General features: G+C 67.1%; 421 protein-coding genes, 6 tRNA genes, 2 other RNA genes and 2 pseudogenes (2 of these 431 only partly in view). 242 read left to right on the plus strand and 189 right to left on the minus strand.

The features are described from left to right. The 13 genes from C8D03_RS18355 to C8D03_RS18415 form a co-directional block, all read left to right on the plus strand. Positions 1-94 carry the 3' portion of a response regulator gene (locus C8D03_RS18355; protein ID WP_108048409.1) on the plus strand. 374 nt of this gene lie to the left of the window's left edge, so 94 of the gene's 468 nt are visible here — the last part of the coding sequence; its start codon lies beyond the left edge, outside the window; its stop codon occupies positions 92-94. A gap of 170 nt (positions 95-264) precedes the next feature. Then, positions 265-579 (plus strand): STAS domain-containing protein, encoded by a 315-nt coding sequence (locus C8D03_RS18360; protein WP_108048411.1) that lies wholly within the window; start codon positions 265-267, stop codon positions 577-579. A 5-nt stretch (positions 580-584) separates the two neighbouring features. Further along, positions 585-944 (plus strand): response regulator, encoded by a 360-nt coding sequence (locus C8D03_RS18365; protein ID WP_054210774.1) that lies wholly within the window; start codon positions 585-587, stop codon positions 942-944. A gap of 11 nt (positions 945-955) precedes the next feature. Then, entirely contained in the window at positions 956-3304 is a 2349-nt protein-coding gene (locus C8D03_RS18370; protein ID WP_108048412.1) for a chemotaxis protein CheA, read from the plus strand. Further along, positions 3301-3816 carry a chemotaxis protein CheW gene (locus C8D03_RS18375; protein ID WP_108048414.1) on the plus strand — a complete coding sequence of 172 codons (516 nt, stop codon included), beginning with the start codon at positions 3301-3303 and terminating at the stop codon, positions 3814-3816. The genes C8D03_RS18370 and C8D03_RS18375 overlap by 4 nt, the downstream gene beginning before the upstream one ends. A 73-nt stretch (positions 3817-3889) precedes the next feature. Beyond that, on the plus strand, positions 3890-5827 hold the full coding sequence (locus tag C8D03_RS18380; protein WP_108048416.1) for a methyl-accepting chemotaxis protein: 1938 nt from the start codon (positions 3890-3892) through the stop codon (positions 5825-5827). A gap of 5 nt (positions 5828-5832) precedes the next feature. Beyond that, a complete protein-coding gene (locus tag C8D03_RS18385; RefSeq protein WP_108048418.1) occupies positions 5833-6699 on the plus strand; it encodes a CheR family methyltransferase in 867 nt (288 codons plus the stop codon). Then, positions 6696-7289, plus strand: a complete 594-nt coding sequence (locus C8D03_RS18390) for a chemoreceptor glutamine deamidase CheD (protein WP_108048420.1) — start codon at positions 6696-6698, stop codon at positions 7287-7289. Before C8D03_RS18385 ends, C8D03_RS18390 begins: the two co-directional genes overlap by 4 nt. Next, the gene (cheB, locus tag C8D03_RS18395) at positions 7289-8380 is read left to right on the plus strand and encodes a chemotaxis-specific protein-glutamate methyltransferase CheB (RefSeq protein WP_108048422.1); all 1092 of its coding nucleotides are present in this window, start codon (positions 7289-7291) and stop codon (positions 8378-8380) included. The genes C8D03_RS18390 and cheB overlap by 1 nt, the downstream gene beginning before the upstream one ends. Before the next feature lie 10 nt (positions 8381-8390). Then, positions 8391-8780 (plus strand): response regulator, encoded by a 390-nt coding sequence (locus tag C8D03_RS18400; protein WP_054210767.1) that lies wholly within the window; start codon positions 8391-8393, stop codon positions 8778-8780. 159 nt (positions 8781-8939) lie between these two features. After that, the gene (locus C8D03_RS18405) at positions 8940-9512 is read left to right on the plus strand and encodes a glutathione peroxidase (protein WP_108048424.1); all 573 of its coding nucleotides are present in this window, start codon (positions 8940-8942) and stop codon (positions 9510-9512) included. An 87-nt stretch (positions 9513-9599) separates the two neighbouring features. Further along, on the plus strand, positions 9600-10529 hold the full coding sequence (locus tag C8D03_RS18410) for an N-carbamoyl-D-amino-acid hydrolase (RefSeq protein WP_108048426.1): 930 nt from the start codon (positions 9600-9602) through the stop codon (positions 10527-10529). 4 nt (positions 10530-10533) lie between these two features. Continuing rightward, a complete protein-coding gene (locus tag C8D03_RS18415) occupies positions 10534-11172 on the plus strand; it encodes a flavin reductase family protein (RefSeq protein ID WP_248308524.1) in 639 nt (212 codons plus the stop codon). Positions 11173-11175: 3 nt separating this feature from the next. On the opposite strand, the gene mog is transcribed toward C8D03_RS18415, so the two are convergent. The 4 genes from mog to fliK all read right to left on the minus strand — a co-directional run bounded on the left by mog (position 11176) and on the right by fliK (position 14800). Beyond that, positions 11176-11721 (minus strand): molybdopterin adenylyltransferase, encoded by a 546-nt coding sequence (gene mog, locus C8D03_RS18420; protein WP_108048430.1) that lies wholly within the window; start codon positions 11719-11721, stop codon positions 11176-11178. An 87-nt stretch (positions 11722-11808) separates the two neighbouring features. After that, entirely contained in the window at positions 11809-12939 is a 1131-nt protein-coding gene (locus C8D03_RS18425; RefSeq protein ID WP_108048432.1) for a GNAT family N-acetyltransferase, read from the minus strand. Continuing rightward, positions 12936-13241, minus strand: a complete 306-nt coding sequence (locus C8D03_RS18430) for an EscU/YscU/HrcU family type III secretion system export apparatus switch protein (protein ID WP_108048434.1) — start codon at positions 13239-13241, stop codon at positions 12936-12938. Before C8D03_RS18430 ends, C8D03_RS18425 begins: the two co-directional genes overlap by 4 nt. Further along, complete coding sequence (gene fliK, locus C8D03_RS18435; protein ID WP_181301083.1) at positions 13238-14800, minus strand: flagellar hook-length control protein FliK; 1563 nt, start codon at positions 14798-14800, stop codon at positions 13238-13240. The genes C8D03_RS18430 and fliK overlap by 4 nt, the downstream gene beginning before the upstream one ends. Positions 14801-14998: 198 nt before the next feature. Between fliK and C8D03_RS18440 the strand changes: the two genes are divergently transcribed. Both C8D03_RS18440 and C8D03_RS18445 read left to right on the plus strand, forming a co-directional pair. Then, a complete protein-coding gene (locus C8D03_RS18440; RefSeq protein WP_108048436.1) occupies positions 14999-16012 on the plus strand; it encodes an aldo/keto reductase in 1014 nt (337 codons plus the stop codon). A 90-nt stretch (positions 16013-16102) separates the two neighbouring features. Then, entirely contained in the window at positions 16103-17911 is a 1809-nt protein-coding gene (locus tag C8D03_RS18445; protein WP_108048438.1) for a monovalent cation:proton antiporter-2 (CPA2) family protein, read from the plus strand. Between the two features lie 48 nt (positions 17912-17959). Here C8D03_RS18445 and C8D03_RS18450 read toward each other — a convergent pair whose 3' ends face one another. The 4 genes from C8D03_RS18450 to C8D03_RS26515 form a co-directional block, all read right to left on the minus strand. Next, positions 17960-18295, minus strand: coding sequence for a hypothetical protein (locus C8D03_RS18450; RefSeq protein WP_108048440.1), 336 nt, complete (start codon positions 18293-18295; stop codon positions 17960-17962). A 125-nt stretch (positions 18296-18420) separates the two neighbouring features. Next, positions 18421-19194: an MBL fold metallo-hydrolase gene (locus tag C8D03_RS18455; RefSeq protein WP_248308525.1), complete on the minus strand. Its 774-nt coding sequence runs from the start codon at positions 19192-19194 to the stop codon at positions 18421-18423. A gap of 173 nt (positions 19195-19367) precedes the next feature. Beyond that, a complete protein-coding gene (locus tag C8D03_RS18460) occupies positions 19368-20330 on the minus strand; it encodes a Bug family tripartite tricarboxylate transporter substrate binding protein (RefSeq protein ID WP_108048444.1) in 963 nt (320 codons plus the stop codon). 135 nt (positions 20331-20465) lie between these two features. Beyond that, positions 20466-21011: a hypothetical protein gene (locus C8D03_RS26515; protein WP_181301085.1), complete on the minus strand. Its 546-nt coding sequence runs from the start codon at positions 21009-21011 to the stop codon at positions 20466-20468. Between the two features lie 174 nt (positions 21012-21185). Between C8D03_RS26515 and ettA the strand changes: the two genes are divergently transcribed. Continuing rightward, entirely contained in the window at positions 21186-22838 is a 1653-nt protein-coding gene (gene ettA, locus C8D03_RS18470; RefSeq protein ID WP_108048448.1) for an energy-dependent translational throttle protein EttA, read from the plus strand. A 116-nt stretch (positions 22839-22954) separates the two neighbouring features. Here the strand turns inward: ettA and C8D03_RS18475 are convergent, their stop codons facing one another. Then, positions 22955-24127 (minus strand): alpha-hydroxy acid oxidase, encoded by a 1173-nt coding sequence (locus C8D03_RS18475; protein ID WP_108048450.1) that lies wholly within the window; start codon positions 24125-24127, stop codon positions 22955-22957. A 99-nt stretch (positions 24128-24226) separates the two neighbouring features. Beyond that, a complete protein-coding gene (locus C8D03_RS18480; RefSeq protein WP_108048452.1) occupies positions 24227-24856 on the minus strand; it encodes a YitT family protein in 630 nt (209 codons plus the stop codon). A gap of 188 nt (positions 24857-25044) precedes the next feature. Here C8D03_RS18480 and C8D03_RS18485 point away from each other — a divergent pair, with 188 nt between their 5' ends. Together C8D03_RS18485 and C8D03_RS18490 are read left to right on the plus strand one after the other, a co-directional pair. Further along, a complete protein-coding gene (locus tag C8D03_RS18485; protein ID WP_181301087.1) occupies positions 25045-27288 on the plus strand; it encodes a glycoside hydrolase family 3 N-terminal domain-containing protein in 2244 nt (747 codons plus the stop codon). Positions 27289-27421: 133 nt separating this feature from the next. Further along, complete coding sequence (locus tag C8D03_RS18490) at positions 27422-27625, plus strand: cold-shock protein (RefSeq protein WP_108048456.1); 204 nt, start codon at positions 27422-27424, stop codon at positions 27623-27625. Positions 27626-28055: 430 nt separating this feature from the next. Here the strand turns inward: C8D03_RS18490 and C8D03_RS18495 are convergent, their stop codons facing one another. After that, positions 28056-28919, minus strand: coding sequence for a DMT family transporter (locus C8D03_RS18495; RefSeq protein WP_108048458.1), 864 nt, complete (start codon positions 28917-28919; stop codon positions 28056-28058). Between the two features lie 105 nt (positions 28920-29024). On the opposite strand from C8D03_RS18495, the gene C8D03_RS18500 reads away from it, so the two are divergent. From C8D03_RS18500 to C8D03_RS18535, 7 genes are all read left to right on the plus strand, one after another. Further along, positions 29025-30452, plus strand: coding sequence for an aminotransferase-like domain-containing protein (locus C8D03_RS18500; RefSeq protein WP_108048460.1), 1428 nt, complete (start codon positions 29025-29027; stop codon positions 30450-30452). A 78-nt stretch (positions 30453-30530) separates the two neighbouring features. Continuing rightward, positions 30531-31544, plus strand: coding sequence for an ArsR/SmtB family transcription factor (locus tag C8D03_RS18505; protein ID WP_108048462.1), 1014 nt, complete (start codon positions 30531-30533; stop codon positions 31542-31544). Then, entirely contained in the window at positions 31544-32455 is a 912-nt protein-coding gene (gene metF / locus C8D03_RS18510) for a methylenetetrahydrofolate reductase [NAD(P)H] (RefSeq protein WP_108048464.1), read from the plus strand. The genes C8D03_RS18505 and metF overlap by 1 nt, the downstream gene beginning before the upstream one ends. Positions 32456-32621: 166 nt before the next feature. Then, the gene (metH, locus tag C8D03_RS18520; RefSeq protein ID WP_108048515.1) at positions 32622-36377 is read left to right on the plus strand and encodes a methionine synthase; all 3756 of its coding nucleotides are present in this window, start codon (positions 32622-32624) and stop codon (positions 36375-36377) included. A 179-nt stretch (positions 36378-36556) separates the two neighbouring features. Then, positions 36557-36862 carry an alkylphosphonate utilization protein gene (locus C8D03_RS18525; RefSeq protein ID WP_108048517.1) on the plus strand — a complete coding sequence of 102 codons (306 nt, stop codon included), beginning with the start codon at positions 36557-36559 and terminating at the stop codon, positions 36860-36862. Position 36863: 1 nt separating this feature from the next. Then, on the plus strand, positions 36864-37295 hold the full coding sequence (locus C8D03_RS18530; RefSeq protein WP_108048519.1) for a GNAT family N-acetyltransferase: 432 nt from the start codon (positions 36864-36866) through the stop codon (positions 37293-37295). A 123-nt stretch (positions 37296-37418) separates the two neighbouring features. Continuing rightward, entirely contained in the window at positions 37419-37988 is a 570-nt protein-coding gene (locus C8D03_RS18535) for a flavodoxin family protein (RefSeq protein WP_108051818.1), read from the plus strand. Between the two features lie 115 nt (positions 37989-38103). Here the strand turns inward: C8D03_RS18535 and C8D03_RS18540 are convergent, their stop codons facing one another. The 6 genes from C8D03_RS18540 to C8D03_RS18565 form a co-directional block, all read right to left on the minus strand. Then, a complete protein-coding gene (locus C8D03_RS18540) occupies positions 38104-39042 on the minus strand; it encodes a sensor domain-containing diguanylate cyclase (RefSeq protein WP_108048521.1) in 939 nt (312 codons plus the stop codon). A 95-nt stretch (positions 39043-39137) separates the two neighbouring features. Continuing rightward, positions 39138-40370 carry an ABC transporter permease gene (locus C8D03_RS18545; protein WP_108048523.1) on the minus strand — a complete coding sequence of 411 codons (1233 nt, stop codon included), beginning with the start codon at positions 40368-40370 and terminating at the stop codon, positions 39138-39140. Beyond that, on the minus strand, positions 40367-41128 hold the full coding sequence (locus C8D03_RS18550) for an ABC transporter ATP-binding protein (protein ID WP_108048525.1): 762 nt from the start codon (positions 41126-41128) through the stop codon (positions 40367-40369). The genes C8D03_RS18545 and C8D03_RS18550 overlap by 4 nt, the downstream gene beginning before the upstream one ends. Positions 41129-41278: 150 nt before the next feature. Next, positions 41279-42976: an efflux RND transporter periplasmic adaptor subunit gene (locus C8D03_RS18555; protein ID WP_181301089.1), complete on the minus strand. Its 1698-nt coding sequence runs from the start codon at positions 42974-42976 to the stop codon at positions 41279-41281. A 113-nt stretch (positions 42977-43089) separates the two neighbouring features. Further along, positions 43090-43881 (minus strand): peptidoglycan recognition protein family protein, encoded by a 792-nt coding sequence (locus C8D03_RS18560; protein WP_465246477.1) that lies wholly within the window; start codon positions 43879-43881, stop codon positions 43090-43092. A gap of 2 nt (positions 43882-43883) precedes the next feature. Beyond that, positions 43884-44633 (minus strand): TerB family tellurite resistance protein, encoded by a 750-nt coding sequence (locus C8D03_RS18565; protein WP_108048531.1) that lies wholly within the window; start codon positions 44631-44633, stop codon positions 43884-43886. A gap of 421 nt (positions 44634-45054) precedes the next feature. On the opposite strand from C8D03_RS18565, the gene C8D03_RS18570 reads away from it, so the two are divergent. Together C8D03_RS18570 and rnpB are read left to right on the plus strand one after the other, a co-directional pair. Further along, entirely contained in the window at positions 45055-45603 is a 549-nt protein-coding gene (locus C8D03_RS18570; RefSeq protein WP_181301091.1) for a transglycosylase SLT domain-containing protein, read from the plus strand. 85 nt (positions 45604-45688) lie between these two features. Next, positions 45689-46094: RNase P RNA component class A (rnpB, locus tag C8D03_RS18575), an RNA gene on the plus strand. 157 nt (positions 46095-46251) lie between these two features. On the opposite strand, the gene C8D03_RS18580 is transcribed toward rnpB, so the two are convergent. After that, complete coding sequence (locus C8D03_RS18580) at positions 46252-46674, minus strand: organic hydroperoxide resistance protein (protein WP_108048535.1); 423 nt, start codon at positions 46672-46674, stop codon at positions 46252-46254. Positions 46675-46920: 246 nt separating this feature from the next. Between C8D03_RS18580 and C8D03_RS18585 the strand changes: the two genes are divergently transcribed. The 21 genes from C8D03_RS18585 to recN all read left to right on the plus strand — a co-directional run bounded on the left by C8D03_RS18585 (position 46921) and on the right by recN (position 72084). Further along, positions 46921-47385 (plus strand): MarR family winged helix-turn-helix transcriptional regulator, encoded by a 465-nt coding sequence (locus tag C8D03_RS18585; RefSeq protein WP_108048537.1) that lies wholly within the window; start codon positions 46921-46923, stop codon positions 47383-47385. A gap of 347 nt (positions 47386-47732) precedes the next feature. Continuing rightward, on the plus strand, positions 47733-48209 hold the full coding sequence (locus C8D03_RS18590; RefSeq protein WP_248308526.1) for a division/cell wall cluster transcriptional repressor MraZ: 477 nt from the start codon (positions 47733-47735) through the stop codon (positions 48207-48209). Further along, a complete protein-coding gene (gene rsmH / locus C8D03_RS18595; RefSeq protein WP_108048541.1) occupies positions 48206-49255 on the plus strand; it encodes a 16S rRNA (cytosine(1402)-N(4))-methyltransferase RsmH in 1050 nt (349 codons plus the stop codon). The genes C8D03_RS18590 and rsmH overlap by 4 nt, the downstream gene beginning before the upstream one ends. A 2-nt stretch (positions 49256-49257) precedes the next feature. Next, on the plus strand, positions 49258-49644 hold the full coding sequence (ftsL, locus tag C8D03_RS18600) for a cell division protein FtsL (RefSeq protein WP_108048543.1): 387 nt from the start codon (positions 49258-49260) through the stop codon (positions 49642-49644). Then, on the plus strand, positions 49641-51401 hold the full coding sequence (locus C8D03_RS18605) for a peptidoglycan D,D-transpeptidase FtsI family protein (RefSeq protein ID WP_108048545.1): 1761 nt from the start codon (positions 49641-49643) through the stop codon (positions 51399-51401). The genes ftsL and C8D03_RS18605 overlap by 4 nt, the downstream gene beginning before the upstream one ends. A 38-nt stretch (positions 51402-51439) precedes the next feature. After that, on the plus strand, positions 51440-52894 hold the full coding sequence (locus C8D03_RS18610) for a UDP-N-acetylmuramoyl-L-alanyl-D-glutamate--2,6-diaminopimelate ligase (RefSeq protein WP_108048547.1): 1455 nt from the start codon (positions 51440-51442) through the stop codon (positions 52892-52894). Beyond that, the gene (locus C8D03_RS18615; RefSeq protein ID WP_108048549.1) at positions 52891-54315 is read left to right on the plus strand and encodes a UDP-N-acetylmuramoylalanyl-D-glutamyl-2,6-diaminopimelate--D-alanyl-D-alanine ligase; all 1425 of its coding nucleotides are present in this window, start codon (positions 52891-52893) and stop codon (positions 54313-54315) included. Before C8D03_RS18610 ends, C8D03_RS18615 begins: the two co-directional genes overlap by 4 nt. A gap of 20 nt (positions 54316-54335) precedes the next feature. Beyond that, positions 54336-55418, plus strand: a complete 1083-nt coding sequence (gene mraY / locus C8D03_RS18620) for a phospho-N-acetylmuramoyl-pentapeptide-transferase (protein ID WP_108048552.1) — start codon at positions 54336-54338, stop codon at positions 55416-55418. A gap of 2 nt (positions 55419-55420) precedes the next feature. Beyond that, positions 55421-56866, plus strand: coding sequence for a UDP-N-acetylmuramoyl-L-alanine--D-glutamate ligase (gene murD, locus C8D03_RS18625; protein ID WP_108048554.1), 1446 nt, complete (start codon positions 55421-55423; stop codon positions 56864-56866). Positions 56867-57000: 134 nt separating this feature from the next. After that, positions 57001-58185, plus strand: coding sequence for a MalY/PatB family protein (locus C8D03_RS18630; RefSeq protein ID WP_108051819.1), 1185 nt, complete (start codon positions 57001-57003; stop codon positions 58183-58185). A gap of 101 nt (positions 58186-58286) precedes the next feature. After that, the gene (locus C8D03_RS18635) at positions 58287-59420 is read left to right on the plus strand and encodes an FtsW/RodA/SpoVE family cell cycle protein (RefSeq protein ID WP_108048556.1); all 1134 of its coding nucleotides are present in this window, start codon (positions 58287-58289) and stop codon (positions 59418-59420) included. Between the two features lie 4 nt (positions 59421-59424). Continuing rightward, positions 59425-60519, plus strand: a complete 1095-nt coding sequence (murG, locus tag C8D03_RS18640; RefSeq protein WP_108048558.1) for an undecaprenyldiphospho-muramoylpentapeptide beta-N-acetylglucosaminyltransferase — start codon at positions 59425-59427, stop codon at positions 60517-60519. 24 nt (positions 60520-60543) lie between these two features. Continuing rightward, positions 60544-61947: a UDP-N-acetylmuramate--L-alanine ligase gene (gene murC / locus C8D03_RS18645; RefSeq protein WP_108048559.1), complete on the plus strand. Its 1404-nt coding sequence runs from the start codon at positions 60544-60546 to the stop codon at positions 61945-61947. 39 nt (positions 61948-61986) lie between these two features. Next, entirely contained in the window at positions 61987-62913 is a 927-nt protein-coding gene (gene murB / locus C8D03_RS18650; RefSeq protein ID WP_108048560.1) for a UDP-N-acetylmuramate dehydrogenase, read from the plus strand. A gap of 104 nt (positions 62914-63017) precedes the next feature. Next, complete coding sequence (locus C8D03_RS18655; RefSeq protein ID WP_108048561.1) at positions 63018-63932, plus strand: D-alanine--D-alanine ligase; 915 nt, start codon at positions 63018-63020, stop codon at positions 63930-63932. 14 nt (positions 63933-63946) lie between these two features. Next, positions 63947-64864, plus strand: a complete 918-nt coding sequence (locus tag C8D03_RS18660; RefSeq protein WP_248308527.1) for a cell division protein FtsQ/DivIB — start codon at positions 63947-63949, stop codon at positions 64862-64864. A 32-nt stretch (positions 64865-64896) separates the two neighbouring features. Continuing rightward, complete coding sequence (gene ftsA / locus C8D03_RS18665) at positions 64897-66189, plus strand: cell division protein FtsA (protein ID WP_108051821.1); 1293 nt, start codon at positions 64897-64899, stop codon at positions 66187-66189. Between the two features lie 99 nt (positions 66190-66288). Then, positions 66289-67977 (plus strand): cell division protein FtsZ, encoded by a 1689-nt coding sequence (gene ftsZ, locus C8D03_RS18670; protein WP_108048562.1) that lies wholly within the window; start codon positions 66289-66291, stop codon positions 67975-67977. 310 nt (positions 67978-68287) lie between these two features. Then, a complete protein-coding gene (gene lpxC, locus C8D03_RS18675) occupies positions 68288-69235 on the plus strand; it encodes a UDP-3-O-acyl-N-acetylglucosamine deacetylase (RefSeq protein WP_108048563.1) in 948 nt (315 codons plus the stop codon). Between the two features lie 225 nt (positions 69236-69460). Next, a complete protein-coding gene (locus C8D03_RS18680; RefSeq protein WP_108051822.1) occupies positions 69461-70339 on the plus strand; it encodes an outer membrane protein assembly factor BamD in 879 nt (292 codons plus the stop codon). A 59-nt stretch (positions 70340-70398) separates the two neighbouring features. Next, the gene (recN, locus tag C8D03_RS18685) at positions 70399-72084 is read left to right on the plus strand and encodes a DNA repair protein RecN (protein ID WP_108048564.1); all 1686 of its coding nucleotides are present in this window, start codon (positions 70399-70401) and stop codon (positions 72082-72084) included. Between the two features lie 41 nt (positions 72085-72125). Here the strand turns inward: recN and C8D03_RS18690 are convergent, their stop codons facing one another. Then, positions 72126-72506, minus strand: a complete 381-nt coding sequence (locus C8D03_RS18690) for a hypothetical protein (RefSeq protein WP_108048565.1) — start codon at positions 72504-72506, stop codon at positions 72126-72128. A 226-nt stretch (positions 72507-72732) separates the two neighbouring features. On the opposite strand from C8D03_RS18690, the gene C8D03_RS18695 reads away from it, so the two are divergent. Next, positions 72733-74931, plus strand: coding sequence for a DEAD/DEAH box helicase (locus tag C8D03_RS18695; protein WP_108048567.1), 2199 nt, complete (start codon positions 72733-72735; stop codon positions 74929-74931). Between the two features lie 255 nt (positions 74932-75186). Here C8D03_RS18695 and C8D03_RS18700 read toward each other — a convergent pair whose 3' ends face one another. Next, the gene (locus C8D03_RS18700; RefSeq protein ID WP_108048569.1) at positions 75187-75984 is read right to left on the minus strand and encodes a DUF2189 domain-containing protein; all 798 of its coding nucleotides are present in this window, start codon (positions 75982-75984) and stop codon (positions 75187-75189) included. A 232-nt stretch (positions 75985-76216) separates the two neighbouring features. On the opposite strand from C8D03_RS18700, the gene ligA reads away from it, so the two are divergent. The 4 genes from ligA to C8D03_RS18720 all read left to right on the plus strand — a co-directional run bounded on the left by ligA (position 76217) and on the right by C8D03_RS18720 (position 80476). After that, positions 76217-78373 (plus strand): NAD-dependent DNA ligase LigA, encoded by a 2157-nt coding sequence (gene ligA / locus C8D03_RS18705; RefSeq protein WP_108048571.1) that lies wholly within the window; start codon positions 76217-76219, stop codon positions 78371-78373. A gap of 186 nt (positions 78374-78559) precedes the next feature. After that, entirely contained in the window at positions 78560-79438 is an 879-nt protein-coding gene (locus tag C8D03_RS18710) for an AraC family transcriptional regulator (RefSeq protein WP_108048573.1), read from the plus strand. Positions 79439-79451: 13 nt separating this feature from the next. Then, the gene (locus C8D03_RS18715) at positions 79452-80180 is read left to right on the plus strand and encodes an AzlC family ABC transporter permease (protein ID WP_108048575.1); all 729 of its coding nucleotides are present in this window, start codon (positions 79452-79454) and stop codon (positions 80178-80180) included. Further along, entirely contained in the window at positions 80177-80476 is a 300-nt protein-coding gene (locus tag C8D03_RS18720) for an AzlD family protein (RefSeq protein WP_108048577.1), read from the plus strand. Before C8D03_RS18715 ends, C8D03_RS18720 begins: the two co-directional genes overlap by 4 nt. 248 nt (positions 80477-80724) lie before the next feature. Here C8D03_RS18720 and C8D03_RS18725 read toward each other — a convergent pair whose 3' ends face one another. Then, positions 80725-82569, minus strand: coding sequence for an aminopeptidase P family protein (locus C8D03_RS18725; RefSeq protein WP_108051823.1), 1845 nt, complete (start codon positions 82567-82569; stop codon positions 80725-80727). A gap of 306 nt (positions 82570-82875) precedes the next feature. Here C8D03_RS18725 and C8D03_RS18730 point away from each other — a divergent pair, with 306 nt between their 5' ends. Both C8D03_RS18730 and C8D03_RS27000 read left to right on the plus strand, forming a co-directional pair. After that, positions 82876-83118, plus strand: coding sequence for a hypothetical protein (locus tag C8D03_RS18730; RefSeq protein ID WP_108048580.1), 243 nt, complete (start codon positions 82876-82878; stop codon positions 83116-83118). Positions 83119-83207: 89 nt separating this feature from the next. Beyond that, a complete protein-coding gene (locus C8D03_RS27000; protein ID WP_282568602.1) occupies positions 83208-83336 on the plus strand; it encodes a hypothetical protein in 129 nt (42 codons plus the stop codon). A 155-nt stretch (positions 83337-83491) separates the two neighbouring features. Here the strand turns inward: C8D03_RS27000 and C8D03_RS18735 are convergent, their stop codons facing one another. Then, complete coding sequence (locus tag C8D03_RS18735; RefSeq protein WP_108048582.1) at positions 83492-84439, minus strand: 50S ribosomal protein L11 methyltransferase; 948 nt, start codon at positions 84437-84439, stop codon at positions 83492-83494. A 46-nt stretch (positions 84440-84485) separates the two neighbouring features. Beyond that, on the minus strand, positions 84486-85232 hold the full coding sequence (locus C8D03_RS18740) for an SDR family oxidoreductase (protein ID WP_108051824.1): 747 nt from the start codon (positions 85230-85232) through the stop codon (positions 84486-84488). A gap of 148 nt (positions 85233-85380) precedes the next feature. Here C8D03_RS18740 and C8D03_RS18745 point away from each other — a divergent pair, with 148 nt between their 5' ends. Continuing rightward, positions 85381-85773, plus strand: coding sequence for a winged helix-turn-helix transcriptional regulator (locus C8D03_RS18745; protein WP_248308708.1), 393 nt, complete (start codon positions 85381-85383; stop codon positions 85771-85773). 110 nt (positions 85774-85883) lie between these two features. Here C8D03_RS18745 and C8D03_RS18750 read toward each other — a convergent pair whose 3' ends face one another. From C8D03_RS18750 to C8D03_RS18770, 5 genes are all read right to left on the minus strand, one after another. Continuing rightward, complete coding sequence (locus C8D03_RS18750; RefSeq protein WP_108048586.1) at positions 85884-86381, minus strand: hypothetical protein; 498 nt, start codon at positions 86379-86381, stop codon at positions 85884-85886. Between the two features lie 138 nt (positions 86382-86519). Further along, positions 86520-87104, minus strand: a complete 585-nt coding sequence (locus tag C8D03_RS18755) for a TetR/AcrR family transcriptional regulator (RefSeq protein WP_108048588.1) — start codon at positions 87102-87104, stop codon at positions 86520-86522. A gap of 109 nt (positions 87105-87213) precedes the next feature. After that, positions 87214-87510: a type II toxin-antitoxin system HicB family antitoxin gene (locus C8D03_RS18760; protein ID WP_108048590.1), complete on the minus strand. Its 297-nt coding sequence runs from the start codon at positions 87508-87510 to the stop codon at positions 87214-87216. 1 nt (position 87511) lies between these two features. Further along, a complete protein-coding gene (locus C8D03_RS18765) occupies positions 87512-87706 on the minus strand; it encodes a type II toxin-antitoxin system HicA family toxin (RefSeq protein ID WP_108048592.1) in 195 nt (64 codons plus the stop codon). A gap of 126 nt (positions 87707-87832) precedes the next feature. Next, positions 87833-90214, minus strand: a complete 2382-nt coding sequence (locus C8D03_RS18770; RefSeq protein ID WP_248308528.1) for an ATP-dependent helicase — start codon at positions 90212-90214, stop codon at positions 87833-87835. Positions 90215-90491: 277 nt separating this feature from the next. On the opposite strand from C8D03_RS18770, the pseudogene C8D03_RS26880 reads away from it, so the two are divergent. Next, a pseudogene (locus C8D03_RS26880) lies at positions 90492-91013 on the plus strand (DUF2272 domain-containing protein); the annotation flags it as partial. 117 nt (positions 91014-91130) lie between these two features. On the opposite strand, the gene msrB reads toward C8D03_RS26880, so the two are convergent. Next, a complete protein-coding gene (msrB, locus tag C8D03_RS26520; protein WP_108051826.1) occupies positions 91131-91556 on the minus strand; it encodes a peptide-methionine (R)-S-oxide reductase MsrB in 426 nt (141 codons plus the stop codon). A 153-nt stretch (positions 91557-91709) separates the two neighbouring features. Further along, entirely contained in the window at positions 91710-92786 is a 1077-nt protein-coding gene (locus C8D03_RS18785) for a tartrate dehydrogenase (protein ID WP_108048594.1), read from the minus strand. A 115-nt stretch (positions 92787-92901) separates the two neighbouring features. Here C8D03_RS18785 and C8D03_RS18790 point away from each other — a divergent pair, with 115 nt between their 5' ends. From C8D03_RS18790 to C8D03_RS18810, 5 genes are all read left to right on the plus strand, one after another. Next, positions 92902-93606, plus strand: a complete 705-nt coding sequence (locus C8D03_RS18790) for a GntR family transcriptional regulator (RefSeq protein WP_108048596.1) — start codon at positions 92902-92904, stop codon at positions 93604-93606. A 120-nt stretch (positions 93607-93726) separates the two neighbouring features. Beyond that, positions 93727-94695, plus strand: a complete 969-nt coding sequence (locus tag C8D03_RS18795) for a tripartite tricarboxylate transporter substrate-binding protein (RefSeq protein WP_108048598.1) — start codon at positions 93727-93729, stop codon at positions 94693-94695. 122 nt (positions 94696-94817) lie between these two features. Further along, the gene (locus C8D03_RS18800; RefSeq protein WP_108048600.1) at positions 94818-96032 is read left to right on the plus strand and encodes a BtaA family protein; all 1215 of its coding nucleotides are present in this window, start codon (positions 94818-94820) and stop codon (positions 96030-96032) included. Next, positions 96029-96694: a class I SAM-dependent methyltransferase gene (locus C8D03_RS18805; protein WP_248308529.1), complete on the plus strand. Its 666-nt coding sequence runs from the start codon at positions 96029-96031 to the stop codon at positions 96692-96694. The genes C8D03_RS18800 and C8D03_RS18805 overlap by 4 nt, the downstream gene beginning before the upstream one ends. A gap of 83 nt (positions 96695-96777) precedes the next feature. Continuing rightward, positions 96778-97572 (plus strand): ion channel, encoded by a 795-nt coding sequence (locus tag C8D03_RS18810; RefSeq protein ID WP_108048601.1) that lies wholly within the window; start codon positions 96778-96780, stop codon positions 97570-97572. Positions 97573-97611: 39 nt separating this feature from the next. Here C8D03_RS18810 and C8D03_RS18815 read toward each other — a convergent pair whose 3' ends face one another. Next, positions 97612-98172, minus strand: a complete 561-nt coding sequence (locus tag C8D03_RS18815) for a thioesterase family protein (RefSeq protein ID WP_108048603.1) — start codon at positions 98170-98172, stop codon at positions 97612-97614. 269 nt (positions 98173-98441) lie between these two features. On the opposite strand from C8D03_RS18815, the gene C8D03_RS18820 reads away from it, so the two are divergent. Together C8D03_RS18820 and C8D03_RS18825 are read left to right on the plus strand one after the other, a co-directional pair. Continuing rightward, entirely contained in the window at positions 98442-99881 is a 1440-nt protein-coding gene (locus C8D03_RS18820; RefSeq protein ID WP_108048605.1) for an FAD-binding oxidoreductase, read from the plus strand. A gap of 117 nt (positions 99882-99998) precedes the next feature. After that, positions 99999-103655, plus strand: coding sequence for an AsmA family protein (locus tag C8D03_RS18825; protein ID WP_108048607.1), 3657 nt, complete (start codon positions 99999-100001; stop codon positions 103653-103655). Positions 103656-103824: 169 nt separating this feature from the next. On the opposite strand, the gene C8D03_RS18830 is transcribed toward C8D03_RS18825, so the two are convergent. From C8D03_RS18830 to C8D03_RS18860, 7 genes are all read right to left on the minus strand, one after another. Continuing rightward, positions 103825-104049 (minus strand): ribbon-helix-helix domain-containing protein, encoded by a 225-nt coding sequence (locus C8D03_RS18830; RefSeq protein ID WP_108048609.1) that lies wholly within the window; start codon positions 104047-104049, stop codon positions 103825-103827. After that, the gene (locus tag C8D03_RS18835) at positions 104046-104273 is read right to left on the minus strand and encodes a DUF4169 family protein (RefSeq protein ID WP_108048611.1); all 228 of its coding nucleotides are present in this window, start codon (positions 104271-104273) and stop codon (positions 104046-104048) included. Before C8D03_RS18835 ends, C8D03_RS18830 begins: the two co-directional genes overlap by 4 nt. Before the next feature lie 15 nt (positions 104274-104288). Beyond that, the gene (fumC, locus tag C8D03_RS18840; protein ID WP_108048613.1) at positions 104289-105683 is read right to left on the minus strand and encodes a class II fumarate hydratase; all 1395 of its coding nucleotides are present in this window, start codon (positions 105681-105683) and stop codon (positions 104289-104291) included. A gap of 61 nt (positions 105684-105744) precedes the next feature. Beyond that, positions 105745-106398, minus strand: coding sequence for an SspB family protein (locus C8D03_RS18845; RefSeq protein ID WP_108051828.1), 654 nt, complete (start codon positions 106396-106398; stop codon positions 105745-105747). A gap of 59 nt (positions 106399-106457) precedes the next feature. Next, positions 106458-106870: a transfer-messenger RNA gene (ssrA, locus tag C8D03_RS18850) on the minus strand. Between the two features lie 40 nt (positions 106871-106910). Then, positions 106911-107219: a hypothetical protein gene (locus tag C8D03_RS26240; protein WP_146170227.1), complete on the minus strand. Its 309-nt coding sequence runs from the start codon at positions 107217-107219 to the stop codon at positions 106911-106913. 233 nt (positions 107220-107452) lie between these two features. Further along, complete coding sequence (locus C8D03_RS18860; protein WP_108048617.1) at positions 107453-107653, minus strand: hypothetical protein; 201 nt, start codon at positions 107651-107653, stop codon at positions 107453-107455. A 198-nt stretch (positions 107654-107851) separates the two neighbouring features. On the opposite strand from C8D03_RS18860, the gene C8D03_RS18865 reads away from it, so the two are divergent. The 8 genes from C8D03_RS18865 to C8D03_RS18900 all read left to right on the plus strand — a co-directional run bounded on the left by C8D03_RS18865 (position 107852) and on the right by C8D03_RS18900 (position 114354). Beyond that, positions 107852-108646 (plus strand): thymidylate synthase, encoded by a 795-nt coding sequence (locus tag C8D03_RS18865; protein ID WP_108048619.1) that lies wholly within the window; start codon positions 107852-107854, stop codon positions 108644-108646. Beyond that, a complete protein-coding gene (locus tag C8D03_RS18870; RefSeq protein WP_108048621.1) occupies positions 108643-109125 on the plus strand; it encodes a GNAT family N-acetyltransferase in 483 nt (160 codons plus the stop codon). Before C8D03_RS18865 ends, C8D03_RS18870 begins: the two co-directional genes overlap by 4 nt. A 3-nt stretch (positions 109126-109128) precedes the next feature. After that, entirely contained in the window at positions 109129-109644 is a 516-nt protein-coding gene (locus tag C8D03_RS18875; protein WP_108048623.1) for a dihydrofolate reductase, read from the plus strand. Between the two features lie 153 nt (positions 109645-109797). Next, on the plus strand, positions 109798-110964 hold the full coding sequence (hflK, locus tag C8D03_RS18880) for an FtsH protease activity modulator HflK (RefSeq protein ID WP_108048625.1): 1167 nt from the start codon (positions 109798-109800) through the stop codon (positions 110962-110964). Further along, positions 110961-111887: a protease modulator HflC gene (hflC, locus tag C8D03_RS18885; protein WP_108048627.1), complete on the plus strand. Its 927-nt coding sequence runs from the start codon at positions 110961-110963 to the stop codon at positions 111885-111887. The genes hflK and hflC overlap by 4 nt, the downstream gene beginning before the upstream one ends. A 21-nt stretch (positions 111888-111908) precedes the next feature. Next, positions 111909-112094, plus strand: coding sequence for a DUF2065 domain-containing protein (locus C8D03_RS18890; RefSeq protein ID WP_054207127.1), 186 nt, complete (start codon positions 111909-111911; stop codon positions 112092-112094). A gap of 177 nt (positions 112095-112271) precedes the next feature. Continuing rightward, a complete protein-coding gene (locus C8D03_RS18895; protein WP_248308530.1) occupies positions 112272-113852 on the plus strand; it encodes a Do family serine endopeptidase in 1581 nt (526 codons plus the stop codon). A gap of 160 nt (positions 113853-114012) precedes the next feature. After that, positions 114013-114354 carry a DHCW motif cupin fold protein gene (locus C8D03_RS18900; RefSeq protein ID WP_108048631.1) on the plus strand — a complete coding sequence of 114 codons (342 nt, stop codon included), beginning with the start codon at positions 114013-114015 and terminating at the stop codon, positions 114352-114354. Here the strand turns inward: C8D03_RS18900 and serB are convergent. After that, complete coding sequence (serB, locus tag C8D03_RS18905; protein WP_108048633.1) at positions 114351-115238, minus strand: phosphoserine phosphatase SerB; 888 nt, start codon at positions 115236-115238, stop codon at positions 114351-114353. The two genes, C8D03_RS18900 and serB, sit on opposite strands and share 4 nt — an antisense overlap. A gap of 17 nt (positions 115239-115255) precedes the next feature. Here serB and miaA point away from each other — a divergent pair, with 17 nt between their 5' ends. After that, on the plus strand, positions 115256-116185 hold the full coding sequence (gene miaA, locus C8D03_RS18910) for a tRNA (adenosine(37)-N6)-dimethylallyltransferase MiaA (RefSeq protein WP_108048635.1): 930 nt from the start codon (positions 115256-115258) through the stop codon (positions 116183-116185). Between the two features lie 66 nt (positions 116186-116251). Here the strand turns inward: miaA and C8D03_RS18915 are convergent, their stop codons facing one another. Then, positions 116252-117712, minus strand: a complete 1461-nt coding sequence (locus C8D03_RS18915) for a GGDEF domain-containing protein (RefSeq protein WP_108048637.1) — start codon at positions 117710-117712, stop codon at positions 116252-116254. A gap of 345 nt (positions 117713-118057) precedes the next feature. Between C8D03_RS18915 and C8D03_RS18920 the strand changes: the two genes are divergently transcribed. The 11 genes from C8D03_RS18920 (at position 118058) to C8D03_RS18970 (ending at position 125453) form a co-directional block, all read left to right on the plus strand. Continuing rightward, a complete protein-coding gene (locus C8D03_RS18920; RefSeq protein WP_108048639.1) occupies positions 118058-119821 on the plus strand; it encodes an acetolactate synthase 3 large subunit in 1764 nt (587 codons plus the stop codon). A gap of 124 nt (positions 119822-119945) precedes the next feature. Next, positions 119946-120653: an aspartate/glutamate racemase family protein gene (locus C8D03_RS18925; RefSeq protein WP_108048641.1), complete on the plus strand. Its 708-nt coding sequence runs from the start codon at positions 119946-119948 to the stop codon at positions 120651-120653. After that, positions 120650-121375 (plus strand): glutathione S-transferase family protein, encoded by a 726-nt coding sequence (locus C8D03_RS18930; RefSeq protein ID WP_348981706.1) that lies wholly within the window; start codon positions 120650-120652, stop codon positions 121373-121375. The genes C8D03_RS18925 and C8D03_RS18930 overlap by 4 nt, the downstream gene beginning before the upstream one ends. Beyond that, a complete protein-coding gene (ilvN, locus tag C8D03_RS18935; RefSeq protein ID WP_108048643.1) occupies positions 121372-121911 on the plus strand; it encodes an acetolactate synthase small subunit in 540 nt (179 codons plus the stop codon). Before C8D03_RS18930 ends, ilvN begins: the two co-directional genes overlap by 4 nt. Positions 121912-122049: 138 nt before the next feature. Beyond that, positions 122050-122292, plus strand: coding sequence for a hypothetical protein (locus tag C8D03_RS18940; RefSeq protein ID WP_210203944.1), 243 nt, complete (start codon positions 122050-122052; stop codon positions 122290-122292). Further along, positions 122258-122638, plus strand: a complete 381-nt coding sequence (locus C8D03_RS18945) for a type II toxin-antitoxin system PemK/MazF family toxin (RefSeq protein WP_108048645.1) — start codon at positions 122258-122260, stop codon at positions 122636-122638. The genes C8D03_RS18940 and C8D03_RS18945 overlap by 35 nt, the downstream gene beginning before the upstream one ends. Next, positions 122635-122847: a hypothetical protein gene (locus C8D03_RS18950; RefSeq protein ID WP_108048647.1), complete on the plus strand. Its 213-nt coding sequence runs from the start codon at positions 122635-122637 to the stop codon at positions 122845-122847. The genes C8D03_RS18945 and C8D03_RS18950 overlap by 4 nt, the downstream gene beginning before the upstream one ends. Before the next feature lie 155 nt (positions 122848-123002). Next, positions 123003-123650 carry a TetR/AcrR family transcriptional regulator C-terminal domain-containing protein gene (locus C8D03_RS18955; protein ID WP_181301095.1) on the plus strand — a complete coding sequence of 216 codons (648 nt, stop codon included), beginning with the start codon at positions 123003-123005 and terminating at the stop codon, positions 123648-123650. A gap of 36 nt (positions 123651-123686) precedes the next feature. After that, positions 123687-124706 (plus strand): ketol-acid reductoisomerase, encoded by a 1020-nt coding sequence (gene ilvC, locus C8D03_RS18960; protein WP_108048651.1) that lies wholly within the window; start codon positions 123687-123689, stop codon positions 124704-124706. Positions 124707-125014: 308 nt separating this feature from the next. Next, positions 125015-125197, plus strand: a complete 183-nt coding sequence (locus tag C8D03_RS18965; RefSeq protein WP_146170228.1) for a hypothetical protein — start codon at positions 125015-125017, stop codon at positions 125195-125197. 28 nt (positions 125198-125225) lie between these two features. Beyond that, positions 125226-125453, plus strand: a complete 228-nt coding sequence (locus C8D03_RS18970) for a hypothetical protein (protein ID WP_108048656.1) — start codon at positions 125226-125228, stop codon at positions 125451-125453. 232 nt (positions 125454-125685) lie between these two features. On the opposite strand, the gene C8D03_RS18975 is transcribed toward C8D03_RS18970, so the two are convergent. Next, a complete protein-coding gene (locus C8D03_RS18975) occupies positions 125686-126228 on the minus strand; it encodes a DedA family protein (RefSeq protein WP_108048658.1) in 543 nt (180 codons plus the stop codon). Positions 126229-126431: 203 nt separating this feature from the next. On the opposite strand from C8D03_RS18975, the gene C8D03_RS18980 reads away from it, so the two are divergent. From C8D03_RS18980 to C8D03_RS19025, 10 genes are all read left to right on the plus strand, one after another. Beyond that, positions 126432-127346, plus strand: coding sequence for an ABC transporter ATP-binding protein (locus C8D03_RS18980; protein ID WP_108048660.1), 915 nt, complete (start codon positions 126432-126434; stop codon positions 127344-127346). Next, complete coding sequence (locus C8D03_RS18985; protein ID WP_108048662.1) at positions 127343-128131, plus strand: ABC transporter permease; 789 nt, start codon at positions 127343-127345, stop codon at positions 128129-128131. Before C8D03_RS18980 ends, C8D03_RS18985 begins: the two co-directional genes overlap by 4 nt. Before the next feature lie 190 nt (positions 128132-128321). Further along, positions 128322-129353, plus strand: a complete 1032-nt coding sequence (locus C8D03_RS18990; RefSeq protein WP_108048663.1) for an ABC transporter substrate-binding protein — start codon at positions 128322-128324, stop codon at positions 129351-129353. Between the two features lie 185 nt (positions 129354-129538). Continuing rightward, the gene (locus C8D03_RS18995) at positions 129539-129832 is read left to right on the plus strand and encodes a nuclear transport factor 2 family protein (protein ID WP_108048665.1); all 294 of its coding nucleotides are present in this window, start codon (positions 129539-129541) and stop codon (positions 129830-129832) included. A gap of 92 nt (positions 129833-129924) precedes the next feature. Continuing rightward, positions 129925-130773: a pyridoxal kinase PdxY gene (gene pdxY, locus C8D03_RS19000; protein WP_108048667.1), complete on the plus strand. Its 849-nt coding sequence runs from the start codon at positions 129925-129927 to the stop codon at positions 130771-130773. A gap of 5 nt (positions 130774-130778) precedes the next feature. After that, complete coding sequence (locus tag C8D03_RS19005) at positions 130779-131900, plus strand: endonuclease/exonuclease/phosphatase family protein (protein ID WP_108048669.1); 1122 nt, start codon at positions 130779-130781, stop codon at positions 131898-131900. Then, on the plus strand, positions 131897-132802 hold the full coding sequence (locus tag C8D03_RS19010; RefSeq protein ID WP_108048671.1) for a PhzF family phenazine biosynthesis protein: 906 nt from the start codon (positions 131897-131899) through the stop codon (positions 132800-132802). The genes C8D03_RS19005 and C8D03_RS19010 overlap by 4 nt, the downstream gene beginning before the upstream one ends. A 29-nt stretch (positions 132803-132831) precedes the next feature. Next, positions 132832-133551 carry a hypothetical protein gene (locus tag C8D03_RS19015; protein WP_108048673.1) on the plus strand — a complete coding sequence of 240 codons (720 nt, stop codon included), beginning with the start codon at positions 132832-132834 and terminating at the stop codon, positions 133549-133551. Between the two features lie 62 nt (positions 133552-133613). Then, positions 133614-135701, plus strand: coding sequence for a M3 family metallopeptidase (locus tag C8D03_RS19020; protein WP_108048675.1), 2088 nt, complete (start codon positions 133614-133616; stop codon positions 135699-135701). 221 nt (positions 135702-135922) lie between these two features. Beyond that, a complete protein-coding gene (locus C8D03_RS19025; RefSeq protein ID WP_248308709.1) occupies positions 135923-136267 on the plus strand; it encodes a hypothetical protein in 345 nt (114 codons plus the stop codon). Positions 136268-136307: 40 nt separating this feature from the next. On the opposite strand, the gene C8D03_RS19030 is transcribed toward C8D03_RS19025, so the two are convergent. Both C8D03_RS19030 and C8D03_RS19035 read right to left on the minus strand, forming a co-directional pair. After that, positions 136308-136652 (minus strand): hypothetical protein, encoded by a 345-nt coding sequence (locus tag C8D03_RS19030; protein WP_108048679.1) that lies wholly within the window; start codon positions 136650-136652, stop codon positions 136308-136310. A 130-nt stretch (positions 136653-136782) separates the two neighbouring features. Then, on the minus strand, positions 136783-137424 hold the full coding sequence (locus tag C8D03_RS19035; protein ID WP_108048681.1) for a YoaK family protein: 642 nt from the start codon (positions 137422-137424) through the stop codon (positions 136783-136785). Positions 137425-137815: 391 nt separating this feature from the next. Here C8D03_RS19035 and C8D03_RS19040 point away from each other — a divergent pair, with 391 nt between their 5' ends. From C8D03_RS19040 to C8D03_RS26245, 6 genes are all read left to right on the plus strand, one after another. Next, positions 137816-139408 (plus strand): 2-isopropylmalate synthase, encoded by a 1593-nt coding sequence (locus tag C8D03_RS19040; protein WP_108048683.1) that lies wholly within the window; start codon positions 137816-137818, stop codon positions 139406-139408. A 234-nt stretch (positions 139409-139642) separates the two neighbouring features. Beyond that, positions 139643-140923 carry a solute carrier family 23 protein gene (locus C8D03_RS19045; protein ID WP_108048685.1) on the plus strand — a complete coding sequence of 427 codons (1281 nt, stop codon included), beginning with the start codon at positions 139643-139645 and terminating at the stop codon, positions 140921-140923. A 143-nt stretch (positions 140924-141066) separates the two neighbouring features. Next, positions 141067-141142, plus strand: a tRNA-Lys gene (locus tag C8D03_RS19050). Positions 141143-141454: 312 nt separating this feature from the next. Continuing rightward, positions 141455-142054, plus strand: a complete 600-nt coding sequence (locus tag C8D03_RS19055; RefSeq protein WP_108048687.1) for a TRAP transporter small permease subunit — start codon at positions 141455-141457, stop codon at positions 142052-142054. A gap of 152 nt (positions 142055-142206) precedes the next feature. Further along, positions 142207-143865 carry a TRAP transporter large permease gene (locus tag C8D03_RS19060; protein ID WP_108051830.1) on the plus strand — a complete coding sequence of 553 codons (1659 nt, stop codon included), beginning with the start codon at positions 142207-142209 and terminating at the stop codon, positions 143863-143865. Between the two features lie 169 nt (positions 143866-144034). Next, the gene (locus C8D03_RS26245) at positions 144035-144286 is read left to right on the plus strand and encodes a hypothetical protein (RefSeq protein WP_146170229.1); all 252 of its coding nucleotides are present in this window, start codon (positions 144035-144037) and stop codon (positions 144284-144286) included. Positions 144287-144292: 6 nt separating this feature from the next. On the opposite strand, the gene C8D03_RS19070 is transcribed toward C8D03_RS26245, so the two are convergent. Continuing rightward, positions 144293-145681, minus strand: coding sequence for a M20 family metallopeptidase (locus C8D03_RS19070; protein WP_108048691.1), 1389 nt, complete (start codon positions 145679-145681; stop codon positions 144293-144295). Between the two features lie 125 nt (positions 145682-145806). On the opposite strand from C8D03_RS19070, the gene C8D03_RS19075 reads away from it, so the two are divergent. Then, on the plus strand, positions 145807-147222 hold the full coding sequence (locus C8D03_RS19075) for an SNF2-related protein (RefSeq protein WP_108048694.1): 1416 nt from the start codon (positions 145807-145809) through the stop codon (positions 147220-147222). A 115-nt stretch (positions 147223-147337) separates the two neighbouring features. Here C8D03_RS19075 and malQ read toward each other — a convergent pair whose 3' ends face one another. Next, positions 147338-149419 carry a 4-alpha-glucanotransferase gene (gene malQ, locus C8D03_RS19080; protein ID WP_181301097.1) on the minus strand — a complete coding sequence of 694 codons (2082 nt, stop codon included), beginning with the start codon at positions 149417-149419 and terminating at the stop codon, positions 147338-147340. Positions 149420-149530: 111 nt separating this feature from the next. Beyond that, positions 149531-151741 (minus strand): 1,4-alpha-glucan branching protein GlgB, encoded by a 2211-nt coding sequence (gene glgB, locus C8D03_RS19085; RefSeq protein WP_210203945.1) that lies wholly within the window; start codon positions 151739-151741, stop codon positions 149531-149533. Positions 151742-151926: 185 nt separating this feature from the next. On the opposite strand from glgB, the gene C8D03_RS19090 reads away from it, so the two are divergent. Beyond that, positions 151927-152208, plus strand: a complete 282-nt coding sequence (locus C8D03_RS19090; protein WP_108048698.1) for a DUF2934 domain-containing protein — start codon at positions 151927-151929, stop codon at positions 152206-152208. A 190-nt stretch (positions 152209-152398) separates the two neighbouring features. Here C8D03_RS19090 and glgA read toward each other — a convergent pair whose 3' ends face one another. Further along, positions 152399-153931, minus strand: a complete 1533-nt coding sequence (gene glgA / locus C8D03_RS19095; RefSeq protein ID WP_108048700.1) for a glycogen synthase GlgA — start codon at positions 153929-153931, stop codon at positions 152399-152401. A gap of 221 nt (positions 153932-154152) precedes the next feature. Here glgA and glgX (C8D03_RS19100) point away from each other — a divergent pair, with 221 nt between their 5' ends. Then, entirely contained in the window at positions 154153-156240 is a 2088-nt protein-coding gene (glgX, locus tag C8D03_RS19100) for a glycogen debranching protein GlgX (RefSeq protein WP_248308531.1), read from the plus strand. Between the two features lie 113 nt (positions 156241-156353). Here the strand turns inward: glgX (C8D03_RS19100) and glgX (C8D03_RS19105) are convergent, their stop codons facing one another. From glgX (C8D03_RS19105) to C8D03_RS19115, 3 genes are all read right to left on the minus strand, one after another. Further along, the gene (gene glgX, locus C8D03_RS19105; protein ID WP_248308532.1) at positions 156354-158321 is read right to left on the minus strand and encodes a glycogen debranching protein GlgX; all 1968 of its coding nucleotides are present in this window, start codon (positions 158319-158321) and stop codon (positions 156354-156356) included. Positions 158322-158326: 5 nt separating this feature from the next. Next, positions 158327-160810 carry a glycogen/starch/alpha-glucan phosphorylase gene (locus C8D03_RS19110; protein WP_108048704.1) on the minus strand — a complete coding sequence of 828 codons (2484 nt, stop codon included), beginning with the start codon at positions 160808-160810 and terminating at the stop codon, positions 158327-158329. 133 nt (positions 160811-160943) lie between these two features. Then, positions 160944-161123, minus strand: a complete 180-nt coding sequence (locus C8D03_RS19115) for a hypothetical protein (RefSeq protein WP_108048706.1) — start codon at positions 161121-161123, stop codon at positions 160944-160946. Between the two features lie 166 nt (positions 161124-161289). On the opposite strand from C8D03_RS19115, the gene C8D03_RS19120 reads away from it, so the two are divergent. The 3 genes from C8D03_RS19120 (at position 161290) to C8D03_RS19130 (ending at position 164801) form a co-directional block, all read left to right on the plus strand. Then, positions 161290-162504, plus strand: a complete 1215-nt coding sequence (locus tag C8D03_RS19120; protein ID WP_108048708.1) for a putative DNA modification/repair radical SAM protein — start codon at positions 161290-161292, stop codon at positions 162502-162504. After that, entirely contained in the window at positions 162501-163976 is a 1476-nt protein-coding gene (locus tag C8D03_RS19125; protein ID WP_248308533.1) for a UdgX family uracil-DNA binding protein, read from the plus strand. The genes C8D03_RS19120 and C8D03_RS19125 overlap by 4 nt, the downstream gene beginning before the upstream one ends. Before the next feature lie 63 nt (positions 163977-164039). Continuing rightward, entirely contained in the window at positions 164040-164801 is a 762-nt protein-coding gene (locus C8D03_RS19130) for an SDR family NAD(P)-dependent oxidoreductase (protein WP_108048710.1), read from the plus strand. A gap of 96 nt (positions 164802-164897) precedes the next feature. Here the strand turns inward: C8D03_RS19130 and puuE are convergent, their stop codons facing one another. Next, a complete protein-coding gene (puuE, locus tag C8D03_RS19135; protein ID WP_108048712.1) occupies positions 164898-166319 on the minus strand; it encodes an allantoinase PuuE in 1422 nt (473 codons plus the stop codon). Positions 166320-166324: 5 nt separating this feature from the next. After that, positions 166325-166675 carry a hydroxyisourate hydrolase gene (gene uraH / locus C8D03_RS19140; RefSeq protein WP_108048714.1) on the minus strand — a complete coding sequence of 117 codons (351 nt, stop codon included), beginning with the start codon at positions 166673-166675 and terminating at the stop codon, positions 166325-166327. 178 nt (positions 166676-166853) lie between these two features. Between uraH and C8D03_RS19145 the strand changes: the two genes are divergently transcribed. Both C8D03_RS19145 and C8D03_RS19150 read left to right on the plus strand, forming a co-directional pair. After that, the gene (locus C8D03_RS19145) at positions 166854-168089 is read left to right on the plus strand and encodes a urate hydroxylase PuuD (protein ID WP_108048716.1); all 1236 of its coding nucleotides are present in this window, start codon (positions 166854-166856) and stop codon (positions 168087-168089) included. A gap of 173 nt (positions 168090-168262) precedes the next feature. Beyond that, positions 168263-170758 carry a YfhO family protein gene (locus C8D03_RS19150; protein WP_146170230.1) on the plus strand — a complete coding sequence of 832 codons (2496 nt, stop codon included), beginning with the start codon at positions 168263-168265 and terminating at the stop codon, positions 170756-170758. An 83-nt stretch (positions 170759-170841) separates the two neighbouring features. On the opposite strand, the gene C8D03_RS19155 is transcribed toward C8D03_RS19150, so the two are convergent. Next, positions 170842-171270, minus strand: coding sequence for a GlcG/HbpS family heme-binding protein (locus C8D03_RS19155; RefSeq protein WP_108048720.1), 429 nt, complete (start codon positions 171268-171270; stop codon positions 170842-170844). Between the two features lie 188 nt (positions 171271-171458). Between C8D03_RS19155 and lysM the strand changes: the two genes are divergently transcribed. The 8 genes from lysM to C8D03_RS19195 all read left to right on the plus strand — a co-directional run bounded on the left by lysM (position 171459) and on the right by C8D03_RS19195 (position 179514). Beyond that, the gene (lysM, locus tag C8D03_RS19160) at positions 171459-171902 is read left to right on the plus strand and encodes a peptidoglycan-binding protein LysM (RefSeq protein WP_108048722.1); all 444 of its coding nucleotides are present in this window, start codon (positions 171459-171461) and stop codon (positions 171900-171902) included. 290 nt (positions 171903-172192) lie between these two features. Further along, positions 172193-173257 (plus strand): TRAP transporter substrate-binding protein, encoded by a 1065-nt coding sequence (locus C8D03_RS19165; RefSeq protein ID WP_108048724.1) that lies wholly within the window; start codon positions 172193-172195, stop codon positions 173255-173257. Between the two features lie 8 nt (positions 173258-173265). Then, complete coding sequence (locus C8D03_RS19170; RefSeq protein WP_108048726.1) at positions 173266-173769, plus strand: TRAP transporter small permease; 504 nt, start codon at positions 173266-173268, stop codon at positions 173767-173769. Next, complete coding sequence (locus tag C8D03_RS19175) at positions 173766-175085, plus strand: TRAP transporter large permease (protein WP_248308534.1); 1320 nt, start codon at positions 173766-173768, stop codon at positions 175083-175085. Before C8D03_RS19170 ends, C8D03_RS19175 begins: the two co-directional genes overlap by 4 nt. A 19-nt stretch (positions 175086-175104) precedes the next feature. Beyond that, a complete protein-coding gene (locus C8D03_RS19180; protein WP_108048730.1) occupies positions 175105-175419 on the plus strand; it encodes a rhodanese-like domain-containing protein in 315 nt (104 codons plus the stop codon). A gap of 120 nt (positions 175420-175539) precedes the next feature. Continuing rightward, positions 175540-177849 (plus strand): xanthine dehydrogenase family protein molybdopterin-binding subunit, encoded by a 2310-nt coding sequence (locus C8D03_RS19185; RefSeq protein WP_108048732.1) that lies wholly within the window; start codon positions 175540-175542, stop codon positions 177847-177849. A gap of 130 nt (positions 177850-177979) precedes the next feature. Next, positions 177980-178405 carry a c-type cytochrome gene (locus C8D03_RS19190; protein ID WP_108048735.1) on the plus strand — a complete coding sequence of 142 codons (426 nt, stop codon included), beginning with the start codon at positions 177980-177982 and terminating at the stop codon, positions 178403-178405. Positions 178406-178572: 167 nt separating this feature from the next. Beyond that, the gene (locus C8D03_RS19195; RefSeq protein ID WP_108048737.1) at positions 178573-179514 is read left to right on the plus strand and encodes a c-type cytochrome; all 942 of its coding nucleotides are present in this window, start codon (positions 178573-178575) and stop codon (positions 179512-179514) included. 91 nt (positions 179515-179605) lie between these two features. On the opposite strand, the gene C8D03_RS19200 is transcribed toward C8D03_RS19195, so the two are convergent. Next, positions 179606-180349: an SDR family oxidoreductase gene (locus C8D03_RS19200; RefSeq protein WP_108048739.1), complete on the minus strand. Its 744-nt coding sequence runs from the start codon at positions 180347-180349 to the stop codon at positions 179606-179608. 98 nt (positions 180350-180447) lie between these two features. Here C8D03_RS19200 and C8D03_RS19205 point away from each other — a divergent pair, with 98 nt between their 5' ends. Continuing rightward, a complete protein-coding gene (locus C8D03_RS19205) occupies positions 180448-181368 on the plus strand; it encodes an AraC family transcriptional regulator (RefSeq protein WP_108048741.1) in 921 nt (306 codons plus the stop codon). On the opposite strand, the gene C8D03_RS19210 is transcribed toward C8D03_RS19205, so the two are convergent. The 3 genes from C8D03_RS19210 to C8D03_RS19220 form a co-directional block, all read right to left on the minus strand. Continuing rightward, complete coding sequence (locus C8D03_RS19210) at positions 181346-181966, minus strand: helix-turn-helix domain-containing protein (RefSeq protein ID WP_108048742.1); 621 nt, start codon at positions 181964-181966, stop codon at positions 181346-181348. The two genes, C8D03_RS19205 and C8D03_RS19210, sit on opposite strands and share 23 nt — an antisense overlap. Before the next feature lie 116 nt (positions 181967-182082). Then, positions 182083-183012, minus strand: a complete 930-nt coding sequence (locus C8D03_RS19215) for a DMT family transporter (RefSeq protein ID WP_108048745.1) — start codon at positions 183010-183012, stop codon at positions 182083-182085. 144 nt (positions 183013-183156) lie between these two features. Next, entirely contained in the window at positions 183157-183936 is a 780-nt protein-coding gene (locus tag C8D03_RS19220) for an SDR family oxidoreductase (protein ID WP_108048747.1), read from the minus strand. 124 nt (positions 183937-184060) lie between these two features. Between C8D03_RS19220 and C8D03_RS19225 the strand changes: the two genes are divergently transcribed. Beyond that, the gene (locus C8D03_RS19225; RefSeq protein ID WP_108048749.1) at positions 184061-184891 is read left to right on the plus strand and encodes a UDP-2,3-diacylglucosamine diphosphatase; all 831 of its coding nucleotides are present in this window, start codon (positions 184061-184063) and stop codon (positions 184889-184891) included. After that, on the plus strand, positions 184891-186006 hold the full coding sequence (locus C8D03_RS19230) for a glycosyltransferase family 4 protein (RefSeq protein WP_108048751.1): 1116 nt from the start codon (positions 184891-184893) through the stop codon (positions 186004-186006). The genes C8D03_RS19225 and C8D03_RS19230 overlap by 1 nt, the downstream gene beginning before the upstream one ends. On the opposite strand, the gene C8D03_RS19235 is transcribed toward C8D03_RS19230, so the two are convergent. Further along, the gene (locus tag C8D03_RS19235) at positions 185945-187735 is read right to left on the minus strand and encodes a cation:proton antiporter domain-containing protein (RefSeq protein WP_248308535.1); all 1791 of its coding nucleotides are present in this window, start codon (positions 187733-187735) and stop codon (positions 185945-185947) included. The genes C8D03_RS19230 and C8D03_RS19235 overlap by 62 nt on opposite strands. A gap of 215 nt (positions 187736-187950) precedes the next feature. On the opposite strand from C8D03_RS19235, the gene C8D03_RS19240 reads away from it, so the two are divergent. The 9 genes from C8D03_RS19240 to C8D03_RS19280 all read left to right on the plus strand — a co-directional run bounded on the left by C8D03_RS19240 (position 187951) and on the right by C8D03_RS19280 (position 198531). After that, complete coding sequence (locus C8D03_RS19240) at positions 187951-188796, plus strand: AAA family ATPase (protein WP_108048753.1); 846 nt, start codon at positions 187951-187953, stop codon at positions 188794-188796. 187 nt (positions 188797-188983) lie between these two features. Further along, on the plus strand, positions 188984-189874 hold the full coding sequence (locus C8D03_RS19245; RefSeq protein ID WP_248308536.1) for a cell wall hydrolase: 891 nt from the start codon (positions 188984-188986) through the stop codon (positions 189872-189874). A 154-nt stretch (positions 189875-190028) separates the two neighbouring features. Next, complete coding sequence (locus C8D03_RS19250; protein WP_146170231.1) at positions 190029-190400, plus strand: hypothetical protein; 372 nt, start codon at positions 190029-190031, stop codon at positions 190398-190400. A 79-nt stretch (positions 190401-190479) separates the two neighbouring features. Beyond that, on the plus strand, positions 190480-190995 hold the full coding sequence (locus C8D03_RS19255; RefSeq protein WP_248308537.1) for a SixA phosphatase family protein: 516 nt from the start codon (positions 190480-190482) through the stop codon (positions 190993-190995). A 28-nt stretch (positions 190996-191023) separates the two neighbouring features. Next, the gene (locus C8D03_RS19260; RefSeq protein ID WP_248308710.1) at positions 191024-192472 is read left to right on the plus strand and encodes a YcjX family GTP-binding protein; all 1449 of its coding nucleotides are present in this window, start codon (positions 191024-191026) and stop codon (positions 192470-192472) included. Beyond that, positions 192469-193482 (plus strand): YcjF family protein, encoded by a 1014-nt coding sequence (locus C8D03_RS19265; protein WP_108048759.1) that lies wholly within the window; start codon positions 192469-192471, stop codon positions 193480-193482. Before C8D03_RS19260 ends, C8D03_RS19265 begins: the two co-directional genes overlap by 4 nt. A gap of 196 nt (positions 193483-193678) precedes the next feature. Further along, positions 193679-195076 (plus strand): flagellar hook protein FlgE, encoded by a 1398-nt coding sequence (locus C8D03_RS19270; protein WP_108048760.1) that lies wholly within the window; start codon positions 193679-193681, stop codon positions 195074-195076. A gap of 61 nt (positions 195077-195137) precedes the next feature. After that, positions 195138-197006, plus strand: a complete 1869-nt coding sequence (flgK, locus tag C8D03_RS19275) for a flagellar hook-associated protein FlgK (RefSeq protein WP_108048763.1) — start codon at positions 195138-195140, stop codon at positions 197004-197006. Positions 197007-197013: 7 nt separating this feature from the next. Beyond that, a complete protein-coding gene (locus C8D03_RS19280) occupies positions 197014-198531 on the plus strand; it encodes a hypothetical protein (RefSeq protein ID WP_108048765.1) in 1518 nt (505 codons plus the stop codon). Positions 198532-198615: 84 nt separating this feature from the next. Here C8D03_RS19280 and flaF read toward each other — a convergent pair whose 3' ends face one another. The 8 genes from flaF to C8D03_RS19320 all read right to left on the minus strand — a co-directional run bounded on the left by flaF (position 198616) and on the right by C8D03_RS19320 (position 205249). Next, positions 198616-198987: a flagellar biosynthesis regulator FlaF gene (gene flaF, locus C8D03_RS19285; protein ID WP_108048767.1), complete on the minus strand. Its 372-nt coding sequence runs from the start codon at positions 198985-198987 to the stop codon at positions 198616-198618. Continuing rightward, the gene (gene flbT / locus C8D03_RS19290; RefSeq protein ID WP_108048770.1) at positions 198971-199363 is read right to left on the minus strand and encodes a flagellar biosynthesis repressor FlbT; all 393 of its coding nucleotides are present in this window, start codon (positions 199361-199363) and stop codon (positions 198971-198973) included. The genes flaF and flbT overlap by 17 nt, the downstream gene beginning before the upstream one ends. 56 nt (positions 199364-199419) lie before the next feature. Then, positions 199420-200814 (minus strand): flagellin N-terminal helical domain-containing protein, encoded by a 1395-nt coding sequence (locus tag C8D03_RS19295; protein ID WP_108048772.1) that lies wholly within the window; start codon positions 200812-200814, stop codon positions 199420-199422. A 240-nt stretch (positions 200815-201054) separates the two neighbouring features. After that, positions 201055-202395, minus strand: coding sequence for a flagellin N-terminal helical domain-containing protein (locus C8D03_RS19300; RefSeq protein WP_108048774.1), 1341 nt, complete (start codon positions 202393-202395; stop codon positions 201055-201057). Between the two features lie 264 nt (positions 202396-202659). After that, positions 202660-203130 (minus strand): hypothetical protein, encoded by a 471-nt coding sequence (locus C8D03_RS19305; protein ID WP_108048776.1) that lies wholly within the window; start codon positions 203128-203130, stop codon positions 202660-202662. A 157-nt stretch (positions 203131-203287) separates the two neighbouring features. Then, on the minus strand, positions 203288-203776 hold the full coding sequence (locus C8D03_RS19310) for a hypothetical protein (protein ID WP_108048778.1): 489 nt from the start codon (positions 203774-203776) through the stop codon (positions 203288-203290). Continuing rightward, a complete protein-coding gene (locus tag C8D03_RS19315) occupies positions 203763-204146 on the minus strand; it encodes a rod-binding protein (RefSeq protein ID WP_108048780.1) in 384 nt (127 codons plus the stop codon). Before C8D03_RS19315 ends, C8D03_RS19310 begins: the two co-directional genes overlap by 14 nt. Beyond that, entirely contained in the window at positions 204146-205249 is a 1104-nt protein-coding gene (locus C8D03_RS19320; RefSeq protein WP_248308711.1) for a flagellar basal body P-ring protein FlgI, read from the minus strand. Before C8D03_RS19320 ends, C8D03_RS19315 begins: the two co-directional genes overlap by 1 nt. Before the next feature lie 256 nt (positions 205250-205505). Here C8D03_RS19320 and C8D03_RS19325 point away from each other — a divergent pair, with 256 nt between their 5' ends. Next, the gene (locus C8D03_RS19325) at positions 205506-205913 is read left to right on the plus strand and encodes a flagellar assembly protein FliX (protein ID WP_108048784.1); all 408 of its coding nucleotides are present in this window, start codon (positions 205506-205508) and stop codon (positions 205911-205913) included. Between the two features lie 2 nt (positions 205914-205915). On the opposite strand, the gene C8D03_RS19330 is transcribed toward C8D03_RS19325, so the two are convergent. From C8D03_RS19330 to C8D03_RS19345, 4 genes are all read right to left on the minus strand, one after another. Then, the gene (locus tag C8D03_RS19330; protein WP_146170232.1) at positions 205916-206548 is read right to left on the minus strand and encodes a hypothetical protein; all 633 of its coding nucleotides are present in this window, start codon (positions 206546-206548) and stop codon (positions 205916-205918) included. A gap of 8 nt (positions 206549-206556) precedes the next feature. Beyond that, on the minus strand, positions 206557-207102 hold the full coding sequence (locus C8D03_RS19335) for a 2,4'-dihydroxyacetophenone dioxygenase family protein (protein ID WP_108048788.1): 546 nt from the start codon (positions 207100-207102) through the stop codon (positions 206557-206559). Positions 207103-207210: 108 nt separating this feature from the next. Further along, the gene (locus tag C8D03_RS19340) at positions 207211-207945 is read right to left on the minus strand and encodes an SDR family NAD(P)-dependent oxidoreductase (protein ID WP_108048790.1); all 735 of its coding nucleotides are present in this window, start codon (positions 207943-207945) and stop codon (positions 207211-207213) included. Between the two features lie 74 nt (positions 207946-208019). Beyond that, on the minus strand, positions 208020-208757 hold the full coding sequence (locus tag C8D03_RS19345) for a hypothetical protein (protein WP_146170233.1): 738 nt from the start codon (positions 208755-208757) through the stop codon (positions 208020-208022). A gap of 328 nt (positions 208758-209085) precedes the next feature. Between C8D03_RS19345 and C8D03_RS19350 the strand changes: the two genes are divergently transcribed. Together C8D03_RS19350 and C8D03_RS19355 are read left to right on the plus strand one after the other, a co-directional pair. Beyond that, complete coding sequence (locus C8D03_RS19350) at positions 209086-210300, plus strand: NADP-dependent isocitrate dehydrogenase (protein WP_108048795.1); 1215 nt, start codon at positions 209086-209088, stop codon at positions 210298-210300. 74 nt (positions 210301-210374) lie between these two features. Further along, positions 210375-210836 carry a GFA family protein gene (locus tag C8D03_RS19355; protein ID WP_108048797.1) on the plus strand — a complete coding sequence of 154 codons (462 nt, stop codon included), beginning with the start codon at positions 210375-210377 and terminating at the stop codon, positions 210834-210836. 17 nt (positions 210837-210853) lie between these two features. Here C8D03_RS19355 and C8D03_RS19360 read toward each other — a convergent pair whose 3' ends face one another. From C8D03_RS19360 to recA, 4 genes are all read right to left on the minus strand, one after another. After that, on the minus strand, positions 210854-211348 hold the full coding sequence (locus tag C8D03_RS19360; protein ID WP_146170234.1) for a hypothetical protein: 495 nt from the start codon (positions 211346-211348) through the stop codon (positions 210854-210856). A 143-nt stretch (positions 211349-211491) separates the two neighbouring features. Then, entirely contained in the window at positions 211492-212655 is a 1164-nt protein-coding gene (locus C8D03_RS19365) for a cyclic nucleotide-gated ion channel (RefSeq protein WP_108048800.1), read from the minus strand. Positions 212656-212661: 6 nt separating this feature from the next. Next, on the minus strand, positions 212662-215304 hold the full coding sequence (gene alaS, locus C8D03_RS19370) for an alanine--tRNA ligase (RefSeq protein WP_108048803.1): 2643 nt from the start codon (positions 215302-215304) through the stop codon (positions 212662-212664). A gap of 206 nt (positions 215305-215510) precedes the next feature. Then, positions 215511-216596, minus strand: coding sequence for a recombinase RecA (gene recA / locus C8D03_RS19375; RefSeq protein ID WP_108048805.1), 1086 nt, complete (start codon positions 216594-216596; stop codon positions 215511-215513). A 287-nt stretch (positions 216597-216883) separates the two neighbouring features. On the opposite strand from recA, the gene C8D03_RS19380 reads away from it, so the two are divergent. Next, entirely contained in the window at positions 216884-218200 is a 1317-nt protein-coding gene (locus C8D03_RS19380; RefSeq protein ID WP_108048807.1) for an MFS transporter, read from the plus strand. A gap of 35 nt (positions 218201-218235) precedes the next feature. Here the strand turns inward: C8D03_RS19380 and C8D03_RS19385 are convergent, their stop codons facing one another. From C8D03_RS19385 to flgB, 9 genes are all read right to left on the minus strand, one after another. Then, positions 218236-218763, minus strand: coding sequence for a hypothetical protein (locus C8D03_RS19385; protein WP_108048809.1), 528 nt, complete (start codon positions 218761-218763; stop codon positions 218236-218238). Positions 218764-218817: 54 nt separating this feature from the next. Next, positions 218818-220836: a caspase family protein gene (locus C8D03_RS19390; RefSeq protein ID WP_108048811.1), complete on the minus strand. Its 2019-nt coding sequence runs from the start codon at positions 220834-220836 to the stop codon at positions 218818-218820. 176 nt (positions 220837-221012) lie between these two features. Next, positions 221013-223511, minus strand: coding sequence for a cell cycle histidine kinase CckA (gene cckA, locus C8D03_RS19395; protein ID WP_108048812.1), 2499 nt, complete (start codon positions 223509-223511; stop codon positions 221013-221015). Positions 223512-223631: 120 nt separating this feature from the next. Then, positions 223632-224699: a flagellar biosynthesis protein FlhB gene (gene flhB / locus C8D03_RS19400; protein ID WP_108048815.1), complete on the minus strand. Its 1068-nt coding sequence runs from the start codon at positions 224697-224699 to the stop codon at positions 223632-223634. A 6-nt stretch (positions 224700-224705) separates the two neighbouring features. Beyond that, on the minus strand, positions 224706-225464 hold the full coding sequence (gene fliR, locus C8D03_RS19405) for a flagellar biosynthetic protein FliR (RefSeq protein ID WP_108051836.1): 759 nt from the start codon (positions 225462-225464) through the stop codon (positions 224706-224708). An 80-nt stretch (positions 225465-225544) separates the two neighbouring features. After that, entirely contained in the window at positions 225545-225811 is a 267-nt protein-coding gene (gene fliQ, locus C8D03_RS19410; RefSeq protein ID WP_108048817.1) for a flagellar biosynthesis protein FliQ, read from the minus strand. Between the two features lie 25 nt (positions 225812-225836). Beyond that, the gene (fliE, locus tag C8D03_RS19415) at positions 225837-226160 is read right to left on the minus strand and encodes a flagellar hook-basal body complex protein FliE (RefSeq protein WP_108048819.1); all 324 of its coding nucleotides are present in this window, start codon (positions 226158-226160) and stop codon (positions 225837-225839) included. Positions 226161-226174: 14 nt separating this feature from the next. Next, positions 226175-226585: a flagellar basal body rod protein FlgC gene (gene flgC, locus C8D03_RS19420; RefSeq protein WP_108048821.1), complete on the minus strand. Its 411-nt coding sequence runs from the start codon at positions 226583-226585 to the stop codon at positions 226175-226177. Positions 226586-226638: 53 nt separating this feature from the next. Beyond that, a complete protein-coding gene (flgB, locus tag C8D03_RS19425; RefSeq protein ID WP_108048824.1) occupies positions 226639-227040 on the minus strand; it encodes a flagellar basal body rod protein FlgB in 402 nt (133 codons plus the stop codon). A 227-nt stretch (positions 227041-227267) separates the two neighbouring features. Here flgB and C8D03_RS19430 point away from each other — a divergent pair, with 227 nt between their 5' ends. After that, positions 227268-228689, plus strand: coding sequence for a flagellar biosynthetic protein FliO (locus C8D03_RS19430; RefSeq protein WP_181301099.1), 1422 nt, complete (start codon positions 227268-227270; stop codon positions 228687-228689). Between the two features lie 136 nt (positions 228690-228825). Continuing rightward, positions 228826-229605, plus strand: a complete 780-nt coding sequence (fliP, locus tag C8D03_RS19435; RefSeq protein ID WP_108051837.1) for a flagellar type III secretion system pore protein FliP — start codon at positions 228826-228828, stop codon at positions 229603-229605. A 25-nt stretch (positions 229606-229630) separates the two neighbouring features. Here the strand turns inward: fliP and C8D03_RS19440 are convergent, their stop codons facing one another. The 5 genes from C8D03_RS19440 to fliL all read right to left on the minus strand — a co-directional run bounded on the left by C8D03_RS19440 (position 229631) and on the right by fliL (position 236250). Continuing rightward, positions 229631-233107 carry a hypothetical protein gene (locus C8D03_RS19440; protein ID WP_108048830.1) on the minus strand — a complete coding sequence of 1159 codons (3477 nt, stop codon included), beginning with the start codon at positions 233105-233107 and terminating at the stop codon, positions 229631-229633. Positions 233108-233210: 103 nt separating this feature from the next. Beyond that, positions 233211-234044, minus strand: a complete 834-nt coding sequence (locus C8D03_RS19445) for a MotE family protein (protein WP_108048831.1) — start codon at positions 234042-234044, stop codon at positions 233211-233213. Next, complete coding sequence (locus tag C8D03_RS19450; protein WP_108048833.1) at positions 234041-234505, minus strand: DUF6468 domain-containing protein; 465 nt, start codon at positions 234503-234505, stop codon at positions 234041-234043. Before C8D03_RS19450 ends, C8D03_RS19445 begins: the two co-directional genes overlap by 4 nt. 16 nt (positions 234506-234521) lie before the next feature. Further along, the gene (gene fliM, locus C8D03_RS19455; RefSeq protein WP_108048835.1) at positions 234522-235652 is read right to left on the minus strand and encodes a flagellar motor switch protein FliM; all 1131 of its coding nucleotides are present in this window, start codon (positions 235650-235652) and stop codon (positions 234522-234524) included. An 88-nt stretch (positions 235653-235740) separates the two neighbouring features. Then, positions 235741-236250 (minus strand): flagellar basal body-associated protein FliL, encoded by a 510-nt coding sequence (gene fliL, locus C8D03_RS19460; RefSeq protein ID WP_108048836.1) that lies wholly within the window; start codon positions 236248-236250, stop codon positions 235741-235743. Positions 236251-236541: 291 nt separating this feature from the next. Between fliL and flgF the strand changes: the two genes are divergently transcribed. The 4 genes from flgF to flgH are packed head-to-tail and all read left to right on the plus strand — an operon-like array spanning position 236542 to position 239949. Then, complete coding sequence (flgF, locus tag C8D03_RS19465) at positions 236542-237285, plus strand: flagellar basal-body rod protein FlgF (RefSeq protein WP_108048838.1); 744 nt, start codon at positions 236542-236544, stop codon at positions 237283-237285. A 22-nt stretch (positions 237286-237307) separates the two neighbouring features. Further along, on the plus strand, positions 237308-238099 hold the full coding sequence (flgG, locus tag C8D03_RS19470) for a flagellar basal-body rod protein FlgG (protein WP_108048840.1): 792 nt from the start codon (positions 237308-237310) through the stop codon (positions 238097-238099). Positions 238100-238116: 17 nt separating this feature from the next. Next, positions 238117-239175, plus strand: coding sequence for a flagellar basal body P-ring formation chaperone FlgA (flgA, locus tag C8D03_RS19475; RefSeq protein WP_108048843.1), 1059 nt, complete (start codon positions 238117-238119; stop codon positions 239173-239175). A gap of 21 nt (positions 239176-239196) precedes the next feature. After that, positions 239197-239949: a flagellar basal body L-ring protein FlgH gene (gene flgH / locus C8D03_RS19480; protein ID WP_108048845.1), complete on the plus strand. Its 753-nt coding sequence runs from the start codon at positions 239197-239199 to the stop codon at positions 239947-239949. A gap of 492 nt (positions 239950-240441) precedes the next feature. Here flgH and dksA read toward each other — a convergent pair whose 3' ends face one another. From dksA to C8D03_RS19495, 3 genes are all read right to left on the minus strand, one after another. Next, positions 240442-240864, minus strand: coding sequence for an RNA polymerase-binding protein DksA (dksA, locus tag C8D03_RS19485; protein WP_108048847.1), 423 nt, complete (start codon positions 240862-240864; stop codon positions 240442-240444). Positions 240865-241041: 177 nt separating this feature from the next. Further along, positions 241042-242082 (minus strand): hypothetical protein, encoded by a 1041-nt coding sequence (locus tag C8D03_RS19490; RefSeq protein WP_248308538.1) that lies wholly within the window; start codon positions 242080-242082, stop codon positions 241042-241044. Then, positions 242057-243430: an MBOAT family O-acyltransferase gene (locus C8D03_RS19495; RefSeq protein ID WP_108048849.1), complete on the minus strand. Its 1374-nt coding sequence runs from the start codon at positions 243428-243430 to the stop codon at positions 242057-242059. Before C8D03_RS19495 ends, C8D03_RS19490 begins: the two co-directional genes overlap by 26 nt. A 608-nt stretch (positions 243431-244038) precedes the next feature. Here C8D03_RS19495 and C8D03_RS19500 point away from each other — a divergent pair. From C8D03_RS19500 to C8D03_RS19510, 3 genes are all read left to right on the plus strand, one after another. Next, positions 244039-245268, plus strand: coding sequence for an HlyD family secretion protein (locus C8D03_RS19500; RefSeq protein WP_146170236.1), 1230 nt, complete (start codon positions 244039-244041; stop codon positions 245266-245268). A 149-nt stretch (positions 245269-245417) separates the two neighbouring features. Next, on the plus strand, positions 245418-247361 hold the full coding sequence (locus C8D03_RS19505; protein WP_108048853.1) for a glycosyltransferase family 2 protein: 1944 nt from the start codon (positions 245418-245420) through the stop codon (positions 247359-247361). 80 nt (positions 247362-247441) lie between these two features. After that, positions 247442-248428 carry a family 8 glycosyl hydrolase gene (locus C8D03_RS19510; protein ID WP_181301101.1) on the plus strand — a complete coding sequence of 329 codons (987 nt, stop codon included), beginning with the start codon at positions 247442-247444 and terminating at the stop codon, positions 248426-248428. A 52-nt stretch (positions 248429-248480) separates the two neighbouring features. On the opposite strand, the gene C8D03_RS19515 is transcribed toward C8D03_RS19510, so the two are convergent. The 8 genes from C8D03_RS19515 to C8D03_RS19550 form a co-directional block, all read right to left on the minus strand. Further along, positions 248481-249494: an MsnO8 family LLM class oxidoreductase gene (locus tag C8D03_RS19515; RefSeq protein ID WP_108048857.1), complete on the minus strand. Its 1014-nt coding sequence runs from the start codon at positions 249492-249494 to the stop codon at positions 248481-248483. A gap of 55 nt (positions 249495-249549) precedes the next feature. After that, positions 249550-250506, minus strand: coding sequence for an ABC transporter substrate-binding protein (locus C8D03_RS19520; RefSeq protein ID WP_108048859.1), 957 nt, complete (start codon positions 250504-250506; stop codon positions 249550-249552). A gap of 19 nt (positions 250507-250525) precedes the next feature. Then, positions 250526-251272, minus strand: a complete 747-nt coding sequence (locus tag C8D03_RS19525; RefSeq protein WP_181301103.1) for an ABC transporter ATP-binding protein — start codon at positions 251270-251272, stop codon at positions 250526-250528. After that, positions 251265-252029 (minus strand): ABC transporter permease, encoded by a 765-nt coding sequence (locus C8D03_RS19530; protein WP_248308539.1) that lies wholly within the window; start codon positions 252027-252029, stop codon positions 251265-251267. Before C8D03_RS19530 ends, C8D03_RS19525 begins: the two co-directional genes overlap by 8 nt. A 391-nt stretch (positions 252030-252420) precedes the next feature. After that, complete coding sequence (locus C8D03_RS19535; RefSeq protein ID WP_108048864.1) at positions 252421-253950, minus strand: acyl-CoA carboxylase subunit beta; 1530 nt, start codon at positions 253948-253950, stop codon at positions 252421-252423. 122 nt (positions 253951-254072) lie between these two features. Beyond that, positions 254073-255758, minus strand: a complete 1686-nt coding sequence (locus C8D03_RS19540) for a glycosyl hydrolase 108 family protein (RefSeq protein ID WP_108048866.1) — start codon at positions 255756-255758, stop codon at positions 254073-254075. Positions 255759-255947: 189 nt separating this feature from the next. Further along, a complete protein-coding gene (locus tag C8D03_RS19545; RefSeq protein WP_108048868.1) occupies positions 255948-256736 on the minus strand; it encodes an ATP12 family chaperone protein in 789 nt (262 codons plus the stop codon). 31 nt (positions 256737-256767) lie between these two features. Then, positions 256768-257766: a P1 family peptidase gene (locus C8D03_RS19550; protein ID WP_108048870.1), complete on the minus strand. Its 999-nt coding sequence runs from the start codon at positions 257764-257766 to the stop codon at positions 256768-256770. A 179-nt stretch (positions 257767-257945) separates the two neighbouring features. Between C8D03_RS19550 and C8D03_RS19555 the strand changes: the two genes are divergently transcribed. Next, positions 257946-258584 carry a Spy/CpxP family protein refolding chaperone gene (locus C8D03_RS19555; protein WP_181301105.1) on the plus strand — a complete coding sequence of 213 codons (639 nt, stop codon included), beginning with the start codon at positions 257946-257948 and terminating at the stop codon, positions 258582-258584. Positions 258585-258677: 93 nt separating this feature from the next. Here the strand turns inward: C8D03_RS19555 and C8D03_RS19560 are convergent, their stop codons facing one another. Then, positions 258678-258920, minus strand: a complete 243-nt coding sequence (locus C8D03_RS19560) for a hypothetical protein (RefSeq protein WP_108048874.1) — start codon at positions 258918-258920, stop codon at positions 258678-258680. A gap of 209 nt (positions 258921-259129) precedes the next feature. Between C8D03_RS19560 and C8D03_RS26525 the strand changes: the two genes are divergently transcribed. Both C8D03_RS26525 and C8D03_RS19565 read left to right on the plus strand, forming a co-directional pair. Then, positions 259130-259282, plus strand: coding sequence for a hypothetical protein (locus tag C8D03_RS26525; protein WP_181301107.1), 153 nt, complete (start codon positions 259130-259132; stop codon positions 259280-259282). Positions 259283-259475: 193 nt separating this feature from the next. Further along, the gene (locus tag C8D03_RS19565) at positions 259476-259940 is read left to right on the plus strand and encodes a YqhA family protein (protein WP_108048876.1); all 465 of its coding nucleotides are present in this window, start codon (positions 259476-259478) and stop codon (positions 259938-259940) included. A gap of 24 nt (positions 259941-259964) precedes the next feature. Here the strand turns inward: C8D03_RS19565 and C8D03_RS19570 are convergent, their stop codons facing one another. The 4 genes from C8D03_RS19570 to murI form a co-directional block, all read right to left on the minus strand. Beyond that, entirely contained in the window at positions 259965-260654 is a 690-nt protein-coding gene (locus C8D03_RS19570; protein WP_108048878.1) for a hypothetical protein, read from the minus strand. A 295-nt stretch (positions 260655-260949) separates the two neighbouring features. After that, positions 260950-261567 (minus strand): 30S ribosomal protein S4, encoded by a 618-nt coding sequence (gene rpsD, locus C8D03_RS19575; protein WP_108048880.1) that lies wholly within the window; start codon positions 261565-261567, stop codon positions 260950-260952. Positions 261568-261895: 328 nt separating this feature from the next. Next, a complete protein-coding gene (locus tag C8D03_RS19580; protein ID WP_108048882.1) occupies positions 261896-262426 on the minus strand; it encodes a flavin reductase family protein in 531 nt (176 codons plus the stop codon). Positions 262427-262550: 124 nt separating this feature from the next. Next, positions 262551-263420, minus strand: coding sequence for a glutamate racemase (gene murI, locus C8D03_RS19585; RefSeq protein WP_108048884.1), 870 nt, complete (start codon positions 263418-263420; stop codon positions 262551-262553). 144 nt (positions 263421-263564) lie between these two features. Between murI and C8D03_RS19590 the strand changes: the two genes are divergently transcribed. Next, positions 263565-264491 (plus strand): bifunctional helix-turn-helix transcriptional regulator/GNAT family N-acetyltransferase, encoded by a 927-nt coding sequence (locus C8D03_RS19590; RefSeq protein WP_108048887.1) that lies wholly within the window; start codon positions 263565-263567, stop codon positions 264489-264491. 12 nt (positions 264492-264503) lie between these two features. On the opposite strand, the gene C8D03_RS19595 is transcribed toward C8D03_RS19590, so the two are convergent. Next, positions 264504-265781, minus strand: a complete 1278-nt coding sequence (locus C8D03_RS19595; protein ID WP_248308540.1) for a flavin monoamine oxidase family protein — start codon at positions 265779-265781, stop codon at positions 264504-264506. Between the two features lie 383 nt (positions 265782-266164). Between C8D03_RS19595 and C8D03_RS19600 the strand changes: the two genes are divergently transcribed. Next, positions 266165-268447 carry a TonB-dependent hemoglobin/transferrin/lactoferrin family receptor gene (locus C8D03_RS19600; protein WP_181301109.1) on the plus strand — a complete coding sequence of 761 codons (2283 nt, stop codon included), beginning with the start codon at positions 266165-266167 and terminating at the stop codon, positions 268445-268447. 156 nt (positions 268448-268603) lie between these two features. On the opposite strand, the gene C8D03_RS19605 is transcribed toward C8D03_RS19600, so the two are convergent. Further along, entirely contained in the window at positions 268604-269854 is a 1251-nt protein-coding gene (locus C8D03_RS19605) for an MFS transporter (RefSeq protein WP_108048894.1), read from the minus strand. A 69-nt stretch (positions 269855-269923) separates the two neighbouring features. Here C8D03_RS19605 and C8D03_RS19610 point away from each other — a divergent pair, with 69 nt between their 5' ends. Then, on the plus strand, positions 269924-270364 hold the full coding sequence (locus C8D03_RS19610; protein ID WP_108048896.1) for a helix-turn-helix domain-containing protein: 441 nt from the start codon (positions 269924-269926) through the stop codon (positions 270362-270364). Positions 270365-270448: 84 nt separating this feature from the next. On the opposite strand, the gene C8D03_RS19615 is transcribed toward C8D03_RS19610, so the two are convergent. The 3 genes from C8D03_RS19615 to C8D03_RS19625 all read right to left on the minus strand — a co-directional run bounded on the left by C8D03_RS19615 (position 270449) and on the right by C8D03_RS19625 (position 274039). Then, on the minus strand, positions 270449-271258 hold the full coding sequence (locus C8D03_RS19615; RefSeq protein ID WP_108048898.1) for an RNA methyltransferase: 810 nt from the start codon (positions 271256-271258) through the stop codon (positions 270449-270451). 185 nt (positions 271259-271443) lie between these two features. Next, complete coding sequence (locus C8D03_RS19620) at positions 271444-272583, minus strand: dipeptidase (protein WP_108048901.1); 1140 nt, start codon at positions 272581-272583, stop codon at positions 271444-271446. A 205-nt stretch (positions 272584-272788) separates the two neighbouring features. Further along, the gene (locus tag C8D03_RS19625; protein ID WP_108048903.1) at positions 272789-274039 is read right to left on the minus strand and encodes an NAD(P)/FAD-dependent oxidoreductase; all 1251 of its coding nucleotides are present in this window, start codon (positions 274037-274039) and stop codon (positions 272789-272791) included. A gap of 258 nt (positions 274040-274297) precedes the next feature. On the opposite strand from C8D03_RS19625, the gene C8D03_RS19630 reads away from it, so the two are divergent. From C8D03_RS19630 to C8D03_RS19655, 6 genes are all read left to right on the plus strand, one after another. Then, positions 274298-275278 (plus strand): hypothetical protein, encoded by a 981-nt coding sequence (locus tag C8D03_RS19630; protein WP_108048905.1) that lies wholly within the window; start codon positions 274298-274300, stop codon positions 275276-275278. A gap of 47 nt (positions 275279-275325) precedes the next feature. Continuing rightward, the gene (locus C8D03_RS19635; RefSeq protein ID WP_108048907.1) at positions 275326-276003 is read left to right on the plus strand and encodes a glutathione S-transferase family protein; all 678 of its coding nucleotides are present in this window, start codon (positions 275326-275328) and stop codon (positions 276001-276003) included. Positions 276004-276078: 75 nt separating this feature from the next. Beyond that, positions 276079-276762: a ribulose-phosphate 3-epimerase gene (rpe, locus tag C8D03_RS19640; RefSeq protein WP_108048909.1), complete on the plus strand. Its 684-nt coding sequence runs from the start codon at positions 276079-276081 to the stop codon at positions 276760-276762. A 142-nt stretch (positions 276763-276904) separates the two neighbouring features. Next, positions 276905-278212, plus strand: a complete 1308-nt coding sequence (gene purB, locus C8D03_RS19645) for an adenylosuccinate lyase (protein WP_108048911.1) — start codon at positions 276905-276907, stop codon at positions 278210-278212. Positions 278213-278218: 6 nt separating this feature from the next. After that, the gene (locus C8D03_RS19650) at positions 278219-278965 is read left to right on the plus strand and encodes a metallophosphoesterase family protein (RefSeq protein ID WP_108048913.1); all 747 of its coding nucleotides are present in this window, start codon (positions 278219-278221) and stop codon (positions 278963-278965) included. A 10-nt stretch (positions 278966-278975) separates the two neighbouring features. Further along, positions 278976-279545: an RBBP9/YdeN family alpha/beta hydrolase gene (locus C8D03_RS19655; RefSeq protein ID WP_108048915.1), complete on the plus strand. Its 570-nt coding sequence runs from the start codon at positions 278976-278978 to the stop codon at positions 279543-279545. 205 nt (positions 279546-279750) lie between these two features. On the opposite strand, the gene C8D03_RS19660 is transcribed toward C8D03_RS19655, so the two are convergent. The 7 genes and pseudogenes from C8D03_RS19660 to C8D03_RS19690 form a co-directional block, all read right to left on the minus strand. Then, a complete protein-coding gene (locus C8D03_RS19660; protein WP_108048916.1) occupies positions 279751-280866 on the minus strand; it encodes a branched-chain amino acid ABC transporter substrate-binding protein in 1116 nt (371 codons plus the stop codon). A gap of 138 nt (positions 280867-281004) precedes the next feature. Then, a complete protein-coding gene (locus tag C8D03_RS19665; RefSeq protein WP_108048918.1) occupies positions 281005-281370 on the minus strand; it encodes a DUF6867 family protein in 366 nt (121 codons plus the stop codon). Position 281371: 1 nt separating this feature from the next. Then, complete coding sequence (locus C8D03_RS19670; protein ID WP_108048919.1) at positions 281372-282121, minus strand: ABC transporter ATP-binding protein; 750 nt, start codon at positions 282119-282121, stop codon at positions 281372-281374. 26 nt (positions 282122-282147) lie between these two features. Next, positions 282148-282987 (minus strand): annotated as a pseudogene (locus C8D03_RS19675) (ABC transporter ATP-binding protein); the annotation flags it as partial. Next, positions 282987-284384 (minus strand): high-affinity branched-chain amino acid ABC transporter permease LivM, encoded by a 1398-nt coding sequence (gene livM, locus C8D03_RS19680; protein WP_108048923.1) that lies wholly within the window; start codon positions 284382-284384, stop codon positions 282987-282989. The gene livM and the pseudogene C8D03_RS19675, both read right to left, overlap by 1 nt. 4 nt (positions 284385-284388) lie before the next feature. Beyond that, on the minus strand, positions 284389-285312 hold the full coding sequence (locus tag C8D03_RS19685) for a branched-chain amino acid ABC transporter permease (protein WP_108051839.1): 924 nt from the start codon (positions 285310-285312) through the stop codon (positions 284389-284391). Positions 285313-285609: 297 nt separating this feature from the next. Continuing rightward, the gene (locus tag C8D03_RS19690) at positions 285610-286512 is read right to left on the minus strand and encodes a LysR family transcriptional regulator (RefSeq protein ID WP_108048925.1); all 903 of its coding nucleotides are present in this window, start codon (positions 286510-286512) and stop codon (positions 285610-285612) included. 135 nt (positions 286513-286647) lie between these two features. On the opposite strand from C8D03_RS19690, the gene C8D03_RS19695 reads away from it, so the two are divergent. Beyond that, entirely contained in the window at positions 286648-287562 is a 915-nt protein-coding gene (locus tag C8D03_RS19695; protein WP_108048927.1) for an alpha/beta fold hydrolase, read from the plus strand. Between the two features lie 68 nt (positions 287563-287630). Here C8D03_RS19695 and C8D03_RS19700 read toward each other — a convergent pair whose 3' ends face one another. Genes C8D03_RS19700 through C8D03_RS19710 form a run of 3 tightly spaced genes read right to left on the minus strand, consistent with a single transcriptional unit; the run spans position 287631 to position 290258 of the window. Continuing rightward, the gene (locus C8D03_RS19700; protein WP_108048929.1) at positions 287631-288641 is read right to left on the minus strand and encodes a 4-hydroxyproline epimerase; all 1011 of its coding nucleotides are present in this window, start codon (positions 288639-288641) and stop codon (positions 287631-287633) included. 30 nt (positions 288642-288671) lie between these two features. Next, the gene (locus C8D03_RS19705) at positions 288672-289904 is read right to left on the minus strand and encodes an NAD(P)/FAD-dependent oxidoreductase (protein WP_108048931.1); all 1233 of its coding nucleotides are present in this window, start codon (positions 289902-289904) and stop codon (positions 288672-288674) included. A 27-nt stretch (positions 289905-289931) separates the two neighbouring features. Then, complete coding sequence (locus C8D03_RS19710; protein ID WP_108048933.1) at positions 289932-290258, minus strand: cupin domain-containing protein; 327 nt, start codon at positions 290256-290258, stop codon at positions 289932-289934. A 259-nt stretch (positions 290259-290517) separates the two neighbouring features. On the opposite strand from C8D03_RS19710, the gene C8D03_RS19715 reads away from it, so the two are divergent. Together C8D03_RS19715 and C8D03_RS19720 are read left to right on the plus strand one after the other, a co-directional pair. Beyond that, positions 290518-291219, plus strand: a complete 702-nt coding sequence (locus C8D03_RS19715; protein WP_108048935.1) for a GntR family transcriptional regulator — start codon at positions 290518-290520, stop codon at positions 291217-291219. Between the two features lie 153 nt (positions 291220-291372). Beyond that, positions 291373-291897 carry a flavin reductase family protein gene (locus C8D03_RS19720; protein WP_108048937.1) on the plus strand — a complete coding sequence of 175 codons (525 nt, stop codon included), beginning with the start codon at positions 291373-291375 and terminating at the stop codon, positions 291895-291897. 28 nt (positions 291898-291925) lie between these two features. Here the strand turns inward: C8D03_RS19720 and pcaC are convergent, their stop codons facing one another. The 5 genes from pcaC to pcaB are packed head-to-tail and all read right to left on the minus strand — an operon-like array spanning position 291926 to position 296207. Next, the gene (pcaC, locus tag C8D03_RS19725) at positions 291926-292324 is read right to left on the minus strand and encodes a 4-carboxymuconolactone decarboxylase (RefSeq protein ID WP_108048939.1); all 399 of its coding nucleotides are present in this window, start codon (positions 292322-292324) and stop codon (positions 291926-291928) included. Between the two features lie 10 nt (positions 292325-292334). Continuing rightward, a complete protein-coding gene (gene pcaD, locus C8D03_RS19730; RefSeq protein ID WP_108048941.1) occupies positions 292335-293114 on the minus strand; it encodes a 3-oxoadipate enol-lactonase in 780 nt (259 codons plus the stop codon). Between the two features lie 48 nt (positions 293115-293162). Then, positions 293163-293588, minus strand: coding sequence for an aconitase X swivel domain-containing protein (locus C8D03_RS19735; protein WP_108048943.1), 426 nt, complete (start codon positions 293586-293588; stop codon positions 293163-293165). Then, entirely contained in the window at positions 293579-294838 is a 1260-nt protein-coding gene (locus C8D03_RS19740; RefSeq protein WP_108048945.1) for an aconitase X, read from the minus strand. The genes C8D03_RS19735 and C8D03_RS19740 overlap by 10 nt, the downstream gene beginning before the upstream one ends. Then, positions 294831-296207, minus strand: a complete 1377-nt coding sequence (pcaB, locus tag C8D03_RS19745) for a 3-carboxy-cis,cis-muconate cycloisomerase (RefSeq protein ID WP_108048947.1) — start codon at positions 296205-296207, stop codon at positions 294831-294833. The genes C8D03_RS19740 and pcaB overlap by 8 nt, the downstream gene beginning before the upstream one ends. A gap of 184 nt (positions 296208-296391) precedes the next feature. On the opposite strand from pcaB, the gene C8D03_RS19750 reads away from it, so the two are divergent. Then, on the plus strand, positions 296392-296844 hold the full coding sequence (locus C8D03_RS19750) for a CoxG family protein (protein WP_108048949.1): 453 nt from the start codon (positions 296392-296394) through the stop codon (positions 296842-296844). Between the two features lie 121 nt (positions 296845-296965). On the opposite strand, the gene C8D03_RS27005 is transcribed toward C8D03_RS19750, so the two are convergent. Then, positions 296966-298324: a methyl-accepting chemotaxis protein gene (locus tag C8D03_RS27005; protein WP_146170237.1), complete on the minus strand. Its 1359-nt coding sequence runs from the start codon at positions 298322-298324 to the stop codon at positions 296966-296968. A 314-nt stretch (positions 298325-298638) separates the two neighbouring features. On the opposite strand from C8D03_RS27005, the gene C8D03_RS19760 reads away from it, so the two are divergent. From C8D03_RS19760 to C8D03_RS19785, 6 genes are all read left to right on the plus strand, one after another. Continuing rightward, positions 298639-299151: a (2Fe-2S)-binding protein gene (locus C8D03_RS19760; RefSeq protein WP_108048953.1), complete on the plus strand. Its 513-nt coding sequence runs from the start codon at positions 298639-298641 to the stop codon at positions 299149-299151. Between the two features lie 99 nt (positions 299152-299250). Next, the gene (locus C8D03_RS19765; protein ID WP_108048955.1) at positions 299251-301614 is read left to right on the plus strand and encodes a xanthine dehydrogenase family protein molybdopterin-binding subunit; all 2364 of its coding nucleotides are present in this window, start codon (positions 299251-299253) and stop codon (positions 301612-301614) included. Between the two features lie 125 nt (positions 301615-301739). Then, complete coding sequence (locus tag C8D03_RS19770; protein ID WP_108048957.1) at positions 301740-302543, plus strand: FAD binding domain-containing protein; 804 nt, start codon at positions 301740-301742, stop codon at positions 302541-302543. 140 nt (positions 302544-302683) lie between these two features. Then, complete coding sequence (locus C8D03_RS19775) at positions 302684-303598, plus strand: AAA family ATPase (RefSeq protein ID WP_108048959.1); 915 nt, start codon at positions 302684-302686, stop codon at positions 303596-303598. 96 nt (positions 303599-303694) lie between these two features. Continuing rightward, on the plus strand, positions 303695-304072 hold the full coding sequence (locus C8D03_RS19780) for a nuclear transport factor 2 family protein (protein ID WP_108048961.1): 378 nt from the start codon (positions 303695-303697) through the stop codon (positions 304070-304072). 120 nt (positions 304073-304192) lie between these two features. Then, positions 304193-305392, plus strand: coding sequence for a vWA domain-containing protein (locus C8D03_RS19785; protein WP_108048963.1), 1200 nt, complete (start codon positions 304193-304195; stop codon positions 305390-305392). A gap of 97 nt (positions 305393-305489) precedes the next feature. Here the strand turns inward: C8D03_RS19785 and C8D03_RS19790 are convergent, their stop codons facing one another. Then, positions 305490-306176 carry an alpha/beta hydrolase gene (locus C8D03_RS19790; RefSeq protein WP_108051840.1) on the minus strand — a complete coding sequence of 229 codons (687 nt, stop codon included), beginning with the start codon at positions 306174-306176 and terminating at the stop codon, positions 305490-305492. A 229-nt stretch (positions 306177-306405) separates the two neighbouring features. Here C8D03_RS19790 and C8D03_RS19795 point away from each other — a divergent pair, with 229 nt between their 5' ends. From C8D03_RS19795 to C8D03_RS19810, 4 genes are read left to right on the plus strand one after another with little or no spacing between them, the layout of a single operon-like run. Further along, positions 306406-306744 (plus strand): XdhC family protein, encoded by a 339-nt coding sequence (locus C8D03_RS19795; protein ID WP_108048965.1) that lies wholly within the window; start codon positions 306406-306408, stop codon positions 306742-306744. Then, positions 306744-307373, plus strand: coding sequence for a LysE family translocator (locus C8D03_RS19800; protein WP_108048967.1), 630 nt, complete (start codon positions 306744-306746; stop codon positions 307371-307373). Before C8D03_RS19795 ends, C8D03_RS19800 begins: the two co-directional genes overlap by 1 nt. 4 nt (positions 307374-307377) lie before the next feature. After that, positions 307378-308070, plus strand: a complete 693-nt coding sequence (locus tag C8D03_RS19805) for an XdhC family protein (RefSeq protein ID WP_108048969.1) — start codon at positions 307378-307380, stop codon at positions 308068-308070. Next, positions 308067-309662, plus strand: a complete 1596-nt coding sequence (locus C8D03_RS19810; RefSeq protein WP_108048971.1) for an NTP transferase domain-containing protein — start codon at positions 308067-308069, stop codon at positions 309660-309662. The genes C8D03_RS19805 and C8D03_RS19810 overlap by 4 nt, the downstream gene beginning before the upstream one ends. A gap of 163 nt (positions 309663-309825) precedes the next feature. On the opposite strand, the gene bcsS is transcribed toward C8D03_RS19810, so the two are convergent. Next, positions 309826-310557, minus strand: coding sequence for a cellulose biosynthesis protein BcsS (gene bcsS / locus C8D03_RS19815; protein WP_146170238.1), 732 nt, complete (start codon positions 310555-310557; stop codon positions 309826-309828). 172 nt (positions 310558-310729) lie between these two features. On the opposite strand from bcsS, the gene C8D03_RS19820 reads away from it, so the two are divergent. Together C8D03_RS19820 and C8D03_RS19825 are read left to right on the plus strand one after the other, a co-directional pair. Then, complete coding sequence (locus C8D03_RS19820) at positions 310730-310999, plus strand: usg protein (protein ID WP_108048975.1); 270 nt, start codon at positions 310730-310732, stop codon at positions 310997-310999. Between the two features lie 174 nt (positions 311000-311173). Next, entirely contained in the window at positions 311174-311740 is a 567-nt protein-coding gene (locus tag C8D03_RS19825) for an exopolysaccharide biosynthesis protein (RefSeq protein WP_108048977.1), read from the plus strand. 34 nt (positions 311741-311774) lie between these two features. On the opposite strand, the gene C8D03_RS19830 is transcribed toward C8D03_RS19825, so the two are convergent. From C8D03_RS19830 to map, 8 genes are all read right to left on the minus strand, one after another. Continuing rightward, entirely contained in the window at positions 311775-313955 is a 2181-nt protein-coding gene (locus C8D03_RS19830) for a putative bifunctional diguanylate cyclase/phosphodiesterase (RefSeq protein ID WP_181301113.1), read from the minus strand. A 138-nt stretch (positions 313956-314093) separates the two neighbouring features. Continuing rightward, entirely contained in the window at positions 314094-314843 is a 750-nt protein-coding gene (locus C8D03_RS19835; RefSeq protein ID WP_108048981.1) for a proteasome-type protease, read from the minus strand. 97 nt (positions 314844-314940) lie between these two features. After that, the gene (locus tag C8D03_RS19840) at positions 314941-315783 is read right to left on the minus strand and encodes a transglutaminase family protein (RefSeq protein WP_108048983.1); all 843 of its coding nucleotides are present in this window, start codon (positions 315781-315783) and stop codon (positions 314941-314943) included. 87 nt (positions 315784-315870) lie between these two features. After that, positions 315871-316812, minus strand: coding sequence for an alpha-E domain-containing protein (locus C8D03_RS19845; RefSeq protein ID WP_108048986.1), 942 nt, complete (start codon positions 316810-316812; stop codon positions 315871-315873). A 73-nt stretch (positions 316813-316885) separates the two neighbouring features. Beyond that, on the minus strand, positions 316886-318301 hold the full coding sequence (locus tag C8D03_RS19850) for a circularly permuted type 2 ATP-grasp protein (RefSeq protein ID WP_181301115.1): 1416 nt from the start codon (positions 318299-318301) through the stop codon (positions 316886-316888). Positions 318302-318468: 167 nt separating this feature from the next. Continuing rightward, positions 318469-318822, minus strand: a complete 354-nt coding sequence (locus C8D03_RS19855; protein ID WP_108048990.1) for a DUF488 domain-containing protein — start codon at positions 318820-318822, stop codon at positions 318469-318471. 13 nt (positions 318823-318835) lie between these two features. Continuing rightward, positions 318836-319579 (minus strand): RadC family protein, encoded by a 744-nt coding sequence (gene radC / locus C8D03_RS19860; RefSeq protein WP_108048992.1) that lies wholly within the window; start codon positions 319577-319579, stop codon positions 318836-318838. Next, positions 319576-320400 carry a type I methionyl aminopeptidase gene (map, locus tag C8D03_RS19865; RefSeq protein WP_108048995.1) on the minus strand — a complete coding sequence of 275 codons (825 nt, stop codon included), beginning with the start codon at positions 320398-320400 and terminating at the stop codon, positions 319576-319578. The genes radC and map overlap by 4 nt, the downstream gene beginning before the upstream one ends. A 196-nt stretch (positions 320401-320596) precedes the next feature. Here map and C8D03_RS19870 point away from each other — a divergent pair, with 196 nt between their 5' ends. From C8D03_RS19870 to gpt, 4 genes are all read left to right on the plus strand, one after another. Beyond that, entirely contained in the window at positions 320597-321454 is an 858-nt protein-coding gene (locus tag C8D03_RS19870) for an FkbM family methyltransferase (RefSeq protein ID WP_108051841.1), read from the plus strand. Positions 321455-321607: 153 nt separating this feature from the next. Next, complete coding sequence (locus C8D03_RS19875) at positions 321608-322372, plus strand: competence/damage-inducible protein A (RefSeq protein WP_108048997.1); 765 nt, start codon at positions 321608-321610, stop codon at positions 322370-322372. 301 nt (positions 322373-322673) lie between these two features. Next, entirely contained in the window at positions 322674-324533 is a 1860-nt protein-coding gene (locus tag C8D03_RS19880; protein WP_181301118.1) for a methyl-accepting chemotaxis protein, read from the plus strand. A gap of 124 nt (positions 324534-324657) precedes the next feature. Then, positions 324658-325167, plus strand: a complete 510-nt coding sequence (gpt, locus tag C8D03_RS19885) for a xanthine phosphoribosyltransferase (RefSeq protein ID WP_108049001.1) — start codon at positions 324658-324660, stop codon at positions 325165-325167. 28 nt (positions 325168-325195) lie between these two features. Here the strand turns inward: gpt and C8D03_RS19890 are convergent, their stop codons facing one another. Together C8D03_RS19890 and C8D03_RS19895 are read right to left on the minus strand one after the other, a co-directional pair. Next, positions 325196-326119 carry a DMT family transporter gene (locus tag C8D03_RS19890; protein ID WP_146170239.1) on the minus strand — a complete coding sequence of 308 codons (924 nt, stop codon included), beginning with the start codon at positions 326117-326119 and terminating at the stop codon, positions 325196-325198. Between the two features lie 138 nt (positions 326120-326257). Further along, the gene (locus C8D03_RS19895; protein WP_108049005.1) at positions 326258-327460 is read right to left on the minus strand and encodes a Zn-dependent hydrolase; all 1203 of its coding nucleotides are present in this window, start codon (positions 327458-327460) and stop codon (positions 326258-326260) included. A gap of 173 nt (positions 327461-327633) precedes the next feature. Between C8D03_RS19895 and C8D03_RS19900 the strand changes: the two genes are divergently transcribed. From C8D03_RS19900 to C8D03_RS19915, 4 genes are all read left to right on the plus strand, one after another. Next, a complete protein-coding gene (locus tag C8D03_RS19900) occupies positions 327634-330465 on the plus strand; it encodes a phosphoenolpyruvate carboxylase (protein ID WP_108049007.1) in 2832 nt (943 codons plus the stop codon). Positions 330466-330561: 96 nt separating this feature from the next. Then, complete coding sequence (locus C8D03_RS19905) at positions 330562-332142, plus strand: AMP-binding protein (RefSeq protein WP_248308541.1); 1581 nt, start codon at positions 330562-330564, stop codon at positions 332140-332142. 28 nt (positions 332143-332170) lie between these two features. Then, positions 332171-332827 carry a DUF1190 domain-containing protein gene (locus C8D03_RS19910; protein ID WP_181301122.1) on the plus strand — a complete coding sequence of 219 codons (657 nt, stop codon included), beginning with the start codon at positions 332171-332173 and terminating at the stop codon, positions 332825-332827. Between the two features lie 104 nt (positions 332828-332931). Further along, positions 332932-333018: transfer RNA gene (locus C8D03_RS19915), tRNA-Leu, on the plus strand. Positions 333019-333043: 25 nt separating this feature from the next. On the opposite strand, the gene C8D03_RS19920 is transcribed toward C8D03_RS19915, so the two are convergent. After that, positions 333044-333721: a DUF938 domain-containing protein gene (locus C8D03_RS19920; RefSeq protein WP_108049012.1), complete on the minus strand. Its 678-nt coding sequence runs from the start codon at positions 333719-333721 to the stop codon at positions 333044-333046. 129 nt (positions 333722-333850) lie between these two features. Here C8D03_RS19920 and C8D03_RS19925 point away from each other — a divergent pair, with 129 nt between their 5' ends. From C8D03_RS19925 to chrA, 3 genes are all read left to right on the plus strand, one after another. Further along, the gene (locus C8D03_RS19925) at positions 333851-335113 is read left to right on the plus strand and encodes a hemolysin family protein (RefSeq protein WP_181301338.1); all 1263 of its coding nucleotides are present in this window, start codon (positions 333851-333853) and stop codon (positions 335111-335113) included. A gap of 133 nt (positions 335114-335246) precedes the next feature. Next, positions 335247-336065: a chromate resistance protein ChrB domain-containing protein gene (locus tag C8D03_RS19930; RefSeq protein WP_108049016.1), complete on the plus strand. Its 819-nt coding sequence runs from the start codon at positions 335247-335249 to the stop codon at positions 336063-336065. A gap of 10 nt (positions 336066-336075) precedes the next feature. Next, on the plus strand, positions 336076-337470 hold the full coding sequence (gene chrA / locus C8D03_RS19935; RefSeq protein WP_108049018.1) for a chromate efflux transporter: 1395 nt from the start codon (positions 336076-336078) through the stop codon (positions 337468-337470). A gap of 9 nt (positions 337471-337479) precedes the next feature. Here chrA and C8D03_RS19940 read toward each other — a convergent pair whose 3' ends face one another. The 4 genes from C8D03_RS19940 to C8D03_RS19955 all read right to left on the minus strand — a co-directional run bounded on the left by C8D03_RS19940 (position 337480) and on the right by C8D03_RS19955 (position 340501). Continuing rightward, a complete protein-coding gene (locus C8D03_RS19940; RefSeq protein ID WP_108049020.1) occupies positions 337480-337797 on the minus strand; it encodes a hypothetical protein in 318 nt (105 codons plus the stop codon). Between the two features lie 103 nt (positions 337798-337900). Continuing rightward, positions 337901-339040: an FAD-dependent monooxygenase gene (locus C8D03_RS19945; protein ID WP_181301124.1), complete on the minus strand. Its 1140-nt coding sequence runs from the start codon at positions 339038-339040 to the stop codon at positions 337901-337903. Between the two features lie 137 nt (positions 339041-339177). Next, entirely contained in the window at positions 339178-339429 is a 252-nt protein-coding gene (locus tag C8D03_RS19950; RefSeq protein WP_108049024.1) for a zinc-finger domain-containing protein, read from the minus strand. Between the two features lie 88 nt (positions 339430-339517). Next, on the minus strand, positions 339518-340501 hold the full coding sequence (locus C8D03_RS19955; protein ID WP_181301126.1) for a heparan-alpha-glucosaminide N-acetyltransferase: 984 nt from the start codon (positions 340499-340501) through the stop codon (positions 339518-339520). Between the two features lie 99 nt (positions 340502-340600). Between C8D03_RS19955 and C8D03_RS19960 the strand changes: the two genes are divergently transcribed. After that, positions 340601-341368 carry an alpha/beta fold hydrolase gene (locus tag C8D03_RS19960; RefSeq protein ID WP_108049028.1) on the plus strand — a complete coding sequence of 256 codons (768 nt, stop codon included), beginning with the start codon at positions 340601-340603 and terminating at the stop codon, positions 341366-341368. Between the two features lie 188 nt (positions 341369-341556). Beyond that, complete coding sequence (cysE, locus tag C8D03_RS19965; protein WP_108049030.1) at positions 341557-342405, plus strand: serine O-acetyltransferase; 849 nt, start codon at positions 341557-341559, stop codon at positions 342403-342405. Positions 342406-342418: 13 nt separating this feature from the next. On the opposite strand, the gene C8D03_RS19970 is transcribed toward cysE, so the two are convergent. Then, on the minus strand, positions 342419-343312 hold the full coding sequence (locus C8D03_RS19970) for a LysR family transcriptional regulator (RefSeq protein WP_108049032.1): 894 nt from the start codon (positions 343310-343312) through the stop codon (positions 342419-342421). 129 nt (positions 343313-343441) lie between these two features. On the opposite strand from C8D03_RS19970, the gene C8D03_RS19975 reads away from it, so the two are divergent. Next, positions 343442-344764, plus strand: coding sequence for a serine hydroxymethyltransferase (locus C8D03_RS19975; RefSeq protein WP_108051843.1), 1323 nt, complete (start codon positions 343442-343444; stop codon positions 344762-344764). A gap of 55 nt (positions 344765-344819) precedes the next feature. Here C8D03_RS19975 and C8D03_RS19980 read toward each other — a convergent pair whose 3' ends face one another. Next, complete coding sequence (locus C8D03_RS19980; protein ID WP_108049034.1) at positions 344820-345566, minus strand: bestrophin-like domain; 747 nt, start codon at positions 345564-345566, stop codon at positions 344820-344822. Between the two features lie 250 nt (positions 345567-345816). Between C8D03_RS19980 and C8D03_RS19985 the strand changes: the two genes are divergently transcribed. Next, positions 345817-346029, plus strand: coding sequence for a DUF3126 family protein (locus tag C8D03_RS19985; RefSeq protein ID WP_108049036.1), 213 nt, complete (start codon positions 345817-345819; stop codon positions 346027-346029). Positions 346030-346163: 134 nt separating this feature from the next. Here C8D03_RS19985 and C8D03_RS19990 read toward each other — a convergent pair whose 3' ends face one another. Further along, entirely contained in the window at positions 346164-346937 is a 774-nt protein-coding gene (locus tag C8D03_RS19990; protein WP_108049038.1) for a hypothetical protein, read from the minus strand. 157 nt (positions 346938-347094) lie between these two features. On the opposite strand from C8D03_RS19990, the gene C8D03_RS19995 reads away from it, so the two are divergent. Both C8D03_RS19995 and C8D03_RS20000 read left to right on the plus strand, forming a co-directional pair. After that, positions 347095-347421: a DUF6949 family protein gene (locus C8D03_RS19995; protein WP_108049040.1), complete on the plus strand. Its 327-nt coding sequence runs from the start codon at positions 347095-347097 to the stop codon at positions 347419-347421. 64 nt (positions 347422-347485) lie between these two features. After that, positions 347486-348016: a gamma carbonic anhydrase family protein gene (locus tag C8D03_RS20000; RefSeq protein WP_108049042.1), complete on the plus strand. Its 531-nt coding sequence runs from the start codon at positions 347486-347488 to the stop codon at positions 348014-348016. Between the two features lie 186 nt (positions 348017-348202). Here C8D03_RS20000 and C8D03_RS20005 read toward each other — a convergent pair whose 3' ends face one another. The 3 genes from C8D03_RS20005 to C8D03_RS20015 form a co-directional block, all read right to left on the minus strand. Then, positions 348203-348838 carry a transglutaminase-like cysteine peptidase gene (locus tag C8D03_RS20005; RefSeq protein ID WP_108049044.1) on the minus strand — a complete coding sequence of 212 codons (636 nt, stop codon included), beginning with the start codon at positions 348836-348838 and terminating at the stop codon, positions 348203-348205. A gap of 388 nt (positions 348839-349226) precedes the next feature. Further along, the gene (locus C8D03_RS20010) at positions 349227-349841 is read right to left on the minus strand and encodes a PilZ domain-containing protein (RefSeq protein WP_108049046.1); all 615 of its coding nucleotides are present in this window, start codon (positions 349839-349841) and stop codon (positions 349227-349229) included. A 61-nt stretch (positions 349842-349902) separates the two neighbouring features. Continuing rightward, positions 349903-350475 (minus strand): PAS domain-containing protein, encoded by a 573-nt coding sequence (locus tag C8D03_RS20015; protein ID WP_108049048.1) that lies wholly within the window; start codon positions 350473-350475, stop codon positions 349903-349905. A gap of 413 nt (positions 350476-350888) precedes the next feature. Between C8D03_RS20015 and C8D03_RS20020 the strand changes: the two genes are divergently transcribed. Beyond that, positions 350889-351710 (plus strand): rhomboid family intramembrane serine protease, encoded by an 822-nt coding sequence (locus C8D03_RS20020; protein WP_108049050.1) that lies wholly within the window; start codon positions 350889-350891, stop codon positions 351708-351710. Between the two features lie 175 nt (positions 351711-351885). Continuing rightward, positions 351886-352317: a CBS domain-containing protein gene (locus C8D03_RS20025; protein ID WP_108049052.1), complete on the plus strand. Its 432-nt coding sequence runs from the start codon at positions 351886-351888 to the stop codon at positions 352315-352317. Positions 352318-352331: 14 nt separating this feature from the next. Here C8D03_RS20025 and C8D03_RS20030 read toward each other — a convergent pair whose 3' ends face one another. The 3 genes from C8D03_RS20030 to folE all read right to left on the minus strand — a co-directional run bounded on the left by C8D03_RS20030 (position 352332) and on the right by folE (position 354703). Next, a complete protein-coding gene (locus tag C8D03_RS20030; protein ID WP_248308544.1) occupies positions 352332-353303 on the minus strand; it encodes a patatin-like phospholipase family protein in 972 nt (323 codons plus the stop codon). A gap of 261 nt (positions 353304-353564) precedes the next feature. Further along, positions 353565-353969: a phosphoribosyl-AMP cyclohydrolase gene (gene hisI / locus C8D03_RS20035; RefSeq protein ID WP_108051844.1), complete on the minus strand. Its 405-nt coding sequence runs from the start codon at positions 353967-353969 to the stop codon at positions 353565-353567. A 92-nt stretch (positions 353970-354061) separates the two neighbouring features. Further along, positions 354062-354703, minus strand: coding sequence for a GTP cyclohydrolase I FolE (gene folE / locus C8D03_RS20040; protein ID WP_108049056.1), 642 nt, complete (start codon positions 354701-354703; stop codon positions 354062-354064). Positions 354704-354904: 201 nt separating this feature from the next. Between folE and C8D03_RS20045 the strand changes: the two genes are divergently transcribed. Beyond that, positions 354905-355354: an iron-sulfur cluster assembly scaffold protein gene (locus C8D03_RS20045; RefSeq protein ID WP_108049058.1), complete on the plus strand. Its 450-nt coding sequence runs from the start codon at positions 354905-354907 to the stop codon at positions 355352-355354. 16 nt (positions 355355-355370) lie between these two features. Here the strand turns inward: C8D03_RS20045 and C8D03_RS20050 are convergent, their stop codons facing one another. Further along, on the minus strand, positions 355371-356120 hold the full coding sequence (locus tag C8D03_RS20050) for a phosphatase PAP2 family protein (RefSeq protein ID WP_108049061.1): 750 nt from the start codon (positions 356118-356120) through the stop codon (positions 355371-355373). Positions 356121-356154: 34 nt separating this feature from the next. On the opposite strand from C8D03_RS20050, the gene yidD reads away from it, so the two are divergent. After that, the gene (gene yidD, locus C8D03_RS20055; protein WP_108051845.1) at positions 356155-356523 is read left to right on the plus strand and encodes a membrane protein insertion efficiency factor YidD; all 369 of its coding nucleotides are present in this window, start codon (positions 356155-356157) and stop codon (positions 356521-356523) included. Positions 356524-356708: 185 nt separating this feature from the next. After that, the gene (locus tag C8D03_RS20060; RefSeq protein ID WP_108049064.1) at positions 356709-357212 is read left to right on the plus strand and encodes a DUF6790 family protein; all 504 of its coding nucleotides are present in this window, start codon (positions 356709-356711) and stop codon (positions 357210-357212) included. Positions 357213-357298: 86 nt separating this feature from the next. Here C8D03_RS20060 and C8D03_RS26890 read toward each other — a convergent pair whose 3' ends face one another. Further along, positions 357299-357631: a cysteine rich repeat-containing protein gene (locus C8D03_RS26890; RefSeq protein ID WP_248308545.1), complete on the minus strand. Its 333-nt coding sequence runs from the start codon at positions 357629-357631 to the stop codon at positions 357299-357301. A gap of 198 nt (positions 357632-357829) precedes the next feature. On the opposite strand from C8D03_RS26890, the gene thrS reads away from it, so the two are divergent. From thrS to C8D03_RS20090, 5 genes are all read left to right on the plus strand, one after another. Next, on the plus strand, positions 357830-359830 hold the full coding sequence (thrS, locus tag C8D03_RS20070) for a threonine--tRNA ligase (RefSeq protein WP_108049066.1): 2001 nt from the start codon (positions 357830-357832) through the stop codon (positions 359828-359830). 140 nt (positions 359831-359970) lie between these two features. Beyond that, positions 359971-361257, plus strand: coding sequence for a DUF2157 domain-containing protein (locus C8D03_RS20075; RefSeq protein ID WP_108049068.1), 1287 nt, complete (start codon positions 359971-359973; stop codon positions 361255-361257). After that, the gene (locus tag C8D03_RS20080; RefSeq protein ID WP_248308546.1) at positions 361257-361874 is read left to right on the plus strand and encodes a GDYXXLXY domain-containing protein; all 618 of its coding nucleotides are present in this window, start codon (positions 361257-361259) and stop codon (positions 361872-361874) included. The genes C8D03_RS20075 and C8D03_RS20080 overlap by 1 nt, the downstream gene beginning before the upstream one ends. A 270-nt stretch (positions 361875-362144) precedes the next feature. Continuing rightward, a complete protein-coding gene (locus C8D03_RS20085) occupies positions 362145-363353 on the plus strand; it encodes an OpgC family protein (RefSeq protein WP_181301128.1) in 1209 nt (402 codons plus the stop codon). A 41-nt stretch (positions 363354-363394) separates the two neighbouring features. Then, positions 363395-364123 (plus strand): SGNH/GDSL hydrolase family protein, encoded by a 729-nt coding sequence (locus C8D03_RS20090; protein WP_108049075.1) that lies wholly within the window; start codon positions 363395-363397, stop codon positions 364121-364123. Positions 364124-364160: 37 nt separating this feature from the next. Here C8D03_RS20090 and C8D03_RS20095 read toward each other — a convergent pair whose 3' ends face one another. Continuing rightward, the gene (locus C8D03_RS20095; protein ID WP_108049077.1) at positions 364161-365093 is read right to left on the minus strand and encodes a hypothetical protein; all 933 of its coding nucleotides are present in this window, start codon (positions 365091-365093) and stop codon (positions 364161-364163) included. A 220-nt stretch (positions 365094-365313) separates the two neighbouring features. Between C8D03_RS20095 and C8D03_RS20100 the strand changes: the two genes are divergently transcribed. Both C8D03_RS20100 and C8D03_RS20105 read left to right on the plus strand, forming a co-directional pair. Then, positions 365314-365883: a nitroreductase family protein gene (locus tag C8D03_RS20100; protein WP_108049079.1), complete on the plus strand. Its 570-nt coding sequence runs from the start codon at positions 365314-365316 to the stop codon at positions 365881-365883. Between the two features lies 1 nt (position 365884). Beyond that, the gene (locus tag C8D03_RS20105) at positions 365885-366490 is read left to right on the plus strand and encodes a flavin reductase family protein (RefSeq protein WP_108049082.1); all 606 of its coding nucleotides are present in this window, start codon (positions 365885-365887) and stop codon (positions 366488-366490) included. 15 nt (positions 366491-366505) lie between these two features. On the opposite strand, the gene C8D03_RS20110 is transcribed toward C8D03_RS20105, so the two are convergent. The 3 genes from C8D03_RS20110 to C8D03_RS20120 are packed head-to-tail and all read right to left on the minus strand — an operon-like array spanning position 366506 to position 368116. Continuing rightward, positions 366506-366715, minus strand: coding sequence for a heavy-metal-associated domain-containing protein (locus C8D03_RS20110; RefSeq protein ID WP_108049084.1), 210 nt, complete (start codon positions 366713-366715; stop codon positions 366506-366508). A 19-nt stretch (positions 366716-366734) separates the two neighbouring features. Next, complete coding sequence (locus C8D03_RS20115) at positions 366735-367613, minus strand: HpcH/HpaI aldolase/citrate lyase family protein (protein WP_108049086.1); 879 nt, start codon at positions 367611-367613, stop codon at positions 366735-366737. A gap of 5 nt (positions 367614-367618) precedes the next feature. Beyond that, positions 367619-368116, minus strand: coding sequence for a MaoC family dehydratase (locus C8D03_RS20120; protein WP_108049088.1), 498 nt, complete (start codon positions 368114-368116; stop codon positions 367619-367621). Between the two features lie 150 nt (positions 368117-368266). Between C8D03_RS20120 and C8D03_RS20125 the strand changes: the two genes are divergently transcribed. Both C8D03_RS20125 and C8D03_RS20130 read left to right on the plus strand, forming a co-directional pair. Beyond that, on the plus strand, positions 368267-369379 hold the full coding sequence (locus C8D03_RS20125; protein ID WP_181301130.1) for a lytic transglycosylase domain-containing protein: 1113 nt from the start codon (positions 368267-368269) through the stop codon (positions 369377-369379). Further along, entirely contained in the window at positions 369376-370590 is a 1215-nt protein-coding gene (locus C8D03_RS20130; protein ID WP_108049090.1) for a DUF2336 domain-containing protein, read from the plus strand. The genes C8D03_RS20125 and C8D03_RS20130 overlap by 4 nt, the downstream gene beginning before the upstream one ends. Before the next feature lie 44 nt (positions 370591-370634). Here C8D03_RS20130 and C8D03_RS20135 read toward each other — a convergent pair whose 3' ends face one another. The 7 genes from C8D03_RS20135 to C8D03_RS20165 all read right to left on the minus strand — a co-directional run bounded on the left by C8D03_RS20135 (position 370635) and on the right by C8D03_RS20165 (position 376419). Beyond that, entirely contained in the window at positions 370635-371042 is a 408-nt protein-coding gene (locus C8D03_RS20135; RefSeq protein WP_181301133.1) for a carboxymuconolactone decarboxylase family protein, read from the minus strand. A gap of 166 nt (positions 371043-371208) precedes the next feature. Beyond that, the gene (locus C8D03_RS20140; RefSeq protein ID WP_108049094.1) at positions 371209-371610 is read right to left on the minus strand and encodes a GFA family protein; all 402 of its coding nucleotides are present in this window, start codon (positions 371608-371610) and stop codon (positions 371209-371211) included. A gap of 136 nt (positions 371611-371746) precedes the next feature. Further along, the gene (locus C8D03_RS20145) at positions 371747-372520 is read right to left on the minus strand and encodes an NAD kinase (RefSeq protein ID WP_108049096.1); all 774 of its coding nucleotides are present in this window, start codon (positions 372518-372520) and stop codon (positions 371747-371749) included. A gap of 180 nt (positions 372521-372700) precedes the next feature. Then, the gene (locus C8D03_RS20150) at positions 372701-373684 is read right to left on the minus strand and encodes an MBL fold metallo-hydrolase (RefSeq protein WP_108049098.1); all 984 of its coding nucleotides are present in this window, start codon (positions 373682-373684) and stop codon (positions 372701-372703) included. A gap of 135 nt (positions 373685-373819) precedes the next feature. Continuing rightward, complete coding sequence (locus tag C8D03_RS20155; protein WP_108049100.1) at positions 373820-374245, minus strand: hypothetical protein; 426 nt, start codon at positions 374243-374245, stop codon at positions 373820-373822. 161 nt (positions 374246-374406) lie between these two features. After that, positions 374407-374481 (minus strand) — tRNA-Thr (locus tag C8D03_RS20160). A gap of 312 nt (positions 374482-374793) precedes the next feature. Beyond that, on the minus strand, positions 374794-376419 hold the full coding sequence (locus tag C8D03_RS20165) for an MFS transporter (protein ID WP_108051847.1): 1626 nt from the start codon (positions 376417-376419) through the stop codon (positions 374794-374796). Between the two features lie 455 nt (positions 376420-376874). Here C8D03_RS20165 and C8D03_RS20170 point away from each other — a divergent pair, with 455 nt between their 5' ends. Continuing rightward, positions 376875-377414, plus strand: a complete 540-nt coding sequence (locus tag C8D03_RS20170) for a hypothetical protein (RefSeq protein ID WP_108049102.1) — start codon at positions 376875-376877, stop codon at positions 377412-377414. Between the two features lie 7 nt (positions 377415-377421). Here the strand turns inward: C8D03_RS20170 and rlmB are convergent, their stop codons facing one another. Then, positions 377422-378255 (minus strand): 23S rRNA (guanosine(2251)-2'-O)-methyltransferase RlmB, encoded by an 834-nt coding sequence (gene rlmB / locus C8D03_RS20175; protein ID WP_108049104.1) that lies wholly within the window; start codon positions 378253-378255, stop codon positions 377422-377424. A 213-nt stretch (positions 378256-378468) separates the two neighbouring features. Between rlmB and C8D03_RS20180 the strand changes: the two genes are divergently transcribed. Beyond that, positions 378469-378553, plus strand: a tRNA-Tyr gene (locus tag C8D03_RS20180). A 200-nt stretch (positions 378554-378753) separates the two neighbouring features. On the opposite strand, the gene C8D03_RS20185 is transcribed toward C8D03_RS20180, so the two are convergent. The 8 genes from C8D03_RS20185 to C8D03_RS20220 form a co-directional block, all read right to left on the minus strand. Beyond that, entirely contained in the window at positions 378754-380445 is a 1692-nt protein-coding gene (locus tag C8D03_RS20185; protein WP_210203946.1) for a hydantoinase B/oxoprolinase family protein, read from the minus strand. A 14-nt stretch (positions 380446-380459) separates the two neighbouring features. Continuing rightward, positions 380460-382511, minus strand: coding sequence for a hydantoinase/oxoprolinase family protein (locus C8D03_RS20190; RefSeq protein ID WP_108049108.1), 2052 nt, complete (start codon positions 382509-382511; stop codon positions 380460-380462). Positions 382512-382568: 57 nt separating this feature from the next. Continuing rightward, positions 382569-383930, minus strand: a complete 1362-nt coding sequence (locus tag C8D03_RS20195; RefSeq protein WP_108049110.1) for a TRAP transporter large permease — start codon at positions 383928-383930, stop codon at positions 382569-382571. Next, entirely contained in the window at positions 383927-384565 is a 639-nt protein-coding gene (locus C8D03_RS20200) for a TRAP transporter small permease subunit (protein ID WP_108049112.1), read from the minus strand. The genes C8D03_RS20195 and C8D03_RS20200 overlap by 4 nt, the downstream gene beginning before the upstream one ends. Then, a complete protein-coding gene (locus C8D03_RS20205) occupies positions 384562-385626 on the minus strand; it encodes a TRAP transporter substrate-binding protein (protein ID WP_108049114.1) in 1065 nt (354 codons plus the stop codon). The genes C8D03_RS20200 and C8D03_RS20205 overlap by 4 nt, the downstream gene beginning before the upstream one ends. A 144-nt stretch (positions 385627-385770) precedes the next feature. Then, positions 385771-386751, minus strand: coding sequence for a LysR family transcriptional regulator (locus C8D03_RS20210; RefSeq protein WP_108049116.1), 981 nt, complete (start codon positions 386749-386751; stop codon positions 385771-385773). 250 nt (positions 386752-387001) lie between these two features. Beyond that, positions 387002-387910 carry a DMT family transporter gene (locus C8D03_RS20215; RefSeq protein ID WP_108049118.1) on the minus strand — a complete coding sequence of 303 codons (909 nt, stop codon included), beginning with the start codon at positions 387908-387910 and terminating at the stop codon, positions 387002-387004. Between the two features lie 225 nt (positions 387911-388135). Next, entirely contained in the window at positions 388136-389566 is a 1431-nt protein-coding gene (locus C8D03_RS20220) for an aldehyde dehydrogenase family protein (protein ID WP_108049120.1), read from the minus strand. A 325-nt stretch (positions 389567-389891) separates the two neighbouring features. On the opposite strand from C8D03_RS20220, the gene C8D03_RS20225 reads away from it, so the two are divergent. Together C8D03_RS20225 and tsaA are read left to right on the plus strand one after the other, a co-directional pair. After that, the gene (locus C8D03_RS20225) at positions 389892-390098 is read left to right on the plus strand and encodes a TOBE domain-containing protein (RefSeq protein ID WP_108051848.1); all 207 of its coding nucleotides are present in this window, start codon (positions 389892-389894) and stop codon (positions 390096-390098) included. 6 nt (positions 390099-390104) lie between these two features. After that, positions 390105-390599 carry a tRNA (N6-threonylcarbamoyladenosine(37)-N6)-methyltransferase TrmO gene (tsaA, locus tag C8D03_RS20230; RefSeq protein WP_108049122.1) on the plus strand — a complete coding sequence of 165 codons (495 nt, stop codon included), beginning with the start codon at positions 390105-390107 and terminating at the stop codon, positions 390597-390599. Between the two features lie 35 nt (positions 390600-390634). Here the strand turns inward: tsaA and C8D03_RS20235 are convergent, their stop codons facing one another. Further along, positions 390635-391891, minus strand: coding sequence for a DUF2325 domain-containing protein (locus tag C8D03_RS20235; protein ID WP_108049124.1), 1257 nt, complete (start codon positions 391889-391891; stop codon positions 390635-390637). Positions 391892-391963: 72 nt separating this feature from the next. On the opposite strand from C8D03_RS20235, the gene C8D03_RS20240 reads away from it, so the two are divergent. The 4 genes from C8D03_RS20240 to C8D03_RS20255 all read left to right on the plus strand — a co-directional run bounded on the left by C8D03_RS20240 (position 391964) and on the right by C8D03_RS20255 (position 394806). Further along, positions 391964-392305 (plus strand): ArsR/SmtB family transcription factor, encoded by a 342-nt coding sequence (locus tag C8D03_RS20240; RefSeq protein WP_248308548.1) that lies wholly within the window; start codon positions 391964-391966, stop codon positions 392303-392305. A 265-nt stretch (positions 392306-392570) separates the two neighbouring features. Continuing rightward, positions 392571-393077, plus strand: coding sequence for a hypothetical protein (locus C8D03_RS20245; protein ID WP_108049126.1), 507 nt, complete (start codon positions 392571-392573; stop codon positions 393075-393077). A 15-nt stretch (positions 393078-393092) separates the two neighbouring features. Then, complete coding sequence (locus C8D03_RS20250; RefSeq protein ID WP_465246451.1) at positions 393093-393728, plus strand: L,D-transpeptidase; 636 nt, start codon at positions 393093-393095, stop codon at positions 393726-393728. 43 nt (positions 393729-393771) lie between these two features. Then, positions 393772-394806: an amino acid ABC transporter substrate-binding protein gene (locus C8D03_RS20255; RefSeq protein WP_108049130.1), complete on the plus strand. Its 1035-nt coding sequence runs from the start codon at positions 393772-393774 to the stop codon at positions 394804-394806. A gap of 74 nt (positions 394807-394880) precedes the next feature. Here the strand turns inward: C8D03_RS20255 and nanR are convergent, their stop codons facing one another. Further along, on the minus strand, positions 394881-395606 hold the full coding sequence (nanR, locus tag C8D03_RS20260; protein ID WP_108049133.1) for a transcriptional regulator NanR: 726 nt from the start codon (positions 395604-395606) through the stop codon (positions 394881-394883). A 197-nt stretch (positions 395607-395803) separates the two neighbouring features. On the opposite strand from nanR, the gene C8D03_RS20265 reads away from it, so the two are divergent. From C8D03_RS20265 to C8D03_RS20285, 5 genes are all read left to right on the plus strand, one after another. Further along, on the plus strand, positions 395804-396631 hold the full coding sequence (locus tag C8D03_RS20265) for a phosphogluconate dehydrogenase C-terminal domain-containing protein (protein ID WP_108049134.1): 828 nt from the start codon (positions 395804-395806) through the stop codon (positions 396629-396631). Between the two features lie 98 nt (positions 396632-396729). Next, on the plus strand, positions 396730-399300 hold the full coding sequence (locus C8D03_RS20270) for a heavy metal translocating P-type ATPase (protein ID WP_108051850.1): 2571 nt from the start codon (positions 396730-396732) through the stop codon (positions 399298-399300). A gap of 54 nt (positions 399301-399354) precedes the next feature. Next, positions 399355-401670 (plus strand): heavy metal translocating P-type ATPase, encoded by a 2316-nt coding sequence (locus C8D03_RS20275; RefSeq protein WP_465246452.1) that lies wholly within the window; start codon positions 399355-399357, stop codon positions 401668-401670. A gap of 72 nt (positions 401671-401742) precedes the next feature. Further along, positions 401743-401816: transfer RNA gene (locus tag C8D03_RS20280), tRNA-Gly, on the plus strand. An 89-nt stretch (positions 401817-401905) separates the two neighbouring features. After that, complete coding sequence (locus tag C8D03_RS20285) at positions 401906-402280, plus strand: hypothetical protein (RefSeq protein ID WP_108049138.1); 375 nt, start codon at positions 401906-401908, stop codon at positions 402278-402280. 16 nt (positions 402281-402296) lie between these two features. On the opposite strand, the gene C8D03_RS20290 is transcribed toward C8D03_RS20285, so the two are convergent. The 3 genes from C8D03_RS20290 to C8D03_RS26895 are packed head-to-tail and all read right to left on the minus strand — an operon-like array spanning position 402297 to position 405961. Then, on the minus strand, positions 402297-404141 hold the full coding sequence (locus C8D03_RS20290) for an SUMF1/EgtB/PvdO family nonheme iron enzyme (protein ID WP_181301135.1): 1845 nt from the start codon (positions 404139-404141) through the stop codon (positions 402297-402299). 48 nt (positions 404142-404189) lie between these two features. Beyond that, positions 404190-404678, minus strand: coding sequence for a DUF4399 domain-containing protein (locus C8D03_RS20295; RefSeq protein ID WP_248308549.1), 489 nt, complete (start codon positions 404676-404678; stop codon positions 404190-404192). After that, positions 404675-405961, minus strand: a complete 1287-nt coding sequence (locus C8D03_RS26895; protein WP_210203947.1) for a DUF4399 domain-containing protein — start codon at positions 405959-405961, stop codon at positions 404675-404677. Before C8D03_RS26895 ends, C8D03_RS20295 begins: the two co-directional genes overlap by 4 nt. 175 nt (positions 405962-406136) lie before the next feature. Here C8D03_RS26895 and C8D03_RS20310 point away from each other — a divergent pair, with 175 nt between their 5' ends. From C8D03_RS20310 to C8D03_RS20330, 5 genes are all read left to right on the plus strand, one after another. Beyond that, a complete protein-coding gene (locus tag C8D03_RS20310) occupies positions 406137-407678 on the plus strand; it encodes a caspase family protein (protein ID WP_108049142.1) in 1542 nt (513 codons plus the stop codon). Positions 407679-407718: 40 nt separating this feature from the next. After that, a complete protein-coding gene (locus C8D03_RS20315) occupies positions 407719-408936 on the plus strand; it encodes an OmpA family protein (protein ID WP_248308550.1) in 1218 nt (405 codons plus the stop codon). Positions 408937-409066: 130 nt separating this feature from the next. Next, the gene (locus tag C8D03_RS20320) at positions 409067-410623 is read left to right on the plus strand and encodes a methyltransferase domain-containing protein (RefSeq protein WP_108049146.1); all 1557 of its coding nucleotides are present in this window, start codon (positions 409067-409069) and stop codon (positions 410621-410623) included. Positions 410624-410774: 151 nt separating this feature from the next. Further along, positions 410775-412436 carry a transglycosylase SLT domain-containing protein gene (locus C8D03_RS20325; protein ID WP_248308551.1) on the plus strand — a complete coding sequence of 554 codons (1662 nt, stop codon included), beginning with the start codon at positions 410775-410777 and terminating at the stop codon, positions 412434-412436. A gap of 85 nt (positions 412437-412521) precedes the next feature. After that, the gene (locus tag C8D03_RS20330) at positions 412522-412803 is read left to right on the plus strand and encodes a hypothetical protein (protein WP_108049148.1); all 282 of its coding nucleotides are present in this window, start codon (positions 412522-412524) and stop codon (positions 412801-412803) included. Between the two features lie 24 nt (positions 412804-412827). On the opposite strand, the gene C8D03_RS27010 is transcribed toward C8D03_RS20330, so the two are convergent. Genes C8D03_RS27010 through tssK form a run of 6 tightly spaced genes read right to left on the minus strand, consistent with a single transcriptional unit; the run spans position 412828 to position 422782 of the window. Continuing rightward, positions 412828-414861 carry a serine/threonine-protein kinase gene (locus C8D03_RS27010; protein WP_108049149.1) on the minus strand — a complete coding sequence of 678 codons (2034 nt, stop codon included), beginning with the start codon at positions 414859-414861 and terminating at the stop codon, positions 412828-412830. Continuing rightward, positions 414858-415655, minus strand: a complete 798-nt coding sequence (locus C8D03_RS20340; RefSeq protein ID WP_108049151.1) for a PP2C family protein-serine/threonine phosphatase — start codon at positions 415653-415655, stop codon at positions 414858-414860. Before C8D03_RS20340 ends, C8D03_RS27010 begins: the two co-directional genes overlap by 4 nt. Next, complete coding sequence (tagF, locus tag C8D03_RS20345) at positions 415652-416347, minus strand: type VI secretion system-associated protein TagF (protein WP_248308552.1); 696 nt, start codon at positions 416345-416347, stop codon at positions 415652-415654. The genes C8D03_RS20340 and tagF overlap by 4 nt, the downstream gene beginning before the upstream one ends. 16 nt (positions 416348-416363) lie before the next feature. Beyond that, positions 416364-419978 carry a type VI secretion system membrane subunit TssM gene (tssM, locus tag C8D03_RS20350; protein ID WP_108049155.1) on the minus strand — a complete coding sequence of 1205 codons (3615 nt, stop codon included), beginning with the start codon at positions 419976-419978 and terminating at the stop codon, positions 416364-416366. A gap of 15 nt (positions 419979-419993) precedes the next feature. Further along, positions 419994-421448, minus strand: a complete 1455-nt coding sequence (gene tssL, locus C8D03_RS20355; protein WP_108049157.1) for a type VI secretion system protein TssL, long form — start codon at positions 421446-421448, stop codon at positions 419994-419996. Next, positions 421445-422782: a type VI secretion system baseplate subunit TssK gene (gene tssK / locus C8D03_RS20360; protein ID WP_108049159.1), complete on the minus strand. Its 1338-nt coding sequence runs from the start codon at positions 422780-422782 to the stop codon at positions 421445-421447. The genes tssL and tssK overlap by 4 nt, the downstream gene beginning before the upstream one ends. 225 nt (positions 422783-423007) lie before the next feature. Between tssK and C8D03_RS20365 the strand changes: the two genes are divergently transcribed. Beyond that, positions 423008-423508, plus strand: coding sequence for a PAAR domain-containing protein (locus C8D03_RS20365; protein WP_108051854.1), 501 nt, complete (start codon positions 423008-423010; stop codon positions 423506-423508). A 77-nt stretch (positions 423509-423585) separates the two neighbouring features. Next, positions 423586-423945: a RidA family protein gene (locus tag C8D03_RS20370; protein ID WP_108049161.1), complete on the plus strand. Its 360-nt coding sequence runs from the start codon at positions 423586-423588 to the stop codon at positions 423943-423945. Between the two features lie 78 nt (positions 423946-424023). Here the strand turns inward: C8D03_RS20370 and tagH are convergent, their stop codons facing one another. From tagH to C8D03_RS20385, 3 genes are all read right to left on the minus strand, one after another. Beyond that, the gene (gene tagH / locus C8D03_RS20375; protein WP_108049163.1) at positions 424024-425460 is read right to left on the minus strand and encodes a type VI secretion system-associated FHA domain protein TagH; all 1437 of its coding nucleotides are present in this window, start codon (positions 425458-425460) and stop codon (positions 424024-424026) included. Positions 425461-425526: 66 nt separating this feature from the next. After that, complete coding sequence (locus C8D03_RS20380) at positions 425527-426081, minus strand: DUF6931 family protein (RefSeq protein ID WP_108049165.1); 555 nt, start codon at positions 426079-426081, stop codon at positions 425527-425529. A 5-nt stretch (positions 426082-426086) separates the two neighbouring features. Continuing rightward, entirely contained in the window at positions 426087-427940 is a 1854-nt protein-coding gene (locus tag C8D03_RS20385) for a type VI secretion system Vgr family protein (RefSeq protein WP_108049167.1), read from the minus strand. A 116-nt stretch (positions 427941-428056) separates the two neighbouring features. Between C8D03_RS20385 and C8D03_RS20390 the strand changes: the two genes are divergently transcribed. From C8D03_RS20390 to C8D03_RS20435, 10 genes are all read left to right on the plus strand, one after another. Continuing rightward, positions 428057-428608: an OmpA family protein gene (locus tag C8D03_RS20390; protein WP_108049169.1), complete on the plus strand. Its 552-nt coding sequence runs from the start codon at positions 428057-428059 to the stop codon at positions 428606-428608. A gap of 70 nt (positions 428609-428678) precedes the next feature. Then, a complete protein-coding gene (locus C8D03_RS20395) occupies positions 428679-430154 on the plus strand; it encodes a type VI secretion system protein TssA (protein ID WP_108049171.1) in 1476 nt (491 codons plus the stop codon). A gap of 122 nt (positions 430155-430276) precedes the next feature. Continuing rightward, positions 430277-430810 (plus strand): type VI secretion system contractile sheath small subunit, encoded by a 534-nt coding sequence (tssB, locus tag C8D03_RS20400; RefSeq protein ID WP_108049173.1) that lies wholly within the window; start codon positions 430277-430279, stop codon positions 430808-430810. Positions 430811-430825: 15 nt separating this feature from the next. Then, positions 430826-432331 carry a type VI secretion system contractile sheath large subunit gene (gene tssC, locus C8D03_RS20405; RefSeq protein WP_108049175.1) on the plus strand — a complete coding sequence of 502 codons (1506 nt, stop codon included), beginning with the start codon at positions 430826-430828 and terminating at the stop codon, positions 432329-432331. Positions 432332-432473: 142 nt separating this feature from the next. Further along, complete coding sequence (locus tag C8D03_RS20410) at positions 432474-432956, plus strand: Hcp family type VI secretion system effector (protein WP_108049176.1); 483 nt, start codon at positions 432474-432476, stop codon at positions 432954-432956. Positions 432957-433118: 162 nt separating this feature from the next. Continuing rightward, a complete protein-coding gene (locus C8D03_RS20415) occupies positions 433119-433667 on the plus strand; it encodes a type VI secretion system baseplate subunit TssE (protein WP_108049178.1) in 549 nt (182 codons plus the stop codon). Positions 433668-433672: 5 nt separating this feature from the next. Continuing rightward, positions 433673-435634: a type VI secretion system baseplate subunit TssF gene (tssF, locus tag C8D03_RS20420; protein WP_108049180.1), complete on the plus strand. Its 1962-nt coding sequence runs from the start codon at positions 433673-433675 to the stop codon at positions 435632-435634. Positions 435635-435717: 83 nt separating this feature from the next. Then, positions 435718-436677 carry a type VI secretion system baseplate subunit TssG gene (tssG, locus tag C8D03_RS20425; RefSeq protein ID WP_108051855.1) on the plus strand — a complete coding sequence of 320 codons (960 nt, stop codon included), beginning with the start codon at positions 435718-435720 and terminating at the stop codon, positions 436675-436677. Positions 436678-436701: 24 nt separating this feature from the next. Next, positions 436702-439452 carry a type VI secretion system ATPase TssH gene (gene tssH / locus C8D03_RS20430; RefSeq protein ID WP_108049182.1) on the plus strand — a complete coding sequence of 917 codons (2751 nt, stop codon included), beginning with the start codon at positions 436702-436704 and terminating at the stop codon, positions 439450-439452. 217 nt (positions 439453-439669) lie between these two features. Continuing rightward, on the plus strand, positions 439670-440995 hold the full coding sequence (locus C8D03_RS20435) for a M23 family metallopeptidase (RefSeq protein WP_108049184.1): 1326 nt from the start codon (positions 439670-439672) through the stop codon (positions 440993-440995). Positions 440996-441006: 11 nt separating this feature from the next. Here the strand turns inward: C8D03_RS20435 and glpD are convergent, their stop codons facing one another. Together glpD and C8D03_RS20445 are read right to left on the minus strand one after the other, a co-directional pair. Continuing rightward, on the minus strand, positions 441007-442518 hold the full coding sequence (gene glpD, locus C8D03_RS20440) for a glycerol-3-phosphate dehydrogenase (RefSeq protein WP_108049186.1): 1512 nt from the start codon (positions 442516-442518) through the stop codon (positions 441007-441009). A 7-nt stretch (positions 442519-442525) separates the two neighbouring features. Beyond that, positions 442526-443863 (minus strand): nucleotide sugar dehydrogenase, encoded by a 1338-nt coding sequence (locus tag C8D03_RS20445; RefSeq protein WP_108051856.1) that lies wholly within the window; start codon positions 443861-443863, stop codon positions 442526-442528. A 308-nt stretch (positions 443864-444171) separates the two neighbouring features. Here C8D03_RS20445 and C8D03_RS20450 point away from each other — a divergent pair, with 308 nt between their 5' ends. The 12 genes from C8D03_RS20450 to rpoB all read left to right on the plus strand — a co-directional run. Beyond that, positions 444172-446049 carry a TRAP transporter large permease gene (locus C8D03_RS20450; protein ID WP_108049188.1) on the plus strand — a complete coding sequence of 626 codons (1878 nt, stop codon included), beginning with the start codon at positions 444172-444174 and terminating at the stop codon, positions 446047-446049. 40 nt (positions 446050-446089) lie between these two features. Beyond that, a complete protein-coding gene (gene pncB, locus C8D03_RS20455; RefSeq protein WP_108049191.1) occupies positions 446090-447367 on the plus strand; it encodes a nicotinate phosphoribosyltransferase in 1278 nt (425 codons plus the stop codon). A gap of 29 nt (positions 447368-447396) precedes the next feature. After that, entirely contained in the window at positions 447397-448416 is a 1020-nt protein-coding gene (locus tag C8D03_RS20460) for a hypothetical protein (protein ID WP_146170241.1), read from the plus strand. Positions 448417-448531: 115 nt separating this feature from the next. Beyond that, positions 448532-449722: an elongation factor Tu gene (tuf, locus tag C8D03_RS20465; RefSeq protein ID WP_103872334.1), complete on the plus strand. Its 1191-nt coding sequence runs from the start codon at positions 448532-448534 to the stop codon at positions 449720-449722. A gap of 128 nt (positions 449723-449850) precedes the next feature. Beyond that, positions 449851-449926, plus strand: a tRNA-Trp gene (locus C8D03_RS20470). 310 nt (positions 449927-450236) lie between these two features. After that, a complete protein-coding gene (gene secE, locus C8D03_RS20475) occupies positions 450237-450431 on the plus strand; it encodes a preprotein translocase subunit SecE (RefSeq protein ID WP_108049195.1) in 195 nt (64 codons plus the stop codon). A gap of 14 nt (positions 450432-450445) precedes the next feature. After that, positions 450446-450979: a transcription termination/antitermination protein NusG gene (gene nusG / locus C8D03_RS20480; RefSeq protein WP_108051857.1), complete on the plus strand. Its 534-nt coding sequence runs from the start codon at positions 450446-450448 to the stop codon at positions 450977-450979. A gap of 188 nt (positions 450980-451167) precedes the next feature. Then, positions 451168-451599 carry a 50S ribosomal protein L11 gene (gene rplK, locus C8D03_RS20485; protein ID WP_108049197.1) on the plus strand — a complete coding sequence of 144 codons (432 nt, stop codon included), beginning with the start codon at positions 451168-451170 and terminating at the stop codon, positions 451597-451599. Between the two features lie 10 nt (positions 451600-451609). Beyond that, on the plus strand, positions 451610-452308 hold the full coding sequence (gene rplA / locus C8D03_RS20490) for a 50S ribosomal protein L1 (protein WP_108049199.1): 699 nt from the start codon (positions 451610-451612) through the stop codon (positions 452306-452308). Positions 452309-452822: 514 nt separating this feature from the next. Further along, a complete protein-coding gene (rplJ, locus tag C8D03_RS20495) occupies positions 452823-453338 on the plus strand; it encodes a 50S ribosomal protein L10 (RefSeq protein WP_108049201.1) in 516 nt (171 codons plus the stop codon). A 56-nt stretch (positions 453339-453394) separates the two neighbouring features. Continuing rightward, positions 453395-453769, plus strand: coding sequence for a 50S ribosomal protein L7/L12 (rplL, locus tag C8D03_RS20500; protein ID WP_056805214.1), 375 nt, complete (start codon positions 453395-453397; stop codon positions 453767-453769). A gap of 256 nt (positions 453770-454025) precedes the next feature. Next, positions 454026-454774, plus strand: the start of a protein-coding gene (gene rpoB, locus C8D03_RS20505) for a DNA-directed RNA polymerase subunit beta (RefSeq protein WP_108049203.1). 3373 nt of this gene lie beyond the right edge of the window; 749 of the gene's 4122 nt are visible here — the first part of the coding sequence; it begins with the start codon at positions 454026-454028; its stop codon lies beyond the right edge, outside the window.

The raw sequence follows: 454774 nt of genomic DNA on the forward strand, positions 1-454774 counted from the left end.
TCTCTCGGGCATCATCAACATCCCGCGCAAGTATCGGGAGCTGAGCGGCAGCATCTCGCTCGTGCCGCGCGCGATCAGCAACAACATGTTCTAGGCGCGCCTCCGGCCGGGTCCGGCGGCGCGTCGCCGGGCCCGGCCGAGGGCTGTCCCGAGGCTGACCACCGGACGGTCGCTTCCGGCCGCGATCACGTTTTCCGCCACGGGTCTGCCCAAAAGATTGACGCAACGTCCTCCAGTTAGGGAAATTTTTACCAGTCCGACCTGATGCTGAGTGGCGCAATCCTGGGTCGTGTCACCATGGTCATCACCGTCTCGCTCCCTGCCTTTCTGGGCCGCTCCGAAGCGGCCACTTTCCGCAACCAGTTGCTCGTCGCGCTGGAGCAGAAGGAGAGCATAGCCGTCGAATGTGCCGAGGCGGGGCCGTTGCCCAGCCTTTGGGTCCAGTTGCTGCATTCCGCCGCGACCAGCGCCAAGGCGCGCGGGCTGTCGGTCTCGCTCAAGGCGGCGTCTCTAGAGTGCCGCGATTCCCTGCAGGCGATCGGCTTCGATCCCGCTCACAGCGCTCTCGTTCTGGAGTGATATGAATGCGCATTCTGGCCATCGACGACACCAAGACACTGCTCAGTCTGCTCAGTCTGACGTTGCGCAACGCCGGCCATGAAGTGGCCGAGGCGGAGAACGGCGAGGACGGACTGGCGAAATTCGACCAGTTCAAGCCCGATCTCGTGATCACGGATCTCAACATGCCGTTGATGGACGGCATCGAGTTCACCCGCGCCTGCCGGGCGCGGCCTGCCGGGCAGAATACGCCGATCATCGTGCTGACCACCGAAAACGGCGCGGAGATCAAGGCGGAGGGCCGGCGCGCCGGCGCCAGCGCCTGGATGGTCAAGCCTTTCGAGCCCAATACCCTGCTCGGTCTCGTCGCCCGCTATCAGAACTGAGGCTCTCGTCTATGGATCCGTTGGCGGAACTGAAGCAGACCTTCTTCCAGGAGTGCGAAGAGCTTCTGGGAGCGCTCGAACAGCGTCTCCAGGCGCTCGACGAGGGCTCGACCGATCCGGAGGATGTCAACGCCGCCTTCCGGGCGATCCACTCGATCAAGGGTGGTGCCGGCGCCTTCGGCTGCACTGAGCTGGTCGCCTTCGCGCATGTCTTCGAAGCGTCGCTCGACCATCTGCGCTCGGGCCGCGTCGCGCTCGAGGATGCGCCGTTCGCACTGTTCCTGCGTTGCTCGGACGCGGTCGCCGATCTGGTTTCCGCCGCGCGCAGCGACGAGCCTGCCCGCCCGCGCCCCGATCTTCTCGAGGCGCTCGAGCAGGTCGGCAAGGCGCCCGGCGCCGCCGCTCCGCCGCCTCCGGTTGCTCCGGTCGCGCCGCCGGCTCCTGCGCCCGTCGCCGCCGCTTCTGCGGTGCCCGCCAACGATGCGCCTCCCGGCATCGCCGCCCTCGGCAATCTGCTGGCGATGGTCGAGGCCAAGACAGGCGTGAGCTCCGCACCCGCCGACACCGGCTGGGACGACGAGCCCGGCGCCAAGCCGGCCTCGGGCAAGCCCGCTTCCGGCAAGCCGGGCCGCGACATCATTCTGCGCATCTCGCCCGAGAGCGACCTGTTTCGCCGGGTCATCGAGCCGCGCGTCGTGTTCGCGTCACTGCCGGCCGACGACATCGTCTCGATTGCCTGCGACCTCAGCCATGTGCCGGCGCTGGAGACGATCGACGTTTCGGACTGCTTCATGCGCTTCGTCGTGACGATGCGCACCGAATTGTCGGTCGAGGAAATCTGCAGCCGCTTCGACTTCACCCTCGCGACCGAGGAATTCGAGATCGAGATCCTGGCCGGCGCGCCGGCGGTCCAGGCGGTAGCGCCGGTGGCTGCCGTTGCCGAGGCCTCCGCCTCCGAGGTTTCGGGCTCGGTCGCCGCCGATCTCTCCGCCATCCTGGCAAAGCTCGGCCCCGCCTCGGCTCCGACCTCGGCACCCGATATCCAGCCCTCCGCTCCCGTCCAGGCGCCAGCGCCGGTCGCGGCTGTCATGGAGGCTCCGGCCGCCGCCAAGGCCGCGGCCCGCGCCCCGGCCAACGACGCCGCCGCGGCGCGCCAGCGCCAGGCCGTCAGCGTGCGCGTCGATCTCGACCGCATCGACAAGCTGATGAACCTCGTCGGTGAGATCGTCATCACCCAGTCCATGCTGGTCGAGTGCGTGCGCTCGCTGCCCTATGACGTCTATGCCAAGACTGCCGAAGGCATCCTGACCCTGTCGCGCCAGACGCGCGAATTGCAGGACCATGTCATGGCGGTCCGCGCCCAGCCGGTGAAGGCGGTGTTCCAGCGCATGCCGCGCCTGGTGCGCGAACTCGCCCAGACGCTCGGCAAGGAAGTCCGCCTCGTGCTCGAAGGCGAGAACACCGAGGTCGACAAGACGATCATCGAGGAGCTGGCCGACCCGCTGACCCACATGATCCGCAACTCGATGGATCACGGGCTCGAGACGCCGGACGACCGCATCGCCGCCGGCAAGAGCCCCGAGGGTACGATCAAGCTGATCGCCGAGCATCGCGCCGGGCGCATCGTCATCTCGGTCACGGATGACGGCCGCGGCATCGGTCGCGACAGGCTGCTCGCTAAGGCCAGGTCGCGCGGCCTCGTCGGTGCGGACGAAAGGCTGGCGCCGGAGGAGATCGACCAGTTGATCTTCGCGGCCGGGCTCTCCACCGCCGATGTCATCAGCGACGTCTCCGGCCGCGGTGTTGGCATGGACGTGGTGCGCCGGAACGTGGAATCGCTCGGCGGTCGCATCTCGGTCGATTCCGAGCCGGGCCGGGGCTGCAAGTTCACGCTCGCGCTGCCGCTGACGCTCGCCGTGCTCGAAGGCATGGTCATCCGCTGCGGCGACGACCGCTACGTCATCCCGATCGCCAGCGTGATCGAGACGCAGCATCTCGCCTCGACCCCGATCGAGCATCTGACCTTCGGGCAGGAAGTGTTGCGCTGGCGCGGCGAGATCACGCCGCTGCACCGTCTCGGCACCGTCATGGGCTCGTCCGGGACGCCCAACGAGAACATCATCATCATCGCCGAGACTGAACGCGGCGACAATGTCGGCATTGCCGTCGACGAGATCGTCGGGCAGCAGCAGGTCGTCGTGAAGAGCCTCGAGGGCAATTACGGCACGGTCCACGGCGCATCGGCCGCGACCATCCTGGGCGACGGCCTCGTCGCGCTGATCCTCGACGTCGACTCCATGCTGCGCCTCGCCGGTTCCGGCGAGCGCCACCCCGCAACCGAACTGAAACTGGCTGGATGACCATGACCCTGCAACTCGGCGAAAAGCATTTCTCGTCGGCGCAGCCGGAATCGGCAGCGCGCCGGATCGTCACCTTCAAGGTCGGCGACCGCACCTTCGGCATCGATGTCGGCATGGTCCGCGAGATCAAGGGCTGGCAGGCGACGACCCCGCTGCCGCACGCGGCCCCGCATGTGCGCGGCGTGCTCAACCTGCGCGGCGTCATCCTCGCGGTCTACGACCTGCGCACCTCGATCGGGCTCGGCACCACCGACGCGACCGCGACCCATGTCATCGTCGTCGTCGACATCGAGGACAAGGTGGCCGGCCTGCTGGTCGACTCGGTTTCGGACATCGTCGACGTGCCGGTCAGCGCGGTGCGCCCCGCGCCGGATCTGGAGCGCGACGAGCACGGCCTGATCGAAGGCCTCGTGCTGCTCGACACCGACATCGTGGCCCTGCTCGATCTCGCGGCGGTGATCCGCGACGGCGGCGTCGAGACCCCGATGGCGCGGGTCGCCCGCGCAAGCTGAGTGCCTGAGACCACCAAGGGCCCGAGGAGTCGCGTTGGGAAGAGCGCGGGCCAGAAAAGAAACGACACCATCTATGGGCAGCGTCCCCGGTCCCCTCTCGCGACTCTCGTTCAAGCTGCCGCTCATGCTCGTCTCGACCGCCTTAGTGGCGGCGGGCACGGGCGGAGCCATCGCCTATCAAGCGGCCCTGGGGCGGCTGGATCCGGTGGCCCAGCTTGGCCTGGGCGTCGCCGGTTTCGGCCTCGTCGGGCTTGCCGCCTGGCTGACGGCGCGCCACGTCCGGCGGCCGATCGCGGCGATGCGCGATGCCGTCGGCCGGCTCGCCTCTGGCGAAGATGACGCCGTTCCTGGCCTCGACCGCCGCGACGAGATCGGCGATCTGGCGCGCGCGCTCAAGACGATGCATGATTCCGGCGTCGAGGCGCTGCGCATCCGCGCCGCATTGGACGGCTGCCGGACCAGTGTGATGGTCTGCGACGGCGAAGGCCGCGTCGTTTATGTCAACAAGTCGCTGCTGCGGTTCTTCGGTGAGGCGCAGGAGGATTTCCGCGCCGCCTTTCCGGGCTGCTCGGCCAAGGACATGCTCGGCAGGGTCATGGAGAGCATCCAGGACCAGTCTGGCTTGCGACCGGGCCAGCAGCAGGCGATCCGCTTTGCGCTGGGCCGGCGCACCGTCTCGCTCTCGCTCTCGCCGGTGATGCATGACGATGGCCGCCAGCTCGGCACGGCGGTCGAATGGCTTGAGCTGACCGACGAACTCGCCGCTGCCGCCGAAGTGGCCGAGATGGTCGCTGCGGCCGTGGAGGGAGACTTCTCCCGCCGTGTGCCGCTGGCGGGCAAGCCCGATGCGCTGCTGCGCATCGCCGAGGGGATGAACGAGATCAACGCGGTCGTCGAGAGCGCCATCGGCGAATTCGCGACGGTGGTCGGGGGCCTCGCCGATGGCGACCTGACGCAGCGCATGACCGGGAGCTATCGTGGCCGTCTCGCCGAGCTGAAATCCAGCCTGAACACGGCGCTGGCGCATCTGGGCGAGACCGTTGCGACGATCCAGGGCACGGCCGGCAATGTCGCGCGGGCTGCGACAGAGATCGATTCCGGCGCGGGCGACCTGGCGCAGCGGACGGAGCAGACGGCCGCCAATCTGGAGGAGACGGCCGCGACGACCGAACAGCTCGCGGCCTCCGTCAAGCAGAGCGCCAGCCGCTCGCGCGAGGCGACGGAGCTCGCCAACGAGGCGATGGGCGTCGCGCAGGACGGCAAGGACGTCGTCGCGCAGGCCGTCGGCGCGATCGAGCGCATCGAGAGCTCGTCCGTGCGCATCTCCGAGATCGTCTCGGTGATCGACGATATCGCCTTCCAGACCAACCTGCTGGCGCTGAATGCCGCCGTCGAGGCCGCCCGCGCAGGCGATGCCGGGCGGGGGTTCGCGGTCGTGGCCTCCGAGGTGCGGGCGCTGGCGCAGCGCTCCGGCCAGGCAGCCAAGGACATCAAGGGACTGATCGTCAGCTCGAACGAACAGGTCGGCGAGGGTGTCCGCTTCGTGCGTTCGACGGGGGATGCGCTGGAGCGGATCGTCACGGCAGCCGGCAAGGTCTCGGCGACGGTCGTGGAAATCTCGCGGGCCACCGCCGAGCAGGCCCACGGTATCGAGGAGATGAGCCGCACTGTCGCCCATATGGACGAGACGACGCAGCAGAATTCCGCGCTGGCCGAGCAGAGCGCGACATCAGCGACGGAGCTGATGAGCGAGATCGGCGCGCTGCGGAACCTCGTTTCCTTCTTCCGGGCCGATATGCCCTTCCGGGGCGACGTCCCGATTGCGCAGGCGCCCCATCGCGCCGCCGCGGCCGAGCCGGCCCGGCTGCAGCGTCAGGCCTTGACGGCTGCGGTGCGTCCGGCGCCACGACAGACCGAGACACGCCGGCCAGAGCCGGCGACGAAAACCTGGCAGGAACCGCGCCGGCGTGCCGCCGGCGGCGGGCGTGCCGATGACTGGGCGGAGTTCTAGTGGCGATGTCGAGACCCAGCGCAGCCCTTGCCCAGCCGCAATTCGCCGACGTCACGCTGACGCGCGACGACATGGGCTTCATTTCGAAGCTGGTCTACGAGCAGGCTGGTATCGTCATCCGCGAGCACAAGGAAGCGATGACGCGCGGGCGCCTGGCGCGCCGCGTCAAGGTGCTCGGCCTGAACTCCGTCGCGGAATACTGCGCCTTCCTGAAGACGCCGGCGGCCGCCGACGAGATTCCGGAGCTGATCAATGCGGTGACCACGAACCACACCTCGTTCTTCCGCGAGCGGCACCATTTCGACCATCTGCGCAAGGAGGTGTTGCCGCGGCTCGTGCAGGAGCGCAGCGGCCGGCGCGGGCGCATCCGGATCTGGTGCTCGGCCGCGTCCTCGGGCGAGGAGCCCTACAGCATCGCGGCGGTCTCGCGCGACGTGCTGGGCTCGCGCAGCGACGTGGACTTCAAGATCCTCGCGACCGACATCGACACCGACATTCTGGTGAAGGCAGAAACGGCGGTCTATTCGAGCGATCAGTTCGACCGGCTGCCCGCGGACGTCAAGCCGCTGCTGAAGCTCGAGCCCCATGCCGGCCGGGGCGAGGCACGTATCAGCGAGGATCTGCGCCGGATGATCGCGTTCAAGCGGCTGAACCTGATCGAGAAATGGCCGATGACGGGACCGTTCGACGTGATCTTCTGCCGCAATGTCTTCATCTATTTCGACACGCAGACCAAGGCCTCGATCCTCGACCGTTTCGTCACCCTGCTCGCTCCCGGTGGATTTCTTTACCTCGGCCACTCGGAATCGCTGCCTCAGCCTCACCCTCAACTGCGGCTGATCGGCCGCACGATCTATGAGAGACTGCCATGAGCGTTGCGCGTTCCTCTCGCCGCTATTTCGATCCGCGCTTCGAGGCGACCATCATTACGGTGGCCCCCGGCGAGCACGAGATCACCGCCGCCAAGGACGAGATCGTCGCGACGGTGCTCGGCTCCTGCATTTCGGTGTGCCTGCGGGATTCGCAGACGGGCATCGGCGGGCTCAACCATTTCCTGCTGCCGAAGAACAATGGCGGCAACGATGCGAGCGCGGGCGAGCGCTATGGCGACACCGCCATGGAGGTGCTGATCAACGGCCTCTTGAAGCGGGGGGCCAAGCGCGCCAATCTGGAGGCCAAGGTGTTCGGTGGCGCACGCGTGCTGTCGGGCGCGACGATGCTGGCGATAGGCGACGGCAACATCGCCTTCGTGACCGAGTTCCTCAACCGCGAGGGCATCCCGACCGTGTCGAAGGATGTCGGCGGAACGCGCTCGCGGCGCATCCATTATCAGCCGTCCACGGGGCGGGCCTGGGTTCAGCACGTCCAGTCGAGTCAGCGGAGTACCGAGCACGAGCAGGAAGTCGCCTATCTCAACCGCCTCAAAACCCAGCCCGTGGCCGGCGAAGTGGAGATTTGGTAATGCCGTTGATGAACGCCTCCTCCGCCAGCCCGGTCCGCGTTCTCGTCGTCGACGATTCCGTGCTGATGCAGAAGCTGATGACGCAGATCATCGACGGGGCCCCCGGCTTCAAGGTGATCGGTGTCGCCGGCAGTGCCGAGGAAGGCTGGGATGCGATCCAGGAGCTGCGCCCCGATGTGGTGACGCTCGATCTCGAGCTTCCCGGCCGGCATGGGCTGAAGCTGCTGGCGCGCGTCCTGAAGCAGGATCCGCTGCCCGTGCTGATCGTCTCGGCCTTCGGCGGGCCGGGCGCCGACAACACGATTCAGGCGCTCGAACTCGGCGCGATCGACTTCATCGAGAAGCCCGACGGCACGACGCATACGCTGGAAGGCTTCATGCGGCATCTGGTGGCGGCGCTTCAGCGCGCCTCGGCCAGCCGCCGGATGTTCGCGGCACGCCGCGAGGTCGCTCCGGCGCGCGTCGCGGCGCCGCGTGAACCGTCCCGCATCGGCGGGCGGGCCTCGTTCATCGCCATCGGCGCATCGACCGGCGGCGTTCCGGCCGTGCAGGTGGTGATGCGCGATCTCGCCCATCTGCGCCTGCCGATCGCCGTGGTCCAGCACATGCCGCCCGGCTACACGGCGAAGTTCGCGGCGCGACTCGCCACGGCGACCGGGCTCGACGTCCGCGAGGCCAGCGATGGCGACCGGCTGAAGCCGGGCATGGCCGTTGTGGCGCCGGGCGGTCCACGCCATCTCGAGATCGAGGAGCGCCGCGGGGAGTTCGTCTGCGTGCTGCGGGAGGGGCCGCTGGTCAGCGGTCACTCCCCGTCCGTGGATGTGATGTTCCACTCGGTGGCGCGCAGCATCGGCGCCCAATCCGTCGGAATCCTGCTGACGGGCATGGGCCGCGACGGTGCTGAGGGTTTGTTAGCCATGCGGAAAACAGGCGCCGAGACGTTAATTCAAAGTGGGGAAACCTGTGTGGTAAACGGGATGCCGAAAGCGGCATTCGAGATCGGTGCCGCCGACCGGGTTGTCGCGCTCGACCAGATCGGCGCTGCCGTCAGCGACCTGATCGGCGAGCGGGCGCATCAGCGCACCGCGTAAGGAGAGCGTTATGAAGGCGAGAAGCGAGTACAGGATTCTGGTGGTCGACGACCAGAAGAGCATGCGCGGACTCGCGACCTACTTCCTGAAGCAGATCGAGTTTCAGGATATCGACGAGGCCGAGAATGCCCGCGAGGCCCTGATGAAGATGCAGAGCAAGCGCTACGACCTGCTGCTGCTCGACTGGAACATGGACGGCATGAGCGGCATCGACCTGCTGCGCGCCATTCGCTCGGTGCCCGAGCTGAACCAGATCAAGATCATCATGGCGACCTCGGAGCGCTCGGTCGACAAGATGGACGAGGCGACCACCAATGGCGCCGACCATTACGTCGTGAAACCGTATGAATTGCGCGATCTCGAGGTGCGCGTGAAGAAGGTCCTGTCGCTCAGCTCCTGAACGAGTCTCCCCCGCCGCTCACACAGCTTTCCGTTCGGCGATGATCGCCCCGGGCCGACAGGCCGCGGGGCGCATCCATTTTTGCATCCCGGTCGTAGAAGGGAGCATGATGCGAAACCGGGCAAGCGAAGCGCGCCCGGGACGATGGAGAGACCGGCCATGTCAGTGCGGCGTCGCGAGGTTCTGGGATTGTTGGCCGGTGCCGGGGCGCTGCCGGCGTTCGGCAGCGGCGTCGTCGGTGCGCAGGGCGTGCCCTCCGCCTCGTCCTTTTCCTTCCAGCGCATTGGCGGCGGGGCCTTTCCGCTGGCGGATTATCGCGGCCGTCCGGTCCTGATCGTCAACACTGCGACCCAATGCGGTTTCGCCGGCCAGTTCGCGACGCTGGAGCAGCTCTGGCAGCGCTATCGCGAGCGCGGGCTGATGCTGATCGCGGTGCCGAGCAATGATTTCGGCGGGCAGGAGCCGCTCGAGGGCGCCGCCATCGCGGAGGCGGCACGGCAGAGCCATGGCGCGACTTTTCCCTTCGCGGAGAAGACGGCGGTGAAGGGGCCAGATGCGCATCCCTTCTATCGCTGGGCCGCCGCGCAGCGGCCGACAGAAGCGCCGCGCTGGAACTTCCACAAATACCTGGTCGGTCGCTCGGGCGAGCTGATCGGCGGCTATTCCTCGATGACCGATCCTGTCGGCCCTCAGCTCGTGCGTGCCATCGGGCAGGAATTGCAGGCGGGCTGAGCGTCGCCCGCATGATGCGGGGATAGGCGGCTGGCATCCTTTTCGCTAAGCCGCTCGGGTCGTCACCGCCTGCCCGCCGAGGTTTTTATGTCCCGCATCCTGACCGTCGCCGCCGCCCAGCTCGGGCCGATCCAGAAAGCCGAGACGCGGCGTGAGGTGGTCGCCCGCATGATCGGGCTGATGGAGGCAGCCAAGGCGAAGGGGGCCGATTTCATCGTCTATCCGGAACTGGCGCTGACGACCTTCTTCCCGCGCTGGTATCATGAGGATCGTGCCGAGGCCGATCCGTGGTTCGAGGCCGCGATGCCGAACACCGAGGTGCAGCCGCTGTTCGACAAGGCGCGCGAATACGGCATGGGCATGAGCTTCGGCTATGCCGAGCTGACGCCGGAGGGCCGCCACTTCAACAGCTCGATCATCGTCGACAAGGCGGGTGCGATCGTCGGCAAGTACCGCAAGATTCATCTGCCCGGCCATGTCGAGTACGATGACAGCCGCTCGCACCAGCATCTCGAGAAGCGCTATTTCGAGCCGGGCGATCTCGGCTTCCCGGTCTGGCGGACAATGGGCGGCCTCATCGGCATGTGCATCTGCAACGACCGGCGCTGGCCGGAGACCTATCGCGTGATGGGGCTGCAGGGCGTCGAGATGATCGTGCTCGGCTTCAACACGCCGTCGGTCAATTCGCAGAAGGGCGGCGAGGGCATCGCGCAGCGCCTCTTCCACCACCGGCTCTCGGTGCAGGCCGGGGCCTACCAGAATTCCTGCTGGGTGGTAGCTGTGGCGAAGGCCGGCGACGAGGACGGCAACCACCTGATGGGCGGGACGCTGATCGTCAATCCCGATGGCGAGATCGTCGCCGAGCTTGAAGGCGAGGCGGACGGCATCATCGTCGTGCCTTGCGACCTCGACGATACCCGCTTCGGCAAGGAGACGATCTTCGACTTCAAGCGCCATCGCCGGATCGAGCATTATGGCTCGATCACCACTCAGGTCGGCGTGGTCGAGCCGGAGTGAGCCGGTGAGCGCCTTCACCGTCGCCTTCTCCGAGATCGCTCCGCGCGAGCGCTACAAGCTGCTCTGCGCCAGCGTCACACCGCGCCCGATCGCGCTGGTCACCACGCTGTCCGCGGAGGGCATCGTCAATGCGGCGCCGTTCAGCTTCTTCAACGTCTTTTCGGAAGACCCGGCGCTGATCGTGCTCGGCCTCCAGCACAAACCTGGCAACGACCCGAAGGATACGACCCGCAACATCGCGGCGGCCGGCGAATTCGTCGTCAACCTCGTCGACGAGGCGCTGGCGGAGGCGATGAACATCTGCGCCGTCGATTTCCCGCCGGATGTCAGCGAGATCGAGGCGGCGGGCCTGTCGCTGCTGCCGGGCGTCGACATTCGGGTGCCGCGCATCGCCGAGGCTCCCTTCGCGCTGGAATGCCGCAAGACGGTCTCGATGGCCTTCACGCCGACGCGCGAACTGCTGATCGGCGAGGTGGTGCGCATCCATGCGCGGGAGGGGCTGGTCGATCCGGCAACGCTCAGGGTCAGCATGAGCGAGTACAAGCCTGTGGGCCGGATGTTCGGCGATGGCTATTCGCGCCAGAACGACCGCTTCGACATGAGGCGCGGCAGCTATGCCGAATGGCTGGCCTCGCGGGGCTGAGGGTCACCCCTTCGGCTTCTGACCCGGCCTGAAGGCGGCGATCACGGCCGGATCGGTCTCCAGATAAGGGCCCTCGATCAGGTCGATGCAGTAGGGGATCGCCGGCATCACCGCATCCAGGCATTCGGCGATGGCGCGCGGCCGGCCGGGCAGGTTGACGATGAGCGAGCGGCCGCGGATGCCGGCAGTCTGGCGCGACAGGATCGCGGTCGGCACCTTGGCGAGGCTGACCTGGCGCATCAGCTCGCCGAAGCCGGGCATCGGCTTCTCGATGACGTCCTCGGTCGCCTCGGGGGTGACGTCGCGCGGGGCGGGGCCGGTGCCGCCGGTGGTGACGATCAAGCAGCAGCCTTCTTCGTCGGCGAGTTCGGTCAGCGTGCTGGCGATCAGGGCGCGATCGTCGGGAATGACGCGCGGGACCGCCGTCCAGGACGAGGTCAGGGCCCTGTCGAGATAGGCCTTGATGGCCGGGCCGCCTTCATCGGCATAGATGCCGGCGGAGGCACGGTCGGACACGGTGACGATGCCGATCCTGATCGCGGTGGTCATGTCGCAAGTTCCTGCCGCAAGTTCCTGCCGAGAGGTTCGGGCAGATGTGGCCGATCGGCCGGGCCGATGCCACCGAATTCTCGCGCGTCAGCGCTGCAACTGCGCCCGGAGGCGGCGCAGACCCCGCCGCAGGCTGGCCGCCAGCCGGGGCATGTCGGGCGCGCCGCCGCCGAGGCCGATGATGGCGTTGCCCATGGCGCGGCGCTCGCCCCAGACATAGGTGCCGGCATCGACGCCGTCTCCGGCGCCGCTGTCGAAGAAGGCCGGCGGCGTGGCGGCGAAATCGGCCTGCAGCATGGCGATGGTCAGGGCGCGGCCGGGGGAATGGCGCGCCTGGCTCTCGTCATAGGCGATCTTGAGGAAATGCCGCGTGCCGGCGCTCTCGACCAGCAGGCCCATGGCCAGCGGATGACCGTCGAGCAGGAGCATGTCGATCTGCAAGGCATCGGCGTCTGCAAACAGTGCGACGAGCGTGTCGAAATAGGCCGAGGCCTGCGGCAGCCGGGCGATCGCCGTGCCGGCCTGGCCCTTCCAGCCGGCTGCCTCGAGCGCGAGAAAACCGGAAAAGGCGTCCCGGGCGGCCGATCCGCGCAGACGCCGGAAGCTCATCTCACCATGACGGCCGATGGCCCGGAACTGCTGCATCCGCTTCTTGTAGCTCTGGCCCAAGGCGCGCCGGAGATAGCGCTCGGCATCGTCGCCGGGCTCCGGCCGCATGACGGGGCGCTGCCAGCGCTCATAGGTGGAGAGCCGGCTGCCGGTGACACGGCAGGCTTCCGTCAGCGCGGCGAAGGACGGGCCTTCGAGCGCAAGCAGCGGCAAGGCCAGCGTGCGGGGCAGATCGCCCGCGGCGAGCAGATGGCGAAACAGCGCCTGCATCACATCGTCGGCCCGGTCGCGATCGATGACGGGCAGCGAGGAGACCTCGTAGAGCGGCAGGATCGGCGCGACCAGCGCCGGAGCGAAGCCGGAGCGCCAGTCGCGCTGGCGGCGCAGGGCCCAGATGCCGGCGAGGCGTTCCGAACCCAGGGCCTCGCTGAGCCAGGCGGCCAGGATGACGATGCGGTCCTCGGGTACGACGACGCGGGCGGCCGCGGCGGCAGCGGGCGACATATGCGGATTAGGTTCGAGCGCGCGTGCCGCCAGCTCGGCGAAAGCCGGGCCGTAGCCGGCATAATCGGCGGGGCGGATGCGCCTGACGACGATACCCGTGTTCAAGATGTGTGGCCGTCCCGCTGATGGCGATGCATGTCGCCCCGCAGCGACAGCACGAAGGCAATCACCTGCGCGGTCGCGCGGTAGAGTTCCTCCGGGATCTGGTCGTCGAGTTCGACGGCCGAGAGCGCCTGCGCCAGCACCGCATTCTCCTCGATTGCGACGCCATGCTCGCGGCCGGTCTCGACGATGCGCTGGGCCAGCTCGCCGCGGCCCTTGGCGGTGACGCGGGGCGCGCCCTGCCCGTCATATTCGAGCGCGACCGCGATCTGGCGAGGGGAGGGTCGGTCTGAGGGTAGCGTCATGACATGCGGTCGAGGAATTGGCCGGCCGTCGGCTGGGCGACGCGCGGGTGGCCGGTGTGGATATCGATCGTGCCGTTCTCGAACTGTGCGTGGGCCAGCGCCGCCTCCAGGCCGGGAGAGGCGCCACGCAGCAGCCTGCTGGCCTCTTCCCGCTCCGCCCAGAGCGTGATCCCTACGCTGCGGCCCTGCAGGGTGACGACGCCCTGCAGCGGCCCCATCGGCTCGACATCGAGGGCGAAGCGGACGCGCCAGAGCGGACCGGCCACGCCATCGGCGTCACGCCGCGGCGGCTCTTTTTCGATCTGCAGCGGCAGAATTGTCGTGCCGTTCTGGAAGGCGAGCGGCAGTTCGGTGAGCCAGCGCTGGCCGTGCTGCGCCTCGGCACGGGGGCCTTCCGGCGGCAGCGAGGCGAATTGCGCGAGCTTGATCCGGTCGAGCGCGGCGTCGGTCTGCGCCAGCAGCGTCTCGGCGATGGCGAGCGGCTTCTCGCCCGCCGACAGGCTCGGCTCGACCATGGGCTGGGGCACGAGCGCACCGTCGCGGCGGGGCGGGCCAGGCTTGGCGGCGTGGTCCGGCGGCTGCGACAGATCGGGCGCGGCGATGGAGGGCCCCGGCGGAGCCGGCTTGGCGGCCGGCGGCGAGAGGGCCTGGACCAGCGGGGCGAGGCTATCCCGCAGTGCCTGCAAGCCGGCCTTGAGGTCGCCCGCTGGCGGCAAGGGCCGACCATCGGCCTGACGCGCCTCGAGGAAGAGGCCGGAACCCTGGATCGCTGTCTTCAGCACCTGCGCCGTCACCGGGTTCCGTTCGACGGGAATCGCCTGTGCGAGCACCCGGTCGATCAGCGTGAGCAGTGGCCTCGGCAGGGCGAGCGAGACCGAGCCATCGGCCAGCGCGCGCATGTTGGCCAAAAGCGGCGCGAGGCTGTCCTGCCGCGCCAGCGCCGGTCCGATCAGCGGCCCGGCGAGCGCGCGGGGCGTCGCCGTCTGGGCGGAGGCCTGGGGAGCAGCTACCGCGCCTGGCAAGGGCGAGGCTGTCGATCCGGATGTCGAGGCGCGGGCCGTGGGCATCTCCGCCCGCAGGGCGGCGGGCTGCGTCGCAGGGAGCACCGGAGATGGAAGTGGGGCTGTCCCGCTGCGGGCGACGGCGACGGCAGCTTCGCCCCGTAACGGGGCGGACGATGCCGCGGCGGCGACCTGGGCCGGCGTCGGTGTAGCCGCTGTCGCTGGGGCAGGCTGTGTCGGTGTGCCCGGCTGCGATGCCTGGGCGCCCGGAGGGCGGACCTCGACCAGCGTCGCGCGCAGACCCGTGCCGGGCTCGTCGGCGGCGTCGAGCCTGAGGACAAGCGAGGCGCCCGGCTGCAGCGCGCTCTGCCGGGCGGCCGGACCTTCGAGCACGAGTGCGATCGTGTCGCCTCCGACCTGCGCGGTCGCCGTGCCATCGGCCGTCAAGGCGAGCAGGCGCGCCACGACCGTCTTGCCCGGCGCAAGCTCCGTCGTCGGCGCGAGTGCCTGCAGCAGCGTGGCGAGGGACTGGCTCTGGACGAGCGTGGCGAGGTTCATCGGCTCCGACCGTGACGGCGATGCAAGACCGTGGCACGAAAGATTAAGCATTTCCTTGCGGCAGCGGACACGCGGGCGAACGTCTTGCCGCGCGCCTTGCAGGGTGCGGCTGCGCCCGAGGCGCTGGTGCGTGGCGCGACGCTGGGGCAGGGTCCCCGGCAGGCGGGCCGGTTTGCCCGAAGGCATGGGAGTGTTTCGATGGAATATCGCCAGCTCGGCCGGTCCGGCCTCAAGGTCTCGCCGCTCTGCCTGGGGACGATGATGTTCGGCGGCGCGACCGACGAGGCCGGCTCGCGCGCGATTATCGACCATGCCCGCGCGGCCGGCATCAACTTCATCGACACGGCCGATGTCTATACCGAGGGGCGCTCCGAGGAGATTACCGGCCGCGCGATCGCGGCCAGCCGGCATGACTGGGTGCTCGCGACCAAGCTGGCGAACCCGCTCGGCTCCGGGCCCAACCAGGGCGGGCTCTCGCGCAAATGGGTGCTGCAGGCCTGCGACGACAGCCTGCGCCGGCTCGGCACCGATTTCATCGACATCTACTATCTCCACAAAGAGGATCAGGCGACGCCGCTGGCAGAGACGGTGCGGGCGATCGGGCACCTCCTGCAGCAGGGTAAAATCCGGTATTTCGGCGTCTCGAACTACCGCTCCTGGCGGCTCGCCGAGATTTGCCGGCTCTGCGATGATTTCGGCATCGACCGGCCCGTCGTCAGCCAGCCCTACTACAACGCGATGAACCGGATGCCCGAGGTCGAGCACCTGCCGGCCTGCGGCTATTACGGGCTCGGGGTCGCCTCCTATTCGCCGCTGGCGCGCGGTGTGCTGACCGGCAAATACGAGCCCGGCCAGGCGCCGCCCGAAGGCACGCGTGCCGGCCGTGCCGACAGGCGGATCATGCAGACGGAGTGGCGCGAGGAGAGCCTCGTCATCGCCCAGACGATCAAGGGCCATGCAGCCGCACGCGGCATGACGCCGATCCAGTTCGCCGTGGGCTGGGTCCTCAACAACAGGCTTCTGACCGCGGCGATCGCGGGGCCGAGAACGATCGAGCAATGGCAGGCCTATCTCGCCGCGCTCGACGTCGTCTTTACGGACGAGGACGAGGCGCTGGTGAATTCGCTCGTCCCGGCGGGGCACCCCTCGACGCCGGGCTACAGCGACCCGGCCTACCCCGTCGAGGGCCGCCCGAGCCGGACCGGCGGCTGACGGTTCGGCAAGACAATTGCCTTGCGGGCCGGGCGCACCTAACTGAGCGTGGTTGCGCCGTGCGGCGGCGCTGAACCGGAAGGGGAGTGGATGGCAGTCGAGGGCGTCACCGGCGATCTGATCAAGGTCGTCAGTCTGCTGGGGGCGGGCGTCGTTGCCGTGCCGCTGTTCAGGCGCCTCGGGCTCGGTTCCGTGCTGGGATATTTCACGGCGGGCCTCATCATCGGGCCCTATGGGCTAGGCCTCTTCGCGCACCCCGCATCGGTGCTGCATGTCGCCGAATTCGGCGTCGTGATGTTCCTCTTCATCATCGGGCTCGAGATGCAGCCGTCGCGGCTGTGGAACCTCCGGCGCGAGATCTTCGGCCTCGGCGTCGCCCAGGTCGCGCTCTGCGGCACTCTGTTGACCGGCGTCGGCTATGCCTATGGGCTGCCGCTGCCGACGGCTTTCCTGGCCGGCATGGGCTTCGTCCTGTCCTCCACCGCCGTCGTCATGCAGATGCTGAACGAGCGCGGCGAAACCTCGACGCCGCAAGGCCAGCAGGCGGTCTCGATCCTGCTGCTGGAGGATCTCGCGATCGTGCCGCTGCTGGCCGTGGTCGCCCTGCTCGCCCCGGCCAGGGGGGATGCGGGCGATGGCTGGCTGTCTTTCGGCATCGGTGTCGCCTGCGTCGCGGGCCTCGTCATCGCGGGGCGCTATCTGCTGAATCCGATGTTTCGCCTGCTGGCGCTGGCCCAGGCGCGGGAGGTGATGACCGCGGCGGCCCTGCTCGTCGTGCTGGGCTCGGCGCTGGCGATGCAGCTCGGCGGCCTGTCGATGGCGATGGGCGCCTTCCTTGCCGGTGTGCTGCTGTCGGAATCGAGCTTCCGCCACCAGCTCGAGGCCGACATCGAGCCGTTCCGCGGCATCCTGCTCGGCCTGTTCTTCCTCGCTGTCGGCATGTCGCTCGATCTCGGCGTGATCTCCGTGCAATGGCGCCTGATCGCTCTGGCGGTCATCGCCTTCATGTCGGTCAAGGCGCTCGGCATCTTCATCGTGGCAAAGCTGTTCCGCTCGAACACGCGCGAGGCGATCACGCGCGTCGCGCTGTTCTCGCAAGGCGGGGAATTCGCCTTCGTGCTCTATGCGGCGGCATTGTCTGCCGGCATCTTCGACGCACAGGTCAATGCCGTCGCCAGCGCGACGGTGATCCTCTCGATGGCGCTGACGCCGTTGCTGGCGATCGCGCTCGATCGCTTCATGCCGGCGGAACAGACGTCACTCGACGGCGTCGATCTGGCCGACGGCCTCAATGGCCGGGCGCTGATCATCGGCTTTGGCCGCTTTGGACAGGTCGCCAGCCAGGCGCTGCTGGCGCGCGGCTTCAGCGTGTCGATCATCGAGGTCGATGTCGAGCTGATCAAGGCGGCGTCCGATTTCGGCTTCAAAGTGCATTATGGCGACGGCACGCGGGCCGAGATCCTGCACGCATCCGGCGCGGAGCGGGCCGAGGCGATCCTGGTCTGCGTCGAGAGCCGCGATACCGCCAACCGCATCGTCGCGGTTGCCAAGGAGGCTTTCCCGCACGCCAAGCTGTTCGTGCGCGCCTATGATCGCGGCCATTCGATGGACCTGATCCGCGCCGGCGTCGAGTTCCAGATCCGCGAGACTTTCGAATCCGCGATGGCTTTCGGCACGGCCGTGCTGCTCGGCATGGGCGTGCCGCAGGAGGAGGCGGTCGAGATCGCCGAGGACGTTCGCCGGCGCGACGAGGAACGGCTCGACCTGCAGGTCGCCAGCGACATCTATGCCGGGGTCAACCTGATCCGCGGCAACGCACCGATCCCGGCGCCGCTGACCAAGCCGAAGACCGCCGGCAAGATCCATGGCAACGTGCCTGACGACATCAGCGATTTCTGAGCAGTTATCCTGGACAGCCGGCGCCGGCTTCGCGGGAAGGCGGCGGCTCTAGTTGAGCACGCAGAAGCCGCCGACGACGACTTCGCTGCGGCACCAGATTTTGGATGCGTCATTCACGGTCAGCTGCATCAGGGCCGGGGCCGGGGCGGGCGCCGAGGAAGGCGGGAAGGGCACCCGCGTGGGGGCGTGGTCGGCGGCCTTCGCCGTTCCGGCCATCGCGCTGCCCGCGCCGGGCACGACCATGAGGCTTTGGCCCTTGCCGCCCGATCCCTCGGTGGACGATGTGGTGCTGCTCTTGCCACCGAGCCGCGCCTTGGCGGCTTCCGCTGTGGCGGGCAGCAGCAGGGCGGTCGACAGGCAGGCGATCACGAGCGCGCGTTTCATCGCAGGGCTTCCTGATGGACGATCGGACGCCTGTCAGAATGCCGAAGTCGCAGCCTCGCGCAACGGAAGCCTGCGAGCAGGCTGACCGGGAGCTTAACGCCCGAAAGGCGGCAGCGGCGCGGGCTTCAGTGGCCCGGCAGGACGATCACGGTCGGCTTCGCTGGCAGCCCCGCCTTGGTCACTGTGATCACCGGCTCTTCGCGACGCTCGACCGGCCAGAGGTCCTGCGAGCGCGCGAGGAAGCGGTTCAGCGTCCCGCCGCCGAAGAAATGCATCGGGATCATCACCCGCGCCTGCAGGGACTTCAGCACGTCGAGCATGCCCTCCTGGTCGAGGGTGTAGCTGCCGTCGACAGGAAACAGGACGACGTCGACGCGGCCGAGCGCGCGCAGATGGCCGGGCTCGAGCGGATGATGCAGATGGCCGAGATGGGCGATGCAGAGCTCGCCGATCTCGAAGACGAAGATCGAGTTGCCGTCGAAATCGGTCGATCCCGAATAGGAACGGATATTGGTCGGGACGTTGCGGACGCGCAGGTCGCCCATCGTCAGGTCGTGCTTCGCCGGACCCGCGCCCGTCGGGTCCCATCCCGGCAGCACCTGCTTGATGGCGGGATCGGGGTTGCGCGAATTATGGGTCGAATGGGCCTTGTTCATCGTGGCGATGTCGGGCGTGAGCTTTGGCCGGACATAGTCGTTGTAGTCGGTCGCAACCTTCACGCCGCCCGGCGTCTCGATCAGGAAGGTGGCGTGGCCGACGAAGGTGAGGCGGACCTCGTCCTTCGCCAGATTGGCGCGCCGGATCGGCAGCCCCAGCGAAGCCATGTCGGGCCGGCAGCCGGGTTCGTCGGCTTGGGCGCGGGCGGGCGGGGGGGCCAGCCAGGCGGTCAGCAAGGCCATCAGGCCAAACCGGAGGGCACTCGCGCACGGCGTCGCTCGTCGCATCCGTCTCCTCCCTCCGTTTCGGCCCGGCCAGTGTGATGCATGGTCCGGGCCGAAGGGAAGCGGGGCGGCGAGGCGATGTCGCGTTTGTGAAAGCGCGGCCCGCCGAGGCCGGTTCAGTCCTCGTCGAGTCACTCCTTGGCCAGGCCAAGCTCCTTGAGGATGCCGTTGCCGCGCTCGGTAAAGGTCTTCGCATAGGCGGCAAATTCGGCGGGCTTGTCCCAGACCGGGGTGATACCGCGATCGGCCATCGCCTTGCGAATCTCGGGACGCTGCATGGTGCGTTCGGCCGCGTCGAAGAGGATCTTGCGCCGGTCGGCTGGGAGGCCCTTGGGCGCGGCGAGCGCGAACCAGTTCTGGTAGGTCCAGTCCAGCCCGGCCTCCTTGGCGCTCGGCACGTCCGGGAAGTTGGGGTGGCGCTCCTCGGTCATCAGCAGGATGGTCCGCACGCGCCCGGCGTCGAGCATCGCCTTGGCCTCGATCGGCGACCCCGTAAAGACGCTGATGCCTCCAGAAGCGAGATCCTGCAGCGCCGGAGCTCCGCCATTGCTGGGCACCCAGCGCACCGCATCCGCCGAGAGCCCTGCCGCCTTCAGCAGTCCGCCCGAGGCGATGTGCCAGGAGCCGCCGACGCCAGTGCCCGAGGCCATGAAGGTGCCCTTGGGGTTGTCCTTGACCGCCTTGATGTAGTCGGCTGCCGTCTTCATCGGGCTGTCGGCCTTGACCGTGACGCCGGCCGGGATGAGCGAGACACGCGAGAAGGAATCGACGCTGTCGATGGTGATATCGCCGAGCCCGAGCGTCTTGAAAAAGGAGATTTCGGGGCTGATGCCGCCGATGGTGTAGCCGTCCGGCGTCGCGGTGGCGATCGCGGTATGGCCGGTGAGGCCGCCGCCGCCCGTGCGGTTGACGATGTTGACCGGCTGCTTCAACTCGGCTTCGAAGCCCGCGCCGAAGATCCGCATCACCGCATCCATGCCACCACCGGCGGCCCAGGGCACGATCAACTGCACCGGGCGGTCAGGGAAGGCCCAGGACGGGCCGGCGGCCAACAGCATTGCCGCGCCAAGCGCGGCTTTCACGATGATTTTCATGTTCCCTCCCCAGGGATCGGCCGCAGCTCAGATCAGGCGGTCCTGCGGAGAGACTAAACAGCTTTCAGCCAGCTCTCAAGATATGCTGCATACAGTGTTCGGTGTTCAGGAAATGCCGCGCCGACGCAAGGCGGGTCAGGGTGGCGACAGCTTGACGCTGACCCGCGCCTCCGCGAGGCGCTGGAACAGCCGCCGACGGCGCACGAGGGGCAGCCAGTCGTAGAGGAAGATCTCAGCGGGGCGCCAGATCACGACCCAGCCGATGATGACCAGGCTCTCCTGAAGCACGCGGGCGAAGGGGCCCTCGAAACGCTGAGTCAGGACAAAGCTGAGGAACAGGCACAGGGCGAGCCCGGCGAAGCCGATCAGGAAGGCGAGGCGTCCGTCGCGAAAGAGCTCGCGCAGGGCCTGGGCCTCGGAACGGGCCTTTGCACCGAACCAGCTCGTCAGCGCGGTCGCGAGGTCCGGGCCGGGTTTGCCGGTCATTCCCGGCGACTGGAGATGAATGACGATTGAGATCGGCTCGTCCTTCGGCAGCTCCTGCGCCCATTCGACGATGTAGCGCTCGGCATCGGCCGCGACGTCGCCCTCGCGGAAGGGGAAGGGATCGAGGGTGTTGAAGAGCTGGGCGCCGTCATGCAGCCGCAGTTCGATCGGCGCCTTGCCGTTTTCACCTGACACGTCAGATTCGCCTGTAGCCGTTGTCCAGCGCGTATTATTCAGGCTGCCGGCGCCGGCGCAATCGCGGCCGCATCCGGCGGCATGCCGGTTGCGGCTGCGGCCGGGTCTCGCTACATACGCGCCAGATTTCCCGACACCTGCGACCATCAGTCCGCAAGCGGAGCCTGCACGCTTATGTCCCGTCAGTTCATCTACCATATGCGCGGCCTGTCGAAGACCTATCCGGGCGGCAAGCAGATCCTCAAGGACGTGCACCTGTCCTTCTATCCCGACGCCAAGATCGGCGTGCTCGGCGTCAACGGCGCCGGCAAGTCGACGCTGCTCAAGATCATGGCCGGCTACGACAAGGAATGGACCGGCGAGGCCTGGGTCGCCGAGGGAGCCCGCGTCGGCTACCTGCCGCAGGAGCCCAAGCTCGACGAGACGCTGAACGTTCGTGACAACGTCATGCTCGGCGTCGCCCCGCAAAAGGCGATCATGGATCGCTACAACGATCTCGCCATGAACTATTCCGACGAGACCGCCGACGAGATGACCAAGCTGCAGGACGAGATCGAGGCCAAGGGCCTGTGGGATCTCGACTCCAAGGTCGACCAGGCGATGGATGCGCTGCGCTGTCCGCCCGACGACTGGGAGGTCTCCAAGCTTTCGGGCGGCGAGCGCCGCCGCGTCGCCTTGTGCAAGCTGCTGCTGGAGCAGCCCGAATTGCTGCTGCTCGACGAGCCGACCAACCATCTCGACGCTGAGACCACCGCCTGGCTCGAAGGCCATCTGCGGACCTATCCGGGCGCGATCCTGATCGTCACCCATGATCGCTACTTCCTGGACAACGTCACCAGTTGGATCCTCGAGCTCGATCGCGGCCAGGGCATTCCCTATGAGGGCAACTACTCGGCCTGGTCGGTGCAGAAGCAGAAGCGCCTGGCCCAGGAAGGCCGCGAGGACGTCGCCCGTCAGAAGACGCTGGAGCGCGAGCAGGAATGGGTGCTGGCGTCGCCAAAAGCCCGCCAGGCCAAGAGCAAGGCCCGTATCCAGCGCTATGACGAACTCGTGCAGAAGGCCAACAACAAGGGACCGGACGGCGCGCAAATCATCATCCCGATCGCCGAGCGGCTCGGCAACAACGTCGTCGATTTCGAGAACCTGTCGAAGGGTTTCCAGGACAAGCTGCTGATCGACGGTCTGAGCTTCAAGCTGCCGCCGGGCGGCATCGTCGGCGTGATCGGCCCCAACGGCGCCGGCAAGACCACGCTCTTCCGGATGATCACCGGCCAGGACAAGCCCGATTCCGGCACGATCAAGATCGGCGAGAGCGTGACGCTCGGCTATGTCGACCAGAGCCGCGACTCGCTCGACGACAAGAAGAACGTCTGGGAGGAGATCTCGGGCGGCAACGATATCCTCTATCTCGGCAAGCGCGAGATCAACTCACGCGCCTATTGCTCGACCTTCAACTTCAAGGGCGGCGACCAGCAGAAGAAGGTCGGCTCGCTCTCGGGTGGTGAGCGCAACCGCGTCCATCTCGCCAAGATGTTGAAGGCCGGTTCCAACGTCCTGCTGCTCGACGAACCGACCAACGATCTCGACGTCGATACGCTGCGGGCGCTGGAAGAGGCGCTGGAGGACTATGCCGGCTGCGCTGTGATCATCAGCCATGATCGCTGGTTCCTCGACCGGATCGCGACCCATATCCTCGCCTTCGAGGGCGACAGCCATGTCGAGTGGTTCGAGGGCAATTTCGCCGATTACGAGGAAGACAAGAAGCGCCGGCTGGGGATCGATTCCACCATCCCCAAGCGAATCCAGTACAAGAAGTTCTCGCGGTGAGGCTTTGATATCAGATTCAAAAAGCCCCGTGGTAGATTCGCTACCGCGGGGCTTTTTTCGTTCTGATCCGCCCGCTTGCGCGTGCGCTCTGAATTAGGAAAGGAGTGGCTTGAGGCTCAGACGGCGGAAAACCGTTTGATTGCCCCTTCGAGCCCACCCAGCAATATCCGCCCATCGACATCCTTCACATCCCTCAGCCCGCAGAGCGCCATGGTGACGTCGAGCTCCTTGCGGATGATGTCGAGGCAGCGGGTCACGCCTTCCTCGCCCATGGCGCCCAGACCATAGAGGAAGGCGCGGCCGATGAAGGTGCCGTGCGCGCCCAGTGCCAGCGCCTTGATGACGTCCTGGCCCGAGCGGATGCCGCCGTCGAACAGCACCTCGATGCGGTTGCCGACCTGATCGACGATCGATGGCAGCGCTTCGATGGACGACAGCGCGCCGTCGAGCTGGCGGCCGCCATGGTTGGAGACGATCAGTGCGTCGGCGCCGCTTTGCGCTGCCATTTCAGCATCTTCGGGGTCGAGGATGCCTTTCAGAATCAACTTGCCGCCCCATTGCTCCTTGATGCGCTTGACGTCGTCCCAATCCAGCTTGGGGTCGAACTGGTCGGCGGTCCATGAGGAGAGCGAGGACATGTCGGCGACGCCCGAGACGTGACCGACGATGTTGCCGAAGCTGCGCCGTGGCGTGTCGAGCATCTTCAGGCACCAGCGTGGCTTGGTGGCCAGGTTGATCAGGTTGGCGAGCGTCGGCTTCGGCGGTGCGGAGAGGCCGTTGCGGATGTCCTTGTGGCGCTGGCCGAGGATCTGGAGGTCAAGCGTCAGGACGAGAGCCGAGACGCCGGCCCGCTTGGCCCGCTCGATCAGGCGGGCGCTGAAGTCGCGATCCTTCATCACATAGAGCTGGAACCAGAAGGGATTGCCGACATGGCTGGCGATGTCCTCGAGCGAGCAGATGCTCATCGTCGAGAGGGTGAAGGGCACGCCCGCTTTGGCTGCCGCCTTGGCGGCGAGAATCTCGCCGTCGGCGTGCTGCATGCCGGTCATGCCCGTGGGGGCAATCGCGACCGGCATCGAAACCTTCTCGCCGATCATGGTCGATTCCAGCGTGCGGTTGGTCATGTCGACCGCGACGCGCTGGCGCAGCTTGATCTTCTGGAAATCGGTTTCGTTGGCGCGGTAGGTGCCCTCGGTCCAGGCGCCTGAATCGGCGTAGTCGTAGAACATGCGCGGTACGCGGCGCTTCGCCAGAATGCGCAGGTCTTCGATGGTCAGGGGCTGGGCCATGGTCTGGAGCCTCGTCGCGTTGGGTCACCCGGCCGGGTGATTCGCATGCCGCGTGCCGGCGCGCAAGGCCGCGGGTTTCGCCGCGGGCGGGCGGCTGGCTCAGGACACGCCCATGTAACGCCCGGGCTTGTGATTCATGCCGAGCACCGCATTGAGCACAAGCGTGCCGATCAGCGAGACCGCCAGCCTGTCGAGCGGCAGGACGAACAGCGCGCCGAGGAAGATGCCGGCATCGATGGCGAGCTGGGTCCAGCCGGCCCGCCAGCCGTGCTTCTCCTGCAGGTAGAGCGCGAGGATGTTGACGCCGCCGATCGCGGTACGGTGGCGCGCGAGCGCGAGCAGGCCGAGCCCCATCGTGCTGCCACCGGCAAGCGCGGCGTAGATCGGCTGGACCGTGGCGATGTCGAGCCAGAGCGGCGTCGCTTGCACCAGCAGCGAGACGATGCCGACCGCGATGAAGGTGCGCAGTGTGAAGCCCAGCCCCATGCGCCGGAAGGCGAGCCAGTAGAAGGGCAGGTTGATCACCGAGAAGAGCAGGCCGAATTCGAGGCCGGTCGCATATTGCAGCAGAAGTGCGAGTCCTGCCGCGCCGCCGGTCATGATCATCGCCTTGGAGAACAGCGCGATGCCGATCGAGACCATCAGCGTGCCGAGCAGGATCGCGAGCGCGTCCTCGTAGAGCCTGTGCCGCTCCGTCGACGAGGCGAAAGGGGCGGCGGTCTGCGACATGGCGTGCGGGTCCGATTCAGGAGGCGTTCAGGCGAAGCCTGCGATGCAACAGCCGAGCCAGCCCGGCCGGTCCAAGGTTGAGCCAGCGGGTTCATTCCTGTAGGGCGGCGCTCGACATTCGTCACGCGTCTTCCCGCACCCTCTTGCCGCACCGGCCCCTCCAGGTCTCCCGCCGAAAGATGTTCTCCATGACCCTGCGGTTCGCCGCCACGCTTCTCGCCTGCTGCCTCGCCGCCCCGGCCTTCGCCCCGTCGGCCCGGGCCCAGCAGGCTGCGGCCTCACAGGTAGCGGCTCCGCTGGCGGTCGGCTGGAAGACCGGCCGCGAGGCCGCCGCGATCGAGCGGCGGATCGACGGGCTGCTGCGGCAGATGACGCTGGAGGAGAAGGTCGGGCAACTGCACCTGTCGGGGCGCGGCGAAGGCTTCGACATCAACCAGGTCAAGGCCGGCCGTATGGGGGCGGTGATGAACTTCGTCGTGCCGGCCGAGGTGCTTGCGGTGCAGAAGGCGGTTCGGGAGACGCGGCTGAAGATCCCGCTGATCATCGGGCTCGACGCCGTGCACGGTTTCTCGACCTATTTCCCGCTGCCGCTCGGCCAGGCGGCGACCTGGGATCCGAAGCTGATCGAGCAGGCCGCCTACTGGACCGGCCGCGAGGCCTCGGCCGCCGGCATCAACTGGACCTTTGCGCCGATGGTCGACATCTCGCGCGATCCGCGCTGGGGCCGGGTGCTCGAGGGCGCGGGCGAGGACGCCTTTCTCGGTTCGGTCGTCGCGGCGGCGCGCACCCGCGGCTACCAGCGTGGCGGCGTCGCGACCTCGGTCAAGCATTTCGTCGGCTATGGCGCGGCCGAGGCCGGGCGTGACTACAACTCGACCTGGATCCCCACGAGCCAGCTCCATGACGTCTTCCTGCCGCCGTTCAAGGCCTCGTTCGAGGCCGGCTCGATGACCGCGATGGCCGCCTTCAACGCGCTGAACGGCATGCCCGCGACGGCGCATCGCGGCATGCTGACCGACCTGCTGCGCGGCCAATGGGGCTTCAAGGGCTTCGTCACCTCAGATTTCGGCTCGATCACGGAGCTGCGCCTGCACGGCATCGCCAAGGACGATGCCGAGGCGGCGCGCAAGGCGCTGCTCGCCGGCATCGACATGGACATGATGGGCGACGTCTACCACAAACACCTGGCCGCCGAGGTCAAGGCCGGGCGCGTGCCGATGAAGGCGCTGGACGAGGCGGTGCGGCGAGTGCTGCGGGTCAAGTTCCATCTCGGCCTGTTCAATCGCCCGGATGTCGATCCTGCCGCGGCGCCGGCCCTGATGCAGACGCAGGCCGCGCGCGAGGTCGCGCTGAAGGCCGCGCAGGATGGGGCGATGCTGCTCAAGAACGCGGGCGACACGCTGCCGATCGGGCCTTCCGTCACATCGGTCGCGGTGATCGGCGCGATGGCGCGGCCGGAGGACGAGCGCGTCTGGACCGACCCGGCCGGGCTGGGGCGCCGCGTCGTGCAGGCTCTGCCCGAGGCGCTGAAGGAGCGGCTTCCGGCTGATGTCGCCGTCACCTATGAGCCTGCCTTCACCAAGGCCTGCGGCACCGCATTCGCCGACAAGGAGGCGGCGATCCGGGCGGCTGCGGCCAGCGATCTCGTCGTCGCCATGCTGGGCGAGGATTGCGAGTTCATGGGAGAGGGCGCCTCGCGTACCCATCTCGGATTGCCGGGCGTACAGCAGGAGCTGCTGGAGGCGCTGGTCGCGACGGGCAAGCCGGTGGTGCTGGTGCTGGCGACGGGGCGGCCGCTGGTGCTGACCTGGGCCGACGCGCATGTCGCGGCGATCCTGCAGACCTTCCATGGCGGCACCGAAGGGCGCACCGCCATCGCCGACATCCTGACGGGCAAGGTCAATCCGTCTGGCCGGGTGCCGATTAGCTTCCCGCGCTCGGTCGGGCAGATCCCGGTCTATTACGACCAGCTTCCGACGGGGCGGCCGCAAAAGATCCGCCAGCGCTATGAATCGATCTTCATGGATGAGGCCAACGAGCCGCTCTACCCCTTCGGCCACGGACTTTCCTATACCCGCTTCGCTTATGCCAATGCGCGCGTCTCGAAGCCGAGCATGGCGCTGAACGGCACGGTCGAGGTCTCGGTCGACGTCACCAATAGCGGGTCCCGCGACGGGCAGGAGGTCGTGCAGCTCTATATCCGCCAGCCGGTCGCCAGCCGCTCGCGACCGCTGCGCGAACTGAAGGCGTTCGACAAGCCGATGCTGCGGGCCGGCGAGACGCGCACGCTGCACTTCCGGCTCGATGCGGCGCGGCTTGGTGCCCATGACGAGGAGGGTCGTTACAAGGTCGATCCCGGCGAGGTCGAGATATATCTCGGTGGTTCGTCTCAAATCTCGGTGATGACGCAAGTGCTTCTGACCAAGTCTTGACCGTTAGGCTATGTTGCCTGCTCGTCCTTTGGTCTCGACAAGGATCAATTTTCGGTCAATCCTTTGATGGCGTGATACTCGGACGCTTGCGTCCAAGGGTCACGAAGACGCTTTGGCTTCAAAGGATGCGGCGATGGCGACCGGAACCGTCAAGTGGTTCAATACTGAGAAGGGCTTTGGTTTCATTCAACCTGCCGATGGTGGCAAGGATGTGTTCGTGCACATCACTGCCGTAAAGGAAGCGGGGCTGATGACGCTGACAGAAGGGCAGAAGGTCTCGTTCGAGCTCAAGACCGAACGTGGCAAGACGGCGGCGGGTTCGCTGCAGTTGATGTGAGCCTTTCGGCTTGGTGACGACCGCGGTGCGCTGGTCCAGGCCGCCGTGATGATGGGCGTGTGCGCATGTGGTGTCCTCCCATGCGTCGCCCTTACGGGCGTTTTGCCGCGACGGGTGCCTCATCCGCGCCGCGTGCCTTCGTGACGGCTGCGGCCGACACTCTTATGCTCGTCCACCCCGGCATTGAGGGAGGCCCGCATCGCGGCCTCATGTGCCCAACTGTGCCGCGCGAACCCTGGTTGCCGCGGGGCCGCCTCTGCGCAACGGCCGCCAGCCGTTGGCGCTGTGTCTTGCCGAGATCGCGGAGATCGCCGGGCGGCTCGACCTCGCAGCGCAGCGCGGGCTCGTCTTTCGGTCGATCTCGTCGGCTCCACCACGGCTGGCGAGACGGTTGTGCCGATCCCGCCCGTCGTGCCCAGGAGCGGATGGGCTACCGGGCGAAGCGCTTCGCGCCGGCGACGCAGGCCGCCACGGCAGCGCAGACCGCGAGCATCTGCCAACTGACGGTCTCTCCCAGGAGAAGCGCCGCCAGCGCCAAGCCGAAGAACGGTTGCAGCAACTGCAACTGTCCGACCGCCGCGATGCCGCCCTGGGCGAGGCCGCGATACCAGAAGACAAAGCCGATCAGCATGCTGAACAGCGAGACATAGGCGAGGCCGAGCCAGGCCGATCGACCAGTCTCAGCGAACGATGCCGGCATCATGGTCAGGGCGAGACCGGCGGTGACCGGCAGCGACAGCAGCAAAGCCCAGGAGATCACCTGCCAGCCGCCGAGGCGGCGCGAGAGGGCCGCTCCTTCGGCATAGCCGAGGCCGCAGACGATGATCGCGGCCAGCATCAGGAGGTCGCCGGTTGGCGAGGCCGTGAAGCCCTGCGTCAACGCGAACCCCGCGACGAGCCCGTTGCCCAGACAGGAAAATAGCCAGAAGACCGGGCGTGGACGCTCGCCGCCGCGGATGACGCCGAACAGCGCGGTCGCGAGCGGCAGCAGGCCGATGAAGACGATCGAGTGGGCGGAGGTGATGTGCTGAAGGGCCAGCGCCGTCAGCAGCGGAAAGCCGATGACGACGGTGAGCGCGACGACGAGCAGCGGCAGGACATCGCGCCATGCGGGTCGTTTCTCCCGGAAGGCGAGGAGCAGGGCGAGCGCCACGATGCCGGCGATGGCGGCACGCGCCAACGTCAGGAAGACGGGATCGAAATCCGCGACTGCGACCCGCGTCGCCGGCAGGGAGCCGCTGAAAATCAGCACACCCAGAAAGCCGTTGATCCAGCCGCTCGTCGTCTTGTCCATCGTCCAGGGTCCTGCTTTGCCCCTCGATCGGCTCGTGGCGCGCATTTCTCCAGAGACAATTCAGTACAGTTAGTGCAAACTGTACTGCGCTCGGAGGCCATACAGATGATCCCAATTCCGGCTTTGGACGGCGATGGCGGCACGCGGGTCGGGCTCGTGATGCAGGCGGTCCGGTCGCGCATCTCCGGGCGTCTGCTGGCTCCCGGTGCGAGGCTGCCCTCGATCCGGGCGTTCGCCGAAACGACGGGCGTGTCGAAATCCACCGTGGTCGAGGCCTATGACCGGCTCGCCGCCGAAGGCGTAATCCAGGCGCGGCGCGGCTCCGGCTTCTATGTCGCGGGCCATGCGCCACCGTTCTCGCTCGCCGATCTCGGCCCCAGGCTGGAACGCGCCGTCGATCCGTTCTGGGTCTCGCGGCAGTCGCTCGATGCCGGGGAAGGGGTCCTGAAGCCGGGCTGTGGCTGGCTGCCGGCGGAGTGGCTGCCACAGGACAGCCTGCGCCGGGGGCTGAGGTCCCTGTCGCGCGCGCCGGCCGAGACGCTCGCCGATTACGGCACGCCGCTGGGGCTCTCAGCCCTGCGGCAGCTCCTGGCCCGTCGCATGGCGGGCCACGGCCTCGAGGCTGCGCCGGACCAGATCATGCTGACGGAATCCGGCACGCAGGCGCTCGATCTCGTCTGCAGCTTCCTGGTCGAGCCGGGCGACACGGTGCTCGTCGACGACCCCTGCTATTACAACTTCCATGCCCTGCTGCGGGCGCATCGCGTCCGGCTCGTCGGCGTGCCCTATACCCGCCACGGGCCGGATACCGCCCTGTTCGAGCAGGCTCTGGCGGAGCATCGTCCGCGCCTCTACATCACCAATTCGGCGCTCCATAACCCGACCGGCGCGACGCTGTCCCCGGTCGTCGCGCATCGCCTGCTCAAGCTCTCCGAGCCGTTCGGGTTGACGATCGTCGAGGACGACATCCTCGCCGATTTCGAACCAGAGCCGTCGCCGCGCCTGGCCGCCTATGACGGGCTCGAGCGGGTTGTCCAGATCGGCAGCTTTTCCAAATCGCTCTCGGCCTCGGTGCGCTGCGGCTATATCGCGGCGCGGCCGGACTGGATCGAGCGGCTGATCGATCTGAAGATCGCAGCCTCCTTCGGCACCGGCCGGCTCGCGGCCGAACTCGTCCTGACCGTGCTGAGGGATGGCAGCTATCGCAAGCACATGGACGGGCTGCGCGGCCGCCTCGCACGGGCCATGGGCGAGACCTCGGCCCGGCTCAGGGCCATGGGCATCCTGCCTTGGATCGAACCGCGTGGCGGTATGTTCCTGTGGTGCGAATTGCCGGACGGGCTGGATGCGTCCGTGATCGCGCGGCAGCTTCTGGCGGAGGGCATCGTGCTGGCGCCGGGCAATGTCTACAGCCTGTCGCAGACGGCCAACCGCTTCCTGCGCTTCAATGTGGCGCAGTCCGGCGATCCGCGGCTGTTCAGCGCGCTCGGGCGGGCAATGGGCGCTGCTGAGAGGCGCGGCGCCGCGGAATAGATTGGGCTTGCGCAAACACCGTTCTCGACATAAAGATATCTTTATATCTTTTTCTGCGTCGACACGGAGTTTGCGCGCTTGCGTCAGCCGACCACGCTCTCCTCGGATGTCCTGCTTGCCGGCCTGCGCGCCGCTGGCGAGGAGACGCGGCTGCGCATTCTGGCGCTGCTGTCGGAGGGGGAGCTGTCGGTGTCGGACCTGACCGACATCCTCGGGCAGTCGCAGCCGCGCATTTCGCGCCACCTCAAGTTGTTGGCAGAGGCCGGGCTGGTGAGGCGCTCCCGCGAGGGCGCCTGGGCCTTCTTCCGCCTCGACGAGACCGGGGCGGGCGGCGCCTTCGCCGCGTCGCTTGCGGCCTGGCTCGACAGGTCCGATCCGGTTTTGGCGGCAGATCGTGAGCGTCTTGCGGCGGTGCGCGGCACGCGGGCGGAGGTCGCGCAGAATTATTTCGCCAGCGTCGCGCGAGACTGGGACCGTCTGCGCACGCTGCACGTGCCCGACGATGCAGTCGAGGGCGCGGTCGAAGCCGCTGTCGGCAAGGGCACGCCCGGCAGCATGCTCGATCTCGGCACGGGCACGGGCCGCATGCTGCAGCGGGTCGCGCCGAAATTCGGCCGGGCAGTGGGCGTCGATGCGAACCACGCCATGCTCGCCGTGGCGCGCGCCAATCTGGAGAAGGCCGGGCTCTCCCGCGTGGAACTGCGCCAGGGCGACATCTACGCGCTGCCTTTCCCGCGCGGAAGCTTCGACCTCGTCATCATCCACCAGGTCCTGCATTTCCTCGACGATCCTGGCCGCGCGGTGAGGGAGGCTGCCGCGATGCTGAGCCCCGGCGGGCGGTTGATCGTGGTCGATTTCGCGCCCCATGAGATGGAATTCCTGCGGACCGAGCATGCCCATCGCCGGCTCGGCTTCTCGCGGGCGCAGATCGCCGGCTGGTTCGCGGAAGCCGGGCTCGCCTGCGATCTGTCCGAAGAGATCACGCTCGCAGGCGGCGTTTCGGGCCAGTTGCCGGTCATGCTCTGGCGGGGATGCGACCGGCGCGTCCAGTCCGATCCGCCGGTGCGGCAGAACAATCTAGAGGTGGCCTGATGACTGCGTTTCGCCCGAGCCGGCACGGCTCCCGCCGCCCGAAGGTGTCCTTCGAGTTCTTCCCGCCGAAGAGCGAGGAGATGGAGGTCGCGCTCTGGGAGAGCGTGCGCCGGCTCGAGCCGCTCGGACCCTCCTTCGTTTCGGTGACCTATGGCGCCGGCGGCTCGACGCGGGAGCGCACGCATTCGACCGTCAAGCGCATGGTCGAGGAGACCGGGCTGAAGCCGGCCGCGCACCTGACCTGTGTTTCGGCCTCGCGCGACGAGGTCGACGAGGTCATCCGGGCCTATTGGGATGCCGGGGTGCGCCATGTCGTGGCGCTGCGCGGCGATCCCGCCGGTGGGCTCGGCACGGTCTACGAGCCGCATCCGCAGGGCTATCACCAGACCTCGGATCTTGTCGCCGGGCTCAGGCGCATCGGTGATTTCGAGGTCACGGTCTCGGCCTATCCGGAGAAGCATCCGGAAGCGGCCTCGCTCGACGCCGATATCGAGGCGTTGAAGAAGAAGGTCGATGCCGGGGCGACCCGCGCGATTACCCAGTTCTTCTTCGATAACGACGTCTATTTCCGCTATCTCGACAAGGTGCGGGCGGCGGGTATCGATATTCCGATCCTGCCCGGCATCGTGCCGGTCCAGAACTTCAGGCAGACCGCCAATTTCGCCCGCAAGACCGGGGCGAGCGTGCCGCAATGGCTGGCCGACCGCTTCGAGGGGCTGGAGGAGGACGCGGCGACGCGCCGGCTGGTGGCCGCCGCCGTCTGCGCCGAACAGGCGCTCGACCTGATCGATCGCGGCGCGAGCGACCTGCATTTCTACACGATGAATAAAGCCGACCTGGTCTATGCGATCTGCCATCTGGTCGGGGTCAAGCCCGAGCCGGCGGTGGCGCAGGCCGCGGCGGCTGCGTGATTTGACCGCCCTCATCCTGAGGAGCCGCCGAAGGCGGCGTCTCGAAGGATGGTCCAGGAGGTTCCGGAGACATCTGGAGCATCCTTCGAGACGGCCCTGCGGGCCTCCTCAGGATGAGGGCTATAGAGTTCTAAAGGCGTAGTTCCGGTTCCACGAAAGCGTGACGATGACCGACTTCACCCCTACCCCTGTCGACGGCGCCGAGATCCAGCGCGCGCTGCGCCAGTCCGCCTCCGAGCGCATCCTCGTGCTCGACGGCGCGATGGGGACGCAGATCCAGAACCAGAAGTTCTCCGAGGCCGATTTCCGGGGCGAGCGCTTCAAGGGCTGGAACCACGACCTCAAGGGCAACAACGACCTGCTGGTGCTGACGCAAGCCGAGGCGATCCGCGACATCCATCTGGCCTATTTTCAGGCCGGTGCCGACATCGTCGAGACCAACACCTTCTCTTCCACCCAGATCGCCCAGGCCGATTACGGCATGGAGGCGCTGGCCTATGAGCTGAATGTCGTTTCGGCGAAGCTGGCCCGTGAGGCGGCCGCGATCGCGCAGAAGGCCGATGGCCGGCGCCGTTATGTCGCCGGCGCGATCGGCCCGACCAACCGAACGCTGTCGATCTCGCCCGACGTCAACAATCCTGGCTTTCGCGCCGTGACCTTCGATCAGGTGCGCGAATCCTATGCCGAGCAGGTGAGGGGGCTGATCGATGGCGGCTCCGAGATCATCCTGGTCGAGACGATCTTCGATACGCTCAACGCCAAGGCGGCGATCGTCGCGATCGAGAACGTCTTCCGCGAGCGGGGCATCCGCCTGCCGGTGATGATCTCCGGCACGATCACCGATCTGTCCGGCCGCACGCTCTCGGGGCAGACCACGGAGGCCTTCTGGAACGCGATCCGGCATTCGGCGCCGCTGACGGTTGGCCTCAACTGCGCGCTCGGCGCGCGCGAGATGCGGGCCCACATCAAGGATCTGTCGCGCGTCGCCGACACGCTGATCTGCGCCTATCCGAATGCCGGCCTGCCGAACGAATTCGGCATGTATGACGAGAGCCCCGAGGCGACAGCCGGCATGCTGGCCGAGTTCGCCGATGCCGGGCTCGTCAATGTCGTCGGCGGCTGCTGCGGCACGACGCCTGAGCATATCCGCGCGATCGCGCAGGCTGTCGCCGGCAAGGCGCCGCGACAGGTGCCCGAGATCAAGCGCTATCTTCGGCTCGCGGGGCTGGAGCCCTTCACGCTCGACGAGACCATCCCCTTCGTCAATATCGGCGAGCGCACCAACGTCACCGGCTCCGCCAGGTTCAGGAAGCTGGTCACGTCCGGCGATTATGCGGCGGCGCTCGATGTCGCGCGCGACCAGGTCGCCAATGGCGCGCAGGTCATCGACATCAACATGGATGAGGGCCTGCTCGACTCGCAGGCGGCGATGACCGAGTTCTGCAACCTGATCGCCTCGGAGCCGGACATCAGCCGCGTGCCGATCATGGTCGATTCCTCGAAGTTCCACGTCATCGAGGCCGGGCTTAAGACGATCCAGGGCAAGCCGATCGTCAACTCGATCTCGATGAAGGAGGGCGAGGACGCCTTCCTCGAACATGCCCGCATCTGCCGCAACTACGGTGCGGCGGTCGTCGTCATGGCCTTCGACGAGAAGGGCCAGGCCGACACCTATCAGCGCAAGATCGAGATCTGCGCGCGCGCCTACAAGCTGCTGACCGAGGACATCGGCTTTCCGCCCGAGGACATCATCTTCGACCCGAACGTCTTCGCCGTGGCGACGGGCATCGAAGAACACGACAATTACGGCAACGATTTCATCGAGGCCACGAAGACGATCCGCGAGACCCTGCCGCATGCCCATATCTCGGGCGGCGTCTCGAACCTGTCCTTCTCGTTCCGCGGCAACGAGAAGGTCCGCGAGGCGATGCACTCGGTCTTCCTGTACCACGCCATCAAGGTCGGCATGGATATGGGCATCGTCAATGCCGGCCAGCTTGGCTCCTATGACGATCTCGACCCGGAGCTGCGCGAACTCTGCGAGGATGTCGTCCTCAACCGGCGCAAGGATTCGACCGAGCGGCTGCTCGATGCCGCGCCGCGCTTCAAGGGCGACGGCTCGGTCGCGGTTTCGACCAAGGACATGGTCTGGCGCGAGAACCCGGTCGAGAAGCGGCTGGAATATGCGCTGGTCAACGGCATCACCGCCTTCATCGACGTCGACACCGAAGAGGCCAGGCAGAAGGCTGACAAGCCGCTGCACGTCATCGAAGGGCCCCTGATGGCTGGCATGAACGTGGTCGGCGACTTGTTCGGCGCCGGCAAGATGTTCCTGCCGCAGGTGGTGAAGTCGGCCCGGGTGATGAAGCAGGCCGTCGCCTACCTCATGCCCTATATGGAGGAGGAGAAGCGCCTGAACGGCGGCTCCGAGCGCTCGGCCGCCGGCAAGGTGCTGATGGCGACGGTCAAGGGCGATGTCCACGACATCGGCAAGAACATCGTCGGCGTCGTGCTCCAGTGCAACAATTACGAGGTCATCGATCTCGGCGTGATGGTGCCGACGCAGAAGATCCTCGACGTCGCCCGCAAGGAGAAGGTCGACATCATCGGGTTGTCGGGGCTGATTACGCCCTCGCTCGACGAGATGGTGACGGTCGCCTCCGAGATGGAGCGCGAGGGCTTCGACATCCCCTTGCTGATCGGCGGCGCCACGACAAGCCGCGTCCATACGGCGGTGAAGATCCATCCCGCCTATGAGAAGGGCCAGACGGTCTATGTCACCGACGCCTCGCGCGCGGTCGGCGTGGTCTCCAGCCTGCTCTCGCAGGATCAGAAGCCGGCCTATATCGAAGGCATCCGCGCGGAGTACGCCAAGGTCTCGGCCGCGCATCGCCGCTCGGAGGCCGACAAGCAGCGTCTGCCGCTGGCCAAGGCCCGGGCCAATGCCTTCAAGCCTGACTGGGCAGGCTACCAGCCGCCGAAGCCGAGCTTCCTCGGCACGCGGACCTTCCGCGGCTATGACCTCGCCGATCTCGTACCTGTGATCGACTGGACGCCATTCTTCCAGACCTGGGAGATGAAGGGGCGTTTCCCCGCGATCCTCGAGAACGAGAAGCAGGGCGAGGCGGCGCGCGCGCTCTGGGACGATGCGCAGGCGATGCTGAAGCGCATCGTCGAAGAGCGCTGGTTCAACCCGAAGGCGGTGATCGGCTTCTGGCCGGCCAATGCCGTCGGTGACGACATCGCGCTCTACACCGGCGAGAGCCGCCAGGAGAAGCTCGCGACCTTCCACGGCCTGCGCCAGCAGCTTTCCAAGCGCGACGGCAAGCCGAACATGTGCATCTCCGATTTCGTGGCGCCGGAAGGCATCGAGCGGCCGGACTATGTTGGCGCCTTCGTGGTAACGGCCGGCGCCGAGGAAGAGCGGATTTCCGAGAAGTTCGCGCGCGACAATGACGACTACCGCTCGATCATGGTCAAGGCGCTGGCCGACCGCTTCGCCGAGGCGATGGCCGAACGCATGCACCAGCTCGTGCGCAAGGAATACTGGGCTTACGCACCGGACGAGGCATTCTCGAACGAGGATCTGATCCGCGAGGACTACCAGGGCATCCGCCCGGCGCCGGGCTATCCGGCGCAGCCCGACCACACCGAGAAGGCGACACTGTTCGAGCTGCTGCAGGCGGAGCGCCGGGTCGGCGTAAAGCTGACCGAGAGCTTCGCGATGTGGCCCGGCTCGTCGGTGTCCGGCATCTACCTCGCGCATCCGGACGCCTATTATTTCGGCGTCGCCAAGGTCGAGCGCGACCAGGTCGAGGACTATGCGGCGCGCAAGGGCATGTCGATCCACGAGGTCGAGCGTTGGCTCGCGCCGATCCTGAACTATGATACCGCCGCCTATCGGTTGGAAGCGGCGGAGTAGCACGGGCACCACGCGCCTCCCCTTTCCCCGCCGTGAGCCCGGGAGAGGGAGAGGCCCAGCGCTGCGTTTCGGACGCTGAGGGGGTATTTTACAGCCGCTGTCTGTTTGAATTCCCGGCCCCGCTGGTATAGGCGATCCGTGCCGGGATCGACCGGCGGTTCTTGCTGCACGGGGCGGATATGGCGGGCGACGACGACGATTACGTCTATGACGAGGTCACGGGCGAGTGGCGCCCGGCTTCGGAGATGGCCTCCGCGGCGGCGCCCGGACGTGCGGAGGTCCGCGATGCCGCCGGCAACATCCTCGCCGACGGCGACTCGGTGGTCCTGATCAAGGATCTCAAGGTCAAGGGCGCCGGCCAGACGCTGAAGCAGGGCACCGTGATCAAGACGATCCGCCTGACCGACGATCCCGATGAGATCGACTGCCGCCATGACTCGATCAGAGGGCTCGTCCTGCGCACGGAATTCGTCCGAAAGCGCTGAGATGACCGCACTTTCCTGCCACATTCGCAAGGCGACGCCAGCCGACCAGCCGCGCATCCACGCGATCCGGATGGGCGTGAGCGAGAACGTGCTCTCCGATCCGTCCAGGGTGACGGATCAAGAGATCGCCTGGTATCGCGAGCAGGCCGTATTCCTGGTGGCCGATGACGGCGGCGAGGTGGTCGCGTTTTCCTGCGCCAACCATCAGACGGGGCTGGTCTGGGCGCTTTTCGTCGATCCCGCCCATGAGGGGCGCGGCCATGGTCGGGCGCTGCTCGATGCGGCTCTGGAGCGGCTCAAGGCCGTCGGCCACGCACAGGCCCATCTTTCGACCGGCGCCGGCACGCGGGCGGAGCGTTTCTATCGCCGCCATGGCTGGCGCGACATGGGGCGCGACCTCGACGGTCAGATCGTCTTCGTCAGGGCGCTCTGACGGCGACCTTGCGGCTGCGCCATGGTCATCCTGCGCCGTTGCAACCGCGCGGGCATTGAAGCTGCCATTGCGCTGCAACATCTTGTCGGCATCGAACGGTTTTCATCCGACAGAGGCTCGACCATGACCAAGATCGCGATCGTCTTTCATTCCGGCTATGGCCACACCAAGAAGGTCGCCGAGACCGTGCAGGCGGGCGCTGCCGCCGCGGGCGCCAGTGTCGATCTCGTCGCTATCGACGCCGAGGGCAATGTTCCGGAAGCCGGCTGGGAGACGCTGAAGGCCGCTGACGGTATCATCTTCGGCTCGCCGACCTATATGGGCATGGTCTCCTGGCAGTTCAAAAAGTTTGCCGACGCCTCGAGCAAGCCCTGGTACACGATGGACTGGAAGGGCAAGGTCGCCGCCGGCTTCACCAATTCGGCGACGCTGAACGGCGACAAGGGCTCGACCATCGCCTATCTCTCGACGCTCGCCGCCCAGCACAAGATGCTCTGGACCGGCACTGGCATGCACCCGTCCAACGCCAAGGCCCATGGCCGCGACGACCTCAACCATCTCGGCGGCTATCTCGGCTTGCTCGTGACGTCGCCGTCGGATGCCGGCGTCGACGAGATGGTCGCGGGCGATCTGAAGACGGCCGAAGCCTTCGGCCGGAATGTCGCCGAAGTGGTGAAGAGCGTGAAGGGCTGAGCTCCTTTTCTCCACGCATTATGATTTGGCAGGGCCGTGATCCGGGCAGGGTCGCGGCCCTGCCGTTTTGGGCCGCCCGCGAGAACGGGGCAGGCGGACCGGAACGTCCGCGGCGTCAGACCGCGAGCGAGGAGGCCGCGACCGGCCTCGCGATCATGCCGTCGAAGATGCGAACCCGGCTCTGGCCGGCGGCCCTGGCGACGTAGAGCGCCGCGTCGGCTTCGGCGAAGAGCTTCTTGGGGTCGTGCCGGTGCGTCGGCTTCATCATCGCGGCGCCGACCGAGATGCCGATGCCGATCGCCTGCGCCTCGCGCGGCACCGGGCGCGACAGCAGCCTGTGGGCGCCGTCCAGCGTCGTCGCCAGGGCGGCATGCCCGCCGGGAACCCGCAGCAGCAGCGCGAATTCGCAGCCGCCGATGCGCGAGACCAGGATCGCGTCGGGAAAAAGCCGCGCCAGCCGCTCGCCGAGGCAGCGCAGGCAGTCATTGGCGCCGGCATGGTCATGCCGGTCCCGGATCGCTTCGAAATCGTCGACGCAGAGCACGGCCAGGGCAAAGCCATGCGAGCCTTCGGCATGGCGGCTCAGTTCGCGGATGGCGTCCTCGAAGGCGCGGCGGTTCGCGAGGCCCGTCAGCGGATCGCTGCCGGCGAGCGTGACGAGCCCGTCCCACATCTTCTTCTCGGCGGTGATATCCTGCTTCGAGCCGAAGATGCGGACGGGCCGCGCGTGCTCGTAGCCCACGCCGACGCGCAGGCGCATCCAGCGGCTTTGCCCGGCAGTCCGAAGCTGGCAGTCTAGGGAAAAGCCCTTCCCGGTCTGGATGGCGGCGGCGCGGCGCTGATCCATCTCGCTGCGGCTCTGGCTCTGATAGACGTCGAGCGTCGCAGCGCGCTTGAGCGCCGAGCCGCGCTGCAGGCCGAACAGGTCGTAGACCTCGTCGGTCCAGGTCAGCACTTCGGTCGCGAGATCGCACGACCAGGCGCCCCCCGGCCCGAGCGTCGCCTGCTCGTAGAGGCTGCTGGCGGCGAGGGCGGGACTGGGATGATGGTTCAAGACGGGCTCCCCGGAGGGACGGATTCAGGCATGTCGGTTCGACGCTACGCAGCACCCGTTAAGCGATCCTTGCCGGGCTGGGGCAAAGGGAGCGTTCATTCGCGCCGCAGCGCCTCGATGGGGTCGAGCCGCGCGGCCTGCCTTGCGGGGTAGAACCCGAAAAACACGCCGATCATGCCGGACACGCCCACAGCGATCAGGATCGTCTCGATCGAGACGACCGACGGCCACCCGGCTATTCGCGCAATCGTGAGCGCCGAGCCGACGCCGAGCGCGATCCCGACCGCGCCGCCGATGGTCGCGAGCGTCGTCGCCTCGATCAGGAACTGTGCCAGCACATCGCGCTGCCGTGCGCCGACCGCCAGCCTGAGCCCGATCTCGCGGGTGCGCTCGGTGACCGAGACCAGCATGATGTTCATGATGCCGATGCCGCCGACGAGCAGCGAGACGCCGGCGACGGCCGCCAGCAGCCAGGACAGGGTGGTTGCGGCCTGCGTCGCGGTGTTGGCGATCTCGGTCAGGTTGCGGACGATGAAATCATCGTCCTGATCGGCCATCAGGCGGTGGCGCTGGCGCAGCAGCGCGCCGGTCTGCTCGATACCGGGCGCGATCGCATCCTCGCTGGCGAATTTCACCATGATGGTCTGGACCGAACGGTCGCGGGCATAGTTGCGCCCGATGATCCGGCGCCGGCCCGTATCGAGGGGCACGAAGATGACGTCGTCCTGATCCTGCCCCAGCGCCGACTGACCCTTGGGCGCCATCACGCCGATGACCTTGAAGGGCACGTTGCGGATGCGGAACTGCTGGTCGATCGGGTTCTGCTCGCCGAAGAGATTGCGCGCCACCGTCTGGCCGATGATGGCGACGATCTCGCCCCGGCGCAGCTCCTCTGGCTCGAACAGGCGGCCCTCGGTGACGTCCCATTCGCGCGCGGCGAAGAAATCGAGGTCCGTCGCCGTGATCTGCGTCGACCAGTTGGTGCCGGCATAGACGGCCTGGGCGCGGGTGACGATGACGGGTGCGGCGGCCAAGACGTCCTCGATCTCCTTGGCGATCGCTGTCGCATCCTCGTCGGTCAGCGTCGACGAGGCGCCGGCGCCGAGACGGACGCCGCCCTGCGTCACGTTGCCGGACTGGATGATGGCGAGGTTGGCGCCGAGCGACTTGATCTGCGCGGTCACGCGCTCGCGTGCGCCCGAGCCGATCGCGACCATCGCGATGACAGCGGCGACACCGATGATGATGCCGAGCATGGTCAGGGCCGAGCGCAGCGCGTTCGCGCCGATGGCGGAGAGGGCAGAGCGGACGGCTTCGAAAATGCTCATATCACAGCCTCCGCGACGGCCTCGGGCTCGATGACGCCGGCGTCGAGCGCTGCGAGCGCGGCGCGGGCATCGGCCGGCTGCTGGCGCTGGTCGCTGAGCAGGCGCCCGTCGCGGAAGCGAATGACACGGCGCGCATGGCGCGCGACCTCCGCGTCATGGGTGACGAGAACCACGGTGACGCCCTCGCTGTTAAGGTTCTGGAACAAAGCGAGGATCTCGAGGGCGGTGCGGCTATCGAGTGCGCCGGTCGGCTCGTCGGCGAGCAGCAGGCGCGGCTCGTTGACCAGCGCTCGCGCAATAGCGACGCGCTGCTGCTGGCCGCCGGAGAGCTGCATCGGGCGGTGATGAGCGCGCTCAGCGAGGCCGACGCGACCGAGCGCGGCGAGCGCCCGCTCGCGGCGCGTTTTCCGGTCGGCTCCGGCATAGACCATCGGCAGTTCGACATTGGCGCAGGCATCGACCCGCGGCAGCAGGTTGAACTGCTGGAAGACGAAGCCGAGCTTGCGGTTGCGCAGCTCCGCGAGCCCGTCGCTCCCCAGCGTCTCGACCGCGACGCCGTCGAGCCGGTAGTGCCCGCCGGTCGGACGGTCGAGGCAGCCGATCAGGTTCATGAAGGTCGATTTGCCCGAGCCGGACGGGCCCATCACCGCGACGAGATCGCCCGCCTCGATGTCGAGCGAGACGCGGTCGAGCGCGGTGACGCGACCGGAATCGAGATCGTAGACACGGGAAAGTTCGCGGGCTTCGATCAGGGGCATGCGGCATGCTCCGCCTGGCGTCGCAGGCACATCATTCTCGGGCGGAGCGAAGCGCGGATCCGGGAATCTTGCGAGCAGAATCCACGGGTTTCCGAGATGGCGGGGCAGGCCCGACCATGACGCAGATGGTGCTGTGGCTCCCCATCGCCATCAGAACAGCCGTGGGCCACGCACGGGCGGCCCTCCGGCCGGCGCCGGTGTCGCTGCGGCCGTGGTGCGGGGTCCGCCGCCGATGATTGCCGGCTGGCCGTCCTTGAGATCGCCGGAGACGATTTCGGTATAGGCGCCGTCGGTAGGGCCGAGCATGACCGGCACGGCTTTCGGCTGGCCGTCGTCGCCGAGCACATAGACGCGGCCGGGCGCGCCCTGCTGCGGTGTCGCGCGACCCTCCTGCATCATCGCCTCGAACTTCGCCTTGCGCTCGGGGTCGAGAACGGCGGCGACCTTGGCGACCATCTCGATGCGGGCCTTGCGGAAGGCGGCACGGCGCTCCTCGTCCGACAGGCCGGCCATCGCCTCGCGGGCACCGGCGCGGCGCTCCTGCAGCAGCGCCGTGATGGCCTGCTTCTGCTCCGGCGTCGGCTGCAATTCGGTCTCGATGCGCTCGCGGAAGGCCGCGCCCTGGACGCCGCCACGGCCGCCTTGGGCCGGGCTCGCTCCCTGCGCCGGACCCTGCCCCTGCGCGGTGCGCGGAAGGGCGGCAGGTGCGGGGGGCACGGCTGCGCCGGCCGGCCGGAAGCGCAGCGCCGCATTGGCGATGCGCAGCACGTCGCGGCGATCCTCGGTGACGACCTGGAGATTTGCGGTCATGCCCGGCAGCAGCGCCATGTCGGCGTTCTCGACGCGTATCACGCCGGTATAGGTGACGACGTTCTGGATGGTCTGGGCGCCGAGGCGCACCATCTCGACGCGGCCCTCGAAGCTGCGATTGGGATAGGCGTTGACCGTGAAGGAGACCGGCTGGCCCGGCTTCAGCCGCCCGACATCGGCCTCGTCGACATTGGCGTAGATGTCGATGATGCGCAGGTCCTGCGCGATCTGGAACAGCGTCGGGGTCGAGAGCGAGGCGGCGACCGTCTGGCCGAGATCGACCTGGCGCTGGACCACGACGCCATCGACTGGCGAGCGGATGTCGGTGCGCTCGAGGTCGATCAGGATGTCCTTGAGCTTGGCCTCGCGGCTGCCGATCAGCGCTTCGCCGGACTGCACCTGCCCCTCGGCGAGGAGGATGTCGGCGTCGAGCCCATTGAGTTCGGCCTTCGCCGAGGTGATCTGGGCCTCGCTTGAGGCGAGCGTCGCAACCTGGACCTCGACCTGCGTGCGGGCGGTGTCGAGGGCCTGCTGCGCGCCGGTGTTGCGGTTGAAGAGCTCGTTCTGGCGCTCGAAGGTGCGCCGGGCATCGGCAAGCTGCGCCGCCGTGCGGTCACGCTGCGCCTCGAGGTCCTTGACCGTCGAATTCGCCTTGAGCCGCGTCGAGCGGGCGCGGTCGAGCTGGGCGCGCTTGACCATGAGATCGGCCTTCGCCTGGGCGACATCGGCCTGGGCGGCATCGCGCCGCGTCTTAATCTGATCGCTGTTCAGGCGGGCGACGATCTGCCCGGCTTTCACCTGTGAATTGTAGTCGGCGAGGATTTCGACGATCTGGCCCGAAAGCTGGGAGCCGACCAGCACCGTCGTCATCGGCGTCAGCGTGCCGGTCGCGCGGACGGCGGCGGTGATCTGGCCGCGGTCGACGGCGGCGGTGCGGTAGGCCGCGTCATGGGCCGGTCCGCCGGCAGGGCGCAGCCCCCAGTAGCCGGCCGCCGCGACGAGGGCCACCAGTCCAGACCCGATCAACCACTTGCGCAAAGGCCATCCCCATCGTCGCGCAGGCGAAGCAACCTGCGTCCAGCGTCGAAGCATGCCAGAATCCGGCCCCGGCAGCGAGTTAACTTACTGCAATGTTGCGGATACGTCCGGCCTCACGCGGTCCGCGCGTCCTGTGTCGCTGCCAGCAGGTCGCGCAGCGTCGTGATGGTCGAGGCGTCCGCGACGCCGTCGACCTTGTCCTGGCGCCAGTGCCGCTGGAAGGCCGCGACCACCGCTTCCAGCTTCTCGTCATAGACGCCGTCGACCGTGACGCCATAGCCCAGCATCGCGAACATCGCCTGCAGGGCCTCGACCGGCTGCCCGCTGTCGCCGCGCGCGAAAAAGCGTCCGCTGCGGATGGGCGCGGGCTCGCTCCAGAGCCCGACGCCGCCTTCGGCGAAATGGCGCCAGGGAAATTTCTCGCCGGGGTCGATCTTTCGTCCGGGGGCGATGTCGGAATGGGCGAGGATGCGCTCGGGCGGGATCGACCAGCGCTCGCAGATGTCGCGGCAGAGGTTCAGCGTGGCGGCAATCTGCTCGGGTGGAAACGCGGGAAGGCCGCCGGGATGGCCCGGATTGGCGATCTCGATACCGATCGAGCAGGAGTTGATGTCGGTCTCGCCGGCCCAGTGCGAGGCGCCGGCATGCCAGGCGCGGCGGGTTTCGGGCACGAGCTGGAGGGTATGGCCGTTCTCGAAGACGAAATAATGCGAGGAGACCTGCGAGACCGGGTTGCACAGCCATTGCAGCGCTTCGCCCGCATCGGACATGCCGGTGTAGTGCAGGATCAGCATGTCCGGCGGGCGGCCGGGCGCGGCGGAGCCGGTTGCGCTATCCTTGCGTTCGCCGTGGTTGGGGGAGGGGAAGACCTTCGCCGCGAAGCGGCTGTCGGGCGCTGTCGTCAGGCTCATGCGGGTTCGCTCGTCAGCCTCGCTGCCAGGCCGCGTTCCTTCTCGATCCGGTCCCACGCCGCATTGATCGCGGCGAGCCGGCGCGTTGCGATCGCCACCGCTTCCTCGGGCAGCCCCCTGGCGATCTCGCGGTCCGGATGCGTCTGCGCCACGAGCTGACGGTAATGCCGCCTGAGATCGGCGTCGTTCATCTCGCGGCTGGCGCCGAGAACGAGATAGGGGTCGTCGGCGCGACGGGCGTGACGGGCCTCGATCCGGGCGAAATCGGCATCGCCGATGCTGAAGATCGCCGCCACCTCGCGCAGATAGGCGTGCTCGTCCTGATGGATCGCGCCATCGGCGGCTGCGATCAGGAAGAGGCCGTCGAGCACGTCCTCCAGCAGGGCGGGCTCGTCGCGGAAGCTCTCGGCGATCTGCCCGGCATAGGCCTCGAAGCCGGCGCTGGTCTGCTTGGCGAGGTCGAACAGCATTTCGATGCGCTTCTGCTGATCGGGCGGGACGGTGACGATGCGGTGAAACGCGGCGACCTCGTCGCGCGTGACCACGCCGTCCGAGCGCGCCATCTTGGCCGCGAGCGCGACGAGTCCGGTGGTGAAGATCAGCTCGCGTGGAGCCGAGCCGAAGGGCGCGCCCTCGCGGTCGACCAGCATGTGCCCGGCCAGCGCGCCGACGAGCGCACCGAGCGGGCCGCCGAGCACGAGACCCAGGCCTCCGCCGCCCAGTGCCCCCCAGAATGACGAAACCATGATGCAGGCGTCTCCCGGCCCTGTGCTGGGGCATGATAGCGGCACGCGCCAGGGCCGGACAGCCCGGCGCATTGCCGCTGTCGGCTTTTGCCATTGCGAAGGGGCAATTGCGGCCTCAATGGGGCGAAAGTCGTGAGCCGGCATCAATACCGAAGATCGTCGGCGTGGCGCGGTGCGCTGATTCGCGAATTACATGAACAATACTTCCAATCAAGTTATCGTATATCCTCGATCATGTAATCATTTCAGAGTGAATTTCTAATGAATGAGACAGATTCTCGTCACATTTACTGAGCATTTGACTGCCGCTTCCAGCCATGTCCCAGACGGAAGGGTCCAGTCGACCATGCGGTATATTTCCAGCGGCACTGCCGCCACCCTCGCGATTTGCCTCGCAACCCTTCAGCCGGCTCTGGCCATAGTGAATGACGAGACGGACGCTCGCGCGTTCATTGTCAAGGAGGCGGAGATCCAGCGCGCGAAGGGGGCTGTCGAAGCCGGTGGGGACAAGGCCGAGACCGTTGCCGCCGAGGCAGGGTCGACGGCTGCCGCGAAGGCCAGACCGGCTCGCGCCGCCGCGCTCGCGGCGCCGGCAGGGTCGGACGGGCTCAAGGCGCTGGTCGCGCGCCATGCGGCTGCCAACGGCGTGCCGTTCTCGCTGGCCGACGCGATCGTGCGGGTCGAGAGCCGCTACAATCCCCGCGCCGCCCATGCCGGCAATTACGGGCTGATGCAGATCCGCCATCAGACGGCGCGCGGTATGGGCTATTCCGGCGGAGCCGGCGGCCTGCTCGATGCCGAGACCAACGCGCGCTACGCCATGAAGTACTTGGCGATGGCCTATCGCGCTGCCGGTGGCGACACCTGCCGCACCATCATGAAATATCAGAGCGGCCATATGGCCGAACGCATGAGCGGCGCCAACCGGACCTATTGCGCCAAGGTGCGCACGATCACGGCCCGCAACTGAGTTCTTGCGCGGCTGTCCCGCCGGAAAGGCCCGACACGGACCCCGGGCTTGACGCGGGGCGCCGGAGCGCGCACTAGCCCGGCCGCCAGTCGGCCGGACGGCCGCTCCCGCAAGAGCTCAGGTTCTTCCGGGGGAGGAAAGTCCGGGCTCCACGGAAACACGGTGCCGGATAACGTCCGGCGGGGGCGACCCCAGGGAAAGCGCCACAGAGATCGAACCGCCTCGCGCTTCGGCACGAGGTAAGGGTGAAAAGGTGCGGTAAGAGCGCACCGCGGACCCGGCAACGGGGACGGCATGGCAAGCCCCACCGGGAGCAAAACCGAATAGGGACGATGCTTTCCGCGCAGGCGGGGAGGGGCCTGTTTCTGGGCCTTGTCGTCCGGGTTGGTTGCTCGAGGCGCGCAGCAATGCGCGTCCCAGAGGAATGGCCGTCACGTCGGGGGAGAAATCTTCCGGCCATCCAGAACCCGGCTTACAGGCCGACTGGCAATTCTACTCCGGCGGCCGGCTGCGGCGCTGTCCTGACGCTTGCGGTGCTCACGGACATAAGCCCGCTCCGCTCCGGTTATCGAACAACGCCGCATCCGACTCTCCGGAGCGAATTGCGGCAGCTTAAGCTGGCTTCACGATGCCGGCGAACGCTTCAGATCACGCGACCTTCAGCTCGACCGGGATGTTGCCCCTCGTCGCGTTCGAATACGGGCAGACGATATGGGCCTTCTGGACGAGGTCCTCGACGACGGCCTTGTCGACGCCCGGCACCGAAATCGTCAGCGTGACCTCGAGACCGAAGCCGCCGCCATCGTCGCGCGGGCCGATGCCGACATCGGCGCTGACCTTCGCGTCATCGGGGATCTTCACCTTCTCCTTGCCGGCGACGAATTTCAGCGCGCCGAGGAAGCAGGCGGAATATCCCATCGAGAAGAGCTGTTCCGGATTGGTGCCGTCGCCACCGCCGCCGCCGAGTTCCTTCGGGGTGTTCAGTACGACCGCGATGTTGCCCGTGTCGGTCGCGGCCTTGCCTTCGCGGCCGCCGGTGGCGGAGCCGTGTGCAGTGTAGAGGATCTTCATCGGAGAACTCCTTCGCTGGGGGGCACACTCGGCGTCCCGTGCCGCGGATCGTCGCGGTGTTGCGGATGCCTCATGCATGAACTTGCGGAAGCGATTTAGATCGTGCACAATTGAATTGTCAACGATCAAAATTCGCCCGATCACGTGGAGTTGATTGCGTCATCGGGCGGGTTCTGGTCTTCGGTTCGGCAGGGCGGCCCAGCTGCGGGCGGCGACCGGCTGCAGAATCTGGTGGATAGGGAAGCGATGACGGCGAAGAAGGTTCCCGAACGACGCTCGCCCCGGCTGGAGGAGCAGCTCTGCTTTGCGGTCTACCAGACGGGGCATGCCTTCACCCGGCTGTACCGCTCGATCCTGGCCGATCTTGGTCTGACCTATCCGCAATATCTCGTCATGCTCGTGCTGTGGGAGCGCGACGGACTCTCTGTGAAGGCGCTCGGCGAGCGGCTGGCGCTGGATTCCGGTACGCTGACGCCGCTGCTCAAGCGTCTCGAGGCGTCGGGCCTGATCCGCCGCGCGCGCAGCCGCGAGGATGAGCGGCAGGTTCTGCTGCATCTGACGGAGGCCGGAGAGGCGCTGCGGGAGAAGGGCGGCTGCGTTCCCGAGGCGATGGGACGGGCGATCGGCGCGGCCGTCAATCCCGACCGGCGGCTGCTGTCGGATCTCGAGGCGCTGCGCGACGCCTTGCTAAAGGCTGCGGGCCAGGGTTGATCCCGAAAAAATCTCACACCGGCATGGCCCGAGCGAGGCGTCGCGAGGGCGCCAGCCGGTCTCGCCCGCGGCAAATCCCGCGCGGTTACGGATACTTAACCTTAACGGGCTGTGATGCCGGGACGCTCCCGCGGGCATGCCTCCGCATGCCTGATTCCATTGACGCCCATAAACACCCATGCTATCCCAAATCATCCCGTCGAAACCGGCAGGCGACAGTCAGATCAGGGTCCGTGTGCCGCGCGGATTTCGGTCGACGCTCTCGCTTTGCCTGCTTCGACGGGAGGCTTCGGCCCCGCCTGTTTCGCGGCCGGGCCTGTGGCTGGAAAGCAGGCCGGGAGGCGGCGTTGACGGACCGCTTCGTCTCGAATTTCACCAACCGGCTGGACGCGAAGGGGCGTGTCTCGATTCCGTCGAGCTTTCGCGCCGTGCTGGCAAAGGATGGCTACGAGGGGCTCTACGTCCATCCGGCGCTCGATCTCGCCGCCTTCGACGCTGGCGGCTATGCGCTTCGCCGGACCATCGACGAGATTCTGGCGCGCTTCTCGCCCTTCTCGGAGGAGTGGGAGTCGCTGTCGACGGCGCTGAACGGCACCTCCGAGGTGCTGAGGGTCGATCCGGAGGGGCGCATCATGCTGAGCGAGGCGCTGAAGGCGCATGTCGGGATCACGGACACGGTGACCTTCGTCGGGCATGGCCACAAATTCCAGATCTGGGAGCCCCAGCAGTTCCAGGCGCATCTCGAAGCGGCGAAGTCGAAGCTGCGCGACGTGAAGCGCGCGCTCGGAGCGCAGTCGCTGGCGCCGGCGGGGGCCGGGACATGAAGGGCCGTGGCAAGCGCGAGGACGGCGCCATCGGCGAGGTGGCGAATGCCGCGGCGCATGTTCCAGTGCTTCTGGCGGAGGTGCTGGCCGCGCTCGCTCCGAAGCCGGGTGGGCGCTATCTCGACGGCACCTTCGGCGCAGGCGGCTATGCGCGCGCCATTCTCGATGCGGCGCCCGGCGCCACGCTTCTGGCGCTCGACCGCGATCCAACCGCGATCGCCGGGGGCGCCGACCTCGTGGCGGCGATGGCCGGGCGGCTGACGCTGTCGCAGGCGCGTTTCGGCGAACTCGCCGAGGAGGCCGAGCGTTTCCGGATGGTGCCGCTCGATGGCGTCGTGCTCGACATCGGCGTCTCGTCCATGCAGATCGATCAGGCGGAGCGCGGTTTTTCGTTCCGCTTCGACGGACCGCTCGACATGCGGATGGCGCGCGCGGGCCGCAGTGCCGCCGACCTCGTCAACGAAGCGGAGGAGGGGCTGCTCGCCAACATCTTCTATCATTACGGCGAGGAGCGCCGCTCGCGCGCCGTGGCCCGCGCCGTCGTCGAGGCAAGGCGCAAGGCGCCGCTGACGACGACGAAGCAACTGGCCGAACTCGTCGCCAGCATCGTCTGGGCCGAGCCCGGCGGGGCGCATCCGGCGACGCGCGTCTTCCAGGCGCTGCGCATCGCGGTCAATGACGAACTCGGCGAGCTGGTGGCGGCGCTGCACGCCGCCGAAGCGGTCCTGGCTCCAGGCGGGCGGCTCGTCGTCGTGACCTTCCATTCCCTGGAAGACCGCATCGTCAAGCAGTTCCTGGCCGAGCGTTCGGGGCGGGCCCCGGCCGGCTCGCGCCATGCGCCGGTCGTTGCCGTGGCGCAGCCGACCTTCAGCCTCGTCAATCGCGGGCCGGTCGCCGCCTCCGAGGCCGAGATGCGGAGCAATTCGCGCGCGCGCTCGGCGAAGCTCAGGGCCGCAGAGCGCAATGCCGCGCCGGCACGGCCGGCCGAGCCCGATCTCGTCGCGCTCGCCGGCATCCCCGAGCCCCAGCCCCGCCGGAGGACCTGAGCATGATCAAGCTGCTTCATGTCGTCGCCATCGGCGCGCTCGTCTCCTCGGCGCTCTATGCCTACACGATCAAATACGAGACCACGCTCGAGGCCGAGCAGCTCCAGAAAGTCCGGATGAAGACCCATCGCGAGCGCGACGCCATCGCCGTGCTCAAGGCCGAATGGCAGTATCTCAACCGGCCCGACCGGCTGCAGATGCTGGCCGACCGCCATCTCGACCTGCAGCCCTTCTCGGTGACGCAGGTGGTCCGCATCGCCGACATCCCCAATCGCGGGCCCAAGGTCGATGCCATCGGCCGCAAGCTCGAGGATCTCGGCCTCGGGCTTCCGACCGAGACCCCCAAGGATCGCAAGGCGAGCGCGACCACGCCGGGAGGCCGCCCATGAACGCGGAGACGACAGAGGCCGGCCGGACGGACGGCGAAGCGAAGCCGGCCCGCCGCTTCTCCATGCTGCGCGACGTCTTCCGCATGAGCGGCGAGAAGAGCCAGCCGCGCGTCGGCCTGGTGATTCTCGGCTTTTCGGCGCTGTTCCTGGCCATCACCGGGCGGCTCGTCATGCTGGCGACGCTGCCCAACGAGCAGGTCGGCCTGCGCCGGGCCACCTCCAACGCGATCTCGGCGGCCAGGCCCGATATCGTCGACCGCAACGGCGACGTGCTCGCGACCGACATCCGCACCGTCTCGGTCTTCGCCGAGCCGCGCAAGATCCTCGACAAGGACGAGGCGACGGAACTGCTCACTGCCGTCCTGCCCGAGCTCGACGCCAAGGACCTGCGCGACAAACTCGGCACCAAGAAGGGCTTCGTCTGGGTCAAGCGCGAGATCACGCCGCGCCAGCAGGCCGAGGTGCATCGCCTCGGCATCCCCGGCGTCGGTTTCGTGCCCGAGAACAAGCGCGTCTATCCCAACGGCACGGCCGCCGCCCATGTGCTCGGCTTCGCCAATGTCGACAATGTCGGTATCGCCGGCATCGAGAAATACATCGACTCGCAGGGCCTGCAGGACCTGAACGGCGCAGGGCTGGCGACCGAGGCCTCGGACCTGAAGCCGATGGCGCTGTCGATCGACCTGCGCGTCCAGCATGCGCTGCGCGACGAATTGTCCAAGGGCATGGAAAAGTACAAGGCGATCGCGGCGGCGGGCGCGATCATGGACGTGAATACCGGCGAGATGATCGCGCTGGTGTCGCTGCCCGATTTCGACCCGGGCAACCCGGTCGACGCGCTCGAGAAGGATCGCATCAACCGGATGAGTGTCGGCGTCTACGAGATGGGCTCGACCTTCAAGGCGCTGACCATCGCGATGGCGCTGGATTCCGGCAAGGCGAACATCAATTCGAGCTATTCGACCGCCGGCGGGATGATGCGTTTCGGCCGGCAGGTGATCAAGGAATACCATGGTACGGGTCGCACCCTGACGGTGCCGGAGGTGTTCCTGCACTCGTCGAACATGGGCTCGATCAAGATGGCGCTGTCGGTCGGCGTCGAGGGCCACAAGGCCTTCCTGCGCAAGATGATGCAGCTCGACCGGATGACGACGGAGTTGCCCGAAAGTGCGGCGCCGATCGTGCCGGGGCGCTGGGGCGAGATCAACACCGCGACGATCGCCTTCGGCCACGGCCTCGCGGTGGCGCCGATCCAGGCGATGGCTGCGGTCGGAGCCCTCGTCAACGGCGGCACGCTGATCACGCCGACCTTCCTGAAGCGAACGGAAGAAGAGGCGAGGAAGACAGGCATCCGGGTGATCAAGCCCGAGACCTCAGAGGCGATGCGCTTCATCATGCGCCTCAACGGCGAGAAGGGCTCCGCCCGCAAGGCCGATGTCGCGGGCTATTTCGTCGGCGGCAAGACCGGCACGGCCGAGAAGGTCATCAACGGCCGCTACGCCAAGAACAGGAACTTCACGACCTTCACGGCGATCGCACCCTCCGACAAGCCGAAATACCTGTTCCTGGCGATCTATGACGAGCCCAAGGGCTATGCCGAGAGCGGCGGCTATTCGACGGCCGCCTGGAATGCCGGCATCACCACGGGCAAGGTGATCGAGCGCACGGCCCCGATCCTCGGCCTGCCGCCGCGCTTCGAGCCGCCGGTCGCGCCGTTCCCGCTGATGGCGCGGCTCGGAGCATGGGGCACGCGCTGAGGCTTGCCGCCAGTCCGCCGGCACGATAGCGAGCGACGATGACACAGCCCCTGAGCCTCGGCCGCCTGTTTCCAGGGGCCTTTGCATCCGACGCGGGCCGCGCGGTCTCCGGCGTCGCCTTCGACAGCCGCAAGGTCCTGCCCGGCCAGGTCTTCGTCGCGCTCGCCGGCGCGAAGGCGGATGGCGGGCGCTTCATCGCGGACGCTGTCGCGAAGGGCGCTGTCGCCGTCGTCTCGAGCCAGCCGCGCCCGGTCGACCTCGATGGTGGCGTCGCCTTCGCGCAGGTCGATGATCCGCGCCTCGCCTTGTCGCTGGCGGCCGCGCAGGTCCATCCGCGCCAGCCCGGCACGATCGTCGCCGTCACCGGGACCAGCGGCAAATCCTCGGTCGCCGATTTCACCCGCCAGATCTACCAGACGCTCGGCCACGAGGCGGCAAGCGTCGGTACGATCGGCGTCGTCACGGCCAAGGGCGCTGATTACGGCTCGTTGACGACCCCGGATCCGCTCTCGCTGCACGCCTCGCTCGACAAGCTGGCCGGGGAGGGCGTGACGCATCTGGCGATGGAAGCCTCCTCGCATGGTCTCGACCAGCGCCGGCTCGACGGCGTCAGGCTGAAGGCCGGCGCCTTCCTCAATCTCGGGCGCGACCATCTCGACTATCATTCGACCGTGGCGGACTATCTCGCGGCCAAGATGCGGCTGTGGGCATTGCTGCCCGGCGGTGCGCCGGTCGTGATCAACCGCGACGAACCCTATGCCGAAGAGGCCGCGCAGGCGGCGACGGCGGCCGGGCATCCACTGATCGGCATCGGCCGCAAGGGCGAGACCATCCGGCTGGTCGAGAGCGTGCGCGAAGGCTTCGCGCAGCGGCTGACACTCGCCCTCGACGGGCGCGAGCTCGTCGTCTCGCTGCCGCTGGTCGGCGATTTCATGGCGGGCAATGCGCTCGTCGCTGCCGCGCTCGCCATCGCGACGGGAGACGATCCGCAGGCCGCTCTGCGGGCTATCTCGGGGCTGACCGGGGTGGCCGGGCGGCTGGAGCGTGTCGGCGAGGCGAAGGGCGGGCTCGTCGTGGTCGACTACGCCCACAAGCCCGATGCGCTGGACGCCGTGCTCTCGACGCTGCGGGGCTATGCCTCCGGTCGTCTGATCTGCGTCTTCGGCTGTGGTGGTGACCGCGACACCGGCAAGCGCCCGCTGATGGGTGCGATCGCCGCCGAAAAAGCCGACATCGCCATCGTCACCGACGACAATCCGCGCAGCGAGGAGCCGGCCGCGATCCGGGCGCAGGTGATGGCCGCATCGCCGAAACTGCGCGAGATCGGCGACCGGGCCGAGGCGATCAGGGCGGCGGTCGCCATGCTTGCGGCCGGCGATGTTCTGGTCGTGGCCGGGAAAGGCCATGAAACCGGCCAGATCATCGGCGACCGGACCTATCCCTTTTCCGACCAGGACGTGGTGCGGACGGCAATTGCGGAGATCGCAGGATGAGCGCGCCCCTGTGGAGCGGAGACGAACTGGTCGCGGCCATGGGCGCACGCGCCGAGGGCCCGGTTCCCGCAGCCGTCACCGGCATCTCGATCGACACCCGCACGCTGGAGCGGGGCGACGCCTTCTTCGCGATCACCGGCGAGGCGCGCGACGGGCATGATTTCGTCACTGCAGCGCTTGAGAAGGGGGCGGCGCTCGTCGTCGTCGACGAGGCGCATGCGGCGCAGTTCACCGGCAAGGGGGCGCTCGCCATCGTGCCGGACGTGCTCAAGGCGATGGAGCGCGCCGGCAGCGCGCGCCGCGCCGAGCTGAAAGCCGGAGTCGTCGCCGTGACCGGCTCCGTCGGCAAGACCGGCACCAAGGAGGCGTTGCGGCTCGTGCTGTCGCGGCAGGGCAAGACCCATGCGCCTGTCGCCTCCTACAACAACCATTGGGGCGTGCCGCTGACTTTATGTCGAACGCCCAGAGACGTTGCCTATGCGGTCTACGAGATCGGGATGAGCAATCCCGGCGAGATCCTGCCGCTGGCGCGGCTGGTGCGCCCGCAGGTCGCGATCATCACGACGATCCAGCCGGTGCATCTCGCCGCCTTCGAATCCCTCGAAGGCATCGCCGAGGAAAAGGCCGGCGTGTTCTGGGAGCTGGAGCCGGGCGGCACGGCGATCGTCAATGCCGACATCCCACAGGCCGAACTGCTGGAGAGGATCGCCAAGGCTGGGCCGGCAGGCCAGGTGATCCGCTTCGGCGAGAGCCCGGATGCCGATGTCAGGCTGGTCTCCTGCGCGCTGAGATCGGACATCTCGACGGTGGATGCGGTGGTGATGGGCCAGCCCGTGACCTACCGGCTGGGCAGCCCGGGCAAGCATATCGTCCTGAATTCGTTGGCCGTGCTCGGCGCGGTGAAGGCGCTGGGAGCCGATCTCGCGCTGGCGGCGCTGGCGCTGGGTGATCTGCGGCCACCGGCCGGGCGCGGCGCGCAGCAGAGGCTCGAAGGGCCGGGTGGCCCCTTCACCCTGATCGACGAGAGCTATAACGGCAACCCGGCCTCGGTGCGGGCCGCAATCGAGAATCTCGGCCGCATCCCGGTCGCTGGCCGCGGCCGACGGATCGCGGTCCTCGGCGACATGCTGGAGCTCGGGCCGACGGGGCCGGACCTGCACAAGGGGCTGGCTGAGCCGATCATCGCCAACCGGGTCGATGCGGTCTTCGCCTGCGGGCCGCTGATGCGCGGACTCTATGACAGCTTGCCTTCGACCCTCAGAGGGGCTTATGCCGCGCAGGCGAGCGGGCTGGAGCCTCTCGTGCTGGACGCGATCCGTGGCAGCGACGTCGTCATGGTCAAGGGCTCGCTGGGCTCGCGCATGGGGCCGATCGTCAAGGCGGTCGTGGCGCGCTTTCCGGCCCTGCCGGCCGAAGATTAAAACAAGAGACCGAAACGCAGATGCTCGTCTGGCTCGCCGATTTCTCCGGCTCGTTCCCGATCCTGAACGTCTTCCGGTACATCACATTCCGCGCCGGCGGTGCCACTGCAACCGCTCTGCTCGTGGTGTTCTTCTTCGGTCCTGCGGCGATCTCCTGGCTCCGCCTCAAGCAGGGCAAGGGCCAGCCGATCCGCACGGACGGCCCCGAATCCCATCTGGCCAAGCGCGGCACCCCGACCATGGGCGGGCTGATGATCCTCGGCGGCCTGCTGGTGGCAACGCTGCTCTGGGGCAATCTGCGCAACCCCTATGTCTGGGTCGTGCTCGGGGTCACGGTCAGCTATGGCGCGATCGGCTTCTACGACGATTTCCTGAAGGTCACGAAGCAGTCTCACAAGGGCTTCTCCGGCAAGGCGCGCCTCGGCCTGGAGATGGTGATCGCGCTCGTCGCCTGCTGGATCGTGATGCAGCTTGGCCCGCCGGGCATCGCATCGGGCTTCGCCATGCCGTTCCTGAAGGAGCTGGTGATTCCGCTCGGCATCTTCTTCCCCGTCGTGACGGCCTTCGTGGTTGTCGGCGCAGGCAATGCGGTCAACCTGACCGACGGGCTCGACGGGCTCGCCATCGTGCCCGTGATGATCGCGGCGGCGACCTTCGGCTTCATCTCCTACCTGACCGGCAACGCGATCTTCGCCAATTACCTCCAGATTCACCATGTGCCCGGCGCCGGCGAACTCTCCGTGGTTTGCGGCGCGGTGATCGGCGCCGGCATCGGCTTCCTCTGGTTCAATGCGCCGCCGGCCCAGATCTTCATGGGCGATACCGGCTCGCTGGGCTTGGGCGGCCTGCTCGGCGTCGTCGCTGTCGCGACCAAGCATGAGATCGTGCTCGCCATCGTCGGCGGGCTCTTCGTCATCGAGGCGCTTTCGGTGATCATCCAGGTCTTCGTCTACAAGCGCACCGGCAAGCGCGTCTTCCTGATGGCGCCGATCCACCACCATTTCGAGAAGCTGGGCTGGACCGAGCCACAGGTGGTGATTCGGTTCTGGATCATCTCGGTGGTACTGGCGCTGGTCGGCCTGTCGACGCTGAAGCTGCGCTGATCATGACGCCGATCGGGGTTTTCGCCGGCCGCAAGGTCGCATTGTTCGGGCTCGGTGGCTCGGGGCTTGTTACGGCGCGCGCGCTGATCGCGGGCGGGGCCGATGTCTCTGCCTTCGACGACAATCCGGTCAGCCGCGACAAGGCGGCAGGCGAAGGCATCTCTATCGTCGATCTAGCGCAGGCCGACTGGTCCGGTTTTGCTGCGCTGGTGCTGGCGCCGGGCGTGCCGCTGACGCATCCCGTGCCGCACTGGACTGTCGAGAAGGCCAAGGCCGCCGGCATCGAGATCATCGGCGATATCGAGCTGTTCTTCCGCGAACGGTCGAAGGTCGCTCCGGCCGCGCCGGTCGTCTGCATCACCGGGACCAACGGCAAGTCGACGACGACGGCGCTGATCGCGCATGTGCTGCGCTCCGCCGGGCGCGACGTGCAGATGGGCGGCAATATCGGCACCGCCGTGCTGGCGCTCGAGCCGCCGGCCGATGGGCGCATCCATGTCATCGAATGTTCGAGCTACCAGATCGATCTCGCGCCCTCGATGGCGCCGACCATCGGCATCCAGATGAACCTGACGCCGGATCATCTCGACCGGCACGGGACTTTCGAGAACTACGGCGCGATCAAGGAGCGGCTCGTCGCCAACGCCGACATCGCCGTGATCGGCGTCGATGACGAGGCTTCCAAGCAGATGGCACGGCGGCGTGCTGCTTCGGGGCGCAAGCTGGTGAAGATCAGCGGCGAGCAGCCGCTGGATGACGGCGTCTTCGCCGGTATCACCGCCAATGCGGGCACGCTCGAGACGCGGATCGTCCAGGTGCTGGACGGCAAGCCGCGCATCGTCGCCAACCTCGCCGGCATCGGCAGCTTGCGCGGCTCTCACAACGCGCAGAACGCGGCTGCGGCCTTCGCTGCCTGTTTCGCGCTGCGCCTGTCGGCGGAGGAGATCGCCGCGGGCTTCAAGAGCTATCCGGGCCTGGCGCACCGGATGGAGGAGATTGGCCGGGTCGGCCGCGTCGTCTTCATCAACGATTCGAAGGCGACGAATGCGGATTCGACCGAGAAGGCGCTGACCTCCTTTCGGGAGATCTTCTGGATCTTGGGCGGCAAGGCGAAAGAGGGCGGCATCGAGAGCCTGACGCGCTATTTCCCGAACATCGCCAAGGCCTATCTGATCGGCGCGGCGAGCGATCTCTTCGCCGCCACCTTCGACGATGACGGGCGCGTCGCTTACGAACGCAGCGGCACGCTCGACGTCGCGGTCGCACATGCGGCGCGCGATGCGCTGGCCAATAGCGGAGACAAGGTTGGCGGTGCTGGCGAGATCGCGGTGCTGCTCTCGCCGGCCTGCGCCTCCTTCGACCAGTTCCCGAATTTCGAGGTCCGCGGCGATGCGTTCCGGGCGCTGGTGAAGGCGCTGCCGGGGTTCGAGGCGTTCGGCGCAGGGTAGGGGACCGCGATCGGCCGCGAGCGTTCTTGCTACGCTCTCGCGGCCATCCGCTGTCGAACGGGCGCTCGCCCGACGCACAGGACATGGCCAGGGCGACCCGACGGCTCGGTGCGCCGATCGCGTGAGGACCAATGATGAGCACCGCCCCGAATTTCGACGAACAGATCGACCGCCGCGGCACCCATTCGGCCAAATGGGACATGATGGAAGCGAATTACGGCGTGCCGGCTTCCAACGGCATCGCAATGTGGGTGGCCGACATGGATTTCCGGCCTCCCGCCTGTGTTCAGGCCGCGCTCGACGGCATGGTGGGCCATGGCCTCTACGGCTATTTCGGCGATGTACGTGCCAATCACGACGCCATTCGCTGGTGGATGAAGCACCGCCACGGATGGGAGGTCGCGTCCGAGGCGATCTTCACGACGAACGGCCTGGTCAACGGCACGGCGCTGTGCGTCGATGCCTATACCAAGCCTGGCGACGGCGTCGTCCTGATGACGCCGGTCTATCACGCCTTCGCCCGCGTGATCGCCGCTGCCGGCCGGCGGGTGGTCGAGTGTCCGATTGCGATCGAGGATGGCCGCTATGTTCCCGACATCGCCGGCTGGGACGCGCTGATGACGGGCAGCGAACGGATGCTGATCCTGTGCTCGCCTCATAATCCGGGCGGACGCGTCTGGACGCGCGAGGAGCTGCGCGGCATCGCGGCGTTCTGCACCCGCCACGACCTCATCCTCGTCTCGGACGAGATTCACCACGATCTCGTCATGCCGGGGCACAGGCACACGGTCATGCCGCTCGCGGCGCCGGAGATCCTCGACCGGCTGGTGATGATGACCGCGACGACCAAGACCTTCAACATCGCCGGCTGCCATGTCGGCAACGTCATCATTCCCGACAAGGCGCTGCGGGCGCCGTTCCAGGCCAGCATCAATGCCCGGGGTGTCTCGCCGAACGCCTTCGGCATGGTCATGGCGACGGCCGCCTACAGCCCGGAAGGCGCGGCCTGGGTCGATGCCCTGGTCAGCTATCTCGACGGGAACCGCCGGCTCTTCGAGGAGGGGCTCGGCACGATTCCCGGGCTGCGCCCGATGGCGCTGGAAGCGACCTATCTCGCCTGGATCGATTTCGCCGGGACAGGCATGGAACCGGCCGAATTCACCGCGCGGGTCGAAAAGCAGGCACTGATCGCGGCCAATCACGGCCCGAGCTTCGGCACCGGGGGCGGCTCGTTCCTGCGTTTCAACCTCGCGACCCCGCGTGCGGTCATCGCCGAATCCGTGGCGCGTCTGAAGCAGGCCTTCGGTGATCTGCAGTAGCGATCGCAGCGTTCGGAATCATTCCGTTAACACTTCATTGACAGAGTGATTCGGAACAAGCGGCGCCCGATCTGCGCCGCTGCCTGCTCTGGAGCCCCGTCATGGTCTCGCGCGCCGAACCCTCTCTCAGCGGCCGCTGGTGGTGGTCGATCGACCGCGTCATCCTCAGCGGCCTCGTGGCGCTGATGGTGTCGGGCGTCGTCCTGCTGATGGCGGGCGGCCCACCGGTGGCGGAGCGGCTCGGCCTCTCGACCTTCCATTTCGTCAACCGGCAGGCGGCCTATCTCGTCATCGCGATGACGATCTTCATCAGCGTCTCCTTCATGACGCCGCGCCAGGTCCGCCGGGCGGCCCTGCTGATCTTCACCGTCTCGCTCGCCATGGTGGTGGCGACGCTCTATCTCGGCGTCGAGGTCAAGGGCGCGAGGCGCTGGTTGACGCTCGGGCCGCTCGGCTCGGTGCAGCCCTCCGAATTCCTCAAGCCCGCCTTCGTCGTGCTCGCCGCCTGGGCCTTCGCCGAAGGCACGCGCCGGCCCGATCTTCCGGGCACGATCATGGCGTTCCTGCTGCTGCCGGCGACGATCGCGCCGCTGGTGCTGCAGCCCGATTTCGGCCAGACCATGCTGGTCACGCTGGTCTGGGCCGGCCTGTTCTTCGTCGCCGGCCTGCACTGGTTCTGGGTGCTGGGCCTGGGCGGAGCGGGTGCCTTCGGCATCCTGATCGCCTACCAGCTCGTGCCGCATGTGCGCGCCCGCATCGAGCGCTTCATGGACAAGGGCTCGGGCGACACTTTCCAGATCGACACCGCGCTGGAGAGCTTCGCGCAGGGCGGCTGGCTCGGGAAAGGCCCGGGGGAGGGCACGGTCAAGCGCATCCTGCCGGACGCGCATACCGACTTCATCTTCGCCGTCACGGCGGAGGAGTTCGGCATCGTCGTCTGCATCCTGCTGGTCATGCTGTTTGCGTTGATCGTGCTGCGTTCGCTTGTCGTCGCACAGAAGGCCGAGGACCCTTTCATCCGGCTCGCGGTCACGGGCCTGGCCCTGCTCTTCGGCATCCAGGCCGCGATCAACATGATGGTGAACCTGCACATGATGCCGGCCAAGGGCATGACGCTGCCCTTCATCTCCTATGGCGGCTCGTCCTTGATCTCGCTCGCCATCGGCACCGGCTTCCTGCTCGCCCTGACACGCAAGCGGCCGCGCGCCGTCGATTTCGGCCGATTCAGGAACTGACGCCATGGGAAAGGCCAAGCTCGTCATTCTCGCGGCCGGGGGCACGGGCGGCCATCTGTTTCCCGCCGAGGCGCTGAGCCATGTCCTGCGTGCGCAGGGCATCCGGGTCGTGTTGATGACGGATCCGCGCGGGGCCGAGTTCGCGGGCGACTTTCCCGCCGACGCGGTCATCCCCGTGCCCTCGGCGACGCCGTCAGGCCGGTCGCTGTCGGGGAAGGTCCGCGTGGCGCTCGACATCGCAAAGGGCGTGCTGGCGGCGCGGCGAGCGGTCAAGGAGATCAGGCCGGCGGTGCTGGTAGGCTTCGGCGGGTATCCGACGGTTCCGCCGGTGCTCGGTGCGGCGCTCGGCGGCGCCAAGACATTGATACACGAGCAGAACGCCGTCGTCGGACGGGCGAATCGATTCCTGTCCCGCTGGGTCGATGCGATCGGGACCGGCTTCTCCGAGGTCGGCGGCCTCTCGGCGTCGGCCACGGCGAAATGCCGCCATGTCGGCAATCCGGTCCGGCCGGCGGTGGTTTCCGCCGTCTCGCCCTATGGCCGGCCGGAGGAGGGGACCTTCAACCTGCTCGTGTTCGGCGGCAGCCAGGGCGCGCGCGTCATGGCGGACATCGTGCCGCCGGCGATCCAGCTCCTGGCGCCGGAGGAACGGGCCCGGCTCTTCATCACGCAGCAGGCACGGAGCGAGGATTTCGACCGGGTCAGCGGAATTTTCGCGCAGCTCGGCGTCAACTCCGAGATCGCGCCGTTCTTCAAGGACCTGCCGGCGCGGATGGCGCAGGCGCATCTCGTCATCGGCCGCTCCGGTGCCTCGACCGTCGCGGAGCTGACGGTGATCGGCCGGCCCTCGATCCTGGTGCCGCTGCCGGGCGCGCTCGACCAGGACCAGGCCGCCAACGCGGCCTTCCTGGATGACGCCGGCAGCGCGATCCGCATCCTCCAGCCGGAGTTTACGCCGCGCCGGCTCGCAACCGAACTCTCAGCGCTGCTCAAACAGCCTGCGCACTTGACGGTCATGGCCGAGAAAGCCAAGAGCGCCGGAATTCCGGACGCCGCCGACCGACTCGCCCGCCTCGTCATCGACGTGGCCGGCTTCTAAGACACATCTGAGGATACCCGAATCATGAAGCTGCCGCCGAAGCTCGGCTCCATCCATTTCGTCGGTATCGGCGGCATCGGCATGTCCGGCATCGCCGAGGTGCTGCACAATCTCGGCTACGAGGTGCAGGGCTCCGACGCCTCCGACGGCGCCAACGTCAAGCGCCTTGCCGAGAAGGGCATCAGGACTTTCGTCGGTCACAAGGCGGAGAATCTCGGCGAGGCCGAGGTCGTCGTCGTCTCGACCGCGATCAAGCGTGACAATCCCGAGCTTGTCGCCGCGCGCGAGAAGCGCCTGCCGGTGGTGCGCCGGGCCGAGATGCTGGCCGAGCTGATGCGGCTGAAGAGCTGTGTCGCCATCGCCGGCACCCATGGCAAGACCACGACGACCTCGCTGGTCGCGACGCTGCTCGAAAAGGGCGGGCTCGACCCGACCGTGATCAATGGCGGCATCATCAACGCCTACGGCACCAACGCCCGGATGGGCGAGAGCGACTGGATGGTGGTCGAGGCCGACGAGTCGGACGGTACCTTCCTGAAGCTGCCGGCGGATGTGGCGATCGTCACCAATATCGACCCCGAGCATCTCGACCATTTCGGCACCTTCGATGCGATCAAGGCGGCGTTCCGGAGCTTCGTCGAGAACCTGCCCTTCTACGGTTTCGCCGTGATGTGTATCGACCATCCGACGGTGCAGGGCCTCGTCGGGCAGATCGAGGACCGCCGCGTCGTCACCTATGGCGAGAACCCGCAGGCCGATTTCCGGCTGATCGACATCGACCTGTCGGGCGGACAAGCGAAGTTCACGCTGCTGATCCGCGATCGCAAGCGCGGCCGCGACGAGGTGGTGCGCGATCTCGTCATGCCGATGCCGGGTCATCACAACGCGCTCAATGCGACGGCTGCTATCGCCGTTGCCTATGACCTCGGCATTCCCGTGGAGAGCATCCGCGCGGCGCTGGCCGGGTTCGGCGGCGTGAAGCGGCGCTTCACCAAGACAGGCGAGTGGAACGGCGCGCTGATCTTCGACGATTACGGCCATCACCCGGTCGAGATCGCGGCGGTCCTGAAGGCGGCGCGCGCCTCGACCAAGGGCAAGGTCGTCGCGATTGTTCAGCCGCACCGCTACACGCGGCTCGCCAGCCTGTTCGACGATTTCGCCGCCTGCTTCAACGATGCCGACACGGTGATCGTCGCCGACACCTATGCGGCGGGCGAGGCACCGATCGCCGGCGCCGATCGCGATTCGCTGGTCTCGGGCATCAAGGCGCGCGGGCACCGGCATGCGCTGCCGCTGGAAAGCCCGGACAAGCTGGCCGGCATGGTGGCCGAGGTCGCCGGGCCCGGCGACTATGTCGTGCTGCTGGGGGCAGGCAACATCACGCAATGGGCCTATGCGCTGCCGGGAGAACTGGCGGCGCTTTCTTGATCCTTCTCCCCTCGGGGGAGACACGCTAAAGCGACTGTCATGACCTTCCCCGACATCACCGTCGACATCCGCGCCGCTGCGCCCGAACTGCGCGGGCGCCTGCTTGCCAACGTCGAGATGGCGCCGCTGACCTGGTTTCGGGTCGGCGGGCCGGCGCAGGCGCTGTTCACGCCGGCCGACGAGGCCGATCTCGCCTATCTGCTGGCGAAGCTGCCGGAGGGGATCGCGATCACCGTGGTCGGGCTCTGCTCGAACCTGATCGTGCGTGACGGCGGCATTCCCGGCCTCGTGATCCGGCTCGGCGGCAAGGCCTTCGGCGAGATCGCGATCGAGGAGGGTGATCGCCTGCGCGCCGGGACGGCGGTGCCGGACGTCAAGGTGGCGCGTGCGGCGGCAGACGCCTCGCTCGACGGGCTCGCCTTCTATCGCGGCATTCCTGGTTGCATCGGCGGCGCGCTCAGGATGAATGCCGGCGCGCATGGCGGTGAGACCACCGACATCCTGATCGAGGCACGCGGCGTGACGCGGGCCGGCGAGATCGTGACGCTGAGCCATGCCGAGATGGGCTTCACCTATCGCAGCAGCGCTGCCGCGACGCAGGAGATCATCTTCACCTCGGCGCTGTTCCAGGGCCGGCCGGGCGACAAGGTCGAGATCCTGGCCGAGATGGACCGTGTGACGGCGGCGCGCGAGGCGGCGCAGCCGATCAAGGAACGCACCGGCGGCTCGACCTTCAAAAACCCGCCCGGGGCCAAGGCCTGGCAACTGATCGATGCGGCCGGCTGCCGGGGCCTGCGCGTCGGCGGCGCGCAGGTCTCGGAGATGCACTGCAACTTCCTGATCAACACGGGCGGTGCCACGGCGGCCGATGTCGAGGGGCTGGGCGAGGAGGTCCGGCGGCGCGTGAAGGCGCAGTCCGGCTTCGACCTGCACTGGGAGATCAAGCGGATCGGTGTGCCGGACTGAGGGCATCGCATCGGCAGCGCGCTCCCCGGCAATCCGGCGAGGGTTAACGGCCCGTTAACCATACTGGACCGAGGGTCGGCCGGTCACATCGACCGGGGACCGGAATGACCAAACACGTCGCAGTGCTGATGGGCGGATGGTCCGTCGAGCGGGAGGTCAGCCTCAGCAGCGGCACGGCCTGCGCGGCTGCGCTGGAAAGCGTCGGCTACCGGGTCACGCGCGTCGACGTCGGACGCGACGTCGCCGAGGTCCTGTCGAAGTTGAAGCCGGACGTCTCCTTCAACGGGCTGCATGGCCGCTTCGGCGAGGACGGCACGATCCAGGGCGTGCTCGAAATCCTCGGCATCCCCTACACCCATTCGGGCGTGCTCGCCTCCGCACTCGCGATCCGCAAGGACAAGGCCAAGACGGTCGCCGCCGCTGCCGGCATTCCGGTCGCCCATGGTGTTCTGGTCTCGCGCTTCGAGGCCGCGAAGAGGCATGCGCTGCCGCCGCCCTATGTGCTCAAGCCGGTCAATGAGGGCTCGTCGGTCGGCGTCGTCATCGTGAAGCAGGGGCGCGAGCACCCGCCCCAGGAAATCGCCCGTCCGGACTGGCCCTGCGGCGAGACCATGCTGGCCGAAAGCTTCATTTCCGGGCGTGAGCTGACCTGCGCGGTGATGGCCGGGAAGTCGCTCGGCGTGACGGAGATCCGGGCCGCCACGGGGGAGTTCTACGACTACGATGCGAAATACACGAAAGGTGGTTCGATCCACATCTGCCCGGCTCAAATTTTACCAAAAATTTACCAGCAGATCGAAGAGTGTGCGTTAACGGCGCATCAAGCAATCGGATGCCGGGGCGTCAGCAGGTCTGACTTTCGCTATGACGACGAGACCGACACTCTCGTCTGGCTGGAAGTCAACACGCAGCCCGGTATGACCGAGACCAGCCTGGTGCCCGAATTGGCTGCCCACGCGGGCCTTAACTTCGGTGAGCTCGTCACATGGATGGTGGAGGACGCCTCCCTCGATCGGTGAAGACGGTGAAGGCAGTGGCTGCCTCGCGTCTGCCGGTCCCGGCTCCCGGGCCGCAACTGCTCGTTGGCGAGCGGACCGGACGCTGGCTGCGCCGCTCGCGCCGCAGTGCGGTCGCGGTGCCGCTGGCAAAGCGCCTGCCGCAGCGTCTCGGCACCTGGCTGGCCCTGGGCTTCCTCGGCCTCAGCCTCGGCGCCGGCAGCGTACTGGGTGGGCATGTCGAGACACTGCGCGAGAATTACGGCGAGCCGCATCACATGCTGGCCCGCCTCGTCGGCTTCGGGATCGATCGCGTGACCATTTCGGGCATCGCGGAACTCTCCGAGGTCGAGGTGCTGGTCGCGGCCGGAATCGATTCGAAGACCTCGCTGGCCTTCTTCGATGCAGACCAGGCCCGCAAGCGCCTCGAGACCGCTCCGCTGATTCGCGAAGCGACGGTGCGCAAGCTTTATCCGGGCGAGGTCGCCATCACGCTCGTCGAGCGCGAGCCTTTCGCGCTCTGGCAGGTCAAGGGCGAACTTTTCGTCATCGCAGCGGACGGGACGGTGATCGACAAGATGGATGACGGACGCTTCGCCCATCTGCCGCTCGTCGTCGGTGCGGACGCCAACAACCGGGCGCGCGAGTATATCGCTTTGCGCGGCGAGGCCGGCGCCATGGCGCCCCATATCCGGGCGGCGACGCTGGTGTCGGGCCGGCGCTGGAACCTCAAGCTCGACAACGGCATGGATGTGCGCCTTCCCGAGATCGCGCCCGTCGCGGCCGTGAAGCGGCTTGCCTCGCTCCAGGCGGATTACCGGATCCTCGACAAGGACCTGCTGGCGATCGACCTGCGCCAGCCGGACCGTGTCGTCATGCGGCTGACGGAGGAGGGCGCCGCCGCCCGCGCCGACCAGCTCAAGAGCAAGACCAAGAAGAAGGGGGGCGAGGCGTGAACCACGTCACCTCCCAGGGCCTGACGCCGCGGATGCGGCCGCTCTCGTCGCGCAAGAGCGCGACGCTGTCGATTCTCGACATCGGCACGAGCAAGGTCGTCTGCCTGATCGCCGAGCTGAACCCGGCCGAGGCGAACGAGCGGCTGCGCGGTCGCACCCATGTCGCGCGCATCATCGGCATCGGCCATCAGCGCTCGCTCGGCCTGAAGGGCGGCGCGATCATCGATCTTGAAAGCGCCGAGCGCGCGATCCGGGCGGCCGTCGATGCCGCCGAGCGGATGGCCAAGGTCGAGGTGCAGTCGGTCATCGTCAACCTGACCGGCGGACGCATCGCCTCGCAGCATTATGCGGCCGGCGTCGATCTCCGCGCCGGCTCGGTTGGTGACAGCGACGTCAAGCGCGTGCTGGCCCATGCCGCGACCCATGCGATCCGCCCCGGCAAGGCCGTGCTTCATGCCTTGCCGACGGGCTATGCGCTCGACGGTGTGCCGGGCGTGCTCGATCCGCGTGGGCTGATCGGCTCCAAGCTCTCGGTGGACATGCATGTCGTCGCCAGCGAGGCCTCGGCCGCGCGCAACGTCATGCTGGCGGTCGAGCGCTGCCATCTCGAGGTCGAGGCGGTGGTGGCGACGCCCTACGCGTCCGGCCTCTCCGTGCTGGTCGACGACGAGGCCGAGATGGGCGTCGTGGTCGTCGATATGGGCGGCGGCACCACCTCGCTCGGTGTATTCTCCGGCGGCCATCTGATGCATGCCGACGCGATCGCGGTCGGCGGCAACCACATCACCATGGACGTGGCGCGCGGTCTCTCGACGCGGGTCTCGGCGGCCGAGCGGCTGAAGACGCTGCACGGCTCCTGCATTTCGAGCGCCTCCGACGAGCGCGACATGATCTCAGTGCCGCAGGTCGACGACGACGAGCGCGACACGCCGAACCATCTCGCCAAGTCGCATCTGGTGCGGATCATCAAGCCGCGCGTCGAGGAGATCCTCGAACTGGTGCGCGACCGGCTGACCCAGGCCGGTTTCTCTGCCCAGGCCGGGCGCCGGGTCGTGCTGACGGGCGGTGCCTGCCAACTCACCGGCCTGCCCGAGGTGGCGCGGCGCATCCTCGGCGGCCAGGTCCGCACCGGGCGGCCGCTCGGCATCAAGGGCCTGCCCGAGGCGGGCAAGGGCCCGGCCTTCGCGGCATCGGTCGGCCTGCTGGTCTATCCGCAGGTGGCGCATGTCGAGCATTTCGAGCCCCGTGCAGGGGCTGCGTATTTCGCCACGGGTACCGACGGGTATTTCTCCCGCGTCGGCCGGTGGCTGAAGGAAAGTTTCTAGTGAGTACCGGCCCGTCGCTTCGCGGTGGGCCTCGGCGTCGAATGTAGCAATCGGGACGGCTCCCGCCAGGCGCCGGACAAAGGATCAAAAGAGGCAACCATGGCGATGAATCTGCAAGCCCCGGACATCCGGGAACTCAAGCCCCGGATCACGGTGTTCGGTGTCGGTGGCGCCGGTGGCAACGCGGTCAACAACATGATCGAGGCCGGTCTCGACGGCGTCGACTTCGTGGTTGCCAACACGGATGCCCAGGCGCTGGCGCTCTCCCGCGCTTCCCGGATCATCCAGATGGGCCTGCAGGTCACCGAGGGCCTCGGCGCCGGCTCGCAGCCGGAAGTCGGGCGCGCGGCGGCCGAGGAGGTCATCGACGAGATCCGCGACCATCTGGCCGGCGCACACATGGTCTTCATCACCGCCGGCATGGGCGGCGGCACCGGCACGGGGGCGGCTCCCGCCATCGCCCGCGTCGCCCGCGACATGGGTATCCTGACCGTCGGCGTCGTCACCAAGCCGTTCCAGTTCGAGGGCCATCGCCGCATGCGCATGGCGGAGGCCGGGATCGGCGAGCTGAACGAGGCGGTCGATACCCTGATCGTCATCCCGAACCAGAATCTCTTCCGCGTCGCCAACGAGACGACCGGCTTTGCCGACGCCTTCGGCATGGCCGACCAGGTGCTCTATTCCGGCGTCGCCTGCATCACCGACCTGATGGTTCGTCCGGGCCTGATCAATCTCGACTTCGCTGACGTCCGCGCCGTGATGCGCGGCATGGGCAAGGCGATGATGGGCACCGGCGAGGCGCAGGGCGAGAAGCGCGCATTGTCGGCGGCCCAGGCCGCGATCAACAATCCGCTGCTCGACGACGTCTCGATGAAGGGTGCGCGCGGCCTGCTGATCTCGATCACGGGCGGGCGCGACATGAAGCTCTACGAGGTCGACGAGGCCGCCACCCGCATCCGCGAGGAGGTCGATTCCGAGGCCAACATCATCGTCGGCGCGACCTTCGACGAATCGCTCGAGGGCACCGTGCGCGTTTCGGTCGTGGCGACCGGCATCGACAAGCCCGTCACCACCCAGGCCGAGATGGACGAGACCGAGGCGCGCATTGCCCAGGTCGCCGAGCGTCTGAAGGCCGAGGCCCGCCTGCGCACCGCCGCTCCGGCCCGTCAGGCTCCCGCCATGCCGGCTCCGGCCCCGGTCGAGCAACCGATGGAAATGCGGATGCCGGTCTCGATCGAGACGCATGCCCGCGCCAGCCTGTCGGAGGACATCCGCATCGAGCCGGCCCAGCCGCGCCCGATGATGGCTGCGGCGCCCGAGCCGATGATGCTGGCCGAGCCGGCGCCGATGCTGGAGGAGAGCTTCATTCCGCCGATGCCGGAGCGCTCCGTGGTGCGCCCGACGCGCATGCCCCGGATCGAGGATCTGCCGATGCCGGCGCAGAACCAGATCGCCGCCAGCCGTGGCGCACAGGCCGCGCCGCTGCCGGCGAACTCCGCCGACCAGAAGCGGATGTCGCTGATGCAGCGCCTCGCTTCCGTCGGTTTCGGCCGCAAGGACGAGGAGGCGCAGGAGGCGCAGCCGATGCCGGTGCGCCAGGCTCCCCCGGCTCCGGCGATGCCGCAGGCGCCGAGCGCGGCCCATGCCGAATACATGCGTCGTCCGGCCCCGCCCGCCGCCCGCCCGCCGCAGGGTCAGCTCGACCAGCTCGGCCGTGCCGCGCCGAGCCGCACCAGCGAGGAAGACCATCTCGAGATCCCGGCGTTCCTGCGCCGGCAGGCGACCTGAGACGGAAACCCGCCTCCGCGGCCTTGTAACACGCCCCGGCGCACGCTTTCGCGCCGGGGTTTTAACGTGTCTGAAAGGCAAACGATTCCAATCTGATGCGAGCTCCGGTCGAAGCCTCCGAGCTGTAACAGAGCGAAAGAAAGCGTGATTTTGTGAGCCTGCTCCAAAAGCTTATGTTGCAGATGCACCACGAGATACCGGAGTCGGGCTTGCGCTTGGCTTCACGCTTCAGAGGTATCGCCAACGATCTGCCAATTCCGTGTGTGATCACATGAAACGGCGCCGTTCGCGATCAGGATTGGATACCGGAATGAGCTTCGATCGCCAGACGACCCTGCGCGCCGCCGTGACCCTGACCGGGATCGGCGTTCACTCCGGGGCTCCCGCGACGATCTGCCTGAAGCCGTCCAGCGCCAATTCCGGCATCGTGTTCCTCCGCAAGGGGCTCGACGATGGCCCGGCGCAACTCATCCACGCCAAGCATACCAAGGTCAGCGCGACCGAGCTCTGCACGGTTATCGGCGACAAGGCGTCGGCGTCGGTCGCGACGATCGAGCATCTGATGTCGGCCTGCTCGGGGCTGGGTCTCGACAACGCGCTCGTCGAGATCGACGGACCCGAGATGCCGATCATGGACGGCAGCGCCGCCGAGTTCGTCACCGCGATCGAGGCGACGGGCATCGTCGCCCTGTCGGCCGGGCGTCGCTATCTCAAGATCCTGCAGCCGGTGCGTGTCGAACATGGCCGCGCCTTCGCCGAGCTGGTTCCCTCCGAGGCCGGTTTTCGCCTCGATGTCGAAATCGACTTCGATACGACGGTGATCGGCCGCCAGCGCAAGGTCTTCGATCTGGAGGCTTCGGCCTATGCCGAGGAGATCTCGCGGGCCCGCACCTTCGGCTTCATGCGCGATGTCGAGCAGCTCTGGAAGGCCGGCTTCGCGCTCGGCGCCTCGCTCGACAATACGGTCGCGATCGGCGACGACAAGGTTATCAACCCCGAGGGCCTGCGCTATGGCGACGAGTTCGTGCGCCACAAGGTTCTCGACGCGATCGGCGACCTCGCGCTCGCCGGCTATCCGATCCGCGGTGAGTTCCGCTCCTATTGCGGCGGCCACCGCCTGAACGTGCGCATTCTGGAAGCCCTCTTCGCCGACCGCGCCAATTACGCGATCGTCGAGGCCGAGCCGGTCTATGCCGCGCCGCGCGCCGTCCAGATGGCGGCTGCCGCTCCGGCTGCCTTCGCGCCGGACGTGCACTGAGCGGCTCGCGCGAGGTTTTGCCGCTCTCGCTTCCTGCCGCGCCTTCCTATTGCCGGGTTTCTGTCGAATAGACGACGCTGCCGCCGCGGGCTTGCGCTTTCGGCAGTGGCGCGCCTGCGGCGTCTGAGGTAAGGCATGCATCCCGTCAACCGGGACGATGACAAGAGGACGGACGACGTGAGCGTCAAGCGGCTGAACAACCCTGCATCCCAGCGCGCCGAATCGATGTGGAAGGGCACGGCCCTGGCCCTCGGTGCTGCCTTGCTGCTCGGCGGCTGCGACACCGTCTCGGCGCTCAACCCTTTCGACCGGCCGGAGGTCTACAAGCCCGAGGTCAAGGACGTCGTTCCGGCCGACAAGCTCTACAATGAAGGCCTCGCCCGCCTGCAGAACGGCGACAGCGAAGGCGCGGCCAAGAAGTTCGACGAGATCGACAAGCAGACACCGTTCTCGCCCTACGCCAAGAAGGGCCTGATCCTCGCCGCCTACACCAACTACCAGGCGTCGAAGTGGGAGGAGACGATCACCGCCTCCAAGCGCTTCATCGCGCAGAACCCGGCGAGCCCGGATGCGGCCTATGCGCAGTATCTGATGGCGATGTCGTATTTCAACCAGATCCCGGACGCGACCCGCGACCAGGAGCGCACCCAGCTCGCCATCGCCGCGTTCGAGCAGCTAATCGCGACCTATCCCAAGTCCGAATATGTTCTCGACGCCAAGGAAAAGCTCCTGGTGGCGCGCGATCAGCTCGCCGGCAAGGAGATGAATGTCGGGCGCTTCTATCTGGAGAAGCGCAACTACACCGGGGCGGTGAACCGCTTCCGCGACGTCATCATCAAGTATCAGACCACCCGCCATGTCGAGGAGGCGCTGATGCGCCTGACCGAGGCCTATATGGCGCTGGGCATCACCAATGAGGCGCAGACGGCCGCCGCCGTGCTCGGGCACAACTTCCCCGACAGCCCGTGGTACAAGGACGCCTATGTCCTGCTCGAAAGCGGCGGCCTGCAGCCGCGCGAGGACCGCGGTTCCTATATCAGCCGCGCCTTCCAGGGCTTCTCGCGCGCCGTCACCGGAATCGTCGGGTTCGGCGGCCGAATCTAGGCTCGTCTACATGAGGGTCGCTTGCGCATGCCCCGCTTCCTGAGCCTGCGCTGAGTGCCATGCTGGTCCAACTGTCGATACGCGACATCGTCCTGATCGACCGGCTCGATCTGAGCTTCCGTGACGGGCTGAGCGTGCTCACCGGCGAGACCGGCGCCGGCAAATCCATCCTTCTCGACGGTTTCGCGCTGGCGCTCGGCGGGCGCGGCGATGGCGGGCTGGTGCGCCATGGCGAGGCGCAGGGGCAGGTCAGCGCCGTCTTCGATCTTGGCCGCGACCATGCCGCGCGCAAGCTGGCGCAGGCGCAGGAGATCGACACGGATGGCGATCTGATCCTGCGGCGCGTGCAATATGCCGACGGGCGCACGCGGGCCTTCGTCAACGACCAGCCGGTGAGCGTCCAGATCCTGCGGATGATCGGGGCGGCGATCGTCGAGATCCATGGCCAGCATGACGACCGGGCGCTGACCGACCCCGCCCAGCACCGGATGATTCTCGACGGCTTCGGCGGCCTCGAGGCACAGGCTGAAGCCGTCGCGGCCGCGAGCGAGACGCTGAAGCGCGCGCGCCAGGCGTTGCAGGCGCAGCGCATCCGGGTCGAGGCCGCGCGCAAGGAAGCGGATTTCCTGCGCCATGCCGTGGCCGAGCTCGGCAAGCTCGCGCCCAGGGCAGGCGAGGAGGAGGCGCTGGCCGCCGCACGCCAGGGCATGATGCAGGCCGAGAAGGTCGCACGCGACCTGATCGACGCCTATGAGGCGGTGGGCGGGCAGGGCTCTCCCATCGCTGCGCTCTCGGCCGTGCTGCGCCGGCTCGAACGCCGGGCCGGGCAGGCGCCGGAGCTGATCGATCCGTCGCTGGCGGCGCTCAACACGGCGATCGTCGCGCTGGAGGAGGCCGGCGAAACCTTGTCAGCCGGCATGCGCGCCGCCGAATACGACCCGCGCGAGCAGGAGCGTGTCGAGGAGCGTCTGTTTGCGCTGCGCGGTGCGGCGCGCAAATACGACGTACCCGTCGACGGGCTGACGCTGCTGGCCGAGAGCATGGCCGGCGATCTCGCGGCTCTGGACGAAAGCGAGACCTCGCTCGGCCGGCTCGATGACGAGCTGAAGCAGGCGGAGGCGGTTTTCGTGTCGCTCGCCACCCGGCTCTCGCTGGCGCGCCAGCAGGCGGCCGACCGGCTCGACAGCGCGGTCAAGGCCGAGCTGCCGCCGTTGAAGCTGGAGCGGGCGCGCTTCATCACCCGGATCGACAGCGACGGGAACGCACGCGGACCCGAGGGCTTCGACCGCGTCGAATTCTGGGTCGAGACCAATCCAGGCACGCGTCCGGGGCCGATGATGAAGGTCGCCTCCGGCGGCGAGCTCTCGCGCTTTATGCTGGCGCTGAAGGTCGTGCTGGCCGAGCGCGGCTCGGCGCCGACACTGGTCTTCGACGAGATCGACACCGGGGTCGGTGGCGCAGTCGCGGACGCTATCGGCGAAAGGCTGGCGCGGCTCGCCGGCAAGGTCCAGGTGATCTCGGTGACCCATGCCCCGCAGGTCGCGGCGAAGGCTGCGCAGCATTTCCTGATCGCCAAATCGGCACTGGAGGGCGACGTGGCCTCGCGCACGGTGACGCGGGTGACGGCGCTCGCCGATCAGGCGCGGCGCGAGGAGATCGCGCGGATGCTGGCCGGCGCCTCGATCACCGAAGAGGCGCGGGCGGCCGCCGGGCGCTTGCTGGAGGCGGCGGGCGTGAAGGGCTGAGGCGCGGAGTTTCTGCGCGAGGCAGGCGATGAGGCCGGCTCTCAGGGCTGCGGGATGAACTGCGCGTCGCTGATGGTGAAGGCGCCGTGCGTGCGCGCCACGGTGAACTCCAGCGCGCCGCGGCATCCCGCGGGCGAAGCCGTTGCGCCGGCGCGACCGCAATTGCGTTCGAGATAGGTGATCGTATCGAGCGGCATGCCATCGTCGCCGAGACGAACGCCGCCGCTGGCATCGCTGGCGAGGCCGCCGCGCGACATCGAGAAACCTGAGATCGTGACATTCTCGACGCGGACGAACAGCCCGGCCAACTCGTCCCGGCGCTGCTTGACCTCGGCCAGCGTCATCATATGCGCGCCATCCTGGGCTTGCGCCGGCGAACCTGCCGCTGCCATCAGCACCGCAACAACCACCATCATCCGCATCTGCGCCGCACTCCCGTGAGGGCCGGCGAAATCGCGCGATTGGGGGCGAGTCGTCAAGAGGGCAACCGGACGAGGCGGGGCGTTTTCATTGCTTGCTGCGGTAGCGGTTTCTTTCCGCAGTCATTTGCGCTAAGAGCCGCAGCAATCGATGGCTGCGCTCACGCCCATCGCCCGACATCCTGCGCCGTCTCCCGATCCCGCGCCGTAACCCTAGGCCCGACACCTCATGTCCTTTCTGACCACGAGTGCGCCGCTCGCGCGCGCGCTCGCCGAACGCAATTATTCCGATCCGACGCCGGTGCAGAACGCCGTGCTGGAGGATGCCGCCGCCGGGCGCGACCTGCTGGTCTCGTCGCAGACCGGCTCCGGCAAGACCGTCGCCTATGGGCTGGCGATCGGCTCGACCCTGCTCGGCGAGGCCGAGGCCTTCGGCCGCGCCGGCCAGCCGCTGGCCCTGATCATCGCGCCGACGCGCGAACTGGCGCTGCAGGTCCAGCGCGAGCTGGCCTGGCTCTACAAGCACGCCAATGCCCGCGTCATCGCCTGCGTCGGCGGCATGGATCCGCGCCGCGAGGCCGCCCTGCTTGACGAGGGCGCCCATATCGTCGTCGGCACGCCCGGCCGCCTGCGCGACCATATCGAGCGGCATCGTCTCGACGTCTCGGCGCTGCGCGCCGTGGTGCTCGACGAGGCCGATGAGATGCTCGATCTCGGCTTTCGCGACGATCTCGAATTCATCCTGAAGACGACGCCGCCGGAGCGGCAGAGCCTGCTGTTCTCGGCGACGCTGCCGAAGGCGATCATCCAGCTCGCCAAGAGCTACCAGAACGATGCGCTGCGCATCGAGGTCGCCGGCACCCCCGGCGGCCATGCCGACATCGAGTATCGCGCCATCCGGTGCTACCCGAAGGAGGCGGAGCTCGCCGTCGTCAACCTGCTGCGCTTCCACGACTCGCCCTGTTCGCTGGTGTTCTGCAACACCCGCAATTCGGTGCGCCATCTCGAGGCGATCCTGCTTGAGCGCGGCTTCGCAGCCGTGGCGCTGTCGGGCGAGCTCTCGCAGAGCGAGCGCAATTCGGCGCTGCAGGCGCTGCGCGACGGCCGGGCCCGGGTCTGCGTCGCGACCGACGTCGCCGCGCGCGGCATCGACCTGCCGGGCCTGACGCTGGTCATCCATGCCGAATTGCCCAACGACCCCGAGGTGATGCAGCATCGCTCGGGCCGCACCGGACGCGCCGGCAAGAAGGGCACGAGCGTCCTGCTGGTGCCGCCGTCGCGCCGCCGCAAGGCCGAGATGCTGCTGGCCGAGGCCAAGGTCGAAGCCGTCTGGGCCGGCCCGCCGACGCAGGACGAAATCCGTGCTCTCGACAAGGAGCGGCTGCTCAACGATCCGATCCTCACCGGCGAGCCGGGCGAGGTCGATGCCGCGATGGTCGAGGCCCTTTTGGCCGGCCGCTCGATCAACGAGATCGCAGCCGCCCTGGTGCGCGTCTACCGCGCAAGGCTGCCGGCAGCCGAGGAGGTCGGTGACCCGAACTTCGCGCGCGACGAACGCCGCCCCGTCCGGGCGCGCGAGGATTATACGCCGCGCGAAGGCGCCCGCTTCGGCGAGAGCCGCGAGGGCAGCCCGCGCTCGGACGGTCCGCGCAAGGCCGGCCCGCGCGGCGATACGGTCTGGTTCCGCCTGAACATCGGCCGCAAGGACGGCGCCGATCCGCGCCAGCTGCTGCCGATGATCTGCCGCCGCGGCAAGATCACGCGCGACGAGGTCGGCGCGATCCGCATCTTCGACAAGGAGACCAAGGTCGAGATCGATGCCGATGTCGCCGAGCGCTTCTATGAACTGGCGAAGGCGGTCGACCGCGACAAGATCGTGATCGAGCCGGTGACCGGCGAGGAGGAGCGCCGCCCGGCCAAACCCTTCGCCGAGAAGGCGAGCCATGCGCCGGCGGCCCATGCGAAGCCGGAGCGTGCCCCGCGCCCCGAGCGCGATGGTGCGGAGCAGCGCGATGCCCGCCCGCCTGCGCGAGCCTTTGAGAAGAAGCCCTACGAGAAGAAGGCCTACGAGCGGAAGCCTTACGAGGGCGGCGAGAAGAAGCCCTACGAGGGCAAGAAGAAGGCTTACGAGGGGAAGTCCAAGCCCTTCGCCGCCGCCAAGTCCTACGACCCTGTGCGCAGCGACCGGGATCTGTCCGATCCGAACGTCTCGTTCAGAGGCGGCCCCAAGCCATCCGCTGACAAACCGTATGGCGAGAAGAAGCCGTATGCGGGAGGGCCGAAGCCTTTCGGCGCAGGCAAGTCGGGAGGCGACAAGCCTTTCGCGGGCAAGCCTTTCGCAGGAAAGCCAGCAGCGCGCGATGGCGATAGCCGCCCTGCGGGCAAGCCCTTCAAGGGCAAGAAGCCGCGCCGCGACGATCGGGGTTGATCGTCAGGCACGGCGTCTTGAACGTCTTCAGCAGTCCTAGATTTCTCAGCGCAGGCCGAGGAAGGACAGGATCGCCAGAACCACGACGACCAAGCCGACAAGATAAATGATGCTGTTCATTGGAATAGCCCCCGCTATGTGGGCGGGCCTTTCGGCCCGTTTGCAATTGAGTGACGTTGCTAACGTCAAGGGAACCGCGCTTGCCGGCGAATGTTCCCTGATGCCGCGCCGCCGTCCCGGGGGGCTTTGCCAGTCTCAGCCGTCGACGACCTTGCGGTAGAGATGCCAGGTCGCGTGGCCCAGCACGGGCATGACGACGATCAGCCCGACCAGCATCGGCAGGCAGCCCAGCACCAGCAGCCCGGTCACCATCAGGCCCCAGATCATCATCACGCTCGGATTGTGCTCGACCGCCGCGATCGAGGTCCGCACCGCCGTCTGGACATCGACCCGCCGGTCGATGATGTGCGGGAAGGCGACGACCGAGATCGAGAAGGCCAGGATCGCGAAGAGCAGGCCGACGGAATTGCCGACGATGACCATGACCCAGCCGTCGAAGGTGGTGAAGGCGGCGCGCAGGAAGTCGACGGTCGAGACATCGGCGGGCAGGGCGAGCAGGCTGCGATAGATGAACCAGGCGCAGAACAGCCAGGCGAGGAACAGCCCGGTCAGCATCGCGCCGAGCAGGGCGATCTGCCCGATCGAGGGCGAGCGCAGCACGGCGAAGGCGTGCTCCCAGGACGTATCGAGTTGGCGCTCACGGCGGCGGCTGATCTCATAGAGGCCGATGGCGGCGAAGGGGCCAAGCAGCGCAAAGCCGCCGAGCAGCGGGAAGAGAAGCGGGAAGATGTTGTAGCTCACGGTCAGATGGGCGAGCAGCACGCCCGCGATCGGATAGATCAGGGCGATGAAGGCGAGATGGCTCGGCTGTGCCTTGAAATCCTCCCAGCCGAGCGCGAGCACATCGCGCAGATCGCGGGTGGTGATAGTACGGATGCGCGGCAGCGCGGGGACTCGCGTCAGGTCGTCGAGCCTGCTGTCGATGTTGGCCATGGCGTTTCTCCCGGTTGCGGCCCGGTGCGCTTCGCCCTTGACGCGATCCTTGGGTCAACGGCCGAAAGGCGTCGAGCTTCCAATTCCCAGCGGGCCGATTATAGCGGCGAAATCACGGTTTGTCGCATGGGCGCAAACACGAGTGCGGGATCGCCGCGGCGAAGCCTGTGCTCCCGCCCTTTCTCGGGCTCCTGCCCTTTTTCGACATCGCCTTCTCGCCTAATGAAGGGCCATGAGCGAGTCCGATCCGATCCCCGTCGCCGACCTGACACCCCGCCAGGCCAAGGTCGAACACAAGCGTCTCGCGGCCACGGTCGAGGCGGCCGACATCGCCTATCACCAGAACGACGCACCGACGATGGACGATGCCAGCTATGACGCGCTGCGGCGCCGGCTGGTCGCGATCGAGGAGGTTTTTCCGGAGTTGAAGTCGGCCGCCTCCGTCAGCGGCAAGGTCGGTGCCCGGCCTGCGGGCAAGTTCGCCAAGATCCGCCATCGCGTGCCGATGCTGTCGCTCGACAATGCCTTCTCCGACGAGGCGGTGGCGGAGTTCGCCCAGCGGGTGCATCGCTTCCTCGGCCGCAAGGAGGACGAGGCCATCGCCTTTACCGCCGAGCCCAAGATCGACGGTCTGTCGCTATCGCTGCGCTACGAGAAGGGCGAGCTCGTTTCGGCTGCGACGCGTGGGGATGGCGAAGAGGGCGAGGACGTCACGGTCAATGCCCGCACCATCTCCGAGATTCCGAAGACGCTTGCGGGGGGGGATGTGCCCGAAATCGCCGAGGTGCGCGGCGAGGTCTATCTGGGACATGCCGATTTCGCGGGGATCAACGAGCGCCAGCGCGAGAAGGGGCTTCCCGAATTCGCCAATCCGCGCAATGCGGCCGCGGGATCGCTGCGCCAGCTCGACGCCTCGATCACAGCCGCCCGGCCCTTGCGCTTCTTCGCCTATGCCTGGGGCGAGATGCCGGTGCTGCCGGCGCAGACCCAGTCGGGCGTGGTCGAAGCCTTCGGGCGCTGGGGCTTCCGGACCAACCCGTTGATGAAGCGCTGCGAAAGCGTCGACGAGCTGATCGCGCAATACCGGCTGATCGAGAGCCAGCGCGCCTCGCTCGGCTACGACATCGACGGCGTGGTCTACAAGGTCGACGATCTGGCGCTCCAGGGCAGGCTCGGCTTCGTCTCGCGCGCGCCGCGCTGGGCGATCGCGCACAAGTTCCCGGCAGAACTCGCGACCACCGTGCTCGAGGCGATCGAGATCCAGGTTGGACGCACCGGCGCGCTCTCGCCCGTGGCGCGGCTGCGGCCGGTGACGGTCGGCGGCGTCGTCGTGACCAATGCGACGCTGCACAACGAGGATTATATCCGCGGCTTCGATTCAAAGGGCGAGCGCATCCGCGACGGCGAGCCGCCGGACATCCGCGTCGGCGACACGGTGACGGTGAAGCGCGCCGGTGACGTGATCCCGCGCGTCGCGGCGGTCGATCTGGGCAAGCGCCCGGCGGACGCGAAGCCTTACGCGTTCCCGGCGCTGTGCCCGGCCTGCGGCAGCCATGCGACGCGCGAGATGAATCCACGCTCCGGCAAGGAGGATGCGGTGCGGCGCTGCACCGGTGGGCTGATCTGCCCGGCGCAGGCGGTCGAGCGGCTGAAGCATTTCGTCTCGCGCGATGCGCTCGACATCGACGGCCTCGGCGACAAGCAGATCGAGTTCTTCCACGCCGATCCCGACTTGCCCGTGAAGGAGCCGGCCGATATCTTCACGCTCGCCGTCCGCGACGCGGCGAACTTCAAGAAGCTCAAGGACAAGGAAGGCTTCGGAACCGTCAGCGCGAAGAAGCTGTTCGATGCAATCGAGGACAGGCGGACGCCGCCGCTCAACCGCTTCATCTTCGGGCTCGGCATCCGCCATATCGGCGAGACCAATGCAAGGCTGCTGGCGCGCCATTACGGTTCGTTCGAGGCGCTGCGCAGCGCCGGCATCACTGCTGCGGATCCGACTTCGCCCGAGCGGCAGGAACTCGACGCGATCGACGGGGTCGGTCCCACCGTGGTCGAGGCGCTGACCGATTTCTTCGGCGAACCGCATAATGAGGATCTGCTCGACCGGCTCTTGGCGCAGGTCACACCGCAGCCGCTGGAGGCCGTGGCCTCGGCAAGCCCGGTCGCCGGCAAGATCGTGGTCTTCACCGGCGCGCTGGAGCGCATGACGCGCGACGAGGCCAAGGCAATGGCCGAGCGGCTGGGCGCCAAGGTCGCGGGTTCGGTCTCCTCCAAGACCGACCTGCTCGTGGCGGGGCCTGGCGCCGGATCGAAGCTCAAGGACGCGCAGAAGCACGGTGTCGAGGTGATCGACGAGGCTGGCTGGTTCGAGCTGGTCGGGGCGTAGGCGGCTGGCGGCATTCCCGAGCGGAGCAAAGCCGCGTCGCGGGAAACTCGCGCGCCCGAGGCCCGAGGCCCTGCCGTTCGTTGATGTTAGGGTCGAGCCGGAGCCTGACGCGCATCGGGCGGCGTTGATCGACGCCATCACTTTTCTTCAAGACAGGCGAAGCGCGATCCAGTCTAACCTCGCATCATGGACAGCGTCAGCCAGAGCAAGACATTGGGGATCAGGCCGCTGGGAAGCGGCGAGCGGGCGGAGCTTTTTCTCGCCCGGCATTTCGACAGCCTGGAATGCCTGAGCGCGACCTTCGCCACCCATGCCTACGCTCCCCATGCCCACGACACCTATGTCGTCGGTACGATCGAGACCGGCTGCGAGGCCTGGACGGTGCGGGGCGAGCGGCACTACGGCGGTTCCGGTGACCTGACGTTCATCAATCCGCTCGATGTGCATGACGGCGAGCCTGTCGGCGAAGGCTACAGCTACCGCATGACCTATCCCGCAGTCGCGCTGATGCAGGAGATCGCCTCGTCATTGGCCGGCTGGAACGGCGGCCGGACGCCATTCTTTCCCCGCGCCTGCGTGCATGATCCGGAGGGTGCGGCTTTGCTGTCGCGCGCTCACCGCGCCATGGAAGCCGGGCGGAGTGGGGCGGGGAGGGAGGCTCTGGGTGGCGAGGAGCTTCTCCTGCGCGCCTATGCCTATTGCCTCGTGCGGCATGCCGGGGTGGCTGCCGGTGCCATCGGTTCCGAGGCCGGGCCGATCGCTCATGCGCAGGCGCTGATGGAGGCGCGTCATGACGAGGAGCTCTCGCTGGCGGAGATCGCAGGCTCGGTCGGTCTGCCGCGCCATCACCTGATCCGTGCCTTCCGGCGCGAGACCGGGCTGACGCCGCATGCTTGGCTGGTCGATGTCCGGGTGCGGCGGGCGCGGGACCGGCTGCGCCGCGGCGAGGCCCCGGGCGATGTCGCCGCTGCGACCGGGTTCTGCGACCAGGCGCATCTGACGCGGGCGTTCAAGGCGAGGCTCGGCGTGACGCCGGGCGCCTTCCGCGCCGCCCATCTCTCCTGAAGGCTACTCTGCGATGTCCAGGATGCGGGACGATATCCTGCGTGGCTTCGGCGACATCTGGCCGGCCATGCTGGCGGCGGTGCCGATCGGCCTGCTGTTCGGTGCGCTCGCCGCAGGCAAGGGGCTCTCGCCGCTCGAGGTCACGGTCATGGGCGCGCTCGTCTTTGCGGGCGGGGCCCAGTTCGCGGCCGTCGAGCTCTGGGCGACGCCGGCGCCGATCGGTGCGCTCGTGTTCTCGACGCTGCTGATCAATGCGCGGCATGTGCTGATGAGCGCATCGCTCGCTCCCAAGCTTCAAGGCTTTTCGGGCTGGCAGAAACTCGGAGGCCTCTACTTCATGGCAGACGAGAACTGGGCTCTGGCCGAGAAGCGGGCGCGGACGCACGCGCTGACGCCGGCCTACTGGTTCGGGATGCTGATCCCCTTCGTCGCCTGCTGGATCGCGACCTCGACGCTGGGCGCCGTCGTGGGCGCGGCGCTCGGGGATCCACGCCGCTTCGGCGCCGATTTCGCCTTCACCGCCCTGTTCATCGCGCTCGTCGCGGCGTTCTGGAAGGGGCGCGTGACCTTCTGGACGGTCGCCGCCTCCGGGATCGCCTCGGCGCTGGCCTATCGCCTCGTCGGCCCGCCCTGGCATGTGCTGGCCGGCGCGCTTTGCGGGCTGGCGGCCGCCTGGATTGCGGCGGGCGGTGGTGCTGGAGCGGAGCCGGACCCCGCGGCATCGGAACCGGCCCGGTCATGACGCTCGATCCCCACACGCTGCTCGCCATCCTTGGCATGGCGGTAGCGACCTATGCCACCCGGATCGCGGGCCTGGCACTGGCGGGACGGCTCGACCTGTCGCCGCGCGCGCAGGCCGCGTTCGACGCGATCCCTCCGGCCGTGCTGATCGCGGTCATTGCTCCGAGCGCGCTGGCGACCGGCTGGGCCGAGACGGCGGCGGCTGCCGTTGCGGCGGTTGCCGCGACACGGCTGCCGCTGCTGGGCGTGGTCGCTATCGGCGTTGCGGCCGTGGTGGGGCTCAGGGCGCTGATCTGACGCGCGCTCGCGCTCCCTCCTGCGTCAGATCATGCCGCCGAGCCAGCACCACAGACCCGCTGCCATAAAGGCGAAGGCGACGAGGAACATATGGGCATCGCGTGGCAGGTCTCGCATCCGGGATCTCCTGTTCGGGAGCCCGTGCATAATCTTTGCCATGTGACAGGTGCGCGACGAGAAGTTGATAATCGATCTGGCATTCCCTGTGTGCATGGTGACTCTTCAAGGCAGATGGCGCCGTGAAGGCCTCAGAGCGGCAGGCAGGCCTGCTCCAGCCAGGCCCGGGCCTCGCCCTCGACCAGCGTTGCGAGATGGCTCCAGACCCTGGCGTGATAGGCGTCGATCCAGGCGATCTCGCCGTCGTCGAGCAGGTTCGCGTCGATCAGTGCACGCTCGTAGGGGCACCAGGTGATGGTCTCGAAGCCGTAGATGGTGCGGTCGCCGCCGGGGATGACGCGCTCCTCGACGACGATCAGGTTTTCGATGCGGATGCCGTACTCGCCCTGCTTGTAGTAGCCGGGCTCGTTGGAGAGGATCATGCCGGGTTCCAGCGGCGTGGTGCCGAGCTTCGAAATCCGCTGCGGCCCCTCATGCACGGACAGATAGCTGCCGACGCCGTGGCCGGTGCCGTGGTCGAAGTCGAGGCCGGCCTGCCAGAGCGGCAGCCGCGCCAGCGCATCGAGCTGGGCGCCCGACGTACCCTTGACGAAGACGGCGCGCGAGATCGCGATGTGACCCTTGAGTACGCGGGTGTAGCGGTCCCGCATCTCGTCGCTGGGCTCGCCTATGGCCATGGTGCGGGTGATGTCGGTCGTGCCGTCCTCGTATTGCCCACCGGAGTCGACCAGGAAAATACCGGGCTCAACCTTGCGATTGCTGGCTTCGGTGACGCGATAATGTGGCAGCGCCGCATTGGGACCCGCACCCGCAATGGTGGTGAAGGAGACGTCCCTGAGCAGGCCGGTCTTCGCCCGCTCGGCCTCCAGCGCGGCGACCGTGTCGATCTCGGTGAGCTGCCCGCCCGGCGCCTCGCGCGTCAGCCAGGTCAGGAAGCGCACCATCGCGGCGCCATCGCGCAGATGGGCGGCGCGGGTGCCCCTCAGCTCCGCCTCGTTCTTGCGGGCCTTCATCAGCGCGATCGGGTCCGCGCCGGCTTCAGGGGTGCCGCCTGCGTCGCGGATCAGCGTCGCCAGCGCGGCGGCGGCGGTGGTCGAGTCGAGGCGGACCCTGGCGCCGGCTGCGCCCAGTGCCGCGAGCTGTGTTGCCAGTGCGGCCGGCGGGGCGATCTCGCCGACCGCACCGATGGCGTCGCCGGCCTCGTTGGTGATCTTCTCGAGCGCGAGGAATACGGTTGGCCGGCCCTCGCGCGGCACGATGGCATAGCCCAGCGGCAGCGGCGTGTGCTCGACATCACCGCCCCGGATGTTGAAGGTCCAGGCGAGTGCGTGCGGGTCGGAGATGAGGAGCGCATCGACCTTCGCCTTGCCGAGCGCGTCCTGAATTCGGTCGAGCTTGCTCGCCGCATCCTCTCCGGTAAAATCGGCGCGATGGGCCTTGACCGGGGCGCTCGGCGGCGCCGGGCGATCGGCCCAGAGCGCATCAATCGGGTTGCGGCTCACCGCGACGAGCGTGCCACCGGCGGCAGCGGCAGCCTTCTCCAGCCGTGCGACGGCATCGACCGTGTGCAGCCAGGGATCGTAGCCGAGGCGCCCGCCCGAAGGCAGGTTGGTCTCGATCCAGCGATCGAGCGGCGTGTCCTCCATGCGGGTCGGCGTGACGACGGTGGTGTCGGTCTGTTCGGCCGACTGGATGGTATAACGGCCGTCGACGATCAGCGCCGCCTTGTCCGCCAGTACGACGGCGTTGCCGGCGGAGCCGGTGAAGCCCGTCAGCCAGGCGAGACGGGCCATATGGGCCGGCACATATTCGCCCTGATGCTCGTCGGCGCGCGGCACGATGAAGCCCGCGAGCCCTTGCTGCGCAAGCGCCATTCGCAATGCGGCGATTCGGGGCGCGACCTCTGCCGGATCGCTCGGTTCCGAGAAGGTCTGAAAGCGGCAGGCGGGCTGGGCGAGGGCAGGCGATTGCGGCATCGGGAGGGTCCGGTTCAGGCGAATTGCGCCATCGTCGCGGCTCTCCATGGCGAAGGCTAGTCCGAAACGGGATTCCGCCGTGCTTTTCGACCTGGCTCGCCGCGCTCCGAAATGAGGCGGTGTGCCTCTTTGCTATGCGAATTCGGCAATCGTTAACGAAAAGCGGCGCGATGCATGCGTCTTGTGCATATCTCGCATCTGCGAAATCCTCTTCTCGCAGATGCGAAGAAGTACCACTTTGGTCGCATAAGAGAACGAGGAAGCGACCGGGACTGTCCTTCGTTTCGATTGAGGAGATGGATCCCCATGGCCTATGTACTGAACGACGCCTCCGTCCTGTCCGCGACCGAGGTGAACAAGACTGCCAAGATTTCCGATGAACAGGGTTTCTGGCAGCGTCTCTATGCGGCGATGATCGAGAGCCGCCGCCGTTCCGCCCTGCGCGAGCTGCGCGCCCACTCTTTCCTGATCAACGAGTCGGAGGCGGTTCTGGGTGGCCTTTCGGCTGCGACGGTCTCGACCGACGTCGCGCTGCCGTTCAACCGCTGAGCCGCGCTGCTCCTGCGCGGTGATCGCGCAGGGTTCTCTTCCCGACCTTCGCCGCAGGTTCGCGCCGCGGCACAAGCTGGACAACGACCATGATCGCCATCATCAAGCACGCCTTCGAGTGGATCGCCGACGCCGTGAAGTTCACCTCTGCCGTCTGGCACGACGCCCGCTCCATGCAGGCGGAAGCCGAAGCCAAGTACGGCCACATCGGCTTCTGATCGCGCTCCTTCGCGATGCTGGCCGCCTGACGCGGCGTTCTGCGCTTCCGGTGCTCACGGACGAAAGTCCGCTCCGCTCCGGTTCTCGAACGCCACGCCATGCGCGTCAGCCTGGCGAAGGATCGAGCGTCTTCGGGGCTTTCGGCTTCGAGTGACTAGCGAAGGTGGCGTGGCCTTGGGGCTGCGCCGCCTTTTTTCATGACGAGCGTGGCCCAGCCCTCGCGCAGTGACTGGCTCGCAAGATGGAGCCCTTGGTGCCGGTAGACCGAGACGACGCCGGCGACGTCCATGGCGAGCAGGCCCGACAGGATGACCGTGCCGTCGGCCGAGAGCACGCGCGCGATCGAGGGCGCGAGGCGCTTCAGCGGACCGGCCAGGATATTGGCGAAGACGAGATCGAAATGGCCGGGCCGGTCGGCCTTGGCGTGGCGCAGGCCCGGTGCGACATAAAGATCGAGCGCATGCGGCGCGTGGTTGACGCGGGCATTGTGGGCCGCGACCTCGACGGCGACGAGATCGATGTCGCCGGCGACGACTTTGCGCTTCGTCTGCTTGGCCAGCGCCAGCGCCAGAATGCCGGTGCCGGTGCCAACATCGATGGCGTGGCGCGGGCGACGGCGCTTCAGCTCCGCGTCGAGCGCGAGCAGGCATCCGGCGGTCGTGCCGTGATGGCCGGTGCCGAAGGCGAGCGCGGCCGGGATTTCGATGCCGACATAGTTGATGCGGACCGCCTCGCGGTCATGCTCGCCATGGACAAGGACGCGGCCGGCGCGGACGGGCTTCAGCCCGTCCAGGCTGGCCGCGACCCAGTCCTGCTGGTTCACGGTGGCAAAGGGCGTGGTGTCGATGACGTCGCCGACGATTGGCCGCAGCATGTCGCGCACGGCGTCCTCGTCGGGATGCGTGGCGAAATAGATCTCGACCTTCCAGGGGGCGTTGAGCGAGAGCGTGGTGACGCCGCTCTCGATCTCGAAGGCGGAGATCGCTGTCTCCGTCGGGTCGAAGACCTCGCCCAGCAGTTCGGTCAGCGCACGCGCCTTCTCGCCGCTGGTCGAGAGTTCGAGGACGGTCGCGACCGTCGATGGCAGAAGACCTTCACGCATGGGCTGCGCTTAGCAGCCCGGACGGGAATTGTCATGGCCGCTGCCGTCAGTGCTGGCCATTCACCATCGCGAAGACGCCGGCGAGGTTGCCGTTCTCGGCGGCAAAGCGCAGCGGCTTGCAGCGCTCGACGATGACCTCCTCGGCGTCCGTCTCGAGGATCGCCATGACCTCAGCGATGAAATCGGCCAACGGCATGGCGAGCGGATCGACGGCCTGTTCCGGGCCGCGAAGCTCGGTCTGGACGTAAGGCGGAGCGATCTCGACGACTTGCGTCGAGCTGCCCTTCAATTGATGGCGCAGCGACATCGACCAGGAATGGAGCGCCGCCTTGGTCGCGGAATAGGTCGGCGTCACCGCCAGCGGCACGAAGGCGAGCCCCGACGAGACGGTCAAGATGGTGGCTTTCGGCTGCTTCAGCAGGTGCGGCAGCAGGGCTGCCGTCAGGCGGATCGGGCCGAGCAGGTTAGTCTCGACCGTCTCCTCGGCGATGGCGACGTCGCGGCTGCCGACGAGATCCTCGTCCTTCATGATGCCGGCATTGTTGAGCACGACATTCAGCGCCGGAAAACGCGCGACGGCATCGCGGGCGAAGGCGGCAATGTCGGCCTTGTCCTGGATGTCGAGCAGCATCGAGGCCATGCCGGGGTTCGCCTCCGTGACGTCGTCGAGCACGCGCTCGCGGCGGCCGGCGATGATGACCGTGTTGCCCCTGGCGTGCAGCGCCTCGGCGAGCGCGCGGCCGATGCCCGAACCGCCGCCGGTGATCAGGATGGTGTTGCCTGTGATGTTCATCGCCATGTCCTTTCGCGATTGCGCCTTTCATGGTTGCGCTGAACTCAACTAGGCCCGATGCTCTCCAGACGTAAGAAGGCACCTTAAAGTTCTATAGGCACCAAAAGGAGAGCGTCGAATGCCGTCCATACGGGAGGCCGTCGCAGCCATGCAGGCGCAGGGCGGGCTGGAGCATCCAGAGGTCAGTCCCGAGGTCGAGGCACTGGTGCGCGACGTGATTGGCCAGGTCGCGGACAAGTGGACGATGCTGATCCTGGAGGCACTGGAGGAGCATGGCACGCTGCGCTTCACGCAAGTCGGCCGGATCGTCGGTGGCATCAGCCAGAAGATGCTGACCAAGACGCTGCGCCAGATGGAATGCGACGGACTGATCATACGGAAAGTCCATCCGGTGATCCCACCGCATGTCGACTACACGATGACGGAGATCGGCCGCGAGCTGACGGCGGCGTTCTGCGGGGTCTGGGTCTGGGCGGAGACCTACTACGCGCAGGTGGAAGCAGCGCGGGCGGCGTTCAAGGCGCGGGAGCGGGGCATTTGACGCGAGCCGCCCGATCATCCCGGCTCGGCGCCGCTTTCGCCGCTGGTCCGGGATGACATGGAAGACGCCGGCCTCGCCGTCTCAGGCCGAGCGGCCGGTCTCTTTGGCGGTCAGTTCGCGCTCGAGGCCGCAGTCCTGCCCTGGCTGCGCAGGTGGATGATCTGCGCTGCCAGTCCAACGATGAGCATGACGAGAAGGCTGCCCTGGAAGCCGAGCAAGAGGGGCGAATTCAGGCTGGTGACAAAGGGGTTGCCGTCCGGAACCCGACGCAGGATCTCGGTGACCGTCGGCAGCATCAGCAGAAAGACCGTCAGGCTCAGGCAGATCGTCTCGGCGTATCGGGCCGCGCGCGACTGGCCCGGAAGCAGCCCGACGCCGTAGCCGGCGAGCAGGAGCAGGATCGTGAGGGCGCCGACGCCATAGCCCGCCCCCTGGTGGGTGACGAGGAAGACAGTGGCCGCGCCGATCAGCATGGCGACGAAATAGACCGCGCCGGCTCGCGACCAGGGCACGATCCGGCCATGACGTGCCAGCATATACGCGGCTGCGGGAATGGCCGGCAGGCTGCCGAGCGTATGGAGCCAGCCGAGAGGGGAGATGCCAAACATGAGGGTATCCTTTTTGAGCGCGTAGAATGAGGCGGTCCGGTTGCGCGCGGAAACGACGCAGGTGAAAAGAAAGGAAATAAAACTACCTATTAGTCGGTAGGTTTTGTGGTGATGCATAGTCGCGGTTTGCCAGCAGGTTCAATGCCGGGCGATGAGGCGCTCCAGAAGCGGGCGCGTGATGGCGCCAAACGTCTTGGTGTCGCCATAGGCGCGGGCGGAGAGCATCGCGCCGTGGACCGTGGCGAGGAAGGTCTCGGCTTCGGCCTTGGCGGTGCCGGTCAACCGCAGTTGGCCGTGCCTGGCGCCGCGTTCCAGAACCGATGCCAGCCAGGCCGAGAGCGAGCGGAAATGGGCTCGCACCTCGATCACGACCTCTTCCGGAAGGACGGGGATTTCGACTGCCAGCAAGGCGCAAACACAGAATGGCGCAGACGCGTCGGTGATGCAGGCTTCCCAATAGCCAGTATAGGCGCGCAGTTGTTCCGCCGGATCGGAGACATGCCGCTCCATCGTGGCGATCCCGGATTCAGCCTCCTCGCGATAGCGCGCCACGAGGGTGCGGACGAGGTCCGATTTGCTGGGGAAATGGTGGTGGATGCTCGCATTGCGGATGCCGACCACCTTGGCAATGTCGGCGTAGCTGAAGCCATTGTACCCGCCAGCGATGATCAGCGCGCGCGCGCAGCGCAGGATGTCATCGGAGGTGGTGGAGGGGCTGGCCATCTCAAATGTCTATCTTCTAGTAGGTAGATCGTCAACGCGTTCGACTGGTGAGGTAATGCTAAGCCGACCACCGGGGGCGAACGCCGGCCAAAGGGAGTTAGTGCGGCAGCTATTCTGCTGCGGGCTGAAGAGCCAAGTCAGGAGCCGGGATCAGGGCGATCGCATATTTCGCCATGTCGGCGGCGATTTCGGGATCGGCCTTGAGTTCGCTCGGGGTGCGGGCGCGGGGAACGGTGCGGCCTTCGGCTTCGATATCCTCGAACCAGAGCGCCATGGCTTCGGGGGCATTGGTCAATGCTTCATCAAGCGTATCGCCGGCGGAGAAGCAGCCGGGCAAATCCGGAAACCAGACGCCGACCGCGAAGTCAGGCCCTGCATCCTCGATGATGGCGACATAATGGGTCATGTCAGTCGCGGGGCCAGCCTGCCTGCTTGTAGATTTTCAACACGAGGCCGGGACCGAAATTCTTTCTCGGATGCGGCACCGAGATATTGTCACGGACGCCGGACTTTTTGAAGACATAGTGCGAGCCGACGACGCGCACGCATTCCCAGCCCTCGCGTTCGAGGCGGCGAATGATGTCGCTGCTGTTGTTGAGCATTGAGGGCCCACTGATTCGTATCTGACCCGATCTATATATCGTCAGATATCATCAGCATAAATCATGTTCCTGTTTTGTTCAGGACAGTTTCGATTATCGTTCCCGAGCCGCAGATCGGTTCAACAATTATCCCGCCTTCTGCACAAAGCTGTCCAGCACCATCTTCCGCCCGGCCTTGTCGAAATCGACCGTCAGCTTGTTGCCGTCGACGCTCGCCACCGAGCCGGGGCCGAACTTGATGTGGAAGACGCGGGCTCCGGTGTCGTAGGCCGATGAGCCGCTCGATTTGGCGGTGAGTTCGCCTTCGATCAACAGCGGGCCGCGCTGGCGCGAGTTCCCGAAGCTGCCCGAGCCGAAGCCGCTGCCGCTTTCGGAAAAGCCCGAGCCGCCGCCTGAATTTGCCTTCGCCTTGTTCTCCTGGGCGCGCTGCCAGCCCGGCGTGTTGTAGGAGGAGCCGAAGCTTTCCATCCGGTCGAAGCGCGAGGCGCCGTAGCCGCCCTGGCTGTAGTTGGAGGCGGCCTGGACGACCTCGACATGCTCCTCGGGGAGTTCGTCGATGAAGCGCGACGGCAGGCTCGACTGCCAGAGGCCGTGGATGCGGCGGTTCGAGGCGAAATAGAGCTTCAGCCGCTTGCGGGCGCGAGTCAGGCCGACATGGGCGAGGCGGCGCTCTTCCTCCAGACCGGCACGACCGCTCTCGTCGAGGGCGCGCTGGTTGGGGAAGAGACCTTCCTCCCAGCCGGGCAGGAAGACGGTGTCGAATTCCAGCCCCTTGGCGCCGTGCAGCGTCATGATCGAGACGCGATCGACGTTCTCGCCGGAATCGGCGTCCATCACCAGCGAGACATGTTCGAGGAAGGCCGGCAGATCGGGGAATTCGTCGAGGGAGCGTACCAGTTCCTTCAGGTTCTCGAGCCGGCCGGCGGCATCGGCTGAACGGTCCTTCTGCCACATCTCGGTGTAGCCCGACTCCTCCAGCACCAGTTCGGCCAGTTCGCCCTGCTTGATCTGGTTAATGCGTGCCGTCCAGCGCGCGAAGGCCCCGACCAGTTCGCGCAAGCTCGTGCGCGCCTTGGGCTTGAGTTCGTCGCTTTCGACGATGGCGCGGGCCGATTGCAGGAGCGAAAGCTGCGTGGCGCGGGCGTGGTTGTGCAGGAGCTGGATGGTGGCGTCGCCGAGACCGCGCTTGGGAACGTTGACGATGCGCTCGAAGGCGAGATCGTCGGTCGGGGAGACGACGCAGCGCAGATAGGCCATGGCGTCTCGGATCTCGGCGCGCTCGTAAAAGCGCGGGCCGCCGATGACGCGATAGGGCACGCCGGTCTGGACGAAGCGCTCTTCCAGCTCGCGCATCTGCGCCGAGATGCGGACCAGCACGGCGATTTCGGCGAGGTTCTCGCCCTTGGCCTGCATCGCCTCGATCTCGTCGGTGATCAGGCGGGCTTCCTCCTGGCTGTCCCAGGCGCCGGTGATGGTGACCTTCTCGCCGGGCTCGTCCTCGGTGCGCAGGGTCTTGCCCAGCCGGGTCTCATTGCGGGCGATCAGCTTGGAGGCGGTGGCGAGGATATGGCCGGTCGAGCGATAGTTGCGCTCCAGCCGGATCACGGTCGCACCAGGAAAATCGTGCTCGAAGCGCAGGATGTTGTCGACCTCGGCGCCGCGCCAGCCATAGATCGACTGGTCGTCGTCACCGACGCAGGCGATGTTGCGGCGCCCCTGGGCGAGGAGCCGCAGCCAGAGATACTGCGCCGTGTTGGTGTCCTGATACTCGTCGACGAGGATGTAGCGGAAGCGCTCGTGATAGACGCCGAGCACGTCGGGATGATCGCGGAACAGCGTCAGGCAGTGCAGCAGCAGATCGCCGAAATCGACCGCGTTCAGCGTCTTCAGCCGGTCCTGATAGGCGGCGTAGAGCTTGCCGCCCTTGCCATTGGCGAAGACGGCGGCCTCGCCCGGCGCGACATCCTTCGGCGCAAGGCCGCGATTCTTCCAGCTATCGATGAAGCCCGCCAGCATGCGGCCGGGCCAGCGCTTCTCGTCGATGCCCTCGGCCGCGATCACCTGTTTCATCAAGCGAATCTGGTCGTCGGTGTCGAGGATGGTGAAATCGCTGCGCAGATCGAGCAGCTCGGCGTGGCGGCGCAGGATCTTGGCCGAGATCGAGTGAAAGGTGCCGAGCCAGGGCATGCCCTCGGCGACGGGGCCGACGAGATGGGCGATGCGCTCCTTCATCTCGCGCGCCGCCTTGTTGGTGAAGGTCACCGACAGGATTTGTGAGGGAAAGGCGCGGTTGGTCGCGATCAGATGGGCGATGCGGGTGGTGAGCACCCGGGTCTTGCCGGTGCCGGCGCCGGCCAGAACCAGCACGGGGCCGTCCGTCGCCTCCACCGCCTGGCGCTGCTCGGGGTTCAACCCGGAGAGATAACCCGCGCTCGGCGCCGCCGCGGCGCGGGCGGCAAGGCCACCAGGGCGGGGCAGGGGGGCAGAGGTGGCGTGGTGGTCGGACAAGGTGCGGCCGTTCGGTCGTGATTCGTTCACGGTCAATATAGGGGCGCGGGCCGGCGATTGCTCCTCGCGGGTGCAATTTTCGGCTGGACCCGCCCGCCAGCCTGCGAACCGCAGTTGCCGGCACCGTGAAGATTGGTTGATCGCGCGCTATTATACACGTATAGATTGTATTCCTTAAGGGCAGGGGGTCGCAATGATTTTCCAGGAGCGCCTGATCGATACGCTGAATGCCGAATGGATCTTCTTCGGCAAGGATATGGCGGGTTCGGACAAGACCATGCTCGTCGGTGGAAAGACCAGGCGCAAGGAAGAGGTCGAGCCTTTTGCCAGCCGGATCGGCGATTACTGGTTGAGTTTGCCGACAACGGCCTACAGTTCTCTCGTCAGGAGTTCCGCCGGGAGATACGGAAAGCTCGACGGCACGATCAATATTCCCTGGTCGGCGGCGTTCATTTCCTACGGCATGCAGGCCGCAGGGGCGGGCAGCCAGTTTCCCTATGCCGCCGGCCACGCCACCTGGATCGTCAAATCGATCGCCAATCGCCTTGCGGGCAAGACCAAGGCTGCTCTGGTCGGATACCGCATCGACGAGCACCCGCTCGCCGTCGGCGACCTGATTGGCACCGGCCGCGCCGGGGCCAATGTCAGCTATGACAACGCCGTCGGAAAAGGCTGGTTCACCAGCCATTCGGACGTCATCGTGGAGATCGATCTGGCCAATCGCTTGGCCTATGCGATCGGCGGCAACGTCAGCCAGACAGTCGCGAAGACGCCGATCACGCTCGATTCCAGCGGCAGGCTTGCCGACACGAGGCGCCCTGGATGGTCCACATCCGCAACAACATCCGTACGGCGGAGATCGCCACGGCCTCCGCCGACGCGCAGACGCTTCAGGTCGGATGAAGGGGGGGCTGCCTCAAGCCGCTGCGGGCTCGAAATCCATCACCACACCATTGATGCAGTAGCGCTGGCCGGTCGGGGGCGGGCCGTCCGGGAAGACATGGCCGAGATGGCCGCCGCAATTGGCGCAATGCACCTCGGTGCGCACCATCAGATGGCTGCGATCCTCCGTGATGCCGACGGCACCGTCCAACGGCTGGTCGAAGCTCGGCCAGCCGGTGCCGCTCTCGAACTTCTTGCCGGATTTGAACAAGGGTTGGCTGCAGCCGACGCAGGAAAAGGTGCCGGCGCGCTTCTCGTAGTTCAGCGCGCAGGAGCCTGGCCGCTCGGTGCCGTGGCCGCGCAGTACGCGGTACTGCTCCGGCGTCAGCTTTGCCCGCCATTCCGCGTCGGTCAGCTCATAGGGGAAGTGCTCCTCGGCCGCCTTGGCGCCGCCGAACATGCTGGTCAGACCCATCGTGCTCTCCCTGGTGCTTCCTGAACCTGTCAGGCGCGGCCTGGCCGCGCCTCTCGGAGGCCAATATGGCGACGGAGCCGCCGAATTTCAGCAGCGTGGTTCAAGCAGCGGCTTCACGATCCTGTTGGAAGGCCCGTCTCAGGCGTTGTCGCCGGCGATCGCGGCGATGACCGCGTCGGTGACCTGGCGCGTCGTCGCCTTGCCGCCGAGGTCGGGCGTATGGAAGGCGGGGTCCGCCGTGACCCGTTCGATCGCCCGCATCAGCCGGGCCGATGCCGCCGGCTCGCCGAGATGGTCGAGCATCATCGTCGCCGTCCAGAAGGTGCCGATCGGATTGGCGATGCCCTGGCCTGCGATGTCGAATGCCGAGCCGTGGATCGGCTCGAACATCGAGGGGAAGGCGCGCTCGGGGTTGAGGTTTGCGGTCGGTGCGATGCCGAGCGAGCCGGCGAGGGCGGCCGCGAGGTCGGACAGGATGTCGGCGTGCAGATTGGTCGCGACGATGGTGTCGATGCTCTGCGGCTTGATCACCATGCGCATGGTCATGGCGTCGACCAGCATCTTGTCCCAGGTCACGTCGGGGAATTCGGCCGCGACCTCAGCGGCGATCTCGTCCCACATCACCATGGCGTGGCGCTGGGCGTTCGACTTGGTGACGACGGTCAACAGCTTGCGCGGGCGCGCCTGCGCAAGCCGGAAGGCGTAGCGAATGATGCGGGCGACGCCGGTGCGCGTCATCATCGAGACGTCGGTTGCGACCTCTTCGGGGAAGCCCTTGTGCACGCGGCCGCCTACGCCGGCATATTCGCCCTCGGAGTTCTCGCGCACGATCACCCAGTCGAGTTCTGGGCCCGAGACGTGGCGTAGCGGCGAGGTGATGCCGGGCAGCACGCGGGTCGGGCGGACATTGGCGTATTGGTCGAAGGGCTGGCAGATCGCGAGCCGCAGGCCCCAGAGCGTGACGTGGTCGGGCACGTCCGGCGCGCCGACCGCGCCGAAGAAGATCGCGTCATGGTCCCTGATCTGCTCGCGCCCATCGGCCGGCATCATCAGCCCGGTGCGCTTGTAGTAGTCCGAACCCCAGTCGAAATGGTCGAAGGCGAAGCCGAACGTGCCGTCGCGCCGGGCCAGCGCCTCCAAAACCTCGATACCGGCGGCGATGACCTCGACGCCGATGCCGTCGCCGGGGATGGCTGCGATGCGGTGCGTCTTCATGGTCGTCTTCTCCCGAAACCTGTCTTCTGCCTCGTCTTTGCGAGCGAAGGGACTGCAAGTCAAGAATGCATTGCAGCTTCCATGGAAGTTGGTAGTGTCAGTGTGGGAGAACGATATGGCGGCGCGCGGCAAGGTGATCGAGCAGGCGAATGAGCGGGGCGCGAGCCTTGTCGACAGCGCCTATGCCGCGTTGAAGCATGCGATCCGGGAGAGCGTCTTCGCGCCGGGCTATCAGGCGTCGGCCGCTGAGCTGGCGCTGCGGCTGGGTGTCAGCCGGACGCCCGTGCATGAAGCGGCGCTGCGGCTGCAGGAGGAAGGGCTCGTCCGCATCCTGCCGAAGCGCGGCATCCTGATCTGCGCGCTGGCACCCCAGGACATCGCCGAGATCTACGAGGTGCTGATCGCGATCGAGGCCGGTGCGGCAGAACTCGCGGCGAAGATGCCGGAGGCGGGGCGCATCGTGCTGGCGGACGATCTCGACCGCGCGACGGATGCGATGGCGCAGGCCCTGGCTGCCGGCGACCTGACCGCCTGGGGCAGGGCGGATGAAGCCTTCCACCGCCTGCTCGTGGAACGCTGCGGCAATGGCCGCTTCGCACGCATCATCCAGACGGTGAACGACCAGTCGCACCGGGCCCGGATGCTGACGCTGCGGCTCCGCCCGCGTCTGCCATCCTCGGAGGCCGAGCACCGCGCCACCAGCGACGCCATCCGGCACGGGCTGTCGGGGTTGGCCCGCGAGGCGGCGCGCCGACATCGCATCCGGGCGCGCGACGAGTTGCTGCCGCTGATCGAGAGCGTCGGGCTGCGGCACCTCTAGAGCATTTTCGAGCGAAGTGGATGCCGGTTCGCGTGACGACAACGCGACAGACCAAGAGCAAGACGACAACAACCGCCGAAGACCGCGGCAAACGCAGCCACAACTCATTGGAGGAAACGCATGCGTCGCCTGATCCTGGCCCTCGGGGCCGCCTTTGCCATGGCCGCCGCGCCCGCTTCGGCGCAGAATTACCCGTCACGTTCGATCACCATGATCGTGCCCTTCGCTGCCGGAGGGCCGACGGACGTGATCGCCCGCATCGTCTCCGACCAAATGGGCCGAACGCTCGGCCAGACGATCGTGGTCGAGAATGTCGCCGGTGCCGGCGGCACCACCGGCTCGGTGCGTGTCGCTCGCGCCACACCGGACGGCTACACCGTGATGATGGGCAATCTCGGCACTCATTCGGCCTCGGTCGGGCTCTATCCGAACCTGGCCTACGATCCGCGCACCGATTTCGCGCCGGTGATCAACACGGCGGGCACGCCGATGCTGATCTCGGCGCATAAGGACTTCCCGGCGAACACGCTGCAGGAACTCGTCGCACTGCTGAAGGCCGATCCGGGCAAGTACAACTGGGGCCATGGCGGCATCGGCTCGACCTCGCATCTGACCTGCGTCTTCTTCCATCACCTGATCAAGGCGCCGGTGCAGCAGGTGCCGTTCCGCGGCTCGGGGCCGGCGATGAACGCGCTTCTCGCCAAACAGTTGGATTATGTCTGCGACCAGACGGTCGGCATCGTGCCGCAACTGACCCAGCTCAAGACCTATGTCGTTGCCACGCCGAAACGGCTCGACGTCGCCAAGGACGTGCCGACCAGCGCCGAGGGCGGCCTGCCCGAATTCCAGGCGGTCGGCTGGAACGCGATCTTCGCGCCGAAGGAGACTCCCAAGGAGATCGTCGACAGGCTCAACGCCGCCGGGCGTGCGGCGCTCGCCGATGCCGGCGTCAGGGCTCGGCTGCTCGAACTCGGCTGCGTCATCCCCGACGATGCTGGCCAGAGTTCGGCGGCGCTGGGTGCCCATGTCCGCGCCGAGGTCGATAAATGGACGCCGGTGATCAAGGCGGCCGGCGTCACGGCGAAGTAGCGGGACGGCACCGAGGCGTCACCCAACCGTCACGCGACTCCACTAGTCGGCTCGCCATCGAAGGATGGCGGGCGAGGGGCAAGGTGACGCAGACGGCACGCACGGTTCGGCGCACGACCAGCATGGGACTGACGACAGCGGTCCATCGCAGCAAACCGCTGTCGAAGGCGGGTCTGCTGGAGCGGATGTTCACGCTGGCCTTTTCGGGCCTGGTCTATCCGCAGATCTGGGAGGACCCGGTCGTCGACATGGAGGCCATGCGTCTTCAACCCGACGACCATGTCGTCGCGATCGCGTCCGGCTCCTGCAACGTGCTGTCCTATCTCGCGGCGGACCCGGCGAAGATCAGCGCGATCGACCTCAACGGCGCCCATATCGCGCTCGGGCGGCTGAAGCTCGCCGCGCTGGCGCGCATGACGCGCCATGACGAGTTCCTGCGCTTCTTCGGGCAGGCCCAGTCCCCAGCCAATGTCGCATTTTACGAGCGCGAAATCGCGCCGCATCTCGACGCAACCTCGCGCAGCTACTGGGAAGGTCGGGGCCTCGACGGGCGGCGGCGTATCGGAATGTTCGCCCGCAACGTCTATCGCTTCGGCTTGCTCGGACGCTTCATCGGTGCCGGCCATCTGCTCGGCCGGACGCTGGGCTGCGATCCGCGCCGGATGCTGGAGGCGCGCGACATGGCCGAGCAGCGCGTATTGTTCGAGCGCCATCTCGCGCCGGTCTTCGACAAGCCGTTCGTGCGCTGGCTGATCCGCCAGCCGGCCTCGCTCTACGGGCTCGGCATCCCGCCGGCGCAGTACAAATCACTTGCTGCCGACGGCTCCGACGGCATTCGCGGCGCGCTGCGCGACCGGCTCGAACGCCTCGCCTGCGGCTTCGACCTGAAGACCAACTACTTCGCGCGGCAGGCCTTCGGGCGCGGCTACGAGCCCGGTGCGGATGCGGCGCTGCCGCCTTATCTGCAGCGCGAGAATTTCGAGCGGGTGAAAGCGCGGGCCGGCCGCGTCGCCTATCACCAGAGCGCGGTGACCGCCTTTCTTGAAGGCCAACCGGCCAAGAGCTGCGACGCCTATGTCTTGCTCGATGCGCAGGACTGGATGAACGACACCGATCTCACGGCGCTGTGGACGCAGATCACCCGCACGGCGAAGCCGGGCGCGCGCGTCATCTTCCGCACCGCCGCAGATGAACGCCTGCTGCCAGGGCGGGTGCCGGCCGAAATCCTCGACCAGTGGCGCTACCATGAGGCGGAGAGCCGGGCGCTCTGCGCGCGCGACCGCTCCTCGATCTATGGCGGCTTCCATCTCTATGTGCTGCCGGGAGCGGCGGCATGAACGCCACGCCGCGCGAGACCAGCGCGGCCGGGCTGATGGATGCGATGTATCGCCATCAGCGCCACATCTACGATGCCAGCAGGAAGTTCTACCTGCTCGGGCGCGACCGACTGATCGCCGGGCTGGAACCGCCGCCGGGCGGGAGCATTCTCGAGATCGGCTGCGGAACCGGACGCAACCTGATCCAGATCGCGCGGGCCTATCCGGGGACGGCCTGCTTCGGCCTCGACGTTTCGGCCGAGATGCTGGCGACGGCGTGGCGTTCGGTCGGTCGGGCGGGGCTGTCGGAGCGGATCATCCTCAAGCAGGCGGATGCGACGGCGTTCGATCCGCAGTCGCTGTTCGGCCAGGCCGGATTCGACCGGATCGTGATCTCCTATGCGTTGTCGATGATCCCGCCCTGGCGCGGGGTGATCGAAGAGGCGCTGCGCCGGCTCTCGCCGGGCGGGGAACTGCACATCGTCGATTTCGGCGACCAGCAGGCATTGCCCGCACCCTTCAGGGCGGCGTTGAACCGCTGGCTCACGCTGTTTGACGTCACGCCGCGGCGCGATCTCGCGGCAGTGCTCGACGATGTCGCACGCGAAGCCGGAGCACAGGCCCGGACCGACGCTCTGCTTTGCGGCTATGCCGTATTGGCGCGGTTGCGCAGCGCGGCTTAGAGGCCGGCCTCCGCCGGGGCAGCTCACCGAAGCCAGCGTCCTGCGCTGGACGCTACGCCCGGCTCCATGCTAGCGCCGGCAGGATGAGCCAAGAGGCCGAGACGAACGGACAGGCCGGGTTCGGGCGCCTATGCGACCGCCTGCGCCAACTCTATCACGGGCGTTCGGTCGCCGCGCTGCGCTTCCAGATGGCGGCGGCGATCGTCGATCTGCTGATCATCGCCTTCTTCATCGCGACGCCGCTGATCCGCGACCGACCGGCCTTCCTGTGGATCGACTACTCGATCGCCGCCATCCTCATGATCGAGATCGCGGCGCGAATGCTGGCCTCGTCCAATGTGCTGCGGCTGCTCCGACAGCCGACCATGCTGCTCGACCTGTTCATCCTGACGACGCTGCTGGCGCCGGCCTCGCTGGAGAATTTCGGCTTCCTGCGCATTCTGAGGTTGTGGTCGCTGTCTCAGCGCGGCTGGATCTGGGCACAGCTCCGGCAGACACGCCTGCGCGAATGGGAGGATGCCGCGAAGGCTGTGATCAACCTCGCGACATTCCTCTTCGTCGTCACGGGCTTTATCTACAGCTTCTTCTTCGCCGGCCGGCCCGGCCTGGAAGGCTATGTCGACGCGTTCTATTTTACGGTCACGACGATGACGACCACAGGCTTCGGCGACATCACCCTGCCCGGCGTCGCCGGCAAGCTGACCTCGATCGCGGTCATGATCGTCGGCATCTCGCTGTTCGTCCGGCTGGCGCAGGCCGTGTTCCGGCCGACCAAGGTGACATTCGCCTGTCCGCAATGCGCCCTGCAGCGCCACGAGCCCGACGCCGTGCATTGCAAGGCCTGCGGCCATGTGCTGCGGATTCCCGATCACGACTGAGCGGTGACGCGGCTTCCGGCACCTATCCGCGCGGGTCTGTCAGTGCCGCGTTTCGGTCTCGCGCTCGCCGGTCATGCCCTCGATGGTGATCGCGGTCTTCTGCGGCATGCCGATGATCCGCCCGATCGTCGCCGGCAGCGGCATCATGCTATGCGCCGCCTTCATCAAGGCGAGATTGGCAAGGATGTCGGGCGGGAAGGGGCAGACCTTGCGGTTCGCCAGATCGACATGGAGCGAGAGGTTCTCGCTGGTGGCGGCGAGCCAGCCCTCGGTGGCGTGGCGCATCTCGAGATAATAATGCAGCCGCTTGTCGTCGAAGGCGATTAGCTGGGCGGTGACGCGGACCTGATCGCTCTCGGTCAGCTCGCGCTTGTAGAGAATGTGGCACTCGGCCGTGAAGGTGGAGGCATGACGCGTCTCGACATAGTCCTGTGTCAGGCCGACCAGCGAGAACACCTCGTCGACGGCGCGGTCGAACAGGACATGGTAGAAGGCCATGTTGAGGTGGCCGTTATAGTCGATCCATTGCGGCTCGACCCGCATGGCGGACGAAACGAAGGGCGCAAAGAACAGCGCCGGGGCGCGGATGTCGTCTTTCATGGCCGCCTCCCTCGCTCAGGGCAGATGCCCTCGTTGCGGAATCCACGGTGCAGCATCACCCCTGCGATCAGAGAGCATCAGGACCGATGCGACACCGCATCAATGCGCTGCCCGTTGCCTGCCGGCATGGTCTATCATACTGCGTAGCCGCCTGCCGTCAGCCCGGCTTCGGGACAATCGAACCGTCCGGCGTCAGGCTGCTGTCCGGATCGTAACCGTTTGCGAAACCGAACGGTTCCAAGTCTAAACTCCAGAACTGGATGTTGACAATGAATTTGCCTGCCGCTGCCCTGCATGAGCCCCCCGCATCCGCCGCAACGCTGCCGCCGTCGCCGGCGTCGGTCGAAGCCGTCCTGCAGGGGCTGGCGGCCTCCCTCGGCAACCGGCTGGTGACGAGCCTGGCGGTGCGCCAGCAGCACGGCCACACGCTGACCTGGATCACGAACCAGCCGCCGGATGCGGTCGTCTTCCCGCAGAGCACGCAGGAGGTCTCCGAGATCGTGACGCTCTGCGCGGCGCATGGCGTCCCGGTCATCGCCTTCGGCACCGGCACCTCGCTGGAAGGTCATGTCAACGCGCCCTTCGGCGGCGTCTGCATCGACATGAGCCAGATGAAGGCGATCATCGCGGTCCATGCCGAGGATCTCGACTGCGTGGTCGAGGCCGGCGTCACCCGCAAGGAGCTGAACGAGCATCTGCGCGATCAGGGCCTGATGTTCCCGATCGATCCGGGCGCCGATGCCTCGATCGGCGGCATGGCCGCAACGCGCGCCTCGGGCACCAATGCCGTGCGCTACGGCACGATGAAGGACAATGTCCTGGCGCTGACCGCGGTGATGGCCGATGGCGCCATCGTCAAGACCTCGACGCGGGCGCGCAAGACCTCCGCCGGCTACGACCTGACGCGCCTGCTCGTGGGCTCGGAAGGCACGCTCGGCATCATCACGGAAATCACGCTGAAGCTGCATGGCATTCCCGAGGCGATCTCGGCCGGCGTCTGCCCGTTCCCGTCGGTCAAGGCGGCTTGCGACACGACGATCGTCACGATCCAGACCGGCCTGCCGGTGGCGCGGATCGAACTGCTCGACGAGACGATGATCCGCGGCGTGAACATCCATTCGAAGCTCGGCCTGCCCGAGACCGTCATGCTCTTCGTCGAGTTCCACGGCTCGGATGCGGGCGTGAAGGAGCAGGCCGAACGCTTCGGCGAGATCGCGGCCGAGTTCGGCGGCGGGCCGTTCGACTGGGCTACCAAGGCCGAGGACCGCAGCAAGCTCTGGCAGGCGCGGCACGACGCCTATTGGGCGGCACGCGCGCTGCGGCCCGGCGTCGATTCCGTCGCGACCGATGTCTGCGTGCCGATCTCGCAACTGGCCGACTGCGTCGAGGAGACCAAGCGCGACATCGAGGCGAGCGGACTGATCGCCCCGATCGCCGGCCATGTCGGCGATGGCAATTTTCATACACAGCCGCTGGTCGACCTGACCGACCCCGGCGAGGTCGCGCGCGCCGAAGCCTTCATCGAGCGGCTGGTCAAGCGGGCGCTCGCCATGGGCGGGACCTGCACGGGCGAGCACGGCGTCGGCCAGAAGAAGATGAAATATCTCGAGGCGGAGCATGGCGCGCCGGCGCTCGCAGTGATGCGCCAGCTCAAGCGCGCGCTCGATCCGCAGAACATCCTCAACCCCGGCAAGATCCTCGTGCTTTGACCGGAAGGGGCGGACATTCATCCCATCCTGTCCGCTGCTGTTTGAAAATATCGTGATCTTGCCGCGACTTGGCGGCATGATCACGGCGCCCCCCAACGACGAGGATAATGCCGGACGTTGCGTGAGACCCTGACAGTCCTGGCCGGCCTGCTGGTGCTGGCGTTGCTCGCCGCCCTGATCGGGCCGGGCTTCGTCGACTGGCGCGGCTACCGGCCCCAGTTCGAGGCGCGGCTCGCGCAGGCGCTCGGCGTCGACACCAGCATCGACGGCGGCATCGGTTTGCGGCTTCTGCCGTCGCCCCGGCTGACACTGCAGGATGTCCGCTTCGGCGGCGCGACGCAGGACGCCAGTTCGGCCTCCGTGGATCTCCTCACGGTCGAGCTCGCGCTGTCGGCCCTGGCGAGGGGCGAGTTCCGCATCGCCGAGGCGAAGGCGGAAGGGGCCGCGGTCTCGGTCGTCGTCGACGAGGCGGGTGCGGTCCGGCTGCCGGCGCGCGCCGGTTCCGGACTGCCGACGCAGACGAGCCTCGACCGTCTCGCGGTCAGCCGCTCGCTCGTGATCTGGCGCGAGGTGGGCAAGGAGCCGCTGACGATCGCGCCGATCGCGGCCGAGGTCTCCGCCATCAGCCTGGCCGGTCCGTGGCGGATCGAAGGCGAGGTCGCGGGGTCGTCGCTGCGCGTCACCACCGGCACGCTGGAGCCGGACGGCCGGCTGCGCGCCAAGGCCTTCGTCACGGGCGAGGACATCCAGCTTGGCTTCGACGGCAATTTCCTGCTGCCGGCTGCTGCCGGCGGCGTCGGGCTCGGGCTCGACGGTGCCTTCACCCTCTCGCCGGGCGGCGCGCTCGCCCTGTCCGGCAAGGTCAGCGGCAGCAGCCGGCAGCTCGACCTGTCCGGCATCGCGCTCGACATCGCCGGTGGTGCGGCCCGGCTGGAAGGCGAGGGGCAATTCCTGCCGGCGACGGGGACAGGCTCGCTGGCGCTGCGGGCAAGGCGGCTCGATGCCGACGCGCTGGCCGGCGCGCTGGCCGAACGCGCCGGCTTCGAACACGCCCTGCAGACGCTTCCGGGCCATTTCGACATCTCGCTCGATCTCGACCAGGTGATCTGGCGCGGCGAGGATTTCTCCGCCTTCGGGTTGCGTGGGCGGCTGGACGGAAACGGCCTCGCCGACGCGGTGGCGTCGGTGCGGGTGGCCGGCGCCCTGCTCGGCGCGAGCGGCGCCATCGACAGCCATGGTGTTGCCGGAAAGCTCAACCTCAAAGCCGAGGATTCCCGGCGGATCGGGCTCGTGCTCGCCCGCGCAGGGCTCGACCCGGCGCTGGCCGACCTCGTTGCGGCGCTGGGCCAGATCGATGCCGAGGCTATCGGTGCCTGGGATGGCGGGCGCATCGGGGTGCAGCGCCTGATGATGACCGGCTCGTCCGGTGTCAGGCTGGAACTTTCCGGTGACATCACGGCCGAGCGGCTTGCCGCCAAGGCCTCGCTGAATGGCTTCGACCTCAACACCCTGCCGCCGGGCGAGAGCGTCGCCGGGCTGATCGGCCGGCGCGACCTCGCGCTCGACCTCAGCCTCGGCAATGCCCGCTTCCGCAATGCGCCGCCCGGCTCGGCCAGTCTCGATTTGCGGCGCGAAGGCGCGGTCTGGCGGCTCAGCCGGCTGGCCATCGACGGCTTCGGCGGCGTCAGCATCTCGGGTTCCGGTGCGCTGCTGGCGGAGGGCGGCGAGATTTCCGGCCGTATCCGCGCGGCGCGCTTCGAGACGGTTGCTGCGCTCGCCGGGACGCTCCTGCCCGAGGCGGCGCGGCAGGTGCTCGGGCGCGTCAGCGACGGGCTGTCGCGTCTCGATGCCGGTTTCCGCCTGACGCGGGCCCCGGCCGGCGATACCGGCGTCTCGGCGGATGGCTCGGCACAGGCGGGGCGTCTCGCCTTCACCGGGCGCCTCGACGGCGGCGGAAGCTGGACGGGCGCGTCGCTGCGGTTCGATCTCGGCGATCGTCGCCAGGCCTTTCAGGCGCTCGGATTGCCGGCGCCAAGACAGGCCGGCGCTGGCCAACTGGTCCTGGAACAGGCGCAGGGCAGGGTGGTTGGCTCGCTCGCGGGGCCGGGCCTGTCGGTGGTGCTGGAGAGCGAGGGGTCGGCCCAGCCGCGTCTCAGCCTTCAGGCCGACGGGCCGGGCCAGATCCTGCCCGAGGGCGCCGCACGGCTTCTGCCGGATGGCGTTCTCGATGCGAATGCCCGCATCGGTTTCGCACCCGACACCATCACGCTCGACGATCTCGTGGTCAATCTGGGTGGTGCCAGCGCGCGCGGCAGTGTCGCTTTCACGCGTGACAGCGGGTTGACCGGCCGGCTCGCGGTGCCGGGAGCCGATCTGCGCATGCTGCTCGGCTCGGCGCTCGGGGCCGGGCCTTCGGGGGCCGCGACATGGTCGACGACGCGCTTCGGCGCTTCGGCCGGCCTGCCCGATTTTCAGCTCGCGATCGAGGCCGGCTCGCTGGTCGCAGCCGAAGGCATCACCCTGCGCGATGCCCGCTTCGCGCTGCGCTCGGATCAGGACGGGCTGCGGCTCGACGATCTGACTGCGGCCTATGGCGGTGGGCGCGTCGGCGGCCGGCTGGCGACGCGCCGCGAGGGTGGGCTCGCGCAATTGTCCGGCCGGGTCAGCCTCGATCGTGTCGACCTTGCGCCGCTGACCGGCGGTGCGCTCGGCGGCAAGGTCTCGGGAGAGTTCGAGGCCGGCGGTTCGGGCGAGAGCCCGGCGCGGCTGATCGCCGGGCTGGGCGGGGCCGGCAGCCTGACTTTTTCCGACGCGCGCCTCAGCCGCTTCGACCCTGCGGCTTATGCGCGGGTGATCGCGGCCACAGGGGAGGATGCCTCCGAGAGCGACACGTCCCGGCTGCAGCAGAGGCTCGCCGAAGCGCTCGACCGCGATTCCTGGGCGCTGGGCGGCGTCACCATGCCATTCACCCTGGCCGGCGGCCTGATCCGGCTGCAGCCCCTGACCTTCGAGCGCGGGGAACTTCGGACCGAGGCCAGCGGCGTCGTCGACCTGCGCGCGCTGACCGTCGATCTGAGGCTGGGCGTGAAGCCGCTTGGACCCTTGCCGAAGGGCTGGCCGGCGGATGCACCGCAGATCGGCGTCGCCTGGCGCGGGCCGCTTTCGGCGCCACGACGGGAGGCGGACGTCAATGCGCTCTCCAATATGGTCGCAGCGCGGGCATTGGCGCGCGAGATCGAGCGCGTCGAGTCCTTCGAGGCGGATGCGCGCGAACGGGCGTCGCATTCGCGCCGGCTGCGGGCCGAGCGCGAGACGCGCGAGAACGAGCGCAAGCTGAACGAGTTCCTCAAGGCCGAGGAGGAGCGTCGCATTGCAGAGGAGAAGCGGGCAGAGGAGGCGAGACGCGCCGAGGAAGCCCGCCGGCTGGTCGAGGAACGCCGGGCCGAGGAAGCGCGGCGCGCCGAACAGGCGCGGGTGGCGCAGGAGATGCGCCGCCGCATCGAAGCCGAGGAGCGCGCCGAGCGCGCGCGCGCGGCGGCCGAGCGGGCCGCGGCGGAACGCGCGGTAACACAGCAGCCGGGGCCACTGATCCTGCCCGGCGCACCGCGCGCGAATTTCCCCGATGCCGTCTTGCAGCCTGCTCCGCTGCAGCCGGCTCCGTTGCAGCTAAGTCCGCTGCAGCCGGCCCCCTTGCAGGCGGTGCCGCCGCTGGCGCCACCGATCGACATCCAGCCCGTGCCGCGGCCGTTGTCACGGGGCGCGCAACCCAACTGAACGGTGCCTTCGCAGACTGATTCAGGTCGTTGCGGGGTCGATTCAGATGACTGGTGCAAGAGCCTGATATCAAGGCTCTTTCAGGCGATCATGATACGGGCTTGCGGCCTGGGTCGCCCGGTCTTCGGGGCCCGACTCGTGGGGCGGCGTGGTCCCGGCGTATCGTGACCTACGCGGTCGCCGCCAGACGTCTGTAATGCGCCAGCACATGAAGCCGCAGCGCCGAGGACAGGTTCACGGCCTCGCGCCCTGAATCGATCGTCGCGATCAGGGCCGCCACGGTCAGTCCTTCGGCCGCGGCGATCTGTTTCAGCGCGTCCCAGAAGGGCTCTTCCAGCGAGACGCTGGTGCGGTGGCCGGCGATCGTCAGCGAACGCTTGCGCTCGGCGTTCACGGCTTTCGTCCGTCGTCCTTGTGCCCGTCATCCTCGGGCCGGCCATCTTCGCCAGGCAGGCGATGGCCCTCGAGTGCGCGTGCCGCCTTGCCGCGCTCGGCCTCGCTCAGGCTGCGCTCGGCCTTGCTGCGGCCGAAGCTGATCCGGTTCTGCTCGGCCTGCTTCTCGGCATCCTGTCGTGACCGCTGCTTGCGGGCGCGACGGAGATTGACGATCTCGGCCATGGCGCCTCGCCCGGCTCAGACCGGACCGAGCATGCGCTCGGGCCGGACGGTCGCGTCGAAGAGCTCGCCATCGACGCCGGCGCGCAGCGCCTCGTCACGCAGCGTCGAGCCGTTGTGGTGCGCCGCCTTGGCGATGCCGGCCGCCGTGTCGTAGCCGATGGCAGGAGCCAGCGCCGTGACCAGCATCAGCGAGCGCGACAGCAGCTCTGCCAGGCGGTCCTCATTGGCCTCGATGCCCTCGACGCAATTGGTGCGGAAGCTCTCGGCCGCATCCGCCAGCAGCCGGACCGATTGCAGGAAGGCGGCGGCGATCACGGGCTTGAAGACGTTGAGTTCGAAATGGCCCTGGCTCGCGGCGAAGCCGATGGTCGTCTGGTTACCGAGAACCTGCGTCGCGACCATGGTCAGCGCCTCGGCCTGGGTCGGGTTGACCTTGCCGGGCATGATCGAGGAGCCGGGCTCGTTCTCGGGCAGGCTGATCTCGCCAAGGCCCGAACGCGGCCCCGAGCCCATCAGGCGGACATCGTTGGCGATCTTGAACAGGTCGGAGGCGAGCGCGGCGAGCGCGCCATGGGCAGCTGCAAGCGCGCCATGGCTCGCCAGCGCCTCGAACTTGTTTTCGGCGGTGCGGAAGGGCAGGCCCGCCAGCGCCGCGACCTCCTTGGCGAAGAGGACGGCAAAATCGGGATGGGTGTTGAGCCCGGTACCGACGGCGGTGCCGCCCTGCGCCAAAGCGTGAAGCCCACCGAGCGAGGCTTCGATCCGGCCGATGCCGAGACGGAGCTGCATCGCGTAGCCCGAGAACTCCTGGCCGAGTGTAACGGGGGTGGCGTCCTGGAGATGGGTGCGGCCGATCTTGACCAGATTCCGGAAGGCGTGCGCTTTGGCGGCGAGCGCCTTTTCGAGCTGGCGCAGCGCCGGCAGCAGCTGCCGCGAGATTTCGAGCGCGGCGGCGATGTGCATCGCGGTCGGGAAGCAGTCGTTCGAGGACTGGCCGCGATTGACGTGGTCGTTGGGATGAACCGGGATTTTGGCGCCAAGGCCTGCGCCGAGAAGCTCGTTGGCGCGGTTGGCCAGCACCTCGTTGACGTTCATGTTCGACTGGGTGCCGGAGCCGGTCTGCCAGATCACCAGCGGGAAATGCCCGTCGAACTTGCCTGCGAGCGCCTCGTCGGCGGCATGGCAGATGGCGCCCGCGACGCGCTGATCGACCAGGCCGAGCCTCGCATTGACGTGGGCCGCAGCCTTCTTGACCAGAACCAGCGCATGGATGAGTGGCAGCGGCATGCGCTCGCGCTCGCCGCCGATGCGGAAATTCTCGAGCGAGCGCTGCGTCTGGGCGCCCCAATAGCGATCGGCAGGCACGGCGATCGGGCCGAAGGAGTCGGTTTCGGTACGGATATCGGACATGAAGCGGGCCTGCTGGTTTGGGGAGTTCTCCGCCGGCGTCGATGCGTGTCCGAAACGCCGGTCAGGTCTTCTTGCGGAAGGAATCGAGGCTGACGACCTGTGCACCGCCGCTGTCGTCGCCTGCATCCGCATCCGCCTCGTCCGGGGCCGCGTCGTCGGGGCGGGACTTGGCGGCCTTGGTGCTGCTCTTGCCCGCAGGCGCGCCATCGGAGGCCTTGCCCTTGATCGCGGGAACGCCGGCCGGTGTGGCCTTGACGGGCAGGGTGACGGGGGTCGGGGGCGCCTCGCTCGGCTCCGAGCCTGCGCCGCGAATCTTCGGGGCAGGAGCCTGATCGTTGGCGGAGGTGCTGTCCGCCGCGTCCTGAGTCTCGAATTTCAGGCCGAACTGGACCGATGGGTCGAAGAAGGTGGTGATCGCATCGAACGGGACCAGCAGCCGCTCCGGCACGCCCGAGAAGGACAGGCCGACTTCGAAGGCATGCTCGCTGACGCTGAGATCCCAGAACTGGTGCTGCAGCACGATCGTCATCTCTTCGGGATGCTTCTCGCGCAGCCGTTGCGAGACGCGCACGCCCGGTGCCGTGGTGCGGAAGGTGACGTAGAAATGATGGTCGCCCGGCAGGCCGTCGCGCCCCGCTTCCGTGAGAATCTTGCGCACGACCCCCTTCAGTGCGTCCTGCACCATCAGATCGTAGCGAAGAACGTCCTTTGACATCGGGTCGGGGCTTCCGCTTTCAGCTTCCTGCGGCACCAGCCGGTCAGGCCATCGAAAAAAGTGGAGGCTTCTGTTGCCAGGCGCCTCCGGGCCCCGCCTTACGTCGCTAAACGGAAGGACTTAGGTTTGGGAACCAGCACCGCTTACGCGGCGACAGCGACCCGAGCATTGTTGTCGTTGGCAACTATGCGTTAGCCCTATAACGGCGGAACCATACCGGGCAAAAGAACGGCCTTTACACTCTCGTCGATCCTATTTCGCCCCCGCCGCAACCCTGCCACCAAAGTGGCCTGGCCAGCCCGCGGTCCAAGATCCCGCAGGCCGCCCTTTAGCTCGCGCTGCAGGGCTGTGGTGGAGGCGCCGGGTACCGCCCCCGGGTCCGAAAAGCTTATTCCGACGCTCGTTTATCGCCATAGCCGATCTTGCGAACGGCAAGACCAATATAGGGGCTGCGTCGCTGCGGGGAAAGAGAGGAAGGACGCATCGCCGGCTTATTTCCGGGAAGGCTGTTTTCAGTTCAGGACGCGGCCGTCCTCGACATGGATATCGAGGACTTTCTCGTTGCCCGCCCGGTCGCGTCCGGCGACCTCCCAGAGGTCGCCCGAGAGGGTGATCTCCTCGATGTGATCGAGGCCGGAACGCCAGGCGATGCTGCGCGCGGACGATTCCGAGACGCGCGGCGCGATGGTGGGCTTTGGCAATGGCTTGTGAACATGAGCGGTGCGCTTCGGGCTGTGCGACGTCCTCGTCGACGCCGTGCAGGGCACCGTGAACCCTGCCGCCAACCAGATCAGGCCTGCTGCAAAGCCAATCCGTTTCATCCTGTCCTCCTGCCGTCATCGCCGGCTCAGGAGCTCCGGAATTGTGGCAGGTCGAGCGGTGCAGCCTGCATCAATCGGTCAAATCCTCTCCCGATCGCGTGATCTGCGGCGATCGATCAAGGCTGGGCCTTGGCCGCCGCAGGGCGATCGCGCTCCATCTTGATGACCGTTCCATCCGTGGCGCGCAGATCGATCTCGATTCCGGCGCCGGTGCTGTCGCGGCCCTCGATCTCCTATTTGCCGTCGTCGAGCTTGATCTCCTCGATGCGGACGAGGCCATGTTCGTTGGCGATGCGGCGGGCATCGTCCATCGAGATCGCGGGTTCGCCGGGCTGGATCGGAGCGGGTGACTGCGTCTGGGCGTTGATTCCGGCTGTGGGCATGGCGAGCAGGGCCGACAGCAGCATCGCGCAGGTGGCGGTGCGAAGGGGCATGAGATTCTCCTCGTCTGTCAGGGCGCGGATGGGCCCGACCGATCAACCGCCCGGGACGGCATCAGTTCCGGCTGCTGCCATCGGCTGGTCGTGACGAGCGCTAGGAAGCTTGCGAGAAAACGGGGGAAGCCCGTTCCGGCGGCCGCGCCAATCCGGCGAGCTGTCGTTATGGTGGCGCCGTTTCGACGGGATTCGCCCATGCGCCAATATCACGACCTGCTCCGACGCGTGCTCGACGAGGGCGTCCGCAAGGACGACCGGACCGGCACCGGCACGCTCGCCGTGTTCGGCCACCAGATGCGCTTCGATCTCAATGACGGCTTCCCGCTCGTCACGACGAAGAAGCTGCATCTGAAGTCGATCATCCACGAGCTGATCTGGTTCCTGCGCGGCGACACCAATGTGCGCTACCTGCAGAATAACGGCGTCACGATCTGGGATGAATGGGCCGACGCCAATGGCGATCTCGGCCCGGTCTATGGCCGGCAATGGCGCTCCTGGCCGGCACCCGACGGCACCACGATCGACCAGATCGCCTGGCTGGTGAACGAGATCCGGCGCAACCCGGATTCGCGGCGGCTGATCGTCTCGGCCTGGAACCCGGCCGACATCCCGAAGATGGCGCTGGCGCCCTGCCACTGCCTGTTCCAGTTCTTCGTCGCGGATGGAAAGCTGTCCTGCCAACTCTACCAGCGCTCGGCCGACGTCTTCCTCGGCGTGCCGTTCAACATCGCGAGCTATGCGCTGCTGACCCATATGGTGGCGCAGGTGACGGGTCTGGGCGTCGGCGACTTCGTCCACTCCTTCGGCGACACGCATCTCTATGTGAACCATCTCGACCAGGCGAGGCTTCAGCTCGACCGCGAGTTCAGGCCGCTGCCGAAGCTGGCGCTGAACCCGGCCGTCACGAAGCTCGAGGATTTCAATTTCGCCGACCTGGTCATCGAGGGCTATGATCCGCATCCGGCGATCAAGGCGCCGATCGCGATATGAGCCTCGTGATCCGCTCCGCCCGGCCAGAAGAGGCCGGGCTTGTCCTCGATTTCGTCAAGGCGCTGGCTGAATACGAGCGGCTGGCCGACCATGTCCTGGCGACCGAGGCCGAGATCGCGGAGGCGATCTTTGGCGAGAACCCGCGGGTCTTCTGCGACATCGCCGAATGGGAGGGCGAGCCGGCCGGCTTCTCGGTCTGGTTCTATACCTACTCGACCTTCAGCGGCCGGCACGGCATCTGGTTGGAGGACCTGTTCGTGCATCCGCATCTGCGTGGAAAGGGCATCGGCAAGGCGTTGATCGCGGCGCTGGCGAAGCGCTGCGTCGCGGAAGGGCTGCCGCGGCTGGCCTGGTGGGTGCTGAACTGGAACGAGCCCTCGCGCGTGTTCTACCGCTCGATCGGTGCCAGGGCGCAGGACGAGTGGACGGTGAAGCGGCTCGACGGCGAGGCGCTGGCGCGGCTGGCGGGCGAGGGCTGAGCGATGGCGCAACTTCCCATCGTGCTGATCGCTGCCATCGCCGACAATGGCATCATCGGCGATGACAACCGGCTGATCTGGCGGCTCAAGACCGATCTGCGCCATTTCAGGAGCCTGACGCTCGGGCGGCCGGTGCTGATGGGGCGCAAGACCTTCCTCTCGATCGGCAAGCCGCTACCCGGGCGGGAGACGATCGTTCTGACGCACGATCCGGCGTTCCGGCCCGACGGCGTCCATGCTGCGCATTCGCTGGAGGAGGCTCTATCGATCGGACAGCGGCTCGGTCACGGCATGGGCGCCGATTCCGTGACGGTGGCGGGTGGCGCGGACGTCTACCGGCAGGCCCTGCCGCTGGCCGAGCGCCTGGAGCTGACGCTCGTCCATGCGACGCCGGAAGGAGACGCGGTTTTCCCGGAATGGGACCGTTCCGCCTTCCTTGCCGAGGGCCGGGAAAGCCATCCGCGCGGTGCCGATGACGAGCATCCGTTCACCTTCGCGACGTTTCGCCGCCGGGCCTGAGCGACTTTCCGTTGATGATGAATGCCTTGCGTCGTTGACGAATCCATGGCCCATGCCCAAGTCAGCCCAGAACGCCCCGGCAAGGGGCGCTGACAAACGACCGCCATTCGCCTATGGCACGGCAGGTCGGCAGAGAAAGGGAACGGCGCAAGAATGCCTTGGAGCAACCAGAGCGGCGGTGGCAATGGCGGGGGTGGACCCTGGGGCCAGCGTGGGGGAAGCGGTGGCGGTGGCGGCGGCGGTCCGTGGGGTGGTGGCTCCGGTGGCGGCAATAGCGGCCCGCCCGATCTGGAAGACATCCTGCGTCGCAGCCAGGACCGGCTGAAGAACCTGATGCCCGGCGGCAATCTCGGCGGCCGCGGACTGATTTTCGGCCTTCTCGCGCTGGTCGTGATCTGGCTCCTCACGGGCTGGTATATCGTCCGCCCGAACGAGGTCGGTCTCAACCTGCGTTTCGGCCAGTTCATCGGCAAGACCGGCGAAGGCCTGAACTATAACTGGCCTTATCCGATCGGCAGCGTGATCAAGCCGCAGGTGACGAACGTCATCACGACCGAGGTCGGCTTCCGGACCGTCGAATCCGTGCGCACCTCGCGCCAGTCCGACGTGATCGAGGAAAGCCTGATGCTCACCGGCGACGAGAACATCGTCGACATCGACGTGATCGTGCAGTGGCAGATCGATCCGGCCGCGCCCGAGAATTACGTCTTCAATATCCAGGATCCGCCGGGCACCGTGAAGGCCGTGGCCGAGAGCGCGATGCGCGAGATCATCGGCCGCCGCAACATCCAGCCCGTGTTGACGACCGACCGCGCCGCGATCGAGACCGAGGTGCGCCAGCTCATGCAGGAGACGCTGAACGGCTACAATGCCGGCGTGCAGATTCGCCTCGTGCAGCTCCAGAAGGTCGATCCGCCGCAGCAGGTCATCGATGCGTTCCGCGACGTCCAGGCGGCGCGTGCCGACCAGGAGCGTCTGCGCAACGAGGCCCAGACCTATGCCAACCGGGTCGTGCCTGAATCGCGCGGTCGCGCGGCGCAGCTCATCCAGTCCGCCGAAGCCTTCAAGGAGCAGACCGTCGCCGAGGCCCTCGGCCAGGCGAGCCGCTTCAACGCGGTCTTCGAGCAGTACAAGAAGGCGCCTGCCGTGACCCGCGAGCGCCTCTTCCTCGAGACCATGGAGCGCGTCCTGGGCGGGACCGACAAGATCATCCTCGACGGTGCGGGCACCGGACAGGGCGTCGTGCCCTATCTGCCGCTCGACCAGCTCCAGCAGCGGCGCCCAGGTCCGGGCGCGCCCCAGACGGGAGCTGTCCGATGAACGGCGCCATCATCCGCATCGGTCTGCTCGTCGTCCTCGGACTGGCGGCCGTCGTCTTCTACGCCATGACCTTCGTGGTCCAGCAGACGCAATCGGCGCTCGTGCTGCGCTTCGGCGCCGTGCGCAGCGTGGTCACCGAGCCGGGTCTGTACTTCAAGCTGCCGGCCCCGTTCGAGCAGGTCACCCTGCTTGACAACCGCATCCTCGACCTCGACCTGCCGGCGCAGGAAATCATCGCCTCGGACCAGAAGCGTCTCGTCGTCGATGCCTTCACGCGCTACCGCATCTCCGATCCGCTGCGGTTCTACCAGGCGGTCAACAACATCCCGCGCGCGAACTCGCAGCTCGCCTCGATCGTGAACGGTAACGTCCGCTCGGTTCTGGCGGAGGCGAGCTTCACCTCGATGGTCCGCAACGACCGGGCGCGGCTGATGAACCGCATCCGCGACGAGGTGAACCGCGAGGCGGCCCGCTTCGGCATGACGGTCGTCGATGTCCGGCTGCGGCGCGTCGACCTGCCGGCGGCCAACTCGGCGGCGGTGTTCCAGCGCATGCAGACGGAACGCCAGCGCGAGGCGGCGGAAGCCCGCGCGCTCGGTGCCCAGCAGGCGCAAGAGGTTCGGGCGCGTGCGGACAGGGAGGCGACCGTGATCGTCGCCGAGGCGCAGCGCCGCTCCGACGAGGTCCGCGGCGAGGGTGAAGGCGAGCGCAACCGCGTCTTCGCCGAAGCGTTCGGGCAGGACGAGGAGTTCTTCACCTTCTATCGCTCGATGCAGGCCTATGAAGCCAGCATCAAGCCCGGCGATACGAGAATGGTACTGTCTCCCGATTCGCCGTTCTTCCGCTTTTTCAACGGCCCCAATGCGCCCCGGCGCGACGCGGCTCAAGCCACGCCGGCGACGCCGGCGCCGGCGCGGCCCTGATTTCACGCATAGGCGTCGCGCATGTTCGATTTCATCGCGGCGCTGGGCCTCGTTTTCGCGATCGAGGGCATCCTGTTCGCAGCGGTGCCCAATCTTGCCAAGGACGCCTTGCGAAGTGCCGCCGAGACGCCGCCCGAGCGCATGAGGCTGATCGGCCTCGGCTCGGCGGTGCTCGGCGTCCTGCTGGTCTGGCTGGTGCGCGGCTGATCACAGCGTGGGTGCACAGATGAGGGTGCACAGGATCGTGTTCGATGGCATGATCGTGTGTCGACCTTCCGCCGCAATTTGCGGTTCAATTGAGTCAGCGTTTGAGGCAGCGTTTTCTTTGCGCCGCGTTTTCTGCGCCGGGCGGCTCGGCGCGAACTTCCTGTCACGAGGACACTGATGGCAACGAAACCCGTCTCTGCTTCCGGAAACCTGGCCTCGGCTTCCCTGGCTTCCCGCTCGCGCCGGATGGCGCTCGCGGCGATTGTCGGCTGCCTGTCGGTTCTGGGCGCCACCGTCATGGTCCCGGCCCAGACGGCGTCGGCGCCGATTCTCCAGGGCCAGGTCTCGCTGGCCGATCTCGCCGAGCGCGTGATGCCGGCCGTCGTCAACATCGCGGCGGTGACGACGAGCGATACGCGCGGGCGCACCCTGCCGCAGATTCCGCAGCTCGGCCCCGACACGCCCTTCGGCGATCTGTTCGAGGAGTTTTTCAACCGTCGCGGCCAGGGGCAGCAGGGCCGCCCGGGCCAGCCCGGCCAGGGCCAGCAAGGCGAGAACCAGGCTCCGCAGCAGCGGCGTTCGCAATCGGCCGGTTCCGGCTTCGTGATCGATGCCTCCGGCATCGTCGTGACCAACAACCACGTCATCGGCGACGCCAACGAGATCACGGTGATCTTCAACAGCGGCCTGCGCCTCAAGGCCGAGGTGATCGGCAAGGATGCCAAGGTCGATCTGGCGGTGCTGCGGGTGAAGCACGACAAGCCGCTGCCGGCGGTGAAGTTCGGCGATTCCGACAAGATGCGGATCGGCGATCCCGTGATGGCGATCGGCAATCCGTTCGGCCTCGGCGGCTCGGTCTCGTCCGGCATCGTGTCGGCACGCAACCGGGACATCCAGCAGGGCCCCTACGACACCTATATCCAGACCGACGCGGCCATCAACAAGGGCAATTCGGGCGGCCCGCTGTTCAACATGAACGGCGAGGTGATCGGCATCAACACCGCGATCCTGTCGCCGACGGGCGGCTCTGTCGGCATCGGCTTCGCAGTGCCGTCGGCGCTGGCCAGCAACATCGTCGAACAGCTCCGCGAGTTCGGCGAGACCCGTCGCGGCTGGCTAGGCGTGCGGATCCAGAGCGTCGACGACGCCACGGCGGAGGCGCTTGGTCTCGGCACGGCGCGCGGCGCACTCGTCGCCGGCGTCGACGACAAGGGCCCGGCCAAGCCGGCCGGCCTCGAGATCGGCGACGTCGTCACCAAGTTCGACGGCAAGGAGGTCAAGGATTCCCGCGACCTGCCGCGCATCGTCGCCGCGACGCCTGTCGGCAAGGACGTGCCGATCACGATCATGCGCAAGGGCAAGGAAGAGGTGAAGACGGTCAAGCTCGGCCGTCTCGAGGATGGCGAGAAGGTGCAACCGGCTTCGGCCAAGACCCCGGCCGAACCCGCCAAGCCCGCCGTCACGACCGCGCTCGGCCTCGAATTCTCGCCGCAGACCGATGATCTCAGGAAGCGCTATTCGATCAAGGATGGCCTCAAGGGCGTCGTCATCACCAAGGTCGATCCCAATTCCAACGCCTCCGACAAGCGCGTCCTCGTCGGCGAACTGGTCGTCGAGATCGGCCAGGAGGCTGTCAACACGCCGGAGGAGGTGACCAAGCGGCTCGATACGCTGAAGAAGGAGGGCAAGAAATCGGCCCTGCTTCTGGTCTCGAACGCCCAGGGCGAGGTCCGTTTCGTTGCCGTGTCGATGAACTGAGAGCCGATCTCGAAACGCCGCGCGCCGGCGTTTTCAAGTCTTTCAGGGCGGCCCCTCGGGGCCGCCCTTTTCGTATCCTGATTGATCGGATTGCCGATATGCACTGGTTCTCGATCCGCCGCAGTGGCAGGGTCGCGGCGGCATCGACCGGAGAACCGAGATGAAACTGAGCGAAATTCCCTTCGTCACCACGGACTGGTCGACGATCCCGGCCGAGCGCCATGCCGGCGATGTCGGCGAGGCGATCTGGCGCACGCAGCATTTCGGGCCGGCCGAGAACCGCATCCGGGTCCGCATGGTCGAATATTCGCCGGGCTACGTCGCCGATCACTGGTGCTCCAAAGGCCACATCATCCTGTGCCTCGACGGCGAGATGGAGACGAGGCTGGAGGACGGGCGGGTGATGCCGCTGAAGGCCGGCATGACCTATCAGGTCGCCGATGGCGCCGAGGCGCATCGCTCCAGCACCGTGACGGGCGCGAAGCTCTTCATCGTCGATTAGTCCCGGACGATCTCATCGCCCGTATAGCCTTGCGCATAAAGCAGGGCGGTGAGATCGGCATGGTCGAGCCGGGCATCGGCGGCGGCGGCCACCGCCGGCTTGGCGCGGAACGCGACGCCGAGCCCGGCCTCGCCCAGCATGGCGAGATCGTTGGCGCCGTCGCCGATCGCCAGCGTCCGCTCCGGCGCGAGGCTGCGGCGGGCGCGCAGTTCGAGAAGGGCGTCGAGCTTGGCCTGCTTGCCGAGAATTGGATCGGCAACCTCGCCGCTCAGGATGCCGCCCTCGGCAAGCAGGATGTTGGAGCGGTGCTCGTCGAAGCCGATTGTCGTGCTGATCGGGCCGGTGAAGACGGTGAAGCCCCCGGAGACCAGCGCCGTATAGGCGCCGTTGGCGCGCATGGTGCGGACGAGTTCGCGCCCGCCCGGCGTCAGGGTGATGCGCTCGGCGATGATCTCGCCGACCACCGCGAGCGGAACCCCCTTGAGCAGAGCGACGCGCTCGCGCAGCGCCGGCTCGAAGGCGATCTCGCCGCGCATGGCGCGCTCGGTGATTCCGGAGACCTTCTCCTTCAACCCGACATAGGCTGCGAGCTCGTCGATGCACTCCTGGCCGATCATGGTCGAGTCCATGTCGGCGAGGAACAACGACTTGCGCCGCATCGCCTCCGGCTGGACGACGATGTCGACCGCTGCCTCGTCGAGCAGCCGGCGCAGATCCGCTTCGAGCTTGCGCGCGTCGCCCGCTTCCGCGAAGAGGTCGGCGGCGATCTCGCCGTCGAGGCGCTGCACGCGCAGGATGCCGGGCAGGGTGCTCTCGATCCGCTTCAGCAGGCGTTCGTCGAGCAGGGCCTGTCCATGGGCGGAAACCAGTGTCGCGACGAGCATGTGAAGGGCCGGTTCAGGTGACGAAGGAAGCGGAGGGGATCAGGGCGGTGCTCATCGCAGGTCCGACCGCGAGCGGCAAGTCCGCGCTGGCGGTCGAGATCGCGCGGCGCTGCGGCGGCACTGTCGTCAACGCGGATTCGATGCAGGTCTATGCCGATCTGCGGACCATCACCGCGCGCCCGACTTCGGCGGAGGAGGCGATCGTTCCCCACCGCCTCTACGGGCATGTCGACGGGGCGATCAATCATTCGGCGATGCGCTACGCCGCCGATGTGGCGGCGGTGCTGGCGGAGCTGCGCCAGGCCGGTTCGCTGCCGGTTCTGGTCGGGGGCACGGGGCTCTATTTCAAGGCGCTGACAGAGGGGTTCTCCGCCATCCCGCCGGTGCCGGAGGCGGTACGGAGCGCGTTCCGGGCCCGCGTTGCAGAGCAGGAAACCGGGTTGCTCCATACCGAACTCGGCGCTGTCGACCCCGAGATGGCCGAGCGGCTGAAGCCCGGCGACCGGATGCGCATCATGCGCGCACTCGAAGTCCATCTCGCGACAGGGCGGTCGATCGCGAGCTTCCAGGGCGAGCGCCATCCCGGCCCGCTGGACGGGCTGCCGCTATTGAGGCTGTTCGTCAGCCCCGAGCGCGAGGAGGTCCGCGCTCGCATCGACCGTCGCTTCGAGACGATGATGGCACAAGGCGCGCTGGACGAGGTCGCGGCTCTGCGCGAGCGCCAACTTGACCCGCTGCTGCCCGTGATGCGCGCCCATGGCGTGCCGGGGCTGATCGCCCATCTCGACGGCTCGCTCGGGCTGGACGAGGCGATCGCGCGCGGCCAGGCGGATACGCGCGCCTATGCCAAGCGGCAGGTCACCTGGTTCCGGCATCAGATGGCGGGCTGGCAGGCCGTGGCGCCGGATGCGGCGCTCGATGTCGCGCTGCGTGCCGTCTGCGCCTGAGATCGCGTCGGTCTTTGCCGAAGGCGGCAAGTCCCTGGTCGGGCCGGTGCCGGGGCACATGAGCGCTCAGGCTGCGACCGAGATGTCCGGATCGGCGAGGCGGATGCAGCCGCGGCCTTCGTTCTTGGCGCGATAGAGCGCGCGGTCGGCCCGCTCGACCAGCGCGGGGAGCGTCTCCGAACCGAGGCGGGCGGCGACGCCGAGGCTGGCCGAGACCTGGAGCGCCAGCGCCTCGGAGACCGGCAGGCGGCGGGCGGCGAGTTCGTCCTGGATGAGCAACGCCGTCCGCAACGCCATCTCGAGATCGGCGCCGGGGAGGAGGATGGCGAACTCCTCGCCGCCGAAACGGCCGACGAGATCGAGATCTGTCCGCGCGAGGCCGAGCAGCAGATCGGCAAAGGCGCGGATCACCGCGTCGCCGGCGGGGTGGCCATGGCTGTCATTGACCGATTTGAAGTGGTCCAGATCGACGACGATCAGGGCGATCGCGGTGCCGCTGGCCTCGCAGGCTGAGATCGCGGCGTTGGCCTTCTCGGTGAAGGAGCGGCGATTGAGGAGCGCGGTCAGAGGGTCGGTCTCGGCGAGCCGGCGCAGTTGCTGCTCGCGCTCCTCGCGCTGGCCGATCTCCTGTGAGAGCGCGCGGCGGGTGGCGCGTTCGCGGCCGATCTCCAGCGCGAGCGTTGCGGCGCGGCTTTTCAGCGTCTGATTGGCAACCGTCAGGTCGGAGACGTCGGTGATCGTCAAGACCAGCCCGTCGCCCAGGGGCGCGACCGCGATCCGCAGCCAGACGGTCTGCCCGCCGGACGAAAAGGAGGTCTCGATCATATCGGGGCGGCGCAGTTCCAAGGCGGAGAGGCAGCGTCGCCAGACCGTCGGCTCGGCCAGGAAGGGCAGGCCGGTCCTGGCGTCCTCATCGACCGGGTCATGGTCCGGACGGCCCGCGATCACGGCGGCGCGGCGGTTGGCGGTCAGGATCACCGTGCGTTCGACATTGCCGGCTTCGCTGCGGATGGCGCGCAGCGCGACGATGCCCGAAGGCGAGGTCTCGAGCACAGCTTTCAGGAGTTCCTCGTGAAACTGGAGCGGGCGGCTGAACGCGATCAGGAAGCGACGGCCATCGGCGGCCGTGGCCGGCATGATCAGCCTTTCCCACAGGCTCACCCGGACGGTCGACAGGGAGCGATGCACCGTGTAGATCGCCCCACCCTCGGAGAGAGCCCTGTCGCAGCAGGCGATGGTGAAGCGCGCGACCTGCGGTGCCATCGCCGAAACGCGCTCCTTCAGGCGGCTGGCGCCGACATAGCGGACGATCTCCTGCCCGTAATGGATGAAGGCGTAATCGCCGTCGTCGGTCGGCGCGAGCACCATCAGGTCGGCGCCGAAGCCGGGCATGATCTCCTGGCAGAACGCCTCGTAGGGAACGCCGGCCGCGCCGTTCGCGCCAAGCCGGAAACGCTGGAACAGCTCCGCCACCTCCGGTGCGTGGGCGCGGGCTGCGATGTTGTCGGTATGAACTTCCTGATACATGGCCGTCCCGAAGCGAGCGCCGCGAGGTTAGCAACCCCTCGTTGAAAAAGTGTTCCGTTGCGGCCTCGGATTTGCTGCAGGCTGCGGGATCGATCGAGACGGGGTCGCGATGGTCGTCTCGGATAGCGCTTGACCGACGGGCAGGGGTCGATTAGCGTCCCGCAACATCTGCAAAGGGTCGAAGCGCGATGCGCAAGCTTATTATCGTACGGGTGCGCTGGTAGGGGCCGGTTCTTGATTGAGCCGCGTCTTCCCGACGCCAGCGCACGTCCAGGCCCCTCGAGGGCCTTTTTTATTGCCCGCTTTTCGACCACGCCCCCAACCGAACTGCTGCAGGAGACCGTTATGAGCGAGATGATGACCGGTGCCGATATGGTCGTCCGCGCGCTTCAGGACCAGGGTGTCGAACATCTGTTCGGCTATCCGGGCGGCGCCGTGCTGCCGATCTATGACGCGCTGTTCCAGCAGGACAAGGTCAAGCATGTCCTGGTCCGGCACGAGCAGGGCGCCGTGCATGCGGCGGAGGGCTATGCCCGTTCCAGCGCCGGCAAGGTCGGCTGCGTGCTGGTCACCTCGGGGCCGGGCGCGACGAATGCGGTCACCGGGCTGACCGATGCGCTGCTCGACTCGATCCCGCTCGTCGTCATCACGGGCCAGGTCCCGACGCATCTGATCGGCTCGGACGCCTTCCAGGAATGCGACACGGTCGGCATCACGCGCTCCTGCACCAAGCATAATTATCTGGTGAAGAGCATCGCGGACCTGCCGCGCATCCTGCACGAGGCCTTCTTCGTCGCCGCCAACGGCCGGCCTGGCCCGGTCGTCGTCGACATCCCGAAAGACATCCAGTTCGCGATGGGGGCGTATAGCCGTCCGCGCGACAATCAGCACAAGACCTATCGGCCGACGGTCAAGGGCGATCTCAACAAGATCAAGGCCGCGATCGAGCTGATCGCATCGGCGAGGAAGCCGGTGTTCTATACCGGCGGTGGCGTCATCAATTCCGGCCCGCATGCCTCGGCGCTGCTGCGCGAACTGGTGCGCCTGACCGGCTTCCCCGTGACCTCGACGCTGATGGGGCTCGGTGCCTTCCCGGCCGCCGACAGGCAGTGGCTCGGCATGCTCGGCATGCACGGCACCTACGAGGCCAACCTCGCGATGCATGACTGCGACGTCATGATCAATATCGGCGCGCGCTTCGACGACCGCATCACCGGCCGGCTCGACGGCTTTTCGCCGCGCTCGAAGAAGATCCATATCGATATCGACCCGTCCTCGATCAACAAGACGGTCAAGGTCGATATCGGCATTGTCGGCGACTGCGCCCATGTGCTCGAGGACATGGTCCGGATCTGGCGCGAGACCTCGCCCCAGATCGACAAGACGGCGCTGACGGCGTGGTGGACGCAGATCGACGGCTGGCGGGCACGGAAAAGCCTCGGCTACAAGCAGTCGGATTCGATCATCAAGCCGCAATATGCGCTCGAGCGGCTGCAGGCCCTGACAAAGGACCGGGACACCTACATCACGACCGAGGTCGGCCAGCACCAGATGTGGGCGGCGCAGTACCTCCAGTTCCAGGAGCCGAACCGCTGGATGACCTCGGGCGGGCTCGGCACCATGGGATACGGCCTGCCGGCGGCGATCGGCGTGCAGATGAAGCATCCCAAGGCGCTCGTCATCGATGTTGCGGGCGAAGCCTCGATCCTGATGAACATGCAGGAGATGTCGACGGCCGTGCAATACCGGCTGCCGGTCAAGATCTTCATCCTGAACAACGAATATATGGGCATGGTGCGCCAATGGCAGGAACTGCTGCATGGCGGGCGCTATTCGGAGAGCTATTCGCAGTCCCTTCCGGACTTCGTGAAGCTGGCCGAAGCTTATGGCGGCCACGGCATCCGCTGCTCGGACCCGGCCTCGCTCGACGACGCGATCATGGAGATGATCGAGACGCCCAAGCCCGTGATCTTCGACTGCCTCGTCGCCAAGCATGAGAACTGCTTCCCGATGATCCCGTCGGGCAAGGCCCATAACGAGATGATCCTGCCCGATTTCGAGGGCGATACCGGCGAGATCATCGACGCCAAGGGCAAGCAGCTGGTTTGAACGGCAGCGTCATGCTCGGGCTCGACCCGGGCATCTCTTGCAGGATGAAGCGCTTCATCCTGCAAGAGATTCTCGAGGCAAGCCCGAGAATGACGATCGCCCGAGCGCGATACAGGGGAATTTCATGACCACCATCGGCCTTATTGGCGGAATGAGCTGGGAATCGACCGCGGTCTATTACCGGCTTCTCAATGAGGGGGTGCGGGCGCGCCAGGGCGGGCTGCACTCGGCCGATGTCCTGCTGCACTCGCTCGACTTCTCGCCGGTCGCGGAAATGCAGGCGAGGGGCGACTGGGATGCCGCGGGCGACGTGCTCGCCGACAGCGCGCTGCGCCTCGAGCGGGCGGGTGCAAACTGCCTCGTGCTCTGCACCAACACCATGCACAAGCTGGCCGACCGGATCACGGGTGCGACACGCGTGCCCTTCCTGCATCTGGCGGATGTGACTGCCAAGGCGGTCCGGCAGACCGCGTCGCGGCGTCCGCTGCTGCTGGCGACGCGCTTCACCATGGAGCAGCGCTTCTATCTCGGCAGGCTCGCCGCCTTCGGTGTCGAGGCCGTCGTCCCCGAGGAGGGGGAGCGCGAGGAGGTTCACCGCATCATCTATGAGGAACTCTGCCGCGGCCGGATCAAGCCGGCGTCCAAGGCGCGCTATCTTGCGATCATCGCGAAGGCTGCCGCCCAAGGGGCCGACGGCGTCATTCTCGGCTGCACCGAGATCGGTTTGTTGATCTCGCAGGCGGATAGCGCGCTGCCGGTGTTCGACACGACCGCGCTGCATGTCGAGGCGGCGCTCGACTTCGCCCTGGCGGCGGAGAGCCAGGCCGCATGAAACCCGTGATGAAGCTCGTCATCGCCAACAAGAATCATTCCTCCTGGTCGCTGCGGCCCTGGCTGCTGCTGACGGAGTTCGGGATTCCGTTCGAGGAGGTGCTGGTCCCGTTTGGGCAGACCTTCGACGATCCGGAATGGAAACGCGCGATCTCCGCCTTCACGACGGCCGGCAAGGTGCCGGCGCTGATCGATGGCGAGATCAAGGTTTGGGAGTCGCTGGCGATCCTGGACCATGTCGCCGATACACGGCCCGATCTCGCGATCTGGCCGCGCGATCCGGCCGCGAGGGCGATGGCGCGCTCGATTTCGGCCGAGATGCATGCCGGCTTCCCGGTGCTGCGCAATGCCTGCCCGATGAACCTCGCCTGGGTGCACGCTGCGCGCGACCGCGGGCCGAAGGTCGACGCCGATGTCGCGCGGATCTGCGCGATCTGGCGTGAGGCGCGCGAGCGCTTCGGTGGGGCGGGGCCGTTCCTTTTCGGCGCCTTCACGGCCGCGGACGCGATGTTTGCGCCGGTGACGGCGCGCTTCACCGGCTACGGCATCGCTCCGGACCCTGTCAGCGTCGCCTATTGCGAGGCGGTGCAGGCGACGCCGGGATTCCAGTCCTGGCGCATCGGTGCCCTCGCCGAGCCCTGGATCATCGCCGAGGACGAGGCCGCCGAGCCTGTCCTGACCGATTTTCGTCCCTCTCTCAGCCGCAGCCGAGTTTCGCCATGAATACCTCGACGCACTACCCGAACGCCCCCGTCGCGCAGCCTGTCGCGCGCCACACACTGGCCGTGATCGTCGACAACGAGCCGGGCGTGCTGGCGCGCATCGCCGGGCTGTTCTCCGGCCGCGGCTACAATATCGAGAGCCTGACCGTCTCCGAGACGGAGCATGAGAAGCACATCTCGCGCATCACCGTGGTGACCTCGGGCACCGCCAATGTCATCGACCAGATCAAGGCGCATCTCGACCGGCTGGTGCCGGTGCATCGCGTCGTCGATCTCACGCTGCAGGGCGAGGCGCTGGAGCGCGAACTGGCCCTCGTCAAGGTGGTGGGGAAGGGCGAGCACCGGGTCGAGGCGATGCGCCTTGCGGCCGCTTTCGGCGCACGCACGCTCGATGCCTCGCTGACCTCTTTCGTCTTCGAGCTGACCGGCTCGACCGAGGAAATCGAGCGCTTCATCAAGCTTATGACAGTTGTCGGGCTGACGGAAGTTTCGCGCACCGGCATCGCGGCGATGAGCCGCGGACCGGACGCGATGTGATTTCCGGATATCCGGGCCGGATGCTATGGATATCCGACCAGGAGCGGAGCGATGAAGGTTCAGGTCGCCAAATGGGGCAACAGCACGGCCGTGCGGCTGCCCAAGGCCGTGGTCGAGCAGCTCTAGCTGGAGCCCGGAATGACGGTCGATGTATCGGTCGAGCAGGGAACAATCTGTTTGAAGGTCGCTCCCGCAGATGACGAGGCCGTGCCGTCGCAGGCACGACCTGAGCCCTACCCGGTCACGCTGGAATGGATGATAGAGGAAGCAAAGCGTCTTGGAGGCATCAAGAACGCGCCGCGCGACGATGTCGATTGGGGACCTGATGTCGGCTCCGAGGTGATCTATGACGACTACAACCCGCGCAAGCGGGCATCCTGAGTCGGGCGAAGTCTACTGGGTCGATCTCGACCCGGTTCTCGGTTCAGAGCAGGCAGGTCGGCAACCTGTTGTCCTCATGTCCGACGACGCGCTGCACCAGTTCTCGTCGCGCATCCTGATCTGCCCGATCACTTGGAATCCCGAGCCCTGGCCGACGAAAGCCGCGGTTCCGTCGGGCTGCGTGGTTAGCGGCTTCGTGCTGACCGATCAGGCTCGCATAATCGATCGTGATTTTCGCAAACTGCGCCTGATCGGACGACTTCCCGAAGCGGTGACTTTGCGCGTCAAGCACCGCGTCGCGGCCTATATGAGCATCATTCCCATCACCGACTCGTCCCCATTATGAACCTCGAACACATCGCCCTCGGGCTCGGTATCGTCGGCTTCGGCTGTTTCGCCTGGCCGATCCTGCAGCGTCTCAGCGGCAAGGCGCCGGCCGAGGCGCCCGGCAGCGGCAAAAGCCTGCGCTCGCCACTGTGGTGGGCGGGGTTCGTCCTGACGATTGCAGCGATCTTCCTGCAGCGGATTGCGAGCCAGCAGATGGCAGGCTTGTAGAACGAGCGCGGGTGTCGCCCAGCCGGTCTTCGCAAGGCCGCATTCGATGGACCGCAAAGCGCCTTGCGGAGGTTTCCAGACTACGCTAGATAGCCGAACCGTAACGTACGGTACGGCATTTTCTCCAGATTTAGACGATCCAGGTTTGGATGGCCATGGCGGCGACGCGCAACACAGCAGACACGGACGAGCCGACGGCGCGCCAGCAGGCCGTGCTCGATGCCGTGCTGTCGCTGATGGTGGAGGAGGGCGATCAGCTCACCATGACCGCCGTGGCGCGTCGGGCGAGTTGCTCCAAGGAGACGCTGTACAAATGGTTCGGTGATCGCGACGGCCTTTTGACGGCGACGGTGCGCTGGCAGGCAGCGCGGGTGCGGGCCGGACGCTATGATCGCCCGACGTTCGACATCGCCGCGCTGCGCGACAGCCTGAAGGGTTTCGCCGCGACCTGGCTGACCGTGATCTCCAGCCCGACCTCGATCGCGCTGAACCGGCTCGCCATCGGCCATGCGGCCTCGCGCAAGAGCAATCTCGGCGGGATCGTTCTGGAAAACGGCCGCTTTGCCATCGGCGAGCGGCTTCGGCCCGTGCTCGAGGCCGGGCGCGAGGCGGGCCTGCTCGCTTTCGATGAATCCGAGACGGCGTTCCGGACCTTTTTCGGCCTCGTCGGCCGCGACGTGCAGATCCGGCTGCTGCTAGGCGATCCCCTGACGCTGGGCCGTGACGAGATCGAGCGCGACGCCGCCCGGGCCACCGACCAGTTCCTCGCACTTTACGGGCGGACATCCGCACCGGAAGCCTGAAGAAACCACCCAGACCCCAAGGAAGGATACACTCACATGCGCGTCTATTATGATCGTGATGCCGACATCAACCTGATCAAGGGCAAGAAGGTCTGCATCGTCGGCTACGGCTCGCAGGGCCATGCCCATGCGCTCAACCTGCGCGATTCCGGCGTCAAGGACGTCGTCATCGCGCTGAAGGCCGGCTCGGCAACCCGCAAGAAGGCCGAAGAGGCCGGCTTCAAGGTGATGACCCCGACGGAGGCCGCCAAGGTCTCCGACATCATGATGATGCTCACCCCCGACGAACTGCAGGGCGACATCTATCGTGACGAGCTCCACGGCAACATGAAGCAGGGCGCCGCGCTTCTGTTCGCGCACGGCCTCAACGTGCATTTCAACCTGATCGAGCCGCGCAAGGACCTCGACGTGCTGATGGTCGCCCCGAAGGGCCCCGGCCATACGGTGCGTTCGGAATACCAGCGTGGCGGCGGCGTGCCGACCCTGATCGCGATCCACCAGGACGCGACGGGCAACGCCCATGACCTCGGCCTGTCCTATGCCTCGGCCAATGGCGGCGGTCGCGCCGGCATCATCGAGACCACGTTCAAGGAAGAGTGCGAGACCGATCTGTTCGGCGAACAGGTCGTGCTTTGCGGCGGCCTGGTCGAGTTGATCAAGGCCGGCTACGAGACGCTGACCGAGGCTGGCTATGCGCCCGAGATGGCCTATTTCGAGTGCCTGCACGAGGTGAAGCTGATCGTCGACCTGATCTATGAGGGCGGCATCGCGAACATGAACTACTCGATCTCGAACACGGCCGAATATGGCGAGTACGTCACCGGCCCGCGTATCATCACGCCGGAGACCAAGGCCGAGATGAAGCGCGTGCTGACCGACATCCAGTCGGGCAAGTTCACCCGCGACTGGATGCTGGAGAACAAGGTCAACCAGACCTCGTTCAAGGCGACCCGCGCCCGCTACGCCGCCCATCCGATCGAGGAAGTCGGCGCCAAGCTGCGCGACATGATGCCCTGGATCAAGGCTAAGGCCCTCGTCGACAAGACCAAGAACTGATCCAGGGCTTCTTGCTTCTGCAACGGCCGGGCTGACGCCCGGCCTTTGTGATCAAGGCCAAGGCGCTGGTCGATGAAAGACCTGAAGACCTCTGGGCGGAGCTGCGGCTCGCGCACTGATTCAACCGCTTGCGGTCTTGATTCAGGCGCGCGTCGCAAGTCCTTGTTCTGAAAAAGGGAAGACGAGAGCGAGGCGGGCGCAGCGGTGCGGCCGCCTCTTTGCGTTTCGGCAGGCTTGCCCCGTTCCCACCGGAACCGATGCCGCAGCGGCGCGTTTTCACTGCACACGGGACAATCGGGAGCGGGCAGATGACATGGTATGAGGACAGGGCCGAGCAGGGGCGCCGCCGCCAGATCGGGCGAGCCACCCGCGAACGCGTGAGCGTCGCACGGCCGGAGACGGAGGAAGAGTGGCCGCTGCCGAGCGCGCTTTTGGCCGGGCTGGCGCTGGCTCTGCTCTTCAACACCTTCATCGGCGTGATCCCGGGTTGAGGGGCAAGGCGGGAAGCGGAGGAATGCGATGACCATCGAAGTCGAAGAACGCGCCAGGGCGCAGACCGAGAACCCGGCAGGCGGACACACGATTCCGCCGATGCGGGCCGATGGCCATACCGATGCCAGTCCGGCCGAGGAGACGCCGGTTGAGGCCAGGCAGGGCTTTCTCGGAGCTCCAGTCCTGATGGTTCTGGTGGGCGGCCTTGTCCTGGCAGTCGTGGCCTGGATCGCGGTCGAGCTGCTGGCCTATTGAGGCGCTGCTGCGCCGCGAAATTTTCGGTCGACTTGGCCGTCCGCGATCATGACGACCTGAAGGGCGACAATTCGGATAAAGACGACTTGAACGACATGGAAGCGGGTTGCCGATCAGAGATGGGAGGTAGCGATGCAGGTGTTGAAGTTGATCGAGGGGCCGGTTGCGGCCGGCCTGGGATTGGCGATGTCGGTGGCTCTGCTCGTGGCGGTGATCCTCGGGCTGGCGTGAGCTAGCGCGGCAGCATTCCGCCCTGTGTCGCCATTTCGGCGAGCCGGCCGGCGCCATAGAGCAGCGCGAAGCCCCAGGCGATCGAGGCGGTCCAGTTGGCGATCTGGAACGGCCAGAACGGCATTTTGACGATGCCGGCGACGATCGCGATGACGGCGCGCAACGGACCGAAAAAATGGCCGATCAGGATGCTCGCAACGCCCCATTTCTCGAAAAACGCATGGCCGCGCGCCAGGAGTTGCGGATTCGTGGTGAAGGGCCAGTGATCGTCGACGCGCGGTCCGAGAATGAGCCCGGCCCAGTAGGAAACCCAGAAGCCGAAGCCGGACCCCGCCGCCGCGGCGATTGCCAGCGGCACCAGATCGAGCCCTGAGGCGCCCGCCGCCGCGCCGAAGGCGGTGAAGAACACGGTCGCCGGCACGAGCCAGGACAGGATCGCGACGCATTCTCCGAACGCGATCAGGAAGACGATCGGGATCGCCCATTCCTGGTTTGCGCGCATGAACTCGACGAGCGCCTGCATCCAGAGTTCGAGTTGGGCCATGTCTGTCCTGGTCGCTCGAGCGTAGGCTGAGGCTTATCGCTGCCTCACCTTGCCAATGCAACCAAAGCGTGGTCGCGGCAGGGCCTCGGCCGAAGGACGGCTTTGCCTTATCCGGCCGATAGCTTAGTCTCGCCTGCAACGACGAACGCTAGGTTCGGCCGGCGCCGCCAAGAGCGCCCGATGCCGACGGGGAAACGGGTTTCATGGAGTTGCAACAGCGCCCGCATGGCGATGCGGGAGCGGCGGATGTGCCGTCGCGGGATCCTTCGCCCTCGCAGAATGCCGCCGTCGCGCTCGGCGGGCTCGACATCACCTTCCATCTCGATGGCGGCCAGCGCTACAAGGCGGTGACCGGGATCGATCTCGCCGTGTCCGCTGGCGAGTTCGTCTCGGTGGTCGGGCCGACCGGCTGCGGGAAATCGACGCTGCTCAATGCGGCGGCGGGGCTTCTGGTGCCCTCGGCCGGTACAGTCTCGATCTTCGGCAAGCCGCTCTCGGGGCTCAACCGCCGCGCGGGATACCTCTTCCAGGCCGATGCGCTGATGCCGTGGAAGACGGCGCTCGACAACGTCAAGGTCGCGCTCGAGCCGATGGGCGTTTCCGATGCCGAGGCCGACAAGCGCGCGCGCGAATGGCTCGCCCGCGTGGGCCTGCGCGCCTTCGTCGATCGCTATCCGCACATGCTCTCGGGCGGACAGCGCAAGCGCGTGGCATTGGCGCAGATGCTGATTCGCGACCCCGAGATTCTGCTGATGGACGAGCCGTTCGGGCCGCTCGATGCGCAGACGCGCCAGATCATGGGCAACCTGCTGCTCGATCTCTGGTCGAAAGACCGCAAGGCGCTGATCTTCGTGACGCATGATCTGGAGGAGGCGATCGCGTTGTCCGACCGCGTCGTCGTGATGTCGGCAGGGCCTGCCGCCGGCATCGTCGCCGATTACCGTGTGCCGCTCCCGCGCCCGCGCGATATCGCCGAGATCAGGCTGGAGAAGGCCTTTCACGAGATCCACCGCGACATCTGGGCCTCGCTCCGGGTTGAGGTGCAGAAGGCCTATGCGATGGGCGAGGGCAGGGAACTCGTCGATAGCAAGGAACTGGCCGGGGGAGCGGCGTCATGAACCGCGTCAAGCTGCTCGCGCTGCAGGCGCTGGTGATGGTCGTCTTCCTTGGGATTTGGCACGTTGTCACCACAACCAGCCTGTTCGGCGAGGTCAAGACCACGCAGTTCTTCTTCTCGACGCCGATCGCGGTGCTGTCGCGGACCTGGAACCAGCTGACCGGCACCGACATCTACTGGCATCTCGGCATCACCCTGACCGAGACGGTGCTGGCCTTCGTCATCGGCTCGGCCGCCGGCATCCTGTTCGGCTTCGTCTTCGCGCGCAACGAGCTGCTGGCGGCGGTGTTCGACCCTTACATCAAGGCCTCGAACGCCCTGCCGCGCGTCGTGCTGGCGCCGATCTTCGCGCTCTGGTTCGGGCTCGGCATCTGGTCGAAGGTCGCGCTCGGCTTCACGCTGGTCTTCTTCATCGTGTTCTTCAACGTCTATCAGGGCGTGCGTGAGGTCTCGCCGACGGTGCTGGCGAATGCGCGCATGCTCGGCATGAACGAGCGCCAGCTCTTCCGCCATGTCTACTGGCCCTCCGCGCTAACCTGGATGTTCTCCTCGCTGCACACCTCGGTGGGCTTCGCGCTGGTGGGCGCGGTGGTCGGCGAATATCTCGGTTCCTCGGCGGGGCTCGGCTACAAGATCCACGAGGCCGAGAGCGTCTTCGACGTGACAGGCGTGTTCTCGGGCATGCTGATCCTCGCCATGTTCGTGATCGCGATCGATTCCGTGGTGACCATGGTCGAGAAGAAGCTGCTGGTCTGGCGGCCGGGCCAGAGTTCGACGACGACGTGAGGCGCAGCTGTCATGCTCGTCTTCATGACGAGTATCCACGTCTTCGTCGCAGGGCTCGGCGGGTGAAGACGGGGATGGCTGGGGACAGGCCCGACCGTGACGGCAAGGTTGCCCGTCTGCCCCGACCTCGCCTATTCTCAACCTCAATGCGCCCCCAGAGGCGTAATTCATTCAACCCGGAGGAATACCCATGATCTTCTCACGCCGCGCGGCGCTGGCCGCGCTCGCGCTTTCGACCTCGCTGGGCTTCACGCCCTATGGCGCGCTCGCGCAGAACGCCGAGAAGCCGAAGCTGACGCTCGGCGTCGGCGGCAAGCAGTTGCTCTACTATCTGCCGCTGACGGTCGCGGAGAAGAAGGGCTTCTTCAAGGAGCAGGGTCTCGACGTCGAGATCAACGATTTCGGCGGCGGCGCGAAGTCGCTGCAGGCGCTGGTCGGCGGTTCGGTCGACGTCGTCACCGGCGCCTATGAGCATACCATCCGCATGCAGGCCAAGGGGCAGGACATCCGCGCCGTGGTCGAGCTCGGGCGCTTCCCCGGCATCACCATCGCGGTGCGCAAGGACCTGGCCGACAAGGTCAAGTCCGCCGCCGATTTCAAGGGGCTGAAGATCGGCGTGACGGCGCCTGGCTCCTCGACCGCGCTGACGGCGCAATACGCGATGGTCAAGGCCGGGCTGAAGGCGACGGATGCGCCGATCATCGGCATCGGCGCAGGCGCAAGCGCGGTCGCCGCGATCAAGCAGAAGCAGGTCGACATCATCTCGCATCTCGACCCGGTGACCTCTAAGCTCGAGCAGGATGGCGACATCGTCTCCGTCGTCGACACCCGCACCGAGGCCGGCACCAAGGCGCTGTTTGGCGGCTCGAATCCGGCTGCCGTGCTCTATCTCAAGAACGACTTCGCCGAGAAGAACCCGGTCACGACGCAGAAGCTCGTCAACGCCTTCGTCAAGGCGCTGAAATGGCTCGAGACGGCCAAGCCCGAGGACGTCGCCGACCTCGTGCCGGCGGAATATCATCTCGGCGACAAGCCGCTCTATCTCCGCGCGGTCAAGAACTCGCAGGAGAGCTATTCGCGCACCGGCATTTCCACGCCCGATGCGATGAAGAGCATGTATGACGCGCTCAAGCTGCTCGATCCGGAGCTGGCGACCTCGAATGTCGATCTGAAGACCACCTTCATCGACAGCTTCGCCAAGAAGGCGGCTGCCGGCTCGTAGTATCTCGACTTCCCGCGGCGCCTCGGTCAAACTCGCATCTTACCCAAGGTAATTTTCCCAAGGAGAGCCGAGATGATCGAGCGCGCTGCGATCGAGACCTTGCTCAACGACGCCTATGCGGCACGGGTGCAAGGCGACCTCGACAAGGTGATGTCTTATTCCATCCGGAATGCCGCTTCCACCTGATGGGCGCGCCCGATCTCGGGCCCGTATGTCATCCCCAGGCGGGTTGTGCGGCGGTCCGGGAACAAATGGCTGGATTGATCAGCGCCTTCACCTTCTCGAAGTTCGAGACGCACGGCCTTATCGTCGAAGGGGATCGTGCTGCCTATCATTGGCGCGCCGATGTGACCTTCAATCCGACCAAGCGCACCGAGAATTTCGAGGCCCTCGATATGGTCACTTTTGAGGATGGGAAGGTGCGAAGCATCACGCAATTCACGGATACCGCCAGCGTGCTGCGCCTGGGGACCGCCTGATCCGCCCGTTTGTATGATCGCTTTCGATTTGCGTGCGGCGCGGCAACCGTTAGGTTCGCCGCGTCGTTTCGTTGAAGGCCGCTGCTGTCCCCATGAACATCCTCTCGATCCAGTCGCATGTCGTCTATGGCCATGTCGGCAATGCATCCGCCGTGTTTCCGATGCAGCGCCTCGGCGTCGAGGTCTGGCCGATCCATACGGTCCAGTTCTCGAATCATACGGGTTATGGCGCCTGGAAGGGCCGCGTCTTCGATGGCGGCATGATCGACGAGGTGATGGAGGGCATCAGCGAGCGCGGCGTCCTGCCGTCCTGCACCGGCGTGCTTTCCGGCTATATGGGCTCCGCCGATATCGGCCATGCCATCCTCTCGGCGGTGGAGCGGGTGCGTGCCGCCAATCCGAAGGCGGTCTATTGCTGCGATCCGGTGATCGGCGATGTCGGGCGCGGCGTCTTCGTGCGGCCGGGCATCCCGGAATTCATGCGCGAGCAGGCGATTCCGGCCGCCGATATCGTGACACCCAACCAGTTTGAGCTCGAACTTCTGACGGATATCGAGATCAGGACGATCGCCGACGCGCATCGCGCCGTCGAGGCGCTGCGCGATGCCGGCCCGAAGGTCGTGCTGGTGACCTCGCTGGTGACGGACGAAACGCCCGATGACGCGCTCGACATGATGGCGGCCGATGCGCGCGGGGCCTTTCGTGTCCGGACGCCGAAGCTCGACACCAGCGTGAACGGTGCGGGCGATGCCATCGCGGCGCTGTTCTTCGTGCATTATCTGCGCGAGGATTCGGCCGCCGCCGCGCTGGCCAAGGCCGCGGCCTCGATCTACGGCCTGCTGAAGCGCACGAAGGAGGCAGGCTCCCGCGAGATCCTCACTGTTGCGGCGCAGGATGAATTCGTGACGCCGACGCACCAATTCCAGCCCGAGAAACTCTGAACGCGATGAGGCTGCGCGTCGGCACTTTCAACGTCGAGAACCTGCTGACGCGACACCGCTTTTCGTCGGGCGGGCGCACCGACACCGCTGCCGCCATGTCGCTGTTCCACTTCCCGCGCAGTGACGAGCGCGATGCGGTCGAGCGCTCGCTGGCCGTGGCGCTGGAAGACGACAAGCGCCAGATGACGGCGCTCGCCCTGGCCGAGGCGCAGGCCGATCTGTGGATGATGCAGGAGGTCGATTCGCTCGCCAGCCTGCAGGCCTTCTTCGCGAACTACGTCCACCGCATCGCCGACCATCGCTACGGCCATTTCACACTGATGGATGGCAACGACCGCCGCAACATCGAGATCGCCTTCGCGGCCCGCCGGGATCTGCTGGCGCCGCAGCAGGTCTCGGTGCGCTCGCACCGGGACCTGAGCTTCGCCGAGGCCGGTGTGCACGATCGCGACCTCGCTGCGCTTGGCATCGACCGCGGCGGCAAGGTCTTTGCCCGCGACTGCCTGAGCATCTCGCTGGATGTCGGGGGCCGGAATCTGACCCTGTTCGGCTGTCATTTCAAATCGATGGACAATGGCCGCGAGGATGGCCGGCAGGCCACCATGCCCGTGCGAAGGGCAGAGGCCGGCGCGGTGAAGCACCTGATCAAGCAGCGCTTCGGCGAAGGCTGGCGCGAGGCCAACTGGATCGTGCTGGGCGACCTCAACGGCTATCGTTTCGGCCTGGGGCCGCGGGCCGAACGGATCGACGAAGGCGAAAGCGGGCTGGAGCCGCTGCTCGACGACTTTGCGGTCGATCCGATGGCGGCGTTGCCGGAGCATGAGCGCTGGACGCATTTCCGGCGCTACTGGTCGGAGAGCCGGCAGCATCTGGTCGAGACGCATATGCCGCTCGACCATATCCTGCTCTCGCCGGCGCTGGCGGCCGCGAACCCCCGGCCCGCCATGCAGACGATCCGCCGGGGGTTGCCCTATCGCGTGCCGCTCGACCCGCGCGAGCCGGACCGCTCGATGGCGCGGCTGGCGACCAGCGCCGACCGCTACCCCCGCGTCGGCTGGGACAGGCCGAAAGCCTCCGACCACTGCCCGCTGACCATAGACCTCACGATACCGCAGGAAGGACGATGATGCCCCGCCGCTTCGTCACGCTCGACGTCTTCACCACGACCCGCCATGCCGGCAATCCGCTGGCGGTCGTGCTGGACAGCGAGGGGCTCGATGCGGCCGCGATGCAGGCAATCGCGCGCGAGTTCAATCTGTCCGAAACGGTCTTCGTCTCGGCGCCGGCCGCGCCGGCCCATCGCGCTGCGCTGCGCATCTTCACGCCCAGCCGCGAGCTGCCCTTCGCCGGCCATCCGACTGTCGGGACCGCCGTGCTGCTGGCCCTGCGGGACGCCGCCGAGGGGAGGGCAGAAGACGTCATCCTGCTGGAGGAGCCTGTCGGCCTCGTGCCCTGCGCCGTCTCCGTGGCGGGGCCGCAGGTCGGCCATGCGATCTTCACCCTGCCGCGCTTGCCGCAGGAACTCGAACCGCCGGCGGCACTGCCCCTGATCGCCGGGGTGCTCGGTCTCGACCGGCGCGAGATCGGCTTCGATCGCCACGTTCCCAGTGTGGTCTCCGCCGGCGTGGCCTTCACCTTCGTGCCGGTCTCCAGCCTCGAGGCGCTGGAGCGCGTGCATCTGGAGACCACACTGTGGTCGCAGGCGATCAGGCCTGCCGATCAGCCCAACGCCTATGCCTATTGCCGCCAGACCCGCGATGCCGGTCATGATTTCCATGCCCGCATGTTCGCCCCCGCCATGGGCGTCAGGGAGGATCCGGCGACCGGCTCCGCGGTCGCTGCGTTCGCGGATGTCATCATGCGTTTCGAGAAGCCCGGCGATGGCGAGCATCGCTTCACGATCGAACAGGGCTACGAGATGGGGCGGCCCTCGCAGATCACGCTGGAGCTGACTGTTTCGGCCGGGGCGCTCGTCTCGGCACGGATCGGGGGCTCGGCTGTCATGATCAGCGAAGGCGTGTTGCTGTGAACCCCGGTACGAAGGCGCAAGACACTGCGATGGATATTTTTCCGGATGGCGGCATCGTGCGGCTGCAGCGGGTCGAGGCGCAGATCGAGGCCTATGACTGGGTTTTCGCGCGCGAGAACGACGCGGCCATCGCCGGGCATTGGGCGAAGATCAGCGACGGCAAGGCCGGCATGTTCAACGGGCGCATCCTGTTGCAGCACCGCGCGGTCATCGCGGACGGCATCTTCCGCGCCGGCTATTTCGAGACCGATTACGCCGCCTTCATCGCATGGCGCGATTTCGGCTTGCCCGGGCCGTCGATCCGCAACGGTTTCGCCATGGGCGCGCTGCGCGCCGCCGACGGCGCCTTCCTGTGCGGCCGCATGGGCGGGCATACCGCCAATGCCGGGATGGTCTATTTCGCGGCCGGCACGCCCGATCGCAGCGATCTGCGCGAGGACGGCACGGTCGACCTCGCCGGCAGCGTGGTGCGCGAGCTCTGGGAGGAGACCGGGCTGACGGAGGCCGAGATCAGCGTGGGCGAGGGCTGGGACGCGGTCTTCACGCCCGGCCGCGTCGCCTTCATGCGGCCGGTCACGGTTCCCCTGCCGGCCGAGGAGGCGCGGGCGCTGATGCTGTCGCGGATCGCCACGCAGGAGGATCAGGAACTCGACGACATCGTGATCCTGCGCAGCGCGGCCGATTGCGACCGCTACAGGATGGGGGTCTTCATGAAGCCCTATCTCGCCCATATCTTCGGGCAGGACTGATATTCGGGCAGGGCTGGTCGCACGTCCGATCGTCCTGCCGCCCGCCAGCCGAAAGCGATCCCATGACCACGCCCGAGCCCCTGCCGCCCGAAGCCCTGCCGCTCGCATCCGCGAACCCCTTCGCCGCTGCCTGGGCGACGCCGTTCGGGCTGCCGCCCTTCGCAGCGATCCGGCCGGAGCATATCAGCCCGGCCTTCGAGGCGGCGCTCGCCAAGCACAAGGCCGAGATCGCCGCGATCGCCGCCGATCCGGCTGCGCCCGACTTTGCCAATACGATCGAGGCGCTGGAGCGGGCCGGCCGTGGGCTCTCCCGTGTCGGGGGCGTGTTCTACAACCTTTCCGGCGCCGACACGAATGAGGCGCTGCAGGCGATCGAGCGCGAGCTTTCGCCGGTCACCTCGCGGCACTGGTCGGCGATCATGATGGACCCGGCCTTGTTCGCCCGGGTCGATGCGGTGTTCGCGGGGCGTGACGCGCTCGGGCTCGATGCGGAGCAGCTAAGGCTGCTGGAGAGGACGCATCGCGGCTTCATCCGCTCGGGTGCGCAGCTTGGCCCTGACGACAAGGCGAGGCTGGCTGCGATCAATGAGCGGCTGGCGGCACTCGGCACGCAGTTCAGCCAGAACGTGCTGAAGGACGAATCGTCCTACGCCCTGATCATCGCGGACGAAGCCGGCCTTGCCGGGCTGCCGGCCTTCCTGCTCGCGGCGATGGCGCGCGCCGCGGCCGATCGCGGCGAGACGGGCAAGCATGCGGTGACGCTGTCGCGCTCGATCATCGAGCCGTTCCTGACCTTCTCGACCCGGCGCGACCTGCGCGAAGAGGCGTTCGCCGCCTGGAGCCGGCGCGGCGAGAACGGCAACGAGAGCGACAACCGCGCCATCGTCGCCGAGATGGTGAAGCTCCGCGCCGAGAAGGCGAAGCTGCTCGGTTTTGCGACCTTCGCGCATTTCAAGCTCGACGACACGATGGCGAAGACGCCGCAGAATGTGCGCGACCTGCTGGAACTGGTCTGGAAGCCGGCCAAGGCGCGGGCGGCGAAGGAGGCGGGCGACCTCGCGGCGCTGGCCCAGGCCGAGGGCGAGAACGGCCCGATCCGGCCGTCGGACTGGCGTCACTATGCCGAGAAGGTGCGGCAGCAGACCTATGCTCTGGATGAGACCGTGCTCAAGCCCTATCTCCAACTCGACCGCATCATCCAGGCGGCCTTCGACGTCGCCGGCAAGCTGTTCGGGCTGGCCTTCGAGGCCAAACCCGAGCTCGAGGGTTACCACCCCGATGTCCGCATCTGGGAGGTGAAGGAGGCCGCCAGCGGGCGCCATATCGGCCTCTTCATCGGCGACTACTTCGCCCGCGCCTCGAAGCGTTCGGGCGCCTGGATGAGCGCCTTCCGTGGCCAGAGCAATTTCGGCGGCGAGATCCGCCCGATCATCGTGAACGTCTGCAATTTCGCCAAGCCCGCCGAAGGCAAGCCGGCGCTGCTCTCGATCGACGATGCGCGCACGCTGTTCCACGAATTCGGCCACGCGCTGCATGGGCTGCTCTCCGACGTGACCTATGGCTCGCTCGCCGGCACCTCGGTTTCGCGCGATTTCGTGGAGTTGCCCTCGCAACTCTACGAGCACTGGTTCCTGACGAAGGAGGTGATGCAGGCCTATTGCCTGCATGCCGAGACCGGCGAGCCCATTCCCGACATGCTGATCGACAAGATCAAGCGGGCGCAGACCTTCAACCAGGGCTTCGCCACAGTGGAATACACCTCCTCGGCGCTGGTGGACCTCGCCTTCCACTCGCTGGAGGCGCCCGGCGAGATCGATCCGCTGGCCTTCGAGAAGGCCGAGCTTTCGCGGCTCGGCATGCCCTCGGAGATCACCATGCGCCACCGCACCCCGCATTTCAGCCATGTCTTCTCGGGCGATGGCTATTCGGCCGGCTATTACAGCTATCTCTGGTCGGAGGTGATGGATGCCGACGCCTTCAACGCCTTCCTCGAGGCCGGCGACATCTTCGCGCCCGAACTGGCGGACAGGCTGAAGCGCTTCATCTATGCGGCCGGCGATACGCGCGACGCCGCCGAGGCCTACACGCTGTTCCGCGGCCGCCTGCCGACGCCCGATGCGCTGCTGGAGAAGCGGGGGCTGGCGGCGTGAAGATTTCCGGAAAGCCGGGTCGCAAGCCCTTGCGCCGACTCACGAAATCGCCACGATGACGTAAGGGTAGAGGCTGTCTGCCCCCGCCTCGGGCGCCACCGGATTGTGCCGGTCCGGCGCTCGACAGGCGAGACGTCCCTCAGCGTTCCGAACCCTGGCCGACGAAACTCAAGACAGGTTCGGGATGGGGGAAGACCATGCTTCGGAAATACTTGGCTGCCGTGCTGGCGGTTGCCGTTCTCGCGCCTTCGGCGGCGTCTGCCGATGTTATGACGTGGAAGCTGCGCAGCTTCTCAAAGAATGCGATCGAGGTCGCGTTCTATTCGCAGAACCGGCGCACAGAGTGGCCGGGCGGCGGCAAGGTCTATGTCAATCGCACCTATGACACGGTCAGCTATCCGCTGACCTGCATCAAGGGCGAGAAAATCTGCTACGGCGCCTGGCTGAAGGGCAACTCAAGCCGCTACTGGGGCATGGGGCAGGGCGGCAAGCAGAAATGCACGAATTGTTGCTACACCTGCGGCGGCAATACGAGCACCCAGATTCACAACCTCAACGAACATTGACGAGGCCGGCGGCCGGTCCCGAGACCGCCCGCCGAGGTTTTCAGCCCGGATAGCCGAACTTCGCCTTGGTGGAGCGGATCTGTGCGATGGCGCCGCCCTCGTTTCCAGCGGCGCAGGTCGAGCGCGCGGTCGAGATGTCCGACGAGACGCGGGTGTGGACGCCCTTGGTGGTGTGGCCGGTGGCGAGATCGTTGTCGATCACCGCCTGGAAACGCTCGACCTCGCCGGAGCAGCCCGAGCCCGTCGGCATGCGGAAGGTGTTGGGGGTGACACCCGTCGCCGCCTGCTCGGGCGAGGGCGCCGGCGGCGTGCCGCCCGATGGGGTCTGGCAGCCGGCCAGGGCGGCGAAGGCAAGGGCGACAACGGGCAGGGCGATGGCGCGCATGGCAGGCTCCGGCGTGCTTTACACAATGGTCCAGAAGCGGATTCACCGGGCAGGTCGATTCATCCTGCGCCGATCCGGCTCCCGTGCAGCGAAGATGCCCGATTCCCCTTCCGGGTCAATCGCGGGCGGTTCAGTCGTCGAGGGGCAGGAAGGGCAGGGCGACCGCGAAGATGGCGGCCGCGAGCGCAGCCAGCCAGACGGCGCCGAGGCCGACGAGGTAATGGGCGATGGCGCCGTTGATGCAGCCCGTCAGAAGACCGATCCAGAGCACGAAATGGCGCACCCAGGCCAAAGGCGGGCCACCCAGCAGGGCGCCGGCGATGCGCTGGCCCATCTTCACCAGCGTCCCGGTCATATAGGTCAGTGCGATCGTGACCTCGCCGTCGCGCTGGAAGACTCCGTTCTCCGCCCCCATGGCGAAGGCGAGCAGCACGGCGCCGGCGAAGCTGAAGCCGATCGTGGCGAGCGTCGCTGCCGCCGCCAGGGCGAGCGCCACCAGCGCAAGCACGGCGGATTTGCGCCTGCGACCGCCGAAATGGCCGGCGAGCGAACCGCAGATGACGCCAATGACGAAGAGCCCGAGCACCGTTGCGGCAATCGCGATGCCGCCGGCATGGAGACCGGCCAGCTCGATGCTGAGCCGCGTCGTGTTGCCGCTCATGAAGGAGACGAAAAAGCCGCCAAGGCTGATGAAGCCGATCGTGTCGATATAGCCAGCGAGGCCCGACAGGCAAAAGGCCAGGCCGATCGCCCAGCGGTTGTAGAGCATCATCGCGTTCGTCCCCAGCCGCGATCCGGCGATTCCCTGCCTGCGCGCCGGGAGCGATCATAGGGGGCAGGTCGTCCGCGTCATCCATTCATGGTCGTCTGCGACATATGCTTGCGCAGACGTGCCTGTTTCGGCTACATCGTTTCAGGTACACGAGGATCGCCTTTGTCTCCGACGCACGCCCATATCCGGTTTGATGATCGCGCCGCCGCGCGGTTCGCCGGGTCGCGCGTGCGTCTCGCATCCTCGCTTGGTCTGCTTCTTCTCCTTAGCTGCCCCTGAGGGCCGGCCGGGCATGCATGCCTGGGCGCTCAGGGGAGTGACGAGAACGACCTTCCAGACATAAGGCGCCTGCATCCGACGAGAGCGGCGCCAGCTCTTTCAGGAACTCACCATGACCGAATCGACCCGGAGCCACGCCGGCAACGCCTCCGCCAAAGCTGCTTCCGCAAAAGACCGCGTGCTGATCTTCGACACCACGCTGCGCGACGGCGAGCAGTGCCCCGGCGCGACGATGACCTTCGAAGAGAAGCTCGAGATCGCCGAACTGCTGGATACGATGGGTGTCGACATCATCGAAGCCGGCTTCCCGATCGCCTCCGATGGCGATTTCGAGGCGGTGTCCGAGATCGCCCGGCGCAGCAAGCGCTCGACGATCGCCGGTCTGGCGCGGGCCATCACCGCCGACATCGCCCGTGCCGGCGAGGCGGTGCGCCATGCCGGCAAGCCGCGGATCCACACCTTCGTCTCGACCTCGCCGATCCATCTGGAGCACCAGATGCGCAAGAGCGGGGACGAGGTGCTGGAGATCATCACCCGCACCGTGGCGCAGGCGCGCAATCTGGTCGAGGATGTCGAGTGGTCGGCGATGGACGCCACCCGTACGCCGATCGAGTATCTGTGCCGGGCCGTCGAGGCGGCGATCAAGGCCGGCGCGACCACGATCAACCTGCCCGATACCGTCGGCTATGCGACGCCCGACGAATACCGGACGATGTTCGCCTCAGTCCGCGAGCGCGTGCCCAATGCCGACAAGGCGATCTTCTCAGTGCATTGCCACAACGATCTGGGGCTGGCGGTGGCGAATTCGCTGGCTGGCATCGAGGGCGGGGCGCGGCAGGTCGAGTGCACGCTGAACGGCATTGGCGAGCGCGCCGGCAATGCCGCGCTGGAGGAAGTGGTGATGGCGCTGCGGGTGCGTGGCGACGTGCTGCCCTATGACACCGGCATAGACGCGACCATGCTGATGCGCGCCTCGAAAACGGTCTCGAACGCCTGCTCCTTCCCGGTGCAGTACAACAAGGCGATCGTCGGCCGGAACGCCTTCGCGCATGAGAGCGGCATCCATCAGGACGGCATGCTGAAGAACCAGTCGACCTACGAGATCATGACACCGGCCTCCGTCGGCGTGACCAAGACCTCGCTGGTGATGGGCAAGCATTCGGGCCGCGCCGCCTTCCGCTCGAAGCTGAAGGACATGGGCTACGAGCTCGGCGACAACCAGCTGGAAGACGCCTTCACCCGCTTCAAGGCGCTCGCCGACCGCAAGAAGCATGTCTATGACGAGGATATCGAGGCGCTGGTCGACGACAACATCGCGACCGCCCATGACCGGGTGAAACTGGTTTCGCTGACGGTGATCGCCGGGACGCGCGGCCCGCAACGGGCGACGATGAAGCTGGATGTCGAGGGCCGCATCGTCACCGAGGAGGTCGAGGGCAACGGGCCGATCGACGCGATCTTCAATGCGATCAAGACGATCGTCCCGCATGAGGCGACGCTGGAACTCTACGATGTCCATGCCGTCACAGAGGGCACCGACGCGCAGGCCGAAGTCACCGTCCGGCTGACACATGAGGGCTTCTCCGTGACCGGCCGTGGCGCCGACCCCGACACGCTGGTCTCCTCGGCCAAGGCCTATCTGGTGGCGCTCAACAAGCTGATGGCCAAGGGCGTGCGCCTGCACGCGCAGGCCGCGGCGGAGTAGGGGCGGGCAGGAGCCGTCATTCTCGGGCGGCGCATCGCGCCGACGCGAGAATCTCCAACCGGAGAAAGCCGGGAGCCTTCTCCGGCCTGAGATGCTCGGGGCAAGCCCGAGCATGACGCTCTTCACCGGATTCCGGTGGATGACCTCGCGGCGATCTGGCGTCGGCGCGGGACTTGCCTTCATCCTCCTCGCCGAGTGGCGGCCGCACGGCTGCCGCAGGCATGGCGGGGAGCGATGGCGATGGCAGGCTATTTTCCGAACTGGACCCTGAAAACCTCCGGCACGGTCATGCCGGACGAACGGCTGCCCGTCGCGCAGACCTTCATCGCCGGCTTGCAGCATGTCGTCGCGATGTTCGGCGCAACCGCGCTGGCGCCGATCCTGATGGGGTTCGACCCCAATGTGGCGATCTTCTTCTCGGGCGTCGCGACGCTGCTGTTCTTCATCGTCACGCGCGGGCAGTTGCCGAGCTATCTCGGCTCCTCCTTCGCCTTCATCGGCGTGGTGATCGCGGCGACCGGCTATGCCGGCTCGGGCCCGAACGCGAATATCGGCGTGGCGCTCGGCGGTATCATCGCCTGCGGCGCGCTCTATGCCGCGATCGGCCTGCTCGTGCAGGGTGTCGGCACGGCCTGGATCGAGAAGCTGCTGCCGCCGGTGGTGACGGGCGCCGTCGTGGCCGCGATCGGTCTCAACCTCACCGCCGTCGCGATGAACATGATCTCGGCCAGCGCCTATACCAAATGGATCGCGCTGTTCACCGTGATCGCCGTCGCGGTGGTCGCCGTCTACGGCAGGGGCCTGGCCCAGCGTCTGCCTGTTCTGATCGGCGGGCTCGTCGCCTATGTCGTCTATGCCGCGACGGCGCCGAGCTTCGGCGCGCCTCCGGTCGATTTCGGCCGCATCGGCGCAGCCGCCTGGTTCGGGCTGCCGCATTTCGTCGCGCCGGTGTTCGAGGCCAGGGCGATGGCACTGATTGCGCCCGTCGCGATCATCCTGGTCGCGGAGAATCTCGGGCATATCAAAGGCATCGCCGTGATGACCGGGCGCAATCTCGACCCTCTGATCGGGCGCGGCTTCCTCGCCGACGGCGTGGCCACCATGATCGCGGGCTCGGGCGGCGGCACCGGCGTCACCACCTATGCCGAGAACATGGGTGTGATGGCGGTGACGCGGGTCTATTCGACGCTCGTCTTCGTCGCCGCCGGCATCATCGCGCTGGTCCTCGGCTTCTCGCCGAAATTCGGCGCCGTGATCGGCACGATTCCGGTGGCCGTGCTCGGCGGCCTCGCCATCGTGGTGTTCGGGCTGATCGCCGCGACGGCCGGGCGAATCTGGGTCGAGAGCAAGGTCGATTTCTCGGAGCCGAAGAACCTGCTCACGGTCGCGACCGCGCTGATCCTCGGCGCAGGCGACCTCAAGCTGCCGATCTTCGGCTTCGAACTGGGCGGCATCGGCACGGCAACCTTCGGTGCGATCGCGCTCTATCACCTCCTGAACCGCAAACCGGCGTGACGGACGCCGCCCGGCGAAACCGATTTCGCCGGGCCTCACATATTTCTGTCGCAGACGGGTGGACAGTGTCGGGGCGCTTTGCTACATCGCCGGCCTGCCTGACGCGGCCACGTGCTGCGGGACGGCGGCGCTTCGTGGCGTATGGGTGATTAGCTCAGTTGGTAGAGCAGCTGACTCTTAATCAGCGGGTCGTAGGTTCGAGCCCTACATCACCCACCACGGACCTTCTTTCCGGACATCGTTGAACAGCCTGCGTGGCGCGGCGCGCCAGGGTCGGTCGGGCGCCGCATTCCGGCGGTGTGAGCCGCCATAATGCCGCACCGTTGCGATGCTGGCGCGGGCGCGATTTCGCGAAGTGCCATCTGGCGGAATTCGGTGGCGTTGAAGGCCTTTCAGGTGCCGAAGATCACGGCAAATGGCCGAATGGATTAGATGCCTGCCCGCTTGTGCCGGTCATGGCCTTCCTATAACCGAAGTCCAGATTGGGCCTGACTTAAAACAAGGCCCGGCGCGGGATTTGGGAGCACCGACGTGAAGGGACTACTTCGGGTCAGCAGTGTCATCGACACGATCAACACCCAGATCGGCAAGAAGGTCGCCTGGCTTATCCTGCTGGCGGTGATCGTCGCGACCGTGAACGCCATCATCCGCAAGGTCTTCAACGTCTCTTCAAACGCCTGGCTCGAACTGCAGTGGATGCTGTTTGGCGCCGTGTTCCTGATGTGCGCCGCCTGGACGCTGAAGGTGAAGGAGCACATCCGCATCGACATCGTGAACAGCATGCTGCCCAAGAGCGTGCAGCGCTGGATCGACCTGGTCGGCCACACCCTGTTCCTGATGCCGTTCTGCCTGCTGATGATCTATCATTCCTGGCCGTTCTTCACCCGCTCCTACGCCATCAACGAGCAGTCGCTCTCCGCCGGCGGACTGCCGCAATGGCCGGCCAAGGGCCTCGTCATCGTCGGCTTCGTGATGCTGGCGTTCCAAGGCGTGTCCGAGATCATCAAGCAGATCGCGATCATGCGCGGCCATCTCGAGGACGACGAGACGCTGCGTGGCCATGCGGCGGCAGCCGAGGCCGAGGCCCAGCGCCTGCTCGATGTCGCCAAGCAGCAGGGATTGGCCTCGTGAGCACCTCCAAGGACGTCCGGACCTCCGCCATGACCGCCACCCGCCTGCCTCGCGTCGCCGGGCTGCTGCTCGCGCTCACGCTCGTCGCCTTCTTCGGCCTCCATACCGGCGATGCCCATGCCGCCGGCCTCGGCGATTTCCTGCGCGTCAACATGGCGCCGGTGATGTTCGCCGCGCTCGTCGTCTTCCTGCTGCTGGGCTATCCGGTCGCCTTCGCGCTGGCCGCCAACGGCCTGCTCTTCGCCATCGTCGGCATCGAGCTCGGGCTGTTCCAGGAGAATTTCCTGCAGGCGCTGCCCGAACGCATCTACGGCACGATGAACAACGACGTGCTGCTGGCGATCCCGTTCTTCACCTTCATGGGCCTCATCCTCGAGCGCTCGGGCATGGCGGAAGACCTGCTGGATACGATCGGACAGCTCTTCGGGCCGGTGCGCGGCGGTCTCGCCTATGCGGTCATCTTCGTCGGCGCATTGCTTGCCGCCACGACGGGCGTCGTCGCGGCCTCCGTGATCTCGATGGGCCTGATCTCGCTGCCGATCATGCTGCGCTACGGTTACGACCGGCGTTTGGCGTCGGGCGTCATCGCCGCATCGGGAACGCTGGCGCAGATCATCCCGCCATCACTGGTCCTGATCGTGCTGGCCGACCAGCTCGGACGCTCCGTCGGCGACATGTATGAAGGCGCCTTCATTCCCGGCCTCGTTCTCTCGGCGATGTATGCCGGCTACGTCTTCCTCGTCACGATGATCTATCCGAAGCGCGCGCCGGGCTTGCCGCCGGAGGCGCAGACCCTGCGCGATGCCGACGGCCAGACGCGGCGGCGCTCGCTGCTGGTCATCACGATCATCGCCTTCGCGGTCGCCTATGCCTGCATGAAGCTGTTCACGAATGTGAAGGCGGGGGCGGATTTCGTCATCCTGACGATGTCGATCGCGGTCGGCGTCTCCTTCGTGATCGCCATCCTCAACAAGGTGCTTGGCCTCAAGCTGCTGTCGCGCATGGCCGAGCAGGTCGTCTTCGTCATGGTGCCGCCGCTGGCGCTGATTTTCCTGGTGCTCGGCACGATCTTCATCGGCGTCGCGACGCCGACGGAGGGCGGCGCGATGGGGGCTGCAGGCGCGATCCTGCTGGCCTATGGCAAGAAGCGCATGACCTTCGACCTGCTCAAGCAGGCGACGGAATCGACCGCCAAGCTCTCGGCCTTCGTGCTGTTCATCCTGGTCGGTGCGCGCGTGTTCTCGCTGACCTTCTACGGCGTCAACGGCCATGTCTGGGTTGAGCATCTGCTGGTCGGGCTGCCGGGCGGCGCGACGGGCTTCCTGATCGTCGTCAACATCATGGTGTTCCTGCTCGCCTTCTTCCTCGACTTCTTCGAGCTGGCCTTCATCATCGTGCCGCTGCTCGGGCCGGCCGCCGACAAGCTCGGCATCGACCTGATCTGGTTCGGCGTCATCCTCGGCGTGAACATGCAGACCAGCTTCATGCATCCGCCTTTCGGCTTCGCGCTGTTCTTCTTGCGCTCGGTCGCGCCGAAGGACCGCTATCGCGACAAGGTGACAGGGACGATGATGGAGCCAGTCACCACCGCGCAGATCTACTGGGGGGCGGTGCCCTTCGTGGTGATCCAGTGCATCATGGTGGCGCTGGTGGTGACCTTCCCGCAGATGGTGATGCACTACAAGGCATCGGCCGTTCAGCTCGACCAGAAGTCGATCGACAAGCAGTTCGACTCGATCCAGATCCCGGGCATGGGGGGCGCGGGCGGATTGCCCGGGCTCGATCTCAACGCTCCGCCAACCTTCAAATAAGCCTCGCGACCTTCAAGCAAGGTTCTCGACCTTCAAGCAGGGCTCGAACGCATGCGACGCCGGCCTCAGGCCGGCGTCGTTGTTTTTGAGGTGTCCGGCTTTTGGGAGGACACGCGCGGCGAACCTTTGAGCGCCCTGATGCGTTGGTTCTCGAAAGAGGACTTGCCTGATGACAGCGACCATCGACGCCGCCGACCCCGGCGGCACACCAGCCATGCCAACACCGCCGCCGGAAGCGCCACCCTTGATGCCGACCGAAGTGCCGCCGGCGCCGCCGGTCGAATCACCGCCCGACGAGGAGCCGCAGGGCATTCCGACCGAGCCGCCGCCGGAACTGCCGCCCGATGCCCCGCCGGAAGGTCCGCTTGCGACGCCTTTCGACCTGCCGCCGGACCGGGGTCCGCGTCAGCCGATGGAGTAGCTGCCCTCAGACCGGCGGGGCGTTGCCCGAGCCGATGTCCCAGTACAGCCCTGCCATCAGCCCCAGCGCCTCACGGGCGATGGCCACCGGCAGATGTTCGTCCGGTGCATGCTGGGAGCAGCCCGGATAGGAATGCGGCACCCAGATCGTGCGCAGCCCGAGAATCTCGGCGAAGATGTCGTTCGGCAGCGAGCCGCCGAGATTGGGCAGCAAGGCGGGCTTCTTGTTGGTGCTGCTCGCGATCGAATTGATCGTGAAGGTGACCCAGGGATCTTCGGGGTCCAGCCGCGTGGCGCCGAAGCGCTCCGCACCGGGCATGATGATCTCGACCATCGGGAAGCCGTTGCGGTCGAGATGACGGCGGAGGGCCGGGACGACGTCCCTGGGATCGATGCCGACGACGAAACGCAGCGCCACGCGCGCCCAGGCACTTGGCGGCACGGCGTTGACCGGGGTCTCGGGGACGCCCGACTTCATTGCCAGCACGTCGAAGGAGCACCAGCCGAAGACCTGCTCGGCTGGCGATAGCCCCGGCTCGCCCCAGCCCGGATCGATCTGCGGACCATCGGGGCCGCCATCGATGATGCAGTCGGCGACGGCCTCGCGCACGGCGCGGGGCAATTCCTTCGGCACCCATTCATGGATGCGGATCTGGCCGGTGGGGGAGGTAATCGAGGCGATGGCATGGGCAAGCTGGATCGCGGGGTCGGAGAGGATGCCACCCCAGTTGCCGGAGTGGTGGCCGCCCTCGCGCGCAACGATCGAGAGATCGAAGGTGATGACGCCGCGCGCGCCGAGGAAGACGGTCGGTCTCTCGGCATTGAGGCGCGGTCCGTCGGAGGCGATCAGCACGTCCGAACGGAATAGCTCGGCTTCGTCGACGCAAAGTTCGCGCAGGCCCGGCGAGCCTGATTCCTCGCCCATCTCGATGAGGTATTTGGCGTTGAAGCCGAGCTTTCCGCGTGATTCAAGAACGGCGCGCAAGGCATTGATGTTGATAACGTGCTGGCCCTTGTTGTCGACCACGCCGCGGCCATACCAGCGGTCGCCCCGCTCCGTCAGTGTCCAGGGCGAGAGGCCCTCGCTCCATTGCGTGTCGAGGCCGCGAATGACGTCGCCATGGCCGTAGCCGAAGATCGTCGGCAGGCTTTCGTCCTCGATGCGCTGGGCGAAGAGGAACGGCCCTTTCGCCTTCGGGTGTTTCAGGATGCGGCATTCGAAGCCCAGCCTCTCGAAGAGCGGTCGCATCTCGGTCTCGAGATAGTCGGCCAGCACCGGGGCACGGTCGGGATTCTGGCTTTCGGTCGGCATCGCGATGAGCCGCGCGAGGTCGCGCTTGAAGGCGCCCGTATCGAAATAATCTTGCGCATGCGCGATGGCCTGGGCGCGGGTCATGAAAGCTCGCTATCTGTCTGCCGATCGGAACGGCCGCGATCGTTGCCGATCCCGCCCTGCCTTGATACTGGCATGCGGATGCAGGGATCGGCCACGGGATATCGCGCGCAGGGGATGCGCGCTCGATGACGAGCGAGGCCGGAAATATGGTGCCGCATGCGCATCAGCGCGCCGCGCGAGATGCCATTCTGGCGGCGCGTGCGGCCGGCGTTCCCGGCTTCCTGCTCGGTGACCTGACCGGTCTCGGCAAGACGCTCTCGTCCTGGCTCGCGCTGTCGGCGATGCCGGAGCAGGACATCCTGGTGATCTGCCCCAAGGGCGCGATTCCGCAATGGCGACGCACGATGGCGCTGTCGGGCCTGGCCGCAAAGCGCGTCACGCTGATGAACTTCGAGAAGACCAAGTCGCTGCTGGCGCCCCCAGTCGATTCGAAGAAGCGCTCGGTCCGGGCCAAGAACAACGAGCTGGCCAAGCATGGCGTGCCGAAGCGCGTCTGGCCGCTGGTGGTGATCGACGAGGCGCACCGCATCCGCAATCCGAACTCGCAGCAGGGCCTGGTCTGCCGGCAGATGGCGGCGGCTGCGAATTTCACGATCTATCTGAGCGCGACGGCCGGCCAGTCGCCCCATGAACTGTCCTATCTCGGGCCGCTGCTGGCGCGGGCCGCCGGCATGCCGAGCGCCGATCTCGACGGGTTTCGCCTGCTGATGAAGCGGCTGAAGATCGGTCGGGCCAAGGGGCGCTGGAAGAATTGGAGCTGGGAGCCGAACGAGGCGGACCGCAAGGCGATGGCCGATCTGCTCTATCGCGGCGCAAACGCGATCGGCCTGCGCCGGCGGCCGGAGGAAATCGCGGGCTGGCCCGAAGTCCAGCGCGAGCTGGCGCCCGTCGCCCTCGATGCGGCTGCCCGCAAGCTCTACGACGCGACCTGGCGGGAGTTCCGCAAGGAACTCGGCCTTGCCGGCGGCTCGACGCGCAAGCCGCAAGGCTGGGCGGCGGATCTGCGCTTCCGCCAGAAGGCGAGCTTGCTGCGGATTCCCGGCACGGTCGATTTCTGCGACGACCTGCTGGGCAATGACGAGCAGGTCGCGGTGTCCGTCGCCTTCCTCGAGACCAGCGCCATGCTGGCTGACGCGCTGCGCGGGCGCGGCTGGCGGGTCGGGGAAATCAATGGCGAGCGCTCGGGCGCGGTCAATGAGGAAACGCGGCTGTCCTTCCAGACCGGCCAGCTCGACGCCGTGATCTTCACGGTGACCGAATCGATCTCGCTGCATCGCGGCGAGATGCCGGGCGGCGAGCGCGAGCGCTCGCTCGTGATCCACGACATGCGCCACAGCGCGATCCAGCTTCAGCAGATCGAGGGGCGCTGCCACCGCGACGGCCAGCATGCGACGATCTTCTACGCCTATGCCGAAGACACGGTCGAGGAGGCGGTCGCGGGCACGGTGATCCAGCGCATGGCGGCGATGGAAGGCCTCGCCGGCGACGACACCCGCATGCTGGAGGCGATCGCCGGGATCGTCGAGGCGCGGGCGGCCTGAGACCGGGACCGAGCGCGGCGATCCCCGGTTCAGCCTTTCCGGCCCCCAGGGCGTTTCCGTTTTCGGCCGGGCGCGATCTCGCGGGCTGTCGCGGTGAACTCGGCATCAGCCACGTCTATGCCTCATCCTCCCGCGGCGTCCCGAGGTGAGCGAGCCTTCGCTGCACCACCGGATCATCCAGCAATGCCGCCGCGTCGCCGGCGAGCCGGTGGCGCCAGTTCGGCTTTTCCGTCGTGGTTCCCGGCACATTGGGCTGGGTCTCGATGCCGAGCGCATCCTCGATCGGCAGCAGCTTCAAGGTGCAGGGGGTTTTGGCGATATAGCGGATGGCGGCATCGACCACGGGGGCGGTATCCTGCGGAACCGGACGCTCGCCCTGAACGAGGTCTGCCTGCTGGAAGGCGCCCCAGAGGATCCCACGATCCCAGGCGCGGATGCCCTGATGATCGATGCCGTCATCGACGGGATCGAGGTCGGCCGGGTCGAGGTCGGCGCCGGCCCACCAGCCGGCGGTGGGGACGAGGTCATGCGTCGTCGTCAGCGCCGCGGCGCCGGCATCCCAATGCTCGGGCGGAACGTAGCCGTGCTCGCTCTTCTCGAAGCGCAGCACGCGCAGGCCGGCCACGCCCTGCTCGCGCAGATAGTCGCGGAACCCGTCCGGCAGGGTGCCGAGATCCTCGCCGATGACGATCGCCTTGTGGCGCCAGGATTCGAGCGCGACAAGCCTGAACAGGGTTTCGGATGGAAAGGTGACATAGGCGCCGTCGAGCGCGCTCGCGCCTTCCGGTACCAGCCAGAGTCGACTCATGCCCATGACATGGTCGATGCGGATGCCGCCGACATATCGCAGGCTGGCGCGCAGGGTCTCGATGAAGGGCGCAAATCCCGAGGCGGCGAGCCCGCGCGGGGAGAAGGTGGTGAGGCCCCAGCTCTGGCCCTCCGCCGCATAATAATCTGGCGGGGCGCCGATGCTGAGCCCGCCGAGAACCTCATGCTGGCGGCTCCAGGCGTGGCTGCCCGAACCGTCCATGCCGATGGCGAGATCGGCGATGAGGCCGACCTTCATGCCGGCCTCGCGGCAGGCGCGCTGGGCCTCGCCATAGGAGCGGCCGGTGAGCCATTGCAGGAAGATCTGGTGGGCGACCTCGTCGTCATGCTCGGCCGCGAAGGCTGCGACCTCCGGGCTGTCGGGCGCGCGATAGGTGGCATCCCAATCGCGCCAGTGCCAGGCGCCCGGGTTCCGCCGCAACTGCGCCGCGTGCAGCACCTCGAAGATGGCGTGGGATTTCAGCAGCGGGGAGGCCTCCGCCAGCGCGCGCTCGAAATCGGCGCGGACCGGCTCGGCCGCAAAGCCTGGCTCGCGCAGGGCGTCGAACAGGCCGCGCAGCAGGGATTGGCGCAGGGGCGTTGCCGCGAGCCAGTCGACCTGGCGAAGCGAGGAGAGCCGCGCCATCTCGTCGCCGAGGCCCGCCCGCGCGATCACATCCTGCAGCAGGTCGTTGGGCAGGACAGCCGTCGGGTCGGCATGGAGCGGATTGTAGAACAGCCGTGTCGAGGGCGAATACGGGCTGAAATGATCCGGAGCGGCGCCGTAAAGTGCGTGAACCGGGCTGATCGCGAGCGCATCGGCGCCGCGCGCGGCGGCCTTGCGGCCGAGTTCGGCGACGCCGGCGAAATTGCCGATGCCGCCATCGTCTCCGGTGCGCAGCGAATAGATCTGGGCGGCGAGGCCATAGCCGGTCGCGCCGCCATTGAGATCGGCAAAGGTGATGCAGCGCACGGGCGCCGTCGCGACCGTGAAGTCGCCGTCGGAGGTGCGGACCGTGTGATAGCCCGGCTCGTCGAAGGCCGGCAAAGTGAGGGCGCCGTCATAGCCCTCCTCGGAGGTGACGATGCGGTGTGCGCCGCCTTCGAGCGTGACTTCCACTGCCGTTCCGCCCGGCGCCGCCAGCGGCAGGCCGACCTTCTGGCCGACGCGCGCCGTTGTGAAGCGCGAGGTCGCGGCGGCGTTGACGCCGCTTTCCATCAGCGACAGCGAGTTGCGCAGCCCGGCGTCGCTGTCGGCGGGCAGCCCGAGCGCGAGCAGGATGGCGCGCAGACTGTCGGGCGAGACCGCACGCTCCGCGCCGGTCTGGTCGGTCCAGTGCGACGCGACGCCCGCCTTGACCGCGAGCTGGCGCAGGATGTCGTCGCTCATGAGGGGCTCCGCAGTGTCATCGTCATGGCGTCGAATCGCTGCCGTCATTCCGGGTCTGCGCTGCGCTTAGCCCGGAATGACGGCGGGTGACGAGATGTGCGGCAGGAAGACTCAACCGGCAGGATCATGCTCAAGCACCAGCAGGCCGAGCGGCGGAAGCGTCAGCGACAGGCTCTGCGCTTGACCATGTGCGGCGATCGTTTGCGTCCTGGCCTGCCCGCCATTGCCCAGCCCGGCGCCGCCATAGATGCCGGCGTCGCTGTTCAGGCGCTCGCGCCAGAGACCGGGACGGGCGACGCCGATGCAGTAGTCATGGCGCGGCACGGGGGTCATGTTGGCGACGACCATGATCTCGGCTGTGCCCGGCGCGCTCGAGCGGCTGAAGGCGAAGACCGAGTTGGCATTGTCGTCGGCCACGACCCAGCCGAAGCCCTCGGGCGCATGGTCGAGCCGGTGCAACGCCGGCGTCGTGCGATAAAGCGCGTTCAGGTCGCGCACCAGGCGGGAGACGCCCTGGCGGCGCTCGTCGTAAGGGTGCGGCCAAGGGAAGGGCGCGTCGACGCTCCATTCCTCCTCGGCGCCGAATTCGCAGCCCATGAAGAGCAGCTTCTTGCCGGGATGAGCCCACATCAGAGCGAGATAGAGCCGCAGATTAGCGAAGCGCTGCCAGTCGTCGCCCGGCATGCGCGAGAGCAGAGAGCCTTTTCCATGGACGACCTCGTCATGCGAGATCGGCAGCACGAAGTTCTCCGAGAAGGCGTAGATCAGGCCGAAGGTGACATCGTCGCCGTGATAGCCGCGATGGATCGGGTCATAGGTGAAGTAGCGCAGGGTGTCGTGCATCCACCCCATGTTCCATTTGAAATGGAAGCCGAGGCCGCCATGGTGGACCGGCGTGGTCACGCCCGGCCATGCGGTCGATTCCTCGGCGATGGTGACGGTGCCGCGGCCACGCTCGCCGATCAGCGTGTTGAGCTCCTGGAAGAAGCTGACGGCCTCGAAATTCTCGCGCCCGCCGAGATGGTTGGGAACCCATTCGCCGGGCTTGCGGCTGTAGTCGCGATACAGCATCGAGGCGACCGCATCGACGCGCAGACCGTCGAGATGGAAGGTCTCGATCCAGAACAGGGCGGAGGCGATCAGGAAGCCGCGCACCTCGCGGCGCCCGACATTGTAGATCAGCGTGTTCCAGTCGACGTGGAAGCCCTGGCGCGGGTCCTCATGCTCGTATAGCGCGGTTCCGTCGAAGCGGGCGAGGCCGTGCGCGTCGGAAGGAAAATGCGCCGGGACCCAGTCGAGGATCACGCCGATGCCGGCTGCGTGGCAGCGGTCGACAAAACGGGCGAAGGCCTCGGGGGGGCCGAGCCGCGCGGTCGGCGCGAACATCGCCAGTGGCTGGTAGCCCCAGGAGCCACCGAAGGGGTGCTCGGTGATCGGCATCAGCTCGACATGGCTGAAGCCCATATGCTGGAGATAGGGGATGAGCCGATCCGTGGCCTCGTCCCAGGAGCCCATCTGGCCCCATTCGGTGCGCAGCCAGGAACCGACATGGACCTCATAGGTGGTGATCGGCTCCGCGATCGGGCTCGCCCGTTCGCGCTTCTCCAGCCATGCGGCATCCGTCCAGGCGAAATCCGGCGGCCCGGCGACGACCGAGCCGGTGCGGGGCGGTTCCTCGGTGCGGCGCGCCAGCGGATCGGCCTTCCAGGGCAGGCGCTCGCCCGAGGCTGCGACCAGCGCGTATTTGTAGACCGCTCCTTCCCGGATGCCCGGAATGAACAGCTCCCAGATCCCGGCGCCGAGGCGCCGGCGCATCGGGTGGCGACGGTTGTCCCAGCCGTTGAAATCGCCGACGACGGCAACATGCGAGGCGTTGGGCGCCCAGACCGCGAAGAGCACACCGTCGATGCCGTCGATGCTGCGGAGGTTCGCGCCCAACCGCGTGGAGAGGTCGAAGTGACGACCCTCGGCCACGAGATAGACGTCGTCATCGGACAGTAGCAGGCCGAAGCTGTAGGGGTCGGCCGCCTCGGTGATTCCTCCCGGCCAGGCTGTCCGGATACGATAGGGCGTTGCGGCCGGGCAGGGCGCCTCGAATAGCCCGTCGCCCCTGCCGATCATCGGTGTGGCGCGCCGGTCCTCGCCCTGGCCCGTGATCAGCTCGACATAGTTGGCGCCGGGCAGAAAGGCGCGAACGAGATGGATGTCCTCGACGACATGAGCGCCCAGCACCGCGAAGGGATCAGGGTGGCGGCCCTCCGCGAGCAGGGCAATGTCGTTCGCCGGAAGGGTGGGCAATCTGAGCGGCATCTGGCGCGTCATCGGCTTGGGCTCCATCGCGAAACCGACTCCACGAAAGGCAGGGAATCGTCGATGACGCAACGCAGCGGAGACGGCCTGCGTTCCGCCGTGACGATATCGCATTCTTCGGTGATTCCGGCCGGGAACCAAGTATCGTCGCCATCGTTGTCGCACTGCAGCGCAGGCGCTTGACGTGGAGGATGGCGATGAGCCGGGAGCAGACCGTTCGCGACGTGGCCTATGCCATCTGGGAAGCAGAAGGCAAGCCCAAAGGCCGTGACGCCGAGCATTGGCGCCTGGCCGAGGAGCGGGTCGCCGCGAGCCTGGCAGGCGGGCCTGCCAAAGCCGGGACGAAGGCGGCCGAAGCCAAGCCTCCGGCAAAGGGCAAGGTCGCTTCGGGAACCAAGGCTGTGGCGGCCGCCAAGCCGGCCGCCAAGCCGCTCGGCAAGCCGGCTGCGACGAAGACCGCTCCCCGCAAGCAGAGCTGAACGGGAGCGGCTGTCCGGCCGCCTTATCGCTGCGCCGTCGCGGCCGGTTTCCGGTGCGGCGGGGCTGCAAACCGTCATGGCCATGCGCGGTCGCAGATCATGTGTGATCGCACATCACGTGCGCCTGAAACGGATGCGGTGCTGAGGCTCGGTTGAGGCCGCATCGGGTTCTCGCCGGTGGCGGTTCGCCTCAAGCAGCCAGTGCCTTGGCGTAGACATCGGCATAGCGATGCGTCGGGCGGCCCCAGTCGAAGCGCTTCGCCATCGCATGCTCGCGCATCTGCCGAAAGGCTGCCTTCGAGCGGAAGGCGTCGAGGGCGCGCGTCACGGCCGAAGCCAGCCCCGCCCCCGTCAGCGACGAGAACAGGAAGCCCGACCGCCCGTCCTCGATCGTGTCGACGAGGCCGCCGGTGCGGTAGGCGATCGGAAGGGCGCCGAAACGCTGGGCGTACATCTGGCTCAGGCCACAGGGCTCGAAGCGCGAGGGCATCAGCAGGAAATCGCTCGCCGCAAAGATGCGCCGGGCCTCGGCATCGTCGAAGCCGATGCGGGCTGCGACAGCCTTCGGATGCTGGCGGGCGAGGCGCTCGATCGCGTCCTCTAGCCGGGGCTCGCCGCGGCCGGTGACGACGAGCTGGCCGCCGCTCTCGATGATGGTCTCCGCCGCCTCGATCGAGAGGTCGATGCCCTTCTGGTGGACGAGCCGCGAAATGATCGAGAACAGTGGCCCGCGCGAGGGCGGCAGCTCGAAGGTCTTGCGGATATCGGCGGCGCTCTGGCGCTTCCACAGGCGGATGCGCTGCGCGCCGGCGTCCTCGGCTCCGGCCGGGGAGGTCCAGCTATCGTCGATGCCGTTGACGATGCCGGTCAGGCGGCCCTCGTCCATTCGGGTCTTGAGGAGGCCGTCGAGGCCGCAGCCGTGCTCGGCCGTCGTGATCTCGCGCGCATAGGTCTCGCTCACCGTGGTGACATGGGAGCTGTAATAGATGCCGCTCTTCAGGAACGAGATCTTGCCGTGGAACTCGGCACCGTTGACCGAGAAGGCGAGATCGGGAATGCCCAGCGCCGCCATGCGCGACGGCTGGTAGAGCCCCTGATAGGCGAGGTTGTGGATCGTCAGGATCGACGGTGTGGCCAGGCCCTTCCAGCGCAGATAGCCGGGCGCGAGCGCGGACGGCCAGTCGTTGACGTGGATGATGTCGGGCTTCCAGTTGGGATCGGCCTCGCCTGCGGCGAGCTCGGCCGCAGCGAGCGACAGCCTGGCGAAGCGGATGTCGTTGTCGGCGAAGTCGCCCCCGGCGAAGGGGCCATAGGGCGAGCCTTCGCGATCGTAGAGTTCGTCGCAGAGCACCGCATAGATGGTCAGGCCGTCGGGGGTCGCGAAGCGTCCGAGCGACCAGGGCGGCAGGCTCGCCGTGCGCGGCATTTCGCGGACGATGTCCATGGCCGGTCTGGCGGCCCGGACCTGGCGGAAACCGGGAAGCAGGACACGCACGTCGCAGAGCGCCCGCAACTGGCGGGGTAGCGCCGTCGAGACTTCGCCCAGGCCGCCGGCCTTGATGAAATCCCCCATCTCGGAGGTGACGAAGAGCAGCCTGGTGTTGCCAGGAAGCAGCGAGGCGACCTCGGGTGCGCCTGCCTTGACGGCGGCGGCGTAGGTCAATGCGTGGCCGGAGGTCGAAGGGGTGGTTTCGGTGCCTAAGTCCTTCAACGCCTCGGCCATCGGCGAGCTCCCAGAACGGCTGCGCTACCAGAACATCATCGACTGGTTAATGTTCCATATTGCACTGCAAAATAATCATGCAATTTGGAGGCCGCAGGCAGGAACCACGGCATCGGCATCACGTTGCACGATCTGCGGCAGGCTTGCGGCATCATTTGACAGGGTGGTTCGCTGTGCGATGCAGCATCATTCCGTCAGGCCTGAACCGTGCGAGGGTGATCATGGCTGACGGTAACGGAATGGGTCTGGATGTCGAGGCCGGCGAAGGCACGGAGCTTGGGGCTGTCCATGACGGGGAGGGCACGAATTTCGCAATCTTCTCGGCGCATGCGGAGCGGGTGGAACTCTGCCTGTTCGACGACAGCGGCGAGATCGAGACGGCCCGCATCACGCTACCGGAATACACCGACGAGATCTGGCACGGCTATCTGCCCGGTGTGAGGCCGGGCCAGCGCTACGGCTACCGCGTCCATGGTCGTTTCGCGCCGGAGGAGGGGCATCGCTTCAACCCCAACAAGCTGCTGCTCGACCCCTATGCCCGGGACTATTCAGGAATCGTCGACTGGAACGACGCCCATTATGGCTATGAGGTGGCTGCGGGGGGCGAGAAGGACCTGAGTTTCAGCGAACTGGACAGCGCCCCCTTCATGCCGAAATGCGTCGTCTGCGACTGGCAGGCCGATGTGAAGGCGCCGGCCCGCCCGAACGTGGCCTGGGACCGGACGATCTTCTACGAGACCCATGTGCGCGGTTTCACCAAGCTGCACCCGGCCGTGCCCGAGCAGAAGCGCGGCACCTTCGATGGCCTCGGCGAGCCGGCGGTCATCGACTACATCCGGAGCCTCGGCGTCACCTCGGTCGAGCTGCTCCCGGTCCATGCCTATCTCGACGACCACCATCTCGCGGCCAAGGGGCTGACGAACTACTGGGGCTACAACACGATCGGCTTCTTTGCGCCGATGCAGCGCTATATGGGCAAGGCTGGGCTGCAGTCCTTCCGCGACATGGTGCGCAGGTTCCACGATGCCGGGCTCGAGGTCATCCTCGACGTGGTCTACAACCACACCGCCGAAGGCAACGAGATGGGGCCGACGCTCTCCTTCAAGGGCATCGACAACTTCGCCTACTACCGCACCATGCCGGACGATCCGCGCTTCTACATCAACGACACCGGCACGGGGAATACGGTCAACACCTCGCATCCGCGCGTATTGCAGATGGTGCTGGATTCGCTGCGCTACTGGGTCGAGGTGATGGAGGTCGACGGTTTCCGCTTCGATCTCGGCACTATCCTCGGACGCGAGCCGCATGGCTTCGACCAGCGCGGCGGCTTCTTCGACGCGATGGGGCAGGACCCAGTTCTGCGCAAGGTCAAGCTCGTCGGCGAACCCTGGGACATCGGCCCGGGCGGCTATCAGGTCGGCGGCTTTCCGCCCGGCTGGGCGGAGTGGAACGACAAGTATCGCGACACGGTACGCGCCTATTGGAAGGGCGAGGAGGGCATCGTGCGCGATCTCGCCGCGCGCGTCACAGGCTCGGGCGACGTCTACGATCTGCGCGGGCGCCGGCCCTGGGCGGGCGTCAATTTCCTGACCGCCCATGACGGTTTCACGCTCAACGATCTCGTTTCCTACAACGAGAAGCACAACGCGGCGAATGGCGAGGACAACAAGGATGGGCACGGCCACAACCTGTCCTTCAACTTCGGCGTCGAGGGCCCGACCGACGACGAGGGCATCATCGCCGCCCGCGAGCGCCAGAAGCGCAACCTGCTCGCGACGCTGCTCCTGTCGCATGGCACGCCGATGATCCTGGCCGGCGACGAATGCGGACACTCGAATAGCGGCAACAACAATGTCTATGCCCAGGACAATGAACTGGCCTGGCTGAAATGGGATGAGCTGACCGAGCGCGATAAGGCGCTGACGGGTTTCGTCCGGCGCGTGACGCAGTTGCGGGCCGAGCATCCGATCTTCCGGCGCGTCTCTTTCCGCGACGGCTGCGTGTTGCGCTGGGTCAATCCGGCTGGCGGCGACCAGCAGGAGGAGCATTGGGACGACGAGGGCCTGCGCGCCATCGGGCTGCTGATGCACATGCCCGACGTCGAGCAGGGCGGCGACGAGGCGCTGATTCTTTTCAATGCCTTCGATGGAGATGTTCCCTTCAAGATTCCGCCGCGCGTGAAGGCCGGTTCGTGGTCCGTGGTGCTCGACACCGAGACAGGCCCCGGCTCCGATGAAGGGCGCAAGGGGCTGAAGGCGGATGCGGAGCTGACGCTGTCGCCGAGGTCGCTGATCGTGCTGATGTAGGGGATGGGGCGTGTCGTCGTGCTCGCCCTTGTGGCGAGCATCCACGACTTGAGCCCCGCCCTCGTCCTTGGAAGACGTGGATGGTCGGGACAAGCCCGACATGACGGGAGCGATCAGTTGCGCTGCCAGAGAAAAACGCTTCGTGCCGGCAGGTTGGAAGCGTCACCCCCCTCAGACGAGCTCAGCAGAATTGTCCATGCAGCTCCGGCGGGCAAAACGAGGGGCATTGCCTCCGCACCACGGTTGATTGCGATCAACAGCGTCTCGTCCTCGCCCGACAGCATCAGGCAGATGGCGTCGAGCACTGCCCATTCATGATCTGCGATCGGCGTGCCGTCAGTCTTGAGCCAACGCGCATCGGGCGGATTGCCCGTGCCTGTCAGGAAGCGGGCGGCCGACAGAAGCGGCCACTTTGAGCGCAGGCGGGCGAGGCTCTCGACGAAGGCGATCAGGCTCTCGTCCGCCCTGTGCCAATCGAGCCAGAACGCCTCGTTATCCTGGCAATAGGCGTTGTTGTTGCCAGCTTGCGTGCGGCCGAACTCGTCGCCTGCCTGCAGCATCGGCGTGCCGCGCGATAGAAACAGCGTTCCCAGCAGGGCGCGGATGTCGCGGCTGCGTGCCGAGACGATGGCCGGTTCTGCGCTCTGCCCCTCCGCGCCGTTGTTCCAGCTATGGCTGTCGTTGTCGCCGTCGCGGTTGCCTTCGCCATTGGCCTCATTGTGCTTGCCTGCATAGGCGACGAGATCAGCCAATGTGAAGCCGTCATGGGCGGCGATGAAGTTGATGCTCTCTTGGGGGCCGCGATGACGCGCTGCGAAGAGGTCGGCGGAGCCCGCCAGCCGCGTCGCCAGCGCGCCCGCGGCGCCCGCATCGCCGCGCCAGAAGCGGCGGACATCGTCGCGGTAGCGGCCGTTCCATTCGGCGAAGGGGGCGGGGAACTCGCCCAGCCGGTAGCCGCCAGGCCCGATGTCCCAGGGTTCGGCGATGAGGATTGCCTGCGAGAGGTCCGGGTCCGGCAGGAGCGCGGCGAAAAGCGGGGCGTCCTGCGAGAAGCCTGTATCGGAGCGGCCCATCACTGTCGCGAGATCGAAGCGGAAGCCGGCGACGCCGCAGCCGCGCCAGTGTCGCAGCGCATCCATCGCCATGCGGATGACGGGCGCCCGGTCGAGTGCCAGCGTATGGCCGCAGCCGGTGTCGTTGACCAACCGGCCGGGATCGTCGGTCGCGTGGCGGTAATAGACCGCGTTGTCGAGCCCGCGCAGGCTGATCGTCGCGCCGAATTCGTCGCTCTCGGCAGTGTGGTTGAGGACGATGTCGAGGATGATGCCGATGCCGGCTCCGGCATAGGCGGCGCAGAGCCGGCGCAGATCGGCCTCGCCGCCCGGCGCAAGGCGTGGGTCGAGCGCGAAGAAATTGACCGGGTTGTAGCCCCAGGCATTAGCGAGGCCGAGCGGCGGCAGGTGGCGCTCATCCATCCAGGCAGCGACCGGCATCAGCTCGACATGGCTGACACCGAGGCTGACAAGATGGTCGAGGATCGCCGGCTCGCAGAGGGCTGCGAGCGTGCCGCGCAGCGGTTGCGGCACGGCTGGATGGCGCATCGTGAAGGATTTGACGGCGAGCTCGTAGATGAAGGCGGGCTGCTGGTTATCCCGGCCGGCCGCGAGCGGCGGAAGGGCCTCGCTCACCATGCAGCGCGGCACCAGCCCGGCTGTCTCCGCGCCGCGCCGCGCCATCTGCGCATCCCAGCGGAACGGGCGGTCGACCAGCGTCGCATAGGGGTCGATCAGGAGCTTCGTCGGGTCGAAGCGATGGCCGTGTTCGGGCTGCCAGGGGCCTTCGACGCGCAGTCCATAGCGCAGGCCCGGCGCCGCGCCGGGCAGCAGGCCGTGATGGATGTCGCCTGTCCGGCAGGGCAGGGGCAGGCGCGCGGTCTCATGCTCGCCGGCCTCGTCGAAGAGGCAGAGCTGAACCGTCGTGCCATGGCGCGAGAACACCGCGAAGCTGATGCCGTCGCCGGCCGACACCGCGCCCATGCGGGCCGGGAGCGGGCACGGGACGAGCTGCTGCCCGTCGGTCAACGGGCTCAGCCCTTCGCTTGCGCAGATGGGCTTGGGCCGGTCGGAATCCGCCAGATGCGCTCGGCATATTCACGGATGGCGCGGTCGGCGCTGAACCAGCCGCAATGGGCGGTGTTGGTCACCGACATCTTCCACCATGTCCGCTGGTCCGCCCAGAGCGCGTCGATCCGGCGCTGGGCCTGGCGGTAGCTCTCGAAATCGTTCAGCACCATGAACCAGTCATTGGCGCGCAGGCCATCGACCAGGCCGAGATAGCGGTCGCGTTCGCGCGGCGAATAGGCACCGCCGGCAACCGCATCGAGCACGCCTTCGAGATGAGGCGTTCCGGCGATGACATCGGCGGTCGGGCGCGGGTTCCGCTTGGCCGCCTCGACCTCCTCGGCCGTCATGCCGAAGATGACGATGTTGTCTTCGCCGACGCGCTCGCCGATCTCGATATTGGCGCCGTCGAGCGTGCCGATGGTGACGGCGCCGTTGAGCGCGAACTTCATGTTTCCGGTGCCCGACGCCTCCATGCCGGCGGTCGAGATCTGCTCGGACACGTCGGCGGCCGGGATGATGATTTCGGCTGCGCTGACATTGTAGTTCGGCAGGAACACGACCTTGAGCCGGTCGCGCGTGGTGATGTCGTTGTTCACGACCACGGCGACGTCGTTGATCAGGTTGATGATCGCCTTGGCGGTGCCGTAGTTCGAGGCGGCCTTTCCGGCGAAGATCTTCACGCGCGGCGCCCAGTCGCGATAGGGCTCGGAGCGGATCGCGTCATAAAGCGCGATCGTCTCGAGGATGTTGAGCAGCTGGCGCTTGTATTCGTGAATGCGCTTGATCTGGACGTCGAACAGGGCGTCGGGATCGACCGTGATGCCGGTGTCCTGCCGGATGATCTTCGCCAGCTTCAGCTTGTTCTCGCGGCGGATTGCGGCGAGGCGATCATGCAGGGCGCCGTCGCCGGTATGGGCGGCAAGCCGGCGGATCTGGCCGATCTCGTCGGTGAGGTCGTCGCCGCAGACCTCCTGCAGCAGCTTGGTCAGGCCCGGATTGGCGCCGAAGAGCCAGCGTCGCGGCGTGATGCCGTTGGTGACGTTGGTGATCCGGCCCGGAAAGACGCCGTTGAGCGGCGCGAAGACAGTCTGCTCCATCAGCTTGGAATGCAGGGCCGAGACGCCGTTGACGGTATGCGAGCCGACGAAGGCGAGATGGGCCATGCGGACGCGCCGGCCATGGTGTTCGTCGATCAGCGAAATGGTCGAGAGATCGACGCTCTCGCCGCCGCTGGAGCGCCTGACCTCTTCGAGGAAGCGGGCGTTGATGCCGAAGATGATCTGCATGTGGCGCGGCAGCAGCCGCTCCATCAGCGCCACCGGCCAGGTTTCGAGCGCCTCCGGCAGGAGTGTGTGATTGGTATAGGAGATCGTGGCGTTGGTGAGGGTCCAGGCCTCTTCCCAGGCCAGGCCATGCTCGTCGATCAGAAGCCGCATCAACTCGGCGACGGCCAGCGCCGGATGGGTGTCGTTGAGCTGGAGCGCGACCTTGTCAGGAAGATTGTCGAGCTTGCCGAACTGGCGATAGTGCCGACGCACGAGATCCTGGAGCGAAGCCGAGGTGAAGAAGAACTCCTGCCGCAGCCGCAGTTCCTGACCTGTCGGGGTCGAATCGTTTGGGTAGAGCACCTTGGAGATCGCCTCGGCGCGATTGCGCTCGGCAACGGCGCCGACGAGATCACCCTGGTTGAAGGCGTCGAGCGAGAGCGGGTGCATGGCGCGCGCGCGCCAGAGCCGCAGCGTCGTCGCGTCGCGGCCGCGCCAGCCGATGATGGGGGTGTCGTAGGCGACTGCGAAGATCGTCTCTTCCGGCTCCCAGAAGACCTCGCCCGGCTTCTGCGTCGCGGTCACGGCCCCGCCGAAGCCAATCTTGTAGGAGGCCTCGCGGCGCTCGAACTCCCAGGGATTGCGGAAGGAGAGCCAGTCCTCGGGGACCTCGACCTGCTTGCCGCCGTCGATGCGCTGCTTGAACAGGCCATGATCGTAGCGGATGCCGTAGCCGAGCGCCGGCACGCCGGTCGAGGCCATAGCCTCGAGATAGCAGGCGGCGAGACGACCCAGGCCGCCATTGCCGAGCGCGGCATCGGGCTCGATCGTCTCGATCTCGGCGAGATCGACGCCGAGTTCGCGCATTGCCTGCGCCATCGGGCCGGTGAGCCCGAGATTGCTCAGGGCGTCGGCCAGCGAGCGGCCGATCAGGAATTCGAGCGAGAGATAATAGACCCGCTTTCGCCCGGTCTGGTAGCTGTCGCGAGTCGAGCGCTGCCAGACATCGACGATATGGTCGCGTGCCGCCAGGATGCCGGCGGTGAGCCAGTCATGCGGTTGCGCGACCGAAGCATTCTTGCCGAGCGAATAGGTCAGCTTCCTGAGAATCTCGGCCTTGAGGGCCTCGACCCGCGCGTCGGATTCGGCAGGGCGGGCGGCGTCGGAGGCTGTCTCGGTCAAGCGCAGAAATCCCGGCTGTTTCGCTGGCACGAGTGTCGAGGCAACGTCCCGGCAAGTCCAGACGAAATTGCCGCAATGCGGTAGGTTTTGGCGCGGGCGTCGCCATCCTGCCGCAACGCGATGCGCAGGACGGCTATTGCCTGACGGTGCCGGTTTCCTCGCGCGCGTTCTGTCCGAGCTGCTTTGCGCCAGTGACGGCCGAGTCGGTCAGGCCGACGACGCTCGCCCAGGCGTTGCGTGTGTAGAAGCCCTGATGGGCCACGGCGTCGTAGCCGATCGCGATCACGGCGATGATCAGCAGGATGCGAAACATCTATCCCTCCCTGTCTTGCTGATCAGGCAACGCCGGCCCCGGGCGGCATGTTCCGCTCAGGACCGGATCGCACGCCCGCGACGAAAGGTCTCTGGCGCGGAACTGAGCGCTCAGATAAAAGAACAAATAAAGAACAAAGAGGTTTGGCGTGCCCCAACTCACCGTGATGCAGAAGCTGGAAATCCTCAGCGATGCGGCGAAATACGACGCATCCTGCGCATCGAGCAGCACAACGAAGCGCAATTCGCTCGGAGGCGGTATCGGGTCGACGACGGGGTCCGGCATCTGCCATTCCTATGCGCCGGACGGCCGCTGCATCTCGCTGCTCAAGATCCTGCTGACCAACTATTGCAGCTATGACTGCGTCTTCTGCATCAACCGCTCTTCGAGCAATGTCAGGCGGGCGCGCTTCTCGGTCGAGGAGGTCGTCGATCTGACGCTGAATTTCTACAAGCGCAATTATATCGAGGGGCTGTTCCTTTCCTCCGGCATCATCCGCTCGCCCGACTACACCATGGCGGAGATGGTGCGGGTCGCGGAGATGCTGCGGACGGTCCACGGCTTCCGCGGTTATATCCATCTCAAGCTCATTCCCAGCGCGAACCCCGATCTCGTGGCGCAGGCCGGGCTGTTTGCCGATCGCGTCTCGATCAATGTCGAGCTGCCGACCGAGATCTCGCTCGAGCGCTTCGCGCCCGAGAAGCGGCCGCGCGACATCCGCGCCGCCATGGGCGGGCTGAAGCTCAGGATCGAGGAGAGCAAGGCGGAGCGGGCGAAAACCAAACGCGCGCCCGCCTTCTCCCCAGCGGGGCAGAGCACGCAGATGATTGTCGGCGCCGACGGGTCGAGTGATGCCGCGATCCTGCAGCGCAGCGCCCAGCTCTACGGCTCCTTCGGTTTGCGGCGGGTCTATTATTCGGCCTTCAGTCCGATCCCGGATGCCTCGGCGCAATTGCCGCTGGCCGAGGCACCTCTCATGCGCGAGCACCGCCTCTATCAGGCCGATTGGCTGACGCGGTTCTATGGCTTCAACGTCGAGGAAATCCTCGATGACGGGGTGGGCGGGATGCTCGACCTCGCCATCGATCCGAAGCTCGCCTGGGCGTTGCGCCATCGCGGCCGCTTTCCCGTCGATGTGAATTGCGCCGATCGCGAGACGCTGCTGCGAGTGCCGGGGCTCGGCACCAGAAGCGTCGGCCGAATTCTGGAGATGCGGCGCTTCCGGTGGCTGCGGCTCGACGATGTCGGCAAGCTGGCGCGATCAATGTCCACCTTGCGCCATTTCATCGTGGCCGATGGCTGGCGGCCAGGTACGGCGCTCGACAGCGACGGGCTGCGGCAGCATCTGGCGCCGAAGCCCCTGCAACTGGCGCTGCTGTGACGGTCGCTGTTTCGACAGTCCTGGCCCGGCTGGCGCATCCGGCGGATTTCGAAGGCTGGCGGCAGCACGCGCGGCGGCTCGCCCGCGCCAGCATCGCACCCGCGGACATCCTCTGGCAGGTCGGTGACGAACCGGCAGGCTTGTTCGAGGGCGTCGCAGCCGAGACGATCGAGCGGGTCTCGGGCCGGGACCTCACCGTGCCACGTGATTTTCCGGAGCTGGCACAGGCCGTGATCTGCCATCGCGATGCCGGCCGTTTCGACCTGCTGTTCAGGCTGCTGCTCCGGCTTCAGCGGGAGCCGGCGCTGCTGCGGATCGTGACGGATGGCGACGTCCACCGTGCCTATGCGATGGCGAAGTCGGTGCGTCGCGACACGCACAAAATGACCGCTTTCGTCCGCTTTCGCGAGATCGTCGGGGCCGATGGCGGCGAGGCCTTCGTCGCCTGGTTCGAGCCGGAGCATCACATCGTCGAACGTGTCTCGCGCTTTTTCGTCGAACGCTTCGCGGCGATGCGCTGGTCCATCCTGACGCCACTGCGCTCGCTGCATTGGGACGGTGCGACGCTGCATGTGGGCGACGGTGAATCACGCGCGGAGGCGCCCGACGACGATGCGGTCGAGGCTTACTGGCGAACCTATTACGCCAACATCTTCAATCCGGCCCGGCTCAAGATCAAGGCGATGAAGGCCGAGATGCCGGAGAAGTACTGGCGGAACCTGCCGGAGGCCGAACTGATCGCTCCCCTGATCGCCGGTGCTGGCCGACGGGCGGAGGAGATGGTGACGAAGGCCCCGACCGCGCCGCCCGAGCGGCATCGCAGGCAGATGCAGCGCATGCTCAGGGAAGGGCTCGACGAGCCGCTGCCTCCCGCGAGCTGGGAGCAGGCGCGGACCGCGGCAAAGGATTGCGCGCGTTGCGGTCTGTGCCAGCACGCGACGCAGACCGTTTTCGGCGAAGGGCCGCTTTCGGCGCCGGTCATGTTCGTCGGTGAGCAGCCGGGCGATCAGGAAGATCTTGCGGGCAGGCCCTTTGTCGGCCCAGCCGGGCGGATGTTCGACAGCATCATGGGCGAGGCTGGGCTCGATCGGCACCGTGCCTATGTCACCAATGCGGTGAAGCATTTCAAATTCGCGATCAGGGGCAAGCGGCGCATCCACCAGAAGCCGAATGCCGGCGAGGTCTCGGCCTGCCGCTTCTGGCTCGGGCTGGAGCGCGATTTCGTCAAGCCGGGCCTCGTCGTGGCGTTGGGCGCGACGGCGCTGCATGCGCTGACCGGCCATTCCGGTTCGCTGGCGGCGATGCGCGATCGCGACCTGACGTTGGACGATGGCACCAGGCTGGTCGCGACGGTCCATCCCTCCTATCTGCTGCGGCTGCCGGACGAGGTCGCAAGGCAAAGCGAGACGGCCCGGTTCCGCGCCGATCTCGAACGGGTCGGTCGATTGGCGCCTGGGATCGTTGCCGCCTGAGCCGCCGGATTTGACCTCTCGCCTGCGGCAGTGTCCCTTCCGGCGGGAGGAAACGGGGGCGCCATGTTCGAGGATCTGAAGGGCAAGCGCGTGCTGGTCACCGGCGCGTCATCGGGACTGGGGGCGCATTTCGTGCGGCTGCTGGCGGGGCAGGGTGCCCATGTTGTGGCCACCGCGCGGCGGCGCGAACGCCTGGTCGCGCTTGCCGGGGCATGTGCCGCTCTTCCCGGCAAGGTCGTGCCGGTGGTGCTGGACGTCGCCTCCATTGAGGCGATCGCGGCCGGGCTCGACGAGGCCACGGCCGCGCTCGGTGGGCTCGACGTCCTCGTCAACAACGCCGGTGTCGCCGAGCCGGCCCGTGCGCTCGATCTCGACGAAGCGCAGTGGGACGCTCATCTCGACGTCAACCTGAAGGGCTGCTTCTTCGCGGCGCAGGCGGCAGCGCGGATCATGTCGCGGCAGGAGGAGGGCGGGGCAATCGTGAACATCGCCTCGATCCTGGGCGAGCGCGTCGCGGCTTCCGTCGCGCCCTATGCGGCGGCCAAGGCCGGGCTGATCCAGCTCACCAAGGCGCTGGCGTTGGAATGGGCGCGCCACAAGGTCCGGGTCAATGCACTGGCGCCGGGCTATGTCATCACCGACCTCAACCGCGACTTCTTCGCGACCGAGGCCGGGCAGGCCCTGATCCGGCGCGTCCCGATGCGCCGCGCTGCGGAACTGTCCGATCTCGACGGGCCGTTCCTGCTGCTCTGCGCCGAGGCTTCGCGCTTCATGACCGGCTCGGTCGTGGCGGTCGATGGCGGGCATCTGGTGAGCGGGCTTTAGCGCGGGCGTCAAGGGCGCATGCAAGTCGAGGTCCGGAACCGCGTGAAGCCCTCTCCCGTGTGGGAGAGGGGGCCCTGCGCCCTCAGCCGCCCTGCATCAACCGCGCATGATTTCCTTCAGCCGCAGCAGGGAGATCTTCTCGACCTGCCCGAGCGCCGTCTCGAACTCCGCGTCCGGAGTGCTCTTCAGGCGCGTCTCGAAGGCCGTCAGGATCGCCTCCTTGCTCGCGCCGGCCACCGCCATGATGAAGGGGATGCCGAAGCGGGCCTTGTAGGCGTCGTTCAACGCGGTGAAGCGCGTGCGTTCGTCGCTCGTCAGGCGGTCGAGCCCGGCGGAAGCTTGTTCGCCGATCGATTCCTCCGTCATCTCGCCGGCTGCCGCGAGCTTGCCGGCGAGGTCGGGATGGCCGAGCAGGAGGTGTTTCAGCCGCTCCTGCGAGTTGGCGCGCAGGACCTTGACCATGGCGGCATGCAGCGTGGCGGCGTCGTCATGGGCGGTGGTGATCCCGCCTTCCCAGGTCGTCTCGGAAACCCAGGGCGCGTTCTCCCAGATGCGGCCGAAGACCTCGACGAAGAGGGCCTTCGGCACGGCGGAGGGGCGATAACCGCCGGCCGGAGGATGGTGCCGGATCCAGTGCCTTGCGATGTCGAGCCGGGTCGCGACCCAGACGTGCTCGTGGCTTCGAACATGGTCGAGGAAGCGAGCCAGCGCCGCGGCGCGTCCGGGCCGGCCGACGAGCCGGCAATGCAGCCCGACCGACATCATTTTCGGGGCGGTCTCGCCCTCCGCATACAGCGTGTCGAAGGTATCCTTCAGATAGGCGAAGAACTGGTCGCCGCTGTTGAAGCCCTGGGGCGTGGCAAAGCGCATGTCATTGGCGTCGAGCGTATAGGGCACGCTGAGCTGTGGCCCCTTCGGACCGGACAGCCAGTAGGGCAGGTCGTCGGCATAGCTGTCGGCGCTGTAGAGGAAGCTGCCTTCCGCCATCATCAGCGGCGTCGTGCGCTCGGAGCTGCGGCCCTGGTAGAAGCCGAGCGGGCGTTCGCCGGTGAGTTCGCGCTGGATGCGGATGGCCTCGGCGATGTCGGCGGCCTCCCGTTCGGCGGGCACATCGCGATAGTCGATCCATTTCAGGCCGTGGCTGGCGATTTCCCAACCGGCCGCCTGCATCGAGGCGGCGATCTCGGGATAACGCTGCAGGGCGCTCGCGACGGCGAAGACGGTGACCGGCATGGCGCGCTCGGTGAACATGCGCCAAAGCCGCCAGTAGCCGGCACGCGAGCCATATTCGTAGATCGACTCCATGTTCATATGGCGCTGGCCGGGCCAGGGCGCGGCGCCGACGATCTCCGACAGGAAGGCCTCGGAGGCGGCGTCGCCATGCAGGATGTTGTTCTCGCCGCCTTCTTCGTAGTTGACCACGAACTGCACGGCGATCCGCGCCTTGCCCGGCCATTGCGGATGAGGCGGATTGCGGCCATAGCCGGCGAGATCGCGGGGATAGGTGGTGTCGGTCATGATGCTCAGCTGCCGCGATAGGTGGTGTAGCCATAGGGCGAGGCGAGGAGCGGCACATGGTAGTGGCGCGCCACGTCGGAAATCCCGAAACGGACGGTGACGAGATCGAGGAAGGCGGGGTCGGGGAGGTCGACGCCCTTGCCCCGGAAATAGGGGCCGATGGCGAAGTCGATCTCGTAGATGCCGGGCGTGGTATCCTCGGCCGCCATCAGCGAAGCGCGGCCATCCGCGTCGGTTCGCGTCTCGACCAGCGTTTCGCGCGAGCCGTCGGGCTGGAGGCGCTTCAAGGTCACGGCGACGCCGTTGCCCGGCTTACCGCCATGGGTGTCGAGGATATGCGTCGAGAGTCCCGCCATGTCAGTCCCTTGTTCCGGCCGCCGTTCTTTCTGCTGCGGAACGGCGCTTGCCTGTTCCGCGAGGCCAACCGTAATTTGGCCGGCGGCGAAGTCCACCGGCAGGACCAGCCTGCAAGCTTTCGACCAAGTCCCGTTTTCCGTCCTATTCCCGCCGTCCCTGTTCTGAGCGGAACCAGCGATGCTCGCAGCCTATCTGATGGAATGGGGAGGCATGCTGCTGCGCTGGCTGCATGTGATCACGGCGATCGCCTGGATCGGCTCGTCGTTCTTCTTCATCCATCTCGATGCCAGCCTGCGGCCCGCCGCCGACATCCCGAAGGGCGAAGGGGGCAGGGCGTGGCAGGTCCATGGTGGCGGCTTCTACGAGATGCGCAAATACATGGTCGCACCGGCCGTCATGCCGAACGAGCTGACCTGGCACAAATGGCAGAGCTACTGGACCTGGATCTCGGGCTTCTTCCTGCTGGTTTGGGTCTATTACGCTCAATCGGAACTCTATCTGATCGATCCCGCCGTGATGGCACTGTCGCCGCTGGCGGCAGGCGCGATCGGCATTATGGCGCTGGTTCTGGGTTGGCTGTTCTATGACTGGCTCTGCCGTTCGGCGCTGGGCCGCAACGACGTCGTGCTGGGGCTGCTCGGCTTCGGCTATGTGATCGCCGCGAGCTGGGCTTTCGCCTCGGTGTTTTCGGGACGCGGCGCATTGATCCATACCGGCGCGCTGATGGCCACGATCATGACCGCCAATGTCTTCTTCAACATCATGCCTGGGCAGCGCAAGGTCATCGCCGCGCTGACGGCCGGGCAGACACCGGACCCGAAATACGGCAAGGCGGCCAAGCAGCGCTCGACGCACAACAACTACATCACCCTGCCGGTGCTGTTCCTGATGCTGTCGAACCATTATCCGGTGACCTATGCCAATTCGGCGGTGATCCCGGCTCTGGTCGCCCTCATCATCGTGGCCGGCGCCCTGATCCGGCACTTCTTCAACATCCGCCATGCGGACCATGCGAAATCGCCGTGGTGGACCTGGGCGGTCGCGCTGGTTGCGCTGTGGCTCGCCTTCTGGGTGGCGATGGCGTCCTCACCCGGCGGACGCGAACGGCTGGGGCTTTCGCCCTTGCCCGAGCCCCAGCCGATTCTACTCGCGAGCGCGCGCCTTCCGCCGGCCGAGGTCGCCGACATCGTCACCGGGCGCTGCGCCATGTGCCACGCGCCCGAGCCGTCCTGGCCCGGCATCCAGATTCCGCCCAAGGGTGTCTTGCTGCACGAGCCCGGGCACATCGCGGCGCAGGCGCGTGCGATCCGGACGCAGGCCGTGATGACGCATGCGATGCCGCCGAACAATCTGTCCGGGATGACGCCGGATGAGCGCCGGGTCCTCGCGGCCTGGCTGGTTCCGGGTCGGTGAGACGCGCGGGCATCGTTACCGCTTCTTGACCCTGTTCGCGCGCGGCTGAACGGCTCCGCGATTTCATTCAGTTTCGGTTCACCTGCCTGCCGCCATGGTCCGTCCACTGACAGGCTGGAGGCTGGCTCCCCTATCCGGAGCCGTCCAACCCTGAAAGGGGACCGGGGGGTCCGTTGAACGCGCTTTTGAGAAAGGGCGCCGGCTATCCGCTGGCGGCCGTTGGATTTCTTTGTGTCTGGGTGGTCCTGTGCTGGCCCTGGCTGTCGGGTGCGGTCACCATTCCGTTCGACGCCAAGGCCCATTTTCAGGCACAGATCCAGTTCCTGGCGCAGGCGCTGCACTCGGGGCAGTCGCCGTTCTGGACGCATAACGTCTTCGGCGGCTCGCCGCAGGTGGCAGACCCTCAGTCCCTGATCTTCTCGCCCGCAATCCTCCTGGCGCTACTTTCGCCCTCGCCGAGCTTCCGTGCGGTCGATGCCTATGTGCTGGCGCATCTGCTGGCGGGCGGGCTCGCCCTGATGATGTTCTTCCGCGACCGCAACTGGCATCCCGCCGGTGGGCTGATGGCGGCGCTCGTCTTTGCCTTCGGCGCCTCGGCGGCGTGGCGCGTCCAGCATGTGGGGCAGATCGCGAGCCTCGCCTTCTTCGCCATCTCGTTCTGGCTGACGGCGCGCATGCTGCAGCGCTCCTCACTGCTCGCGGGCGCCTTCGCCGGCCTGTCAGCCGGGCTGATGGTGCTCGAGCCCGACCAGGTCGCGCTGCTCGGCAGCTATATCCTGATCGGCATGGTCGGGGCGCACTGGATGTCCGGCGGCTGGGCGTCGGTCCGGCGCAGCCTGCCCGCGATCGGCGTGGCGAGCCTGGCGGGCGCCGTGACCATCGCCCTGCCGCTGCTCTGGACCTGGCTCTTCGCCGAGGCGACGACGCGTCCCGCGATCGATCTGGCGGAGGCCGGCCGGGGCTCGCTGCATCCGGCCTCGCTGCTGACCGCCTTCTTCGGCGATCTCTTCGGCGCGCAGAATCCGAATGTGGACTTCTGGGGCCCGTACAACAATCCGAACTGGGCGAAGGAACTCTACCTGTCGCAGAACATGGGGCAGGTCTATTTCGGCGCCCTGCCGCTGCTGCTGCTGATCGCGCCCGGCCTGACGCGCGGCTGGCTGTGGGACCGGGCGGTGCGGCCGCTGAGCCTGCTCTTCGTCTTCATGGTGCTGTTCGCGCTTGGCCGCTACACGCCTGTTTTCGACCTCGCCTATGATTATCTGCCGGGGGTCAAGGTGTTCCGCCGCCCGGCCGATGCGACCTTCCTGATCGGGGCGCTCGGCGCGCTGCTGTCCGGCTATGTCCTGCACCGAATCCTGACGGCCGAGCCCGGCACCTCGTTCCGGCGCGATCTGCTGGCAGGGGGCGCCGCGGTGTTGGCCGTCGCGGGCCTGGCGCTTGTGCTGTCGCGGGGCGAGGGCCATCTGGGCGACGCCTGGCGGCCGGTCATGCTGGCGCTCGGCTGGTTTGCCGCCGCCGCTGGCGTCGTCCTCCTGCTCCAGCGCTGGCGCGGTGCGATCGGCCCGGTCGCTGCCGCCGTTCTCGTTACCGGCGTCGTAGCCGCCGATCTCGGCGCCAATAACGGCCCCAACGAATCGACGGCGCTGCCGCCGCAGCTTTACGACGTGCTGCGTCCGGAGACGCGCAACGAGACCGTCGCGGTCCTGAAGCGGTTGACCACCCAGCCGGCGGGCTCGCCGCGACGGGACCGCATCGAACTGCTCGGCATGGGCTTCGAATGGCCCAATGCTGCGCTGGTGCATGGCCTAGACCATACGCTCGGCTATAATCCGCTGCGTCTGGCCGATTTCTCCGAAGCCGTCGGCACGCGCGACGGCATCGCCTCGCCCTCCGAGCGCAAATTCACGCCGCTGTTTCCGTCCTATCGCTGCCGCCTCGCCAATCTGCTGGGGCTTCGCTACATCGCCTCGCCCGTGCCGATCGAGCAGGTCGACCACGCCCTGCGGGATGGCGATCTCAAGCTGGTTGCGCGGACGAAGGATGGCTATGTCTACGAGAATCCGCAGGCGCTGCCGCGCGTGCAGTTCGTCGGCGGCTGGGAACTCGCCGATTTCGACGGCATGAAGCAGGGCGGGCGCTGGCCGGAGGTCGATCCGCAGCAGGCCGTGCTGCTCGAGGTCGAGCCGCCGTTGGCGATGCCCGAGGGGCCGGCGCAGGTGAAGGCGGAGATCAAGCTGAGCCGCTACGAGAACACCGAAGTCGAGATCGAGGTCACGACGGCCGCCGCCGGCTTCGTCGTGCTGAACGACACCTGGCATCCCTGGTGGCGGGCGCAGGTCGATGGCGTCGAGACCGAGATTCTGAAGGCTAATGTGCTGTTCCGCGCCGTGCAGGTGCCGGCTGGCACGCACAGGGTGCGGTTCAGCTTCAATCCGATCGAAGGTGCATTGGCCGAATTCCGCGAACGCGTCAGCCCGCCTGCACGGGAGGAGGAGGACCTGCTGCCGCTGCCGCCGCTGCCCGAGGAGCCGCTGGTCGCGGAAGGGGGCGGGCTGCTGCCGTCCTTGCTGGCGGGACCGTCGCAGCAAGCGCGCGATTCGCTGCGTCTCGGCCCGGCGCCGATGGCGGCCGGACGTGAGGTGGTGTCCTCGGCCCAGGCTCACTGAGCGGGCAAGGCTCACAGGCCGAAGGTCGGTCGCGGTCCCTCCTGCTCGCGCCGGTCAGCGGGGCCGGCGTTTCAGGGGCCTGTTCAGGCGCCGGTGTCGGCCGCAAGGCCGGCGGCAGCGATCCCGCTGACGGCGGCGGCCTCGTCATTATCGGAGGTGTCGCCCGAGATGCCGATGGCGCCCAGCAGCGTGCCGGCGCCATCGCGGATCAGGACACCGCCCGGCACTGGAACGAGCGATCCGCCTGCCGCATGGGTCGCTGCGTCGATGAAATAGGGCCGCTCCAGCGCCATCTTGTGCAGCGCCCGTCCACCGATCCCCAGCGCCACGACGCCATGCGCCTTGCCGAGCGCGATCTCGCCGCGCTTCAGGCTGGTGCCGTCCTGGGCGATGAAGAGCTTCTGCGCGCCGCGCGAATCGAGAATGGCGATGGTCAGGGGCTTGAAGCCTGCCGCTCCGGCATGGGCGAGCGTGGCCGACATGATCGTCTGAGCCTGGGCGAGCGTCAGCATCGGGGAAACTCCTGTTATGGTCCAGCGCGCTTGTGACAGCGCTTTGCCCGCCGGGGAAGCGGTTTTCGCAGCCGGAACGGCAGGGCGATGCCGGCTGCGACCGCCGGAAAGCGCCTCGGCCGCAAAGGCGCCTTGAACATGTCATCGCAGTTGGGCTTGATGGGGTCCCAACGGATGGAGGAAACGCCATGGGTCTGTTCAGTTTCATCAAGGAAGCCGGGGCCAAGATCTTCGGCTCGAGCGCGGCCAAGGCCGCGACTGCCGACGAGTTGCAGAAGGAACTCGCCGGTCACGGTCTTCCGTCCGATGTCGCGATCTCGATCGACGGCGACAAGGTCAAGGTCTCCGGCAAGGCCGTGTCCACGGAAGAGGCCGAAAAGATCATCCTCGCGCTCGGCAACACCATTGGCGTCGCCTCGGTCGAGTCGGATCTCGCGGTGACCAAGGAGGTCCCGGCCGCCGTGTTCTACACGGTGAAGAAGGGCGATACGCTCTGGAAGATCGCCGAAGAGCATTACGGCAAGGGCCAGGGCGCGAAATATACCGAGATCGTCAAGGCCAACACGCCGCCGGTGAAGAACCCGGACCTGATCCAGCCTGGCTGGGTGCTGCGGATTCCGCCGAAGGCCTGAGCCGCCGACCCTGAACCCCGAGAACGGGAAGCCGCGCCCTTCGGGGCGCGGTTTTTTCACGCTCCGGCGTGTCTGCCGGCCACATAGGATCGCTACGCGCGGTGACGGGGTCTTGACGGAATTAGTTGCGTCGGCAACGATCTCGGCCGCCGGCCGTGAAGCGAGCCTGCGGTCCGCGTCGGAACTTCGCTGCCGGCCATGCTATCGTGCCGATGTCGTGGAGTGGCCTTTTCTCCGGCGGGGTGGGCGTTCAAAACAATCGCGCAAGCGAGATCCTCGGGAGAGAAGCCATGACATTCGACCGCCGCCGCTTTCTGGGCCGAACTCTGACCTGGGCCGGATCGGCCGTCGCCGCTCCGGCGGTGCTGCGGGTCACGCGTGCCCATGCGCAGGAGGTGACGCTGAAGATGCATCACTTCCTGCCGCCGGTGACAGTCGGCCACGCCAAGTTCCTGAAACCCTGGGCGGACAAGGTCGCGGCGGAGTCGAACGGGCGCATCAAGATCGACATCTTTCCGTCGATGCAGCTTGGCGGCACGCCGCCACAGCTTTTCGACCAGGCGAGGGATGGGGTTGCCGATCTGGTCTGGACGTTGCCGGGCTATACGCCCGGTCGTTTCACCGGGCTGGAAGCCTTCGAGCTACCCTTCGTCGCCAACAAGCGGGCGCTGGTGAATTCGCTGGCCGTCACGGAATACGCGCAGCAAAACCTCAAAGACGAACTCAAGGACGTACACCCGATCTGCGTGTGGACGCATGATCACGGCCTGATCCACGCGAACCGGCAGGTAAAGACGATGGAGGACCTCAAGGGTCTGAAACTGCGCTTCCCGACGCGGCTCGCCGGCGAGGCACTGCGGGCGCTCGGCGCCAACGCGATCGGCATGCCGGTGCCGCAGGTGCCGGAATCGCTCGCCCAGCGCGTCATCGACGGCTGCGTCGTGCCCTGGGAGGTGGTGCCGTCGATCAAGGTGCACGAACTCGTCAAATATCACACCGAGATTCCGGGCTCGCCGACCTTCTATGTCGCGACCTTCGTTCTGGCGATGAACAAGGCGAAATACGAGGCGCTGGCGCCCGACCTCAGGGCCGTAATCGACAAGAACTCTGGAGCGGTTGCCGCCGGCATGGCGGGCAGGGTCTGGGACGAGCAGGCGATCGTCGTCTCCGACATGGTCCGTAAGCGCGGCAACACCATCACCGTGATCGACGAGTCGGAAGCGGCGCGCTGGCGCAAGACCACCGAGCCGGTGATCGAGAACTGGCTCAAGACGACCAAGGAAAAGGGCCTCGACGGCGAGAAGCTCCTCGCCGATGCCAGGGCGGCCATCGCCAGACATGAGAAGGCAGCCTGACGGACAGGATGGACACAGGCGGGGAGGAGGCGGCGCCGTCCGGTTTCGAGCGGGTGATCCGGGGGATCGCGTTGCTCGGCGGCGGCTTGCTGATCGCATTGTCGGTCGTTGTCGTGGTCAGCGTGACGCTGCGCAGCGATCTCGTCGGCGGTGCCGGCGTGCCAGGCGATTTCGAGCTGGTGCAGATGGCGACCGCCATCGCCGCCTTCTGCTTCCTGCCCTGGTGCCAGCTCAGGCGCGGCAACATCTTCGTCGACACCTTCACGCTGAAACTGCCGCGACGCTGGCAGCGCCGCATCGATGCGGGCTGGGACATCGTCTATGCGCTGGTGATGGCGCTGATCGCCTGGCGGCTCGCTGTGGGTGCGCGCGCGGCCTTCGCGACGGGCGAGAACAGCATGGTTCTTCAGCTTCCGAGCTATCTGCCGATCGCGCTCTGCTCGGCGCTCGCCGCCCTCGTCGCGGCGGCGGCCGTGGTCAGCGCGCTGCGCCTGGCGAGGGCCTCCGCGTGAGCGGGTTTTCGATGGCGGTCACGGGTTTCGTGGCGATGCTCGCGCTGATGGCGCTGCGCCTGCCGATCGGGCTCGCCATGATGCTGGTGGGCGGGGCCGGCTATATCCAGCTCAACGGGCTCGACCCGTTCCTGAACTACATCCGGACGACGCCCTATCAGATCTTCGCCAACTACACGCTCTCGGTGATCCCACTCTTTGTGCTGATGGGCGCCTTCGCGGAACGTTCCGGCCTGGCGGGCGACCTGTTCAAGGCGGCATCAGCGGTCGTCGGGCATCGGCGCGGCGGGCTCGGCATGGCGGTGATCGGAGCCTGCACGGGTTTCGGCGCGATCTGCGGCTCCGCTGTCGCCACGACCGCGACCTTCTCTCGCGCGGTGCTGCCGGAGCTGCGGCGCTACCGCTACGATCCGGGCTTCTCCTGCGGCGTCGTCGCGGTCGGCGGGACGCTCGGCATTCTGATCCCGCCCTCGGTCATCCTGGTCGTCTATGCGATCTCGACCGAGCAGAACATCGCCAAGCTGTTCAAGGCGGCGCTGATCCCGGGGCTGATGGCAGCCGCCTTCTACTGCATCACGATCGCGATCATGATCGCGCGCAACCCCGCGCTCGGGCCGGCGCAGCCCCGCATCGCCTGGCCGGACCGGGTGCGCCCGCTGCTCGGCGTCATCCCGGCGCTGGTGGTTGCGGTCATCGTCGTCGGCGGCATCTATGGTGGCGTGTTCACGCCCACGGAGGGCGCTTCGGTCGGTGCTTTCGTGATGCTGCTGATCGGCGTGCTGCGCGGCACGCTGAGCCTTGCCGGCATCGGCCAGGCGATCCTGCAGACGGCCGAGACCTCGGCGATGATCTTCGCCATCCTGCTCGGCGCGGAGGTGTTCAACGCCTTCCTTGCGCTGACGCAGGTGCCGACAGCCGCGGCCGAGATGATCGCGGCCTCCGGCTGGGCGCCCTATACGGTGCTGGTCGGGCTCTTGCTGTTCTACATCGTGCTCGGCGGCGTGATGGACGAGCTCGCCATGATCCTTTTGACGCTGCCCGTGTTCTTCCCGATCGTGACCGCGCTCGATTTCGGCATGCCGGTCGACGATGTCGCGATCTGGTTCGGCATCCTCGTCCTCATCGTCGTCGGCATCGGCATGACCTGCCCGCCGATCGGCCTGAATGTCTTCGTCGTGGCCTCGCTGGCGCGCGATGTCCCGATCACGCGGATCTATCGCGGCGTGCTGCCCTTCGTCGCTTCGGACATCGTTCGGCTGGGCATCGTGGTGGCATTTCCGGCGCTCACACTCTATCTGGTGAAGCTGCTGGAGTGAGAGCGCCGGAGATGCCGCATTGACCGTGAACGATCTCGACATCGACGACATCAAGGTCGGCCTTTCGGAAGGCTCCATCCTCCTCGTCGATGTGCGCGAGCCCCATGAATTCGCCGCCGGGCATATTCCGGGTTCGATCTCGCGACCGCTCTCGCGCTTCGACCCCGCCGATCTCCCCAATGAACCCGGCAAGCGTGTCGTGATCTCCTGCGCCGCCGGCGTCCGCTCGCTGCGCGCGCTCGAATTCGCGCAATCGGCCGGCCTCGACATCGACAGCCACTATCTCGGCGGCTTCCGCGACTGGGTGATGCAGGGCGAACCTGTCGAGCACTGACGGTTCTCTGTCGGTTGCTCGTCTTGCGCCCGGCGCATCGCGGCACGCCACTTGCCGGGGCTGACGCGACATCGATCCTGCTCCAGTCTTTCATTCGACTTATCTGAAGGATGCCCGACCATGCGCCCCATGAAATTCGGATTCGGACAGCCGGTACGCCGGGTCGAAGACCATCGCCTGACCACCGGCGCGGGCCGCTATACGGATGACACGGCGGTCGAGGGCGCGCTGCACGGCTTCGTGCTGCGCTCGCAATATGCCCATGCCAGCTTCACGATCCGCGACAAGGCGACCGCCCGTGGCATGAAGGGCGTCAAGCTGATCCTGACCGGCGAGGATGTCGCCCATCTCGGCGACCTGCCGTGCAAGGGACTGATCAAGGAGATCTCCGGCGAGCAGGTGAAGCCGCTTCCGGTTCCGGTGCTGCCGACCGACACGGTCCGCCATGTCGGCGAGGCGGTCGCCTTCATCGTCGCCGAGACGCTGGACCAGGCGCGCGATGCGGCCGAGGCGATCGACATCGCATGGACGACGCTGCCCTCCGTCACCGGAATCGAGGAGGCGCTCGATCCGAAGGCCCATCAGGTCTGGCCGGACCGGCCGGGCAACGTCGCCTTCGAGGCGCAGCAGGGTGACAAGGCCAGGACCGACGCCGCCTTTGCCAAGGCCGACCGCACGGTGGCCGTGACGATCGTCAACAACCGGCTCGCCTCCAACTACATGGAGACGCGCGCCTGCATCGCCGAATACGACAAGGCCGACAAGCGCTGGACGCTGACGCTTGGCAGCCAGGGCAGCCATGGCACGCGTGACATCCTCGCGAGCTACATCCTCAAGGTCGATCCCAAGCGTATCCGGGTGGTGACGCCCGATGTCGGTGGCGGCTTCGGCACCAAGATCTTCATGTACCGCGAATACCCGCTGACCATGGTTGCGGCCGAGATGCTGAAGCGCCCGGTGCGCTGGGTGGCCGACCGGACCGAGCATTTCCTCGCCGACACCCATGGCCGTGCCAACCTCGTGACAGCGACGATGGCGCTCGACAAGCGCGGCAAGTTCATCGGCCTCAAGGTCGATCTCGCCGCCGAGATGGGCGCCTATCTCTCGCAGTATGGGCCCTTCATTCCCTGGGTCGGCACGACGATGACGCCGGGCTGCTACAGCATCCCGGCCGTGCATGTGCGTTTCCGCGGCATCCTGACCAACACCATGGCGGTCGATGCCTATCGCGGCGCCGGTCGGCCCGAGGCCGCCTATCTGATCGAGCGGCTGGTCGACGCCATCGCGCGGGAGACGGGCAAGACGCCCGATGCGGTGCGGGCGCTGAACTTCGTCAAGCCGGGCGAGATGCCGCACAAGACGCAGACCGGGCCGGTCTACGATTCCGGCGAGTTCGAGGGGCATATGCGCCGCGCCATGGAGGTGGCGGACTGGAAGGGTTTCAAGACGCGTCTCAAGGCCGCCGGCAAGGCCGGCAAGATCCGTGGCATCGGCATGGCGAGCTATATCGAGGCCTGCGGCGGCGGCGGGCCCGAGAGCTCGACCGTGATCCTTGAGAAGGACGGCATGGTCACCGTGCTGATCGGAACGCAATCGAACGGGCAGGGCCACGAGACCGCCTATTCGCAGCTCGTCTCGCAGCATCTCGACATCCCGATGGACCGCATCCGGGTCGTCCAGGGCGATACCGACAAGGTCGAGACCGGCTCCGGCACCGGCGGCTCGCGCTCGATTCCGGTCGGCGGCGCGGCGCTCGACAAGGCGACCGCGATCCTCTCCGACAATCTGAAGCAGCTCGCCTCCGAGAAGCTGGAGGCCGGCATCGGCGACCTCGAGATCGTGGACGGGGCGGTGCGCATCGTCGGCACGGACAAGGCTCTGGACCTCGCTGCCATTGCAGCGCTGCCAGGCGCCACGCCGGCCATGCTGAAGGTGCACCAGAGCTGGCAGCCGCCGGAGGCGACCTATCCGAACGGCACCCATGTCTGCGAACTCGAGATCGATCCGCAGACCGGCGGCACCGAGATCGTCAATTATGTCGTGGTCGATGATTTCGGCATGACGCTGAACCCGATCATGCTGCAGGGCCAGGTCCATGGCGGCGCGGCGCAGGGCATCGGCCAGGCGCTGATGGAGGAGATCAAGTTCGACTCCTCCGGCCAGATGCTGACGGCGACCTTCATGGACTATGCGCTGCCGCGTGCCATCGACGTGCCGAACTTCCATTTCGAGACCCGCAACGTTCGCTGCGTCACCAATGCGCTGGGCGTGAAGGGGGCGGGCGAGGCCGGGGCAATCGGCGCCTGCCCGGCGGTGATGAACGCGATGGTCGACGCGCTCGACCGTGCCGCGGGCATCAAGGCGATCGACATGCCGGCGACGCCGCTGAAGGTGTTCAATGCGCTGAAGGAAGCTGGATATCGGCCTTGACGCAAGGATGGTCTTGCGATGATGCAAGACCGCTCACGCGAATGCGACTTGGCGGCTGTTGCGTGATCGGCTGAGCTGGAACGGTTCCAAACGGCGCCGTCCTGGCGACCGAGGCCTTCAAGGATACGCCATGCTCCGCACCGCTCTCGTCGCCGCCGTTCTCGGACTGGGGCTGACGGCCGTCGTCGCCCAATCCGATCCGATCGCCGAACGGCGCAACACCATGAAGGGTGTCGGCGCTGCCACGCGCGACGGCGCCGCGATGGCCAAGGGTGAGGCGGCGTTCGACGCCGCCAAGGCACAGGCCATTCTCAAGGTCTATGTCGATGCGGCCAAGAAGATGCCCGGCCTCTATCCGGACAGCGCCAAGAGCGGTGGCGAGACCACAGCGGGGCCTAAGATTTGGGAAGATCAGGCCGGCTTCAAGGCGTCGTTCGCGAAGTTCGAGACGGACGCCGGAGCGTCGGTGACCGATCTCGACGGGTTCCGCGCGGCCTTTGGCAACGTCACGAAGAACTGCGGCACCTGCCACGAAACCTATCGCATCAAGAAGTGATGCCGGCGGCGCCCGCGCTGCCTTCACACTGATCGTGAGCGGATGGGCCTCGGCCCATCCGCTCACTTCGTTACGGCGGGGAGCTTTCCGGCCGGCTTCGCGTTATCAAGAGACGTATGATCTCCTGGCGCTTCCGCGCTGGGTGGGCGATCCTGGGAGAGAACTGAATGCTGCGCCTACGCCGTCTGCTGGTCACCCTAGTCCTGCTGGCGGCCGTCGGGTTCGGCGGCTTCTATGTCCTGACCGATCCGCGCATCGTGTCGCCCTCGCCGGATATCGGATCGCTGCCCGCGCCCGATCTCGAAAACGGCAGGCTGCTCTTCGCCGCCGGCGGCTGTGCTTCCTGCCACGCCACGCCAAACCAGGACGACAAGCTCAGGCTTGGCGGTGGGCTTGCGCTCGGCTCGCCCTTCGGAACCTTCCACGCTCCCAACATCTCGCCGCATACGCGCGACGGCATCGGCAATTGGGGTGTGCAGGATTTCGTCGACGCGATGGCAGCGGGCGTCTCGCCGAAAGGGCAGCACTATTATCCGGCTTTCCCCTACACCTCCTACCGGCTGATGCCGCCGAAGGCGCTGGCCGATCTCTTCGCCTATATCCGCACGCTCAGCCCCGTCGAGGGCCGCGCGCCGGGGCATGACCTGCCGTTCCCCTTCAACATCCGCCGTGTCGTTGGCGGCTGGAAGCTGCTGTTCTTCGAGGGAGCCTCGTTCAAGCCCGACCCAGCGAAGAGCGAGGAATGGAATCGCGGCGCCTATCTGGTGAACGGGCCGGGCCATTGCGCCGAATGCCATTCCAGCCGCAACGCGCTCGGCGCCATCGTCCAGGCGACACGCTTAGCCGGCGGGCCCGATCCGGAGGGCCGCGGCTTCGTGCCGAACATCACCCAGCACCCCGACGCGCTGGGCAAATGGTCGAAGGAAGAAATCGCCGAGCTGCTCAAGACCGGATTCACCCCCGGCTTCGACAGCGTCGGCGGCACGATGGCCGCCGTCGTGCGCAACATGGCGCAACTGCCCGATGCCGACCGGCTGGCGATGGCGGAGTATCTGAAATCGCTTCCCGCGGTCGTGGGGCCGGCTCGTCCGGCAAAGACGGGCGGCTGAGGCATTCGCTGGCCGGAGCCGGGTTCGTGGCTGCCGGCACCGTACGACGGCTGATGTGACGGGGCGCCGGTTGGGTTCCGGTTTGCCCGTGTCAGCTTGCCCGTGCCAACGCCACTGCATCCGCGCCGGCAGGGAACCGGAGTTGGCCGGAGACATCGTTTGCAGCCTGCCAGACGGCTTCCGCCACGTCGGTTTCCCGAGTGACCAGGGCCGGGCTGGCGAAAGCAGCGAAGATCGGCCCGGCGTAGGCCGCATAGGCCTCGGGTATCAGATCCTGGATGCGAACCTCCGTGTTCTCGGCAAAGCGCGTGGTCGGGGCGTAGCCGGGTTCGACAAGCTTGGCGCGCACTCCGAAAGCCTCGAGCTCGTGAGCCAGCGATCCGGTGAAGCCTTCGATGGCCATCTTGCTGGCGGTGTAGGCTGCCGCCAGCGGCATGGGGGCGAGCGTCACGCTGGAGGTGACGTTGACGACCACGCCCGATCTGCGGACCCGGAACTGCGGGATCACGGCCTGGGTCATCGCCATGACGCCGAAGGTGTTGGTCTCGAAGACCTTCCGTACATGGACCATCGGCGTTGCCTCGAAGGCGCCGACCACGCCGATGCCGGCATTGTTGACGAGCACGTCGATCGGCCCGCTTTTCTCCAGCGCCGCCGCGATGCTCTCCTGGCTGGTGACGTCGAGCGGCAGCACGCGGATGCGCTCGGAGCTGGGCAGGGCGCCCTCGCGCGGCGTGCGCATGGTGGCGATGACGTTCCAGCCTTGGGTGTAGAAGTGGCGCGCTGTCTCGAGGCCATAGCCGGACGAGCAGCCCGTGATCAGGACGGTTTTCATGGAAAATTCTCTTTCTTGAGGTTGACGCCGAAGGCATAACGTCCAAGATCGGGACTGACGCCGATGAGAAGTCCGAATTTCATTTGCGAAAGTCCGGAATGTCCGATCCGCTGTCCCAGGTCATTGAACTGCTGCGGCCCCGCGCCGTGTTCTCGAAAGGGATCAGCGGCGCCGGGCGCTGGGCGGTTCGCTATTCCGCATTCGGACAGCCGAGTTTCTGCGTGGTGCTGGAGGGGCGGTGCCGGCTTGCCGTCGATGGCGAGGACGCCATCGCTCTGGAGGAGGGGGACTTCGTGCTCCTGCCGGCGACGCCGGCCTTCAGCATGTCGGGCTTCGAGCCGGCGACGCCGAGACAGATCGATCCGAAGGCCGCGCCCGCGCCGACGGAAGACATTCGACACGGCCAAGCCGATGGGCCTCCCGATGTGCGCCTGCTCGGGGGCTACTTCGTCTTCGATTCTCCGGACGCGTCGCTGCTGCTATCGCTCTTGCCCGGGATGGTCCACATCCGGGGCGTCCAACGCCTTGCCACGCTGGTTCGGCTCGTTGGGGAGGAGGCGAGCGGGCAGTGCGCCGGCCGTGACCTCGTGCTGGCGCGTCTCATCGAGGTGTTGTTGATCGAGGCGCTGCGGGCAACGCGAGGGCAGTACGCGCCGCCGGGACTGCTGCAGGGACTGGCCGATTCCCGTGTCGCCGAGGCGCTGCGGCTGATGCATGGCGATCCGGAGCGATCCTGGACGGTGGCAGAACTCGCCAGAGACGCCGGCATGTCGCGCTCGGCTTTCTTCGATCGCTTCATGCGCACGGTCGGGCTGCGGCCGATGGAATATTTGCTCGCCTGGCGCATGGCTGTCGCCAAGAGCCTGCTATCGGCCGGTGACGTGGCGCTCGACGAGGTTGCGAGACGCGTCGGCTATGGCTCGGCGAGCACGTTCAGCACGGCATTCAGCCGTCATGTCGGTCAGCCGCCCGGCCGCTATGCGCGGCGGGCGCCGGCTACTCCATCACCGCCGCTTTGAGGATGCAGACCATCAGCGCGCTGCCGGGCTGTTCGCCGACGCAGCGGACGACGTGGCGGCGGTCGCAGCGATAGCGCAAGGTCTCGCCTGCCTTGGCGCGCTGGACGATGTCGCCGACCTCGACCTCGAATTCACCCGAGGTCACCGAGAGGGACTCGATCGAGCCGCGCTGGTGACCTTCGGAATCGAGCTCGCCGCCCGGCTCCGACTGAACTTCATACCATTGCAGCCATTCGACCGTCTTGATCCAGCCGACGATGGCGAGGCGGAGCTTGCCATCTTCCGAAACCAGGATCGGCGTATCGGCCCGGGCGGTCTTCTCGATGAAGGGCTCTTCCTCGCCGCTGGAGAGGACGCGCTCGATCGAGATGTCGAGGGCCTGCGACAGCCGCCAGATCGTCGCCAGCGTCGGATTGGTCTCGTTGCGCTCGATCTGGCTGATGATCGACTTGGCCACGCCGGACTGTTCGGCGAGTTCGGAGAGCGAGAAGTTGTAGGCCTTGCGCAGGCGCTGGATCGTCTTTCCGAGCTGGCCCGAGATGACCTGAGCCCCGGATTCGAACTCGCGTCCGCCACGCTCTTTCGTCTCGATGCCCATCCTGTCTTAGCCTGCCTCACATGCGGGATCGTTTGCACAAGCGAACGATCGTTTGTCTGAGCGGACAATGCCCGGTTGAAGCGCCCGGAGCAAGCCGAGACTGTGGCCGCGGGTACTCAGGTGGCGCGAGTCGAGCCGATCTCGCGCTGCTCGCGCTTCAGCAGGCCGAGCCTCTGCTCGCGCAGGATGACGTAGATCCCCGATGCGATGACGATCACGGCGCCGATCAGGATCGTGCTGACCGGCCATTCGCCGAACAGGAACCAGCCGATGATGACCGCCCAGATCATCGTCGAGTATTCGAAGGGCGCGATCAGCGAGGCGTCGCCGAAGCGATAGGCCTGGACGAGCAGGATCTGGCCGAGGCCGCCCAGGATGCCGATCGCGACCATCAAAGCCGCATCGGGCAAGTCCGGCATGCGCCAGCCCAGGGCCATGGTGGCAAGCCCGAGCGCGCTCGTCAGCAGCATGAAATAGAAGACGATCGCGCCGGTCGGCTCCGTCTTCGTCAGCAGCCGCACCTCGATCGAGGCGAAGGCCGAGCAGAACGCGCCGGCCAGGCCGAGCGCTGCACCCAAAGCCGGTCCCGCCTGCAGTCCCTGCGAGAGCGTGCCACTCGTGAGATGCGGCGAGAGCATGATCAGGACGCCGATGAAGCCGATCGTCACGGCGCTCCAGCGGTAGATCCGCACGCGCTCCTTGAGCACCAGCGCCGCCAGCACGACGACGCCGAGCGGTGCGGCATAGCCGAGCGCCACCGCATCCGAAAGCGGCAGGAACTGGAGCGCCGCAAAGCCGCAGAACATGCCGGTCGAGCCGATGACGCCACGCTTCATGTGGCCGCGGAGATTGTTCGTCTTGAGCGCGCCGGGCAGTTCGGAGCGCCAGGCCAGCCAAATCAGCAGCGGAATCAGCGCGAAGAAGGAGCGGAAGAAGACGAGTTCGCCGGTCGGATAGCGCGCCGCGGTCGCCTTGATGCCGGCCGACATCAGCGTGAAGGCCAGCGCCGAGATCAGTTTCAGGCTGATGCCAAGGAGAGGGGACAACGGACCGGCGCGGTGGGAGGACAAGGCGACGGCGGACGCCGCTGAAGGGCCGCCGTTAGAACACGTCCAGTCCGGGTCGCAAAGCGTGAAGGCTGCAACCCCGATAGGCGGCCTGCGGGAAGCCGGCCGCCTGTCGGGTTGTCGTCAGAAACTGCCCCGGAAGGCGCCGCCGTCGATCAGGAAATTCTGGCCGGTGATGTAGCCGGCATGGGTGCTGGCGAGGAAGGCGCAGAGCTTGCCGAACTCGTCGGCCTCGCCGAAGCGGCCGGCGGGCACATCGCCCCGGCGCGCCTGCGCCATCTCCTCGATCGAGAGGCCCTTGATTGCGGCCATCTTCGTCAGCCCGGTCTTCAGCCGGTCAGTATCGAACATGCCAGGCAGGATGTTGTTGATGGTGACATTGGCATGGGCGACCTCGCGCGCCACGCCCGAGAGGAAGGCGGTGAGCCCGGCGCGGGCGGCCGAGGAGACGTCGAGGCCGGTCAGTGGCGTCAGAACGCTGGCCGAGGTGATGTTGACGATGCGCCCGAAGCGCCGCTCCATCATGCCGTCGACAACGCGCTGCACCAGTTCGAGCGGTGTCGCCATGTTCTGGACGACACCCTCCAGCAGCGCTTCGCGCGACACATCGCGAAACGGTTTCGGCGGAGGGCCGCCATTGTTGTTCACCAGAATGTCCGGCTTCGGGGCTGCTGCGAGCAAGGCATCCTGACCGGCGCGGGTCGAGACGTCGGCGACGACGGGAATGACCGTTGCACCGGTGCTGGCACGAATCTGGCTCGCTGTCGCCTCGAGTGTCGCGCCGTCGCGGCCATTGATCACGACGGTGCAGCCGGCCTCCGCCAGCGCTTCCGCGCAGCCGCGGCCGAGACCCTTGCTGGAGGCGCATACAATGGCCGTGCGGCCGGAAATTCCCAGATCCATGGCATTTCTCCGAAGGCTTCGTGCCTTGAACCCCGGACAGACCACGGATCGCTGGTTCCGTCATCAAAGCGCAACGCAAATCAGACACATGCCGGACGCATCGCAACGAGATGGACCGGCGGGCATGGGCGACGAGGACGACGCGAAGCAGGTTCGCAGCATCTTCATCTCGGATCTCCACCTCGGCACGCGCGGGGCGCAGGCCGATCTGGTCCTGGAATTCCTGCGGGCCTATGACGCCCCCCAGATCTATCTCGTCGGCGACATCGTCGACGGCTGGCGGTTGAAGAGCGGCTGGTATTTTCCGCAGGCGCATAACGACGTCATCCAGAAGCTGCTGCGGAAAGTCCGCAAGGGCTCGAAGCTGATTTACGTCACGGGCAACCATGACGATTTCCTGCGGGACTTCACCGGGCTGCAGTTCGGCGGCATCACCCTGGTCGACGAGGTCATTCACGAGACGGCCGACGGCAAGCGCCTGCTCGTGATCCATGGCGATCTGTTCGATCTCGTCGTGCGCAACGCCAAATGGCTCGCGCTGTTGGGCGACTGGGCCTACACGGCCGCTCTGGCCTCGAACACCTTGGTCAACAAGGTGCGCCGCTGGTTTGCGCTGCCGCACTGGTCGCTCTCGGCCTGGGCCAAGCACAAGGTCAAGAACGCGGTCAACTATATCGGCGAGTTCGAGACCTGCCTGGCCGCCGAGGCGCGCCGGCACAGCGCCGACGGCGTCATCTGTGGCCATATCCATCACGCCGCCTTTCGCGAGATCGACGGGCTAACCTACATCAACACGGGCGACTGGGTCGAAAGCTGCACGGCCTTCGTCGAGCACCATGACGGGCGCTTCGAGCTGATCCGCTGGCCGCAGGGCCGGCGCAAGGGCGAGGTGCCGGTGCCAGTCGTCGTGCCGGCGCGGCCCAACGCGGTGCCCGAGCTGGTCGAGGCCGCCTGATGCGCGTCATGATCGCAACGGATGCCTGGCGTCCGCAGATCAACGGCGTCGTCCGCTCGCTGGAACGGATGGTGGAGGCGGGGCCCGATTTCGGCGTCACGCCGAAGATGCTGACGCCGGAGGGCTTCCGCCAGATCGGGCTGCCGAGCTATCCCGATATCCGCATCGCACTGGCGACACGGCAGGCGCTGGCCGAGAGGATCGCGGATTTCGGGCCCGACCACATCCATATCGCGACGGAGGGGCCGATCGGCTGGCTGACGCGGGCGGTCTGCCTCGCCCAGAAGCGGCGCTTCACGACGAGCTATCACACCCGCTTCCCGCAATATGTCGCGGCGCGCTGGCCTATCCCCGAAAGCTGGAGCTACGGTTTCCTGCGCCGTTTCCACGGGCCGGCGGCGGCGGTGATGGTGTCGACCGGCTCCGTCGAGGCGGAGCTGCGCCAGCACGGCTTCGAGAAGATCGTGCGCTGGGGCCGCGGCGTCGATCTCTCGTTGTTCCATCCGCGCCCGCAAAGCGTTCTCGATCTACCGCGCCCGATCTTCCTCAGCGTCGGCCGCGTCGCCGTCGAGAAGAACCTCGATGCGTTCCTGTCGCTGCGGTTGCCGGGCAGCAAGGTCGTGGTCGGCGACGGGCCGGCGCGCGCCGATCTGCAGAGCGCCTTTCCCGATGTCACCTTCCTCGGCACGCGTGAAGGCGAGGAACTGGCGGCGATCTATGCCTCCTCCGATGTCTTCGTCTTCCCGAGCCTGACCGACACCTTCGGCATCGTGCTGCTGGAGGCCGCCGCCAGCGGCCTGCCGGTCGCGGCCTTTCCGGTGCAGGGGCCGAGCGATGTCTTCGCCGGCAGCGGGGCTGCGGTGCTGAATGACGATCTGCGGTCGGCGGCGTTGCAGGCGCTACGCATCCCGCGCGAGGCCTGCCTCGAACTCGCGGCCGGCCATAGCTGGCGGCGCAGCGCGGCGCAGTTCTACGGCCATATCCGACAAGTGGCGGACCAGAATGCGGGGCGGCTGCCGCGCAACGAGGCGACCCTGCCCCAGGCGCCCGGCGTCACAGCCTTCGCGAGCGGGCGTGTCGCGGAAGGGCTGGGGCCGAGGCGTCTGCCGGCTTGAGCTCGGCGCGGAAGCCGTCGCGCCTCTCATGCACCGAGGCGATGACCAGGCCCATCGGCACGCCCAGCCCGACCAGCGCCGCCTCCGAAAGCTGAAGGCTCGCCTCGATCGTCTCCGGCACCGCATCGTTGACGCCGATCCGGTAGAGATGGCGGGCATGGGCCGCGTCGCGGGCGCGGGCGACGATGACGAGATCGGGCCGGAGCGCGCGGGCCGCCAGAACGGTCGCGTCGACGGCACGGGCATTGTCGATCGTCACGATCAAGGCGGTCGCCTCGTCGAGGCCACAGAGCCGCAGAAAATCCGGCTTGGTGGCATCGCCGTAGAAGGCGGGGCGATTGGCACGGCGCTGGGCTGCGATCAGCGAGGCGTCGGAATCGATCGCGATATAGGGCTTGCGATGCTCGTCGAGCATGCTGCCGACGAGTTGTCCGACACGGCCGCAACCGACGACGATGGCCCGCGCTGAGTGATCATGCGGGGGCAGGACCTGCGCCTCGTCGGGCAGGATGATCGGAACGGCGAGCTTCAATGTCAGGGCGCGAGCCAGACGTGCCAGCAAAGGCAGCGCGATCATGGTCAGCGAGACGCTGGCGAGGACGAGGCTCGCGGCCTCCTGGCCCAGGAGTTTGGCGCCGACCGCACCGTTCAGCAGGACGAAGGCGAATTCGCCGCCGGGGCCGATCATGATCGCGGTTTCGAGCGCCGTCGCCTTCGACAGGCGGAAGAGGCGGGCCAGCCCGAAGACGAGCAGCGACTTCGCGGTGAAAAGGCCGATCGCGATGGCGAGGATCGCAAAGGGGTGCGCGGCAAGCTCGGCCGGGTTCACGCTCATGCCGACGGTCAGGAAGAAGACACCGATCAGGAGCGACTTGAACGGATCGATCGTCACCTCGATGGCGCGCCGATACTCGGTCTCCGCCAGCAGCAGCCCGGCGATGAAGGCTCCCAGGCCCATCGAGAGGCCGGCGGTGGCCGCGATCATGCCCGTCCCGAGGGCGATCAGCAGCGTCGCTGCCATGAAGCTCTCCGGCGAATCTGTCGAGGCGACAAGGCGGAAGAGCGGCCTCAGCGCCCGCCGGCCCACCAGCACGATGATCGCGATGGCGGCGAAGGCCTGGAGCAGCGCCTGGGCGAGACCTGCCAGCAGCGAGCCACCGCCATTCTGCGCGCCCAGCACGCTGACGAGGAAGAGCAGGGGCACGACCGCGATGTCCTGGCAGATCAGCACGGCGAAGCTGGCGCGGCCGGCAGACGAGGTCATGCGCTTCTTGGCGGACAAGAGCTCGACCACCATCGCGGTCGAGGACAGGGCGAGGCCGAAGCCGATGATCAGCGCGGCTGCGGCCGGCTGCCCCAGCGCATAGGCGACCGTCCCGATGGCGCCGGCGGAGAGCGCGACCTGGCCAAGCCCCAGCCCGAAGACCAACCGGCGCATCGTCACCAGACGCTCGAAGGAGAGTTCGAGCCCGATCACGAAGAGCAGGAAGGCGACGCCGAGTTCGGCCGGCCCGGCCAGGGCCTCCGCGCTCGACACCGTGATGGTGCTGAGCAGCGGGATCGAAGAGACCAGCCCACCCAGCCCGAAGGGACCGAGCAGGGCACCGCAGGCCATGAAGGCGACGATCGAATTGATCTTGAAACTCTTGGCGAAGGGCACGATCACGCCCGCCGTCGCGAGCACGACGGCGGCGTCCTTGTAGACGGAAGGGTCGACGGTTCCGGCCAAAGGGGGCGCCTTACGATTCGGGTAGCAGGAAGGAAGCCTGCGGACTGTGCGGGCTGGGTCGCGGCAACACAACCTCGCGATGTTGCAGTTTGCCGAAATTCGCCTTTCCGTCTGCGGTCTTAGCCGAACCGGCTTGCGTGGAGCCTGACAGGGGAGGTTTCCTGTTCGGGCCGTCCTGCGCTAGCGTTGGCCCTCATTCGTCAGAAGGCCTCCGCATGCGTTTCGCCGGTACCGAGAACTATGTCGCCACCGAAGACCTCACCGTCGCCGTCAATGCCGCGATCCGGCTGGAGCGGCCCTTGCTGGTCAAGGGCGAGCCGGGCACCGGCAAGACCGTGCTGGCCGAGGAGATCGCGGCGGCGCTGAAGGCACCGCTGATCACCTGGCATATCAAGTCGACCACCAAGGCGCAGCAAGGCCTCTACGAATACGATGCGGTCAGCCGCCTGCGCGACAGCCAGCTCGGCGACCCGCGCGTCTCCGACATCGGCAACTACATCAAGCGCGGCAAGCTCTGGGAGGCCTTCGTCGCGCCCGAGCGCCCCGTGCTGCTGATCGACGAGATCGACAAGGCCGATATCGAATTCCCCAACGACCTCCTGCTCGAGCTCGACCGCATGGAGTTCCATGTCTACGAAACCGGCGAGACGATCAGGGCGGCGCGGCGGCCGGTGATGATCATCACCTCCAACAACGAAAAGGAGCTGCCGGATGCCTTCCTGCGCCGCTGCTTCTTCCACTACATCCGGTTCCCGGATGCGCAGACCATGCAGGCCATCGTCGAGGTGCATTTCCCGGGCATCAAGAAGCGGCTGATGGAGGAGGCGCTTAAGCTGTTCTTCGAGGTCCGCGACGTGCCGGGAATCAAGAAGAAGCCCTCGACCTCGGAGCTGCTCGACTGGCTGAAGCTGCTCGTCGCCGACGAGATGACCCCCGAGATGCTGCGCGAGCGCGATCCGCGCAAGCTGATCCCGCCGCTGCATGGCGCGCTGCTGAAGAACGAGCAGGACGTCTCGCTGTTCGAGAAGCTGGCGTTCATGGTCAGGCGGGACGGGCGGTAACGAGGCCCAGCATACTGCTCAGGATGAGGGCTAGGGGCATCCCAACGCGATCTCGTCGCGGCCGCCGCGGTCCAGCCTTGCCCCTTCCGTTTGGAATTAACTTTCTGGTAAGAGTTTCCGCGTTCCTTCCGGTGACGACGGCCCGCCGCTTGCGGCAGCCCCGATCCCGCATTCAGGAGGCTGTTGCATGAAGCGCGCCGTGATCGTTGCCGATGCTGTCCGTTTTTCGGGCACGGCCCGCTACAGCCGCAAAGCGATCCCGCTGCTGATTTCACTGGCTGCGCCGGCCCTGGGTGCCTGCAGCATGTCGCCGGTCGAGACCGCTTCGACAACCGCCGCGCCGGTGGCAAAGTCGTCCCAGGAGGCTCGCAAGCGCGCCGTCGCCCTGGCCAAGGCCGATCCGCGCGAGAAGGAATGCCTCGTCCGCGCGATGTATTTCGAATCGAACCGATCGAATGACGGCGGCCTGCTCGGCGTCGGCACGGTCGTGATGAACCGGGTGGAGTCGCCGCGCTATCCCGAGACGATCTGCGGCGTCGTCGGCGCCCCGCGCCAGTTCGCCGCTGGCGTAATGACGCGTCCGATGTCGCCTCGCGATCTGCCAAGGGTCGAGGCTGTCGCCGAGGATATCCTCAACGGCCGGCGCAACGAGGCCGTTGGAGCTGCAAAGCATTTTCATATGGCCGGCATGCGCTTTTCCTATGCCAACATGCACTACCTGACAGTGGCCGGCGGTAACGCCTTCTACCTGAAGGGCGAACGGCCCGAGCGGCGGCGCATCGAGGAGCCGAGCTATCAGCTCGCTGCGGTGTCCGAGCCTGCGCCTTTGACCACCACCGCATCGTCTTCGGCGCTGACCTCCTTCGCCGCCGCGCCGCCGGCCTTCGCACCGGCTGCCACGCCTGCAAGTCCGGCGTTGACCGTGCTCGTCACTGCACCGCTGCCGCCCGGGAGGCCGCTCGATCTCGACCTGCCCAAGAAGACCGCGCGCGCCTTCGTCTCCCCGCCGAAGACCGTCGCCCGTCTGGCTGCGCTGATGCCCGATACAAGCCGGCCTCGCGGCCTGCGGCTCGACTGACCCGCGGCGGGTCGACGCAGCTCGCGGCCCGAAGCGTTACCCATAAACTCGAGCCTGTGCCGGCCATGGAACCGCTCGACGCCGCCGGGGTTGGATGACGACAATGTCGGCTGCCTCACCCTCGATGGCCGCGCGAAACCGGAGCGGTGATTCGATGAAATGGCAGGCAGCGGTCGCAATGGGTTTGGTCTGTGCCGGCTGCGCCACGCAGCCTCAGACCTACGCCGAAGGGCTTGGAACGAGCGATTCGAAATGGCAGAGCGCCGCCTGCAAGACGATGCGGCAGCGAGCGGGCGCCTATGAGCAGGAAGAGAGCGAACGTTTCAAATCGGAGTTCCTGATGCACGCGATCAGCCCTTCAGGCACATTGGCGACCGTCAATGTGACGAACCAGCGGAACGTCAAGCGCCGGCAGTTCAGCCGGGATCTGCACCTGGCCTGCTCCAGCCGGCCGCTTCCCGCTGACCTGACGAACATCCCCGAGATTCAGCCGCCGCCGATGCTCGACACCGGCAGAGGCAACTGACCTCGGTCGGACTGGAACAGGCGCGGCGACACTCGCAAAATGCTGCCGACGCCATTAGGTTTCAGCGATGCGACGCCTCATGCTGCTCCGTCACGCGAAATCGAACTGGCCCGCCGGTATGGTCGACCGCGAGCGGCCGCTCGCGGCGCGAGGTCACGAGGCCGCTCCCGTGATGGGGCGCTATCTGGCCGATGAATTGCTGCTGCCGGACCTCGTGCTGGTCTCGCCGGCGCGCCGCACGCAGGAGACCTGGGACCTGGTCTCGCCGATGCTTGCGGAAAAGCCCGGCATCCAGCACGAGCCCCGGATCTACGAGGCGAAGGCGCAGCGGCTGCTTGAGGTCGTGCAGGAGACCGCGCCCTCCGTGCGGACGCTGCTGATGATCGGCCATAATCCTGGCTTCGAGGACCTCGCGGCGCTGCTGAGCGGCCATGGCGACCGCTATGCCGCTGCGCGCATGGCGCAGAAATATCCGACCTGCGGGCTCGCCGTGCTGGATTTCGCGGTCGAGGACTGGCGCGACGTCGCGGCCCGTGGCGGCCGCCTCGATCGCTTCGTGACGCCGGCCTCGCTGGGCGAAGGGCCGGACGAGTGAGGAAGGCCCTCCGTCGCAAGGCCGCCGCATCGTGAGCCAGGGTTCCTATCTCGACGAGGCGCGCAATGCCGCGCTTGCCTTCGGCGACAGCCTGCTGGGGATGGCACGGCCACGGCTGCGGCTCGGCGTCACCGGCCTGTCGCGCTCGGGCAAGACCGTCTTCACCACGGCGCTGATCCAGAATCTGATCGAGGGCGCGAAGCTGCCGGTGCTGAAGGCCGCGACCGAGGGGCGGATTTCGCGCGTGCGCCTGGTGCCGCAGCCCGATCCGGAGATACCGCGGTTTCCCTATGAGGCGCATCGGGCCTCGCTCAACGGCGAGGCGCGGCGCTGGCCGGACTCGACGCGGCGGATTTCGGAGCTGCGCGTCGAGATCGACTACGAGCGCGCCGCCGGCTGGTTCAAGGGGCCGGCGACACTGACCCTCGACATCGTCGACTATCCCGGCGAATGGCTGCTCGATCTCGCGCTGCTCGGACAGGACTACAAGGCCTGGTCGCGCCAGGCGGTCGGCGATGCGCGCAAGAGCCACCGACAGCAGGCCGCAGCGGCGTGGCTTGCCGACCTTCCGTCGCGCGATCCGGCCGGGCCGCCGGACGAACTCGCTGCCGAGGCGGCGAGCGACCTTTTCAAGACCTATCTCGCGCGGCTGAGGGCCGATCCGGAAGCGGTGGCCGTGACGCCGCCGGGGCGTTTCCTGATGCCCGGCGATCTCGAAGGCTCGCCGGCCCTGACCTTCGCACCGCTTGATCTCGGCCATGATGCCGCGCCGCGGCCCGGCACGCTCGGCGGGCTGATGGCGGAGCGTTTCGAGGCCTATAAGCGCGTCGTGGTGGCACCTTTCTTCCGCGACCACTTCGCCCGGCTCGACCGGCAGATCGTGCTGGTCGACGTGCTGGCTGCGCTCGATGCCGGGGCGCCGGCGCTGGCCGATCTCGAGACCGCTCTCGGGCAGGCACTGGCGGCTTTTCAGGTCGGACGCAATTCCTGGCTGTCGAGCCTGTTTTCGCCACGCATCGAGCGCGTGCTCTTCGCCGCGACCAAGGCCGACCATGTCCACCATACCAGCCATGACCGGCTGGCGGCGGTGATGTCGCATCTCGTTGGCCGCGCCACCGCCCGTGCCCAGGGCGCCGGAGCCCGGGTCGAGGCCATGGCGCTCGCCGCGGTACGGGCGACGCGGGAGGTCAGGATCAGGCAGGGCCGCGAGGACCTGCCTGCGATTGCCGGTGTGCCGGAAGCCGGCGAGACGATCGATGGCGAGGTTTTCGACGGGGTCGGCGAGGCTGCGATCTTTCCAGGCGAACTGCCCGAGCGTCCCGAGGCGGTCTTCGAGCCGCAGGCACGCTGGCAGATCCGGGCGCCGCGCTTCCGGCCGCCGCTGGTTGCGCCCGATGCCGGCGGGCGCAACTGGCCGCCGCCGCAGATCCGCCTCGACCGTGCGCTCGAATTCCTGATCGGGGACAGGCTGGCATGAGCAAGGCGCCCCGCGCGGTCAGGCTGGACCCGACGAACCCCGATGCCGCCATCGATGAAATCGCTCGCGAGGGCGGCATCGCGATCCTGCCGGAGAGCGAGCCGATCGACGTCGCCGAACCCGCGGCCGTTCCAGTCGCGAAGCGAGGCTGGTCCTGGGGCAGCCTGTTCGTGGCTGGGCTCTCCGGCTTCCTGACGCTTTCGATCGGCGTCTGGGCCGAGCGCACCATCGTCTCGCTGATGAACCAGAGCCCGGTGCTGGGCTATGCGGCGCTGACCTGCGCGGCCATCGCGGCCCTGGCGCTGTTCGTCATGCTCCTGCGCGTGCTGCGCGACATCCTGCGCGAGCGCAAGGTCGAGACGCTGCGCCTGCGCGCCACGACCGCACTCGCCGGGAGCAGCCTGACGGAAGCCCGCGCGGTCGCCGAGGAACTGGCCCGCCTCTACGCCTCGCGGGCGGAGACGGCCAAGGGACGTGCGTTCCTCGCTGATAGCCTGCGGCAGCTCTTTGCGGCGCGCGACGTGCTGACCGTCGCCGAGCGCAGCCTGATGGCGCCGCTCGATGCGGCAGCCCAGGCGCAGATCGCGCAGGCGGCGCGGCGCGTCTCGCTCGTCACGGCTGTGAGCCCGCGGGCGCTGATCGACGTCGTCTTCGTGCTCGTCGCCTGCGCCAGGCTGCTGCGGGCGATCGCGGGCATCTATGCCGGGAGGCCGGGCACGCTCGGTCTGATCCGACTGGCGCGGCAGGTGCTCGGCCATCTCGTGGTGACCGGCGGGATCGCCGCGGGCGATGCGGTGATCCAGCAGGTGGTGGGGCAGGGGCTGGCGGCGCGGCTTTCGGCCAAGCTTGGCGAGGGCGTTCTGAACGGGCTGCTGACCGCGCGGATCGGGCTGGCGGCGCTCGCCGTCTGCCGGCCGCTGCCCTTCGTCGAGGCGACGCCGCCGACATTGGCGGACGTCGCGGGAGACCTGACCTCCTGGCGCAGTGCGCCGGAGCAGGGCGCGCCCTGAACGGTGCCGTGAGCCCGGCCGCTTAGGCAGATTCTGCCGGGGATGGCGGATTCTGCCCGGCGGAAGCCGCCGCGAAACGCCTTCTAAACCATCCAAGTCATTGAGATATCAGGCGCCCGATCATGGCATGCGCCGTGCAATCCTAGCCTCGAAGTTGAAGGTCGCCCTGGAGGGCGCCGGTCGAGGTGAGGGTTTCATGGGTGTCTTCAGCGCGTTGACGACAGCGGTTTCGGGAATGCAGGCGCAGTCCTATGCGTTGGAAAACATTTCCGGCAACATCGCGAATTCCCGCACGGCCGGTTTCAAGCGGGTCGATACGACCTTCAGCGATCTGGTGCCGGATTCGGCGCTGAACCGGCAGATCGCAGGCTCGGTCGCGGCCTTCAGCCAGGCGACCAATTCGATTCAGGGCGACCTGTCGGCGACGCGGATCGACACCAACGCGGCGATCAACGGCGACGGCTTCTTCGTCGTCGACCAGCGCCTGAACGGCGTCGGCACCAACATGCAGTTCTCCAACAGCAATCTCTACACGCGGCGTGGCGATTTCGATTTCGACGCCAACGGCTATCTCGTCAACGGCGCGGGCTACTATCTGAAGGGCTTGAAGATCGACACGGTGACGGGCTCGCTGATCGGCACCCAGCCCGAAGTGCTGCGCATCACCAAGGAGCAGTTCCCGGCCAAGGCGACGACCTCGATCGAGTATCGCGCCAATATCCCGGCCTTTCCCGGCACCAACAACGCCGACGCGACCGTTCCCGGCTCGGAACTGCTGAGCCCGACGGGCTTCACGAGCAACCCGCTCTCGACCACGCAGGGCGGCACCGGCCTCGTCATCGGCAGCGAAATCACCAACTTCCTCAGCCAGTCGATCCCCGGTGGCTCTGTCACCGTCTATGACTCACTCGGCAAGGCAACCAGCGTCGAGCTGCGTTGGGCGAAAACCACCAACGCCTCCGCCGGCCCGCCGGCGACGACCGACACCTGGAACCTGTTCGTGGCCGAGAACACCGGCGCGACGGGCGCCGCCGTCGCCTATCGCAACGCCAATGTCGACATCACCTTCGACTCGACAGGCCAGATGACCGCGCCCGCGACCGGCAACATCGCGTTGCCGACGATGACCATCGCCGGCACCACGATTACCGGCATCCAGGTCACGACCGGCGGCAACGGCCTGACCCAGAACGGCGATGTCAGCGGCCAGATCGACGCCCGCTCGATCCGGCAGGACGGCTACACCGCCGGCACGCTCGACCGCACCTCGGTCTCGGCCGACGGCCAGGTGATCGGCACCTTCAGCAACGGCCAGGTCGTGGCGCTGGCGCAGCTCTCGGTCGCGCGCTTCAACGCCGACAACGCGCTGAAGCGGCTCGACGGTGGCGCCTTCGAGGAGACGATCGAATCCGGGCCGCCGATCATCGGGCTCGGCACTTCGCAGCTCATCGGCGGCAATGTCGAGCAGTCGAATACCGACATCGCCGACGAATTCTCGAAGATGATCGTCACCCAGCAGGCCTATTCGGCCAACACCAAGGTGATCACGACGGCGCAGGAGATGCTGCGCGACGTGTTCAGCATCATCCGCTGAGGTCTTCGAAGCAGGGTTTGGCGCGGTCCAGAAGGGCCGCAGGTAGCGACAGGAGCTGACGATGGGTCTCAGCACGTCCCTCAACACCGCGATCTCGGGGCTCAACGCCACGCAGGTCGGCATCGGCGTCGTCTCGCAGAACGTCGCCAATGCCGGGACGACCGGCTATGTCCGCCGCACGGTCTCGACTTCGGACAGCCTGAGCGGGCTGACCGTCGGGACGCAGAGCACGCAGGTCCAGCGCCTGCTCGACAAGATCGTCCAGCACCAGCTCTGGCAGGAATCCGCCGGGGCGGCCTATACCTCGACGCGCGCGGACATGATGTCGAGCGTCGACAAGCTCTATGGCGCGCCGGGCAGCGCGACGGCCCTCGACACGATCTATAACGGCTTCACCAGCGCGCTCCAGGCGCTGCAGAACGATCCGTCGTCCTACAGCCTGCGCTCGGGCGTGCTCGATTCGGCGACCCAGCTCGCCAGCCGGCTGAACACGCTCTCCGACGGCGTGCAGGCGCTGCGCGCGCAGGCGGAAAGCGGCATCGGCAGCGCGGTCACGCAGGTCAACAACCTGCTCGGCGCGCTGACCAACGTGAATGCCCGGATCGTCGGGACGCCCAACGATCCCTCGACCGCCAACCTCAAGGACCAGCGCGACCTGATCCTGTCGGAGCTGTCGCAGTATATCGACATCAAGACCAGCGAGGATGCGCGCGGCTCCGTCAGCGTCGTGACCGGCTCGGGCACGCAGATCTTCGACGGCCGGCCGGCGGTGACCTTCGGCTTCGACGAGCATTCCAATCTCGGGCCGGACGACCAGTGGAGCAGCGATCCCACCAAGCGCGGTGTCGGCACGATCACCATGACCACCAGTTCCGGTGGCGTGATGGATGCGATCGCCAACAAGACGTTCCGCTCCGGCGAGATCGCGGCCTTGGTCGAAATGCGCGACAAGACGCTGGTCCAGTCGCAGGCTCAGCTCGACGAGATCGCGGCGCAGCTCTCCAGCGCGCTGTCGGACCGCGAGATCGCCGGCACTGCCGTCACGGCGGGCGCTGCGACCGGCTTCGACGTCGACCTCGCCGGGCTGCAGTCCGGCAACAAGGTCACGCTCGACTATGCGGTGACGCCGGGTAGCGCGACGCAGCGCTTCACCTTCGTGCGTGTCGAGTCGGCCGGGTCGCTGCCCCTGCCGGCTTCCGCCAGCGGGGATGCCAACAACCGCGTCATCGGCATCGATTTCTCGGGCGGGCCGGCTTCGGTCGCGGCCCAGATGCAGGCCGCGATCGGCGGCGGCTTCACCGTTTCCAACGCCGGCTCGGTGCTGCGCATCGTCGATGACGGCGCGGCGGGGACGCGCGACGTCAAGGCGCTGACGGCCGGGCCGACCGCGACGAGCCTGTCCTCGGCCGGCGGCAGCGCCGAGCTGCCCCTCTTTGTCGATGGCGGCGCCGGCGGCGCGGCCTATACGGGCTCCTTCGAGAGCGGGTCGCAGGCTGTCGGCTTTGCCGGGCGGATCGCGATCAACCAGGCGCTGATCGCCGATCGCTCGAAGCTCGTGACCTTCGACACGACCACGGCACAGGGCGACGCGACGCGGCCGAAGCTGATGCTGGAGCGCCTGACCCAGAGCCCGCGCGCCTTCACCAATCGCACCGGTCTCGATGGCGCGACCGCGACGACGAGCGCGACCGTCTCGAGCTTCGTGCAGCGCGTCGTCTCCTCGCAGGGGCAGGCGGTGGAAACCGCGCAGCGGCTCGACGAGGGCCAGCAGGTCGCGCTGGCCGCGGTCCAGAGCCGTTTCCAGGAGACCTCGCAGGTCAATGTCGACCAGGAGATGGCGACGCTGATCGAGCTCCAGACCGCCTATGCCGCCAACGCCCGCATCATCTCGACCGTCAAGGAGATGATGGACGTTCTGATGAGAGTGTGAGCGCGCCATGACCATCACCTCCTACGGCACAGGGGCCTATCGCGCCGCCAAACCCAGCAGCTTCGTCTCCAACCGCGCCGAGCTCACCGACCTCGAACGTCAGCTCGCGACGCAGCAACGGGCCGAAAGCTATGGCGATCTCGGCATGGACCGGCGCACCAGCCTCGATCTCAACGCCAAGGTCTCGAGCCTGGATTCCTGGCTCGGCGGGATCGCGCTGGCCAATGTCAATCTCAAGCTGTCGTCGCAGATGGTGGAGAATTTCGCCAAGCTGACCAACGAGACCGTCAACGACACGCGCTCCAACAGCTATGTCGCGAGTTCGACCGGCCGCTCCGCGCCGCAGGTGCTGGCGGAGGAGAAGTTCAAGCAGACCCTCGACATGCTGAACACCTCCGTGAACGGCCGCTACCTGTTCTCGGGAAAGACCTCCGACACCCAGCCGACGGTCAGCTACAGCGAGATCATGGAGGGCGACGGAACCGGGCGCGCCGGCCTGAGGCAGTTGATCTCGGAGCGTCGGGAGGCCGACCTCGGCGTCTCGGGGCTTGGCCGCCTGACGACGGGCGGGGCCGGGCCGACCGCGACCATCGCCGATGAGGCGCCGGTCCACAGCTACGGCTTCAAGCTCGCCGGTGCTTCGAGCAGCTCGGCCGCGATAACGCCGACCTTCACCGCCGGCCCGCCCGCCGACATCTCCGTCGCCGTGGCCAGCCTGCCGGCCGCGGGCGACACGCTGCGCATCAAGCTCGACCTGCCGGACGGCACGCAGCAGGAGATCGTGCTGACGGCGCGGGCGCCCGGAACCGACGGCTCCGACGCCAACAGCTTCGAGATCGGGGTCGACGTCAACACGACCGCGGCCAATCTGCGCGGCTCGATCAACGCCGCGCTGACCAAGGAGGCGGCGACGTCGCTCTCGGCCGCGTCGTCACAGGTCGCGGCCGAGAACTTCTTCGCCGGGAGCCTCAGCAGCCCGCCGCTGCGCGTGCCGGGTCCGCCCTACAATACCGCCACGGCCGCGCCTGCGGCAGGAACCGCCGCCAATACCGTGATCTGGTACCAAGGCGATGACGGCAGCGACCCGGCCCGCAGCACGGCGACCGTCCAGATCGACAAGGGCCAGACCGTCGGCACCGGCGCGCGCGCCAACGAGGAGACCTTCCGGGTCGGCCTGGCGCAGTTCGCGGTGATGGCGATCGAGACCTTCCCGGCCAGCGACGCCAACTCGCAGGCGCGCTACGAGGCGATGACGGCGCGCGTCAGCGAACATCTCGGCTTCGGCGGCAGCGTCCAGAAGCCGGCGGAGATCATCACGGAGCTCGGTTCCGCCCAGACTGCGCTGGCGCGTGCCAAGGAACGCCACGAGAGCACCAAGAACTACCTGACGACGACGCTGGCCGGCGTGGAGAACGTCACGACCGAGGAGGTCGCGGTGCAGATCCTGGCGCTCCAGACCCGGCTCCAGGCGAGCTACCAGACGACGTCGCTGCTGTCGAAGCTCTCGTTGACGAACTATCTCTGAAACGTCGTCAGGTCGGAATCAAAAAAGGGGCGTCACCGCAAGCACGGTGACGCCCCTTTTCGATCTCGAAGCAAGCCGCAGGTCTCAGCGGTTGCGCAGGCCGGCGGCGATGTCGCGATTGATGCCGACCAGAACGCGCAGGCCCTCGGGAGCGGGGCTCGCGGAAATCCTGAAGGTCTGGTTGAAGATGAAATTGGCCAGGCTGAGAATATTGGTCTTGATGCCGATCGGCAGCGGGTTGTCCTCGGCCACGACGGCGGAGACAAGCAGTGTCCAAAGCTTGCGATTGTAGTTCAGCGCGTCGTCGAGATCGCGATCGGCCAGCGACCAGTCGTCTGAAATCGCCTGCAGCCGGACAGCGGCCTTGATCAGAAGAGAAGCTTCGAGTTCGCGGGGAGAGACGACCGACTGGTTGGCTCTGGCGGCAGAGGCGTACGCATTAAACCCGTGTTGCATTCTCGATAAGTTCCGCTTCGTAAGCGATCAGCTTTTTTGCTGCCTTGAGAGCTTTGTAGAGATCGCTGCTTAAGATGCGGTTATTAATCTCGTGAATATGCGGGAGGGCGCTCGGCGCCGCCTGGACGAAGTCACGCACAAGCTCGAAATAGACCTCGTGCTGATGCATCGGGTCCTGCGCCAGATACATGAGCTGGATGGCGAGATAGATTTTCTTGGCCGGGCTGTCGGCGGTGGCGGCGGTGAGGATGTCCTTCTCGCGCAAGATCGGGGCGTCGCCCTCGATGAAGAAGCGCGTCCGCTGCTCGTCGTTGCGGATCACCACCTGGCCGATGATGATGCGCTCGCGGGGCTTGAGCTCGACCTTGAGAGCCATGTTCGTCTGAGCCTTCCGGCTGGGGGAGGGGCGTTGCGGCGTCGTCTTCGGCTGGGTCAGCCGAAGAGCCTGAGCACGCCCTGGTCGGCCTGGTTGGCGAGCGACAGGGCGGTCTGGGAGAGCTGCTGGCGGGTGTTGAGCGCGAGCAGGCTGGCGCCTTCGGCGTTCGGATCGGCCAGGACCAGGTTGTCGGCGCCCGAGGTCAGGACGTTGGCCAGTTCCTTGGTGAAGTCCTGACGGGTCTGCGCGACCGAGAGGTTCGAGCCGAGGGTGGAGGACAGCGACTTGAGCGAGGTCAGCGAGCCGGTCAAGGCCTCTGTCGCCTTGTCCAGGTCGAGATCGTTCTGGAAGTTGAAGAACCCGGCAAGCTGGGTGTTCGTCGCCTGGACGATGCCGAGATTGTCGGAGCTGAGGGTCGAGCCCTGGATGTCGAGCTTGGTCTGGTTGGTGCCGGTCTTCTCGTTGAAGACGATCGAGAGACGGTCGCCCTGCAGCAGGTTGATGCCGTTGAAGCTGGAATCCTTGGCGAGCTTGTCGATCTGGTCGCGAAGATCGTTGAACTGCTGAATGAGGTTCGAGCGGACGGCGGAGGTAATGTTGCTGCCGGTGATCGTCGTCGTGGCGAAGGCATTGTCGGTGAGCGCGAAGCCGAAATCGGTGTTGTCGCTGGCGACGCCCGTCGCCGTAGTGTCGGCGGTGACGCCGGCTGCCGCGATTTCGGCCGCGGTCGGCGCACCGGCAACAGCCGGCGTGAAGGTGGCCGTGCCGATACCGAACTCGACCTTTTCCGAGCCGACGCCCTTGATGTTGAGCTGCCCCTTCTCGTCGACGAAGGCGGTGGCGATGCCGGATTTGTTGATTTCGTTGACGACGTCGCGAACGGTCCCGTTGGTGCTCAGGAACGAGGCCTTGTAGGTGGTGGTCCCCGTCTTCAGATAGATCGAGGTCGTCGACTGGTCGCCGGCCGCCAGGACAGGGCCGCCGACGTTACCAGCATAGGTCGCCGTGGCGCTGTTTGCGGTCGGAGCCGTGTTGTCATCGACGATCCGCTTGTCGAGGGCGATGTCCTTTAGGCTCTTGCTGGTCAGCGCGGCTTCCGTTGCCGTGCTGAGCGCCGTGCCAGCCTTGGTCGGGCGGTTCTGGGCCGCGTCGGCCTGGGCCTGCTTCACCGTCGACTGGAGCGACTGCACCAGCTTGGTGATGCCGTCGATGCCCTTGGACGCGGCCTGGATGGTCTGGATGCCGTTGGAGATGCCGTCGAGCAAGCCGGTGAGCTGGCTCGAGCGATCATTCAGCGACTGTGAGGTGAAGTAGTTGACCGGGTTGTCGATGGCCGAGTTGACGCGCTTGCCTGTCGCCAGCCGGTTCTGGATGACGCTCTGCTGAGCCGATGTCTGCTGCAGGGTGAGCAGGTTGTTGCGGACGCCGCTCGAGAGAATTGTGTTGGCCATCGTCGGTCCCCTGGAAACGCGATTCGCGCGCCTGTCCGGTTTGATCTGGGCCGATAATCCCTCGTTAAGGATAATAACTGGTTAATGCCGCTCGTGGTTCGGGCCGCCGACGCGCCGTTGCCGCAGCGCGGCGCTGTGCGGGGAGGGGCTTTATGCAGAAAGGCGGCGGAGCTTGCGCTCCGCCGCCTTCTTGTCTTCGGCCCACATTCTGTGGGCTTGCCCGCTTCTGCGGACGAAGGATCAGAACAGACGCAGGACGGCCTGATCGGACTGCGAGGAGAGCGACAGCGCCGTCTGCGACAGCTGCTGGCGGGTCTGCAGCGAGAGCAGGTTGGCGGCTTCCTCGTTGGCGTCGGCATTCACCAGGTTGCTGGCGCCGGTCGACAGCACGTCAGCCAGATCCTTGGTGAAGTCCTGGCGGGTCTGGGCGACCGACAGGTTGGCGCCGAGCGAGGACGACAGCGACTTCAGCGAGGTCAGAGCGCCGGTCAGCGCCTCGGTCGCCTTTGTCAGGTCCGAGTCGTTCTGGAAGTTCGAGAACCCGGTGAGCTGCGTGTTGGTGGCCTGGGTGATGCCGAGGTTGTCGGAGCTGATCGTCGAGCCCTGAATATCCAGCTTCGACTGGTTCTTGCCGGTCTTTTCGTTGAACTGGATCGAGACCTTGTCGCCGCCGAGCAGGTTCACGCCGTTGAAGCCCGCATCCTTGGCCAGTTCATCGATCTGCGTGCGCAGGTCGTTGTACTGCTGGATGAGGTTGGAGCGAACCGCGGAGGTGACGTTCGACGAGGTGAGTTCCGAGGTCGCGGTGACGGCGTCGGCAGCAAGGAAACCGATCGCGGTATTGGCGCCACCGGCCTGAGCCGAAGTGGTCGCCGCCGCAGCATCGACGCCTGCGCCAAATCCGAACTTGACGGTCTCGGAGCCGGTGCCCTTGACGTTGAGCTGGCCCTTTTCGTCGACGAACGCCGTGGCGATGCCCGACTTGTTGATCTCGTTGACGACGTCGCGAACGGTCGTGTTGGCGGTATCGAACGTGGCTTCGTAAGTCGTGGCACCGGCAGTGATCGACAGAGCCAGCGTGTCGCTGGCCTCGATGACACCCAAGTCACCGGCGCTGGAGGCGGTCGCGGCGTTCTTGATACCGTCGTCGAGGACGTCGACACCGGCCGTATCGCCGATATTCTTGTCGAGAGCGATGTCCTTCAGGCTCTTGGAGGTCACCGCCGCTTCAGCTGCGGTAGCGAGAGCCGCGCCGGCCTTAGTCGGACGGTTCTGGGCCGCGTCGGCCTGGGCCTGCTTGACGGTGGACTGAAGCGAACCGACCAGCTTGGTGATGCCGTCGATGCCCTTGGAAGCCGCCTGGACGGTCTGGATGCCGTTGGAGATGCCGTCGAGCAGACCCTTGAGCGAGTCCGAGCGGCTGTTCAGCGACTGTGCAGTGAAGAAGTTGACCGGATTATCGACAGCCGTGTTCACCTTCTTGCCGGTGGCAAGACGGTTCTGAACGGCGGCGGCCTGGCTGGTGATGGTCTGGAGCGAGGCGAGCGAAGAACGAACGCCGTTCGAGATAGCGGTAGCCATAATCGTAAACCCTTCTGGTTTGGTGCCTTCTGGCAGTCGCGATCATTCTGGCCGCGACACCCGGACACTCGGTCGGCAGCCCGTAACAACTGGTAAATTCGGGAGCTCGAATTGCGCCGGCCGGCGGCCAAACCGCGACGTGGTTACGCCGGCGTAAATGACGTAAGGGCAGCTCTCCGGAGGCGTGCCAAAACGAAAACCGCCCGCGCGATGCGGGCGGTTCGACGGTTTGCGGAGATGGCGCGATCGGAGGAGGGGAGGCGCTCAGGCCGTCCGCTCGACATAATGCTGCCTGGCCTCATCGGCCTCCCTGGCGCGCTCGGTCAGCTCGCGCGAATAGATGCGCAGCTTCAGGAGCGTCTCGTCGGGCAATTGCGAGATCGTCTCGCCTGTTTGGCTGTCCTTCTTCTGCAGCACGATGGCGCGCGTGCGCGGCTCGATCACGAGCCGGCGCTCGACGACCTCGTCCAGGTCCTGGTCGGCCTGGCGCTGCTGCTGCTGGTTTTCCGTGGTGCGGCGTTCGAAGCTGGCGCGGTTCTGGGCGTCGCGAGCGCGCGCATCGCGGTCCTGAGCACGGATATCCACCCTCACTGCGTCGCCGGCCTGCGCCGACTGAACCGTCTTTTCGGGGGCGAGCTCGACGGCGACGCTGCCTTGCGTCGCGACGACGTCGGCTCTCGCGACGGGGGGAGGGCCTCCGACAGGCGTGGTCCTGGGCGCGTTGCCAAAATCCATGGTCCACTCCTTCTGGAGTCGGGCACAGCGACGTGGCGCCACTGCTTGCCGTTCGCGCCGGACAGGGCGGACCTATCCGAACATGACCACGCTGGCAGAGAAGATTGAATGTGACGTAAGGGAATTAGCTCAATATTGACGGATCGCCCCGCGACGCTCAGAGGCGGCGGGAGACCATCAGCGGCCCCGAGTTGGGCCGGCTGAAGGCACCGGCCCCGACGGTCGCGGCCGGGCCGTATCCTGCCGCGCGGGACGGGCGGTTGGCGTCGGCGGCGAGCTCCCGCACGATCGACTCCGAGACCGCGCGGGCGGTCGCCAGCACGATCTGGTTGGTCTCGATCAGCGTCTGGAAGGAGAGATGGGCCGCCTTCAGGCGCTGCACCTGCTCGGGGACGAAACGGGCGAGCGCAACGGCATTGAGCTTCACCTGCTCGACGCCACGCATATAGATGCCGGCGAGCTCCGTCTTGCGCGGCTCCCGGGTCATTGCCTCGGGCAGGCGCCCGGCGCGCACCAGCTCGGTCTCCTCGCCGACGAGATGCGACAGCGCCGACAGCGCTTCCAGCACGCCCTCGATCAGGGCTCTGGCATCGAGCGCACTGGCGATGCGCGGCCGCTCGTCCAGAACGCGCCTAGGAACCGACATTCTGGACTCCGCCGGCCTGTGCCGTGCCGCTTGCCGCGCCCGACTGCTCCTGCACGCGCAGAAGGTCGCGCAGGATCTGGTCCGACAGGCCGATGCCGCCGGCCTTCTGGAGCTGCTTGGCGTATTGCTGGGTGAGCTGCGACTTGTAGATGTCGCCGCCGATGCCGTTTTCGCCGAGCGGGCCCTCGCTGCCCTGCGGCGCAGCCATGATCTGCTGCGTCACCTGCTCGAGAAACATGGTCTCGAAATCATCGGCCTGCTTCTTGGCCTTGGCCTTGGCCGGGTCGAGCGCATTGGCCAGTCCATTGACGATGCTGCCGGCGGCGCCGAGCGCCAGCTTCGCAGCGGGGAGAGCAAGGGCTGCAGTCATCACATCACCTCGATTTCAGCCTGGAGGGCGCCGGACGCCTTGATGGCCTGGAGAATGGAGATCAGGTCGCGCGGGCCGATGCCGAGCGCGTTCAATCCGTCGACGAGTTCGGCCAGCGTCACGCTTTCCTTGACCATGGCGAGCTTGTTGCCGCCTTCGGTGTCGACCTTCACATTGGTGCGGGGCGTCACCACGGTCTGGCCGCGGGAGAACTCGTTCGGCTGGCTGACCTGCGGCTGCTCGGTGATGGTGACGGTGAGGTTGCCCTGCGCGACAGCGACCGTGGACACCCGCACATCCTTGCCCATGACGATGATGCCGGAGCGCTCGTCGATGACGATGCGGGCGAGCTGGTCGGGCTCGATCCGGAGCTGCTCGATGTCGGTGAGCATGCGGATCATGTTGCCCTGGAAGCGCGGCGGGATCTGCAGCACGACCGTCGAGGGGTCGGTCGGCTCGGCTGCGTCGCCGCCGAGGAAATCGTTGATCGCGGCCGCCATGCGGCGTGCGGTCGTGAAATCGGGATTGCGCAGGGCGAGCCGTAGCGTCTTCAGCTTGTTCAGGGCGAACTCGATCTCGCGCTCGACGAGGCCGCCATTGGCGATGCGCCCGACGGTCGGGACGCCGCGGGTGATCTTGCTGGCATCGCCCTCGGCCGAGAAGCCGGCGATGGCGACCGGGCCCTGCGAGACGGCGTAGACCTCGCCATCGGCGCCGAGCAGCGGCGTCACCAGAAGCGTGCCGCCCTGCAGCGATTTGGCGTCTCCCAATGCGGAGACCGTGACGTCGAGCCGCGTGCCCTGGGTCGCGAAGGGCGGCAGGTTGGCCGTCACCATGACGGCGGCGACATTGGCGGTGCGCATGTTGGCGCCGCGGGTGTTGACGCCGAGCCGCTCCAGCATCGCGGTCAAAGACTGCTTGGTGAAGGGGGCGTTGTTGAGCGTGTCGCCGGTGCCGTTGAGGCCGACGACGATGCCGTAGCCGAGGATCTGGTTCGAGCGCACGCCCTCGACGGATGCGAGATCCTTGATGCGGGAGAGGGCATGCGCCGGGCCGGCCGCCATGGCGAAGCCCAGCGCGAGCAGCGCAGCCAGCGGCTTCATCAGGGATTTCAGGGCGGCTTTGCGGAGCATGGTCTCACCGGCTGGAGAAAGCGATCGGACATCCTCCTGCGATCCCCGTGCCAGACCGGGAGAAATTGAAAACACTGATTTATCAAATGTTTGGAAATAGGGCGCAGGTTGTGCTCGACAAAAGCCCGGCTGCGGATAATGCCGGGACGGCAGTTTCTGCCGGGTGGTTTACCGTCTGTTAACCAGGCTGGCGCGAGGGTTCGATGACCGATTTCGCGAGGCGACCATGATCCGGATCGACCAGCGCGCGCCCATCTCCAACGCCGGCCCGGCAGGTTCCGCAAGGCGCGCGGGTGGCGCCGCGTTCACATTGCCGACCAAGGAGGGCGCGGCAGCGACGCGCAGTGCCAGCGTCAGCGCGTCCGGCCCGCTCGACACGCTTCTGGCCGTGCAGGCTTATGAAGAACCGCATGAGCGCAAGAAGCGCCAGGCCAAGCGCGGGCACGACCTGCTCGACGGGCTCGACCGGCTGAAGGCGGCGCTGCTGTCGGGCTCGGTCAGGGTGTCCGAGCTCGAGCGCCTGAAGGACATGCTGGCGCTGCGGCGCGAGAGCACCGACGATCCGCGCCTCGACGACGTCCTGGCCCATATCGAGCTGCGCGCCGCCGTCGAACTGGCCAAGCTCGGGCGCTAGCCTCAGCGTGCGATACGTGCCGTCGGCAGCGCATGCCGGGCGAGCCGGTTGATATCGGCGGGGCGCTTCGTCTTCAGATCAGTCAGGAAGCCGCGGATCTTGTCGTCGCCATAGGCGCGGCGGCTGACAGCGAAGAGCATGACGCCCTCGCGCCCATCACCCGCCTTGCGCGGCACATAGCGATAGGCGTTCCACTCCACGATCTCGACACCCTTAGCGTTGCGCGCGCTGATCAGGAAATCCAGCAGCGCCTCGCCGGTCCGGCTGTTCTGGATGACGTCCAGCTTGACCAGCGGGTCCTTGCCCTTGCGCTGGTTGAGCAGACGAACCTGCGCGGCCAGCGCACTCTGGACGCTCGCGCCGCCGTCGAGAACCTCGACGATCAGCATGCTGTCATAGCTGGCGGAAACCTGTCCCGCAGGGAGATACTCCTGCTTGAAATAGGTCGGCGAGGGGTGGGCGCTCCAGGCCAGCCCGTAGCTTGTGCCATCGAAGGCCAGCGGACCTGGAATGCCGAGACGATCGACGACATCTGCGGCATGGGCCGGGTCCGCGAGCCAGCCCAACGCCACGCCGGCGAGCGCCGCCCGTCGGGTCAAGGCGGTCGCGGCACTTTGGCGAGGCTGCGGGCCCATCGGCGCCCTCAGCGAATGAACTGGTCGGCGTAGTCCGCACCCAGGCCGTTCGTCGCATAATGCGCCCGGCATTTGTCGAGCCGGGTGAAAACGTCGTCATAGCCGAGGCATTTGCCGTCCGGATCGACATAGATCATGGCGCCATTGACCTGGAACATCGTGATCATCTCCTCGGTTTCGGGGTCGACCACCAGCGTGTGGGTCTCTCCCGGCGCCTCGTAGACATAGGCCCCTTCCGTCGCGACCCAGTCATGTTCGAGATAGCGCCACTGGCCCTTGAGCACATAGCCATGGACCGGCTGGGGGTGGCGGTGGCGCGAGAGCACGCCGGAGCGGCGTACCCGCAACAGGTTCATCCAGTAGCCACGCGTCACGCTGAGGCAGAGCGGCCGGAACCAGACATTGTCGTCGACCGGAACCCAGATGCGCTCGTCGGTCGGGATGACGTTGGGGACGATCAGTTCCGGCGGCGAATCCTTCGGTTGCGGATGGCGATACGGCGTCCAGCGTTCGGCGTCGGACGCCGCGACAGGGATGGGGCTGGTCTTGTTCATCGCGTCTCTCCCGTTCGGTGTCATGTGAACCGGCCCTTGCCGAGCTGATTCAGGATCGCCCGGCATCATCCTGCGCCGGTTGCGTTTTTTTGCCGTCGGAGCCGGTGTTCAGACGGCCAGATAGCCGCCGTCCACCGGCAAGATCGCGCCCGTGATGAAGGCTGCCGCATCAGAGAGCAGGAAGGCGATCGCGCCGCCGACATCGCCGGGCTCGCCCCAGCGACCCATGGGCGTGCGCGCCAGGATCGGCGCCGAGCGGGCGGCGTCGTCGACGAGAGGCTTCGTCAGTTCGGTCGCGATCCAGCCCGGCGCCACGGCGTTGACGCGGATGCCCTCGGCAGCCCAGGCGGCAGCTAGCGATTTGGTGAGCTGGCCGATCGCCCCCTTGGAGGCGGCATAGCCGGGAGCAAAGGCCGAGCCGTGGAAGGTCAGCATCGAGGCGATGTTGACGATCGCGCCGCCTGCTTTGCCGTCCACCCTGGCTGCAAGTTTGTCCCTGGCCGCGAGGCACATGCGCATCGTGCCGCTGAGATTGACCTCGATCGTCAGGCGGAAGGCGTCGATCTCGAATTCCTTGCCGCCGCGCTGGATCATCCCGGCGCAGTTGACCAGTGCGTCGAGGCGTGGGCAGGCCGCCACGATGGCCGCAACCTGATCGTCCCTGGTGACATCGAGCTGCGCGTGGCGGATCGTGGGATGGGGCGGCGCGGCTGCGACCTCCTCCACCGTCAGGCCGGTGGCGAGGACGTCGTAACCGGCAGTGGCCAAGGCGAGGGCGGCGCCCTGGCCGATGCCGCGAGTACCGCCGGTGACGAGGGCGAAGCGAGGGGATTCATCTTGCATGGCGCGACACTACCGGCGCGCCGCCCCGACGGGAAGAGAGGTCGCCGCGCACGGGGAGTGACAGCTCCGCGCCGTCAGGGGGTCGGCAGTTCCAGCCGCAGCAGGGCCGAGGCGCTGGTCTGGAAGGCGTTGCCGGACAGCGGCATCTCGCGGCCGAGATTGAGGTCGAGCGTGGTGCGCCAGGGCATCGAAAGCGGCTGGGTCAGATCGGCGATCACCTTTACGCGCGGGGTCATGGTGGTGACGAGCCCGTTCTCGGTCGCGAAGGTGTAGCTGCCTGCGAGCGCGATCTCCGTCGTCAAGGTGACGATGTCGAGCGGCTGAAGCCGGTAGCCCAGTACGGCCCGGGCATTCTGCTCGGCGCTGCCCGAGGCCTGCAGATTGCCGCCCGCGGCGGCGCTCCAGAGCAGGTTGCCATCCGACACCCAGCCCCGGGCCACGTTCCAGTCGAAGCGCGTGTCGTTACGTTGCCAGTTCCCCTGACCGCTGATGATCGCGGTCGAGACGGAAAGGCGTTCGGCGCCGAGCTTCATGCCGACGGCGCGTTCTGTCGCGGAGGGCAGCGGCGAAGCAGCCGGGCCGAGCCCCCGGCGGATCGGCGTGGCGTCGATCTCCGGACGGGCGAGACCGTTCCGCTTGGCCCGTTCGCGCGCTGCGTCCTGCTTGTTCAGGGTCGGGGCCAGGAAACTCGGCGTTGCCAGCACGGGATCGGGAGGAGGTGGTGGCGCCTCCCATCGCGGGATCGGTGCGAAAAGCCGGGTCTCGCTGTCGTCGGAAACCGTCTGGCCCGGCCTGTCGAGCGGGACCGGCATGGCCTGCTCCGCACGCGCGCCGGCCAACGGCCCGGCGGCGAGCATCAGAATGAGGCAGGCCTGCCGTAGCGGGCCGGCGGGCGTGGGCGAATGACAATGCGACAAGGCGATCGTCCCCGTTGCGACGGTGGCGAGCGATGCAGACTGAATCGCGAAGCCGACGTTTTTGCGGCAATGCAACATGAGCTGCTGCATAAGGTGTAGCCGTTGCCCAAAAGCCGCCCTTCCTTCATGGCCCGGAACCCGCTAGGAAGCGCCCAACCGCCTGCGGCCGCTCGCTGCAGGCCGGAGCCGTTCCAATCTGGCCAGAAGCAGGGGTCGTTTTCACATGAGCAAGATCAAGGTCGCCAACCCGGTCGTCGACATGGACGGCGACGAGATGACCCGCATCATCTGGCAGAAGATCAAGGACACGCTGATCTTCCCGTATCTCGACCTCGAGCTCGACTATTACGACCTCTCGGTCGAGAACCGTGACGCGACCGACGATCAGGTCACGATCGACGCCGCCAACGCGACCAAGAAGCATGGCGTCGCGGTGAAGTGCGCGACGATCACGCCGGACGAAGGCCGCGTGAAGGAATTCAACCTCAAATCGATGTGGAAGTCGCCCAATGGCACGATCCGCAACATCCTCGGCGGCGTGATCTTCCGCGAGCCGATCATCTGCAAGAACGTGCCGCGCCTCGTGCCGGGATGGACCCAGCCGATCGTGATCGGCCGCCATGCCTATGGCGACCAGTATCGCGCGACCGACTTCAAGTTCCCCGGCAAGGGCACGCTCTCGATCAAGTTCGTCGGCGAGGATGGGGCGGTGATCGAGAAGGAGGTCTTCAAGGCCCCCGAGGCCGGCGTCGCCATGGCGATGTACAATCTCGACGAGTCGATCCGCGATTTCGCCCGCGCCTCGCTGAACTATGGCCTGATCCGCAAGTACCCAGTCTATCTCTCGACCAAGAACACCATCCTGAAGACCTATGACGGGCGCTTCAAGGACATCTTCGAGGAGATCTACCAGGCGGAGTTCAAGGCCGAATTCGACAAGCTCGGCATCACCTATGAGCACCGCCTGATCGACGACATGGTCGCCTCGGCGATGAAATGGTCGGGCGGCTATGTCTGGGCCTGCAAGAACTACGATGGCGACGTGCAGTCCGACACCGTGGCGCAGGGTTTCGGCTCGCTCGGCCTGATGACCTCCGTGCTGATGACGCCGGACGGCAAGACCGTCGAGGCGGAGGCCGCTCATGGCACCGTGACCCGCCACTATCGCGAGCATCAGAAGGGCAAGGAGACCTCGACCAACTCGATCGCCTCGATCTTCGCCTGGACGCGCGGCCTGTCGCATCGCGCCAAGCTCGACGGCAATGCCGAGCTCGCCAAGTTCGCGGCTCTGCTCGAGAAGGTCACGGTCGACACGGTCGAGGCCGGTGACATGACCAAGGATCTCGCGCTTCTGGTTGGAGCCGAGCAGAAGTGGCTCTCGACCACCGGCTTCCTCGAGAAGGTCAGCGACAACATGCGCAAGGCGATGGCCGCCTGAGGCACCTGTCCCGCAGGCTCGTCCAGCATACGTAGCCCGGCCAGTCTGGCCGGGCTTTTTTCGTCGGAGTGGTCATGACGCGGGATTGCCCCATCACCGGAGGCTGCCAATTCGGGGCGGTGCGCTACTGCCTGACGCGGCCGCCCTCCAAGATCTCAGTCTGCTTTTGCCGGATGTGCCAAAAGGCGACCGGGGGCTATTTTGGCGCCTTTGCCAGTTCGACGATCGCGGATGTCGTCTGGACGAAGGGCGAGCCCAGCGTGTTCGCATCGTCGGAAGCCGCCGAGCGCGGTTTCTGCCCGGCCTGTGGCACGCCGCTGACCTTTTCCTATCGTGGCAAGCCCGGTCTGTCGGTCGCAGCGGGCAGCCTCGACGAGCCGGCGGCCTTTCCGCCCGGCATTGCCTATGGCGTCGAAGGCCGAATGCCCTGGTTCGACGAACTCTGCCAGCTTTCGGGCACGCGGACGGAGGATGACATCCCGGCCGATGAAATGCCGCGCTACCGCTCGCGCCAACACCCTGATCGGGAAGATTGAGGCGGCGGCTTCCGCTTTTATTCCACCGTGACCGGCCGACGGGCGAGGATGCGCAGGCCCGAGACGGGCGCGTTCATGAGGTAGCGCAGTTCGTAGCGACCGGGCTTGTCGGGCGCTTCCAGCCTCGCCTCGACGTTCTCGGCCGGGAAGAAGGATGGCTCGAGCGCCTCCGCCGGCGCGTCGGGCTCGACCAGAACGACGCGGTCATGGATGCCATTGGGGCCGATGCCGCGGGCGGGGAAGTCCCGGCCGCGCGCGACGCGATCGGGCGCAGCCAGCGTCGCTTCGGCAGGGGTTGTAGCGACCGGCTGACGCAGCAGGATGGCGGGCGCGCCGTCCCGGTCCCCGGTCAGGCGCAGTTCGTAGCCGCCAGCCTCGCCGGGGACGGGCAGGCTGGCCGAGGGCCTGCCGCCGAGTTCGACCACGACGATCGCCGAGGCCGACGGATCGGCCGGGCGCGCGATGGCGAGCCTCGCACCGGCTGGCGCCCGGCTGACGAGGACGCTCAGCATCGAGCCGGCCATGACGCTTCGCGAGGCCGATATGGCTGGGCCAGAGGACAGGGGCGGCCCCTGCGGCCTCGGTTGGGCCTGCGCCGGGGGCGTGGCGAGGAAAGGGGCGAGCAGCAGCGCCAATCCGATGAGTGAACCCTGCCTCATGCGCGCGCCAGCGCCCTGATATGGGCAGCGAGCCTGGGGCTGCGTGCCGTGAGCGCCCGGAAGTCGATCTGGTCGAGAACGAGAAGCTTGGTCGGAGCGGTTGCAATGGCCGCGCTCACGCCGGGCGAGTGGCTCGCGATCGCGACATCGTCCAGTGTCACGGCGCCGAAGAAATGCCCCTCGTCCAGTTTGGTCCGCCCCTCCGGCAGCGAGATCTCGACCTCGCCGCTGGCGACGAAATAGAGCGCCTGCAAGGGCTCTCCCTCATGCGTCACCACGACACCGTTCCTCACCGTCCGGGCGCGCAGGAACTGCATCACCTCGGCAATCTCGACAGCATCAAGTTGGCCGAACAGGGGCACGCGCGCGATCATGCTCCAGGTCACGACGAATTCACGGCGATGGATTTCCTGCGCGAAGGCGGTCGCGACGATGCCGACCGGCAGCGCCAGCATGACCAGCCCGAGCACGGCCGTGACCGCCGCAACCGCCTTGCCGGGCGCAGTGATCGGGAAGACATCGCCGTAGCCGACCGTGGTCAGGGTGATGATCGCCCACCACATCGCGTCGGGGATCGTGCCGAACTTCTCGGGCTGGGCCTCGTGTTCGACGAGATGCATCACGCTGGCGGCCATCAGCATGACGCCCATCAGCACGACGAAGCAGGCGAAGAGGGCCTTGCGTTCGGCCGTCAGCGCGGCGGCGAGCGATGCCATGCCCGGCGAGTAGCGGCCGAGCTTGAAGAAGCGCACCAACCGCAGCAGCAGCAGCACCTTGAGCTCGCCGAGCCCGAAAAAGGCGAAGGCCAGGGGCAGCGTCGCCAGCAGATCGACGATGGCCGGCAGCGACATGGCATAGGCCATCCTGGCCCGGGCCGGCGCCAGCGAGCGATAGCGCGCATGTTCGGGCGCGACCCAGAGACGGACGGCATATTCCAGCGTGAAGATGGCGAGCGATGTGGCCTCCAATACCTGGAAGGCCAGGCCGAAACGCTGCCCCAGATGGGGAATCGATTCCAGCACGATGGCGACGACATTGGCGCAGATCAGCAGGACGAGGCCGCGATGAATCCAGCTCGCGACCGCATCGTCACCGGCGCCATGGTCGATCCAGAGGTGAAGCTGGCGCCGCCATCCTGCGAGAGAGGAGGCGGCTGCCATGTCGGGTCAGCCCATCGCTGCGGCGACGGCATCGAGCGCTTCCTGCGCCTTCGTGCCATCGGGCCCGCCGGCCTGCGCCATGTCGCGCCGCCCTCCGCCGCCCTTGCCGCCGAGTTGCTCGGAGGCGGCGCGCACCAGCGCGACCGCGTCGAAGCGCGCGGTCATGTCCTCGGTGACGCCGACAACGACGCCGGCCTTGCCGTCCTCCGACACGCCGACGATGACGACGACGCCGGAGCCGACACGGGTCTTGGCTTCGTCTGCCAGGCTCTTGAGGTCCTTCATCTCGACGCCGCTGATGGCGCGCGCCAGCAGCTTGGCACCGGCGATTTCCCGGATCGGGTCCTCGGCGGCACCGCCGCCGCCCATGGCGAGCTTCTTGCGCGCCTCGGTCAGCTCGCGGTCCAGCTTGCGGCGCTCCTCGATCAGCGCCGCAAGGCGATTGCCGGCTTCCGCATGCGGGACCTTGAGCAGGCCGGAGAGCCCCTCGAGCAGGCGCGATTCGGCGTTGAGGCGCAGGCGGGCGCCGTTGCCGGTCATCGCCTCGAGACGGCGCACGCCGGCTGCGACCGCGCTCTCGCCGACGACGCTGACGAGGCCGATATCGCCCGTGCGCGTCGCATGGGTGCCGCCGCAAAGCTCGACCGAGAAGGTGCGGCCGGCCGGGTTCGTGCCCATCGAGACGACGCGGACCTCGTCGCCGTATTTCTCGCCGAAGAGGGCGCGGGCGCCCGAAGCGATCGCCTCGTCGACGCTCATCAGCCGGGTCGCGACCGGCTCGTTCTTCAGCACGATCGCGTTGGCGATCTCCTCGACCTCGCGTAGCTCCTCATCGGAGATCGGCTTGGGATGCGAGAAATCGAAGCGCAGGCGGTCGGGCGAGACCAGCGAGCCCTTCTGCGCGACATGGTCGCCGAGAACGAGGCGCAGCGCCTCATGCAACAGATGCGTCGCCGAATGGTTGGCGCGGATCGCGCTGCGGCGGCCATGATCGACCAGTAGCTCGACTGGCTGGCCGCGCTTCAGCTCGCCGTCCTTGACGGTGACGGAATGGGCGAAGACGTCGCCCAGCTTCTTCTGCACGTCGCCGATCTCGGCCAGCATGCCGGGACCGCGGATCGTGCCGGCATCCCCGACCTGGCCGCCGGACTCGCCATAGAACGGCGTCTGGTTGACGATCATGAGACCGCTCTCGCCAGCCTTCAGGCTCTCGACCTCGGCATTGTCGCGGATCAGCGCCGTGACGACGCCCTCGGCGGTCTCGGTGTCGTAGCCGAGAAACTCGGTGGCGCCGAGGCGGTCGCGCAGCGGGAACCAGAGCTTCTCGGTCGCGGCCTCGCCGGTGCCGGCCCAGGCAGCGCGGGCCTTGGCCTTCTGCTGCTGCATAGCCGCGTCGAAGCCCTCGGTATTGACCGAGACGCCGCGCGCGCGCAGCGCGTCCTGGGTCAGGTCGAGCGGGAAGCCATAGGTGTCGTAGAGGGTGAAGGCGACGTCGCCCTTCAGGCTCTGGCCGGAGACGAGGTCCTTCGCCGCGTCGTCGAGCAGTGTCAGGCCGCGTGCCAGCGTGGTGCGGAAGCGAGTTTCCTCAAGCTGCAGCGTCTCGGTGATCAGGGTCTCGGCGCGGAGCAGTTCCGGATAGGCGCGGCCCATCTCGCGGGTCAGCACCGGCACCAGCCGGTGCAGCAGCGGGTCTTTGGCGCCGAGCAACTGGGCATGGCGCATGCCTCGGCGCATGATCCGGCGCAGCACGTAGCCGCGTCCTTCGTTGGACGGCAGCACGCCGTCCGCGATAAGGAAGGCCGAGCAGCGCAGATGGTCGGCGATGACGCGGTGGCTCGCCTTCATCGGCCCGTCGGAGGCGACCGAGGTCATCTCGGCGATGGCGCCGATCAGCGCCGCGAACAGGTCGATCGCATAATTGTCATGAGTGCCCTGGAGCACCGCGGCGACGCGCTCGAGGCCCATGCCAGTGTCGATCGAGGGGCGCGGCAGGTTCGTCCTGATGCCGCCGGCCGCTTCCTCATACTGCATGAAGACGAGATTCCAGATCTCGATGAAGCGGTCACCATCCTCGTCGGGGGAGCCCGGAGGGCCGCCGGGGATATGGTCGCCATGATCGTAGAAGATCTCGGAGCAGGGGCCGCAGGGGCCGGTGTCGCCCATGCGCCAGAAGTTATCCGAGGTCGGGATGCGGATGATCTTGCTGTCGGAGAGGCCGGCGATCTTCTTCCAAAGGGCGTGCGCCTCGTCGTCCTCGGAATAGACCGTAACCGTCAGCTTGTCCTTGGGCAGGCCGAATTCGCGCGTGACCAGGGTCCAGGCGTGGGTGATCGCCTGTTCCTTGAAATAATCGCCGAAGGAGAAGTTCCCCAGCATCTCGAAGAAGGTGTGGTGGCGGGCGGTGTAGCCGACATTGTCGAGGTCGTTGTGCTTGCCGCCTGCGCGGACGCATTTCTGCGCCGTGGTGGCGCGCACGTAAGGGCGCTTCTCCTGCCCGGTGAAGACGTTCTTGAACTGCACCATGCCCGAATTGGCGAACATCAGCGTCGGGTCGTTGCGCGGCACGAGCGGGCTCGACGGCACCACCTCATGGCCCTGGCCCTTGAAGTAATCGAGGAAGGTGGACCGGATTTCGTTGACGCCGCTCATCGCTGTTTGCGCTCTGGTCTTGGACAGGAGGAATCTTGGGCAGGAGGCCGGCTAAACCGGCAGGAAAGACCGCTTCTAGTCAGGCCGCCAGCGCCTGTCCAGAAAGCCCGCACCAATGGCCTGCTCCAACATCAAAAAGGGCGGCCCGGAAGCCGCCCTTGCATGGTCTCGTCCCGCCGATCGCGGTGGGGCAGGGGCGGGGCCGCTCAGGCCTCGCCCTCATCGAGATCGTCGGCACTCGGTGTCGCTTCGTCGAGGATACGCTCGGCGACCAGGCCGGAGTTCTGCCGGATCGTCGCCTCGATCCTGGCGGCCATCTCGGGGTTGGCCTTGAGGAAGGCTTTGGCGTTCTCGCGGCCCTGGCCGAGGCGCTGGCTGTCGAAGGAGAACCAGGCGCCGGATTTCTCGACCATGCCGGCCTTGACGCCGAGATCGACCAGTTCGCCGACCTTGGAGATGCCCTCGCCGAACATGATGTCGAACTCGACCTGCTTGAAGGGCGGCGCGACCTTGTTCTTGACGACCTTGACGCGGACCTGGTTGCCGGTGGCCTCCTCGCGATCCTTCAGCGTCGCAACGCGGCGGATGTCGAGGCGCACCGAGGCGTAGAATTTCAGCGCGTTGCCGCCGGTCGTCGTCTCCGGTGAACCATACATCACGCCGATCTTCATGCGGATCTGGTTGATGAAGATGACCATGCAGTTCGAACGCGAGATCGAGGCGGTCAGCTTGCGCAGGGCCTGGCTCATCAGGCGGGCCTGGAGACCGGGCTGCACATCGCCCATCTCGCCCTCGATCTCGGCACGCGGCGTCAGGGCTGCGACCGAATCGATGACCAGCACGTCGATCGCGCCGGAGCGGACGAGGGTGTCGGTGATTTCGAGCGCCTGCTCGCCGGTGTCGGGCTGCGAGATCAGCAGGTCGTCGAGATTGACGCCGAGCTTGCGGGCATAGACCGGATCGAGCGCATGCTCGGCATCGACGAAGGCGCAGACGCCGCCCTTCTTCTGGGCCTCGGCGATGGTGTGGAGCGCGAGCGTCGTCTTGCCGGAGGATTCAGGGCCGTAAATCTCGATGACGCGGCCGCGGGGCAGGCCGCCGACGCCGAGCGCGATGTCGAGGCCGAGCGAGCCGGTCGAAATCGTCTCGATCTCGATCGCCTGCTGGTTCTTGCCCAGCCGCATGATCGAGCCCTTGCCAAAGGCGCGCTCGATCTGCGAGAGCGCTGCATCCAGCGCCTTGGCCTTGTCCATCGAGGAACCTTCCACGAGCTTGAGATTCGCCTGACTCACGAGTTGCGCTCCTTATGGCAGGGGCGCGATGACATCTCAATCGCGCCGATGGCCAAGATTGGTCATGGTTTGTTCCTGTCTGCAAGTTCTTTTTCTGTTCTCGTTTCGCGTCTGCTGACAGGAGTTGTCAGGAGCGCGCCCCGACATGCGCGCAATGCGGCTTTCTCGACGCGTTGTCGTATCATCATGTCTCGTGTGCATGTCGATGGGGCCTCATGTCGTTGGTGCGCCATTCCACATTCTGTTAATTGCGCGCATCCCCGTTCTGATTTGCGAAAGTTTTCGTCGTGTCCTCCCCATCCCTGTCCGCCGTGCCGGCCAATTCGCCGCGCCGGGTGCTGTTCGCCAGCCTGATCGGCACCACGATCGAGTTCTTCGACTTCTACATCTACGCCACCGCCGCCGTGATTGTGTTCCCGAAGCTGTTCTTCGCGGCCAGCGATCCGAACTCGGCGATGCTGCAATCCTTCGCGACCTTCGCGATCGCGTTCTTCGCGCGTCCGATTGGTGCCGCCTTGTTCGGCCATTTCGGCGACCGGGTCGGGCGCAAGGCGACGCTGGTCGCGGCGCTAATGACGATGGGGCTGTCGACGGTGGCGATCGGGCTGCTGCCGACCTATGCCGCCGTGGGCGTCGTCGCGCCGCTGCTGCTGGCGCTGTGCCGGCTCGGGCAAGGCCTCGGCCTCGGCGGGGAGTGGGGCGGGGCGGTCCTGCTCGCCACCGAGAACGCGCCTCCCGGCAAGGAGGCCTGGTACGGCATGTTCCCGCAACTCGGCGCGCCGATCGGCTTCATCCTGGCGACGGGCAGCTTCCTGCTGCTTGGCGACATTCTGAGCGACGCGCAGTTCTTCGCCTTCGGTTGGCGCATCCCGTTCATCGCCAGCGCGCTGCTCGTCTTCATGGGGCTCTATGTGCGCCTCAGGATCAGCGAGACGCCGGCCTTCCGCAAAGCGCTCGACAAGCAGGAGCGCGTGCGCGTGCCGCTCGTCAGCGTGCTCGCCGGACACAAGCTTGCGCTGCTGCTGGGCACCGTCGCGGCGCTTGCGACCTTCGTGCTGTTCTACATCATGACGGTGTTCTCGCTGAGCTGGGGCACGACGGCGCTGGGCTATGCGCGGGGCGAGTTCCTGCCGCTGCAGATGATCGGCGTCGTCTTTTTCGGCCTCGCGATCCCCCTCTCGGCGCTGCTGGCGGATCGTTTCGGCCGACGCTGGACGCTGATCGCCACGACGCTAGCGATCGCGCTGTTCGGCTTCACGCTGGCGCCGCTGTTCGGTTCGGGCAGCACGGTGGGCGTGCTCGCCTTCTTCGTCCTCGGCTTCGGGCTGATGGGCTTCACCTACGGCCCGCTCGGCACGGCGTTGGCCGAGATGTTCCCGACGGCGGTGCGCTATACCGGCGCCTCGCTGACCTTCAATCTCGGCGGCATTGTCGGGGCCTCGCTCGCGCCCTATATCGCGACCTGGCTGGCGACGCATTTCGGGCTCGGACATGTCGGATATTATCTGACGGCGGCGGCGGTCCTGACGCTGGTCGCGCTTCTGGCGATGGGAGGGGGCGGGCACTTGCGTCGGACGAGCGTGTCGGATCAGGCGGTCGTCTAGATCTGGAGCGCTCGTCTGGACCTGGAAGCGGCCTTCTAGACCTGCAGAACCTCGCAACGGGCGTGCTGGACGGTCGGCTGGAGGAACTTGGTCCTGATCTCTCGGCGCCGGGACCAGCCTTCATAGGAGGTAAAGCCCGGCTTCAGGCGCCACTCCAGCGATACGGTGCAGGAGCGGGCGCCATCGGTCTTCAGCCAGATGGCGAAGGTGTGAGAGGGTCTGGCCACAAGCCGGACCAGCGTGCGCTCGTTGACGACCTTCCATTGCGAAACGAAACGGCCATCGATGTCTTCGCCCAGTTCGCCCTCCTTGAGCCGGGCCGAACGACCCCGCCCCCTTCGGCGCTGGTTATCCGTGAAGAGTTCGGTGACCTTTCCGCCCTTGCCGAGTGTCAGGAGGAAGGTTCCGCCCGCGAGGCGGGACCGCGGCTCGGGCTCGATCACCTCAACGGTCCAGGCCACGGACAGGCGGAACTGCACGTCCTGAGCCATCGCAGCGGGCGCATGAGCGAGGGCCACGAGAGGGCAGGCTGCCAGGATGATCGCGATCAGGGATTTCGACATCGTCCCTCGACTGTTGTGATACGAAAGGTCGGTGCAGCGCGTCGCGAGTGCCGCTCACTCGCAGAACGACTGGCCGTTGAACGAGAAGCAGCGGCCGCTTCGCGCGGGAGGCGTCGCCTTCGGGGTCTGCGCGCGAACCTTCTGCGGCTGCTCCGCTCGCTTCACCTGCGCTTTTTGAACGACGCAGGCGCCGTCGCGCTCGATCTGGCCCCGTGGGCATGAGAGCGGGCAAATCCGCCCGGGCTGGCGCTTGAGCGCATCGAGGAACGCGTCGTTGGGGGCATCCGGAATGCTGGTCCGGGTCAGGCGCGCGAACTGTTGCACCGCCTGCTTCGTCTGCCGGCTCGACCATTCCGCGTCGGGCTTGCCGTTGTAGCAGCCGACGCGCCTGAGTTCGAGATGGATCGTGCTCGTCAGGCCGGCGATGCCTGGCCCCGCTGCGGGAGCGGGCGTTTCGGCATCCCTCGCCAGCGAGGCGATCTGCGGCGCGGCGTCCTGCGATGGCGGCTGCTTCTCGCGCGCAAGGGCAGCGCCGGCCTCCCTTTGCACGCGCTGGAGCTCCTCAGCGGCGCGGCGGCGTTCCGCCTCGATATCGGCGATCAGCCTGGTGCGCTCGCGCTCGGAGGTGTCGCGGATGTCCTGCTCCGCCTTGAAGCGGGCGGCCAGTTCCGCGGAGGCGCGACGATTCTCCTCTTCGAGCTTGGCCAGTCGCTCGGCGATCCGGCGCTCCTCCTCCAGCTTCTGGCGGCTGGCGTCGTCCTCGGCGGTCCGGATGCGGTCGGCCTGACCTGCGGCCAGGCGGTCGCGTTCTACGCTCTGGCGCTCGCGCTCCTTGTCGTCGCGGGCGCGACGCGCCTCCTGCTCAGCGCGCGCCGCAAGCTCGCTCTGGAATCGGCGCTTCTCGGCCTCCAACTCGGCGAAGCGCTCGTCGAGCCGCCGCTTCTGCTCGGCCTGTTGTCGAACCGCATCGTCCTCCGCCTTGCGCCGGATGTCGGCCTGTGCCGTGACAAGCCTGTCGCGCTCGGCCTTCTCGCCTGCAAGCCGGGCTTCCTCCGTCTTTGCCGCAGCCTCCGCCGCAGCCATGGCCTTGCGCCGCTCCTCCTCATACCGGGCGATCTGCTGGTTCAGAGCGCTTTCCCGCTGTGCGCGGTCAATGGCATCGACGCGCGCTTTGGCAGCATCGGCCAGGTAGCTGCCGGGGAAGCGGCTCACGAAACCGCGCAAGGCGGCGGCGTCGTCACTCTCGCGTAGCTTGGCCCAGGCCTGAATATCCGTTTCGCTGCGGTTGAAGTAGAAATCGCCGAGGAGGGACAAAGACAGCTCCGGCGTCTGCTTGCCGGTGGTGCGCTGGTTGACGTTGACCGCGACCTTGCGGAAAAGCTGGCCGATCTCGAGGCCGGGTTCGCCGAGTTGCTCGATGAAGGCCGCGCTGAACGGGCTGTTGCGCCCCATGCCATCCGCCGCGACGTCGTTGGCCTGGGTGGCATAGGCGACCACCATGCCCTTGTTCTGCGGGATGGGCGCGAGGCCGCGGCCGACCGAACTGCTGCGCGTGCGGTTGGAACTGGAGATCCGGTTCGCCATGGGGTTGTTCCGGCAGGCGTCGAGGATCAGGACACGGACACCCGCGGCATTCTGGAGTGCCTCGACGACGTCGGCGACGCGGGTCGTCTCGTAGGGGATCGCGAGTTCGTCGGCAGGGGAGGCATCGACCGGAAGCAGGAAATTCTCGCCGCGAAACTGCAATCCGTGGCCGGCATAGAAGAACAGCGCCGCATCCGCTCCGTCGGCCGCCCGGGCGAAGCGGCCCAGCGCCTCGCCCATGCCGCGCCTGTCGAGGTCGTGCCCCTCGATCACCTCGAACCCGACCGCCCTGAGAGCTGCGGACACATCCTGCGCGTCGTTGCGCGGATTGAGCAGTCTGGGCACGGCCCGATAGGCCGAATTGCCGATGACGAGCGCGACGCGGCGTTCCGTCGGCTCGTTGGCAAACGTCGCTTCCGCCGCGCAAAAATATGCGAGGAGGACAAGCAGGAGTCCAAGCACAGAGCCGGTGGATGACCGCGCGACCAAATGAGTGATCCGTATGACGCCTGGTCGAAGACTATAGCGCGTCCTGACATCGCCGCCAGCGGCCTTCGAGTCGAGATCTCGGACAAGATCCAGTGTGTAGGGGCAGCGCGCCGCGGCGTGATCCCGCGGACAAACGCTGGGTCAGCGCTCCGGCAAAGCCTCGCTAATCTGGGTTTTCAGCCCATCGCCGCCTTCACGGTCTCGACGAGCTGCTTCATCGTGAAAGGCTTTGGCAGGAACTGGAAATCCTCGCCCTCGGGCAGGTTCTTGCGGAAGGCCTCCTCGGCATAACCCGAGACGAAGACGACCTTGGTCGCCGGGTTGCGCTGGCGCAGTTCGCCGAGCAGGGTCGGCCCATCCATCTCCGGCATCACCACATCGGAGACGACGAGGTCGATCTTGCCATCATGCTGGAGGAAGATGTCGAGCGCCTCGACGCCCGAGGCCGCCTCGTGGACGGTGTAGCCGCGCGAGACCAGCATGCGGGCGTTGAGTGCGCGCACCGCATCCTCGTCCTCGACCAGCAGGATGACGCCGGCGCCGGTGTGGTCGGCGGCGACCTTCTTCGGCGCCTCCTTGATTGCGGCCTCGGCGGCAATCTCCTCTTCGCTCGGCACATGGCGCGGCAGGAAGATCTGGAAGATCGTGCCGCGTCCGACGACGGAATCGCAGAAGACGAAGCCGCCGGTCTGCTTGACGATGCCATAGACCATGGAGAGGCCGAGGCCGGTGCCCTTGCCGACCTCCTTGGTGGTGAAGAACGGCTCGAAGATCTTGTCGAGATGCTCGGGCGCGATGCCGGTGCCGCTGTCCTCGACCTCGAGCAGGACATAGTCGTCAGCGGGCAGGGCGGCATAGCCGAAGGCGGCGCAGGCGGCGGCGTCGACATTGCGGGTGCGGACGGCGAGCTTGCCGCCATCGGCCATCGCGTCGCGGGCATTGACGGCGAGGTTGACGATAACCTGCTCGAGCTGGCCGAGATCGGCCTTTACAGGCCAGAGATCGCGGCCCTGGCGGACATCGAGCGTGACCTTGTCGGCGACGACGCGCTTGAGCATCAGCGACAGGTCGGAGAGCACGTCGCCAAGCTCCAGCACCTGCGGGCGCAGCGTCTGGCGGCGCGAGAAGGCAAGCAGTTGCCGCACCAGTGCCGCGGCGCGGTAGGCGTTCTGCTTGATCTGCATGATGTCCGGGAACGACGGGTCGGTCGGCCGGTGGCTGGCGAGCAGGAACTCCGAGGCGTTGATGATGACCTGCAGCACGTTGTTGAAATCATGTGCGATGCCGCCGGCGAGCTGGCCGACGGCCTGCATCTTCTGGGCCTGGTCGATATTGTCCTTGAGCTTGCGCTCGGCGGTCGTCTCCAGCGCGTAGATGATCGCGCGCTCGCCGTCGCCATCCTCGGTTGCGGCGACCGGCGAGAGATAGAGCCTGGCCGAGCGGGTCTCGTCGGCGGCCAGCGTCAGGTCGAGCGGGGCGGTTTCGGAGCGCCCTTCCATCGCCGCAGCCAGCGCACGGTCGAGGCCGCCCCCGGCTGCGACGAGGTCGTGGATGGCTGCCGGCTGGGGACCGGCCTGGGTCAGGCGGGCGAAGGCGGCGTTGGAGCGCAGGATGGTGCCGGTGCGGTCTACCGTCGCGATCGCCATCGGGGTCGAGTGGAAGAAGCGGGCGAACCGGATTTCGGCGTCGCTGCCGACATCGGTCCCCACTTCGCCCGGCGCGCGGTTGAGCACCAGCGTGCGCGAGGGGCCGGCCCGGCCATCGCTGCCGAAGGCGACCTGATGATGCAGGCGAACCGGAAGCGGGGCGCCGTTGCGGCGCTTCAGATCGACGTCGAGCACCTCGATCCGAACATCGCCGGGTTGGCCGCGGATGGCCTGGACAAGCGCGGCTGCGGCCGGAGTCGCGATGTCGTCGAGATGCAGGCCGCCGGAGCCGAAGCGGGCGAGGTCGAAATCGAGCCAGCCCGAGAGCGTGGCGTTGAGATAGGAGACCTCGCCATCGGCGTCGATCGAGACGAAGCCGGCCGGCGCATGGTCGAGATAGTCGATCGCGTGCTGGAGTTCCTGGAAGGCGTTCTCCTGGCGCTCGCGCTCCGGCGTCACGTCCGAGACCGCCCAGAGTGTCGCGGGCTTGCCGTCGCGGCGCAGGGGCGCGACCTTGATCCGGTACCAGCCGACGGCGCCGCGGCCGTTCAGCGCCGGCTCTAATCGGATTTCCTCGGCCAGCCGGCGGCTTTCGCGCGCGGCAGTGGCGAGGCGGTAGATCGCCTCCGAAACCTCGGCGCGGCCGGTGAACAGGCTGCCGACCGGGCGCAGGTCGCTGGCGCCGCGGGCGCCCGCCAGCGCGAGATAGGCCTCGTTGGCATAGACGATCCCGTTCTCGCCTTCGGTGACGACGACGCCCTCGTCGGCGCGGTCGACGATCGTCTTGGTCAGATCGTTGCGGGCGGCTCGGCCGGAGAACTGGATCAGGCCGATGGCGAAGGCGAACAGGCCGAAGACGCCGACGACGGAGAGGAGGGCCAGCAGCCCCAGGATCAGCGGCTGGGCCCATTCATTGGCGATGAAGCCGAGCGCGATCGCGGCGCCGACGAGCAGCCCCGCGACGAGCAGGATGACGCCGATATGGCCGGGCTTGTCGGAGCGATCGATCGCAGTCGTGGTTCCGCCCATTGCGGTGTGGTCCGTCCCGTTGCTGTCGAGCCGCCGCGACGGCGACGCTTGCGCGCGTAGTCCGATGCATGATGTGGTCCGAAAACCGGTTCCCACTTTCCGGCATCATGCTTGAGCGAGTTAGGCGCGCCGGCCCTTCAGGCGCAAGACGTATCCGATCACTTCGGCCACAGCCTGATAGTGTTCGACAGGAATTTCTTCGTCGATGTCGACGCTGGCGTAGAGCGCGCGCGCCAGGGGCACGTTCTCGACGATCGGAACGCTATGCTCGCCGGCGACCTCGCGGATCTTCAGCGCGACCGCGTCGACGCCCTTGGCGAGGCAGAGCGGCGCGGCCATGCCGGGCTCGTATTGCAGCGCGACGGCATAGTGGGTCGGGTTGGTGATGATCACGGTCGCCTTCGGCACTGCCGCCATCATGCGCTTGCGCACGCGCTGCGCCCGGATCTGGCGGAGCTTCGCCTTGACCTCGGGATTGCCTTCCGAGTTCTTGTATTCGTCCTTCAGCTCCTGCTTGGTCATCTTCTGGCGCTGGTACCAGGTCCAGCGTTGCCAGCCGAAATCGCCCAGCGCGATCACGGCGAAGAGCGCAAGCGCGCTCGCCATCAGCTTGATCGCGAGCACGAGGGCGGCCGGCAGCAACGCCGAGACGCTCATCTGCGCGAAGCCCTCGAGCCGGTCGTGCTCGTTCCACAGCGTGGTCCAGACGACGGCGCCGACAAGGCCGGTCTTGGCGAGACCCTTGGCGAAATTGACCCAGGCCTCCTTGCCGAACATCCGCTTGGCGCCGGCCATGGGCGAGATGCGGCTGAACTTCGGCATCAGCGGGTCGAGGGTCCAGAGCGGCTTGTGCTGGATCAGCGCGCCGGCCAGCGCCGCGCAGAGGATGAAGGCGAAGGGCAGGCCCAGCGCCGAGAAGCCGGCCATGACACCCTGCTTGGCCACATGGGTAAAGGCCTGGCCGTCGGACGGCACCTGATGGGCGTTCATCAGGAAGGCGCGCAGCGAGAGCGCGGCATCCCGGGCCGACCAGCCGGCGCCGACGAGCAGCGCCATGGTGAAGCCGCAGAGCACGAAAAAGGTGCCGATCTCCTGCGATCTGGGAATGTCGCCTTTCTCGGTCGCCTGATCCAGCTTTCGCTGTGTCGGCTCCTCTGTCCTGTCCTCGTTGTCGGCATCCTCTGACATGGCGCGTCAGTTCCCGGCGAACTGGCGCAGGAAGGCGCCGAGATCGTTGAGGAAGACGCTCATCATCACGCCGACGACGGCCAGCAGCACCAGCATGCCGCCGAGGATCGAGGCCGGCACCGCCAGGAAGAAGACCTGGAGCTGCGGCATCATCCGCGCCAGCACGCCGAGGCCGAGGTTGAAGAGCAGGCCGAAGACGATGAAGGGCGCCGAGATCTGGACGGCAAGCGCGAAGCCCTGCGACGCCGCACGGATCGCCAGCGTCATCACGTCGCCGATTTCCGGGATGCCGCCGGGCGGCAGCACGCGGTAGCTTTCATGGATCGCGACGATGGCGACATGGTGCAAATCGCTCGTCAGGACGAGCGTGATGCCGAGCATGGTCAAAAGATTGCCGATCGAGGGATTCTGGGTTCCGCCAGTCGGATCGACCGTCATGGCGAAGCCGAGACCCATGGTCTGGGCGACCAGCGTGCCGGCGGTCTGGAGGGCGGCCATGACGAAGCGGGCGCAGACGCCGATGACGAGACCGATCAGGATCTCCCCGACCAGCAGTCCGACGACGCCCGGCATGTCCGGCGGCAGGCGCAACAGCGGGCGCGCCATCGGGACCACCACCAGCGCGATGAAGAAGGCGAGCGAGAGCCGGCCGCGCGAAAAGACGAAGCGCTCGCCGATGCCCGGCATCAGCATGACGAGCGTACCGACGCGCGCGAAGACGAGCACGAAGATGGCGCTGATCTCGGGCAGGATCGCGATCTGCATCGTGCCGTGAGAGCCTCGTCGCCAGTCGGGGCGCCGTGGTGCCGGGCCACCGATGATGGCGAGCGTCAGCAGCGGCAGGATCATTCGCCCGTGGCGATTCGGACGGCGACCCGTCCCATATAGCCTGCGAGCGCGTCTCCCATGAACGGGAGAAACAGCATCAGCGCGGCGAAGACCGCCAGGATCTTGGGCACATAGACCAGTGTCTGCTCCTGGATCTGGGTCAGGGCCTGGACCAGCGAGACGGCGAGGCCGACGATGAGCGCGACCATCATCAGCGGTCCGCCGGCCTTGAGAAACACCATGATGCCGTCGCGGGCGACGTCGAGAATAGCTCCGGAAGTCATGTTCTTTTCGTCCTGAAAGGCCGCATCAAACCGGCATCCGCATGATTTCCTCATAGGCTGCGATGACGCGATCGCGCACGGCGACCAGCGTCTCGATCGCGGCCTCGCTCTCGGCCACGGCGGTGACGACGTCGACGACGTCGGCGCGGCCCATGGCGACGGAAGCGGACTGGGTATCGGCCTTGCGCCCGGCATCGGCGGTGGCTTCGAGAGCCTTGCCGATCAGGGCGGAGAAATCGGTGCTGCCCGATTCTGCGCCCGAGGAGGCGATGGGCTTGCGGAGCAGATTGCCGGCGCCCATACCCTGGATCGAGGCATAGGCTCCTGCGGCGAAGCTTGGCGTTGCCATGACGAGCAGATCCTTCAGGCGCGCAGGATGTCGATGGTGCGCTGGATCATCCGGCGCGTCGACGAGATCAGGTTGAGGTTGGCCTCGTAGCTGCGCTGGGCCTCGCGCATGTCCATCGTCTCGATCAGCGAATTGACGTTGGGCATGCGGACATTGCCGCTGGCGTCGGCCGTCGGGTTGCCGGGCTCGAATTTCGTGCGGAAGGCGCTGTTGTCACGCTGGACGCGGCCCATATCGACGACCTGGGCCTCGAGTTCGCGGTCGAAACGGCGCTGGAAGGTCGGGATCTTGCGGCGATAGGGATCGGCACCCGCGCGCTCGGGGCCCGAATCGGCGTTGGCCATGTTCTCGGCGATGACGCGCATGCGGCCGGACTGGCTGCGCAGGCCCGAGGTTGCCACCGCGATGCTCTTGAGAAGATCCATCCTGCCTGTTCCTTCCAGCGCTGGCCGTCAGGCGACGTCAGCGGCCCGATTTTCTAGCGGCCCTTGCCGATCGCGATCTTCATCAGGCCGAGGCCCTTGCTGTAGAGCGAGGCTGCGAGCTGATAGTCCGACTGGTTCTGGGCGACCTTGGTCATCTCGTCCTCGAGATTGACCGCGTTACCGTTGGGCGTGACTTCGAAGCGCTGGGCGCGCGCGCTGTCGAAGCCGCCGCGGCGGCCGCTCAGATCCATATGCCCGGCGCTGGTCTGGGCGAGCCCGACACTCGCCTGTCCAGGCCCGATCGCCGGCGCCTTGACGTCCATCGGGCGGAAGCCCGGGCTGTCGGCGTTGGCGACGTTTTCGGCCAGCACCTTCTGGCGCGTCTGATGCCAGTGCATGCGCGTCTTGAGCGCCTGCATCAGGTTTCCGCCTGTGCCCAGGGCTGTGTTCGCCATGGCCGTTGACCCTTGCCGTGCCGGCGCGATGCCCCGGCTCACTCGGTAAATATTGCCGGGTCCATGGTTAACGAGCGGTTAATGCCGCGTGGTTTCGCAGGTCCGGTTAACCACGCATTCACCATGTTTCCTGAAAGCGCGGGCGCTATGCTATAGCCAGCGTGTTCAACGTCAGATGGACTTACCGGCCGCCGGGGCCCGGCCCGCCGTCGCATATGAGGCAGACCTTGCAGAGCTTGTTTGGTTTCGATCTTCCGACCGCGCAAAAGTGGGTCATCGCTTTTGGCGTCATCCTGGTTCTGCTCGTGCTGCTCGGGCTGTTCGCGCGGCAGATCAAGGACGGCCGGCTGCGGATCAAGGGGCAGGGCGGTGGCCGCACGCGGCAGCCCCGCCTCGGCGTGGTGGACATCCACGACCTCGACCGCCAGCGCCAGCTCGTGCTGATCCGGCGCGACAATGTCGAGCATCTCGTGATGATCGGCGGGGCGTCCGACGTCGTGATCGAGACCAATATCGTCCGCAGCGGCGCGCGGGCGGCGGTGCCGGCGCAGCCCGATGCAGGGATGCCGGACCGGCCGCTGCCATTCGATACGCTCGTGCCGCAAGAGCCTTTGCGCCAGGAACCTTTGCGCCAGGAGCCTTTGCGCTACGAGCCCGCCGACGATGCGCGCCGGGCGCCTCCGCCGGCTCCGGTGGCGCTCGCTCCCTCCGGCGTTGAGCCGGTGCAGCCTCCGCCCCGGACGCCGCCGGCGACGCCGCGCCCGGTCCAGACCCTGACGCAGGCCGAGGCCGCCGTCGCTGCCGCGACGGCCGTGGGCGGCATCGCAGCGCTGGGCGCCGTCGTTGCGTCGAAAGCGCAGGCAACGCCGGTCGCGCCAGTGCCGCCGGTGCCGCCGCCGCACTTCACGCGCGATCCCGCGCCCGCCGTCAGCGCGGGAGAGCTCGATGACATGGCGCGACAGCTCGACGAGGCTCTGAAGCGCCCGTTCTCTGCGGTGCGTCCCGCCAATGCGCCGGACCTTCTTCCGGCGGAGCCGATCGTTGCGGCTCCAGTCCCCGAGCCCGTTTTGCCGCCGGCCGAGCCGCCGGTCGAGGCTGCTCCCGCCGCGATCCTGGCGCCGACGGTGCTGCCGGCCTTCCTGGGGACGGGCGCGCGCGTCGTGCCTGCCGACGTCGAGGCCGAGCTCGAGATGGCGCTCGGTCTCAAGCCGGAGCGGACCAGCCCCAGGCCGCCACTCTTTGCTCCGCCCCCCTCCTTTGTCGCGCCGAAGCCCTTCGAGCCGATGCCCCCGGCCGAGCCGGTGAAGAGCGTGGAGCCGGAGGTCATCGTGCCGGAGCCGGACGATGAGCCCGAGCCCGTGTTCGAGCCCGCGCCTCCAGCTGAGACCATGCCCGAGCCGGAGGCCGAGCCCGAGGCGGAGCCGCAGATGGGCGAGGACGAGTCGAAGGCGATCTTCGACGAGACGCAGGCGGACGAGCCGGAGCCGGCTGACATGCCCGAGGAGCCCGCTCCCGAGTCGCCGGCCGAGGAGGCTGTGTCGCAACCGCAGCCCGAGCCCGAGCCGAAGCCGATCGACCCGTTCTCGGTCGATGCCATCGAGGCGGAATTCGCCCGCCTGCTCGGCCGGGATCCGAAACCCCGGTCCTGACCGGCATGATCAACAGGTTTTGTGGCTGCGCGGCATCCTGACGCCGCCAGGCCGGTTGCCGGTGGGCGAGGCGCAGCCTTAGCCTTGCGCGGCCCGATCCCCTGAGTCGGGCGCAATGACGGCCGTGCGCGTGACCATGACCAGCACTCCTGCGAGATGGCGGCGCCGCGCGCGGAGCGTCGGTGTCGCCACGACCTGGCTCACGTTCTGGGCGGCGCTCGCGAGCGTGCCCGCCGGGCCGGCACTGGCGCAGACGCTGTCGCTCGATCTGGGGCAGGGCGGTGGCGTGGCCGAGCGCGCGCTGCAACTGATCGCCGTCATCACGGTGCTGTCGCTGGCGCCGTCGATCCTGATCATGGTGACGTCGTTCACCCGCATTGCCGTGGTGCTGTCGCTGTTGCGCTCAGCGCTGGGCACGCAGACGGCCCCGCCCAATGCCGTGATCATCGGGCTCTCGCTGTTCCTGACCGGGTTCGTGATGGCCCCGACTTTGCGCGAGGCCTATGCCAACGCGATCGCGCCGCTGGTCGCCGGGCAGATCCAGCCGGCGGAAGCGTATAATCGCGGCGTCGTGCCGTTCAAGACGTTCATGCTGCGGCACGTCCGGGAGAAGGACCTCGCGCTCTTCATGGAGATGTCGCGCGAGCCGCCGCCGGCGACGCCGCAAGAGGTGCAGATCCATGTGCTGGTGCCGGCCTTCATGATCTCGGAGCTGCGGCGGGCCTTCGAGATCGGCTTCCTGCTGTTCGTGCCGTTCCTGATCATCGACCTCGTCGTGGCGTCGATCCTGATGTCGGTGGGCATGATGATGCTGCCGCCGGTGACGGTGGCGCTGCCGTTCAAGCTGATCTTCTTCGTCCTGGTCGACGGCTGGGGGCTCGTGGCCGGGTCGCTGGTGAAGAGTTACGGGGTCTGAGCGCGCCGCAGGTCAGCGCCCGGCGTCAGCTTCGCCCGGGCGCTGCTGGCGCCGGCGCCTGGGGTGGCGTGCCTGTCGCTGCCGGCACGGCGGTCGGCGCCTGGGGCGGGGCCTCGGCAGCCGGCGGCAGGGCCTGGGCATCCGGCTTCTTCTGGCGCATGGCGGAGGAGTAGGCCGGGTAGCGCTCGCGGTAGGCCTGCATGAAGTCGGTCAGCGTATCGGCGCCGGCCGCGGCGGCCGCGCGCGCCATCTCGCGGATGTCGGCGGCCTTCGAACGGCTGGCGCCGGTGACGAAGGCGAAGGTACGGGCATCGCTGCTCTGCGCCATCTTCGTCGCGAATTTGCTGCGCAGCCGGTCCAGCGCCAGCCCTTCATTGGCCATTACATAGGAGATCGCGGCGCGCATCACATCGGAGCGCTGACCGTCGCCGAGCGGCGCCTGTCCACGCCAGGCTTCGTCGAGGATGCGTTCATGCGCTTCGCCTGCTTCCCGCCAGCGCCGTCCGGTCCAGAAGATGTCGGCGCGCAGGCGATGGACTTCGGCGCCGCGCTCGGCCTCGAGCAGGTCGAGCGCCTGGTCGGTGCGCGACAGGTCGGACAGCGCCTTGGCCTCGAGCAGCAGGCGGGCACGCTTGACGTCGGCGGGCAGTTCGACCAGCCGGGTCGTGTTCAGCGCGCGCAGGGCTTCGACCGGCTTGCCGTTGATCAGGTTGACCATGGCAAGGCGTGCGGCGACCGTCGAACGCGCCGCGCCGGTCAGACGCCTCTCCATCTGGTAGCGCAGGATGTCGCTGGCCTGGTCGAGCAGGTCGAGCCCGACCAGCCGGTCGGCCAGGAGACGTGTGATCTCGTCGCCGCGCCGGCCGATCGGCAGGAACTCCTTGAAGTCGTAGAACAGCGCCAGCGCATCGAGGCGGGGCAGTTCGTCGAGCCCGCGCACGCCGAAGAGTTCGGCGAAACGCTGTGCCGTTTCGTCCTGCAGACGCCGCGTCAGGGCATGCTCCGGGAAGGTCTCGCTGGCCCGGCGCGCGACCATGAAGGCGTCGCGCCAGCGCTGCTGGTCGGCGTAGAGTCGGCCCATTTCGGCCAGGGCCTCGATCTCGATGTCGCCGCCCCGCCAGATGATCGAGACGGTCTCGAGCCGCGCCAGAGCCTCGTCGGGGCCGATATCGGAACGCTTCTCGGCCTGTATGAGCCTGACGGCGCGGAGCTGCGCCTCGGCCGCGACGGGCCGGCTGCGCGCCTCGAAGAGCGGCTTGTAGCCGGCCAGCGCGTTGTCCGGGCGGCCGCTGACATCGTCCAGCATGGCGCGGAGCAAGGCTATGTTCTCGGAATCGACCGTGCTGCCCGGCAGTCCCGCCAGCGTCTCGATCTCGCGCTCGGCGATTGTCATGTCGCGCATCGCCAAGGCCGCGCGAGCCTTGGCGGCGCGGAGATCGCCCTGGAGCTCGGGCGGGTAGCGGTCGAGAATCGCCTCGGCGCGGCGGAAGCCGACCAGCGCCTGGGCGTTGCGGCCGAGCCTCTGGTCGACGAGGGCGCGCCAGAGCCCGGTTTCCGGATCGTCCTTGATCGGGGCCGCGTCGAAGGCGGCGATTGCCTCCCGGTGCCGATGCATCTGGGCCGCGATCAGGCCCTTCAGGAACAGGGCCTCGCGATGGCCGCGCATGGCGGTGTCGTCGGCCATCAGCGCCGTCAACGGGCCCTTGGCCTCGGACATCAGCCGGTTGGCCGCGTAGAAGCGGGCCAGAGCGAGGCGGGTCTCCGATTTGCGCGCGCGGGAAGCGCCGGCGATCTCGCGCTGGAGCGAACGCTCATGGTCGCGTACCGCGGCGACGGCGAGTTTGCTCCACTGCTCAGGGTCGAGCAGCGGTGTCTGAGCCTGGGCCTCGGCGGCCTCGGCGCTCTTCTCCGGCTCTGGAACGTCCAGCGTCACGGTCAGCCCGCCGGTCCTGCCGACGCGCACCTGTTCGGTGCCTGCGCGCACGACGACGTCGTCCGAGCGCGGGGCGACGGCCAGGCCGTGCGCGGTCGGCAGCAGGCTGAATTCGACGAACTGATAGGGCTTGGCCGTGACCCGGACCGGGCCGATGGCCGTCGCGACCGCGACCGGGACGCCGGATGGACCGGCCTCCAGCCAGTGCACGCCGGTCATGCCGCGCAGGGGCACGGCGACGATGGTCTGGCCCTGTTCGTCCATGGAGCGGGAGGGCGCCAGGGGCTCGGCGGTCTTGCCGCCCTGCTCGCCGAAGCTGAGCGACCAGCTAGTGCCGTCGTCGAACAGGCGCGTCAGGGGCTGGCCGGCCAGGCGTAGCCGGACCAGCGCGATCTTGCCCTCGCGCGTGACCGTCGCGTCCTCGATGTACTGGGGCAGCATGCCCTTGAGGTCGGCTGGGTCGATCGTGTCGCGGGTGTCGAAGACGAGGGTCGCGATGCCGGCCTCGACGAAGCCGGCGGCGCCGGTGATGCGCGGGAAGCGGAAGTCGAGCCGCGTGCCGACGGCTGCGATCTTCACCGCCTGCGGCGTTGGGTCGACGGCCGGCGGGGAGACGGCGGCGGGTGCCGGCGCCGGGGATGGCTGCAGGGCCGGCGGCGCATTCTCGGCCGGGCCGGGCGCGGGGAGGGCGGCGGGTTGCACGGTGGCGGCGCTGGGCATGGCGGCTGCACTGGCCGGGGCCGTGCCGGCCGGTTCCGCCAGCGTCGCCGAGGCGGGCTTGCCCGGCTTCAGCAGATCGAGGACGAGGCCGTCCTCGTCGCGGAAGCTGCGGATCTGCCAGTCCTTGGGCAGGGAGAGGCCGAGCGTCGTCGCGGTCTTGCCGGTCTCCTGAGAAACCAGCGCGACGCCACTTGGCAGCGCGGTCCGGACCGCGGCGGGATCGACCGTCATCGGCTGGTTGAAATTCAGGGTCAGCGCGTCGTCGGCGAGATCCGGCGTCAGGACCGTCTCGGGCGGGACGTCGAAGATCAGCCGTTCCAGCGTCGGCAGGCTGGCTCTGCGCACGCGCAGCGTCTTGCGTGTCTCCTGCGCCGCGCGCGCGGCCTCGCGGGCACGCGCCTCGGCGATGCGCAGGCGCTCGGACATCTCGGCGATGACCTCGGGCGGCGGGCCGGGCAGGAGGCCGGACCAGTTCTCCGGCAGCAGATCGATGAAGGCGCGTTCGCCGGCCTCGATCAGGTTGGCGCGATAGCTTCTGGCGAGGGCGAAGCGCAGCCCGCGCCCGTCCGGGTCGACGCGGGCGATCGAGACATAGGCAGGCAGTTCGCGGGCGATCTTCGCGACGTCGATCTTCACGCTGTCGCCGAAGGCGACGACCAGCACGCCGTTCGAGACGCGGATGCGCGTCTGGGTCGGTTCATCGAAGACCAGGGAGAGGCGGCCGAACCCGGGCGGCATGACGTCGCCACGCAAGGTCGCGCTGGCGGCGAGCGCCGGCGCGCCGAGGCCGGCGGCGACGGCAAGGGCCGACAGGCCGATGCCGAAAGCAAGGGAACGCGGGAGACGCAAAGCCGTAAACTCACGCAACGCGACACTGCCGGAGCCGGACGAGCCAACCCCGATCGTGGCGACGCTAGCGCGTCAAGGATAATGCAGGGTTAAGGGGCCGGGCTCAGCGCCGGGGCGCAGGCGCGATTGCGGGAAGCTCGGTGCCGGGCAGCGAGGCGGGATCGATCGTGACGCGCTCGGCGCCGGGGCCGCGCGGCATCGTGGCAAGCGCGACCGTCAGCTTCTCGGCCCGCTCGGGTGCCATCGCTGCCAGGACCTCCGACATCTTGCGCGGGTTCATCTGCTGGACGACCGGCACCAGGATGTCGAGGCCGAGGCGGTCGAACACCCGAGCCGCGTCTTTGGGCTTCATCGCCTCGTACATGATGACGAGGTTCTTGATCGCCTTGGTCTCGTCGGCGGCCGGCTTGCCTCCCGGACCGCCGGCTTTGGTCTCGAGATCCTTCAGGTCGCCGACGCGGCTGTCGAGCTTCTTTTCGGCGGTATCGAGCAGGCGCTCGCGCATCTCGAGCTCACGCATGCGTGCGTCGATCTCCTCTCGCCGCTCGCCCAGGCGCTCGAGCAAGGCACGCTCGGCCGGTGAGACCGGGGCGGCGACGCCGTTCATGACGCCGGCCTTGTTCAGCGGATTGGCGGCACGGGCTGCCTCCGCCTTCGCTTCCGCATCGGCCTTCTCCTGTTCCTTTTTCGGGTCGGGCGCGGGCACGGAGCCGGTCGTTTCCGGATCACGGAATGGCCGGTCCGGCGAATGTGCGTGCGCGATGACCTTTGCCAGCCCCCAGACTTCCTTCTCCGGCTTCGCGCCGGACGCGAAGATCTGGTCGCTGGCCGGGATCTTTCCGGGATAGGGCTCCGCCGTCCAGGCAAGCAGCTTCAGCGCCAGGAGACCCATGGCGCCGAGGATGACGGCCGGAAGCAGGCGGGGCCGTTCGATCACGCAGCCTGATCCTCGAGGCGGCGGGCGGCGCGGGCCCGGATCGCGGCGGCGGAGCGGGCGGCACTGGCCATGCGCGAGACCGGGGCCGGCTCGGGTGTCTGCTCGGCGGCGCTGTCGGTGGCCGCTTTCGGCGCAACCAGCGTGGCGGCGCTGACGATCTGGCCGATGCGCTCCATCACGACCTGGCCGGCCTCGATCTGCGCGGCGAGGTCGGCGGCGTAGCGCTCGGCCGTCTGAAGGCGCTCGGCGAGGGTGCGGTCGCAATCGCCGAGCGTCAGCTTCAGGCCGGCGATCGCGCGTTCGGCGGTGTCGGTTGCGGCGATGAGCGCGCCGACGGTCTGGCGCATGCCGGCCTCATCGGTCTTCAGGCGCTCGATCCGCTTGGTCAGGATGAAGCAGGTGATGATCGTGGCGACGAGCAGGCTCGCGACCAGAACATCGGCGATGAGAGTGATCGTCATGCCGGGCGCCTTGTCGTCAGGAGGAGTGGCTGAGATGGTTGCTGTCGAAGGCGGCGATCGTCGTCTTGGAGCGCCGCAGCGGGCTGACGATCTGGACGGCGATCTTGTCGTCGACCCGGCCGATGCGGCCGTCGCTGACGATGAAGTCGCCGCAGCGCAGCGACACGGTCGCGTCGGGGCGCGCATCGAACATCAGCGTGTCGCCGATCTCGAGGTTCATCATCCGCTTCAGCGGCATCTGCGTCTCATGCAGCACGCAGGTGACCGGAACCTCGGTCTGCCAGACCTCGGTCGCGAGATGGTTCTCCCAGATCGGATCGCGGCCGAGCTTCTCACCCATGAAGCTTTCGAGCAGCAGATCACGGATCGGCTCGATCGTCGCATAGGGCAGGAGGATGTGCAGCGAGCCGCCGCGTCCTTCCATGTCGAACTTCAGCTCGACCCGGATGGCGGCGTTGGCGGGCCGGGAGATCGAGACGAAACGCGGATTGGATTCGATGCGGTCGATCGTGAAGGTCACGGGGGAGAGGGGATTGAACGCCGCCTCGGCGTCTCCCAGGATCAGCGTGATCACGCGGCGGATCAGCCGGATCTCGATCGAGGTGAAGGGGCGGCCGTCGACGCGTGGCGCGGGCTGGCCGCGCTTGCCGCCGAACATGATGTCGAGCACCGAATAGGTCAGGGCGGATTCGATCGTGATCAGGCCGAAATTGTCCCACTCCTCGGCCTTGAAGACCGAGAGCATCGCCGGCTGAGAGATCGAATTCATGTAGTCGCCGAAACGCACGGAGCGGATGCTCTCGAGCGTGACCTCGACGTTGTCGGTGAAGAAGTTGCGCAGGCTAGTGGAGAGCAGGCGGACCAGTCGCTCGAAAATGATTTCGAGCATCGGCAGGCGTTCATAGGAGACCGAACCCGAATCGACGATCGCCTGGATGCCGTTGCGGCCGTCCTTGTCGTCGCCAAGGGAGAAACCGAGCATCGTGTCGATTTCGTCCTGGCTCATCAGGCGGTCCGTGCCGCCTTCCGGTTCGCCTTCGTCCTCCGTGATGTCGGGCATGGTGGCCCATTCGGCCGCCATGCTCTCGGGGCTCAGCGGTTCGTTCTTCGGAACCGCATCGGCATTGTCGCGATCGCTGCTGCTCATCTGCCTGTCGTCGCTTCCATCGGGCTTTGATCTCGCATCGACGTGATCCGAAGGCCGGCTTTGCCGTTTCGGGCCGATACCGGCCGGTTCACTGAACCAGCAGTTCCTTGAACAGCACGGCGTCGATCTTGGCCGGGAAGACCGTGACGTTGACGCGGCGCAGGAGTTCTTCCTTCAGGCGGTACATCCCAGCCGAGCCTTCGAGGTCGGAGGGCCGCAATTCGCGCATGAAGACCTGGAAGGCGTCCTCCACGCGCGGGAGCAGGGGCTTGATCTCGTCGGAGACCTTCGCGTCGGCGGTTTCCAGCACGACCTTGATCTTGATGATCGGCTGGCGCTCCGACTGGGCGCCGCCGGAGATGCCGATCATCATGTCCTTCATCTCGACGAAGCTGACCGGCTTCTTGGCATTCTTGGCCTGTTCGGCCGCCGCGATCTGCTCGGGGGAGGGCTTCTTCAGGAAGAAGAACCAGCCGCCGCCGCCGAGCGCCGCGAGCATCACGACGCCGCCGACGATCATGATCAGCTTCTTCTTGCCGCCCTGCGGCGGCGCCTCGCCGGGGGCGCCTTCCTCATCGGTCTTGGGCTTCTTCGCCATCGCCTGCACGCCTCGGAGTCGAGACAGCCCGAGCGCCTGCGCGGGCCGTCTCGAACACCCTGAGCATTCACGGTTAACGCGTCGTTAAGGAGGGCAATTTCTGCCGGGTCGATCTTGCCTCCCGGCCCTGTCCTGCAGGGCGCGTAGCGGGAGATGAAATCAAACTTACCTTTTAATTTCAGTTATTTAATTGGATTAACCATGCTGGCACGGCGCTTGCGAAACCATTTCCGTGGCTGCTGCGCTGGGGAGCGTCGAAGTGGCCGCGGAACAGAATCGGGAGACTACGCCGTGGAGAACGCGCTTCTCGTCGGCCTGTCGCGTCAGATGGCTCTGGCGCGTGAGCTGGATGTCATCGCCAACAACATGGCGAATGTCGGGACCAACGGCTTCAAGACGCGCTCGGCGCGCTTCAACGAATTCATTATGCCGAATGCCAGCGCCGAGAGCTTCAAGCCGAGCGATCGGCCGCTCTCCTATGTCATCGACAAGGGCACGCCGATCGACCTGTCGCAGGGGGCGATCGAGCGCACCGGCAACCCGCTGGACGTCGCGCTGCGCGGCGACAACTACCTCGTGGTGCAGACCCCGAACGGGGACCGCTACACCCGCGCTGGCTCGCTCGACATCAATGCCCGCGGGCAGCTCGTGACCCAGTCGGGCCAGCCCGTCATGGGCGATGGCGGGCCGATTACCTTCGGTTCGGCCGAAAGCAACGCCAGGATCGCCGCCGACGGCACGGTCTCCACCGACCAGGGCCAGCGCGGCAAGCTCAGGATGGTGCGCTTCGCCAACCCGCGGGCGCTGACCAGCGAAGGCACCAACCTGTTCGCCTCGGCGGCGGCGGCGCTGCCGGCCGGTCTGGAAGCCCGTCTCGAGCCGGGCGCGATCGAGGGCTCGAACGTCAAGGCGGTGATCGAGATGACGCGGTTGATGGAAGTCCAGCGCTCCTATCAGAGCACGGCCAACATGATGTCGAAGACGGACGAACTGCGCAGCAAGGCGATCGCCCGCCTCGCCGACCAGCAAGCCTGAACGGCCAAGAGGAGCCAAGTCCATGCGCGCCCTTCAGACCGCCGCCACCGGCATGATGGCCCAGGAACTCAACGTCCAGGTCATCTCGAACAACATCGCCAACGTGCGCACCACCGGCTACAAGCGCCAGCGCGTGCATTTCCAGGATCTGCTCTACGAGAACTTCCGGCGTGCGGGCTCCGCCACCTCGGACCAGAACACCCAGGTTCCCGCCGGCACCTTCGTCGGCTCGGGCGTCAAGACGGTCTCGACCGGCCGGGTCATGACGCAGGGCAACCTGACGCCGACCGAGAAGCAGTACGACCTCGCGATCCGCGGCGAGGGCTTCTTCCGCGTCCGCATGCCGGACGGCCGCACCACCTATTCGCGCGACGGCTCGTTCGACCTCGACGCGCAGGGCCAACTCGTCACCCGCGACGGCTATCAGGTCGAGCCCGGCATCACGATCCCCAACAATGCGACCAGCGTGAACATCAACGCGCAGGGGTCCGTCGAGGTGATGCTTCCCGGCCAGACCGCTCCGCAGGTTCTGGGCCAGATCCAGCTCGTGCGCTTCGTCAACAAGGTCGGGCTGGAATCGATCGGCGACAACCTGTTCATCGAGACGGCGGCCTCGGGCCAGCCGATCGACGGCTTCGGCGGCGGGGAGGGCTTCGGCAACCTGCAGCAGAACTATCTCGAGGAAGGCAACGTCCAGGCGGTCACGGAACTCTCCTCCCTGATCGCGGCGCAGCGCGCCTACGAAATGAACTCCAAGGTCATCACCGCCGCCGACCAGATGATGTCGGCGACGACCCAGATGTTCCGCGGCTAGGCCGAAGGTAGCGCATCATGATCCGTTCGTCGCTCTCCCTCGCCGTCCTGCTCCTGTTGGCGCCGTCCGCCCTGAGCGCCCAGCCTCATGCTGCGGCGCAGCCCGCGGTTACCGTCGCGGCGCTGTCCACCGGTCCGGTCGCGGCGCCGCAGCTTCCCCGCAGGCTGCATCTGCGCTCCGAGCTCACCTTGACGCGCGACCTCGTCAGCTTCGGCGACCTGATCGCCGGTCTGCCGGCCGAAGCCGCTGCGACCCCGGCCTTCCGTGCGCCCGCACTGGGCGAAACCGGCACGATCCAGGTCGCGCGGATCGTCGAGGCGGCCCGGGCCGCCGGCTTCATCCGCGCCGCCGGCGAAATCGAGAGCGACGGGGCGGCGCAGGTGGTCGTCAGCCGCGCCGCGCGGCGCGTCATGGCCGCCGATATCGAGGAGGCGGTGAAGACCGGGTTGCAGGAGCGCTACGGCGTCGATGCCCGCGCCTTCGCGCTCTCCATCGACGGCGGCGCCCCGGTCGTCGCGGTCGAGCCCGAGCTGACCGGCGACGTTGCGGTCACCGATCTGAGCTATGATGCCCGGACCCGCCGGCTGCAGGCCCGCGTCACCGTCCCGGGCAGCACGGCGATGCGGCTGAAGCCGGTTCGGATCGGCGGCCAGCTCGTCGAGACGATCGAGGTGGTGGTTCCGAAGCGGGCGATCGCCCGGGGCGAGACGCTCGGCAAGGCCGACGTCGTCGTCGAGCGCCGCCCTCGCGACGGCCAGGTCACGGATCTGATCGGCGATCCGCGCGCGGCCATCGACAAGGTCGCCCGCCGGGTCCTGATGGTCGGGATGCCGTTGCGCGCCGGCGACGTCCAACGCGAGGAAATCGTCGCCAAGGGCGATCTCGTGACCATTGTCTACGAATCGAAGGGGCTGATGATCACCCTGCGCGGCCGGGCCGGAGAGGCTGGCGCGATGGGTGACGTCGTCAGCGTCACCAACCCCCAGTCCAAGCGCGTGCTGCAGGGCACGGTTAGCGGGCCCGGCCGGATCTCGGTCCAGGCCTCGTCGGCCGGCCGCGTCGCCAGCGCGCAGTAAGTTCGTCTCGGAAAGCACGCCATGACCCAGATGACCCTTCTCAAGCTCTCGGGCATTCTCCTCCTCGGGGCCTCGCTCGGTGCCTGCGGCGCTGCCGACCGGCTCGCCAATGTCGGCGCCGCGCCGGCCCTCTCGCCGATCGAGGACCCGACCGCGACCAAGGGCTACAAGCCCGTGCAGATGCCGATGCCGGCGATGGAGCATGCCTCCTTCGCGCCGAATTCGCTCTGGCGCACCGGCTCGCGCGCCTTCTTCAAGGACCAGCGCGCCCGGCTCGTCGGCGATCTCGTCACCGTCAAGGTCAAGGTCACCGACAAGGCGCAGCTCAACAACACGACCAAGCGCAGCCGCAAGAACGGCGAGGATGTCGGCGCCGACAATGCCTTCGGCTTCGAGAACAAGCTCGACAAGTTCCTGCCCGACGGCGCCAGCGCCGGCTCGCTGCTGAAGCTCGACTCCGCCGCCTCCAGCGAGGGCGCCGGCTCGGTCAACCGCTCCGAGACGCTGGCGACCAACGTCGCGGCTGTCGTCACGCAGACCCTGCCCAACGGCAACCTGGTGATCGAGGGCAAGCAGGAGATCAGGGTCAATTTCGAGGTACGCGAGCTGATCGTGGCCGGCGTGATCCGGCCCGAGGACATCGAATCCGACAACACGATCGAATCGACCAAGATCGCCCAGGCCCGCATCGCCTATGGCGGCCGCGGCCAGATCACCGATGTCCAGCAGCCGCGCTACGGCCAGCAGGTGATGGACATTCTTCTCCCCTTCTGAAGCAGCCCGCTGCTTTTCGAATCCCGGCCGGCGCGGAACGCTCCCCGCTCATCTCCGCGCCTGCCGGCAGGCGGTCTCTCCCGAGCCGCCGCATCTCCCGGCCGCCCGCCACGCTCCCCAAGCTGAAACAGGCTGGCAGCCCGAAGCCCCGCGTCCTCCCGACGCGGGGCTTTTGCTTTGAGGCAAATGGATCGGGAACCTGGCGTGGTGGATTGGCTTTGGGTCGCTGACGGAGTTGGGGGCGTTCCCTCTTCGCCTATCCCGTCATCAGATCATCCCCGAGGGGCAGCCATCCGGAAGGCACGCCGTTGGTCGGGATGGGGGCGGCGCCTGCGGCCGGGTTTGCATCCCGGACTCTGAAGGCGGCGAGAACCGCCCTGGGGATCATGCGGTCCCCGCGCTCGGTCCTCACCCGAACGCACATGCACAAAAGCCCCGCTCCTTGCGGGGCGGGGCCTTTCCAAGAGAGAGCGTGACGGCCTGCGGGAAGGCTCAATCGTCGCGGAAGACGCGCTCGTTGCGCTCGTGGCGCTCCTGGGCTTCCAGTGAGAGCGTCGCGATCGGGCGCGCTTCGAGGCGCTTCAGCGAGATCGGCTCGCCGGTCTCCTCGCAATAGCCGTAGGTGTTGTCGTCGATCCGGGCGATGGCCGATTCGATCTTGGCGATCAGCTTGCGCTGGCGGTCGCGGGCACGCAGTTCGATCGCCCGGTCGGTCTCCGAGGAGGCGCGGTCGGCGATGTCGGGGTGATTCTCGCTTTCGCTCTGCAGCGTGACGAGTGTTTCCCGGGCTTCCTTGAGGATCTCGTCCTTCCAGGCCAGCAGCTTGCTGCGAAAATACTCGCGCTGCCGATCGTTCATGAACGGCTCGTCGTCGTTTGGTTTGTAGTCCGCGTCGAGAATGATCTGCTTCGACATAGGCGCACTCTCTGATTGATCGTTCCGCAGCGCCCACCGACTCTGCCGTGGGAGGGCCGCCGATTTGGCGCCCTTATAGCGAGGGACATGGCCGGGAACAATCGGGTTGGATAGCGCTTCCCGCGCTGTCCCCGGCCGTGCCGTTTTGCCGCCTGGCACGGGGCCGGCGGCGGGGCTTCAGCGCAGCGCGGCCAGCGCCGCCGCGATGTCGGCCTCGACCAGCCGGGCGATCGACTGCCGGTAATGAGTCTGGTCGAAGAAGCGATTCGGATCGCGCAGCTCGGGGCGGTCGGTGCGCCAGTCGATCAGGGCGGTGCGCGGCCTGCGCGCGGCCAGCGCTGCGAAAGCGTCGCGACAGCCGGCATCGGCCGCGGCATCGGCGCTGCCGGGGATGGGCAGGACCTTGTGGTAGACCGGAGGGCGCAAGAGGATCAGCGCCGTGCCGGGCGCTGTATTCATCAGGGCTTCCAGTGCCTGCGCGGCGGGATAGGGGCCCTTGGCGTTGCCGCCGCCCGATTCGCCAATGACTTCGAGCGCGGCGCGTTTGGCGGGTGCGGTGTCGTAGCCCATGCCGATATAGTTGGGCTCGTAGTCCCAGTAGCCGTCGCGGCGGGCCCGCTCGCCCTTGCCGGTCAGCAGATAGACGATCCGGCGCTGGAACTCCTCCAGCACGTCGAAGCGCAGCAGGCCGACGAGATAGTCGGTGGGGCTGCGGCTGTAGAGCCAGAAGGGAAACGGCTTGTCGTTGGGCATTGCCGGATTGGCGGTGCACCAGAGCGCGTCGATGCCGACGATGACGGCCCGGGCCGGCTCGCGCCGGTGGCGCAGGAACCAGTCGATCAACACCAGCCCCTCCTTCGGGCCCGATGCCGGGGCGATCAGCGAGACGAAAGGGATGCCCGTGTCGGCCCGCAAAGCGTCGGGCGAGAGCAGCTGGACGTGGGAATTGCCGAAGATCGCGGCGCTGAAGGCAAGGTCGCGTCCCCGGCTGGCGGCGGCGGTCCGCGGCCCCTGCGGGCGCACGCCCTCGCGCAGCGAAAGCGGGGTGTGGCCAGTGTCGTAGGGGTCGATCAGGAAGGCCAAGGCGAGCGTGCCGACCAGGACCGCCGCGGCCGTGATCACGAAGCCCCGCACGAAGCTGCCCCAGCGCGCGGCGGATGCCGGGGCCGGGGGGATCGACGCCGCGTCGTGCTCAGAACTGGAAATAGATGAACTCATAATTGGCGTCTTCGCCGATCTTGAACAGGATAAGGACGAACAGGAGCGCCGCGGCGACGGCGAGCCAGCGTGCCGGCGGCAGGCGGTTGACCAGCGCCCAGGCCGTCGGGCCGATGATCGCGAAGGCCGCCGCCGGCAGCAGGGCGCGCCATTTGAAGCCCGTGCCGATAGGGGCGAGGCCGAACAACCCCTTGTAGATCGCCAGCGCCGCCTCGAAATTCGTCGCGCGGAACAGCACCCAGCAAAGCGTCACGAACAGGAAGGTCAGGAGCCAGCCGAGAAGCGCCGGCATCGGCAGGCCGGCCCGGCGCCAGAGCAGGGCCGCGATCAGCGCCAGTCCGTGGGCCGCGCCCCAGGCGACGAAGGTCAGGCCGGCGCCGTGCCAGAGCCCGCCCAGCGCCATCGTCGCAAACAGCGCCCAGATCTGGCGCGACAGGCCGTGCCGCGAGCCGCCCAGCGCGATGTAGAGATAATCGCGCAGGAAGCGCGACAGCGTCATGTGCCAGCGCCGCCAGAAATCCTGGATGCTCGCCGAGCGATAGGGCACGTCGAAGTTCTGCGGCAGCACGATGCCGAAGAGCAGCGCCAGGCCGAGCGCCATGTCGGTGTAGCCGGAGAAGTCGAAATAGATCTGGAAGGTGAAGGCGAGGGTGCCCTGCCAGGCTTCCGCTACCGACACGACCTGGCCGGCCGCGGCCGCCGCAAAGACGGGGTTGGCATACTCGGCGAGCGGATCTCCCAGCAGGACCTTCTTGGCGAGGCCCGCGGTGAGCAGCAGCAGCCCGCGCGCGAAGCGTTCGGCGGCGTCGGCGCGCAGATAGGGCCGCTCCTCGAACTGGTGCATGATCTCGCGCCAGCGCACGAGCGGCCCGGCCAGCACCTGCGGGAAGAAGGCGATGTAGAGCCCGTAGCGAACGAGATCATAGTGCGGGGCCTGTCCGCGCCGCAAATCGGTCAGATACATGACGTGGTGGAAGGTGAAGAACGAGATGCCGAGCGGCAGCGCCAGTTCGAGCCGCGGCGCCGGCAATCCGGGAATCATCGCAGCGAGATCGGCGAAGAAGTTGAAGTATTTGAACAACGCCAGGATGGCGAGGTTCGCGACGATGGCGAGCGTCACCAGCACGCTCGAGCGCGTCTTCTGGAAGGCTTCCGCGATCAGCCAGTTGAGCAGGATCGAACCCGCCAGCAGAGGCAGAAAGCGCCAGTCCCAATAGGCGTAGAACGCCAGCGACAGCACCAGCAGCAGCGAAAGCCGCCAGCGCGGCGCGAAGCGCTCGACCAGCCAGTGCAGCCCGAGCGCGAGCGGCAGGAAAGCGAGCAGGAAGGCGAAGGAGTTGAAGAGCATCTGGCCAGGGACGTTGCGGGACGAGCCGACTTAGCCGGTTATCGCCGCGATGTCATGACGGCAGCCGGAGCGATCTGTTCTCCTGCTTCCTGCCGGGCGAGCGGGGGAAGGAGTGAAGCGGATCGCGATGCAGGGCGATTCTGGCGGTAGCCGTTCGATTCCGCCAAGGCCGCGCCGGTTGCGGCCGATCGCGCGCGTGGGGCTGGTGCGGGCCGCTTCCGGGCGGCCTGGCGTCACCTTGGAGCCCGCGCGCTCAGTGGAAGCAAGAGCTGTCGAAGCAAGAGCTGCGAAGATCAGACGAAAAGGCGTGCGACATTTCAGCCGGCTTCCGAATCAGTAAAATGGCCTGAACGGGCTTGAAGGAAGTTCGAATCGCCCCGAGACTTGCTCCAGAATGAGACTTTTTTGTTCGCGACTGATATTTCTTGACACTGCCGCTGGGTGATGCGCTGAAAAAATGCACTATTTGGACATTTATTTTGCAGAAAATTGCCGGCTTTGCATCGGAAATGGCTTTAAATAAAAATTTAACACATCTTTAACGTTGGCACGGAAGCTGCTACCTCGTCCCCGCGGCTGCAGGATTTGGGTCAAAGGGAAATTAGGAGGTGGGTCTCCGCGCAATCAAACTACTGACGGGTGTAGCCATTGTGGGCGTCGGGGTTGTTGCGGCTTCGAACGGCACGCTGTTTTCCCAAGAGAACGATGCCGTGATCAACGGTAAGCTGATCAATCTCCGGGCGAGTTCCGAAGGTCCCGTCAGCATCGGGGCATTGCCCTTCGGCGCGCCGGTTTCACAAGGCGAGGTCGTCGCCGCGGTCGCTCCCTCGCCGTACAGGTCCGCCCGCGAGAACGAGCGCGCGACGGCTGGCGAAATTGCCGGGCTCGAGGCACAGATCGCCTCGCTCGAAGCGCTGGCCAGCGAAAAGGTCCGCCAGGCAGAGCTCTACAGGACGGGGCGGATCAGCCATCTCGAAGCGAAGATCGGCGAGACGAAGGATTCCGTGCTGATCGCGCGTGAAAAGGAAAAGCAGGCGGCCGCCTTCCTCGCGCGGCAGGAAGACTTGTATCGGCGCAAATACGTCGCGGATACCGTGCTGGTGAGCGCGCAGTCGGCAGCCACATCGTCGCGGCTGGAGCGCCAGATTCTCGAGAAGCGCATCGTCACGCAAACCGTGGAACTCAATGCGGCGCGCCAGGGTACGAATATCGGCGATGGCTACAACGACACGTCCTATTCGATGCAGCGGGCCGACGAACTCACGATGCGGCTCGGCGATCTGAGGGCCGACCTGCTCCGGAAGCGGATCGGGAACCAGCAGGCCAGCCTCGATGGCGTCATGACACGCAGCACGTTCGCATCTGCCGCCGAGCCGCCGCGCCCGGTGACGTCCCCCGTCGACGGCAAGGTCTGGCGGGTTCTGATCAATCACGGCGACGTCGTGCGCTCGGGCGAAAATGTCCTGCAGGTGATCGACTGCGCGTCGTTGTTCGTGACCGTCGACGTGACGAACCGGACACTCGACAAGGTCACTGTCGGCCAGCATGCGGTCTTTTCCGATGACTCGAACGGTTCGATCGGCGGAAAGGTGATTTTTGCCGGCAAGGCCGATGACGGTTTCGACATGGTCGTCAACGGCGCACTTTCGCCGCGCCGGGCCGAGAACGCGCGTGCCAGGATTGTCGTCGCCCTGAAGCCCAGCGCGGCGGACCAGGCGCTCTGCCCGGTCGGCCTGAAGGGCCGTCTTTCGTTTTCGGATCAGCCGCAGGCCGTCTCGTCGCTCAATTCGCAGCGCCGGATGAGCCTGGACCTCACGACGCGGGCCAACGCGAGCTGACATCGGATAGCGGCAAGAAGCCAGAGCGGGTTGCGGCAGGATAGCGGTTTCCGCTTGTCCCATCCCGCTGGTCTGCGAGTTTTAGATTTTCGGTCGATGACGAGATCAGCCCTCTTTGACGCAGACTTTCGGGGGCTGGTCGCATCGCCATGGAGCTGACGTCTCTTGCGCCCGGTCTGCTGACGATCGGCATTCTGACGATTGCGCTGCCGTTTCTGGACGGAAACACAAGCCGCGGCCGGATTCTGCCGTGCGGGTTGTGCATCTTCCTGGTCCTGCGCTACGTCATCTGGCGCGTCACCGAAACGATGCCGCCGTTTGAGCCGACATTCGGCTCGCTCTGGGCATACCTTTTTCTCGGCGCCGAGCTTCTGAGCGCGGCCAGTTGTCTGCTCTTTCTCGTATTCCTGCTCCGTACGCGCGATCGTCGCGACGAATCGCTCGTCAACCAGCGATGGGTGACGACGCATCGACCGGCCGTCGACATCTTCATCGCGACTTATAATGAAGAAGAGGCGATCCTCGACCGGACGATCCTCGCGGCCAGCCATCAGGATTACGGCCCGGTCAGGGTCTTCGTGCTGGACGATGGACGCAGAGCCTGGCTCGGCGAACTCTGCGCCAGGCGCGGCGTGCACTATGTGACGCGGCCGGACAATGCGCATGCCAAGGCCGGCAACATGAACCATGCGCTGGGCTTCGTCGCCACACTTGGCGAGCCGGCCGAGCATATCGCCATCCTCGATGCCGACTTCGTGGTTCAGCCCGACTTCGTCCGCAAAGCGCTGGCCCTGTTTCACGATCCGAGCGTCGGCTGCGTGCAGACGCCGCAGCATTTCTTCAATGCGGACCCTTTGCAGCATGGTTTCCGCTCCGGCACGCGCTGGCCGGACGAGCAGCGCTTCTTCTTCGACATGCTGCTCGCCTCGAAGGACGCCTGGGGCGTCGCCTTCAGCTGCGGCACATCGTCGATCTGCCGCCGGAAGGCCGTCGAGGAGATCGGCGGATTCCCGACGGAGAGCGTGACCGAGGACATGCTGCTGTCGATCAAGCTGCGGCTCAAGGGATGGAAAACCGTCTATCTCAATGAGCGCCTGAGCATGGGGCTCGCCCCCGAGGGCCTGCAGGAATACATCACCCAGCGTGGTCGCTGGTGTCTCGGCTTCATGCAGATTTTCAGAAGCCCGTGGGGGCCGTTCGCCGACAACAAGCTGTCGATCATCGACAGAATCTCGATGTTCGACGCGTTCCTGTATTGGAGCTTCACCTTTCCGTTCCGGATCATCTGCCTGATGACGCCGGTCGTCTATGCGCTGACCGGAGCGGTCATCATTTCGACGACGACCGATGGCATCTTCATCTATGCCCTGCCGACATTGCTGGCCCAACTGATCGTGCTGCCCTGGGTTTCCCGCGGGCGGTGCCTGCCGATCCTCTCGGACGCCAGCCAGCTCCTGATCGCGACGACCGCGATCAAAGCCACCTGCATCGGGCTGTTCGGGTCGCGCGACCAGAAGTTCAAGGTGACGGCCAAGGGCGGGGACCGCAGCCGGACCGTGGTCCAGTGGGGGCTGATGCAGCCGTTCCTGATCATGATCGCGCTGACGGTCGCGGCGCTGACGTACTATGCCTTCTGGTCCGGCGAATATGCCATGACGGAGGGATGGAACGTGGCGTGGGTCTTCTGGACGTATTACAGTCTGCTCGTCCTGATCGTTGCCTGCATCACCTGCGTCGAGCTGCCGCGATCGCCGGAAGAGCGCTTCGCAACCACGGAGACCGCGGAGATGCGGCGCGGCGACACAACGAGCGTGGCCCGGCTTCTGGAGCTTTGGCCCACGGGCGCGCAGCTTCGAGATGAACAGGGGCTGGTCGCCGGCGAGCGGGTGTCGCTCGATATCGAGGGCATCGGCCCGGTCGCCGGCAGCGTCGCGAAGGTAGGGCAGGGCAGTGCGGAAATCCTGTTCGACCCGATGCCCGGCATGCGTGACCAGATGCTGCTGAAGCTGTTCTCCGGCCGTTACCAGTCGGCTCCCGACGAGACCTCCTATATCGACCTGTTCCGGGGCCTCGGTGCGCGACTCCTGACATGAGCGCAGGATTACGGGCGACACGCAGATCTGCCCCCGCGATCTGTCTGGGACTGTATCTCGCGGCCGCCGTGATGCCCGGGGTGGCGAGAGCCGAGGCGTCTCGCGCGCCGACGACGGCGTTCGCCGTCGCAGCTTCCGATTTCCTCGCCCGTTTCGTCACTGCGGAGGGCCGTGTCGTCGACGATTACAACGGCGCCGTCAGCCATAGCGAGGGGCAGGGCTATGGGATGCTGGTTGCAGCGCTGACGGGTGATCGCGCGGTGTTCGACCGGATCTGGTCCTGGACGCGGCGCATCTTGCTGATCCGGGCGGACGGCCTGGCAGCCTGGCGCTGGGTGCCGAATACCTCGCCGCCTATCGCCGATCAGAACAATGCGACCGATGGCGACCTCCTGATCGCCTGGGCCCTTATCGAGGCACAGGAGCGCTGGCCGGGTTCCTACGGCCAGGAGGGGCTGAAGCTCGCGCAGTCCGTGGCCAAGGGGATGGTGTTCGAGCGTTCGGGCAGAACCCTGCTGCGCCCCGCAGCAGCCGGCTTCAATGCGGCAGAGCGCCAGGACGCTCCGGTCGTCAATCTGTCCTACTGGGTGTTTCCTGCCCTTTTGCGCCTGTCGCAGGTCGATCCCGCAGGGCCATGGGCCGGATTGATCAAGAGCGGGCTCGAACTGATCGACAGCAGTCGCTTCGGCCCGTCCGGACTTCCGAGCGACTGGATCTCGATTAAGGCCGAGCCGGCGCCCTCCGCGCATGAGCCGGCGCGCTTCGGCTACGATGCCGTCCGCATCCCGCTCTATCTGATCTGGGCGTTTCCGGAGGAGCGCCTCCGGGCCGGCAGGCTTGCCGGTTTCATCAGGGATGGCGAGCCTCAGGTCATCGACCTTCCGAGCGGTCGCCCGACCGGCTCCTTTGGCGGCAGCGGCTTCAAGATGCTCGCATCGCTCCTGCGATGCGAGCCTGCGCGCGCCATGCCTCATGAAAAGACGTTGTCCTCCGATTTCTATTATCCGGCGATCATCGGTGTGCTCTCGCTTTATGCGGAGAGTTTGCAGCCTGCCTGCCAAGGCTAGGCGACGGGCGCGAGCGGCAGGCAGGACGACGGGCGTGGGGCTTCCAGGTCCGTTACGACGTCAGGCCGAACTCGCGCGCCAGCCTCTCGTAGTTGCGCAGGCGCAGGACCGGATCGTCGAGGAAGTCCTGGATCATGAACTCCTGAACGCCGGTGATCTCGGCCATGCGCTGGAGTCTCGTCTTCACCTCTGCGGGCGTACCGACGAGATAGACCGGCCAGTCTTCCTCTCCGGCGGGAACCATGCCGCCCATGATCGCGACGGCTTCGTCGAAGCTCGGCAGATTCTCGACCATGATCCGATCGGGGCTGCGGCGCAGCCTGAACACCGCCCGGACCGGCATGGCGAGACGCTCGGCCTCTTCCTGCGTTTCGCCGATGATGACGCGGACGGCGATGAAGGCCTGCGGCGCGGCGATGCCTGCAGCATGAACGGAGGGTCGAAAGGCCGCGCGATAAGCCGCCATGGAGTGCGGTGCCTGCTCCGGCTTATGGAAGGCGCTGCAGGCAAGGCCGAGGCCGAGCGTGGCGGCGCGCCGCGCGCTCTCCTCGCTGACGGCGAGGATCCAGGGCAGCGGCCCGGGCGGCTCGTCGCGCATGATGCCGATGCCGTGGAAGGGCGACGATTCCGGCAGGTCGTTGCCGAGCCAGCCGATCAGCTCCTCGACGCGCTCGGCCTGGTCGTCCGGAAGCTCGGCTTCACGCAGCCGTTTCAGGGCGGTGTCGGCGAGAGGGCCCGCCGTCGCGCGCCCGATCCCGACATCGATGCGGCCCGGAAAGAGCGCGTTCAGCGTCCGCATCGCCTCTGCCACCTTGTAGGGGCTGTAATGGTTGAGCAGGACGCCGCCGACGCCGATGCGGATGCGCGAAGTGGCGCCGGCGAGCGCTGCCGCGAAGACCTCCGGAGCCGGGTTGGCCTCGAAGGCGACGTCGTGATGCTCGACGACCCAGTAGCGGGTGAAGCCGAGGCGTTCGACCTGCTGCGCCATCGTGATCGCGGTGCGCAGCGCGCCGCCCGAGGTCGAGCCTCTGGGCACGACGAGCGGATCGAGAATCGAGAGTTTCATGAAACCGGCCGGGTTGGCGAAAGGGGGCGCCGGCCACGGGGCCGGCGCCGGCGAGTCATTTCAGTGTGAAGGCGAGGGGCGCGATCAGGCTCGTCTTGAGATCGAGCGCCTTCGCCTTGGGCAGCATGCCGGCCTCGATCATGAACGACTGGTCCTCGGTCAGATTGGCGACATCGGCATCGGTCATGGCAGGGGTGAAATCGTAGAGCGGCAACTGGGTGCGCGCGTCCTCGACCGAGATCTTCTGCTCCTTGGCCGCGATCGCGAGCGCCTCGTCCGGGTTCTTCGCCATGAAGTCGAGCGCCTTGCGGTGGGCGGCGAAATAGGCGGCGACGAGATCGGGGTGCTGTTCCAGGAAGGCCGTGCGGGCGCCGATCACGGTCGTCGGCTTGATCAGGCCGTCGCCGCTGGTCAGGGGACGACCGCCGGCTTTCTCGACCAGGGTGACGTTGGCGCCGGCCAACGTCGCGACGTCGACCTGACCGGCAAGGAGGGCGGCGCGAGCCGCCGGCAAATCCATGTTGATGTATTCGACATCGGCGAGCGTCAGCTTCTGCGACGCCAGGGCGGCGACGAGAAGCTGGTTCAGCACTGTGCCCTTGGGGCCGGCGATCTTCTTGCCCTTGAGATCGGCGAGCTTTGCCGGGCCATCGGCGCGGGTCATCAGGAAATAGGCCTTAGGCGAGCGGGCATAGGCGGCGACGACCTTGAGGGGCACGCCATTGGCGGCGGCCAGGATCGCCGAGGTGCCACCGAGCACGCTGGCGATGTCGATCTCGCTGGCCGCGATCGCCTGGGTCTGCTGCGCGCCGGAGGTGATCTCGGGGCTCTCGACCTTGATGCCGAACGGCGCGAAGGCTTCGTCGAGGAAGCCCTTCTCGCGCATTACGATGGACGGCACGTTGAAGGGGGCGGTGACATAGGTGATGCGCACGGTCTTGGGCTTGTCGGCGGCGGCGGCCGGACCGAGCAGCAACGCGGCGGCGAGGCCGATGGAGGCGAAGAGTTTCATGGCGGGCTCCTGCGGGATGTCAGGCCGGTTCGGCCGGGGCGGGTGAGGGGGTGTCCATCAGCCTGGCGAGGATGCGCCGGCGATGCAGATTGGCTTCGGGGGCTGTCGGGTCGCGGGGATGAGGCAGGTTGAGGGTTTCGCGGCCGACGACGCGTCCGGCCTGCATTTCCAGCACCCGCTCGCCGAGCAGTACGGCCTCCTCGACGTCATGCGTCACGAAGACGATCGTCGGGCTGCGGCGCTGCCAGATCGCGACGAGCTCGTTCTGCATGGCGCGCCGCGTGAAGGCGTCGAGGGCGGCGAAGGGTTCGTCGAGCAGCAGCAGTTGCGGCTCGAGTACGAGGGCGCGGGCAATGGCGACGCGCTGCGCCATGCCGCCCGAGAGCTGGTTGGGCATCGCGCCGGCGAAGGCCGCGAGGCCGACGAGCGCGAGAGCCTCGGCGCAACGCGCGTCGATCACGGCCGGAGGCAACCGGCCGGGCAGGCCGAAACCGACATTGCCGCGGACATCGAGCCAGGGCATCAGCCTGGCCTCCTGGAAGACGACGCCGATGCGCGGCGGGCCGTCGCCGCCACGGCGGATCGTGCCCTCGCTCGGGGCCTCCAGCCCGGCGAGCAGGCGCAGCAGCGTGGTCTTGCCGCAGCCGCTGCGCCCGACCACCGTGGTGAAGGAGCCCGCGGGAAAATCGAGGCTGATATCGGCGAGCGCCGTCACCTCTGCGCCGTCGACGCGGTAGCGGCGGCCGATGCCGGCGAGCTCAAGCACGGGCCATCTCCAGATCGCTCGCAAGCCAGGGCGCCAGCCGCCGGATCGCGAGGCGCAGCAGATGATCGGCGAGGAGGCCGAGGACGCCGATGACGAGGATACCCGCCAGCACGATGTCGGTGCGGGCCAGGTTCTCGGCGTCGACGATCATGTAGCCGAGCCCGGCGGAGGAGGCGATCAGCTCGGCGCCGACGAGCGCGCGCCAGCTGTAGCCGAGCCCGATGCGCAGGCCGACGACGATCGCCGGCAGAGCCGAGGGCAGCACGATGCGGAGCATGGTCTCGGCCCGCGAGAAGCCGCAGACGGTGCCGACATCGATCAGCTTGCGGTCGACCGCGGCGAAGCCGCCGCGCACGCCGAGGAAGATCGGGAAGAAGCAGGACAGCACGATGATCCCGATCTTCTGCGCCTCGCCGATGCCGAGCCAGAGCATCAGCAGCGGCATCAGCGCCAGCGGCGGGATCTGGCGCAGGAATTCGAGCAGGGGCTCGAAGCCGGCGCGCAGCGGCCGGCTCAGCACGAAGAGCAGCGCGAGCGGCACGGCCAGCGCGATCGCCAGCCCGTAGCCGAGCGCCACGCGCCTGAGACTCACGAGGCTGTGCCGGACGAGCTCGCCGGAGGCGACGAGATCGCCCATCGTCTCGGCGACGGTGCCGGGCGCCGGCAGCAGGAAGGCGCTGACCCAGCCGGAGCGGCTGGCCAGCCACCACAGGCCGACAGCGGCGGCGAAGACCGCGATGGTGATGGGGCGGGGCAATGGATGATGCCAAATTAAAAGGAACGGCTCTTCAATAGAACCATCGAGCCGAATGGCAAGTCCGGCACCTTGACCGCATTGTCGCAGTCTATATTTGAAGTATTCTAAGTAAAAACCATCTGCCTGACGTTTTGGGCGGGCCCGCCTTCGTCAGGGGCGTGCTCGCGACGGCCATCCACGTCTTTGCCCGTCGCGCGCTGTGACGAAGAGGGGGCGGGGAACCCCTCTTCTGCAAGGAAAGGGGCAGGAGCGAGGTGTCTCGCCCGCTGGACCAGCGAGGCCGGATTCTCACCGCAGTAACGGTCAGGTCGCGCGCCAAGCGTCAAACGGGCGACCCCTCACCCTGCCCTCTCCCTACGGGAGAGGGTGCCCCGCGCATGGCAAGGCGCGCTCACAGCGGAATATTGTCGTGCTTGCGCCAGGGCCGCTCGACGCTCTTGGTGCGCAGCATGGCGAGCGCGCGGGCGATGCGGCGGCGCGTCGAATGCGGCATGATGACCTCGTCGACATAGCCGCGCTCGGCCGCCACGAAGGGCGACATGAAGCGGTCCTCGTACTCCTTGGTCTGGCGCGCGATGGTCTCGGCGTCGCCGCCGCGGAAGATGATCTCGACCGCACCCTTGGCGCCCATCACGGCGATCTGCGCCGTCGGCCAGGCGTAGTTCACGTCGGCGCCGATATGTTTCGACGCCATCACGTCATAGGCGCCGCCAAAGGCCTTGCGCGTGATCACGGTGACCAGCGGCACGGTGCATTCGCTGTAGGCGTAGAGCAGCTTTGCGCCGTGCTTGATCAGCCCGCCATATTCCTGCGCGGTGCCCGGCAGGAAGCCCGGCACGTCGACGAAGGTGACGATCGGAATCTCGAAGGCGTCGCAATAGCGCACGAAGCGGGCGGCCTTGCGGCTGGCGTCTGAATCGAGCACGCCGGCCAGCACCATCGGCTGGTTGGCGACGACACCGACGGTGCGGCCCTCGATGCGGCCGAAGCCGGTGACGATGTTGCCGGCATAGGCTGCCTGAATCTCGAAGAAATCGCCCTCGTCGAGCGTCTTCAGGATCAGCTCCTTGATGTCGTAGGGCTTGTTCGGATTGTCCGGAACCAGCGTGTCGAGGCTCATGTCGACGCGGTCGGGCACGTCGAAGCTCGGCCATTCCGGTACGCCGACCGTGTTGTTGGCGGGCAGGAAGTCGAGCAGGCGGCGGACCTGCAGCAGCGCCTCGACATCGTTTTCGAAAGACCCGTCGGCGACAGAGGATTTCGAGGTGTGGACCTTGGCGCCGCCGAGTTCCTCCGAGGTCACCGTCTCATTGGTGACCGTCTTCACGACGTCGGGGCCGGTGACGAACATGTAGCTCGTATCGCGGACCATGAAGATGAAGTCGGTCATCGCGGGCGAATAGACGTCGCCACCGGCGCAGGGGCCCATGATCACCGAGATTTGCGGAATCACGCCCGAAGCCGCGACATTGCGCTTGAAGACCTCGCCATAGCCGCCGAGCGCGGCCACGCCTTCCTGGATGCGGGCGCCGCCGGCGTCGAACAGGCCGACGATGGGCGCGCGCATCTTCAGCGCCATGTCCTGGATCTTGGTGATCTTCTGGGCGTGGGTCTCGGAGAGCGAGCCGCCGAAGACGGTGAAGTCCTTGGAGAAGACGAAGACGGTGCGGCCATTGACGGTGCCCCAGCCGGTGACGACGCCGTCGCCGGGGATCTTCTCGGCCTTCTCCATGCCGAAATCGACGCAGCGGTGCTGCACGAACATGTCGAACTCCTCGAAGGAGTCCTTGTCGAGCAGGAGCTCGACGCGCTCGCGGGCCGAGAGCTTGCCGCGCTTGTGCTGCGCCTCGATGCGACGGTCGCCGCCGCCTTTGCGCGCGCCTTCGCGGCGGGCTTCGAGCTGGTCGAGAATGTCCTTCATGGAAAGCCTGCCCTCACCTGGAAACAATGCCTGCGGAAACACTGCTTGTCTGGCTTAAGCAGCGGCCGGCCGGCTGTCCATGAGGCGTTTGGCGCAGAGCGGATGTGGCGACCCTGGCGGTGTCACTTGTTGGTGGGCACGCCCATGGCGATTTTCTCCACCTTGCCGAGCGCGCCCCAGGCGAGCATCGCCAGGGAGATCGCCAGCAGCGGCCCGCTCGTCGCGGGCACGAGCGCCGCGGGCAGGACCGAGCCGAGCGCATTGATCACCGGCTGCGGTGTGATCTGCGTCAGCAGGGCGCCGAGGATGCCGATCGCCGATTTCTTGCCGTCGAGCATATTGCCGAGGGTGGTGCCGAGGGCAGCGTTCACCGGCGTCAGCGGCGCGGGCTTGTCGGCGATGACGACGTCGCTTTTGATGTAGCCGCCGCTCTTGAGGATCGCGACCACGGCCGCGAGCACCTTGTCGAGATCGGGGTTCGCGGCCGGTGTCGCGGCCGGCACCGGCGGCAACGAGGGCTTGGCGGCCTGGAGCAGGTCCACGACCTTGCGGACCAGCGAAACGAGATCGGGCGTCGGAGCGGTCATGGCGTCGGTTCCGGGCTGTGGCGGCATGGGGAATTGCGACATCGGGAATTGCGAGATGACCGGCTCGGCCAGCCAGCGCGAGGTCTCCTGCCGCAACAGCGCGACGCGATTGGCGAAGCCGGTCCTGAACTCGGCGATGTTGGGATGGCCCTTGAGCCGGGCGTCATAGAGTTCGATGGCGCTCTCGATCACGTCGCGGAGATCGGCGCGGGAGGCTGCGGCGATCGTCAGGTCGCCGACATCGCCGTCGACCTCCAGCGTCGCGCCCCCGGCGTTGAGCGCCCGCTGGAGATAGGTTCCGCCGGTCTTCGTGCCGCAATGGACGCCGATATTGTAGATGGCGAGTGCGAGCGGGCCGGGCAGGCTTCCGCAGCTCATCTTCGACCAGTATCGCGCGAAATAGATGGTCTTCGCTTCTTCATAGGTCAGCCCGACGACATCGGCGACGGTGACCGGGCGCCCGCGCGCCGAGGCGAGAGTGGCCTGGGTGATGCCGAAATTGGTGGCGCGCCCCGGATCCTTGGGATTGTTGACGAAGCCGCCTTCGAATTGCCGGATGATGGCCTGGGCCCGTTCGAAATTGGCGCGCCCGGCGGCCTCGTCGATGGTCGTCACCGTCGTGGACAGGCTGCCGCCGCTCTCGGGATCGCCATCGCCGTCTGGATCGAGAAGATGGCTGGAGACCGCTTCGCCGCCCACCAAGGCAGGGCGCTGGACGATGCCGCGCGGAACCGGGGGGCGCTTCCCCGGCCAGCCGGCAATTGCGGCCTCCAGCGTGTCGGCCCAGCTGTCGTCGCCTCCCTCAGGATAGCCGCCGGCGAAGAGATCGTCCCAATCGCCGCGCGCCCATTGCAGATGCGGCTTCTCGAAGCTGAGCGGCTTCAGGCCATGAGCCCGGCCGACCTCGTGCAGACGATCCCAGGCCTTGGCGAATTTGCCGCTGTCGTTCCAGGACCATTGGCCGTCGATCTTGAGAACGATGTCGACGGCCAGGCCATATTGGTGGAAGGACTGCCAGGCCCGGGCGTTGGTGACGATTTTCCCGTCCCGCGTCCGGCCCTGCGCGAAAAGATGCTGCTGGCGTTCCGGCGTTCTGAAGGCTTCGAACAGTTGAAACGAGAATCCGTCGTTGTTCAGTTTTCCGATGATCTTGGATAATGCATCTCGAATGACAGGGTGAAGCTCCGCAACGTCAGTTCGTCTCTTTTCAAGAGATGACATGCTCGCGACCCTCAACGCATGCGGATGCAACGATGTACTCGGGGCCCCTGAACGCTGTTGTCACTTCAAAGGGCTGCGACATGGCCGGCACGAAGATTTGAACGCTCAAATACAAGCATGTTCGACGACTATCTGCAAGCGCATAACGTTGCGCAATTATCGCTCAAGTTGTAGCGATGCGGTCGAACGTCAGCCGTGCTTCAGCAGCAGCGCCGCTGCGTCGAACTCCGCCCGGCGAATGGCGCGGCGCTCTGCCGCCTCCTCGTCCTGGCCCCAGATCGCAATCTGGTAGTCTTCGTCGAGATGAGCCGCGGCCCAGACGGCGTCCGCGTCCTGCAGGCCGGAGGCGAGTGCGAGCATCAGGATGGTCGAGCCGCTCAATGTCATGACGTTGTGGGCGCCGGCGAGCGCCAGCGGCGCCGGGATCTGCGCGACATGGCGAGCGACGGCGTCCAGCGTGCCGGCGGGCTGCCGTGCGAAGACGATGCCCTCGGCGAGAAGGAAGCGGGCTCCGATTCTGGCCTCGACGCCGCGCAGGACCGGCTCCCAGATCTCGTTCTGCAGCGTCACCAGCGCCTCGGGCTCGGCCGCGCGGTAACACAGCGCGTCGCTGCCGGCATAGCGCACGATTTCGGCGCGCACGGCCTCATGCTGGTCGGCGACGCCGTCGAGGGCGGAATTGACCAGCCGCGTCAGCGGCATGCGGGCGGGGTCGATCCTGTCGGTCTGCGCGTGCCATTCGGCCGCCAGCGCCTCGGCGATGGGGCGGGAGGTGACGGCGAGCGGATTGCGCGCCGGCGTGCGGGCGGTGCGCCCGTCGAGCGCGATATGGAACAGCCCGTCGCGTTCGGCGACGCTGGCGGTGTCATAGAAGCGCTTGGGCAGGGCATTACGCATGCCCGACTGAGCGGCGGCGACGGGGTCGGGCTGGCGCTGGCCGGCGGCGCTGAAGCGGGCGAGGAAATCATCGGTCGACATGGCGCGGCTCTAGCACGCCATCGGCACGCGGTCAGCCGCCGAAACGGTCGCGCCAGCTCGGCTTCGCTCCCGGAAAGGGCAGGGCCGTCGCCGCATGGACGCCACGCGCCACGGCGCGCGCCAGCACGTCGGCAGCGGTGGCGCAGAGCTCGCTCAGGGCAAAGGCGTCGGAGGGGGCGCCGCTATGGCCTGTCGCCGCCGCGAAAACGACGTCGCCGTCGAGCGCGGCATGGGCCGGGCGAAGCGCGCGGGCGAGGCCATCATGCGCCGCCAGCGCGAGCCGCTTGCACTGCGCCTTGGTCAGAACGGCATCGGTCGCGACCAGCGCGATCGTCGTGTTCTGGCCGGTGCCGCCCTTGAAGCGCAGGGCGAGATCGTCCGGGGAGATTGAGGCCGGCCAGCCGCGACCGCCAAACTCGCTGCCCTTCTCATAGGGGGCCGCCCAGAAATGCTGGCCTTCGCCGATGGTGGCGGTGCCGACGGCATTGACCGCGACCAGCGCCCCGACGGTCTGGCCGGTGGCGGCGCGGCCACTGGCAGAGCCGATGCCGCCCTTGAGGGTCGCGAGCGTGGCGCCGAAGCCGGCACCGGCGCTGCCCAGTGAAAAAGCGACGCCGGCCGCTGCCGCAGCCTCTGCGCCGAGCCGGCGATAGGGCGCTTCGGCCCCGCCCTTCGCCCAAGGCTTGTCGGCGCCGTTGAGAAGGTCGAACAGGATCGCCTGCGGCACGATCGGGACGCGCAGCGCGCCGATGGGGAAACCGCGGCCCTGGCTGGCGAGCCAGGCCATGACGCCATCAGCCGCGGCAAGCCCCCAGGCCGAGCCGCCCGACAGCACGATCGCATCGACATGCTCGACCGTCATCTCGGGCTCGAGCAGGGCGGTGTCGCGCGTGCCGGGCGCGCCGCCCAGAGCCGCGATGGAGGCGACCGTCGGGCGCTCGAACAGCACGACGCTGACACCCGTCGCCGCATCGGCGTCATGGGCCTGACCGACGCGGACGCCCCGGACATCGGTGATGAGGTTCCGCATCGATACAAGGGATCAGGAGGAATCGGAACGCCACGGGCCGGCGTGTGTTACATTACGATCTTTTCATGCTTGCGCCATCGCAAGGTCACTGCGGCATGGCCAAGCTACCGCTATCGCGAACCGGCTTCGAGACCCGCTCAGCGACCGATATTTCCGATGGCTTCAATGGGAGATCCCGCATGAAACATATCGCACTTATCGCAGCGTCTTCCGTCGCTGCGCTCGCGGCGACCCTTGCGATCGCCCAGCCGCAGCCGCTCCCGCCCGCGGGCGGCGACCGCGACAGTTCGCGTCATGAGCGCTCGGAAAGCCGCGAGCAGCGCCGCGGCGAATGGCGCGAGCAGCGTGGCCAGCGCATGCAGGAGCGTCTCAACGAGCGTCTTGCCAAACTGCGCACCGACATGAAGCTGAAGCCGGAGCAGGCGCCCCTTTTCGACACCGTCGAGGCGCTCATCAAGAAGCGGGCCGAGGAGCGGCGCGCCGGCTGGTCGGCGATGCGCGAGCAGCGCGAGACCTTCCGCCACGCTGACATCATGGAGAAGCTCGACATGATGTCCGGGCGCCAGTCTGCGCGCGCGACCCGCTCCAAGGAACTCGCCGATGCCGTGCGCCCGCTCTGGGTGACGCTCAGCGACGAACAGAAGACCGTGGCGCGCCGTGCCGTGCGCGAGGCCATGGCCGAGGGCCGCGGCATGATGCAGCGGATGCGCGAGCGCATGGACGAGCGCCGCGGCGGCCACGATCATGACGACGAGGATCGCGGCCAGCAGCGCCGCTGGCGCGAGGATCGTGGCGATCGCGGCGACCGTCGCGGCTGAGCCCGCACAGGCTTCACCAACGAAGAAGGGCGGCTCTCGCGAGCCGCTCTTTTGTTTGGAAGGTCAGATGCTGCGGGATCAGGTGCCGCAGGATCAGGTACCGACAGCGTCGGTGACGCATTTCTTGGTGAAGCTGGTCTTGGCGGCGCCGAAGAGTTTCTTGTCGACGGCCTGCTTGTCGCAGGTGGTACCGGCGTCCTTCTGGCATTTGGTCAGGAAGCTGGTCTTGGCCGCGCCGGCGAGCTTCTTGTCGCCCGCCTGCACGCTGCAGCTCTGGGCCTGAGCGAAAGTCGAGAAACAGGTCAGGGCCAGGGCCGCTATCAGGGTCTTCGTCATCGCTGGTGATTCCCGTGGTTGGGAGCACAAGGGTTAGCCGCCACCGCGCCGAGGGCAAGCGGCATTTCCACGGCGTCACGCCATGATTTCGCCTTACCCCCTAATGCCTTGGGAAACAAAGCGGAAACGGGGATTTACCCTGACTGTTCAACTTCGATTCATGTGTTTCCGTTTACGGTTCGGCAGTGATTGGGAAACAAAGGTGGGCCATGAAGGCGACATGGTTGATCTGGGGTATGCGCGGCTTCATCGGCCTCGTTTTCCTCCTGAGTCTCTTCGGCCCCTATGCGCTGTCGATCCTGATCGGCTGCCTGGGGCTCGGCTGCCATTACTTCCGCAACGAGGTCGGCTCGCATTTGTGAGCGGGCGGGCGGCTGCCGTCCTGATCAGGCACCTGCGGCGGAGCCCCGAGCGTCACATCGGGGTTCTACCCTGATGCTCCGGCAGGCTTCGGGACTTGGTGTGAAAACACCGGGCAATCTGCACGGCGAAGACGTAGTCGTCCGCCCCGTCAAGGCTTAACATCACCGACCCGGTTGGAATGGTGGGAGGCGCATGGTGCGGGCGGTGCAGCTCTTGTTTCGTTGGATCATCGCTTGCGCAGCGATCGGCATGGTGCTGTGCGCCCTGGTCCTGCTCGTCGAAGCCGGGATCAACATCACCTCGGCCGTTCGATCCCTCATCGCGCATGATGGCAGCAAGTGGATTTCATCGATCATGAAATCTGTCGACGAGTGTCTGTTCGGCGTTATTCTCGTGCTCCTTGCGGCGAAGATTCTGGCGTCTTTCGTTGTTCCGGACGAGGTTGCGCAGTCCTTTCCAAAATGGATGAAGCCAAGCGATGTGGCTGAGCTAAAGAGTACCTTCTGCCAGGCCGTCATTGTCTATCTGATCGTGGATTTCGCTACGGACATGGCGATTTTGGATAGCAAAACGGACTTCGGGCTCCTGGTCTTGCCGGCAGGTATCGTGCTCATTGCGGGCGCATTGAAGCTCATGCCGCATTCGGCCCATTCATAGGCTCGGGACGCCGAGGCCTTGCCGTCAATGCCACGCCCCTTCTGCCCCCTTCATCTTCACCTCAAACTCCACGAGCTGGTCAAACAGCGAGGCCTTCCGGAACTCCTCATCGAGCCCCCAGCCGGAGCGCCGCATCTGTTTCCGGCTCGCCAGAACCCCCAACCATGTGAGGGGTCGCAGGACGCGCGACATCATCGCGAATGCGGGGAGGTCATTGTCAGGCACCTCGTCCAGCGTCTCCATGATCGTACAGGCCGACATCAGGTCGTCAGCTTTGGACCAAGGATGCGCCGCCACCGACAGGCTCCAAAGGATCACGCCCATGTGGTGCTGCGGCCAGAAGTCGATGGGGTTCCTGTCGAAGTCCTGAAGGTTGACCTTCCAGAAGGTCGCCTCAAACAGTTCAGCCAGCAGGGCAGGGGCCGCTTCAGGGGCCAAGAGCGCCTTGCCTGCCTTGCTCGCCTTCAGGACACCCAGGCGTTTCCGCAAAAGCCCCGCAGCCTGCAGCGCGATCCTCGTGAAGAGGACCCCGTAGGCGTCGTGCTCGTTGATGACCTTGATGACCGCGAGCGTGTCGGCCCTGTCGTAGCCCGGCCATTCGGTCCGGTCGAAGACATGCCGGACATCGACACGCTTCAGCGCGCCGGCTGAGGTCAGCACGAGCCCGCCTTTCTCAACGGCAAGCTCCAGCAGGAGCCTGGCGGCGATCACCATGGGGACCTGAAGGGCGGCCTCTACGGGAACATTGTATGGTGTGAGCCGGAGAGCCTGCGGGACCCTGCCGGGCGGCTCCAGGAGCGCCTTGAGCGATGCGGGCTGCAGATGCGCCCAAGCGGGAGGGATAGCTGTCACGCCAGGGAGCGTAGGCGGGCCGGAGCAAAGGCTCAACAGCCGTGGCCGGAAATGCGTCCGCAAAGCCGTGCGGCGAAAAGCGAAGGGGGATGGCGATTTCTCGCCATCCCCCGGAAATGGTGCGGGCGAACGGGGCTTGCGGCCCCGGTTCGTCCGATCAGCGCGAGTAGAACTCGATGACCAGGTTCGGTTCCATCTGCACCGCATAGGGCACGTCCGTCAGGGTCGGCGTGCGGGTGAAGGTGGCGGTCGACTTGTTGTGGTCGGTGTCGAGATAGTCCGGCACGTCGCGCTCGGCGAGCTGGGCCGACTCGATCACGATGGCGAGCTGGCGCGAGCTCTCCTTGATCGCGACGACGTCGCCCGGCTTGACCTGGTAGGACGCGATGTTGACGCGCTTGCCGTTGACCGTGACATGGCCGTGGTTGACGAACTGACGGGCGGCGAAGACCGTCGGCACGAACTTGGCGCGGTAGATCACGGCGTCGAGGCGGCGCTCGAGCAGGCCGATCAGGTTCTCGCCCGAGTCGCCCTTGAGGCGGATCGCCTCGGCGTAGTAGCGGCGGAACTGCTTCTCGGAGATCGAGCCGTAATAGCCCTTCAGCTTCTGCTTGGCGCGGAGCTGCGTGCCGAAGTCGGACGGCTTGCCCTTGCGGCGCTGGCCGTGCTGGCCGGGGCCGTATTCGCGGCGGTTGACCGGGGACTTCGGGCGGCCCCAGATGTTCTGACCGAGACGGCGGTCAATCTTGTATTTCGCCTCATGGCGCTTCGACATATCGCGTGTCCTCTTGAGTTCGCGAGTTGAGGACCGCGCCCTCCTGTCCCTGGCAGCCTGCCGCACATCCTGCGGATGCGTCAGTGGCGAGCTGCCATTTTCTCTGCATCGGCTCTGACCGAGACGTGGAATCCACTTTTCGGACCGATGCACCGGGGCGACAGATCCGGCTCTGACGAGTGGATCACGGGTGCGGAAAAAGCCACGCGGGCCTTTTGGGCCCGCGCGACGAACGCCTAGAACCATGCGGGGCGGGATTTGTCAAACCCGATCGTGTCCGGAGAGCGGCACCGGATCGGCTCCGCGGCATCGGCGCTGCGGGGCGAGGTCAGGGCATTCGCGATTCCAGGGTGATCGTCTCGCCGTCGACGACGAACCGGCCGTAGCCGCGGTGATGGATGGTTCTGGGCTCCTCCCGGGCCGGATCGGTCCAAGCCTTCACCACCTCGAGCACGAACAGATTATAGCGGTTTACGAGGCGCGTATCGACCACCCTGCATTCGAGATTGGCGAAGCACTCGGCGATCAGGGGCGCCGCCACTTCGCCGGCCGGAACCGGCGTCAGCGCGAATTCCGCGAACTTGTCGACGTCGCGCCCCGAGCAATTGCCGATCGCGACGACCTTGGGAGCCAGGTCCAGCGCGGGAATCGCGATGACGCATTCCCTGGTCGCGCGCAGGGCCGCAAAACTGTGATCGGCACTGCTGACGACGCAGGCGACGAGCGGCGGCGTGAACTCGACCATCATGTGCCACGATAGGGTCATGACGTTGACGCACCCCTTGAGGGCCGTGGTCAGCAGGACAACCGGCCCCGGTTCGAGCAGTTGATAGACCTGGGCGAGCGGATATTCCTGCATGGGAGGCGCGGCTCCGGGGCGTTGCGACAACGGCCACTCCACAGCGGCAAAGGCCGCTGTCTCCGCTCATCCTAGCCGATGGCGGGCGCCTGCCCTTGACCCAGAACAATGCGTTCCCGGAACCTCAACTGGCCAGCGGCATCGGCTCGATGACGACCTGCGCGAGGCCGTAGCCGGCGAGCGCGATGCGCAGCGGGCCGGTGAGGCCCACGCCGCCGGTGAAGACCGCGAGCGCTTCGCTGCTGCCCGAGCCGGTCTGGGGAGCGGGTGCTCCCAGAAGCTGCGTCACCCGCCGCGCAATGGCCGGGGCAGGGTCGATCCAGTCGACCGGCCAGGGCGCGAGGCGCTTCAACCGCTCGAGCAGCAGCGGGTAATGCGTGCAGGAAAGAGTGACGACATCGGTGCGGGTGCCGGCCCGCGCGACGAAGCAGGGGCCGATCTCGGCCAGGATGGCGTCATCGTCCACGGGATCGCCCTTGAGCGCCGCTTCGGCCAGGCCGGCGAGGCGCGTCGAGCCGACCAGCGTGACCTCGCAGCCCCCGGCATAGCTCTCGATCAGCCCGCGCGTGTAGTCGCGCGCGACCGTGCCCGGTGTCGCCAGCACCGAGATCAGGCCGGATCTCGTCGCGGCTGCGGCCGGCTTGATGGCGGGCACCGTGCCGACGAAGGGGATGGCGAAGCGGGCCCGCAAGGCCGGCAGAACCAGCGTCGAGGCGGTGTTGCAGGCGATGACCACGAGATCGGGGTGGAAGCGCGCGACCAGGCGCTCCATCACCGAAAGGACGCGCGCGACGAGGTCGTTCTCGCGCAGCCTGCCATAGGGAAAGCCGGCATCGTCGGCGGCGTAGACGACATGGGCGCCGGCATGGGCCTGCATCGTGCGCGAGAGCACAGTGAGGCCACCGAGGCCTGAATCGAAGACCAGGATGGTGGGCGTCCGCAGCGCCAGCCCGGCACTGCGATAGGCCGTTCCGGCCAGAAGATCGACCTGCATGCGCTGTGAGCCTGCCCGCGTGACGAAGGCACCGATTGCGCCAGAGGCCGGTTAAGGGACCGTCAAGATGGCGTAAAGCAGGCGCTTTCTATTTAGTTGACTCCGTCCATTATCTTGTCGAAGGATTGCCGCAGGAGATTTCCCATGCCGACGATCGAACATGCCGTGGCGTCGCTGCGCCGCTTCAACCGCTTCCACACTCGCTTCGTCGGCGCGTTGGGCAGTAGCCTGCACGGCTCCGGCTTCACGCTGACGGAGGCGCGGGTGCTCTACGAACTGGCGCAGCGCGACGGCTGGCTCGCCGGCGAGCTCGCGCGCGAATTGGGGCTCGACGCCGCCTATCTGTCGCGCATCCTGAAGCGGTTCGCGGCGTCCGGCTGGCTGGAGGCCGAGCGCTCCCGGGAGGATGGCCGCGCCCGGTCCCTGCGCCTGACGCGGGCGGGGCAGGAGGCCTTCAGGCCGCTGGACGAGGCTTCGCACGCGGAGGCCGCCGCGGTGCTGCAGAAGCTCGATGCCGCAGGCCGCATCAGGTTGACCACCGCGCTGGGCGAGGCCGAGGCGCTTCTTCAGGGCGGGGGGGCTGCCGACGCGCCCCGGCCGACGATCCGGCCGCATCGTCCTGGCGACATCGGCTGGGTGATTTCGGCCCATGGCCGGCTCTATGCCGAGGATTATGGCTGGGATATCGCTTTCGAGGGCTTCGTCGCCGAGATCGCGGCGCAATTCCTGCGCGACTTCCAGCCGGGACGGGAGTTCAGCCTGATCGCCGATCTCGGGGGCCAGCCGGTCGGCTCGGCCTTCGTCGTGCAGGAGAGCGAGGAGACGGCGAAGCTGCGGATGGTCATCGTCGATCGGCCGGGCCGGGGACTCGGGCTCGGCAAGGCGCTGGTGCGCGAGGCGATCGCTTTCGCGCGATCCGCCGGCTATCGCCGCATGGTGCTCTGGACCAACGACATCCTGCACGCGGCCCGCGCGATCTATGTCGCGGAGGGATTCAGGCTCGTCGCCGAGGAGAGGCACCACTCGTTCGGGCAGGATCTCGTCGGGCAGAACTGGGAGCTCGTGCTCTGAGGCGCGCCGAGCTCAGGCCTTGATCCGCGCCACCTTCGCCGCCGCTGCACGGCCTGCGAGCGTCGCGCCGCCGACCGTCATCGCGCCGCCGCCGGCCGTGGCCTCGCCGGCGATGAAGATGCGCCCGCCAATCGGCTCGGCCAGGCGCTCGCGCGCCGCCTCGCGGCCGGGCAGGCAGACGGAATAGGAGCCGCGCGAGAACGGGTCGGTCCACCAGGCCGGGAAGGAGATGCCCGTCACCGCCTTGCGGATATTGGGACCGATCATCTGCGCCAGCAGCTCGGTGACATGGGCCCGCGCGGCCTCGGTACCGGCGGCTGAGAGTTCGCGGGCATGATCGCCGCCGCAGTAGGCGATGACGAGATCCTTGTCGTCCGGGAACAGGTCGAAATTCATCAGGCGGCTGGGCGACCCGGCTTCGAGGAAGCTCGTGCCCGGTATAATACCGAAGCGGTCGCCCTCGACCCGGAGTGCGATCTTGGTCAGCGCGCCCATGCCGAGACCGTCGAGCGCATTGCGGTTGCGGGCCGGCAGTGCGGGGGTGAAACGGATCGCGCCCGCCTTGAGCACCCCGACGGGAACGGTGACGATGCAGGCATTGGCGTGCAGCGTGCCGGACGGCGTCGTCACCGCGACGTCCAGGCCGTCCCAGCGGATCTCGCTGACCGGCTGGTTCAGGCGGATGTCGAGGCCAGCCCCGTGGCGGGAGACGAGATTGCCGTAGCCTGAGGGCACGACAAGATCGTCGCCGGCCCAGAGGCGCTGATAATCGCGTGTGGAGATGCGGTCCGATTCCTCGCCGATGGAGAGCAGCAGGCCGGACGATGCAATCTGCGACATGTCCGGGCCGAGGTCGCCGAGCAGTTCCTTGACCGAGAGATCGCGCCGGGTCAGATCGACCGTTTCCAGCCGCCGGTCGATCTGGCCGAAAGCGCCGCGCCGCTTCTGCCGGTCGGCGTCCGTCATCGGCCGGCCGTCGGCGAAGACGCGGAATCCGCCGCCCCAGGATTCGCCCGGCGTCTCGATGCCGAGGTCGCGGGCGATCTGGACCCATGGGTTGCGTTCGGCCCAATGGATGAACATCGCGCCGGCATCGTAGGCCGGGCCGAGCGAGGCGTCGGTGAAGGCGCGCCCGCCGATGCGGCTGCGCGCCTCAAGCACGATGGCCTTGCGGCCGGCGGCCTTCAGGTCATGCGCGGCGGCGAGCCCGGCCGCGCCAGCGCCGATGACGATGACATCCGTTTCCGTTGCCTGGGCGTGGTGCATCGGCAGTGCCAGCGATGCCGCCATCGCCCCTGATCCTGTCAACATCGTCCGGCGGTCAAGCATGCCAAGGGTCCCGTGATGCCCTTCATGTTGGACCCGTGCCTTCGCGTTGCAACAGGAACGTGACGGGTCGCGGATGGCCGGCGATCACGAGATCGGGAGCCTGCTGGCAAGCTGCCGCCGAAGGGCAACGGTGCTTGTCTTAGAATAAACCGATCAAGAGAGCTTCATTAGAATATATCTATTGTAATATTCTTGTTTCCGAATCGATTGACAGTCGTCAAGTCGATCAATAACGGATGATTGCCTTGTTCGAGAGTATAAGGCCTTGTTTATATTCATTTTAAACTTCTGAAACGCGGCGGCGCGAGCCGGCTGCGCCGGTAAGGGTGGCTAAGGCGATGGGGATGCATTCTGGCAGGCTGCGCGAGGGCGTCGCGCTCGGGGCTTTGACGATGGTTCTGCTGGCGTCGCCGGCATTGGCGCAGCAACAGAGCCGCACCCGCCCCGCCCCGGCGGTGCAGGCCGCGGAGGCTCCGGTGGTGCTCGACCAGATCACGGTCGAGGGTGAGGGCGAAGCCGGCAGGCCGCTGGTCGCCGGCCCGACCACGACCCGCACGACCCGTGAGCAGCTCGATCGTCAGCAGGTCCAGAGTGTCACCGATCTCGCCAACCGCGTCGAGGCCGGAATCAGCTTCAACCGGCAGAACAACTCCATCAACATTCGCGGCCTCGACGGCGCCCGCGTGCTGACCACGATCGACGGTATTCGCCAGCCCTTCCTGACCGATACGCGTGTCGACCGCAGCTCGACCAACGCCTTCGACTTCGATGCGCTCTCGACGCTCGACCTGCTGCGCGGCGGCAGCGGCTCTGCCACCGTCGGCAGCGGTGCGCTCGGCGGCGTGCTCGCAGTGCGGACGCTGGATCCCAAGGACCTGATCAGGGGCGACCGCAATTTCGGCGCGCTCGCCAAGACAGGCTTCGACAGCACGGACGAGGCCTGGTTCGGCAGCGCCGCCGTCGCAGCCCGGCTTCAGCAGACCTATTTCCTGTTGCAGGGCAGCTTCCGTAACGGCGGAGAAATCGACAACAGGGGCAAGGTCAACAGCATCGGCGCCACCCGGACAGAGCCGAATCCGGTCGATTTCAACCAGTACGGCTTCCTCGGCAAGATCCACCATTATGTCGACGAGGTGCATCGCTTCGGCCTGACGGCCGAACTCTTCAAGCGTGAGGACAAGATCCAGACGCTGACCTCGACCGTGTCACCGACCGGCAATTTCCGGCCCGGTTCCTACGAGCAGGGCGAGGATGTCGAGCGCAAGCGCGTTTCGCTGTCCTATGACTTCAAGCTGCCCGGCGCCTTCATCGACGAGGCGCATGCGACGCTCTACTGGCAGAACGTCAAGCGCAACGCGCTGGTCAACGCCTGGCGCTATACCAGCATCGTCGGGCCCTATGTCCGCGACAACCAGAACGAGCAGGACGCTTATGGCTTCAACGGCCATATCGTGAAGAACTTCAACACCGGCATGTTCTCGCATGGCATCACGCTGGGCACGGAACTGCGCATGACGGAGCTGGAGCAGTATTCGAAAGGCATCGACAACTGCCCGCCCCGGCCGGCCGGCGGCGCCCCCTTCACCGGCGCGTTTACGACCTGCAACAACCTGCACACCAACCAGGCCGACCAGCCGAAGATCGACGGCAGGGCCGTCGGCTTCTACCTGCATGACGAGATCGGTATGCTGGACAACCGCCTGCGCGTGACGCCGGGCGTTCGCTTCGACTGGTATGAGGAGACGCCGCAGAATACCCCGGCCTACACCAATGGCGGTTCGGCCCCGGTCGGCCTGCCGCCGTCCTCCAGCGATTCCGCCTGGTCGCCGCGCGTCCGGCTCGAATACGACATCCTCAAGAACGCACCTTACGTGAAGGACGTCACCGCCTTCGCGCAGTGGTCGAAGGGCTTCCGGGCTCCGACGGCCAGCGAGCTCTACGGCCGCTTTGGCGGCGTGGGGACGTATCTGCGCATCGGTGATCCGACCCTGAGGCCTGAGACCAGCAACGGCATCGACGTCGGCCTGCGCTTCGGCGACAAGGCGTTCGGCGGCTCGGTGACCTATTTCCACACGGACTATCGCAACTTCATCGACACCATACAGATTCAGGCACCGGGCGGTCTCTACCCGCAGGGCGGTATCCAGGGTCCGCAGAACGTCGCGCGTGCCGAGATCCAGGGCTTCGAGGCGAACCTGCAATACGCCTTTGCACCGAACTGGCTGGCGCGTGGCTCGTTTGCCTATACCCGCGGCAAGAACAAGGACAACGATACCTTCCTGAACTCGATCCCGCCGATGCAGGGCATCATCGCGATCGCCTATGGCACGGAGCGCTGGGGCGCGGAGGTTTCGACCAAGCTGGCTGCTGCTCGTGACGACGTCGCCGCGACCACTGGCACGGCGCAGGGCTTCAAGGCGCCGGGCTATGCGATCTTCAATGCCTCGGCCTGGTGGAAGCCGATGCCGCAGATCGCTGATCTCGAATTCCAGATCGGCGTCTACAACATCTTCGACCGCAAGTATTTCGACGCGGTCAACGTGCCGACCGGCGTCCTCGCCCAGGCGCGCGACTATTACAGCGAGCCCGGCCGCACCGTGAAGGCGACCATGAAGTACCAGTTCTGACAGGCCGCGTTTCGAGACCCGACCTGCTGGCCGGCCCTTCGGGGCCGGCCTTTTCGTTGGAGGCGAGGGGAGCGGCCAATTGCCCCCAGAAACGCAGTTCGGCCGGGTGGAAAGAGAGCGGTCCGCCGCGCGCAGGTGTCAGGCATCTTGCGCCGATCAGCCTGAATCCACCTGCCTTGAGGCCGTCGCAGTCGAATGCCTCACGGCAATCCAGAAGGCGACCAGCATCAGCCCGCCGGCCAGCAGGAAGGTCAGCCGCATCCCGCCGGCAATGGCCATGCGGGAAGCCTGCCCGAAGTCGCCGGTTCCGACTGCGAAAGCGAAGACGGCGCTCATCGCGGATGCGCCCAGGATCAGGCCAATATTGCGCGACAGGCTCAGCATGCCGGAGACCGTGCCACGCTGGCCTTGGGAAACATCCGCCAGGACGACGGTGTTGTTTGCGGCCTGAAAGAGCTGGTAGCCCGGTGTCAGGACGATAATTGCCAGAACATAGCCGGCGACACCGAGCGTATTGGGCAGGATCGACAGAAGAAACGAGCCGGTGGCGAGCATGGCCAGGCCGATCGCGAGAACCCGCCGCGCGCCCCACGCATCGACGATCCGGCCGGATGGCACGCCGCTGGCAATCGAGATGGCCGGGCCGATCGACATCACCAGGCCGACCAGCGCTTCCTTCAAACCGAGACCGAAGCCCAGATAGAAGGGGCCAACCACCAGCGTCGTCATCATCACGGCCGCGACGAGAAGATTGAGCAAGAGATTGAGCTGAAGATCATGGCTCGGCATCGTCAGGACACTCGCCGTCCGAACGCGCGCCTTGCCCGCGTCGCGCGGCAGCGACGCGAAGGCGAGGAGCAGCGCGAACACCGCCATCGGAACCTGGATCAGAAAGATTCCCCGCCAGCCGGCTGCCGTGACCAGCACGCCGCCGAGCGAGGGACCAAGCGCTGTTCCGAGCGCCGACACCGTGCCGAGCATGCCCATCGCCCGCCCGATCCGCGCCTCGCTCGCGGTCTCCCGCATCAGGGCCATGGACAAGGTCATCAGAAACGCAGCGCCGACGCCCTGAAGTGCCCTTGCGCCGACCAGAAGCCAGAGGTTCGGCGCGAGACCGCAGAGCAAGGATGAAACGGCAAACAATGCGAGACCCGCAAGGTGCATGCGCCTCAGCCCATGGATGTCACCAAGCCGCCCGACAAAGACGACGGAGACGGTCAAGGCCGCCAGATAGGCGATGACGACCCACTGAACATGGTGGAACGGCGCCAGGAATGCCTCGGCGAGAGTCGGCAGGGCGATATTGGCGATACTGGTGCCGAGCGACGCCAGCAGCATCGACAGCGCCAATGTCGTCGACGTGCCTCGCTTCATCCGCCTCGATGCGGGTGATTCCGCTTGTTCCATGTCATTGCCCTCTTGCTTGAAAAGTTGTGTGAGGGCAGCGTACGAATTCAAGTCAACTTGAGGTCAAGCATGATTTTTCTCGATATCGGAGAGGTCTCTGCCAGGGCCGGAATTCGCCCTTCGGCCTTGCGCTACTATGAGGAGATCGGCTTGATCTCCTCGGTCTTCCGCCACGGCCTGCGTCGCCAGTTTCCGGTCGAGGTGCTGTTGCAGCTCAAGCTGATCGCGATGGGGCAGACAGCCGGCTTCTCGCTCGGCGAGATTGCGGGGATGTTCGGCAAGAACGGCGCGCCGGACCTGCCGCGCATGTTGTTGCATGAGAAGGCCGACCTGCTCGACCGGCAGATCGGCGAGTTGACGGCGCTCCGCGACACCTTGCGCCATGTCGCGGATTGCCCGGCGCCGACGCATATGGAATGCCCGACCTTCAGGCGCCTTCTGGAGGCCGCCGGTCAGCACAGCGTGGCGCGGGCTAAGAAGAACGGGCTGAAAAGACCCGCCCGAACCTGAAGCAACGTGATGACCGCAAGCGCGAAAGGAGAGCCGCGCGACACCCGGCCGAAACGAGCCACCCGCGACAGGTGGCCGCTTTCGTCACTCCCCCTCGACCGGCTTCGGCACGCGCAGCCGCCGCGGGCCCTCTGTCAGCGACTTGAATACGCCGCGCAGCGTGCGGGCTTCCTGCTCGGTCATCTCCAGCCGGTGCAGGATATCGCGCAGATTGGCGGTCATGACGTGCTTCTTGCCGGGCGGGAAGAAACCGCAGATGTCGAGTTCGGTCTCGACATAGTCGAACATCGACAGCACGGTCGCGCGTGTCGCGGGGGGCGAGACGTTGTTCTCGCGAAAGGGCGGTTCGCCGCCGGTCGCCTTGAACCATTCATAGCCCGCCAGCAGCACGGCCTGGGCGAGATTGAGCGAGGCGAAGGCCGGATTGACTGGAAAGGTCAGGATCGCATCGGCGAACGAGATTTCCTCATTGGTCAGGCCGATGCGCTCGCGCCCGAACAGGATGCCAACGCGTTCGCCCGCACCGATGCGCTGCGCGATGGGCGGCATCGCCTCGGCCGGGGTCACGACGCGCTTCATCTGGCCACGTTCCCGGGCGGTGGTGGCCAGCACGTGGTTGAGATCGGCGATGGCCTCGGCTGCGCTCGCGTAAAGCCGCGCATTCTCCAGGATGTGGGTCGCGCCCGAGGCCGCCGAGGTCGCGCCCTTCTTCAGGCCGCCGCCGGTCGGCCAGCCGTCGCGCGGGGCGACGAGGCGCATTTCGGAGAGGCCGAAATTGGCCATGGCGCGGGCGCACATGCCGATGTTCTCGGCCATCTGCGGTTCGACCAGGATGACGACCGGGGCGGGGGCCTCGACAGGGGGGCGGGTGCGGTCGGTGCCGGAACCGGGCATGGAATTGGGTTTCACTTGTTTGCGAGGCGAACCTTGCGCGCAATCGCTGGAAACGCCGGTTCGGTCAAGCAATCCTCTTCGTCATGCTCGGCCTTGTGCCGAGCATCCACGTCTCGAACGCCGCACGCGACAAGCGAAGACGTGGATGGTCGGGACAAGCCCGACCATGACAGGCTGACGTTTTGTCAGCCCGCCGCCTTTTCCACCGCCCGCATGACGCGCAGCGTGTTGCTGCCGGCGAGCTTTTCCAGATCGGCTTCAGACCAGCCGCGCCGGATCAGTTCGGCGACCAGGGCCGGGAAGACCGAGGTGTCCTCGAGGCCATCGGGATTGATCCAGCCGAAGAAGTCCGAGCCGATGCCGACATGGTCGTGGCCGATGCGCTGGGCGAGGTAGTCGAGATGGTCGCAATATTGCGGCAGCGTTGCCTTCGGCCGCGGTCCGGCCTTGCGGGCGATCTCGGCCTCGGCCTTCTCATGATCGAGCCCGTCCGGCGTCTTGCCGTACCTGTCCTTGGCCGGTCGATGCCAGTCGCGCGAGGACTGGCTGATAAAGTCCGGCACGAAGGTCGCCATCACGACGCCGCCATTGCCGGCGACCCGGTCGAGCACGTCGTCGGGGACGTTGCGCGGGTGGTCGCACAGCGAAAACGCGTTGGAATGCGACCAGACCACGGGCGCGCTGGTCACGTCGAGCGTGTCGTGCATCACCTTCGGCGAGACATGGGCGAGGTCGACCACCATGCCGAGCCTGTTCATGCGGCGGATCACCTCCTTGCCGAAGGCGGTGAGCCCGTCATGCCGCGGTGCGTCGGTGGCGGAATCGCACCAGTCATGGCTGTCGTTGTGGCAGAGCGTCATCAGCCGGATGCCGAGATCGTAATAGGCGTCGAGCGCGTCGATCTCGTTGTCGAGGGCGGTGCCGTTCTCGATCGTCATGAACAGCGCGATGCGCCCTTCGGCCTTGGCGGTCATGACGTCGTCGGCGCTGAGGCCGGGACGGAAGGCGTCGGCATGGCGCCTGAGAATGTCCCGCATCAGCGCGATCTGGGCGAGCGCGAAGCCGGCGGGCTTCGGATGCTTGGGCGGGACATAGGCCGCGAAGAATTGGCCGGCGAGCTTGCCGGCCTGCATGCGCGGGATGTCGGTGTCGCCCTCGGCGTGGATTTTCGTCAGGTCGTAGGCGCCGACATCGCCTTTCGCCTCGCGGCTCAGCCGGATGACATAGGGCAGGTCGTTATGCCCGTCGATCAGCGGGGCACGGTCGAGGAGGGCCAGCGCCGCGGCATAGGCGTTGTCCTGAACGGGCGGTTTGGCGAGGGCCATGGCGGGTGTCTCGGCGGGAATCGGGAGCGGATCGTCGCAGGTTGCACCAGGAGAGGCGAGGGGGCGTGGCGCAGGGCGCCTCTGCCGTCATGGTCGGGCTTGTCCCGACCATCCACGTCTTCGGTTGGCGAGTGCGGTGTTCGAGACGTGGGTGCTCACCACAAGGGCGAGCATGACGGCGTGCGCCCGGCCGTGCGTCGTCTCGTCAACCGAACCGCGCCGGAGCGAACGGGGTCGGATCGACGAAGACCTTCTGGCCCGTCACCATCTCCGCGATCATCCGGCCGGTGACGGCCGCCAGCGTCAGGCCGTGATGGGCGTGGCCGAAGGAGAACCACAGGCCCTTGTGCTTCGGCGCGGGGCCGATGATCGGCATCATGTCCGGCGTGCAGGGGCGACGGCCGAGCCAGGGCTCGGGATCGACCCGCTCGCCGAGCGGGAAGAGCGTGCGGGCGATCGGCTCGGCGCGCTGGAGCTGGACGGGGGTCGGGGGGGCGTCGCGGTCGGCGAATTCGGCGCCGGTCGTCAGGCGGATGCCCTGCTGCATCGGTGCCAGGAAATAGCCGCGCTCGGTGTCGAGCACCGGATGGTTCAGGACGGCGTTGCCCTGCGCCTTGTAGTGCATGTGGTAGCCGCGCTTGACCGCCAGCGGCAGGCGGTAACCGAGCTTGCCCGTCAGCACGTCGGCCCAGGGGCCGAGTGCGACGATGGCATCCTTCGCCTGCGCCCTGGTGCCGTCCGCGAGTGTGACGCTCCAGTCGCCGCCTTCCTGGACCAGCGTGCCGGCATCGCCCAGCGCGAGCTTGCCGCCGAGCTGCTCGAACAGCGCGACATAAGCCTTCGAGAGGCCGAGCGGGTCGATCACAGTCACCGGATCGGTCCAGTGCAGGCCGCCGACCAGGCTGCCATGGTCGAGATGCGGCTCCTCGGCGCGCAGCGTCGCCATATCGAGCGCCTTGTAGTTCAGGCCGAAATCCCGGTTCCAGCGCGCGGCCTCCGCCAGACGCAAATCCTGCTGGGCCGCGGTGCGGAAGACCTTCATCCAGCCCTTGCGGCGCAGCAGCGCGGTCGCACCGGCCTCTTCCGCGAGGGCATCGTGCTCGCTGACGCAATGCTCGATCAGGGTGGCGTATTTCCGGGCGATCGCCTCGTGCTGGGAGGCGCGCGAATGCATCCAGTAGGAGAACAGGAAGGGCGCGAGCTTTGGGATCGCGCTCCAGTGGTAATGCGCGTCGATGGTGTTGTTCATCGCGTAGCGGATGAGCGCCCCGAAATCATGCGGGAAGCCGTAGGGGTAGACACCCTCGCGCTGGATCAGCCCGGCATTGCCGTAGCTCGTCTCCTCGCCGGGACCGCGCTTGTCGACGAGCAGGACCGAGCGGCCCGCTTTCTGCAGGTGAAGCGCCACGGAAATACCGACGATGCCCGCGCCGAGAACGATCGTATCCGTCCGCATTGACCCACTCCTGACAGCCCCAACCCTGCGAAAATAGCCGTTTGCGCCGGTTTGTCAGCGTCGCGGCGTATCTTTGCGTCGTCCGAGCAAAAGTTTCGCAAGATTTGCGCCATGACGAGCATCAGCCTGCCGCGGAGCCGGCAAAGCGCCGTACAGGCGCAATTTCCTGCGGCGCAGGGCGGGGCTGTGGCGAAGGTGGGTGACGCAACAGTCCCGATCGGCCAGTGTCGGCCTCCTGTCGGGACGAGTCGGACCTCCATGCTCACGCGTATCGCCGCTTCACTGGCCGCGGGCCTTGCCTGGCTCGGGCGTCACGGCACGCAGGGGTTCGCGCTCTCGATCTTCCTCGGCCTGGCGCTGCCGCAATTCTCGGCGGCGGCGCGGCCGCTGCTGCCGGTGACGATCTTCTGCTTCACTACCATCGTCTTCATGCGGGCCGATCTCGGCATTATCGCCGGCCTGCTGCGCCGTCCGGGCAAGCTGATCTTGACCTGCCTGTGGATGGTGGGAGCGCCCGTGATCGTGATCGGCGGCGCGTTCCTGGTCCTGGGGCGGGACGCGCTCGACCCCGGCCTGCTGCTCGGCCTCGCCATCCTGGCGGCGGCGCCGCCAATCATGTCCTCGCCGGCGGTCGCGATCCTCTATGGCTTCGAGCCCTCGCTGATCATCGCCGGGGTGATCGTCACCACCATCGCGAGCCCCGTCGTCGCGCCGATGCTGGTCGAGCTTCTGGCCGGTGCGGCCGTGCCGCTCGACCGCTGGGTCCTGACCCTGCGGCTTCTGCTGTTCGTGGGCGGTGGCATGGCGGCCGCAGCCATCCTGCGTCTGTGGCTCGGCACGGGACGCATCAAGGGGATGAAAGCCAATCTCGATGGCTTCGGAGTGCTGATGTATTTCACCTTCGCGATTGCGGCGATGGACGGGGTCACGCGGGCGGCGCTCGACGATCCGCGGCGGGTCGCGGGCTTCCTCGCTTGCGTCTTCGGCGTCTCGGTCATCGGGCTGGTGGCGAGCTATCTCGCGCTGCGCTTCCTGCGCCGCTCCGAGCGCTTCATGGTCGGCTACGGCGCGGGGCAGCGCAATATGGGCATGATCGTCGCGGCGCTCGGCGCCGGCGTGCCGCCCTCGACCTTCCTGTTCTTCGCGCTGGCGCAGTTTCCGATCTACCTGATGCCATGGCTGCTGAGCGGGATGGCTGGCCGGATCCGCCGCGACGAGGCGGCTGCTGACGGGGCCTGACGGCGCGACTTGCGAGCTTCAGCGGGCAACGCCGCAGGAGGCCCGTCATGATCACGCTGTATTCCGGCCCGCTGAGCCTCTTTGCCCGTAAAGTCGAGATCGGGTTGCGGGAGAAAGCCCTGCCGTTCGAGCGGGTGATGGTGCCGTTCAGCCAGACGACCGGCTACGACCCGAGGCATCCCGAGGTCTTGGCGCTCAATCCGAAGGGCCAGGTGCCGGTCATGACCGATGACGGGCTCGTGCTCTACGATTCGACCGTAATCGTCGAATATCTCGACGAGGCCTATCCGCGGATACCGCTCTATCCGGTGACGCCGGCCGAGCGGGCGCGCTGCCGGCTCGACGAGCTCTTCGCCGACGAGATCCTGCTGCAGGCGCTGAGGCCGCTGATGCACCGGACCGGTCCGCGTGCGGCCGATCCGGCCCGGCGGGCGGCGGAAGATGCCGATGCGCTGATCGCCGAGGAGGTGCTGGCGGGCCATCACGCCGGTCTGGACGAGAGGCTGGCCGGGCGGGAATTCTTCGGGCCGATGCTGTCGGCGGCCGATATCGCGCTGTTCATGGGGCTGCTGTTTGGCCGGCGGCTGGGCGGGCCTTCGTTTCAGCCCTATCGCGATCTCTCGGGCTGGTTTGCGCGGCTGCTGGAGCGGCCCGCCTTCGCTCTCGCGGCAGCCGAGGTCGCCGAGGCCGACCGACGTCTCTCGGTCCCCGTCGCCATGCGCTGAGACGGCCCCGGATTTGCGTGGCCGCCGGCCGAAATCCGCATTTCCCTTTGCCTGCCGATGGATTAAACCGCCGGCATGAGCGCTCCCATCCGCATCGCCCCGTCCATCCTCTCGGCCGACTTCTCGACGCTCGGCGAGGAGGTCCGCGCCATCGACGAAGCCGGTGCCGACTGGATCCATTGCGACGTGATGGACGGGCATTTCGTGCCGAACATCACCTTCGGGCCCGATGTGCTGAAGGCGATCCGTCCGCACACGAAAAAGTTCTTCGACGTGCATCTGATGATCGCGCCGGTCGACCCTTACGTCGAGGCGTTCGCCAAGGCCGGCGCCGACCTGATCTCCTTTCATGTCGAGGCGGGCCCGCATCCGCACCGGACGCTGCAGGCGATCCGGGGGCAGGGCAAGAAGGCGGGAATCGTCCTCAATCCCGGCACGCCGGCTGGCCTCGTCGAGCCGCTGCTCGACGATCTCGACCTGATCCTGCTGATGACCGTCAATCCCGGTTTCGGCGGGCAGAGCTTCATTCATTCCGTGTTGCCGAAGATCGCCCAGGTCAGGGCGCTGATCGGCGAGCGGCCGATTTCGCTGGAGATCGACGGCGGAGCGACGGTGGACACCGCGCCCTTGGCGGCGAAAGCCGGTGCCGATGTCTTCGTCGCGGGTTCAGCGGTATTCAAGGGCGGGCCTGCCGCCTATGCAGGCAATATTGCCGCGATCCGCAAGGCGGCCGAAGCCGCGCGCGGCGCGTGGGTTTGACTTGAAAAGGCTCCGTCATTCCGGGCGGAGCGAAGCGTAGACCCGGAATCCATCACAGGGCCGCGCCCTTCGATGGATCCCGGATCGGCGCCGCTTCGCGGCTGGTCCGGGATGACGGCGCGCATTCTCTGAAAGGCATCCGATGATCCCTCGCTATTCCCGCCCCGAGATGGTCGCCATCTGGGAGCCGCAGACCCGCTTCCGGATCTGGTTCGAGATCGAGGCGCATGCCACCGACAAGCTCGCCGAACTCGGCGTGGTGCCGAAGGAGGCCGCCGCGACGATCTGGGCCAAGGCCAAGGACGCGACCTTCGATGTCGCGCGCATCGACGAGATCGAGCGCGTCACCAAGCATGACGTCATTGCCTTCCTGACGCATCTGGCCGAAATCGTCGGCCCCGAGGCGCGCTTCGTCCATCAGGGCATGACCTCCTCGGACATCCTCGACACGACGCTGTCGGTGCAGCTCGCGCGTGCGACCGATATCCTTATCGCCGATGTCGATGCGCTTCTGGCGGCGATCCGGCGCCGCGCTTTCGAGCACAAGCTGACGCCGACGATCGGCCGTTCGCATGGCATCCATGCCGAACCGGTGACCTTCGGGCTCAAGCTCGCCCAGGCCTATGCCGAGTTCGATCGCTGCAGGCTGCGGCTTGTGGCGGCCCGCGCCGAGATCGCGACCTGCGCGATTTCGGGCGCCGTCGGCACCTTCGCCAATATCGACCCGAGCGTCGAAGCCTATGTCGCCGAGAAGATGGGGCTGAGCGTTGAGCCGGTCTCGACGCAGGTCATCCCGCGCGACCGGCATGCGATGTATTTCGCCACGCTGGGCGTCGTCGCCTCCAGCGTCGAGCGGTTGGCGACCGAAATCCGGCATCTGCAGCGTACCGAGGTCTATGAGGCGGAGGAGTTCTTCTCGCCGGGCCAGAAGGGCTCGTCGGCGATGCCGCACAAGCGCAACCCGGTGCTGACCGAGAACCTGACCGGGCTCGCCCGCCTCGTGCGCGGCATGGTCGTGCCGGCGCTGGAGAACGTCGCGCTCTGGCACGAGCGTGATATCTCGCATTCTTCGGTCGAGCGCATGATCGGGCCGGACGCCACGGTGACGCTCGATTTCGCGCTGGCACGGCTGACCGGCGTCGTCGACAAGCTGCTGATCTATCCGCAGAACATGCGCCGGAACCTCGACAAGCTCGGTGGCCTGCACAATTCCCAGCGCGTCCTGCTGGCCCTGACGCAGGCCGGAGCCAGCCGCGAGGAAAGCTATTCCATGGTCCAGCGCAACGCGATGCGGACCTGGGAGCATGGCGAGGACTTCTTGACCAACCTCAAGAAAGACAAGGACGTCACAGCGAAGCTGTCGGACGCCGAGCTCGAGGCGATGTTCGACGAGGGCTACCACTTCAAGCATGTCGACACGATCTTCGCGCGGGTGTTTGGCGAGGCTTGATGCTGGATGCGCATCGCGGTCATCGCCGATATCCACGGCAATTTCGATGCGCTCCAGGCCGTGGTCGAGGATCTCGAACGCACGCGGCCTGATCTGGTCGTCAATCTTGGCGACCTGCTCTCGGGTCCGCTGAAGGCGCGCGAGACAGCTGATCTGCTGATGTCCAGGGACTGGCTGACGGTGCGCGGCAATCATGACCGCTATCTGATCGAGCGGTCGCTCGATCAACTCGGCGCGTCGGACAGGGCGGCGGCCGAGGAGATGGAGCCGCGGCATTTCGCCTGGCTGCGCTCGCTGCCGTTCTCGGCAAGGGCGGCGGAGGATGTCGCCCTGTTCCATGCGACACCGGGAGACGACAACACCTATCTGACGGAGCAGGTCCGGGGAGGGCGCTCCGAGGCCCGGCCCGTGACGGCGGTGGCGGCCGATCTCGCGGGTATCGAGGCGAGCCTGATCCTGTGCGGGCATTCGCATGTCGCGCGCGCGATGGAGCTTCTCGACGGGCGCTGCGTCTTCAACCCGGGCAGCGTCGGACAGCCCGCCTATGACGATGTCGCGCCCGAGCCGCATGTCATGCAGGCTGAGGGCCCGCATGCACGTTACGGCATTGCGGAACGCTGCCGCGCGGGCTGGCGATTTTTCTTCGTCGCACTACGTTACGACTGGCACGCTGCCGCTGACCTTGCCCTCGCGCGGGGGCGCCGGGACTGGGCCCATGCTCTTTCGACCGGCCTTGCCCTGAAGCCCGACTGACTGATTGCCGATGAAAACCTCCGACACCGACATCCTCATCATCCCCGGCTGGTCCGGTTCGGGTCCCGATCATTGGCAGAGCCGCTGGGTGACCAAGCTGTCGACGGCGCGGTTGGTCGAGCAGGAGGATTGGTACAAGCCCTCGCGCCCGGTCTGGGCGGAGCGCATCATTCATGCGGTTCGCGCATCGACGCGGCCGGTCGTTCTGGTTGCGCATTCGGCTGGAGTTAGCGCGGTCGCGCATGCGGCGGAACATCTCAAGCCGGGCGAGGTCGCGGGTGCGTTTCTGGTCGCGCCGGCCTCCGAGCGGGCCAAGGCTGCGGTTCCCGGCATGGCAACGGATTTCATTCCTCACCGGCGCGAGCTCCTGCCGTTCCGCAGCGTGCTGATCGCCAGCACCGACGATCCCTATTGCACGCTGCAAGAGGCGCAGGAACTGGCCGAGGTCTGGGGCGCGGAGTTCGTCGATGCGGGCGAGAGCGGCCACATCAACGCTGAGTCCGGACACGGCCCCTGGCCTGACGGCCTGCTGCGTTTCGCGGGCTTTCTCAGGAGCTTGACGGCGGTTCCGCAGAGATAGATTCAAGGACGGGCGAAGGCCGCGTCATGCTCGGGCGCGACCCAAGCATCTCTCGTCGAAGCAGGCTTGGGTGCCTTCTCGTCACCAGCTTCTCGGGTCTGCGCTTCGCTGCCCCCGAGAATGGCGACGGTCACCAAAACGAAAACCGCCCCGGCTTGCACCGGGGCGGTCTCGTTTCACGCGCTGAGGCGATCAGATATCGAGATCAATTCTCGACGTAAGTGATCTTGCCGTCGGTGCCCTTCTTCCAAGTGTACATCGTGTAGTCCGGGCGGGTGATGTCCCCCTTCTTGTCGAAGGCGATGTCGCCGATGACGGTCTTGACGGCCGCGCCGCCCTTGAGCGCTTCGGAGATCTTCTTGGGGTCGACCGAGTTGGCGCGCTTGGCGCCTTCGGCCATGATCTGCACGGCAGCGTAGCTGTACAGGGTGTAGGCCTCGGGCTTGAAGTTCTTGGCTTCGAACTTCTTGACGATGGCGGCCGCCTCGGGGCGCTTCTGCGGGTCCGGCGGGAAGGTCATCAGCGTGCCTTCGACGCCGGGGCCGCCGATCGTGGCGAACTCGTCGGTGGTGATGCCGTCGCCGGAGATCAGCACGGCCTTGACGCCCTGGTCGCGCATCTGGCGCACGATCAGACCGCCTTCGGTGTGCAGGCCGCCCCAGTAGACGAAGTCCGCGCCGACCGACTTGATCTTCGAGATCAGGGCCGAGAAGTCCTTTTCGCCGGCGTTCACGCCTTCATAGAGCACGTCCTTGACGCCTGCCTTGACCATGCCCTTGCGGGTTTCGTCGGCCAGGCCCTGGCCATAGGTTGTCTTGTCGTGGATGACCGCGATCTTCTTGTCCTTGAAGTTCTTGGCGATGTAGGCCGCCGCGACCTCACCCTGCTGGTCGTCACGACCGCAGGTACGGAAGGTGTTCCAGAGGCCGCGCTCGGTGATCTTCGGGTTGGTGGCCGAAGGCGAGATCATCAGCATGCCGTTCTCGGCATAGACTTCGGAGGCCGGCATGGTGACGCCGGAGTTGAAGTGACCGACCACCCATTTGACGCCGTCGCCGACGAACTTGTTGGCGACGGAGACGCCCTGCTTCGGATCGGAGACATCGTCGCCGACCGAGAGCTGGAGCTTCTGGCCGAGGACGCCGCCAGCGGCGTTGATGTCCTCGATCGCCTGCTCGGTGCCGTTCTTCAACTGGGCGCCGAAGGCGGCGTTGGGGCCGGTGATCGGGCCGGCGACGCCGACCTTGACCTGGGCATTGGCCACGCCGGAAAAGGCGAGGACCGCGCCGAGCGCGATGCCGCTCAACAGCAGTTTCTTCATGAGATGAGACTCCCCTGCATTGTAACGATGAACGGGCTGGATGGTCCGCCCGTCTCGGCGCGTGGTGCCACCGTGAAGCGCAGTCTGGCGCGTTTTCCGGCGTGTGTCACGTGACAAGCTCTTAATGAATTTGGTCCTTTAGGCGGGCTTTCCGGTGCTTTCCCGCGCCTTCCACGAGAAGGGGCCGGTGCGCTCGTAGAGCCAGCGATACTGCGTCGTCATCTGTCGGGCGAGGTTGTAGCGCCAGCCGGCGAAACCGAATGCCATCAGGACGATCACGTCGACGATGTAGTAGTGCAGCGTCAGCAGGGTCGCCTCGAACAGGGCGAAATGGATGAACCGGACGAACAGCCCCAGCACCAGCATGTAGACGACAAGCTGCCAGGCCGGGCGCCAGGTCTTCGCGATGGCGCGGCCCGCCATCCAGGCGAGCCAGCCGCCCATGACGACCGACACCAGCAGGAACAGCCAGACCGTCGGTTCTTCGTAGAGGATGCCCTGCATGTCAGTGCCTCCCGCCTTCGAGATAGGCGGCGCGCACTTGCGGGTTGGCCAGGAGTTCCTGGCCGGTGCCGCTCATGGTGACGACGCCATTGACCATGACATAGCCGCGATGGGCGAGCTTGAGCGCATGGAAGGCGTTCTGCTCGACCAGGAAGACGGTCAACCCCTGCGTCCGGTTCAGTTCGCGGATCGCTTCGAAGATCTGCTTGACGATCAGCGGTGCGAGACCGAGCGAGGGCTCGTCGAGCAGGAGCAGCTTGGGGCGCGCCATCAGTGCGCGCGCGATCGCCACCATCTGCTGCTCGCCGCCCGAGAGCGTGCCGCCGCGCTGCTGCAGGCGTTCCTTGATGCGCGGGAACAGCGTGCAGATCTTCTCCAGATCCTCGTCGAAATGCGCGAGGTCGCGCACGGCCGCCCCCATCTGCAGGTTCTCGAACACGGTCATGCGCGGGAAGATGCGTCTTCCCTCAGGAGACTGAGCTATTCCCAGGCGTGCGATCAGATGGCTCGGCATCTTCGTGATGTCACGCCCCTCATAGGTGATTGTGCCCTCGCGCGCCTGCGGGTTGCCGAAGATCGTCATCATCAGGGTGGATTTGCCGGCACCGTTGGCGCCGATCATGGTGACGATCTCGCCTTCGCGGACATCGATGTCGACGCCCTTCAGCGCGATGATCTTGCCGTAATAGGTCTTGACGCCGCGGACGGCGAGAAGAGGCGCGGCGGTGGTTGGAGGATTGGCCTCGGTCACGCGATTCCGACCTCCGCTTCGACAGCCGCGACCTCGTCGTCGTCGACCCCGAGATAGGCTGCGATGACCTTCGGATCGGCCTGGACTTCGGCCGGCGTGCCGTCGGCGATCTTGGTGCCGTAGTCGAGCACCACGACATGATCCGAGATTTCCATCACCACCGACATGTCGTGCTCGATCAAGAGCAGCGCCGTGCCGATGTCCTTGCGGATCGAGAGCAGCAGCGTGTTGAGGTCATGGCTCTCGCGCGGGTTGAGGCCGGCGGCCGGCTCGTCGAGGCAGAGCAGCACGGGATCGGTGCACATGGCGCGCGCGATCTCGAGCCGGCGCTGGTCGCCATAAGGCAGGTCCGCGGCGGGATCGTCGGCGCGGTCGATCAGGTTGATCTTCTCCAGCCAGAAGGTGGCTTTCTCGATCGCCTCCTTCTCGCGCGCCTTGTAGCCGCCGATACCGAGCACGCCGAGGAAGGTGTAGCCCGAGGCGATCATCAGCGGGTTGTGCTGCGCGACCAGCAGGTTCTCCAGCACGGTCATGCCGCCGAACAGGCGGATGTTCTGGAAGGTGCGGGCGACCTTGGCCTTCCAGCTGATCTGGAAATCCGGCATGCGCTCGAGCAGGTAGCTGTCGCCTGAGTCCTGCGTGAGCGTGATCATGCCTTCGGTCGGCTTGTAGAAGCCGGTGATGCAGTTGAACACCGTGGTCTTGCCGGCGCCGTTGGGGCCGATCAGCGCCGTGATGTCGCCCTTGCGGGCTTCGAAGGAGAGGTCGTTGACGGCGGTCAGCCCGCCGAAGCGCATGGTGACGTGCTCGACCTGGAGCAGCGGCTTTCCGTGAGGGGCAGAGGCCCCTGAGATCGGCGTCGTCATCAGCCGTGTCCCTCCTGGACCAGATCGGCCGAGATCGTCTTCTTCTCCTTCAGGAAGGCGGTCGGTTCGCGGGTCGAGATCAGGCCGCGCGGCTTCCAGATCATGATCACGACCATGGCGAGGCCGAAGATCAGCATGCGGTACTTCGTCGGGTCAAAGTCGTTGCCGAAAATCACCTTGAGCCAATCCAGCTCGCGCAGCAGTTCGGTGCCGCCGATCATTGCGATCGCAGCGATGGCGCAGCCCCAGAGCGAGCCCATGCCGCCGAGTACGACGATGGCCAGGATGATCGCCGATTCCATGAAGACGAAGGATTCAGGCGAAATGAAACCCTGCCGCGCCGAGAAGAAGGCGCCCGCGAAGCCGCCGAACATCGCGCCGATCGAGAAGGCGGTGAGCTTCGTGCTGGTGGTGTTGATGCCGAGCGAGCGGCAGGCGATCTCGTCCTCGCGCAGCGCTTCCCACGCCCGGCCGACGGGCAGCCGGCGCAAGCGCAGCGTCACGAAGGCGGTCAGCAGCGCCAGGCACAGGATCAGGTAATAGAGGAAGATCGTGCGGTAGAGCGGCGAGAATTCGAGCCCGAAACGTGCGGCGAAGCCCTCGTCGCTGGCGTTGAAGGGAATGCCGAAAAAGCTCGGGCGCGGGATGCCGGAGATGCCGGCATAGCCGCCGGAAAAATCGACCCAGTTGATCAGGACGAGGCGGATGATCTCGCCGAAGGCGAGCGTCACGATGGCGAGATAGTCGCCCCGCAGACGCAGCACGGGGAAGCCGAGCAGCATGCCCCAGAAGGCAGCCAGGATCCCCGACATCGGCAGCAGGATCCAGAAGGAAAGGCCGAAATTCTTGGCGAGCAGCGCGTAGGAATAGGCGCCGACCGCGTAGAAGGCGACATAGCCGAGGTCGAGCAGGCCGGCGAGGCCGACGACGATGTTCAGGCCCCAGCCGAGCATGACGTAGATCAGGATCTGGACGCCGAAATTGTCGATCCATTTCAGCGCGCCGCCCCAGCCCGCCAGATTGATCGCGATGATCGGGAAGGTGACGAGAAAGCCGAGGCCGAACAGCGAGAAAATCCGCGAATGGCGCTGGAAGAAGGCGAAGGTGCCGGGCGGCAGGAAGCGCACGAGCGATTTGCGTTCCGATTTCGTCTGCTGGCGCAGCACGATGATCAGGCGTCCGACGAAGACGATCGCAACGGCCCAGGCGACCGCATCCCAGCGCGGATCGAGCACCAGGACATTGTCCATGTTCTGGCGCGTGCCCCAGGCGATGATCGGGATGCACAGGCCGAAGGTGACGAGGGCGGCGAAGCCCGCTTCCTTCACCGCGGCCTTGAGATCACGCTGGGAGGCCGCGGGCGCAGAGGCCGCAGGCGTGGTTGCGGGTGTGGCCATGCGTTCAGACCTTCTCGACTTCGGGGCGGCCGAGAATGCCCGAGGGCATGAAGACAAGGACGATCGCCAGGATGCAGAAGGCGGCGACATCCTTGTAGTCGATGGTGAAATAGGCCGACCACATCACCTCGATCAGCCCGATCAGCAGGCCGCCGATGACCGCGCCGGGCAGCGAGCCGATGCCGCCGAGCACGGCTGCGGTGAAAGCCTTTACGCCCGGGATGAAGCCGTCATTGAAGCTGACCACGCCGTAAAGGACGAGGTACATGACGCCAGCGACGGCGGCGAGAGCCGCGCCCATGACGAAGGTGATCGAGATCGTGCGGTCGACGTCGATGCCGAGAAGCGCGGCCATCTTGCGGTCCTGCTCGCAGGCGCGCTGGGCGCGCCCGAGCGGTGTCTTCTGGACGATGTACCAGAAGGCCGCGAGCAGCACGGCGGTCGTCACGATGATGACGATCTGCTTGTAGGAGATCTGGACGGAATAGGTCGCGCTGTCGATCAGCGTGATCGACTTGTTCAGCATCGGCGGCGTCGACTTGTTGCGCGGGCCCTGCACGACCTGGACGAAGTTCATCAGGAAGATCGACATGCCGATCGCCGAGATCAGCGGGGCGAGCCGGAAGGAGCCGCGCAGCGGCCGGTAGGCGACGCGCTCGATCGCCCAGTTCCAGAGCGAGGTGAAGAACATCGCCAGCGCCAGCACGATGACCAATGCGATCATCACCATGGCTGCGCCCGTGCCGAGCACCGCCGTGAGCAGCATGAAGAAGATCAGCGCGATGAAGGCCGACAGCATGAAGATATCGCCATGGGCGAAGTTGACCATGCCGATGATGCCGAAAACCATCGTGTAGCCGATGGCGATGAGGCCGTAGATCGACCCCAGGGTCAGCCCGTTGATGAGCTGCTGCAGGAAAACTTCCATCGACGACGCCGACCCCTCGAACACGCTCCCGTTCTGTCCGCCGGCATGACGCCGACGCATGCGGGATGCGATCACCATGCAGAGCTACCAACGCCTTGCGGTTTCGACAATCGCGCCGGGCCACAAAACTGTCAAAAGCAATCTGCGGTGAATTGCCTCGCAAATGTGCAGCAATGTCTGCGGCAGGGCGCCGATTTCGCGCAAGATGATTGTGGTTCAGGCAGGCGCCAGCGTCTCCATGCGACGAAAGTTGCGTCCCCCGACATTGCTGCATCCCGTCACTTTTGTGACCTCCGGTCAGGCCGGCTCCCAATAGGGTGGGTCTCCGAAGGCCGCGCGCAGGCAATCGGCAAAGGCTTTGAGCTTGGCGGAAGGGCGCCGGCCCTCGGGATGCGCGATGTAGAGGAATTCGTTTTCCGGCTCGAAGCCGAGGTCGAGCGCGATGAGGGCGCCGGTGCGCAGCGCTTCGCCGACGATGAACGTCGGAAGCATCGCCAGGCCGACTCCGGCCAGCGCCGCGTCCCGCATCACGTCGCCATTGTTGACCAGCAGGCCGACCCTGCCGCGCAGGACGACGACGCCATCGCGGTCGCGGAAGCGCCAATCGCCGACACCGCGATTGGCGTAGAAGATGCAGCGGTGCCCGGCGAGGTCCGCGGCTGAGGCCGGAGTACCGCAACGTTCGAGATAGGCCGGCGAGGCGACCAGATGGCGGCGGCTGGCCGCCAGCTTCCAGGCGACGAGCCGCGAATCCTCGATCGCGCCGTGCCGGACCACGGCGTCATAGCCGTCGGCGGCGGCATCGACGCGGCGATCGTCGAGATCGAGCGTGAGGGCGATGTCCGGATAGCGCTGCAGGAACGGATAGAGCGCTGGCCCGAGATGCATGCGCCCGAAGGTGACCGGCGCCGAGATGCGCAGCGGTCCGGTCAGTTCACCCCGACCTTCGGCAACATCGGCTGTGGCGTCCTCAACCTCGCGCAAGATGCGTCGTGCCCGTGCCAGGAAGGCCGAGCCGTGCTCGGTGAAGGCGAGTTTGCGTGTGGTCCGGCGCAGCAGCGTCGCGCCAAGCGCGCGTTCGAGTTCGGCGAGCCGTTCGCTGACGACCGATTTCGACAGCCGCTGGCGGCGTGCGGCCTCGCTGATCGAACCGCCCTCCGCCACGGCGACGAAGGAGGCGATGCCGTCGAGCTTCAACATTGTTCGGCTTTTCCGAAATCCAGTTACGTCAGCAGAAGGCTAATCGGAACATCCCGAATGCGCCATATCCGGAGCGATCCAAGGGGTACGCAACGACGGCCAGGCGGCCGCCGCCCGGTCTGGAGGAGAACGATCATGCGCAAATTCGTGATGGCAGCGCTGGCCACGATGTCGCTGTCGCTGCCGGCGGTTGCCCAGGTTCATCCCTTTCCACCGGGTTTCCGGACGCAGGAGATCCAGGCCGGTGACACGACGCTGCATGTGCGCGTCGGCGGGCAGGGGCCGGCGGTGGTGCTGATCCACGGCTTCGGCGACACCGGCGACATGTGGGCGCCGCTCGCCGCCGACCTGGCACGCGACCATCGTGTCATCGTGCCCGATCTGCGCGGCATGGGCCTGTCGTCCCACCCGGCCGGCGGTTACGACAAGCATAATCAGGCCGGTGACATCCGCGCCGTGCTGACGGCGCTCGGCATCGACCGCGCCGCGATCGTCGGCCACGACATTGGGACAATGGTCGCTTATGCCTACGCCGCGCGCTACCCGGACAAGACCGAGACACTGACGGTGATGGATGCGCCGGTGCCCGGCGTGCCGCCCTGGGATCAGATCGTGCGCGATCCGCGGTTGTGGCACTTCGATCTCACGGGCCCGGACATGGAGCGCCTGATCGCCGGACGCGAGCGGATCTATCTCGACCGCTTCTGGAACGATTTCGCTGCCAACCCGGCCCGGATCGACGAGGGGACGCGCCAGCATTATGCCGCGCTTTATGCCCGGCCGGGCGCGATGCGCTCTGCCTTCGCGCAGTTCACCGCGATCCGGCAGGACGCGCTGGACAATGCCAAGACGCTCTCGCCCAAGCTCGCCATGCCGGTTCTGGCCATCGGCGGCGAGAAGTCCTTCGGGGCGACGCAGGCGCTGGTGATGCGCAATGCGGCCAGCGATGTGACGGAAGTGGTGATCGCCGATTCCGGCCATTGGCTGATGGAAGAGCAGCCGGTCGCGACCATCGCCGCCGTGCGCACCTTCCTCGACAAGAAGCGCTGATCTCGCCGCGTAATATTGCGACATGACGACGAAAGGGCCCTTTCGCGTTCTTCCGACGCTGTCTGCGCTCAGGCTTTGTCCGTCACCAGGAAGCCGTGGGCCAGCGGGTCGCGGTCGTCGATGAAGATGGTGTTGTAGCCGGTCATGCGGGCCCAGCCCTCGATGGAGGGGATGATCGCCTCGAACGGACCGACCTGGGCTGCGGCCTCGACCCGGCCGCGGAACATCGTGCCGATGATGCTTTCATGGACGAAGTCGTCGCCGACCTGGAGCCGCCCTTGAGCGGCCCATTGCGCCATCCGCGACGAGGTGCCGGTGCCGCAGGGCGAGCGGTCGATCGCCTTGTCGCCATAGAACACGGCGTTGCGGGCATGTGCCTCCTGCTTGGTCGGCGCGCCGGTCCAGAGGATGTGGCTCAGCCCGTTGATCGCCGGGTTCTCCGGGTGGATGAATTCGTATTTGGCGTTCAGCGCCGTGCGCAGTTTCGGGCTCCAGCGCTGGATATCCGAGGGGTTGATGTCGGCGATGTCGCTGAAAGTGGCTTGCGGATCGACGATCGCATAGAAATTGCCGCCATAGGCGACATCGACCGTCACCTCGCCCAGCTCCTCGATCTCGGCGGTGAGGCCCGTCGCGTGGAGATAGGAGGCGATGTTGGTGATGCGGACATTGTCGACATAGTCGCCGTTGCGGGTGTAGCGCGCCGTCACCAGCCCGGCTGGCGTATCGATCCTGAGCACGCCTTCCTCGCGCGGCGTGACGAGGCCGCGTTCCAGCGCCATCGTCACCGTTCCGATGGTGCCGTGGCCGCACATCGGCAGGCAGCCCGAGGTCTCGATGAAGAGGAAGGCGATGTCGGCGTCGTCGCGCGTCGGCGGATAGAGGATCGAGCCCGACATGACGTCGTGGCCGCGCGGCTCGAACATCAGTCCGGTGCGGATCCAGTCATATTCGGCCAGGAAATGCGCGCGCTTTTCCACCATATTCGCGCCCTTGAGTGGCGGGGCACCGCCCGCGACCATGCGCACCGGGTTGCCGCAGGTGTGTCCGTCGACGCAGAAAAAGGTGTGAGTGCTCATGGGTTTGGCTCGGTCGGTTGTCGAGGTGATTCAGAAGCGGCGAGGGCTGAACGGCGCGAGGTCGATTGCGGGCGCGCGACCGGCGATGAGGGCAGCCACGAGATCGGCCGTCACGGTCGATTGCGTCATGCCGTAATGGCCGTGGCCGAAGGCGTAGACCACTTGCGGGTTGCGGCTGGCCGCGCCGATCACGGGCAGCGAGTCGGGCAGGGACGGGCGGAACCCCATCCAGAGAGTGCCGCTGTCGAAGGCCGGCAGGCCGTCCACGAGTTGGCTTGCCTTGTCGTAGAGGATCCTGGTGCGGCCGTGGTTCGGAGGCGCCTCCAGCCCGCCGAACTCGACGGCGCCACCAATGCGCAGGCCGCTCTCCAGCGGCGTCATGACGAAGCCGTGGCCCTCGAAGCCGATGGGCCGCGTGGTCAGCCCGGTCACGCCGGGGAAGCTGACATTGTAGCCGCGCTCGGTGTCGAGCGGGACCTTGTCGCCGAGCGCAGACGCCAGCGGCTTCGACCAGGCGCCGGCCGCGATCACGGCGCGGTCGACGACGCGCTGGAAGCCGTCATGGCCGATCAGGGCAGGGCGCTCGCCTGACGAGATATTGGTGATCTCCGCCTTTTCGAAGGTCGCGCCGCGTGCCAGTGCCGCCTCGAACAGGGCCAGCGTGAGGTCGAGCGGATCGCTGATATGGGCGGTGTCGGGGTGGAAGGCGGCGCCGACGAACTTGTCTTTCAGGGCCGGCTCGAACTGGCGCAGCTCCTGCGCCCCGATCATCTCGACCGTGATGCCGAACTCGGCCTGGCGCCTGGCGATGTCGCGCGCCTCCGCGAAGGCACCGGCCTCGGTGAAGGCGTAGAGTCCGCCCTTGCGGTGGATATGGCTCTCGAGGCCGGCACTCTTCGCCCTCGCCAGCCAGGCTGGCAGGGCGCGCTGCTGGAGCGCGCCGATGCCCTGGATCGAGCGCTCATAGGCCTCCGGCCGCGCCGCCAGCACGAAACGCAGCAGCCAGGGCAGGAGCCTGGGGAAATAGGCCGGGCGGATCGCCAGCGGGCCGAGCGGATCGAGCAGGAATTTCGGGACCTGCCGCAGGATCTTGGGGCTCGCGATCGGCAGGATGTCGGTATGCGCGATCCAGCCGGCATTGCCGCGCGAGGGGCCGAAACCGGGTCCCTCCTTGTCGAGGATCAGGACCTCATGGCCTTCGTCGAGCAGCGCATGGGCGATGGCGGAGCCGACAATGCCCGCCCCGACGATGGCGATCTTCATCACAGGGCTCTCTTCATGGCCGGGCCTTCATGACAACGAGAGTTGCTTGAGTGCGTCCGGCCGCTTGACCTCGATCTCGACGAAGGCGATCGGGTGCGGCGAGCCGTTCATGACGTCGTGCTCGATGCCGGCCGGGCGCATATAGGCCTGCCCCTGTGCGAGCGGTACGTCGGTCGTCTTCGTGCCGTCGTGGATGCGCAGCGTGCCTTCGACCAGCATGACGACGAAATAGGGCCAGCCATGGCTGTGCCAGCCGGTGACCGCGCCGGGCTCAAAATCCCAGCGTGTGATGCGGACGGCGTCATCGTCCTGCTGGACGGTTGGAATGGCGGGAATCGTGCAGGTGAAGGCCATTCCGGTCTCCGGTCAGCAAGTCGGCGCCGGGTGCCGCAGGAGCGGCTCGCGCAGCATGGTGTTCTGCATCAGCCGTGCCGGGAGGTCGAGGTCTTCGCAGGGGGACCCGCTGCCCGGCCCGGTCATGGCATAATGCTCCTTGCGCGTCGGCCCGTTTCGCTTGCAGATTGCAGGAGCAGCGTCCGGTAGCGATCCATGAGGTTGATATATCAATGATTGTCAATGCGTCAATCCTGGTTCCTGGGCGGGGAGAGGGCGCATGAACTTGCGGTCGGTTTCGGACGCCGGCCCGCCGGAGGAGACTGCGCTGGCGCCGCCGCAGCATGCGCCCAGCCTGACGGAGGTCGCCTATCGCAGGCTCGAGGAGGCGATCGTGACGCTGTCGCTGCGGCCAGGCGCGGTGCTGACCGAGGCGCAGATGATCGACATGGTCGGCGTCGGACGGACCCCCGTGCGCGAGGCGCTGATCCGCCTGGCGCAGCAGGGGCTGGTCGAGGTCCTGCCGCGCAAGGGCGTCGTCATTGCCGGCATCAATGCGATCGACATCATGGCCGCCCTCGACGCGCGCGAGGTGCTGGAACGCCTGATCGCCTCCGATGCGGCAAAACGGGCCAGTCCGCGCGAGCGGATCGCGATCGTCGAGAAGGCGCGGGCGATGCGCGCTGCCGCGCAGGACGGCGACGCGAACGCCTATATGCGGCTCGACAAGGAACTCGATGCCACCGTGGCTGCGGCTGCGCGCAGTCCTTATGCCACGCGCGCGGTCGAGCCGCTTCAGGCCCTGATCCGGCGTGCGTGGTATCATTTCGAGCGGCAGGACGACCTGCTTCCGGCAGCGGCGCATCATGCCGCCTTCGCTCAGGCGCTGGCGACGGCCGATCCGGCGGCTGCGATGCTGGCGAGCGATGCCCTGATGCTGCATCTGCGCAGCGGGCTGCTGGCGACGCTCGGTCGCGATTGACAGCGGCCGGGCGCATCGGATGTCGGTGATATATGTGACGATCATCCGGGTTGCAGGCGCCGCTTCGCCGACGATCACGGGCGAATCTGGCTTTTCCGGGCCGCAACCTCTACATGACCGGCGAACCCGCCCGTGTCGGCTATCCGGAATCCGATGACAGAACCCGTTCAACCCGTGCTGCGGGCTACGCCCGAGGCCGCGCTCTTTCGCGACGCCATGGCGCGGGTTGCGAGTGCGGTGCATATCGTTACGACGATCGGGCCTCATGGCCGGATCGGGCTGACCGCGACCGCCGTGGCCTCCGTCTCGGATGCACCACCAACCGTGCTGGTCTGCATCGCGCGCCCAAGCCGGACCCTGGCCGTGATTGAGGCGAGCGGAGTGTTCTGCATCAATACGCTGCCGGGCGATGGCGACGAACTGGCCGAAATCTTTGCCAGCCGGCGGGGCATCGAAGGCGAGGCGCGGTTCGGATCGCGGCGTTGGGGCAGCCTCGCGACCGGAGCGCCAGTGCTGCAGGATGCCGTCGCCGCCTTCGATTGCCGGCTCGTCGCGGCGCATGATGTTGCGACCCACCGCATCCTGATCGGCGAGGTCCTCGGGCTCGGAGGCGCAGCCAAGAGCCCGGCCGGAGCGACGAGCCTGATCTACCGGAAGCGGCAGTTCGAGTCAGTGTAGCCGGTCGAGATGCGCAGGCCCCGGAAACTCAGGCCCCGGCGGCGGCTTCCGCTTCCATCTCGGCGAAGACGCCGGCGGCCTCCTTGAAGGCATGGTTCGAGGCCGGCACGCCGGCATAGATCGCCGTCTGCAGCAGCACCTCCTTGATCTCCTCGCGGCTGAGCCCGTTGTTGATGGCGCCGCGGACATGGATGCGGAATTCGCCCCAGGCGCCGAGCGAGGCCGCGATCGCCAGCACGATGATCGAGCGCTCGCGGCGGATCAGGCCCGGCCGGTTCCAGATGTCGTTCCAGGCCGTGCGGGTGATGAACTCCTGCCACTCGCCGTTGAAATCGGTGACGCCGGCGCTGGCCTTGTCGACATAAGCAGCGCCGAGGACGGCGCGGCGGGTCTTCATGCCCTCGTCGTAGCGGGTCTTCTCGTCCATGGTGGGCTCCTCAGACCTTCAAGAAGTCGAGTACGGCGCCCGTGAAGGCTTCCGGCTGCTCGAGATTGGAGAGATGGGCGGCGTCGAGCTCAACCGTGCGTGAGCCCGGAATGGCCTCGGCAATCAGATGGCCGGCGGCCGGCGGCGTCGCCGGATCGACCGTGCCGATGATGACGAGCACCGGATTGGCGATGCTGTGGATCGCCTCGCGCTGGTCCATGTCGCGGATCGCGGCGCAGCAGGTGGCATAGCCGATGGCCGGGGTCGTGGTCAGCATCTCGCTGACCTTCGCCACGGTCGTGGCGTCGGATTCGCGAAAGCGTGGGCTGAACCAGCGCTCCAATGTGCCCTGGACGATCGCGGCCATGCCCTGGCTGCGCACGGTCTTGATCCGGCCGTTCCAGAGGTCGGCAGGGCCCATATAGGCCGCTGTATTTGCGAGCACGAGGCGGTCCATCCGGTGTCGGGCATGGGTCGCGAGCCACTGGCCGACCATGCCGCCCTTGGAGACGCCGCACCAATGCGCCCTGTCGATGCCGAAATGGTCGAGGATGGCGAGCGCGTCATGTCCGAGCGTCGCGATCGAAAAAGCCTGGTCTGTCGCGGTCGAAAGGCCGTGCCCGCGCGAATCGTAGCGCAGGATGCGGAAGCTCTTCGCCCACTCCGCGATCTGTGGGTCCCACATCGAGAGATTGGTGCCGAGCGAGTTCGACAGCATCAGCACCGGCGCGTCGGCCGGCCCGTCGAAGCGGATGTTGAACGGCTCGCCCCGGATGGTTTCGATCGGCATCGGCGTCTGCTCCTTGGCCCTGCATGTCGCGCCTAACTTTCGTCGCGCCTAATTTGCGGTGATATCGCCGTCGGCCGACAACTGAAGCCAGCGTCCGGCAAGGGATGCCTGTTGCGCTGCGGGCAGGCGGAACGCCGGCGGCGTCGGCCAGCCCATTTCGCGCGCCACCACCAGCCCAAGCAGCAGGATGGCATCGGGCGCGTCCATCAGCAGCGCGGCCGGCGCCTTGCCGGCATGAACGAGCTCAAGCAGCACCGCCGAAGCCGAGGAGGAGCCGATTGTCCCGGGCAGCGCCAGCACGGTTCCGGCGATGCTCTCGCCGCGCTGCGGATGGCGCGCGTCGATGATGGTGCCGGAGCGCGGATCGACGCCGCCCCAGAAACTGATCGGTGCCGTCAGCGCAAGGCAGCGCCCTGAGGCCGCCGGGCCGGGAATCAGTATCTGTGCATCAGGAACTTGGGTGTTCACGACCATGCCTGCCGCTCCCTGACGAGCCGGCCGGTGACGGCGCTCTCGACGCATTCGGCAAGCGAGCCATAGGTCACGGCGTAGCCGGTGTTGCCCGGAGCGTAATGCGCGAACTTGCCGGAATTGGTCATCAGCACCGCGCCCGCGATCTCGGGCAGGATCGGGGTCACGACGACGCAGGTGTCGACGACGAAGATCACGCCGGCCTGCTCCAGCGCGGCGCGACGGCCCTGTGCCTCCAGCGGACGCAGCACATGGCGGCCGGTATTGGCGTAGAGCGGTGTTTTCAGACGGCGCCCTCCGAGGCGACGCTCGACCTCGTCGATCTCGGCCGCCGAGAGATGCGGCGAGCCGATCGCCACCGCATCGATGCGCTCGGTGCCTTCGCTGGTGGAGAGCCGGGCCAGGGCCTGCTGCACAAGCTCGGGCGTCAGCATCAGGGTTTCGCGGGGCGGCAGGCCGCCGAGCGCCGTTGCGGCATCGGGCGCTTCGGGCGTCACGCCCGCGACATGGAACAGGCCGACGCCCCCGGCCGAGGCGGAGGCTGCGCCCAGCGCCTTCAGCCGATCCTCCGTCGTGCAGCCTTGCAGGCCTTCGATGACGGCGACTGCCGTGCCCGCCATGCGGCCGAGGATGGTGCCGAGGACGGGGTAGAACACGTCCGAGGCGCGCAGGCCGCGGCTCAGTCCACTCGCGTCGATCAGCAGCGTCGCGATGCGGTTCTCCGGCCGGTGCAGCCCGTAATCGGGCGCGACACCGGCGATGGCGCAGGCGATGTCGAGGAAATCGCCATAGCGGTTGGTGCGGGCGCCGAGCACCGAATTGCAGAAGACGACGGCGTTGGATTCGCCCCAGGCGACGTCGCTGCCCTGTGCCGGCCGGTGCCCGGCCTGATAGGGCGCGCAGGTCCAGGAGGGCTCGCAGCCCATCGCCTCATAGGCGCGCATCATGCGGGCCGCCATGTCGCGCTGATGCGGCGGCAGCCGGATCGCGGCGCAACCTGCGGGGGTGAGGGCCCCGACGTTCAGCGTCGCGCGGATGCCGACGCGGGCGCCGCCCTCGACCAGCCTTTCGGCGAAAAGCGTGCCCGAATCGCCGTGATAGAGCGCCCCGTCGATATGGGCCGAGGCGACGGGAATCAGCCGCGGCGCACCCATCAGCCGTGCGCTGTCAGCGACGATCCGCATCGCCATTGCGGCGCCGGCGCCATTGGCTCCGGTCGCTACGTGCTGCTGCTGCTGCGTCAGTTCAACCATGGGGGCTCATATGTTCCCGTTCCTCTTCGTAGAGCGCGAGGATGCGGTCGATGATCGAGTCGCTGGCGCCGCGATAGGTCGCGGGGTCGAACAGCGCATCGAGCTCGGCCGGGGTGAGCTTGTTCGAAATCGCCGGATCCTCGCCGATCACCTCGCGCAGATGCCGACCCGAGGCGACGCAGCGACGGCTGGCGTCTTCCAGCGCATGATGGGCGGCGCTCCTGCCCAATGTCTCGGCCAGTGCCAGCGAGACGCGCTCGGCCATGACGAGGCCATTGGTCAGATCGAGGTTGCGGCGCATGGACTCGGGGAAGACCTGCAGGCCCTCGATCAGGGTGACCGCCTGGTTCAGGGCAGCGCCACTGAGGCGGAAGAGCTCCGCCATGGTGCGCCATTCGGCGTGCCAGCCCCCCATCGCGCGCTCATGCTCCTGCGGCATGCAGGCGAGCATGGTCGAGACCAGCCCGGGCGCGCGCTTGGCCGCCGACAGGATCAGGGTACAGAGCACGGGATTGCGCTTGTGCGGCATCGCCGAGGAGCCGCCCTTGCCCGGCGCTTCGGGCTCAGCGAGTTCGGCGATCTCGGTCTGCGCCATCAACGCCACGTCCTGGGCGATCTTGCCGAGATGGCCGACGAGTGCGCCGAGCTGGGCTGCGCTCATGACGAGCCGATAGCGAGCGGTGTGAGAGGGATACAATACCGCGCCGATCGAGGGCATCGTCCTGGCGAAGATCTCGAGAACGGCTTCGGCCCGATCCCCCAACGAGGCCAGCGTCCCGGCCGCGCCACCGAGCTGGTGAGGCACGGTGCCGTAGATCATGAACTGGTCGTGATAGGTCAAGATCGGATTCAGCCACTGCGCCGCCTTGATGCCGAAACTGATCGGAACCGCCTGCTGCAGGAAGGTGCGCCCGATCATCGGCGTGTGGCGATGCGCCCGTGCCAGCCGGGCGAGAGCATGGGCGAGCCGGGCCGAGCGCTTCAGCAGCAGTTCCTGTGCGGACTTGTACTGCTGGGCGGCGCCAGAATCGATCACGTCCTGGCTGGTCGCGCCGAAATGGACCCATTTGGCGGCCTCCGGGTCCTGCGCCGCGACGCGGGCGATCAGGGCCTTGACCAGCGGGATGGCCGGGTTGCCGGCGAGCGTCGCCGCTTGGCCGATCTCTGCCGGATTGTAAAACGCGGCATCGCATTGCGTCGCGATCACGGTTGCCGCCTGCAACGAAATGACGCCGACCTCAGCTTCGGCGCGGGCGAGAGCGGCTTCGAAATCGAGCATGCCCTGAAGGGTCGCGCGGTCGTCGAAGACGGCGGCCATCTCGGAATCGACGAAGAGTTCGCCGAACAGGCCAGGCGCGGCGGAGATCATCAGGAGGCGGGCGTCATGCAGCGGCGGGGGGCGGTCGTCACGCTTCGTCCTCTTGTGCCGGTCGGCGCTTTCCGCTCATGGATAGGCGCGACAGCCTTGGATCAATCCAGGGCAGCGTAGACTTGGGGCATGCCCGGCTGCAACAGCCGGGAAGGCCGCGGTACGGATCTGAGGGAGGAACGCCATGGCGATGACGATGAATGGCGAGGTGACATTGCCCGCCGCCAAGGACGTGGTCTGGGCGAAGCTTAACGACGCCGAGGTCCTGAAGGCCTGTATTCCGGGCTGCGAGCAGCTCAACAAGGACGACGACACGCATTTCTCGGCGGTGGTGAAGGTGAAGCTCGGGCCGGTGAAGGCGAGCTTCAAGGGCAAGGTCGAACTCGTCGATCTCGATCCGCCGAACGGCTATCGCATCCAGGGCGAGGGAGAGGGTGGGATCGCGGGCTTCGCCAAGGGCGGCGCAAAGGTGGCGCTGAGCGATGCAGGCGATGGCCAGACCCTGCTCAGCTACAATGTCGAGGCGCAGGTCGGCGGCAAGCTGATGCAGCTCGGCTCGCGATTGATCGATTCGGTCTCGAAAAAGCTCGCCGACGAGTTCTTCGCCAATTTCGCCAAAGCGGTCAGCGAAGGCTGAGCCGCGTCCTTCGAGCAATCGCGGTCAGCGAAGGCTGAGCCGCGTCCTTCGGGCAATCGCGGTCAGCGAAGGCTGAGCCGCGTCCTCCGGGCGCTCCCGGCCGGCAAGGGCTGAGCCGCATTCAGGATGCCCGGCGAAGCGCCTCCAGGGCGGCGCTGACCGTCGTTTCGGCGGCGCCGACCTGCATCGCGATATCGGCTGCCGCCGCATTGGCGCGGTCGAGCGCGCGGGCGGTCATCTCGATGCTGTCATTGACGGCATTGGCGCGGGCGATCGCCTCGTCGGATGTCTGCGCCACGTCCGAGGCGTCGCGAGCGATGGCGGCGGTGACGGCGCTCTGCTGCGAGACGGCTTCCGAGATCGCTTCCGAATCCAGCCGGATCTCGCCGATGGTGCCGGCGATGGAGGCGGCATGCGCGCTGCACGCCTCGGCGCTCGCCGCCAGCTCGGCGATCTGGCCGGCGATGTCCTGAGTTGCGCTCGCGGTCTGGGTCGCGAGCGACTTGACCTCGGAGGCGACGACCGCGAAGCCGCGGCCGGCCTCGCCGGCACGCGCGGCCTCGATGGTGGCGTTGAGGGCGAGCAGGTTGGTCTGGGCGGCGATGTCGGCGATCATGCCGACGACGGTGCCGATGCTGTCGGTCACGTCGCGCAGGCGCGCAATGGCCTGGTTCATCTGGCCAGCGTCGGCCACGGCACGGTTTGCGATCCTCAGGCTCGCCTGGGCGCGCTGGCCGATCTCGGCAATGTTGGCGGACATCTCTTCGGTGGCGGCTGCCGTCTGGAGCGATTTTTCTCGCACCAGAATCGAGGCGCTGGTGACATGGCCGAGCGTACCCTTGATGAAGCTCGTGGCCTTGCTGGTCTCGCTGGCGGTAGCGACAAATTCGTCGACGGCGCCGCTGATCGTGTCGTCGATGCCCCCGATACGGGATTTAAGCGTGGCGGTCGCCTCGTCAAGGGCCGATGCGCGGCGCTTCGCCTCGGCTGCGCGGATGTCGTAGCCGATGGTAACGGCGGTGTTGGCGTCGAAGGTCAGCAGGCGCTCGATCACGAACAGGTCGTTGGCCCGCTTACGCGGGCGGAGAAAATGGGCGAGCCGCCACTTCCGGCTGAGATGGTTCATCAGCGCAAGCGAGATTGAGACGCGCGGGCGGGCGCCGACTCCTCCCTTCAGTTCGAGGAGGCACAGCGCCTCGGCCGAAGCGGCGTAGGCTTCGCCGAAATCGCCCTCGAACAGATGCCGGAAATGCGCTTTCTCAGCCGCGTAGAGCTCGGGCGCGACAGGTTCGAGCGCCTCCCGCAGGCCGGGATTGATCACGAGCGCCCGCTCGAAATCCTCCTCGACGATCGCGTCGATCACCCGCCCCACCTCGGTGTGGTAGAAGCCGAGGCGCGCGCGCTGGCGCTCGTCGTAGCCGATCGCGCGCAGACGGCGCCCCATCTGGTCGAGAGTCGCGAGTGAAGGCCGATCGTGCATCGACGCCGGAGTCCTTGGCGGGGAAAACCATGGTGTGGGCCGGCCGGTTAAAAATAGAAGAATGCGCGCCGGTGTCGCTCCGGAGGTCGCGGCGTGGCGCCTGAACGGAACGTTTGACCCGAAACGCGCGAAATCGGCGCAAAAAGCGGTCCGATGGAAGCGTGCCGCCGGCTTGACCGCGCAAAAACGCGGGTCCACATTCGGTTTAAAGCTGTTCCAAGGAGAAGTTCGCGCCTGCCGCGAGCCTCCGCTCCAGCGCGCCGAATGGTTATGTCACGAGCCGGGCGTCAGACCCGGGTCACAGGAGGAAGACGATGGCCACCGTTTCAATGACGGTGAACGGGAAACCGGTCACCGGGACGATCGATCCGCGCACGCTGCTGGTGCAGTTCCTGCGCGAGAATCTGCGCCTCACCGGCACACATGTCGGCTGCGACACCAGCCAGTGCGGCGCCTGCGTCGTCCATATCGACGGCAAGGCCGCGAAGGCCTGCACGGTGCTGGCCGTCTCGCTGGACGGCGCCGCGGTGACGACGATCGAAGGGTTGGCGGCGAACGGGACTCTGCACCCGATGCAGGAGGCGTTCCGCGAGCATCACGGGCTGCAATGCGGCTTCTGTACCCCCGGCATGATCATGTCCGCCGTCGATATCGTGAACCGCCGCGGCCATGAACTCGACGAGAAGACGATCCGTGAGGACCTCGACGGCAACATCTGCCGCTGCACGGGTTACCACAACATCGTCAAGGCGGTCGCCGCCGGAGCCGAGGCGATGGCCGGCCAGTCGATGGACAAGAAGGAGCCGCCTCGCCAGGCCGCTGAGTGAAAGGTTGCGAATGAGACGCCGCGGCCCGTGCCATCCCGTGCGGGATTTGTCTTGAGGTCATGACGTGCCCGCCAGAGGCGCGCTGAGGAGGAAACATTCATGTCGGCAACCGGAATCGGCGCATCAGTCCGTCGCAAGGAAGACCACCGCTTCATCACCGGCCAGGGCCGCTACACCGACGACATCAACCGGCCCGGCCAGGCCCATGCCTATTTCCTGCGTTCGCCGCATGCTCATGCCACGCTCAAGTCGATCGACGCCAAGGCGGCGGCCGGCATGCCGGGCGTGCTCGGCATCTATACCGGCGACGACCTCGTGGCGGACAAAGTCGGCGGGCTGATCTGCGGCTGGATGATCCACAACAAGGATGGCTCGCCGATGCGGGCCGGTGCGCATCCGGCTCTGGCGCAGGGCAAGGTCCGCTATGTCGGCGACCATGTCGCCGTCATTATCGCCGAGACGCTGGCGCAGGCGCGCGACGCCTCCGAGGCGATCATGGTCGATTACGGCCTGCTGCCGGCGGTGGTCGATACGGCCAGCGCCGCAGGTGCCAAGACGGTCGTCCATGCGGAAGCACCGGACAACACAGTCTTCAACTGGCATCTCGGCAACAAGGACGAGACCGAGGCCGCCTTCAGGACGGCCAAGCACGTCACGAAGCTCGACATCGTCAACAACCGCCTCGTGCCGAACCCGATGGAGCCGCGCGCGGCGGTCGGCGACTATGACGCCGGCGAGGGCATCTTCACGCTCTACACGACGAGCCAGAACCCGCATGTGGCGCGGCTCGTGCTGTCGGCCTTCATCGGCATTGCGCCGGAAAACAAGCTGCGCGTGGTCGCGCCCGATGTCGGCGGCGGCTTTGGCTCGAAGATCTTCATCTATGCCGAGGAGACGGTCTGCGTCTGGGCGGCGAAGAAGGTCGGCCGGCCGGTGAAGTGGAATTCCGACCGCACCGAGGCGTTCCTGTCGGACGCGCATGGCCGCGACCACGTCACCCATGCCGAACTCGCGACCGATGCGGAGGGCAGGATCACGGGTTTGAGGGTCAAGACGACGGCCAATCTCGGCGCCTATCTCTCGACCTTCTCCTCCTCGGTGCCGACCTATCTCTATGCGCCGCTTTTGTCGGGCTCCTACGACATCCCGGCGATCTATGCCGAGGTCGATGCAGTCTACACCAATACCGCGCCTGTCGATGCCTATCGCGGAGCAGGGCGGCCGGAGGCGACCTTCGTGGTCGAGCGGCTGATCGAGGTCGCGGCACGCGAGCTCGGCAAGGACCCGGCAAAATTCCGGATGCAGAACTACGTCAAGAAGTTCCCGCACCAGACGCCGGTCATCATGATGTACGACGCTGGCAATTACGCCGCTTCGATGAGGAAGGCGCTGGAGATCATCGACTACAAGGGCATCGGGAAGCGCAAGCGCGACTCGGCCCGCGACGGCAAGCTGCGCGGCATCGGCTTCTCCTCCTATATCGAGGCTTGCGGCATCGCGCCGTCGGCGGCGGTCGGTTCGCTCGGCGCCGGCGTCGGCCTGTGGGAATCGGCGGAGGTCCGGGTCAATCCGATCGGCACGGTCGAGGTTCTGACCGGCTCGCATAGCCATGGCCAAGGCCATGAGACGACTTTTGCCCAGCTCGTCTCCGACAAACTCGGTATCCCCATCGAGAACGTCTCGATCATCCATGGCGACACCGACAAGGTGCAGATGGGCATGGGCACCTATGGCTCGCGCTCGGGCGCGGTCGGCATGTCGGCGATCTTCAAGGCGGTCGACAAGGTGATCGCCAAGGGCAAGAAGGTCGCTGCCTATGTGCTGGAGGCCGACGAGGCCGATATCGACTTCGCGGACGGGCATTTCTCGGTGAAGGGCACCGACCGCAAGCTCGATTTCGGATCCTGTGCGCTGCAAGCCTATGTCGCGCACAAGTTCAACGGGCAGGATCTGGAGCCGGGGCTGAAGGAGGGGGCGTTCTACGACCCGACCAACTTCACCTTCCCGGCCGGCGTCCATATCTGCGAGCTCGAGATCGACCCGCAGACCGGGGTGACCAGGATCGAGCGCTGGGCGGCGGTCGACGATTTCGGCAACGTCATCAATCCGATGATCGTCGAAGGCCAGGTCCATGGCGGCATCGCCCAGGGTGTCGGCCAGGCGCTGCTCGAAGGTGCGCGCTACAATGCGGACGGCCAGCTCTTGACCGCGAGTTTCATGGACTACGCCATGCCCCGCGCCGACGATTTGCCGTCCTTCGATGTCGGCATGACGGTCACGGCCTGCCCGTCCAATCCACTCGGCATCAAGGGCTGTGGCGAGGCCGGTGCGATCGCCTCGCCTCCGGCCGTGATCAACGCCATCACCGATGCGCTCGGCCATGAGGACATCGCCATGCCGGCGACGCCGCAGGCCGTCTGGCGCGCGGCGCAGAAGAGCATCCGGAGAATGGCTGCCGAATGAATACGCGCCATGGTCGGGCTTGCCCCGACCATCTCCTCGAGGTGAGGCGCCCTCAGCGCTTGCCAGGACGAGATGCTCGGGGCAAGCCCGAGCATGACGGTTCCCGAACGAAGCGGAGACACATCATGTACGCCTTCACCTATCACCGTCCGGGCTCCGCGCGTCAGGCCGCCGGGCTTCTCGCCAGGAAGGAGGACGCCAAGATCCTCGCCGGCGGGCACACCCTGCTGCCGACGATGAAGCAGCGCTTGGCCTCGCCGAGCGCGCTCGTCGATCTCGGCGCCTGCGGCGATCTCAAGGGCATCGCGCGCAAGGGGCGCACCGTCGTCATCGGCGCGATGACGACCCATGCCGAGGTTGCCGAATCGGCGATCGTGCAGGAGGCGATTCCGGGCCTCGCCTGGCTCGCCTCGCATATCGGCGATCCGCATGTGCGCCATCGCGGCACTATCGGCGGCTCCGTCGCCAACAACGATCCTGCGGCGGATTATCCGGCGGCCTGCCTCGCTCTCGGCGCGACGGTCGTCACCAACAAGCGCAAGATCGAGTCAGACGACTTCTTCACCGGGCTCTACGAGACGGCGCTGGAGGAGGGCGAGATCATCACCAAGGTGGTGTTCCCGGTGGTGTCAAAGGCGGGTTACGCCAAGTTCCGCAACCCGGCGTCACGCTATGCGCTGGTCGGCGTCTTCGTCGCCAAGCGCGGTGCCGAGATCCGCGTCGCGGTGACGGGGGCAGGCGAGGGCGGCGTCTTCCGCTGGCCGGAAGCCGAGGCCGCCCTCAAGGCTCGCTTCGCACCGAAGTCGCTCGAGGGTCTCAAGGCGACCGCCAAGGGCATCAATGCCGACATGCATGCGGATGCGGATTACCGCGCGCATCTGATCGGGGTGATGACGAAGCAGGCGGTGGCGCAGGCGACGGGGAGGTAGCGCACGAGCGCAAGCCAGCACAGGCGCGCAAGGGTGATGCGCCATGTCATGGCCGGGCTTGACCCAGCCATCTCGTCTGGCGCCTTCTTGCCATCGTTTACGAGATGCTCGGGGCAAGCCCGAGCATGACGCGAGTTGTCATGCCCACATCCCTCCCGACCTCCATCGACGCGACGCTGGCCCTGCTTCAGTCCCAGGGCTATGTCGCGGATCGCGCGCTCGCGACCGTTCTGTTCCTGGCACTTCGAATGAAGCGGCCGCTGCTGCTCGAGGGCGAGGCCGGCACCGGCAAGACCGAGATCGCCAAGGTGCTTGCCGGCGCGCTCGGACGGAAGCTGATCCGGCTGCAATGCTATGAGGGGCTCGACCTCGCATCCGCCGTCTACGAGTGGAACTATGCCGGGCAGATGATGGCGATCCGTCTTGCCGAGGCCGGCGGTGCGACCGGGGATCGCGAGCGGCTGGAAGGCGACATCTTCTCGGAGAAATACCTGATCAAGCGGCCGTTGTTGCAGGCGCTGGAGCCGCAGGAGGGCGGCGCGCCGATCCTGCTGATCGACGAACTCGACCGCACCGACGAGGCCTTCGAGGCGTTCCTGCTCGAGGTTCTAGCGGATTCGCAGGTGACGATCCCGGAACTCGGGACGATCAAGGCGGCTGAGCCGCCGATCGTGATCCTGACCTCCAACCGCACCCGCGAAATCCATGACGCGCTGAAGCGGCGCTGTCTCTATCACTGGGTCGGCTATCCCGATGCTGGCCGCGAACTCGCGATTCTGAAGGCACGCGCGCCGCACGCCCCGGCGAAGCTGGCGAAACAGGTCGTCAGCTTCGTCCAGGCGATCCGCAAGGAAGAGCTGTTCAAGGCGCCGGGTGTCGCCGAGACGCTCGACTGGGCGACTGCGCTGGTGGAACTCGATGCGGTCGCGCTTGATCCCGCGCTGGTCTCCGACACGCTGGGCGCCTTGCTCAAATACCAGGACGACATCCAGGCCATGCAGGGCTCGAAGGTGAAGGAGCTGCTGGATCAGGCGAAGTCCGACGCGCGGGCGTGACCCTCCGGCCGACGAACCTGCGCCATATCAAGGACGATGCCTGGCGGGGCGATCATCACAGAGTCCAGGACGTAGCGGGGCAGCGGAGAAGCGATCATGAACAACGATCTCAGGGCGATCGAGGCGGTGGCCCGGACTTATCTCGACGGGCTCTACGAGGGCGATGTCGCCAAGCTTGAGCACGCCTTCCATCCGACCAGCGCGCTGACGACGGCTCTGGAGGACGGCACGATCAAGATCGTGCCGCGCGACGAGTGGCTGAAGGCCGTCAGCGAGCGGCCGTCGCCGAAGGCTGCCGGCATGACGCGGGGCGACCACATCCTGACGATCGACATCGTCGGGCCGACGCTGGCGCTGGTGAAGGTGAAATGCCAGATGCCGCCGCGCTATTTCACCGATCTGCTCTCCTTCCTGAAGGTCGAGAGCAAATGGCAGATCGTGCAGAAGGTGTTCATGACCGAGATGGGGCCATGAGGCTTGCTCTCATCGTCACGGTCGGGCTTGCCTCGACCATCCACGTCTTCGCTGGGCGGGACCTATGATTGAGACGTGGATGCTCGCCACAAGGGCGAGCATGACGGGTAAAACAGGGGCATGACCGGCAAGCTGCCCGAGAACATCGCCTATTTCGCGCGGGCCTTGCGTATAGCGGGCCTGCGCGTCGGCCCCGGTGCCGTGGTCGAGGCGGTGGAGGCTCTTGCCGAAGGAGCGCTCGGCGAGCGCGACGATGTCTATTGGGCGCTGCATGCGATTTTCGTGAAGCGCCATGAGGACAGTGCCGTCTACGACCAGGCGTTCCGGCTGTTCTGGCGCCGACGCAACCTGATCGAGAAGATCATGGCGCAGATGTCGCCGGTCTCGCCCGGCGCCGACAGCGCCCCGCAGAAGGAGGAGGCCGGCGCGCTGCGCGTGGCCGAGGCCTTTGCCCCGCCCCGGCGCGAGGAGGATGCGCCGGTCGAGCTGACGGAGTTGACGGCGCAACTGACCGTCTCCGACCGGGAGACGCTGAAATCGCGCGACTTCGCCCAGATGAGCGCGGCCGAGATCGCCCGGGCCAAGCAGCTCGTCTCGGAACTGAGCCTGCCGGACGATCTCGTCGCGACGCGGCGTTTCCAGCCGGCGCATCTCGCGGCGCGGATCGATCCGCGCCGGACGTTTCGCCGTTCGCTGCGGGGGGGCGGGGCAATGATCGACCTGGCCTTCCGCGAGCGGGCGCAGGTGCACCCGCCGATCGTGGCGCTGGTCGATATCTCCGGCTCGATGGCCGAATATTCGCGGATCTTCCTGCACTTCCTGCATGCCGTGACGGAGAAGCGCCGGCGGGTGCAGTCCTTTGTCTTCGGCACGCGGCTGACCAACGTCACCCGCTCGCTGCGTGCGCGCGATCCTGACGAGGCGCTGGCGCTGGCGGGCAAGGCTGCGCCGGACTGGGAGGGCGGCACGCGCATCTCGACGGCACTGCATATGTTCAACCGGGTCTGGTCGCGGCGCGTGCTCGGCGGCGGGGCGATCGTGCTGCTCTTCACCGACGGGCTGGAGCGGCATCTGGACGGCGAACTCGCCTTCGAGATGGACCGTTTGCACCGCTCCTGCCGGCAATTGATCTGGTTGAATCCGCTGCTGCGCTTCGACCAGTTCGAGGCGCGCGCCAGCGGCATCCGGACCATGCTGCCTCATGTCGATTCGTTCCGGCCGATCCACAATCTCGCGGCGATGGCCGATCTCTGCGCGGCATTGTCGCCCCAGGCGACTCGGGCGAGCGATCCGCGCCAGTGGCTGAAGAAAGCGGGCTAGATCACCGCGCGTCCCACCGGATGCGAGGTGTCGACGAAGCGCCTTGTTCTGGTATCGGATGTGTCTGAAAACGGGATTCTGCCTTCGGTCCGAGACTCTAGATCGCTGCTCCGGTGCGCTCGAAATGCCCGTGCTTCAGGAAATGACGCGTCTGCGCGATCGCCTCACGGTTGCGCATGATCAGCGGGTGGGTGCTGTGGATGGTGATGTGGTCCGCCATGCCGGCGACGCGGCTGCGTTCGACGGATACCCGCCCATCATTCGGCCCCGGCAGGAGCAGCCAGGCGAGCGGGTCGAGAGAGCGGTCGCCTGCAATGACGCCGAGCGGATAATCCACCTCTCCCAGGACCTGGCAGAGCGTATCGGGCCTCGCCGTCACGAGCTCGGCGCCGGCCGGTCCGAAGAAGCCGCGATAGAGCGCGTTGTTGCGCAAGAGATCGGCGATTTCGCTGCCCTCGTTGGGCGGTGCCAGCATCACGATATGGCCGAGCCGCTCCGGGCGATGGCGGGCGATATAAGCGCGGGCGACGAGCCCGCCCATGGAGTGGGTGACGAAATGAAGCCTGCCACCGCATTCGCCGCCAAAGCGCGAGATCGTCTCATGCAGTTCCGCTACGATGTCCGCGATGCATCGGCTGCGGGCGGGATAATCCAGATTGAGCGTCCGATAGCCGTCCGCGCGCAGCGCATGTTCCAGTGTGGCAAGCGAGCTGGCGCTCCGCGCGATTCCATGCAGAAGCACGACGCCGTCACCGTCTCGACTTGCCATGTCTCGACCTGCCATGTCCGCGCTCATGTTCGCCGCCAAATCCCTTGCCATGTCTTGTCCTGCCAAGGGCGATAGCGGGATCGTCATCGGCGGTCGAGGCGGCGGTCGCGGTTTTCCTCGCCGCATGCTCGAAAGCTGCGGTGGCCATGCTTAAGTAGACGCGCTTCGGGAGCTGTCTCCGGATAAGATATCGGTGGGCGGCATCCGGCGCCTCGCTACCGGGGTTCGAGCAGGGATCGATGACATGATCAGCACCGACACCGACATCCTTTCCACGGCCGAGGCCTGGACGAAGGCCGGCCGCTCGGTTGCGCTCGCCACCGTCATCGAGACCTGGGGCTCGGCGCCGCGTCCGGTCGGCTCGCATCTCGTGATCGACGGGGAGGGCAATTTTCTCGGCTCGGTCTCGGGCGGCTGTGTCGAGGGAGCGGTCGTGGAGGAGGCGGTCGACGTGATCGCCGACGGCACGGCGCGGACGCTCGAATTCGGTGTCGCCGACGAGACCGCCTGGAAGGTCGGCCTGTCCTGCGGTGGCCGGATTCGCGTCTATGTCGAGCGGATTTCGGCCGGGACGGTGAACTGATGGCCTCCTGGGAGACGCTGCTTGCCTTCGCGACGCTGACCCTCGTCGTCGCCTATTTTCCAGGGCCGGCGCTGCTCTACACGGCGGCCCAGACCATCGCGCATGGCCGGCGTGCCGGCTTCATGGCGATGCTCGGCATCCATCTTGGCTGCTATCTGCATGTCTTTGCCGCGGCCTTCGGCCTGTCGGCCGTGTTCAAGCATGTGCCGGAGCTCTATCTCGCGGTGAAAATGGCCGGCGCGATCTATCTGGTCTGGCTCGGCATCGGCATGATCCGGTCGCGTCTCGCCACGGGCGACGGCCCCGTCACTCCGGCCAAGACCGTCAAGCGCGCGCTGGTCGATTCCTTCATCGTCGAGGTGCTCAATCCCAAGGTCGCGCTGTTCTTCGTCGCGCTCTTGCCGCAGTTCGTCGATCCGGCAGCGTCGCTGCCGGTCTGGGCGCAGTTCCTGATCCTCGGCACGATCGTTAATTTCGCCTTCTCCTCGGCGGATCTGATGACCGTGCTCGGGGCTTCGGCCGTGATCAGGGTGATGAAGAAGGCGCAGGCCGGCTTCGCCTTCGGGCGCTGGCTCGGCGGTTCTCTGATGATCGGGCTTGGCCTCAAGCTCGCCACCGACAAAGGCTGAGGCGATGGATCTGGCAACTTTGGCTGCGCTCAATGCCGAGCGCGCCGCGCGCCGCGCCACCATCCTGGTGACGGATGTCGCGACTGGCGCGCAGAGGCTGGTGAACGCCGTCGACATCCCGGCCGATCCGCTGGCGGAGGCTTTGGACAAGCAGCTCCGCATGGCGAAGAGCGGGATGGTCGAGGCGGAGGGCAAGCCGCTCTTCCTGACTGTGCAGGCGCCGCATCCGCGCGTGATCGTCACCGGCGCCGTGCATATCTCGCAGGCGATGGCGCCGATGGCGAAGCTGCTCGACCTCGATCTCGTGATCATCGATCCGCGCAGCGCCTTCGCCACGCCGGAGCGCTTTCCGGATGTGACGCTGCTGGCGGAATGGCCGGACGAGGCGCTGGCCGGGCTCGGGCTCGACGCCTACACGGCCTTCGTGGCGCTGACGCATGATCCGAAGATCGACGATCCCGGGCTGGAGGCAGCCCTGCGTTCGGACTGCTTTTATATAGGCGCGCTGGGCAGCCGGAAGACGCATGGGCGCCGCATCGAACGCTTGGCCGCCGCCGGTTTCGACGCGGCCGCCACCGCCCGCATCCACGCCCCGATCGGGCTCGATATCGGCGCGGTCTCGCCGGCCGAGATCGCGCTGGCGATCCTCGGTGAGATCGTCGCGACGCTGCGCGGCCCGCGCCGGAAGCCGGTATGAAATTCGGTCCCGTTGCCGTCGCCGAGGCGGCCGGCTGCATCGCCGCCCATAGCGTGCGCGCCGGCGCGGTGATCGTGCGGAAGGGTGCCGCGATCACGCCCGAGGACGTCACCCGGCTTGCGGAGGCCGGGCTCTCGGAACTGATCGCCGTCAGGTTGGAGTCCGGGGATATCGGCGAGAACGAAGCCGCGACGCGGCTCGCTGCTGCGCTGGCCGGACGCGGCGTGGTGACGGAAACGGCCTTCACCGGGCGGGTCAATCTGTTTGCGGCGGCGGCCGGCGTGCTGACGATCGATGCCGGTGCGATCGGCGGGCTGAACCGGGTCGACGAGGCGATCACGGTCGCGACGCTGCCGCAGATGAAGCCGGTGGTCGCCGGCGAAATGGTCGGCACGGTCAAGATCATTCCCTATGGCCTGCCGGCCGTGCTGGTCGAGCAGGCGCTGGCCGGGTTCGAGGGAGCCAAGCCCGTCGCCGTCGCGCCTTACAGGCCGCTGCGTGTCGCGGTCGTCTCGACACTGCTGCCCGGCCTCAAGGATTCCGTCGTCGACAAGACCCTGCGGGTGATGGCGGAGCGCCTCGCGCCGGCCAAGGCGACGATCACGGCGGATCTGCGTGTGCCGCATCAGGAAGCCCCGTTGGCGGAGGCGATCGCGGCGCAGGCGGCGGCCGATCTTGTCGTCGTCTTCGGCGCGTCCGCCATCACCGACCGGCGCGATGTGATCCCGCAGGCGCTGCTCGGGGCGGGCGGGCGCATCGAGCATCTCGGCATGCCGGTCGATCCCGGAAACCTGCTGCTGATCGGCGAGCTCGCCGGCCGGCCGGTGATCGGTGCGCCCGGCTGCGCGCGCTCGCCCAAGGAGAACGGGTTCGACTGGGTGCTGCAGCGCTGCCTTGCCGGCATCCCGGTCACGCGTGCCGATATCCAGGCGATGGGGGTGGGCGGGCTCTTGATGGAGATCGTCTCGCGGCCGCAGCCGCGGGCTCCGACGCATCTGGAGGCAGCGCCGGTCGCCGGAATCGTGCTCGCCGCCGGCCGTTCCACGCGCATGGGCCAGGCCAACAAGCTGCTCCAGACCGTGCGCGGCAAGCCGATGGTTCGCCATGCCGTCGAGGCTCAGCTCGCCTCGCGGGCGCGGCCGGTGATCGTGGTCACCGGGCACCAGCATGAGGAGATCGCGGCAGCGCTCGCCGGGCTCGATGTCGGCCTCGTCCACAACCCGGCCTTTGCGAGCGGTCTCGCCAGCTCCGTCAAGGCGGGACTTGCGGCTTTGCCGGAGAGCGCGCCGGGCGTCGTCGTTTCCCTCGGCGACATGCCCAATGTCACGGGCGGCGTGATTGACCGGCTGGCCCAGGTTTTCGCCGAAAGCGCGGATGCGCTCGCGGTCGTGCCGACGCTGCTCGGCCGGCGTGGCAACCCCGTCCTGCTGGCGCGCGCGCTGTTTGCGGATGTTGAGGCCCTGGCAGGAGACGAGGGCGCGCGACGCCTGCTCGATGCGGCCGGCGAGGCGATCGTCGAGGTGCCGCTCGACGATCCGGCCATCGCGCTGGATGTCGATACCCCGGAGGCGTTGGCTGCGTTGGAAGGCTAGATCGTTCTAGCGCCTGGGTGAATCCGACGGCATCGCGACGTGCGCGGTCCATCTTGGCTCTGACGATGCCTCTTGGATGACGGGGCAGACCACTGGCGTCGATAGCGGCCGCTCGACCTGCCGAGCGGAGGGGCGGCAGCCCTGCCGCCTCAGCCCTGCCACCTCAGCGCTGCCAGTGCAGGCCCAGCGTCGCATAGGCTTCCGAGGCCCGGTCGCTGGTGCGCTGCCAGCCGCCGGAGATGCGCCAGGCGACCCCGAGAAAGCGCAGGCCGGTCAGATGCAGGCCGAGGCGCAGCTTGGTGTAGTCGCGTTCGCGATAGGCCTCGAGCTCCGGGCCGAGATGAACGCCTTCGAGAGAAAAGCCGCTGGGCATCTGCCAGCCCGGCGCGACGCGGCCCCAGAGCCGGCCGTCGAGCGTCGAGGCATAGGCGCTGGCCTGCAGCATCGTGGCGGGTGTCGGGGTCATCCAGAGATCGGCCTGGAGGCGGGCGCCGTAGCGGCTGGTGACGACCGTGCCAAGGCGCTCCTCGCGCTGCTCGCCCTCATAATCGGAGCCGGCATAAAGCGCGACGAAGGTGTCGCCGAAGCGCCACTCATAGCCAATCAGCGCCTGGGCCTCGCTCTTGTAGGCGATGCCATGGGGGCGCTGGCGCACGGCTTCTTCCTGCGAGCCGCCGACCTTCAGCATGGCCCGAAAGCCGCTGGTCGCGAGGCCGCCGGTCAGTGCCTTCTTCAGGCCGACGGCAGCGAAGGTCTTGGTCGGTCCGGCTTCGAGCGAGCCGAACAGCACGGTGGAGAGCGGCGAGCGGTGTTCTGGTTCGTCGTCAGCGGCGATGGCGGGACAGGCCAGCGACACCGCCAAGACGGCAGCCAGCCTCGCGGCTCCAGCGATCACCGACGCATACGCCACCCACGCAGCCCCCCAGGCTCCAGGTCCCGGCAGACCGGCACCACAGCGATTGCAGCAGGCTGGCCGGATGCTTGCAAGCTTTTGTTAACCAAGCAGGCGCAGCTTTGGTCCTGGAACTGGCTCAGCTTTCATCGTGCGCCGACGAGGAGAGAAGGCAATGGCGACCAGCGACTTCATGCGGCAACTGGCGGGATATGGTCTGACCACGGCGACCATCCTGTATCGGATGCCGGATCACCGGAACGTCCTGCAGAGCTATATCTGGCAGCAATACGATCTCGCGCCGCGCTTCCCGGTGTTGCGCGATTTCCTCGCCTTCTGGAAGCGCGAACTCGACGGCCCGCTGCATTCGGTCACCGTCGCGCATTCGCGGCTGATCCGGCCGGCGGAGATCGTCAACGTCAATGGCGTGCTGACGCTGCATTGAGCCTGCCGGTGTCCGGGAGGGCAGGTGCCCTGTCAGGGCCAGCTCCCTCTTTCGCGCGCGACGCGCCTGCGCCAGCCCTGCTTGTTGCACGGCTGCGGCGCGTGCTAGGCCGCTGCTCCCGTCCCGGCCCGGCCTGTTCCCTTGTCATCACCCCTGCGCACGTCCGGACTCCTCATGGCGCTGGCCGCCTTGCCGGGGGAGCGCATCGCGGTGGGCTCGATCGTCGCTGCGCTCAAGGACAGGGCCTATGCGCTTCTCGTCGTCCTGCTCGGCCTGCCGAATTGCCTGCCGATGCCGCCGCCGATTCCGCTGGTCTGCGGCCTCGTGCTCGCCTTCGTTGCCGTGCAGATGCTGGCCGGGCGGGTCATCCCGTGGCTGCCGCCTTCGCTTCTGGCCCGCAGCATCGGCAAGCCCGAGCTGACGCGGGCGGTCGAACGGGCAGTCCCGGTTCTGATCCGGCTGGAGCGCTTCTCCCGGCCGCGGCTGACGGTGCTCGGCGGCGCCTATGCCATTCCGGTGCTGGGGCTGCTGATCCTGGTGCTGGCGCTCGGTCTCGTGGTCGCGGCCCCCTTCATCGGGCAGATCCCGCTGGGGCTGGCCGTCTGCCTCGTCGGCCTTGGGCTGGTGGAGCGCGACGGGCTGCTGATCATTCTGGGCGCGGTCTTCGGCGCGCTCGGCCTCGCGCTGAGCGCCGGCTTCGCCTATGCGATCTTCAGCGGAATCCACGGCCTGTTCTTCTGAGCGCAGGCGGCGCCGGGAGGTTTGCTTCCGGCGCTCAGGCGGCGGCGAGAACCTTGGCGAAGGGCTTGTTCAGCGCCAGCAAGCGGTCGATCTCGTGTGCGGGCACGCCCTTGGAGAACAGGAAGCCCTGCAGTTCGTGGCAGCCGATCGCCTGAAGGAAACGATGCTGCTCGGCCGTCTCGACGCCCTCGGCACAGACGCGCAGGCCGAGCGCCCGCCCGAGATGAGCGATGGAATGGACCAGGATGGCGGATTCGCCGGTGGTCTCCATGTACTCCAGGAAGGAGCGGTCGATCTTGATCTTGTCGAAGGCGAAGCGCCGCAGATAGATCAGGCTCGAATAGCCGGTGCCGAAATCGTCGAGCGCCAGGCCGACGCCATGGGCGCGCAGATCCATCATCGCGGCTTCGGCGGCGTCGGCGTCGTCGACGACCACGCCCTCGGTCAGCTCGAGTTCGAGCCGCGTCGGGTCGAAGCCGGTCTCGGCGAGGATGCGGATGACGTTGGCGACGAAATCCTTGTGGCGGAACTGGATCGGCGAGACATTCACCGCGAGGCGGATGCCTTCCCAGCGTTTGGCTTCCGTGCAGGCCTGCCGCAGCACCCATTCGCTCAGGGGCACGATCAGGCCGCGCTCCTCGGCGATGCCGATGAACTCGGACGGCGGCACCATGCCGTGGACCGGATGGTTCCAGCGCACCAGCGCCTCGACGCCGACGATGGTCGCGCCGTCGACCGAGACCTGGGGCTGGTAATGCAGCACGAGCTGGTCGTCGGCGATGGCGCGGCGCAGATCGTCCTCGACCATGCGCTTGAGGGCCAGCGAGCGATTCATCTGCGCCTCGAAGAAGGAGTAGCGATTGCGGCCGCCATTCTTCGATTGATAGAGCGCAGTGTCGGCCAGCCTCAGCAGGTCCTCGCGGTCGGTTGCGTCCTGCGGTGCGAGCGCGATGCCAATCGAGCAGCCGATCGTCGTCGCGACGCCCATGATGATGAAGGGCTCGGTCAGGCTCTCGAGGATGCGCTCGCCGAGCGCGGCGCAGCCGGCGGGGAGATGCCCATGCGTCTGGATGATGCCGAATTCGTCGCCGCCGATGCGCGCCACGGTGTCGCCGCTGCGCACGACCTTCGACAGCCTCTGCGCGACCTGGCGGATCAGCTCGTCGCCGGCCGTATGGCCATAGGTGTCGTTGACGGCCTTGAAGCGGTCGAGATCGATCAGCAGGACGGCGAGGCCGGAGCCGGAACGGTCGAGCTGCGCCAGCGCCTGATCGAGCCTGATGTCGAAGGTGCGCCGGTTCGGCAGGAGCGAGAGTTCATCCTGCCCGGCGAGCCGCTGGATCTGTCCCTCGCGAATGGCGATCTGGTGCGCCGCGCCGCGCAGGCGGTGGACGACGAAGGCGAAGATCGCGGCAAACAACAGGCCGACGCCGAGCAGCGCCCAGACGAATTGACGCAGCATGGCATCGCCGGGCCTGTCGGGCGACCATGTCATCCAGGCCTTGATCGTTCCGTCCGCGGCCGGGAGAGCCCGCCGGGAGAGCGGATCGGCCGGCATGTCGCGCACGATGCGGACATTCGCCACGCGATAGCGCTCGGACAGATCGGCGAGCATCGCGTCCGAGACCCGGCGATAGCCGACGATCTTGATCGGCCCGAGCAATTGCGCGACGAGGGACCCGGAGTGCGGCTTCACGTCCATCACCATGATGCTGACAGTCTCGAAGCCGTCATGGGTCAGGGTCCATGAGGAGGAGCCGGGCCCGCCATGCGCGTCGGACAGTTTCTGCAGCGGCGGCTTGGCAGCGTTGACCGCACCTGGCAGCGACGGGCTGAAGTGCTTCAGCCCGTCATATCCGGCCTGTCCGGCCGGAGCGTCGCCCTCGATGCCGGCGAAAACCATGCCGGAGGCCGAAACGACATAGGCTCCGTCGAATTCGAGAAAGCGGCTGCCGAGCCGAACGAAGGCTGCTTGCAGTGTTATCAGCGGGCTCGGGCCGGAGAAGGAGTTCTGCAGTTCGCCAGCTGCTGCCAGGCTCTGGAAACGCAGTTCGCGCAAGCGCACCTGGCTTTCGATCGCCGCCTCGACGCGGTCGCGCTGGCGCTCGGCCTCGAGCCGGTTGGCATCGCTCGTGATCGCGAGCACGACGGCCACCGCCGCCGCCATGACCATCAGGAAGGCGCAGCCAAGGGTCGCGACAGTGCTCTTCAGCATCCGCGCGGAAGCATCCGCGTTGGTCAATTTCGCGACGAAAGGCGAGGGCATCAACTGTCCCAAGGCGGCCACATTTCAGAGGAACTTCGCACGGGAATGTTGATATCCCGTTGACGCAGCTACGCGTGGCTGCCTTTTTTAGCCTGATTTCGGCTCGTAGGGCGGCCTTGGAATGGCCGTGTGGGCGGCCCGCAAGGCTGCCGACCAGCGTTCGCGCAGGTCGTGAAAATAAGGCTCGCCGGCCTCGATGCGGCGGGTGAGCTCCGGCTCGTCGGCATCGCGGCGCATGACGATCAGATCGATCGGCAACCCGACGCCGAGATTGGAGCGCATGGTCGAATCCATCGAGATCAGGCCGACCTTCAGCGCATCGTAGAGATGGGTCTTGTAGGTGATGGCCCGGTCGAGGATCGGCTTGCCGTATTTGTGCTCGCCGATCTGGAGGAAGGGCGCATCCATGCCGCACTCGATGAAATTTCCGGCACCGTAGACCATGAACAGCCGCATCGGCTGCCCCTTGATCTGGCCGCCGAAGAGCATCGAGACGTCGAATTTGACGCCTGCGTCCTTCAGGGCGGGGCCGTCCTCCGAGCGGACATGGCGGATTGCGCGGCCGACCAGTTGCGCGGCGCGGAACATCGAGGGGGCGCCCCGCAGGGTGTCGCTCTCGCCGGTCTCGGGATTGGGCAGCCCCTCATGCAGAAGGCTGACGACGGACTGGGTCACGGAGAGATTGCCTGCGGTCATCAGGCCGAAGGTCCGGTCGCCCGGCCAGGAGAAGACGTGCAGCTTGCGGAAGGTCGAGATGTCGTCGAGCCCGGCATTGGTGCGGGTATCGGCGATCATGACGAGTCCGTCCTGCACGAGGATTCCGGCGCAATAGGTCAAGGGACTGATCCTGGCTTTGGCTTAGACCGGCGTGTCGTCGCATATCGGCCGCGCCGCCGCCAGCCATTCGACGTCGCGCGGCCGGGCCGGGGTGCGGTCACTGGTTGGCGATGCGGCCGCCCGCCTCGCGGGCGCTGACAAGAACGGCCAGAGCCTCGCCATCGCCGCCCTTGCGCGCACCGCGCACTGGCGCCGCATCGGCGAAATCCAGTCCTGCCGCGACGCGGACATGGGTGTCGATCGGGCACAGCCCGTTGGCGGCGTCGAAGCCGACCCAGCCGTAATCGTCGAGATGGACCTCAGCCCAGGCATGGGCGCCGCTAGCATGAGGCAAGGCGATCTGGGGCTGGGCGTCGGACTGCGCGACATAGCCGGAGACGTAGCGGGCAGGGATGCCGAGATGGCGCGCGCAGGTCATGAAGATATGGGCGATGTCCTGGGGGATGCCCTCGCGTGCCGCGAAGGCTGCAGCGGCGCCGAGGCCGGTGCGCTGACCCGCTTCCACGCAGGTGGTCTCGGCATGCAGCGCATCCAGCAGCGCGTGCATCTTCGAGAGAGGCGTGTCCGCGGCCCTCGTCGTGTCATCGGCGAATCCGCGCAGAGCCTCGTCCGGCGTCGTCAGCAGGGTGTCGCGCCGGAAGACCTCGACGGGAACGCGCTCCGTCGTGCCCCTGACGATGCCGGCGAGATCGGTGGTCTCGATCAGCCCGTCGATCTGGATCGCCATTTCGGCGATCGGGCCATCGGCCGAGAAGGTGTGGACGATGTTGCCGAAGGCGTCCTGCGCCGCACGCAGGCGGCCGTCGATCGTCGGCTCGATGCGCCAGGACATGACGTGCTGGCCGTCATGGTCGCGCGGGGTTAGCCGCAGGATCTGCGTGATGTGCCGTGCCGGCTCGGCATAGGCATAGCTGATCGTGTGGGAAATCCGGATCCGCATGGCGATCGCAAACTGGGGCGGGGCTTGGCTCGTTTCGATGTGTCTCTTAGACGCCGCAGCCGCGTGAAGCGAGCCCGCGGCGGCAGCTCATTGCAGATACTGTTCGATGATCGTGCCGCCGAGACGGTTGTTCTCGGTGATGAAGTCCGAAATGAACTCGTGCAGCCCGTGCTGGAAGATGTCGTCGATGCTGGTGCTGGAGAGATTGGCCAGCGTCTTGCGCGCCTGGCGTTGGGCCGGGCCCTGCCGGCCATAGGAATCACCGAGCAGATCGAGGAAACGCGAGATGTTCTCGTAGCAGGCGGCCAGCGAACGCGGCATGCGCCGGTTCAAGATCAGCAGATCGGCGATCAGCAGGGGCTTCACCGCCTCACGATAGACCCAGTGATAGGCGGTCAGCGCCGAGACCTCGCGCAGCACCGTCGTCCACTGGAAGTAGTCGAGGGAGCCGCCGACCTGCTCGTTGGCGGGCAGCAGCACATGGTATTTCACGTCGAGAATGCGGGCCGTGTTGTCGGCGCGCTCGACATAGACCCCGAGCCTGGAGAACCAGTAGCCATCGTCGCGCAGCATGGTGCGGTAGGCCGAGCCGTCGAAGACCAGCGAGACGTTCTTCACCCAGTCGAGGAAGCGGGCGAATTCCTCGCGGTCCATGCGCTTCTTCTCGAAGCGCTGCAGTTCGAGCCAGGCGCCGTTGAGCGCATCCCACATCTCGGAGGTCAGTGCGGTGCGGACGCCACGCGCATTCGAGCGGGCAAGCGCCAGGCAATTGCGGATCGAGGACGGGTTGTCGGGGTTGAAGCTGAGAAAATCGCAGACATTGCGCTCATTGGCCTCGCCATAGGCCTTGGCGAAGGCGTCGTCGCAGCCGGCGGTGGCGACCGCGCTCTGCCATTCGGTGCCGGCGCCGCCATAGGAGGAGGGGAGGTTGCTCAGCCGCATCGTGGCATCGAGAATCCGGGCGAGGTATTCTGCCCGCTCGACATAGCGGGAGACCCAGTAGAGGCTGTCGGCGGTGCGCGAGAGCATAGTGAGATCGGGCCTTCTTGCGACGAGGCGGGACGAATCCGGTGAACGTTGCAACTGGGTGCCTGCGCCGAGATCAGGCATCGAGCACCCAGGTATCCTTGGTTCCGCCGCCCTGGCTGGAGTTGACAACGAGGGAGCCTTCCTTGAGGGCGACGCGGGTCAGGCCGCCGGGCACGCAGGAGATGCCGTTGGCGCCCGAGAGCACATAGGGCCGCAGGTCGACATGACGTGGCGCGACGCCGGAGGCGACGAAGGTCGGGCAGGTCGAGAGCGCCAGCGTCGGCTGGGCGATGAAGCCCTCGGGCTGGGCCTTGAGCTTGCGGCGGAAGGTCTCGATCTGCGCCTTGTTGGCATGGGGCCCGACCAGCATGCCGTAGCCGCCGGAGCCGTTGACCTCCTTGACGACGAGCTTGTCGAGATTGTCGAGCACATAGGCGTTGGCTTCGGGCTCGCGGCATCGGTAGGTCGGCACGTTCTTCAGGATCGGCTCCTCGCCGGTGAAGAACTTCACGATCTCCGGCATGTAGCTGTAGACCGCCTTGTCGTCGGCGACGCCGGTGCCGACCGCATTGGCCAGCGTGACGTTGCCGGCCTTGTAGGCCCCGATCAGCCCGGGCACGCCGAGGATCGAATCGCTGCGGAAGACGAGAGGGTCGATGAAATCGTCGTCGATGCGGCGATAGATCACGTCGACCCGTTTCGGCCCCTGCGTGGTCCGCATGTAGACGACATCGTCCTTGACCAGAAGGTCGGAGCCCTCGACCAGTTCGACGCCGAGCTTGTCGGCCAGGAACGAGTGCTCGTAGAAGGCCGAATTGAACTGGCCGGGCGTCAGCAGGCAGATATTGGGGTCGCTCGGAGCGCTGCGCGGCGCGACCGAGCGCAGCGTCGCCAGCAACTGGTCGGGATAGTTGTCGACCGGGGCGACGCGATGCGTGGCGAAGAGTTCCGGGAAGAGCCGGAGCATCACCTCGCGGTTCTCCATCATGTAGGAGACGCCGGAGGGCGTGCGGGCATTGTCCTCCAGCACGTAGAAAGTGTCGGCATCGACGCGCACGATGTCGATGCCGGCGATGTGGCAATAGATGCCGTGTGGCACCTGGAAATCGACCATCTCGAGCTGGTAGCAGGCGTTGCGATAGACCAGGTCCGCAGGGATGATGCCGGCCTTGATGCATTCCTTGGGCCCGTAGACATCGGCCAGGAACATGTTGATCGCGGTGACGCGCTGGCGCAGGCCCGCTTCGAGCTTCGTCCATTCCGGCTTGGTCAGGACGCGCGGGATGATGTCGAAGGGGATCAGGCGCTCGGTCGATTCCTCATCGCCATAGACCGCGAAGGTGATGCCGATGCGACGGAAGAAGAGTTCGGCCTGGCTGCGCCGGAGAGCCAGCATCTCGGGCGGAGCTTCCTTCAGCCAGCGGTCGAGCGCTTGATAGGCGGGCCTCAGTTCGGCTCCCGAGCCGGTCATCTCATCGAACGCGACCATGCAGGCTTCTTTCCCCATTTTCAGTAGCCTATGCGCATTCGCAGGCGTTCGGGAAGAGGGCCGATGGTCAGGGGAACGCCGGGCTCTGCCTAATGCTTGAGCAATGTTGCCGGGCTGGCCTGGCGAAACGCCGCTTGGCCAGGATGCGAGGAGCGGCGCCTGCCGCGTCAGTCCTGCGATGCAAGCCAGAGCGCCAGTGCCTCGGCGTTGTTGTGCTGCTCGTCTCGTGCCGCATAGAGCAGCGTGACCGGGCCTGACTGCCGCTTCTCGTTCAACATGCCCAGCGCGGCCCTGGCCTTAGCGCCGCCGAGTTCGGCGGCATAGGCGGCGCGGAACGTATCCCAATGCTCCAGTTGGCCGTGGAACTGCCGGCGCAGATCGTCGCTCGGCGCGAGATCCTTCAGCCAGAGGTCGATCCGGTCCTTCGAGACGCCGCGCGGCCACAGCCTGTCGACCAGGATGCGCGTGCCGTCCGTCTCCGCCGGCGGGTCGTAGACGCGCTTGAGTGAAAGCCGCGTCATATCCGGTTCCGGATCATATCAGGCCCAGCCCGCGGAAGCTGGCATGGCCGTCGCGTCCAACGATGACGTGGTCATGGATAGCAATGCCGAGTGGCTTTGCAATATCAACGAGTTCGCGCGTCATCCTCATGTCGGCGCCCGACGGTGTCGGGTCTCCGGAGGGGTGATTATGGACCAGAATGACGGCCGAGGCGGAGAGTTCGAGCGCGCGACGCACGACCTCGCGCGGATAGACCGGGGTGTGATCGACGGTGCCCGTCTGCTGCACCTCGTCGGCGATCACCGCGTTCTTCTTGTCGAGAAAGAGGATGCGGAACTGCTCGCGTTCGGCGAAGGCCATCGTGGTGCGGCAATAGTCGAGCACCGACGACCAGGACGACAGCACGGTGCGCTTGGCGACCGCGCCCCGCGCCATGCGGTGCAGCGCGGCCTCGACGATCTTAAGGTCGAGCGCCACGCCCTCGCCGATGCCCTTGACCTCGGTGAGGCGGGCGGCGGGCGCGCCCAGCACCTCGGCGAAGGAGCCGAAGCGCCGGATCAATTCCTTGGCGAGCGGCTTGACGTCGCGCTGCGGGATCGAGCGGAACAGGAGCAGCTCGAGCAGTTCGTAATCGGGCAGGGCGTCGGAGCCGGCGTCCTGGAAGCGGCTGCGCAGGCGCTCGCGATGGCCGTGATAATGCGGGGTTTCGGCAGGCGCGGCAGGGCGCAGGGCGGGCGCGGCAGTGCGGCCTGCGCCGTTGCCCGCGCCTGTCGTCATCGCGGCGCGAGCGGGTTGTCGCGGCCGGCGGGCGAAAGCGTGAAGATCTCGCAGCCGGTCTCGGTCACGCCGATCTGATGCTCGAACTGGGCCGAAAGCGAGCGGTCGCGCGTGACTGCCGTCCAGCCATCCGACAGCACCTTCACGCCGGCCTTGCCGAGATTGATCATCGGCTCGATCGTGAAGACCATGCCGGGCTTCAGCTCTACGCCTTCGCCGGGGCTGCCATAGTGCAGGATGTTGGGCGCGTCATGGAAGTTCTGGCCGATGCCGTGGCCGCAGAAATCGCGGACCACAGAGCAGCGCTCGCCCTCGGCATAGCGCTGGATGGCGAAGCCGATATCGCCCGTCGTGTTGCCGGCCCGCACGGCCCGGATGCCACGCAGCAGGCATTCATAGGTGATCTCGATCAGGCGCTCGGCCTTGCGCGGGATTTCGCCGACCCCGTACATCCGGCTCGAATCGCCGTGCCAGCCATTCACGATCAGCGTATAATCGATGTTCATGATGTCGCCCTCGCGCAGGGGCTTGTCATCGGGAATCCCGTGGCAGACGACATGGTTGATCGAGGTGCAGATCGACTTGGTGTAGCCGCGGTAAAACAGCGTCGCCGGATAGGCGCCGTTGTCTAGGGCGAACTGGAAGGCGAGCTGATCGAGGCGCTGGGTGGTGACGCCGGGCGCGACATAGCTGCCGAGCATGTCGAGGCCCTCGGCCGTCAGGCGGCCGGCCTTGTGCATCGCCTCGAAAGCCTCGGGGCCGTGAATCTTGATGGCGGGCTCACGCATGCGCGACCGCCCCATTGTTTCGTCAAAGGTCATCTGGTTTCGTCAAAGGTCATTTTCGCCGGGCAACTCCCGCCGACACTATCTCTTGGCCGACCATATCTATTGGGTTTGGCCGCAGGCGCAAGGCGCCGCGCAGCCGCAGGCGGTCCGGAAACGCGAAAACCTCGCCCGAAACGAGCGGCGCGACCGGCTGGCGCCGGGGCGCGGGCGGGTGTATCAGGCTGGCGCAATGGCTATCATCGAACAGTCTCAGGCGGAGGACAAGCCTTACGGCACCTTCGCACCGCGGCGCGGTCTCTCGCGCATCATCGCCTGGACACGCTGCGCATCCGACAGCTTCCTGGGGCGCAAGGTCGCCTATGCGCTGCGCCGGCTCGGATTGCGCTCGCTCGACGGCCGGCCGGTCGACATCGAGGCGCTGGGCGCGAAGATGCGGCTCTATCCGGACGGCAATGTCTGCGAGAAGCGCGTTCTCTTCACCCCGCAATATTTCGATCCTCTGGAGCGCGGACTGTTGGCCGAGCGCCTGCGCGACGGCTTCCGTTTTATCGACATCGGCGCCAATATCGGGGCTTATTCGCTGTTCGTCGCGGCCAAGGCAGGGCCGAGCGCGCGGATCCTCGCAGTCGAGCCGCAGCCCGACGTGTTCGCGCGGCTTTCCTTCAACATCGCCCAGAACCCGTTCGGGACGGTCAAGGCGGTGGCCTGCGCGCTCGCCGACAAGCCGGGCGAGCTGACGCTCTTCATCGATCCGACGAATCGCGGCGAATCGAGCGTCCGCATCCTGCGCTCCAGCACCGGCACGACCGTGCGGGTGCCGGCGATGACGCTGCTCTCACTCGTCCAGAACGAGGGCTATGAGCGGCTCGATGCGATCAAGCTCGATGTCGAGGGCGCAGAGGACCTGATCCTGGAGCCGTTCCTGCGCGATGCGCCGGAGAGCCTGTGGCCGGGCTTCATCATCATCGAGGATTCGCGCCAGCGCTGGCAGAGCGACCTTGCCGCTTTGCTCACCCAGAGCGGTTACACGCTGCTGGCGCAGACGCGCCTCAACCTGGTCTATGAGCGCAAGGCCCCGCGAGGCTGAGGGGCCGCCGCCGACGGTCAGCGCATGGCGGCAGCGCCCCGCGCGCCGGGATTTCCCGAAAACCGCATTCCACTTTTCGGGCCGACGCTTTAGCTCTAGGACACGGAGCGGCGTGGCGAGGGAATCGTGCGCCGCCGGAGCCAGGAGCCGGCCATGACCGCAAGCGACACCACATCTTCCGCGGCGATCGTCACGGCCGCCATCCTCGTCATCGGAGACGAGATCCTGTCGGGGCGGACCAAGGACAAGAATATCGGCTATATCGCCGAATATCTCACCAATATCGGTATCGAGCTGCGCGAGGTCCGCGTCGTCGCGGATGTGGAGGAGGAGATCGTCGCGGCCCTGAACGCGCTGCGCTCCCGCTACTCCTACGTCTTCACCACGGGCGGCATCGGGCCGACCCATGACGACATCACCGCGGATTCGGTCGCTGCCGCCTTCGGTGTCTCGATCGACCATGACCCGCGCGCCATCGCCATGCTGTCCGAGCGCTTTCCGCCCGACCAGCTCAACGAGGCGCGGCTGCGGATGGCACGCATCCCGGCCGGCGCGGAGCTGATCGCCAACTCGGTCTCGAAGGCGCCCGGCTTCAATATCGGCAACGTCTATGTGATGGCCGGTGTGCCCTCGATCATGCAGGCGATGCTCGATGTCGTCGCCCCGACCCTGAAGACAGGGGTGAAGATCCTGTCCGACACGGTCCGGGCCGGCCTGCGCGAGGGCGACATCGGCACGGCGCTGGCCGAAGTGGCCAAAGCCCATCCGGATGTCTCGATCGGCTCCTATCCGTTCTTTTCGGAGACAGGGCCGGACACGAACGTGGTCGTGCGGTCGCGAGATGCCGACAAACTGGCCGAGGCGATGGTTGCGGTGAAGGCGATGATACAATCTGAGAGAGCAAAGATCGTGTTTTGAAGAAGCATAGACCGCAACCGATTGGGGAAATATACAACCTTACCCTTCGTTGCCTTCGACTTTAAGCTATTGCATCCGAGTTTTGAACTCGATTGACACGCAGTTTTGTTATTCTATTTGAGTATATTTGCCATTATTTTCGATTCTGAATAGCGTAAAGTTTTCGTCAACTATCTTGCCCCAATTTTGACTGGCCGCTGGTTCGGCGCTGGACGTTGCCGCCGGAGCGGCCGTTCCTGCCGAACGAGGCGGCGGGCCTTGAGATCGCTCGCGACGATGCGGCCTCATGTGGGAGAAACAGATGGGGCTCTTCTCGAATCCATTCGCCGACCGCCGCTCGGCGGGGCAGATCGCCGCCATCAACCGTTCCCAGGCCGTCATCGAGTTCGATCTCGACGGTCATATCCTCGACGCGAACGAGAACTTCCTGTCGGTGACGGGGTATTCCCTGGCCGAGGTAAAGGGCCGGCACCACAGCATGTTCATGCCGCCCGGCGAGGCCGACGCTCCGGCCTACAAGCAGTTCTGGGCCGATCTGGGCCGGGGCGAATTCGCGCGCGGCCAGTTCCTGCGGCTCGGCAAGGGCGGCCGGGAAATCTGGATCCAGGCGAGCTACAACCCGATCCTGGGCGCGGGCGGCAAGCCCGTCAGCGTGATCAAATACGCCTTCGACGTCACGGAGCAGAAGAACCGCCTCGCCGATCTGGAAAGCCAGCACAAGGCCATCGAGAAGGCCCAGGCGGTGATCGAGTTCGATCTGACGGGCAAGGTGCTGCACGCCAACGAGAATTTCCTGGCGGTGGTGGGCTATACGTTGCCGGAGATCGTGGGCCAGCATCACCGCATGTTCGTCGATCCGGTCGAGCGCGAGTCGGCGGCCTACAGGACCTTCTGGGAGCGGCTCGGCCGTGGCGAATACGACGCCGCGCAATATCGGCGTATCGGAAAGGGTGGGCGCGAGGTCTGGATCCAGGCGAGCTACAACCCGATCATGGATGCGCGCGGCCGGCCCTACAAAGTGGTGAAATTCGCGACCGACATCACGGCGAGTTTCAAGGGCCAGCAGCTGGAAGCGGCGGTGCGCGAGTCCGGCGAGGTCATCGCCCGCGCCAAGAACAAGGATCTGACCGGCCGCGTCGGACTCGCGGGCAAGGCTGGCGACGTCGCGTCGCTGTGCAGCGGCGTCAACGACCTGCTCGACACGCTGGCGGGCGTGGTCTCGTCCGTGCGCGACATTTCGGGCCGCATCGACGCGGCCTCGGCCCGGATCTCCTCCGACAGCGCGCAACTGGCCGAGCGCACCGAAGCGAATGCGTCGAGCCTGCAGGAGACTGCCGCTACGACCGAAGAACTCGCGGCCTCGGTCAAGCACAGCGCCGGTAATTCCCGCATGGCGGTGGCGCTCGGGCAGGAGGCGAGCCAGGTCGCGGCCCGTGGCGGCGCGATCGTGACGGAGGCTGTCGGCGCGATGGGGCGCATCGAGAAGGCATCCTCGGGCATCTCCGAGATCATCTCGATGATCGACGAGATCGCCTTCCAGACCAACCTGCTGGCGCTGAATGCCGCGGTCGAGGCGGCGAGGGCGGGCGATGCCGGCCGTGGCTTCGCCGTCGTTGCCTCGGAAGTGCGGGCGCTGGCGGCGCGCTGCAGCGAATCCGCCAGCGGGGTCAAGGCGCTGATCGCCAACTCGACCCAGCAGATCCAGGCCGGTGTCGGCCTGGTCAAGGATGCGGGTGCGACCCTGGGCGAGATCGTCGAGGCAGCCTCGAAGGTGGCGGCGACGGTCAGCGAGATCTCGATGGCGACGACCGAGCAGTCCAACGGTATCGACGAAATGGCGCGAACCGTTGCGCATATGGACGAACTCACCCAGCAGAATGCGCTGTTTGCCGAGCAGGGCGCGAAGGTCGCGCGGGAGCTGAGGCAGGATACGGCGGCGCTGAGCGGGATGGTCGCCGCGTTCACGCTCGAGGCGGGGGTAGGGCCAGATCGCGACGCGCGCGGTGCAGGCGCGGCCAGGCGGCAGGCACCGTCTCCGGAGCGGGTCGTCTCGATCGTCCCTCACTCGTCCCCGCGGTCCCCCGCGGCTTCGGATCGGACGCCCGCTCAGACAAGACGCCTCGCGGCGGGTGGGGCAGCCTCGGGCTGGTCCGAGTTCTGAAAGGCTGCCGCCGGTTCCCGCTTTCGGGGGATGGCGGCCGCATCTCCTCTTGCCAGAGGCGCGCCGATAGGGTTTCGGACAGGGCAGGCGCGCTCGCGCCAGCATCAGCCCGGAGCCCAGCGCCATGGCCGAACCGACCTCCAACAAGGCCTTCCCGGTGTCCTGGGACCAGTTCCACCGCGACGCCCGCGCGCTCGCCTGGCGGCTGGCCGAGAAGGGCCCGTTCGAGGCGATCGTCTGCATCACGCGGGGCGGGCTGGTTCCGGCCGCTATCATCTGCCGTGAACTCGGCCTGCGGCTGATCGAGACCGTCTGCGTCGCGAGCTATCACGACTACAAGAACCAGTCCGAGCTCAAGGTGCTGAAGGACGTGGCGCCCTCGATCAAGGCGATCGGCGACGGCCGGGGCAAGGGCGTGCTCGTGGTCGACGACCTGACCGACACCGGCAAGACCGCCCGCGTCGTGCGCGAGATGCTGCCCAACGCCCATTTCGCCACGGTCTACGCCAAGCCGGCCGGCGTGCCGACCATCGACACTTTCGTGACCGAGGTCAGCCAGGACACCTGGATCTACTTCCCCTGGGACATGGGGCTCGCCTATGTCGAGCCGATCGCCAAGGATCACAAGGGCTGAAAGGCCATAAGGCTGAAGGTGGGGCTGTTCAGCGCGTTCGGAGCGCTACACTCATTCCAGCGATCACCAGCAGCATGCCGGCGATCTCCAGCGCTGACGGATACTCGCCCAGCAGCAGCACACCTGCGAGCACGGTGACGACGGGGTTCAGCGGCAGGAACAGGGTGGCGCGGGCCGCCCCCAGCAATTGCACCGTTTTGGTGTAGAGAAACAGCGCGCCGACACCGACGATCGCGCCCTGATAGACCGCCTGCAATGCGATCGCTGGCCAGGCGATCTCGCCGAGTCGCATCGGCATGGTCAGCGCGACGATCGGCAGTACGAGCAGGGAGAGCAGGCAGGTTGCGATCGTGACATCAACCGCATCCGTGCCCCAGCGCCGGGCCAACAGGCCGAAGACCGACCACATCGCCGCATTGGCGACGAAGAAGAGGTCGCCGATCCAGGTATTCTCCTGTGGCCCTAGCGACCCGAAGGCCTGCCAGCCGAAGGCGCCGATGCCTGCAAGGACGAGCGCAAGCCCCAGCACGCGCCACGCCCCCGGACGCTCGCCCAGCACGGCGAAGGCCAATGCGACGGTCATGACCGGGATCAGGCCGGGCACGATGACCGAGGCATGCAAGGCAGGCGCGAAGGCCGCGCCGCCGACCAGAACGAGCGCATAGGGGGCGCCGGCGAGTGCGGTCAGGATCAGCGAACGCCGCCAACCAAGCTTGCCGATGGGGAATGGCCGCATCCGCCGCAGCGCGAGCGGCAGCAGCAGCAGAGAGGCGACCACAAAGCGCAGGACGGTTACGTCGGCCGCGGTCATGCCGTCTGCGACCGACTGGCGCGAGACGACCGCCTGCACGCCCCAGATTAGGCTGGTCAGCAATCCGCAGCCGATGCCGAGCCAAAGCCGGCGGCGCGCGATAGCCGCTGCCGCGACGGCAGGGGTGGCGGGTTGTGGCACGGAGAGCTTTCGCAGGGCAGGGGGGCGGAGCGGGCCAGAACCTGGCTCGGGGCCCGCTCCTATGGCGTATCGCACCGCCAGCGGGCAAGTCGCCGCGCCGTTGGGAAGGCGGTGGCCACCCCCGGCCGAAGCGCTTTGCTAGCTCGCGAGGAAGCGTTCGGCGGCTCGATGCAGGACCTGCATACCCAAAGCCAGATCCTCGTCCCGCGTGTTTTCGGTCCAGTGATGAGAGATGCCGCCGATCGAGGGGACGAAAAGCATTGAGGCGGGTATGCGTCGCGCGATGACCTGCGCGTCATGCCCGGCTCCCGACGGCATGGTCTGCCAGGCCGAGGGGGCGAGTTCCTCCGCCGCCTCCGACAAGGCCTGCATCATCGCCGGGTCGCACAGCGCCGGCACCATCTTGGAGAGCGGCGTGAGCGTGATCACACAGCGCTCCCGGCGGTTGGCCTCCTGCACCAGCGCCCGCAGACCCGCCTCCAACCGCTCAAGGACGGTCACGGAGACGTCGCGGAACTGGAAGAGGATTTCCGCACGTCCGGGAATGATGTTGGGGGCATCGGGGTCGAGCCGGAAGCGCCCCGTCGTCCAGGTGGTGCGTTGCCCGCAGATGCGCGGGAACTCGGCATCGATCGCGGCGAGCAGACGCACGGCGCTCAGGCCGGCGTCCTTGCGCTCCGCCATGGTCGTGCCGCCGGCGTGATCCTGCTGGCCCTCGACCACGATCCGCCATTGCCAGATCGCGACAATGCCGGTGACGACGCCGAGCCGCAGCCCGGTATTGTCGAGCTGTGTGCCCTGCTCGATATGCATCTCGTAGTAGCCCTTATGGCGACCGGGTTCGAGTTGCCGGCGCGGCAGGCCTTCGAGACCGGCGGCGCGCAGGGCGTCGCGCATCGGGGTACCGTCGGTGCGGTTTCGGGCGCGGTCGATATCGTCTTCCGTCAGATCGCCGATCAGCGAGCGGCTGCCCGGCAGGCCGATGCTGTAATGGCCTTCCTCATCGGCGAAGGCGCAGACATCGACGGGCAGTCCGGCGCGCGCCAGCGCCAGGCCTGCGACCACGCCGAGTGCGCCGTCGAGCCATCCGGCCTCGTTTTGCGATTCGATATGGCTGCCGACGAGCAGATGGGGACCGTCGCCGCGATGGCGCCCGTAGACATTGCCGATGCCGTCGATCGCCGTGTCGAGCCGGCACTCCGTCAGCTTCGCAACGAGCCAGTGGCGGGACTCCATGTCCTGCGGCGAATAGGTCGGACGATGGACGCCGGTCTTGAAGGTTCCGATTCTGCGCAGCTCGTAAAGATCCTGCAGAAAGGCGTCGGTATCGACCGGAAGCATGGCTGGATCGCTTTCAAGGCAAACGTACGGAGGACAAGGCGCGCGCGTCGCGACGAGACCGGCTGCGTCGCCTTTCGGTTATATCGGCCGAGCAAGACATATGCCGCCAGCCTTGGGGGGCGTGGCATATCGGCCCAGAACTTGCCTCACGAAGAAGCAGGGAGGCGAATGCCATGAACGATAGGGCGAAAGCTCCGATGGCGGCAGATGCGACCATGGAGCTAGCGGCGAAGCTCCAGACCGAGATCGTGCAGGCGCGCGCCGATTCGCCCGACGACCCCTTCGGCAATCCGGTTCTGCGCGTCACGCTCTGGCTGACGCGGCGGATGGACCGGGGCGAGCTCTCGGTCGAGGCCGCGCAGGAACTGGTGCGGTTGCTGGGCCGGGAGGCGCTGCGGCAGCGGGCGCGCCGCGTCGCGCGCTATGTCGGCTTGGCGGGCGAAGGTGAGCAGGCTTTCGCGGCGCTGGCCGAGCAACTGGCCGAGGCGGCGGCGACGCAGCCCGATCCGTTCGAGAGCTTCCGGGCGCGCGTGGAGCGCGTGCGCTTCGCCGCCGTCTTCACCGCGCACCCGACCTTCGGCATGAGCCGGAAGCTCGCCCATGCGCTGGCCGACCTTGCCTCGGGTGGCGATGCCGGCGACAGCGTCATCGACGATGCGGCGCTCTCCTTCCGGCCGGACGGGCGGATCACCCTGCAGGACGAGTTCGAGCAGGCCCGCTACGCGGTGCGCCATGCGCGCGATGCGATCGACCGGCTGAATGCGGCCGTGCTGCGGGTGGCGCGGCAGCGCTGGCCGGAGCGCTGGATGCAGCTCGCGCCGCGCCCGGTCATCCTCGCATCCTGGGTCGGTTGCGATACCGACGGGCGCACCGATATCGGCTGGTGGGACACGCTGCGCTATCGGCTCGAATCGAAGCAGGGGCAGTTCGCCCGCATCCTCGAGAAGCTCCCCGCCGTGCCCGCGACCGCCGCCGTGCGGGATCTGGTGGGGCAGGCGCAGGCGGCCGTCGAAAGACAGCTCGCTCTGGCGCCGCCGATCTCGACCCAGCCCGGCCTGCCGGCCATGCAGGCCTTCGCTCTGGCGCTGGTCAACGACCGCGAAGCGGCACTGCCCGACGCGGAGCCGCTGATCGCGGCACTGGACGAGGCGCTCGCCCGTTCCGACGACGACCCGACGACATTGGCGCTCTGCCTGGTGAAGGCCGGCTGCGTCGCGCATGGCGTTTCGATCGCGCTGCCGCATTTCCGGCTCAACGCCTCGCAGCTCCACAATGCGATGCGCGCCGTCATCCCGCTCGACGAGGAGCCGACCCAGCCGGCACAGCGGCGGGCCTTCCTGTCGGCGGTCAACGCTCTGCTCGGCAAGGTCTTGCCGATCGCGGTCGATTTCGGCGCGCTCGCGGCCGAGCGGGCCTCGGCGACGCGCATGCTGATGACGATCGCGCAGATCGTGAAGCATGTCGACGGAACGAGGCCGGTGCGTTTCCTCGTGGCGGAGACCGAGACCGGCTATACGCTGCTGTGTGCGCTCTGGCTCGCCAGCCGCTTCGGCATCGCCGACCGTGTCGAGATCTCGCCGCTGTTCGAAACCTCTGATGCGCTGGAGCAAGGCCCGCGCATCATCGACGAGGCGCTGCGCAGCCCGCATTTCCGCACCTATCTCAAGCGCCACGGGCGCTTTTGCGTCCAGTTCGGCTATTCCGATTCCGGTCGCTATATCGGACAGGTCGCTGCGACCTTCTTCGTCGAGCGGCTGCGCATCCGAATCTGCGAGCTTCTGGTGCGCTACGATCTCGCCGATGTCGAGCTGGTGATCTTCGACACGCATGGCGAATCGGCCGGACGCGGCGCCCATCCCGCCAGCCTCGCCGACCGGCTGGCCTATCTCGAACCCGCCTGGGCGCGGCAGGCTTTCGCCAAAGCCGGCGTCAAGACCGTGCGCGAGACCAGCTTTCAGGGCAGCGACGGCTACATGCTGTTCGGCACGCCGAAGCTGGCTGCGGCGACGGTCGGGCGCATCGCGGAAGCCGTGCTCGCGCCGGTCGATCAGCTGGCGCCCGACCCGGTCTATGACGAGCCGGATTTCGCGACCGAGTTCTTCCAGACCGTTCGCGAGGAGATGGTCAGCCTCGTCGACGATCCGGGCTATGCGGCGCTGATCGGCACCTTCGGCCCGTCGCTTCTCGACAAGACCGGCTCGCGCCCGGCCGCGCGGCAAAGCGATGCCGGTGGGCCGACGCGCATCCGCCACCCGCGCGAGTTGCGCGCCATTCCCAACAACGCGATCCTGCAGCAGCTCGGCTGGCTGGCGAACAGCGTCCATGGCATCGGGCAGGCGGCGTCGCGCGGGCCCGACCTGTTCAATGCGATGCGCGAGCGCTCCGACCGCTTCGACCGGGCCTATCGGTTGGCCGAACACGCGATGGCGGCGAGCGATCTCGACGTGCTGCGCGCCTATCTCGACACGCTCGACCCCGGAAGCTGGTTCGACCGGGCGCGGCGCACGGCGCGGCAAGGCCGCCGTGACGAGTTGCTCGCCGTGGCCGACGCGCTGGCGCGGCTCGAACTCGCGCCGGCGCTGAGGCGGCTGTTCTGGCGGCTGTCCTCGGATGCGCTGAAGCTGAAGGCCGCCGCCGGCGAAACGCCGGAGATGCCCGTCAGGCTCGTCGCGCTGCATGCGCTGCGGCTGGCGGCGATGCATGGCATCTGGCTGCGCGTGAGCCATATCCCGGATTTCCGCCCGCATGCGGGCCTGACCCGCGAGGCGCTGGTCGAGCGTCTGCTCCGGCTCGACGTTCCGGCCTGTCTCGCCTTGCTGGCGGAGATCTTCCCGCTGAAGCCCGACCCGACGATCGGGCTCGATTTCGGCGAGCCGCCGGGGCCGCGCGAGGCCGGCACCTATGAGGCGCTGCATCGCGACGTGATCGCGCCGATGCAGGCCCAGTTCGAGCTGCTACGCGAGATATCGGGCGCGATCCAGCATGAGATCGGGGCCTTCGGCTGAGCTTGAGGGCTCCATCCAAGCAGGCTTTCATTGCAACCCGGCTGGAGTGGCTTAGTTAGGAGCCAAGAGGAACGCCAGCCGGGAGCCGAGCCAAGCATGGCCGACGCCGATCGAGACCTGCCCGCCTTTGACGCCGCGGGCGCCCGTGTCAGCCTGTTTCGGGCCCTGCTGCAGGCGGTCTCGCGCCATGGCAAGGCGCGGATCGCGCTGGAGGATCCGGAGCGCAAACCGCTCAGCTACGGCAACCTCGTGCTCGGGGCCCTGGTGCTGGGCCGCAAGCTGGCTGGCCTGACGCAGCCGAAGGAGCATGTCGGCGTGCTGCTGCCGAATGTGCAGGCCATGGCGGTGACGCTGTTCGGGCTCACCGCCTTCGGGCGCGTGCCGGCGCTTCTGAACTTCACGGCCGGCGTCAAGAACCTGCGGGCGGCGGGAGAACTCGCCGAGCTGAAGACGATCGTCACCTCGCGCCGCTTCGTCGACCAGGCCAAGCTCGACGACGAGCTAGAGGCGCTCGGAGAGGGCAGGCGGATCGTCTTTCTCGAGGATCTGCGCAAGCAGATCACCAGCCTCGACAAGGCGCTGGGCGCACTGGCGAGCCTCGTGCCGGGGCTGGCGCATCGCGCCCATGAGGCGGGGCCGGACGATCCCGCCGTCATCCTCTTCACCTCCGGGACGGAGGGCAAGCCGAAAGGCGTGGTGCTGAGCCACGCCAATCTCGTCTCGAATGCGCGCCAGGTCTTCGCCCATGCGGCCGGCGCCATCTCGGAGCGCGACGTCTTCATGAACCCGTTGCCGGCCTTCCATTCCTTCGGGCTGACGGCGGGGCTGCTGGTGCCGCTGCTGCACGGCATGAAATGCGTGCTCTATCCGAGCCCGCTGCACTACAAGCAGGTGCCGAAGCTGATCGCAGAGACCGGCGCCACCTTCCTGCTCGCGACCGACACGTTTCTCCAGGGTTATGCCCGCGCCGCCGATCCGAACGACCTCAAGAGCGTGCGCTATGTCGTGGCCGGGGCCGAGCGGGTCAAGCCGGAGACGCGCCGGATGTGGGCGCCCTACGGCACCACGATCCTGGAAGGCTATGGCTGCACCGAGTGCTCGCCGGTGCTGGCCTGCAATACGCCTCTGGCGATCCGCGAGGGCAGCGTCGGGCGCCTGCTGCCCGGCATCGAGGCGAAGCTCCACGCCATGGAGGGCATCACCGAGGGCGGCAGGCTCTGCGTGCGCGGGCCCAATGTCATGGCCGGCTATCTCAGCGTTGAGCGGCCGGGCGTCGTGGTGGCCCCGGAGGATGGCTGGCACGATACCGGCGATATCGTCACGATCGAGGACGGCTTCGTCGTCATCCGCGGCCGCGCCAAGCGCTTCGCCAAGCTCGGCGGCGAGATGGTTTCGCTCGCAGCGGTCGAATCGATGATCTCGGGGCTGTGGCCCGACCAGAACCATGTCGTCGTGGCGCTGCCGGATTCGCGCAAGGGCGAGCAGCTCGTGCTCGTCACCGAGAAGCCCGATGCCGAACGCGGGGTGCTGCAGGAGACGGCGAAAGCCCAGGGCTTCCCGGAGCTGTGGGTGCCGCGCGCGATCCTGGTGACGAACTCGATCCCGGTGCTCGGCAGCGGCAAGATCGACTATGGCGCGACGCGGGAGCTTGCGGCCTCGCGGCGCGCGCTGCTGTGAGGCCACAATCATGGTTATGTTGCACCGCATGATCATGACCCCAGCTCTTTCGCTGGTCGCCGGCCTGCGGGCCGCAGCACTGGCTCCCGCCCTGTTCCTGGCCGCCCCGGCCGATCTCTCGGCCCAGACTTCGGGGCCGGTCTATGAGCGCCGCGATGAGTGCATCCAGGCCGGCCTGCTCACGACGGAGCAGTGCGAATTCGCTTATCGCAATGCCCGCGCCGAATTCGAACAGAAGGCGCCGCGCTATGCCTCGCGGGCGCTGTGCGAGCGCAACCACAAGCGCTGCGGCGCCCAGATGATCTCGGCCGGCGGTTGGGAGAGTTTCGGCAAGGGCGGTGCGACCTATGTCCCGCGCTTCACCGGGGTCCGGGTGACGGGCGAGGGAACTGCGCGGCGGGCCTGGCCGGTGGTCGAGGGCAATGGCCGCGCCGCCTTCGCGGGCCGGCCGGTGACGGAGCTGCAGGACAAGGTCGCCGGCCGGCAGGGCACGGTCGGCCTCGCCGCCACGCGCGGCGGACATGGCCATGCCGCGCAGCAGGGTGCCCCTTACGTGAAGCGTGGCGACCGCGACGACACGGTGCGCGTGCCGATGCAGCAGAAGGCGATCGGCTCCGACGTGGCGCCCGGCCTCTATGTCGATCCCGATGGCGTCGAATGGTACAAGCCGGCCCGGCGGAACTGAGCGTTCGCGCCGGACAGAAGCCGCTGGGCGTTGCTACCTCTGGCGCCGCTATCCTTTGGCCGCGCTTGCGCGCCGGCCCTGCGGCCGCTACCGCTCTCGTCCAGGCGGACGTGGCGAAACTGGTAGACGCAAGAGACTTAAAATCTCTCAGCCGCAAGGCTATGCGGGTTCGATCCCCGCCGTCCGCACCATCGGATCGGCTCTCGCCACTTCGCATCAGCGAGCGGCCTGCTTCCTGAACACCACGCTCAGATTATTCGCCGGCATCTCGACGATTTTAGGTTCGCCGAAGCCGGCTTCCGCCGCCAGCGCCGCGACCTCGTTCAGATCGCGCAGGCCCCATTCCGGGTTGCGCTCGCGCAGGCTGGCATCGAAGGCGGCGTTGCCCGGCTCCAGCGGGCGGTCTCCTCGCCTGAACGGGCCGTAGAGGATCAGCGACCCGCCCGGCGGCAACAGGTGGCCGGCATGGCGGAGCAGGCCCTGCGCTGCCGCCCAGGGCGCGATATGGATCATGTTGATGCAGAAGATCGCGGCCGGTGCGTGCTCCGACCGGAGGCTCGCGGGCCAATCCTCTGCGGCGGCGTCGATCCGCAGCGGCGGCAGGATGTTGCCGGCGCCGTCTTGTGCCGCCCAGGCACTGATGCTGGCGAGGGCATCGGGGTTCGGGTCGCTCGGCTGGAAGGCGAGGGCGGGCAGGGCGCCGGCGAAGTGGACGGCGTGTTCCCCGGAGCCACTGGCGATCTCCAGCACGATGCCGGTTGCCGGTAGCTCTGCGCGCAGGACGTCGAGGATGGCGTCGCGGTTGCGGGCGGCGGCGGGCGCGCGCAGGCGCCTGTCGTCCTGCGGATTGGCGTTGGCCGAAGGCTCCCATGGAGCAGGCTTGCGATCGGTCATGCGCGATCCTCCCGAATCTTTTTCGCCGCCCCATCGCCATGGGGCAATCATCGGCTATAAGGAAATCCGAAGCGGGCCGCCGACAAGCGCGGTTTCGCATGGCACGGACTGGTTTTGTTAACCGAGATACTGATCGTCGTGGCCCTGACCGTGATCAACGGTCTCCTTGCCATGTCTGAACTTGCCGTCGTCTCGTCCCGCCCGGCCCGACTCAAGGTTCTCAGCGACCAAGGCAACAAGGGCGCGACCACCGCGATCCGCCTTGCCGACAATCCGGGCCGCTTCCTGTCCACCGTCCAGATCGGCATCACGCTGGTCGGCGTGCTGTCGGGCGCCTTCTCCGGCGCGACGCTCGGAGCGCGGTTGTCGGAATGGCTGATGGCGCAGGGCTTCACGCCCGCGGTTTCGGACGGCCTGGGCGTCGGCCTCGTTGTCGTCGCGATCACCTATCTGTCGCTGATCGTCGGCGAACTCGTGCCCAAGCAGATCGCGCTGCGCGATCCCGAGCGGGTGGCGGCCCGCGTCGCGCCGGCGATGTCGTTGCTCTCCAGGATCGGCGCGCCGCTGGTCTTCCTGCTCGATATCTCCGGCAAGGCGGTGCTGGCCCTGCTCGGCCAGAAGGGCGAGTCCGAAGAGAAGGTCACGGAAGAAGAGGTCCGCACCATCATCGCCGAGGCGGAGACCGCCGGCGTGCTGGAGCGCGACGAGCGCGAGATGATCTCGGGCGTGATGCGCCTGGCCGACCGTTCGGCGCGGGCGCTGATGACGCCGCGCCGCGAGGTCGAGGTCATCGACCTCGCCGACAGCGCCGACGAAATCCGGGCGCAACTGCGCGCCACGCGCCGCTCGCGCCTGCCGGTGCAGGATGGCGAAGCCGATTCGATCATCGGTGTCGTCGTCGTCAAGGAACTGATCGATTTCCTCTCCGACGGGGGCACGCATGATCTGCGCGGGCTGGTCAGCGACGCGCCCGTGGTGATGGATACGGCTGGTGCGCTGCAGGTGCTGCGCGAGATCAGGGCGTCGCGCGTCCACATGGCGCTGGTCTTCGACGAGTACGGGCATTTCGAAGGCATCATCACGCCGGGCGACGTGCTTGAGGCGATCATCGGCGCCTTCCAGGAGGAAGAGGAGAGCGAACCGCCGATCGTGGCGCGGGCGGACGGCTCCTGGCTCGTCGCCGGTTGGATGCAGGTTGACGAATTCTCTCACGAACTCGGTATCCACATCCCGCGTGATGCCGATTTCCAGACGGTTGCCGGCTTCATCCTGGCCGAACTCAACCACCTGCCCAATGTTGGCGAGGTCTTCGAGAAGGGGCATTGGCGCTTCGAGGTCGTGGATCTCGACGGCCGCCGGATCGACAAGATCCTGGTCAGCCGGATCGATTGAACGCGGTACGGGCCGCGTTGACGGAAGCCGGCAAGGCATGATCTAAAGTCGGGCAAGGGGTTCACCGCGACGACCCCGTGAGGCTCCGGCCCAAGGCTCGCGTCCATATTCCTCATCTTCAGGATGGACGCCCATGTCTTCCAACATCGCGATCAGCGCTGCCCAATTGTCGAGGCTCATCGGCCTGCCCGACGCTCCGGTCATCATCGATGTCCGGATTCCGGAGGATGTCGCGGCCGATCCGCGCCTGCTGCCCGCTTCGGAGCAGCGTTCGCATACCGATGTTCCGGCATGGGCCGGGGCTTATGCGGGCCGGCGCGTCGTCGTATCATGCCAGCGCGGCCTGAAACTCAGCGAAGGCGCGGCCGCCTGGCTGCGCCATCAGGGCATCGCCGCGGAGAATCTGGCAGGTGGCTTCGAGGCCTGGCGCGATGCAGGTGGCCTGCTGGTGCGCAGTGAAAAGCTGCCGCCGCGCGATTCCCGTGGCCGCACCGTCTGGGTCACGCGGACGCGACCGAAGGTCGACCGGATCGCCTGTCCCTGGCTGATCCGACGCTTCGTCGATCGCGACGCCGTGTTCCTGTTCGTTTCGCCGTCGGAGGTGGCGGCGGTGGCGGAGCGTTTCGGGGCGACGCCGTTCGACATCGACGGGGTATTCTGGAGCCATCGTGAGGAACGCTGCACGTTCGACGTGATGATCGAAGAGTTCGGTCTTGCAAGCCCGGCGCTCGACCGGCTGGCTGCGATCGTGCGCGCCGCCGATACCGCCGCGCTGGAGCGCGCGCCTCAGGCGGCGGGGTTGCTGGCGGCTTCGCTGGGGCTGTCGCGCATGTTCAGAGATGATCTCGAGCAGTTGAACGCCGGCATGCTGCTTTATGACGCGTTCTATCGCTGGTGCCGGGATGCGAGCGAGGAAAGCCATAACTGGCCCGCCGGGCCGGCGATCTCGTAGGGCTGCGGGAATGAAGATCGTGACGACTGATAGAGGCATCGAGGCCCCTGCGGCATTGCCGACTTTGTCCGAGGCGACGCGCGTCTGGGCGCGGATCGGGCTGCTTTCCTTTGGGGGGCCGGCCGGGCAGATCGCGCTGATGCACAAGGAGCTGGTCGAGGAGCGGCGCTGGATCGGCGAGGAGCGTTTCCTGCATGCGCTCAACTACTGCATGCTGCTGCCGGGGCCCGAGGCACAGCAGCTCGCCGTCTATATCGGCTGGCTGATGCACCGGACCATCGGCGGGCTGGTCGCGGGGCTGCTCTTCATCCTGCCCGGCGCGGCCGTTATGCTAGGCTTGAGCATCCTCTATGTGCTCTACCGGCATGTGCCGCTCGTCGACGGGTTGTTCTTCGGGGTCAAGGCCGCGGTCCTGGCTGTGGTCATCGAGGCAGGCCTGCGGATCAGCCGACGCGCGCTCAAGAACAGGGCGATGGTGGCGATCGCGGTCGCTGCCTTCGTGGCGATCTTCCTGTTCAAGGCGCCGTTTCCGGCGATCATCCTGGCGGCCGGCATCGTCGGCTGGATCGGCCATTGGTTTGCGCCCAGATTGTTCGGGGCGCAGGCCGGCCATGGCAAGTCGGGCCCCGATGTGACGGGGCTCGTCGATGCGCTGTTCGCACGCGGCGAGCTCGACCATGTCCGGCCCTCGGCCGGCAAGGCGCTGCGGACGCTGGCGCTCTGGTTGCCGCTCTGGCTCGGGCCGGTGCTGCTGCTGCGGCTCTGGACCGGCAGTGGCAGTGTCTGGACGCAGCTCGGCAGCTTCTTCAGCACGATGGCGGTCGTCACCTTCGGCGGCGCCTATGCCGTGCTGGCCTATGTCGCCCAGGCGGCCGTTGAGACCCATGGCTGGCTGCTCGCCGGCGAGATGATCGACGGACTCGGCCTGGCGGAGACGACGCCGGGGCCCCTCATCCTGGTGCTGCAGTTCGTCGGCTTCCTCGCCGGGTTTCGCGCACCTGGCGATCTGCCGCCACTGCTGGCCGGCAGCCTCGGCGCCTTCCTGACGCTCTGGGTCACCTTTGCACCCTGCTTCTTCTGGATCTTCCTGGGCGGTCCCTATGTCGAGGCGCTGCGCGGCAACAAGGCGCTTTCGGCGGCGCTGGGCGCGATTACGGCGGCGGTCGTCGGCGTGATCATGAACCTCGCGCTCTGGTTCGGCCTGCATGTGCTGTTCAGGCAGGTGCGGCCGGTCGCAGTCCTCGGATTGTCGCCCGACTGGCCGGTGCTGGCGTCGCTCGACTGGCGGGCAGCGCTGCTCTCGGCCGCAGCCATGGTCGCGATGCTGCGCTTCAAGGCCGGGATGATCCCGGTTCTCGCGGCCTGTGCCGCAGCCGGGGTGGTGCTGACGCGGCTGGCGCCCTGAGCTCCGCGCTCACCGACGGGGCGGTTCGCCCTGCTCGATGATGCGGTATTCGGCGTCGACGATCTCTACATGCCCCGGCTGCCCGCGCTGCTGCGGGAACGACCCGGGCTGGCCGAAGCCCGCCGCCTTCATCCGGCTGCGCAGGCGCCAGACCGCGATCGAGCCGGCCACGGCGACGATCGGAATCAGGATCAGGGCCAGGCTGGCGGCGACCAGAAACAGCACCACGCCGATCACGAGGCTGCCCGCCATCGCAAGCCAGGCGGCCCAGCGCGGCATGCGGGCAGTGCGGCCGCCAAGCTGCTCGTAGAGATTGACGCGGATCATGTCGCCTTCGTCCGGTTGAGAGAGAGCTGAAACTAGGTACGAAATGCGGCGAAGACGAGATCACCAAACGTCAGGCCGCGTTGCTTTGTCAGGCCGCGCCGTTTTACGCATCGTGCCAATCATAGAGCCATTCGTAGCGGTCGCGCAGTCCGTCCGCTCCCAGGCGCCGGAGGACGATGTCCCGGCCGAGGCTCCAGGGCCGGCCGAGATGATAGGTCCGGCCATTGCCGCGGCTGACCTCCTGGACGCGGGCCACGCGGGCCGACCGGGCCGCCGCATAGGCCGCCATAGCGCCCGGCACGCCGCGCGCGCCCTCCGTCTGCAGCGCCTCCGCCAGCAGCCGGGCGAGTACGGCGGCGTCCTCGATCGCAAGCGATGCGCCCTGCGCGAGGAAGGGCAAGACGGGATGGGCGGCGTCGCCCAGCAGCGCGATCCGCCCCTTCGCCATTGCAGCCGGCTTGCGGTCGAACAGCGACCAGACCTGCCAGCCCGCGGCCGAGGCAACCAGTTCGCGCAGGCCCTGCGAGCCCCCGGCGACGTGGTCGGTCAAGACGCGTGCGTCGCCGTCGCGCGACCAGCCCTCACGGGCCTCCTTCGTCTGCCTGACCACGACGAGATTGGTCTCCCGGCCGGCCGCGACGGGATAGTGCACGGCGTGACGGCCGGAGCCGAGATGGAGGCTTACGCGGGGCCGGTCGGTCTTTGCGGTCGCCCTGTCGCCGGGCGCGAGCGCGCGCCAGGCCTCGTAGCCGGTGAAGATCGGCGCCGAGGTGTCGCCCGTCAGGTCGCGAATCCTTGACCACAGGCCGTCGGCGCCGATCAGGCCGAGGCCGTGGAAGCTCTCCCAATGGCCGTTCTGCCCAGTGAGGGTGGTCGAGACGCCGTCCTCGTCCTGGGTGACCTCCTGAATGCCGCGCCCGACCACGAGGCGGATATTGGGCATCGCCCGCGCGGCATCGAGCAGCACCGTGTGAAGGTCGTTGCGCTTCAGCAGCCGGAAGGGCGTCGGCAGCCGTTCCGGATGCGCGGGCATCTCCAGCAGGTCCCGGCCATCGCTCCAGCGCCGGATCAGCAGACCGTGCGAACTGACGCTGACGCGCTTCAGCGGCAAGGCGAGGTCGAGCGCATCGAGCACGCGCCCGGAATTGGGGGTGATCTGAAGCCCCGCGCCGAGCTCGCCGAAGCCGGTCCGCTTCTCAATCACGGTGACGGCGATGCCGCGGCGGGCCAGGGACAGTGCCATGGCCAGACCGCCGATGCCGGCGCCGGCAATCACGAAATGAGGAGCAGACAAAGCCAAACGCCTTCAACAGTCGGTTCGGGAGAGGCGCGGGGGCCCCTCAGAACCCGCGCCGCTATGGCCGTTTCAGGCCGCCTTGTTCAGGCCGCTCTGGCCGTCTCGTGATGGGCACATTCCGGCGGCGAGCAGGCATCGGCCTTCAGCGAGGCATCGTATTTGAACAGCGTCGAGCAATAGGGGCAGACGATCTCGTGGTCTGCGCCCATGTCGAGATAGACATGCGGGTGGTCGAAGGGCGGCTTGGCACCGATGCACATGAATTCATGCGCGCCAACATGGATGACGGCGACGCCGGCGTCGTTCTGGAAATGCGGAATGCCGTGATCGGCCATGATCGTCGCTCTTGCTTCGAGAGGTCTTGCCTCGTGATGTCGGCGCAAACTATCGCGCCGCGCCGGCTCGCGCCAGTGCGCGATTGTCTCAGCGCCGTTCCGCCGGGCGCAGGCAGGCCTGTGCGAGCGCCGCGATGCGGGCCTGCTCGGCTTCGGTGACCGCGTTGGCGCGGACATTGGGCCAGAGGCCCTCCCGCCTCAGCGAATCGACCGTGCAGGCGCAAAGGCGCTCGCAGGCATCGGCGCCAAGGCTGCCCTGCGCGCAGCTGCGCTGGCAGGAAAGCATGAAGGGCCGCTCCTCGGACGCCTGCCGCGCCGGCATGATCTGGAGCGCGAGCATCAGCAGGCCGATGAAGACGGGTTGGTGGACGAGATAGACGAGAAGGCTGTGGCGGCCGCCCCAGGCCACGAGCCGTGCCGGCCGGGAGGTGGCGCGCCAGCTGGCTGCGGTCGAGCCCTCGATCCGTGGCAGCGCCAGCCGCGCCAGCACGATTCCGCTCAGCACGCAGCCGAACCAGGGGAACACCGGCACGAAATCGGCCGTGACGATCGGCGCACGCGAGAAGCCGAGCCAGGCGAGGAGCGGCTCGTCGAGCAGTGGGTGGACGATGAGGAAGGGCAGGGCGAAAGCGATGACGGCGGCGCCTGCGACGGCGATCACCGGCAGGCGCAGGAAGGGCAGCGCCAGTAGGCTCGCCAGCGCGACATGGTGCAGGATGCCGAAGAAGATGAAACTCGGCCGCATCGCGACGAAGGTGCCAAGCGTCACCAGCGCGGCTGCCCCCGCGACCATGGCGAGGCGCACGAGCCAGGCGCGCCGGTTCAGGCCGTGGCGCGTCGCCAGCACGAGGCTGATTCCGACGAGCGTCAGAAACGAGCCCGCGATCAACCGCGCGAACCAGCGCCAGCCCGGCTCGGCCGGTACGTCGACATCGATCAGCCCGAAATAGGACAGGTCATAAGCGAAGTGGAAGACGAACATCGCAAGCAGCGCGATGCCGCGCGCCAGATCGACGAGTTCGAGGCGCGAGCGGGACGGGATATGTGTCGTGGCGAGTGTGGCGTCGCTCATGGCCGCCTTCATAGGCAGCTTGCGCCGGTGCCGCTACCCAAAGCGCGCCCGTCGTGGCAGGTGAGGGGCACCGCCCTCTGCCGATCGCAACGGTCCACCATGAAGAATTTCTCGTCCGACGGGGTCAACCTCGCCTTCATAGATCTCGCCCCCACAGGCGACGTCAACCGGCATGAGACGATCATGCTGGTCCACGGCTTCGGCTCCAGCCACATGGTCAATTGGGTCAACACGCAGTGGACGAAGACGCTGACCCATGCCGGGTACCGGGTCGTGGCGCTGGACAATCGCGGCCATGGCCAGAGCGAGAAGCTCTACGATCCCGCCGCCTATTCCTCGCAGATCATGGCCGAGGATGTGCGGCGGCTGATGGACCATCTCGACATCCCCCGCGCCTTCGTCATGGGCTATTCGATGGGGGCTCGGATCTCGGCGCATCTGGCGCTGGCGCATCCACAGCGGCTCAAGGCGCTGCTGCTCGGTGGACTCGGTATCCATCTGGTCGAGGGTGTCGGCTTGCCGCTCGGCATTGCGGACGCGATGGAGGCGCCGTCGCTCGACGTTCTCACCGATCCGATGCAGCGCATGTTCCGCGCCTTCGCCGAGGCGACGAAGAGCGATCTCAAGGCGCTGGCGGCCTGCATCAGGGGCTCGCGCCAGACATTGAGCGTGGCGGAGGTCGGACTCATCACAGCGCCGACGCTGGTCAGCGTCGGCACGAAGGACGATGTCGCTGGCTCCGGAGCCGAGCTGGCTGCGCTGATCCCGGATGCGGAATCCTTCGACATCGAGGGGCGCGACCATAATCTCGCGGTCGGCGACAAAAGCCACAAGCAGGCGGTGCTCGATTTCCTGTCGCGTTTGTGAGAATGAGCATATTGGTTAGAGCCGTGGCGCAAAATCCTGCAACGTCAATGTGTTGTCGACGGCCGTTCAAAGACTGAATCCGCCGCGCCCCACGCTGTTTCAGATCGGCCGTGCAATCACCTTTGGCGCGGATGACGCATCCGGTGCTAGTGTTTGCACCGCCAAACGAGCTTTCCCGGAGAACAACCATGTCGTCAGGGCGTTCCGTCGCAGAAGTCCGCGATCACGCGACCGGGCTCGACCGACTCGATCCTGTCTGGTCGCGGCTGCGCCGCGAGGCCGAGGCCGCAGTCGCCGCCGAGCCCTCGCTCGGCAGCCTGATCGTCGCGTCCGTGCTGAACCAGCCGAGCTTCGAGGCCGCGGTCGGTCATCGCGTCGCGGCGAGGCTTGGCCATCCGGCTGTTGCTGCCGACCTGATCGAGCAGGCTTTCGCCGAGGCGCTGGCGGCCGACGAGGCGGTGGGCCAAGGCATGCGCGCCGACGTGCTCGCGGTGCTCGACCGTGATCCGGCGTGCTACCGGGTGCTCGAGCCGGTGCTGTTCTTCAAGGGCTTTCACGCCCTGCAATGCCACCGGCTGGCGCATTGGCTGTGGCGGCAGGAACGGCGCGATTTCGCGCTCTATCTCCAGAGTCGCTCCTCGGAGGTCTTCCAGACCGACATCAATCCGGCCGCGCAGATCGGCAAGGGGATCTTCCTCGACCATGCCACCGGCCTCGTCGTCGGCGAGACGACGGTGATCGAGGACGATGTCTCGATGCTGCAGGATGTGACGCTGGGCGGCACCGGCAAGCAGGGCGGCGACCGGCATCCCAAGATCCGCAAGGGTGTGCTGATCGGCGCCGGAGCCAAGATCCTCGGCAATATCGAGATCGGACAATGCGCCCGCGTTGCGGCAGGCTCGGTCGTGCTGGCGGCGGTGCCGCGCAACAAGACGGTGGCAGGCGTTCCGGCGAAGGTCGTGGGCGAGGCCGGCTGTGCCGAGCCGTCGCGTTCGATGGACCAGATTCTGGCGGGTGACACCGGCGCCAACATCTGAGCTGCCTGGGAGCCTAGGACGCCGATGCGGCCAGCCATGCGGCGATCTCCGCCTGTCGCGGATGGACCTGTCCTGCCGGTGCCGGAATGAGCGTCAGCCGGTCGCGAAGCGGCAGGGCCATGGGGAAGGGCGCGACGAGTCTGCCATCGGCGAGATGGCGTCCGATCAGGCTGGTGCGGCCCATCAGCACGCCTGAACTCGACAGGGCCGCGTCCAGCGCCAGGCTGTAGAGCGAAAAGCTCGGCCCGCGCGTCGCATCGACATCGGCGCCGCCGCCGGCGAAGGCGAGCCAGCGCGCCCAGTCGCCGCGCCAGACCGCGTCGTGCAACAGCGCATGGCCGGCCAGGTCCGGGAGATTCGCGATCGTCTTGGCTAGGGCGGGGGTGCAGACCGGCAGAATCGCGTCGGCTTCTGGAACCGCGATACCGTCGGTGGCGGCACCGGGCTCATGGTAGAAGATCGCGAGGTCGTGCGGTTCGCGGCGTGGATCGGGCGGCTGTTCCATCGCCGAAATCGAGATCTGCAGGTCCGGCCAGACGTGCTGCAACTCCGCCAGCCGCGGCGACAGCCAGAGCTGCGCGATGCAGGGCAAGGCCGCGATCGTCAGCGCGCGGCTGCCATTGCTTTCGCGCAGGCCCTGGACCGCATGCGCCAGCGTATCGAAGCCGCGCGTCACCCTCGGCAGCACGTCCCGGGCCGCATCGGTCGGGATGACACCCTGGGCGAGCCTTCGAAACAGTTTCAGGCCGAGCCAGGCCTCGAGCTGCCGGATCTGCTGGGTCACGGCGCCCGGCGTGACGCTGAGTTCGTCGGCTGCCTTGACGAAGCTTTCGAGACGCGCCGCGGCCTCGAAGGCCCGCAGCGCGTTGAGCGAGGGCAGGCGCGGGCGGGGCGGCTTGACGGGCATGGCGATGCGTCCAGGCGGAAGGCTGAGATTTCCTCCGCCTTGAGGCGACGATAACTCGTTTGCGCGACGCGGGGCAAATCGCTCTTATGGCTGCGGTTTCCTTCGGACCGGCAGGCGGGAGAGATGGCGATGACGGCACTGGGCAGGCGCGACTGGGTTCCCGCGGCAAGCGAGGATTATGTGCTGGAGGTCGCGTCGACCGTCGCCGGCCAGTCGCTCGATGCGGTCGAGGCGCGGATCGCGGCGCTGACAGAGGAGAACCGGATCATTCACGAGCGCGACTGCTTCAACCTCAACCCCGCGACCAATGTGATGAATCCGCGGGCCGAGGCGGCGCTGGCGTCGGGGCTCGGCGCAAGGCCGTCGCTGGGCTATCCCGGCGACAAATACGAGATGGGGCTGGAGGCGATCGAGCAGATCGAGATCATCGCCGCCGAACTCGCGGCGCAGGTGTTCGGCGCTAAATATGCCGAAATCCGCGTGCCCTCGGGCGCCATCGCCAATCTCTACGCCTTCATGGTCGCGGCGAAGCCGGGCGACTGCATCATCGCTCCGCCGCCCTCGATCGGCGGCCATGTCACGCATCATGGCGCGGGCGCAGCCGGGCTCTACGGCATCGTCACCCATCCGGCGCCGGTCGATCCGGTCAACTACACGGTCGATGTCGCCAGGCTGCGCGAGGATGCACTGCGACTGAAGCCCAAGATGATCACCATCGGGGCGAGTCTGAACCTCTTCGCCCATCCGATCCGCGAGATCCGGGCCATCGCCGACGAGATCGGCGCGCTCGTGCTGTTCGACGCCGCCCATATGTCGGGGATGATCGCCGGGCATGGCTGGCAGCAGCCACTCGAGGAAGGCGCCCATCTGATGACGATGAGCACCTATAAAAGCCTAGGCGGGCCGCCCTCCGGGCTGATCGTCACCAACGATGCGCAGATCGCCAGGCGCCTCGACGAGATCGCCTATCCGGGGCTGACGGCGAATTTCGACGCGGCGAAGTCAGCCTCGCTGGCGATCACGCTGCTCGACTGGAAGGAGCATGGCCAAGCCTATGCGCAGATGATGGCGGCGACCGCCAAGGCGCTCGGCGAGGCGCTGGCCGAGCGGCAGGTGCCGGTCTTCGCGCGCGACCGCGGCATCACGACCTCGCATCAGTTCGCGATCGAGGCCAGCGCTTACGGCGGCGGCCAGGCGGCGGCCAAGAAGCTGCGCGCGATCAACATCCTGAGCTGCGGCATCGGCCTGCCGCTGCCGGAGGTGGCGGGCGACATCAACGGGCTGCGGCTTGGAACGCCCGAGATCGTGCGCTTCGGCATGACGCCGGCCGACATGCCGGAACTCGCCGGATACATCGCCGAGGGGCTGAGCGGTTCGCGGCCGGCCGAGGCGATCGCCCGTGACGTCACCGCCTTCCGGCACAAGTTCACGACGCTGCATTTCATGCGCTGACGGGCAGCCGCGCGCCGGAATAGGCCGGTGCGTGCCGGCTGGCGTGGCCTGTCGCTCAGGGCTGGCCAAGCCGCTGGAGGGCCATCCTCAACGGTGCATCCGAGACTTGGATGAATCCGAGATAGGGATGGTCCATGTCGATGATCAAAACGAGCGCTCCCGTGATCGACAGGGCGCAGACGAGGAAGATCATGATGACGGTGCCGTTGCGGGGCGCCAGGATTCCGAAGGAGCCGAAGAGCAGAGACAGCCAGAGGATGAGGAATGCGAGGAACGCGCCGGGAAATCCTCCGGCTTCTGTTTCCGCCCGCAGCCAGCGTGCTTCTGCGATCTGCCCGCTGAGCTGGAGCGCCCGCGACTGAAGCCAGCGCTGGGCGTCGGTTTGCGGCAACAACTTTCTCAGCGTGTCCTGAATCGGTTCGACGTCGAGCCCGTCGTCCATCACGCTTTCGCCAGCGGCGGCGGCCTGGCTCAACCGGGTCTCTATGAGCCGGCGAAGCGTGTCCCGGCTCTCTGCGGCTTCCTGCCCATAATGGGCGAGCACGCGGTCGAGCAGAAGGATGCGCGCGGCCGTGGTCCTGAGTTCGACTCCGGCTTCGTCGAAGGACCGCTTGGCCGAGGCGATCAGCAGGCCGAGGGCCAGCGCCGACAGCGTTCCGATGACGGCCGTGGCGAGCTTGATCGCGTCCCTGGAATCCGGGCTCAGGTGATGGTCCGGCAGGCGCGAGCGCAGCAGCATGCCGATCGAGGCGGCACCAAAGACGCACAGGAATGCGATGCCGCCGATTGCGAAGGGGCTCATGGCCGGCACCTGCTGCTCGATACCCGGCGGGGATGTTTCGCCGGGTTCCGGCAAGAACGATAGCGCAGCAGGCTCGCTCCTGCCGAGCGATATTTCAATGCGGGGAAGGGCCTGCGCCGGGGAAGAGGCTTTTCCCGGGGGCGATTTCCAGGTGGTGCTGCCACCACCGGGGACATGCCCGGGACCGCTTTCGCTTGCCCTCACCGGCGCGTCATGGCATCCGTCCGGCCAATTCGAAAGGACCCGTCCCGTGGACAAGACAGAACTCGCCAAGCTCGAAGGTTATCTGCGACGCACCTTCGCCAACCATTCCATCAGCGTTCGCGCGCGGATGAAGAAGAACGATTCGGCCGAGGTCTATCTGGCCGAGGAGTTCATCGGCATCATCCATGTCGACGACGAGGACGGCGACCGCTCGTTCAATTTCACCATGGCGATCCTCGACGTCGACCTGGAAGACTGAGAGATTTCGCGAGGGCGGCCGTCTGACGCGACCGCCTGCGCCTCCGGTGCTCACGGACATCAGTCCGCTGCGCGCCGGTTCTCGCCGGCCACCCCAGCCGACTCGCCCTGGCGAAATCCCGGCGCGTAACCGTCTCAGCGCATCATGCCGTCGATGGTGTGGCGAACGCCGCCGAGCATCAGCTCCCAATCGGCGATGATGGCGCGCGGGAAGCGGATGTTCACATCCATGCCGCGATGCCGGAACGTGACCCGGCAGGGCTCGTCGAGATCGGGCCTTGCATTGTCGAGAGGGCAGCGTGCGGCAAAGCCGCGCCCGTCCGGCACCGAGACATAAAGCTCGTCGCCTTCATAGGGCGAGCCCTTGCGGAAGCCGCGCACGACGAGCCCACCGGGATTCGACCAGACCGTCGGGGTCAGGAAGCGGGCATAGACGGACAACTGGGTCTGCGGCTCGTTGACCTTGTCCTGCGGGCTCAGCGTGACGAGCAGCCGCTGGCGGTTCTGGGGCTGCGCCGGGCCGAGGCTCGGCCAGTCCAGCCGGAGCCTGACCATGCCGACCAGCCGGCTGGAGTCGTCGGCTTCCGCCCCGGTCAGATTTTGAGGCACCATCAGCGCGATCGTGCCGATCCGGGCCGGCTGGGCGACGGGCTCGTTCTCGTCGTGGCGGGTGGTCAGATAGAGCGCCATGCCCATGGCGAGCGCGCCGGCCAGCATGATCGCACAGGCGGCTTTGAGCAGCGCCGCATCAGCGCGGGGCAGCGGCGGGGGCGGGCGTTTCAGCCGCGAGCGGACCATGCTCGCAAGTCCCGCGGCGTGATGGGCGTGCACCCCCTGATGCGAGGGCAGGCCTTCATCGGCAGCCAAGTCCTGGGGATGGTATGCGGTCACGTCGGCGCCTTCGGTCATGCTCCTGCTGCAATGAACCACCGCAGCGTTAACGGCCCGTAAACCATGCGGGTGCGTGGCGGCCCGGCGACGTTAACCATTGCTTCAGGCTTTCCTTCACACTTCGTAAACCATGCGGCAGGGTCCGGCGGTGTAGCCCCGCTGGAGCCTGACGTCGTTGACAATCGAACCAGCTGCGCTCGAGGCGCTTCAATCGCTGATCATCGGCTTCGCCTTTGCGGGTCTGCTCGCCAGCGCCTTCGAACTGTTCACGACGCAGCGGGCCGATTTCCGGCTGCTTCAGGCGGGTGGGCTGTTTGCGGTGGCGAGTGTTCCGGTCGTGGTCTTCAGCGCGCCCTTCCTGATCGTGCGCAACACGGTGCGGGGCCGCCGGATCGAGGGCCGGCCCTTCATGTTCGTGATGCTGGCCAGCATGATCGCCTCGGTCTGGAGCATCGCCTGCGGCCGGATCGTGCTCGATCTGCTGCACATGCTCGGCTCTTGACGCCGGCTGCGCGAGGCGGTCACTCCTGTCCGGCCCGTGCGCGCGCCCCGGAAGGATGCCGACCATGCCACTCTACTCGCTCGATGGACTGAAGCCCGAGACGCCGCCGGTCGGGCAATGGTGGCTGGCCCCCGATGCCCATCTGATCGGCAAGGTCCGGATCGGCACTGACGTCGGGATCTGGTTCGGCGCGGTGCTGCGCGGCGACAATGAGTGGATCGAGATCCGCGCCGGCAGCAACATCCAGGAAGGCTGCGTGCTGCACACCGACATGGGCTCGCCGCTGGTGGTCGGGGAGGGCTGCACGATCGGCCATCGCGCCATCCTGCATGGCTGCATCATCGGCGAGAACAGCCTGGTCGGCATGGGCGCGACGGTGCTGAACGGTGCGAAGATCGGCCGCAACAGCCTTGTCGGCGCCAATGCGCTGGTGACCGAGGGCAAGGAATTTCCCGACAATTCGCTGATCGTCGGTTCGCCGGCGCGCGCGATCCGCACGCTCGACGAGAAGGCCGCTGCCGGTATCACGGCCTCGGCGCGGGGCTATGCCGCGCGCTGGAAGCAGTTTGCTGCCGGCATGGTCCGTCTCGACTGAAAGGCCACCCTGAAACCAGCGGGCCGGCCCCCCGGGGAGAGGAGCCGGCCCTGTGGCGAAACCCGGCCTGGGGACGGGTGGGTGGGGACGTGACCAAGTCTCGCCGTCCATCCGGAGAGGGCAAGGCCCGCTCCCGATCTCGTTCGGCGGCCGCCTCGACGGGCGACCGCGATGTCGTCCTTCGCTTTAGCGGACCGAGGCGACCGTCGATGTCTGGGCGCCGCCCAGCGAGGTCCAGCCGGTGCGCATCTGCGACTCGCGCTTGACGTAGACGTAACCGGTCTGGTTCCAGGGCAGGACGGCGTTACGCTTGTTGTCGAGGATGAAGTCGCCGCGATCGGTGCGGACCATCAGCACGGCGTGGCCGGCATTCTCCTCGTCGATCACGACCGTCATCAGCATGGCGCGGCGCGACACGCCGGTTTCGGCGAGGCGCTTGCGCTTCAGCAGCGCGAAGTCCTCGCAATCGCCCTTGCCATCCTCCGGCAGATCCCAGCGGTCGACGACACCCCAGTGGTCCTCGTCGGTGACGGCCTCGATTTCGCGGTTGATGCGGGAGTTGAGCGCCACGATGGTCTTCCAGAGCTTCGGCGTCATCTCGACGCGCTCGGGTTCGCCGATATTGACGCGGCATTCGGCCGGGCTGCGCTTGCACAGGTCGGTCCAGGCATAGGGTGCCCGCGCATCGCCCGAGGCATCGGCCGGGGCGCTGGCGACGGGAATGCCGGCGCTGCCCTGCTGCGCCTGGGCGGCGGAGGCACCGCCGGCAGCCAGCAGAATCGCCAGTACCGGGCCCATGAAGCTGCGGTGGTTTGAAAGCATGTCGTCCCCTTTCTGTCCCTGGGGTGGACGATGCCGTCAGCGCATGGATTTGGTTTGAAATGGAAACGAACAATTGTATTGAATTCGCCAGACAATGCCGCGAACAAATCTTAGTATAAACCGCCGGAAAACGCGGTGGTAACAAATGGTAGCGCTGCTTTCAGGTTTCGTTAACTGTGGCTGCGCGGGCGGCCGAGCCGTTTCACTCACGCCTTGCGTGAAAGGTGCGGGCGCCGACAGCCCGGCAGCCGCCGGGCTCGGAGCGGATCGGGCTGTGGAGAGACGATTGGTGGCGGAAGCCCGGCCGGGATCAAGCCTCAGGACGGGCGGCTTGTCGCTGCTGTCGGGGCATGAGCGGGGGCGGGGCTATAGCCCTCGCCGGGTCGGCTCAGAGTTCCAGGTTCTCGTCGAGGAGATCGGCCGAGAGCGGGAAGCGGAACTCGGCCGCATAGCCACCGTCGAAACGGCGCACGATTTTGGCCGGCGTCGAGCCGATGCGCAGCGGCGTGTTCATCGGCAGGTCGAGATCGGTGGTGAAGGCCGTGCCGGACAGCGAAATGTCGACGATGCGCACGACATGCTCTGTTCCGTCGTCCATCGTCACGACCGCGCGCGGATTGCGCGGGACGATCCGCTCGTGGCGACGGTCTTCGGGAAGGCCGAGTTCCTCGCGGTTGGCGAGCCAGGTCAACTGGGCGGTGAATTTCTCGCGCTTGCGGCTGGTCGCGGTGATCGTCATCGCGAAGCCTTCCATCGTCGTGCGCACGCAGGTGCCTTCGATGCGGCCGAGATGTTCGAGATAGACGATGACGCGATCGCCCGGATTGGCGCGGGCCGGCGCGGCGAGATGGAGGCCGCCGGGTGAGATATCGATGGTCTGGCAGGGATATTCCATGCGGTTGGGCAGCATGTAGCGGCCCAACAGGACGACCTTCATACGATGATGACGCCTGCGCTCGACAGGGCGTGTGGCCGTCCGGGGCGGTTGTAGGGCGCTCAACATCGAGGGTCAGCCTGATTTCGGCCGATCCTATAGGCGTGTGGGTTAATGCATGGTTAGTCGCTCAGGCCCGGCCTCCTGGCAGGACCATGAATTTCGGCGGCTGCGAACGCTTCGGGGGCTGGGGTTGCTGGCGCAGGCCGACGCCGGGCCAGAGCATGCGCAGCGAGATCATCCGCATCGAATGCAGCGTGTCGAGGCCGAGCCATTCCGGCGTGGTCGCCGCCGACATGGCTCCGAGCATGCGCGCATGAGTGCGGCCGCGATAGCGCAGCGGCAGCAGAAGCAACTCAAGATAGACCGGTGCGCCGGTGAGCGTCTCGGCGGCCAGACCGGCGACCGCACCTGCGGTCTCGTCCATCACCGTGCGGGTCAGGCGGCGCATCTCCGCCTGCGCTTCGACCTCGGGCCAGAGCGCCGCAAAGGGGCGGCCCCGCAATTCCTGGCCGAACAGCGCGCAAAGCCGCGTTCCCGCAAGCCTGAAGACAGGTCCGACGGGTTCATTCTCCAGCACGAAGGTGTCCGCCAATGCGTGGCGTAGCGCGCCTGGCTCGATCTCGCCGCGCTCGGGGGCTGCCCGCTCGCCGCGCAGAGCGTCCCAGTACTCGAAAACCAGGCGCGTGCTCGTGTTCTTCATTCCGGTACCCAATCTGCCGGCCGCCGCCTTCCGCCGAATCCTGTGTCCCGCGTTGGCGCAGAAACGTCAGGAGGAGAGACGAATCGGTCCTTCTCGGAAGGAAGGACGCAGGCGGCATGCCGTCTTGCCATGCTCACCCCTGCCTGGCCGGGTGAACGGCGCGTTAGGGTTAACGAAGGGTTGAGATTGTGGATAACCGGTTAAAATGCTTATCAAATTGTCTGTGATTTGCGGGTCTCGCGCCCGCATCCGGAGGGGCCGGCGGGGATGTGACCGCGGCGTTCCAGGTTGCGTATCGGAACGCCCGCACAGCCGGGAAGAGGGGGGCGCCACGAGGCCGCCCCCCTTTTTCGCGACTCCCGGCCGTTGCGGTCGCTTGCCACCGGCGCCGGGTTCGGCAAGGGTTGCCGGACATGTCCTATACCCCTCCCGGCCACAGCCCGCCGCCCCGGCGCGAACCCATCCTCAACCTGCCGACCGTGATCGTCTGGCTGACAGTTCTGCTCGGACTGATCCAGGCCGGCCGATCGCTGCTGTCGGCCTATGACGACTATGCCTTGATGGCGTGGCTGGCCTTCGTGCCGGCGCGACTCAGCCTCTGGCTCGCGCCGGACCGCGTCGACGAAATGTTGAACGCCATGGCGACGGCGATCCCGGGCCAGGATCTGGCGGACCGGCTGCAACTCGTCCGGATGCTGCTGGCCGATGGTGGCCCCCGGCTCTGGACGCTGCTGAGCTATGGGCTGCTGCATGGCTCCTGGCTGCATCTGGTCACAAATCTCGTCTGGCTCGCCGCCTTCGGCAGCCCGGTGGCGCGCCGGCTCGGCACCGGGCCGTTCCTCACGCTGATGGGGCTCTCAACCATCGGCGGGGCGCTGCTGCACTGGTTCTCGCGGGAACTCGACGTGCTGCCGCTGGTCGGGGCGTCGGCCGCGGTCTCGGGCGCGACCGCGGCTGCGATCCGATTCGTCTTCGCGCCGGGGCTGCGGTTCGGCTCGCTGGCCGACGACGCCGTCGTGCGGGCGATTCCGGCGGAGCCGATGGGCCAGCTCTGGCGCAATTCGCGCGCGCTGCTGTTCATCGGGATCTGGTTCGTGACGAACATCCTGTTCGGGGCTGGGCTGGTGCCGATTCTCGGCGAGGAGACCAGCATCGCCTGGGAGGCGCATATCGGCGGGTTCCTCGTCGGGCTGATGCTGTTCCCGCTGCTCGACAAGGGCGCGCTGCGCCGCTGAAGACAAGCCGCGACGGGCGCAAGCCTTGTCTTGCCTGCGCCATGCTCTTCGCTCACACTCGCAACATTCGCAGCGTTCCCGAGGCCTTCCCGGCAGGTGATCATCGTCGGCGGCAGCAGGGACCGGACCGATCCCGCGCGTCGGACAACGGCGCCACCGCAAGGAGGACGATGCCATGAATGTCGAGCAGCTACTGGGCGGCAAGGGCCATGAGGTGATCTCGGTGCAGCCGCATCGCACCCTCGGCGAGGCGGTGCGCACGCTCAGCGAACGGCGCATCGGTGCCGTGGTCGTGATGGGGGCGGATGGCGCGCTGGTCGGGATCCTGTCCGAGCGCGATATCATCCGGGCTCTGGGCGAGAGCGGCGCTGCTGCCCTCGAGAGCCCGGTTTCGCGGGCGATGACGGCGAAGGTCGTGACCTGCCGCTCTCAGACCAGCGTCGACGAGTTGATGGAGATCATGACCTCCGGGCGTTTCCGCCATGTGCCGGTGCTCGAGAACGGCCGGGTCACCGGCATCGTTTCGATCGGCGATGTGGTGAAGTACCGCGTCGCTGCTATCGAGGCCGAGAGCCGGGCGATGCGCGACTATATCGCGATGGCCTGAGCGGCGCCGGCGCGTCAGACGGAGAGGCGGCTGCCGGCGATGGCGGCGTCGATGTCGTCGAGCATCCGGCGTGTCGCCTGGCGGCCGAATTCGATCGTCTCCTCGGCGCGGTGGAAGTCGAACAGCCCCATGCGGCCGAGCTTCGGGCCGATCATGACGTCCGGCGGATCGCCGGCGAGGCGCGAGCGTGAAATCCGGTCCTGGGTGATGTTGAAGGCGTCGATCATCACGCCGGCCAGGCCCGGCCGGTCCTCGCTCGGCCGGCCGACAAGGCCGCGAACGCGCCGCGCCGCGCCGGTGATGCCGCCGAGCCAGCGCGAGGTCGGGCGCAGGTCGAGCTCGGGCACAATTTCGGGGTCGGGCTCGGCGTTGTGGTTCTGGATCGTGGTGCCGCGTCCGGTCAGGTCGCTGTTCAGGTTGACGCAGATCACGACGTCGGCGCCGAGCGCCCGCGCCGCCGTGACGGGAACCGGATTGACCAGAGCACCGTCCATCAGCCAGCGCCCGCCGAGCTTGACGGGGTCGAACACGCCCGGCAGCGCATAGGACGCGCCCAGCGCCTCGACCAGCGGGCCCTGGGTCAGCCAGATTTCGTGGCCCGTGCCAAGTTCGGTCGCGATCGCGACGAAGCGTATCGGCAGCGTCTCGATGCGCTCGCCGGTAAGGTCGCGCTCCAGCAGGCGCTTGAGCCGGCCGCCGCCGATCAGGCCGGCGCCGCCGATATGGAAATCCATCAGGCCGACGACACGGCGCTTGGTCAGACTCATGGCGAATTCGGTGAGTTCGCCGAGCTTGCCGGCAGCAAAGCAGCCGCCGACCACGGCGCCGATCGAGGTTCCGGCGATGACGTCCGGCTTGAAGCCGGCCTCGTGCAGGACCTCCAGCACGCCGATATGGGCCCAGCCGCGGGCCGCGCCGCCGCCCAGGGCAAGCCCGATCTTCGGCCGGCCGTTCGGGGCGTCCGCGTCGACGCTCAGCTCGTTCATCGGCGTTCCGCCTCCGCCCAATCCGCCTCGGCCAAGTCCGTCTCCGCCAAGTTCACCTCCGCCAAGTCCACCTCCGCCAAGTCCAAAGGCTCGCCGCGCGACATCATCCCAGAACATGGATCTGTCCCTCCGGGGGAGGTCGAAGCATCGCAGGCATCGATGAGCAAATCGTCACCACGTGCCCAGGCCTGCGGATATCCGCAGCTTCCGACGGGACCATGAAAGCTGGGTGACATCGATCGCCAGGAGCGGCGGCTTCGCTCAGGCGAAGGCGAGGGGCCCGGCGGCATCCCCGCGCAGCGGCTTGAGCCGGTAGAAGCAGGAGCGGCGGCCGGTGTGGCAGCAGCCGCCATCGCCCGCGACATTCACCTTCAGCCAGAGCGCGTCCTGATCGCAATCGACGCGCATCTCGACGATGGTCTGGACCTGCCCCGAGGTCGCGCCCTTGTGCCAGAGTTCGGCCCGCGAGCGCGACCAGTACCAGGCCTCGCCGGTCTCGATCGAGCGCGCGAGCGCCTCGGCGTTCATATGCGCCACCATCAGCAATTCGCCGGTTGCGGCATCGGTCGTGACGCAGGTGACGAGGCCGTTGGCATCGAAGCGCGGGCTGAGGACGCTGCCCTCCTCGAGGGCCTGTTTGTCCGGCGCGGTGGGGAAGGACGACATGAAAGGCTCCGGAACGATCAAGGCAATACGGGATGGCTTTCGCGCCGGGCAGCTCAGGTCATCCACAGACCCGCTCAACGCCGCCGGCCTGCTCAAAGCCCGGGGGATTTCACCATGGTGAAGAAGCGGACCTGCTCGGCAGGGTCGCTGAACAGGCCGGTGTACTGCGTGGTCATGGTCGAGGAGCCCTGCTTCTGCACGCCGCGCATCGACATGCACATATGCTCGGCCTCGATCAGCACCGCGACGCCGCGCGGCTTCAGCGCCCGCTCGATGACCTTGGCGATCTGCGCGGTCATCGTCTCCTGCGTCTGCAGGCGGCGGGCGTAGACATCGACGATGCGGGCGAGTTTGGAGAGCCCGACGACGCCCTTCGACGGGTAATAGCCGATATGGGCCTTGCCGACGAAGGGCACCATGTGGTGCTCGCAATGCGAATAGAACGGGATGTCGCGGACCAGGACCATGTCGCGATAGTCCTCGACCTCCTCGAAGACGCGGTCGAGGATGTCGTCCGGGTCCTCGCCATAGCCTCTGTAGAATTCCTTGTAGGCCTTGGCGACGCGGCGCGGCGTTTCCAGCAGGCCCTCGCGCGACGGGTCGTCGCCGGCCCAGAGGATCAGCGTGCGGATGGCCTCCTCGGCCTGCTCCTGCGTCGGCTGCTTGATCAGAAACTTGTCTGCGGAGGGGCTGAGCGCCCGCTCGACGGACAAGGACTTAACCACAGGGTTCATGTGGTGCCTCCCGTTATGGTGATGCGTCATACGCTGCCCTGGCGGACCTGGATCAGGCGGCACGGACGCTGCGACAAGTTTCCCTTCCGAGAGCCAGCGATGGCGAATGCCCTCCCGCCGGCCCGCCTTCCATCCTATATTGCCTTGCACCCTATATTGGTGACGAGCGCCGGTCACTCCAAGGCCGGTGGAGAGCACGACATGCTGAGCGACGTTTACAACAAGCGCATCCTCGAACTCGCGGCCAACATACCGCTGCTGGAACGGCTGCCCGCTCCCGATGCGACCGCCAAGGCCCATTCGCGACTATGCGGCTCGACCGTGACAGTCGATGTCACCATGGATGGCGATGTCGTCACCGGCTTCGGACATGATGTGAAGGCCTGCGCCCTCGGTCAGGCCTCGTCCTCGATCATGGCGCGCCATGTCGTGGGCTCGACCGCGGAGGAGTTGCGCCGCGTCCGCGACCAGGCGCGTGCCATCCTGAAGGAGAACGCCGAGCCACCGCAGGGCAAATGGGCCGATCTCTCCGTGCTGGTGCCGGTGCGCGACTACAAGGCGCGCCATGCCTCGACGATGCTGACCTTCGATGCCGTGGTCGATGCGATCGGGCAGATCGAGCAGAAGCGCGGCGGGCAAGCCGTCGCGTGAAGCTCGTCGGCGGGGTTTATTTGAGGCCGAGGGCCAGCCTGATCTCGGCCTTCGTCTCGTCGAAGCGGGAGCGGAAGGCACGTTCGGCGAGGAGCGCCTTGGCGACGGCCCGGCCGGCCTTGTCACCGGCCGCGAGATCGCTGCGGTAATGGAAGCCGCAGACGAGGCGGCTCTCATTGTAGTCGGTCACCCGCTCCTCGAATTTCGCGGCGAGTTCCGGCGCGGCCACCGTCAGGAGTTCGGCATAGAGGGCAGCCGTCGCCGCATGGCCGGCCGGGAAGGAGGTGCCGTCCGGGCGCCCGCCCGGGCAGGGCTTGACCCGGACCCTGTTCCAGACAGTGAAGGGCCGCTGCCGGCTGGTCAGGCGGCGCACGCCGAGGAGCACGATCCCAAGCTCGACCTGGGCCTCGCGGAACAGCAGGCGGACCTCGCGATGCTCGTTGCCGGCGAAGGGAATGTTGGCGCCTTCGAGGAAACGGGCGAGCGTCTGATACTGATCCGCGATCGCGGCCTTCTCGCGCTCGGGCGTCCGGCTCAGGGTAATCTGGAGAACCTCGTCGAATTCGCGCTTCTGCTCGGGCGAGTTCATCGCCGGCGGCAGGCCGATTATCCGCGCGATGTCGACCTTGCCCGGCTCGAGCCAAAGCAGATTGGCGCGCTGCTGGGCGCTCGCGGGAACGGGCGACCACAGAACGGCCGCCGCGAGGCACAGCGCGGCGGCCGTGCGATGGCGGAACGGGATCGGTCGCGAAACGGGGCGATGCATGGCGAATCTCGGCTCTGGTGACGAGCGCGATGAAATGGCATCGCAGCGCAGCTTGTCACGTCTTTTTGCGCAGGCGGCGCGTTTAAAGCGGGCGCCGCGGCGCGGCGCCCATTGGGCGATCCGCGGTTATCAGCTCAGCCTGTCGATGCTTGTCGGGCGGCATTGCCGGCATTGGCCGAGCTGTTCGTCCTATACCGACGAGGCGATCCAGCGCTTCGGCCTGTGGCGCGGCGGCTGGGTCGGCGTCGCCCGGATCTGCCGCTGCACGCCCCTGGGCACGAGCGGCATCGACCTCGTCTGCGAGGAACTGCCGCCCGGAGCGAACTGGTACAGGCCCTGGTCCTATGGTCGCTGGCGTGGGGTGAACGCGCCGGAGGAGACGGGCCCGTGTGGACCAAGCTGATCCAGATGCCGGTCGTTGCGAGTGGCACGACGTCGAGGACGCTGGAGGCGAGCTTGTCGTGTCACCGCACCACAAAGGATGGCGTGACTTCGGCACTGTCAGCGCACGTCAAAACGCTCAGCATACGTTGATAACGTCTCGATTTCATGTTGTTTTCCATGCTACCGCTGCGGACGGGGGAACGCATGGTCAACGTCGTCATGATGCTTTTGGGCGTGCTGCTGCCATTGCTGCATCTGGCCTTCACCAAAGGGCCCTGGACCAAACGCAATGTCCTGCGCCTGCTCCTCGTCTACGCATTCGTTTTCGACGTCGGTGCCGTCGGCTTCGTCTTCGGATTCATCCCGCACGTCTTCTTCGCCGACGCGGCAGCAAAGCTGATTGGCTGGCCACCGGGCAATCCTTTTCAATTCGAGGTCGGGCTGCACGACGGCGCCTGGGGCATCCTCGGCTTTCTATGCGTCTTCATCGGCGGCGGCTTCTGGCTGGCGACCGCGCTCGGCTGGTCGTTCTTCTTGCTTGGCGCAGCCTACGGGCATGTGCGCCAGTTGATCGTCGCGGGTGATTTCGCTCCATACAACCTCATGCCGGCATTTACCGACACGTTGATCCCATTGTGGCTGCTCGGATTGCTCTACGCGTATTACCGCAGTGGCGGCCTCGAGGGCCTGTTGCGCCGAGAGCGTTGAGATGCGGCGGCGCCGTGCGGTTGGTGGCTGTCGTCACCACCGCCACAGCTTGATGCGGTTGCGATCCGGATGCCGGTATTGAACACCTAATCCGCGGCGCTCGCGTTGGCCTTCAACACCATGCGGCAGCCTTCGGAGAGCTTCGAAGCGTTTTCCTTGAAACAGGCTGCGATCCGGCCGCCGCCGGGCTGTACGCCGGGGCAGAGGGTGGCGATGTCCTTGGCGCAGGCGTCGCGCAGCGTGGCGCGATCCTGTGCCAGGAGCGGCTGCGCAGCGAAGGCGAGGGCGAATGACAGGGCGAGGGACTTGGCGAGAGGCTTGGTGAAGGCTCCGATCACGGCGTGGTTCTCCTGAGGCTGCAGCGTGGCGGCAACCTGCATCAATGCCAGCGATAGCTTGCGGGGCGGTGAGGAAAACATGACGAAACCGACAGGTTCTGTTGTGACTTGTCGTGAGGCGATTGCCTGCGGACGCCGCCTCGTATAGGCGGGGCGTCTCGGCGGTGTCCTCACCCGGATACGGACATCCCCGCGCAAGCTCAGCCGAGTATTTGCCCAATCCTGTATCCGGCCTTGACTTACGGGGTTCGTATCCCCGAGTGAGCAGGAGTGCGATCGATGACGATCTCCCTGACATTTCCCGACGGCGCCAAGCGCGAATTCCCCTCCGGCATCACCGGCAAGGAGATCGCTGGCGGCATCTCGCCCTCCCTCCTGAAGCGCACCGTCGCGATGGCGCTCGACGGTGTCGTCGTCGATCTCGGCGACCCGATCGGCAAGGACTCCAGGATCGAGTTCCTGACGCGCGACGACGCGCGCGCGCTCGAACTTATCCGGCACGACTGTGCCCACGTCCTCGCCGAGGCCGTGCAGGCGCTCTATCCGGGCACGCAGGTGACCATCGGTCCCGTGATCGAGGGCGGCTTCTTCTATGATTTCGCGCGCAACGAGCCCTTCACTCCGGAGGATTTTGCGCCGATCGAGAAGAAGATGCGTGAGATCATCGGCAGGGACGCGCCCTTCACCAAGGAAGAGTGGAGCCGCGACAAGGCCAAGGATTTCTTCGCCAGCAAGGGCGAGGCCTACAAGGTCGAGCTGGTCGATGCGATCCCCGCCGACCAGACGCTGAAGATGTATGCGCAGGGCGATTGGATCGATCTCTGCCGCGGCCCGCACATGACTTCGGTCGGCAAGGTTGGGAACGCCTTCAAACTGATGAAGGTGGCCGGTGCCTATTGGCGCGGCGACAGCAAGAACGCCATGCTGACGCGCATCTACGGCACCGCCTTCGCCAAGCATGAGGAACTCGACGCCCATCTCAAGCAGATCGAGGAGGCGGAGAAGCGCGACCACCGCAAGCTCGGCCGCGAGATGAACCTGTTCCACTTCCAGGAGGAGGGGCCGGGCGTGGTGTTTTGGCACTCCAAGGGCTGGCGCCTGTTCCAGGAAATTTTGACCTATATGCGCCGGCGCCTTGCCGCAGATTACGAGGAAGTCAATGCGCCGCAGATCCTGGACAAGTCGCTCTGGGAAACCTCGGGCCACTGGGGCTGGTACCAGGACAACATGTTCGCGGTGAAGTCGGCCTCGGCCTTCGAGAACCCCAACGATCCCAACCGGGACCAGAAGGTCTTCGCGCTGAAACCGATGAACTGCCCGGGCCATGTCCAGATCTTCAAGCATGGCCTGAAGAGCTATCGCGACCTGCCGATCCGGCTGGCCGAGTTTGGCAACGTGCATCGCTACGAGCCCTCGGGCGCGCTGCACGGGCTGATGCGCGTGCGCGGCTTCACCCAGGACGACGCGCACATCTTCTGCACCGAGGAACAGCTCGCTGCCGAGTGCCTGATGATCAACGAGCTGATCCTGTCGGTCTACGAGGATTTCGGCTTCACCGAGGAGCTGGTCATCAAGCTCTCGACCCGGCCCGAGAAGCGCGTCGGTTCCGACGCGGTCTGGGACCACGCCGAGGAGGTGATGACCAAGGTACTCGAGACGATCGCGGTGCAGTCTGGCAACCGGATCAAGACCGAGATCAATCCGGGCGAGGGCGCCTTCTACGGGCCGAAGTTCGAATATGTCCTGCGCGACGCCATCGGCCGCGACTGGCAATGCGGCACGACGCAGGTCGATTTCAACCTGCCGGAGCGGTTCGGGGCCTTCTATATCGGCTCGGATGGCGAGAAGAAGCAGCCGGTGATGGTGCACCGCGCGATCTGCGGCTCGCTGGAGCGCTTCACCGGCATCCTGATCGAGAACTTCGCCGGGCATTTTCCACTCTGGCTCGCGCCGGAGCAGATCCTGGTCTGCCCGATCACGTCGGAGGCCGATGCCTATGCCGAGGACGTCACCATGGCCTGCCTTTCGGCGGGACTTCGGGCGCGCGCCGATCTTCGCAACGAGAAGATCAGCTACAAGGTGCGCGAGCATTCGCGGGCCAAGGTCCCGGTGATCCTGGCGGTCGGCAAGCGCGAGGCGGAGGAGCGGACCGTGACGATCCGCCGGCTCGGCAGCCAGGCACAGACGGTGATGTCGCTCGACGCGATGCTGGACGCCATGCTGGACGAGGCGATGCCGCCGGATTTGAAGCGGGTGAAGGCCGTGCGGGCCGCGCGTTGAAGGCAAAATGACGTCATGCGCGGGTTTGACCCGAGCATCTCCGGCAGGAGATTCCCGGGTCTGCGCTTCGCTCCGCCCGAGAATGACGCGCGCTTGCTGACGCTCGCCAAAGGCCCCGTCCTCATGCCAGATTGCCGCCCATGCTGACGGGGTCCTATCGCAAGCGGCTCGATGCCGATCTGACGCGCTGGGTCGGGGAGGGCTTGCTCAACGCCGACTCCGCCAGTGCCATCCGCCGTTCGGTCGCCAGTGAGGGCGGTTTCCGGCTGCCGGCGCTGCTTGGACTGTTCGGAGGACTCCTGATCGCCTCCAGCGTCGCCGCCTTCGTCGCGGCGAACTGGGAGGCGATCCCGCGCCTCGTCAAACTGGCCCTGATCCTGCTCAGCGTCGTCACGGCGCTGGGCGTCGCCGGGCGGCTGGAGAGCAAGGGCTCGCCCTCCGGTGCCGATGCGGCGGCGACCTGCGGCGTCCTGATCGTCGCGGCCGGCATCGCGCTGATCGGCCAGATGTATCATCTGCCGGCGGATTGGCCGGCCGGCGCGCTTCTGGTCGCGCTCGGCGCGCTCAGCGTCGCCTTGCTGCTGCGCTCGAACGGGGCTCTCGTCGTCACCTTCGTGGCACTCTGCGCCTGGAGTGGCGGGCGCTGGCAGGAAAGCCAGGGCGCACTGCATGTCGCATTCTTCCTTCTCTATCTGCCGGCGCTGTGGCTCGCTTTATCGCGCAGCAACCGGCTGGTTCATCATCTGGCCGTGCTGGCGCTGGGGCTCTGGCTCGCTCTGGTGCCCGGCGACTGGATCAGCGGGCGCTTCGATTACGGGTTGCTTGCCTACGCGCTGGCCGTTTCCGCGACCTATGTCGCGCTCGGTGGCTGGGCGCTCGACCGCGGCGGGCCGGCCCTGCTGACCTGCTGCCTGCCCTGGGGGCTGGTCGGCCTCCTCCTCGTCCTCGACGTCGAGCTGATCCGCATTCTCGACGCGCGCGAGTCACGGGCGGGCACGGCGATCTGGCTGAACTATGCCGCCTATACCATTGCCCTGCTGGTGATCGCGGGCTTTGCTGCGCTGTCGCGCGAGAAGCGCTTCGCCTGGCCGCTGGCCGTGGCCCTGATCTTCGGGCTGCTGGTGCCGCCGGTCTTCTGGAGCGGTGCCGTCGTTGGTCTGTCCGGCAAGGTCATCGTCGCCAGTCTTGTCCTGTCGGCTGCGATCGCGCTGGTCGTCGCGGGCGTCACCGGCGGGGTCCGGCGTCTGACGCTGGCGGGCTCCGGGATGTTCGGCCTCGCGATCCTGATCCTGCTCTGGCAGACGATCGGCACGCTGCTCGACCAGTCGCTGTTCTTCCTGGTGGCAGGCGTCGTCCTGCTCGGGCTCGCGGGCGGGGCGCGGCGGCTGTTCGCGCGGCTCTCGCGGCCGGCGGCGGAGGTGGCGTGATGCGCGTTCCGTCTGCCGACGCATTCATGACGCGCGTGCCGCTGCTCTGGCGCGTGCTCGCGGCGATGCTGCTTCTGACGGGCGGCCTCCTCGCTATGGTCGAAAGCCGGGCCGGCATCCTGCGCAGCGGCGCCGAGGTGCGGCTCAAGACGGTTCCGGTCGATCCACGCGATCTGTTTCGCGGCGACTATGTCGTGCTGGCGTATCCGATCAGCACGGTGGAGGGGCCTGCGGGCGGAGACGGCGGCTTGCGGCGCGGTGACGCCGTTTTCGTCACCCTGACGCCTGACTCCGAGGGTTTCGCGCGTGCAAGTGCCGTGGCGCGGACGCGCCCGGCCGTCACGGGCAGCGATGTGGTGATCGCCGGACGCGTCCAGTCGACCGGAGCCTGCGCGCTGAACGAAACGGGGGAGGCCGATTGCGGCTCTGGCCGTCGACGCCTGCGGATCGCCTACGGGCTGGAGAGTTATTTCGTGCCGCAAGGCGAGGGCCGTGCGATCGAGACCACGCAGCGTTCGCGGATCGAGGTCGTGGCCGCCGTCTCAGCCGGAGGCGAGGCTGCGATCAAGCGATTGCTGATCGACGGCAAGCTTGTCTATGCCGAGCCGCCCTACTAGGGCAGGCCGCTTATCTCCTGAAGCCTCGTCATCGCACGGCTTGTCCGGGATGCCCCCTGTGGTTCCGAGGCGGGTCGGCCTGCGCCGGCGACAGCGCTACACAGGCTTGTGAAGCGAAGTTTGATGACGGCGGGCGGTCTTCGTTTTATGAACGGCAGATGAACGAATGCGTTGGCAAACGTTCATGATCGGGAACCCGCCGCCGGTGCGGCACGTTCTTTGTCCACGCTCATGTTCCCTGGTTCTCGTACCCCTTGCCGGATGCCGCTGGTGACGCAGGCCCATTCGCTTTCCCGCTTCCTCTTCCTGGGCCGTGGTCCGGACGGCGCCCCGCCACGGCTGGAGCGGGATGCGCGCATCGATGTGATCCGGGGCCTGGCACTGCTGATCATCTTCATCAATCACATGCCGGGGAACGTGATTTCGGCCTATATGCCGCATAATTTCGGCTTTTCCGACGCAGCCGATGCCTTCGTGCTGCTCGCGGGCGTCTCGGCGACTCTGGCCTATGGCGGCCTGATCGAGCGGCGCGGGCTCGGGGTCGGCGCGCTCAAGATCGGCGCGCGCGTCTGGACGCTCTACATCGCGCATATCGCAGTGTTCATCATCGTCTGCGGGGTGGTGGCGGCGGCGGTGACGCGGACGCAGAACCCGCTCTATGTCGAAGCGATCAATATCCAGCCCTTCTTCCGTGACACGTTCGATGCGCTGGTCGATGCGCTGACATTGCGCTACCAGCCCTCCTATCTCGACATCCTGCCGCTCTACATCGTTTTGCTCGCGCTGTTTCCGCTGATCTTTCTCGCGGTTCGGATCAGTCCCGCCGGCGCGTTGGTGGTGTCGCTGGCGGTCTGGCAGGCTGCTCTCGCGCTTGGCCTGAACTTCACGAACGTTCACGCGGCCGGCTGGTTCTTCAATCCCTTCGCCTGGCAGGTCGTCTTCACACTCGGCATCATCCTCGGTTGCGCGGCGCGCCGTGGCATCGCCGCGCCGCGCCTGCTCTGGCTGGACGCGGCGGCAATCCTGTTCCTCGTCCTGGCTTATGTGGCCAAGACGTCCTTCGGAAACCCGCTCGGGATCGCGATGCTGAACGAGTGGTTCGACTCGGTGCAGCTCGGTTCGGACAAGACAAACCTGGCCTGGAGCCGCCTGCTCCATGTCCTGGCGCTGGCCTGGCTTGCGATACGCTGGCTGCCGGCAGGCGAGGGGCTGTTGCGCAGGGCCATCGGCCGCGGGCTTGCCGTGGTCGGGCGCCATTCGCTCGATGTCTTCTGCGCTGGCACGGTGCTGGCGATCATTGGCCAGATCGTCATGGCCGAAACCGGGTTCGCGCTGGGGCCTCAGTTGCTCGTTTGCCTGGTGGGGATTACATTGCTGATTGGGCTAGGGATGTTTCTGACGTGGTATCAGTCGATCACGCTCTCCGGCGCGACAGACGCCCGCGCACCCTCGCGGCGGGCCTCGGCGTCGCTGCACTGAGCCTTTTCGCTTGGGCAGGGGCGGCATCGTCGGCCGGTCCGATGGCGCTCGCTGGCAGTGCCGACCTGCGCTGCCGCTCCGGCGCGGCACACTATCCGTTTCAGCCCGTCCTGCCGGCCGCGAAGGCCGCGTTGCGCGAGACCGGCAAGCTCACCATCGTCGCACTTGGTTCCTCGACCACGGCCGGCTCCGGAGCCAGCGCCGAGGATCGCAGCTATCCCGCAGTCTTGCAGGAGGAACTGCGCCGGCGCCTGCCGAACGCGGATGTCCGCGTCGTCAACAAGGGCGTCGGTGGCCAGTCGGCCTATGACATGCTGTTGCGGATGGATGGCGACGTCATCGAGCAGAAGCCCTCGGTGGTGATCTGGCAGACAGTGGTCAACGAGGCGATCAGTCAGATGGGCGAGGACAAGCTCGCCAAGATCCTGCGCAAGGGCATCCGGAAGGTCCAGGCCGCCAGCATCGACATGGTGATGATGGACCTGCAATGGCTGCCACGCGAGGGGCGCTATCCGCGCTATGACGACTATCGCGCCGTGCTGAAGAAGGCAGCCGACGAATATGGCGTCTCGGTCTTCCCGCGCTACGGCATGATGAAGGACTGGGCGCGCTCGAAGCGCTTCACCTCCGAGGAACTCGTCGGGATGGACGGGACGCATATGGTCGATGCAGGCTATCGCTGCCTCGCCATCCGCATCGCCGACGGTATCGTCGGCGCGCTGACCGGAGCCAAGCCGGAACTGGCGGACGGGTCGAAGGCGACGAATTGAAGCCGGCGGGCCGTTATGCACTCCGCTTTGACCGACCTCAGCGCGCCAGCACCTCGATGTCGCGATCCAGGCCGGATTCGACCTTGAAGTCGCGCGAATGCACCTGCCCCTCCTGCCGGGCGATCAGGACATAGTCGCCCTCCGCCAGGATGACCTGCGGGAAGGCGCCGATCGCCTCGCGGATGACGTCGCCGCCCGGTGTCAGCACGCTGAAAGCGGTGCCGGCGAAGGCCTCTCCGCCGGCGGCCGCGACCAGCTTCAGGGTCACGCGAGCGGCGCGGTGGTGCAGCGTCGCATCCGTGACCTTGCCGGTCTCGACCTTGACGTCGGCGCGCTGGATCGCGTTGGAATCGCCATAGGTCGAGACGACGTGATAGGTGCCCTCCGGCAGACGGATGAGCTCGCCGCCCTTGGCGTTGCCGACGACGAGGCGGCCCTCGGAGTTGCCCTGCAACGGCACGAAGACCGAGAAGCTGAGCTGGGCCGGCGCGATCGGCGCATCGCCGATGGTGCCCCCGAGTGACAGGCCGCCGGCGCTGATGCTGATCTGGTCGCGCAGCCCCTGCGGGCCGAGCGTGATGCGCTTGGTGCCGCTCGCAAAGCCATAGGCCGCGTGCAGCAGATAGGTCCCGGGTTCGAGCGCGAAGACCGGCTCGGCCTCGGAGGAGCGCGCCACGATGCGCGGCGGCGAGCCGTCGGCGGTCTCGCTCAGGATGCGCCAGACGAGGCCGGAGCGGATCGGCTTGCGGTCGCCGGCGAACTGCGCCGCCAGCGTGAGCGGCGCCGTCTGCCCGGCCGGCGCCTGCGCCGTGTCGACCGGCAGGCCGGCTGCACCTGTCGTTCCGCGGGTCGGCGAGGGCGCCTGCATCTGGGCTTGGGCCTGGGTCTGGACCGGCGCGAGCGCAAGCGCGACGGCGATCATGGCCGCGCCGAGCCGTCCCCTTCTCTCGAACCGATCCAGTTCAAACATGCTCACAGCCCTTGGTACCCTTGCGCCCATGTCTCAGCAGGCTGGCTTGTCCTGATCATGGCGAGACACCAGATCACGTTTTCGCATTCGGACAGAATCGTCCAAATGCGAAAACGTGATCGTCGACCTAGGGTGCGAGCAGGGCTTTGGCGAAAAACCGGGTCCCACATTTTGGCGCCATGCTCTAGGTCTGGACGGGTTCCTCGCATCCGGATGCTTCATGACCGATACGCTCTCCCTGCTCAAGCTGCGCCGCTCGGTGCCGCCGCAATTCCTGACCGCGCCGGGCCCCGATGCCGGCCAGCTCGATGCGCTGCTGTCGATCGCGGCCCGCGTGCCGGACCATGGCAAGCTCATGCCCTGGCGCTTCATCGTGTTTTCGGGCGAGGGCCGTGCCAAGGCGGCCGAGGTGGTGGCGCAGGCCTTCAAGGCGCGCAATCCCGATGCCCGGCCCGAGCAGGTCGCGTTCGAACGCAACCGCCTGCTGCAGGCGCCGGTGATCGTAGCCGTGGTCTCGCGTGCGGCGCCGCATGTGAAGATCCCGGAATGGGAGCAGCAGCTTTCGGCCGGCGCGGTCTGCATGAATCTCCTCATCGCGGCGCAGGCGATGGGCTTCGGGGGCTCGTGGCTGACGAACTGGTTCTCCTTCGACCGCAGCGTGCTCGATGCCATCGGGCTGTCGGCGAGCGAGCGCATGGCCGGCTTCATCCATCTCGGCACGCCGACCTCCGTGCCTCCCGATCGCGAGCGGCCGGTCCTCGCCGATATCGTCAGCCATTTCGGAGCCTGAGATGATCTATTCGCCGGCCCTCCAGGATCACGGCCTGCCGCATGATCCGTTCAAGGCGATCGTGACGCCGCGGCCGATCGGCTGGATCACGGCGATGAGCGCGAAGGGCGAGGTCAATCTCTCGCCCTACAGCTTCTTCAACGCCGTCTCGACGCGGCCGCATATCGTGATGTTCTCCTCGGAGGGCAAGAAGGACGCCATCGCCTTCATCGAGGAGACCGGCGAATTCACCTGCTCGCTGGTGACGAAGCCGCTTCTGCAACAGATGAACCAGACCTCGGCGCCGCTGGCGCGCGGCACCAGCGAATACGGCCATGCCGGGCTCGAGATGGCGGCGTCGCAGTTCGTCAGGCCGCCGCGCGTTGCCGCCAGCCCGGCCGCACTCGAATGCAAGCTGCTTTCGGTGCAGCAACTCGTCGATCTTGACGGTCAGGCCGTCGACCGCTGGATGGTGCTGGGGCAGGTCGTCGGCATCTTCATGGACGACGCCTTCATCCGCGACGGCCGCTTCGACACGGTTGCCGCTCATCCAGTCGCGCGCTGCGGCTATGCCGATTACGCCGAGGTCGACCACCTGTTCTCGATTCAGCGACCGCCGGGCGGGTGAGGCTGTCTCGTCGGCTCAGCCCGCCGCAGTCTTCACGCGATAATCGCCGAGCGGAGCGAGTGCCGCGTTGATGGCGGCGGCGTCGAGCGCCGCGTCTTCGGGCAGGGTCAGGCGCGGCGGATCGAGCGTCACCGTCGTGCCGGGCGCGAGCCTGGTGGCGGCTTGCTGGACCCGTGACAGGCAGCCGCCGCAATGCATCCCTGAAACCTCGAAAACCCGCGTCATTCGAATCGCCTCCAGCGGTTCATTCAGCCAGTTTGTCAGCGCGCGCCTTGACGCGTTGCGCTCTGATCAGATGGGGACGATCGAGCATTTCGCCATCCAGCCCGATCACGCCGACGCCGGGATTCGCGGCGAACAGTGCAATGATCGCTTCCGCCCGGGCGAGAGCCTCAGGTGAGGGCGCGAAGATCTCGTTGATGGGCGCGACTTGGTCCGGGTGGATCGCCATCTTGCCGGTGAAGCCGTCCCGCCGCGAGGCGAGGCACTCCCTGCGGAAGCCCTCAGCGTCGCGAAAGGCGGTGAAGACGGTGTCGATCGCATCGACCTGCGCGGAGGCGGCTGCAAACAGCGTCAGCGAGCGGGCGAGGCGGTAGGGATCGGTATAGGAGCCGCTCTCCAGCCGGTTGGTCTCGGCGCCGAGGTCGGCGGAGAGGTCCTCCGCGCCCCAGGTCAGGGCTGCGAGCCGGTGCGTCGCTCCCGCATAGCTGCCGAGGCCGAAGATGCCCTTGCCGGTCTCGGTCGCGATCGGGATGATCCGGGTTGCGCCGTCCGGCAGGTCGCTTTCGGCCTCGCGCACGGCGATCTTGGCGGCGAGGTGGCTGACATCGATGCCGCCTTCCGATTTCGGCAGCATGATCGCATCGGGTGCGCCGGGCATGACCGCGTCGAGATCGGCCTCCGTCAGTCCGGTCGAGAGCGCGTTGACGCGGATGATCAGGCGCGGCCGGCGAGGCAGGGTTCGGGCCGCCTCCAGGAAGGCGCGCGTGATCTCGCGGGCCTGCGGCTTGCCGTCGAGTGCGACGGAATCCTCAAGGTCGAGGATCAGCGCGTCCGCGCCGCTATCCAGGCCCTTCTGCTGCTTGCGGGGGCTGTCGCCGGGGACGAAGAGGAGCGAGCGCATGCCGGTCAGACCGCGACGGTGGCAGGCGCGGGGTGCCGGCGCATGAAGGCCTGGCGCCGGCACTGCGCGACCAGCGTGCCGTCCTGCTTGTAGGCCCGGTGATGGAACTCGACGATGCCGGCATCGGGCCGCGAGCGCGATTCGCGCTTGGCGACGATCTCGGTGGTGACGTTGATCGTATCGCCCTCGAAGAGCGGGGCCGGGAAGGTGACATCGGTCATGCCGAGATTGCCGATCGTCGTGCCCAGCGTGGTGTCGTTGACGGAGATGCCGATCATCAGCCCGAGCGTGAACAGCGAGTTCATCAGCGGCTGGCCCCATTCGGTCTCGGTCGCACAGAAATGCGCATCGATATGAAGGGGTTGCGGGTTGAGGGTCATGTTGGAGAACAACATATTGTCCATCTGCGTCACGGTGCGGGTCAGGCCGTGTTCGATGATGGCGCCGATCTCGAAATCCTCGAAGTAGATTCCGCCGCGCTTGTGGCGCTTCAGCTCTGGCATGGCTGTCCTCCGTGACGCTGTCGCGGTGCTCCGCCGCTCCGGCGATTCATCCCGATTAACCGTTCGCTTACCATAACCGGGCCACTCTCCACACAGCGCCGCAACGTCATGCGGCCGGCCCCTGCGGCAGGTTCGTGCCCGAGAGTGTCGATGTTCCTGTTCACCACCCCGCAGACGCGCGAAACCCAGCCCGCCAACCCGGTCGTCAGCGCCATCCGCGACGGCGCGGCGAAGACCGGCGCCGGCTTCGACTATCTTCTCAAGACGGCCCAGAGGGAATCGTCGCTGGAGCCAGACGCCAAGGCGAAAACATCAAGCGCGACCGGCCTGTTCCAGTTCATCGAGCAGACCTGGCTGTCCATGGTGAAGCAGGAGGGGCCGAAGCAGGGGCTCTCCAGCTACGCCGACGCGATCAGCGAGACGGGCGGTGGGCGCCTGACCGTGGCGGACCCGGCCGCTCGCGAAAAGATCCTGGAGCTGCGCAAGGACCCGCAGGTCGCCGCCGTGATGGCGGGTGCGCTGACCCAGAAGAACCGCGAGCAGCTTACGGGCGCGCTTGGGCGCCAGCCCCATGCCGGCGAGCTCTATATGGCGCATGTGCTCGGCGCGCGCGGCGCCTCCGACCTGATCCACGCCGCGGCGAGCGATCCGAGCCGCAGCGCGGCCAAGGATTTTCCCGATGCGGCCGCAGCCAATCGCGGCATCTTCTTCGACAAGACCGGCCGGGCGCGCAGCGCGCAGGAGGTCTATGGCGTTCTCGCCGCCAGTCACGCCAACACGCAGCTCGCGGCGACGACCGCCTCCGGTCAGGCCGTGACGGCTCAGGGAACGAGCGCGGGGCAAGGGAGCGACAAGCCGGCCGAGATCGCGGCGGCCCTGTCGCCCGGACGGGCCAAGGGGCTGATCGGCCTGTTTTCAACCGAAGGCTCGCGTGCGCCGGTCTCGCAGGCCGTCGCCAATCTCTGGACGACGCCGCGCGCCGGTGGGACGCGCACGGCCGCGCTCGATGCCGCCGAGCGCTATTTCCCGCGCCAGACGAAATCCGACGCCACCGCCACGGCGCCGACGGCATCGGATGCCGCCGCGGCCAACGCGTCGGCGTCGAGCGCATCGGCAGCGAAGGCGGTCGGCGCACCGCTGCCGCCCGCGCGCCCGGTCGAGCTGACCCAGCCCATGGCCGCTGCTCAGGAGCGTCCTGCGGGGCGGGCGCGGCGGGCGCCGCTCGATCTCTCCTCCTTCATGATCCAGCGGAGCGGCACATGATCGTTCGCCGCTTCCTGCTCTGGGCCCGCACCGCCAATGCCGAGGCCCGCGCCAATGGCGCAGCCGCGCTGGCCGGTGCCTATCTGCGTTCCGGCATGGCCGATGACGACCGCGCCGAGGCCGAGACCGCGCTGATTTCGCTGATCGACGACCCGTCGCCACGCGTGCGCCGCGCCATCGCCGAGGAGATGGCCTCGGCCCCGCGCGCGCCGCGCAATCTCGTGCTTGGGCTGATCGCCGACCAGAGCGACGTCGCAGCGCTCGTGCTCGCCCATTCCCCGGTCCTGACCGAGGCCGATCTGGTCGATGCAGCTGCGATCGGCGATATCCTCGCCCAGCGTGCCATTGCGATGCGGCGGCATCTCCCGGCCGGTGTCTGCGCCGCGCTGGCCGAAGTCGGCGGCGATGAGGCGCTGGTGACGCTGGCCGGCAACCGCACGGCCGACATCCCCGATTTTTCGCTGGAGCGCATGGTCGAGCGGGCCGGCGATTGCGGCGCGCTGCGCGAGGCGCTGCTCGAGCGCGCTGATCTGCCCGCGGGTTTGCGGCAGTCGATCGCGTCCAGGGTCTCAGATGCTTTGGTGAGCTTCGTCACGGGCTGCGGCTGGCTGACGCCGGAGCGCAGCGCCAGGCTGGCACGCGAAGCGACCGAGCGCGTTGCGGTGGTTCTCGCCGCCGGTGGCGAGGAGAGCGACGCGCCGGCGATCGTCGATGTGCTGCGGGTCAACGGGCGGCTGACGCCTGGTCTGATGCTGCGCTCGCTGCTCAGCGGCGAGCCGGCACTGGCCGAGGCCGCCTTCGTGGCCTTGTCAGATCTCCCGGAAGCGCGCGTCGCAGCGCTGCTGCGCGACCGTCGTGGCGCCGGCCTCAAAGCGCTCTACCGCAAGGCCGGACTGCCCGCCACGCTCCAGCCCGCCTTCACGGCCGCCATCGTGGCGCTGAACGCACGCGGCTTCGATGCGGGCGGAACAGGGCGTGGCATCGACCGCGCGCTGCTGCGCGAGGTGCTGATCGCCTGCGAGACGCTGGACGGGTCCGAGGCCGACGCGCTGATGGGGCTGCTGCGCCGCATGGATGCAGAGGCCGCGCGCGAGGAAGCCAAGGCAATGGCGGATTCGCTCGCCGACGACGCCGCCTTCGCCTATCTCGTCGAGACCGACCCGACGCTGCTGGTCGAACTCGAGATCGGGGATCTGCGGCAGGCCGCGTGAGCGGCCGTCGCCTTGGCTGCTGACGCCCGATCTCTGCTGCCCGATCAGCCGGCCCGCTCCGCTTCGAGCTGGACGCAATGTCTCATGACATCGGCTCCCGTCTCGTTCCATGTGGTGATGCCGCCCGCCATGATGACCTGGACGAGGCCTTCGGCCAGTTCAGGCAGCGTCAGGCCGAGCTTGACCGCAGCGGCGGCGTGATTGCGGGCTCCGGTCTTCTGGCCGATCAGGGTGTCGAGAAGGGCGAAGATCAATTCCTTCGTCTTGAGGTCGAGCGCGCCGCCCGCGTCGTGATCGCGCATGATCGCGGCCCGGATCAGGCCATAGCCGGCGAAGGCGCCGGGCGCGTGTTCGGAGAGCAGGCTGAAATTGTCGGGAATCCGGCCGAATGTCGCCATGAAGCTGGCTTTCCCGGTCAGCGTGGCAGCTTCGGTGATCTCGTCATTGGTCATTGCGGCATATCCTCGTCGCGGCGGGTCAGACAGCATCGTTTCCGCTCACCCCATGCGCGCATGGGCGCCTCTGGCATGATCGTGAAGCTTGCTTCGGGGCGAGCCTAGACCGGCACCGTGGCCCTGTCTGCTTGCGCCCTTGCTGAATGGTGCGAGTTGCCCCGTGTCAGGCGCCGGCCTCCCTGCGATCGCGCCTGTGCTGCTCTGCGCCCTTCAGGTGTGCCAGCCAGGGCTCCCGGCGGATGGTCCAGAGTTCATAGGCTGGCAGCAGCGCGCCGGGCGGGTCGTCCAACGTGCCGAGCTTGATTTCGATCTCGTCCGAATCGTCGGCCCAGCAAAACAGCGACGAGCCGCATGCCGGGCAGAAGCGATCCCCTCCCGCCCGGCTCTGCCAGCATGCAAGGTTGCCCGACAGGGTCGCGCTGGCCCTCGGCCAGATTCCGAAGAAGGAGAAGGCCGAGCCGGAGTGCTTCCGGCAGGTCTCGCAATGGCAGATGCCGACGCGGACGGGTTCGCCATCGAGTTCGTAGCGGACCTGTCCGCAGTTGCAGCCACCGGACAATTTCATCGTGACCTCGTGCGTTCCGCGTTTTCGTCGCCATCGGCGGCAGAGCAACGGCGCCCGGCCCGGGACGGTTCCGGAGAATGGGGGCCCGCCGGTTGCCTTCGCCAAGGCCGAGGTTCGCTCGTCACACGGGCTGGCCTCAGTACCCGAACTGCTCCCGCAGGATCCGCTCATCCAGGCTGTGCCCGGGATCATGGAGCATGACGAGATCGACATTGCGGTCGATCTCGATCTCGACGCGGACGACATTGTCGATCTGGATATGGTCGGCCACGGCGCTGACGGGGCGCTTATCGGCCTCCAGCACCTCGATCGTTACCTTGGCATGGTCGGGCAGCAGCGCGCCGCGCCAGCGCCGCGGCCGGAAGGCGGAGATCGGCGTCAGGGCCAGCAAGGGAGCGTCGAGCGGCAGGATCGGGCCGTTGGCGGAGAGATTATAGGCGGTCGAGCCGGCTGGTGTCGCCAGCAGCACGCCATCGGCGACGAGTTCGCCGAGACGGACCTGACCGTCGATCGAGATCCTGAGCTTGGCGGCCTGGTAGGAGCGGCGCAGCAGCGAGACCTCATTGATCGCCTCGGCGTGGACCTCCGTGCCGTCCTGGTCGAGTGCGAGCATCGACAGCGGGTGGACGACGCTGCGTTGCGCTTCGGTCAGCCGCTTGCGCAGGCCGCGCTCGCGGAACTCGTTCATCAGGAAGCCGACCGAGCCGCGATTCATCCCGTAGATCGGCGTGCCCGTGCCGATGAAGCGGTGCAGCGTCTGCAGCATCAGCCCGTCGCCGCCCAGCGCCACGATGACGTCGGCCACCCCGGTGTCGGCATTGCCATAGCGCTCGGTCAGCCTGGCCAGCGCGGCCTGCGCCTCCGGGGTCTCGCTGGCGACGAAGGAGATGGCCTGGAAGCGCTCGGTCATCGTTGGTCCTGAAGCGGCGCGCCATAACGGCGCAGGCCGTGCCTTAGCACGGGCGGCAGGAGGATCGCGAGCGGCCGGCCGGAAAAAGGGATGGCCGGAAAAGGGGCAGGAGAGGGCCACATGAAAAAGGCCGGGGTCGCCCCCCGGCCTTCGTTTCTTCGTCGATCCGGCGCGGCGCGCTCAGATCGCCGTGCTCCACTGCACCGGCACCATTTCGAAGCCGTTGCCGGACTTGGCGATGTAGCCGGTCGCCGGGAACGGGGCATGGTAGAAGGCAACCTGCATCTTGTCGGCCGCGACCATGTCGAGCAGCTTGCGCCGCGTGGCGGCGGCCTGCGCGCCGTCCATGTCGAAGACCGCCGACCAGTCGGGGTTGCGCACGAACAGGGCCGGGTGATTGGTCGTGTCCGACATGATCATCATCTTGCCGGCGCCCGACGTTACCGCGAAGACGGTGTGGCCGGGCGTGTGGCCGGGGGCGGCGACCGCGGTGATGCCGGGCAGGATCTCCTTGCCGGCCTCGAACTGCTTCACATCCTTGGCGATGGGCGAAAAGATGCGCCGGACGCCGGCGAAGGCACCCTTCATGGCCTCGGGCGCAGCGCTCGCCTTGGCGTCGTCCATCCAGAAGGCCCACTCTGCCGAAGGCACCATGACCTCGGCATTGGGGAACATGGCGGTGCCGTCCTTGAGGCGGAAGCCGTTGATGTGGTCGCCGTGGAAGTGGCTGAACACCACGGTCGAGACGTCCTTCGCGTCGAAGCCGGCCGCCTTGAAGTTGCCGGCCCATGCACCCGAGGTCGGCGCACCGGAATCGCCGTTGCCGGTGTCGATCAGGGTCAGCTTGCCGCCCTGTTGGATCGCCAGCGTGGTGAAGCTGATGTTCAGCGCGTCGGCCGGCAGGAAGGCCTGCTCCATCGCCTTCTTGACGTCGCCGAGTTCGGCATTGCGGACGAAGCCCTCGAGCGGGCGCCTGGCAAAGCCGTCATTGATGGCGGTGATCGTGATGTCGCCGATCTTGTAGCGGTAGAAGCCGGGGGCCTGGTTCACGGGAGTTCCTTGCGCGTGGGCCGGGCTCAGCCCGGGCAGGTCCAAAGTGGCAGCAGCGGCGAGCGCGCCGGCGCCGGCAATCATGCCGCGGCGCGACAGGTCGACTTGGGTCATCTCTCTCTCCCTGGGCTCGGGTGGAGCCTGCGCGAGACCCTAGCGGCCGGTGCGGCCGGTTCAACCGCTCGTCGCTGTCGCTGGGTCAGGGTTCGGGTCAAGTTTTCGTGAGCGGCGCCCTTTGGCGGCTTCGCGTCACTTCGGCTTCAGGAGGGCGCCGGCGCGGCTGCCGAGATCGCTGCTGGCGAAGGCCCGCAGCATCGCGGCGCAGAGCGCCAGCGCACCGCAGGTGCCGTTGGCCGAGCATTCGGCGACCAGGGCCTGGAAGGCAGCGCTGTTCTCGCCGGCCAGGCATTGCAGGCTCCAGTTCCAGTCGGGCGCTTTCTGCCGCAACAGGCCGACGGCCACATCGATATCGGCGCTGACGGTGCCGAGCGCCTTCCAGAGCGAGCCCTGCTGGTAGATGCCCCCGGCCGGAGCACGGCGGCTGACAAGATGCTTCGGCTTGCGCCGCACGGTGAAGCCCAGTGCCTCATAGATGTCGGCATCGAGCATCCGGTCGGGCTTGCCGGTGGTTTCGCAGCGGTCGGCGAGGGCAAGGAGATGTTCAGGTCTGTGCATGATGGCTTTGTTTTGCGGGGCGAGGTGCGGGTCTGCCTCAAAACCTCGTCAGGCAAGATGCAGGCCGCCCGCCCGTCTGCGTCGCGCACATCCTTGTCGCGCAGCTTGGTGTCGGGACGATGAATCGCGTCTGGCTTGTAATGCTCACATGATGGCGAAATTGGTGCCGGCGGAGAGGATCGAACTCCCGACCTTCGGTTTACAAAACCGCTGCACTACCGCTGTGCTACGCCGGCCCCTGTGGACACCGAAGCCGGTGCCTATTCGGTACTTGCTCGGGTCACGAGCGTCTCAAGCGCATGATCCGATTCGCCTTCTTGTCTCAAGGCCCTCCACTCGCGAAGCCGCTGCTCGCTCGCTGAGCCAATCCGGTGCCGATATGCCGCTCCGGGCGGAGGGGCGGACTGGTATCCGGCCTCCCTGCGCGTAGCGGTTACCAGCCGCGAACGGTCAGAGCAAGATCGGCGATCTCTCCTGTCGGTGCCAAAGAAAGAGCCCCGCCTTCGAAAAGGCGGGGCCCGGTGGTCGATCAGGACTGAGCGGTGGGCTCAGTTCTCATGGGTCATGATGTCGCGATCCTTGGTCTCGGGCACGAACAGCAGGCCGATGACGAATGTCGCGAGGGCGAAGATGATCGGGTACCAGAGACCGTAGAAAATGTCGCCGGTGCCAGCGACCATCGCGAACGCGGTCGCCGGGAGGAGGCCGCCGAACCAGCCGTTGCCGATATGGTAGGGCAGCGACATGCCGGTGTAGCGAATCCGCGTCGGGAACAGTTCGACGAGCGCCGCAGCGACCGGCCCGTAGACCATTGTGACGTAGATGATCAGCACGGTCAGGATCGCGATGACCGTCAGCGACTGTCCGCCGAAGAGCGCACCGAAGAAGCCGGTCTTGACGATGCGGGCATCGCCGGGAGCCGGGTATCCGGCCGCGACCGCTTCCCTGGCGACCGTCGCGGCGAAGGTCGCGTCGATGGCGAGTTCCTTGCCGTTGACCGTCACCTTGGCGGGGGTCGCGGCGGGGGCCGGCGCCTGGGTGTAGACGATGGCCTGCGTCGCCAGCGTGCGGCGGGCGATGTCGCACGGGGCGGTGAAGGTGCGGATGCCGACCGGATCGAAGACCGAGCCGCAGGTGGCGGGATCGGCGACGACCTGGACCTTGACGTTCTCATGCGCGGCCGCGAGGCCGGGATTGGCGGCGCGGGTGAGGGCTCCGAAGAGCGGGAAATAGGTCAGCGCCGCGATCAGGCAGCCGGCCAGGATGACGGGCTTGCGGCCGATCTTGTCCGAGAGCGAGCCGAAGAAGATGAAGCCACCCGTTCCGATGATCAGCGCCCAGGCGATCAGCACGTTGGCCGAGTAGAGATCGACCTTTAGGATGCTCTGGATGAAGAACAGCGCGTAGAACTGGCCAGTGTACCAGACGACGGCCTGGCCCATGGTGAGGCCGAACAGCGCGATCAGCGCGATCCTGGCGTTCTTCCACTGGCCGAAAGCCTCGGTCAGCGGCGCCTTGGAGCCGGTGCCCTCTTCCTTCATCTTCTGGAAGGCGGGGGATTCCTGCATCTGGAGACGAATCCAGACCGAGACGCCGAGCAGGAAGATCGAGAGCAGGAACGGGATGCGCCAGCCCCAGGCGGCGAAGTCTGCCTCGCCCATGTTGACGCGGATGACCAGGATGACGATCAGCGAAAGCAGCAGGCCAAGCGTCGCCGTGGTCTGGATCCAGGAGGTGTAGAAGCCGCGACGGCCGGGAGGCGCGTGCTCGGCCACATAGACCGCCGCGCCGCCATATTCGCCGCCGAGCGCGAGGCCCTGAAGCATGCGCAACGCGATCAGGATGACCGGGGCGGCCCAGCCGATCGAGTTGTAACCGGGCAGCAGGCCGACCAGGAAGGTCGAGGCGCCCATGATCACGATCGTGACCAGGAAGGTGTATTTGCGGCCGATCAGGTCACCCAGGCGACCGAAGAACAGCGCGCCGAAGGGACGGACCAGGAAGCCGGCGGCGAAGGCGAGCAGTGCGAAGATGGCGCGGGTGTTGGCGTCGAAGGCCGAGAAGAAGTGGGCGCCGATCATCACGGCCAGCGAGCCGTAAAGATAGAAATCGTACCACTCGAACACAGTGCCGAGCGAGGATGCGAGAATGACGCGCTTTTCTTCTCTGGTCATGGGGCGCGGCGCGGTCTTCGCCCCCGTTGCGTTTGCTGCCATGCTCATGGCGTCGTCTCCCCTGCGATTGTCCCCGGCAGCGGGACGATCCTCGCTGCCTGTTGCCTGTCCCGTCTTCTGTCGATGGGATGCCAGCCGAGCCGGACGCGAAGCCGGGGCCCCGCAATGCCGTCTGGCGTAAAGCAATGCGCGGGGGAAGTTCGCTGCGCAATCAGGCACTTGGTCTTGCACACTTCGTTCTACGACTATCGGCGGATGCGGGCGCGGCGTCCTCGCGCGAGGCTTTGCGGACGACCGGGCTGACGCCAGGGGCGGCAGCGCTGTCCGCCGGCGTCGCCCTGCCGAGCACTTGCGAGGTGGCCTGGCAGGGCGGGCCGCCCACGCTTCCCAAGCCGCGCAATCCGCCTATAGTCTGCCCCCGGAGGCCTGTGGATGCGGATGAGGAGGAGCGCCGAATGTCGTGCGCCAGAACGTTTCGCCTTGGCCTGCTGCTGACGGCGCTGCTCGCGCCCATGGCTGTGGCCGAAGCTGCCGGTCCGGGAGCCGCGCGCGTCGCCGTAGTGCCGAAATCGCTGGGCCCTGCCGCGTCGAATCTTCACCACCGGAGCGTCCGGACGGCTGCCGTCCGTCATGCCTGGGTTCGCGCTCCCGGGGAGCGCCACTGGCGCCGCTCCGGACGCGGTCTTTTCACCTCGGCCGGCTATCTCGGACCCTGGATCGATCCTGCCGCCGGCCGTTCATGGCATGAGCGCGGCAGTGACGGCGATGACCGGCAGCAGGCGATCGACCACAACTCGTTCGAGTCCATGCCGGTGCGGATGGGCATTCTGCGCGCCCCGACGCCGCAGCCGACGATCTATCGGCTCGAGGGGCGCCGCGACCGACCGGCGACGCGCGTCATCCGGATCAGCGATCCGGAGCCTTCGCAGGGGCGGCGCAGCCGCTTCGCCCATGCCGAGACCGGGGCGCTGCTGCTGACCGTGCCGGGCCGCTGAGACGCGGTCAGCGCCGACGGCTTGCGGCGTAGAGCGCGATCGCGGTCGCATTCGAGACGTTGAGGCTGGTGATGGTGCCCGGCACCTCCAGCCGCGCGACCTGGTCGCAGAGTTCACGCGAGCGCTGGCGCAGCCCCTTGCCCTCGGCGCCCATCACCATGACCAGCGGCCGGGTGAGGGTGACGTCGTCGAAGGCGACGTCACCGTCCGAATCGAAGCCGATGCGCTGGAAGCCGCGCTTGCCGAGCTGGTCGAGCGCGTCGCCGAGATTGCGCACGGCGATCAGCGGCACATGCTCGAGCGCGCCCGAGGCGGATTTCGCCAGCACGCCGGTCGCGGCGGGCGAGTGCCGGATGGTGACGATCACCGCGGCCGCGGCGAAGGCAGCGGCCGAGCGCAGGATGGCACCGACATTGTGGGGGTCGGTGATCTGGTCGAGCGCCAGCACCACCGCATCGTCGGGCAGGCTGTCGAGATCGGGCGAGGGCAGGGGGTCGCAGACGAGATAGAGGCCCTGATGAACCGAATCGGGCGTCAGCAGCCGGTCAATCTCGGACGGGCGCACGATCTCGGGCTGCAGCGGCAGTTCGCCGATCTCCTCCTGAAGCCGCTTCAGCGCGTTTTCGGTGGCGAGCAGGCGGCGATGGCGCCGCTTGGGGTTGCGCAGCGCCTCGATCACGGGATGGACGCCGTAGAGAACGGCTTCGTCGATGTCGCCGGGGCGATGGTGCAATGTGCCGTCGGCGCGTCGCGGGCTGGTTTGGCGCGGGCTGTCCCCATGCGGGCCCTTGTGGCGCGGCCGATCGCTTCGGTCCGGCTTGGGTCGAAACGGCGCAGGCATGGGGTTTCTCCTCGGTCGCTGACGCATGCCCTGACATGACAACCCCGGCTTGACCAGCATGGAATTGCCGGGACGAGGCGCAATGCCCATGGGGCAGGAGGCTTTTTGCCGTTGACAGGGCGCGGCCCCGTCACCATAAGTCCGGCCGCGCCTGTCGCCGTCACGCAAGTGACACGGGAGATCGCCTGCGGCCTGGCCGCAAGCGGCGCGGGCGGGGGAATGTCCCGAGCGGCAAAGGGGGCGGACTGTAAATCCGCTGGCTATGCCTTCGCAGGTTCGAGTCCTGCTTCCCCCACCACCCTTTTTCTAAGTACCTGATTTCTCGTCGGAAACGGCGCCGGTTCCCGCACCGGATGCCTCGGTGCGGGAACAGGCGTTCGATTCCGCCACCAGCAGGCTCTTTGCCTGGCGCGTCAGCGTCTCGCGGCTGCCATGCGGGCGTGGAAGACGGCCATCCTGCCCCGGGGTATCTGAAAGGTCGACCGACCCGCAGGCGCCTCAGCCCGCGTAGCCGCAGATGCGGTCGTGCTCGCGTTTGGTGGCGCTGCGCTGGTCGACCGGGCCATATCCGCCGCCGCCGGAGGTTTCGAGTCTGATGATGTCGCCTTGCACGAGCGGCAGGTTGTTGATCTTCGAGCCGAGCGATTCCCGCGTTCCATTGCGGATCAGATAGAGCTTGCCGGCCCGGCCCGGCTCGCCGCCCTCCAGCCCATAGGGCTGGAACTTGAAGCGCTCCAGATTGGCGGTGAAGACGGCAGCAGGGCTATCCACCCGCCATTCGCGGAAAAGTCCGAGTCCGCCGCGATGGCGACCGGCGCCGCCCGACCCGTCGATCAGGCCGTAGCCCGTCACCGTCAGCGGCACATCGGCCTCGATCATCTCGATCGGGATCGAGGCATTGTTGTGCATGCCGTAGGAATAGGCGCTGAGCCCGTCCTGATCGTCATAGGCGCCGGTGCCGCCGATCTCGATCTCGACGAGCACGCCGCGCTCGCCCTTCTCGCCGATGGTCTGGAAGGAGCAGACATAGGAGACGCCGTAATAGGCCGCCGGCACGCGCCCCGGCACGGCCTGGTGCAGGGCGCCGAACATCGTCGTCGCGAGCCGGTGCGCCACCGCGACGCGGTTGGCGACCGGGGCGGGGTGGGACGGGTTGACGATCAGCCCATCGGGCGCGATCACCGTGACCGGACGGTAGCAGCCGGCATTGGCCGGAATGTCCCGGTCGGCGATCGCCATCACCGCGTAGTAGACGGCCGAGCCCGAGGAGGCGAGCGTGGCGTTGATCGGTCCCGTCGCCTGCTTGCCGCAGCCGGAGAGATCGACCGTCATCTCCTCGCCCCGGACCTCGATCGCCGTATGAATGCGGATCGGCTCGGGGACGATGCCGTCATCGTCGAGGAAATCCTCGAAGCTGTAGCGCCCGTCGGGGATGCGCCCGATCATGGCGCGCACCGCCCGCTCCGAGCCGTCGAGCAGGCGCCGGCAGACCTCGACGATGGTCGAGGGCCCGAAGCGCGCGGCGAGCCGCTGCATCGTGCCGTGCCCGACCGCGAGCGAGGCGAGTTGCGCCTGGAGGTCGCCCATCAGCATGTCCGGGCGGCGTACGTTCTGGCGCATCATCGCCAGCACGTCCTCGTTCATCACGCCGCCTCGCACCAGCTTGAGCGGCGGGATGCGCAGCCCTTCCTGGAAGATTTCGGTGGCGGTCGCGGCGTAGCTTCCGGCCGCCATGCCGCCCATGTCGAGATGGTGGCAGAGCGTGCCCACGATCGCGATGCGCTGCCCCTCCGCATAGACCGGCCGATAGGCCAGGATGTCGGGGATGTGCTGGCCGCCGCAATAGGGGTCGTTGGTGATGACGACGTCGCCTTCCGCCCATCGGTCGAGGGGGAGGAAGTCGCGGACGATGGTGAGCAGGCCCGCGCTCATCGAGTTGAGATGGCCGGGGATGCGGGCCGACTGGGCGATGTTGTAGCCGTCACGGTCGAACACGGCGGTGGAGTAGTCGAGCATCTCGCGCACGATAGTCGAACGGCTGGTGCGCCACACCGTCACGTCCATTTCGGCGGCGGTGGCGGTGAAGGCGTTGCGCAGCACCTCGATCGTGACGGGGCCGAGTTCCGGGGGCGTGGCGAGGCTTGGCAGGGGAGAGCGCGGCATGGGAGAGCGCGGCATGGAGGCTGTCATCGTTTGTCTCCCGGTCAGTTCTTGCGGGCGATCAGGGTGCCCATCGGGCCGGGCGCGCAGGCCCATCCGGCGGTGAGCAGGATCGTGGTGTATTCCTCCTCGACCAGCGCGGGCCCGGCGATCTCGCTGGCGAGCGCGCTGCGCCGGAACACGGCGACGTCGCTCCATTCGCCATCGAGCAGGACGGGGCGCGTTTCCATTGCCTGCGAGGATCCCGAGTCGGCGGCCGGTGCGGTGTCGGCCGTTCCGCCCGCGAGCACGCCGACGGCGGCAAGCCGCAACGCCACCATCTCGACCGGCGCGTTCGCGTCGGCATAGGAGAAGCGCTGTGCGTGGCCCTCGTGGAAATCGGCGATGACGCGGGCGAGCGCCTCTGGTGTGGCCTCGGCCTCCGGCCAGGGCACGACGAGTTCCGAGGCCTGCCCCTTGTAGCGAAGGTCCGCCGAGACCGCGTAGCGGCGCGCCTCGGCGGGCATGCCGTCCTCGGTCAGAAGCGCCTCTCCCTGAGCCCGAAGCTCGGCGAGCATGGCGGCGATCTGGGGAAGACTGGCGGCGGTCGCGGGCATGATGCGGCTGCGCGCGAGGTCATGCACGATGTCGGAATACAGGATGCCATAGGCCGAGAAGGTCGAGGCGTCGGCGGGGAACACGACCTCGGACACGCCGAGTTCCTCCGCGACCGGAATGGCATGCAGGCCGCCGGCGCCGCCGAAGGAGACGAGGCTGAAATCGCGCGGATCGAGCCCCTTTTCGAACAGGCTGAGGCGCGCGGCTGCGGCGAGGCTGGTGTTGGTCACGGTCATCATGCCGTCGACCGCCTCGGTCATCGACAGCCCGAGCGGTTCGCCGACCCTGGTCTCGATGGCGCTGCGGGCGCGGTCGAGATCGAGCGCCATCGCGCCACCGAGAAAGTAACGCGGGTCGAGGCGGCCCATGACGAGGTTGGCGTCGGTGACGGTCGGCTCCGTGCCGCCGCGGTTGTAACAGACCGGGCCTGGGCGCGAGCCGGCGCTGCGGGGGCCGACCCGCAGGCGCCCGGCCTCGTCGATCGAGGCGATCGAGCCGCCGCCCGAGCCGATGGTCCGGATCTCGATCATGGGCAGGCGCACGGGCAGTTCATCGATTTCGCCTTGCGTCATCTGGGTCACCGTTCCGTCGCGGACCACGCAGACGTCGAAGCTGGTGCCACCCATGTCGACGCCGAGCAGGTTCGGCCGCTCCAGCGCCTGCGCCATGCGCAAGGTGGCGAGCGCTCCGCCCGAGGGGCCGGAGAGCAGCAGCCTCGCTGGCTGGCGCTTGGCGACCTCGGCGCTGCAGACACCGCCGTTGGACTGGACGAGCAGGAGCCGTCCAACGATGCCGGCCTCCGCGAGACGGGTCTTCAGCCGGTCGAGGTAGTGGCCGACGACCGGCAGCAGCAGGGCGTTGAGCACTGTGGTCGAGGTCCGCTCGAACTCGCGGATTTCCGGGCTGATGTCGGAGGATAACGAGACGGGGATGGCCGGGAAGCGCTGTTCCAGCCAGGTGGCCAGCGCCTTTTCGTGCGCGTCGTTGCGATAGGCATTGAGGAGCGAGACCGCGATGCTGCCGGGCTGCGCCGCGGCGATCTTTCCCGCCAGCGACTCGAGGGTCGCGGGGGCCAGCGGCGTCTCGACCGTGCCGTCCGCCCGCATGCGCTCGGCCACGCCGAAGCGCCGGTCGCGCCGGATCAGCGGCTCCTGCCGCTTCTGGCGGGCACTGTAGATGTCGCGCCGGTTGTGCCGGCCGATCTCGAGCACATCCTCGAAGCCAGCCGTCGTGATCAGCACGCCCGGGGCGAATTTGCGCTCAAGCACCGCGTTGGTGGCGATGGTCGTACCGTGGAGGAGGATGCGGATGTCGGGCAGCGCGAAGCCGAAGCGCTCGCCCGCCTGTTTCAGGCCGGTGAGCAGGCCGATGGAGGGGTCTTCCGGCGTCGTCGGCGTCTTCAGGCTGGCAAGCGCGCCAGTGGTCTCGTTCAGGATCTGGAGATCGGTGAAGGTACCACCGATGTCGATGCCGATGCGGATGAAGGGAGCGTCAGTCACAGTATCTCCGGTCGTCACGACGAACTGGGGAGGAATGGCGAGGAAAGGCGCGTGAGGTCAGCGCATCAGGGCCGGCAGCCAGAGCGCGGTGGCGGGCCAGATCATCAGCACGCCCACCGCCAGCAGATAGGCTGCGAGGAACGGCATGACGCCGGCGAACACGTCGGTGATGGGCCCGCCTTTGGGACGCATGCCCTGCAGCACGTACATGACCGTGCCGTCCGGCGGGCTGATCTGCGCGATCTCGACCAGCATGGTCACGATGACGCCGAACCAGATCGGGTCGTAGCCGAGGCCAACGACGATCGGGAACACGACCGGCACCGTCGTGATGATCATGGAGAAACCCTCCATGAAAGTGCCGAGCGCGAAATACATGCCGACGATCGCGAGCATGATCGCCCAGGGCGGGATCGGCAGGTTGGCGATCATGTCGGCTACGGCCTGTGGCACGTTGATGATCGTCAGCACGTAGTTCAGCAGGTAGGCACCCATGATGATGAGGCCGAGCAGGGCGGTGTTGCGGGCGGTCGTCAGCGCCGATGCGTGCATCATGGCGAAGGAGAGCCGCCGCTCGATCAGGGCGAAGAACGCGGCGCCGACGACGCCGAGCGCGGCCGCCTCCGTGGGGGTCGCGTAGCCCGCATAGATTGAACCCAGCACCAGCACGATCAGCACGAGCGTCGGCACGAGATCGCTAAGCGCCTTGAGCTTGACGATGAGGGGCAGGGGCGGCGGCTTGTCGAGCGGGTTGCGCAGGCCGTGGATCACGATGATCGCGACGAAGAAGGCCGTGACGATGACGCTGGGGATGATTGCCGCGATGTAGAGCGCGCCGACCGAGGTTTCCGTGATCAGCCCGTAGACGATGAAGGTGATTCCGGGCGGGATCAGGTTGCCCATGGCGCCGCCGGCGGCGAGCGAGCCGAGCACCATGCGCGGGCTGTATTTCGTGCCCTCGAAATAGGGCAGGGCGACCGAGCCCATCGTCGCGGCGGTGGCGACCGAGGAGCCGGAAATCGCGGAGAACAGCGCGCAGGCCGCGATGTTGGTATGCAGCAGCCCGCCGGGCAGCCGGTTCAGCCAGACGTTCAGCGCCTTGTAGAGCCGCTCCGAGAGGCCGGCGCGCAGCAGGATCTCGCCCATCAGCAGGAAGAGCGGCACGGCGATCAGCACGAAATTGCTCGATGGCCCCCAGAAGGTCTGGCCGGCGAAGGCCCAGAACGGCCGGTCGGAGAACATCAGCCCGGTCAGGACCGCAAGAATGCCGAGCACCGCGGCGATGTGCACGCCGGCGCCGAAGAACACGACGAAGACCGCGACCAGCGCGAGAATCTCCGCGATCGGCAGCGCCTGGCCGCCGGAGGCCGCGAAGAAGACCAGGCCGAGCAGGCCGAGCAGGAAGGCGATCGCGATCATGCGGTCGTTTCCTTGCGGGCCATGGCGACGGCTTCCAGCGCCTCGTCCGCCTCGTCATCGATGCTGCGCGAGCCGAGCAGCGCGACGACCTCGTCGTACTGGCTGCAGAACAGGCCGAGCGCGGCCTCGAGCATGAGCACGGCGATCATCACGAGAAAGGCGCCGAGCCCGAAGGCCCAGATACCTTGCGGCAGTGCCATGGGGATGTGCAGGGCGCTGTTGTCATGTGCGTCGAACATCAGGGATTCCTGGAGCAGGTCCCACCCCGCCCAGGCGAGGAAGGCCGAGAACAGTCCGAGCAGGACGAGGGCGAGGAGATGGAGCAGGGCGCGGGCGCGCAAGGGGACCCGGTTGACGAGGACGTCGACCCGAATATGCGCGCGCTCCGCCAGCGTATGGGCCAGCGCCCATGAGATGCCGCAGGCCAGCATGTAGCCGCTGATCTCGACGGTTGCGGCGCTGGAGACGCCGAAGGCCGAGCGGCCCACGATGTCCGAGGTGATGAATAGGGCACAGAGGACGTAGTTCCAGCCCGCCAGATAGGCCATGCCGGCTGCCGCGCGATCAACCGCCTTGCGCAAGGCCCGGGCGAACCGCAGGGCAGCCGGGGCGGAAGCCCCGGCTGCTTCGGTCAAGGCTTGAACTCCACCTTCGAGATCGGCGCGACGATCTCATTGTAGACGGTACCGCAGCGGGCGCCGCAACGCTTGACGAAGCCGGGCAGAACCGTGCTCTCCATGATCTGGCGCACGAGCACCTTGTCGGCTTCGGTCGCCTTGACCTCGGTCATCGGCCGGGCGGCGAGCGAGTGGATCTTGCAGGCGTCCTTGTTGCCGATGTTGCAGTCGATGCCGTCGCGCGTCGCCGCGTCGCCGAGCTTCCAAAGCGCGTCGGTCATCTCGGCGAAGGTCTTTTCCAACAGGTCCTTCGTTGCCGGGGCGAGCTTGTTCCACCAGGCGACGTTGACCATGTAGCCGGCCACTGCCCAGGAAAGCGGCAGGTCGGAGATATGGCTCGCCACCTCCGGCCAGCGCGCTGCGGCGCCACTGCCCGTGCCTGTGACGGCGCAGTCGACGACGCCGCGTTCGAGGGCGCTGTAGACCTCGGGAAAGCCGATGCTCACCGGCTGGGCGCCCATGGTCTGCACGAGATCGACCAGCGAGTTGCCGAAGGTGCGGATCTTGCGGCCCTTGAGGTCGGAGAGCGTGGTGAAGGGCTGGCGGCAGAACAGCACCTGCGCCGGGAAGGGGTATGTCACGACCAGGCGCGTGTTGAAGCGCTCCAGCTCCTTGTTGGCGATCGGCAGCATCGCGTCGGCGATCTTCCGCGCCATGCCGATGTCGGGGCTCAGCCCCGACAGGTCGATGCCATCGAGCAACGGCACGTCGCCGGACAGCGTGGTCAGCGTGCCGGCTCCGATATCGACCTGTCCCGAGCGGACGAGGCGCACGATCTCGGCGCCGCCGAGATTGCGCTCGGCATGGGAGCTGAGCTGAACGGTGATCTGGCCGTTCGAGGCCTTGGCGAGGCCGTCGCGCAGCAGCGGCTGGTCAACGAGCGTGTATTGGGCACTGGTCGGCAGCGGCTGTGTCACCGCCGAAATCGTCTGCTTCGGAATCGCGGTCTGGGCGAGTGCCATGCCGGATGCCGCGAGAGTCGCAAGCAGCGCTCCGCTGGCCAGAATGCTCTTCGTCATCGCTGTGAGCCTCGGTTGTTGTGTTCCCCTGATGGCCCGCGCTTCTGGCTGTCTCTTCCCTGGCCCGCCTGTGATCGGCGGTTCCTATCGCGAATTCGGTTCCTCTTCGCCGGATTTCATTCTGGACGGCCGTTCGGGCCGCGTTCAGGGGCTCATTTGAAGGCCATTGGCCCCGGGGTGTCGAATTGTGTTTTTGGATCGGCCCGATCGGAATATCGGATCAGGCGGCGTGCCTTCCTCCAGCGTCTTCCCGATCTGGCTGGCGTGGCGTGCCACCAGCGCGGCCAGGAAGTTGTTGGGCTTGCGCAGATAGGCGATCTGGAAGCCGTTGGGCGGCAGCGTCACGCCCTCGACCGCGATGCTGCGCAGCCGGCCACGTTCGAGCTCCTCGCGCACGAGCGCCAGCGGGAGAATGCAGCTTCCCATGCCGTCGAGCGCCATGCGGATCATGATCGTCAGCGAGGCGCTGCCCCAGAGGCGAACCTGCTCGCGCCCTTCGCCGGCCAGTGCCCGCTTGATTTCCTCCGCCAGGGGGCTGTTGTGCGAAAAGCTGATGATCGGCCATTCCGCCAGCCGCGCCAGCGTCAGCGGGCCGTCTCCGATCGGAAGCTCCGGGCTTGCCACCCAGCCCAGCGGCAGATGGCAGAGGCGCTGGTTGATGGCGCGCGGATCGGCGACAGGGCCGACCTGCATGCTGACGTCGACCTGCCCGCGCAGGAGCTGCTCGGACAGCACATTGGTGGTATCGACCACCATGTCGACGACGAGCTCGGGATAGTTGGCGTTGATGACAGCGATCAGGCGCGGCATCAGGCTGTGGACGAGGGTTTCGGCGACGCCGAGCCGCAGGACGCCGCGCACGGCGTCGGCGCGCGAGACGACGGCACGCGCCTCCGTCATGATCGACAGCATGCGTTCCGCGTATTCGAGCAGCACGGTTCCTTCGCGGGTCAGCGTCGTGCGTCGTTGTGGCGGCCCGAACAGGACGACGCCGAAATGGCTTTCCAACTGGTCGATGCGCGCCGAGATCGAGGGTTGGGTGGTGTTGAGCTGCCCGGCGGCAGCCCGGAAGCCGCCCAGGCGTGCCACCCACACGAAGGTCTCCAGGCATTTGAGATCGTTCATGCTTCAACCTCGCCTCATCGGGGAGTGGCGGCTTGTAGGGTCGCAGGCCGAAAGCAGGATCGAAAACGGCGGAGGAGCGTGGGCGAAGCTGTTCGACGGAACCGGCATGATGATCAGGCCTCGCTGGCGCCGTGCCGGTCCCCGCAGGACGCATCGGTGCGACCGTGACCGGCTAGCATCATCCGTGCCGAACGGGCGGCGAGGCCTCGCGGGCTTCAGGTTCGATCAATGAAGCCGTGCCGGTGGCGCTTCAGCGTCTCACCGCAGCATGCCGCGCCGTCCTGCGCCGCGCCGGCAGCATGATCGAGCCCGAGGCCGCGACGACCAGCACGAGACCGAGCCAGTCGCTCGGCGTCGGGTGCTCGCCAAGCAGCAGCACCGATCCGAGCACGCCGACGGCGGGCACCATCAGCGTGCCGAGGCTCGCGATGCCCGCGGGCAGGCCGGCGATCACCGTGAACCAGATGAAATAGGCCAGGGCCTGCGCGCCGAGGACATGGTAGCCCAGCGCCGCTATCGCCCGTCCCTCGAGCATTTTTGGCATCGGCACGCCCTCGAAGGCGAGCATTCCGATGCAGGCGGCGCTGCCACCGATCAGCAACTGCCAGGCTGCGATGGTCAGGGCCGGCGCGTCGACCGGCCAGCGTTTGGTGACGATCGTACCCAGCGCCCAGCAGACGCTGGCGATCAACGCATAGAGCAGGCCGACCGACAGCGTGCCGCTCGCGAGCAGCGGCACGCCGAGGCAGACGAGCCCCGCCGCGCCGAGTCCGAGGCCGACGAGCCGCCGGCCGTCGATCGGCTCCGCCAGCAGGAGGCGGGCGAGCAGCGTCGCCCAGATCGGCATGGTGAAGGTTAGGATCGCCGCCCGCGACGTCGGCGCTGCGAGCTGGGCGAAAGCGAGCAGCACGTTGAAGGCCGCGATCGAGAGAAGGCCGGCGATCGCCAGCCTGAGCCATTGCCGCCGCGGCACGGCGAGCGATTGGCCGCGGACGAGCGCAATCGCGAGCAGCGTCAGTCCGGCGAAGGTCATTCCCCCGGCTCGCAGCGTCCAGGGTGCGATCTCGGTGAGCGCAATCCGCACTGCGGGCCAGTTGAAACCCCAGAGCAGCCCGAGCAGCGGGACGAGCAGGAGCGGGCGGTCGGAGGCGTGCGGCATGGCGTAACCATCGGGGGCGCGCTGAACCGGCGCGCCGTGCAAAGAAGATCGACTGGAGGGGCAGCGTTCGACCCGGGCCGGCCTCAGGCACGGCGCGAACTTTCATGCCGCGCAGCCAGAGCTCGCTGGCCTGCGCTGCAAGGCTGCCTTGCGAGGCTTGGCCTCGGAGAGAGCACGGGCCGAGGTTTCCGGAAGCCGGAACGCCTCGGCCCGATGGTTGTGACTTCAGGCAGCGGCGTAGCCGACGGTGCCCTTGATCTCGAGGAATTCGTCGAGCCCGAAATCGGCATATTCGCGCCCGTTTCCGGATTGCTTGTAGCCGCCGAAGGGCGCGCCCGCGTCCCAGGCCGGGTAGTTGATGTAGACATTGCCGCTGCGCATCTGGGCCGCGACCTTGCGGGCGCGCTCGAGCGAACCGGACTGGACGTAGGAGGCCAGTCCATAGGGAGTGTCGTTCGCCCGCTCGATGACCTCCGCCTCGCTGCCATAGGGCAGGATCGAGAGCACAGGCCCGAAGATCTCCTCGCGCGCGATCGTCATCTCGTCGGTGACGTTGGCGAAGACCGTCGGGCGGACATAGTAGCCGCGGTTCAGCCCCTCGGGGCGGCCCGAGCCGCCGGTGACGAGATCGGCGCCTTCCTTGATGCCGGCCTCGATCAGCTTCTGGATCTTGTTGTACTGCGTCTCGCTGACGACCGGCCCGAGCCAGGTGTCGTCGGCCGAGGGTGCGCCGACCTTGAGCGGCGCGGCGACGGCCTTGGCGATGGCGACGGCCTCGTCATGCAGCGCGGCCGGCACGAACATCCGGGTCGGCGCGTTGCAGGACTGGCCGCTGTTGCGCATCACGCTCTCGACGCCGAGCTTGACCGACTTCTTCAGGTCGGCATCGTCTAGGATGATGTTGGCCGACTTGCCGCCGAGCTCCTGATGCACGCGCTTGACGGTGTCGGCGGCCGCCTTGGCGACGAGGATGCCGGCCCGCGTCGAGCCGGTGAAGGAGACCATGTCGACGCCGGGGTGGCGGGAGATCGCCTCGCCCACGGTCGGGCCGTCGCCCTGGACGAGGTTGAACACGCCCTTGGGCACGCCGGCCTCATGCATCGCCTCGGCGAAGATGATCGCGTTGAGCGGGGCGATTTCGGAGGGCTTCAGCACCATGGTGCAGCCGGCGGCGAGCGCCGGCGCGACCTTGCACATGATCTGGTTGATCGGCCAGTTCCACGGCGTGATCATACCGACGACGCCGATCGGCTCCTTGGCGATCAGCGTCTGGCCGCGCACCTCCTCGAAGCGGTACGATTCCAGCGTCTCGATCATCTTTGCGAGGTGGGCGGTGCCCATCGCGGCCTGGGCCTTGTGGGCGAGATCCTTGGGCGCTCCCATTTCGCGCGACAGCGTCTCGGCGATCTCGGCATAGCGCGCCTTGTAGGCCTCCATCAGCCGGCGCATCAGCGCCAGCCGGTCCTCGCGCGAGGTTGCCGCAAAAGCCGGAAAGGCCGCGCGCGCCGCCGCGACCGCCTTGTCGACGTCGGCTGCAGTGCCGAGCGCGATGGTGGCGAAGGCCTCCTCCGTCGAGGGATCGATCACGTCGAGCGTTTTGGCGCCGGCCGGGGCAACCCACTGGCCATCGATGTAGAACTGGAGCGCGTGCGACATGGGGATAGTCTCCTCGGGTTCAGAAAAGGGGCACGTCGCCGGATGACGGCCTCATGGCGTGTCACGCCAAGGACGGTCCAAGGCATCGTGCTGCGCCGTATGGTCACGGTCGACGCTATGCATTATTGATTATAACGATAGGTGGATCATATGCCTTTGTCACGGTCGCTGGCATGGACCATCGCGAATGGCGACATGCTCACAGGGCAGATCGCCGGCATGGTCAGGCCGGGACTTTGCCTGGCCGAACCGGACTGGCACGATGGGCTCCCGATATCACGCTCGACCATTCGGCAGACATCATATCGCAGTGGAGGACGACATCGTGAAGATCAGCGCGCGCAACCAGCTCAAGGGAACCATCGTCGAGATCACCAAGGGCGAGACGACGGCGCATGTCCGGCTCGATGTCGGCGGGACGATCGTGACCTCGGCGATCACCAACGCGGCGGTGGACGATCTCAAGCTCGCGGTGGGCCAGCCCGCCTACGCGGTCGTGAAGGCCTCCGACGTCATGATCGCGATCGACTGAGCCGCGATGGTCCGGGAAAACGAGATTCGCCGCGCCGAGGTTGCGGTCGAGCCGCCGCCCGCGACCGATGCCGGGCTCGTCTTCATCGGCCGCATCCGCACGCCCTGGACCTCGCGGCTGACCTGTCCGCGCCAGGGCCGCGAGGACGGGCCGATCTGCCGGATCGAAATCTTCGAGCCGTGGACCGCGGCGATCGACGGCGTCGAGGCCTTCGAGCGGCTCGAGGTGCTCTACTGGTTGCACCAGTCGCGGCGCGATCTCGTTCGTCAGAGCCCCGCCAACAATGGTGAAGTGCATGGCACCTTTGCCTTGCGCTCGCCGGTGCGGCCGAATCCGATCGGCACGTCGATCGTGACCCTGATCGGGCGCGACGGGGCGACGATTCTCGTGCGCGGACTGGATTGTCTCGACGAAACGCCGCTGCTCGATCTGAAGCCGGATCGTAGCCTGTTTACACCGATTGCGCCGGCGCAGACCGGCGATTTCGATGTCGGAGGCTGAACCCGGGCGCTCCTGAGACTTCGCCGAGCGGGAGCCTATAAGGGCATCGCGAACGCTGCCGGATCGGCGATCGCGGCGACGAAGCTGGCAAGGCTGGCGGTTCGCAGCGGAATGAACCGCTTGCCATGGGCTTTGGCGAGCTTCTTGATCTGGCCAGCCGCATGATGGCTGATGCAGTCGATCGGGAAAAACGTAGCGTCCGCCTGACTCACCAAGCCGGGCAGCAGGGCCGAATTGTTCTCGACGCCGCCGTCATGGACCAGAAGTTCTCCGCCACGCGCCGCCATCAGCGATCGGGCGTGCTCGATCGGCCCTGGGCGGCCCCCGACATAAAGCAGCACCAGACCGGCCATGTCGCGCGTCGGCGGGGGCTCGTCCGGGCTTGCCGGAGCGGGTGCGATGGCGGCCTCCAGAGACGCCAGTTCGGTCTGAAGTTCGCCCTGGCGTTTCGCGAGCCTCGCCGTTGTCAGCCGCTCGCCGGCCAGCAGCATTTCGCTCCGCTCGAGGCGTTTCGACAGCGCCAGCAAACGGGTCTGCTCCGCGTCGAGCCGCCGGGCGAGAAGATCGACCGTGTCGGATCTGTTCTCGGATTGGGCCCGAAGCTGGTCGAGCGCGGCGTTCCGGTCGCGATCAACCAGAAGGAACTCGATCTTTCGGAGCAATTCGGAGCGTTCGGCGGCCGCGTCGCGCAGTCGCGCTTCCTGCCGGGCCATCTTTGCGTCGCGCTCGCCCAGTGCGATCTCCAGCTTTCGCAGCCGCGCCAGATCGAGCCGGTTCGACTGCCCGACGAGATGCGAGAGCATGTGCACCTCGCCGAAGGCCTCGCGGATCACCGCACGGCTGCAGGCCGGGTGGCTCAGAGCGGCCCAGTAGCCGCCGGGAATGTTGCCCTCCTCCAAAGCGCTGCGCCAGCGCCGCAGCAGTTCGTCGGCTGTGGTTGTGCCCGCCATGCGCTTGATCGCGGCGTCATGACGCTTGTCGAGAGCCTTGTGCAGCACCTTGCCGGAGAGGTCGTGACGGCCGGCCGCCCGGACGCCGCGCGTGTGCAACTCGTGATCGCTGGCTGTGGGCGCATCCGCCTGGCCCAGCCGGCTGAGAATCTGGCGGAGTTCACCGGTGGTCAGGCAGCTGCCGACGATCGAACGGTGCAGGTTGGGTAAGATCTCCCAGATCCTGAAGCGACGGCGGCCGTTCAGATCTTTGGCATCCAGCAAGGGCCGGTCATCGGCCGGTCTGGGCAAAGCCATGCCGAGCGCGGGCGCGCGCCGGGCGTGAAAGGTCGGTATCGACATGTCTCGCCTCTATTTGTTATATTCAAATGAATATAACGAGCGAGTAGGAGGCGATGCAGAGTGGATCGGGAGTTGGCCTTTCCAGCCGCCGCGGATATCGAGGCGCGGACGCTGCCGGACCCGGACCTCGCATGCGTGGAAGCCGACCGGATGGCGCGGGCAGGCGACGCCAGCGAGCTCTTCAAGATACTGGCGCACCGGACCCGGCTGCTCGTGCTGTGCCAGATCGCCGAGCGCGAACGGTCCGTATCCGAGCTGGAAAGGGTTCTGGGCCTTCGTCAGGCTGCCATATCCCCGCAGCTTGCGCGGTTGCGCATTCAAGGAATCGTGTCCACGCGCCGGGACGGCAGGAATATGTTCTACCGGCTGGAAAACCACGACATCCGCGACCTGCTCCGGGCGATCTCGAGATGACGGTCCTTCCTGGCGCCTGATGGGCCTGGCCGGCTCGGCCTGGCGGCGTTGCCAACTTCCGTCGCCACGGCTGCCGCTGCACGGGCTGTCGCGCCAGATCAGGTCAGCGGCGGACCGCCCGCGGATGGCTGAGAGTTCAGGCGCCGCGTGAATGATGCGCCCGACGGGACCGTCCGGCCCAGCAAACCGGCAATTGCCCTGCGACCCGAACCATGCGCTAAATCTGTGACTGCCAGAAAAATCGCGTCGATCGGGAGGGGTGCGGGTGTCAAGCAACGACGGGAAGAGCCATCGACAGCGGGCGTTCGGGCCGCTCGTCGTTGTCGGCATCGGCATGGCGCTCGCCGGCTGCCTCTCCAGCGGCGACGACGAGCGTGCCTCCCCGTCGCAGGTGGTCTCCGCCTCGATCACGGCCCCGAGTCATATCGGCGTCGAGAAACTGGTCGGCCGCTGGGGCATAGCGTCCTTCCATACCGAGAAGGACCGCAAGCGCACCGAGGCCCAGGCTCGGGCGAGCTGCAGCCAGCCCTATGTCATCACCAAGGGACCCGATGACGGCGTCATGATGCATGTCGCCGACGATGCCAAGCTCTACGAGTTGCGGCTCAAGGCCGGGCCCGGCGGCCGCACCTTCCTCGGCTTCGAGGCGCCGGCCGGCGACCCGCAGGATCGCGAGATTCTCTCGGCGACGGATGCCATGCTGGTGATGCGCTTCGTCGATCCTGATGCCCATCGCCGCTATGGCACCTTCATCTATGTGCGCTGCCGCTGAGCGGGGAGGACGGATATGACATCCTGGACGACAGCCCGGGCTCGGGCCGGACTTGCCGCGGCGGCGCTTGCCGCCTGCCTGTCCATGCCGCAGATGGCTCTCTCCCAGCCGCGGCCGCCTGCCGGCATGCAGGAAACCATGGATATCGGCGACGAGCCCGGCCGCGTATCGACCGAAGAGGTCAGCATCACGGAAGGCCCCTACGCCCGCCAGATGGTGCTGTACCGCTCGAGCGAGGCGCCGGGCACGGTCATCATTCAATCGTCCGAGCGCTTTCTTTATATCGTGCAGGGCAATGGGCGGGCGTTGCGCTACGGCATCGGCGTCGGCCGCGAGGGCTTCCAGTGGTCCGGGCTGGTTCAGGTCAGCCGCAAGGCGGAATGGCCCGATTGGCGCCCGCCGCCGGAGATGCTGCAGCGACAGCCCTATCTGCCACGCTTCATGGCCGGCGGGCCGGGCAATCCGATGGGGGCGAGGGCGCTCTATCTCGGCTCGACGGTCTTCCGCATCCACGGCACCAACCAGCCCGAAACGATCGGCGAGGCGATCTCGTCAGGCTGCTTCCGGCTGGCCAATGGCGACATCGCCGATCTTTACGAGCGGGTGCCGCTCGGGACCAAGGTGATCATCCGCCACAAGGCCACGCTGTAACGCACGCCGTCGCGCCGGCAGGACATCGAACGGGGGAAAAGCCATGTCGAAGGATTCATCGGTTCGCCAGCGCTGTTTCGGGATCGCCGCCGCTGCGCTGGCGCTTGCCTGGACGATGCCGGCGGGAGCCGGGACGCTCGAAACCGTCAAGCAGCGGGGTACGCTCGCCTGTGGCGTCAGCGAAGGGCTGAACGGCTTTTCCGACAAGGATGCGCAGGGCAAGTGGAGCGGGTTCGACGTCGATTTCTGCCGCGCGCTGGCGGCTGCCGTGCTGGGCGACCCGCAGAAGGTCAGTTTCACGCCGCTCTCGGCGAGCGAGCGTTTCAACGCTCTCAAGGCGGCGAAGGTCGACCTGCTTTCGCGCAACTCGACCTGGACGCTGGGGCGCGAGGCTGAACTCGGCCTCGCCTTTGCGGGCATCACCTATCATGACGGGCAGGGCTTCCTGGTGAAGCGTTCGCTCCGTGTCGATGGCGCGCTCGCGCTCGACAAGGCGAAGATTTGCGTCGAGGCGGGCACGACCTCGCAATTCAACCTCGGCGATTTCTTCCGGGCCAATTCGCTGACCTATGAGGAGAAGGTCTATCCGGGTGCGGCGGAGGCCTTCGCCGCCTTCGAGTCTGGCCAGTGCGACGTCCTGACCCGCGACCAGTCGGCGCTCTACGGCGAAAGGCTCAGGCTGGCGAAGCCTGCCGAGGCGATGGTGCTGCCGGATGTGATCTCGAAGGAGCCGCTAGGGCCGGTCGTCCGCAGCGACGATTTCGCCTGGTTCACCGTGGTGAAATGGGTGAATTTCGCCCTGATCAATGCGGAGGAACTCGGCATTTCCGCGAGCAATATCGAGGAGGCGCTGAAGTCGCAGAAGCCCGATGTGCGTCGCTTCACCGGCGTGGAGGGGGGCTTCGGCAAGGCGCTGGGGCTCGATCCCGACTGGGCGGTCAAAGCCGTCCGGGCGACGGGCAGCTATGCCGAGATCTATGAACGCAATCTCGGTACGAGCTCGAAGCTCGCGATTCCGCGCAGCCTGAACCAGCTCTGGAACATGGGGGGCGTGCTCTACGCCCCGCCGCTGCGCTGAGCCCATAACGAAGAACCGGAAGGCGGAGCGAAGAACCGGAACGCAGAGGGCCTCGCGGCGCGACCGCATGCGGCTCAGGCGCGGCCGGGTGCCTCGCCTTCCGTCGTAAAGCGCCGGTATAGCGCATTGGCGCGGTTGAGATGGTCCGACATTGCGCGGGCGGCCTCGTCCGCATCCTCCGCGGCGATGGCGTCGTAGATGCGCTGGTGCTCCTGCAGTGTGAGCCGCTCGGCGCCCGGTGCCCGCACCAGCGTGTGATAATAGGCGCCGAGCCAGGCCAGCATCGCTTCGACGGCGGCCGGGAAGACGGGGTTGCCGCTCATCACCGCGATCTGGCGATGGAAGGCGATGTCGCGCGCGAGGAAGTCGGCGAGACTGGCTTGTCGATGCTCGTCGAGCCGCTGGCGCAGCACGGCGAGCCCGGCGGCGTCGGCCCGTTGCGCCGCGAGCCTCGCGACGCCGGCCTCGAGCAGGACACGTGCTTCCTTGAGGTGATCGAGCGTGCGCGGCTCGACGCTGAGGAGATAGCGCGCGGCGTCGGCCATCTGCCCGACCAGCGTCTCCGCCGTCGGCAGCAGCACGCGAGCGCGCTCGCCATGGCTGATGCTGACGAGGCCCGAGCGCTCCAGTTGCTGCAGCGCCTCGCGGATGGAGGGCCGGCCGACGCCATAGGCGTCCATCAGGTCGCGTTCGGAGGGCAATTGCTGGCCGGGGGCGAATTCACCGGCATGGATGCGGGCCATCAGACGGTCGAGCACCTCCTGATGCAGCTTGCGGCGCGGGATCGGTTCTGGGGTCATGGCACTTGGGTCATCGCTCTGCTGGCTCGCGCGCTTGGACTGTCACGGCGCCTCCAGCCAGTAATGCCGCGACGCGCTGACCCGTGCCACGGCTGCTCCCATTCGCTCGAACTCATGAGGTCGTCATACCAGATTGACAGCATGAAAAACGCATGTGATCAACTCATCATACCAGTTTGCGCTTAGGGAGATACAACATGACGGTGGTCGCCCTGTTCGGTGCCGGCGGGAAGATGGGCATGCGGCTCGGCCGCAACCTCGCCGCCTCACGCTTCACCACGCGCCATGTCGAGGTGAGCCCGGCGGGGCAGGAGCGGGTGCGCGAAGCCTTTGGCGTCGGCTGCATCGAGGCCGACGCCGCGATCCAGGGGGCCGAGGTCGTCGTGCTGGCCGTGCCAGATACGCATGTCGGGGCCGTGGCGACGACGCTGCTGCCGAAGCTCGCCGCAGGCACGATCGTCATCATTCTGGATGCCGCGGCGCCTCATGCCGGCCATCTGCCGGCGCGGGCCGACATCACCTATTTCGTGACGCATCCCTGCCATCCGCCAATCTTCAACGACGAGACCGACCCGGCCGCCAAGGCCGACCATTTCGGCGGCATCGCCGCCAAGCAGCACATCGTCAACGCGCTGATGCAGGGCCCGGAGGCGCATTATGCGCTGGGCGAGGAGGTCGCGCGGGCGATCTGGGCGCCGGTGATGCGGTCTCATCGCGTCACGGTCGAGCAGATGGCGATCCTCGAACCCGGCCTGTCGGAGACGGTCTGCGCGACGCTGCTCGATGCGATGCGCGAGGCGATGGAAGAGGCGATCGCGCGCGGCGTGCCGCGCGAAGCGGCGCGCGACTTTCTGCTCGGCCATATGAACATCCTCGCCGCCGTGACCTTCGAGCAGGTCCAGGGCGTGTTCTCGGACGCCTGCAACAAGGCGATCGTCTTCGGCAAGGAGACGATCCTGAAGCCGGACTGGAAGCGGCTGTTCGAGCCCGACGAGATTGCCGCCAGCGTGCGCCGCATCACCTGAGATCGCCGGCTTCTTTGCCTCTTGACCTTCCCATGATGGGAAGCCCCATCTTGCCTCGCTGCATGAGCGTGGACGCGGGCACGGGGTTTGAAGGCGAGATGACCATCAGCGAAGCAAGGACGGGCGCGCGGGCTGCCCGGATCGTCATTCCTGTCGACGGAATGAGCTGCGCCTCCTGCGTCGGACGCGTCGAACAGGCTGTTCTGGCGGTGCCCGGCGTCGAGGACGTCTCGGTCAATCTCGCGACGAACCGCGCCAGCGTGGCGCTCGGCGCCGGCAGTGCGACCCAGCCCGTGCTCGATGCCATCCGCAAGGCCGGCTACGAGCCGCGAGAGGAGGAGGTCGATCTCTCGGTCACGGGCATGAACTGCGCCTCCTGCGTCGGGCGGGTCGAGCAGGCTCTGAAGGCCGTCCCCGGTGTTCTCGACGGCACGGTCAATCTGGCGACCGGCCGTGCCCATGCCCGCTATGCCGGCGGCGCGGATACCGTTGCCGCGATGACGGCGGCGCTCACAGCAGCGGGCTATCCGGCACAACCCATCCTCGACGCCGCCACCCAGACCGATCGCGACCGGGAGATGCGCGAGGCCGAACTGTCGGGGCTGCGCCGCGACCTGATCATCGCCGCCCTGGCGACGCTGCCGATCGTCGTGGTCGAAATGGGCGCGCATCTGTTCGATGGACTGCATCACGCGCTCGCCGGTTCGGTCGGCGAGACGAATATCCGCTACCTTTCGTTCCTGCTCGCGAGCCTCGTCCAGTTCGGGCCCGGGCTGCCCTTCTACCGCAAGGGCGGCCCTGCGCTGCTGCGCGGCGCTCCGGACATGAACTCGCTCGTCATGCTGGGGACGACGACGGCCTATCTCTATTCGGTCGTCTCGACCTTCATGCCCGCGCTGCTGCCGAACGGGCTCGACTACACCTATTTCGAGGCCGGCGCTGTGATCGTGACGCTGATCCTGTTCGGCCGCTATGCGGAGGCCCGCGCCAAGGGCCGTACCGGCGATGCGATCCGCCAGTTGCTGACGCTCCAGGCCAAGACCGCCCGCATCCTGCGCGACGAGCGCGAGCAGGATGTCGCACTGGCCGAGGTCAGGCCCGGCGACATCGTCGTGATGCGGCCGGGCGAGCGACTGCCGGTCGATGGCGAGGTCGTCCAGGGCTCCTCCTTCGTTGATGAATCGATGATCACCGGCGAGCCGATCCCGGTCCGGAAGGGGCCGGGCGACGAGGTCGTCGGCGGCACGGTCAACAAGGCGGGGTCGTTCCGGTTCCGCGCGACGAATGTCGGCGCGGACACGCTGCTGGCGCAGATCGTGCGGACGATGGAGGCGGCGCAGGGCTCCAAGCTGCCGATCCAGGCGATCGTCGACAAGGTGACGATGTGGTTCGTGCCGGCGGTGATCGCCGCGGCGCTGCTTACCTTCGTCGTCTGGATGGCGTTCGGGCCGAGCCCAGCGCTCTCGCTCGCCATCGTCAACGCGGTCGCGGTGCTGATCATCGCCTGCCCCTGCGCGATGGGTCTGGCGACCCCGACATCGATCATGGTCGGAACGGGCAAGGCGGCCGAGATGGGCGTGCTGTTCCGGCGCGGCGATGCGCTGCAGGCGCTGCGGGATGTCGCGGTCATCGCGCTCGACAAGACCGGGACGATCACCAAGGGGCGGCCGGAGCTGACCGATATCGCAGTGGCGGCGGGCTTTGCCGAGGACGAGGTGCTGCGCCTCGTGGCTGCCGTGGAGACGCGCTCGGAGCATCCGATTGCCGAGGCCATCGTCGCGGATGCGCGGCGCCGCGGCCTGGTCGTCGCGGAGCCCTCCGAATTTGCGGCCGAGCCCGGATTCGGCGTCTCGGCGACGGTCGAGGGGCGTGCGCTGCTCGTCGGGGCCGACAGGTTGCTGACGGCGCGGGGCATCGACGTTTCCCCCTTCGCGGCAGTGGCGGCGCAGCTGGGCGATCAGGGCCGCTCGCCGCTCTATGCGGCGATCGATGGCCGGCTCGCGGCCGTGCTTGCGGTGGCCGACCCGCTCAAGGAGACCAGTCTGGAAGCGCTGGAGGCGCTGCGGGCGCTGGGTATCCGGATCGTGATGATCACCGGCGACAACCGCCGCACGGCCGAGGCGATCGCACGCGGCCTCCCGATCGACGAGGTCGTCGCCGAGGTGTTGCCGGCCGGCAAGGTCGAGGTGATCAAGCGGCTTCAGGCAGGTGGCACACGGGTCGCCTTCGTCGGTGACGGCATCAACGATGCGCCGGCCCTGGCCCAGGCCGATGTCGGGCTCGCCATCGGCACTGGCACGGACATCGCCATCGAGAGCGCCGATGTCGTGCTGATGTCGGGCGATCTGCGCAATGTTCCGAATGCCGTGGCGCTGTCGCGGGCGACGATCCGCAACATCGCCGAGAACCTGTTCTGGGCCTTCGGGTACAATGCCGTGCTGATCCCGGTGGCGGCGGGCGTGCTCTATCCATCTTTCGGCATCCTGATGTCGCCGATGTTCGCCGGTCTCGCCATGGCACTGTCGAGCGTCAGCGTCGTGACCAACGCCTTGCGGCTGAAGGGCTTCCGCCCGCCGCTCGCGGCGCATGCGAACCGGGAGATGCCGGCCACGCCCCGTCCCGGCGATATGAGGCCGATGGCTCCCGCCAGAAATCGCTTGAACCTCTAGTCGCTAGAGGGATTATGGTCCTGCCCGGTTCACGATTCACAGTGCCGGTGCAGCATGACCAAGTCCGACGATCACGGTTCCCATCACCCCCACGCTCAGGGTGCATCCTGCTGCGGCGGCCACGAGCACGCCCACGCCGCACAGCCTGCGGTCGCGGCAGTGATGGCGCATGAGCATGGACCCGCCTGTGACCATGGTTATGGCAAGCACGATACCGCTTTCGCGGCATCGACGGCCGATGCCACGCTCTGGCGCGTTACGGGCATGGATTGCGGCAATTGCGCCAACACGATCCGCACCGCGCTGGAGCGTCTGCCCGGCGTGTCGGATATCCGGATTTCGATCACGAAGGAGACACTGGCTCTCGTCCTCGACGAGCGATTGACGGCAGCCTCGACCATCGAGAGCCAGATTGGAAAGCTCGGCTACAGCCCGAGCCGTCTCGACGTCTCGCAGCCAGCCCTGTCGCCGGCCGTGCGCGAGGCGCCTGTCGCGTGGTGGCGCCAGGCCAAAGGCCGTCTCGCGATTATCTCGGGCGGGCTGGTCGCTTTGGCCTATCTGGCAGGCCTCGTCGCACCTCGCTGGCATGATCCCCTGTTCATCGCCGCCAGCCTGATTGCGGCTGCGCCGGTGGCACGGCGGGCCTTCGCCTCGGCGCGGGCGGGGGCGCCTTTCACGATCGAGATGCTGATGACGATCGCCGTGATCGGCGCGCTGTTCATCGGTGCGGCCGAGGAGGCTGCGATCGTCGTCTTCCTGTTCTGCGTCGGCGAGGTGCTGGAGGGCGTCGCGGCCAGCCGGGCGCGTTCGGGGATCCGGGCGCTCGGCGATCTCGTGCCGCAGATCGCTTTGCTGGAGGTGGATGGCCGGATCGCGGAGGTGTCGGCCGCGACGCTCGCCATCGGCCAGGTCGTCTTGGTGCGGCCCGGAGACCGCATTCCCGCCGACGGCACGGTGATCGAGGGGCTGTCCAGCGTCGACGAGGCCTCGATCACCGGCGAATCCGTGCCGCGCCGGAAGGTACCGGGCTCGGATGTCTTCGCCGGCACGATCAATCACGATGCGGCGCTGAAGCTGCGCGTCGGGCGCGCGGCGCAAGACAACATGATCGCCCGCATCGTCGCGCTGGTCGAGGAGGCGCAGGATGCCAAGGCGCCGACCGAGCGCTTCATCGACCGCTTCTCGCGGCTCTACATGCCGTTCATCGTCGGCCTGTCGGCTCTGGTCGCGGTCCTGCCGCCGCTGTTGGCCGGCGGCGACTGGGGGCAGTGGATCTATCGCGGGCTGGCGCTGCTGCTGATCGGCTGTCCCTGCGCGCTGGTGATCTCGGTGCCGGCCGCCATCGCCTCCAGCCTCGCTGCGGCGGCGCGGCGGGGCCTGCTGATCAAGGGCGGTGCCGTGATGGAAAGCCTCGCGGCGATCCAGGCGGTTGCCTTCGACAAGACCGGAACGCTGACGCTCGGCACGCCGGCGGTCACCGATGTCCTGGCCCTGGTCGGCAATGAGAGCGAGATCCTCGCCATGGCCGCGGCGGTCGAGCGCCGGTCGAGCCATCCGCTGGCGGCGGCCATCGTCGCCCGCGCCGATGCAGATGGTCTCGCGGAGATCGAAGCGCTCGATGTCGCGGCGGTGCCCGGCAAGGGCATGGCCGGCACGGTCGAGGGCTTGGCAGTCTTTGTCGGCGCGCCCCGTCATGCTCTCGACTGGGCGCCGTTGTCGGACGATGCGGCTGGCGCCATCGCGCGGCTGGAGGGCGAGGGCAAGACCGTCGTCGTGGTCGTCAGCGCTGCGCAGGCCATCGGCATCGTCGCCCTGCTCGACGAGCCTCGTCCGGACTCGGCTGCAGCCATCGCTGAATTGAAGGCGCTCGGCATCCGGCCGATCATGCTGACCGGTGACAACAGGCGCGCCGGGGCCGCGATCGGCGAGGCGCTTGGGATCGAGACCAAGGCCGAGATGCTGCCTTCCGACAAGGCGCAGACGATCAGGGCGATGGCCGAGACCGTGCGGATCGCGATGGTCGGCGACGGCATCAACGATGCGCCGGCGCTGGCCAGCGCGCATGTCGGCATCGCCATGGGCTCGGGCACCCGCGTCGCACTGGAGGCGGCCGACGCGGCTCTGCTGCACAACCGCGTCGCAGATGTCGCGGCGCTGATCCGGCTGGCGCGGGCGACAATGGCGAATATCCGCCAGAACATCGCCATCGCGCTCGGGTTGAAGGGGCTGTTCCTCGTCACCACGGTCATCGGTGCGACCGGGCTCTGGGTCGCGATCCTGGCCGATACGGGCGGGACCGTCCTGGTGACGCTGAACGCGCTGCGGCTGCTCGGTTATTTCAGCGGAGAGCGGGCGTCGCGCGGCACCTGATGCACGAAACTCGGACGCCCCTGCGCGGGACGGGTTGACTTCCGTCGGCGGCTGGGGAATTTCGGAGGCAGCGCGGGTGTAGCTCAATGGTAGAGCAGCAGCCTTCCAAGCTGAATACCAGGGTTCGATTCCCTGTACCCGCTCCACCCCCTTTCGATCAGCCGCGCCGAGCGCGGCCTTGCGGCAGGCGTCCGCGCTGTTACGGTGTCCGTGGCAGCAAAGAGCGGATGAGCGGATGCTTCGGGCGATCGCGATCCTGTCCCTGATCGGCTTCGGCAGTGCCGCCGAGGCGCGCGAACTCGCGGGACGCTTCGGCTATCTCGGCGAATGGGATGTCACGGCGACGCTCTCCGAGGCGCCGGTGGCGCGGTTCTTCGCGTCCGAATTCTCCGGCGCGTTGCGCATGAAGCACAACGCCGTCTGCGGGCCGGGCGAGACACCGGAAAAATCCGGCCATATCCGGATGAGCGTGCGCGGCAATCGCTATTCCGCGCAGATGACGCTGGCTGGCGCCTCCTGCTCGTTCTCGGGCACCTTGTCGGAAACGGCGCACAGCTTCGTCCGTTGCGGCGGCGAGGGCCAGATTCCGTTGCGGCTCTGGTTCAAATAGCCGGCCCGGTCTGCGATTACGGCTCGCGCACCACCCTGAAGCCGTTGGTGTAGAAGCGGACATCCGCCTCGTATTTGAAGCGCGCGGCCGAGCGCAGATAGCGCGGATCGTTGTTGAAGGAGCCGCCGCGCAGCACGCGCTCGCGGCAGCCCGGCGCGATGAAGGCGCCGCTGTCGCGCGGCGTTGTCCGGTAGCTGTCGCTCCAGCAATCGGCGACCCATTCGGCGGCATTGCCGGCCATGTCGAAAAGTCCGAAGCCGTTGGCGGGGTATTGCCCGACCTCGACCGCCTGCCGGCGCGTCGGATCGTTGCAGCCGATGCAGTTGGCGCGCTCCTTCACCATGGTCGCGCCCCAGGGATAGGTCGTCGCCGTGCCGGCGCGGGCGGCATATTCCCACTCGGTCTCGCTCGGCAGGCGGTACTTGCGGCCGGTCTTCATCGAGAGCCAGGCGAGATAGGCGTTGGCGTCATTCCAGTGGATATCGGTGACCGCGCGCTTGCCGCGGCCGAGATTGCGGTCGTTGGGGCGATGCGCGCAGCCGCCCTGGTCGACGCAGGCGTCCCATTCCTCGAAGGTGACCTCGCGCAGGCCGATATAGAAGCCGTTGCGGATGGCGACGCCGTGGACGGGCTTCTCGAACTCGTAGAGTTCGTTGGCTCCCATCTCGAAACTACCGGGCGGGATCAGCGTCAGTTCCGGGCAGCCCTCACAGTCGCGGATGGTGCGCGCGGAGGAGGGGGGGCTTGCAGCCGGCGTTGAAGCGGGAGGGCGGGCCGGCTCGCGCACCGAGGCGACCGCGGGCGGGGGCGCTGCCTGAGGAGCCGGTGCCGCGGGAAGGGCGGCAGGTGCGGGCCGTCCAGGCGCGGGCTGTCGTGCGGCGTATTGCTGCTCGCGCGTCCGTGCCAGCCCGGCGAAGCGGCCATTGGGATAGGCATTGAGATAGGCGCGGTATTCGGCCGGGTTCTCGCTGGAGCGGATCGATTCCCAGAAGGAGAGCTCATAGGCATCCTGCCGCGCAGCGGGTGACTCCATCGGTGGCAGCGGGATCACTGCCCTGCTGGTCTCGGCGATCTGGGTCGGGCGCGCCACCGGCGTCACGATCAGGCCGGCCGGTGGCTCCGACGAGGTCCAGACCTGCTGGCCGCGCCGCGTCAGCCGCGCGACGGCGTCACGGGTCCGGCTCAGCGCCGCCGTCATGTCGAGCCCCGGCGTCCGGATCGCCTTGATCCACTCGTCGATGGCCGGATTGCTACGCGCGCCAGCGTCGGCGATCGTGCGGCCGGGCGCGGCGGTGAACATCACGCTGACATGGTCCATGCGCTCGATGGCGAGGAGCCCCTTGGAGGAGCCGGCGAGTTCGGCTTGCCAGGGATTGTCCCGGCTGGCATCGAGCACGACGAGCGCGCTCGCGGGCCGCGCCACGATCAGCGCATCGAGCAGCATGTCGAGATCGACGGCAGCCTGGGCGATCTCCGAGGCGGATCGCAGCCTCGCATCGACGGGAGCCAGGAAATTGCGGTTGCGCAACTGCACCGCATGGCCGGAATAGAACACCACTGCCTGGACGCCGCGCCTGAGCTTGCCGGCGAAGGTCGCGATCGCATCCTGCAAAGCCGGGCCGTTCGCATCCTCGGCGATGACGACGTCGAAGGCGCCGTCGCGCAGCACTGCGGCCACGGCGCGGGCATCACTGGCGGCCGCGGCCACCGGAGCCAGCGGGTAGCCGGCATTGCCGATCACGAGTGCGACGCGGCCGGCACCTGCCTCGCTGACCTGGGCGTGGCCCGGCCCGGCCAGCAGCAACAGCGCAGCGCACAGGGCGAACGGCAGGCAGCGCAACCAGGACATGCTGCAGGACATGCTGTTCTTCATTCGCCTCGGAAGTCCCTTCGACCGAATTGCGCCATGTCAGCGAACATACACCGTGATCTTGCGCGACATCACGGGGGGATTGTGCGGGATGTGGCTATGGTCTCCCAGCAGAAGCTGCAAGGTATGCCGGCCCTTGGGCAGGGTCACGACGACCTCGGTCTGGCCGTTGCCGAGATGAACGTTGTTGTAGTCCGAAGGGATCGGCTCGTTGGGCGGGCCGGGGTCGGTGTCGATCAGAAGATGGTGATGGCCGGTGTTGGCCCAAACCGTCCCGGCCGGCGCGACGCCCATCTCCTTCAGGCCGATGCGGACGGTGAAGCGCTCGGGCACGCGCAACTCGTCGAGCGGATAGTGGAAATAGACCTGCGCGCCCTTGGGAGCCGCCTGGCGCGGCGCTGACTGCGCCAAAGCCTCGCCGGCCAGTGGAAGCAGCATCGCCAGCAGGAACGCGGGCAAGCCGCGACGCCACGGAAGCATCGCGAGACGGCCGGTTGCTCCGGTCGGTGAAGAGAGATGCGGGTTCATCGACGCCTCACCGGTCTTTTGCCGCCCGGTGCGACCAGCACCGTGATGCGCTCCGACATGATCGGCGGATCATGCGGCACATGGTTTTCGTCGGCGAGGATGAGCTGGAGCGTGTGCTCGCCCATCGGCAGCGTGACCTTGCGCTCGGTCTGGCCGCCGCCGAAATGAATGTGATTCAGGTCGGCGGGAATCGCCTGGTCGAGCGGCGGCGTCGGCGCGTCGATGACGAGGTGGTGGTGCCCGGTGTTCGGCTTGGTGACGCCGGCCGGAGCCACGCCCATGTTGCGCAGGCCGAAGCGAATAGTCGTGTTCGGGAAGATCGCCTCGCCGTTGCGCGGATAGACGAAGTAGACAACGGCGTCGTTGGGGGCCGGCGTCCGCGCCGGCTTGCCATCCGCCCGGGTCGCTGCCGGGGCGGCGGGCTGGACAGCGGAGGCGACCTGTCCGCCCTCGACCACGCGTACGCGGATGCGCGGCGACATCAGCGGCGGATCATGCGGGACATGGTCCTGGTCGCCCATCAGCAATTGCAGCGTGTGCTCGCCCGGCGGCAGCGTGAGTTCTGTTTCCGTCTGGGCGCGCCCGAAATGCAGATGGTTGAAGTCGCTCGGGATTTCGCGGTCGAGCGGTGGCAACTCGGTGTCGACGAGCAAATGGTGGTGGCCGCCGTTCTCGCTTTTCGTCCCGGCCGGCGAGAGCGCGATCCCGTCGGCGCCGAAGCGGATGCGCGAACGGGAGGGGATCGTGGCGCCGTCGGCAAGGTCGACGAAGAACACCTTGGCGCCGGGGGCGGCGACGGAGCGCGGCTTCTCCTCCGCCTCGGCCATGACCTCGACGGTGATGCGTTCCGACATCACCGGCGGGTTGTGAGGCACGTGATCGTGATCGGCGAACAGAAGCTGGAGCGTGTGCCGCCCCGGGGTCAGCGCGATCTCGGTCTCGGTCTGGCCGCCGCCGAAATGGATATGGTTGAAGTCGCTCGGAATCGGCTGGTCGAGCGGCGGCAGCTCGGTATCGATCAGGAGATGGTGATGGCCGGCATTGCGCCGGGGCGGGCCGGCGGGAGCGACGTCCATGCCCGTCAGCGCGAAGCGCAGGACGAGCTTGCCGGGCACGCGGGCATTGTTGGGCAGGTCGATGAAGCCGATCCTGACATTGGCCGGAGCCGCGCTGCGCAGCCTCGCCCTTTCCTGGGCGAAGGCGGCGTCCGGCAAAGCGGGGGCGAGAACCGCCAAACCCAGGGCCAGAACGGTCGCTGCGAGGCAGAGCCGAACCTTCTGCATCGGCTTGTCCCTTTCACGCGCTCCAGTATTGGTTAAGTTATCAGCCTCATGCCGCAGGGGCAAGCCGAATACCCGTCATGTCAGCGACTTGTGCGTTACCTGTTCCGCGCGGAACAGCTTGCGCGGGCTGGATTTTCGCAAGGTGCTGCGGTAGGTTGACCCAAGGAAGGGCCTCATGATCTTCGTTGCCGGATTTCGTGCGCTGATCGGATTCGCGATGCTGTTGCTGGCGATGCCGGCGCTGGCAACGGAGCGCCGCGTCGCGCTCGTGATCGGCAATTCGAGCTACAGCAATGCCCCCGTCCTGCCCAACACCGTCAACGATGCCCGCGACATGGCCGTGTCGTTGCGCAAGGTCGGATTCGAGGTGGTCGACGGCGTCAATCTCGACAAGCGCGGCATGGACCAGGCGGTGACGCGGTTCGCGCGGCTGGCGCAGGATGCCGACGCGGTGATGTTCTACTATGCCGGGCACGGCTTCCAGTTCAACGGCGAGAACTATCTCGTGCCGGTCGAGGCGCGGGTCGAGGACGAGATCAGCGTCCAGTACGAGACGACGCGGCTGAACGACGTCATGACGGCGCTGAACTTCTCCAAAGGCGTCAAGATCATGGTGCTCGACGCCTGCCGCAACAATCCGTTCGTGAGCCAGCTCGCCAAGCGCCAGGCGACGCGCGGCTTTGCCGTCGGCAGCGGTCTCGCCCCCGTCGCCCGGGCGCAGGGCATGGTGATCGCCTATGCCACGCAGGCCAACGATGTCGCGGCGGATGGTGCGGGGCGCAACAGCCCCTTCACGGCGGCGCTGGTCCGCGAGATCGACCAGCCCGGCCTCGAGGTCGCGACGATGTTCCGGCGCGTCCAGAAGAGCGTCTATGACGCGACATCCGGGCGCCAGACGCCGGAACTCTCGCTTTCGCTGCTCGGCGATTTCTATCTCAACCGGGAGGAGACCGACAGCGATGTCTGGCGCCGGATCCGGGCGAGCGACGATGCCACCGAGTTCAACGCCTTCATCCAGCGCTATCCGACGAGCTTCTTCACCATCGATGCGCGCACTCGGCTCGACCTGATCGAGCGGCGTGCGAGCGAGGCCAAGGAGCGCGACCTGCTGGCCCGCGAATTCGCCGAGCGCGAGCGCGTGCTGCTCGAACGGGTCGAACGGGCCGAGAAGGTCCGCCAGCAGGCTGCGACCGATCTCGCCCGACGCCAGAGCGAGGCGGCGGTGCCGGCTCCCGCCGGGGCACCGCCCGGTCCGGCGGCGCGGCCGCTGGCGTCGGCCGGCGGGACCGTCAGGCCCGTCGATGTCGCGACGCGGGCCGCGCAGGAAAAGGCCGAGCGCGAGCGCTTGGCCGAGGAGGTCTCGCGGCGCGAACGCGAACTCGCCTCGCTCGAGACCGAGAAGCGGCGCCTGGCCGACGAGCGTGGCCTGCTGGAGCAGGCGATGGCGGCGCGGATGGGTACGCTGACCATGTCGTCCCCGATCCAGCCGAGCCTTTCGCTGGTCGCACCGCCGCCACCGGCCGAGCGGTCCCTGACCGAGCCGGTGGCGAGCGAACCGGCTCCCGTTGCTCATCCGGCGCCCGCTGCGGTCAGGCCGCAGACCGTCCGGGCGCAGAATGCGCGGCCGAGCGCGGCTGCCTGCAGCGAGATCCTGCTGCGCGCCCAGCTCGGCGAGCTGACGCCGCAGGCGAAGGAGCAACTTCAACTGTGCCGCTGATGCGCCGACCGCCATCGCCTTCCGTCACGGACCCGCTGACATGACTGGCAGAGAATCCATGTGGTCGATCCTTCGCCGCCGCCGTGACGCCCGCCGGCCTGTGATGCGGCACGCCCTGCTCGCGCTTGCTGTGGTCGCAGGATGCGCGAGCGTACAGGCGCAGCCGGTGCCGCCGACACCGCTGCCTTATCCCGAGGCACTGCAACGGGCTGCGCGCGACCTCTTCGGCAAGGCCAATCTCGGCGCCGACCGTGTCGAATTGGTCATCGATCCGCTGATCGACGCAGCGTCGGGCGCGCAGTCGACCGCGACGCGCGCGATGCAGCAGACGCTGACCGAAATCGTCCAGAAATCCTATCCGCGCTTTGTCGTGCAGCCCTTCAGCTCGGAAGTTCTGGCGCGCGATCCCGTCGTGCTGGTCGGGACGCTGACGGCGATCAACAACCAGGGGGGCGACGGGCCGCGTGATGCCTTCCGAATCTGCCTGACGCTGGCCGATCTGAAGTCGCGGACCATCGTCTCCAAGGGAGTGGCGCGCTCGACGCTCGACAATGTCGACGTCACGCCGACGCAATACTATCGCGACTCGCCGGTCTGGGCGAAGGACCAGGCGACCGATGCCTATGTGAAGACCTGCCAGGGCACGGCGCTCGGCGGCGGACTCGAGCCGGCCTATGTCGATCGCCTCACCGCCAATGCCCTGATCAATGACGGCATCGCCGAATACGAGGCGCAACACTTCCGCGAGGCGCTGGCGTTCTACCGCACGGCGCGGCGGCTCCCGGGTGGCGACCAGCACCGTGTCCGGATCGGCACCTATCTCGCCAGCGCCAAGCTCGGCCGTCGCGACGATTCGGTCGAGGCTTTCGGCGATCTCGTCGATTACGGGCTGAGCGGCGACCAGCTCATGGTGAAGCTGCTTTTCCGGCCCGGCACGACGCAGTTCATCGACAATCCGCAGACGACCGAGCCCTATCCGATGTGGCTCAGCCAGATCGCGACCCGTGCCCGGCAGAAGGGGGCCTGCCTCGAGATCGTCGGCCACACCTCGCGCACCGGCATGCCCAATCTCAACGAGCGGCTCTCCGTCCTGCGCGCCCAATTCATCATGGACCTGCTGCTGACGGGCATGCCGGACGGGCGCAGCCGGATGATCGCCACCGGGCGGGGCTACAAGGAGAACCTCGTCGGCACGGGCAAGGACGACGCCAGCGACGCACTCGACCGCCGGGTGGAGTTCAAGGTCATCGGCTGCTGAGTTCCGGCTCGCGGCAGACGCTTTTCGGCGCTCCGGAGCATGCGGTCCTTCAAATGAAGGAGGCGGAGCGGCTGGCGTCGGGCTCCGATACGGCCGGTGCAACGCGCAGGCGACAAGGCGGGCGGCAAGGATGAACGACACGGCCATCAACCCCTATGACGCCGTCGCCTATCCGGGGCATTCCTTCTCGCAGACGCATCCGGCCCGGCTCGCGACGATCGCGCATTTCCACGGCATGCAGGCGGCCTCGCCCTCGGCGATGCGGGTGCTCGAACTGGGCTGCGGGCGCGGCGGCAACCTGCTCCCGATGGCGGCGCAATATCCCGGCAGCCAGTTCGTCGGCATCGATCTCAGCGGCAGCGCTATCGAACATGCGAGGATCGCCACGGCGGAGCTCGGCCTCGGCAATCTCGTCTTCCATCACCGCAACATCATGGATGTGGCGGCCGAGCTCGGCGAGTTCGACTACATCCTCGTCCACGGCGTCTTTTCCTGGGTGCCGGACATGGTGCGCGAGAAGATCATCGCCGTCTTCGGCGAACTGCTCTCGCCGCGCGGCATCGCCTATGTCAGCTACAATGCGCTGCCGGGCTGCCGGCTGCGCGACCTGGCGCGCGATGTCATGCTCTATGCGACTCGGGACGTCTCGGACCCGCAAGAGCGGGTGCGCGTGGCGCGCGCCTCGCTCAAGGCGGTCGCCGAGGCGAGCGATGCCGCTACTTTCCATGGCGCGGCGCTCAGGCAGCGGCTGGAGCAGCTCGCGGACATGCCGGACAACGTACTATACCATGACGATCTCAATCCGGGAGCGCGGGCCTTCGCCCTGCACGAGGTGCTGGGCTCCGCCGAGCGCCACGGCCTGCAGTTCCTGGCCGAGGCCTCCTTCCCCAACATGTACGGTGCCGCCAAGGGGCCGGCACAGGCGATGCTCGCGAGGATTCCGATCGAGGATGCGGGCGTGCGCGAACAGACGCTCGACCTGCTGATCGGCCGCGCCTTCCGCGAGACGCTGCTCTGCAGGGCAGGCATCCCGCTGCGGCGCGGCATCAAGTCGGGGTCGCTGAAGCCCTATCACATCGCGGCCCATGCCCGGTTGGTCGAGGAGACCGGCGGCGAGGAACAGAAGCCCGGCGTCGACCGCTTCGAGTTCGGTGAGGGCGTGCGTCTCTCCGTCGACCTGCATCTGTGCAAGGCGGCGCTGCGCCAGCTCAGCAAGGTCTGGCCCGCCAGCATCGCTTTTGAGGATCTCGTCGCGCAGGCCGTCGCGGATGTCGGCGCTGAACTCGGGCCTGATGTCGAGGCGCAGGTCGCCCGGCTGGACGAGGCGCTGCTCGCGATCTTCAAGACCGGCCTGCTCGACATCAAGCTGGAGGCGCCGCCGCTGACGACCGCGATCGCGGAACGGCCGCTGGCGAGCGAGGTCGCGCGCTGGCAGGCGACGACGACGCGCGAGGTCACCGATCTGCGCCATCGCATGGTGCTGCTCGACGGTGTCATCGTGCGTAAATTCGTCTGCCTGCTTGACGGCTCGCGTACGCCGGAGATGCTGTTGAGCGACCTCAATGCCTTCCTCGACGAGGCACATGGCTCGGGCGCCGACGTCGGCGACCTGCCCAGGCGCGCGACCGCCGAGGAGGTGGCGGTTCATCTTAAGGATGTCGCGCGTCTCGGCCTGCTCCATGCCTGATGGATGAGGGGCCGACATTGTCGCAGCCGCGTCACGCGCGTATCTTGACGCTCGGGCAAGTTGTCACGCGCCGGCAAGTCGTCACGATGGCGTATCGTGCTATCCCGATGGTCGGCGCTGCGGGCGGAGCCGGCCGGATTGGTGATGGCCGATGAGCGAGCGCTTCAAGCAGTTCCAGGCCGTGTTTCCGGAGGAGGCCTGCCTCGAGGCGCTGATGCGCGCCCGCCATGGCGGCAGCAGCATGACCTGCCCGGCCTGCGGGCGCCCAAGTACCTTCGAACCCCGCCCGAAGCTGCGCGCCTTCTCCTGCGGGCATTGCAACTACATGATCCAGCCGGGCGCCGGCACGGTGCTGGACAACCGCCGTACGCCCCTCCAGCTCTGGTTCTTCGCCCTCAAGCTCGTTGCCGAGCAGGGCAGCAAGGCTACCATCGGCCTGATCGAACGGGAGGCGAGGGTGCCGGCGATCACCGCGCGCCGGCTGGTCGACGATCTCGTGGCCCTCGAGGCACAGCGGCTGGACTGGTTCGCGAGCCTGCATCGCCGTGTCGCCGGGGAGAAGGCGGCTCCGGAGCGTCCAGGGCCCGCTAGGGTTCCCGACAAGGCGAGGGCGGTCAAAGCCGACACCGGCGGGGCGAAGGAGGGCGCTGCGAAGCCGCCGCCTGCGACGTTCGGCACGGAGCCCGTCGCAGGCCGGGGCCTGTCCGGACGGATGATGATGTTCGGGCTCGCGGCCGGCATCGCCTGCGTCGCGGTGGCGGTGCTTGGCATCGCGATGGCGAAGCTCAGGCAGGAGGAGACGCCGCCTGATCCGGAGATGGTCGCGATCCTCGCCGCCCCGGCTCTCCAGACCGCTGCGCGGCCCTCGTTGATCCTGTCCTCGGTCGAGAGCGATCTTGAGGCGGCGCGGCAGGCGACCGAGTTCGCGCTCAACAACGATCCGACGCTGGCCGAGATCAAGGAGCAGGTGGCAGCCGTGCAGGAGGTTCCGGTCGTGCCGCTGGTGCTGCCGCCGTCCAACATCCTGCTGGTGCCGCCGAAGCTGCCTGCCGGGCAGGCCGCCATCGGTCCGAAGTCACAGATTCCAAAGGCGCCGATCACCAGCGGCGGCGATCCCGAGCAACTCCTGACCTTCGGCCCGATCCGGATCCGCCGCCATCTCGTCGAAACGATCGTGCGGGCCGGCAAGGTCGTGGGCGCCGATCCCACCCTGCTGATGGCGGTCGCCGACAAGGAATCCTCGTTCTCGACGTCGGTCCAGGCCAAGACCTCCTCGGCCACCGGTCTTTACCAATTCATCGAGCAGACCTGGCTCGGCGTCGTCAGCGAATTCGGCGTCAAGCATGGGCTGGCAGCGGAGACGAAGCTGATCGGAAAGAACGGCCGGCAGTTCTTCGTCTCGGACGGGGCAGAGCGTCAGCGGATCCTCGATCTCCGGCGCGAGCCCTATCTCTCGGCGCTGCTCGCCGGCGAGATGCTGAAGCGCGATACGCTGCGGCTGGAAAAGGCGATGGGGCGCCATCTCACCGGCGGCGAGATCTATCTGATCCATTTCCTCGGGCCCGATGCCGCCCAGACCTTCATCGAGACGATGGAGGAAAAGCCTGATGTCAAGGCGGCCGATCTGCTGCCGAAACCGGCGCAGGCCAACCGGCCGATCTTCTATGCCGAGGCCGGGGGCGAGACCAAGACACTCTCCGTCTCCGAGGTTCACCGGAAATTCAACGACATGATCAAGGTCCGGCTCGACCGCTACAGCGCTGTGAGGCCGGGCGCGGCACAGGCCGTCAACCGTCCGACGGCGAAGAAGTGAGCGGACGGCGCGGGAGCTTTTGGAAGCGAAGAGGATGCCTGTGGCCGTCGTCGCAGGTTCGGGATCAACAGGGGAGACAAGGACCATGGCAGCCAACCGTTTCGAGCAGGTCGACGAGGCCCAGCCGGACGCGATCACACTGACGCTGATCCAGCGCGACGGCGAAACACTGGGCCGCATTGCCTGCCCGGCGGAGCTGGCGGGAGGGCATCTCGTCAATGATTTCGTCAGCGACGAGATGGCTCCGGTCGACGCCTTCCGCTCCGCGGTGAGGCTCGCCAACGAAATCCGTGCGCCGATCGTCGTCGAGGACGCCGAGGGGTTGTGGCAGGACGCCTGGGGCGTGCTTTATCGCGAAGAGGACTGAGCCGGCAGGTCGAGGCCTCGGCCGTCACTCGATCCGGAAATAGCGGACGCCAATGCCGATCTTGCCGCCCTGCCGTGCGACGTCCTGCTTCAGGCTGGCGAAGAAGTCGCTCGACGGCGTCGGGTTCGGGCCGGACAGCGCCGGCAGCGGCGTCTGGCTGATGAAGGTCAGGACGGTTTGCGGGCGCGGCGCTCCCCCGGCTGCCGATTCGAGCTTGAGGTTGAAGTTCGAGCGGCGGCCGTCGCGCCTGAGATAGCTCGCCAGATTGTAGACGAGGCCGTCGTCGCCGATCAGCACGACGGCGACGTTGCGGCCGCCGTCATTGTCGACCGTGCCGCTCAGCACGTCGCCGCTCTTCATGTTGAAGGCGTTGATCTGCAGCCGCGGCGTGCGGTCGATGTCGTCGCCGAGCTGGCGCAGGAAATCGGCCATCGGGCATTGCGCCGCCGTGATCGGACGCAGATGGATCTGGGCCTCGAAGCCATGGGTTGCCTTGAACGCGGCATCGAAGGCGACGAAGGGCTCGGTCGTATTGCCGAAGCCCTCCAGCACGGCGCGCCGCTCCGACAGCTCCGTCGGCCAGAGGAAGAAGCAGGGCCCGCCCTCATAGGTCGCGACATAGCGCTGGATGCGTTCGGCCGGCGTGCCGGGCGGCCGTTCCGTCGACGAGGCCGGCGGTGGCTCGTTGCGGCCGGCATTGCCGGAGGGTGTTTCGGGCCGCGTCGGTGGTGACTGCTGCGGCGGAGGCGCCGGTATCGCGGGCGGCAGCGGCGGCTCGATGCTCGTCGGCTGCGGCATCCTCGGGTCGGGCTGGCTCGACACAGGCGGTTTCGGTTCCGGCTGCGGAGGCAAAGCGGGCCGTTCCGGCGGCGTGGTTGTCATGCCGATCTGCGGATTCGGCTGCGGCCTGGGCGGCGTCGCGGGCGGGGCGGCGGACGGCGGCTCCGATGCGGTCGGGGGTGGGGTCAGGGCGGGCGGCGGCGTTGCCGGTTCCGCACCGACCAGGTCCGGCGGCTTGTTCTGCGCCTGTGCGGAAGGCTCCTGCCTTGGCTCGGAAAGGGCCGGCGGGGCTTCGCTCGGCGGGCGCTGATCGCCTCCGAGGATTGTCCAGCCATAAAATCCGCCGGCGGCCAGCAGCGCGACGGCTGCAACGCCCGCCACAGCGCGCAGCGGCAATCCGCCTCCGGCCGCTTTTGCGGGCGCGGTCTTCGGTTGCCAGGCTGCGACCTCCGACATGTCGGCGAGGCGGTCGGCTGGGTCGCCCGCAAGCATGCGCGCCAGCAGCGGGCGGATGCGTGCATCGACGCCCGACAAATCCGGTACGCGGCGGCGCTTGTCGAGAATCTGGACCTGCGTGCCGCCCATGTCGAGCGGCCTGCCGGTCAGCGCCTCGGCGAGCACGAGCCCGAAGCTGTACATGTCGGAGCGGCCGGTGACGTCGCCGCCATAGAGGCCGAGCTGTTCGGGCGAGACATAGTTGTATTTGCCCGCGAAGCCGGAGCCGATGACCGTGCCTTCGCCCAGGATGCTGGAGCGGGCGATGCCGAAATCGATGATCTTGGCCCGCGCCAGGCTGCCGCCCGGCAGGATGATGTTGTCGGGCGAGACGTCGCGATGGACGATGCCGAGCAGATGGGCGGCATGGAGGCCGGGCGCGATGCGCCGGCGGAGCACGTCGACCTCATCCAGGCTCAGCGGTCCTTCCTTGATGCGTTCGGACAGCGGCTGGCCGTCGACGAACTCCATCGCGAGATAGGGCGACTGGGTGACCGGATCGATGGTGAAGACGTAATAGCGAACGATCGCTTCGTTGTAGAGGTTGTGCAGCGCGGCCGCCTCGCGCCGGAACAGCGCCAGCGCAGCCTCGTCGCGCGCCATTTCCGGGCGGATCATCTTGATCGCGACCGCGTCGCCGGTCTGGATGGCGCGGCCCTTGTAGACCTCGCCCATGCCGCCGACAGCGATCAGGCGCTCGACCTCGTAGATGCCGTTCAGCGTGGTCCCGACGGAGACGGCGCCGGCGCGCGGCGCGAAGACAGTGCGCTCGGAGTCGCTCATGGCGTGTCGTCTCCCTGCATGCGCCTGTTCGGCATCCATCGCGTGTTCCGGGCCTCGCCATGATGATAACGGACGATGATTACCGTGACATTGTCGCGCGCGCCGCGCTGCAAGGTCAGCGCCAGCAGGGCGTCACAGGCCTGCTGGGCGCCGGCATCGCCGACCGCCTGCAGGATTTCGTCATCCGCGACATGCTCGGTCAGGCCGTCCGAGCAAAGCACGAAGACGTCCTCGCTCTCGATCTCGCCTGAGTCGAGATCGAGTTCGGGCGTGTCGTGGACGCCAATGGCGCGGGTGATGACATGGCGGCGGGGCGAGCGCTTTGCCTCCTCGGGCGTGAGCACGCCGCGCTCGACCATGTCCTGGACCTCGGTATGGTCGCGCGAGATCTGCGCGATCTGGCCGGCGCGGACGAGATAGACGCGGCTGTCGCCGGACCAGACGCAGGCGAAATGCTGATCGTGGACGAGCAGGACAGCGAGCGTGGAGCCCATCGGCGCGCCGCCATTGTCGGCGATGCGCCGGCGCAGCTCTTCATTGGCCTGCAGCACGCCGCTCTCCAGCCGCGCCAGCAGGTCCGGCGCGGACTGCGTCGCGCCGATGCGTTCGATCGCGCCCGCGACAGTTGCACTCGCGAGGGCGCCGTTCTCATGGCCGCCCATGCCGTCCGCCACGGCCCAGATACCGAACTCCGGCCGGACGACGAGATTGTCCTCATTGGCGCTGCGGACGCGGCCGACATGGCTGATCGCGCCGGTCTCGAAAGGGGCCGTCGCCCGGCTCAGGTCGTTCATGGTCCGGCTCGCCCCTGTGGGAGGAACGCATCGAAGCGGCCGGTCAGCAGGCCGCTGAACAGATAGGGGTCCGGCAGGCCATGGCCGGCCAGAGCGAGCGGCTCGAAATTATCGCCGCCCACGGTCCAGAAGCAGGTCGCATGCGCATAGGCGCGGGCATGGTCCTCGACCCGCAGCGCCGCCAGCCGCTCGGGAAAGCTCGCAGTGCTGAGCGCCGTGACGATGCTGCCGTCGGGCAGGCGCGCCATCTCCGCCGGCGGAGCGGCCAGCAAGGCGTCGTTCGGCACGGGCAACTGGCCGAGGCGCAGCGAGACGGCCTCGAAACTCGCCTCGGCATCGAGCGCCTGCAGCAGGAAATCCTCGATCTGGCTGAACCACGCATCCTGCGGGTCGAGCTCCGGATGCGGGATCGCGCCGCCTGTCTCGGCCACGGCGAAGACCGTCAGCGGGAAATAGCGGCCGACGCCATCGACCGAGGGCATGAAGGCGCCGGCGACGGTCTGGCCGCAGAAGGCCTGGCCGATCCAGAAGCGCCAGATCGGCGCGTTGAGAAAGGCGTTCTGCCAGCCGCCCGCGAGTTCGAGCCGGCTCGCGGTCAGGCCGCCCTGGAGCCAGGCCTCGTAGACCTTGAGGAAGGCGGCCGGCGCATTCACGGCGATGAAGTCGCGCTTGCCCGGCAGCTTCCCGAACAATCCGCACGCCATTTCCTCAGATCCCCGTCGGGCAGCGGATCTCCCGCAAGGCGGGCAGGATCAGGGGGTTCTTGAGCGATCCGACGCCAAAGGAATAGCCGACCTGGCGCCCCCCGGCCGCCAGCGTCAAACCGACATTGTCACCCTGCTTCAGCACCGAGCCTGTATCGAGCAGGCGGAAGAAGGACCAGACGCCGTCCTTCTCGAAGAGCTTGGCCTCGCCGGATGGCGCGCTCGGCCCGCTGGAGAAGAAGCCGCCGCCGAAGGCGCCGCCACCGCTGGCGCCGCCGAGCGTCAGCGTGATGGCGGTGCGGCCGATGCCGGCGCCCGGCCACATCACCGGCGCCGGCGTGTTGACGCCCTGCTGGCTCTGTACCGTGAAGCCGTTGATCTCGAGCTTGGCACTGGCCGCATCGGCAGAGAGCGCCGTCGGCACCACGATCATCTGGAAGGAGGGCAGGTTGCCGCCGGTTGGGAAGAAGGCCTCCCGGATCTCGCTGGCGCGCTGGAACTCGCGCAGCGTCGTGGCTGAGAGCGCGCGGGCGACGCGGCTTTCGACGCGCCAGTTCCATTGCGCCTTGGAGCTGTCGACATAGGGTTCGAGCCGCTCCTTGTAGAACTTGTCCATGATGCCGCCGGGCGCGAACAGCCGGGCGAAATCCGCCAGGGGCACATCGCGCGCGCTCGCCTTCACGAAGGGGAAGCGGTTGGTCAGGATCTCGGTGCAGACGCGGCTGACCTGATCGCCCAGCGCCTGTCGCAGCAGCGCGACGGTGGCGCCCGTGGCATCGCCTTCGAAATCATTGACGGCGGAGACGACCATGGCGCCGAACGGCGCGGGGTAGCGGGAGGAGTTGGCGCGCAGCGCCGCGATTAGCGGAACCAGCGCAGCATTGGCCGCGGCCGACTGGGCCGGGTTGGTCGCGGCGATGGCGAGGTTCTGGTTGATCTCGGCCAGGATCTGCAGGAGCTGGTCGACCGGCCGGCGCCCGAGATCGCCCTCGACCAGGATATGGAGCGGCTTGAACTGGCTCTCGATATCGGCGCCGAGCGCTTCGTTGCCGCCGCCGCCGAGCACGCGCTCGACGCCGGGCGCGCTCAGGGGCAGGTTGGTGCCGAGCCGGCTGAGCGCCTCGTTGGCGCGCTTCTCCAGGATGTCGGTGGCGGCGGCGGCCGCGGCTTTCCGGGCCGAGGGGCGCTCCTTGGTGAGCTGCGTCTCGTCGCGGACGGATTCGAGGATCTGCTTGAAGGGCGACGTCGGCGCCGCCATCGCGCTCAGCGCGACATATTGCGGCTTGTCGGCATTGAGAGGTCGCAGCTTGAGCCGGACCAGGGTGCGCTGCCAGGAGGCGACATAGTCGCGGCTGTAGAGCTTCAGCAGGTCCTGGAACAGGGTGGCGTATTGCGAGATGATCGCCTGCTGGTCGACATTCTCGCCCAGCACCCAGCGCTCCTTCTCGATCCGGTCGCCGATGTCGCCGAGGCGGTCGACGAAGGCGTTCTGGAAGCCGTCATAGGTGTAGAAATAGGGCACGCGGACCTGATCGAGGTCTTCGCCGCCGGCGCCCTCGAAAACCAGCCGGACATCCGAGCCACCGCGACGCGCCGCGACCCAGTCCTTCTGGCTCTGAGAGCGTGCCTGGGTGCGTAGCAGTTCATAGGCGCGTTCCGCGATGCTGAGGCGGCGCAGCGTGCGCTGGCTGTTCTCGATCAGCGACTGGTTGAGCTTGACCAGCGGCTCGGCGTCGCCGTCGTCGAGATCGAGCATCGCGACGAGGTGTTCTTCCAGCGCCTCGCGACCCTTGGCGTTGGCAGCGCCCGGAAAGAGGTTCTCGGCCCAGTCGAGCCGCATCCAGGCGATGACCAGATCGCGGTCGAGCTTCGCGTGGCCGCCGATCATCATGTAGACCTTCAGCGCCTCGTAGACGAAGCCCGGATTGTTGGCGTTGGCCTCGAGCTGCTCCTCCAGGCGGAAGATGATGCGCGAGCGCAGCATCCGCTCCAGCGCCTGCTGATAGGTGATCTCGGCGGCATTCTGCAGCCGGTCGCGCTGGCTGAGCCCGAAGGTGGCGGAGACCGGCGTCGGCTCGGCGCGCGTGGCATAGCCTGTCGGCATGTTGCGCAGCTTGTGCAGCAGCGGCAGCACGCGGCTGAAATTGCGCTCCGAGATCGTCGTCTCCTGCAGCACGGGCGCGGCGCTGCTGCGGTAGTCGGAGAGGCCGTAATTGGTTGCGGTGATCAGGTCGCTGTTGCGCGAGAAGCTGACCCACCACAGGCCGAGCGCGAGAAGCGAAACGATCGCGACAGTCGCAAATCCGGCGACGCGCAGCATGGTGGCCCGGCGTGCGGCGCCGAGATCGGTCGAGACCCAGCCGGCTTCGCCGATGATCACCTTCTGGATCAGGTCGGTCAGGAAGTAGCTTTTGCCGCGGCCTGAATAGGCGCCGGCGCTGGCGTGATCGCTGCCGAAATTGCGCGAGAGCGCGCCGATCAACTGGTCGATCGGCGTACCTTCCTGCGTGCCGGAGGTGAAATAGAAGCCGCGCAGCGTCGCATTGGCGTGGTAGCGCGTCGGCTCGAAAACGCGGCCGAGAAAATCGGTGACCGAGCGTTTCAGCGTCGCCATCTGGCTCGGGAAGCCGAAGATCTGGGCGCGCGCGGTCGGGTTGGCCTCGTCCTGCAAACGGTCGGGCAGGCGCTCGTTCAATCGTTCGATCAGCGCGTCATATTCCGGCGCGACGTCGCCGATCATGTTGCGGGTCTTGTCGGTGGTCTGGAAGGAGTGGCCCCAGACCATGCGGCGCTGCGGCTCGGAGAGCGCGCCGAAGAACTCGTTGAAGCCGGCGATGAGGTCGGCCTTGGTGAAGACGGCATAGACCGGGAAATCGACCTTCAGCCGCTCGTTCAGTTCGAGCAGGCGGTTGCGGATGGCGTCGGCATGCGCAGCGATCTCCTCAGGGCTCGCGGTCAGCAAATCCTCGACGCTGATCGCGACCATGACGCCGTTGATCGGCTGGCGTGGACGGTTGGTCTTGAGCAGGTCGAGGAAGGCAAGCCAGCTCGCCTTCTCGGCCTTGGTGTCGGTGTCCTGCGTGGTGTAGCGGCCGGCCGTGTCGATCAGCACCGCTTCCTCGGCGAACCACCAGTCGCAGTAGCGCGTGCCGCCGACGCCGGCGATGGCGGCAGGCGCCGCGCCGCCACGCGCGAGCGGGAATTTCAACCCGGAATTAACCAGCGCCGTCGTCTTGCCGGCGCCGGGCGGGCCGATGATGACGTACCAGGGCAGGTCGTAGAGATAATCGCCGCCCTCCTTGCCGCGCGCGCGACGCAGCGTCGCCAGGGCATCGCGCATGGCGCCAGACAGCGCGGCGCCGTCGCCTGTCGCCTCCTGCTGCTGTTCCAGCGCTTCGCTGAGTGCTGCGGTGGCGCGGCGGCGGCGGATCACGATCACGGCGATCCAGGCGATCGCGCCGAGCGCCAGCAGCGTGACGATCGGCAACCGCACCCAGATTGACTCGAAGGGCCTGACCTCGCCAACGGCCAGAAACGGCGCGCCGAACCAGATCAGCAGGCCGAGCGCCAGCGTTCCGAGCAGTATCGCGCCGATCCTGAGCCAGGTCGCGAGGTTCATCCGCTTGAGCCTCCGTCAGACGTTGCGCTGGATCACGATCTCGACGCGCCGGTTCTTGGCGCGCCCTTCGCGTGTGGCGTTGGGGGCGATCGGAACGTCGGCGCCCTTGCCCTCGAAGCTGATCCGGTCGGGCTTGCTCAGCTTGGTCCTCAACAGCTCGCCGACCGCCTTGGCGCGCGCCTGCGAGAGTTCGAGATTGGACGGGAAGCGGGCCGTGCGGATCGGCACGTTGTCGGTGTGGCCGAGCACCTTGACGGTGCCGCCCTCGGTCTCCAGCACGGTCGCGATGCGCTCGATCAGCGGCCTGAACTCGTCCCGCACCGCCGCCTGTCCCGGCTCGAACAGGGTGATGTCGACGAGCCGGACGATGATGACGTTGGGCGTGACCTGGCAGACGATCGGCGGCTGCACGGCGCCGCAGACCTTGGGCAGCACGGGCGGTGGCGCCACAGGCGGCGGCGGGGCCGAGAAGACCTTGCGGACGATGCCGAGCTCGCCCTTGGGATGGACCGTGAGCAGGGCGGAGGCCGCAGCTTCGGCATTGCCGCCGAGCAAGGCGCGGAAGACGAAATAGAGGCCGAGCACGGCGAGGCCAGCGAGCGCTGCCACCGACCAGACCGGAATCTTGAAGCGCGCGACCTGCGAGGCGACCGCCTGTCCGCGCCAGCGCGGCGAGAGCTCGGGGTCGGGTTGCTTCACCCGGCGCAGCGTCTCGAACAGGTTGCGCTGGATCATCTGGAGATTGGCGGCTCCGCCGGAGGAGGTCCGGTGGATGCCCTGGAAACCCAGCGCCAGACAGGCATGCATCATCTCGAGCAGATCGTAATTCACCGAGGGATCGGCCTTGGCGCGGTCGAGTTCCTCGAAGAAACGCACGCCGCCGGTGCGCTCGCCGAAGAAGCGCGAGAGCATGCTGTGCTGGGTCCAGACATGCCGGTCCTCACCCGGAATGTTCTGGACTATGTCGTCGGCCGCGGCGCAGAGGACGTATTTCGCAATCCGGGTCTGCTCGGCCGAGGCACCGGCAGCGCGGACCTCGTGCTCGAAGGCCTCGATCGTTTCGGTGACCTGGCCGAGAAGCTGCGCCGGCGGGGCGCTGCTCAAAGAGGAGCGCAGGCGCCCGAGCAGCAGCAGCAAGGGACCGGCGGCGCGCAGCAGCGGGTTGGCGTTGGGCGTCAGGAGCTGGTCGCGCCGCGGCATCGGGCCGCTAGCGGGAGCTTGCGGGGGTGGCGCGGATCGCGGTGCCGTCTGCTGCGGTGCCGAAAGCCACTCGTCACCGGTGCCGGGCACGCCGGGCGAGGGTGCGGCAGGAGCTCCATAAGGGGTCGGTGCGGCATAGGGAGAGGGCGCGGCCGGCGCGGCCTGCGCCGGGCGGGAGGGCAGGGGCGCGCGGCGTCCGGCCGGGTTCGGCTTGATGATGGTCCGGTCCGAGCGGCCGAACGGATCGGAAGGCGAACCCGGATCGCTCATCGCCTGCCCTCGAGCACGGCCCAGAGCTCCATTTCGAGATCGGGCCAGTCACCGGAGAAATGCATGCCGATCGAACTCGCCGTCGAGAATTCGGGCCAGAGCGGCGAGGCGCGGTCGAGATAGAAATAGACATGGTCCGTCAGCGCACGGATCTGCGGCGGCGGCGTCGGCAGGTGGACGAGGCTGATGCCCGGCAGATGGGCATGCACGATCTCGTTCATCTTGGTGTTGGGGCCGACCTTGAAGAGCTGCGGGAACTGCGCCTGGATCTCCGTGAGCGGGCGCCGTGCCGCGACCTCCAGGATCAGTGTCGCGTTGCGGACCAGGCTGCGGTCGCGGATCGTCGACATGAAGGCGTTGGGTGCGCGCTCGGTGATCTCGAGCCGGATGGCGCGGCGGCCGAGATTGGCCGAGAGGAAGTCCTGGATGTCGCGCACGACCGGCGTGAAGCAGGTTTCCAGATCGTCATGGTCGTAGGCCGGATAGTCGCGGGCGCGGCGCTCGGCCGTGGTGAAGGTGGCGAGTTCGCCGGCCAGCGCGACGAAGGTCACGAACAGGCGCTCGGGATGGACATAACGCGACTGGCGCAGATGCTTCAGCACCGGGATCTGCCGGTTCAGGAGCTGCAGCATGAAGTAATCGGCGCTCTGCAGGCCGCCACCGGCGGTCGGGTCGGCGGCGTAGCGGGCGAGTTCTTCAAGCTTGTTGTCGATCCAGCCGATGACCCGGTCGAGCCAGCCCTCGATCACCGGATAAGCCGAGCAAACCAGGACCGGCGGCGCGAATTTCTCGTCGAACAGGATCGCCCGGTCGCGGACCTCGAGGATGCGCCCGAGAGCCAGGCCGACATAGCCGGCCTTGGCGGTCTTGCGCAGTTCCAGCGTCAGGCGCGGATGGGCGATGTCGATCTCCTCCTCGATCCGCAGCGAGGCGGTCGAATCGATGAGCATCTCGGTCGCGGGAACGTAGCGGCTGGCGCTGCCGTTCAGCGTGTCCTCGACCTCGCGGGTGTTGGCCGAGGCCAGCGGCAGCGAGAGCCAGACGATCTGGCCGGCGGCATTCTCCGGCACCTCGATCGCCAGCGGCAACGGGCTGTTGTCGGGCATTGCGAAGGGCGTGCCGTCCGGCATGACGCCGACGGCGCGGCGCAGGCCTATCCGGCTCTGCTGGGCGAGATCGCGGTCGATCTCCAACACCGAGAATCCCCATGGGTAAGGAGTGACGTGCCGGACACGGTTTTCCAGCAGGTTCTCAAGATACCGATCGTTCTGCTGGAAGTGATGCGGCCTTAGGAAAAGCCCTTCCGACCAGACGACCTTGCTGTACCACGACATCCGGGTCTCGCTCACTCAAAGGCATGCGGGCAACCTTATACGGGTCACCAACAAGCGTCACCAAGCGAATGCTAGACGCAGCCGAACCGGCTGCCATCATTGACTTGAATGATGCGCGGTTGCGCGATTGCGGGCAGTCGATCAGGATCGAATCCGCTGCCGATCCGGATCGTCCGCGCGCGCCGCGGCGAGGCCCGGACGGCGGCCTGCAAGCAGGAGCCATCGATGCCGACAGGCCCAGCCGCGCGAATTCTGGACGTGGTTCTGCATCCGCTGCCCGGCATCCTCCAGCCCGGTCCCGGCAGTCCGACCGTACTGATCGGCGGGCTGCCGGCCTGGCGCGGCGTTTCGGCCGCCGCGGCGGCCGCGATCCAGGCGGCGCGTCAGGTCTCGGACGCGGCCATCACCACGGCGGAAGCGGCGACCGTCGCGGCTGCGCCGACGCCGGGCGCGGCCGCTGCGAAGGCGGCCGAGGAGACCGTCAAGTCGACTGCCGCTGCGACGATGGGCTCGATGATCACCGGAGCCGCCGGTGGAGCGGATATCCACAACTGTCTGACGCCGTTGCCGATTCCACCGCATGGCCCCGGTGTCGTCATCGACGGGTCGCAGACCGTGCTGATCAACAATCTCTCGGCCTGCCGCGTCGGCGACACGATCATCGAGGCGGTCGGTCCGCCGAACAAGATCGTCATGGGGATGGTGAACGTCATCATCGGTGGCTGACGGGCAGGGTGTCCTCGGCTAGGAGGGGGCTGGCGCGGATTCCTCCGCCCGACCCGGATCACCAGAGGATACAGAGCATGCCCATCGAACGCATCGGAGTGACGCAGCGCTGGTGCGATGCCGCGATCTTCAACGGCATCGTCTTCCTCGCCGGCCATGTCGCCGAGAAGACCGAGGGTCGGCCGCTGGCTGAGCAGACCACCGAGGTGCTGGCCTTGCTGGAAGAGACGCTGGAAAGCGCCGGAAGCGACAAGACCCGCATCCTGAGCGTGCAGATCTTCCTCACCGACATCTCGAAGATCGCCGAGATGAACGCCGTCTGGGACGCCTGGGTGCCGGCCGGCACGGCACCGGCCCGCGCGACCGTCGAGGCGAAGCTGGCCTCGCCCGGCCACGACATCGAGATCACGGCCGTGGCGGCGAAGCTCGGCCTGTAAGGCGCTGTGATTGGAAATGCCCGTCATGATCGGGACAAGCCCGACCATGACGGGCGGTGGTCGAACCCTCCGCTGCCTTCACTTCCCGCCGCGGTCGTAGCACTCGGCGAAGTAGAGCATGAAGGCGTCGACGAGGCCGTCCTCATACGGGGCGGTCTTGGCGTCCCAGCGGGCCACATAGGCGTCCCACATCTTCGCCTTGCGCGAGCCGAGCAGCGAATCGAGGCCGCGCTCCTGCGCCATGCTTTCGGCGATGGCCTGCGGATCGAGATCCTCAACCAGCATGCGCAGCGCGTGCTGCATGGCCGAATAGGTCTTGATCTGGTGGGCCTTGAGATCGCGGAAGCTCTCGTCGAAGGCCTTTTGCGCGCTGAGATAGCCGCTCTTCGGCTTGCCGAAGATGAGCTGCAGCGCGTCGTCGACTGTCGGCGAGAATTTCAGCGGGTTGTTGTCCTGCGCCTGGATCATCGTCTGGTTGGCGCTGCGGGCGATGCGCTTGCTCTCGGCGCGAGCGGCAAGCAACTGTTTCAGCTCGATCGCGACGAGGCGCATCAATCCGCCAAGCTGCTCGGCGAAGGCGCCCGGATCCTGCCAGCCCAGATCGCCGGTCGAGAGGCCCGCGCCCTTGGCGAAGCGCTGAACGAACTCGGCCGCCGAGATCGCGGGCATTCCGGCCGGCGTCGGCGGCGGCGCGAAGGGCTGCGAGGGTGAGGGCGGCGGCGGGTCCGCCTGCGGTCGCGGAGTGATCGCCGGGGCGGGCTCCGCCGCCGATGGATCGCCCCAGGGATCGCCCGGCGGCAGTTCGGCGGTGAGCGGGCGGCGCGGCGTCGGGATCGGCGCGACGGGCTCGACTGGGGCCGCCGGCGGGGCTTGATAGGGCGCCCAGGCGAAATCGTCGCCGCCCGGTTGTGGCGCGGGCCGTGGTGGCAAGGGAGCCGCCGGCCCGGTCGTCGGGGCCGGAATATCAGCGGCCCAGTCGATGAAGCCGTCATGGACGGGGCGGTGCTTGTTCGGGGGCAGCAGGTCGCGGCGCGGGATCGGCGGAGCCTCGTCGCCGCTCGCCGACCAGAGCGATTCCGGCTGCGGGGCGAAGCTGGACGCGCCGGCGGGCTCCGAGCCCGGCACGGAGGCGCCGTCGATCGTGACGGCGATGACGTAATGCCCAATCTCGAGCCTGTCGCCATGCTGCAGCCGGTAGGGCGACTGCACGCGCTGGCTCCCGCCATTGACGTAGGTGCCGTTGGTCGAGACGTCGCGGAGCCAGTAGTCGCCGTCGCGGAAGCGGACCTCGCAATGGCGCCCGGAGATCGCCCGCGTCGGATCGGGCAGGGCCCAGTCGAGATGCTGGTCGCGGCCGATGTCGAGCCCCCGGCCACCGCTCAGCGTGACGCTGAGGGGGCCGCCATCAGGCAGCGTGGTCTCGTTCTCGATCGTCAGCGTCAGGGGCATCGCGAAACTCTTGGACGCAGCCGCCTTGCACGCGGCCATCTTGCCCGCGGTCGTGACGCCGCGCATGGCGGCGATCCGGCGGCCCCTCGCACGGGGGCGGTGCTGCGGGCGCGCGGCTCCGCCGGTGCGCACTCAGGATGTGGTCTTGCCGTCATCATCGGCCAATCGAATGCATGCTTCGATGCAGTTGCGCAATGCGGCCTGATGCTCGCGGCCCGAAAGCCGTGCTAGCGCCGTCAGGACCGCGATGCGCGCCATCTTCGCCGTCAGGTCCGGCGGGCATGGCACCGCATGGCTCGCCACCATGCTGCCGCCGGAGTAGCCGGCGGCGAAGGCGACCCAGGTGCCGGGCAGGGCGGTGTCGCCCCCGTCGGCCAGCGCGAGCGCCGCCCTGCGCGTCTCGTCGCGCGGATCGCGGACCCAGGCCTCGGCGGCGGCGACGCCTTCGTCCTGAGGCGTTCCGGGCGGCTGCATCGCGCGCAGCGACTGCGCCGCCCACCAGACGGCCTCGCGACGCGGCAGCACGAAGGCGCAAAAGCCGATCGCCTCGGCCGGCGTCGGACCCTGGGCCAGCCGCTTCAGGAAGGCGAGCGGATGCTCGATCGTCGGCTTGGTCTTGATGACCTTGCGTGCGGAGGGGAAGGTGTCGAACACCTCCTGGGCGGTGCTGAAGCGAAGACGCGACATGGCTCTCAGTTGATCTTCACCAGCCCGCCATTGACGATCACGAGCGCATCGCTGCGCACCTCGGTCTTGGCGACGCTGGTGATGACGATGGTCGGCGAGGAGATCTCGATGCTCGCGGGCAGCATCTTGATCGTGCTCTCCCCGACCTTGAGGTTGATCTCGGTCAGGGCCTCGATATCGAGCTTGCCGTTCTGGATGTCGAGCTTGTCGTTGCCCTTCTTCAGCGTGGTCTCGCGCGAATAGCCCCCGTCCTGGTAATCGGGGCCGATCTCGCGCGTCTCCTTGTTCTTGATCAGGACCTGATGGTCCTTTTCGGCCTGCATGCTGAAGACTTCCTGGCCCTTGCGGTCCTCGAACTTGATCTCGTTGTAGCAGTCGGAGAAGCCGACGCCGTCGGTCGATTCGGATTTCAGGCCGGACTGGGTCTTGTTGTCGGGCAGCGCATAAGGCGGCTTGTGCTGGTCGTTGACGACGGTGCCGGTGACCAGCGGAAGGTCCGGATTGCCCTCGAGGAACTCGACCACGACCTCCTGGCCGATGCGCGGGATGACCTGCCCGCCCCAGTTCTTGCCCGACCACATCTGCGCGACGCGCGTCCGGCACGAGGTCGATTCGTCCTCGCGGTCCCAGTGGAAGCGCAGCCAGATGCGGCCGAACTCGTCGACGTCGATGTCGCCTTCCTCGCCCTGGTTCTTGTCGCCCACCACCTTGGCGGTGTGCGGGCCGTAGACGGTCGGGCGCGGCGTGGCCAGCGGCGCCCGGAAGCGCCGGTCGCTCTTCTGGAACTCGTAGGAGCCGCTATAGGAGGAGTCGTCGCCGCCTCCCGAACGGTAGCTCTGCCCCCTGAAGGCATGGCTCGCCCTGACGACGAGGTACTCGATGTTCTCGGAAGCCGTCTGATGTGCGGCGAGCCTCATCAGCGCCCCGGGATAGAGGCTCGGCGCGTCGCCCGCTGCGTGGCGGCGGTCGTCCGTCGCCTGCTCGGCCTGGGCGCGGACGCGGGCGAAATGCTCGCCTTCGTCGCGCTTGATATAGGTGCGGGGATAGTCATAGGCCTCGTAGGATTTCGCCTTGTCGAAGCCCTCCTCGGCACGGGCCGTCAGGTCGGAGCCCGATTGCTGGAAGTCGTAGTCCTTCAGCGCGATCTTGCCCGTCCGCAGGCGCCGCATGGTCGACCAATGCGTCATGTGCTCGATATGGCGCGGCAGGCGGCTCGACACCGGCATCAGGGGGTAGGCGGTTCCGGCCCCAGTGAAGGTCGGCTGGGCGGTGGCCTGGACCGGATCATGCGAGGAGCGCGAATCCGAGAGCATCAGCTTGTGGTCGCCATCACTGTGCTTGAAATAGTAGTAGATGCCGTACTGCTCCATCAGCCGCAGCACGAAATCGAGGTCGGTTTCGCGATACTGGACGCAGTAGTCGATCTTCTGCAGCCCGTCGCTGGTGCGATCGTCGAAGCTCGCCGTCTCCTCCTTGGCGAAGATCTGCTTGATGATCTCAATCGCGGTCTTGTTCTTGAAGATCCGGCAATCGGCCCGCTGCGACAGCAGCCAGAGCCAGGGCCTCAGCGTGAAACGATAGAGATAGAGGTCGTTTTCCTTGCCGATCCACTGAGCATCGACCAGCGTGCCGTTGAAGACCCGCTCGCTGCCATTCTTGAGCGTCATCTTGACGGAGCATTTCTGGCTCATGATGCCCTGAAGATCGGCGTTCTCAGTCTTGCTGCTCGCTTCTATGTGAAATGTAAACAATTCGCTTAAAGCTTCTTCAGCTTCGAATTGCATAAGCGAAAATACGTCTTGACCCAAAGGCGTCGTAAACGACGCAGTTCTTTGAGACTGTCGAAGATCAGCGGCCATCAACGAAACCTCGCGGTTCTAGATGCTATTTTGATATTGACGTAGCGGATGGCGCGAGTCATAGTTTGCGCCTTCAATCTTTAACCGCCCGCGCGAAGCTAAACGGGAGGGGGACCATGCGCAAGCAACCCAGTATTACAGCCATCGCCGTCCTTTCCGCCGGTTTTTATGTGTTGCAGGCGCTGCCGACGCAGGCGCAGACCTACAAGGCGGACGACATCATCAAGCATTTCGGCCCGGCGACGCCTCAGGCCAGCGCGACGCGCGGGCTGTGCATCGGTACCGAGGCCGATTGCAACAAGGCCGGCCATGTTGTGAAGCCGGCGGCGGTGGCAGCCTTCGATCTCGTCGTCCGGTTCAAATACAATTCCGACGTGCTCGAGCCCGATGCGCGGGTCAATCTCGACGAGTTCGCCAAGGCGCTGAAGGCGCCGCAGCTCGCATCCAGCAGCTTCGTCGTCGAAGGCCATACCGACGCCGCAGGCAGGCCCTCCTACAATCTCGACCTGTCCGAGCGGCGCGCCCAGGCCGTGGTGCGCTATCTGAGCGAACGCGGCGTCGACACGGCCAAGCTCGCGGCGCGCGGCTACGGCCAGAACAAGCCCGTCGTCGCCGATCCGTTCGCTGGCGAGAACCGCCGCGTCGAGACGCGGCTGAAGAGCGAGTGAGCGAGCGGGCTGCGCCCCCCGGGCGGGCTTTCCTGCGGTTGAGCCGCTGAATGCGTGAGCGGTGAGGGCGATGGCGGCTTTGAATTTCGCTGAATTGGCGAAGGCGATCTCCAACGAGGATCCCTGCGGGCCGGACCTCGAGGACGATGCCGATTTCATGAACGTCACGGCGCGGCTTGAGGTCGCGCTGCCGGCGCAGTATTTCCGGCGCGACGATGACGGGCGCCAGGTCGCGTTCGACCGCAGCGGCATCGAGTTCCCGGCCGCGTTCTCCGACATCGCCAAGCTGCTCGAACGATCGAGGGATCTCAGGGTCTTCGTGCTGGCCGGCAAGCTCGCGATCCTCAATCGCGACGTGCCGGCTTTCGCGGCCTGCCTAACGACCATCACGACCCTCCTCTCCGAGCATTGGGAGGAGGTCCATCCGCGCGCCATGGACGGCGATTTCATCATGCGCGGGGTCGCGCTGCAGAGCCTCGACGAACTGCCGACGGTCGTCCTGCCGCTGCAGCATGCGCCGTTGTTTGTCAGCCGACGCATCGGCCCCTTCGCCTTCAGGAGCCAGCTCGTCGCTATCGGCGAGACGAAGCTGGTCGAGGGCGAGCAGCATCCCGACCAGGGCACGATCCAGGCTGCGCTGGGCGAGGCGGAAATCGACGACCTCACAGCCACGCTCGCGCGCGTTCGTGCGCTCGGCGATGCGCTCGGCGCCATCCGCGCGATCTGGCTGGAGAAGGTCGGGATCGATCATGCGCTCAGCTTTCCGCGCCTGTCGGCGCTGGTCGATCAGATCATCGCCTTTCTCGACGCGGCGGTCGGGCGGCGCGTGCCCGGCCACCAGGCGATGCCGGTGGCGGACGCCGCGCCGGGCACAGCCGCGCCAGCAGGCAGCAGCAGCTTTGCTCCCGGGACCTGCAGCAACATCCTTCAAGTGAAGGATACGCTGGGCTCCTGCCTCGGCTATTTTCGCCGCATGGAGCCTTCCAGCCCGGCGGTCCTTCTGATCGGCCAGGCCCAGCAACTGATCGGCAAGTCCTTGATCGAAGTCATTCAGATCATGTTCCCGGAACATCTGGACAAGGCGGTGCTGGAAATCGGCGACCGGCCGCGCTTCCGGCTGCCGCTGGAGCGCCTGAGCGCGCCGGAGGAGCAGGCCGAGGAGGAGAGCTACGAGGATACCTCCTACGCGGACAGCTCCGACGAGGAGACGTCCTATGAGGAGAGTTCCGACGAGGAAGGCTCCGAGGATAGCTCCGACGAGGTGTCCGACGACGGCGAGGCGGAGCAGCCGGCCGATGAGGAGGCCGTGGAGGCTGCCGACGAGCCGCGTGCGATCGCGCCGAAGGCGGCCGGCCCCAAGGTCGAGAGCCGCGCCGATGCGGTCGCGGGGATGAGGGCGGTGGCGTCGTTCTATCGCCAGACCGAGCCCTCGCATCCGACGCCGCTGCTGATGGACAAGGCCTGCGCGCTGGCGCAGCAAGATTTCATGGCGCTTCTCGGCAACATCCTGCCCGAGGTGGCGCTGATGCCGGAAGCCGACAGCTAGGGCAGTTTTTTGTATTCCGATTGAACCTCGCGGCCGACAGGCGCGACTATATCGGTAGAGACCAAGAACGGTTAGGATGTCACGTTACGTCGGCGTGACGCGATTGCAGAGGGGCTGGTCCAATGGCCGGAGATTCAGGGCAGAAGTTCATCCGCCGCAACAGACCGCCGCGGGTCCACATCACCTACGAAGACCCCTACAACGCAGAGCAGAAGATCGAGCTGCCCTTCGTCATGGGCGTGATGGCCGACCTCTCGGGCAATGCCTCGGGCATCGAGAAGGCCGAGATCTCGCAGCGCAAGTTCCTCGACTTCGACATGGACAATTTCGACCAGCGCATGGCTGCGATCGAGCCCGGTGTCGCCTTCAACGTGCCCAACAAACTCGGCGACGGTGGTGACAAGCTCTCGGTGGCGCTGAAGTTCTCGAAGTTCGACGATTTCAACCCGGCCGCGGTCGCCCGCCAGATCCCGGCGATGGCGAAGCTGCTGGAGGCGCGCGAACAGCTCGCCAATCTGGTGCGCTTCATGGACGGCAAGATGGCGGCGAGCGACCAGATCAAGGCGCTCCTGGCCGATCCCCAGCTCATGGCCGCACTCAAGGACAAGCTTGGCGACAAGCCGTCCGACGGCGCGACGGCCGAAGACAACAAGTAAGCAAGCGAGGCGGCAATGGCAGCGGAAGCACAGACCCAGCAGCCCGGCGGCGCAGTCGCCGAGACCCGTGATCTCGACGAGTTCGCCTCGGTCCTGAAGCAGAGCTTCAAGCCGAAGACCGAGCGGGCCGCGACCGAGGTCGAGGCCGGCATCGCGACCCTGGTCAACCAGGCGCTCTCGGACTCGACGCTCATCAAGAACGACGTGCTCGACACGATCGAGGAGATGATCGCCAGGCTCGACGCCAAGCTGACCGAGCAGATGAACGAGGTGCTGCACGCACCCGAGTTCCAGAAGATCGAGAGCGCCTGGCGCGGCCTGAACTATCTGGTCTTCAACTCGGAGACCGATGCGCAGCTCAAGATCAAGGTGATGAATGTCTCGAAGAACGAGCTTTATCGCAATCTGAAGACCTATCCCGGCGCGCGCTGGGACCAGAGCCCGCTGTTCAAGCAGGTCTATGAGCAGGAGTTCGGTCAGCTCGGTGGACAGCCCTTCGGCTGCCTGGTCGGCGACTACCACTTCAGCCATGTGCCGACCGACGTGCAGCTGCTGCGCGACCTCTCCAAGGTTGCGGCTGCCGCCCACGCCCCCTTCTTCGCCGGCGCCGAGCCGACACTGATGGGCATGGACTCCTGGACCGAGCTGTCCAACCCGCGCGATCTCGGCAAGGTGTTCGACACGCCGGACTATGCGGCCTGGAAGGGCCTGCGCGACGCAGCCGACTCCCGCTATGTCGGGCTGTGCCTGCCGCGGGTGCTCTCGCGGGTGCCTTACGGCGCGAAATCGGAGCCGGTCGAGGAGTTCGCCTTCGAAGAGGACACCGACGGGCACAAGGGCGACAACTACGCCTGGATGAACGCGGCCTATGCGATGGCCGTCAACATCAACCGCGCCTACAAGGAATATGGCTGGTGCACGCGCATCCGCGGGGTGCAGTCGGGCGGCGAGGTGCTGAACCTGCCGACCCACACCTTCCCGACCGATGATGGCGGCATCGACCTGAAATGCCCGACCGAAATCGCGATCAGCGACCGGCGCGAGGCGGAGCTGGCCAAATCCGGCCTGATCCCCCTGATCCATCGCAAGAACACCGACAAGGCCGCCTTCATCGGCGCCCAGTCACTCTACAAGCCCAAGGCCTTCTCCGGCCCCGACGGGGTCGCGGCGACAGCCTCGGACAACCTGTCCTCGCGCCTGCCGTATATGTTCGCGGTGTCGCGTTTCGCGCACTACCTGAAGTGCATGGTGCGCGACAAGGTCGGCTCCTACAAGGAAAAGGAGCCGCTGCGGCGCTGGCTGCAGGAGTGGATCACCGACTATGTCGATGGCGATCCGGTCAATTCCAGCGAAGAGACGAAGGCACGGCGCCCGCTGTCCGATGCGCGCATCGACGTCTTCGAGGACGAGGAGAACCCTGGCTACTACTCGGCCAAGTTCTATCTCAGACCGCATTTCCAGCTCGAGGGCATGGATATCGGCCTGAGCCTGGTCTCACGCCTGCCAGCTCCCAAGACGTGATCGTCACCTGACCAGCATGTGACGTCAGCAAGAAGGCCTTCGGCGCTTCGGTCGATCGAGACCGAGCGCGCAGGAGAACTGTGTCCAGTACCCGGATTTTGCAACCCGATTTTTCCCTCATTCCAAACGTTGGAGAACGATCATGGCTTCCGACTTCCTTCTCGAGATCGACGGCATCAAGGGCGAAAGCCAGGATTCCAAACACAAGGAAACGATCGAGGTCGATTCCTTTTCCTGGGGTGTGAGCAATGGCGGCTCGCATTCCGCCGGCACCGGCGGTGGCGCGGGCAAGGCGAGCTTCCAGGACATCCACTTCACCTCGTCCGTCGGCAAGGCCTCGGCCAACCTGGCGCTCTCCTGCGCCACCGGCAAGCATATCAAGAAGGCCTCGCTCTTCGTCCGCAAGCAGGGCGAGGACCAGCAGGACTACTATGTCCTGACGCTGGAAGACCTGCTGGTGTCGAGCTACCAGTCGGGCGACGCAGCCGGCGGCAGCAGTGTCCCGACGGATCAGTTCTCGCTGAACTTCGCCAAGATCAAGTACGAGTACAAGTCCCAGAAGAAGGACGGCACGCTCGACGCACCGGTCACCATGACCTGGGATCTCAAGGCCAACAAGAAGTGACATCAACGGCCGGCCGGTGTCGCGGGAGCGTCGCCGGCCTGCTGCGTTGCGATGGTCGTTGCGGAGAAGCGCCGCGACGGCCATCGTGCTTGTGTGCCTGCCGGAGGCAGGTTCAGCCGATGACCGAGATGCGATCCGGGGTGCCATGAACGGCCCGATGCCATGAACGGCGCGATTTCCAGGAAGCGGCTGCGGCCGCCCTTGATGTTCGCCTTCCGCGAAGCGCATCTTGAAAAGGATGCGAAGGTTTCGCTCGACCTGCGCGATGCCGGCGGCGAAAGGGTGATCGCCAACCGCCGGGCCGCACCCCGCGCCGCCATCACCGAGCCGAAGCTCCGGCGCGAGATCGCGATCGACCTTGAAGGGCTGGTGAACACGATCAACCTGGCCTCGGCGGTCGACCTGTCGGCGTTCGAGCATGTCGGCCGCTCGATCCTGAACCACGGTTTTCCCGACCTGACCAACCGCTCGATCGACGAGCATCGCGTCGATCTGATCCGGGAGGACATGGTGGCGGTGCTGCTCGGCTACGAGCCGCGGCTGATCCGGGACTCGATCGCCGTCGAGCGCGACGATTCTCTCGATGCAGCCGAACTCAAGGTGCGCTTCCTTGTGCGGGCGGACCTCAATTGCGAACCGCTCAACGTGCCTGTCCAGTTCGTCGCCGATCTAGAACTGGACACCGGCAAGATGGCGATCAGGAGCCGATAGGGGCGATGAACCAGGAGTTCCTCGACTTCTACAATCAAGAGCTCCGCCTCTTCATGGAGCACACGAAGGAATTTGCGGAAGAGTATCCCGGCATTGCCGAAAGGCTGGGCGGGCTGGTCGGCGAGCGTATGGACCCGATGGTCGGCGGCCTGCTCGAGGGCGCAGCCTTCCTGGCGGCGCGGGTCCAGCTCAAGCTGAAGCACGAGTTCCCGGAATTCACCAGCAACCTGCTCGAGCAACTCGTCCCGAACTACCTTTCACCGACGCCGTCGGCGCTGCTCGCCGGCATCCGGCCGCCCTTCTCCGATCCCGGCCTGCGCGAGGGCATGACGATCCCGCGTGGCGCCTATATCGACGCGACCTATCTCGAACGCGAGCGTCGTGTCGCCTGCCGCTACCGGCTGGGCGCGGATGTCACGATGTGGCCATTCGACATCGCGGCGGCCGAGTACATCCCGGCGCCGGGGCCGCTGCAGGCGCTCGGCCTGGCGACAGATCACCGCGCGCTCTCGGGGCTGCGGCTGTCGCTGACGCACCGGACCATGGCCGATCCCGAGCAGGAGCCTACGGCGGCACAGGCGCTGAAGACGCCGACGAGCTGGTTGTCCGGCTGCCGCTGCAAGGAGTTGACGGTCCATCTGCTCGGTGCGGAAGCCGATGCGATGGCGCTCTACGAGCAGCTCTTCTCCGACTGCGTCGGCATCTATTTCCGGCATCTCGACGAGTTTGGCGATCCCGTGATCACGCCCGGCGATGCGTGTTCGCTGGAGCAGCTCGGCTTTTCCGAGGACGAGGCGCTGCTGCCGGCCGATACCCGGGTCTTCCGCGGCTTCGACCTGCTGCGCGAGATGTTCTGGTTCCCGCGCAAGTTCCTGGGCTTTCGGCTCGACGGGCTCGCCCGGATCATGCCGCGGCTGACGGCCAAGGCGGTCGACGTCATCTTCGTCTTCGATGAGGTGAATACGCGCCTTGCCGCGGCGGTGCAGAAGCAGATGTTCGCGCTCTATGCCGCGCCGGCGATCAATCTGTTCGAGAAGACGGCCGATCGGATACCTGTGAAGAGCAACCAGCACGAGTTCCATGTCGTGCCGGACCGTAGCCGCCAGCTCGACTACGAGCCACACAGCATCCTCTCCGTCCACGCCCATTATGTCGGCGGGCGCGAGAAGCAGCCGGTCCATCCGCTCTATTCGTCGCCGGAAGGCGCCTCGCCGACGCATGGGCTGCTCTACACGCAGCGCCGGCTGCCTCGCCGCCGCTCCGTCGCCGAGCGGCGCACGGGCCGATCGTCGGACTATACCGGCACCGACATGTTCATCTCGCTGGTCGAGCCGGCGGGCGTCAGCGACAGCGTCTCGGTGGCGGAACTCAGCGTGCGCGCGCTGTGCTCGAACCGGCACCTGCCGGAGCATCTGCCGACAGGCGAGGGCGGCGCCGATTTCCGGTTGATCGACAATGTCGCGCTCGATGTCGCCTGCCTGTCGGGGCCGACCGCGCCGCGCGAGCCGATCGTCTCGCAATTGCGGCTGCGGTCCGAGACGGCGAGCACCGGCGTCGTGACCTGGCGGCTGATCAACCTGCTCAGCCTGAACCATCTCGGCCTCGTCCAGCGCGGGGCCGGGCAGAACGGCGAGGCGCTGCGGGAGCTGCTCTCGCTCTTCGCCGACCTCGCCGACAGCGCCACCGAGCGGCGCATCCGCGGCATCAAGAGCGTCGACAGCCGCCCTGTGGTGCGGCGCTTTCCGCAGCGCGGTGGAACGGGGGCGGCACGCGGGCTCGAGATCACGGTGGTTCTCGACGAGAAGGCCTTCGAGGGCTCGGGCGTCTTTCTGCTCGGGGCGGTGCTCGACCGCTTCTTCGCCGAATATGCGGCGATGAACCATTTCACCCAGACGGTGATCCGCACCGTCGAGCGCGGCGAGGTGATGCGCTGGCCGCCGCGTGCGGGAGCGAGGCGCATCCTGTGAGCGACAGCACGGATCTCCAGCGCGAGCCGAGCTATGCCGAGCAGCTCCAGGACGAGCCCTGGCGCTTCGACTTCTACGCGGTGATGCGGCGGCTCGAACGCAGCTTCCCGGAGCGGGCGCGGATCGGCGACGTGGCGGCCAGGCGGGACGAATATGTCGCGCTCGGCGAACAGGCCTATCTCGATTTCCCGGCCTCGACGATAGCGGAGGCCGACCGCGACCTGCAGGGGCGCTTACGGGTCTTCGTCAAGTTCCTCGGCCTGCTCGGGCCGCAGGGCGCGCTGCCGCTGGCGACGACCGAGGAGAGCTATCACTGGCAGCTCCTGCGCGACGATGCCTTTCCGCGCTTCCTCGACATCCTGAACCACCGCTTCCTGCAGCTCTTCTTCCGGGCCTGGGCGGATTCGCGGCCGATCGCGCAGCATGACCGGCCCGAGCGCGATCGTTTCGCGGCCTATGTCGGCAGCCAGATCGGGCTGGGCTCGGGGCCCTATCTCAACCGCGACACGGTGCCGGACGCCGAGAAGCTGGCCCATGCGGGGCTGATCGGCGCGCAGGCCAAGTCGGCCTCGCGCCTGCGCGGGCTTCTGGCGGGGCTGTTCAAGGCCGAGGTCGAGATCGAGCAGTTCGTCGGGATGTGGCTGGTCTTCGATCCGGCCGACCGCACGCGGCTGGGCGGGCGCCATTGCACGCTCGGTAGCGACGCCCTGCTGGGCGCCAGCGTCTACAGCGTCGAGGACAAGTTCCGCATCTGCATCGTAGCGCAGAATCTGGCGGAATTCTCACGCTTCCTGCCGAATGGCGACCGCTGCGAACCGCTGGCGGATGCGGTCTTCTTCCATCTCGGCGAGCAGTTCGAATGGGATGTCGAACTCGCCTTGCCGGTCGGCGAGGTCAAGCCGGCCCGGCTCGGACAGTTCGGCAATCTCGGCTGGACGAGCTGGATGTCACCCAACTGGGATGCCTCGCCCGGGGCGCTGCGCCGCGACGCCCGTTTCCATCCTGCCGAGCGCATGCGCCAGAAGCGCAGCCGGCCGACTTAAATCCTGACGACCAAGGAGACCATCATGGCCGACATCAGTCTCGAAGCCGTCACAGGCAAGCTCAACCGGGTCGGCTATGAGGCCTTCATCCAGGCGCTGCGCCAGGCCAAGGGGGCGGGCAACCGCAATGTCGAGCTGGCGCACTGGCTTGCCCAGATACTGCAGCGGCGATCGACCGATATCGGCCTGACGGCGCAGCATTACAGCCTCGATATGGGCAAGCTCGCGACCGATATCGGGGGCGTCATCGAGGGCTTCCGCAAGAACGAGACGGAGATGCCCGGCGTCGCCAACAACATCGTCGACCTGCTCGACCGAGGCTGGCACTACGCGACGCTGTTCTTCGGCGAGACGCAGATCAGGACCGGCCATGTCCTGGTCGCTGCCTTGAAGTCGCTGGAGCTGCGCCGGGCGCTGACGGGTATTTCCAAGGAGTTCGGCAAGATCCCCGTCGACGAACTCGCCGCCGGCCACGCGAAGATCTGGGAAGGCTCGGAGGAGGAAAACCTGCGGCCGATGGATGGCTCAGGCCTGCTTGCTGCCGGCACGCCTGGCGCCGCGCAGGCCGAGGGTGCTAGGGGCACGACGGCGCTCGACCGCTTCTCGCAGGACCTGACCGTCAAGGCGCGCTCCGGGACGATGGACCCGATCCTCGGCCGCGACGACGAAATCCGCCAGGTCATCGACGTGCTGATGCGCCGCCGCCAGAACAACCCGATCCTGACCGGCGAGGCCGGCGTCGGCAAGACCGCCATCGCCGAGGGTTTCGCCCTGCGCGTCGCGGCCGGAGACGTGCCGCCGCCGCTGAAAGGCGTTCGCGTCGTCGCGCTCGATATCGGCCTGATGCAGGCCGGCGCCTCGATGAAGGGCGAGTTCGAGCAGCGGCTGCGCTCGGTGATCGACGAGGTCCAGTCTTCGCCAACGCCGGTGATCCTGTTCATCGACGAGGCGCATACGCTGATCGGCGCCGGCGGTGCAGCCGGCACGGGCGATGCCGCCAATCTGCTGAAACCCGCGCTGGCGCGCGGCACGCTGCGCACCATCGCGGCGACGACCTGGTCGGAATACCGGCAGTATTTCGAGAAGGACCCGGCGCTGACCCGGCGCTTCCAGCCGGTGAATGTCGACGAGCCGGATGTCGCGCGCTGCTGCACCATGCTGCGCGGGCTGATCGCCCCGATGGAGAAACACCACAAGGTGCGCATCTCCGATGCCGCTATCGTGGCTGCGGTGACGCTCTCGCACCGCTACATCCCGGCGCGCCAACTCCCCGACAAGGCGGTCAGCCTGCTCGACACCGCCTGCGCCCGCGTCGCGATCAGCCAGAGTGCGACGCCGGCCGCGATCGAGGATGCGCGGGTCGGCATCGCTGCCCTGGAGCAGGAGAAGGCTGCGCTGACCTCCGATCAGGACCTCGGCGGCGAAACCTCCAAGCGGCTGGGCGAGATCGATGTCGAGATCGCGGAGCGGCAGGAGAAACTCGCGGCGCTCGAAGCCGCCTGGGCGAGCGAACTTGCGATCGTCGAGGAGATCAAGGCGCTGCGCGTGCAACTCGGCGAGAAGCCGCCGGAGTCCGCCGCCGACCCCAAGGCCGATGTCGCGAGGGAGGTCGCTGCCGACGAAGCCGGGGAGGCCGCTCCCGAGGCCTCGGCCGCGCCCGTCGTGGACGCCGCGCCGGCGGTCGATCCCGCCGCGGCGCGCGCGACGCTGGCCGAGAAATTCGCGGCGCTGGGCGGCATCGATCCGGCGCAGCGCATGATCTACGCCCATGTCGACGAGCAGTCGGTCGCCTCGGTCGTCTCCGACTGGACCGGCATCCCGGTCGGTCGCATGGTCGCCGACGAGATCGAGACCGTGCTCAAGCTGGCCGAGACGCTGAACAAGCGCGTCGTCGGGCAGGATCACGGGCTGGCGATGATCGCAAGGCGCATCGAGACCAACCGCGCCAAGCTCGACAATCCAAACAAGCCGATCGGCGTGTTCATGCTCTGCGGCCCATCGGGCGTCGGCAAGACAGAGACGGCGCTGGCGCTGGCCGAGCAGCTCTATGGCGGCGAGCAGAACGTCATCACCATCAATATGAGCGAGTTCCAGGAGGCGCACACCGTCTCGACGCTGAAGGGAGCGCCTCCCGGCTATGTCGGCTATGGCGAGGGCGGGCGGCTGACCGAAGCAGTGCGGCGCAAGCCCTATTCGGTCGTCCTGCTCGACGAGGTCGAGAAGGCCCATCCGGACGTGCACGAACTGTTCTTCCAGGTCTTCGACAAGGGTGTGATGGAGGACGGCACGGGCCGGCGCATCGACTTCAAGAACACGCTGATCATCCTGACCTCGAATGTCGGCACCGACGAGATCATGCGGATGGCGGCCAACCCCGCCGAGCGGGCCGATCCGGAGGCGATGGCGGTGGCGCTTCGGCCGGCGCTGCTCCAGGTGTTCCCGCCGGCGCTGATCGGGCGCCTCGTCACGATCCCCTATTACCCGCTCTCGCCCGAGATGCTGGGCGGGATCGTCCGGCTCCAGCTCGGCCGAATCGGCAAGCGCATCCGCGACAACCACGATGCCGGCTTCGTCTATGACGATGCGGTGGTCGAGCACATCGTGGCGCAGTGCAACGACCCGGATTCGGGCGGGCGCATGATCGACAATATCGTCACCAACTCGATGCTGCCGGCGCTGTCGCGCGCGATTCTCGGCCTCCAGCTCGAAAAGATGCCGCTGACAGAGGCGAAGGTCTCGGTGGAGAACGGAGCTTTCGCCTACGCGGTGTCGTGATCGAGACGGTCGACGGGGGCGATCGAAACCGGGCTGGCGGCCCCCTGATTCCCGGCCTGGGCCGTCTCTCGTCCCGGCCGTCGGTCCAGCTCCATGATCGTGTCCTTCAGGCTTGGATTCACCCCGTTCGGGGTCCTCCGTATGACGGACCCCAGCCGCCTGCTACATATGCTCCATCGTCAGACGCATTCGAGGCGCCTGGCCAGGAGAGCGGCGGATGTTGCAACCAGCTCGCTTGAAGGCCCGATCCAGCCCGGCCGGCGGGGCGGCCGACCGGGTCGGCGAGCCGCCGCGCCCGCCCGACATGCGCAAAAAACGGCCCTCACTCGTTGGCAAGACGGGCCGGGTGATGGTGCTGGTCACGGCGGTGCTCGGGCTGTGCTGGGGCGCGACCGCAACCTGGCTGCTGTTTCAGGAGAAGAGCGTCGTCGCCGCGCTGCAACAGGAGCAGCAGGTCCTCCAGGCGAGCCATGACGAGAAGATGCGGGTGCTGACGCGCCGGCTGGTTAGCTCGATTGCGACCCAGCGCGCGCCCGGGGCGGCCGGCAAGGATGGTGGGGACGACCAGCTCACCGACCTGATCACGCGGCAGATCGAGCTCGAGGCGCGGCAGAACCTGCTCGGCACCCTGACCGGGCAGGCGGTGGCCCCGGTGCTGCCTGGAAGCGGAGCGCAGGCGCCGGGCGGGAGCGGGTTTGCCGCCAACGACGTCTTTGCCCCCGGCAACATCCTCGAACGCATCAACCCCGCGGTGGTGGCACCGCAGAAACGGCAGATCTCGGCCGCGCTGCGGGCCGAGGAGCCGCTGCCCCTGGCCGAGCGCATCGCGGTGCTGCAGCTATCGCTCGACCGGGTCGACCTCGCGCAGGGCCAGCAGGTTTCGGCACTCGGCCTGCGGCTGGCGGGGCGGGTGCAGGAGATCAGGGTGGCGCTGGCCGATCTCGGGCTGGATGTCGGCAAGCTCCGGCTGCCAGCTGCCCGGCAGGCGATGGGCGGGCCCTTGATCCCGTTTTCGGTGACGATGCGACCGGGCAGCTTCGAGCACCGGATCGTGCAGCTGGGCGAGGGGCAGGCTGTCTTTGGCCGCTGGCGCGAGCTCGCCCATATCGTTCCGCTGCGCCGGCCGCTCGACGGAGACGACAGCACGACGAGCAATTACGGCATGCGCACGGACCCGTTCACGGGGGCTGCGGCCATGCATGCCGGCATGGATTTTCGCGGCGAGACCGGGACGCCTATCCGGGCCACGGGGGCGGGGAAAGTGCTGCGGGCCGAGGTCGCCGGCGGCTATGGCAACCTCGTCGAGATCGACCACGGCAACGGGTTGACCAGCCGCTACGCCCATCTCAGCGCCTTCGACGTCAAGGCCGACCAGATCGTGCCACCCGGCGCGGTCATCGGCCGACTGGGCTCGACCGGGCGCTCGACGGGCCCTCATCTGCATTACGAGACCCGTCTCGCGGGCGAGGCCAGCAACCCGCTGAAGTTCATCGAGATCGGCAACAGGCTGTCGCAGCCTGCGCTGCCAGCAGGGATACGCTGAGCTGATCGGGATCAGCCCTTCGCCGCTTGCTCCGACATGAAGTGCTCGAGTGCCTGCTGATCGGCGGCGGTCAGCCGCAGGCCGAGCTTGCCGCGGCGCCAGAGCACATCGGCCCCGCGTTTCGCCCATTCTGCCCGCATGAGATAGAGCACTTCGCGCTCGTAGAGGTCGGCGCCGAAATGGCGGCCGAGATCGTCGACGCTGCCGGCGCCTGCAAGGATGCCAAGCGCCTTCGTGCCATAGGCGCGCACCAGCCGCGTCGCGGTCTTGTGCGCGAGCCAGGGATGGGCGGCGGCGAGGGCATCGACCTGCGCCTCGAAGCCCTCGACCGGAAAGTCGCCGCCGGGCAGGGTGCCGGTCACGGTCCAGGTCGGTCGGGCAGCCCAGCCCGCATGGGGGCCAAGCTTCTCCAATGCCGATTCGGCGAGGCGTCGATAGGTCGTGATCTTGCCGCCGAAGACCGAGAGCAGCGGCGCCTGGCCTTGAGGCGCATCGAGCGTCAGCACGTAGTCGCGCGTCGCCTCCTGCGCCTTGGAGGCGCCGTCGTCATAGAGCGGGCGCACGCCGGAATAGGTCCAGACCACGGATTGCGGCGTCACCGGCTCGCGGAAATACTCGCTCGCCGCAGCGCAGAGATAATCGATCTCCTCCGGCGTCGCCTTCGCCTCCGACGGATCGCCCTTGAAGTCGCGGTCTGTGGTGCCGATCAGGGTGAAGTCGCGCTCATAGGGAATAGCGAAGACGATGCGCCCGTCGCCGTTCTGGAAGATGTAGCAGCGGTCGTGCTCGTAAAGCTTGTGCACGACGATATGGCTGCCCTGGACCATGCGCACGGCGGCTTTGGTGTTGGAGCGAACCACGCCGCCCAGTATCTCGCCGACCCAGGGGCCGGCGGCGTTGACCAGCGCCTTGGCGAGCACGGTCGTGCGGGCGCCGTCGCTCTCGGTGGCGATCCGCCAGAGGCCGTTCTCGCGGTCGGCCGCGACGACGCGGGTGCGGGTGTGGATCGCGGCGCCCCTGCTCGCGGCATCCATCGCGTTCAGCACGACGAGGCGCGAATCCTCGACCCAGCAATCGGAATATTCGAAGGCCTTGGCGCCCTCGTCCTTGAGGGGACGGCCGGCTGCATCCTCGGCGAGGTCGAGCGTACGCGTCGCCGGCAACTTCCTGCGGCCGCCGATATGGTCGTAGAGGAAAAGGCCGAGCCGCAGCAGCCAGGCCGGGCGCAGGCCCTTGTGGTGCGGCAGCACGAAGCGCAGCGGCCAGATGATATGCGGCGCGATGGCCCAGAGCCGTTCGCGCTCCATCAGCGCCTCGCGCACGAGCCGGAACTCGTAATGCTCGAGATAGCGCAGCCCGCCATGGATCAGCTTGGTCGAGGCCGAGGAGGTGGCGCTGGCGAGGTCATCCTTCTCGAACAGGATGATGGAGGCGCCGCGCCCGGCTGCGTCGCGGGCAATGCCGCAGCCATTGATGCCGCCGCCGATGACGGCGAGATCGTAAGTCGGCTCGGTTTCGCTCATGCCGCCATCACGCCTTGAAGATGGTCGCGCCCGCAAGCCCATGGCGGGCGCAGGCATTGCGGGTATCCACGACAAGTTTCGCATGGGCGACGATCAGGCCGTAGTCCACCTCGTCATGGTCGGTCGCGATCAGCACCGCATCGAAGTCTGCGAGGCTCTCCGCCGTCAGGGGCGTGCTGGTGCGCGCGGTCAGCCCACCATGCTTGCGCGTCTTGCGAATCGCTGGGATGTGCGGGTCGTGATAGGCGGCCTGTGCGCCCCGGCTCTCGATCAGCTCGATCAGCTTGAGGGCAGGGCTCTCGCGCATGTCCTCGATGTTCTTCTTGTAGGCGAGGCCGATGACGAGGATGCGGGCCCCGCTGAAGCTCCGGCCAAGCTGGCGGTCGACGAGCTCGGCCAGCCGGTCGACGACGAGATAGGGCATCTCGGTGTTGATCTGGCCGGCGAGCTCGATGAAGCGCGTGGCGACGTCGAACTCGCGCGCCTTCCAGGTCAGGTAGAATGGGTCGATCGGGATGCAGTGCCCGCCGAGTCCGGGGCCGGGATAGAACGGCATGTAGCCGAAGGGCTTGGTCTTGGCCGCCTCGATCACCTCCCAGACATCGATGCCCATCGCGGCGTAGACCTGCTTCAACTCGTTGACGAGCGCGATGTTGACGGCGCGGAAGATGTTCTCCGTCAACTTCACCGCTTCGGCCGTCGCGGTCGAGGAGACCGGCACGGTCCTGACCACCAAGGCGGCATAGAGCGCATCGGCCATGGCGAGCGCGTCCGCACCGTCGCCGCCGACGACCTTGGGGATGTCGGAGGTGCCGAACTGGGCGTTGCCGGGGTCTTCGCGCTCGGGCGAATAGGCCAGGTAGAAGTCCTTGCCGCTGGCGAGGCCCGTCGCGTGTTCGAGGATCGGGCGCATCAGCTCGTCGGTGGTGCCGGGGTAGGTCGTCGATTCCAGCACGATGAGCTGGTCCTTGCGCAGGCGCCTGCCGATCGCCTCGGTGGTTTTCACGACATAGGACAGATCGGGCTCGCGATGGCGCGACAATGGGGTCGGTACGCAGATCAGCAATGCGTCGGGTTCAGACAGGCGCTCGACATCGGTGGTGGCCTCGAAGCGCCCGTTCGCGAGCCCTTCGACGATGAGGTCCATCGGGATGTGCTTGATCGTCTCCCGGCCGGCATTGATCTGGTCGACGCGAGCCTGGTCGATGTCAAAGCCGATGACCCTGATGCCCCGACGCAGCGCGGCGAGCGCGAGCGGGATGCCGACATAGCCGAGCCCGACCACGCCGAGCACGACCGAGCGGTCGCGCACCTTCTCCACGAACCGCTGCGCCGCCTGCGCCATCACCATCCACCTCGACTCCGGCAAGCTTCACCCGGGACCGAGATCGCGATCCGGCAGGGGCGTCGGCCGGGTCTGGTCCTTGCCGAGTTCAGGGGATGAGTCAACGCGAGCGCATCTCTCGTCCCATCCAGCGTTGCCGCCTCTCTCGTAACGGTCGGGCTTGTCGAGACCATCCACGGCTTCGCTGGTCGAGGCCTGTGGTCAAGACATGGATGCTCGCCACTAGGGCGAGCATGACGGAGATGGTCGCCGCGCTATACGGGTTGGAAGCCGCCGGGCGAGGATTCGGGTTTGGGGCAGACGTGGACATGAAGGGCGAGGAGGGCCCGGTGCAGCAGCCGGGATGGCGCGAGGCCGCGACGCGCCTGCTTGCGGCGCTCGAAGCCGTGCTGCGGGCGCTCGGCGCGACGCTGCTGGCCACGCTCTTCCTCGTGGTGATGGCGGCGGTCGTTCGCCGCTATATCCTTGGCGGTGGCTTCGTCTGGTCCGACGAGCTTGCGATCTGGCTGCATGTCGCGCTGATCGCGACCGGCGCACCGCTCGCTGTTACCGGCGCGCTCGCGATGCGGCTGGATGTAGTGGTGCGGCTGTTGCCATCGGGTCAGCGCCGGCTTGCGGACGCATTGGCCGGGGGCATCGCGGTGCACGGTGCGCTCGTGCTCGCGCTCGGGGGGGCGAATGTCGCGCTGCTCGTCGGCGGCACCTCGACCGTGCTCGGACTACCGGAATGGCTGCGCTTCGCCGTGTTTGCCCTCGGGGGCGGACTGACGGCGCTCGTCCTGACGCTGCGGGCGGCGCTCGACCGGGGCTGGCGCGATGCCTTGGCTGCCCTGCTGCTTGGGGCGTGCTTCTACGCGCTGGCGCAGCTCTCGACGGGGCTGGTCCTTGCGACACCCAGTCTCGCCGCAGCCCTGCTCGCCGGCTCCGGCCTGCTGCTGGGGGCGCCGCTCCCGCTCGCCTTGCTCGCGGGCGTCTCGATTGCCGGCGCCTTCGGCGGCCTGCTGCCGGAGCCGGCGATCGTCCAGAACACGGTCGCCGGGGTCTCGAAATTCCTGCTGCTGGCAATCCCTTTCTTCCTGTGGGCCGGCGAACTCCTGACGTCGGGTGGACTGGCCGAGCGCCTGGTGCGCTTCGCCGCCGCGCTGGTCGGGCATCGACGCGCGGGGCTCGCCCAGACGGCGCTGGTGTCGAGCGTGCTGTTTTCGGGCGCGTCGGGGTCGTCTGTCGCCAACGCCGCCTTCGGGGCCAAGGTGATGGCGCCGACGCTGGTGGCGCGCGGCTATCCGCCGGCCCATGCGGCGGCGATCGTCGCCGGTGTCTCCATGCTCGACAACATCATCCCGCCCTCGATCGCCTTCCTGCTGCTGGCGACGGCGACGAATCTCTCGGTCGGGTCGCTGCTGGTCGGCGGTTTCGTTGCCGGCGGCGTGCTGGCTGTGGCGCTCGCGATCGGCATCCATCTGACGGTGCGAAACGTCGTCGATGCGGCGCCGAAGGCGAGCCCGCGTGAGCGCGTGTCGAGCCTCATTGGCGCGCTGCCGGCGATCGGGCTTGGCGTCGTGGTGGTCATCGGCATCCGCTTCGGTGTCGTGACGGTGACGGAGGCCTCGGCACTCGCCGTCACCTATGCGCTGGTCGCCTGCCTGCTGCTGCGCAGCCTGAGCGGCCGGGGCATCCTGGCGGCGCTGCGCAGCACCGCAACAGAAGCGGCCGCGATCGGGCTGCTGATCGGCGCCTCGGCGCCCTTCGCCTTCCTGCTGGCGCTCGACCGCGTCTCCGACGTGATGGCCGGGCTGGTGACCGGGCTGGGCGGCGGGCCCTATGCTGTGATGCTGCTCGCCAATCTCGTGCTGCTGGTTGCGGGACTTTTCCTCGACATCGGGGCAGCGATCCTGCTGCTGGCGCCCTTGCTGCTGCCGGTCGCGGTCGCGGCCGGGCTCGATCCGATCCAGTTCGGCGTGATCCTGGTCGTCAACCTGATGATCCATGGGCTGACGCCGCCGCTCGGCATTCTGGTCTATGTCGTCAGCGGCATCATGCGCGTGCCGGCGGGCGCCGTGTTTCGGGCGGTGCTGCCGCTGCTCGGCGTGCTGCTCGTCGCGCTCGCGGTGCTGTCGCTCGGCGCTGCCGCCTGGCCGTCGCGCGCGCCAAGCTCGCTTGCCCTGTGGCTCAAGGCGCTGTTCTGATGTGCCACCTTGCGACGAGACAGGCCGACAGGACGCCAGCATGACCGTCACCGATATCGCGACGCGGACCTACAATCATGGCTGGCGGCTCGACCCGATCATCCGCAGCCTGCTCGACACGGATTTCTACAAGCTGCTGATGCTGCAGATGATCCGCGCCTTCCATCCGCAGGTCAAGGTCACCTTCTCGCTGATCAACCGCTCGAAGCATATCCGCCTTGCCGATATCGTCGACGAGGCGGAACTGCGCGCCCAGCTCGACCATGCCCGCAGCGTCCGCTTCTCGAAGAAGGAGCTGATCTGGCTTTCCGGCAACTCGTTCTATGGCAAGACGCAGATGTTCTCGCCGGAGTTCATCGCCTGGCTCGCCGATTTCCAGCTGCCGGAGTACGAGCTGCGCAAGGTCGACGGGCAGTACGAACTGCATTTCGAGGGGCCCTGGACCCACACCACGATGTGGGAGGTGCCGGCGCTCGCCATCATCAACGAATTGCGCGCGCGCCGGGTCATGGTCGGTGAGAGGCGCTTCGCGCTCGACGTGCTCTATGCCCGGGCCAAGGCGAAGATGTGGGACAAGGTCGAGCGGCTGCAGAAGCTGCCGAGCCTGCGTCTTTCGGATTTCGGGACGCGGCGGCGCCATGGCCATCTCTGGCAGCGCTGGTGCGTCGAGGCGCTGAAGGAGGGGCTGGGCGCAGCCTTCAGCGGCACCTCGAACGTGCTGCTGGCGATGGACAACGATCTCGAGGCGATCGGCACCAATGCCCATGAGCTGCCGATGGTGCTGGCCGCGCTCGCCGACAGCGACGAGGAACTGCTGCGCGCGCCTTATCGCGTGCTCGACGAATGGCGCCAGGTCTATGGCGGCAACCTGCTGATCGCTCTGCCCGACGCCTTCGGCACCACCGGCTTCCTGCGTCATGCGCCGGACTGGGTCGCCGACTGGACGGGGTTCCGGCCCGATTCGGCGCCGCCGATCCCGGCTGGCGAGGAGATCATGGCGTGGTGGCGCGCGCATGGGCGCGACCCGAAGGACAAGCTGCTGGTCTTCTCCGATGGGCTCGATGTCGATGCGATCGAGCGCGTCTACCGTCACTTCGACGGCAAGGTCCGGATGGCCTTCGGCTGGGGCACCGATCTCACCAACGACCTCGTCGGCTGCTCGCCGGACGGCTCGCGCGCGCTCGACCCGATGTCGCTGGTCTGCAAGGTGACGAAGGCGAATGGCCGCCCCGCGGTGAAGCTCTCCGACAATCCCGAGAAGGTCTCGGGCGAGGGCGGGGCGGTGGCGCGTTACCGGCGGGTGTTCGGCGTCGCCTAGCCAGCACCGGCTGCGCTGACGTCGGAGCGGTGGGTCACGTGCCGTCTGCTTACAAGGAGCGCGAAATGACCTATGGTAATGTTTCCGCTGGCGGCCACAGGTCTCGGCGTCGAGGCGGGATCGAAACGCTTGGCGAACAAGCGGCGGCAGGGTTTCGTCCTGGCGGGGGCAATATGGTCTGGTTTTCGAGAGCCCGGATTCTTCCGGCCGTCGCGTTGATCCTGATCGCCGCCGAGCCGCTCGACGCGATCGCAAAACCGATCAGCATGGTGCTTCTCGGCCAGACTGCTACGCTCGATATTCGTCCCGATCCGGACATGCCGGGGCCGCGCCCCGTCGAGGCAATGCTCAAATTCCTGCCGGCTGATCTGGCGGCCGCGACCGGCGGTCCCGCCGGCCTCGACGCGGCGCTGGCTGAGGTCGAGGAACGGGCCTGGGCGGCGCAGTTTCAATATGAGGACGCTGTCAAGGCGCTGCTAACCGCGCGCATGCGGCAGACGCCGAGGGCCAACGAGAACATCGTCGAGGAGGAGATCATCGAGAGCTTGCGGAACGGGCGGGGTTCGAGCTCGGCAGCGGTCTCCCAACGGCTTCACGATCAGCACGCGGCTTTGGTCCTGGTCGCGCGTGGCCTGCGCAGAGCGCTCAAGAAGCCGGAGAATCCGATTGCCATGCATTTCACGGTCCCGGATATGTCGAAGGAGCTCGTTCGATCCTATGAGGTCCAGGGCTTCAAGGCGATCGAAGCCTACCGTGGATTTCGGATCATCAAGGCAGCTTTCCGCTCGGGTGATCCCGCGCTCGTGGCCAGGACGGTGAGCTTCCCGCTGAAGCTCAACGGCGCGCCGTTGCGCGCGGTCCAGAATGCGGGGCAGTTGCGCCAGGCGATGCCTTATTTGATGGATCCGAAGATCCGCAAGGTCGTGGCGGCCCAATCTTTCGAGGAGCTGTTCTTGCGGGACCAGGGCGCGATGTTCGGGCAAGGCGAGGTCTGGATGGGCCCCTCCTTCCCGATGTTTCAGATCAAATCGGTCAACTTCGGTTCATGAGTCTCCGGTCTCAGGAGCGCCGTGCAAGCGCAACCTTGCATCCCACCCGAAAAACCCCTAATGCGACCGCGCTTTCGGAAGGCCTCGTAGGGCCGTTGTCAGGAAACAGGGTGTCATGGCCAAAGAGAAATTTGCTCGGACGAAGCCGCATTGCAACATTGGAACGATTGGTCACGTCGACCATGGCAAGACGTCTTTGACGGCTGCGATCACGAAGATCCTGGCGGAGTCGGGCGGGGCGACGTTCACGGCGTATGACCAGATCGACAAGGCTCCGGAAGAGAAGGCCCGCGGCATCACGATCTCGACGGCGCATGTCGAGTACGAGACGGCTGCGCGTCACTACGCTCACGTCGACTGCCCCGGCCACGCCGACTATGTGAAGAACATGATCACGGGCGCGGCGCAGATGGACGGCGCGATCCTGGTGGTGTCGGCGGCCGACGGCCCGATGCCGCAGACCCGCGAGCACATCCTTCTGGCGCGCCAGGTCGGCGTTCCGGCGCTGGTGGTGTTCATGAACAAGGTCGATCTCGTCGACGACGCCGAGCTGCTCGAGCTGGTCGAGATGGAGATCCGCGAGCTTCTGTCGAAATACGATTTCCCCGGCGACGACATCCCGATCACCAAGGGTTCGGCCAAGGTCGCGCTCGACAATGGCGACAAGACCATCGGCCATGACGCGGTTCTGGCGCTGATGAAGACGGTCGACGAGTACATCCCGCAGCCGGCGCGTCCGCTGGACCTGCCGTTCCTGATGCCGGTCGAGGACGTGTTCTCGATCTCGGGCCGCGGCACGGTGGTGACGGGTCGCGTCGAGCGCGGCATCGTCAAGGTCGGCGAGGAAATCGAGATCGTCGGGCTGAAGGACACGGTCAAGACGACGGTGACGGGCGTCGAGATGTTCCGCAAGCTGCTCGACCAGGGCCAGGCGGGCGACAACATCGGCGCGCTGCTGCGCGGCACGAAGCGTGAGGACGTCGAGCGCGGGCAGATCCTGTGCAAGCCGGGCTCTGTGAAGCCGCACACGAAGTTCAAGGCCGAGGCCTACATCCTGACCAAGGAGGAGGGCGGTCGCCACACCCCGTTCTTCACCAACTACCGCCCGCAGTTCTACTTCCGCACGACCGACGTGACGGGCGTGGTGCACCTGCCGGAAGGCACGGAGATGGTGATGCCGGGCGACAACATCGCCATGGAAGTGCACCTGATCGTGCCGATCGCGATGGAAGAGAAGCTGCGCTTCGCCATCCGCGAAGGCGGCAGGACCGTCGGCGCCGGCGTCGTCGCAAGCATCATCGCTTGATTCAAGCATTGGCTGCAAAGCTTTGAAGGGGCGGCGGAAACGCCGCCCTTTTTTGTGCCCGGCACCGAACGCGGTGTGTTTTTCGACTTGAAATGCTCAGCCCGTTGGGGCAAAGCATCGCCGACTACAGGGGTGTAGCTCAGTTGGTAGAGTACCGGTCTCCAAAACCGGTTGTCGTAGGTTCGAGCCCTACCGCCCCTGCCAGTTTCCCCATGGCCGATAGCGGCAGGGACTGGCGTCGTCAGATTTCCTTCCATCAGACAATGATGCGGGCCGCGTACGGCTCGCCTGTTTCTTCGTCGCCTGTTGCGACGGGGCGCGATCGGGCTCGTTGCCTCGGTCAGGGGTGGTCGAGGCCTTCGCCAAAAGGCGCTTGGCTAACGCGCCCGACCGTTGTAATAGGCTCGTCATACCGGCGCGTGGCTCCCTGAGCCCCGCGCCGCGAATGTTTCAGGACGGCCGAATCGGCGCCATGGCGAGAGCCAGCGAACCCGTTCGGAACCCGAGGTGACCCATGGCCAAGAGCAGCCCCTTCAGCTTCCTGCAGGACGTCCGCAACGAGGCCGGCAAGGTCACCTGGCCGTCGCGCCGCGAGACCTTGATCACGACGGGCCTCGTGCTCGCCATGGTCGTCGTCTCCAGCCTGTTCTTCCTCTTCACCGACACCATCATCCGCTGGTCGCTCGGCATCATCCTCGGCGCCCGTTGAACGGAATCAAGAACGTGAGCACCCGCTGGTACATCGTCCACGCCTATTCTAACTTCGAGAACAAGGTCGCGCAGTCGATCCGCGACCAGGCGGCGCAGCGCAATCTCGCCGACAAGTTCGATGAGGTGCTGGTCCCGACCGAGAAGGTCGTCGAGGTTCGCCGCGGCCGCAAGGTCGATGCCGAGCGCAAGTTCTTCCCCGGCTATGTGCTGGTGAAATGCGAGATGACCGACGAGGTCTATCACCTCATCAAGAACACGCCGAAGGTCACGGGCTTCCTGGGCGCCGACAAGGCCAAGCCCATGGCTATTCCCGAGCATGAGGCGATGCGGATCAAGGGCCAGGTCGCCGAAGGCATCGAGCGGCCGAAGCCGACCGTCGTCTTCGAGATCGGCGAGCAGGTGAAGGTCGCCGACGGCCCCTTCGCCTCCTTCAACGGCGTCGTCGAGGATGTCGATCACGGCCGCGCCCGCCTCAAGGTCGCTGTGTCGATCTTCGGTCGCGCCACGCCGGTCGAGCTGGAATACGGACAGGTCGAGAAGCTTTAACAGGCTTCCCTTCGGCGCCGCCTTGTGTCATAGGCGGCGCCTCACTTGCGTGGGAGGCGGGCCGGTCGCCAACCGGAACTCCCTGCCGCACCACGCTCTGCAACCATCCTGACCCCGGGCGAAAGCTGTCCGCGGGCAGGACGTCGTCGTTTCGATAGGCATCGGAGCAGGCGGCAGGAGCAGCCATCATGGCAAAGAAGATCACGGGCTACGTGAAGCTTCAGGTTCCGGCGGGCGCGGCCAATCCGTCGCCGCCGATCGGTCCGGCGCTGGGTCAGCGCGGCCTCAACATCATGGAATTCTGCAAGGCCTTCAATGCGAAGACCGCGCAGATGGAAAAGGGCATGCCGATCCCGGTGATCATCACCGCGTATCAGGACCGTTCCTTCACCTTCGAGATGAAGCAGCCGCCGGTGTCCTACTGGCTGAAGAAGGCCGCCGGCCTGACCTCCGGTTCCAAGACGCCTGGTCGCGGCGGCAATGTCGGCAAGGTGACGCTCGCCCAGATCAACGAGATCGCCGAGAAGAAGATGGCCGATCTCAACTGCGATTCGGTCGAATCCGCCTCGTCCATGATCAAGGGCTCCGCCCGGTCCATGGGCCTGGAAGTCGTGGGCTGAGGGGGCGAAAATGGCACATATCGCAAAGCGCGTCGTCAAGGGCCGTGAAGGCATTGACCGCACCAAGCTCTACCCGCTGACGGACGCCGTCTCGCTGGTCAAGGAGCGCGCCACCGCCAAGTTCGACGAGACCGTCGAGGTCTCGATGAATCTGGGCGTCGATCCGCGTCACGCCGACCAGATGGTCCGCGGCGTCTGCAACCTGCCGAACGGCTCGGGCCGCGTCCTGCGCGTCGCCGTGTTCGCGCGCGGCGCCAAGGCCGAGGAGGCCAAGAAGGCCGGTGCCGACATCGTCGGCGCGGAAGATCTCGTCGAGATCGTCCAGAAGGGCACGATCGATTTCGATCGCTGCATCGCGACCCCGGACATGATGCCGCTGGTCGGCCGCCTCGGTAAGGTGCTCGGCCCGCGTGGCCTGATGCCGAACCCGAAGGTCGGCACCGTCACCATGGACCTGACCACTGCGGTCGCCGCGTCCAAGGGCGGTTCGGTCGAGTTCCGCGTCGAGAAGGCCGGCATCGTGCATGCCGCCGTCGGCAAGGTCTCGTTCTCGGCCGAGAAGCTGGCGGAGAACATCAAGGCGTTCGCCGATTCGGTCGCCAAGGCCAAGCCCGCCGGCGCCAAGGGCACCTATATCCAGCGCGTCGCGATCTCCTCGACGATGGGTCCGGGCGTCAAGATCGAGCCGAACAGCGTCCTGGGCGGCTGATCGGAATTTGCCGTTCTTTCGGCCGGCTCACGCCGGCCGGATTTCCGTCCCGCTCCCCGATCGGACGAGACGGTACTTGGCAGAGGCAGGCGAAGGCGCTATGACGCTCGCCTGTTTCCATAAGTGATGTGGGCTCCGGCGTGCTTCGCACGAAGGGGTCCGTTTCGCGTTTTTCGGCGGCTTGCCGCCGAAAGATGGGTTTTTGGGGCGTCCGGAGCGATCCAGGCGGCCGAATCACCCAGTCCTGTCTGAGACTGCAGGTGCTCCGAGGGTTCGCCCGAGGGCATAATTTCGCCAAGAGGCCTGCATAGACGGTGCAAGAGCTCAACCGGGGTCGCAAGATCCCGAAGACGGTTCGAACCATCTCGCCCGATCGCGGCTTTCGAGCTTGATCGGGGACAGGGCACTGAGCGTCGCTCCGATGAAGCGCTGGTGTCAACCGGGGTTTTTGACGAGCGGCACGTGCAACCGGCGGCGAGCCCTCACAGGCCTGCCGCCTACCGGAGAGAGCCCAGTGGATAAAGCGGCAAAAACAGATGCCGTCGCGACCCTGAACGGCGTGTTTGCGAACACGTCGGTCGTTGTCGTGGCCCACTATGCGGGTTTGACGGTGGCTCAGTTCCAGAAGCTTCGTCGCGAGATGAAGGCCAATGGCGCCACCGTGAAGGTCGCAAAGAACCGGCTGGCCAAGATCGCTCTTGAAGGCACCGACGTCGCGTCCATCAGCAACCTGCTGACGGGCCCCACCCTGATCGCCTATTCCAGCGATCCGGTCGCGGCGCCGAAGGTCGCCACCGCTTTCGCCAAGGACAACGACAAGCTCGTCATCCTCGGCGGCGCGATGGGCAAGACCGCCCTGAACCCCGAAGGCGTCAAGGCTCTGGCCTCCATGCCCTCGCTCGACGAACTGCGCGCCAAGCTGCTCGGCCTCCTTGTGGCCCCTGCAACGAAGATCGCCCAGCTCTCGACCGCGCCTGCCGCAAAGCTCGCGCGCGTGTTCCAGGCATATGCCGACAAGGATGCGGCCTGATCCAGGCCAGTTACCCCTGAAAACCGTTCGAACCTCTTACCATATAGGAGCCTAACATGGCTGATCTTGCCAAGCTCGTCGACGAGCTGTCGTCCCTCACGGTCCTTGAGGCCGCCGACCTCGCCAAGCTTCTCGAAGAGAAGTGGGGCGTTTCCGCCGCCGCCGCCGTTGCGGTTGCCGGCCCGGCTGCTGGCCCCGCCGCCGCCGCCGTTGAAGAGCAGACCGAGTTCACCGTCGTTCTTGCCGCCGCTGGCGACAAGAAGATCGAGGTGATCAAGGAAGTCCGCGCCATCACCGGTCTCGGCCTCAAGGAAGCCAAGGACCTGGTCGAAGCTGCTCCGAAGCCTGTCAAGGAGTCGGTCGGCAAGGACGAGGCCGAAAAGCTCAAGAAGCAGCTCGAGGCCGTCGGCGCCAAGGTCGAGCTCAAGTGAGCAGGGCCGGCTTGATGCCGGTCCGACCCTAGTCAAGACCAGACAGTCCCGGGGTGGTCTCCACCTCCGGGGCTGTCGCGTCGTTTCCGCGCTCCGGTGCGGAAAGGTTGCAGGGGCCCTCGATGCAGCTTCGCGTTGCAGGGCCGCGTTTCAGATAATGTCGGCGCGATGATGCGCCGAACGGCTCACCCGGCGGCCTGGCCGCCTTTCATCCGGCAGACCGCCAGGTGAGCCGTCCGAGATTGCGAGGAACAACATGGTCAATTCGCTCCAGGGCCGCAGGCGCGTCCGCAAGTTCTTCGGCAAACTCAAGGAAGTGGCGCAGATGCCGAACCTCATCGAGGTTCAGAAGGCGTCCTACGACCAGTTCCTGATGGTCGACGAGCCCAAGGGTGGCCGCGGCGACGAGGGCCTGCAGTCCGTCTTCAGGTCGGTGTTCCCGATCGGCGATTTCTCGGGCGCCTCGCTGCTTGAATTCGTCAAGTACACCTTCGAGCCGCCGAAATACGATGTCGACGAGTGCCGCCAGCGCGGCATGACCTTCTCGGCGCCGCTCAAGGTGACGCTGCGCCTGATCGTGTTCGATATCGATCCCGACACCCAGGCGAAGTCGGTCAAGGACATTAAGGAGCAGGATGTCTACATGGGCGACATGCCGCTCATGACCGATAACGGCACCTTCATCGTCAACGGCACCGAGCGCGTCATCGTCTCGCAGATGCACCGCTCGCCGGGCGTGTTCTTCGATCACGACAAGGGCAAGACCCATTCGTCGGGCAAGCTCTTGTTCGCCGCCCGCATCATCCCGTATCGCGGCTCCTGGCTCGACATCGAGTTCGACGCCAAGGACATCGTTTATGCGCGCATCGACCGGAAGCGCAAGATTCCGGTGACGTCGCTGCTGTTCGCGCTCGGCATGGACGGCGAGGAGATCCTCAGCCGCTTCTACAACCACATCGCCTATGCCCGCGACGGCAAGGGCTGGCGCGTGCCCTACGATGCCGA

This window comes from Bosea sp. 124, from assembly GCF_003046175.1.
GTDB lineage: Bacteria > Pseudomonadota > Alphaproteobacteria > Rhizobiales > Beijerinckiaceae > Allobosea.

Coding starts and splice junctions, on each gene's coding strand:
- C8D03_RS18360 (WP_108048411.1), top strand. CDS start 265: ATGCTGAGTGGCGCAATCCTGGGTCGTGTCACCATGGTCATCACCGTC.
- C8D03_RS18365 (WP_054210774.1), top strand. CDS start 585: ATGCGCATTCTGGCCATCGACGACACCAAGACACTGCTCAGTCTGCTC.
- C8D03_RS18370 (WP_108048412.1), top strand. CDS start 956: ATGGATCCGTTGGCGGAACTGAAGCAGACCTTCTTCCAGGAGTGCGAA.
- C8D03_RS18375 (WP_108048414.1), top strand. CDS start 3,301: ATGACCATGACCCTGCAACTCGGCGAAAAGCATTTCTCGTCGGCGCAG.
- C8D03_RS18380 (WP_108048416.1), top strand. CDS start 3,890: ATGGGCAGCGTCCCCGGTCCCCTCTCGCGACTCTCGTTCAAGCTGCCG.
- C8D03_RS18385 (WP_108048418.1), top strand. CDS start 5,833: ATGTCGAGACCCAGCGCAGCCCTTGCCCAGCCGCAATTCGCCGACGTC.
- C8D03_RS18390 (WP_108048420.1), top strand. CDS start 6,696: ATGAGCGTTGCGCGTTCCTCTCGCCGCTATTTCGATCCGCGCTTCGAG.
- cheB (WP_108048422.1), top strand. CDS start 7,289: ATGCCGTTGATGAACGCCTCCTCCGCCAGCCCGGTCCGCGTTCTCGTC.
- C8D03_RS18400 (WP_054210767.1), top strand. CDS start 8,391: ATGAAGGCGAGAAGCGAGTACAGGATTCTGGTGGTCGACGACCAGAAG.
- C8D03_RS18405 (WP_108048424.1), top strand. CDS start 8,940: ATGTCAGTGCGGCGTCGCGAGGTTCTGGGATTGTTGGCCGGTGCCGGG.
- C8D03_RS18410 (WP_108048426.1), top strand. CDS start 9,600: ATGTCCCGCATCCTGACCGTCGCCGCCGCCCAGCTCGGGCCGATCCAG.
- mog (WP_108048430.1), bottom strand. CDS start 11,721: ATGACCACCGCGATCAGGATCGGCATCGTCACCGTGTCCGACCGTGCC.
- C8D03_RS18430 (WP_108048434.1), bottom strand. CDS start 13,241: ATGACGCTACCCTCAGACCGACCCTCCCCTCGCCAGATCGCGGTCGCG.
- fliK (WP_181301083.1), bottom strand. CDS start 14,800: ATGAACCTCGCCACGCTCGTCCAGAGCCAGTCCCTCGCCACGCTGCTG.
- C8D03_RS18440 (WP_108048436.1), top strand. CDS start 14,999: ATGGAATATCGCCAGCTCGGCCGGTCCGGCCTCAAGGTCTCGCCGCTC.
- C8D03_RS18445 (WP_108048438.1), top strand. CDS start 16,103: ATGGCAGTCGAGGGCGTCACCGGCGATCTGATCAAGGTCGTCAGTCTG.
- C8D03_RS18450 (WP_108048440.1), bottom strand. CDS start 18,295: ATGAAACGCGCGCTCGTGATCGCCTGCCTGTCGACCGCCCTGCTGCTG.
- C8D03_RS18455 (WP_248308525.1), bottom strand. CDS start 19,194: ATGGCCTTGCTGACCGCCTGGCTGGCCCCCCCGCCCGCCCGCGCCCAA.
- C8D03_RS18460 (WP_108048444.1), bottom strand. CDS start 20,330: ATGAAAATCATCGTGAAAGCCGCGCTTGGCGCGGCAATGCTGTTGGCC.
- ettA (WP_108048448.1), top strand. CDS start 21,186: ATGTCCCGTCAGTTCATCTACCATATGCGCGGCCTGTCGAAGACCTAT.
- C8D03_RS18475 (WP_108048450.1), bottom strand. CDS start 24,127: ATGGCCCAGCCCCTGACCATCGAAGACCTGCGCATTCTGGCGAAGCGC.
- C8D03_RS18480 (WP_108048452.1), bottom strand. CDS start 24,856: ATGTCGCAGACCGCCGCCCCTTTCGCCTCGTCGACGGAGCGGCACAGG.
- C8D03_RS18485 (WP_181301087.1), top strand. CDS start 25,045: ATGACCCTGCGGTTCGCCGCCACGCTTCTCGCCTGCTGCCTCGCCGCC.
- C8D03_RS18490 (WP_108048456.1), top strand. CDS start 27,422: ATGGCGACCGGAACCGTCAAGTGGTTCAATACTGAGAAGGGCTTTGGT.
- C8D03_RS18495 (WP_108048458.1), bottom strand. CDS start 28,919: ATGGACAAGACGACGAGCGGCTGGATCAACGGCTTTCTGGGTGTGCTG.
- C8D03_RS18500 (WP_108048460.1), top strand. CDS start 29,025: ATGATCCCAATTCCGGCTTTGGACGGCGATGGCGGCACGCGGGTCGGG.
- metF (WP_108048464.1), top strand. CDS start 31,544: ATGACTGCGTTTCGCCCGAGCCGGCACGGCTCCCGCCGCCCGAAGGTG.
- metH (WP_108048515.1), top strand. CDS start 32,622: ATGACCGACTTCACCCCTACCCCTGTCGACGGCGCCGAGATCCAGCGC.
- C8D03_RS18525 (WP_108048517.1), top strand. CDS start 36,557: ATGGCGGGCGACGACGACGATTACGTCTATGACGAGGTCACGGGCGAG.
- C8D03_RS18530 (WP_108048519.1), top strand. CDS start 36,864: ATGACCGCACTTTCCTGCCACATTCGCAAGGCGACGCCAGCCGACCAG.
- C8D03_RS18535 (WP_108051818.1), top strand. CDS start 37,419: ATGACCAAGATCGCGATCGTCTTTCATTCCGGCTATGGCCACACCAAG.
- C8D03_RS18545 (WP_108048523.1), bottom strand. CDS start 40,370: ATGAGCATTTTCGAAGCCGTCCGCTCTGCCCTCTCCGCCATCGGCGCG.
- C8D03_RS18550 (WP_108048525.1), bottom strand. CDS start 41,128: ATGCCCCTGATCGAAGCCCGCGAACTTTCCCGTGTCTACGATCTCGAT.
- C8D03_RS18565 (WP_108048531.1), bottom strand. CDS start 44,633: ATGGTTTCGTCATTCTGGGGGGCACTGGGCGGCGGAGGCCTGGGTCTC.
- C8D03_RS18580 (WP_108048535.1), bottom strand. CDS start 46,674: ATGAAGATCCTCTACACTGCACACGGCTCCGCCACCGGCGGCCGCGAA.
- C8D03_RS18585 (WP_108048537.1), top strand. CDS start 46,921: ATGACGGCGAAGAAGGTTCCCGAACGACGCTCGCCCCGGCTGGAGGAG.
- rsmH (WP_108048541.1), top strand. CDS start 48,206: ATGAAGGGCCGTGGCAAGCGCGAGGACGGCGCCATCGGCGAGGTGGCG.
- ftsL (WP_108048543.1), top strand. CDS start 49,258: ATGATCAAGCTGCTTCATGTCGTCGCCATCGGCGCGCTCGTCTCCTCG.
- C8D03_RS18605 (WP_108048545.1), top strand. CDS start 49,641: ATGAACGCGGAGACGACAGAGGCCGGCCGGACGGACGGCGAAGCGAAG.
- C8D03_RS18610 (WP_108048547.1), top strand. CDS start 51,440: ATGACACAGCCCCTGAGCCTCGGCCGCCTGTTTCCAGGGGCCTTTGCA.
- C8D03_RS18615 (WP_108048549.1), top strand. CDS start 52,891: ATGAGCGCGCCCCTGTGGAGCGGAGACGAACTGGTCGCGGCCATGGGC.
- mraY (WP_108048552.1), top strand. CDS start 54,336: ATGCTCGTCTGGCTCGCCGATTTCTCCGGCTCGTTCCCGATCCTGAAC.
- murD (WP_108048554.1), top strand. CDS start 55,421: ATGACGCCGATCGGGGTTTTCGCCGGCCGCAAGGTCGCATTGTTCGGG.
- C8D03_RS18630 (WP_108051819.1), top strand. CDS start 57,001: ATGAGCACCGCCCCGAATTTCGACGAACAGATCGACCGCCGCGGCACC.
- C8D03_RS18635 (WP_108048556.1), top strand. CDS start 58,287: ATGGTCTCGCGCGCCGAACCCTCTCTCAGCGGCCGCTGGTGGTGGTCG.
- murG (WP_108048558.1), top strand. CDS start 59,425: ATGGGAAAGGCCAAGCTCGTCATTCTCGCGGCCGGGGGCACGGGCGGC.
- murC (WP_108048559.1), top strand. CDS start 60,544: ATGAAGCTGCCGCCGAAGCTCGGCTCCATCCATTTCGTCGGTATCGGC.
- murB (WP_108048560.1), top strand. CDS start 61,987: ATGACCTTCCCCGACATCACCGTCGACATCCGCGCCGCTGCGCCCGAA.
- C8D03_RS18655 (WP_108048561.1), top strand. CDS start 63,018: ATGACCAAACACGTCGCAGTGCTGATGGGCGGATGGTCCGTCGAGCGG.
- ftsA (WP_108051821.1), top strand. CDS start 64,897: ATGCGGCCGCTCTCGTCGCGCAAGAGCGCGACGCTGTCGATTCTCGAC.
- ftsZ (WP_108048562.1), top strand. CDS start 66,289: ATGGCGATGAATCTGCAAGCCCCGGACATCCGGGAACTCAAGCCCCGG.
- lpxC (WP_108048563.1), top strand. CDS start 68,288: ATGAGCTTCGATCGCCAGACGACCCTGCGCGCCGCCGTGACCCTGACC.
- C8D03_RS18680 (WP_108051822.1), top strand. CDS start 69,461: ATGTGGAAGGGCACGGCCCTGGCCCTCGGTGCTGCCTTGCTGCTCGGC.
- recN (WP_108048564.1), top strand. CDS start 70,399: ATGCTGGTCCAACTGTCGATACGCGACATCGTCCTGATCGACCGGCTC.
- C8D03_RS18690 (WP_108048565.1), bottom strand. CDS start 72,506: ATGCGGATGATGGTGGTTGTTGCGGTGCTGATGGCAGCGGCAGGTTCG.
- C8D03_RS18695 (WP_108048567.1), top strand. CDS start 72,733: ATGTCCTTTCTGACCACGAGTGCGCCGCTCGCGCGCGCGCTCGCCGAA.
- C8D03_RS18700 (WP_108048569.1), bottom strand. CDS start 75,984: ATGGCCAACATCGACAGCAGGCTCGACGACCTGACGCGAGTCCCCGCG.
- ligA (WP_108048571.1), top strand. CDS start 76,217: ATGAGCGAGTCCGATCCGATCCCCGTCGCCGACCTGACACCCCGCCAG.
- C8D03_RS18710 (WP_108048573.1), top strand. CDS start 78,560: ATGGACAGCGTCAGCCAGAGCAAGACATTGGGGATCAGGCCGCTGGGA.
- C8D03_RS18715 (WP_108048575.1), top strand. CDS start 79,452: ATGTCCAGGATGCGGGACGATATCCTGCGTGGCTTCGGCGACATCTGG.
- C8D03_RS18720 (WP_108048577.1), top strand. CDS start 80,177: ATGACGCTCGATCCCCACACGCTGCTCGCCATCCTTGGCATGGCGGTA.
- C8D03_RS18725 (WP_108051823.1), bottom strand. CDS start 82,569: ATGCCGCAATCGCCTGCCCTCGCCCAGCCCGCCTGCCGCTTTCAGACC.
- C8D03_RS18730 (WP_108048580.1), top strand. CDS start 82,876: ATGGCCTATGTACTGAACGACGCCTCCGTCCTGTCCGCGACCGAGGTG.
- C8D03_RS27000 (WP_282568602.1), top strand. CDS start 83,208: ATGATCGCCATCATCAAGCACGCCTTCGAGTGGATCGCCGACGCCGTG.
- C8D03_RS18735 (WP_108048582.1), bottom strand. CDS start 84,439: ATGCGTGAAGGTCTTCTGCCATCGACGGTCGCGACCGTCCTCGAACTC.
- C8D03_RS18740 (WP_108051824.1), bottom strand. CDS start 85,232: ATGAACATCACAGGCAACACCATCCTGATCACCGGCGGCGGTTCGGGC.
- C8D03_RS18745 (WP_248308708.1), top strand. CDS start 85,381: ATGCAGGCGCAGGGCGGGCTGGAGCATCCAGAGGTCAGTCCCGAGGTC.
- C8D03_RS18750 (WP_108048586.1), bottom strand. CDS start 86,381: ATGTTTGGCATCTCCCCTCTCGGCTGGCTCCATACGCTCGGCAGCCTG.
- C8D03_RS18755 (WP_108048588.1), bottom strand. CDS start 87,104: ATGGCCAGCCCCTCCACCACCTCCGATGACATCCTGCGCTGCGCGCGC.
- C8D03_RS18760 (WP_108048590.1), bottom strand. CDS start 87,510: ATGACCCATTATGTCGCCATCATCGAGGATGCAGGGCCTGACTTCGCG.
- C8D03_RS18765 (WP_108048592.1), bottom strand. CDS start 87,706: ATGCTCAACAACAGCAGCGACATCATTCGCCGCCTCGAACGCGAGGGC.
- msrB (WP_108051826.1), bottom strand. CDS start 91,556: ATGTTCGGCGGCGCCAAGGCGGCCGAGGAGCACTTCCCCTATGAGCTG.
- C8D03_RS18785 (WP_108048594.1), bottom strand. CDS start 92,786: ATGAAGACGCACCGCATCGCAGCCATCCCCGGCGACGGCATCGGCGTC.
- C8D03_RS18790 (WP_108048596.1), top strand. CDS start 92,902: ATGGCGGCGCGCGGCAAGGTGATCGAGCAGGCGAATGAGCGGGGCGCG.
- C8D03_RS18795 (WP_108048598.1), top strand. CDS start 93,727: ATGCGTCGCCTGATCCTGGCCCTCGGGGCCGCCTTTGCCATGGCCGCC.
- C8D03_RS18800 (WP_108048600.1), top strand. CDS start 94,818: ATGGGACTGACGACAGCGGTCCATCGCAGCAAACCGCTGTCGAAGGCG.
- C8D03_RS18805 (WP_248308529.1), top strand. CDS start 96,029: ATGAACGCCACGCCGCGCGAGACCAGCGCGGCCGGGCTGATGGATGCG.
- C8D03_RS18810 (WP_108048601.1), top strand. CDS start 96,778: ATGAGCCAAGAGGCCGAGACGAACGGACAGGCCGGGTTCGGGCGCCTA.
- C8D03_RS18815 (WP_108048603.1), bottom strand. CDS start 98,172: ATGAAAGACGACATCCGCGCCCCGGCGCTGTTCTTTGCGCCCTTCGTT.
- C8D03_RS18820 (WP_108048605.1), top strand. CDS start 98,442: ATGAATTTGCCTGCCGCTGCCCTGCATGAGCCCCCCGCATCCGCCGCA.
- C8D03_RS18835 (WP_108048611.1), bottom strand. CDS start 104,273: ATGGCCGAGATCGTCAATCTCCGTCGCGCCCGCAAGCAGCGGTCACGA.
- fumC (WP_108048613.1), bottom strand. CDS start 105,683: ATGTCCGATATCCGTACCGAAACCGACTCCTTCGGCCCGATCGCCGTG.
- C8D03_RS18845 (WP_108051828.1), bottom strand. CDS start 106,398: ATGTCAAAGGACGTTCTTCGCTACGATCTGATGGTGCAGGACGCACTG.
- C8D03_RS26240 (WP_146170227.1), bottom strand. CDS start 107,219: ATGAAACGGATTGGCTTTGCAGCAGGCCTGATCTGGTTGGCGGCAGGG.
- C8D03_RS18860 (WP_108048617.1), bottom strand. CDS start 107,653: ATGCCCCTTCGCACCGCCACCTGCGCGATGCTGCTGTCGGCCCTGCTC.
- C8D03_RS18865 (WP_108048619.1), top strand. CDS start 107,852: ATGCGCCAATATCACGACCTGCTCCGACGCGTGCTCGACGAGGGCGTC.
- C8D03_RS18870 (WP_108048621.1), top strand. CDS start 108,643: ATGAGCCTCGTGATCCGCTCCGCCCGGCCAGAAGAGGCCGGGCTTGTC.
- C8D03_RS18875 (WP_108048623.1), top strand. CDS start 109,129: ATGGCGCAACTTCCCATCGTGCTGATCGCTGCCATCGCCGACAATGGC.
- hflK (WP_108048625.1), top strand. CDS start 109,798: ATGCCTTGGAGCAACCAGAGCGGCGGTGGCAATGGCGGGGGTGGACCC.
- hflC (WP_108048627.1), top strand. CDS start 110,961: ATGAACGGCGCCATCATCCGCATCGGTCTGCTCGTCGTCCTCGGACTG.
- C8D03_RS18890 (WP_054207127.1), top strand. CDS start 111,909: ATGTTCGATTTCATCGCGGCGCTGGGCCTCGTTTTCGCGATCGAGGGC.
- C8D03_RS18895 (WP_248308530.1), top strand. CDS start 112,272: ATGGCAACGAAACCCGTCTCTGCTTCCGGAAACCTGGCCTCGGCTTCC.
- C8D03_RS18900 (WP_108048631.1), top strand. CDS start 114,013: ATGAAACTGAGCGAAATTCCCTTCGTCACCACGGACTGGTCGACGATC.
- serB (WP_108048633.1), bottom strand. CDS start 115,238: ATGCTCGTCGCGACACTGGTTTCCGCCCATGGACAGGCCCTGCTCGAC.
- C8D03_RS18915 (WP_108048637.1), bottom strand. CDS start 117,712: ATGTATCAGGAAGTTCATACCGACAACATCGCAGCCCGCGCCCACGCA.
- C8D03_RS18920 (WP_108048639.1), top strand. CDS start 118,058: ATGAGCGAGATGATGACCGGTGCCGATATGGTCGTCCGCGCGCTTCAG.
- C8D03_RS18925 (WP_108048641.1), top strand. CDS start 119,946: ATGACCACCATCGGCCTTATTGGCGGAATGAGCTGGGAATCGACCGCG.
- C8D03_RS18930 (WP_348981706.1), top strand. CDS start 120,650: ATGAAACCCGTGATGAAGCTCGTCATCGCCAACAAGAATCATTCCTCC.
- ilvN (WP_108048643.1), top strand. CDS start 121,372: ATGAATACCTCGACGCACTACCCGAACGCCCCCGTCGCGCAGCCTGTC.
- C8D03_RS18940 (WP_210203944.1), top strand. CDS start 122,050: ATGACGGTCGATGTATCGGTCGAGCAGGGAACAATCTGTTTGAAGGTC.
- C8D03_RS18945 (WP_108048645.1), top strand. CDS start 122,258: ATGACGACTACAACCCGCGCAAGCGGGCATCCTGAGTCGGGCGAAGTC.
- C8D03_RS18950 (WP_108048647.1), top strand. CDS start 122,635: ATGAACCTCGAACACATCGCCCTCGGGCTCGGTATCGTCGGCTTCGGC.
- C8D03_RS18955 (WP_181301095.1), top strand. CDS start 123,003: ATGGCGGCGACGCGCAACACAGCAGACACGGACGAGCCGACGGCGCGC.
- ilvC (WP_108048651.1), top strand. CDS start 123,687: ATGCGCGTCTATTATGATCGTGATGCCGACATCAACCTGATCAAGGGC.
- C8D03_RS18965 (WP_146170228.1), top strand. CDS start 125,015: ATGACATGGTATGAGGACAGGGCCGAGCAGGGGCGCCGCCGCCAGATC.
- C8D03_RS18970 (WP_108048656.1), top strand. CDS start 125,226: ATGACCATCGAAGTCGAAGAACGCGCCAGGGCGCAGACCGAGAACCCG.
- C8D03_RS18975 (WP_108048658.1), bottom strand. CDS start 126,228: ATGGCCCAACTCGAACTCTGGATGCAGGCGCTCGTCGAGTTCATGCGC.
- C8D03_RS18980 (WP_108048660.1), top strand. CDS start 126,432: ATGGAGTTGCAACAGCGCCCGCATGGCGATGCGGGAGCGGCGGATGTG.
- C8D03_RS18985 (WP_108048662.1), top strand. CDS start 127,343: ATGAACCGCGTCAAGCTGCTCGCGCTGCAGGCGCTGGTGATGGTCGTC.
- C8D03_RS18990 (WP_108048663.1), top strand. CDS start 128,322: ATGATCTTCTCACGCCGCGCGGCGCTGGCCGCGCTCGCGCTTTCGACC.
- C8D03_RS18995 (WP_108048665.1), top strand. CDS start 129,539: ATGGGCGCGCCCGATCTCGGGCCCGTATGTCATCCCCAGGCGGGTTGT.
- pdxY (WP_108048667.1), top strand. CDS start 129,925: ATGAACATCCTCTCGATCCAGTCGCATGTCGTCTATGGCCATGTCGGC.
- C8D03_RS19005 (WP_108048669.1), top strand. CDS start 130,779: ATGAGGCTGCGCGTCGGCACTTTCAACGTCGAGAACCTGCTGACGCGA.
- C8D03_RS19010 (WP_108048671.1), top strand. CDS start 131,897: ATGATGCCCCGCCGCTTCGTCACGCTCGACGTCTTCACCACGACCCGC.
- C8D03_RS19015 (WP_108048673.1), top strand. CDS start 132,832: ATGGATATTTTTCCGGATGGCGGCATCGTGCGGCTGCAGCGGGTCGAG.
- C8D03_RS19020 (WP_108048675.1), top strand. CDS start 133,614: ATGACCACGCCCGAGCCCCTGCCGCCCGAAGCCCTGCCGCTCGCATCC.
- C8D03_RS19030 (WP_108048679.1), bottom strand. CDS start 136,652: ATGCGCGCCATCGCCCTGCCCGTTGTCGCCCTTGCCTTCGCCGCCCTG.
- C8D03_RS19035 (WP_108048681.1), bottom strand. CDS start 137,424: ATGATGCTCTACAACCGCTGGGCGATCGGCCTGGCCTTTTGCCTGTCG.
- C8D03_RS19040 (WP_108048683.1), top strand. CDS start 137,816: ATGACCGAATCGACCCGGAGCCACGCCGGCAACGCCTCCGCCAAAGCT.
- C8D03_RS19045 (WP_108048685.1), top strand. CDS start 139,643: ATGGCGATGGCAGGCTATTTTCCGAACTGGACCCTGAAAACCTCCGGC.
- C8D03_RS19060 (WP_108051830.1), top strand. CDS start 142,207: ATGGCGCCGGTGATGTTCGCCGCGCTCGTCGTCTTCCTGCTGCTGGGC.
- C8D03_RS26245 (WP_146170229.1), top strand. CDS start 144,035: ATGACAGCGACCATCGACGCCGCCGACCCCGGCGGCACACCAGCCATG.
- C8D03_RS19070 (WP_108048691.1), bottom strand. CDS start 145,681: ATGACCCGCGCCCAGGCCATCGCGCATGCGCAAGATTATTTCGATACG.
- C8D03_RS19075 (WP_108048694.1), top strand. CDS start 145,807: ATGACGAGCGAGGCCGGAAATATGGTGCCGCATGCGCATCAGCGCGCC.
- malQ (WP_181301097.1), bottom strand. CDS start 149,419: ATGAGCGACGACATCCTGCGCCAGCTCGCGGTCAAGGCGGGCGTCGCG.
- glgB (WP_210203945.1), bottom strand. CDS start 151,741: ATGACGCGCCAGATGCCGCTCAGATTGCCCACCCTTCCGGCGAACGAC.
- C8D03_RS19090 (WP_108048698.1), top strand. CDS start 151,927: ATGAGCCGGGAGCAGACCGTTCGCGACGTGGCCTATGCCATCTGGGAA.
- glgA (WP_108048700.1), bottom strand. CDS start 153,931: ATGGCCGAGGCGTTGAAGGACTTAGGCACCGAAACCACCCCTTCGACC.
- glgX (WP_248308531.1), top strand. CDS start 154,153: ATGGCTGACGGTAACGGAATGGGTCTGGATGTCGAGGCCGGCGAAGGC.
- C8D03_RS19115 (WP_108048706.1), bottom strand. CDS start 161,123: ATGTTTCGCATCCTGCTGATCATCGCCGTGATCGCGATCGGCTACGAC.
- C8D03_RS19120 (WP_108048708.1), top strand. CDS start 161,290: ATGCAGAAGCTGGAAATCCTCAGCGATGCGGCGAAATACGACGCATCC.
- C8D03_RS19130 (WP_108048710.1), top strand. CDS start 164,040: ATGTTCGAGGATCTGAAGGGCAAGCGCGTGCTGGTCACCGGCGCGTCA.
- puuE (WP_108048712.1), bottom strand. CDS start 166,319: ATGACCGACACCACCTATCCCCGCGATCTCGCCGGCTATGGCCGCAAT.
- uraH (WP_108048714.1), bottom strand. CDS start 166,675: ATGGCGGGACTCTCGACGCATATCCTCGACACCCATGGCGGTAAGCCG.
- C8D03_RS19145 (WP_108048716.1), top strand. CDS start 166,854: ATGCTCGCAGCCTATCTGATGGAATGGGGAGGCATGCTGCTGCGCTGG.
- C8D03_RS19155 (WP_108048720.1), bottom strand. CDS start 171,270: ATGCTGACGCTCGCCCAGGCTCAGACGATCATGTCGGCCACGCTCGCC.
- lysM (WP_108048722.1), top strand. CDS start 171,459: ATGGGTCTGTTCAGTTTCATCAAGGAAGCCGGGGCCAAGATCTTCGGC.
- C8D03_RS19165 (WP_108048724.1), top strand. CDS start 172,193: ATGACATTCGACCGCCGCCGCTTTCTGGGCCGAACTCTGACCTGGGCC.
- C8D03_RS19170 (WP_108048726.1), top strand. CDS start 173,266: ATGGACACAGGCGGGGAGGAGGCGGCGCCGTCCGGTTTCGAGCGGGTG.
- C8D03_RS19185 (WP_108048732.1), top strand. CDS start 175,540: ATGCGCCCCATGAAATTCGGATTCGGACAGCCGGTACGCCGGGTCGAA.
- C8D03_RS19190 (WP_108048735.1), top strand. CDS start 177,980: ATGCTCCGCACCGCTCTCGTCGCCGCCGTTCTCGGACTGGGGCTGACG.
- C8D03_RS19195 (WP_108048737.1), top strand. CDS start 178,573: ATGCTGCGCCTACGCCGTCTGCTGGTCACCCTAGTCCTGCTGGCGGCC.
- C8D03_RS19200 (WP_108048739.1), bottom strand. CDS start 180,349: ATGAAAACCGTCCTGATCACGGGCTGCTCGTCCGGCTATGGCCTCGAG.
- C8D03_RS19205 (WP_108048741.1), top strand. CDS start 180,448: ATGTCCGATCCGCTGTCCCAGGTCATTGAACTGCTGCGGCCCCGCGCC.
- C8D03_RS19210 (WP_108048742.1), bottom strand. CDS start 181,966: ATGGGCATCGAGACGAAAGAGCGTGGCGGACGCGAGTTCGAATCCGGG.
- C8D03_RS19220 (WP_108048747.1), bottom strand. CDS start 183,936: ATGGATCTGGGAATTTCCGGCCGCACGGCCATTGTATGCGCCTCCAGC.
- C8D03_RS19225 (WP_108048749.1), top strand. CDS start 184,061: ATGGGCGACGAGGACGACGCGAAGCAGGTTCGCAGCATCTTCATCTCG.
- C8D03_RS19230 (WP_108048751.1), top strand. CDS start 184,891: ATGCGCGTCATGATCGCAACGGATGCCTGGCGTCCGCAGATCAACGGC.
- C8D03_RS19240 (WP_108048753.1), top strand. CDS start 187,951: ATGCGTTTCGCCGGTACCGAGAACTATGTCGCCACCGAAGACCTCACC.
- C8D03_RS19245 (WP_248308536.1), top strand. CDS start 188,984: ATGAAGCGCGCCGTGATCGTTGCCGATGCTGTCCGTTTTTCGGGCACG.
- C8D03_RS19250 (WP_146170231.1), top strand. CDS start 190,029: ATGAAATGGCAGGCAGCGGTCGCAATGGGTTTGGTCTGTGCCGGCTGC.
- C8D03_RS19255 (WP_248308537.1), top strand. CDS start 190,480: ATGCTGCTCCGTCACGCGAAATCGAACTGGCCCGCCGGTATGGTCGAC.
- C8D03_RS19265 (WP_108048759.1), top strand. CDS start 192,469: ATGAGCAAGGCGCCCCGCGCGGTCAGGCTGGACCCGACGAACCCCGAT.
- C8D03_RS19270 (WP_108048760.1), top strand. CDS start 193,679: ATGGGTGTCTTCAGCGCGTTGACGACAGCGGTTTCGGGAATGCAGGCG.
- flgK (WP_108048763.1), top strand. CDS start 195,138: ATGGGTCTCAGCACGTCCCTCAACACCGCGATCTCGGGGCTCAACGCC.
- C8D03_RS19280 (WP_108048765.1), top strand. CDS start 197,014: ATGACCATCACCTCCTACGGCACAGGGGCCTATCGCGCCGCCAAACCC.
- flaF (WP_108048767.1), bottom strand. CDS start 198,987: ATGCAACACGGGTTTAATGCGTACGCCTCTGCCGCCAGAGCCAACCAG.
- flbT (WP_108048770.1), bottom strand. CDS start 199,363: ATGGCTCTCAAGGTCGAGCTCAAGCCCCGCGAGCGCATCATCATCGGC.
- C8D03_RS19295 (WP_108048772.1), bottom strand. CDS start 200,814: ATGGCCAACACAATTCTCTCGAGCGGCGTCCGCAACAACCTGCTCACC.
- C8D03_RS19300 (WP_108048774.1), bottom strand. CDS start 202,395: ATGGCTACCGCTATCTCGAACGGCGTTCGTTCTTCGCTCGCCTCGCTC.
- C8D03_RS19305 (WP_108048776.1), bottom strand. CDS start 203,130: ATGGATTTTGGCAACGCGCCCAGGACCACGCCTGTCGGAGGCCCTCCC.
- C8D03_RS19310 (WP_108048778.1), bottom strand. CDS start 203,776: ATGTCGGTTCCTAGGCGCGTTCTGGACGAGCGGCCGCGCATCGCCAGT.
- C8D03_RS19315 (WP_108048780.1), bottom strand. CDS start 204,146: ATGACTGCAGCCCTTGCTCTCCCCGCTGCGAAGCTGGCGCTCGGCGCC.
- C8D03_RS19320 (WP_248308711.1), bottom strand. CDS start 205,249: ATGAAGCCGCTGGCTGCGCTGCTCGCGCTGGGCTTCGCCATGGCGGCC.
- C8D03_RS19325 (WP_108048784.1), top strand. CDS start 205,506: ATGATCCGGATCGACCAGCGCGCGCCCATCTCCAACGCCGGCCCGGCA.
- C8D03_RS19330 (WP_146170232.1), bottom strand. CDS start 206,548: ATGGGCCCGCAGCCTCGCCAAAGTGCCGCGACCGCCTTGACCCGACGG.
- C8D03_RS19335 (WP_108048788.1), bottom strand. CDS start 207,102: ATGAACAAGACCAGCCCCATCCCTGTCGCGGCGTCCGACGCCGAACGC.
- C8D03_RS19340 (WP_108048790.1), bottom strand. CDS start 207,945: ATGCAAGATGAATCCCCTCGCTTCGCCCTCGTCACCGGCGGTACTCGC.
- C8D03_RS19345 (WP_146170233.1), bottom strand. CDS start 208,757: ATGCCGGTCCCGCTCGACAGGCCGGGCCAGACGGTTTCCGACGACAGC.
- C8D03_RS19350 (WP_108048795.1), top strand. CDS start 209,086: ATGAGCAAGATCAAGGTCGCCAACCCGGTCGTCGACATGGACGGCGAC.
- C8D03_RS19355 (WP_108048797.1), top strand. CDS start 210,375: ATGACGCGGGATTGCCCCATCACCGGAGGCTGCCAATTCGGGGCGGTG.
- C8D03_RS19360 (WP_146170234.1), bottom strand. CDS start 211,348: ATGCTGAGCGTCCTCGTCAGCCGGGCGCCAGCCGGTGCGAGGCTCGCC.
- C8D03_RS19365 (WP_108048800.1), bottom strand. CDS start 212,655: ATGGCAGCCGCCTCCTCTCTCGCAGGATGGCGGCGCCAGCTTCACCTC.
- alaS (WP_108048803.1), bottom strand. CDS start 215,304: ATGAGCGGCGTCAACGAAATCCGGTCCACCTTCCTCGATTACTTCAAG.
- C8D03_RS19385 (WP_108048809.1), bottom strand. CDS start 218,763: ATGTCGAAATCCCTGATCGCGATCATCCTGGCAGCCTGCCCTCTCGTG.
- cckA (WP_108048812.1), bottom strand. CDS start 223,511: ATGGGCGGAACCACGACTGCGATCGATCGCTCCGACAAGCCCGGCCAT.
- flhB (WP_108048815.1), bottom strand. CDS start 224,699: ATGTCAGAGGATGCCGACAACGAGGACAGGACAGAGGAGCCGACACAG.
- fliR (WP_108051836.1), bottom strand. CDS start 225,464: ATGCAGATCGCGATCCTGCCCGAGATCAGCGCCATCTTCGTGCTCGTC.
- fliQ (WP_108048817.1), bottom strand. CDS start 225,811: ATGACTTCCGGAGCTATTCTCGACGTCGCCCGCGACGGCATCATGGTG.
- fliE (WP_108048819.1), bottom strand. CDS start 226,160: ATGGCAACGCCAAGCTTCGCCGCAGGAGCCTATGCCTCGATCCAGGGT.
- flgC (WP_108048821.1), bottom strand. CDS start 226,585: ATGGATCTTCTCAAGAGCATCGCGGTGGCAACCTCGGGCCTGCGCAGC.
- flgB (WP_108048824.1), bottom strand. CDS start 227,040: ATGGCGAACACAGCCCTGGGCACAGGCGGAAACCTGATGCAGGCGCTC.
- fliP (WP_108051837.1), top strand. CDS start 228,826: ATGACCAGCACTCCTGCGAGATGGCGGCGCCGCGCGCGGAGCGTCGGT.
- C8D03_RS19450 (WP_108048833.1), bottom strand. CDS start 234,505: ATGACGATCACTCTCATCGCCGATGTTCTGGTCGCGAGCCTGCTCGTC.
- fliM (WP_108048835.1), bottom strand. CDS start 235,652: ATGAGCAGCAGCGATCGCGACAATGCCGATGCGGTTCCGAAGAACGAA.
- fliL (WP_108048836.1), bottom strand. CDS start 236,250: ATGGCGAAGAAGCCCAAGACCGATGAGGAAGGCGCCCCCGGCGAGGCG.
- flgG (WP_108048840.1), top strand. CDS start 237,308: ATGCGCGCCCTTCAGACCGCCGCCACCGGCATGATGGCCCAGGAACTC.
- flgA (WP_108048843.1), top strand. CDS start 238,117: ATGATCCGTTCGTCGCTCTCCCTCGCCGTCCTGCTCCTGTTGGCGCCG.
- flgH (WP_108048845.1), top strand. CDS start 239,197: ATGACCCAGATGACCCTTCTCAAGCTCTCGGGCATTCTCCTCCTCGGG.
- dksA (WP_108048847.1), bottom strand. CDS start 240,864: ATGTCGAAGCAGATCATTCTCGACGCGGACTACAAACCAAACGACGAC.
- C8D03_RS19490 (WP_248308538.1), bottom strand. CDS start 242,082: ATGAGTTCATCTATTTCCAGTTCTGAGCACGACGCGGCGTCGATCCCC.
- C8D03_RS19495 (WP_108048849.1), bottom strand. CDS start 243,430: ATGCTCTTCAACTCCTTCGCCTTCCTGCTCGCTTTCCTGCCGCTCGCG.
- C8D03_RS19505 (WP_108048853.1), top strand. CDS start 245,418: ATGGAGCTGACGTCTCTTGCGCCCGGTCTGCTGACGATCGGCATTCTG.
- C8D03_RS19515 (WP_108048857.1), bottom strand. CDS start 249,494: ATGAAACTCTCGATTCTCGATCCGCTCGTCGTGCCCAGAGGCTCGACC.
- C8D03_RS19520 (WP_108048859.1), bottom strand. CDS start 250,506: ATGAAACTCTTCGCCTCCATCGGCCTCGCCGCCGCGTTGCTGCTCGGT.
- C8D03_RS19535 (WP_108048864.1), bottom strand. CDS start 253,950: ATGAAGGACATTCTCGACCAGCTCGAAGCCCGCCGCGAAGGCGCGCGC.
- C8D03_RS19540 (WP_108048866.1), bottom strand. CDS start 255,758: ATGTCATCTCTTGAAAAGAGACGAACTGACGTTGCGGAGCTTCACCCT.
- C8D03_RS19545 (WP_108048868.1), bottom strand. CDS start 256,736: ATGTCGACCGATGATTTCCTCGCCCGCTTCAGCGCCGCCGGCCAGCGC.
- C8D03_RS19550 (WP_108048870.1), bottom strand. CDS start 257,766: ATGCGGAACCTCATCACCGATGTCCGGGGCGTCCGCGTCGGTCAGGCC.
- C8D03_RS19555 (WP_181301105.1), top strand. CDS start 257,946: ATGAAACATATCGCACTTATCGCAGCGTCTTCCGTCGCTGCGCTCGCG.
- C8D03_RS19560 (WP_108048874.1), bottom strand. CDS start 258,920: ATGACGAAGACCCTGATAGCGGCCCTGGCCCTGACCTGTTTCTCGACT.
- C8D03_RS26525 (WP_181301107.1), top strand. CDS start 259,130: ATGAAGGCGACATGGTTGATCTGGGGTATGCGCGGCTTCATCGGCCTC.
- C8D03_RS19565 (WP_108048876.1), top strand. CDS start 259,476: ATGGTGCGGGCGGTGCAGCTCTTGTTTCGTTGGATCATCGCTTGCGCA.
- C8D03_RS19570 (WP_108048878.1), bottom strand. CDS start 260,654: ATGGTGATCGCCGCCAGGCTCCTGCTGGAGCTTGCCGTTGAGAAAGGC.
- rpsD (WP_108048880.1), bottom strand. CDS start 261,567: ATGTCGAAGCGCCATGAGGCGAAATACAAGATTGACCGCCGTCTCGGT.
- C8D03_RS19580 (WP_108048882.1), bottom strand. CDS start 262,426: ATGCAGGAATATCCGCTCGCCCAGGTCTATCAACTGCTCGAACCGGGG.
- murI (WP_108048884.1), bottom strand. CDS start 263,420: ATGCAGGTCGATCTTCTGGCCGGAACGGCCTATCGCAGTGCCGGGCTG.
- C8D03_RS19590 (WP_108048887.1), top strand. CDS start 263,565: ATGCCGACGATCGAACATGCCGTGGCGTCGCTGCGCCGCTTCAACCGC.
- C8D03_RS19595 (WP_248308540.1), bottom strand. CDS start 265,781: ATGGCGGCATCGCTGGCACTGCCGATGCACCACGCCCAGGCAACGGAA.
- C8D03_RS19600 (WP_181301109.1), top strand. CDS start 266,165: ATGCATTCTGGCAGGCTGCGCGAGGGCGTCGCGCTCGGGGCTTTGACG.
- C8D03_RS19605 (WP_108048894.1), bottom strand. CDS start 269,854: ATGGAACAAGCGGAATCACCCGCATCGAGGCGGATGAAGCGAGGCACG.
- C8D03_RS19610 (WP_108048896.1), top strand. CDS start 269,924: ATGATTTTTCTCGATATCGGAGAGGTCTCTGCCAGGGCCGGAATTCGC.
- C8D03_RS19615 (WP_108048898.1), bottom strand. CDS start 271,258: ATGCCCGGTTCCGGCACCGACCGCACCCGCCCCCCTGTCGAGGCCCCC.
- C8D03_RS19620 (WP_108048901.1), bottom strand. CDS start 272,583: ATGGCCCTCGCCAAACCGCCCGTTCAGGACAACGCCTATGCCGCGGCG.
- C8D03_RS19625 (WP_108048903.1), bottom strand. CDS start 274,039: ATGCGGACGGATACGATCGTTCTCGGCGCGGGCATCGTCGGTATTTCC.
- C8D03_RS19630 (WP_108048905.1), top strand. CDS start 274,298: ATGCTCACGCGTATCGCCGCTTCACTGGCCGCGGGCCTTGCCTGGCTC.
- C8D03_RS19635 (WP_108048907.1), top strand. CDS start 275,326: ATGATCACGCTGTATTCCGGCCCGCTGAGCCTCTTTGCCCGTAAAGTC.
- rpe (WP_108048909.1), top strand. CDS start 276,079: ATGAGCGCTCCCATCCGCATCGCCCCGTCCATCCTCTCGGCCGACTTC.
- purB (WP_108048911.1), top strand. CDS start 276,905: ATGATCCCTCGCTATTCCCGCCCCGAGATGGTCGCCATCTGGGAGCCG.
- C8D03_RS19650 (WP_108048913.1), top strand. CDS start 278,219: ATGCGCATCGCGGTCATCGCCGATATCCACGGCAATTTCGATGCGCTC.
- C8D03_RS19655 (WP_108048915.1), top strand. CDS start 278,976: ATGAAAACCTCCGACACCGACATCCTCATCATCCCCGGCTGGTCCGGT.
- C8D03_RS19660 (WP_108048916.1), bottom strand. CDS start 280,866: ATGAAGAAACTGCTGTTGAGCGGCATCGCGCTCGGCGCGGTCCTCGCC.
- C8D03_RS19665 (WP_108048918.1), bottom strand. CDS start 281,370: ATGCAGGGCATCCTCTACGAAGAACCGACGGTCTGGCTGTTCCTGCTG.
- livM (WP_108048923.1), bottom strand. CDS start 284,384: ATGGCCACACCCGCAACCACGCCTGCGGCCTCTGCGCCCGCGGCCTCC.
- C8D03_RS19685 (WP_108051839.1), bottom strand. CDS start 285,312: ATGGAAGTTTTCCTGCAGCAGCTCATCAACGGGCTGACCCTGGGGTCG.
- C8D03_RS19690 (WP_108048925.1), bottom strand. CDS start 286,512: ATGTTGAAGCTCGACGGCATCGCCTCCTTCGTCGCCGTGGCGGAGGGC.
- C8D03_RS19695 (WP_108048927.1), top strand. CDS start 286,648: ATGCGCAAATTCGTGATGGCAGCGCTGGCCACGATGTCGCTGTCGCTG.
- C8D03_RS19700 (WP_108048929.1), bottom strand. CDS start 288,641: ATGAGCACTCACACCTTTTTCTGCGTCGACGGACACACCTGCGGCAAC.
- C8D03_RS19705 (WP_108048931.1), bottom strand. CDS start 289,904: ATGAAGATCGCCATCGTCGGGGCGGGCATTGTCGGCTCCGCCATCGCC.
- C8D03_RS19710 (WP_108048933.1), bottom strand. CDS start 290,258: ATGGCCTTCACCTGCACGATTCCCGCCATTCCAACCGTCCAGCAGGAC.
- C8D03_RS19715 (WP_108048935.1), top strand. CDS start 290,518: ATGAACTTGCGGTCGGTTTCGGACGCCGGCCCGCCGGAGGAGACTGCG.
- C8D03_RS19720 (WP_108048937.1), top strand. CDS start 291,373: ATGACAGAACCCGTTCAACCCGTGCTGCGGGCTACGCCCGAGGCCGCG.
- pcaC (WP_108048939.1), bottom strand. CDS start 292,324: ATGGACGAGAAGACCCGCTACGACGAGGGCATGAAGACCCGCCGCGCC.
- pcaD (WP_108048941.1), bottom strand. CDS start 293,114: ATGCCGATCGAAACCATCCGGGGCGAGCCGTTCAACATCCGCTTCGAC.
- C8D03_RS19735 (WP_108048943.1), bottom strand. CDS start 293,588: ATGGTCGTGAACACCCAAGTTCCTGATGCACAGATACTGATTCCCGGC.
- C8D03_RS19740 (WP_108048945.1), bottom strand. CDS start 294,838: ATGGTTGAACTGACGCAGCAGCAGCAGCACGTAGCGACCGGAGCCAAT.
- pcaB (WP_108048947.1), bottom strand. CDS start 296,207: ATGATCTCCGCCGCGCCTGGCCTGTTCGGCGAACTCTTCGTCGATTCC.
- C8D03_RS19750 (WP_108048949.1), top strand. CDS start 296,392: ATGGCGATGACGATGAATGGCGAGGTGACATTGCCCGCCGCCAAGGAC.
- C8D03_RS27005 (WP_146170237.1), bottom strand. CDS start 298,324: ATGCACGATCGGCCTTCACTCGCGACTCTCGACCAGATGGGGCGCCGT.
- C8D03_RS19760 (WP_108048953.1), top strand. CDS start 298,639: ATGGCCACCGTTTCAATGACGGTGAACGGGAAACCGGTCACCGGGACG.
- C8D03_RS19765 (WP_108048955.1), top strand. CDS start 299,251: ATGTCGGCAACCGGAATCGGCGCATCAGTCCGTCGCAAGGAAGACCAC.
- C8D03_RS19770 (WP_108048957.1), top strand. CDS start 301,740: ATGTACGCCTTCACCTATCACCGTCCGGGCTCCGCGCGTCAGGCCGCC.
- C8D03_RS19775 (WP_108048959.1), top strand. CDS start 302,684: ATGCCCACATCCCTCCCGACCTCCATCGACGCGACGCTGGCCCTGCTT.
- C8D03_RS19780 (WP_108048961.1), top strand. CDS start 303,695: ATGAACAACGATCTCAGGGCGATCGAGGCGGTGGCCCGGACTTATCTC.
- C8D03_RS19785 (WP_108048963.1), top strand. CDS start 304,193: ATGACCGGCAAGCTGCCCGAGAACATCGCCTATTTCGCGCGGGCCTTG.
- C8D03_RS19790 (WP_108051840.1), bottom strand. CDS start 306,176: ATGGCAGGTCGAGACATGGCAAGTCGAGACGGTGACGGCGTCGTGCTT.
- C8D03_RS19795 (WP_108048965.1), top strand. CDS start 306,406: ATGATCAGCACCGACACCGACATCCTTTCCACGGCCGAGGCCTGGACG.
- C8D03_RS19800 (WP_108048967.1), top strand. CDS start 306,744: ATGGCCTCCTGGGAGACGCTGCTTGCCTTCGCGACGCTGACCCTCGTC.
- C8D03_RS19805 (WP_108048969.1), top strand. CDS start 307,378: ATGGATCTGGCAACTTTGGCTGCGCTCAATGCCGAGCGCGCCGCGCGC.
- C8D03_RS19810 (WP_108048971.1), top strand. CDS start 308,067: ATGAAATTCGGTCCCGTTGCCGTCGCCGAGGCGGCCGGCTGCATCGCC.
- C8D03_RS19820 (WP_108048975.1), top strand. CDS start 310,730: ATGGCGACCAGCGACTTCATGCGGCAACTGGCGGGATATGGTCTGACC.
- C8D03_RS19825 (WP_108048977.1), top strand. CDS start 311,174: ATGGCGCTGGCCGCCTTGCCGGGGGAGCGCATCGCGGTGGGCTCGATC.
- C8D03_RS19830 (WP_181301113.1), bottom strand. CDS start 313,955: ATGCTGAAGAGCACTGTCGCGACCCTTGGCTGCGCCTTCCTGATGGTC.
- C8D03_RS19840 (WP_108048983.1), bottom strand. CDS start 315,783: ATGCGGATCCGGATTTCCCACACGATCAGCTATGCCTATGCCGAGCCG.
- C8D03_RS19845 (WP_108048986.1), bottom strand. CDS start 316,812: ATGCTCTCGCGCACCGCCGACAGCCTCTACTGGGTCTCCCGCTATGTC.
- C8D03_RS19850 (WP_181301115.1), bottom strand. CDS start 318,301: ATGGTCGCGTTCGATGAGATGACCGGCTCGGGAGCCGAACTGAGGCCC.
- C8D03_RS19855 (WP_108048990.1), bottom strand. CDS start 318,822: ATGACGCGGCTTTCACTCAAGCGCGTCTACGACCCGCCGGCGGAGACG.
- radC (WP_108048992.1), bottom strand. CDS start 319,579: ATGACGACAGGCGCGGGCAACGGCGCAGGCCGCACTGCCGCGCCCGCC.
- map (WP_108048995.1), bottom strand. CDS start 320,400: ATGACCTTTGACGAAACAATGGGGCGGTCGCGCATGCGTGAGCCCGCC.
- C8D03_RS19870 (WP_108051841.1), top strand. CDS start 320,597: ATGGCTATCATCGAACAGTCTCAGGCGGAGGACAAGCCTTACGGCACC.
- C8D03_RS19875 (WP_108048997.1), top strand. CDS start 321,608: ATGACCGCAAGCGACACCACATCTTCCGCGGCGATCGTCACGGCCGCC.
- C8D03_RS19880 (WP_181301118.1), top strand. CDS start 322,674: ATGGGGCTCTTCTCGAATCCATTCGCCGACCGCCGCTCGGCGGGGCAG.
- gpt (WP_108049001.1), top strand. CDS start 324,658: ATGGCCGAACCGACCTCCAACAAGGCCTTCCCGGTGTCCTGGGACCAG.
- C8D03_RS19895 (WP_108049005.1), bottom strand. CDS start 327,460: ATGCTTCCGGTCGATACCGACGCCTTTCTGCAGGATCTTTACGAGCTG.
- C8D03_RS19900 (WP_108049007.1), top strand. CDS start 327,634: ATGAACGATAGGGCGAAAGCTCCGATGGCGGCAGATGCGACCATGGAG.
- C8D03_RS19905 (WP_248308541.1), top strand. CDS start 330,562: ATGGCCGACGCCGATCGAGACCTGCCCGCCTTTGACGCCGCGGGCGCC.
- C8D03_RS19910 (WP_181301122.1), top strand. CDS start 332,171: ATGATCATGACCCCAGCTCTTTCGCTGGTCGCCGGCCTGCGGGCCGCA.
- C8D03_RS19920 (WP_108049012.1), bottom strand. CDS start 333,721: ATGACCGATCGCAAGCCTGCTCCATGGGAGCCTTCGGCCAACGCCAAT.
- C8D03_RS19930 (WP_108049016.1), top strand. CDS start 335,247: ATGTCTTCCAACATCGCGATCAGCGCTGCCCAATTGTCGAGGCTCATC.
- chrA (WP_108049018.1), top strand. CDS start 336,076: ATGAAGATCGTGACGACTGATAGAGGCATCGAGGCCCCTGCGGCATTG.
- C8D03_RS19940 (WP_108049020.1), bottom strand. CDS start 337,797: ATGATCCGCGTCAATCTCTACGAGCAGCTTGGCGGCCGCACTGCCCGC.
- C8D03_RS19945 (WP_181301124.1), bottom strand. CDS start 339,040: ATGGCACTGTCCCTGGCCCGCCGCGGCATCGCCGTCACCGTGATTGAG.
- C8D03_RS19950 (WP_108049024.1), bottom strand. CDS start 339,429: ATGGCCGATCACGGCATTCCGCATTTCCAGAACGACGCCGGCGTCGCC.
- C8D03_RS19955 (WP_181301126.1), bottom strand. CDS start 340,501: ATGAGCGACGCCACACTCGCCACGACACATATCCCGTCCCGCTCGCGC.
- C8D03_RS19960 (WP_108049028.1), top strand. CDS start 340,601: ATGAAGAATTTCTCGTCCGACGGGGTCAACCTCGCCTTCATAGATCTC.
- cysE (WP_108049030.1), top strand. CDS start 341,557: ATGTCGTCAGGGCGTTCCGTCGCAGAAGTCCGCGATCACGCGACCGGG.
- C8D03_RS19970 (WP_108049032.1), bottom strand. CDS start 343,312: ATGCCCGTCAAGCCGCCCCGCCCGCGCCTGCCCTCGCTCAACGCGCTG.
- C8D03_RS19975 (WP_108051843.1), top strand. CDS start 343,442: ATGACGGCACTGGGCAGGCGCGACTGGGTTCCCGCGGCAAGCGAGGAT.
- C8D03_RS19980 (WP_108049034.1), bottom strand. CDS start 345,566: ATGAGCCCCTTCGCAATCGGCGGCATCGCATTCCTGTGCGTCTTTGGT.
- C8D03_RS19990 (WP_108049038.1), bottom strand. CDS start 346,937: ATGACCGAAGGCGCCGACGTGACCGCATACCATCCCCAGGACTTGGCT.
- C8D03_RS20000 (WP_108049042.1), top strand. CDS start 347,486: ATGCCACTCTACTCGCTCGATGGACTGAAGCCCGAGACGCCGCCGGTC.
- C8D03_RS20005 (WP_108049044.1), bottom strand. CDS start 348,838: ATGCTTTCAAACCACCGCAGCTTCATGGGCCCGGTACTGGCGATTCTG.
- C8D03_RS20010 (WP_108049046.1), bottom strand. CDS start 349,841: ATGTTGAGCGCCCTACAACCGCCCCGGACGGCCACACGCCCTGTCGAG.
- C8D03_RS20015 (WP_108049048.1), bottom strand. CDS start 350,475: ATGAAGAACACGAGCACGCGCCTGGTTTTCGAGTACTGGGACGCTCTG.
- C8D03_RS20020 (WP_108049050.1), top strand. CDS start 350,889: ATGTCCTATACCCCTCCCGGCCACAGCCCGCCGCCCCGGCGCGAACCC.
- C8D03_RS20025 (WP_108049052.1), top strand. CDS start 351,886: ATGAATGTCGAGCAGCTACTGGGCGGCAAGGGCCATGAGGTGATCTCG.
- C8D03_RS20030 (WP_248308544.1), bottom strand. CDS start 353,303: ATGAACGAGCTGAGCGTCGACGCGGACGCCCCGAACGGCCGGCCGAAG.
- hisI (WP_108051844.1), bottom strand. CDS start 353,969: ATGTCGTCCTTCCCCACCGCGCCGGACAAACAGGCCCTCGAGGAGGGC.
- folE (WP_108049056.1), bottom strand. CDS start 354,703: ATGAACCCTGTGGTTAAGTCCTTGTCCGTCGAGCGGGCGCTCAGCCCC.
- C8D03_RS20045 (WP_108049058.1), top strand. CDS start 354,905: ATGCTGAGCGACGTTTACAACAAGCGCATCCTCGAACTCGCGGCCAAC.
- C8D03_RS20050 (WP_108049061.1), bottom strand. CDS start 356,120: ATGCATCGCCCCGTTTCGCGACCGATCCCGTTCCGCCATCGCACGGCC.
- yidD (WP_108051845.1), top strand. CDS start 356,155: ATGGCATCGCAGCGCAGCTTGTCACGTCTTTTTGCGCAGGCGGCGCGT.
- C8D03_RS20060 (WP_108049064.1), top strand. CDS start 356,709: ATGGTCAACGTCGTCATGATGCTTTTGGGCGTGCTGCTGCCATTGCTG.
- C8D03_RS26890 (WP_248308545.1), bottom strand. CDS start 357,631: ATGTTTTCCTCACCGCCCCGCAAGCTATCGCTGGCATTGATGCAGGTT.
- thrS (WP_108049066.1), top strand. CDS start 357,830: ATGACGATCTCCCTGACATTTCCCGACGGCGCCAAGCGCGAATTCCCC.
- C8D03_RS20075 (WP_108049068.1), top strand. CDS start 359,971: ATGCTGACGGGGTCCTATCGCAAGCGGCTCGATGCCGATCTGACGCGC.
- C8D03_RS20080 (WP_248308546.1), top strand. CDS start 361,257: ATGCGCGTTCCGTCTGCCGACGCATTCATGACGCGCGTGCCGCTGCTC.
- C8D03_RS20090 (WP_108049075.1), top strand. CDS start 363,395: ATGGCGCTCGCTGGCAGTGCCGACCTGCGCTGCCGCTCCGGCGCGGCA.
- C8D03_RS20095 (WP_108049077.1), bottom strand. CDS start 365,093: ATGTTTGAACTGGATCGGTTCGAGAGAAGGGGACGGCTCGGCGCGGCC.
- C8D03_RS20100 (WP_108049079.1), top strand. CDS start 365,314: ATGACCGATACGCTCTCCCTGCTCAAGCTGCGCCGCTCGGTGCCGCCG.
- C8D03_RS20105 (WP_108049082.1), top strand. CDS start 365,885: ATGATCTATTCGCCGGCCCTCCAGGATCACGGCCTGCCGCATGATCCG.
- C8D03_RS20110 (WP_108049084.1), bottom strand. CDS start 366,715: ATGACGCGGGTTTTCGAGGTTTCAGGGATGCATTGCGGCGGCTGCCTG.
- C8D03_RS20115 (WP_108049086.1), bottom strand. CDS start 367,613: ATGCGCTCGCTCCTCTTCGTCCCCGGCGACAGCCCCCGCAAGCAGCAG.
- C8D03_RS20120 (WP_108049088.1), bottom strand. CDS start 368,116: ATGCCAGAGCTGAAGCGCCACAAGCGCGGCGGAATCTACTTCGAGGAT.
- C8D03_RS20125 (WP_181301130.1), top strand. CDS start 368,267: ATGTTCCTGTTCACCACCCCGCAGACGCGCGAAACCCAGCCCGCCAAC.
- C8D03_RS20130 (WP_108049090.1), top strand. CDS start 369,376: ATGATCGTTCGCCGCTTCCTGCTCTGGGCCCGCACCGCCAATGCCGAG.
- C8D03_RS20135 (WP_181301133.1), bottom strand. CDS start 371,042: ATGACCAATGACGAGATCACCGAAGCTGCCACGCTGACCGGGAAAGCC.
- C8D03_RS20140 (WP_108049094.1), bottom strand. CDS start 371,610: ATGAAATTGTCCGGTGGCTGCAACTGCGGACAGGTCCGCTACGAACTC.
- C8D03_RS20145 (WP_108049096.1), bottom strand. CDS start 372,520: ATGACCGAGCGCTTCCAGGCCATCTCCTTCGTCGCCAGCGAGACCCCG.
- C8D03_RS20150 (WP_108049098.1), bottom strand. CDS start 373,684: ATGACCCAAGTCGACCTGTCGCGCCGCGGCATGATTGCCGGCGCCGGC.
- C8D03_RS20155 (WP_108049100.1), bottom strand. CDS start 374,245: ATGCACAGACCTGAACATCTCCTTGCCCTCGCCGACCGCTGCGAAACC.
- C8D03_RS20165 (WP_108051847.1), bottom strand. CDS start 376,419: ATGACCAGAGAAGAAAAGCGCGTCATTCTCGCATCCTCGCTCGGCACT.
- C8D03_RS20170 (WP_108049102.1), top strand. CDS start 376,875: ATGTCGTGCGCCAGAACGTTTCGCCTTGGCCTGCTGCTGACGGCGCTG.
- rlmB (WP_108049104.1), bottom strand. CDS start 378,255: ATGCCTGCGCCGTTTCGACCCAAGCCGGACCGAAGCGATCGGCCGCGC.
- C8D03_RS20185 (WP_210203946.1), bottom strand. CDS start 380,445: ATGACAGCCTCCATGCCGCGCTCTCCCATGCCGCGCTCTCCCCTGCCA.
- C8D03_RS20195 (WP_108049110.1), bottom strand. CDS start 383,930: ATGATCGCGATCGCCTTCCTGCTCGGCCTGCTCGGCCTGGTCTTCTTC.
- C8D03_RS20205 (WP_108049114.1), bottom strand. CDS start 385,626: ATGACGAAGAGCATTCTGGCCAGCGGAGCGCTGCTTGCGACTCTCGCG.
- C8D03_RS20210 (WP_108049116.1), bottom strand. CDS start 386,751: ATGAACGATCTCAAATGCCTGGAGACCTTCGTGTGGGTGGCACGCCTG.
- C8D03_RS20215 (WP_108049118.1), bottom strand. CDS start 387,910: ATGCCGCACGCCTCCGACCGCCCGCTCCTGCTCGTCCCGCTGCTCGGG.
- C8D03_RS20220 (WP_108049120.1), bottom strand. CDS start 389,566: ATGTCGCACGCGCTCCAGTTCTACATCGATGGCCAGTGGGTTGCCCCG.
- tsaA (WP_108049122.1), top strand. CDS start 390,105: ATGGTCCGGGAAAACGAGATTCGCCGCGCCGAGGTTGCGGTCGAGCCG.
- C8D03_RS20235 (WP_108049124.1), bottom strand. CDS start 391,891: ATGTCGATACCGACCTTTCACGCCCGGCGCGCGCCCGCGCTCGGCATG.
- C8D03_RS20250 (WP_465246451.1), top strand. CDS start 393,093: ATGACATCCTGGACGACAGCCCGGGCTCGGGCCGGACTTGCCGCGGCG.
- C8D03_RS20255 (WP_108049130.1), top strand. CDS start 393,772: ATGTCGAAGGATTCATCGGTTCGCCAGCGCTGTTTCGGGATCGCCGCC.
- nanR (WP_108049133.1), bottom strand. CDS start 395,606: ATGACCCCAGAACCGATCCCGCGCCGCAAGCTGCATCAGGAGGTGCTC.
- C8D03_RS20265 (WP_108049134.1), top strand. CDS start 395,804: ATGACGGTGGTCGCCCTGTTCGGTGCCGGCGGGAAGATGGGCATGCGG.
- C8D03_RS20270 (WP_108051850.1), top strand. CDS start 396,730: ATGACCATCAGCGAAGCAAGGACGGGCGCGCGGGCTGCCCGGATCGTC.
- C8D03_RS20275 (WP_465246452.1), top strand. CDS start 399,355: ATGACCAAGTCCGACGATCACGGTTCCCATCACCCCCACGCTCAGGGT.
- C8D03_RS20285 (WP_108049138.1), top strand. CDS start 401,906: ATGCTTCGGGCGATCGCGATCCTGTCCCTGATCGGCTTCGGCAGTGCC.
- C8D03_RS20290 (WP_181301135.1), bottom strand. CDS start 404,141: ATGTCCTGCAGCATGTCCTGGTTGCGCTGCCTGCCGTTCGCCCTGTGC.
- C8D03_RS20295 (WP_248308549.1), bottom strand. CDS start 404,678: ATGAACCCGCATCTCTCTTCACCGACCGGAGCAACCGGCCGTCTCGCG.
- C8D03_RS26895 (WP_210203947.1), bottom strand. CDS start 405,961: ATGCAGAAGGTTCGGCTCTGCCTCGCAGCGACCGTTCTGGCCCTGGGT.
- C8D03_RS20310 (WP_108049142.1), top strand. CDS start 406,137: ATGATCTTCGTTGCCGGATTTCGTGCGCTGATCGGATTCGCGATGCTG.
- C8D03_RS20315 (WP_248308550.1), top strand. CDS start 407,719: ATGACTGGCAGAGAATCCATGTGGTCGATCCTTCGCCGCCGCCGTGAC.
- C8D03_RS20320 (WP_108049146.1), top strand. CDS start 409,067: ATGAACGACACGGCCATCAACCCCTATGACGCCGTCGCCTATCCGGGG.
- C8D03_RS20325 (WP_248308551.1), top strand. CDS start 410,775: ATGAGCGAGCGCTTCAAGCAGTTCCAGGCCGTGTTTCCGGAGGAGGCC.
- C8D03_RS20330 (WP_108049148.1), top strand. CDS start 412,522: ATGGCAGCCAACCGTTTCGAGCAGGTCGACGAGGCCCAGCCGGACGCG.
- C8D03_RS27010 (WP_108049149.1), bottom strand. CDS start 414,861: ATGAGCGACTCCGAGCGCACTGTCTTCGCGCCGCGCGCCGGCGCCGTC.
- C8D03_RS20340 (WP_108049151.1), bottom strand. CDS start 415,655: ATGAACGACCTGAGCCGGGCGACGGCCCCTTTCGAGACCGGCGCGATC.
- tssM (WP_108049155.1), bottom strand. CDS start 419,978: ATGAACCTCGCGACCTGGCTCAGGATCGGCGCGATACTGCTCGGAACG.
- tssL (WP_108049157.1), bottom strand. CDS start 421,448: ATGAGCGATCCGGGTTCGCCTTCCGATCCGTTCGGCCGCTCGGACCGG.
- tssK (WP_108049159.1), bottom strand. CDS start 422,782: ATGTCGTGGTACAGCAAGGTCGTCTGGTCGGAAGGGCTTTTCCTAAGG.
- C8D03_RS20365 (WP_108051854.1), top strand. CDS start 423,008: ATGCCGACAGGCCCAGCCGCGCGAATTCTGGACGTGGTTCTGCATCCG.
- C8D03_RS20370 (WP_108049161.1), top strand. CDS start 423,586: ATGCCCATCGAACGCATCGGAGTGACGCAGCGCTGGTGCGATGCCGCG.
- tagH (WP_108049163.1), bottom strand. CDS start 425,460: ATGCGCGGCGTCACGACCGCGGGCAAGATGGCCGCGTGCAAGGCGGCT.
- C8D03_RS20380 (WP_108049165.1), bottom strand. CDS start 426,081: ATGTCGCGTCTTCGCTTCAGCACCGCCCAGGAGGTGTTCGACACCTTC.
- C8D03_RS20385 (WP_108049167.1), bottom strand. CDS start 427,940: ATGGCCGCTGATCTTCGACAGTCTCAAAGAACTGCGTCGTTTACGACG.
- C8D03_RS20390 (WP_108049169.1), top strand. CDS start 428,057: ATGCGCAAGCAACCCAGTATTACAGCCATCGCCGTCCTTTCCGCCGGT.
- C8D03_RS20395 (WP_108049171.1), top strand. CDS start 428,679: ATGGCGGCTTTGAATTTCGCTGAATTGGCGAAGGCGATCTCCAACGAG.
- tssB (WP_108049173.1), top strand. CDS start 430,277: ATGGCCGGAGATTCAGGGCAGAAGTTCATCCGCCGCAACAGACCGCCG.
- tssC (WP_108049175.1), top strand. CDS start 430,826: ATGGCAGCGGAAGCACAGACCCAGCAGCCCGGCGGCGCAGTCGCCGAG.
- C8D03_RS20410 (WP_108049176.1), top strand. CDS start 432,474: ATGGCTTCCGACTTCCTTCTCGAGATCGACGGCATCAAGGGCGAAAGC.
- C8D03_RS20415 (WP_108049178.1), top strand. CDS start 433,119: ATGAACGGCGCGATTTCCAGGAAGCGGCTGCGGCCGCCCTTGATGTTC.
- tssF (WP_108049180.1), top strand. CDS start 433,673: ATGAACCAGGAGTTCCTCGACTTCTACAATCAAGAGCTCCGCCTCTTC.
- tssG (WP_108051855.1), top strand. CDS start 435,718: ATGCGGCGGCTCGAACGCAGCTTCCCGGAGCGGGCGCGGATCGGCGAC.
- tssH (WP_108049182.1), top strand. CDS start 436,702: ATGGCCGACATCAGTCTCGAAGCCGTCACAGGCAAGCTCAACCGGGTC.
- C8D03_RS20435 (WP_108049184.1), top strand. CDS start 439,670: ATGTTGCAACCAGCTCGCTTGAAGGCCCGATCCAGCCCGGCCGGCGGG.
- glpD (WP_108049186.1), bottom strand. CDS start 442,518: ATGAGCGAAACCGAGCCGACTTACGATCTCGCCGTCATCGGCGGCGGC.
- C8D03_RS20445 (WP_108051856.1), bottom strand. CDS start 443,863: ATGGCGCAGGCGGCGCAGCGGTTCGTGGAGAAGGTGCGCGACCGCTCG.
- C8D03_RS20450 (WP_108049188.1), top strand. CDS start 444,172: ATGAAGGGCGAGGAGGGCCCGGTGCAGCAGCCGGGATGGCGCGAGGCC.
- pncB (WP_108049191.1), top strand. CDS start 446,090: ATGACCGTCACCGATATCGCGACGCGGACCTACAATCATGGCTGGCGG.
- tuf (WP_103872334.1), top strand. CDS start 448,532: ATGGCCAAAGAGAAATTTGCTCGGACGAAGCCGCATTGCAACATTGGA.
- secE (WP_108049195.1), top strand. CDS start 450,237: ATGGCCAAGAGCAGCCCCTTCAGCTTCCTGCAGGACGTCCGCAACGAG.
- rplK (WP_108049197.1), top strand. CDS start 451,168: ATGGCAAAGAAGATCACGGGCTACGTGAAGCTTCAGGTTCCGGCGGGC.
- rplA (WP_108049199.1), top strand. CDS start 451,610: ATGGCACATATCGCAAAGCGCGTCGTCAAGGGCCGTGAAGGCATTGAC.
- rplL (WP_056805214.1), top strand. CDS start 453,395: ATGGCTGATCTTGCCAAGCTCGTCGACGAGCTGTCGTCCCTCACGGTC.